Annotated in this window: 403 protein-coding genes, 2 tRNA genes and 1 pseudogene (2 of these 406 running past the window's edge); 238 read left to right on the top strand and 168 right to left on the bottom strand. The window is 39.4% G+C overall.

Features of this window, described 5'->3' with window-relative positions; genetic code table 11:
• A protein-coding gene (locus tag HPE63_RS02320) for a class I SAM-dependent methyltransferase (protein WP_188312613.1) crosses the window boundary here: on the top strand, positions 1 to 67 show its 3' portion. 710 nt of this gene lie to the left of the window's left edge; 67 of the gene's 777 nt are visible here — the last part of the coding sequence; its start codon lies off the left edge, out of view; it ends in the stop codon at positions 65 to 67.
• A 213-nt stretch (positions 68 to 280) separates the two neighbouring features.
• Positions 281 to 1,663 carry a transglutaminase-like domain-containing protein gene (locus HPE63_RS02315; RefSeq protein WP_188312612.1) on the top strand — a complete coding sequence of 461 codons (1,383 nt, stop codon included), beginning with the start codon at positions 281 to 283 and terminating at the stop codon, positions 1,661 to 1,663.
• On the opposite strand, the gene HPE63_RS02310 is transcribed toward HPE63_RS02315, so the two are convergent.
• Positions 1,655 to 1,894 (bottom strand): hypothetical protein, encoded by a 240-nt coding sequence (locus HPE63_RS02310; protein WP_188312611.1) that lies wholly within the window; start codon positions 1,892 to 1,894, stop codon positions 1,655 to 1,657. The two genes, HPE63_RS02315 and HPE63_RS02310, sit on opposite strands and share 9 nt — an antisense overlap.
• A 493-nt stretch (positions 1,895 to 2,387) precedes the next feature.
• Between HPE63_RS02310 and fabD the strand changes: the two genes are divergently transcribed.
• Positions 2,388 to 3,263, top strand: a complete 876-nt coding sequence (gene fabD, locus HPE63_RS02305) for an ACP S-malonyltransferase (protein ID WP_188312610.1) — start codon at positions 2,388 to 2,390, stop codon at positions 3,261 to 3,263.
• Positions 3,264 to 3,418: 155 nt separating this feature from the next.
• On the opposite strand, the gene HPE63_RS02300 is transcribed toward fabD, so the two are convergent.
• The gene (locus HPE63_RS02300) at positions 3,419 to 4,069 is read right to left on the bottom strand and encodes an acetyltransferase (RefSeq protein WP_188312609.1); all 651 of its coding nucleotides are present in this window, start codon (positions 4,067 to 4,069) and stop codon (positions 3,419 to 3,421) included.
• 52 nt (positions 4,070 to 4,121) lie between these two features.
• Positions 4,122 to 4,988, bottom strand: coding sequence for a BKACE family enzyme (locus HPE63_RS02295; protein ID WP_188312608.1), 867 nt, complete (start codon positions 4,986 to 4,988; stop codon positions 4,122 to 4,124).
• 646 nt (positions 4,989 to 5,634) lie between these two features.
• On the opposite strand from HPE63_RS02295, the gene HPE63_RS02290 reads away from it, so the two are divergent.
• Genes HPE63_RS02290 through HPE63_RS02280 form a run of 3 tightly spaced genes read left to right on the top strand, consistent with a single transcriptional unit; the run spans position 5,635 to position 9,285 of the window.
• On the top strand, positions 5,635 to 7,329 hold the full coding sequence (locus HPE63_RS02290) for a hypothetical protein (RefSeq protein ID WP_188312607.1): 1,695 nt from the start codon (positions 5,635 to 5,637) through the stop codon (positions 7,327 to 7,329).
• A 9-nt stretch (positions 7,330 to 7,338) separates the two neighbouring features.
• A complete protein-coding gene (locus HPE63_RS02285; RefSeq protein WP_188312606.1) occupies positions 7,339 to 8,559 on the top strand; it encodes a radical SAM/SPASM domain-containing protein in 1,221 nt (406 codons plus the stop codon).
• A gap of 9 nt (positions 8,560 to 8,568) precedes the next feature.
• On the top strand, positions 8,569 to 9,285 hold the full coding sequence (locus HPE63_RS02280; protein WP_188312605.1) for a sterol desaturase family protein: 717 nt from the start codon (positions 8,569 to 8,571) through the stop codon (positions 9,283 to 9,285).
• 101 nt (positions 9,286 to 9,386) lie between these two features.
• On the opposite strand, the gene HPE63_RS02275 is transcribed toward HPE63_RS02280, so the two are convergent.
• Positions 9,387 to 10,247 (bottom strand): sigma-70 family RNA polymerase sigma factor, encoded by an 861-nt coding sequence (locus tag HPE63_RS02275; RefSeq protein ID WP_188312604.1) that lies wholly within the window; start codon positions 10,245 to 10,247, stop codon positions 9,387 to 9,389.
• A 387-nt stretch (positions 10,248 to 10,634) separates the two neighbouring features.
• Here HPE63_RS02275 and HPE63_RS02270 point away from each other — a divergent pair, with 387 nt between their 5' ends.
• From HPE63_RS02270 to HPE63_RS02180, 19 genes are all read left to right on the top strand, one after another.
• Positions 10,635 to 11,762: a hypothetical protein gene (locus HPE63_RS02270; protein WP_188312603.1), complete on the top strand. Its 1,128-nt coding sequence runs from the start codon at positions 10,635 to 10,637 to the stop codon at positions 11,760 to 11,762.
• 4 nt (positions 11,763 to 11,766) lie between these two features.
• The gene (locus tag HPE63_RS02265) at positions 11,767 to 12,156 is read left to right on the top strand and encodes a nuclear transport factor 2 family protein (RefSeq protein WP_188312602.1); all 390 of its coding nucleotides are present in this window, start codon (positions 11,767 to 11,769) and stop codon (positions 12,154 to 12,156) included.
• 32 nt (positions 12,157 to 12,188) lie between these two features.
• Positions 12,189 to 14,024 (top strand): phytoene desaturase family protein, encoded by a 1,836-nt coding sequence (locus HPE63_RS02260; protein ID WP_188312601.1) that lies wholly within the window; start codon positions 12,189 to 12,191, stop codon positions 14,022 to 14,024.
• Between the two features lie 100 nt (positions 14,025 to 14,124).
• Positions 14,125 to 15,141, top strand: a complete 1,017-nt coding sequence (locus HPE63_RS02255) for an alcohol dehydrogenase catalytic domain-containing protein (RefSeq protein WP_188312600.1) — start codon at positions 14,125 to 14,127, stop codon at positions 15,139 to 15,141.
• A gap of 421 nt (positions 15,142 to 15,562) precedes the next feature.
• Positions 15,563 to 18,889, top strand: a complete 3,327-nt coding sequence (locus HPE63_RS02250) for a transglutaminase family protein (RefSeq protein ID WP_188312599.1) — start codon at positions 15,563 to 15,565, stop codon at positions 18,887 to 18,889.
• A gap of 11 nt (positions 18,890 to 18,900) precedes the next feature.
• The gene (locus HPE63_RS02245) at positions 18,901 to 21,462 is read left to right on the top strand and encodes a circularly permuted type 2 ATP-grasp protein (RefSeq protein WP_188312598.1); all 2,562 of its coding nucleotides are present in this window, start codon (positions 18,901 to 18,903) and stop codon (positions 21,460 to 21,462) included.
• A gap of 2 nt (positions 21,463 to 21,464) precedes the next feature.
• Positions 21,465 to 22,355: a transglutaminase family protein gene (locus HPE63_RS02240; protein WP_188312597.1), complete on the top strand. Its 891-nt coding sequence runs from the start codon at positions 21,465 to 21,467 to the stop codon at positions 22,353 to 22,355.
• Between the two features lie 471 nt (positions 22,356 to 22,826).
• The gene (locus HPE63_RS02235; protein ID WP_188312596.1) at positions 22,827 to 23,453 is read left to right on the top strand and encodes a DUF4386 domain-containing protein; all 627 of its coding nucleotides are present in this window, start codon (positions 22,827 to 22,829) and stop codon (positions 23,451 to 23,453) included.
• Between the two features lie 384 nt (positions 23,454 to 23,837).
• On the top strand, positions 23,838 to 24,671 hold the full coding sequence (locus tag HPE63_RS02230; protein WP_188312595.1) for a hypothetical protein: 834 nt from the start codon (positions 23,838 to 23,840) through the stop codon (positions 24,669 to 24,671).
• Positions 24,672 to 24,774: 103 nt separating this feature from the next.
• Complete coding sequence (locus HPE63_RS02225) at positions 24,775 to 25,557, top strand: hypothetical protein (protein WP_188312594.1); 783 nt, start codon at positions 24,775 to 24,777, stop codon at positions 25,555 to 25,557.
• 522 nt (positions 25,558 to 26,079) lie between these two features.
• Positions 26,080 to 26,496 (top strand): Fur family transcriptional regulator, encoded by a 417-nt coding sequence (locus HPE63_RS02220; RefSeq protein ID WP_188312593.1) that lies wholly within the window; start codon positions 26,080 to 26,082, stop codon positions 26,494 to 26,496.
• 53 nt (positions 26,497 to 26,549) lie between these two features.
• Positions 26,550 to 26,912, top strand: a complete 363-nt coding sequence (locus HPE63_RS02215) for a DUF3703 domain-containing protein (protein ID WP_188312592.1) — start codon at positions 26,550 to 26,552, stop codon at positions 26,910 to 26,912.
• Positions 26,909 to 28,873: a heavy metal translocating P-type ATPase gene (locus HPE63_RS02210; protein ID WP_188312591.1), complete on the top strand. Its 1,965-nt coding sequence runs from the start codon at positions 26,909 to 26,911 to the stop codon at positions 28,871 to 28,873. Before HPE63_RS02215 ends, HPE63_RS02210 begins: the two co-directional genes overlap by 4 nt.
• A gap of 310 nt (positions 28,874 to 29,183) precedes the next feature.
• Positions 29,184 to 30,695 (top strand): PQQ-dependent sugar dehydrogenase, encoded by a 1,512-nt coding sequence (locus HPE63_RS02205; RefSeq protein WP_188312590.1) that lies wholly within the window; start codon positions 29,184 to 29,186, stop codon positions 30,693 to 30,695.
• 817 nt (positions 30,696 to 31,512) lie between these two features.
• Positions 31,513 to 33,744 (top strand): carbohydrate binding family 9 domain-containing protein, encoded by a 2,232-nt coding sequence (locus tag HPE63_RS02200; protein WP_188312589.1) that lies wholly within the window; start codon positions 31,513 to 31,515, stop codon positions 33,742 to 33,744.
• 661 nt (positions 33,745 to 34,405) lie between these two features.
• Positions 34,406 to 34,585 (top strand): hypothetical protein, encoded by a 180-nt coding sequence (locus tag HPE63_RS02195; RefSeq protein ID WP_188312588.1) that lies wholly within the window; start codon positions 34,406 to 34,408, stop codon positions 34,583 to 34,585.
• Between the two features lie 555 nt (positions 34,586 to 35,140).
• Entirely contained in the window at positions 35,141 to 35,593 is a 453-nt protein-coding gene (locus HPE63_RS02190) for a hypothetical protein (RefSeq protein WP_188312587.1), read from the top strand.
• A 346-nt stretch (positions 35,594 to 35,939) separates the two neighbouring features.
• A complete protein-coding gene (locus tag HPE63_RS02185) occupies positions 35,940 to 36,386 on the top strand; it encodes a hypothetical protein (protein WP_188312586.1) in 447 nt (148 codons plus the stop codon).
• 800 nt (positions 36,387 to 37,186) lie between these two features.
• Entirely contained in the window at positions 37,187 to 38,500 is a 1,314-nt protein-coding gene (locus tag HPE63_RS02180) for a hypothetical protein (protein WP_188312585.1), read from the top strand.
• A 170-nt stretch (positions 38,501 to 38,670) separates the two neighbouring features.
• Here the strand turns inward: HPE63_RS02180 and HPE63_RS02175 are convergent, their stop codons facing one another.
• From HPE63_RS02175 to HPE63_RS02150, 6 genes are read right to left on the bottom strand one after another with little or no spacing between them, the layout of a single operon-like run.
• On the bottom strand, positions 38,671 to 40,017 hold the full coding sequence (locus HPE63_RS02175) for a YaiO family outer membrane beta-barrel protein (RefSeq protein WP_188312584.1): 1,347 nt from the start codon (positions 40,015 to 40,017) through the stop codon (positions 38,671 to 38,673).
• Positions 40,014 to 42,407 (bottom strand): sulfatase-like hydrolase/transferase, encoded by a 2,394-nt coding sequence (locus HPE63_RS02170; protein WP_188312583.1) that lies wholly within the window; start codon positions 42,405 to 42,407, stop codon positions 40,014 to 40,016. The genes HPE63_RS02175 and HPE63_RS02170 overlap by 4 nt, the downstream gene beginning before the upstream one ends.
• 9 nt (positions 42,408 to 42,416) lie before the next feature.
• The gene (locus tag HPE63_RS02165) at positions 42,417 to 43,793 is read right to left on the bottom strand and encodes a glycosyltransferase family 2 protein (protein WP_394355012.1); all 1,377 of its coding nucleotides are present in this window, start codon (positions 43,791 to 43,793) and stop codon (positions 42,417 to 42,419) included.
• A 46-nt stretch (positions 43,794 to 43,839) separates the two neighbouring features.
• Positions 43,840 to 46,575 carry a HEAT repeat domain-containing protein gene (locus tag HPE63_RS02160; protein ID WP_188312581.1) on the bottom strand — a complete coding sequence of 912 codons (2,736 nt, stop codon included), beginning with the start codon at positions 46,573 to 46,575 and terminating at the stop codon, positions 43,840 to 43,842.
• 1 nt (position 46,576) lies between these two features.
• The gene (locus HPE63_RS02155) at positions 46,577 to 46,948 is read right to left on the bottom strand and encodes a response regulator transcription factor (protein ID WP_188312580.1); all 372 of its coding nucleotides are present in this window, start codon (positions 46,946 to 46,948) and stop codon (positions 46,577 to 46,579) included.
• Between the two features lie 6 nt (positions 46,949 to 46,954).
• A complete protein-coding gene (locus HPE63_RS02150) occupies positions 46,955 to 48,751 on the bottom strand; it encodes an ATP-binding protein (protein WP_188312579.1) in 1,797 nt (598 codons plus the stop codon).
• Between the two features lie 196 nt (positions 48,752 to 48,947).
• Between HPE63_RS02150 and HPE63_RS02145 the strand changes: the two genes are divergently transcribed.
• Positions 48,948 to 50,237, top strand: a complete 1,290-nt coding sequence (locus HPE63_RS02145; protein ID WP_188312578.1) for a dipeptidase — start codon at positions 48,948 to 48,950, stop codon at positions 50,235 to 50,237.
• Positions 50,238 to 50,493: 256 nt separating this feature from the next.
• The gene (locus tag HPE63_RS02140) at positions 50,494 to 50,907 is read left to right on the top strand and encodes a glyoxalase (RefSeq protein WP_188312577.1); all 414 of its coding nucleotides are present in this window, start codon (positions 50,494 to 50,496) and stop codon (positions 50,905 to 50,907) included.
• Here the strand turns inward: HPE63_RS02140 and HPE63_RS02135 are convergent.
• Entirely contained in the window at positions 50,893 to 51,573 is a 681-nt protein-coding gene (locus HPE63_RS02135; RefSeq protein WP_188312576.1) for a DUF2461 domain-containing protein, read from the bottom strand. The genes HPE63_RS02140 and HPE63_RS02135 overlap by 15 nt on opposite strands.
• A 93-nt stretch (positions 51,574 to 51,666) precedes the next feature.
• Here HPE63_RS02135 and epsC point away from each other — a divergent pair, with 93 nt between their 5' ends.
• On the top strand, positions 51,667 to 52,458 hold the full coding sequence (gene epsC / locus HPE63_RS02130) for a serine O-acetyltransferase EpsC (RefSeq protein ID WP_188312575.1): 792 nt from the start codon (positions 51,667 to 51,669) through the stop codon (positions 52,456 to 52,458).
• On the top strand, positions 52,451 to 53,335 hold the full coding sequence (gene cysM, locus HPE63_RS02125) for a cysteine synthase CysM (protein ID WP_188312574.1): 885 nt from the start codon (positions 52,451 to 52,453) through the stop codon (positions 53,333 to 53,335). Before epsC ends, cysM begins: the two co-directional genes overlap by 8 nt.
• A gap of 20 nt (positions 53,336 to 53,355) precedes the next feature.
• Here cysM and corA read toward each other — a convergent pair whose 3' ends face one another.
• Positions 53,356 to 54,435, bottom strand: coding sequence for a magnesium/cobalt transporter CorA (gene corA, locus HPE63_RS02120; protein ID WP_188312573.1), 1,080 nt, complete (start codon positions 54,433 to 54,435; stop codon positions 53,356 to 53,358).
• Positions 54,436 to 54,482: 47 nt separating this feature from the next.
• Entirely contained in the window at positions 54,483 to 55,265 is a 783-nt protein-coding gene (locus HPE63_RS02115; RefSeq protein ID WP_188312572.1) for a tRNA pseudouridine synthase A, read from the bottom strand.
• An 88-nt stretch (positions 55,266 to 55,353) separates the two neighbouring features.
• Between HPE63_RS02115 and HPE63_RS02110 the strand changes: the two genes are divergently transcribed.
• The 3 genes from HPE63_RS02110 (at position 55,354) to HPE63_RS18625 (ending at position 56,865) form a co-directional block, all read left to right on the top strand.
• Positions 55,354 to 55,794 (top strand): hypothetical protein, encoded by a 441-nt coding sequence (locus HPE63_RS02110; RefSeq protein ID WP_188312571.1) that lies wholly within the window; start codon positions 55,354 to 55,356, stop codon positions 55,792 to 55,794.
• A 169-nt stretch (positions 55,795 to 55,963) separates the two neighbouring features.
• Positions 55,964 to 56,446 (top strand): hypothetical protein, encoded by a 483-nt coding sequence (locus HPE63_RS02105; protein WP_188312570.1) that lies wholly within the window; start codon positions 55,964 to 55,966, stop codon positions 56,444 to 56,446.
• 308 nt (positions 56,447 to 56,754) lie between these two features.
• Positions 56,755 to 56,865 carry an ATP-binding protein gene (locus tag HPE63_RS18625; RefSeq protein ID WP_223198025.1) on the top strand — a complete coding sequence of 37 codons (111 nt, stop codon included), beginning with the start codon at positions 56,755 to 56,757 and terminating at the stop codon, positions 56,863 to 56,865.
• Positions 56,866 to 56,897: 32 nt separating this feature from the next.
• On the opposite strand, the gene HPE63_RS02095 is transcribed toward HPE63_RS18625, so the two are convergent.
• The 22 genes from HPE63_RS02095 to HPE63_RS01990 form a co-directional block, all read right to left on the bottom strand.
• A complete protein-coding gene (locus tag HPE63_RS02095) occupies positions 56,898 to 58,367 on the bottom strand; it encodes an AAA family ATPase (protein ID WP_188312569.1) in 1,470 nt (489 codons plus the stop codon).
• Between the two features lie 47 nt (positions 58,368 to 58,414).
• Complete coding sequence (locus tag HPE63_RS02090) at positions 58,415 to 59,563, bottom strand: vWA domain-containing protein (protein WP_188312568.1); 1,149 nt, start codon at positions 59,561 to 59,563, stop codon at positions 58,415 to 58,417.
• Positions 59,564 to 59,651: 88 nt separating this feature from the next.
• The gene (gene hisIE / locus HPE63_RS02085) at positions 59,652 to 60,251 is read right to left on the bottom strand and encodes a bifunctional phosphoribosyl-AMP cyclohydrolase/phosphoribosyl-ATP diphosphatase HisIE (RefSeq protein WP_188312567.1); all 600 of its coding nucleotides are present in this window, start codon (positions 60,249 to 60,251) and stop codon (positions 59,652 to 59,654) included.
• Between the two features lie 51 nt (positions 60,252 to 60,302).
• Entirely contained in the window at positions 60,303 to 61,058 is a 756-nt protein-coding gene (gene hisF / locus HPE63_RS02080; RefSeq protein WP_188312566.1) for an imidazole glycerol phosphate synthase subunit HisF, read from the bottom strand.
• Position 61,059: 1 nt separating this feature from the next.
• On the bottom strand, positions 61,060 to 61,572 hold the full coding sequence (locus tag HPE63_RS02075; RefSeq protein ID WP_188312565.1) for a DinB family protein: 513 nt from the start codon (positions 61,570 to 61,572) through the stop codon (positions 61,060 to 61,062).
• A 2-nt stretch (positions 61,573 to 61,574) separates the two neighbouring features.
• Positions 61,575 to 62,300, bottom strand: a complete 726-nt coding sequence (gene hisA, locus HPE63_RS02070) for a 1-(5-phosphoribosyl)-5-[(5-phosphoribosylamino)methylideneamino]imidazole-4-carboxamide isomerase (protein WP_188312564.1) — start codon at positions 62,298 to 62,300, stop codon at positions 61,575 to 61,577.
• A 60-nt stretch (positions 62,301 to 62,360) separates the two neighbouring features.
• Positions 62,361 to 62,711 carry a four helix bundle protein gene (locus HPE63_RS02065; RefSeq protein WP_188312563.1) on the bottom strand — a complete coding sequence of 117 codons (351 nt, stop codon included), beginning with the start codon at positions 62,709 to 62,711 and terminating at the stop codon, positions 62,361 to 62,363.
• A gap of 32 nt (positions 62,712 to 62,743) precedes the next feature.
• Positions 62,744 to 63,328, bottom strand: coding sequence for an imidazole glycerol phosphate synthase subunit HisH (gene hisH, locus HPE63_RS02060; RefSeq protein ID WP_188312562.1), 585 nt, complete (start codon positions 63,326 to 63,328; stop codon positions 62,744 to 62,746).
• On the bottom strand, positions 63,325 to 64,458 hold the full coding sequence (gene hisB / locus HPE63_RS02055; RefSeq protein ID WP_188312561.1) for a bifunctional histidinol-phosphatase/imidazoleglycerol-phosphate dehydratase HisB: 1,134 nt from the start codon (positions 64,456 to 64,458) through the stop codon (positions 63,325 to 63,327). Before hisB ends, hisH begins: the two co-directional genes overlap by 4 nt.
• A 1-nt stretch (position 64,459) precedes the next feature.
• Positions 64,460 to 65,509, bottom strand: a complete 1,050-nt coding sequence (gene hisC, locus HPE63_RS02050; protein WP_188312560.1) for a histidinol-phosphate transaminase — start codon at positions 65,507 to 65,509, stop codon at positions 64,460 to 64,462.
• 41 nt (positions 65,510 to 65,550) lie between these two features.
• Positions 65,551 to 66,840 (bottom strand): histidinol dehydrogenase, encoded by a 1,290-nt coding sequence (hisD, locus tag HPE63_RS02045; protein WP_188312559.1) that lies wholly within the window; start codon positions 66,838 to 66,840, stop codon positions 65,551 to 65,553.
• A 42-nt stretch (positions 66,841 to 66,882) separates the two neighbouring features.
• A complete protein-coding gene (gene hisG, locus HPE63_RS02040) occupies positions 66,883 to 67,740 on the bottom strand; it encodes an ATP phosphoribosyltransferase (RefSeq protein WP_188312558.1) in 858 nt (285 codons plus the stop codon).
• 268 nt (positions 67,741 to 68,008) lie between these two features.
• On the bottom strand, positions 68,009 to 68,824 hold the full coding sequence (locus tag HPE63_RS02035) for a prohibitin family protein (protein ID WP_188312557.1): 816 nt from the start codon (positions 68,822 to 68,824) through the stop codon (positions 68,009 to 68,011).
• Positions 68,825 to 68,836: 12 nt separating this feature from the next.
• Positions 68,837 to 70,870 (bottom strand): vWA domain-containing protein, encoded by a 2,034-nt coding sequence (locus HPE63_RS02030; protein WP_188312556.1) that lies wholly within the window; start codon positions 70,868 to 70,870, stop codon positions 68,837 to 68,839.
• A gap of 84 nt (positions 70,871 to 70,954) precedes the next feature.
• A complete protein-coding gene (gene fabG, locus HPE63_RS02025) occupies positions 70,955 to 71,701 on the bottom strand; it encodes a 3-oxoacyl-[acyl-carrier-protein] reductase (protein WP_188312555.1) in 747 nt (248 codons plus the stop codon).
• A gap of 134 nt (positions 71,702 to 71,835) precedes the next feature.
• Complete coding sequence (sucD, locus tag HPE63_RS02020; RefSeq protein ID WP_188312554.1) at positions 71,836 to 72,708, bottom strand: succinate--CoA ligase subunit alpha; 873 nt, start codon at positions 72,706 to 72,708, stop codon at positions 71,836 to 71,838.
• Between the two features lie 69 nt (positions 72,709 to 72,777).
• Positions 72,778 to 73,710 (bottom strand): UDP-3-O-(3-hydroxymyristoyl)glucosamine N-acyltransferase, encoded by a 933-nt coding sequence (locus HPE63_RS02015; protein ID WP_188312553.1) that lies wholly within the window; start codon positions 73,708 to 73,710, stop codon positions 72,778 to 72,780.
• Positions 73,711 to 73,746: 36 nt separating this feature from the next.
• Positions 73,747 to 74,313 carry an elongation factor P gene (efp, locus tag HPE63_RS02010; RefSeq protein ID WP_188312552.1) on the bottom strand — a complete coding sequence of 189 codons (567 nt, stop codon included), beginning with the start codon at positions 74,311 to 74,313 and terminating at the stop codon, positions 73,747 to 73,749.
• Between the two features lie 8 nt (positions 74,314 to 74,321).
• Complete coding sequence (gene lpxA / locus HPE63_RS02005) at positions 74,322 to 75,107, bottom strand: acyl-ACP--UDP-N-acetylglucosamine O-acyltransferase (protein WP_188312551.1); 786 nt, start codon at positions 75,105 to 75,107, stop codon at positions 74,322 to 74,324.
• A gap of 1 nt (position 75,108) precedes the next feature.
• Positions 75,109 to 76,515, bottom strand: coding sequence for a bifunctional UDP-3-O-[3-hydroxymyristoyl] N-acetylglucosamine deacetylase/3-hydroxyacyl-ACP dehydratase (locus HPE63_RS02000; RefSeq protein ID WP_223198024.1), 1,407 nt, complete (start codon positions 76,513 to 76,515; stop codon positions 75,109 to 75,111).
• Positions 76,490 to 77,527, bottom strand: coding sequence for a UDP-3-O-(3-hydroxymyristoyl)glucosamine N-acyltransferase (gene lpxD / locus HPE63_RS01995; RefSeq protein WP_188312549.1), 1,038 nt, complete (start codon positions 77,525 to 77,527; stop codon positions 76,490 to 76,492). Before lpxD ends, HPE63_RS02000 begins: the two co-directional genes overlap by 26 nt.
• Positions 77,528 to 77,550: 23 nt before the next feature.
• Positions 77,551 to 78,780, bottom strand: a complete 1,230-nt coding sequence (locus tag HPE63_RS01990) for an HD domain-containing protein (RefSeq protein WP_188312548.1) — start codon at positions 78,778 to 78,780, stop codon at positions 77,551 to 77,553.
• Between the two features lie 149 nt (positions 78,781 to 78,929).
• Here HPE63_RS01990 and porX point away from each other — a divergent pair, with 149 nt between their 5' ends.
• On the top strand, positions 78,930 to 80,474 hold the full coding sequence (porX, locus tag HPE63_RS01985) for a T9SS response regulator signal transducer PorX (RefSeq protein WP_188312547.1): 1,545 nt from the start codon (positions 78,930 to 78,932) through the stop codon (positions 80,472 to 80,474).
• A 20-nt stretch (positions 80,475 to 80,494) separates the two neighbouring features.
• Here porX and HPE63_RS01980 read toward each other — a convergent pair whose 3' ends face one another.
• Both HPE63_RS01980 and HPE63_RS01975 read right to left on the bottom strand, forming a co-directional pair.
• On the bottom strand, positions 80,495 to 80,923 hold the full coding sequence (locus tag HPE63_RS01980) for a glycosyltransferase family 4 protein (protein WP_317172902.1): 429 nt from the start codon (positions 80,921 to 80,923) through the stop codon (positions 80,495 to 80,497).
• 189 nt (positions 80,924 to 81,112) lie between these two features.
• Positions 81,113 to 81,565 (bottom strand): hypothetical protein, encoded by a 453-nt coding sequence (locus tag HPE63_RS01975; RefSeq protein WP_188312546.1) that lies wholly within the window; start codon positions 81,563 to 81,565, stop codon positions 81,113 to 81,115.
• Positions 81,566 to 81,895: 330 nt separating this feature from the next.
• Here HPE63_RS01975 and HPE63_RS01970 point away from each other — a divergent pair, with 330 nt between their 5' ends.
• Positions 81,896 to 82,177, top strand: coding sequence for a transposase (locus HPE63_RS01970; RefSeq protein ID WP_317172901.1), 282 nt, complete (start codon positions 81,896 to 81,898; stop codon positions 82,175 to 82,177).
• A 60-nt stretch (positions 82,178 to 82,237) separates the two neighbouring features.
• Here HPE63_RS01970 and HPE63_RS01965 read toward each other — a convergent pair whose 3' ends face one another.
• Positions 82,238 to 82,783: a hypothetical protein gene (locus tag HPE63_RS01965; protein WP_188312545.1), complete on the bottom strand. Its 546-nt coding sequence runs from the start codon at positions 82,781 to 82,783 to the stop codon at positions 82,238 to 82,240.
• Between the two features lie 293 nt (positions 82,784 to 83,076).
• Between HPE63_RS01965 and HPE63_RS01960 the strand changes: the two genes are divergently transcribed.
• From HPE63_RS01960 to HPE63_RS01945, 4 genes are all read left to right on the top strand, one after another.
• Positions 83,077 to 84,357 carry an HlyD family secretion protein gene (locus tag HPE63_RS01960; RefSeq protein WP_188312544.1) on the top strand — a complete coding sequence of 427 codons (1,281 nt, stop codon included), beginning with the start codon at positions 83,077 to 83,079 and terminating at the stop codon, positions 84,355 to 84,357.
• Between the two features lie 67 nt (positions 84,358 to 84,424).
• Entirely contained in the window at positions 84,425 to 86,581 is a 2,157-nt protein-coding gene (locus HPE63_RS01955) for a peptidase domain-containing ABC transporter (RefSeq protein ID WP_188312543.1), read from the top strand.
• Between the two features lie 2 nt (positions 86,582 to 86,583).
• Positions 86,584 to 88,212 (top strand): vitamin K epoxide reductase family protein, encoded by a 1,629-nt coding sequence (locus tag HPE63_RS01950; RefSeq protein WP_188312542.1) that lies wholly within the window; start codon positions 86,584 to 86,586, stop codon positions 88,210 to 88,212.
• Between the two features lie 52 nt (positions 88,213 to 88,264).
• Entirely contained in the window at positions 88,265 to 88,660 is a 396-nt protein-coding gene (locus HPE63_RS01945) for a hypothetical protein (protein WP_188312541.1), read from the top strand.
• Here HPE63_RS01945 and HPE63_RS01940 read toward each other — a convergent pair.
• Entirely contained in the window at positions 88,657 to 89,871 is a 1,215-nt protein-coding gene (locus HPE63_RS01940; protein WP_188312540.1) for a hypothetical protein, read from the bottom strand. The two genes, HPE63_RS01945 and HPE63_RS01940, sit on opposite strands and share 4 nt — an antisense overlap.
• 69 nt (positions 89,872 to 89,940) lie before the next feature.
• On the opposite strand from HPE63_RS01940, the gene tsaE reads away from it, so the two are divergent.
• The 5 genes from tsaE (at position 89,941) to HPE63_RS01915 (ending at position 93,285) form a co-directional block, all read left to right on the top strand.
• Positions 89,941 to 90,357 (top strand): tRNA (adenosine(37)-N6)-threonylcarbamoyltransferase complex ATPase subunit type 1 TsaE, encoded by a 417-nt coding sequence (tsaE, locus tag HPE63_RS01935; protein WP_188312539.1) that lies wholly within the window; start codon positions 89,941 to 89,943, stop codon positions 90,355 to 90,357.
• A 187-nt stretch (positions 90,358 to 90,544) separates the two neighbouring features.
• On the top strand, positions 90,545 to 90,730 hold the full coding sequence (locus HPE63_RS01930; protein WP_188312538.1) for a hypothetical protein: 186 nt from the start codon (positions 90,545 to 90,547) through the stop codon (positions 90,728 to 90,730).
• Positions 90,731 to 90,820: 90 nt separating this feature from the next.
• Positions 90,821 to 91,516 (top strand): hypothetical protein, encoded by a 696-nt coding sequence (locus HPE63_RS01925; RefSeq protein WP_188312537.1) that lies wholly within the window; start codon positions 90,821 to 90,823, stop codon positions 91,514 to 91,516.
• 103 nt (positions 91,517 to 91,619) lie between these two features.
• Positions 91,620 to 92,819 carry an alanine dehydrogenase gene (locus tag HPE63_RS01920; RefSeq protein ID WP_188312536.1) on the top strand — a complete coding sequence of 400 codons (1,200 nt, stop codon included), beginning with the start codon at positions 91,620 to 91,622 and terminating at the stop codon, positions 92,817 to 92,819.
• 85 nt (positions 92,820 to 92,904) lie between these two features.
• A complete protein-coding gene (locus HPE63_RS01915; protein ID WP_188312535.1) occupies positions 92,905 to 93,285 on the top strand; it encodes a DUF4258 domain-containing protein in 381 nt (126 codons plus the stop codon).
• Positions 93,286 to 93,297: 12 nt separating this feature from the next.
• On the opposite strand, the gene HPE63_RS01910 is transcribed toward HPE63_RS01915, so the two are convergent.
• Positions 93,298 to 94,464: a proline dehydrogenase family protein gene (locus HPE63_RS01910; RefSeq protein WP_188312534.1), complete on the bottom strand. Its 1,167-nt coding sequence runs from the start codon at positions 94,462 to 94,464 to the stop codon at positions 93,298 to 93,300.
• Between the two features lie 95 nt (positions 94,465 to 94,559).
• Between HPE63_RS01910 and aroB the strand changes: the two genes are divergently transcribed.
• Complete coding sequence (gene aroB / locus HPE63_RS01905) at positions 94,560 to 95,621, top strand: 3-dehydroquinate synthase (RefSeq protein WP_188312533.1); 1,062 nt, start codon at positions 94,560 to 94,562, stop codon at positions 95,619 to 95,621.
• Between the two features lie 108 nt (positions 95,622 to 95,729).
• Entirely contained in the window at positions 95,730 to 96,053 is a 324-nt protein-coding gene (locus tag HPE63_RS01900) for a hypothetical protein (RefSeq protein ID WP_188312532.1), read from the top strand.
• Position 96,054: 1 nt separating this feature from the next.
• On the opposite strand, the gene HPE63_RS01895 is transcribed toward HPE63_RS01900, so the two are convergent.
• The 3 genes from HPE63_RS01895 to HPE63_RS01885 all read right to left on the bottom strand — a co-directional run bounded on the left by HPE63_RS01895 (position 96,055) and on the right by HPE63_RS01885 (position 98,350).
• Positions 96,055 to 96,576, bottom strand: coding sequence for a DinB family protein (locus HPE63_RS01895; protein ID WP_188312531.1), 522 nt, complete (start codon positions 96,574 to 96,576; stop codon positions 96,055 to 96,057).
• A 67-nt stretch (positions 96,577 to 96,643) separates the two neighbouring features.
• Positions 96,644 to 97,123: an Lrp/AsnC family transcriptional regulator gene (locus tag HPE63_RS01890; protein WP_188312530.1), complete on the bottom strand. Its 480-nt coding sequence runs from the start codon at positions 97,121 to 97,123 to the stop codon at positions 96,644 to 96,646.
• A gap of 120 nt (positions 97,124 to 97,243) precedes the next feature.
• On the bottom strand, positions 97,244 to 98,350 hold the full coding sequence (locus HPE63_RS01885) for a M14 family metallopeptidase (RefSeq protein ID WP_188312529.1): 1,107 nt from the start codon (positions 98,348 to 98,350) through the stop codon (positions 97,244 to 97,246).
• Between the two features lie 291 nt (positions 98,351 to 98,641).
• On the opposite strand from HPE63_RS01885, the gene HPE63_RS01880 reads away from it, so the two are divergent.
• The 3 genes from HPE63_RS01880 (at position 98,642) to HPE63_RS01870 (ending at position 100,276) form a co-directional block, all read left to right on the top strand.
• A complete protein-coding gene (locus HPE63_RS01880; RefSeq protein ID WP_188312528.1) occupies positions 98,642 to 99,019 on the top strand; it encodes a helix-turn-helix domain-containing protein in 378 nt (125 codons plus the stop codon).
• A 73-nt stretch (positions 99,020 to 99,092) separates the two neighbouring features.
• A complete protein-coding gene (locus tag HPE63_RS01875; RefSeq protein ID WP_188312527.1) occupies positions 99,093 to 99,470 on the top strand; it encodes a DNA topoisomerase IV in 378 nt (125 codons plus the stop codon).
• 2 nt (positions 99,471 to 99,472) lie between these two features.
• Positions 99,473 to 100,276, top strand: a complete 804-nt coding sequence (locus HPE63_RS01870) for a TerC family protein (protein WP_188312526.1) — start codon at positions 99,473 to 99,475, stop codon at positions 100,274 to 100,276.
• 9 nt (positions 100,277 to 100,285) lie between these two features.
• Here HPE63_RS01870 and HPE63_RS01865 read toward each other — a convergent pair whose 3' ends face one another.
• The 7 genes from HPE63_RS01865 to HPE63_RS01835 all read right to left on the bottom strand — a co-directional run bounded on the left by HPE63_RS01865 (position 100,286) and on the right by HPE63_RS01835 (position 109,200).
• Positions 100,286 to 101,242, bottom strand: coding sequence for a sterol desaturase family protein (locus HPE63_RS01865; RefSeq protein ID WP_188312525.1), 957 nt, complete (start codon positions 101,240 to 101,242; stop codon positions 100,286 to 100,288).
• 57 nt (positions 101,243 to 101,299) lie between these two features.
• Positions 101,300 to 101,731, bottom strand: a complete 432-nt coding sequence (mscL, locus tag HPE63_RS01860; RefSeq protein ID WP_188312524.1) for a large conductance mechanosensitive channel protein MscL — start codon at positions 101,729 to 101,731, stop codon at positions 101,300 to 101,302.
• Between the two features lie 12 nt (positions 101,732 to 101,743).
• Positions 101,744 to 104,422, bottom strand: coding sequence for a DNA gyrase/topoisomerase IV subunit A (locus HPE63_RS01855; RefSeq protein ID WP_188312523.1), 2,679 nt, complete (start codon positions 104,420 to 104,422; stop codon positions 101,744 to 101,746).
• Positions 104,423 to 104,447: 25 nt separating this feature from the next.
• The gene (locus HPE63_RS01850) at positions 104,448 to 106,307 is read right to left on the bottom strand and encodes a DNA topoisomerase IV subunit B (protein ID WP_188312522.1); all 1,860 of its coding nucleotides are present in this window, start codon (positions 106,305 to 106,307) and stop codon (positions 104,448 to 104,450) included.
• Positions 106,308 to 106,497: 190 nt separating this feature from the next.
• Positions 106,498 to 107,397, bottom strand: a complete 900-nt coding sequence (locus HPE63_RS01845) for a DMT family transporter (protein ID WP_188312521.1) — start codon at positions 107,395 to 107,397, stop codon at positions 106,498 to 106,500.
• 116 nt (positions 107,398 to 107,513) lie between these two features.
• Positions 107,514 to 108,608 (bottom strand): redox-regulated ATPase YchF, encoded by a 1,095-nt coding sequence (gene ychF, locus HPE63_RS01840; RefSeq protein ID WP_188312520.1) that lies wholly within the window; start codon positions 108,606 to 108,608, stop codon positions 107,514 to 107,516.
• 238 nt (positions 108,609 to 108,846) lie between these two features.
• On the bottom strand, positions 108,847 to 109,200 hold the full coding sequence (locus tag HPE63_RS01835; RefSeq protein WP_188312519.1) for a 4Fe-4S dicluster domain-containing protein: 354 nt from the start codon (positions 109,198 to 109,200) through the stop codon (positions 108,847 to 108,849).
• A gap of 87 nt (positions 109,201 to 109,287) precedes the next feature.
• Between HPE63_RS01835 and HPE63_RS01830 the strand changes: the two genes are divergently transcribed.
• The 7 genes from HPE63_RS01830 to HPE63_RS01800 all read left to right on the top strand — a co-directional run bounded on the left by HPE63_RS01830 (position 109,288) and on the right by HPE63_RS01800 (position 116,730).
• Positions 109,288 to 110,346: an acyl-CoA reductase gene (locus HPE63_RS01830; protein ID WP_188312518.1), complete on the top strand. Its 1,059-nt coding sequence runs from the start codon at positions 109,288 to 109,290 to the stop codon at positions 110,344 to 110,346.
• A gap of 73 nt (positions 110,347 to 110,419) precedes the next feature.
• Positions 110,420 to 111,484: a 3-phosphoserine/phosphohydroxythreonine transaminase gene (gene serC / locus HPE63_RS01825; RefSeq protein ID WP_188312517.1), complete on the top strand. Its 1,065-nt coding sequence runs from the start codon at positions 110,420 to 110,422 to the stop codon at positions 111,482 to 111,484.
• 12 nt (positions 111,485 to 111,496) lie between these two features.
• Positions 111,497 to 112,447 (top strand): D-2-hydroxyacid dehydrogenase, encoded by a 951-nt coding sequence (locus tag HPE63_RS01820; protein WP_188312516.1) that lies wholly within the window; start codon positions 111,497 to 111,499, stop codon positions 112,445 to 112,447.
• Between the two features lie 75 nt (positions 112,448 to 112,522).
• Entirely contained in the window at positions 112,523 to 113,158 is a 636-nt protein-coding gene (locus HPE63_RS01815) for a DUF937 domain-containing protein (protein ID WP_188312515.1), read from the top strand.
• Positions 113,159 to 113,287: 129 nt separating this feature from the next.
• The gene (locus HPE63_RS01810) at positions 113,288 to 113,746 is read left to right on the top strand and encodes a DUF6146 family protein (RefSeq protein WP_188313138.1); all 459 of its coding nucleotides are present in this window, start codon (positions 113,288 to 113,290) and stop codon (positions 113,744 to 113,746) included.
• Positions 113,747 to 113,778: 32 nt separating this feature from the next.
• Complete coding sequence (locus HPE63_RS01805; RefSeq protein WP_188312514.1) at positions 113,779 to 114,081, top strand: DUF6787 family protein; 303 nt, start codon at positions 113,779 to 113,781, stop codon at positions 114,079 to 114,081.
• A 429-nt stretch (positions 114,082 to 114,510) separates the two neighbouring features.
• Positions 114,511 to 116,730 carry a TonB-dependent receptor gene (locus HPE63_RS01800; RefSeq protein WP_188312513.1) on the top strand — a complete coding sequence of 740 codons (2,220 nt, stop codon included), beginning with the start codon at positions 114,511 to 114,513 and terminating at the stop codon, positions 116,728 to 116,730.
• Positions 116,731 to 116,748: 18 nt separating this feature from the next.
• Here HPE63_RS01800 and HPE63_RS01795 read toward each other — a convergent pair whose 3' ends face one another.
• Complete coding sequence (locus HPE63_RS01795) at positions 116,749 to 117,057, bottom strand: hypothetical protein (RefSeq protein ID WP_188312512.1); 309 nt, start codon at positions 117,055 to 117,057, stop codon at positions 116,749 to 116,751.
• Positions 117,058 to 117,126: 69 nt separating this feature from the next.
• The gene (gene folE / locus HPE63_RS01790) at positions 117,127 to 117,726 is read right to left on the bottom strand and encodes a GTP cyclohydrolase I FolE (protein WP_188312511.1); all 600 of its coding nucleotides are present in this window, start codon (positions 117,724 to 117,726) and stop codon (positions 117,127 to 117,129) included.
• Positions 117,727 to 117,927: 201 nt separating this feature from the next.
• Between folE and HPE63_RS01785 the strand changes: the two genes are divergently transcribed.
• From HPE63_RS01785 to HPE63_RS01775, 3 genes are all read left to right on the top strand, one after another.
• Positions 117,928 to 118,635 (top strand): ABC transporter ATP-binding protein, encoded by a 708-nt coding sequence (locus tag HPE63_RS01785; RefSeq protein ID WP_188312510.1) that lies wholly within the window; start codon positions 117,928 to 117,930, stop codon positions 118,633 to 118,635.
• A complete protein-coding gene (locus tag HPE63_RS01780; protein ID WP_188313137.1) occupies positions 118,632 to 119,396 on the top strand; it encodes a TIGR02757 family protein in 765 nt (254 codons plus the stop codon). Before HPE63_RS01785 ends, HPE63_RS01780 begins: the two co-directional genes overlap by 4 nt.
• A gap of 71 nt (positions 119,397 to 119,467) precedes the next feature.
• The gene (locus HPE63_RS01775; RefSeq protein WP_188312509.1) at positions 119,468 to 120,955 is read left to right on the top strand and encodes a S10 family peptidase; all 1,488 of its coding nucleotides are present in this window, start codon (positions 119,468 to 119,470) and stop codon (positions 120,953 to 120,955) included.
• A gap of 53 nt (positions 120,956 to 121,008) precedes the next feature.
• Here the strand turns inward: HPE63_RS01775 and HPE63_RS01770 are convergent, their stop codons facing one another.
• Complete coding sequence (locus HPE63_RS01770) at positions 121,009 to 121,920, bottom strand: hypothetical protein (protein WP_188312508.1); 912 nt, start codon at positions 121,918 to 121,920, stop codon at positions 121,009 to 121,011.
• 414 nt (positions 121,921 to 122,334) lie between these two features.
• On the opposite strand from HPE63_RS01770, the gene HPE63_RS01765 reads away from it, so the two are divergent.
• The 4 genes from HPE63_RS01765 (at position 122,335) to HPE63_RS01750 (ending at position 126,350) form a co-directional block, all read left to right on the top strand.
• Positions 122,335 to 123,189, top strand: coding sequence for a hypothetical protein (locus tag HPE63_RS01765; RefSeq protein WP_223198022.1), 855 nt, complete (start codon positions 122,335 to 122,337; stop codon positions 123,187 to 123,189).
• Positions 123,190 to 123,303: 114 nt separating this feature from the next.
• Complete coding sequence (locus HPE63_RS01760; RefSeq protein ID WP_188312507.1) at positions 123,304 to 123,987, top strand: SGNH/GDSL hydrolase family protein; 684 nt, start codon at positions 123,304 to 123,306, stop codon at positions 123,985 to 123,987.
• A complete protein-coding gene (locus HPE63_RS01755) occupies positions 123,984 to 125,177 on the top strand; it encodes a heparan-alpha-glucosaminide N-acetyltransferase domain-containing protein (protein ID WP_188312506.1) in 1,194 nt (397 codons plus the stop codon). Before HPE63_RS01760 ends, HPE63_RS01755 begins: the two co-directional genes overlap by 4 nt.
• A gap of 87 nt (positions 125,178 to 125,264) precedes the next feature.
• Positions 125,265 to 126,350 carry a family 20 glycosylhydrolase gene (locus HPE63_RS01750; RefSeq protein WP_188312505.1) on the top strand — a complete coding sequence of 362 codons (1,086 nt, stop codon included), beginning with the start codon at positions 125,265 to 125,267 and terminating at the stop codon, positions 126,348 to 126,350.
• A gap of 35 nt (positions 126,351 to 126,385) precedes the next feature.
• Here HPE63_RS01750 and HPE63_RS01745 read toward each other — a convergent pair whose 3' ends face one another.
• Positions 126,386 to 127,720, bottom strand: coding sequence for a Gfo/Idh/MocA family protein (locus HPE63_RS01745; protein WP_188312504.1), 1,335 nt, complete (start codon positions 127,718 to 127,720; stop codon positions 126,386 to 126,388).
• Between the two features lie 208 nt (positions 127,721 to 127,928).
• The gene (locus HPE63_RS01740) at positions 127,929 to 129,509 is read right to left on the bottom strand and encodes a sulfatase family protein (protein WP_188312503.1); all 1,581 of its coding nucleotides are present in this window, start codon (positions 129,507 to 129,509) and stop codon (positions 127,929 to 127,931) included.
• Between the two features lie 109 nt (positions 129,510 to 129,618).
• Here HPE63_RS01740 and HPE63_RS01735 point away from each other — a divergent pair, with 109 nt between their 5' ends.
• The 3 genes from HPE63_RS01735 (at position 129,619) to HPE63_RS01725 (ending at position 135,627) form a co-directional block, all read left to right on the top strand.
• Entirely contained in the window at positions 129,619 to 130,017 is a 399-nt protein-coding gene (locus HPE63_RS01735) for a hypothetical protein (RefSeq protein ID WP_188312502.1), read from the top strand.
• 67 nt (positions 130,018 to 130,084) lie between these two features.
• Positions 130,085 to 134,416 carry a CusA/CzcA family heavy metal efflux RND transporter gene (locus HPE63_RS01730; protein WP_188312501.1) on the top strand — a complete coding sequence of 1,444 codons (4,332 nt, stop codon included), beginning with the start codon at positions 130,085 to 130,087 and terminating at the stop codon, positions 134,414 to 134,416.
• A 62-nt stretch (positions 134,417 to 134,478) separates the two neighbouring features.
• Positions 134,479 to 135,627 (top strand): efflux RND transporter periplasmic adaptor subunit, encoded by a 1,149-nt coding sequence (locus HPE63_RS01725; RefSeq protein WP_188312500.1) that lies wholly within the window; start codon positions 134,479 to 134,481, stop codon positions 135,625 to 135,627.
• Between the two features lie 14 nt (positions 135,628 to 135,641).
• On the opposite strand, the gene HPE63_RS01720 is transcribed toward HPE63_RS01725, so the two are convergent.
• The 4 genes from HPE63_RS01720 to HPE63_RS01705 form a co-directional block, all read right to left on the bottom strand.
• On the bottom strand, positions 135,642 to 136,892 hold the full coding sequence (locus HPE63_RS01720) for an NAD(P)/FAD-dependent oxidoreductase (RefSeq protein ID WP_188312499.1): 1,251 nt from the start codon (positions 136,890 to 136,892) through the stop codon (positions 135,642 to 135,644).
• Between the two features lies 1 nt (position 136,893).
• Positions 136,894 to 137,901 (bottom strand): 4-hydroxyproline epimerase, encoded by a 1,008-nt coding sequence (locus tag HPE63_RS01715; protein ID WP_188312498.1) that lies wholly within the window; start codon positions 137,899 to 137,901, stop codon positions 136,894 to 136,896.
• An 11-nt stretch (positions 137,902 to 137,912) separates the two neighbouring features.
• Positions 137,913 to 139,496 carry an aldehyde dehydrogenase (NADP(+)) gene (locus HPE63_RS01710; RefSeq protein WP_188312497.1) on the bottom strand — a complete coding sequence of 528 codons (1,584 nt, stop codon included), beginning with the start codon at positions 139,494 to 139,496 and terminating at the stop codon, positions 137,913 to 137,915.
• A 96-nt stretch (positions 139,497 to 139,592) separates the two neighbouring features.
• Entirely contained in the window at positions 139,593 to 140,522 is a 930-nt protein-coding gene (locus tag HPE63_RS01705) for a dihydrodipicolinate synthase family protein (protein WP_188312496.1), read from the bottom strand.
• Positions 140,523 to 140,667: 145 nt separating this feature from the next.
• On the opposite strand from HPE63_RS01705, the gene HPE63_RS01700 reads away from it, so the two are divergent.
• Both HPE63_RS01700 and HPE63_RS01695 read left to right on the top strand, forming a co-directional pair.
• Positions 140,668 to 141,507 (top strand): AraC family transcriptional regulator, encoded by an 840-nt coding sequence (locus HPE63_RS01700; protein ID WP_188312495.1) that lies wholly within the window; start codon positions 140,668 to 140,670, stop codon positions 141,505 to 141,507.
• A 102-nt stretch (positions 141,508 to 141,609) separates the two neighbouring features.
• Entirely contained in the window at positions 141,610 to 143,166 is a 1,557-nt protein-coding gene (locus HPE63_RS01695; protein ID WP_188312494.1) for a M28 family peptidase, read from the top strand.
• A gap of 54 nt (positions 143,167 to 143,220) precedes the next feature.
• Here the strand turns inward: HPE63_RS01695 and HPE63_RS01690 are convergent.
• Positions 143,221 to 143,296 (bottom strand) — tRNA-His (locus tag HPE63_RS01690).
• A 289-nt stretch (positions 143,297 to 143,585) separates the two neighbouring features.
• Between HPE63_RS01690 and HPE63_RS01685 the strand changes: the two genes are divergently transcribed.
• Complete coding sequence (locus HPE63_RS01685; RefSeq protein ID WP_223198020.1) at positions 143,586 to 145,643, top strand: tetratricopeptide repeat-containing sensor histidine kinase; 2,058 nt, start codon at positions 143,586 to 143,588, stop codon at positions 145,641 to 145,643.
• Here the strand turns inward: HPE63_RS01685 and bshB1 are convergent.
• The 3 genes from bshB1 to HPE63_RS01670 form a co-directional block, all read right to left on the bottom strand.
• Positions 145,640 to 146,362 carry a bacillithiol biosynthesis deacetylase BshB1 gene (bshB1, locus tag HPE63_RS01680; RefSeq protein WP_188312492.1) on the bottom strand — a complete coding sequence of 241 codons (723 nt, stop codon included), beginning with the start codon at positions 146,360 to 146,362 and terminating at the stop codon, positions 145,640 to 145,642. The two genes, HPE63_RS01685 and bshB1, sit on opposite strands and share 4 nt — an antisense overlap.
• Before the next feature lie 79 nt (positions 146,363 to 146,441).
• Positions 146,442 to 147,635 (bottom strand): trans-sulfuration enzyme family protein, encoded by a 1,194-nt coding sequence (locus tag HPE63_RS01675; RefSeq protein WP_188312491.1) that lies wholly within the window; start codon positions 147,633 to 147,635, stop codon positions 146,442 to 146,444.
• 201 nt (positions 147,636 to 147,836) lie between these two features.
• Entirely contained in the window at positions 147,837 to 149,246 is a 1,410-nt protein-coding gene (locus tag HPE63_RS01670; protein ID WP_188312490.1) for an MATE family efflux transporter, read from the bottom strand.
• Positions 149,247 to 149,530: 284 nt separating this feature from the next.
• On the opposite strand from HPE63_RS01670, the gene HPE63_RS01665 reads away from it, so the two are divergent.
• A complete protein-coding gene (locus tag HPE63_RS01665; protein WP_317172900.1) occupies positions 149,531 to 150,292 on the top strand; it encodes a membrane metalloprotease in 762 nt (253 codons plus the stop codon).
• Positions 150,293 to 150,297: 5 nt separating this feature from the next.
• Here the strand turns inward: HPE63_RS01665 and ccsA are convergent, their stop codons facing one another.
• On the bottom strand, positions 150,298 to 153,477 hold the full coding sequence (gene ccsA, locus HPE63_RS01660) for a cytochrome c biogenesis protein (protein ID WP_188312489.1): 3,180 nt from the start codon (positions 153,475 to 153,477) through the stop codon (positions 150,298 to 150,300).
• Between the two features lie 224 nt (positions 153,478 to 153,701).
• Between ccsA and HPE63_RS01655 the strand changes: the two genes are divergently transcribed.
• The 7 genes from HPE63_RS01655 to HPE63_RS01625 all read left to right on the top strand — a co-directional run bounded on the left by HPE63_RS01655 (position 153,702) and on the right by HPE63_RS01625 (position 161,543).
• Entirely contained in the window at positions 153,702 to 154,457 is a 756-nt protein-coding gene (locus tag HPE63_RS01655) for a Rossmann-like and DUF2520 domain-containing protein (protein ID WP_188312488.1), read from the top strand.
• Positions 154,450 to 154,977: a KdsC family phosphatase gene (locus HPE63_RS01650; RefSeq protein WP_188312487.1), complete on the top strand. Its 528-nt coding sequence runs from the start codon at positions 154,450 to 154,452 to the stop codon at positions 154,975 to 154,977. Before HPE63_RS01655 ends, HPE63_RS01650 begins: the two co-directional genes overlap by 8 nt.
• Positions 154,978 to 154,979: 2 nt before the next feature.
• Positions 154,980 to 155,567, top strand: coding sequence for a Maf family nucleotide pyrophosphatase (locus HPE63_RS01645; RefSeq protein ID WP_188312486.1), 588 nt, complete (start codon positions 154,980 to 154,982; stop codon positions 155,565 to 155,567).
• 32 nt (positions 155,568 to 155,599) lie between these two features.
• A complete protein-coding gene (locus HPE63_RS01640; RefSeq protein ID WP_188312485.1) occupies positions 155,600 to 156,550 on the top strand; it encodes a septum formation inhibitor Maf in 951 nt (316 codons plus the stop codon).
• 3 nt (positions 156,551 to 156,553) lie between these two features.
• Complete coding sequence (locus HPE63_RS01635) at positions 156,554 to 157,087, top strand: mechanosensitive ion channel domain-containing protein (RefSeq protein WP_188312484.1); 534 nt, start codon at positions 156,554 to 156,556, stop codon at positions 157,085 to 157,087.
• Positions 157,088 to 157,169: 82 nt separating this feature from the next.
• Positions 157,170 to 159,701 carry a PIG-L family deacetylase gene (locus HPE63_RS01630; RefSeq protein ID WP_188312483.1) on the top strand — a complete coding sequence of 844 codons (2,532 nt, stop codon included), beginning with the start codon at positions 157,170 to 157,172 and terminating at the stop codon, positions 159,699 to 159,701.
• Positions 159,702 to 159,806: 105 nt separating this feature from the next.
• Complete coding sequence (locus tag HPE63_RS01625) at positions 159,807 to 161,543, top strand: sodium:solute symporter (protein WP_188312482.1); 1,737 nt, start codon at positions 159,807 to 159,809, stop codon at positions 161,541 to 161,543.
• 52 nt (positions 161,544 to 161,595) lie between these two features.
• On the opposite strand, the gene HPE63_RS01620 is transcribed toward HPE63_RS01625, so the two are convergent.
• From HPE63_RS01620 to HPE63_RS01610, 3 genes are all read right to left on the bottom strand, one after another.
• Entirely contained in the window at positions 161,596 to 164,808 is a 3,213-nt protein-coding gene (locus HPE63_RS01620; protein WP_188312481.1) for a glycoside hydrolase family 2 TIM barrel-domain containing protein, read from the bottom strand.
• A gap of 120 nt (positions 164,809 to 164,928) precedes the next feature.
• On the bottom strand, positions 164,929 to 165,774 hold the full coding sequence (locus HPE63_RS01615; RefSeq protein WP_188312480.1) for a DUF2911 domain-containing protein: 846 nt from the start codon (positions 165,772 to 165,774) through the stop codon (positions 164,929 to 164,931).
• 90 nt (positions 165,775 to 165,864) lie between these two features.
• Positions 165,865 to 167,043 (bottom strand): hypothetical protein, encoded by a 1,179-nt coding sequence (locus tag HPE63_RS01610; protein WP_188312479.1) that lies wholly within the window; start codon positions 167,041 to 167,043, stop codon positions 165,865 to 165,867.
• Positions 167,044 to 167,144: 101 nt separating this feature from the next.
• On the opposite strand from HPE63_RS01610, the gene HPE63_RS01605 reads away from it, so the two are divergent.
• Genes HPE63_RS01605 through HPE63_RS01585 form a run of 5 tightly spaced genes read left to right on the top strand, consistent with a single transcriptional unit; the run spans position 167,145 to position 170,819 of the window.
• On the top strand, positions 167,145 to 167,639 hold the full coding sequence (locus HPE63_RS01605; RefSeq protein WP_188312478.1) for an SRPBCC family protein: 495 nt from the start codon (positions 167,145 to 167,147) through the stop codon (positions 167,637 to 167,639).
• 1 nt (position 167,640) lies between these two features.
• Positions 167,641 to 168,330 (top strand): SDR family NAD(P)-dependent oxidoreductase, encoded by a 690-nt coding sequence (locus tag HPE63_RS01600; protein ID WP_188312477.1) that lies wholly within the window; start codon positions 167,641 to 167,643, stop codon positions 168,328 to 168,330.
• 1 nt (position 168,331) lies between these two features.
• The gene (locus tag HPE63_RS01595) at positions 168,332 to 169,642 is read left to right on the top strand and encodes a cryptochrome/photolyase family protein (RefSeq protein ID WP_188312476.1); all 1,311 of its coding nucleotides are present in this window, start codon (positions 168,332 to 168,334) and stop codon (positions 169,640 to 169,642) included.
• A gap of 34 nt (positions 169,643 to 169,676) precedes the next feature.
• Positions 169,677 to 170,108, top strand: coding sequence for a (4Fe-4S)-binding protein (locus tag HPE63_RS01590; RefSeq protein ID WP_188312475.1), 432 nt, complete (start codon positions 169,677 to 169,679; stop codon positions 170,106 to 170,108).
• Between the two features lie 6 nt (positions 170,109 to 170,114).
• Positions 170,115 to 170,819, top strand: a complete 705-nt coding sequence (locus HPE63_RS01585) for a lysoplasmalogenase (protein WP_188312474.1) — start codon at positions 170,115 to 170,117, stop codon at positions 170,817 to 170,819.
• On the opposite strand, the gene murA is transcribed toward HPE63_RS01585, so the two are convergent.
• The 3 genes from murA to HPE63_RS01570 all read right to left on the bottom strand — a co-directional run bounded on the left by murA (position 170,816) and on the right by HPE63_RS01570 (position 173,164).
• On the bottom strand, positions 170,816 to 172,123 hold the full coding sequence (murA, locus tag HPE63_RS01580) for a UDP-N-acetylglucosamine 1-carboxyvinyltransferase (RefSeq protein ID WP_188312473.1): 1,308 nt from the start codon (positions 172,121 to 172,123) through the stop codon (positions 170,816 to 170,818). The two genes, HPE63_RS01585 and murA, sit on opposite strands and share 4 nt — an antisense overlap.
• A 15-nt stretch (positions 172,124 to 172,138) precedes the next feature.
• On the bottom strand, positions 172,139 to 172,792 hold the full coding sequence (locus HPE63_RS01575) for a DUF4290 domain-containing protein (protein ID WP_188312472.1): 654 nt from the start codon (positions 172,790 to 172,792) through the stop codon (positions 172,139 to 172,141).
• An 84-nt stretch (positions 172,793 to 172,876) separates the two neighbouring features.
• On the bottom strand, positions 172,877 to 173,164 hold the full coding sequence (locus tag HPE63_RS01570; protein WP_188312471.1) for a DUF493 family protein: 288 nt from the start codon (positions 173,162 to 173,164) through the stop codon (positions 172,877 to 172,879).
• An 88-nt stretch (positions 173,165 to 173,252) separates the two neighbouring features.
• Here HPE63_RS01570 and HPE63_RS01565 point away from each other — a divergent pair, with 88 nt between their 5' ends.
• The 5 genes from HPE63_RS01565 to HPE63_RS01545 all read left to right on the top strand — a co-directional run bounded on the left by HPE63_RS01565 (position 173,253) and on the right by HPE63_RS01545 (position 177,783).
• Positions 173,253 to 173,816 (top strand): AAA family ATPase, encoded by a 564-nt coding sequence (locus tag HPE63_RS01565; protein ID WP_188312470.1) that lies wholly within the window; start codon positions 173,253 to 173,255, stop codon positions 173,814 to 173,816.
• Entirely contained in the window at positions 173,816 to 175,714 is a 1,899-nt protein-coding gene (locus HPE63_RS01560; protein ID WP_188312469.1) for a RecQ family ATP-dependent DNA helicase, read from the top strand. The genes HPE63_RS01565 and HPE63_RS01560 overlap by 1 nt, the downstream gene beginning before the upstream one ends.
• On the top strand, positions 175,695 to 176,663 hold the full coding sequence (gene fmt, locus HPE63_RS01555) for a methionyl-tRNA formyltransferase (RefSeq protein WP_394355011.1): 969 nt from the start codon (positions 175,695 to 175,697) through the stop codon (positions 176,661 to 176,663). The genes HPE63_RS01560 and fmt overlap by 20 nt, the downstream gene beginning before the upstream one ends.
• A gap of 177 nt (positions 176,664 to 176,840) precedes the next feature.
• Positions 176,841 to 177,113: an HU family DNA-binding protein gene (locus HPE63_RS01550; protein WP_188312468.1), complete on the top strand. Its 273-nt coding sequence runs from the start codon at positions 176,841 to 176,843 to the stop codon at positions 177,111 to 177,113.
• Positions 177,114 to 177,222: 109 nt separating this feature from the next.
• Entirely contained in the window at positions 177,223 to 177,783 is a 561-nt protein-coding gene (locus HPE63_RS01545) for a YqgE/AlgH family protein (protein WP_188312467.1), read from the top strand.
• Positions 177,784 to 177,793: 10 nt separating this feature from the next.
• Here the strand turns inward: HPE63_RS01545 and HPE63_RS01540 are convergent, their stop codons facing one another.
• Both HPE63_RS01540 and HPE63_RS01535 read right to left on the bottom strand, forming a co-directional pair.
• Positions 177,794 to 178,642, bottom strand: a complete 849-nt coding sequence (locus tag HPE63_RS01540; RefSeq protein WP_188312466.1) for an aminotransferase class IV — start codon at positions 178,640 to 178,642, stop codon at positions 177,794 to 177,796.
• A gap of 54 nt (positions 178,643 to 178,696) precedes the next feature.
• On the bottom strand, positions 178,697 to 179,080 hold the full coding sequence (locus tag HPE63_RS01535) for an START-like domain-containing protein (RefSeq protein ID WP_188312465.1): 384 nt from the start codon (positions 179,078 to 179,080) through the stop codon (positions 178,697 to 178,699).
• A gap of 136 nt (positions 179,081 to 179,216) precedes the next feature.
• Here HPE63_RS01535 and HPE63_RS01530 point away from each other — a divergent pair.
• The 28 genes and pseudogenes from HPE63_RS01530 (at position 179,217) to HPE63_RS01395 (ending at position 209,476) form a co-directional block, all read left to right on the top strand.
• A tRNA-Met gene (locus HPE63_RS01530) sits at positions 179,217 to 179,290 on the top strand.
• 196 nt (positions 179,291 to 179,486) lie between these two features.
• A complete protein-coding gene (locus tag HPE63_RS01525) occupies positions 179,487 to 179,927 on the top strand; it encodes an SRPBCC domain-containing protein (protein ID WP_188312464.1) in 441 nt (146 codons plus the stop codon).
• Positions 179,928 to 179,955: 28 nt separating this feature from the next.
• The gene (locus HPE63_RS01520) at positions 179,956 to 180,324 is read left to right on the top strand and encodes a DUF2200 domain-containing protein (RefSeq protein ID WP_188312463.1); all 369 of its coding nucleotides are present in this window, start codon (positions 179,956 to 179,958) and stop codon (positions 180,322 to 180,324) included.
• 14 nt (positions 180,325 to 180,338) lie between these two features.
• On the top strand, positions 180,339 to 180,785 hold the full coding sequence (locus HPE63_RS01515; RefSeq protein ID WP_188312462.1) for a DUF1801 domain-containing protein: 447 nt from the start codon (positions 180,339 to 180,341) through the stop codon (positions 180,783 to 180,785).
• Between the two features lie 175 nt (positions 180,786 to 180,960).
• Positions 180,961 to 181,524: a hypothetical protein gene (locus tag HPE63_RS01510; protein ID WP_188312461.1), complete on the top strand. Its 564-nt coding sequence runs from the start codon at positions 180,961 to 180,963 to the stop codon at positions 181,522 to 181,524.
• A 270-nt stretch (positions 181,525 to 181,794) separates the two neighbouring features.
• On the top strand, positions 181,795 to 182,631 hold the full coding sequence (locus HPE63_RS01505; RefSeq protein WP_188312460.1) for a hypothetical protein: 837 nt from the start codon (positions 181,795 to 181,797) through the stop codon (positions 182,629 to 182,631).
• A gap of 168 nt (positions 182,632 to 182,799) precedes the next feature.
• The gene (locus HPE63_RS01500; RefSeq protein ID WP_188312459.1) at positions 182,800 to 183,444 is read left to right on the top strand and encodes a DNA alkylation repair protein; all 645 of its coding nucleotides are present in this window, start codon (positions 182,800 to 182,802) and stop codon (positions 183,442 to 183,444) included.
• Between the two features lie 346 nt (positions 183,445 to 183,790).
• Positions 183,791 to 184,519: a hypothetical protein gene (locus tag HPE63_RS01495; protein ID WP_188312458.1), complete on the top strand. Its 729-nt coding sequence runs from the start codon at positions 183,791 to 183,793 to the stop codon at positions 184,517 to 184,519.
• A gap of 53 nt (positions 184,520 to 184,572) precedes the next feature.
• The gene (locus tag HPE63_RS01490) at positions 184,573 to 185,322 is read left to right on the top strand and encodes a DUF6090 family protein (protein ID WP_188312457.1); all 750 of its coding nucleotides are present in this window, start codon (positions 184,573 to 184,575) and stop codon (positions 185,320 to 185,322) included.
• A 194-nt stretch (positions 185,323 to 185,516) separates the two neighbouring features.
• Positions 185,517 to 186,320: an SDR family oxidoreductase gene (locus HPE63_RS01485; protein ID WP_188312456.1), complete on the top strand. Its 804-nt coding sequence runs from the start codon at positions 185,517 to 185,519 to the stop codon at positions 186,318 to 186,320.
• Between the two features lie 188 nt (positions 186,321 to 186,508).
• Complete coding sequence (locus HPE63_RS01480) at positions 186,509 to 188,350, top strand: alpha-L-rhamnosidase-related protein (protein ID WP_188312455.1); 1,842 nt, start codon at positions 186,509 to 186,511, stop codon at positions 188,348 to 188,350.
• Positions 188,351 to 188,581: 231 nt separating this feature from the next.
• The gene (locus HPE63_RS01475; RefSeq protein ID WP_188312454.1) at positions 188,582 to 189,721 is read left to right on the top strand and encodes an FG-GAP repeat domain-containing protein; all 1,140 of its coding nucleotides are present in this window, start codon (positions 188,582 to 188,584) and stop codon (positions 189,719 to 189,721) included.
• A 262-nt stretch (positions 189,722 to 189,983) separates the two neighbouring features.
• Positions 189,984 to 190,883 (top strand): carboxylesterase family protein, encoded by a 900-nt coding sequence (locus tag HPE63_RS01470; protein ID WP_188312453.1) that lies wholly within the window; start codon positions 189,984 to 189,986, stop codon positions 190,881 to 190,883.
• Between the two features lie 469 nt (positions 190,884 to 191,352).
• A complete protein-coding gene (locus HPE63_RS01465) occupies positions 191,353 to 192,291 on the top strand; it encodes a family 43 glycosylhydrolase (RefSeq protein ID WP_188312452.1) in 939 nt (312 codons plus the stop codon).
• Between the two features lie 188 nt (positions 192,292 to 192,479).
• Positions 192,480 to 193,406 (top strand): annotated as a pseudogene (locus tag HPE63_RS01460) (3-keto-disaccharide hydrolase).
• Between the two features lie 250 nt (positions 193,407 to 193,656).
• Positions 193,657 to 193,929: a hypothetical protein gene (locus HPE63_RS01455; RefSeq protein ID WP_188312451.1), complete on the top strand. Its 273-nt coding sequence runs from the start codon at positions 193,657 to 193,659 to the stop codon at positions 193,927 to 193,929.
• A 526-nt stretch (positions 193,930 to 194,455) separates the two neighbouring features.
• Positions 194,456 to 195,724, top strand: a complete 1,269-nt coding sequence (locus tag HPE63_RS01450) for an alginate lyase family protein (RefSeq protein WP_188312450.1) — start codon at positions 194,456 to 194,458, stop codon at positions 195,722 to 195,724.
• A 379-nt stretch (positions 195,725 to 196,103) separates the two neighbouring features.
• Entirely contained in the window at positions 196,104 to 197,240 is a 1,137-nt protein-coding gene (locus tag HPE63_RS01445; protein WP_188312449.1) for a TolB family protein, read from the top strand.
• A gap of 214 nt (positions 197,241 to 197,454) precedes the next feature.
• Positions 197,455 to 198,786 carry a vanadium-dependent haloperoxidase gene (locus HPE63_RS01440; protein ID WP_223198017.1) on the top strand — a complete coding sequence of 444 codons (1,332 nt, stop codon included), beginning with the start codon at positions 197,455 to 197,457 and terminating at the stop codon, positions 198,784 to 198,786.
• A 197-nt stretch (positions 198,787 to 198,983) separates the two neighbouring features.
• Complete coding sequence (locus HPE63_RS01435; protein ID WP_188312447.1) at positions 198,984 to 199,514, top strand: dihydrofolate reductase family protein; 531 nt, start codon at positions 198,984 to 198,986, stop codon at positions 199,512 to 199,514.
• A gap of 217 nt (positions 199,515 to 199,731) precedes the next feature.
• The gene (locus HPE63_RS01430; RefSeq protein WP_188312446.1) at positions 199,732 to 200,334 is read left to right on the top strand and encodes a nuclear transport factor 2 family protein; all 603 of its coding nucleotides are present in this window, start codon (positions 199,732 to 199,734) and stop codon (positions 200,332 to 200,334) included.
• A 412-nt stretch (positions 200,335 to 200,746) separates the two neighbouring features.
• On the top strand, positions 200,747 to 202,120 hold the full coding sequence (locus tag HPE63_RS01425; protein ID WP_223198016.1) for a glycoside hydrolase family 140 protein: 1,374 nt from the start codon (positions 200,747 to 200,749) through the stop codon (positions 202,118 to 202,120).
• Between the two features lie 428 nt (positions 202,121 to 202,548).
• Positions 202,549 to 203,388, top strand: a complete 840-nt coding sequence (locus HPE63_RS01420; RefSeq protein WP_188312444.1) for an OmpA family protein — start codon at positions 202,549 to 202,551, stop codon at positions 203,386 to 203,388.
• Positions 203,389 to 203,865: 477 nt separating this feature from the next.
• Positions 203,866 to 204,714 carry a hypothetical protein gene (locus HPE63_RS01415; protein WP_188312443.1) on the top strand — a complete coding sequence of 283 codons (849 nt, stop codon included), beginning with the start codon at positions 203,866 to 203,868 and terminating at the stop codon, positions 204,712 to 204,714.
• Positions 204,715 to 204,795: 81 nt separating this feature from the next.
• Complete coding sequence (locus tag HPE63_RS01410) at positions 204,796 to 207,096, top strand: TolB-like translocation protein (RefSeq protein ID WP_188312442.1); 2,301 nt, start codon at positions 204,796 to 204,798, stop codon at positions 207,094 to 207,096.
• Between the two features lie 430 nt (positions 207,097 to 207,526).
• A complete protein-coding gene (locus tag HPE63_RS01405) occupies positions 207,527 to 208,081 on the top strand; it encodes a hypothetical protein (protein ID WP_188312441.1) in 555 nt (184 codons plus the stop codon).
• 186 nt (positions 208,082 to 208,267) lie between these two features.
• Positions 208,268 to 208,525, top strand: coding sequence for an LbetaH domain-containing protein (locus HPE63_RS01400; protein ID WP_188312440.1), 258 nt, complete (start codon positions 208,268 to 208,270; stop codon positions 208,523 to 208,525).
• A 75-nt stretch (positions 208,526 to 208,600) separates the two neighbouring features.
• On the top strand, positions 208,601 to 209,476 hold the full coding sequence (locus HPE63_RS01395) for a mechanosensitive ion channel family protein (protein ID WP_188312439.1): 876 nt from the start codon (positions 208,601 to 208,603) through the stop codon (positions 209,474 to 209,476).
• Positions 209,477 to 209,686: 210 nt separating this feature from the next.
• On the opposite strand, the gene HPE63_RS01390 is transcribed toward HPE63_RS01395, so the two are convergent.
• The gene (locus HPE63_RS01390) at positions 209,687 to 209,866 is read right to left on the bottom strand and encodes a hypothetical protein (protein ID WP_188312438.1); all 180 of its coding nucleotides are present in this window, start codon (positions 209,864 to 209,866) and stop codon (positions 209,687 to 209,689) included.
• 296 nt (positions 209,867 to 210,162) lie between these two features.
• On the opposite strand from HPE63_RS01390, the gene HPE63_RS01385 reads away from it, so the two are divergent.
• The 3 genes from HPE63_RS01385 to HPE63_RS01375 are packed head-to-tail and all read left to right on the top strand — an operon-like array spanning position 210,163 to position 212,186.
• Positions 210,163 to 211,275: a glycoside hydrolase family 88/105 protein gene (locus HPE63_RS01385; RefSeq protein ID WP_188312437.1), complete on the top strand. Its 1,113-nt coding sequence runs from the start codon at positions 210,163 to 210,165 to the stop codon at positions 211,273 to 211,275.
• A gap of 26 nt (positions 211,276 to 211,301) precedes the next feature.
• A complete protein-coding gene (locus HPE63_RS01380; RefSeq protein ID WP_188312436.1) occupies positions 211,302 to 211,739 on the top strand; it encodes an SRPBCC family protein in 438 nt (145 codons plus the stop codon).
• An 18-nt stretch (positions 211,740 to 211,757) separates the two neighbouring features.
• Positions 211,758 to 212,186: a VOC family protein gene (locus HPE63_RS01375; protein WP_188312435.1), complete on the top strand. Its 429-nt coding sequence runs from the start codon at positions 211,758 to 211,760 to the stop codon at positions 212,184 to 212,186.
• A gap of 51 nt (positions 212,187 to 212,237) precedes the next feature.
• Here the strand turns inward: HPE63_RS01375 and HPE63_RS01370 are convergent, their stop codons facing one another.
• Entirely contained in the window at positions 212,238 to 215,645 is a 3,408-nt protein-coding gene (locus tag HPE63_RS01370; protein WP_188312434.1) for a ThuA domain-containing protein, read from the bottom strand.
• A gap of 109 nt (positions 215,646 to 215,754) precedes the next feature.
• On the opposite strand from HPE63_RS01370, the gene HPE63_RS01365 reads away from it, so the two are divergent.
• The 3 genes from HPE63_RS01365 (at position 215,755) to HPE63_RS01355 (ending at position 219,035) form a co-directional block, all read left to right on the top strand.
• Positions 215,755 to 216,324 carry a YdeI/OmpD-associated family protein gene (locus HPE63_RS01365; RefSeq protein ID WP_188312433.1) on the top strand — a complete coding sequence of 190 codons (570 nt, stop codon included), beginning with the start codon at positions 215,755 to 215,757 and terminating at the stop codon, positions 216,322 to 216,324.
• 112 nt (positions 216,325 to 216,436) lie between these two features.
• Complete coding sequence (locus tag HPE63_RS01360) at positions 216,437 to 217,204, top strand: CDP-alcohol phosphatidyltransferase family protein (protein WP_188312432.1); 768 nt, start codon at positions 216,437 to 216,439, stop codon at positions 217,202 to 217,204.
• 109 nt (positions 217,205 to 217,313) lie between these two features.
• Positions 217,314 to 219,035 (top strand): amidohydrolase family protein, encoded by a 1,722-nt coding sequence (locus tag HPE63_RS01355; RefSeq protein WP_188312431.1) that lies wholly within the window; start codon positions 217,314 to 217,316, stop codon positions 219,033 to 219,035.
• Between the two features lie 124 nt (positions 219,036 to 219,159).
• Here the strand turns inward: HPE63_RS01355 and HPE63_RS01350 are convergent, their stop codons facing one another.
• Positions 219,160 to 219,696: a hypothetical protein gene (locus tag HPE63_RS01350; RefSeq protein ID WP_188312430.1), complete on the bottom strand. Its 537-nt coding sequence runs from the start codon at positions 219,694 to 219,696 to the stop codon at positions 219,160 to 219,162.
• A 160-nt stretch (positions 219,697 to 219,856) separates the two neighbouring features.
• Between HPE63_RS01350 and HPE63_RS01345 the strand changes: the two genes are divergently transcribed.
• The 5 genes from HPE63_RS01345 (at position 219,857) to HPE63_RS01325 (ending at position 227,373) form a co-directional block, all read left to right on the top strand.
• Positions 219,857 to 223,099, top strand: a complete 3,243-nt coding sequence (locus tag HPE63_RS01345) for a WD40/YVTN/BNR-like repeat-containing protein (protein WP_394355015.1) — start codon at positions 219,857 to 219,859, stop codon at positions 223,097 to 223,099.
• 263 nt (positions 223,100 to 223,362) lie between these two features.
• Positions 223,363 to 224,031 carry a DUF2490 domain-containing protein gene (locus HPE63_RS01340; protein ID WP_188312428.1) on the top strand — a complete coding sequence of 223 codons (669 nt, stop codon included), beginning with the start codon at positions 223,363 to 223,365 and terminating at the stop codon, positions 224,029 to 224,031.
• A 65-nt stretch (positions 224,032 to 224,096) separates the two neighbouring features.
• Positions 224,097 to 225,314 (top strand): bifunctional alpha/beta hydrolase/OsmC family protein, encoded by a 1,218-nt coding sequence (locus HPE63_RS01335; RefSeq protein ID WP_188312427.1) that lies wholly within the window; start codon positions 224,097 to 224,099, stop codon positions 225,312 to 225,314.
• Positions 225,315 to 225,434: 120 nt separating this feature from the next.
• The gene (locus HPE63_RS01330; protein ID WP_188312426.1) at positions 225,435 to 226,013 is read left to right on the top strand and encodes a superoxide dismutase family protein; all 579 of its coding nucleotides are present in this window, start codon (positions 225,435 to 225,437) and stop codon (positions 226,011 to 226,013) included.
• Between the two features lie 169 nt (positions 226,014 to 226,182).
• Positions 226,183 to 227,373 (top strand): LETM1-related biofilm-associated protein, encoded by a 1,191-nt coding sequence (locus HPE63_RS01325; protein ID WP_188312425.1) that lies wholly within the window; start codon positions 226,183 to 226,185, stop codon positions 227,371 to 227,373.
• Between the two features lie 80 nt (positions 227,374 to 227,453).
• Here HPE63_RS01325 and HPE63_RS01320 read toward each other — a convergent pair whose 3' ends face one another.
• The 9 genes from HPE63_RS01320 to HPE63_RS01280 all read right to left on the bottom strand — a co-directional run bounded on the left by HPE63_RS01320 (position 227,454) and on the right by HPE63_RS01280 (position 232,476).
• Positions 227,454 to 228,209 carry a LytR/AlgR family response regulator transcription factor gene (locus HPE63_RS01320; protein ID WP_188312424.1) on the bottom strand — a complete coding sequence of 252 codons (756 nt, stop codon included), beginning with the start codon at positions 228,207 to 228,209 and terminating at the stop codon, positions 227,454 to 227,456.
• A gap of 27 nt (positions 228,210 to 228,236) precedes the next feature.
• A complete protein-coding gene (locus HPE63_RS01315) occupies positions 228,237 to 228,569 on the bottom strand; it encodes a 2TM domain-containing protein (protein ID WP_188312423.1) in 333 nt (110 codons plus the stop codon).
• A gap of 13 nt (positions 228,570 to 228,582) precedes the next feature.
• Positions 228,583 to 228,912, bottom strand: a complete 330-nt coding sequence (locus HPE63_RS01310) for a 2TM domain-containing protein (protein WP_188312422.1) — start codon at positions 228,910 to 228,912, stop codon at positions 228,583 to 228,585.
• Positions 228,913 to 229,021: 109 nt separating this feature from the next.
• Positions 229,022 to 229,345, bottom strand: coding sequence for a 2TM domain-containing protein (locus tag HPE63_RS01305; protein ID WP_188312421.1), 324 nt, complete (start codon positions 229,343 to 229,345; stop codon positions 229,022 to 229,024).
• Positions 229,345 to 229,683, bottom strand: coding sequence for a 2TM domain-containing protein (locus HPE63_RS01300; protein WP_223198015.1), 339 nt, complete (start codon positions 229,681 to 229,683; stop codon positions 229,345 to 229,347). The genes HPE63_RS01305 and HPE63_RS01300 overlap by 1 nt, the downstream gene beginning before the upstream one ends.
• Positions 229,674 to 229,976 carry a 2TM domain-containing protein gene (locus HPE63_RS01295; protein WP_188312420.1) on the bottom strand — a complete coding sequence of 101 codons (303 nt, stop codon included), beginning with the start codon at positions 229,974 to 229,976 and terminating at the stop codon, positions 229,674 to 229,676. Before HPE63_RS01295 ends, HPE63_RS01300 begins: the two co-directional genes overlap by 10 nt.
• 103 nt (positions 229,977 to 230,079) lie before the next feature.
• Positions 230,080 to 231,417, bottom strand: coding sequence for a 2TM domain-containing protein (locus HPE63_RS01290; RefSeq protein WP_188312419.1), 1,338 nt, complete (start codon positions 231,415 to 231,417; stop codon positions 230,080 to 230,082).
• 3 nt (positions 231,418 to 231,420) lie between these two features.
• Positions 231,421 to 232,050 carry a tetratricopeptide repeat protein gene (locus tag HPE63_RS01285; RefSeq protein WP_188312418.1) on the bottom strand — a complete coding sequence of 210 codons (630 nt, stop codon included), beginning with the start codon at positions 232,048 to 232,050 and terminating at the stop codon, positions 231,421 to 231,423.
• A 3-nt stretch (positions 232,051 to 232,053) separates the two neighbouring features.
• Entirely contained in the window at positions 232,054 to 232,476 is a 423-nt protein-coding gene (locus tag HPE63_RS01280) for a DUF2141 domain-containing protein (RefSeq protein WP_188312417.1), read from the bottom strand.
• Between the two features lie 407 nt (positions 232,477 to 232,883).
• On the opposite strand from HPE63_RS01280, the gene HPE63_RS01275 reads away from it, so the two are divergent.
• The 10 genes from HPE63_RS01275 (at position 232,884) to HPE63_RS01230 (ending at position 254,112) form a co-directional block, all read left to right on the top strand.
• A complete protein-coding gene (locus tag HPE63_RS01275; protein WP_188312416.1) occupies positions 232,884 to 233,243 on the top strand; it encodes a hypothetical protein in 360 nt (119 codons plus the stop codon).
• Positions 233,240 to 240,766, top strand: coding sequence for an ATP-binding protein (locus HPE63_RS01270; protein ID WP_188312415.1), 7,527 nt, complete (start codon positions 233,240 to 233,242; stop codon positions 240,764 to 240,766). The genes HPE63_RS01275 and HPE63_RS01270 overlap by 4 nt, the downstream gene beginning before the upstream one ends.
• A 45-nt stretch (positions 240,767 to 240,811) precedes the next feature.
• Positions 240,812 to 243,316: an ATP-binding protein gene (locus HPE63_RS01265; protein WP_188312414.1), complete on the top strand. Its 2,505-nt coding sequence runs from the start codon at positions 240,812 to 240,814 to the stop codon at positions 243,314 to 243,316.
• 57 nt (positions 243,317 to 243,373) lie between these two features.
• Complete coding sequence (locus HPE63_RS01260) at positions 243,374 to 247,213, top strand: sensor histidine kinase (RefSeq protein ID WP_188312413.1); 3,840 nt, start codon at positions 243,374 to 243,376, stop codon at positions 247,211 to 247,213.
• Position 247,214: 1 nt separating this feature from the next.
• On the top strand, positions 247,215 to 248,519 hold the full coding sequence (locus HPE63_RS01255) for a sensor histidine kinase (RefSeq protein WP_188312412.1): 1,305 nt from the start codon (positions 247,215 to 247,217) through the stop codon (positions 248,517 to 248,519).
• Between the two features lie 22 nt (positions 248,520 to 248,541).
• Entirely contained in the window at positions 248,542 to 248,916 is a 375-nt protein-coding gene (locus HPE63_RS01250) for a response regulator (protein ID WP_188312411.1), read from the top strand.
• A complete protein-coding gene (locus tag HPE63_RS01245) occupies positions 248,916 to 249,956 on the top strand; it encodes an adenylate/guanylate cyclase domain-containing response regulator (protein WP_188312410.1) in 1,041 nt (346 codons plus the stop codon). Before HPE63_RS01250 ends, HPE63_RS01245 begins: the two co-directional genes overlap by 1 nt.
• 141 nt (positions 249,957 to 250,097) lie before the next feature.
• On the top strand, positions 250,098 to 251,660 hold the full coding sequence (locus tag HPE63_RS01240; protein WP_188312409.1) for an NAD(P)/FAD-dependent oxidoreductase: 1,563 nt from the start codon (positions 250,098 to 250,100) through the stop codon (positions 251,658 to 251,660).
• Positions 251,661 to 251,719: 59 nt separating this feature from the next.
• On the top strand, positions 251,720 to 253,003 hold the full coding sequence (locus HPE63_RS01235; protein ID WP_188312408.1) for a DEAD/DEAH box helicase: 1,284 nt from the start codon (positions 251,720 to 251,722) through the stop codon (positions 253,001 to 253,003).
• Between the two features lie 89 nt (positions 253,004 to 253,092).
• Positions 253,093 to 254,112 carry a TolB family protein gene (locus HPE63_RS01230; protein WP_188312407.1) on the top strand — a complete coding sequence of 340 codons (1,020 nt, stop codon included), beginning with the start codon at positions 253,093 to 253,095 and terminating at the stop codon, positions 254,110 to 254,112.
• An 80-nt stretch (positions 254,113 to 254,192) separates the two neighbouring features.
• On the opposite strand, the gene HPE63_RS01225 is transcribed toward HPE63_RS01230, so the two are convergent.
• The gene (locus HPE63_RS01225) at positions 254,193 to 254,972 is read right to left on the bottom strand and encodes a hypothetical protein (RefSeq protein WP_188312406.1); all 780 of its coding nucleotides are present in this window, start codon (positions 254,970 to 254,972) and stop codon (positions 254,193 to 254,195) included.
• Between the two features lie 467 nt (positions 254,973 to 255,439).
• Here HPE63_RS01225 and HPE63_RS01220 point away from each other — a divergent pair, with 467 nt between their 5' ends.
• Positions 255,440 to 257,887: a TonB-dependent receptor domain-containing protein gene (locus HPE63_RS01220; protein WP_188312405.1), complete on the top strand. Its 2,448-nt coding sequence runs from the start codon at positions 255,440 to 255,442 to the stop codon at positions 257,885 to 257,887.
• 121 nt (positions 257,888 to 258,008) lie between these two features.
• Here HPE63_RS01220 and HPE63_RS01215 read toward each other — a convergent pair whose 3' ends face one another.
• Entirely contained in the window at positions 258,009 to 258,743 is a 735-nt protein-coding gene (locus HPE63_RS01215) for a response regulator (protein WP_188312404.1), read from the bottom strand.
• Between the two features lie 2 nt (positions 258,744 to 258,745).
• Entirely contained in the window at positions 258,746 to 260,833 is a 2,088-nt protein-coding gene (locus tag HPE63_RS01210; RefSeq protein ID WP_223198014.1) for a histidine kinase dimerization/phosphoacceptor domain -containing protein, read from the bottom strand.
• 93 nt (positions 260,834 to 260,926) lie between these two features.
• Between HPE63_RS01210 and HPE63_RS01205 the strand changes: the two genes are divergently transcribed.
• From HPE63_RS01205 to HPE63_RS01160, 10 genes are all read left to right on the top strand, one after another.
• Positions 260,927 to 261,436 carry an ester cyclase gene (locus HPE63_RS01205; protein ID WP_188312403.1) on the top strand — a complete coding sequence of 170 codons (510 nt, stop codon included), beginning with the start codon at positions 260,927 to 260,929 and terminating at the stop codon, positions 261,434 to 261,436.
• Positions 261,437 to 261,508: 72 nt separating this feature from the next.
• A complete protein-coding gene (locus HPE63_RS01200) occupies positions 261,509 to 262,273 on the top strand; it encodes a hypothetical protein (protein ID WP_188312402.1) in 765 nt (254 codons plus the stop codon).
• Positions 262,274 to 262,348: 75 nt separating this feature from the next.
• Entirely contained in the window at positions 262,349 to 263,269 is a 921-nt protein-coding gene (locus HPE63_RS01195; protein ID WP_188312401.1) for an ester cyclase, read from the top strand.
• Between the two features lie 221 nt (positions 263,270 to 263,490).
• Entirely contained in the window at positions 263,491 to 264,528 is a 1,038-nt protein-coding gene (locus HPE63_RS18475; protein WP_223198013.1) for a nuclear transport factor 2 family protein, read from the top strand.
• Positions 264,529 to 264,542: 14 nt separating this feature from the next.
• Positions 264,543 to 265,052, top strand: coding sequence for a RidA family protein (locus HPE63_RS01185; RefSeq protein WP_188312400.1), 510 nt, complete (start codon positions 264,543 to 264,545; stop codon positions 265,050 to 265,052).
• Between the two features lie 11 nt (positions 265,053 to 265,063).
• Positions 265,064 to 265,369 (top strand): EthD family reductase, encoded by a 306-nt coding sequence (locus HPE63_RS01180; protein ID WP_188312399.1) that lies wholly within the window; start codon positions 265,064 to 265,066, stop codon positions 265,367 to 265,369.
• Positions 265,370 to 265,488: 119 nt separating this feature from the next.
• Positions 265,489 to 265,758 (top strand): hypothetical protein, encoded by a 270-nt coding sequence (locus HPE63_RS01175; RefSeq protein ID WP_188312398.1) that lies wholly within the window; start codon positions 265,489 to 265,491, stop codon positions 265,756 to 265,758.
• Between the two features lie 42 nt (positions 265,759 to 265,800).
• On the top strand, positions 265,801 to 266,679 hold the full coding sequence (locus tag HPE63_RS01170) for an SDR family oxidoreductase (protein ID WP_188312397.1): 879 nt from the start codon (positions 265,801 to 265,803) through the stop codon (positions 266,677 to 266,679).
• 105 nt (positions 266,680 to 266,784) lie between these two features.
• Entirely contained in the window at positions 266,785 to 267,555 is a 771-nt protein-coding gene (locus tag HPE63_RS01165; protein ID WP_188312396.1) for a hypothetical protein, read from the top strand.
• A 351-nt stretch (positions 267,556 to 267,906) separates the two neighbouring features.
• Complete coding sequence (locus tag HPE63_RS01160) at positions 267,907 to 268,242, top strand: hypothetical protein (RefSeq protein ID WP_188312395.1); 336 nt, start codon at positions 267,907 to 267,909, stop codon at positions 268,240 to 268,242.
• 1,319 nt (positions 268,243 to 269,561) lie between these two features.
• Here HPE63_RS01160 and HPE63_RS01155 read toward each other — a convergent pair.
• Complete coding sequence (locus tag HPE63_RS01155) at positions 269,562 to 269,942, bottom strand: glyoxalase superfamily protein (protein ID WP_188312394.1); 381 nt, start codon at positions 269,940 to 269,942, stop codon at positions 269,562 to 269,564.
• Between the two features lie 62 nt (positions 269,943 to 270,004).
• Between HPE63_RS01155 and HPE63_RS01150 the strand changes: the two genes are divergently transcribed.
• Entirely contained in the window at positions 270,005 to 270,847 is an 843-nt protein-coding gene (locus tag HPE63_RS01150) for an endonuclease/exonuclease/phosphatase family protein (RefSeq protein WP_223198012.1), read from the top strand.
• The gene (locus HPE63_RS01145; protein ID WP_188312393.1) at positions 270,847 to 271,449 is read left to right on the top strand and encodes an FMN-binding negative transcriptional regulator; all 603 of its coding nucleotides are present in this window, start codon (positions 270,847 to 270,849) and stop codon (positions 271,447 to 271,449) included. Before HPE63_RS01150 ends, HPE63_RS01145 begins: the two co-directional genes overlap by 1 nt.
• A gap of 2 nt (positions 271,450 to 271,451) precedes the next feature.
• On the opposite strand, the gene HPE63_RS01140 is transcribed toward HPE63_RS01145, so the two are convergent.
• The gene (locus HPE63_RS01140; protein ID WP_188312392.1) at positions 271,452 to 272,441 is read right to left on the bottom strand and encodes an NAD-dependent epimerase/dehydratase family protein; all 990 of its coding nucleotides are present in this window, start codon (positions 272,439 to 272,441) and stop codon (positions 271,452 to 271,454) included.
• 134 nt (positions 272,442 to 272,575) lie between these two features.
• On the opposite strand from HPE63_RS01140, the gene HPE63_RS01135 reads away from it, so the two are divergent.
• From HPE63_RS01135 to HPE63_RS01125, 3 genes are all read left to right on the top strand, one after another.
• Positions 272,576 to 273,517, top strand: coding sequence for a sugar phosphate isomerase/epimerase family protein (locus HPE63_RS01135; RefSeq protein WP_188312391.1), 942 nt, complete (start codon positions 272,576 to 272,578; stop codon positions 273,515 to 273,517).
• A 242-nt stretch (positions 273,518 to 273,759) separates the two neighbouring features.
• Positions 273,760 to 275,043 (top strand): MFS transporter, encoded by a 1,284-nt coding sequence (locus HPE63_RS01130; protein ID WP_223198049.1) that lies wholly within the window; start codon positions 273,760 to 273,762, stop codon positions 275,041 to 275,043.
• Positions 275,044 to 275,207: 164 nt separating this feature from the next.
• A complete protein-coding gene (locus HPE63_RS01125) occupies positions 275,208 to 275,630 on the top strand; it encodes a DoxX family protein (protein ID WP_188312389.1) in 423 nt (140 codons plus the stop codon).
• 87 nt (positions 275,631 to 275,717) lie between these two features.
• Here the strand turns inward: HPE63_RS01125 and HPE63_RS01120 are convergent, their stop codons facing one another.
• Together HPE63_RS01120 and HPE63_RS01115 are read right to left on the bottom strand one after the other, a co-directional pair.
• Entirely contained in the window at positions 275,718 to 277,880 is a 2,163-nt protein-coding gene (locus HPE63_RS01120; RefSeq protein ID WP_188312388.1) for a TonB-dependent receptor, read from the bottom strand.
• 243 nt (positions 277,881 to 278,123) lie between these two features.
• Positions 278,124 to 278,603 (bottom strand): Dps family protein, encoded by a 480-nt coding sequence (locus HPE63_RS01115; protein WP_188312387.1) that lies wholly within the window; start codon positions 278,601 to 278,603, stop codon positions 278,124 to 278,126.
• Positions 278,604 to 278,702: 99 nt separating this feature from the next.
• Between HPE63_RS01115 and HPE63_RS01110 the strand changes: the two genes are divergently transcribed.
• Positions 278,703 to 279,644, top strand: a complete 942-nt coding sequence (locus HPE63_RS01110) for a LysR substrate-binding domain-containing protein (protein ID WP_188312386.1) — start codon at positions 278,703 to 278,705, stop codon at positions 279,642 to 279,644.
• Here the strand turns inward: HPE63_RS01110 and HPE63_RS01105 are convergent, their stop codons facing one another.
• Complete coding sequence (locus HPE63_RS01105; protein ID WP_188312385.1) at positions 279,645 to 280,040, bottom strand: hypothetical protein; 396 nt, start codon at positions 280,038 to 280,040, stop codon at positions 279,645 to 279,647.
• Between the two features lie 105 nt (positions 280,041 to 280,145).
• The gene (locus tag HPE63_RS01100) at positions 280,146 to 280,343 is read right to left on the bottom strand and encodes a hypothetical protein (RefSeq protein ID WP_188312384.1); all 198 of its coding nucleotides are present in this window, start codon (positions 280,341 to 280,343) and stop codon (positions 280,146 to 280,148) included.
• Positions 280,344 to 280,490: 147 nt separating this feature from the next.
• On the opposite strand from HPE63_RS01100, the gene HPE63_RS01095 reads away from it, so the two are divergent.
• Entirely contained in the window at positions 280,491 to 281,759 is a 1,269-nt protein-coding gene (locus tag HPE63_RS01095) for a D-alanyl-D-alanine carboxypeptidase/D-alanyl-D-alanine-endopeptidase (protein WP_188312383.1), read from the top strand.
• Between the two features lie 56 nt (positions 281,760 to 281,815).
• Here the strand turns inward: HPE63_RS01095 and nudK are convergent, their stop codons facing one another.
• Positions 281,816 to 282,376, bottom strand: a complete 561-nt coding sequence (nudK, locus tag HPE63_RS01090) for a GDP-mannose pyrophosphatase NudK (protein ID WP_188312382.1) — start codon at positions 282,374 to 282,376, stop codon at positions 281,816 to 281,818.
• 341 nt (positions 282,377 to 282,717) lie between these two features.
• On the opposite strand from nudK, the gene HPE63_RS01085 reads away from it, so the two are divergent.
• Positions 282,718 to 284,289 carry a M81 family metallopeptidase gene (locus tag HPE63_RS01085; RefSeq protein ID WP_317172885.1) on the top strand — a complete coding sequence of 524 codons (1,572 nt, stop codon included), beginning with the start codon at positions 282,718 to 282,720 and terminating at the stop codon, positions 284,287 to 284,289.
• A gap of 228 nt (positions 284,290 to 284,517) precedes the next feature.
• On the opposite strand, the gene HPE63_RS01080 is transcribed toward HPE63_RS01085, so the two are convergent.
• Both HPE63_RS01080 and HPE63_RS01075 read right to left on the bottom strand, forming a co-directional pair.
• Complete coding sequence (locus HPE63_RS01080; RefSeq protein WP_188312381.1) at positions 284,518 to 285,315, bottom strand: TIGR00266 family protein; 798 nt, start codon at positions 285,313 to 285,315, stop codon at positions 284,518 to 284,520.
• A gap of 114 nt (positions 285,316 to 285,429) precedes the next feature.
• Positions 285,430 to 285,885, bottom strand: a complete 456-nt coding sequence (locus HPE63_RS01075) for a DUF4442 domain-containing protein (RefSeq protein WP_188312380.1) — start codon at positions 285,883 to 285,885, stop codon at positions 285,430 to 285,432.
• Between the two features lie 133 nt (positions 285,886 to 286,018).
• Here HPE63_RS01075 and HPE63_RS01070 point away from each other — a divergent pair, with 133 nt between their 5' ends.
• The 8 genes from HPE63_RS01070 (at position 286,019) to HPE63_RS01035 (ending at position 292,922) form a co-directional block, all read left to right on the top strand.
• Positions 286,019 to 286,501: a DUF4870 domain-containing protein gene (locus HPE63_RS01070; RefSeq protein ID WP_188312379.1), complete on the top strand. Its 483-nt coding sequence runs from the start codon at positions 286,019 to 286,021 to the stop codon at positions 286,499 to 286,501.
• On the top strand, positions 286,501 to 286,956 hold the full coding sequence (locus HPE63_RS01065) for a nuclear transport factor 2 family protein (protein WP_223198010.1): 456 nt from the start codon (positions 286,501 to 286,503) through the stop codon (positions 286,954 to 286,956). Before HPE63_RS01070 ends, HPE63_RS01065 begins: the two co-directional genes overlap by 1 nt.
• Before the next feature lie 185 nt (positions 286,957 to 287,141).
• Positions 287,142 to 287,477: a PadR family transcriptional regulator gene (locus tag HPE63_RS01060; protein ID WP_188312378.1), complete on the top strand. Its 336-nt coding sequence runs from the start codon at positions 287,142 to 287,144 to the stop codon at positions 287,475 to 287,477.
• 2 nt (positions 287,478 to 287,479) lie between these two features.
• Positions 287,480 to 289,303, top strand: a complete 1,824-nt coding sequence (locus HPE63_RS01055) for a PspC domain-containing protein (RefSeq protein ID WP_188312377.1) — start codon at positions 287,480 to 287,482, stop codon at positions 289,301 to 289,303.
• Positions 289,304 to 289,438: 135 nt separating this feature from the next.
• Positions 289,439 to 290,170: a head GIN domain-containing protein gene (locus tag HPE63_RS01050; protein ID WP_188312376.1), complete on the top strand. Its 732-nt coding sequence runs from the start codon at positions 289,439 to 289,441 to the stop codon at positions 290,168 to 290,170.
• A gap of 104 nt (positions 290,171 to 290,274) precedes the next feature.
• A complete protein-coding gene (locus HPE63_RS01045; protein WP_188312375.1) occupies positions 290,275 to 291,285 on the top strand; it encodes a dipeptide epimerase in 1,011 nt (336 codons plus the stop codon).
• Complete coding sequence (locus tag HPE63_RS01040; RefSeq protein WP_188312374.1) at positions 291,285 to 292,337, top strand: aminotransferase class I/II-fold pyridoxal phosphate-dependent enzyme; 1,053 nt, start codon at positions 291,285 to 291,287, stop codon at positions 292,335 to 292,337. The genes HPE63_RS01045 and HPE63_RS01040 overlap by 1 nt, the downstream gene beginning before the upstream one ends.
• A gap of 195 nt (positions 292,338 to 292,532) precedes the next feature.
• Positions 292,533 to 292,922 carry a hypothetical protein gene (locus tag HPE63_RS01035; RefSeq protein ID WP_223198009.1) on the top strand — a complete coding sequence of 130 codons (390 nt, stop codon included), beginning with the start codon at positions 292,533 to 292,535 and terminating at the stop codon, positions 292,920 to 292,922.
• Positions 292,923 to 292,991: 69 nt separating this feature from the next.
• Here the strand turns inward: HPE63_RS01035 and trxB are convergent, their stop codons facing one another.
• On the bottom strand, positions 292,992 to 293,957 hold the full coding sequence (gene trxB, locus HPE63_RS01030) for a thioredoxin-disulfide reductase (RefSeq protein WP_188312372.1): 966 nt from the start codon (positions 293,955 to 293,957) through the stop codon (positions 292,992 to 292,994).
• A 193-nt stretch (positions 293,958 to 294,150) separates the two neighbouring features.
• Between trxB and cls the strand changes: the two genes are divergently transcribed.
• Positions 294,151 to 295,590 (top strand): cardiolipin synthase, encoded by a 1,440-nt coding sequence (gene cls / locus HPE63_RS01025; RefSeq protein WP_223198008.1) that lies wholly within the window; start codon positions 294,151 to 294,153, stop codon positions 295,588 to 295,590.
• On the opposite strand, the gene HPE63_RS01020 is transcribed toward cls, so the two are convergent.
• The 3 genes from HPE63_RS01020 to HPE63_RS01010 are packed head-to-tail and all read right to left on the bottom strand — an operon-like array spanning position 295,585 to position 297,701.
• A complete protein-coding gene (locus HPE63_RS01020) occupies positions 295,585 to 296,592 on the bottom strand; it encodes a 2-hydroxyacid dehydrogenase (protein WP_188312371.1) in 1,008 nt (335 codons plus the stop codon). The two genes, cls and HPE63_RS01020, sit on opposite strands and share 6 nt — an antisense overlap.
• Entirely contained in the window at positions 296,573 to 297,235 is a 663-nt protein-coding gene (locus HPE63_RS01015) for a hypothetical protein (RefSeq protein WP_188312370.1), read from the bottom strand. Before HPE63_RS01015 ends, HPE63_RS01020 begins: the two co-directional genes overlap by 20 nt.
• A gap of 22 nt (positions 297,236 to 297,257) precedes the next feature.
• On the bottom strand, positions 297,258 to 297,701 hold the full coding sequence (locus HPE63_RS01010) for a hypothetical protein (RefSeq protein ID WP_188312369.1): 444 nt from the start codon (positions 297,699 to 297,701) through the stop codon (positions 297,258 to 297,260).
• A gap of 344 nt (positions 297,702 to 298,045) precedes the next feature.
• On the opposite strand from HPE63_RS01010, the gene HPE63_RS01005 reads away from it, so the two are divergent.
• The gene (locus HPE63_RS01005) at positions 298,046 to 298,750 is read left to right on the top strand and encodes a LytR/AlgR family response regulator transcription factor (protein WP_188312368.1); all 705 of its coding nucleotides are present in this window, start codon (positions 298,046 to 298,048) and stop codon (positions 298,748 to 298,750) included.
• A 17-nt stretch (positions 298,751 to 298,767) separates the two neighbouring features.
• Here the strand turns inward: HPE63_RS01005 and HPE63_RS01000 are convergent, their stop codons facing one another.
• The 8 genes from HPE63_RS01000 to HPE63_RS00965 all read right to left on the bottom strand — a co-directional run bounded on the left by HPE63_RS01000 (position 298,768) and on the right by HPE63_RS00965 (position 305,604).
• Entirely contained in the window at positions 298,768 to 299,202 is a 435-nt protein-coding gene (locus tag HPE63_RS01000; protein ID WP_188312367.1) for a hypothetical protein, read from the bottom strand.
• Positions 299,203 to 299,269: 67 nt separating this feature from the next.
• Complete coding sequence (locus HPE63_RS00995; protein ID WP_188312366.1) at positions 299,270 to 300,640, bottom strand: MBL fold metallo-hydrolase RNA specificity domain-containing protein; 1,371 nt, start codon at positions 300,638 to 300,640, stop codon at positions 299,270 to 299,272.
• A 7-nt stretch (positions 300,641 to 300,647) separates the two neighbouring features.
• Positions 300,648 to 301,493 (bottom strand): ATP cone domain-containing protein, encoded by an 846-nt coding sequence (locus tag HPE63_RS00990; RefSeq protein ID WP_188312365.1) that lies wholly within the window; start codon positions 301,491 to 301,493, stop codon positions 300,648 to 300,650.
• Positions 301,494 to 301,571: 78 nt separating this feature from the next.
• Positions 301,572 to 302,468, bottom strand: a complete 897-nt coding sequence (locus HPE63_RS00985) for a mechanosensitive ion channel family protein (protein WP_188312364.1) — start codon at positions 302,466 to 302,468, stop codon at positions 301,572 to 301,574.
• A gap of 18 nt (positions 302,469 to 302,486) precedes the next feature.
• Entirely contained in the window at positions 302,487 to 302,894 is a 408-nt protein-coding gene (locus HPE63_RS00980) for a hypothetical protein (protein WP_188312363.1), read from the bottom strand.
• 141 nt (positions 302,895 to 303,035) lie between these two features.
• Positions 303,036 to 303,890, bottom strand: a complete 855-nt coding sequence (locus tag HPE63_RS00975) for a universal stress protein (RefSeq protein WP_188312362.1) — start codon at positions 303,888 to 303,890, stop codon at positions 303,036 to 303,038.
• A 2-nt stretch (positions 303,891 to 303,892) separates the two neighbouring features.
• A complete protein-coding gene (locus HPE63_RS00970; protein ID WP_188312361.1) occupies positions 303,893 to 304,741 on the bottom strand; it encodes a universal stress protein in 849 nt (282 codons plus the stop codon).
• Between the two features lie 17 nt (positions 304,742 to 304,758).
• Positions 304,759 to 305,604, bottom strand: coding sequence for a universal stress protein (locus HPE63_RS00965; RefSeq protein ID WP_188312360.1), 846 nt, complete (start codon positions 305,602 to 305,604; stop codon positions 304,759 to 304,761).
• A 117-nt stretch (positions 305,605 to 305,721) separates the two neighbouring features.
• Between HPE63_RS00965 and trxA the strand changes: the two genes are divergently transcribed.
• Positions 305,722 to 306,021, top strand: a complete 300-nt coding sequence (gene trxA / locus HPE63_RS00960) for a thioredoxin (protein WP_188312359.1) — start codon at positions 305,722 to 305,724, stop codon at positions 306,019 to 306,021.
• 11 nt (positions 306,022 to 306,032) lie between these two features.
• Here trxA and HPE63_RS00955 read toward each other — a convergent pair whose 3' ends face one another.
• The 3 genes from HPE63_RS00955 to HPE63_RS00945 all read right to left on the bottom strand — a co-directional run bounded on the left by HPE63_RS00955 (position 306,033) and on the right by HPE63_RS00945 (position 309,270).
• Complete coding sequence (locus tag HPE63_RS00955) at positions 306,033 to 306,872, bottom strand: universal stress protein (RefSeq protein ID WP_188312358.1); 840 nt, start codon at positions 306,870 to 306,872, stop codon at positions 306,033 to 306,035.
• A 94-nt stretch (positions 306,873 to 306,966) separates the two neighbouring features.
• Complete coding sequence (locus HPE63_RS00950) at positions 306,967 to 308,019, bottom strand: response regulator (RefSeq protein WP_188313127.1); 1,053 nt, start codon at positions 308,017 to 308,019, stop codon at positions 306,967 to 306,969.
• A gap of 6 nt (positions 308,020 to 308,025) precedes the next feature.
• Positions 308,026 to 309,270: a sensor histidine kinase gene (locus tag HPE63_RS00945; protein ID WP_188312357.1), complete on the bottom strand. Its 1,245-nt coding sequence runs from the start codon at positions 309,268 to 309,270 to the stop codon at positions 308,026 to 308,028.
• A gap of 160 nt (positions 309,271 to 309,430) precedes the next feature.
• Between HPE63_RS00945 and HPE63_RS00940 the strand changes: the two genes are divergently transcribed.
• The 7 genes from HPE63_RS00940 to HPE63_RS00910 all read left to right on the top strand — a co-directional run bounded on the left by HPE63_RS00940 (position 309,431) and on the right by HPE63_RS00910 (position 314,764).
• On the top strand, positions 309,431 to 309,883 hold the full coding sequence (locus HPE63_RS00940; RefSeq protein ID WP_188312356.1) for a hypothetical protein: 453 nt from the start codon (positions 309,431 to 309,433) through the stop codon (positions 309,881 to 309,883).
• 53 nt (positions 309,884 to 309,936) lie between these two features.
• Positions 309,937 to 310,836: a J domain-containing protein gene (locus HPE63_RS00935; RefSeq protein WP_188312355.1), complete on the top strand. Its 900-nt coding sequence runs from the start codon at positions 309,937 to 309,939 to the stop codon at positions 310,834 to 310,836.
• On the top strand, positions 310,833 to 311,126 hold the full coding sequence (locus HPE63_RS00930) for a chaperone modulator CbpM (RefSeq protein WP_223198007.1): 294 nt from the start codon (positions 310,833 to 310,835) through the stop codon (positions 311,124 to 311,126). Before HPE63_RS00935 ends, HPE63_RS00930 begins: the two co-directional genes overlap by 4 nt.
• Before the next feature lie 55 nt (positions 311,127 to 311,181).
• Complete coding sequence (locus tag HPE63_RS00925) at positions 311,182 to 312,267, top strand: efflux RND transporter periplasmic adaptor subunit (RefSeq protein WP_188312354.1); 1,086 nt, start codon at positions 311,182 to 311,184, stop codon at positions 312,265 to 312,267.
• Complete coding sequence (locus HPE63_RS00920) at positions 312,264 to 313,526, top strand: ABC transporter permease (RefSeq protein WP_188312353.1); 1,263 nt, start codon at positions 312,264 to 312,266, stop codon at positions 313,524 to 313,526. Before HPE63_RS00925 ends, HPE63_RS00920 begins: the two co-directional genes overlap by 4 nt.
• A 2-nt stretch (positions 313,527 to 313,528) precedes the next feature.
• Entirely contained in the window at positions 313,529 to 314,212 is a 684-nt protein-coding gene (locus HPE63_RS00915; RefSeq protein WP_188312352.1) for an ABC transporter ATP-binding protein, read from the top strand.
• 102 nt (positions 314,213 to 314,314) lie between these two features.
• A complete protein-coding gene (locus HPE63_RS00910) occupies positions 314,315 to 314,764 on the top strand; it encodes a hypothetical protein (RefSeq protein WP_188312351.1) in 450 nt (149 codons plus the stop codon).
• Positions 314,765 to 314,767: 3 nt separating this feature from the next.
• Here the strand turns inward: HPE63_RS00910 and HPE63_RS00905 are convergent, their stop codons facing one another.
• The gene (locus tag HPE63_RS00905) at positions 314,768 to 315,718 is read right to left on the bottom strand and encodes an ROK family protein (protein WP_188312350.1); all 951 of its coding nucleotides are present in this window, start codon (positions 315,716 to 315,718) and stop codon (positions 314,768 to 314,770) included.
• A 131-nt stretch (positions 315,719 to 315,849) separates the two neighbouring features.
• On the opposite strand from HPE63_RS00905, the gene HPE63_RS00900 reads away from it, so the two are divergent.
• Positions 315,850 to 316,245 (top strand): hypothetical protein, encoded by a 396-nt coding sequence (locus HPE63_RS00900; RefSeq protein WP_188312349.1) that lies wholly within the window; start codon positions 315,850 to 315,852, stop codon positions 316,243 to 316,245.
• Here the strand turns inward: HPE63_RS00900 and HPE63_RS00895 are convergent.
• Positions 316,242 to 317,084, bottom strand: a complete 843-nt coding sequence (locus HPE63_RS00895; protein ID WP_188312348.1) for a universal stress protein — start codon at positions 317,082 to 317,084, stop codon at positions 316,242 to 316,244. The genes HPE63_RS00900 and HPE63_RS00895 overlap by 4 nt on opposite strands.
• 33 nt (positions 317,085 to 317,117) lie before the next feature.
• Positions 317,118 to 317,417, bottom strand: coding sequence for a ribosome hibernation-promoting factor, HPF/YfiA family (gene hpf, locus HPE63_RS00890; protein ID WP_188312347.1), 300 nt, complete (start codon positions 317,415 to 317,417; stop codon positions 317,118 to 317,120).
• Between the two features lie 227 nt (positions 317,418 to 317,644).
• On the opposite strand from hpf, the gene HPE63_RS00885 reads away from it, so the two are divergent.
• Complete coding sequence (locus HPE63_RS00885; protein WP_188312346.1) at positions 317,645 to 318,748, top strand: DUF6920 family protein; 1,104 nt, start codon at positions 317,645 to 317,647, stop codon at positions 318,746 to 318,748.
• Between the two features lie 97 nt (positions 318,749 to 318,845).
• Here HPE63_RS00885 and HPE63_RS00880 read toward each other — a convergent pair whose 3' ends face one another.
• The 4 genes from HPE63_RS00880 to HPE63_RS00865 form a co-directional block, all read right to left on the bottom strand.
• Positions 318,846 to 320,417 carry an arylsulfatase gene (locus tag HPE63_RS00880; RefSeq protein WP_188312345.1) on the bottom strand — a complete coding sequence of 524 codons (1,572 nt, stop codon included), beginning with the start codon at positions 320,415 to 320,417 and terminating at the stop codon, positions 318,846 to 318,848.
• Between the two features lie 16 nt (positions 320,418 to 320,433).
• Positions 320,434 to 321,780, bottom strand: coding sequence for a Gfo/Idh/MocA family protein (locus HPE63_RS00875; protein ID WP_188312344.1), 1,347 nt, complete (start codon positions 321,778 to 321,780; stop codon positions 320,434 to 320,436).
• Positions 321,781 to 321,879: 99 nt separating this feature from the next.
• Positions 321,880 to 322,719, bottom strand: a complete 840-nt coding sequence (locus tag HPE63_RS00870) for a sterol desaturase family protein (protein ID WP_188312343.1) — start codon at positions 322,717 to 322,719, stop codon at positions 321,880 to 321,882.
• 167 nt (positions 322,720 to 322,886) lie between these two features.
• A complete protein-coding gene (locus HPE63_RS00865) occupies positions 322,887 to 324,923 on the bottom strand; it encodes a transketolase family protein (RefSeq protein ID WP_188312342.1) in 2,037 nt (678 codons plus the stop codon).
• A gap of 528 nt (positions 324,924 to 325,451) precedes the next feature.
• Between HPE63_RS00865 and HPE63_RS00860 the strand changes: the two genes are divergently transcribed.
• Complete coding sequence (locus tag HPE63_RS00860) at positions 325,452 to 326,717, top strand: MFS transporter (RefSeq protein ID WP_188312341.1); 1,266 nt, start codon at positions 325,452 to 325,454, stop codon at positions 326,715 to 326,717.
• 133 nt (positions 326,718 to 326,850) lie between these two features.
• Here the strand turns inward: HPE63_RS00860 and HPE63_RS00855 are convergent, their stop codons facing one another.
• The 3 genes from HPE63_RS00855 to HPE63_RS00845 form a co-directional block, all read right to left on the bottom strand.
• On the bottom strand, positions 326,851 to 329,667 hold the full coding sequence (locus HPE63_RS00855) for a TonB-dependent receptor (protein WP_188312340.1): 2,817 nt from the start codon (positions 329,665 to 329,667) through the stop codon (positions 326,851 to 326,853).
• A 127-nt stretch (positions 329,668 to 329,794) separates the two neighbouring features.
• Complete coding sequence (locus tag HPE63_RS00850; RefSeq protein ID WP_188312339.1) at positions 329,795 to 331,414, bottom strand: sodium:solute symporter; 1,620 nt, start codon at positions 331,412 to 331,414, stop codon at positions 329,795 to 329,797.
• Positions 331,415 to 331,423: 9 nt separating this feature from the next.
• Complete coding sequence (locus tag HPE63_RS00845; protein WP_188312338.1) at positions 331,424 to 332,605, bottom strand: aldose epimerase family protein; 1,182 nt, start codon at positions 332,603 to 332,605, stop codon at positions 331,424 to 331,426.
• Between the two features lie 421 nt (positions 332,606 to 333,026).
• Between HPE63_RS00845 and HPE63_RS00840 the strand changes: the two genes are divergently transcribed.
• Positions 333,027 to 333,377 carry a DUF6515 family protein gene (locus HPE63_RS00840; RefSeq protein WP_188312337.1) on the top strand — a complete coding sequence of 117 codons (351 nt, stop codon included), beginning with the start codon at positions 333,027 to 333,029 and terminating at the stop codon, positions 333,375 to 333,377.
• A 50-nt stretch (positions 333,378 to 333,427) separates the two neighbouring features.
• Here HPE63_RS00840 and HPE63_RS00835 read toward each other — a convergent pair whose 3' ends face one another.
• Positions 333,428 to 334,453 (bottom strand): WD40/YVTN/BNR-like repeat-containing protein, encoded by a 1,026-nt coding sequence (locus tag HPE63_RS00835; protein ID WP_188312336.1) that lies wholly within the window; start codon positions 334,451 to 334,453, stop codon positions 333,428 to 333,430.
• A 70-nt stretch (positions 334,454 to 334,523) separates the two neighbouring features.
• Here HPE63_RS00835 and HPE63_RS00830 point away from each other — a divergent pair, with 70 nt between their 5' ends.
• The gene (locus tag HPE63_RS00830) at positions 334,524 to 335,735 is read left to right on the top strand and encodes an RsmB/NOP family class I SAM-dependent RNA methyltransferase (protein ID WP_188313125.1); all 1,212 of its coding nucleotides are present in this window, start codon (positions 334,524 to 334,526) and stop codon (positions 335,733 to 335,735) included.
• A 99-nt stretch (positions 335,736 to 335,834) separates the two neighbouring features.
• Positions 335,835 to 339,494 carry a phosphoribosylformylglycinamidine synthase gene (purL, locus tag HPE63_RS00825; protein WP_188312335.1) on the top strand — a complete coding sequence of 1,220 codons (3,660 nt, stop codon included), beginning with the start codon at positions 335,835 to 335,837 and terminating at the stop codon, positions 339,492 to 339,494.
• A gap of 82 nt (positions 339,495 to 339,576) precedes the next feature.
• Here purL and HPE63_RS00820 read toward each other — a convergent pair whose 3' ends face one another.
• Positions 339,577 to 340,698, bottom strand: coding sequence for a glycoside hydrolase family 10 protein (locus HPE63_RS00820; RefSeq protein WP_188312334.1), 1,122 nt, complete (start codon positions 340,696 to 340,698; stop codon positions 339,577 to 339,579).
• Positions 340,699 to 340,973: 275 nt separating this feature from the next.
• Between HPE63_RS00820 and HPE63_RS00815 the strand changes: the two genes are divergently transcribed.
• The 6 genes from HPE63_RS00815 (at position 340,974) to HPE63_RS00790 (ending at position 350,383) form a co-directional block, all read left to right on the top strand.
• Positions 340,974 to 342,746 (top strand): AMP-dependent synthetase/ligase, encoded by a 1,773-nt coding sequence (locus HPE63_RS00815; protein ID WP_188312333.1) that lies wholly within the window; start codon positions 340,974 to 340,976, stop codon positions 342,744 to 342,746.
• 127 nt (positions 342,747 to 342,873) lie between these two features.
• Positions 342,874 to 343,308, top strand: a complete 435-nt coding sequence (locus tag HPE63_RS00810; RefSeq protein ID WP_188312332.1) for a MarR family winged helix-turn-helix transcriptional regulator — start codon at positions 342,874 to 342,876, stop codon at positions 343,306 to 343,308.
• 33 nt (positions 343,309 to 343,341) lie between these two features.
• The gene (locus HPE63_RS00805; protein WP_188312331.1) at positions 343,342 to 345,747 is read left to right on the top strand and encodes a 3-hydroxyacyl-CoA dehydrogenase/enoyl-CoA hydratase family protein; all 2,406 of its coding nucleotides are present in this window, start codon (positions 343,342 to 343,344) and stop codon (positions 345,745 to 345,747) included.
• 4 nt (positions 345,748 to 345,751) lie between these two features.
• Entirely contained in the window at positions 345,752 to 346,942 is a 1,191-nt protein-coding gene (locus tag HPE63_RS00800; protein ID WP_188312330.1) for an acetyl-CoA C-acyltransferase, read from the top strand.
• Between the two features lie 24 nt (positions 346,943 to 346,966).
• Positions 346,967 to 348,778 carry an acyl-CoA dehydrogenase family protein gene (locus HPE63_RS00795; RefSeq protein ID WP_188312329.1) on the top strand — a complete coding sequence of 604 codons (1,812 nt, stop codon included), beginning with the start codon at positions 346,967 to 346,969 and terminating at the stop codon, positions 348,776 to 348,778.
• A gap of 201 nt (positions 348,779 to 348,979) precedes the next feature.
• Positions 348,980 to 350,383: a S8 family peptidase gene (locus tag HPE63_RS00790; protein ID WP_188312328.1), complete on the top strand. Its 1,404-nt coding sequence runs from the start codon at positions 348,980 to 348,982 to the stop codon at positions 350,381 to 350,383.
• A gap of 79 nt (positions 350,384 to 350,462) precedes the next feature.
• Here HPE63_RS00790 and HPE63_RS00785 read toward each other — a convergent pair whose 3' ends face one another.
• Positions 350,463 to 352,481 carry a dipeptidyl-peptidase 3 family protein gene (locus HPE63_RS00785; RefSeq protein WP_188312327.1) on the bottom strand — a complete coding sequence of 673 codons (2,019 nt, stop codon included), beginning with the start codon at positions 352,479 to 352,481 and terminating at the stop codon, positions 350,463 to 350,465.
• Positions 352,482 to 352,687: 206 nt separating this feature from the next.
• Here HPE63_RS00785 and HPE63_RS00780 point away from each other — a divergent pair, with 206 nt between their 5' ends.
• Together HPE63_RS00780 and HPE63_RS00775 are read left to right on the top strand one after the other, a co-directional pair.
• The gene (locus HPE63_RS00780) at positions 352,688 to 355,261 is read left to right on the top strand and encodes a glycoside hydrolase family 3 C-terminal domain-containing protein (protein ID WP_188312326.1); all 2,574 of its coding nucleotides are present in this window, start codon (positions 352,688 to 352,690) and stop codon (positions 355,259 to 355,261) included.
• A 38-nt stretch (positions 355,262 to 355,299) separates the two neighbouring features.
• Positions 355,300 to 356,739 (top strand): pyridoxal phosphate-dependent decarboxylase family protein, encoded by a 1,440-nt coding sequence (locus HPE63_RS00775; RefSeq protein WP_188312325.1) that lies wholly within the window; start codon positions 355,300 to 355,302, stop codon positions 356,737 to 356,739.
• Between the two features lie 31 nt (positions 356,740 to 356,770).
• Here HPE63_RS00775 and HPE63_RS00770 read toward each other — a convergent pair whose 3' ends face one another.
• On the bottom strand, positions 356,771 to 358,573 hold the full coding sequence (locus HPE63_RS00770) for a glycoside hydrolase family 15 protein (protein ID WP_188312324.1): 1,803 nt from the start codon (positions 358,571 to 358,573) through the stop codon (positions 356,771 to 356,773).
• Positions 358,574 to 358,675: 102 nt separating this feature from the next.
• Here HPE63_RS00770 and HPE63_RS00765 point away from each other — a divergent pair, with 102 nt between their 5' ends.
• From HPE63_RS00765 to HPE63_RS00740, 6 genes are all read left to right on the top strand, one after another.
• On the top strand, positions 358,676 to 360,883 hold the full coding sequence (locus HPE63_RS00765; RefSeq protein WP_188312323.1) for a bifunctional alpha,alpha-trehalose-phosphate synthase (UDP-forming)/trehalose-phosphatase: 2,208 nt from the start codon (positions 358,676 to 358,678) through the stop codon (positions 360,881 to 360,883).
• A gap of 82 nt (positions 360,884 to 360,965) precedes the next feature.
• Positions 360,966 to 362,297: a M28 family peptidase gene (locus HPE63_RS00760; protein ID WP_188312322.1), complete on the top strand. Its 1,332-nt coding sequence runs from the start codon at positions 360,966 to 360,968 to the stop codon at positions 362,295 to 362,297.
• Positions 362,298 to 362,300: 3 nt separating this feature from the next.
• A complete protein-coding gene (locus tag HPE63_RS00755; RefSeq protein WP_188312321.1) occupies positions 362,301 to 363,926 on the top strand; it encodes a M1 family metallopeptidase in 1,626 nt (541 codons plus the stop codon).
• Positions 363,927 to 364,002: 76 nt separating this feature from the next.
• Positions 364,003 to 364,701, top strand: a complete 699-nt coding sequence (locus tag HPE63_RS00750; RefSeq protein WP_188312320.1) for a hypothetical protein — start codon at positions 364,003 to 364,005, stop codon at positions 364,699 to 364,701.
• A gap of 118 nt (positions 364,702 to 364,819) precedes the next feature.
• The gene (locus HPE63_RS00745) at positions 364,820 to 365,761 is read left to right on the top strand and encodes an aldo/keto reductase (protein WP_188312319.1); all 942 of its coding nucleotides are present in this window, start codon (positions 364,820 to 364,822) and stop codon (positions 365,759 to 365,761) included.
• Between the two features lie 205 nt (positions 365,762 to 365,966).
• Positions 365,967 to 366,770, top strand: coding sequence for a polysaccharide deacetylase family protein (locus tag HPE63_RS00740; RefSeq protein WP_188312318.1), 804 nt, complete (start codon positions 365,967 to 365,969; stop codon positions 366,768 to 366,770).
• A gap of 56 nt (positions 366,771 to 366,826) precedes the next feature.
• Here HPE63_RS00740 and HPE63_RS00735 read toward each other — a convergent pair whose 3' ends face one another.
• Positions 366,827 to 367,948, bottom strand: coding sequence for a fatty acid desaturase family protein (locus tag HPE63_RS00735; RefSeq protein ID WP_188312317.1), 1,122 nt, complete (start codon positions 367,946 to 367,948; stop codon positions 366,827 to 366,829).
• Between the two features lie 580 nt (positions 367,949 to 368,528).
• Between HPE63_RS00735 and HPE63_RS00730 the strand changes: the two genes are divergently transcribed.
• From HPE63_RS00730 to HPE63_RS00695, 8 genes are all read left to right on the top strand, one after another.
• Positions 368,529 to 369,572, top strand: coding sequence for a glutaminyl-peptide cyclotransferase (locus tag HPE63_RS00730; protein ID WP_188312316.1), 1,044 nt, complete (start codon positions 368,529 to 368,531; stop codon positions 369,570 to 369,572).
• Positions 369,572 to 369,967: an acyl-CoA thioesterase gene (locus HPE63_RS00725; protein WP_188312315.1), complete on the top strand. Its 396-nt coding sequence runs from the start codon at positions 369,572 to 369,574 to the stop codon at positions 369,965 to 369,967. Before HPE63_RS00730 ends, HPE63_RS00725 begins: the two co-directional genes overlap by 1 nt.
• Positions 369,968 to 369,979: 12 nt before the next feature.
• The gene (locus HPE63_RS00720; protein WP_188312314.1) at positions 369,980 to 371,509 is read left to right on the top strand and encodes a hypothetical protein; all 1,530 of its coding nucleotides are present in this window, start codon (positions 369,980 to 369,982) and stop codon (positions 371,507 to 371,509) included.
• Between the two features lie 149 nt (positions 371,510 to 371,658).
• Entirely contained in the window at positions 371,659 to 372,402 is a 744-nt protein-coding gene (locus tag HPE63_RS00715; RefSeq protein WP_188312313.1) for a LytR/AlgR family response regulator transcription factor, read from the top strand.
• A gap of 145 nt (positions 372,403 to 372,547) precedes the next feature.
• Entirely contained in the window at positions 372,548 to 373,012 is a 465-nt protein-coding gene (locus HPE63_RS00710; protein ID WP_188312312.1) for a hypothetical protein, read from the top strand.
• Between the two features lie 75 nt (positions 373,013 to 373,087).
• Entirely contained in the window at positions 373,088 to 375,208 is a 2,121-nt protein-coding gene (locus tag HPE63_RS00705) for a tetratricopeptide repeat-containing sensor histidine kinase (RefSeq protein ID WP_188312311.1), read from the top strand.
• 16 nt (positions 375,209 to 375,224) lie between these two features.
• Positions 375,225 to 375,896, top strand: coding sequence for a response regulator transcription factor (locus HPE63_RS00700; protein WP_188312310.1), 672 nt, complete (start codon positions 375,225 to 375,227; stop codon positions 375,894 to 375,896).
• A 172-nt stretch (positions 375,897 to 376,068) separates the two neighbouring features.
• The gene (locus HPE63_RS00695) at positions 376,069 to 376,713 is read left to right on the top strand and encodes a hypothetical protein (protein ID WP_188312309.1); all 645 of its coding nucleotides are present in this window, start codon (positions 376,069 to 376,071) and stop codon (positions 376,711 to 376,713) included.
• Between the two features lie 16 nt (positions 376,714 to 376,729).
• Here the strand turns inward: HPE63_RS00695 and glyA are convergent, their stop codons facing one another.
• Positions 376,730 to 378,004, bottom strand: a complete 1,275-nt coding sequence (glyA, locus tag HPE63_RS00690) for a serine hydroxymethyltransferase (RefSeq protein ID WP_188312308.1) — start codon at positions 378,002 to 378,004, stop codon at positions 376,730 to 376,732.
• A 110-nt stretch (positions 378,005 to 378,114) separates the two neighbouring features.
• On the opposite strand from glyA, the gene fahA reads away from it, so the two are divergent.
• Together fahA and HPE63_RS00680 are read left to right on the top strand one after the other, a co-directional pair.
• Positions 378,115 to 379,407, top strand: coding sequence for a fumarylacetoacetase (fahA, locus tag HPE63_RS00685; protein ID WP_188312307.1), 1,293 nt, complete (start codon positions 378,115 to 378,117; stop codon positions 379,405 to 379,407).
• 117 nt (positions 379,408 to 379,524) lie between these two features.
• Positions 379,525 to 380,712, top strand: a complete 1,188-nt coding sequence (locus HPE63_RS00680) for a hypothetical protein (protein ID WP_188312306.1) — start codon at positions 379,525 to 379,527, stop codon at positions 380,710 to 380,712.
• A 30-nt stretch (positions 380,713 to 380,742) separates the two neighbouring features.
• Here the strand turns inward: HPE63_RS00680 and ytxJ are convergent, their stop codons facing one another.
• Positions 380,743 to 381,138, bottom strand: a complete 396-nt coding sequence (ytxJ, locus tag HPE63_RS00675) for a bacillithiol system redox-active protein YtxJ (RefSeq protein ID WP_188312305.1) — start codon at positions 381,136 to 381,138, stop codon at positions 380,743 to 380,745.
• Positions 381,139 to 381,301: 163 nt separating this feature from the next.
• Between ytxJ and clpB the strand changes: the two genes are divergently transcribed.
• Positions 381,302 to 383,902 (top strand): ATP-dependent chaperone ClpB, encoded by a 2,601-nt coding sequence (clpB, locus tag HPE63_RS00670; RefSeq protein WP_188312304.1) that lies wholly within the window; start codon positions 381,302 to 381,304, stop codon positions 383,900 to 383,902.
• A 113-nt stretch (positions 383,903 to 384,015) separates the two neighbouring features.
• Positions 384,016 to 384,612: a TetR/AcrR family transcriptional regulator gene (locus tag HPE63_RS00665; protein ID WP_188312303.1), complete on the top strand. Its 597-nt coding sequence runs from the start codon at positions 384,016 to 384,018 to the stop codon at positions 384,610 to 384,612.
• 9 nt (positions 384,613 to 384,621) lie between these two features.
• On the opposite strand, the gene HPE63_RS00660 is transcribed toward HPE63_RS00665, so the two are convergent.
• Positions 384,622 to 386,364, bottom strand: a complete 1,743-nt coding sequence (locus HPE63_RS00660) for a PorP/SprF family type IX secretion system membrane protein (RefSeq protein ID WP_188312302.1) — start codon at positions 386,362 to 386,364, stop codon at positions 384,622 to 384,624.
• Positions 386,365 to 386,384: 20 nt separating this feature from the next.
• On the opposite strand from HPE63_RS00660, the gene HPE63_RS00655 reads away from it, so the two are divergent.
• Complete coding sequence (locus HPE63_RS00655) at positions 386,385 to 386,990, top strand: SixA phosphatase family protein (protein WP_223198006.1); 606 nt, start codon at positions 386,385 to 386,387, stop codon at positions 386,988 to 386,990.
• Here HPE63_RS00655 and HPE63_RS00650 read toward each other — a convergent pair.
• Complete coding sequence (locus tag HPE63_RS00650) at positions 386,968 to 387,729, bottom strand: DUF6503 family protein (protein WP_188312301.1); 762 nt, start codon at positions 387,727 to 387,729, stop codon at positions 386,968 to 386,970. The genes HPE63_RS00655 and HPE63_RS00650 overlap by 23 nt on opposite strands.
• A 102-nt stretch (positions 387,730 to 387,831) precedes the next feature.
• On the opposite strand from HPE63_RS00650, the gene smpB reads away from it, so the two are divergent.
• Positions 387,832 to 388,293: an SsrA-binding protein SmpB gene (gene smpB, locus HPE63_RS00645; RefSeq protein WP_188312300.1), complete on the top strand. Its 462-nt coding sequence runs from the start codon at positions 387,832 to 387,834 to the stop codon at positions 388,291 to 388,293.
• A 28-nt stretch (positions 388,294 to 388,321) separates the two neighbouring features.
• Here smpB and HPE63_RS00640 read toward each other — a convergent pair whose 3' ends face one another.
• A complete protein-coding gene (locus HPE63_RS00640) occupies positions 388,322 to 388,963 on the bottom strand; it encodes a protein-L-isoaspartate(D-aspartate) O-methyltransferase (RefSeq protein ID WP_188312299.1) in 642 nt (213 codons plus the stop codon).
• A gap of 148 nt (positions 388,964 to 389,111) precedes the next feature.
• Here HPE63_RS00640 and HPE63_RS00635 point away from each other — a divergent pair, with 148 nt between their 5' ends.
• From HPE63_RS00635 to HPE63_RS00600, 8 genes are all read left to right on the top strand, one after another.
• On the top strand, positions 389,112 to 390,071 hold the full coding sequence (locus HPE63_RS00635) for a Gfo/Idh/MocA family protein (RefSeq protein WP_188313123.1): 960 nt from the start codon (positions 389,112 to 389,114) through the stop codon (positions 390,069 to 390,071).
• 12 nt (positions 390,072 to 390,083) lie between these two features.
• Positions 390,084 to 390,971, top strand: a complete 888-nt coding sequence (locus tag HPE63_RS00630) for a 3-hydroxyacyl-CoA dehydrogenase family protein (RefSeq protein ID WP_188312298.1) — start codon at positions 390,084 to 390,086, stop codon at positions 390,969 to 390,971.
• A 5-nt stretch (positions 390,972 to 390,976) separates the two neighbouring features.
• Positions 390,977 to 392,212 carry a DUF1015 domain-containing protein gene (locus HPE63_RS00625; RefSeq protein ID WP_188312297.1) on the top strand — a complete coding sequence of 412 codons (1,236 nt, stop codon included), beginning with the start codon at positions 390,977 to 390,979 and terminating at the stop codon, positions 392,210 to 392,212.
• 128 nt (positions 392,213 to 392,340) lie between these two features.
• On the top strand, positions 392,341 to 393,003 hold the full coding sequence (locus HPE63_RS00620) for a YggS family pyridoxal phosphate-dependent enzyme (protein WP_188312296.1): 663 nt from the start codon (positions 392,341 to 392,343) through the stop codon (positions 393,001 to 393,003).
• A gap of 180 nt (positions 393,004 to 393,183) precedes the next feature.
• A complete protein-coding gene (locus HPE63_RS00615) occupies positions 393,184 to 394,548 on the top strand; it encodes an exonuclease domain-containing protein (protein ID WP_188312295.1) in 1,365 nt (454 codons plus the stop codon).
• Positions 394,549 to 394,551: 3 nt separating this feature from the next.
• The gene (locus HPE63_RS00610) at positions 394,552 to 395,388 is read left to right on the top strand and encodes an ion transporter (protein WP_223198005.1); all 837 of its coding nucleotides are present in this window, start codon (positions 394,552 to 394,554) and stop codon (positions 395,386 to 395,388) included.
• On the top strand, positions 395,388 to 396,311 hold the full coding sequence (gene miaA / locus HPE63_RS00605; RefSeq protein WP_317172882.1) for a tRNA (adenosine(37)-N6)-dimethylallyltransferase MiaA: 924 nt from the start codon (positions 395,388 to 395,390) through the stop codon (positions 396,309 to 396,311). The genes HPE63_RS00610 and miaA overlap by 1 nt, the downstream gene beginning before the upstream one ends.
• Positions 396,304 to 396,795 carry a gluconokinase gene (locus HPE63_RS00600; protein WP_188312294.1) on the top strand — a complete coding sequence of 164 codons (492 nt, stop codon included), beginning with the start codon at positions 396,304 to 396,306 and terminating at the stop codon, positions 396,793 to 396,795. The genes miaA and HPE63_RS00600 overlap by 8 nt, the downstream gene beginning before the upstream one ends.
• 53 nt (positions 396,796 to 396,848) lie before the next feature.
• On the opposite strand, the gene HPE63_RS00595 is transcribed toward HPE63_RS00600, so the two are convergent.
• The 16 genes from HPE63_RS00595 to HPE63_RS00520 all read right to left on the bottom strand — a co-directional run bounded on the left by HPE63_RS00595 (position 396,849) and on the right by HPE63_RS00520 (position 413,316).
• On the bottom strand, positions 396,849 to 397,562 hold the full coding sequence (locus tag HPE63_RS00595; protein WP_188312293.1) for a response regulator transcription factor: 714 nt from the start codon (positions 397,560 to 397,562) through the stop codon (positions 396,849 to 396,851).
• Between the two features lie 6 nt (positions 397,563 to 397,568).
• The gene (locus tag HPE63_RS00590; RefSeq protein WP_188312292.1) at positions 397,569 to 399,149 is read right to left on the bottom strand and encodes a sensor histidine kinase; all 1,581 of its coding nucleotides are present in this window, start codon (positions 399,147 to 399,149) and stop codon (positions 397,569 to 397,571) included.
• A 75-nt stretch (positions 399,150 to 399,224) separates the two neighbouring features.
• The gene (gene coaE, locus HPE63_RS00585) at positions 399,225 to 399,815 is read right to left on the bottom strand and encodes a dephospho-CoA kinase (RefSeq protein ID WP_188312291.1); all 591 of its coding nucleotides are present in this window, start codon (positions 399,813 to 399,815) and stop codon (positions 399,225 to 399,227) included.
• Positions 399,812 to 400,711, bottom strand: a complete 900-nt coding sequence (locus HPE63_RS00580; protein ID WP_188312290.1) for a YbbR-like domain-containing protein — start codon at positions 400,709 to 400,711, stop codon at positions 399,812 to 399,814. The genes coaE and HPE63_RS00580 overlap by 4 nt, the downstream gene beginning before the upstream one ends.
• 66 nt (positions 400,712 to 400,777) lie before the next feature.
• On the bottom strand, positions 400,778 to 401,782 hold the full coding sequence (locus HPE63_RS00575) for a glycosyltransferase (RefSeq protein WP_188312289.1): 1,005 nt from the start codon (positions 401,780 to 401,782) through the stop codon (positions 400,778 to 400,780).
• 197 nt (positions 401,783 to 401,979) lie between these two features.
• On the bottom strand, positions 401,980 to 403,713 hold the full coding sequence (locus tag HPE63_RS00570) for an acyl-CoA dehydrogenase family protein (RefSeq protein WP_188312288.1): 1,734 nt from the start codon (positions 403,711 to 403,713) through the stop codon (positions 401,980 to 401,982).
• A 48-nt stretch (positions 403,714 to 403,761) separates the two neighbouring features.
• Positions 403,762 to 404,781, bottom strand: coding sequence for an electron transfer flavoprotein subunit alpha/FixB family protein (locus HPE63_RS00565; RefSeq protein WP_188312287.1), 1,020 nt, complete (start codon positions 404,779 to 404,781; stop codon positions 403,762 to 403,764).
• 21 nt (positions 404,782 to 404,802) lie between these two features.
• Positions 404,803 to 405,678, bottom strand: a complete 876-nt coding sequence (locus HPE63_RS00560; protein WP_188312286.1) for an electron transfer flavoprotein subunit beta/FixA family protein — start codon at positions 405,676 to 405,678, stop codon at positions 404,803 to 404,805.
• A gap of 147 nt (positions 405,679 to 405,825) precedes the next feature.
• Positions 405,826 to 406,692 carry an enoyl-ACP reductase FabI gene (locus HPE63_RS00555; RefSeq protein WP_188312285.1) on the bottom strand — a complete coding sequence of 289 codons (867 nt, stop codon included), beginning with the start codon at positions 406,690 to 406,692 and terminating at the stop codon, positions 405,826 to 405,828.
• A gap of 88 nt (positions 406,693 to 406,780) precedes the next feature.
• Entirely contained in the window at positions 406,781 to 408,433 is a 1,653-nt protein-coding gene (gene recN / locus HPE63_RS00550; protein ID WP_188312284.1) for a DNA repair protein RecN, read from the bottom strand.
• 59 nt (positions 408,434 to 408,492) lie between these two features.
• Complete coding sequence (porD, locus tag HPE63_RS00545; protein WP_188312283.1) at positions 408,493 to 409,380, bottom strand: type IX secretion system protein PorD; 888 nt, start codon at positions 409,378 to 409,380, stop codon at positions 408,493 to 408,495.
• Positions 409,373 to 410,578, bottom strand: a complete 1,206-nt coding sequence (coaBC, locus tag HPE63_RS00540; protein WP_188312282.1) for a bifunctional phosphopantothenoylcysteine decarboxylase/phosphopantothenate--cysteine ligase CoaBC — start codon at positions 410,576 to 410,578, stop codon at positions 409,373 to 409,375. Before coaBC ends, porD begins: the two co-directional genes overlap by 8 nt.
• Before the next feature lies 1 nt (position 410,579).
• Positions 410,580 to 410,915, bottom strand: a complete 336-nt coding sequence (locus HPE63_RS00535; protein ID WP_188312281.1) for a DNA-directed RNA polymerase subunit omega — start codon at positions 410,913 to 410,915, stop codon at positions 410,580 to 410,582.
• 12 nt (positions 410,916 to 410,927) lie between these two features.
• Positions 410,928 to 411,770 carry an outer membrane protein assembly factor BamD gene (locus HPE63_RS00530; RefSeq protein WP_188312280.1) on the bottom strand — a complete coding sequence of 281 codons (843 nt, stop codon included), beginning with the start codon at positions 411,768 to 411,770 and terminating at the stop codon, positions 410,928 to 410,930.
• 119 nt (positions 411,771 to 411,889) lie between these two features.
• Positions 411,890 to 412,780 carry a 4-hydroxy-tetrahydrodipicolinate synthase gene (gene dapA, locus HPE63_RS00525; protein ID WP_188312279.1) on the bottom strand — a complete coding sequence of 297 codons (891 nt, stop codon included), beginning with the start codon at positions 412,778 to 412,780 and terminating at the stop codon, positions 411,890 to 411,892.
• Positions 412,780 to 413,316 carry a DUF6913 domain-containing protein gene (locus HPE63_RS00520; RefSeq protein WP_188312278.1) on the bottom strand — a complete coding sequence of 179 codons (537 nt, stop codon included), beginning with the start codon at positions 413,314 to 413,316 and terminating at the stop codon, positions 412,780 to 412,782. The genes dapA and HPE63_RS00520 overlap by 1 nt, the downstream gene beginning before the upstream one ends.
• Before the next feature lie 68 nt (positions 413,317 to 413,384).
• Between HPE63_RS00520 and HPE63_RS00515 the strand changes: the two genes are divergently transcribed.
• Entirely contained in the window at positions 413,385 to 414,149 is a 765-nt protein-coding gene (locus tag HPE63_RS00515; RefSeq protein WP_188312277.1) for a 5'-nucleotidase C-terminal domain-containing protein, read from the top strand.
• Between the two features lies 1 nt (position 414,150).
• Positions 414,151 to 415,062 (top strand): bifunctional metallophosphatase/5'-nucleotidase, encoded by a 912-nt coding sequence (locus HPE63_RS00510; protein ID WP_188312276.1) that lies wholly within the window; start codon positions 414,151 to 414,153, stop codon positions 415,060 to 415,062.
• On the opposite strand, the gene HPE63_RS00505 is transcribed toward HPE63_RS00510, so the two are convergent.
• From HPE63_RS00505 to HPE63_RS00495, 3 genes are read right to left on the bottom strand one after another with little or no spacing between them, the layout of a single operon-like run.
• Entirely contained in the window at positions 415,052 to 415,366 is a 315-nt protein-coding gene (locus HPE63_RS00505; protein WP_188312275.1) for a hypothetical protein, read from the bottom strand. The two genes, HPE63_RS00510 and HPE63_RS00505, sit on opposite strands and share 11 nt — an antisense overlap.
• On the bottom strand, positions 415,366 to 416,601 hold the full coding sequence (locus tag HPE63_RS00500; protein ID WP_188312274.1) for a cation:proton antiporter: 1,236 nt from the start codon (positions 416,599 to 416,601) through the stop codon (positions 415,366 to 415,368). The genes HPE63_RS00505 and HPE63_RS00500 overlap by 1 nt, the downstream gene beginning before the upstream one ends.
• Before the next feature lie 43 nt (positions 416,602 to 416,644).
• Positions 416,645 to 417,085 carry a M23 family metallopeptidase gene (locus HPE63_RS00495; protein WP_223198003.1) on the bottom strand — a complete coding sequence of 147 codons (441 nt, stop codon included), beginning with the start codon at positions 417,083 to 417,085 and terminating at the stop codon, positions 416,645 to 416,647.
• Between the two features lie 377 nt (positions 417,086 to 417,462).
• Here HPE63_RS00495 and HPE63_RS00490 point away from each other — a divergent pair, with 377 nt between their 5' ends.
• Both HPE63_RS00490 and HPE63_RS00485 read left to right on the top strand, forming a co-directional pair.
• Complete coding sequence (locus tag HPE63_RS00490) at positions 417,463 to 418,947, top strand: APC family permease (protein ID WP_188312272.1); 1,485 nt, start codon at positions 417,463 to 417,465, stop codon at positions 418,945 to 418,947.
• Positions 418,948 to 418,956: 9 nt separating this feature from the next.
• Positions 418,957 to 420,402, top strand: a complete 1,446-nt coding sequence (locus HPE63_RS00485; protein WP_223198002.1) for an aldo/keto reductase — start codon at positions 418,957 to 418,959, stop codon at positions 420,400 to 420,402.
• A gap of 47 nt (positions 420,403 to 420,449) precedes the next feature.
• Here HPE63_RS00485 and HPE63_RS00480 read toward each other — a convergent pair whose 3' ends face one another.
• The 5 genes from HPE63_RS00480 to HPE63_RS00460 form a co-directional block, all read right to left on the bottom strand.
• Complete coding sequence (locus tag HPE63_RS00480) at positions 420,450 to 423,578, bottom strand: VPS10 domain-containing protein (protein ID WP_188312270.1); 3,129 nt, start codon at positions 423,576 to 423,578, stop codon at positions 420,450 to 420,452.
• 67 nt (positions 423,579 to 423,645) lie between these two features.
• The gene (ligA, locus tag HPE63_RS00475) at positions 423,646 to 425,643 is read right to left on the bottom strand and encodes an NAD-dependent DNA ligase LigA (protein WP_188312269.1); all 1,998 of its coding nucleotides are present in this window, start codon (positions 425,641 to 425,643) and stop codon (positions 423,646 to 423,648) included.
• Positions 425,644 to 426,225, bottom strand: coding sequence for an LOG family protein (locus tag HPE63_RS00470; protein WP_188312268.1), 582 nt, complete (start codon positions 426,223 to 426,225; stop codon positions 425,644 to 425,646).
• 86 nt (positions 426,226 to 426,311) lie between these two features.
• Positions 426,312 to 427,166, bottom strand: a complete 855-nt coding sequence (prmC, locus tag HPE63_RS00465) for a peptide chain release factor N(5)-glutamine methyltransferase (protein ID WP_188312267.1) — start codon at positions 427,164 to 427,166, stop codon at positions 426,312 to 426,314.
• Between the two features lie 3 nt (positions 427,167 to 427,169).
• On the bottom strand, positions 427,170 to 427,655 hold the full coding sequence (locus HPE63_RS00460; protein ID WP_188312266.1) for a GNAT family N-acetyltransferase: 486 nt from the start codon (positions 427,653 to 427,655) through the stop codon (positions 427,170 to 427,172).
• 156 nt (positions 427,656 to 427,811) lie between these two features.
• On the opposite strand from HPE63_RS00460, the gene ribD reads away from it, so the two are divergent.
• Genes ribD through HPE63_RS00440 form a run of 4 tightly spaced genes read left to right on the top strand, consistent with a single transcriptional unit; the run spans position 427,812 to position 430,916 of the window.
• Complete coding sequence (ribD, locus tag HPE63_RS00455) at positions 427,812 to 428,843, top strand: bifunctional diaminohydroxyphosphoribosylaminopyrimidine deaminase/5-amino-6-(5-phosphoribosylamino)uracil reductase RibD (protein ID WP_262890199.1); 1,032 nt, start codon at positions 427,812 to 427,814, stop codon at positions 428,841 to 428,843.
• Positions 428,836 to 429,438: an HAD family hydrolase gene (locus tag HPE63_RS00450; protein ID WP_188312264.1), complete on the top strand. Its 603-nt coding sequence runs from the start codon at positions 428,836 to 428,838 to the stop codon at positions 429,436 to 429,438. The genes ribD and HPE63_RS00450 overlap by 8 nt, the downstream gene beginning before the upstream one ends.
• Positions 429,439 to 430,302, top strand: a complete 864-nt coding sequence (locus HPE63_RS00445; RefSeq protein ID WP_188312263.1) for a GRP family sugar transporter — start codon at positions 429,439 to 429,441, stop codon at positions 430,300 to 430,302.
• The gene (locus HPE63_RS00440) at positions 430,302 to 430,916 is read left to right on the top strand and encodes an IMPACT family protein (protein ID WP_188312262.1); all 615 of its coding nucleotides are present in this window, start codon (positions 430,302 to 430,304) and stop codon (positions 430,914 to 430,916) included. Before HPE63_RS00445 ends, HPE63_RS00440 begins: the two co-directional genes overlap by 1 nt.
• Here HPE63_RS00440 and HPE63_RS00435 read toward each other — a convergent pair.
• Positions 430,913 to 431,311, bottom strand: coding sequence for an acyl-CoA thioesterase (locus tag HPE63_RS00435; RefSeq protein ID WP_188312261.1), 399 nt, complete (start codon positions 431,309 to 431,311; stop codon positions 430,913 to 430,915). The two genes, HPE63_RS00440 and HPE63_RS00435, sit on opposite strands and share 4 nt — an antisense overlap.
• 207 nt (positions 431,312 to 431,518) lie before the next feature.
• Between HPE63_RS00435 and dnaA the strand changes: the two genes are divergently transcribed.
• The 3 genes from dnaA to HPE63_RS00420 are packed head-to-tail and all read left to right on the top strand — an operon-like array spanning position 431,519 to position 434,139.
• Positions 431,519 to 432,943, top strand: coding sequence for a chromosomal replication initiator protein DnaA (gene dnaA, locus HPE63_RS00430; RefSeq protein WP_188312260.1), 1,425 nt, complete (start codon positions 431,519 to 431,521; stop codon positions 432,941 to 432,943).
• Positions 432,944 to 432,952: 9 nt separating this feature from the next.
• Positions 432,953 to 433,408, top strand: coding sequence for a low molecular weight protein-tyrosine-phosphatase (locus tag HPE63_RS00425; RefSeq protein WP_188312259.1), 456 nt, complete (start codon positions 432,953 to 432,955; stop codon positions 433,406 to 433,408).
• 8 nt (positions 433,409 to 433,416) lie between these two features.
• Positions 433,417 to 434,139 carry an SAM-dependent methyltransferase gene (locus HPE63_RS00420; protein ID WP_188312258.1) on the top strand — a complete coding sequence of 241 codons (723 nt, stop codon included), beginning with the start codon at positions 433,417 to 433,419 and terminating at the stop codon, positions 434,137 to 434,139.
• Positions 434,140 to 434,196: 57 nt separating this feature from the next.
• Here the strand turns inward: HPE63_RS00420 and HPE63_RS00415 are convergent, their stop codons facing one another.
• The 4 genes from HPE63_RS00415 to dapF form a co-directional block, all read right to left on the bottom strand.
• Positions 434,197 to 434,826, bottom strand: coding sequence for a hypothetical protein (locus tag HPE63_RS00415; protein WP_188312257.1), 630 nt, complete (start codon positions 434,824 to 434,826; stop codon positions 434,197 to 434,199).
• A 146-nt stretch (positions 434,827 to 434,972) separates the two neighbouring features.
• Positions 434,973 to 436,016, bottom strand: a complete 1,044-nt coding sequence (gene mltG, locus HPE63_RS00410) for an endolytic transglycosylase MltG (RefSeq protein WP_188312256.1) — start codon at positions 436,014 to 436,016, stop codon at positions 434,973 to 434,975.
• Entirely contained in the window at positions 436,016 to 436,537 is a 522-nt protein-coding gene (locus HPE63_RS00405) for a GNAT family N-acetyltransferase (RefSeq protein WP_188312255.1), read from the bottom strand. The genes mltG and HPE63_RS00405 overlap by 1 nt, the downstream gene beginning before the upstream one ends.
• A complete protein-coding gene (gene dapF / locus HPE63_RS00400; protein WP_188312254.1) occupies positions 436,531 to 437,307 on the bottom strand; it encodes a diaminopimelate epimerase in 777 nt (258 codons plus the stop codon). The genes HPE63_RS00405 and dapF overlap by 7 nt, the downstream gene beginning before the upstream one ends.
• Before the next feature lie 139 nt (positions 437,308 to 437,446).
• Here dapF and HPE63_RS00395 point away from each other — a divergent pair, with 139 nt between their 5' ends.
• From HPE63_RS00395 to HPE63_RS00350, 10 genes are all read left to right on the top strand, one after another.
• Positions 437,447 to 438,841 carry a S1C family serine protease gene (locus HPE63_RS00395; RefSeq protein WP_188312253.1) on the top strand — a complete coding sequence of 465 codons (1,395 nt, stop codon included), beginning with the start codon at positions 437,447 to 437,449 and terminating at the stop codon, positions 438,839 to 438,841.
• 122 nt (positions 438,842 to 438,963) lie between these two features.
• The gene (locus HPE63_RS00390; RefSeq protein WP_188312252.1) at positions 438,964 to 440,412 is read left to right on the top strand and encodes a glyceraldehyde-3-phosphate dehydrogenase; all 1,449 of its coding nucleotides are present in this window, start codon (positions 438,964 to 438,966) and stop codon (positions 440,410 to 440,412) included.
• Between the two features lie 146 nt (positions 440,413 to 440,558).
• On the top strand, positions 440,559 to 441,179 hold the full coding sequence (locus HPE63_RS00385) for a tRNA (guanine-N1)-methyltransferase (protein ID WP_188312251.1): 621 nt from the start codon (positions 440,559 to 440,561) through the stop codon (positions 441,177 to 441,179).
• 61 nt (positions 441,180 to 441,240) lie between these two features.
• On the top strand, positions 441,241 to 441,660 hold the full coding sequence (locus HPE63_RS00380) for a GNAT family N-acetyltransferase (protein WP_223198001.1): 420 nt from the start codon (positions 441,241 to 441,243) through the stop codon (positions 441,658 to 441,660).
• 19 nt (positions 441,661 to 441,679) lie between these two features.
• Positions 441,680 to 442,360, top strand: a complete 681-nt coding sequence (gene trmD, locus HPE63_RS00375; RefSeq protein ID WP_188312249.1) for a tRNA (guanosine(37)-N1)-methyltransferase TrmD — start codon at positions 441,680 to 441,682, stop codon at positions 442,358 to 442,360.
• A gap of 433 nt (positions 442,361 to 442,793) precedes the next feature.
• On the top strand, positions 442,794 to 443,144 hold the full coding sequence (gene rplS / locus HPE63_RS00370) for a 50S ribosomal protein L19 (protein ID WP_188312248.1): 351 nt from the start codon (positions 442,794 to 442,796) through the stop codon (positions 443,142 to 443,144).
• A 691-nt stretch (positions 443,145 to 443,835) separates the two neighbouring features.
• Entirely contained in the window at positions 443,836 to 446,055 is a 2,220-nt protein-coding gene (locus HPE63_RS00365) for an NADP-dependent isocitrate dehydrogenase (protein ID WP_188312247.1), read from the top strand.
• Between the two features lie 116 nt (positions 446,056 to 446,171).
• Positions 446,172 to 448,547, top strand: a complete 2,376-nt coding sequence (locus tag HPE63_RS00360; protein WP_188312246.1) for a TonB-dependent receptor — start codon at positions 446,172 to 446,174, stop codon at positions 448,545 to 448,547.
• 3 nt (positions 448,548 to 448,550) lie between these two features.
• Positions 448,551 to 449,360, top strand: coding sequence for a DUF4249 family protein (locus tag HPE63_RS00355; protein WP_188312245.1), 810 nt, complete (start codon positions 448,551 to 448,553; stop codon positions 449,358 to 449,360).
• Between the two features lie 71 nt (positions 449,361 to 449,431).
• The gene (locus tag HPE63_RS00350) at positions 449,432 to 449,668 is read left to right on the top strand and encodes a DUF6095 family protein (protein WP_188312244.1); all 237 of its coding nucleotides are present in this window, start codon (positions 449,432 to 449,434) and stop codon (positions 449,666 to 449,668) included.
• A 26-nt stretch (positions 449,669 to 449,694) separates the two neighbouring features.
• On the opposite strand, the gene HPE63_RS00345 is transcribed toward HPE63_RS00350, so the two are convergent.
• A complete protein-coding gene (locus HPE63_RS00345) occupies positions 449,695 to 450,381 on the bottom strand; it encodes a DUF4294 domain-containing protein (RefSeq protein WP_188312243.1) in 687 nt (228 codons plus the stop codon).
• Between the two features lie 105 nt (positions 450,382 to 450,486).
• Here HPE63_RS00345 and HPE63_RS00340 point away from each other — a divergent pair, with 105 nt between their 5' ends.
• Complete coding sequence (locus tag HPE63_RS00340; RefSeq protein WP_188312242.1) at positions 450,487 to 451,575, top strand: M42 family metallopeptidase; 1,089 nt, start codon at positions 450,487 to 450,489, stop codon at positions 451,573 to 451,575.
• A 51-nt stretch (positions 451,576 to 451,626) separates the two neighbouring features.
• A complete protein-coding gene (locus HPE63_RS00335) occupies positions 451,627 to 452,175 on the top strand; it encodes an NUDIX hydrolase (RefSeq protein WP_188313120.1) in 549 nt (182 codons plus the stop codon).
• Here HPE63_RS00335 and hisS read toward each other — a convergent pair.
• The 6 genes from hisS to rpsF form a co-directional block, all read right to left on the bottom strand.
• Positions 452,170 to 453,546 (bottom strand): histidine--tRNA ligase, encoded by a 1,377-nt coding sequence (hisS, locus tag HPE63_RS00330; RefSeq protein WP_188313119.1) that lies wholly within the window; start codon positions 453,544 to 453,546, stop codon positions 452,170 to 452,172. The two genes, HPE63_RS00335 and hisS, sit on opposite strands and share 6 nt — an antisense overlap.
• A gap of 60 nt (positions 453,547 to 453,606) precedes the next feature.
• Positions 453,607 to 454,083: a DUF6495 family protein gene (locus HPE63_RS00325; protein ID WP_188312241.1), complete on the bottom strand. Its 477-nt coding sequence runs from the start codon at positions 454,081 to 454,083 to the stop codon at positions 453,607 to 453,609.
• 62 nt (positions 454,084 to 454,145) lie between these two features.
• Positions 454,146 to 457,340 (bottom strand): TonB-dependent receptor, encoded by a 3,195-nt coding sequence (locus HPE63_RS00320; protein WP_188312240.1) that lies wholly within the window; start codon positions 457,338 to 457,340, stop codon positions 454,146 to 454,148.
• 88 nt (positions 457,341 to 457,428) lie between these two features.
• Positions 457,429 to 457,881, bottom strand: coding sequence for a 50S ribosomal protein L9 (gene rplI, locus HPE63_RS00315; protein ID WP_188312239.1), 453 nt, complete (start codon positions 457,879 to 457,881; stop codon positions 457,429 to 457,431).
• Positions 457,882 to 457,893: 12 nt separating this feature from the next.
• On the bottom strand, positions 457,894 to 458,190 hold the full coding sequence (gene rpsR / locus HPE63_RS00310; protein ID WP_188312238.1) for a 30S ribosomal protein S18: 297 nt from the start codon (positions 458,188 to 458,190) through the stop codon (positions 457,894 to 457,896).
• Between the two features lie 5 nt (positions 458,191 to 458,195).
• A complete protein-coding gene (gene rpsF, locus HPE63_RS00305; protein WP_188312237.1) occupies positions 458,196 to 458,534 on the bottom strand; it encodes a 30S ribosomal protein S6 in 339 nt (112 codons plus the stop codon).
• 233 nt (positions 458,535 to 458,767) lie between these two features.
• Between rpsF and HPE63_RS00300 the strand changes: the two genes are divergently transcribed.
• A complete protein-coding gene (locus tag HPE63_RS00300; RefSeq protein ID WP_188312236.1) occupies positions 458,768 to 459,460 on the top strand; it encodes a LytR/AlgR family response regulator transcription factor in 693 nt (230 codons plus the stop codon).
• A gap of 20 nt (positions 459,461 to 459,480) precedes the next feature.
• Here the strand turns inward: HPE63_RS00300 and priA are convergent, their stop codons facing one another.
• Positions 459,481 to 461,373: the 3' portion of a replication restart helicase PriA gene (priA, locus tag HPE63_RS00295; protein ID WP_188312235.1), read on the bottom strand. 564 nt of this gene lie beyond the right edge of the window; 1,893 of the gene's 2,457 nt are visible here — the last part of the coding sequence; its start codon lies off the right edge, out of view; it ends in the stop codon at positions 459,481 to 459,483.

Below are 461,373 nucleotides of genomic sequence, written 5' to 3'. Positions count from 1 at the left end.
CATGAAATTGCAAGGGAATATCAACAATCTCCCTTGGCAACATTGTATGGTGTTCGTAAAGGAATAGATTGGAAGCCCAGGAATCGCTGAGGGCTGGTTCAATGCTTATAATTATCACGCACGGATTATTGGATATTTTGGTGTTTCAGATGATTATTGGAAATGAATCCTGAAAATTCAGGCACCTTATCCACATCGAGATTCCCAGGGATTAATTGGGGGGTATTCCGAAACCCAAGGAAATATTGTAAATTCATACAAAACTTAATCTGATTTTAAAATGAAGGACCCACGGATTATTTATCTATTCTTACTTCTATTTTTTATGGCATGCAATTCAGGGACAAATCAAAAAAAAGAAGAAGAAACGCTCTTAGATAAGAACATCCCCAAAGTAGTTACCTCCGATATAGAGGAGGGCATTAAAGCCAATATTGCCAAAAAGGTGGAAGAAGGGGGTGGGTATTTCAACATGACTTCAGATGGAAAAGACCTGCGCCTACAATTGGTACGCGTACACACCGAATACCTTTCAAATTTAGGGCCTCAACGGCATTTTGCCTGTGTTGATCTCGCCGATATTAGTGGGGATGTATATGATGTGGATTTTTTCTTGGAAGGCGATCCGGGGAGTATGAAAGTTACCGAAACGACCTTGCACAAGCTCAATGGCAAACCTTTTTATACCTGGAAGCAACGTAAGGACAAGACTTGGTATCGAATGCCCATCCAAAACGCTTCATCCGATTTGCTCGGCGTTATCGAAGGAGAGGACAGTTTCGAATTTCATTACGAGGTTACCATACCAAAAATGAAGGAATCGGCGCAACTATGGATTCCCATTCCACAGAGCGATCGCTTTCAAACAGTTGTACTAACATCATTAACAGCTCCTGCGGAACATCGAATGTTGGAAGAAAAGACAAATGGCAATGCCATTTTATATATGGAACTCACTCCGGAACATAGTGGGATGAAAGTGGTACTCGTTTACGATGTGGAGCGACAGGAGAAGAAACCCTATGAAGAAAATTCGTCCCCTTCAAAATATTTGGATGCCAGTTTGTTGATGCCGGTCGGTGACCGATTTCAATCGCTCGCAGATTCAATTATTGGGAATAAACACAGCGAAGGAACTCTAATGCAGGCTAGGGCTTTGTATGATTATGTAATAGATAATATGCGTTATATCAAGGCGGGGAAGTACGGCACGGGTGATGCAGTGTATGCCTGCGACGCGCTTACGGGTAATTGCACGGAATTCCATTCCTTATTCATATCGCTAGCCAGATCTAAGGGCATCCCTTCACGATTTGCCGTAGGGGCTTCCATCCCATCAGAGCGGGACGAAGGGGGCATTGATGGCTATCATTGTTGGGCAGAATTTTATGCGGAAGGTAAATGGTGGCCTGTTGATATTAGTGAAGCGAATAAATACACAGCACTCGCAACTTATTACTTCGGAAGGCATCCAGCAAATCGAATAGAATTCAGTCGAGGAAGAGATCTTCAAATTGAACCCGGACCGAAGTCCGGGCCGATCAATTTTCTCGCATACCCTGTAATGGAAGAAGGTGGTACTCCTGTTTTTCCAAAAACATTTTTTTCATTCAGAAGAAAACCTGAACCGGATACCTCTAAAAATTTGGCGACACTACCCTGATATAGAATCAGTCGGATGTTCTTCACCTTCAGGATGTTCCCCTCCCTCAGGATGTTCTTCACCCGCATCCCCATCTTCTGTAGGGTGTTCTTCACTTTCAGGATGCTCTGCTTGCTGTTCGGTATTTTCTTCTTTTTTCTGTTCCCTACATGAGCTTAACGATCCCGCTGAGACGAAACAGAAAAGGAGTATTAGTAGGGTAAAATATTTAAATTCTTTTAATCTGTTCATGATATAGCTGTTTAAAGTTTCAAACTAATAAAAATTAGGCAATGGACGCTTCTAGTATTTAAATATACCAATATTTGCCCAAACCTGATCAACCAAACCAATAACTTTTGGGAAGGAAATGCACCACTTGGGGCAATAAGGGGTGAAGAATTCAGGTATCTGGTTTAAATTCCCTATATGGTTGGGGAATGGGAATTCCATCTCTTTTTAAGGTCAACCCTAAGACAAAAAAATTAATTCTAAACGACAGTAAATAAGGGCGGTACACGCAATAAATTGTCTTGCCTAATTGGAAATTTAAAAGAATTGCATATTAATTCTGTACTAAAGTATATATTTATACTATGTTGTTAAGTGGAATGTACTATGATTATTGCATCAAGTATTTATAGGAATGTGAAGGTTTTAGTTTGCAAAAAGACACTTATCCTGTAAAAGTTTCGTTTTCTAATAATAATTGATTTAGTAATAAGCCAAACAATCCGTTATTTTTATGCATGCATACGTATTTCCTGGTCAAGGCACTCAATTTCCCGGTATGGGAAAAGAGTTGTTTGAAAAATCCAAATTGGCTCAAGAGTATTTTAAAAAAGCCAATGCTATTTTAGGGTTTTCAATTACTGACGTCATGTTCGAAGGATCTACTGAAGACTTAAAACAAACCAAGTTTGCCCAACCGGCAATTTTTTTACATTCATTTATTCTGACAAAAACCCTTGGCATTGATTTTAAGCCCGATATGGTTGCCGGCCACTCTTTGGGTGAGATATCCGCTTTAGCTGCCGTTGGGTCTTTAGATTTTGAATCTGCACTAATACTTATCTCAAAGCGGGCTGCAGCCATGCAAAAGGTTTGTGATAGCGAGAATACAGGGATGGCCGTCGTGGTCGGATTATATGATGTAATCGTTAAGGATATCTGTAAACAGATAGATGGAATAGTGGTCCCTGCGAATTATAATGCGCTGCATCAAGTTGTTATTTCAGGGGAAAAGAAAGCGCTCAAAGAAGCATGTGATAAACTAAGGCCAGGAGCTAAGGGCATAGTAAATTTAAAGGTAAGCGGTGCTTTTCATTCGCCATTTATGGAGCCGATTGTTGAAGAATTTAGGGAAGCCATAGGAGAAACGGAATTCAAAAAGCCGATTTGCCCTGTTTATCAGAATGTCGCAGGTCGCCCGACTGACAATATAGAATTAATCAAGAAAAATTTGATCGATCAATTGACGCATCCCGTAATGTGGCGACATACAATTCTGCACATGATAGAGGACGGAGCAACTGAATTTACGGAAATTGGCCCTGGACATTTTTTAAGAGGGCTTGTCCGTCAAATCGATAAAAATGTAAAAACAAACGGGATTTCGTAAAAGGAAAAAATACTTTGCACAATACTTTAGAATTGATCGATATATTCACCTTTTAAGCTTTTGGCGTAGATTGACCTTTAATTCTACGTATTTTTTATCTGGGAAGGGTTTACCTTAAATAACCCTGTTGAGACTTTGTGGGGTTCTAGTTTATATTATATGTTTTCCCTTGCTACTTTGCATGGATTACCAAATGCCACTGAGTTGGCAGGAATATCTTTTGTAACCACGCTTCCTATCCCAATAATGGTATTTGCACCAATACTAATGTTATCTTTGACGACAGCACCAGAGCCTATTACACATTCTTCACCAATGGTAATGTTTCCAGAAAGTACAACTCCAGGGTTGATGTCGGTAAATGCACCAATAACATTGTGATGACCAATTAGACTCCCTCTCTTTATGAAGACGCCAAACCCAATTCTTGATTGAGAACTTATTACTACATGGGGTTCGACCAACACTCCTTTTTCAATAAGAGAAGACGTAGCAATATAGGCCGAAGGGTGAATAACTTGAAGATACCTATTTTTGTCAATGCTATGTTTCTGATAAAAATCATTAAAAATAGCTGCTTTATTTTTTGGCCCAGGTGTAGCAATAAATACTTTTTGTGAAGATTTCGGTACAGTTCCCACCGGCATAATTTTATAATCCAAGGTTTTAATCGGCATTAAAGGAATTGATAGCTCTTCCATATTAGGATATAATAAATACTGGGTTGCACCAAATATCTCCTTCATGATATCAAAAGTAATGGCAACGGCCTCCTTTGAAGTGCCCAATAGATGCATTTTTTTCATGCTGTTGATCTCTAAATATAACTAGCGAATATTTTTAATAACGCTATCAAGATTAACCTTTTCTACCATATTTTCCATGTCCCGGTTGTAAATTCATTTTCTTCCTGAATTCTATAGAGGTCATTATCTCCCTTTCATTTGCTTTCGCTATCCTATGCACACGTTTTAATAAATCTGAATTGGTTGCCAGTCGCGTCCGTTCATTATCATACCAAATATTATCTTCAATACCAACTCGAACACCCCCGCCAAAGGCAATTGCGAGTGAGTTCATTTTTAATTGGTTAGTTCCGATACCCGCTAAACTCCAAATAGAATTCTCCGGAACATCGCCTATCATAATTCCTGCGTGTAAAATGTCAGCTTGGGCACAAGCGATATTTCCTAATAGTAGGTTAAAATAATAAGGAGGTTCTATTAAATTCTTTCGCTCTAAATATTTGGCATAATTGATCATTCCGACATCAAATGCTTCCAACTCGGGAACAATACCCTTCTTTTTCATAATAGCCGCCAAGTCTTGAATCATTTTAGGTGAATTAATACTTGCTACATTATTGAAATTTAAGGAACTTAAGGTCAAACTTCCCATGTCAGGTTTTAAATGCCCCGTTAAGTTTAAAGGGTCCGATCTTTGTTCTAATTGACTGAAATTTCTTCCGCTTAAAGAAGTACAAATGACTAATTCCGGAGCATATTTACGAATCCCCTCAATAATCTCAGCATAAATTTCTTTCTTGTAAGATGGTTCATGCGTTTCAGGATCTATGGCATGTAAATGGACCATCGTAATGCCAATTTCTGTCGCGAGACGGACATCTTCTACGATTTCTTGGACACTTAAAGGCACATAAGGCGTCATTTTTTTCGTTGGGATCATGCCCGTAGGGGTAAAATTTACAACTATTTTTTCGCTCATTTATATATATTTTTTTTACGTTATCTAAATCATAAAAATCTTTTGATTGACCTACCAGTATAGCGTATTGAAACAGACAATAAAAACCACTTTCAATTACACAAAATACCATAAAACGCAATTTAGTTGTCAGATGAGGTAATAATTAAGGGCATGACATACTATAAGTGCATTAAAAGCTAAATCATATCAGTTCACTTTTATAGTAACTCGAAAACTAATATTATAGTATTGATTCTGATAATATTTTAATTCAAAAAAATTAAAGGCAATTACGCATCCGGTAAAACAGTACTAAATTTCCTATTCTGTCGTTTAAAGACCATACCCTGAAATCGCCTGCCTTTGGAAGCTAAAGCGATAGGAGTAGGCAAACCCTTAGATAAATGAACACATTTAAAAAAGTATTGAATATACCTTAAATACTCACCTAGGCTTGTAATATGTGTCTTGACAGTTTCCTCGTTCAAAAAGTTGATTTGGGGGTAAATCTGGTGCAAAAATAAAATCCAAAGGTGTTTAATATTTATTTATCTTTAGTGTGCCTGGTAATGAATAGGTTACTTTTCTTATTTATACCATTACATACATTTTTCTCCTCCACTAGTGATGTAGCACAAGGCTTTATTAACCTAAATACCTTATTATGAAGTCTTTATCCAAACAAAAAAACTATCCGTTATCGTTTTTCGGTAAAAACAAAAGGTTTACGTCTTTTTTATCCATGCTTTTAACGCTGGCATTTTTAAACCTTAATGTAGGTTGTTCTTATTATAATGTACGAAATGTGACGACCAGTTCTGAAACTATGTACGGCCAAATCGAGGAATTCAATAAGTCGCAACAATATGCCGTAATGCATTCCGGTCTTAATACATGGCACTTGAATAACCTTGTTCTAAACGAAGACAACCAGACCATATCAGGTACTGCCCAAAAGATCGAATCAACCCATACACCTCTTAAACCAAGGGATTCTAAGCGGGTTCACAGGTATACACGTAAGCAATCGCCTTTAAATGAAGTTCATTTTTATATAAATCGAACCAATACACCTGACTATGGGGCACAAGTTACAATCCCTTTTTCAGAAATAAGTTCAATATCCGTAAATGATAAAAATACGGGTCGCTCCGTAGTAAATGTCGTGATGGGCACTATTGGGGTGATTGCCGGCATTTTTATAATCATTCTTGCCACAAAAAGCTCTTGTCCGTTTATCTATGTCAAAGATGGTGACGAATTTATTTTCACAGGTGAGCTCTATCCAGGAGTTTTAACCGCAAATCAACAACGTGACGATTATTTGCAATTGCCTTCTTTGAATGAAAATAATAGTGACTATAGTATATTGATTACCAATGAATTAAAAGAAATTCAATTCACCGATTTTGTGCAACTGTTAGAGGTTGATCATCCAAAAAATGTCGATGTTCTATTGGACAAAAATGGGAATCCACATACATTTTCAGAAATTATTTCTCCCAAGACGGTAATGGTAGATAATTTAAAAATGGAAAATGGTCCGGTCATGACCCAAGACAACGATTCTTATTTATTCAATACCGATACAAACGACTCGAGCAGTATACGGAATATTGAAATGACATTTAAAGCACCTAAACAAATAAGTAAAGCGAAATTGTTTTTAACCGTTAAAAATTCAATGTGGTTGGATTATGCTTTTGGAAGATTCAATGAAAAGTTCGGAACTTACTATCCACAATTCCAAAAAGACCAACAGAAAGTGTCTAAAGAAAAAAGTGCAAAATGGATGAATGAACAAAACATTCCCTTATCCATATATATAAAAACGTCGACGGGTTGGGAATTAGTGGATAGAATAAATACCGTTGGACCCATGGCATTCAGAAATATTGCCGTTCCGTTAGATTTAAGCAAGGCAGTAGGGGGGGAAGTGGTATTAAAATTAGAAACTGGTTTTATGTTTTGGGAAGTGGATTATGCGGGCATTGATTTCACTGAAAATGTTACCTTGGATGTGAAGTATATCAATCCCTATCAAGCGCTAGACGAAAATAATGAAAATGTTACCCAATTACTGGCATCCGAAGATCAGCGCTATTTTGTTCAACCAAATATTGGAGATAAGGTATGGGTCAATTTCAAAACCAGCGAACCTGATCAAGATATCGAAAGAAGCTACTTTTTAAAGAATAGGGGGTATTATAACTATATAAGGGACTATCAAGGTGACCCGGATTTTCGAGAGCTGAAGCTATTCAGATCGGCTGGGACATTTACCGATTTTTCAAAATATGAATATGAAACCTTGATGGATTTTGAAAATCATTTTGATGTAGTCTTGAACACTAAATAGTATAACACCATGATCGTTGAACTACAAGAGAAAACCGTTCATGACACTGTTAAGGCTTCCGGAATTGGCGATAGGGGGAAAAAGCAATGTATTGTCTCCGGATTCAGGATGAAATTGATTCATTTCAAGCTAAAATTAAGTCTTTTGGGAATTGCGATGACCTGCTATACCAATCCCTTGCTATGGATCAAATCGTTACACTATTTGGTGCGATTAAGAAAGCGGTTTTTAGGGAATAACAAGCTTCAAAAAATGGTCTATGCCGGCGGCAAGTATTATATGGGCTTGTATACCCCTGGCTGGAACAGTAGGGTCTATAAGCAGTTTATTGCTTCCCAACTGAATGATTATATGCCTGTAAGGGGTGGAGGGGCAAATAGATTTAACACTGTGTTCTTGGCCATTACCAAAAAATGTGCTTTACAATGTGAACATTGCTTTGAATGGGAAAGTTTAAATAAGAAAGAGGTTCTGGCAGATGTTGAACTCAAAGAAATTGTGCGTAAGATCCAAGCGAGAGGGGTAAGTCAGATTCATTTATCCGGTGGGGAACCCCTGCTGAAAATGGACACCCTGATCAATGTGTTGGAGCAAGCAAACAAATCGACCGATTTTTGGGTGTTGACATCGGGTTTTAAATTAACGAATAACAATGCCAGACGATTAAAAAATGCCGGATTAACAGGTGTTGTAATAAGTTTAGATCACTTTATTCCAGAAGAACACAATACTTTCAGACAATTTAAAGATGCCTATTATTGGGTAGAGGAGGCCGTGAATAATGGAAATAATAATGAATTGGTGACCGCTTTATCACTTTGTGCTACGAGGGCGTTTATTTCTAAAGAGAACCTAATGTCCTATATGGAATTGGCAAAACAACTTAAGGTTTCATTTGTGCAGATACTGGAGCCAAAGGCAGTAGGGCATTACACCAATAAAGATGTTTTGTTAAGCCTGGACCACTTAAAAATACTGGAGGATTTCTTTCTGGAAATGAATTTTCATCCAGACTATAAAACATATCCGATAGTAACCTACCATGGGTATTACCAACGGCGACAAGGATGTTTCAGCGCAGGCATAAAAGGATTGTATATCGACACCGATGGGGATATGAATGCCTGTCCATTCTGCCACAAAAAAACAGGGAATGTATTGGATGGTTCTTTTGACAAAAATCTTGAGGTATTGAAGTCTGAAGGCTGCCCTAGCTATACGCCCAATTAAATAGGAACAATGAATTACCTGTCAAACACTGAACTTTGGATTTTAGGTACCCTCTTGTTTATGCTTCGGTATATAGTGATCGCCGGACTGTTTTTTTACGTCTTATATGTATGGAAAAAGACAAAATTCTCAAGCGCTAAGATTCAAAAAGAGTTTCCGGAGCAGCGTCAAATTAAAAAAGAAATCTTTTTTTCCCTACTAACCTTTGTGATATATGGGAGCGGTATTTGGTTGTTTTTATATTGGATCGAAAACGGAAACACCAAATTATATACCGCTATAAGTGATTATGGAATGCCCTATTTTATACTAAGTGTTTTTTTGATGATTGTAATGCACGACACCTATTTTTACTGGACACATCGATTAATACACCATTCCCTGGTTTTTAAGCATATACATAAGGTACATCATAGTTTTACAAATCCTACGCCTTGGGCTTCGTTTGCATTTCATCCTTTAGAAGCGTTTATTTCCCTTGGGATAATTCCTATTATCCTTTTTATACTGCCGTTTCATCATTTGGCATTGTTGTTATTTATCACGTTTCTAACCGTTTACAATGTTATTATTCATTTAGGCTTTCCTTTTCCGGGGCTAAACCGACTAAAATATTCGAATACCCCTGAGGCTCATGATTATCATCATCTTACATCTAAAAAGAACTACGGATTGTATTTTACATTCTGGGATAAGATTATGGGCACATATTGGTCAAAAACGTAAAATATAGAAAGCGTATTGAATTTCGAAACGATTAAGTTCTTAGGTTTGACGCATAAAGAAAATGCCGACGTATTAAAGTCGGCATTTTTATTTGACATATTTTACAAATATGCTTTTAAAACTTCGTTCCGTGATCTATTTCGTAGGAGCCTGATTGCTTTTTCCCTAATTTGCCGAACACGTTCCCTGGTTATATCAAAGATTTCGCCAATTTCACTCAGGCTCTTTGGGGTTCGTTCCCCTATGCCATAGTAAAGCCGAATGATTTCACTTTCCCTATTTGGAAGTGTTTTTAGCACCTGATCAATATCGGTACTAAGGGAGTCTTTCATCATTTTAGCATCAGGACTGGTTGCTTCTTTTGATTGTATTACATGGTATAAATTAGATGATTCCCCTTCTTGAAAAGGAGCATCCATAGACAAATGCTTTCCTGAATTTTTAATAGCGAGTTTAACCTGTGCGGCACTCATATCAAGTTCGCGGGCAATTTCGACGGCACTTGGGGGCCTTTGATAGGCTTGCTCCAAAGAGGAGTATACCTTCTTTATTTTGCTAATTTCACCAATCTTGTTTAGGGGAAGTCGTACCATACGCGATTGTTCGGACATGGCCTGCAACATAGATTGACGGATCCACCAAACGGCATAGGAGATGAATTTAAACCCTCGGGTTTCGTCAAAACGCTTGGCTGCTTTGACCAATCCGATATTTCCTTCGTTGATCAGATCGGAAAGTCGTAAACCGCTTCCTTGATATTGTTTTGCAGCAGAAACCACAAAACGTAAATTGGCATTTATTAATTTATGTAGGGCAATCTGATCACCTTCTCGTATTCTTCTGGCCAGTTCTACTTCTTCCTCTGCGGTAATCATATCGATTTTCGATATTTCTTGAAAGTATTTATCTAAGGATTTGGTATCTCTGTTTGTAATTTGTTTAGTGATCTTAAGTTGCCTCATATATTTATTTTATTTATAATTTGTTTCTATATAATACACTTTTCTTTGCATAATTCCTAATGTATTTTAGATTTCTTTGATTTATGCTCAAAATATTTCTCTCTTCTAAGATTTTAAAACCGAGGATCGAGGTTAGGCTTCAGACAAACCTTAAAGAAAAGAGGTTATGAATTCCTTTTAAAAAAAATAAACAAGCAATGAATAAATCGACCTTCGCTAAATCTTCCGAGGACCAGGCACTTATTAACCGACCGACTAACATGTCCTCCATAGCTCGCAGAGCGATAGAGGTTAGGAGGGAAGCATAATGTGTGTGGAATGACGAATATCATTGCTTAAACATCTGACTATCAGTAGCTTTAGTGCAAAATTAAAAATATAGCACTAATGAAAAACGTAACAACTTTAATTCTTGCCCTCTTTTCTGTTCTGACGTTTGGTCAGTCTGAGGAAAGAAATGAAATTTTAATCGATAAAGTACAACCTGATGATATCTATCTCGCTGGTGAAAAAATCGAAGTAAACGCTGCGGTGAAAGGTGACCTCGTAATCGCAGGAGGAAATCTGATTATTAAAGACAGTATTCATGGAGACCTTACTGGGGCCGGAGGGGAAGTATCAATCGAAGGTCATATAGTAGATGATGTTCGTATCGCCGGAGGTAAAATAACAATTGATTCAGAAATTGGAGACGACTTGGTCGTTTTTGGAGGTGAAGTCGTCATTACAGAAAATGCCCGTATAAACGGTAAGCTTGTTTGCTTTGCTGGGGATGTTACGGTCAATGGTGAAGTTATAGAGAAATTAGATGTACGCGCAGGAGATGTGACCATAAATGGAACTATTCGGGGGCCCTCAAAAGTAGTGGGAGAAGATATCACCCTTGGGTCAAATGCTAAATTCTACAAGGAAGTAGAGTACTGGCATAGCGATGGAGAAATAAGTTTCAATGATGCACTAGTTAATACTCAAGCGCAATTCAATGAAAATCTTAAAGAAGATGCAACCCAATTATCTTTAACAACCTTTGGCACGAAATCAATATCATCATGGGTGAAATATATATTATCTGCGTTTCTGGCAATTCTTGTTTTCCATGCGCTCTTTAAACACGCATTTTCAAAAGCCGTTGAAGGCATAGAGCATAATTGGCTTAAAAGTTTTGGTTTTGGATTGGTTTACCTCATTGGTATTCCGTTATTAATTATTGTTGCTTTATTAATGATTATCGGTATCCCCCTAGGCCTCTTTGCAACGGCCATATTCATATTTAGTCTATTTTTTGGTCATTTTATCGCTGCAATTCTACTGGCCTATTATTTCAAGTATAAAAAGGATAATAATTGGGGCTTTTGGAGTATTACATTGTTAGCCTTAGGATTTGCCCTCTTAATGCGCCTACTTACCACCATACCCTATGTCGGAATAGTTGTATCTGTTGTTATACTGTCCATTACTTATGGTGCATTGACTTTGAAGGTAATTCAATCTAAAAAGCAGCTAGTTTATAATTAATGCCATGAATAAAGAACATCCAAATATCAGTATTTTAAAGCGATTCAATCCAGCAGACCCCACTACTTTGGCTCGGGTTTTAGCCGAAGATTTTGTTTGGCATTATATTAATCCCAAGCTCCCTGAATTGGAAGGAGACTATTCAGGACTCTCCGGTTTAACAGAATTCTTCCAAAAATTAGCTGGTCGTACCAGTGGTTCCTTTAAGGTAAATCCTATATCCATAATCCCTATGGGAGATGAACTCATCATCACGCATGTTAAAGACACAATGGTACTGGAAGGTAAACCCATGGAGATCGACGCTATTGTGTTATGGTGCATTATTGATGGTCTGATCAAAGAAGCTTGGGATATACCCATTGTTCACACAGCAAAAATATCAGATACCTAGTAAAAATAATTCTACCCTGAAAAAATAAAAAAATGAAATACAATACAGTTATTATCGGAGGAGGCTTAGCCGGATTAACTGCCGGAGCTACCCTCACAAAATTTGGTAAGAAAGTCCTATTATTAGAACAGCATCACAAACCTGGTGGCTGTGCCACCACTTTTAAACGAGGTGATTTCATCATTGAAGTTGGCCTGCATGAAATGTGTGGTTTCGAAAAAGATGGGTCAATTAAGCGAATATTCAACATGTTGGAAGTCGATCAAGAAGTTGAATTTCTACAAGTACCTGAACTATATGCTGTACATTCAGACAACGGAAAATTTGTATTTCCGCATACTTTTCAAGCTGCAAGCAAGGCATTAATCGACAAATACCCTGAAGATGAAAAAGGGATCAAACGTTTAATGAAATTACTTGCCGGTATACGAAGTGAAGGAGTCAAATTGCCACGTACACCATTGAAACGCAAGTTGATGTATCCGTTTATGCCCTTATTCTATCCCAGTCTTGTAGAAGCATCCCGACATACGGTTGGATCCTGGTTCGATAAGTATATTACCAACGAAAACGCGAAACTCGACCTGCTAGCACATCTTGTGTATTGGAATGATGACCCTTATACATTATCAATGTTTTATTATGGTTTGCCATTTTCCAGCTTCATTGGGAGTGGAGGTTACTTTATAAAAGGGGGCTCACAGCAGCTTTCCAATCATCTGGCAGCATATATAGAGAAACATGGAGGTTGTGTTTTGTTGGGTAAAAGGGCGGAAAAAATCAATACCAAAAATGGACGGGTAACCAGCGTTACTTTCCGTGATAGTTTTAATGAGAGCTTAGATTCCGTTACCATTGCTTGCGATACTATTGTGGCCAATTGTGCCATGCCTATAGTTCCTGATATGTTGGATGAGCCTCATGCGACTTCACTAAGACAAAAAATCGCTGACAAAACCAATGCTTGTTCCTTATTAAATATTTATCTAGGCTTTAACTCTAGTTTAGAGGCCTATGGTGTAAAACACTACTCTAATGCTTTTAAGGGAGATGATGTGAAGACTTTGAAGGACATATATCCTAATAATACAGGCGATTGGTCAAAACGCAGCTTTGTCTTTGTAGATTACAACAAGATAGATTCCCAACTGGCACCCCCTGGGAAATCGGTAGGCGTTATCTGTTGTGCGGATTATCTGAAAGACTGGGATGGACTGAGTAAAGAAGACTACAAAGCGAAAAAAGAAGAAGTAGCCCAAATTTTATTGGGCCGCCTAGAAGAACAATTTCCTGGAATTCGGGAAAGCATTGCGTATTACGAAGTCGCCACTTCGAAAACCATTAAACGATTTACTTCAAATACTGCTGGCTCAGTTTATGGTTTTAAGCAAACCAAAGAGCAGTCGAGTACCAACCGCCTCAGAAATAATTTCTTGATTCCCAACCTGTATTTTGCATCTGCATGGACATTCCCAGGTGGTGGATTTGAGGGAAGCATCATGGGTGGGTTTTTGGCTGCTTTGCAAATGAATCGAGACAAAAAATGGTCAGATTCCGATACTGATAAATATGTTGACGAAAGAATTGTAAAACTAATTGAACGCAAAAAAATAGATGATAAAACGCTGGAATTGAGTTTTGAAAAATCGCTTGGATTTCAGCATATAAAAGGACAATATGCAATTCTTAATCTAATGGAACCAAAAGTAACCCAATTGGATTTGCCCTATCGCTGGCTTCCTGTTGTTTCTTCTCCAGAGGAAGACAGCATACAGTTCCATATTGAATTGGATGGCAGCAGCTTTTCTAAAAGTTGTGAAGGTATCGATATCGGTGATAAGGCTACGGTATTTGGGCCCATGGTTTAGTTCAGAACAAATACAAAGCAGGCAATTGAGCATAAACTTAAACGTAAGCGGAAGATTACTTAAAAAATGGAAATCTTACGCCTTAGAAAACAGCAATAATATGAGAAAAATAAAAATCCCAGATACTATGATATCGGTTGTTTTGAATTCATATTCCGGTGTTGATGCTTTATGTATCGAACAACGACCAGTGCCAACTCCAAGAAGGAACGAAGTTTTGGTGAAAGTTGCCTTCGCTCCAATAAATCCTTCGGATTTGGCAACTTTGACGGGCTATTATGGCTTCAAAGACCCCACGCCTATTGTTCCAGGTGGAGAGGGTTCTGGAGAAGTTGTTTCTGCCGGACCGGGAATTATGGCAAGCTATTTCCTTGGTAAAAGAGTTGCCTGTACTGGATGGGGAACAGGCGGAGGTGTTTGGTCGGAGTATATAGTTAAAAGTGTTAAAGGAGGCGTATTGACTTTGGATAAATCCTTGGGTTTGGAACAAGGAGCAATGTCCTTTATAAACCCCCTTACAGCCAGTGCCTTTATAGACATTTCAAAAAAAGGTGGACATCAAGCAATTATATTGACTGCTGCGGCAAGTTCACTTGGCCATAAGGTGAACCGTCTAGGGAGAAACGAAGGTATCCAAATCGTAAATGTTGTTCGCAGGGATGCCCAAGTGGATCTTCTCAAGGCCCAAGGTGCTGACATTGTTCTGAATAGCAATGAAGTAGGGTTTGAACAACAACTGCATGACGTATGTCATCAAACGAATACGCATATAGCATTTGATGCCGTGGCAGGGCCATTAACGAATCAACTATTAAAAGCTATGCCACCAAATAGCAAGGTTACTGTATTTAGCGCACTTTCCAAACAAGCTGTTCAAGCGAGTCCTGACCTTTTAATATTCGAAAATAAGAGGATTGACAATTTCTGGCTAGGACCTTGGATGAGCCAACAAAATTTCGTGAAAATAATGCTGTTATGGAAACGTGTACAGAAGCAGATGCCAAACCTTCTCAAAAGTAAGATCAGAAAAATCTATCCTATACAAGAAGTGAAAGAAGCCATCCGTGACTACACCAGCCAAATGACCGGAGGAAAAATTTTATTAAGAATGTCTTGAAAGTATTAGATCACAAAATGGGATTTGAAACTATCACCAAAAATGACAATGGGTGAGTGAAATATGAAAAATCAATACCTAAAAGAAAGTATTAAGAGTGGGGCAATTTTTTTCTCAGGCATGGATGGCAGTACGGAGCAATATGCTCAATAAATCGGTGGAGCCACTGGATTACCCGTGTTTGATATCAAGGATACCCCTACCGATCCATCGAAGTACATTTCTACAAGTCGAAGGCAGAAAGTGTCTGTTTCAATGTTACTTGTTCACTGAATACGGATTTCTAATCTAGCGTAAACCGCAGCTTCATACTCACCCCTGTTAACTTTTTATTGAATAAATATTTGAAGTATGCTTTCCTAATACATGGATATTGGCAATATTGCATTTATTTTATAGCATACCTTAATTCGAAAATCACATGGCGCTAAAAGTTGCAATACGACATAAGACAAAATACCACTATGATAAGGCCATCAGCCTATCCCCACACATTTTTAGACTGCGCCCGGCCCCGCATAGTAGAACGCCTATAGAGTCCTACTCCATCAAGATTAAACCGGAAAATCATTTTTTTAACTGGCAGCAGGATCCCTTTGGTAATTATTTGGCACGTATCGTTTTTCCCGAAAAGACCAAAGAACTCTCTGTAGATGTCGAAATCATTGCCGATCTAAAAACTATTAACCCCTTCGATTTTTTTGTGGAGGAATCCGTAAAAAATTTTCCGTTCACCTATTCGGAAGACCTAAAGAAAGAATTATTGCCCTATTTGGAAAAGGTAGAAAGTGGCCCGCTCTTAAAAGCATGGTTATCTAAAATAGATCGGACCCCCAAAGGCACCATTGATTTTCTTATTGATCTTAACGGGGACCTTTATAATCATTTGAATTATACCCTACGTATGGAACCTGGGGTGCAGACCTGTGAGGAGACCTTGGGCAAGCAATTGGGTTCTTGTCGTGATTTTGCCTGGTTATTGGTACAGATCCTAAGGCATTTAGGCTTGGCGGCCCGCTTTGTTTCCGGCTATTTGGTACAATTGAAGTCCGACGAAAAGTCGTTGGACGGCCCCTCTGGTCCCGAAGCCGATTTTACCGACTTACATGCCTGGGCCGAAGTATATTTGCCCGGTGCCGGATGGATTGGCCTTGATGCCACTTCCGGCCTGTTGGCGGGGGAAGGGCATATTCCCCTGGCCTGTACGCCTTCATATGAAAGTGCGGCACCGATAAGCGGTTTTACCGACCCCGCCGAAACTACTTTTGAATTCGATAATTCGGTCACCAGGATATTCGAATCGCCCCGGGTAACAAAACCCTATACCGAAGAACAGTGGAAGGCCATCTACAATCTAGGTTTTGTAGTAGAGGACGAATTGCAGGCCAATGACGTTAGATTGACTATGGGCGGGGAACCCACTTTTGTTTCGATAGATGATATGGAATCCGAAGAGTGGAATACGACCGCTGACGGGGAGCATAAACGCGAACTGGCCAGTAATCTTTCGTCCCGATTGATGGATGTTTTCGCAAAAGGCGGCGTATTGCACCACGCCCAGGGAAAATGGTATCCTGGAGAACCCTTGCCGCGTTGGTTGATCGGCATACATTGGCGTAAGGATGGGGAGCCCATTTGGCAAGACCCTAAACTTTTAGCTTCCTTTTCAAAAACCTATCCTTTGCCCGAAAATATCACTGAGACCTTTTTAACGACCTTGTCGCACTATTTAAATTGCCCCAGCGACAGTATCATCCCCGCTTATGAGGATGCTTTTTATTTTTTATGGGAAGAAAATAAACTACCGGTAGATATAGACCCTAAAAAATATAATAAGGACGACAGCCATCTACGCCGTAAGTTGGGCGACATTTTGGAGCAAGGTATCGGAAAAACCGTGGGCCATGTGTATCCACTGGTCAAGAAAAACGGGCGATGGTTGACGAATAGATGGAAGTTTAGGGGAGAACATTTGTTATTGACCCCCGGGAATTCCCCAATAGGCTTACGATTACCCCTGGAATCCCTGCCCAAGAACCCCGAGGTGCCCTCGGAACCAACGGCTGAACCCGAACTTTTTGAGAAAAGACCACCATTACCACCTTATGGCGAGGCCATGAATAAACGGTTGCACTCAAAATCGGCCACATCCGAGACCAAAAAACAACCTTTTGTACGTACGGCCTTGTGTGCAGAGATCAGGGAGGAAAAACTATTCCTATACCTACCCCCCTTGGACAGCGCGGAGGACTTTCTCGACATGGTGACATGCATAGAGGAGACAGCCAAAAAATTGAAGGTTCCCGTTATTTTGGAAGGATATGAGCCGCCCCGGGATAATCGATTGGAGGTATTGAAAATTACGCCCGATCCCGGCGTGATCGAAGTAAATGTGCATCCCGCAAAAAACTGGAAAGAACTCACCGATAATACCCTGACCCTTTACTCCGAGGCCAAACAGGCTCGCTTGGGAACGGAAAAATTCATGCTCGATGGCAAGCATACCGGTACCGGAGGTGGCAACCACGTAACCTTGGGGGGCATTACCCCAGCGGATAGCCCGCTATTGCGCAACCCACAATTGTTGAGAAGCCTATTGACATTTTGGCAACACCATCCTGGACTTTCCTATCTTTTTTCAGGGGCCTTTATCGGGCCTACGAGCCAGGCACCGAGGGTTGACGAGGCCCGTTTAGAAAACCTGTATGAATTGGAAATCGCTTTTTCACAGATCCCGGAAGATAAAGAAGTGCCTTTTTGGTTGACCGACCGTTTGTTCCGTCATTTACTTACCGATATTACCGGAAACACCCACAGGGCCGAATTTTGTATCGATAAATTGTACTCTCCGGATTCTTCTTCGGGTCGTTTGGGAATTTTGGAGTTACGTGCTTTTGATATGCCGCCACATGCACAAATGAGCCTAATGCAGATGTTGCTGGTACGTACCTTGGTTTCCTGGTTTTGGAAGAAACCCTACAAGCATGATCTGGTACGATGGGGCACCGAATTACACGATAAATTCCTCTTGGAACATTATGTAAAGGAAGACATAAAGGATGTGGTGCACCAATTGAACGATGCTGGCTACCCCTTTAAACTGGATTGGTTCGACCCCTTCTTCGAATTCCGCTTTCCGTTGTACGGTATGGTAGATATCAACTCCATGCAAATGGAATTGCGAATGGCCATTGAGCCATGGAATGTGTTGGGGGAAGAAATTTCCGGTAGAGGAACCGCCCGGTACGTAGATTCGTCAATGGAGCGTGTACAGGTCAAAGTCAATAATTTTACGGAAGAAAGATACACCTTGACCTGTAACGGTATCAAAGTGGAGCTGAGTCCAACGGGAACCAAAGGGGAATACGTGGCAGGGGTACGTTTTAAGGCCTGGGATCCTTGGTCGGCCCTACACCCGACCATTGGGGTAGATACCCCTTTGGTTTTCGATGTAGTGGACAATTGGAACCAAAAATCCATTGGAGGATGCACTTATTTTGTAGCGCACCCCGGTGGGCGCTCGTACGAGACCTACCCCGTGAATAGCTTGGAGGCCGAGTCGCGTCGTATCAACCGTTTTTGGGATATCGGACAGGCCCAGGAGGAAGTCATACCGACTGAAATGGGCACTACGACTAATTTTGTTGGCAGAATGGTTGAACCTAAGCCTGGTTCAGATACCTTTGTGTTCAAAGAGATGCCCGTGAATCCCGAATACCCACACGTTACGGATCTTCGGAAAAAGTAATTGCAGAAAAAATGCAGACGACAAAGTCCAACTGGCTCGAAAGCTATAGTACCCGTCAAGTAAATGACGAACTTTTCTACTTGAACAATGGGTTGAAACCTTATTGGAACCAACTGTTCACAATAATCGATAGGTTGGGCGTTTCAGGTTTGGAAGCCCGCCAAAAGGATATTGATTGGTTGTTGGCCGAAAACGGGGTGACCTACAATGTCTATAATGACCCTCTGGGTATGCACCGGCCATGGAGCCTTAATGTGGTCCCCTTTGTACTGCACCAACAAGAGTGGGATCTGGTAACCCAAGGCATTAAACAACGGGCGGAAATACTGAATTTGGTGCTAAAGGATGTGTATGGCGAAAACAAATTGATTAAGGAGGGTATTATTCCCTATGAGGTCATCTATGGCCACAGGGGATTCTTAAGACAGTGTGCGGGCATGCAGCTGAATACCGAAAAATACCTTTCTATTTACGCCGTAGACCTTTGCCGTGGTACCGATGGTAGGCTATGGGTGGTGCACGACCGTACCGAGGCCCCGTCTGGTATGGGTTACGCCTTGGAAAATAGGTCTACCCTAAACCGGATCCTACCCGAAATGTTCACCGAAATGAACATAAAAAGTCATGCTGGATTTTTTCAAGAACTTGATCAAATGCTGGTAGATGCCGCTCCTGGAAAAATGGAACATCCCAATATCGTTATACTCACTCCAGGGTCACATAACGAAACCTATTTTGAACACGCCTATATGGCCTCCTTTTTAGGCTATCCCTTGGTTCAAGGTAATGATTTGGTGGTACGTGATGGTTTTGTTTGGATGAAATCGCTACAGGGCCTTAAACGGATAGATGTTATTCTCAGAAGGGTGGATGATGCTTTTACAGACCCTCTAGAGTTACGGGAAGATTCTCATTTAGGGGTCGCCGGTTTGTTAGATGTGGTACGAAGGAAAAATGTATCGGTCATAAACCCTGTGGGAAGCGGGGTTATTGAGAACACAGGTCTGATTCCTTTTATGCATTCCATTGCCAGGTATTTTTTAAATGAGGACTTGATCCTTCCGCAAATTGCCTCATGGTGGTGTGGACAGGAAATAGAAAAAAATTATGTTTTGGAGAACCTTTCAAAATTGGTGATCAAGAGAATCGACCGCACCAATAGGGAAAGTATCTATTTCGGGGAATTTTTGAACCCAGAGGAATTGGATGCCCTAAAGAAGGTGATACAGCAAAGGCCGTATCGCTTTGTAGCCCAGGAACGCATCAATTTTTCAACATCCCCAAATTTTTCCAAGGGCGCCATGGAACCTAGAAATATCGTGGCTCGTGCTTTCTGTATCGCTGCAAAGAATGACTATTCGGTCATGCAGGGCGGTTTGGTACGTGTTTCCCCCAATACTGATACGATTAGGGTCTCTAACCAACGCGGAGGTACCAGTAAGGATTTTTGGGTCTTACAGGATACACCCATAGTACAGGAAGTGACTATGCGGTCTCAAAAGAAAACCCCGATCGCCATCTCGGGTCTGAACGACCTGCCCAGTCTAACGGCGGAAAATTTATACTGGGCCGGCCGCTATGTAGGCCGTACGCTTGTTACCGCTAGATTTATTCGGGTGGTAATGCGCCAAATGGCCTTGGTCCAGAATACAAGGGAACAACCGGATTCTGAAAAACTAAAGGTGCTTCTTAAAGCAGTGACCCATTTAACAGGTACCTACCCAGGTTTTACTGCAAAAGACAAAGATGGTACCAATGCCATGGATGATCCGATGCAGGAAATGCTTACGGTCATACTCGATAAGGAAAAAGTAGGGAGTTTAGCACATACGATAAATATGTTCGGCAATTCGTACTACTCGATCCGTAATTTATGGTCTTCGGATATGTGGCGCGTTTTTAAGAACATCCAAAAAATCTGGAACGCTTTGTTAGAGGGGAAAGACCATTCGGTCAACCACATTCTAAAGGTATTGAACCAATTGATAACGCGCTTGATCGCCTTTATGGGCTTGATCGAGGAAAGTATCATGGTGCAGCAGGGCTTATTGTTGTATTTTATCGGCTTACAAATGGAGCAGAGCATGTTGACCATTATCAAATCGCGGGCACTACTTGCTATTAAATATAACGAACAGGTAGAATATTATTTGTTGGAGTACTTACTGACCAGTCACGAAAGTTTGAATATTTACAGATATAGCTATCGTTCGCATATACAATTGGAGCATATGCTGGACTTGGTATTGCTGGATATGGATTATTCGCGCTCACTGACCTATATGATGAATCGGTTACTGAAAGATTTGGCACACTTACCACATTCTGTAGAGGACCATCAGTTGATCAACTATCAGCAATATGTAATGGAGGCCTTTTCAAAACTAAGGTCTGCAGAATCGACCGAACTTGCCAAGACAAAATCACCTGATGATTTTAAAAGGGAAACGTTGGTGGTGCTTTTAGAGGAATTATCAGAACTGCTTCATAAGACTTCCCAAGCGATATCCAATACCTATTTCAACCATACCGATAAGCAAAAACAAATGGTCAACCAGTCATTTCCTATTTGAGTATGATATTCAACCTAACCCATATTACCACCTATAATTATAATGCCCCCGTCAGTTATTGCCATAATATAGCAACCCTACGCCCACGAGAATCCAAGGGGCAGCAATTATTGGATTATAACATCGAAGTGTCCCCGGAGCCTTCGGAAATATCGGAGCGAAAGGATTTTTTCGGAAACTACATTACGCGATTTTCGATCCAGACCGAACATACGGTCTTAAAGGTGACCACACGAAGTACCATAATGCGCGATTATACCCAATTCCATGAATCGTTCTATAGTCCAGCTTGTCAATCGATAACCATAAACGATGCCCTATTGGCTTTACAGGGAACAGATCCTGAAATAATGGAGGCAAAGCAATTTTTGCTTGAATCGATTTTTATTCGACAAACCGATAAGGCGATTAAGGAATACGCGGAAATATCGTTTATGGGAGGCCGCTCGGTTTTTGAAGCCGCCTATGAATTGATGCAGCGTATTTACACCGATTTTGATTTTGATCCGGAATTTTCCACCACCTCGACACCTATTGAAGAAGTGATGCGCGAAAAAAAAGGGGTTTGCCAGGACTTTGCACAGATTGCCATAGCGTGTATCCGTTCTATAGGCTTGCCCGCAAGGTACATAAGCGGGTATATCGAAACCATTCCTCCGCCCGGTAAGGAAAAGCTCGTAGGAGCGGATGCCTCCCATGCCTGGCTCGCCATTTTTATTCCTGGTTTCGGGTGGGTAGATTTTGATCCTACCAACAATATGATACCCAAAAACCAGCACATTGTCGTGGGCTGGGGCAGGGATTATTATGATGTACCACCTTTAAAGGGCGTAGTTTATGGCAGCGGAAAAAGCAAATTGGATGTCTCTGTCGATATTAAAGCGGCGGTTTAAAGTGCATTAAGTCAAAAGTCTCTAGCGCACTGTACAAAACGCATAGTAATTTTCAGCGACGGATAAATATGCTTCAACCTGACCTATATCATTTCATAACCTATTGATATTGAATTACTTTACTCTAGTAAATCAAAAATTACTTTAGCAAGGAAACACTACTTCATTTTTAGGATTAATGCTGTCTGTATTTTCCATGACATAGCAAAAACTGGGGAATTGGTTACTGTTTCGGAAACTCAAAATGACGCTATTTCCGAAGCAGGGGATGCCGAATACATCAATGCCAAGGCAAACAGGAATGGAGTGGCATAAGCTGGTAAAGTCATCGTCGAGGGCAGTATTCAATTAGATTTGATCCTTGGCGGGGTGGTAGCAATTTAATTGTCACTGATGAAATGTTTATTGATGGCATTGCATATCAAAAAGACAAGCGGAATAAATAAAAGTTATAAGTAGAAAAGATATGCCATGAAAAATAGCAGTCTTAGTTTATCAACAAGCAAAGCAGCAATGGTTGTTGGAATTGCGTTTATTACCTCGATTTTCATCGTAACCATCGTTGATGATATTCTATTGGCCAATTTTGTCGTACCGGGGGATACGGAAGCTTTGGTCAGAGATATTGAAGCTATTGGAAGACGCTTCGGTTTTGCTGTTGTCGGCTATCTACTCGTACTTGTCCTTGATGCTATTATTGGCCTCGCACTTTATGTGGTTCTAAAACCCGCGAATAAGTTTCTTGCGGCGCTAACGGCAGTTCTCAGGTTGCTTTACGCTTTTACTTTAATAATTGCATTGCTCGCACTGTGGTTTCATATTATCGATGTTTACAACTATGCATCCATAAAACTCTTAGGATACCTGTTTTTTGTCCTGCACATCTTTGTACTTGGTTATTCGGTCTTCAAGTCAGCATATATCCCAAAAAGCCTAGGCATTTTACTGGTGTTGGCATCTTTAACCTATATCGTATTTTTTATAGAGTTTAATCTTCCTGAAATTCTTGGGGTAATTATAATGTTAACAATGGCCATTGCGGAACTTACATTAAGTATCTGGCTTATGCTGAAAAGAAATAGGTTGCCTGAAATTTAATTTTAGTGAAATTACATTTAGAGCCTCGATCACTTTTCAAATTTTATAATGTGCTATTATTTAAGGATAACATGTGATTAACAATCTAAAATTCTTTCCCATCTAGACTGATAAGCATCATTTTTTTGTGCCATTAGATCAACTAGCTTTGATTTTATGAAACATAGACAATTCCTGAAATTAGTTATCATGGTGGGTGGAAAACGTTGCACTAAGGCAACTACTAGGTTAAGCTAAGGTGATCAATAAAAAACGTGAAAACAAGCTTGAGAAATGAGGAACCCATTAAAAATATTACCAAAGAATTCAATTTCTTACTCTGCATTTATAGTTCTTATAGGTCTTATAGGTCTTATGCTATTGGCATGTTCATCGACCAAAAAAATGAAGCCGGAAACAAACATTTTGGGTTCGGATCAAAATGCTACACAAGTACATCATAGTAATGGCAATACGACAACTGCCAATCAGGATTATGGTTTTGATAATCATGAAGCTATTGGTCAAAAACAAGAGCTAACATCACCAATCCCAACCAACGCTAAAGATTCATTGACACAAAGCATTACCAGTACGGAAGAAAACGAAATTGTACCACAGGCTATTTTCGCAGAAGGATTTACAAATTCTAATGCTTCAAACCTTAAAAGTCCGGTAGCTGATAAAATAGTGGAAAATTATCTCAAAAGCGAAAATAAAGAGCCTAAAGGCCATTGCCTAACCGTAAGTAAAACTCGATTTGAACAAGCATATAAAGAGGTTCATAGTCATTCGCTATATCAAGATCTACCGGATAGCATGGCCACAAAATCCTTCACCAAAAAGCAGGTATTTAATTTACTTTACTCATCCGCTTCGGAAACACACCACGGATGGCGAAGCCTTCCCGAAAAGTATAGGGGTAAGGGCAATGCTGGTGCCATTGCCTACGCAGGTATGGGTACTTTGGTCGATTCATCAGGCATTTGGAGTGGCCGATTAAGGCCTGGGGCACTTATGCAAGTATGGCGGTTTAAAGAAGATTATGAGCAGGTGGTGCAAGGGGCAGACGTTAAAAAACTAGATCCTTATGGACATTCGTTCATTTTTATAAGCTATGTACGCGATGAAAAAAATGCAATTATCGGGCTTGAAATTGCCGATCAAGGTTTTCAAAGCTACAGACCTTTAATACCTAACGATTATGAAGTTTGGTGGGGTGTGAATCTCAGTATCTAAAGTGCGAATATGCAGTCTAATAAAAATTTAACATTTTTATTGTAATTTCTTCTTTCCTAATATGTTATCATTACAAAGTGTGATTCCAAATCTTAATAAAACCATGTTATTTTTTTCGCTATTACTCTCTTTTGGCTTTATAAACGAAGTGCCAGCTAAATTGGAAAAAGTGGCACCCTCGTATGGCCTTGTTGTTGAAAAGCCCTTGCCTATAGAGGAAACCAGGAGTTTTACAGAAGGGATAACCTTAGGGTTTAAAACAGATGTCGATAGTATTGCAGATTCTTATGCAAGTGCAAAAATAGATGCCGATCAACTTCGTTTGCGTTTAAAAGAAGGCCTTCGGTTGGGCACTATTTCTTTTGATAACATAAGAAGCGCTTTTGCCGATCAATTGGTAGACAAGATCATACCCCACTGGTACGGCACTCCTTGGAGTTTCGGAGGTCATACCGCGATACCCAACCAAGGCAAAATTGCATGTGGTTATTTTATATCAACCACCTTGCGCGACATGGGTATAAATCTCAATCGGTTTACATTGGCGCAAAAATCACCTATTGACGAGGCTAAAATGATCAGTTGTGGATCCGAAATAAATCAAGTTGTTCACGATACCCCAGAAAAAGCCTTTGAAGAGATCGATCATTTAACGAAAGAGGGACTCTACTTTATAGGTTTTGACGAGGGGCATGTGGGCTATCTTTTAAAACGTGAAGGCGAACTATTTCTGATCCATTCCAACTATCTTTATCCAGTCTCGGTTTGTATGGAAACGTTGAAAGATTCAAGTGTTTTCAAGCATTTCACTAAATTTCATCTTGTAGCTATTTCCCATAACGATACCCTTTTGCAGCGATGGTTGGATAGTGGTAAGGTGTTGTAATAAATAGTACCCTATCTACTAATATTCATAAGCATTCCAATTAAACGGCTTTGACATACGCGATAAAATGTGATTCTCCAGTTAGGACGGGAATTCCTATAAATAAGCCATAATGTCTTGCGTTACCTGCCTGTCGGCAGGCAGGTGTAACTTGAGCCTTGGTTTAAAGCGAAAGTCGTTACCATCTTCTTTGATTTTTTTCTTTCTAAAAACTTTCTTCTTCTAAGGTAATGAAACCGAGGAACGAGGTTCATGAATACCTTAGAAAAACAATAAACAAGCAATGAATAAACACTTTTTACGCGAGCAGACGGTAGGAGGGGAGGGTAATAGCTTGCCAGCCTCAGGCGTGTGTGTGTAATGGTATTCTACCGCAAAAGTCTATATTTAGGGACGAAAATCGAATTATAGATAAAATGTTAAGAGGTTGAATAAAGAATCAGGATGGCAAAAATGGGATTTACACCTGCATACTTTATATATATAATCAGCAGATAATTACAAACGTGAAACCGATGATGTATGGAAACAATAGAACAATTATTGGAATCAAAAGAAATTCGTGTTACGGCAATGCGGTTATTGATATATAAGTTTCTTGCAGAAAACAAGGCAGCTGTAACCCTAAGTAATATTGAAAATGCTTTTGAAAAGGCAGATAGAACTACGCTCTACAGAACTATAAAAACCTTTGAGGAAAATGATATTGTGCATCAGATTGACGATGGCACAGGGATTACCAAGTATGCTTTATGTGAGGAAGGTTGTAGTTGTGATATAAAAACCGACTTGCATTTGCATTTTCATTGTAATAATTGCAATGAAACGGTTTGTTTAACAGAACATAAAATACCACAGATCAAAGTTCCAGAGGGTTTTGTTTCAGAAAACGTAAACTTGGTAGTAAAAGGTATTTGTGATAGATGTAGTGGCCAGTAAATGCACTTCCATTGCACTAGCTATTAAACTAATTTTATCCAAAATCAATGGATATGAGGTTTAATATAAAAATACCAAAACATCTTAAACAGGCCTACAATAAAGAACTAGAGCTTTATCGCTACTTTTTAGAAAATAGACAGTTCAGTACGGCTTGGTATCATTTGGAAAGAAGTCATATTATAGGTCAATCTTACCCAATTGAGCATACCTATTCACATTGGTTAATGCTAAAGTTTGGAGTGATGGAGAAGAATACCAAAGAAGTATTTGGACAAATCATTAGATTAATTGTTGGCGGTTGGAAATCGTTCATTGATCACGTACCACTTGGCAATACAGGAGGAACAAATGTTCCGCCATTAAGACCTTTGCCTATACCTGATGATATTAAAACATTGCTCAACACAAAATGAAAAAAAAGAAACTCAATTTAAGAGATCTAAAGCCTAATTCGAAAGAAGAACATAGGCACGATGATGGGCATAATCAAAGTAGTCCTGAGAGTGTTTCCAGATTAAAAACCTATATCCCTGCCATCATAAGTTTTATAATGCTCATGATAGGTATTGCCATTGATTATTTTGATGCTTTACCATTTTTTGAAGGTTGGGCGAGAATTGTTTGGTATACCATTGCTTACATACCTGTTGGATTTCCAGTAATTAAAGAAGGTTGGAAAAGTATTAAAAATGGAGATTTCTTCACAGAGTTTTTTCTAATGTCGATTGCAACATTGGGTGCTTTCGCCATAGGCGAATATCCAGAAGGTGTGGCTGTAATGCTGTTTTATGCCGTGGGCGAATTGTTTCAACAAGCAGCAGTTAATAAAGCCAAAGGGAATATAAAGGCATTATTGGATGTTCGGCCTAATGAAGCGCTGGTCAATCGAAATGGTGACTTTATTTCGGTAAGTCCTGAAACTGTTGCAATAGGCGAAAGAATTCAGGTGCGTGTAGGAGAAAAAGTGCCTCTAGATGGAACTTTACTTTCGGATAAAGGTTCTTTTAATACTGCTGCCCTTACTGGCGAAAGTAAGCCTGATACCATCCATAAAGGAGCGTCTGTGTTTGCAGGTAGTATAAATCTTGATAGTGTCGTGGAAATTGAAACGACTAAAGAATTCAAAGACAGCTCCATTGCCCGAATACTGGATATGGTCCAGCATGCTACGGCACGAAAATCCAAAACAGAATTATTTATTAGAAAATTTGCTCGCATTTACACGCCTATCGTGGTTTTTATGGCCATAGGACTCACGTTGCTTCCTTATTTCTTTGTCGATGATTACGTCTTTACGGATTGGTTATACCGAGCTTTGATTTTTCTTGTAATCTCTTGCCCTTGTGCGCTTGTGATTTCCATTCCGTTAGGATATTTTGGTGGATTGGGTGCTGCTTCCCGTAACGGAATTTTATTCAAAGGAGCCTCTTTTCTTGATGCAATGACCAAAGTAAATACGGTGGTAATGGATAAGACCGGAACGGTTACAAAAGGAGTATTTAAAATAAAAGAGGTTGTAAACGATTCCGCTTTCGCGCAAGAGGACTTTATGAAATACCTAATGGCAATAGAAGAACAATCTACCCATCCCATCGCCAAGGCCATTATGGAATACAAGGCGGAAGGAGCAGATTACAATGCCAGCGTAGTATCTGAAATTGCAGGAAAGGGACTGAAAGGAACGGTAAACGGAAAAACGGTTCTAGTAGGAAACAAAGCCTTAATGACTGCAAATGCTATTGACGTTCCATCAGAAACAGATTCCATTGTCGAATCTATTGTGATGGTAGGAATAGAGGGAAAATTTGCGGGATACGTTACCTTTGCTGATGCGTTAAAGGAAGATGCCCATCAAGCTATAAAACAAATTCGCGAATCAGGTATCTCCAACATTATTATGCTTTCGGGCGATAAGGATTCCATTACCCAACAAGTGGCCAAAGAATTAGGTATCGATTGGGCGAAGGGCGGATTACTTCCCGAGGACAAACTCAATGAAGTAGAAAAACTCAAAGCACAACCAGATATGAAGGTTGCCTTTGTTGGCGATGGCATTAACGATGCCCCTGTTTTGGCTGCAAGTGATGTAGGCATAGCCATGGGCGGTTTAGGAAGTGATGTTGCTATTGAAACGGCAGATGTCATCATTCAAAACGACCAACCGAGTAAGATTGCCAGAGCGATTAAAATAGGACGCTCTACAAGACGTATCGTTTGGCAAAATATCGTATTGGCTTTCGGTATAAAAATCATAGTTCTTATTCTTGGTGCTGGTGGACTTGCCACAATGTGGGAAGCTGTGTTTGCTGATGTAGGTGTAGCATTATTGGCTATTTTGAACGCAGTTAGATTGCAGAGAATGAATTGGAGTTAGTCCTGATAACCAGCAATTATAAAAGCTGCGAGTTGATGCGGCTGCTATAATACTAATTGTGTGTAAAATAATCGAGTGCATGGTAGCGGCAAATGCGCAGCATTCACGAATTCCTGTAAAAACAAGAAATTACATGAGTAATTTTACATAACCCGTGGCAAAAGCAATTACCCAGCGGCCGATTTTTAGCGAAATTAAACTAGCACTTAGCACTGATCTACTGATACCCAATGCCATTTCGACTTCCCAACCCAATAATTTATTCTAATAAAGAACGTTATATTTTTATAAAGTTGATATACAAAGTGTTATGGCCCCAATCACCTCAAATCTGTCTTCTGAAATTACGTTCAAATTAAAGTACACAAGCAAATGGTTGAAAACAACAACGCAATTGGTGTTGCTGTTTTTTATGTTCATACTTTTGGGCTGTAACAATTCGCAGGATCCCGAGTCACCCGAAGAAGAAATTGATCCATACAATGAAATTGTTGATCTTGAAAATGTGGCCCTCACATATCGAAATCAATGTGGCGGTTGCCACGGACAGGACCTGGCCTCATTTGTTGAACGCGATTGGACCTATGGCAATTCCGTGGAAGATGTCATAGAATCCATATCAAATGGGTATTCAGGTAATGGTATGCCAGCGTACGGTGCTACGTTAAGTGCACAAGAAATCGAGGTTTTGACCAACTATATACTTACCGAGATCGATGGAAAAACCAAAGCAATGTTGGAGGAGGACAACCCCGATTTGTCTGGTTTGATCACATCGGATGATCTTAACTTCCGATTGGAAACCATAACAGATCAGATTCCCGGAATTCCCTGGGGGATAGCACAATTGCCCAATGGTGAAATTTTGGTGACCGAACGTGGGGGAGGCCTATTTTTGGTAGGCACTGATAAGCAATTGACGGAAATTACCGGTGTTCCAACTGTTGCTTCACAAGGGCAGGGCGGATTGTTGGATGTGCTCATACATCCAGATTTTGAAAACAATTCATTTGTTTATCTATCCTATTCCCGTGTCAACCCCAATAATTCATCCGAAAGAACCACGGCAGTAGCAAGGGCCAAGCTTGAGGGAAACAACTTAGTGCAAGTAGAGAACATATTCACGGCACTTCCGTATCTCAATAGTTCTCACCATTATGGTTCAAGACTGGAATTTGATACTGATGGGTATTTATATGTTTCAGTTGGTGATCGTGGTTATAGGGATGTGTACCCTCAGGAATTGGACAATTCCCTTGGTAAAATTCACCGAATACATGACGACGGTCAAGTTCCTACCGATAATCCTTTTTATAATACCGCAGGAGCAGTCAATTCAATTTATACCTACGGTACGCGAAACCCCCAAGGCATGACCCTGCATCCGGAAACTGGAGCGGTTTGGGAAGGCGAGAATGGGCCTCAGGGAGGTGATGAAATCAATATTTTGGAAGCAGGGAACAACAATGGTTGGCCCGTTATTTCATACGGCATCAATTATGATGGCAGCTCATTTACAGACCTTACGGCATTGGATGGCATGGAACAGCCCGTATATTACTGGACTCCTTCCATTGCTCCCTGTGGTATGACATTTGTGTCCAGCGATTTTTATGGAAATTGGAAAAATGATCTGTTCGTTGGCTCGCTCAAATTCGAATACCTCCATCGTTTAAAGATGAATGGCAACGAGGTCATTGGTCATGAAACACTATTGGAGGGTATAGGCAGGGTACGCGACGCGCATATGGGTATAGACGGTTATCTGTACCTTGCGGTAGAGGGTCCTGGCCGGCTTTTGCGCCTTGTACCCGAGCAATAGGGCCTTACGGTATTCTAGTGTAAAGGGCAAATTAAAAAGTACAGTTCCCAAAAACGACTTCCAAAGCAATTCTATATAATGGCTTATTATGCAAATGAAATAATCCGTTCCATAATATACCGCGCAACCTGCCTGCCGGCAGGCAGGTGTAACTTGAGCTTTGGTAAAAGCAGGGCAGAGCGTTAAGAAAAGGTCTGGTAGACCTTTTTCTCGAATGAGCCAGTTGGCGCTTTGGCTTACTACAGTTTCTTGAAAAAATTTATTCCCAAAAGTTCCTTCTGCAATGTTAATGAAATCGATTTTGAGATTAGGTTGAGAGAAGCGAAACCAAATAATTTCAAAAGAGATTCACGAGCACCTATTTATTAAAATAATGTTTGCGAGTAAACACTTTTTACACGAGCCTTCATCGAGCGAAGTCGAGATGACGTAGGAGGCAGCGCAAAAGTGTATGAAATTGCATATTCATAAAATCCTATAAGTTATTAGGTTAAATTCTGAAAAGCAGTTCTAAAAAAATTGAATGGACAATATCGAAGAGATTTACGATAGTGTAAAACAAAATATGGGATTAAGTCCAACCAATAATTGTCTCACAAAAAACGGCCGTTTTTTAGGGGCTTAGAAAAATCGAGAATGGAGTGGGGGGAGTGAGGTTTCATTTTCATTGAGTTTTAAATGGTTTACTATAACGACTATTTATGAAACACAAGAAGTTCACAAAATCCACACTTTTAAAAAATGCTTATACAAAATAGCTGCTTTTATTGTTATATTGGGTCTTTCATGAACCCTTTATGTTGAAAAAGTAGAAGTTATGTTATGCAGAATCGAATTTAAAAACCTGATTGTAACGTTATTTACTAGTGTTTTTTTCTGCATTTCCTATTCTCAGGAAGCTGAAATATTTAGTCCTGATTCCTTGAAATTAGAGCTGAAAGCTATTGAAGTGAAATCAACAATAAAAATAGATGGGGTTTTGGAAGAATCTGCTTGGTCTGAAGCACCGAAATCCCCTTCATTCACGCAAGTAGATCCCATCCAAAAAGCAAAACCTTCTCAAGATACAGATGTAAAAGTACTTTTTGATGATAAGTTTCTGTATTTCGGTATTTTCTGTAGAGATACTTTGGGCAAATCGGCAATAAGGGCAACCGATTTTAAGCGTGATTTTGACCATACCACCCATGATTTAATCAACATCAATTTTGATGCTTTCAACTCTGAACGAAACGCCATGTCATTTGCAGTTAACCCATACGGTGTACAAAGAGACTATCTATCATTTGATGCGTTGTATTATGACATCGAATGGGATGCCATTTGGCAGGTGCGAACTTCAATTACTGAAAACGGTTGGATAGCAGAAATTGCAATTCCTTGGAAAACAATTCGTTATCCAAATTTTGATATCGAAAATCAACAATGGGGCATTCAGATATATCGAAATCGCCGTATTATAAATGAAATATCAGCCTTTTCTCCTTTTCCACAAACATACCCTTCAGCTCGAATGGAGTATGCAGGAATATTAAGAGATATTCGCCCTCCTCCGCCGTCAAAAACAAATATTAGAATTCAGCCTTATATCGTTACCTCATTAGAAAAATATAGTAGTTCAGATTCTTCGGAAGATTGGGAAAATTCTGATTTCAAGACTGGGGGTGAAATAAAATGGGCTGTTTCATCAAACGATGTTTTGGACTTGACCTTCAATACTGATTTTGCCCAGGCAGATGTTGATAGACAAATTAACAATACAAGTCGATTCACCGTTTTTTTTCCAGAGAGAAGACAGTTTTTTCTAGAAAATGCCTCCTTGTTCGGGATTAATGTAAACAGACGGTCTAGTGATGAAGGTGCCATCCATATTCAACCCTTTTTTAGCCGGAGAATTGGTTTAGATGAGGAAAATAGGCCAATTCCAATTGTCGCAGGCGCACGATTTGTCCACAATTCTTCCAAAACAAATTATGGCGGAATTGCAATCCGCCAAAAGGGGGATTCCCTCACTTCGGCTACTAATTTTTTTGTAGGTAGATATTCGAAAAATTTTGGGAAACAGAACAGAGTTGGCGGGTTACTGACGATTAAAAACCAAACAGAAGAATCCAATATTACTGCAACTGTGGATGGTTTTTTCAGATTTGGAGAAGAACACTCCCTTAATACATTGGTCAGTTATTCTAAAGATTCCGGTTCTGACGAAAAAGGAATTTCAGCAATTGCCCAATACTATTATAATTCGAATAAATGGACTGGTTGGTGGACCCAATCGATAATTACCAAAAACTACAATCCCGAGATGGGTTTTATTTCCAGACAGGATGTAATTGGCACGACACCTGGGATAATACGTAACTTCAGAGGTGAAAATTTACCATTTAAAAAATGGATTCGGGCATTTGAACCAAGTGTCGCTGCACAATTTTATCATCAAGCGTCAACAGGGGATTTGATAGAACGAATTTTTATAGCCAATCCTTTTTATTTAAATTTACAAAATGGGGGATATATTGGTTATGGACTAAATTCTAACTACCAAAACCTAAAAGAATCATTTATCCCACTAAACATAGAAATAGCGCCCGGCGAGTATGATTATTTGAGGCACTTTGTATTGGCAAGTACCGATCCATCGAAGAAGATAAGTGTGTCTGGATTTATGGAATGGGGAAACTATTTTAACGGTGACTTATCCTTATTTGACGTTACATTTAAATTCGTGCCAATACCACACATCTCATTATCTGCAAGATTTAATCGAAATGATTTTTCCAACGTTGGGATTGACCAAATATCAAAAAAAGTTGATTTGTATTCTTTTGAGGGACGATTTGCAATAAACCCAAGAATTCGCTTGGCTGGAATCTATCAAAAAAACTCGGAAAATGATTTAGAAAATATTAATATGAGGTTTTCATGGGAGTACAAACCAATGTCCTATATCTATTTGGTTTACAACGAACGTAGTTTTTTTGAAAATCCTCAACTAAGTAGACTGGAGCAACAAGGAATTTTTAAGGTAAGTTATGTAAAGCAGTTTTAAATATTCAGTAGTGCAAACTTTGACTTATCGTGCACAGTAAAAACAATGATATGATGTTGTTTTGAAAACATTTGAAAATAAAATGTGGAATGAAGAAAATGCGGGCCGGTAGGGGAGTGAACCTGCCTGCCGGCAGGCAGGTTTGTGGGTAACACAAAGAACGATTGCTCTCGGCTTTGTGTTAGGGCGCGAAACCCCCTAATGGCGAAGCTATTGAGACACAAAGGGCGCTTGGAAGCATATTTTCTTCTTGAATTTTTGTTTCTTTTTTATCAAGGAAAAAAGAAAAGAGACTTCAACAAACACAGTGCTAGTAAATGCCAACGCTACATCTGGCCCAAAATTTAAGAGATACTTAATCTCTAAAATTTATGTCCTATTTTACATAATGTTAGAAGTACCTAAAAAGAAAAGATTAAAACAAGACAAGAGGTTAGCAAGTGCTCAGAAATTATCTCGCTTTTCCCAGCGCATAGTCTCGCTCATATTTTAAAAGGTCTACAAGACCTTCCAAAATACTGCTGTTAGCTGTTGCGGCAAGCTTACGAGCCTGCCTGCCGACAGGCAGGAATGCTATGAAAAATATACAACAACTTTCTGCAAGAAATGCCATCAGCATCAACTCGCACAAAATTTCAAAGATTCTCAATCTTTGAAATTTATGTCGTGGCGCTGGCCAAGCGGATGGCAATTGCGTTTAAAATACGATGTAAAAAGCGAAAGTCTAGTAGACTTTTGGTTTTTCATGCGAGACGATGCGGCTGAGAAAGCATTTAGTATTTATGAAAGCAATAAGTTGTTGGCCGAGCGGCAAATGCGCAGCATTCACGAATTCCTTTAAAATCAATAGAAATCACATGAGTAATTTTATATAACCCGTGACAAAAGCAATTACCTAGCGGGTGATTACTTTTGGCGGCGAGATGAAGCGGTTGCTAACGTATCTAAGAATACCATTCAAACCAAATACCTGTAAGTTGTTTTTACATATTTCGTAATTCCCTTGAACATAATTCAAAACGTTATAATATAGCTGTGCTGTAGTTATAACTGAATTATATCAAATAGCGCGAAAATACGCTATTACAGGAATTACTATAATTGCTCTATAATTTATATTATGTAAAATAGAATATTTAAAGTCCTACCCATTGAAGGCCAACGCTGTATCTCGCCGACTTTTTATATTATCCCTAAAACAATTCAAAAAACTCGCGTAAAACATCTCCGGTAATTTAGAAAAGCACGTAAACGAAATATTGAATGTTCAAAAGTTCTAGGTCCGTGCCATACATCGAAAAATTATGAATTTCGACTAAATAACACCTAAACCTGATATTTATCAGTTTCTGTTTAGATGTTGTAAAATACATTCGTAGTGTTAAAGCCCCGTATTATGAAATTTAAAAGTTCCCTTTCCGTCACTGTATCGGTAATAATGCTTCTTTTTCTAGGTTGTAATAAAGATGATGTTGCCGAAGCCGTCATACTTCAAAGTGTTGAATACAGCATTTATGATATTTCCAATTCCGGAATCTCGGGCAAAGCGACCTTTACCCAGGAAGACAATGGCTCTACCCATGTGTTGATAGAACTACAAGGTGCCTATACCTCCGAGAATCCGGCCTATATCCGCTTTAACAGTGCCGCTGAAGGCGGTACCGTGGCAATTACTTTACACACCTGTGAATGTGCCATTAGCAATACGACCATCACCAAATTGGATAATGGCAGTCCTATTACCTATGAAGGTTTGATCCAATTAAATGGGCATATTACCATTCATAGCGGAGTCGGTACCCAAGCCCCTATTGTAGCCGTAGCCGATATTGGATCAAATGCAAATTAATACGCTAGCACATACATTTTCTTTTTCCGTGAAGCCTTAATTTAAAAGGCCTTTCCAGAGGAATCCTTTTTATCCTAGGAAGGCCTATTTTTCATCCTATTTCCACAAATTTCGAGGCCTTTTGCTAGGGTGACCTTACTTAATTTATTACCATAATCCTTTTCACAACCGTTGTCATCCCTCTATCAAATCCGATATTTATACAACAAATATGACTTTTGGTTTTCTAAAACTGCTTTACGTCGGTAATTTCCGTCATTTTGTAGAAAAGTCATCCCCAATTGTGATTTCAACTAAACCTATTTCTAATTTTGGTATAAAATAACAACTCTAAAATAATATGAAAATGAAAAGTTCCCTCTCCTTTCTTGCCTTAACCCTTGCCTTGGTTTTTATTGGTTGTAGTAAAGATGATGTGGCTAAAGCCGTTATTCTACAGAGCGTTGAATATCAAATTTACGATGTTTCCAATTCCGGAGTGTCCGGGACGGTAACCTTCACTCAAGAAGATAATGGGTCTACCCATGTTTTGATAGAACTACAAGGTGCCTATACGGCCACCAATCCGGCTTTTATTCGCTTTAACAGTGCTGCCGAAGGTGGTTCGGTAGCCATCACCCTAAAGGTTTGTGAGTGTTCAATAAGTAATACGACCATAACCAACTTGGATAATGGCAATCCTATTACCTATGAAGGTTTACTTGGGTTGAACGGCCATGTGACCATACATGCCAATAGTAGCAACCAATCGGCTATCTTAGCGGTGGCGGACATTGGTGCGAATGCAAACTAAAATTTCGACAAACAACACCTTGTTTAAATAAAAATAAAAGAGCCCTGACGATATCGTCAGGGCTCTTTTTTATTGTTTACCAGCGTACTACGAAAAACTGAGCTTGGAGACGTTGATGTCTACCAAGATTTCATTCAAATTCTCGATAAAATTCATGTAAGCTGCGTTGTCTGCATTCTGATTTGCCATAATTTGTGGGGTTTTTGGGGTTCACATTGGGAACGGATTACATATAATCCAATTCCACTAATTCGTTTATACTTAAAATTTCGTTTAAATCTTGTAGGAAGGCTAAATACTCCTCCCCGTAGGTATCGTATAGCATGTGGATTTTAGGTTAGGTTATTCCCGTATTTGGGTCGGGAGATTTGGGTTAAAATTCATACTGTAAACATATAGATAACGGACGCATCCTCCAATAAATTGTGGTGAAACAAAAAAAAGCTGTTGTCAACTTCGTATTTTTAATGGAATGGATTTCCCCACTACACTGCTGCCCTGCAGTTCATCGATGATTTTCAATAGCGCAAGCATCTATCGTATTTACTTCCCTCTTACTTCCCTCCTACTTTATCTGTTTATGCCTAAAACTGTTCCGATTGTGCCAAAAACCATCTGCCTCAAGTATACTCTCGGTAAAAAGAATTAAAATCCAAATATCCATAAGGTTAAATGGGTTCCTAAGTGTATAGGGAATCATTCGAAATACCCGCAATAATCACCCTGGATTAACGTTTTTATACTGTTAAAGGACGTAAAGATTCCGAACGTTAGAAAATCATCCATCGTAAACCCAATATATGAAAAAAGGAAAACTACAGCCTGGATCAATAACAACAAGTAGCGTTCTCTACTTGGTCTTATGGAGTCTCCTTTTTCAAGTATCCTTTGGCCATACCCCTTATGAATATGAAGGATCTGCTTTGGAGGCCCCCACACTTGAACTGAAAAGCAACGGATTCAATGCCAAGGAGCGAAGTACGTTTACCATTGCGGGACAAACAGAGACCATTGAAAGGGGACTTACAATTATACATTTCAATACCGTCGATAAATTCGAATTCCGGACCTTTGATACCTATGCCAGCAAAGAAGCCTCTGCAAGCTTGGTCGATATCTTATGGCGAATGCAAAAAAACAAGGCTGTATTTGCTATTCTTGCCCATGATTCTGCCTCACAAAGTTTAGGCGAACAATCCGGAAAGTTGGCCAAAATGGGTTTTTCAAAATTAAGTGCCCTTAAAAGTCGTCAGGCTTATATTATGCATAACTTGGACCAAGGCATTCTTGAACAAGTGGATGATATTTCTACTTCAATTACCTTGGAAATTCCCCAAACCCTTTCGGATAACCACATCTATTTTCCCAAAGTACATTATGAATACGAGCCCAACATAGATCGTTTCATTGCCCATGCCGGTGGGGAGGTTGATGGAATTAAATCGACCAACTCAAAGGATGCCCTTGATCAAAATTATAAGAAAGGTTTCCGTCTTTTTGAATTGGATATCATCGAAACTTCGGACGGACACCTCGTTGCCGCCCATGATTGGAAGATGTGGGCCCGGTTCACCGATTATAAGGGCACCTTACCCCCGACCCTATCGGAATTCAAAAAACATAAAATCTATGGGGACTACAATACCTTGGATTTTAAAGGAATCAATGATTGGTTTGCGGCTCACCCGGATGCAACACTCGTAACGGACAAGGTAAATGACCCTATCGCCTTTGCTGACAGCTTTGTGGATAAAAGTAGGTTGATCATGGAGCTTTTTAGTGTTATGGCGGTCGAAGAAGCTTTGAACAATGGTATCAATGCCATGCTCTCCCAGGAACCCTTGTTGGGTCTAGTAGGTGATAAACTTAATTACCTATCTGTCAATAATATTGAATATGTAGCCCTCTCGCGTAGGATGATTTCCAGCCAAACAAAGCTATTGGAGCAATTACGTGATCAAGGTATAAAGGTCTATGTATATAACGTAAACTTCGATCCTGGAAAGGACGAGACATATGTGCTAGATAACGAAATCGGATTGGTTTATGGTATGTATGCCGACAAATGGGCCTTTGGAGATCAACTGCCATCCAAAGGAAAGCAATCAAAATAACCAAATAATCGGAATCGACCTTGGATAGGTATTCATGCCCTCCACTCCATGATTTTAAATAGAATTCATGGTGGGCTATCTGGTTAATGATCGCAAGTTACTTGTTGAAAAGAAGTATAGGCAAGTAAATGTGGAAATAATCAAAACCACCCAGACAAATTTTGAACGCCCTAGAATTTCACTTGATAGGTGAATCCACCAGAAATAGCCCAAAAGTAGTTCCCTGAATCATATACCAATTCTTGTCGCGTCACTCCCATATTCGCTCTATAAATATTAGGACTCTTTTTTTTGGGCGTGAATTGATATTCGAAACTTAGGCGTTGGGACTCTATAAAAAGTAAGGTTTCGGCCAGAAGCACATCACCCGAGGTCAATTGTCGTAATTCCGGGGAAAAACCCATTCCGAAATTAACGCCCATATAGTTTTCGGCATCCTTAAGGTACTTACGAACCAAGATATTCCCAGATACCCGAGTTAAATTATCAGGTCTAGGGGTAATATAAGAACGCAGGGAGAAATAATAATTCCCCCGATAATGCCCGATAGAATTCGTGACTACGGAAACATCCTTGGTATCGTAATTGATATAACGTCCCCCAGCCGAAAATTCCATGGCCCAAGGCAGATTAACATAAAGATCGCCCCCAAGCTTATGGTTTGGGTAAATAGTTGCGTTCGAGTACCCGTAATTTATATAAGCATAAAATCGTTTCGAAAACTTGGGATAGAAATCAAGATCATATTGTAGTCCGTTTTTACCTAAACGATTACTATAATTAACTCGAGGTATAATGCTTCCTGCCAAGGTTTGACGTCTATATGAAACACTGGAATAAATCATAGGGTCATAACGTTGGTCAAAGACCGTAAATGCATTTCGAATGGAAACCCTATTATTCTGAATGTCCATGTCCACAGGGGTAATTGGTTTTATGGTACCAGAGGGTTCTTCTTCCGAAATCGCTTCGGTCGTCATCGGCAAATTGGTTTTCTCTTTCGGCTTCTTTTTAGAATCGTTGTTTGTTCGCAGGGCAGATTCTTGATTGTACCATCCCAATGCGGGGTACTCTTTGCTCATGATGCGTTCCAAAGCCAATTGTTTTAGTCGCTCTACCTCGGTACTGTTTTTTAGATATATCAGGGCTTTATTGGCCAATCCTAAAGCAGTAGCTTCATTTTTGGCATAAAGCTCGTTCTTTATGGCCGAAACCCATATAGCTTCCTGGTTACGTTCTACAGCGATTACCTTGTTAAATGCAGTCCGGGCCTTATCATATTCACCATTCCAACTATAGGCTCTGGCCAACAAGGTTCGGGCCTCCCAATTATCAGGTTCTTTAGAAATCACCTGAAGCAAAAGTTCCTTGGCCGACTTGTGGTTCCCCTCATACAACATATGGCCGGCATTTTCGAAGACCGTAGGTTTCGCATCGTTATAGGCGATATCCTGAGATCTAATCCAAAAGCAGATCAATCCGAATAACAAGAGGCTATATGTCCGTTTTTTATTCATTGGAATTCTAAGGATACCACAGGGGCCTCCGTTTGTTTCAAATGTTTCTTGAATATTACAGCGGTTCGCATCTTACGCGCCTGCCTGCGTGCCCTCTCGATTTTATCGGTAATCTCGTCGACACTGGAGCTATTTTGCTGTACTAGTTCAATGAGTTCCAAGGCTTCCTTATACCGGTCCGACCAATAATACACATCGAATAATGCGGAATAGGAATCGATATAATTGGGATTCTTGGCGATGCATTCCTTTAATATTTTTATGGCCTCATCATGTTTGCCTTGCCACGCGTTTATTCTTCCCATTAATATCTTGGTGTCGATATGGCTTGGCGCCTCGGAAAGGTTGTACCGACACAGCAGTAGGGCTTTTTCATATTTCCTATCGAACGCCAAGTCCCTAGCCGTAAAATATCCTTTGTCAGAATCCTGTCCGTTGTAGACACTGTTAAGCCAAACAATTTCACTATCGGTGAATGCTTCCTTTTGAATGGAAAAAATCGCAAGACTATCAGGGATAATCTTATTTTTCATGGTCACATAGGCGTTCATCGATTTGAAATTATCGAGTTTCGACTCCAATTTTGAACCACCGCTAAAGGTCGAATTCAAGTCCATTTGCCCATCGAGTTCCATGACATCACCGTCCGTGTACACTAGTTCCCCACTGATATATTCCTTTAGTTCATTCTTGTTGCGCATAAGCGGTATTTCCTTGATCGACCTAAATTGGGTCTCGGTATCAAGGGCAGTTCCCATCCATGCTACTTTTTTGGGCATTTTAAGCTCAAAGCTATCGCCCAGCAACGCCAATAACGTAGGCGTTACATCGAAATGAGAAGATACCGCACTCATTTTTCGGGTCTCCTTCAGCATGGGACTATAAATAATAAGGGGCACATGAAAACGACTGATATTATTACGCTGTGGAATAGGGATCAACCTATGGTCCCCAGTTACGATAAAAATAGTGTTATCATAATTCGGTTGTTTTTTATACTCCTCGAAAACATAGCTCAAAGCTTCGTCAGTATACAGAAGGGTGGCAAAAACATTACTGTTTTTTTCAATTATATTTTTCACCCGCCCTTGATGTTTTCCCTTGGAGAGGATCTCTTCTACCTTTTTCTCATAATATGCTTGCGAAGGGGGTATAAAAGGTTCGTGGGTACTTATCGTCATATAAACTTCCAAGCGGGGCTGGTCAGCCTCCCTGGGCAAACTCATACTCTTTTTAAAGAGTTCCTTATCGGGATAGCCCCAGGAAGATCCAGCCGCATCTTCGGCCTGTTGGGTATATTTGTTTCCAAATCCCGATTTATCCAGGACAAAATCCAGGTTTTCACTTTTTAGAAACCTATCGACATTGTCAAAGGAACTATTGGTACCTTGATAAAATGAAGTATGGTAGCCATTGTTCTTCAATACGCTAAAAAGCGTCAATTTATTAGGGAATTCTTCCAACTCCATGAATCCACTTTTTCCAAAAGGTAAGGAACCCAATAAGGAAGGTAATACGCCAAAGGTTCTTCCCGTATTGCTCAAACAATTTTCCCAATAGAGCGATTTGGTGGTTAATTCGTCTAAAAAAGGGGTAAAACCTCCAAATTCGGCTCCCTCACCTACGAAGTCCCTACCCAATCCTTCGACCATGATAAATACAATGTTCGGTTTCTCTTCTTTAAGCTCAAAGTACGCGCCCAGAACGTTTTCGGTTTCCGGTCTTTTGATTAGAGGATATTCTACATCGGCCGTATAGGAATTATCCTCGGTAGAACTTGCATACAGATTTACCGCTAAGTATTGTGTTTTATTCTGATTGATAGGCTTGCCCTCTGTGAAAAGTGTAGCGATGAATATACTGAATAGGATGATCGTAAAAGGATACATGCTACTGATCTTGTGATAGAATTTGGAGGTAATACGATACAACCCCAAAAACAATCCTACGATTACGGCAATACCCATGAGTAAGTATAACGATATGGCCAAACCACCCGAGTTGGCAATGGTCATTTTAATATCCGAGTAACTATAGCCCAATAAATCAGCTCCCAAGGGCACCAAGGTGGTACAATAATAACCGATCAGCATGGCCTCGATAATCAACAGTGAGGTCAATATCGCAAATACGACGTTGAATCCATACCTCGGCCGCAGGTTTTCCCAGAAATTAAACGGAAAGGTGAGAATGATACCGACAATGGAAGTAAATCCGATTTGATGTACTACGTAAAGCACTAGACTTATTCCGAAGATGGTATCGACCACTCCCTTAAAATAAAGGAAAGCATATTGGAATACGGATAGCACAAAAAGGCATCCAAAGAATGAGATCATCAATCTTGTATAATGCTTTAAAGAGTATCTATCTAGTTGACTCGTATTCATTTTTTACTTCTATGTTGCTTTCACAAACCCTTTCCGTGCCTGGAATCCCCAGCCGGACTTTATATTGAATAGTTTTTTATAATTGCCCCTTACCGCAGCCCATACCACAACGGGATGAAAAATAAAGGGCTCAAGAATAGCACAACTCATAAGGATCAATATATCCTTGGTCTTTTTGTATTCATTATAAGAGTACACATCCCATAAAATGGCGTAAAAAGAGAACATGATCGAGAATACATAGACGGTAGCGGTTATGGCTATGAAAAAATCCCAGTTCAAAATGCCTAAATACCAAAATAGGATAACCGTAAGAAAACCGAAGAATTCCAATAATGGAGCCAGCCACTCATAAAAAAACCAATAGGGATAACTTAATAGTCCCAGTCTACCGAACTTGGAGTTAAAGAACATGTCCTTATGCTTAAAAAGGGTCTCTAGATTGCCCCTAGCCCATCGATCCCGTTGATTGATCAATATTTTTGGGTCCTCGGGTACCTCGGTCCAGCACAACGGATCGGGCATATATTCTATAGTATAGGGTTTTCTTTGTTCATGCATGTGCCTACGCATTTTGAAGACAATCTCCATGTCCTCCCCTACCGTATTGGTATCATAACCCCCAACTTCCAAAGCAATTTGGCGGTCAAAAAACCCGAAGGCACCAGAAATGATCAGAAGGCTATCGATACGTCCCCAAGCCATTCTCCCTAAGATAAACGATCTTGTATATTCCAAAACCTGAAATCTCGCCCACCAATTTTTAGGCAAGCGAATTTCTTCCAACTGTCCGCCCGAAATTACACATGAGTTGGCGATTCGGATTACGCCCCCTACGGCTATGACCTGTTTTTCCGATCTTTGATAGAACGATTTGACGACATGTAACAAGGCGTCGGGCATTAAAAGGCAATCTACATCGATACATCCCACATATTGATTCGTGGAAAGTGCAATTCCGGTATTCAAAGCATCGGATTTTCCTCCATTCTCCTTATCGATAACCGTAAGCTTCGAAAACGCCTTGCGTCGGGATTTATAAATGCCCCTAACGGGCTTGCTCTTCCAGTTTGGGTCTAGTTCATATTCTACCTGAATCAGATCATAGGCTTTGATCATTTTTTCCAAAGTATCGTCCTTACTTCCATCGTTGACAACCATCACTTCGTAGTTGACATAGCGTAATGACATAAGGGAGCGAATATTTTCCACAATGGTTAGTCCCTCATTATAGGCCGGTGCGATAATCGTTATACTTGGTGATAAGGGAGAAGCCATGATTTTGGAAAGATCACCAAAACTGTTCTTGTTTCTATAATGTATCGAATTACGGGTCGATAAATACCCCATAATCGTAAACATGGTGAATAAGATAATCGTAAACATTAGGAAAACAATGTTTATGTATTCTAAAATCATATTGAATACGCCGCTATCCATGTATTTTATCTATAATTTTTGTGGGTATTGATAATAATTGTTTAAATAAGGAATTATAATCCTTCCCTTGGTCGGTCTTACTATTGGGGGCATCGGTTATAAAGGTCTCAGAAGGATCAAAGGACAGGTTTTCCCGAAATAACCTACTATCCAATGCTTCAAGCACCTTTATGGCTTTTTCCCGAAGGTCTTTATCTGGATCGTTGGTAAGCGCTTTTAAGAAACCCAATTCCTTTTCATCACCTACTGCGACTACTTCATCCATTAAAATCAGTTTTGCCTCGATATCACAGGTCCTGAATAGATCTTCAAAAACACTGAATGGTTTAAATTCTTCGTTTATTGATGCTATGGTGTCCTTGGAAAAGGTCTTAGGTTCCCGAGTCTTGAATTGCTGCATTATTTGCTCAATTCTATTTCTTATAACGACCTGGTTCGATTTTGAACGCAATTCCTTCAATAAGGGTATTTCTCGTTGATCGCCAAGTTCCTCTATATCATCCAACAAACGCATGGTGATCATGGTTTCCCCATCATAGAATTTTGGTTTGGGAAGACTAGAAAGAATGTCCAAGGTTTCTTGGCTAATAGATTTTGTATCCTCGCTAATGTTATCCTCAACATCCTCAAAGGAAGCAAACCGCAAGACCGGTGAAAATGGCATGTCGTTTTCTTCAATTGGCCATTCAATGGAATCTTCCCCTGTTTCTTTTGGTTTCATGTCGGCAGTTATATCTGTTTTTACCTCGTTAAGGGCCTCTTCTGTATTAGGTGCAGTACTATCCGTGAATTCATTTATAGGCATTGCATCTTCGCTCTCTACCTCTTCACTTTCTGTAACGAAAGGTAAAAAGTCAAAAAACGGAGTGTCTCCTCCGTTTAATTCTGAATCCATAGTCAAGTCACTGGTTTCAGGGATATTCTTCCTTTCATTTGCTTGCTGAATACTGGGTTCATTCTGCTCCATGTCTAAAATCTCTTTCTCTTCCCCTATGGTCTCGTTTTCCACAACTAAGGGCAAAAACGCAAATTCAATAGGGTCAAATTCATCGTTGATTTCTATTTCTTCTTTTACCTCAATAGGTAAAGGGTGGTCCATAGAAGTTGGGGGTGAATGTTCATATGCCTCATACATGGCATTTATGGTACTATCCTGTTCTTCTTCTTCGATGTTCAAGGACGCATCTTTTTCTTCATTGACCGAATCCTGAGTTTCATCGGCATTGACCACGATGGGTAAAAACCCGAAGTTTAAGGTGGGGGTTGTTTCATTTATATCCGCGGCCTCTATTTGATCCGCTTCATCAACTTCGAATAATTCATCATTTTCTTCGACAGACACTTCATGCGGTAATTCTTCATTCTGGTTGGTTTCCTTAGCGAAATCAATAGCGCTTGGAAGTTCCGATTCTTCGATAGGTTCCTCTTCCGCAGTTACTTGGTCTCTTTGTAACGCCTGTTCATCCAAGTCAAAAGAAGTGTCCATTTCTTCTGATAGTATGGTTTTTCCTTTTTCCTCTATTTTGTCCACTGGTTTCAATTCCTCATCATTGTCCAGTTCCTCGATAACGTCCTCGACTTCCTGCTCTATTTGATGTTCCTTATCCTCCAAATCTTTAATAACGATATCTTTAGGTGTCTGATTTCCTTTTAGTTGTACGATACCCCGTGTAGGGATTACGCTTTCGGGTGCAATTGCATTGATACTACTTAAGGCCTTGCTCCGAACAGAAAAATTGGATACCTTTTTATCTATAGATCGTAAAAAATTCAAATCGCTCGGAGTTCCCAACTCGGCGATAGCATCAAGAATCGCAATCTTTATATCCACAGAACTCTTCCAAAAAACTATTTTTAAAGTAGGTAAGGCCTCTTGTACGTGAAATTCCTTAATACAACTTATGGCTTCTTTTTTGATTTGGTCGTTACGATGTTTTACCAATTCCGTGATGGAGGCAAACGCATCATTTTGATTATAATATTTGATCAATCTAAGGGCAAATAGAACAACATGTTTATTACTGGAAATTAACCAAGCCTTGAACCTCGGAGGCTGAAAGTCGTCCTGATTTCGGATTACATCCAATAGCTTAAGCTGTTGCCACTCGGATATTCTATATTCAGTAGTATCGAGAAAGTAGTTCAGCCCTTCTGTGTTAAGTGTAATTATCGCTATTTCGGCTTGCTTGCGTATAGTTCCTCTTTTATCATTGATGAATCTTTTAATAAATCCATAGGATTCGGCCACTTGCATTTGGGCGAGTTCATAAATTCCTTTTGAAACGATCTGCCAACGCCAGCTTTTTAGTTTATTGAATGCATCCTTATGCAGACCTAGGTCCTGGTATAAACCAAACAGACGTTTTTGTGTTTCCCCAGAAACGTCTTTTCTTAGGTCTAATAGTATTTCGGTCAACACCTTTCTATGAAGTCGATCTTTGATCAACTCACGAATTTCGATCTTGAGATTAACATAATTACTTTTTTCATCTTTTGGGGCATCCGATTCGAAAAAGAGAAACTCACTGATCATGGGCGAGAATTGCTTTTTCTTTTCCTTGACCTTTTTTCGTTTTGAGGAAATTTTATTTCTAAAGAAGAAAACTGAAGCAAAGTACACAACGGTTAAGCCCACAAACAATATTGAAAAATCCCATAACAGATCTTCATGAATCGTCGGGGAACTTATCAGGAAAAAGTTTTTATATGTCGACAGTTTTTTTTGCAAACTAGGTTTTCTTCAATTCTCTTGCCACACGAACCAATAGTTCTGTTGGGCTAACGGGTTTAGAAATGAAATCATTAGCCCCCATTTCAAAGGCATTCAAAACATTTTCCTCATTACCCGCAGACGATATGATGATTATTGGGACTTTTGAGTTCAATTCTTTCCGCACAAAGCCGATCAGTTCCATTCCTGAAAAATAGGGCATCATGATATCACTGACGATGATGTCCGGTACACGAATGGATAAAGCTTTTTTCATTTCCTTTCCATCACGGCAATGGGTTACATTATAACCTCCTTTTTCCAGACGGTAGTTCAACAAGGAAGCCAGTAATTCATCGTCTTCAGCCAGCAAAAGTGTTTTCTTCTCCATTATGTCTTACTTCTTTTTTCCTATGGTCTCCAATTCTTTATCAATAGTGATCTCAACCAATTCGTACTCTTTTATAAAAGACTTGTTCAGGTTTTCCAATTCCTTGGCATTGGAAGTTGTGTTCGTTTTGGCCAGGGCTTGTATTCTCTGAACAATATCCAAAAGGGCATTTGCTTCTACCAATTTCACACCGGCTTTAATCTTATGTGCTGCAAAGGCCAAATTTTCCCAATCGGCATTTTTCATATGCACGCTATAGGCCCCTACGAATTCCAGGACATTTTGCTTGAATAAGCGTACCAACTCTGTTAAGAAGCCATAATCCCCCATGCATTCTTCTTGCATAGTAGATAAACTTGCCTTGGGTGTTGATCTATCGGTAGTCTGCATGGTCTTGTTTTTAGGTAGGACATTAGGTTTTGAAATGACATCATTTGTACCCAGATTAACAATTTTCAACAATAGTTCTTCCGGGTTAAAGGGTTTAAGAATAAAATCATTTAGGCCAATTGCTTTCCCATTTTCCTTTTCACTAATGGTAATATCTGCGGTAATCGCTATCACAGGGATACGATTAATGTTTTTGTTTGAATGGTTCCTTATTTTTTTCGTGATGGTATACCCATCCATACCGGGCATTCTTAAATCCATCAATACCAGATCAACCTTGTTTTCCGCTATATAATCAAGACCTTTTTGTCCATTATCAGTTATAAACACCTTGCTTCCCCAATTTTTTAAACGTTGTTCGATTACCCGTTGATTCATGGTATTATCTTCAAAAACCACGATACTCATACCCTTTACCTTTTGCGCGGCATTAGTTAAAGCCTCGGTATCGACGAACCTTTGGACAACATTGCTTTTATCTCCTTTTTCGTAAGGTATTTCGAAATCGAACGTAGTTCCCTTGCCTAGTTCGCTAGACACGGTAATGTTTCCGCCTAAGAGTTCAATGATCTGTTTTACAATGTTTAATCCTAAGCCGCTACCGCCGTATTTGGCATAGGTATCCTCACCTACTTGCTTAAAAGAATCGAAAATATCCCCTAACTGTTCTTGGGCAATACCGATTCCGGTATCTGAAACTTTAAAGGCAAGGGTCAAATTCTTGTTGCGTTGACTTTTTTGTGTAATGGAAAGTTTTATTTCCCCTTTTTCAACAAATTTTATTGAATTTCCCAATAGGTTGAGAAGTACTTGGGACAGTTTGCTTGGATCTCCTCTTAGTACATTTGGGATTCCCGGTTCAACTTCCAAAAGTAGCGCCACATCTTTTTTTGTAATCAGCGTTTTACATAGATACTCGACATTATCAAGAACGCTCTGAAAATTAAAGTCTATATGCTCGGTCACTTCAAGTCCCTCTGACAATTTGGCGTATTCAAGGAGTTCATTAACGATTTCCATCAGAGCGTCAGAGGCGTTGTGAATCGCTTCGACCTTCTGAAGTTGATTTTCGGTCAGGTGATCTTCCTTCAGAAGATCACTAAATCCAATAATCCCATTCAATGGGGTTCTGATCTCATGGCTTACCCTGGCTATAAGTTTGGTCGCATTTGGAACGGCTTTTTGTTTTGATATCTTCTTTTGTACAAGTACCCTGTTCCCATCATTGGAATTCAGGGCTTTGTGGTCCCTCTTTGGAGATGGGTTAAAGAGCTTTTCCTCTATGCAGCTTTTAAAAGATTCAAAAGTCCTTTTTAGTTCAGCACCCTCACATGAATTCAATTCCTCAAAGGAATATGCTTTCAATTCGGATTCTAAAAATGATATGTGCGAAAGTATTCTAGTAGCTTTCAATGAATTGGTCGATTTGGGTTGATACTGTTGTTCAATACTTGGCTTCTCTGTGTTTTGCAGGCAACAAGGGATTGGACTTTCTATTTTATAATCTTCTAAAACTCGCCATTACTGGCATCTTGTACAACAAATTGTTATCGAATGGGCCTATTGTGTTGTCAAATTGCTTTATTTGTAGGTATAAAAAATTTTCGGCATGAAATATCCATTTATCCTATGCGGTCTTTTTACCCTCTTTTCTTGCGGTAATGACCAGAAAAAAACAGGGATGGGAGCGGAAAGAGAGGTTCGCGAAATCCATGAAAAAATCATTACGATAGACACCCATGCCGATATTAATGTTGCGAATTTCACCCCATCGATCAACTATACCCAAAGACTTAAAACCCAGGTAAATATTCCCAAGATGGAGGAAGGTGGTTTAGATGTCGCTTGGCTTATCGTTTATACGGGTCAAGATTCATTGAACGCCATTGGTTATGATAAAGCAAAAGCAAATGCCATGGCCAAGTTTAATGCAATTCATAGGCTTTGCGAAGAAATCGCTCCTGACAAGATCGAACTTGCCTTAACCTCAGACGATGTTCGCCGCATCAATGCAGCTGGCAAAAAAGTGGCCATGATCGGGGTCGAGAATGCCTATCCCCTTGGTGAGGACCTGTCCAATTTTGAAAAATACCATGAAATGGGCGCAAGATATATTTCTTTATCGCATAATGGCCATAGTCAATTTTGCGATTCGAACACTGGGGAAGCCGACAATATATGGTTACATAATGGTTTAAGTAAGTTGGGTCAAGAAGCTGTAAAAGAGATGAATAGATTGGGTATTATGATAGATGTTTCCCATCCATCCAAAGAATCCATGATACAAATGGTCGAATTGTCCAAAGCCCCTATAATCGCTTCGCATTCTTCGGCAAGGGCACTTTGTGACCACAGTCGTAATTTAGACGATGAGCAATTGCAGCTTTTGAAGGAGAATGGTGGGGTCGTTCAAACCGTTGCATTTCGATCCTATCTCAATACAGATAAACATGAAGAACGAACGGCCTATTTGAAGCGATTATATGCACATATTGCCGATTCTTTAGGCATAGATTGGTATGATCGGTCCCAAGTACAAAGTTTAGACGCAGTACAAAAAGAGACTTATTACAAGAATTACCGAAAAGTAAAGGGTATTGGGAGCGAATTGATCAAAACCAAAAAAAACGTCCCAGAAGATGTCAGTGTCATCGATCTTGTAGATCATATTGATTATATGGTGAACTTAATAGGAATAGATCATGTAGGTATAAGTTCGGATTTTGATGGTGGCGGAGGCATAAAAGGCTGGGAAGATGCATCGGAAACCATGAATGTAACAGCTGAGTTGGTTAAAAGGGGGTACTCAGAGGAAGCCATTGAAAAATTATGGGGAGGCAACTTATTAAGAGTGCTAGATGAAGTACAGGCAGTGGCTAAAAAGATTACAAAAAGCTGAAACCCGCTTATCTCTGAAAGGTTTGAAACCGCAAAAATGGATTTTCTGAAGTTGAAGAAGAAATTCAAAGCTAAGGAAGGAATCGATATAATGACCTTTGAGGGATTTTTAGACAGTACTTAGAATTTTATAGTGTAAAAAAAAGGTATAGGTCGAACCACCAATGGCCTTTTCTGTTCATAACCTCGTTAAAAACTATAAATGATGCCTTTAAAGAAAATGGTTTAAACAACTACCTTTAATAAAACTTCGTATCATGAGCGATAGATCACACGGTCTTCTGCAAATTCGTCCAGAAATTTTATCGGCCAAAGTAAATCCATCAATGAGTTTTGAGGAGCAATTTCAAAATAAAACGTTACGCCCAATAATAAAATTACAAAACGAATTATTGCTGGCTGTCTTTCAAAATTATATTACCAAGCATAAAAACCGATACTATGAATTAAGCCTAGAAAATCGGCTAGCTTATATCGAAAATGCAATTCAAAAAGATATAAAATTCAGAAACTCCCTCAAGGGTATCATCATTGGGCAACTTACGGTTGAAGAATACGAAACCTACATTAAAAACTCATCTGCCTTGAACAAACGTATGATGCACATGGTCATCGACCGACTAAAAAACCAAATGCAGGTTTTTGAGGTTCCGGCACTAGTCCAATATTGATTCCCCGTTTAGATTCGTAGTAAGTATATCGCTCATTAAATCAAAATAAGGTCGAATGGCCTTAAACGAGTCATCTACGATTTGGGAAAAATCTTTAGAAACCACTTCATTATCTGAAAATTTTCGAACAAAAATAAATTGCTTCTTTTTGATAAGATCAATATTCGGATGTTCTCTATTGAATCCCTTCGGGGCAGTTTTTACCTCATCGCCTTCAAGATTACCCCAAATTTTCTTAAAAGATGTTTGGTTTATTACCTTTTTGAATTCCGTGGCATCCAATTCCAACTCTTTTCGAATACGTAACAAATCCTCTTTATTAGGTTCCCAAAACCCTGTTGCAATAAAACTGTTCCCTGGTTGAAGATGAATATAATACCCTCCACGTAATCTTGCGCCTGCCCTACTGTATGATCCCGCCAAATGGGTTTTATAGGGCGATTTATTCTTGGAAAAACGAACATCCCTATAAATTCGGAACATCTTCATTTTCTCGATATCATCATGTTGTTTCATTTTTTCCATTACCACGGAAAAAAAATGCTTTACACCTGCTTCTTGCTCCTTAAATCGATCTTTATGTTCAGCAAACCACTCCCTGGTATTGTTCTGCTCCAATTCTTTTAAAAAAGAAAACACTTCTTTGGTAATTACTGCGTTTTGCATACGACTCATCTATGGTTTATTAAGCTAAAGTTAACCAAATGGATTAAACTGCTTTTAAAATAATGATTAATTTAGATTTTGAAATTTAACCAAATGGACCAAAAAGCGATCATCGAAAAAATAAAACAACACAAAAAACAGCCGAACCTAAGGTTTGCCTTAAAGGAAAGGGTGGAATTATTCACGAACCAGCTCTTTTATACCCTTTTTGATATAGACACCCCTGTGGATGAGAATCTAGAGGCCTTGAAAGTAGATTTTGAAGTTTTGGCCAAATTGGCCTGTTGGGAATGCGAAAAACCCTGTAATAAAATCTGGAATGGGTATTTGGAATCCTTGCCAGGCGTACTTGAAAGTCTTAACCTCGATGCCGAGGCCATTGTCGAATGCGACCCAGCTTCCATGTCGATTGAAGAGGTTTATTTGGCCTATCCCGGATTCTATGCCATTGCCATTTATAGGTTGTCCCATGAACTGCATAAGGCAGGGTTTCCCTTGGTACCCAGACTTATGACAGAATATGCCCACAGTAAGACCGGTGTTGACATTAACCCTGGAGCCAAAATAGGAAAATCGTTCTTCATAGACCATGCCACCGGTGTTGTCATTGGGGAATCGGCAGTAATAAAGGACAATGTAAAGATTTATCAGGGAGTTACGCTTGGGGCTTTGTACGTTGCCAAGGATTTAAAACAGACCAAAAGACACCCGACCATTGAGGATAATGTTACCATTTATGCCAATGCGACTATCCTTGGGGGTGAAACCGTTATAGGAGCCAATAGTATTATTGGGGGTAATGCTTGGGTAACGGAATCGGTACCTCCCAATTCAAAGGTTTTTCATTCGCCTGAAATAAAAATAAAAACAGAGATAAATGGCTAAAACAATACTCGATATTATCGGGAACACTCCTTTAATTGAATCCAAAACACTTAACACAAACCCCAATGTTACACTTCTTTTTAAGATGGAGGGTCATAATCCTGGAGGAAGTGTAAAGGATCGAGCGGCCTTGAATATGATTCGAGAAGGAATGGAGAAAGGCTCCATTACAAAAAAATCGAAACTCATAGAAGCCACTAGTGGAAATACGGGTATAGCCTTAGCTATGATAGCGGGAATCTATGGACTAGATATTGAATTGGTCATGCCAGAGAATTCTACCAAAGAACGGGTCCAGACCATGCGTGCTTATGGGGCCCAAGTCACCCTGACCCCATCAGATATAGGGATTGAAGGTGCTAGGGATTATGCCGAAGCCAAAGTCAAGAAGGAAGGTTATCTGATGCTGAACCAATTTGCCAATGAGGATAATTGGAAGGCCCATTATAAAACCACAGGGCCTGAAATATGGCGCGATACCCATGGGGAAATCACCCATTTCGTTTCGGCCATGGGAACTACAGGGACTATCATGGGCACTTCTACATTCCTAAAAGAACAGAATAAGAAGATCCAGATTGTTGGGGTACAACCGACAGACGATTCGAGTATCCCAGGAATTCGTAAATGGCCAGTAGAGTACCTGCCAAAAATCTTCGATCCAAAAAAAGTAGACCAAGTTATTGAAGTGAGTACCGAAGAGGCCATGCAAATGGCCAAAAGACTCGCCAAGGAAGAGGGTGTTTTTTCGGGTATGAGCAGTGGAGGAGCCACCGTTGCCGCTTTGAAATTAGCCGCATCATTAGAAAAGGGAACCATTGTCTCCATTATCTGTGATCGGGGTGACCGGTATCTTTCCTCAAATTTGTTCGATTAATTTAAAAACGAACCTTTTGCTTAAAGCCAATGCTTCTTTTTAAAATAAATTAACATAATGATAAAGAGAGTAATCATGATGCCCCAAACCAAATAATAACCATGTTCCCAGTGCAACTCGGGCATATGGTCGAAGTTCATACCATAAATTCCGGCAATAAAGGTTAAAGGGATAAAAATGGAAGCCATAATGGTCAAAACTTTCATTACCTCATTCATTTTGTTGCTCATGTTACTCATGTACATCTCCATTAAACTCATCGCCATTTCGCGATATATTTGTAAGCTCTCATTAATTTCGTACGAATGATCGAGCGCATCCCGTAAAAAAAGCTTGGTATCCTTGCTGATAAGAGCACTTTCCGAATCGATCAATCTACCGACTAGCTCTTTTACTGGATAAATCCATTGTCTTATTTTGAGTACTTCCTTTTTCAGGAGTTGAATTCTATGAGCGACTTCTTGATTGGGGTTTTCATAGACCTCCTCTTCGAGAACCTCTATCTTATGGCTCACATTTTCCAAAACAACAAAATAATTATCAATGATCGAATCCAACAGGGCAAAGAATAGATAATCGGAATCCCTTGTCCTTATCCTACCTGATTTAGCACTTATCCTTTCCCGTACCCCATTAAAAACATCATCATCGAGCTCTTGAAAAACCAATACGCAATTCTTCATGAGCACCATTGCCACATGTTCGCTGACCAACTCGCTATTTTCATTGACATATAGCATTTTGAACGCACCAAAAATATAATCTTCATATTCGTCGATTTTCGGGCGTTGTTGGGTGTTTACGATATCTTCAAGTATTAAGGGATTAAGACCGAAATGGGAACCCACTTTTTCAATAAACGACACATCGCTTAATCCTACGATATTGACCCACGACGTTGTCGGCGTGTCCTTATGGGCTGCTATCTGCTCTATATCACCAGGATAGTGTACTTTATTAAAGCTATCGGTATATTCAATGATGGTAACCTTTGTTTCAGTTGCATCCCGGTGCCCCATATATGTAATGGTACCAGGGGCTTTACCTACTTTTTTATGTCTTTTGAATTGTCGTTTCGTAACAATTTTCTTTTTGGCCATATTGGGATATTTATATAAATATACTAAAAGTAATAAAAGACTAGGGCTTAACTAAATTCGATACGATTCAATAAAAGCCCAGAACCTGGGGCGACACTGGTCAGTTGTAAAGTATCTGGTGCTGATAATGATTTTTTAATATCGATCAAGGACAAATGCCCTTTTCCCAGTTGTATCAATGCCCCCATGATCATTCGTATTTGGTAGCGCATAAAACCCTTACCGACAACCTTTAGTGCATAAGAACTATCAGGGAAAAAATTGGCGTTTAGAATAGTGTTTTCCTTTATATAACAACTTTCAATGTTTCGGGGTTCATTGGCATTTTTTTGGGATTTTACCGTATAGGCACTAAAATCATGTGCTCCTTCGAACAATTTTGCAGCGTCTTTCATCACCTCGATATCAAGTTCATCTAAAATATTGGCCAAAAAAGGTGCGCAGAACGGATGGTTTTTACTTCCGAAAGAAAAAAGATAAATATACTCCTTTACTCCTACATCCTTAATGATATTAAAAGAGGCATCAACTTCTCGAATAGAAATCGCTTTTATATCCGGTGGTAGGTTCTTGTTCAATTTGACAAGGAATGCGTCAAGCCCTTCTATGGGGTTGTCTAAAAACAATTCAAAAGCACTATCCAATGCTGAAACTTTGGCATCGGTTCGCCCGGCCCCTAAAATTTTAAAACCAGTACCTGGCAAAGTAAATTTCAAGGTTTTGGATATCATTCCCTCGATAGTCTTCTGATGCGGTTGTTTTTGCCAGCCACTGTACCTAAATCCCAAATACTGAAGATTAATAACATAATAAAATCGTTGTTCGTTCATCAGTGCTAATTTGAAATAAAAATACGTCTTAAATCAATTTCCGATAAATTTTGTACTTTAATTTAGTATAACAACTAAACATGTAATTATGACAAACGATGGTAAAGTAAAAGTACCCGTGTGGTACTGGATTGTCAGTGTAGTGGCACTGCTCTGGAATTTGATGGGGGCCATGGCCTATTTATCGCAGGCGTATATGTCCGATGAAGTTAAAGCGGCATTACCTGCCGAACGAATGGAATTGATGGAAAACATGCCGGCATGGGCCACCGCAGCTTTTGCGTTCGCCGTTTGGGGTGGTGTATTGGGGTGCTTAGGTTTGCTTTTACGTAAGAAATGGGCCAAACCCGTTTTAGTGGTCTCCCTTATTGGTATTTTGATCCAAATGGGATATTCTTTCTTTATGACCAATGCTGTCGAAGTATATGGCACAGTAGAGGGGGTTGTGATGCCAATAATAGTGATAGTAATTGGTATCGGTTTAGTATTATTTTCAAAATCGGCCCTGAATAAAGGCTGGTTATCTTGATAATTGAAAATAAAACAAGAAGTGTGGTACGATAATAACCTTGTTTTACCACACTTTTTTTATGCTTGTCAACATTATATGCCGTTCATCGATTTTAATTAAACATTCATTATTCCCGGACGTTTTAATTTTGAAATAAGGTTCCCCAAAGCCTCGAAATTATATTGGTATGAAATTTATATTACGACTGTTTACATGGAAAAGCACGCTTATGTTTTCATTAATCGTCTTGGTATTATTGAACGTATTCAGTTTTTATGGACTTTTTACCAATAAATTCTATTTCTTTAAATTCGACAATTATATATTTCCAATCTTGACCCTCGTACATTTCACCTTCTTGTACGCTATGTGGTTTAAAATCAAGGAAGATGAAATCGCTGATCCTCAAATGAGAAACCTGGAATATGCCCTTTATGTCATCTTTTTGATTTACGTCTATCGATTGTTCAACACGGTTTCCATATTATTTAGTTATTCCAATTTCGAAAGTCATGTTATTCCTGCCACATTTCTACCTTTAGGGATACTGATTTTATTTTTATATATAATGCTACTGTTACTTACCTTGATTACATTTAAGCATCGGAAAGATAAAATAGGTTCTTATAATTTCAATAAGCTTGATGATGGGATAGACTCTTGGGAATAACTTAAAATATTCAGATTACTTAAAAAGCCCTTGACTCATTTCGATGTTTCAAGGGTTTTTTTATAAAATCAGTTAGGTGGATTTTAATTCGTTTCGACAGCAAGGTACACCAAATTATACCCTCCCCTGACATCGGGATTCCTGGCAACCCCTTCCTCGGAATGTATGGGTCGCTTTCCAAATTGAACATCATTAAATTACATTACACGTCTGATAAGTTGTTTTCATCTGTAGCATCCGTATTCGGTCCTGATTGAAAGGGAGCCTGATCTACGCCCATACCTGTTTCCCATGACCTTAGAACGGCATTGGCCATTGTCAAGAAAATAATGGATTTGCATGGGACGACTATTACCGTGATGAGCAAGCCAAAAGAAGGTACTTCCTTTATTTTTAATCTACCCGCCTATCAAGTGTGATGATTTTTACTAGGAATTGAACATCCCTTTTTTTAAAGGCCACTGATAAAACTACCATAGAGATCTTTAAATTGAAAACCTTCTGAAAATCGATGTTTACTCAATTTTTTATGGGCCACTAAGCCCCAAAGAAGCAACTCTTTGAAAAAATAGCCATCGGTTTTTGAAATTTCCGGAAGATGCTCCTTAATTAGTTTATTCAAAGGTGGAATACGATCCAGTGCTCTCCTATATTCTGCATCCGTGTAGTCATCCAAAAGCTCAAAACCTTCACTTTCAAAAAACCAGGAAATCAATTCATCATATGGGCCTTGGGCATCTTTGCGTTCCAGTTTTTCGATTTTAGGAAAGTATTCAGGAAATATAGATTTTACAGCTTCATCGATCAGTATACCGGCAATTGCATCCGCCCCCTCCTGCTCACCTTCATAAACCAATTCAATCTTCCCGGTAATCGAAGGGATTACCCCAAGGAAATCGCTTAGTCTTACTGTTGTTTTGTCCGCCCCAGAAATTAATGCCCTACGCTCCGCAGTGCTCATTAGGTTTTCAAATGCCGTGATACTGGTTCGTGCACTTACTCCACTTTTCGTGTCTACATACTCACTATTACGGGCCTCAAAACTGATCTGTTCCAATATATCCTTTGCGATTTCAGGAACATAAACGGCCTCTACTTGGATTTTATCCAAACGGGATTCCTGCTCCGTTATCTTCCTAGCCGTTGGGATATCATCAGGGTAATGGGTTAAAATTTGTGATCCTATTCTATCCTTTAACGGAGTTACTATACTACCGCGATTGGTATAATCCTCTGGGTTTGCCGTAAATACAAACTGTAAATCGAGGGGTAACCTAAGCTTGAATCCCCTAATTTGAATATCGCCCTCTTCAAGAATATTAAAAAGTGAGACTTGTATTCTTGACTGAAGGTCTGGCAATTCATTAATAACAAAAATGCAGCGATTGGCACGTGGGATCATTCCAAAATGAATTACCCGATCATCCGCATAGGAAAGTTTTAGGTTCGCGGCTTTTATAGGATCTACATCGCCGATCAAGTCCGCCACGGTAACATCGGGCGTGGCCAGTTTTTCATAAAATCGTTCGTTACGATGGAGCCATGCGATTGGCGTATCATCACCTTTTTCCTTGATTAATTCCCGCGCGTATCTCGATATGGGATTCATGGGGTCATCATTTATCTCGGAACCTTCTACTATAGGTATCCATTCATCCAACAAGTTCACCATTAAACGGGCCAATCTTGTTTTGGCCTGACCCCGTAACCCCAATAAATTGATATTATGACGCGATAGAATGGCGCGTTCCAATTCCGGTACCACGGAATTCTCATAACCCCAAACGCCTAAAAAGGATTCTTCCCCTTTTATAATTTTTCCGCGCAGGTTGTTACGGAGTTCGTCCTTGATGCCTTGGGACCTATAGCCCGCTTTTTTAAGTGAACCAAGGGTTGTGATTTTTTCTTTTTTCAAGTTCATATATTTTTTTCAAATTCCTATTTTCACAGGAATAACGCGTTACTGTTCTATCCTTTTAATCTTTTTCTCCTATTGGCTTCATAATCCTCAAAGATCATTTCACCCAAATCGCTCAATCCTGTAAAAAATGCCTTGCCCTTATTCGCCTCGGTAAAATATCGTATAAATTGTCTTAAATAAGGGTCTTGTGCAATCATGAATGTGGTTATGGGAATATGAAGCTTTCTTGCCTGACTTGCCATATTGTAACATTTTTCTACAATATAATCATCAAGACCTACACTGTTTTTATAGTAGGTACCATCCGGTAAACGCAGACAACTGGGTTTACCATCGGTAATCATGAAAATCTGTTTGTTGGTATTTCGCTTTCTCCGGAGCATATCCATGGCCAATTGCAGTCCAGCAACCGTATTTGTGTGGTATGGCCCCACTTTTAAATAAGGAAGATCCTTAATTGGAATCGGCCAAGCATCGTTACCGAACACTAATATATCCAACGTATCTTTGGGATAGCGCGTGGTAATCAACTCGGCCAAGGCCATTGCCACTTTTTTAGCAGGGGTGATACGATCTTCGCCATACAAAATCATACTATGGCTAATATCGATCATCAACACCGTGCTCATTTGGGCCTTGAAATGGGTGTCTTCTACGACCAAATCATCCTCGGTCAATGAAAAGTCGCCCACACCATTATTTATTTGGGCATTTTTCAAGCTTTCGGTCATAGAAATATGCTCTAATCCGTCGCCATATCGGTATTCCCTGAAATCACCGGTATGTTCATCGCCCTGACCCGCTTTGTTCGTTCTATGGTTACCCGCCCCTTTGCGCTTTAATTTTCCGAAAATCTGATCAAGGGCGCGTCGTCGAATAATGCGTTCCATTTTGGCCGTAATGGATATAACTCCAGAACCGCCCTCTTCTCCGTCACCTTGCCCTCCTCCATCTTCAAATTCCTCCCGGATGTATCCCTTGGCTTTTAAATCTTCGATAAAATCGTCTATGGTATAGTTCTCATCGGTAAGTTCGTATTCTTTATCCAACTCGCGCAACCAATCGATGGCCTCATCGAAATCCCCAGAAGTATGGGTGATGAGCTCTTGGAAAATATCAAAGAGCTTTTCAAAAGGGGATTGTCCTGGTGCTTCGTAGGTAGTAAAACGAAACCCTTTTCTTAAATTCATAGCCATACTATAAAATTAAGGTATTTAAGAAGAAGGCAAATCGTTTTTAGAAAAACTTAACTTGCTAATCCCAACAAAATCTTTAGGATTACCGCTATTTATGTCTTCCTTTTAAAACTTCCACCACATCATTCAATAGATACTCTTTGGCTTGTAACAGAATTAAATAATGGAAAAGAAGATCTGCACTTTCATTTAAAAACAGTTCATCATTATAATCCTTGGCCTCAATGACGACTTCTACCGCTTCCTCACCCACTTTTTGGGCCACTTTATTGATCCCACTTCTAAACAGCGAAGCTACGTAGCTTTTTGAGTTGTCCTGATTAACTTTCCTGTCAGAAATAACATCTTCAAGATGGGATAAAAACCCAAATCCTTGAGTATTCTCTTCATTCCAACAGGTGTCGGTTCCTTTATGACAGGTTGGTCCTGAAGGATGTACCGAAATCAAGAGCGTATCATTGTCACAGTCGTTTTTTATGTTTACAAGATCAAGGAAATTACCACTTTCCTCACCCTTTGTCCATAATCGTTGCTTGGTACGACTAAAGAATGTGACTTTTTTAGTTTCGATGGTCTTTTTATAGGCCTCTTCGTTCATATATCCCAACATTAAAACGTTCTTGGTATTTACATCTTGAATGATAGCGGGAATGAGTCCGTCGTTATTCTTATTGAAATTAATCTCCATAATTTATGTTTTAACCCAATGAATTTCAAGAATATCCATGCATATAGTTAACTATAATCTTACCGGGATTCCTTTTTTTCTGAGTTCCTTTTTTAATTCCTTTATTTCTATTTCCTTAAAATGAAAAACACTGGCAGCCAAGGCTGCATCGGCTTTTCCTTCGATGAAAGTATCCGCGAAATGCTGTATGTTCCCAGCGCCACCAGAAGCAATAATAGGAATATTTACTTCTGACGACAATTTTGCCAAGGCTTCATTGGCAAAACCATTTTTAGTGCCATCATGGTTCATGGAGGTAAACAGTATTTCACCCGCCCCACGTTCTTCCACCTCTTTGGCCCATTCAAAAAGTCTGATTTCCGTAGGCACCTTCCCTCCTACCAAATGAACGTTCCATTCCCCGTCGATTTCCTTGGCATCAATGGCTACAACGATGCATTGTGAACCGAATTTAGCTACCAGATCATTGATCAATTGAGGGTTCTTTACAGCAGAGGAATTGATGGAAACCTTGTCCGCACCATTATGAAGCAATATGTCTACATCTTCAACTGATGAAATACCTCCCCCTACTGTAAAAGGGATATTCACTTTTTCGGCAACATGGTATACCAACTCCGCCAGCGTCTTCCTTTTTTGTTCCGTAGCGGAAATATCTAAAAAAACGAGTTCGTCTGCGCCTTCCTTGCTATATATTTCCGCGAGCTCAACAGGATCACCAGCATCACGTAAATCAACGAAATTGATACCCTTTACAGTTCGGCCATCTTTGATATCCAAACAAGGAATTATTCTTTTTGCTAACACCCTAATCTGAATTTTTAACGTTAAGATCTTGGCCATCATAAAAGCCCAAATCCATATTCTTTACTTGTTTTACCCAAAAGGCAATTTGTCCGGTATGATAGGAATAATGCTCAACCGCGTGCAGAACGACACCAATTCCCGAAAAATAGAACCCTTGAACTTCGCGTTTTCTGACGAGTTGGTCTACCTTGGCATCATTGATGACTCTTTTGGCCGCTTCTACGGTATCAGCTAATTTTTGAAGCAACTCTTTCTTGGTATAGCCAGATTCAACGGTGAATTCAACATCGCGCTCCCGAATATCTTCTGTACCACCCAAAGAGGCAATTACATATTGGGTCATATTGCCACAAATATGCAAAATCAGATTACCGATACTGTTCAGTGATTCGTTGGGACGTTTCCAAATATCTTCATCGGAAAGATGTTTCAGCGAAATGAAATTCATCCGCATATTCTCATCTAGTCGGTATAGGGAATTTTGAACAAATTCTTCTCTAATTTTTTCTTCCATAATCACACGGATAATATATAATCTTCCAACTGTTTTAAGCGAATCCTATTTTCATAAATGGCCTTACCGATAATAGTACCTTCGCAGCCCATTTCTGCCAGTTTGGGTAGTTCATCAAAGGTAGAGATACCGCCTGAGGCGATCAATTTTAAATTAGGGGCCTTGTTCAATATTCTATGGTATAGCTCAAAAGAAGGCCCTTCTAACATTCCATCCTTGCTGATATCGGTGCAAATGACATATGCAATTCCATTTTTTTGATACCCCTGGATAAAAGGCACCAAATCTTCTTTCGACTCCTCCAACCAACCGGAAACCGCGACTTTTTCATCCTTGGCGTCTGCACCTAAAATTATTTTGTCGGCCCCGTATTGTTTTAGCCATCCTAAAAATACTTCTTTGTTCTTAACAGCAATACTACCTCCTGTAACTTGTTTGGCCCCACTTTCAAAAGCTATCCTCAAATCTTCATCTTGCTTTAATCCACCTCCAAAATCAATGTTTAGTTTGGTTTGGACGGCTATTTGCTCCAACACCTTATGATTAACAATATGCTTTGATTTTGCACCATCCAAATCCACTAAATGTAAATATTTGATACCATGGGCCTCAAATTCCTTGGCAACTTCCAAAGGGCTTTCATTATAGATCTTTTTTGTGGCATAATCGCCTTTTGAAAGTCGAACACATTTCCCTTCTATAATATCTATTGCCGGTATGATACGCATATTAATATGTTAATAGTATTGAGTAAGGAGTATTAAGTCCATACACACAATACAAAGTGATTATTTAATGCTCTTTTGAAGTGAAAAATTCATCTTTTTTATTTCACTACACATTTGCATTATTTCATTGACCGTGTCCTTGTTTGCAAAGTTTAATCGTTCTACAAGCAGTAATTGTGTTTCAAGTTCAGCTGTAGAACCATTTGCAACACTTAAAAAATGTTTGAACTCATTTTTGGAATTTCTACTTGCCCCCTCCGCAATATTTGAAGGTATTGAAACGCTACATCTTTTGATTTGTGATATTAATCCAAATTTTTCATCATCGGGTATTTCATTCGCCAGGTGGTATACCTTTTCAACCAATTCCATTCCCTTTTCCCAAACCTTTAAGCTTTTATAGTCATTCATTAACTGAAAATTTTCCCTGTACTGTATACTTATTACTTGATACTTAAAAAATTCATTAGAATTTTTTCTCCTACCAAACTGCTTTTTTCCGGATGAAACTGCACCCCATAGAAATTATCTTTGGCCAATGCTGCGCTATAGGGTAGTTCATATTCTGAGGTTGCAATGGTTTCTTTACTTAATGGGGCGTAAAAACTATGCACCAAATAGATGTGATCTTTTTCGGTTACCCCTTTGAATAAGCCCGTTTTTAGATTTGTGATTTCATTCCAACCTATTTGGGGTACCTTAACTTTATTGCTGAATTTCACCACATCAACATCAAATATACCCAGTCCTGTGGTATTCCCTTCTTCAGAGGAGTGGCACATCAACTGCATGCCCAAACAAATACCCAAAACCGGTTGGGTTAGTTGCGGAATCAAAGTGTCCAATCTACTTTTTCTAAGCATTCTCATAGCACTACTGGCCTCGCCAACTCCAGGGAATATTATCTTATCCGCCGTTTTTATTTCAGCCTCATCTTGGCTCAAAACCGCTTCATATCCCAATCTTTCGAAAGCGAATTTTATGCTTTGAATGTTGCCTGCCCCATAATTTATGATAACTATTTTCATAAAACCCCTTTCGTACTTGGTAAAACCATTTTTTCAACATCCCTCTTTACGGCCATTTTCATTGCCTTGGCAAAAGCTTTAAAAATAGCTTCGATCTTATGGTGCTCATTAGTGCCTTCGGCTTTTATGTTCAAATTGGCCTTGGCCCCATCTGTAAATGACTTGAAAAAGTGGTTGAACATTTCTGTTGGCATCTGTCCTATCATTTCGCGTTTGAATTCAGTTTCCCAAACCAGCCAGTTACGTCCACCAAAATCGATGGCAACTTGGGCCAAACAATCATCCATGGGAAGGCAAAAACCATAGCGTTCTATCCCTAACTTATTTCCTAATGCCTTTTGGAATACCTCACCCAATGCTATACCTGTATCCTCTATAGTATGATGCTCATCGACCTGTAAATCACCTTCCACCTTAATCTCCAAGTCCATTTGACCGTGCCTTGCCAATTGATCCAACATATGATCGAAAAATGGTAATCCGGTATCAATCTTTCCAATTCCGGTACCGTCAAGGTTTAATTTAATATAGATGTCTGTCTCATTGGTCTTTCTAGTAATCTCAGCCATCCGCTCATCTAGTTTCAGAAACTCATATATCTTTTCCCAATCGTTGTTCTCTAGGGCTATCACATCGTTTAACTCCTCCCTTTTCACCGATATTTCATCTGTTCCCAAATTGGTGTTATCATTAATGAAAATTCCTTTTGAACCAAGGTTTTTGGCCAGCTCCATATCGGTTAAACGATCACCAATTACAAAAGAATTTGCCAAATCGTATTCCTCCGAAAAATAAGCGGTTAATAAACCAGTGCCCGGCTTTCGGGTATTGGCATTCTCATGTGGAAATGTCCTGTCTAAAAAGATGTTGCTAAACACAACACCTTCATTCCCAAACGATTTAAGAATAAAGTTTTGTATAGGCCAAAAGGTTTCCTCAGGGAACGAAGGGGTGCCCAATCCGTCTTGATTGGTGATCATTACCAATTCATAATCCAATTCCTTGGCGATTTTGCCCAAAAAGGCAAAACTTTTGGGATAGAATTCCAACTTCTCAAAGGCGTCGATTTGTTCTTCGGCAGTTTCCTTAATGATAGTTCCGTCCCGGTCAATAAATAATACTTTTTTCATGCTAGGCTATTTCTTTTAGGGCATTGATCAATTTATCGTTTTCTTCCTTTGTCCCAATCGTAAATCGTAAGGTATTCTGGCATAACGGTTGGGTTGTCCTATTTCTGACTACGATTCCTTTTTCAACCAATTGATCATATCTTTTATTTGCATTGTCAACCTTTACAAGTACAAAGTTAGCTTCTGACGGATATACTTTTTTAATAAAGGCTATTTCATCCAATATTTTCAGTACTTCCCTTTTTTGTTTCAATATTTCGGTCACTTCTGAATTTAATACTTCCGTATTCAATACCTGTTGCATTGCCCTTTGTTGTGTTAACTCATTTACATTGTACGGAGGTTTTATTTTGTTCAAAATAGCAATAATCCCGCGAGAGGCAAAACACAGTCCCAATCGGATACCTGCCAAACCGTATGCCTTAGATAAGGTTTGGGTAATCACCAAATTCGGGAATTCATCCAATCTTTTCAACCATGTTACCTTGGATGAGAAATCTATGTAGGCTTCATCGATTACAACCAATCCTGTAAATTCATTTAAAAGTTCCAGAATCGCCCCTTCATCGAAGCTATTGCCTGTAGGGTTGTTCGGTGAGCAAATGAAAATAATCTTACAATAATCATCGACCTGGGTCAATATTCGTTCAACATCCAGTTGAAAATCATTGGTTAACAAGACTTCTCGATTTTCGATGTCATTGATATCAGCTAACACCTTATACATACCATAGGTGGGCGGCATGGTAATAATGTTGTCTTTTTTTGGTTCACAAAATCCCCGAAAGATCAAATCCAACACTTCATCGCTCCCGTTTCCCAGTAATATGTTGCTTACATCGACTCCTTTTTGCTCGGCCAAAACCATCTTTAGACTGCGTTGCTGAGGGTCAGGATAGCGATTCACCCCATTGTTAAACGGATTTTCATTAGCGTCTAAAAAAATCATTTGGGTTCCATCTGAAACATATTCATCCCTTGCCGAAGAATAGGGTCGCAAACCCTTTACGTTTTCACGAACTAAGCTTTCCAAGTTGAATTTATTCTTCATGTCTGATTTAAATTTGGTCCCGTTTATCGTTGACCTACAATCTAATTCTTTTTTAAACTTTCTAGTCTCAATGTTACCGCATTTTTATGGGCATGTAAGCCTTCCGCCTCTGCCATGATCTCAATGGTATTGCCAATTTCGATAATGCCTTCGGCAGATACTCTTTGAAATGTCATGCTTTTCATAAAACTATCGAGATTCACACCACTGTATTGTTTCGCATACCCATTGGTTGGAAGGGTATGGTTCGTCCCAGATGCATAGTCCCCTGCACTTTCAGGGGTATAATTGCCTATAAAAACAGAGCCGGCGTTCATGATTTGATCAAGGTATTTATCCTCGTTCTCAACACATAAAATGTAATGCTCCGGACCATATTGATTGATAAGGTCTATAGCCGTTTTGTCATCCTGGACGTAAATCAATTTACTATTGGCTATGGCCTTTTCCGCGATGGCCTTTCTGGGTAATACGGATAACTGTTTTTCAACCTCTTCTTCTACAGCTTGCATCATTGCTTTTGTTGTAGTGACCATAATAACCTGGCTATCGGTTCCGTGTTCGGCCTGACTGAGCAAATCGGAGGCAACGAAAGAAGCATCTGCACTCTTATCGGCCATGACCAAAAGTTCACTTGGCCCAGCTGGCATATCTATGGCTACGCCGTATTTGGTCGCTATTTGCTTTGCAACAGTTACATACTGATTGCCAGGACCGAATATTTTATAGACCTTCGGAATCGTATTTGAACCGAAGGTCATTCCTGCAATTGCCTGTATTCCCCCTACCTTGAATATTTGTGTAACACCGCACAAATGGGCCGTATACAATACTGCAGGATGTATTTTTCCTTCTACATTTGGCGGCGTACACAATATAATCTCTTTACAACCCGCGATAGTAGCTGGAATGGCCAACATTAAAATGGTCGAAAACAGAGGAGCCGTACCCCCCGGAATATAGAGTCCAACTTTCTGAATAGGCCTTTTTTCTTGCCAACACTTTACCCCTTTGACTGTCTCCACTTCAACTTTTGAAGTCTTTTGGGCTTTGTGGAATAATTCAATATTACTTTTTGCCTTTGAAATAGCACGTTTTAAATCGGTGTTTACCAAAGTAATGGCTTCATCAATTTCGTTTTGGTCTACTTTGAGGGTATCCAATGTAACCAAATCGAATTTTTTGGTGTATTCTTTTATAGCCCTATCACCAGATTTTCGAATCTCCTTAAAAATTTCGTTTACGATATCCTCTATATCGGAAACCGTTTGGGTGGGCCGTTTTAAAAGCGATTCCCAATCTTCTCTTTTAGGGTTAAATATTTTTTTCATTGTATTTATGTTGGATTCCTGCCTAAGAAAGAATGACAAATTTTAGAGTACCATTTTTTCTATTGGACAAACCAAGATGCCCTCTGCCCCAGCCTTCTTTAATTCATCTATCACTTCCCAGAATTTATCTTTATTGATTACGGTATGTACTGAGCTCCAACCTGCTTCAGCCAAAGGCAAAACCGTGGGACTTCTCATTCCCGGCAATAATTTTAAAACCGCATCCAGCTTATCATTGGGCGCGTTCAGCAACACATACTTTGATTGCCTTGCTTGTAATACCGATTGGATCCTGAACTGAAGTCTGCCCAGTAAGATTCTGCGCTCTTCTTTGATTTCTTTGGAAACCGCCAAAACCGCCTCACTTTTTAGCATGACTTCAACCTCTTTCAGATTGTTCTTGAATAGCGTACTACCGCTTGAGACAATATCACAGATTGCATCGGCCAACCCTATATTCGGGGCAATCTCGACTGAACCATTGATAATGTGCAGATCGGCATTAATCCCTTTTTCTTTCAAATAAGAGTTCACGGTATTAGGATAAGAGGTTGCAATTCGTTTGCCTTCAAAATCATTTACTGAATTATATTTTACAGATTTAGGGACTGCCAAGGAAACCCTACATTTAGAAAATCCCAACTTTTCAGCAATTTCTATATCGTGACCTTTTTCTATCAATACATTTTCACCAATAATGGCTATATCGACTACTCCATCCCTTAAATACTGTGGAATATCGCCATTTCGCAAATAAAACACCTCCATCGGGAAGTTTCTGGCAGAAGCCTTCAATTGGTCTTTTCCATTATCTATTGATATTCCACAATTCTTTAATATCTCTAAAGATTCTTCATTTAACCTTCCTGCTTTCTGTATGGCTATTCTAAGTTTTGTCATGTCTGTTTTATTTTATGAATTCAACACCTTGTACCAAGGCGGATAATCTTGTCTCAACAAAAAACCCGTTTGATTGCTCAAACGGGTCAGATATATGTTTTGAATACTACAATACATTTCTATCTCGCTTGAGGGCAAGTATAAAAATGATGATGTGTATTTTGGTTTCTCATTTCAATTGTAAAATTAGAACTTATTTTTAAATCACAAAACATTTGTTGAAAATTGAACAATTCTTCTTAACCTACCTGCTTTAACAAACAAAACTTTAGTTATTTCCCAAAATCAAGGGAAGGCCAGAATCCCCACTACCTACTATAACCACTTTGGCATTTGGTGATTTGGAAAGTTCCAAAGTTGCATCTATCCCTTTATCCTGAAGGATCTTATCGGTCAAGGAGGCGCTTAATATCCTATTCGCATCAGCCTTACCTTGGGCCTCAATGGTGACTTTTTCAGCCTCCTTCTTTGCGGTCACCAATCTAAACTCATATTCCAAAGATTCCTGTTCTTGCTTTAATTTTCTTTCAATAGCCTCTTTTATCGTAGGGGGTAAAGTAACATCCCTAACGAGTACTTCGTTCAATTGAATATACTGTCCTTCGACAATCCTTTTGGTTTCTTCATAAATTTCTGTTTGGATAGCATCCCTTTTGCTTGAGTACAATTGTTCTGGGGTATAACGCCCAACAACGCTTCTTGCAGCAGATCGAATAGTAGGCAATAAAACCCTTTGGACATAAGCCTCTCCTTTTTCTTGGTGCAATTTACCCAATAATTCACTTTTTGGTTCAAACCAAATTGAAGCATCCAATTTTATTTCCAAACCGTTTGAAGATAATACCTGCATTTTTTCGAATACTTCTTGCTGTCTCACTTCATAGACAAATACTTTGTTCCATGGTGCTACAATATGGAAGCCTTCGCCTAAAGGAGCTTCATCGGTTACAACACCGCCCCCGAAAGTTTTGTAAAGCACTCCTGCCTCACCAGAACCGATAGTTATTGCAGATTTAGAAATTAGTATGACCAGAACTATCAAAATGAAAATTGCTGGTAGTGCTACTTTTGGTAATTTATCCATTATACTATTTTTTTAAGTTAATCCGTTAAATTTTCTAATAAACCATTCTGTAGCCAATGCTACAACCATAATCCCCAATAAAAACCGGAAATCGACCAAAGATACGACATTTTCATCGCTTTTACGGATCGGTTTGAAATTAGCGTTACCCATTAAATCATTTAATAAATCCATGGTTTGTGATGGATAAAAAACCCTACCACCCGTGCTTTCAGACAGTCGTTCCAGCTTTGCGTAATTGCTAGAGGTAAATTGCTGTTCCACATCGTAATCCATAATATTGAAACTACCTGATTCATATAGGTTTTCATTGATTACCTTAACAGTAAACGTATATTCCCCAGGTCGCATATTACTTAAATCGACCTCGTAATACCCTCCTTTTAACAACAATGGAAACTCTTGTTCAATATCCCCTTCTTTTTGTTTGAGATACAGTACAATTTTGGCATTGGGGTCGAAAGTGAATGAGGTATCGAAGTAGTTGGCCGTTATTTTGGCATCCATACTACTTTCATAAAATGTAGAATAATTCAATATCAACCTATTGCGTGGTTCATTAGCAGTAAGAAGAAGGACTATTTTACCCATCAATAAATCAAAATCTTTAAAACTTTGACGGTCACGATAATTCTGTATCCTCCATTTCCATAGGTTTTCCCCAAACAAAACGGCTTCGCGTTCCTGACTATCCCCCATGATCACCAATAACGGTTCGTCGATTTCACTGCCTTTTATGCTTTGGGACAATAACACATCATGGTTCTTAATGATCATTGTTTCCCCTAGATTGGTTTCCAAGGGCGGGAAATTTTCAAATTGAATATCCGGGATACTGAATTTATCGAAGCTTTTGTTCACCAAAGGACTAACTTCCTCGGCTTGTCCATAGCTATTTTTGGAGTAGCCATTCTGGATTCCATTAATAAAATCCCAATTTGTTTTAGGCCCCGTAATGGTAAATGTGGCCACTTTGGAGGCGGATATATACTCATATATCCTACGAAATGAGGAAGTTGGTTGGTACAGGAATAGAAGATCGATATCCTTTAGATTCTCTAAATCAACCATGGGTTTAACAATGGTAACTGAACGTTGTTCGTTACTTTCTAGGGCTTTTTTGAGGGCACCCAAATCCGGATGCAAAACATCTGAAACAATAGCAACATTGGTCTTTTCATCAATAACTTCAACCGCAACATATTTCACATTATTGGTTTTGTTCTCCTCGTTCACCAAGGGGTCCACGCTAATTCGTAATGTTTTCAACCCAACATCGGAGGCATTCAATAGTGCCGTAATCGATTCAGCGTTTTTATTTTTCGACAATTCCAGCCTTTTGGTATAGACGTTTTTCCCATTCATGGCGATTTTTATGCTAGTAGTTACCGCATTTTCCCCATCGTATGAAACAAAAACCTCGACCGGATACTTATTTTTTAAAAAGGCGTATTTATTGGAGTTCACTTGAACGATTCTCAAGTCTTCATACTTAGTGGTGTCTCCTAGAACCATCGAAAATATTGGGAATTTCTGCTTTTTGCCATAATATTCATAATCTTCCCCCAAAGTGCTGTTTCCGTCGGTCAAAAGAACCACTGCGCTTTCGGATTTACCAAAAATGGTATTTAAAGCTCTAATTCCCTTACCAATATCTGTGGTGTTATCCAAAAAATCTAGACTATCCAAAATACCGATTTCCTTGCCAAACTTGTAGAACTCTACATTGAATTTTTGGCCTAATTCATCCGAATTTCTTAGAATATCAAGAATCGAATCGACCTGCCCTTGCCCTGTACCTTGTTTAATTGAAGATGAATTATCAACTAAAACAAGAAGATTCGATTTTTCAAGGGAAAAGCTCTTTTTGATAAATTTAGGATTCAGCAACAATAGGAAAATACTGAATATGGTTACAAAACGTAAAAAGGAAAGAACGACACGGAGGCCACCTTTAGTTTTTGATCGGAAGAAATATTGAAAAAGTACAATCAACAAGGCGGCCATTGCAGCCAAAATTATCAATAGTACCGTTGTTGTTTGCATGTATTGTTTAACTAAACGTGTATTGTTCGTTCCTCAATGCGGTGGCCAAAAACAGCGAGAGTTACCTCAAATCCACTTACGCCACTAGGTTAACAAGCCACCATTAACATGTAAGACTTGGCCAGTAACATAGGACGATAGGTCGGAAGCAAGAAACAAACAGGCATTGGCTATATCTTCAGGGGTTCCGCCTCTTTTTAATGGAATACTATCACGCCATGCTTGTACTACTTTTTCATCCAGTTTATCAGTCATTTCGGTCTCGATAAACCCTGGGGCAATTGCATTGCAACGAATACTCCTTGATCCAAGTTCTAAGGCAATCGATTTGGTGAAACCAATCATTCCCGCCTTGGACGCGGCATAGTTGGCCTGACCAGCATTCCCCTTAACCCCGATAATACTGCTCATATTGATAATAGAACCACTTCTTTGTTTCAGCAAGCTTCGCTGTACGGCTTTGGTCATATTGAATACCGACTTTAGGTTTGTTTCGATCACTTGATCAAAATCAGCTTCACTCATTCGCATTAAAAGGTTGTCTTTGGTGATTCCCGCATTATTGATCAATACGTCGATACTCCCAAAATCTTCCAAAACTTGGTCAACTAATTTTGCCGAAGCTTCAAAACTTGCCGCGTTGCTCTTATATGCTTTGGCTTTTACTCCTTTTTCCTTCAATTCCTTCTCCAATTCCAACGCAGGTCCATCGCTTGAACTATAGGTAAAGGCCACATTGGCACCATGATCAGCGAATACTTTTGCTATACCCTTTCCAATTCCCCTACTAGCTCCAGTGATTATTACATTTTTCCCTTCTATCAATTTCATTTGACTAATTCTTTATACTGTTGATTATCAAATATAAGTTTTGTTTACACAACCTCGAAGAAAAACCCGAACATCCTGAAGCGTCTTCAGCACAATCGGGAATATTTTATTTATAAAAGACGTTTTTAAATGGATTATCCCATTACCTCTTTTACCTTAATGCCTATTTCAGCTGGGGAATCAACTACATTGATACCACATTCCCGCATAATTCTCTTTTTGGCTTGGGCCGTATCATCGCTTCCTCCTACTATGGCACCGGCATGTCCCATAGTTCTACCAGCTGGTGCAGTTTCACCTGCTATAAAACCTACTATAGGCTTTTTACTACCACTTTCCTTATACCATTTTGCAGCATCGCCTTCCAACTGTCCTCCAATTTCACCAATCATCACTACACATTTCGTTTCCGGATCGTTTATCAAAAGCTCAACAGCATCCTTAGTCGTAGTTCCGATAATAGGATCTCCACCAATACCAATCGCCGTGGTGATCCCCAATCCTTGACGGACCACTTGGTCTGCTGCTTCGTAGGTCAATGTACCAGATTTTGAAACGATGCCTACATTACCTTTTTTAAAAACAAAACCGGGCATTATCCCCACTTTGGCTTCTTCAGGTGTAATGACTCCCGGACAATTAGGACCTACCAACCGACAATCTTTATCTTTGATATAATCGGCTGCCTTCACCATATCAGCCACAGGTATGCCTTCTGTAATGGTAATGATCACCTTAATTCCCGCACTAGCAGCTTCCATGATGGCATCTGCAGCAAATGCCGGGGGTACGAAAATAATTGTTGTATCGGCACCTACTTTTTCGACGGCCTCTTCAACGGTATTGAATACCGGTCTTCCCAAATGTTCTTGTCCCCCTTTCCCTGGAGTAACACCACCAACCACATTGGTGCCATACTCAATCATCTGTTCTGCGTGGAAAGTTCCTTCGCTTCCGGTAAATCCTTGAACTATTATTTTGGAGTTTTTATTGACTAGAACACTCATTTGGCGGTTATTTTAATTTAGCTGAACAAAAATATGGCATTACCAATGATTACAAAAGCTATAATTCGATTATTCTTTTAATTTCTCTATGATTCCCGGGATTTTCTTCACGTTGGCCAGTTGTTTTAATTTCTCCCTGGATTCTTCGATTGGGGTACCGAAATAGCTTTTTCCCCCTGCTACGGATTTAGTTACGCCCGTTTGTCCCATAATAACAGCTTTGGCCCCTATGGTAATTCCACTGGTTGTGCCTACCTGTCCCCAAAGCGTAACTTCATCTTCAATGACCACACAACCCGCTATTCCAGTTTGTGATGCGATCAAACAATGACTGCCAATTACCGTATCATGCCCAACATGCACCTGATTATCCAATTTTGTTCCTTTCCTAATTATCGTATCTCCGGTTACCCCTTTATCAATGGTACAAAGCGCTCCTATTTCAACATGGTCCTCTAGCACAACCCTACCGCAGGAAATCAATTTATCAAATCCTTCCGGTCTTTTTTTATAGTAGAAAGCATCGGCACCCAATACGGTACCGGCATGAATACTAACATTATCGCCTACTATGCAATTATCATATATGGACACATTGGAATGTATGCGACAATTTTTTCCAATCGTTACATTGTTACCGATAAATACATTAGGCTGTATTTGTGTTCCCTCCCCTATTTTGGCAGACATGGAAATAGCGGTATTACTGCTTTCGAAAGGTCTGAAGAACTCTGATAATTTATTAAAATCCCTAAATGGGTCATCCGAAATCAATAAAGCCTTACCTTCAGGACATTCAACATCCTTATTGATCAAAATGACAGAGGCCTTGGAATGCAATGCCTTTTCGTAATATTTGGGATGATCCACAAAGACTATTTCACCCTTTTGGACCACATGTATTTCATTCATTCCCAAAACCTGAAAATCATTAGGACCTTCATAGGAACTTCCAATGATGGTCGCTATTTGTTCCAAGTTATAAGGTTTAGGAAATCTCATCGTATTAAGAAATATTCAATTTTTAGATAGTTCAAATCAATCCTTTACCCTTTCCATATAATTCCCTTTTTCGGTATCGATTTTAATTTTATCACCTTCATTGATGAATAGTGGTACATTAACCCTTGCACCGGTCTCAACAGTTGCCGGTTTGGTAGCATTTGTTGCCGTATTACCTTTAACACCCGGCTCGGCATGGATGACTTCCAAAATAACACTTGCTGGCATATCAACCGATAAAGGCATACTATCCTCTGTATTGAATAAAATAGTGACAATTTCTCCTTCTTTCAACAAATCGGGAGCATCCAAGGAACTTTTTTGCAATGTAATCTGATTGTAATCATCAGTGTTCATAAAATGATAGGTTTCTCCATCTGCATACAAATATTGATAGGATCTTGTTTCTACACGAACATCATCAATCTTGTGACCAGCAGAAAATGTATTATCTATCACCTTACCTGTTGTAACACTTTTAAGTTTTGTACGTACAAATGCCGGACCTTTTCCTGGTTTTACGTGTAAAAACTCAATAATTTTAAAAATATCGTGGTTGTATTTAATGCAAAGTCCTTTTCTAATATCCGATGTAGATGCCATAAATTGATTTAATTAGTACTAAAATAACCTTTCATAATACCGCGTTGAGAATCCCTGATAAACTGTAGGATTTCATCCCTCTCCGGGGTCGCTTCCATTTCGGCCTCGATAATTTGAACAGCCTGGGTATTATTGTAATGTTTCTGATATAGTATGCGGTAAATATTCTGAATCTCCCTTATTTTCTCCGAACTATATCCCCTTCTTCTAAGGCCCACGGAATTGATACCAACATAGGATAATGGTTCTCGAGCTGCCTTTACATACGGCGGCACATCTTTTCGCACCAAGGATCCGCCGGTCACGAATGCATGCCTACCGATAGACACAAATTGGTGTACTGCAACCAAACCGGCCAAAATAACATTGTCACCGATGGTAACATGACCCGCCAAAGTTGAATTATTTGAAAATATACAATTGTCTCCCACTAAACAATCATGGGCAATATGGCAATACGCCATAATAAGACAATTCTTCCCTATAACGGTTTTCATCCGGTCAGAGGTACCCTTATGAATGGTGGCACATTCCCGAATCGTTGTATTGTCACCAATAATCACTACGGTTTCTTCACCTTCATATTTTAAATCTTGAGGAGGAGCCGAGATTACCGCACCTGGAAAAATATTGCAATTTTTTCCGATGCGCGCCCCTTCCATGATCGTTACGTTTGATCCGATCCACGTACCATCCCCGATTATCACATTATTATGAATGGTAGTAAATGGTTCAACGACTACATTTTTAGAAATTTTAGCGCCCGGATGAATATAGGCAAGCGGTTGATTCATATCAGCTCTTTTTTACGATTTGGGCCATCATTTCAGCCTCACAAACCAATTTGTCATTGGCATAGGCATACGCTTGCATATGGCATATTCCCCTTCGAATAGGGGAAATTAAACTACAATGGAATATTAAGGTGTCTCCAGGTAGTACTTTTTGTTTGAATTTTACATTATCTATTTTCATGAACAATGTCAAATAATTCTCTGGATCGGGAACAGTGCTCAGCACCAATATACCGCCTGTTTGCGCCATTGCCTCAACCTGTAAGACACCTGGCATAACAGGGGCTCCAGGAAAATGGCCTACAAAAAATGGTTCGTTCATGGTGACGTTCTTCATCCCAACCACATGATTGTCTGAAAGCTCCAATATCCTATCAATCAACAAAAATGGGGGTCGATGCGGAAGCATTGCCATGATTTGATGAATGTCCATCAAAGGTGGTTGATTAAGATCGTATGTAGGAATATTATTGCGTTTTTCCAATTTTATGATCTTGGCCAATTTCTTGGCAAATTGGGTATTCACGTAATGTCCAGGCTTGTTCGCGATGACTTTTCCCCTAATTCTCGTGCCAGCCAAAGCCAAATCCCCCACAACGTCCAATAATTTATGTCGTGCTGCTTCATTGGGCTGATGCAAGGTTAAATTATCAAGAATCCCATTCGGTTTTACTGAAAGTTTCTTTTTGTTGAACGCTTTTTCAAGCTTTCGCATTGTTTCAGGGGAAATCTCCTTATCTACGTAAACGATTGCATTATTGAGATCCCCTCCTTTAATCAGTCCATTTTCCAAAAGCATTTCCAATTCATGCAGGAAACTAAACGTACGTGCGTCAGCAATTTCGGTTTTAAAATTTGATAATTTTTCCAGGGTAGCGTTCTGGGTTCCCAATACTTTGGTGCCGAAATCTACCATGGCCGTCACCTGATAGGTGTCAGAAGGAATTACTGTTATCTCACTGCCCGTGGCCTCATCCTTATAGGAAATAACATCCTTTACTACATATTCCTCACGCTCCGCTTCCTGTTCAACGATGCCTGCTTCTTCCAAGGCTTCTACGAAAAATTTAGATGACCCATCCATAATAGGTGGTTCTGGTGAATCAAGTTCAATGAGTACATTGTCGATTTCCAATCCGACCAGTGCAGCCAATACATGTTCGGAGGTTTGTATCTTCACCCCGCGTTTCTCAAGATTGGTGCCCCTCTGGGTGTTTACCACATAATTGGCATCGGCCTCTATTATGGGTTCCCCTTCCAGGTCAACACGCTTAAAGGCATAACCATGGTTTTCTGGCGCAGGAGAGAATTTCAAGGTGACATTTCCCCCTGTGTGAAGCCCTACCCCTTTTAGAGTAACCTCTTTGGCTATTGTTCTTTGCTTATCCTTTGTTCTGATCACTGTCAATCTTTTTATCCAGTTTTTCGATTTTCTTTACAATCTTAGGCAAATTCTTGAAATGAACGTATGACTTATTAAAATCACCATAGTTCAATGCTGGTGATCCCTGTAATACTTCGTTGTCCTTGATATTTCTTCCTATTCCTGATTGTGCCTGTATTTTCACATTATCACCAATCGTTATATGGCCAACTATTCCAACTTGGCCGCCTATCATACAATTTTTACCGATTTTGGTAGATCCCGCGATTCCGGTTTGGGCAGCAATAACCGTATTTTTACCAATTTCGACGTTATGTGCAATCTGTATCTGATTGTCCAACTTAACCCCTCTGCGCAATATGGTCGACCCTAAGGTAGCCCTATCTATGGTAGTCCCTGCTCCTACATCCACATTGTCCTCCAATATAACATTCCCTGTTTGGGGAACCCTGGTAAACGTCCCGTCCTTGTTCGGGGAATAGCCAAAACCATCCGCACCAATAATGGCACCACTATGTATTATACAGTTCTTCCCTATAACTGTTTCAGAATAAATCTTAGCTCCCGCAAATATGACAACATTGTCATCGATCCTTACATTATCGCCAACAAATACATTTGGATAAATCTTTACATTGTTCCCTATGGTCACCTTATTTCCAAGATATGAAAATGCCCCTAGGTAAAAGTCCTTGCCATAAACGGCATCATCCGCAGTAAAAACCGGGGATTCTATCCCGATTTTTATATTTTTAACCTGATTATAGTATTCCAAAATTTTTGAGAAAGATTCATAGGCATCATCCACTTTAATCATCGTGGTCTCAATATCCTGTTCAGGAATAAAGTCTTTATTTACAATGGTTACGGAGGCTTTTGTAGTATAAATAAAAGATGTGTATTTCGGGTTGGCCAAAAAGGTCAATGAGCCTATTTCCCCCTCTTCTATCTTAGCGAGTTTATGAACCGAAATTTCTGGATTCCCTTCAACTTCGCCCTCTAATATGCCTGCTATTTGACCAGCTGTAAATACCATGGGCACAAAAGTAAGAAAAATAGTTAAATGGTTTCTTTAGGGTAACAGATATAATACTTTGTAACCTCTTTAGAAAGAGTCTTTAAGTTCAAGTGGTCTGAAGCTTTGGCAACATCTTTCAGTTTACCATCCTTATTAAGAATATTAATGTTTTGATGCTCAGTATTATACGCTCTATTAGATATTTCCCCAGCAAAAACGAAATACTCGGTATCCTCTCTGGACAATCCATAGTGACTTTTGACTTTCACAATGTATTCTTCCAATTTTTTAGGGGTAATCGCTTTGTTTTTCATTTTAATGGTCAGCAATTTCCTGTCGATGATCATTCCGCTCAATTTTGAGAGCACCACGTCATCATGATATTGCCATTGTTTCAATGCAGAAAGAATATCTATATCATCAAGATGGGAAAATTTAGTCAGGATTTTGGGTGTAAAATCGTTTCTAGTCACCCTAATTTCCATGAAAAACAGTAATGCTTCACTGCAATTGATTTGAACTCCCTTAACCAAGAGGTGCTTGGCCCGCTTCAAGATACGGATCAATAATTGTTCTGCCACCAGTCCTGTTTTATGAAGGTAGACTTGCCAATACATAAAACGCCTTGCCATGAGGAATTTTTCTACGGAATAAATCCCTTTCTCCTCTATCACCAATTCATTGGCATCCACATTCAGCATGCTGATCAACCGTTCCGCATTGATGCTTCCCTCGGCAACACCTGTATAAAAGCTATCCCTTTTTAAATAGTCCATCCTGTCCATATCCAATTGACTGGACACTAATTGATTTAAAAATCGTTTGTGATATTCGCCTTGGAAGATAGCAATCGCGAGCGTTAAACTTCCGTTAAACTTTTTATTCAGCTGCTGCATAAAATGCAAAGAAATATGTTCATGGGAAATGCCCTCGACAATACTGTTTTCCATAGCATGGGAAAATGGGCCATGTCCTATATCGTGCAATAATATAGCAATGAGCAACCCTTCTTCTTCTTCCTCAGTTATCACAACATTCTTAAAACGAAGCACTTGAATGGCATGCTGCATTAAATGCATACTTCCCAACGCATGATGAAAACGAGTATGATGAGCTCCCGGATACACCAAATATGACATTCCCATTTGTGAAATTCTTCGCAACCTTTGAAAGTAGGGTTCCTCTATCAGATTGAAAATAAGTGTACTCGGAATTCTAATAAATCCGTAAATTGGGTCATTGAAAAGCTTGAGCTTGTTTGAATTTGTCAAAATGGCGATTTCATTTTAATAAGAACCAAAGTTATACAATTGAATTGATACCCCGATAATCTATAGCGATGGTCTAATACAAAAGTTAGGGGCTTAATTGGCTATTCACCAAATGTCTTTCGGACCATATTTAATACCTTTCCATTACTATGCATGAGATAACAATATTATGGGTCGACGATGAAATTGACCTTTTAAAACCACATATTCTATTTTTAGAAAACAGAAAATACAAGGTTTTAACCTGTCAAAGCGGTCAAGAAGCGCTTGAAGAAATCCAAAGTAACCCGGTCGATATCATTTTTCTGGACGAGAATATGCCAGGTCTTTCCGGTTTGGAAACCTTGAACGAAATCAAGTTGATCAATTCATCGATTCCTGTGGTTATGATCACGAAAAGTGAGGAAGAACTTATTATGGAGGAGGCCATTGGTTCCAAAATTGCCGACTACCTGATCAAACCTGTGAACCCGAATCAAATATTGTTATCCCTAAAGAAAAGCTTAGATCATTCTCGTTTGGTCTCGGAACGTACTACCGCGGACTATCAGCAGGAATTCCGAAAAATCGCTATGGATCTTTCCATGGTCAATTCGTATGTAGAATGGGTTGATCTGTATAAGAAGTTAATGCATTGGGAACTTCGACTTGAAAATATTGAGGATAGTGGTTTGATCGAAATTTTAGAATCCCAAAAAACCGAAGCGAATAACCAATTCGGAAAATTCGTCGAAAAGAACTATGAAGCTTGGTTCAATGATGAAGATGGGCCGGTTATGTCGCACAACCTTTTTAAAAAATGGATCAAACCGGAAATCATCGATACCCCTACCTTGTTGGTGGTTGTTGATAATTTAAGATACGATCAATGGTTGGCTTTTGAGGGAACAGTGAGCCCTTTTTATAAAAAGATAAAAGAAGATTCTTATATGAGTATTCTGCCTACGGCCACCCAATATGCCCGTAACGCCATTTTTTCAGGCCTTACCCCATTGGCGATGGAGAAAAAATATCCAGATTGGTGGAAAAATGATACAGAAGAAGGCGGTAAGAACCTTTACGAGGACCGATTTTTGGGCGAACAGTTGAAACGACTGGGAATGGACATAAAATGGGAGTACCATAAAATCAGCAGTTTAAAGCAAGGCAAGCAGTTGTTGCAAAATTTTAAATCCCAGAAAGACAATGACTTAACAGTCATCGTTTATAATTTTGTGGATATGCTCTCCCATTCGAAAACCGAAATGGAAGTAATCAAGGAATTGGCCTCGAACGACAAAGCCTACCGCTCACTGACCCAAAGTTGGTTTAAAAATTCGCCCCTGTTGGAAATAATACAACAAGCCCAGCAAATGGGTATGAAATTGATTATCACAACAGATCACGGTACCATCAATGTAAAGCAACCTTCGAAAGTGATCGGGGATAAAGAGACGAGTTTAAACCTTCGGTATAAAACCGGACGTAGTTTGAGCTACGAGGAAAAAGATGTATTGGAGGCCAAGAACCCCGCTACCATTCATTTGCCCAGCATCAATATGAGCAGTTCGTTCATCTTTGCAAAGAACGATTTGTTCTTTGCCTATCCCAATAACTACAATCATTATGTGAGTTATTATCGCAACACCTACCAACATGGAGGAGTTTCTTTGGAGGAAATGATTATACCGTTTGTGGTTTTGGAGCCTAAATGAGATTTTACTTATACGTTGGCCTAAGTGGTATCAAACATTTTCTTTGCTGTAAAATTTTCAAAATAGATGTTATAGGCGTTATAGGCTAAGTTCTTCCTTAACTCCTTTTCATTTATTATTAATTGAATTTTTTGTGCAAGAATTTTTTGTGCAAGAATCTTTTCATTCCCCTGGTTTTTATTTTTTAAAGGAACCTTCAAACAAGAATAATTGTTCTCCAAAACGTCAAAGGCTTTAATGTCCGTAACTATGACGGGGACTTTGTTGGCCATTGCTTCAAACATTACATAACTACTTTGCTCATTTAAAGAAGGAAAGACAATGGCATTGGCCAATTCATAGTAGTATCTAACTTCTTCAGGACTAATATAACCTGTGAATATTACATTATCCCTTATACTTCTACATTGATGCTTTAAATCTTTTTCGCTTTCACCATCGCCGACTATGATCTTTGAATATTGACATATTAGACTGGTTATCAGACTTTAAGACGTAAAAATTACATGATAAAAATAATAGGAATATCTGACAATCAAATACTTAATATACTCTTATAGAGACGTCGTAAAATAAAAAAGTCGGAAGAAAAAATCTCCCGACCATAACTGTCCCTTAAGACCTTTATTAAACTATTTTTATAGAGCATATGGCGCAAATGGGTCATATGGTTTATTTACAGGCGTACCTCCAGATCCGTCACAGCCACTGTTATGCATTCCACCAAAAGTGTTTGGAAACGCATTATAGCCATTCGTATCTGCCCAGATATCGACTTTAGAACCATTTCCCTGAGTAGAAAAACCATCATAATAGTCGAAGATTTGAAGCTCTAAAAAGAAGTCTGAAAGAGAGCCAGCTACAAAAGCCGTTATTGCGGTTAATGGATTACTTCCTGTGCCAGAGCCCATAGTTAAATTAGCAGCTGCAGCATAAGCTCCAGCTCTTACATTTGTGTTAGCATGATACGCCCCATTGCATCTTGTTCCATTTTCACAATGCGGACATGGGTCTGTGCCCCCCTTCAATTCCAAAAGTTCGGAAGAACCTACAGCTTCGAAATCAACTAAACTCAATTTTTTTGTTTTCATACGAATAGATTTTAAGTTAATAAACTACAATATATAGAATATAATCGATATATAGAAATTATACTATAGCATGCGGCTCTTCAATTTCCTTTTCACTTTTAATTTTTTTCAAGTTTTTGTCAGTTTTCCTTTGGTTAAATAATTAACTAATATCATTGCAAAAAACACTAAGTCCAAAAACCGAATAAACCAATAAGTTGAATTGAAGTAAAATTAGGCTAAGAACTCCAAATACTTATGAAAGAGTAGGTCACTAAAAATTATTGCACTAAGATTGTATAAGGAGTGTGAAACAATTGAAAAAGTTATTTTTTACTTTTAAATTGTACTATTTTTGGGGATGCTTACACGACCAACGCCGTGGAAGGCTTTCATCGCCAAGTTCGTAAGGTAACCAAGACCAAGGGAGCATTCACCAACGACATGGCCTTGTTAAAACTGGTATACCTGGCCACAAAGAACATCGAAAAAAAGTGGACAAGCCCATTGCATAATTGGAGCCTTACCGTTCAACAACTTTATATTAAATTTGGGGAGAAGATACCACTGGTATTAAACGCCAATTCCTTTGGGGCTGGCCCCAAAGGAATCGGAACAACGGACAGAGTTTAATTTACAGACCCGTTTAATAGCTTATTTCATGCAAACAATATAATAAATTGTGACCGACTTTTACAGGTTATTTTTTTTATTTTTCAATATTGTTTGAGCATTCTCAATAATTTTCTTTATTAATTTTACATTCTTTAAATTTTTTCCATTGTCGAATACCGCAGTCCTAAGTACTGGTTTACTCTCAATTATAATTTTATTATCCGAAGATTTGATTTTCACCTTTTCACCCCATGAACTTATAGTGATATTTGTCTTGCCTCTAATCATAGATTTATGGATTGTTAAAGCCCATCTCTTTGTAATTTCATTGGATTTCAATAACTGAAAAATATAATCGATTGGGATATTTTGATTCAAATATTCTGTTTGAAAAACACTAAAGTCCTTTGTGGTTAATTTCGAGTTCTTAAGTCTTTCGACAGATTTAATTTGCGAAAAAGCCGATGAGACTGACGTAATTACCCATGCAGTTACAATTATATAAACTTTCGTTTCAAAATTCATGTTCTCTGTATCGAAAGAATTCCACAAAAAAAGTGCAATACCGGATATGACACCGTAAACCAAAAAGGACTTGGCATATAATTTAAATCTTAATTCCATGTCTACATTCAATTAAATACTCAGATTTGTAAATATCCCTATACTAATTAATTGGCTAGGAGGCAAAGCTTAAAAAACAACGTGTAATTTTTTAATTGTCACCACAATTATCATTCATATACACTCAAGGCTTCTCACTGGCTCAAAGTCACACAAATTTATTTTTATCTTTTATAATAAAAGTATTTTGAAAATTAATTTCTTAAATATATAGAAAATATTCTATTTATAGAAAAATATCATATATTGTAGAAATATTTCTAATTACAATCCTTGTTCCGAAACAATCAGCATTGGAAACTAAATCAATACAACAGCACTTTAGTCCCCATATCAACGAAATTATAGAAAAAAAACCTAATTGGCTCATCCGTTATGGTATCGGGGCGATGCTTTTTTTTCTTATGTTATTCCTTTTGGCGGCCTGGTTGGTGAAATACCCTGATATTATAGTCGGCCAGGTGAATATTACCACACCAAGACCCCCTTCTGATGTGGTGGCAAAGATAAACGCCCCTATCGTAAAGCGGTTTCCCTTGGCTGAAAACGACACTATTTTTAAGGGAGAACCTATTTTAATGCTTGAAAGTGCCACTTCTTATGCGCAGGTGCAACAACTATATAAAAATCTAGGACCTACGGTTCCGGACACATTTTTAGACTATACGAATGTCTGGCTCGACAGTTTGGGTATGCTACAACCAGTATATAACAGCTTTGCCCTGGCAGCACTCAACTTGAAGAATTACAACATAGAACTACCCTATGATCAGCGTATAAAAAGTCTGCAAAACATTAAAACCGGTAACGCTCGAGGACTAACATATTCGAAAAACTACCTAAAGAGCAGTGAAAAAGATTACATACTCAAACAAAAAGAACACGACCGTTACGAGACACTCTATAAAAAAGGGGTCATTTCGGCCTCTGAATTCGAACAGATCAAACAAACATTGTTACAAAAAGAAATGGGCTATGCCAACGACCATAAAAGCCTGAATGCCGAACGTATGTCCCTTGCTAATCTGGAACGCGAAATCATGGAATTGGACCTTCAAAAAAAAGAATATGAACAGCAATTACAGGGCAATTATTTAAAATCACTGAATGAGCTTAGAAGCCAATTGGAGGAATGGGAAAATCAGTATTTGATCTCTGCTCCCATAACAGGTCGACTTTCCTTTTTTAACGAGATCAATGAAGGGGATTTTATCACGGCTGGGGAGCGGGTATTGACCATTATCCCCTTTCAAGAGCAAAAATTACAGGCGGTGGGCATGTTTCCTGTGGCAAATGCCGGGAAAGTAAAAAAAGGCAATAAGGTAATCCTAAAACTGGATGCCTACCCCTATCATGAATATGGTACCGTAGAGGGCACGGTGACCAGGATTTCAGAAATCCCGATTGAAAATCTGTACAGTATTATAATCGAACTTCCCAATGGGCTTACCACCAATTATGAAAACAAAATTGTATTCAAACAACGCCTGACTGCCACAGCGGATATTGTGACAAAAGACCAAAGTGTCTTGGGACGTATCTTTTATCAATTTGAGAGCCTCTTTAAAAATTAAGCATATATAATATTTCCAAATCCAAGAACCAAACCCAAAAATTAAAATAGAAATCATAAGCGCGAAAATGGCAGGATTTACTACATATAAACAATTTGATAAAATGGACTGTGGGCCAACTTGTCTTCGTATGGTAGCCAAACATTACGGGAAAGATATTTCATTGGATCGGTTACGTGAGCTCAGTTATATCACTAGGGAAGGTGTATCATTAATGGGCATTAGTCATGCGGCAGAAAGTATAGGTCTTAAGTCCTTAGGCACACGAGTGGATTTGTTCACGCTTTTAAAAAAGGTGCCACTGCCGTGCATTATACCGTGGGAAGGAAGGCATTTCGTGGTGCTATATAAAACGGATAAAAAGAATGCCTATATCGCCGATCCCGCAAAGGGAAAGGTCAAAATTTCGCACCAAGACCTTAAGATGCAATGGAGTGGCAATGGTCAAGAAAGTATTGCATTGCTTCTGGAAACTACTCCCAAGTTCTACGACCAAGAAGAAGAGGAAAAAGCTTCTTTCTCCCATTTTTTAAAATACTTTCTACCCCATAAGAACTTGTTGATCCAAGTTTTCTTTGCCATAGTTTTTTCCAGTCTAGTGAGTCTATTGACCCCTTTTATTACGCAATCTGTTGTAGACATTGGTATTTTGGGGAGAAATGTGAACTTTATCTATTTGGTTTTGATAGCACAATTAATGCTTACCATTGGCAGCACCGTCATATCGTTCATTCAGTCATGGATATCGTTGCATTTAAGCATTCGCATCAGCCTCTCCTTTGTCATTGGCTATGTGGCCAAATTAATGAAAATGCCATTTACGTTTTTTGAATTAAAGACTGTTGGCGATGTTACCAAGCGTATCAGTGATAATTCAAGAATCGAATCCTTTTTGAACCAATCGCTTTTTTCTGTCATTGTTTCCGTTTTTAACTTCGTTATTTATACTGCAATCCTTGCCTATTACAATTACAAAATATTGCTCATTTTTTTATTGGGCAATGGTCTGTACATCGGATGGATCTTGTTATTTCTACGGAAAAGAAGGGAATTTGATCACGAAGGCTTTAAGATTGCCGCTGACAGTGAAAACAAACTGCTACAACTGTTTTACGGTGCCAGGGAAATTATTCTTAACAACATCGAAAAGGAAAAACGTTGGGAATGGGAACGTGTACAATCAAAAAGTTATAAACTAAGTAAAAAGGTGCTGTTATGGAATCAGTTTCAATCTTCAGGTGCTACTGTCATTAACTCCGTCGTTGGTGTTGTTATCAGCCTTATCGTCGCACTTTCTGTAATCGAAGGAGATATGACTTTGGGAATGATGATGTCTGTTCAATTTATAATGGGCCAGATACAAGCACCGCTTAGTTCTTTTTTAGGTTTGACCCATTCCTATCAAGACGCAAAGATAAGTTTGGAGCGTCTAGGAGAGGTTATCAATAAAAAGCAGGATGATAATGCCACCTCGACCTCAATTTCAAAAGAGAGCGACATTATACTTGAAAATGTTTCCTTTCAATATGAAGGCCCCCACTCCCCCAAAGTGTTGAACAACATTAATCTAAAAATTCCGCATAATAAAACTACGGCCATCGTAGGCGCAAGTGGTAGCGGAAAAACCACATTATTAAAACTTTTATTGAAACTATACCAACCAACGGAAGGCGCAATATTGATTGGGAATCTAAACCTAAATTACGTTTCCGATTATCACTGGCGTGAGCAGTGCGGGGTTGTCATGCAAGACAATTACATTTTTGCCGATACCATAGCGAACAATATAGTATTAAAAACATATGAAACAATTGATATGGAACGTTTGTTGAATTCGGTACAGGCTGCCTATATAAAGGAATGGATAGAATCTTTACCGCTACAATACCAAACCAAAATAGGGAGCGAAGGGGTCGGCTTAAGCCAAGGACAACAACAACGGGTTTTGATAGCACGAGCTCTGTACAAAGATCCTTCCTTTATATTTTTCGATGAAGCAACCAACGCTCTGGATTCTGAAAATGAGACGGTAATATTGAAAAACCTCATTGCCGCCACTAGAAACAAGACAGTGGTAGTTATAGCACATAGGCTGAGTACGGTGAAATATGCAGATAAAATCGTTGTCCTGAAAAAAGGTAAAATCGTAGAGGAGGGTACACACCAAGCCTTATTACAAAGAAAAGAGCATTATTACACCCTCGTAAATAGTCAATTATCATAATTATGTTCAAATCAAAAAAAGAACCCGTTGTCAGTGTATTACACGAGTTGTTCAAATTATTGAACAATAAAATCACCTATACTACTATTAGAGCAAAATTATTGCAACATCCCTCTTTTCAAACCTTATTTTCCATTACAAATACTTTGACCAATTTTGGAATTTCCAACAAAGCTGTAAAGGTGAAGACGGAACAATTGAATCAGTTGGAAACTCCTTTTTTGGCTTCGACCCATAGCGGAGAGACCATCTTGGTGAAAAAAAGTGAAAATGATTATGTGCATTTTTTTTCACCATCAATGGGATGGAAAAACACGCCCCTAGACGATTTCACAAAAATGTGGAACAAAATGGTGATTTTAGTGGATACAGAAAGTGCCGTTACTGAAGAGCATTATAAGAAGAAAAAGAACACTGAATTATTGAATAATTTACGTTTTTCAATAGTTGTAATTTTTTCAACGCTATTGATTTTGGGTATTGTTTTCGCTTTAGGTTCAAGTCGTATACTGGCTTACTTCTTTATTAAGGTATTCGGATTGGTGGTTGCCTTGGCCTTGGTCAACAAAGAAATTAATAGAAACACCAGTTATAGCATTTGCAAAGTAGGTAAAAAAATAAGCTGTGATGATGTTCTGAATTCCCCGGCAGCTAAATTATTTGATTGGTTGTCGATGACCGATATGGGTTTCTTATATTTCACAGGTACGATCATAATATTTGTTATTTCAATAATTGTTCCCTTACAGACTTCTATTGATCTTCTTAAACTTCTGGTTATCACTAGTTTTTTAGCACTACCGTACACCATTTTTTCATTGTTCTATCAGGGATTTGTAATCAAAAAGTGGTGTACGCTCTGTTTGGCAACAATTGCCGCACTTTGGGCAGAAGCGGCAGTAGGTTATTATTACTTTAGTGAATCCTCGTTACTTCCAAACTTTGAACTCAAAACAATATTCCTGTTCTCTTTTAGTTTATTTCTTCCATCTATTATCTGGATGTTTTTGAAAAAAGAATTGCTAAAATCTTCAGGTTTTAATACACTATATTTTTCATATCTAAGGATAAAGAATAATTGGGAAGTCTTTCAACATGTTCAACAAAAGCAAAAAGAAGTGGACATGGATTTTCTGTCCCACGAAATCATTTTGGGTAGTGATACAGCCAAGAACATTTTGGTCGTGGCCATAAACCCCTATTGTCCGGCCTGTGGTCGAGAATATGCATCGATCGTAAATTTACTCAATAAACATCCTAATTATGCAAAGATTGTAATAAGGTTTGTTGGAAGTTTTCGAGAAAATGATAAAGTTAAATTATTAACATCGGCAATGCTTATAAGTCACTATTTAAAGGATACGTTGGGATTCCAGGAAATATTGGGGAAATGGTTTGAAGTTGGAAACTTGAACGCATTTGTAAAAACATATCCAATAAATCATAATAAAATGGCAGAAGATATGATCAAGCATCATTATGTATGGTCTGAAAAGTTAGATATTCAAACCACCCCAACTACCTATTTGAACAATAAAAAATTAATCAATTATTCCATTGACCAAATCGTCGATGTGCTTGACATGAATACAACAGAGGTAAGAAACAACTTATATCACAATATAAATTAAAGCCATATCTTTGTAACAGACCAATATATCTTTTATTATAATTTTTGGCATTATGCTTAAAACCATTGACCGTTTAATGCAGTTTATCAAATATGCGGGTTTGAGTGCCCGGCAGTTTGACCTCTCTATAGGTGCGAGTAATGGGTATATCTTGCGTATGCAAAAGAACAATGCCTCTATCGGCAGTGATGTTATAGAAAATATTCTAAAAACGTATCCCCACCTAAATGTTAATTGGTTGATTACTGGCGAAGGTAAAATGCTCAAAGAGAATGAAGAAGAGTTGATTTTGGATTTTGAGGAGCTGCCCAAGGAAAAACAAACTGAGATTGAGCAAATAATCGAAGCTAAAATCAAGGAAAGACAAGAAGAGGAGCTAAAACGACTTTTAAAAGAAGTAACTGAAGAGATTGAACGTACACAAAAGAAATTGGGAAAAAAGGGTTAGTTTTTTGTTTTTAATTGTGTTAAAAGTTCTTCCCTTATTTTAAAAAGGGCAGCTATTTTTTCTTTACCTTTTTCTTCCTTATTATCTTTTTTCTTTAAATATTCCAAAACCTGTTTGTTTCTTTTCGTTTCAGAATCCTTTCCCACTTTCTGCAAGAGTTGTTCAATTTCTCCTTCTATTGTATTGTAAATATCTAAAATTTTAGACTGATAATTTATTGTTTTAGATATCAGCAATAGAAAAGCAATAATTATTATAATCAAAGGGAGTGCCTGAGAAAACCAAATTTCATCTATTCGAGTTGATTGTACAGCCTCCCATAATTGATAAACAGTTAAAATAATTGGGGATAATATGGCAAATCGCCACCAGTTGTGGGATGTGATAAACCAAATAATAGTAGGTATCAAAATGCAAATTTTGGATCCTACAAACCAAATAAATAAAGAAACATCATGAAAGCCGTAGCTATCAATAGTGAACCAAAATAATTCAAATTTCTTCGTGTTCTCTGGAAAAAACCATGCAGAATAATAGATGAAAGGTATCAAAACCAATACGAATATTATTAAAAAATCAAACTTCCTTACCTGTATTCCCTTCTTTTTGGTGATAAAATATCTTTCAAATTTTCCTTTAATTGTCAAATTAATAAAATAAAAACTTCTTAACTTTTCCTCTATAGGAATCACCTTGTTATAATCTATAAATGAGGAAGTTTTATTGCTAAATTGTCTAAATAGGTTTTTATATTCAGATGTTGACCAGTTTCTAAAGGAAGCATTAAGTCGATTAGATAAGTTATATTTTTCTAAATAACCTTGTATAAAAATAAGAAGGGGAAAAATCACTAGCATACCAAGAACCGAATATAAAAACCTGTTCTCAACAATAACATTTCGCAGCTCCAATGATAATCCAACGAAAGTATCTATCCAAAGAGCTAAAGGAACAAAAATGAAGAAGCGCCACCAAAAATAATTGTTCAAAAACCATAGCATCAATAATGATATTGGAATTAACTTGTTAAGTAATAACCATGTGTATACAATATTGCTCTGAAAATCATGGTGAAATTCATAGCCCAAGATGACAAATGAATTTGTATTATCATCAAAAAATAAATGCAAATAAATTAAAAATGGGAGAAATATGACCAAAACAGCCATTGCAATATCCCAAATAAACTTTCTTTTCCAAAAAGAACCCATTCTAATATATCTTTGTGGTAATTGTAAAGTTAAATTTTGTTTTAGAAATGAAAGTATTTATTTGATGAAATGAAGAAAATCACCTTCAAAGAAAGCCAGATTCATAAGGTGGCTGATAAACTGATTCAACAAGTACCTTCAAAAATCCTATGTTTCCATGGTGAAATGGGCGCGGGTAAAACCACTTTGATAAAGGCGATTGTACGGCAATTGGGCAGCGCGGGTGAAGCGAGTAGCCCTACTTTTGGTATTGTTAACGAATATCAGGATCAACATGGTCAGGTTTTGGCCTATCATTTCGATTTTTATCGCTTGAATGATGAGCATGAGGCCCTTGACCTGGGCATTGAGGATTATTTGTATCGGGATGTTTGGATTTTTATGGAATGGGCTGAAAAAATCAAATCGCTCATACCGCCGGATGCTACGGAAATAATCATTAAGGTAATGGATGAATCTACACGAACGCTCATCCTCCCGGAATAGACTTGGGCGGCAAACGACACCGACTTATTTTTTATTGTATACTTTTCGATGAATGACATTTTAATCGATAAAATGTCCTTTTTTGACGTTTAAATGTGTGTTTTTTTCGATAAACGGTAATTTATTTCGATTATTTTTCCTACATTGCGGCTATAATTGTCCAATTTCTAACTAAAAACCTATCAGAATGAAAATGAAGAGACTACTTTTTGGCCTTTTGGCATGTGGTGTATTAATGGCTGTTTCTTGTGAACCTAATTCAACAGCTGAAGAAGATCAACTGTATAATCAGGAAACAATTGATAGAACTAAAATAAAGGTGCCCACCAATGGTATAGATAGAACTAAAATAAAAGTGCCAAGCGCCGGATAAATTAATCATTTTATCGATTAATAGGGGTTTCTACATACTAGAAGCCCTTTTTTTTTGTTATAAAATCAGCAATGACCTAGCATAGTGAAGATGTCGAAGAAAACGAAAAACCCGGACCAAAATTCTCGAAAGAGAAAATCAAGAAGCATATTAATTGGTAGTATTGTCGCGATTCTCATTGCGATTACACCTTATATTTTCTATACATATAGATCTTTTCCTACAGGTAATACTCTAGATCTTTCATTCATGGTTTATGAAAGTAAATACCAAGAAAGTATCACAACTGTTATGTGGCTTTTTATGGCCAAATTCGTGCCTTTGATTTTACTTGTCTTGTGGTTTTTTACTTGTAAACATTGGTGGTACCATGTTATATTGATTCCCATTGCAATGTATGCTTTCCAAATTGCTTCACTATTGTATGAAGATAGATATTTGGATGAGGTGGAAATCTATTGGTTACTTCCTATTATGATGGTTATTATTCCGTTTGTTTATTTCATAAGGGTTAAATTGTTTGACAAACATGTTTTAGGAATCGATTTGGAAGAAATGGAAAAAGAGTTGAACAACTACAAACAGAATGAAAAGAAAAGTCAACACAACAACATAGACTCAATAGATATTGAGGCTCTAGATTCCGAGGCGAGAGTTGAGGATAACGTATATAATTACGAATCGCTCTCAGATTATCTCAATACTACCTTTTCTACCAATAATATTGAAAGAAAGTTAAAAAACTTCCAGGACAGTCTAAAAGGTTGGCTACACTTGAAATTCTAATACAATTCCATTACATCCTAGGTACATAAAAATAGGTTTGGATTTCATATTAAAGTTGTAAATTTACTTTTTTCGCTTTTTTTTGCGATAGAAAGTAGATTCTATGAAGCAACCCACCTCGCCATTTAGCAAGCAACAATTGTTGCCACAAGAAGAAACCCTTGAAGTGTTAAAACAAAAAGGGGAGCTTTTTATCGGCATACCCAAAGAGAACCAATATCAAGAAAAACGAATATGTCTTACCCCGGACGCGGTCAATGCCATTACCGCACATGGTCACCGGGTACTCATAGAATCGGGTGCTGGCGAAGGGGCACATTTTACCGATATTGAATATACCAATGCCGGGGCCGAGGTAACCAATGATGTAAAGAAAGTCTTCGGATGCCCTTTAATACTAAAAGTAGAGCCCCCTACCCTTTCAGAGATTGAAATGCTGAATCCACAGACCACGATTATTTCAGCCCTTCAGATCAAGACACAACAGAAAGCGTATTTCGAAAAAATGGCAAAGAAACGTTTAACGGCCATTGCTTTTGAATTTATAATGGATGAGGATGGTAAATACCCAGCCGTACGTTCCTTGAGTGAAATTGCTGGGATTTCCTCGGTGCTTATAGCGGCTGAACTCATGGCGGCAACCAACAAAGGAAATGGTCTTATGTTCGGCAACATTAGCGGCGTACCACCGGTCGAAGTGGTTATCATAGGCGCAGGTACGGTGGGTGAATTTGCAGCACGATCGGCCATCGGTTTAGGGGCTAACGTTAAGGTTTTTGATAACTCCATCACAAAGTTAAGAACCATTCAGACCAACCTCGGTCAAACTGTTTATACTTCTACCATTCAACCAAAGAACCTAATCAAATCATTAAAAAGATGTGATGTGGCCATTGGTGCTGTCCGGGGCAAGGAGCGTGCACCCGTTGTAGTTTCAAATACCATGGTAGAACATATGAAGAAAGGTGCGGTTATTATTGATGTAAGTATTGATATGGGAGGTTGTTTTGAGACCAGTGAAGTTACTGATCACAATAAACCCACCATCGAGAAATACGGGGTTATACATTATGGTGTTCCCAATATTCCCTCGCGCTATCCAAAAACCGCTACAATTTCAATCAGCAATATTTTCACCCCTTACCTTTTGAAATTAGGGGAAGATGGCGGATTGGAAAATTCCCTTCGTTTTGACAAAGGGCTTCGGAATGGCCTCTACTTATATCATGGCATACTCACGAGCAAAGCCGTAGGTGAATGGTTCGACCTTCAATATAGTGACATTAATTTTTTGATTTTTTAAACCCTTCCAATCGTTAAAAAACAAATCATTTGGGAACAAAACCCTATCTTACGCTTTCGTTTTTTTTAACCTTTTTTATTTTGTTATGGCCTTTTTAAAACGTTTGGGTTTCTACCTTTTCGGACTTTCTATCGGACTTATTTTTTTAAGTATTTTCCTTAGAAAAAAATCTGAAGCTACCGGGGTCGAGTTTTGTTACTTCCCAAATTGCAGAACATTGAAGGATATTCGTTCCAAACCCCTTACCTATTCGGGGGATATACGTGCAATGATGGATAACGAACAATTGGATTCCCTCATGATCTCTTATTTCCTAACCGACGGGAAGGTAGATTTTAAAAACAGCGATACAAAGTCGAAACCTTGTAGAACGTATATCATTGAAGCTGATGTAAACAAAAAAAAGGCAGTAATGACGGTCCGAAATTGCCCGGACAGTTCGCTCATAGATAAGGTGAAATTTTAAATAAACTAAAAATCACATATTTCTACGCTTTCTTTCCTTTTTCAATAAGGAAAGTTCCCGACTAGTCTGCCCAGCTACCGAAGTATTTTCCTCGGCCCTTCGGATCAAATATGGCATAACGTCCCGTACTGGGCCAAAAGGAAGGTATTTGGCGACATTGTAACCCTGGGCCGCAAGGTTGAATGAAATATGGTCACTCATACCATATAATTGACCGAACCATATTCTTTCATCCGAATTGGAAAGCCCTTTTTCTTTCATTAAATCCATTAGGTAATAGCTGCTTTCCTCATTATGGGTTCCTGCGAATAGTGAAATGGTGTCTAGCCTATCCAAAATATATTTGTTACAGGCATCATAGTTCTCATCGCTTGCCTTTTTGGTAGGGCACATAGGTGTTTTGTAACCTTTTTCCTCTGCCCGTTCATTTTCCTTTTCCAAGTAGGCACCCCGAACTGTCTTTATGCCTATTTTGAATCCCTCTTTCTGGGCAGATGCATATAATTTTTTCATATAATCCATCCTATCCCAGCGATACATCTGTACCGTATTGAAGACTATGGTTCTTTCCTTATTGTATTTACGCATCATATCTTCGACCAAGCGGTCCGCTGCGCCTTGCATCCAACTTTCCTCTGCATCGATCAATAAAGAAACGTTTAAATCGTGCGCTTTTTTACAAGTTTTATCAAAACGCTTAACCACCCTGTCCCACTCCGCCTGTTCCTTATCATTTAGTGCCTTTCCCTCGGTAACTTTAACAAATAGTGCCATTCTACCAAATCCGGTGGGTTTAAATACGGCAAATGGAATCGCATCCTTCTTCTTTACAAAATCCAAAATTTCCAAGGTTTTGGCCAAGGCATTATCCAATGGATCCTCGTCTTCTTTTCCTTCGACCGAATAATCGAGTACCGAACACACTCCTTTTCCCCACATCTTATCGACAACAGGCATACAATCGGCCTCACTTACCCCACCACAAAAATGATCAAAAACCGTAGCGCGTATTAAACCATCTACCGGAAGATGGGCCTTTAAGGCGAAATTGGTCATAGCCGTACCAATACGGACTAGCGGTTCATTAGCAATCATTTTAAATAAGAAATAAGCTCGCTCTAATTCGGAATCTGATTTTAAAGCAAATGCGGTTGAAGTATCCTCAAAAATTCGCTCCATTTTTAGGTATTGTTTAACAGATCAAAGATAATCACAGAATTTGTATTCCTATCAATAAAAATAACGTTTATTTTGTGTTTTAGAAGTATTCAAATATGGAATCGATAACAACTTCCTCTTATAGTGTTCATTTTAATGAAAAGGCCTTTGCCCGATTAAAGGAATTACTTGTGGTAAAGTCTTATTCAAACGTATTCGTTCTTGTAGACGAAAATACCAAAGCCGATTGCTTGCCTGTTTTTAAGAAGGAAATGTTAGATGATATTTCCTTTGGGTTAATTGAAATAAAATCAGGGGAAGTCCATAAAAATATTGAGTCGTGCAACCAAGTTTGGCTGACCTTGTCAGAAATGGATGCAGACCGGAAGAGCCTGTTGATCAATCTAGGTGGCGGAGTGGTTACCGATTTAGGTGGGTTTGTTGCGTCTACCTATAAAAGGGGCATTGATTTCATTAATATTCCCACTACCCTTTTATCTATGGTCGATGCCTCGGTTGGGGGAAAGACAGGTGTAGATCTTGGTTCATTAAAGAATCAGATCGGTGTGATCAACCAACCCCAAATGGTCCTTATTGTCACGGACTTTTTACAAACACTCGATGATCGTCAAATGAATAGTGGTTTTGCGGAAATGTTGAAACATGGACTTATTCAAGATGCTGGGTATTGGAATGAACTTAAAGCCTTGAAAACCCTTGATCATGTGCACCAATATATATACACTTCGGTTTCCATAAAGAATAAGGTGGTGCTCGAAGACCCCACGGAACAGCATCTGAGAAAAATCTTGAACTTTGGTCATACCCTAGGTCATGCAGTGGAATCCTATTTTCTTGAAAGTAGTGATAAGGATACCTTATTACATGGTGAAGCCATAATTGTGGGCATGATTCTGGAGGCCTACCTATCGAACAAGCTGACAGGGCTTCCTCTTGACGAGCTTCAGGATATAAAAACAACATTTTTAAATCGCTATAAAAAAGTTGATTTTACGAATGAGGATATTGAAGCAATTCTTTCCAATCTGAAATTCGATAAGAAGAATACCCATGGAAATATCAATTTTGTGCTTCTGAAAGCAATAGGTCATCCTGTGATCGATGTTAAAATACCCAACGAATTATACTTGGAGGCTTTCGCATACTACAAAGATTAAGTGCTTCATATACTAAAATGATCGGTTTACAACTCTTTGGGTTTCCACATTGGAATTATGGCTAGTTTAGAAGTAGTTATTTAAATGAAACCATAAAACCGACCTACCATGCTTCGTAAACTTATCGATTACAAAAAACTTGACCATGATTTAGCGGCACGACTTATTGAAACATATCCTGATGGTTATGGTGATGAGGACCTTATCACCTTTAAAAATGTACAAGGGGAAATTATTGAAACCGTTGAACTAAAGACCGATGATACCATCTATTTGGTCAAAATAAGCAAGTGCCTCGCAAATTTCATCTCGAATTTTGAAGAAAACCTGGAGAAAGAGTTGGAAACAAAGGAAGATAGCTCCTATGAGGATGAACTTTCTATAGATGAAATGAATATGCACTCTGAAGAAGAATATAACGAGGATGCTTAGTCTATAAACCTAAGTACTTTAGTCGTATCACATTCCTATGGTGTTTTTGGTGGCCACATATAATGAAACCCAATGCGGCAACGCTCATGGGGCCATCACTGACCTCCCCTATTTCACGAAGAGTCTTTGGGTTCATATTGGAAAACAAGGCAATCGTTGATCTGCGCACGATGACATATTCCTCAATAATACTTTTTTTGGTCCTTTGACCGGCATTTGAATTTGGTACAAATAAATCCTGGTCAAAACCAGGCAAAGGTGTCTTATCACCTCGCATCAACCGTAAAGCCCTATATTGAAAAATCCGTTCCGTATCCAAGACATGCACCAAGACTTCTGCAAGGGTCCATTTACCCTTCACATAGGAATATCCGAATTTTTCTTCCGGAAGGCTGTCTAAAAATTTAGGGAAGTTGCCTAATTGCTTGACTAGAATATCGAACAATTCTACATCCCCCAAAACATCCAAGTAGGGTTGATAAAAAGGACTATATTCCACAACATCGAGTTCGGTGATCCTCATAAGAGACATACTAAAAAATCCCAAAAATAAAGGTCTTTGGGATTTGTATTGTTAAAACAAATATTTATCACATTTCATTGAAAATCATATGCATCAAACGTTTTTTATCATTGATGCTCTCTTCCAGTGAAATCATGGTTTCTGTTCTACTAATCCCATCAATATCATCAATTTTAAAAATGATGTTCTTCGCATGGTTCGTATCCTTGGCCCTAATCTTACAGAAGATATTGAATTTACCGGTTGTAATATGGGCAACAGTAACATTGGGAATTTGCTCTAAACGTTCCAATACAAATTTTGTCTGATGCGTTTTTTCTAAAAATATGCCTACATAGGCGATAAAGGCATACCCCAGCTTTACATAATCCAAAGTGAGGGAAGAACCGCGAATGATTCCCGCCTCCTCCATTTTTTTAACTCTCACATGCACCGTACCTGCTGATATTAATAGTTTCTTGGCTATATCGGTAAAAGGGGTTCTGGTATTTTCGATTAACATATCCAGAATCTGGTGGTCTATTTCGTCTAATTTAACTTTTGTCATGGTCACATATTATTTTGGGCAAAAATAAGTAATTAAGAAATTAAACATAATAAAAGATGCTTATTTTTAACAAAAATGTAATTTATTATTGTTTTCGAGGTTATTTATGCAATAATGGGTTTATAATTCGTTCCAAAAAGACTCCGATTTCAAGGATGCAAAATCACTTTCATTTGAACAATCAAAGGTTTTGTGCCCAAAACAATCCTTGAGACTTCCAACCTTTTCCACAACGGGATCAAAAGCAATCTTCCCGTTCTGAAGGACTTCCTTATAAAGCAAGGCTATAGTAGCTCCCTTTTTATATTTTTTGGGCTCAATGAGGTGCGCGTTTCTTATTAGAATATCGTAAAACAATTTATTGTTATCGGGAATGTTGAAATAGGCTTTCTCGTCTAGCGATTTTAAGGTTTTCTCTGAAATTGTCTGTAATGCGCTAACCATTGCCATAAATATAAACCTTCGCGTTTCTTCACGGTCATAGTCTTTTGGATAATGACCAGCTTCGAACAGTATGGTTGGTACATTTAGCATTTGAAATGTGTCTCCGACACAATTCGCATTAAATCCATCATCATATCGGCCAATTTGACCAGGTATTAATTTCTGGAGTACTTGGTCCATAGCTACGATCAAACGCATACTTTTCGCCCTGGATTCTGAAATACTTCGATTTTCATCGAAGGCAGGGGCTAAAAATGAGATTGTTGCAGGTTTTGGAGTATTCCCTACGTTGAATATTGTTCGCTGCCCATGTAGATTAAAACAAAAGTCTGGATTAAAATCTTCAAAGCAGTTTCTTAATATCTTACTTTCAGGCTGGCTTCTATCCTGCGCATCCCTATTCAAATCGACCAGATTCGCATTCAAGCGCGTATAGGCTTTCGCCCCATCAGGATTGAGCATAGGTATGATCTTAATCGTACAATTTTTTAAAATGGTAGGAAATAATTCTAAATCCGTGCCGAATACATTGAGTAGATCAAAAATCGCCTTGGTAGTGGTCGATTCATTACCATGCATTTGGGACCACATCAAGATTTTATTCATACCATGACCAAAAGTAATGGAGTGGATTGGGAGACCATTTACCGAACGTCCAATTTCGGTTACCTTAAAACTATTTGACAGATACCCTAGAAGAACGGAAATATGCTCGTAGGTAATGTATCTTCCATGAAGTGCATTTTCTTTAATCGACTCATAGTGAATATGTGATAGTTCCATGTTCGTTTTTTTGCATTGGTTACAAATGTAATATCAATATAAATTACATTTGTAACCCATTCTATTTACATAAGTAAACTTTAAAACAATTTTCCGAAGCTTATTAATAACATGTGTAAACAAAAAAGAAGTAACTATTTTTAATTTAGTAAAAATGTTATTAATATACTCTATTCCAATATTATATATGTTTTTATATAAATTAAATATTTAATAATATTAGATTAATAATAGGAATTTAAGGGATGGTTTTCCGCTCTTTTTGTTATTTTTATATTCTATTGAATTACAATGGTAAACACTAGTGATTTTGTAAAACGGTTGGAAACCATACTTAGGCATTATGATCTATCTGCCGCAGTTTTTGCCGATAAGATCAATGTGCAACGATCAAGTATTTCCCATTTACTTTCAGGTAGAAACAAGCCCAGCTTAGAATTTGTTTTGAAGTTGGTCAAAACTTTTCCTGAAGTAAATCTATATTGGCTATTAAATGGCAAGGGTGAATTCCCCCAGACTGAAGAAGGCTTGCCTAAAGTATCAGACCCTGCTCCTAGTACTTATTCGACAAAAGACGATGGTCCACTGCCAAAATCCACATCCGAAAAAACCATTGAGAAAATAGTCATTTTCTACGATGATGGCACCTTTCGATCATATAATGGTTAAGAAGATTTCCCAAAAACGATTTTATTTGAAAAGCTAATATGCTATATGCCACTAAATTCTTTATTTTGTGCCTATGCTAAAAAGAATTAAAATATTATTGGTCCCTTTACTGATTTTCAGCGCCTGTTACCAACCCCAGAGGGACTGTAAGGCCTATAAAGATGGGAAATTCACGTTCACTTCGATTATAAACGACAAGGAGGTAAGCACTACGTTTATACGAAAAGGCAATTTGGAAATCGACTATTTTGAAGGAAAAGCAGATAGCTCCTCTGTTCGCTGGATCAATGATTGTGAATATATCGTAAAAAAATTGCGCCCCAGAAACAAGTTTGAGGAAAAATCGGTTCACATGAAAATATTGTCAACCACGGATAATTCATATACATTTGATTATAATATTGTTGGAGACAGCAATAAATCAAGAGGAATAGCTATAAAAACCAACTAACCATGTTCGAAATATTGACAAGTCCTGATGCCTGGGTGGCATTACTGACACTAACATTTTTAGAAATTGTATTAGGAATCGACAACATTGTCTTTATATCCATTGTAGCCAATAAACTGCCACAAAAAGACCAGCGAAAAGCCACTAACATAGGTTTGCTTCTGGCCATGGTACAACGCATTATTCTCTTATTCGCGATATCTTTTTTGATCGGGCTGAATAATCCGTTTTACTTTGTACAGACTTCCTGGTTTACGGCGGGTATAAGTGGGCAGGCCATTATCCTTTTTGTCGGAGGCCTATTCCTATTATATAAAAGTACGTCGGAAATTCATGAAAAAGTTGAACTTCCGGAACACGATGAGGATGCTGTTAAATCAAAGAATATAACCAGCTTTTCAAAGGCTATTGTACAAATTGTTATCATCGATTTTATTTTTTCCATCGATTCGATTTTAACTGCGGTCGGAATGACCAACGGCATTGGCAATAAACCAGCCGATGCATTAATATTAATGGTCATTGCCGTAGTAATATCCATAATCATCATGATGGCATTCGCAAACCCTATCAGGGTATTTATCAACAAACATCCATCGATGCAATTACTGGCACTTTCATTTTTAATCCTGATCGGTTTTATGCTGATAGCAGAAGCGGCCCATTTAAGCCATACGAAATTCTTTGGTCAGGAAATCGGGGCTATACCAAAAGGGTATTTGTACTTTGCCATTGCATTTTCATTACTCGTGGAGTTTTTGAATATAAAAATGCGGAAAAAAGAGACTCTAAAAGAACAAGGTTAAAACCTATGATTAATTAGGTCTTGAATATACGATATTGGGGTTTCTATCTTTCTCTTTTCTGAATAAACGCTGTTGCTGTTTTACGGTCAAGGTACTGCCATCGGGACTCCAGCCTGGAGGGCCGAAAATGTACATGAAAGCATGGGAAAGCTTCTTGGATTTTTTAACATCGTTCCAGATATCCTTGAATTCATGGGTAAGGATAACTATTGGGTTATAGGACTGAGGCGCATGAATTACCCCATATTTAACATCGATATTATCATCTAATGCTTTCCAAGTACCGAATATTTTATCAAAAATATTTAAGAACCCACCATGGTTTTTATCCAAATATTCCACATTCTGGGCATGATGCACTTGATGCATGGTATGGGTGTTGAATATTTTTTCTAAAATTCCTAATTTGGGCACATATACCGTATGCAATTGAAATTGCCACAAGGCCTCTATTCCTAGACACACTACTACCATTTCAGGAGGAAAGCCCAAGGCCGGCAACCACATATAAAACAGAGGTTTATATAATATGGTAAACCATCCGTTTCTTACCGCAGTTCCCAGATTAAAGTTGTCCGATGAGTGGTGTACAATATGCGCCGCCCATAAAATCCGAATTTCATGATTGGCCCTATGGAACCAATAGTAGGTGAAATCATCGGCCAATTGACACAGTAGCCAAATATACCATGCATACCCGAATGATTCGTAACCCATGATATTGGTTCTGATGCCATCGACCAAAGGGTTGAACAATTCATAAGTATACTCGAAAATGACAATTGCTGAAATCACTTTGATCAAGGGGGCGATAATAGCAGAGCCTACACCCATAAAACCACTTGCGAATAGGTCTTTCCATTCATAGAGCTCGTCATCTCCATGGGTTTTACTATAAGTCAATTCCAATAGGATAAATGCAATAAAACAGGGTACTCCGTATACCAGGGGGTTGGTAAAATCCATATTTCTTAAATTAGTTCAAAGGTACGGTATAAAGTTATACTCCTGCAAATCGCCTTATTAATCTTTATTTTTTGTGAGAATCTCATTCTGTTCTTTCATGAGTTTTTCCAAATTCGCCAATAATTCGATATTCTTCGGGGTTGTTTCTTCTTTATTGGAAGGATCCTCTGCTTTACTTCGGAATCGGTTCATGAATTTAATGACTACAAAAATAGTAAAGGAAATAATCGCAAAATCAACCAATACCTCGATCAATTCCCCATAGCCAATGGCCACCTCGCCTATATCGCCACTTGCCTCCCGTAGTACATACTTTTTTTCGCCCAGTTGAACATTCTCTGTCAACAAGGAAAAAGGGGGCAATATCACTTTTTTAACTAGGACATTTACCACTTGATTGAATGCAGTGCCAATTATGATACCTATGGCCATATCGATCATATTGCCCTTTATCGCAAAATCCTTGAATTCCTGTACAAAACTTTTCATAGAAATCTGTTCTTAAAATAAGGCTGTCTGTCCTTCCCCATCAATTTCAGGATCTTGATCATCATCGGTCTTACCTTTTGGGGTTTTATTCGATGCCAAACTCATATCCTCTTCATCAACCACTTCAATTTCATTGGCCTCCGGCGCTTCGGGCTCCTCATAGGGTAAAGGATCTAATAAATTTATGTTCTTCACCTTTTCCGTTGTCAATTGATTTCCTAAAGCTTTAATTCCCTTAATCGATATAAAATCCTCTAAGTCAACGATTAAATTTGGTTTAGCATCCTTGCCTCTAGGTTTTGAGAATTCTATTTCAACAACAGGACGCCAATCGGTAGAAACCAACTCTAAATAGGATTTAGGATGTTCTGAAATAAACATATCTTCCCGATTTCCCTGGTCTATAAGAAATCGTTTTACATAAAACCGCTCTTTTTCGCCTTCCCAATAAATGGCTGAAATGGGTTTATGAGGGTTCCATTTTTCAAGAATAATCATATCATCCTCAAATCGGGAGGTCAAGGTAGGTTGAACAGTTTTCGCCATTCCTTTTTGATTGACGATCAACAAAAGGTCATCTCCCCGAAATTCACCGAGAAGCTCGCCCCTGCCGTCTACATTAAGACGACGTACCACATCATCGAACCAAATTTTACGGGGTTTCAATGTCGAAACTCCTTTCTCCTTGAGTTCAATCCGTTTAACAGTATATTTTGTGACGATATTCCCTTTGGAAGCCCTTCCTTTTATAAGAACATCGGCAAAATCTATATCCCATTTCAATTTTTTAATACTTCCAGCCTGACGTAGGTTTACCGTGACCACCTCTGCCTCTCCATTGGGATTGGCCGAAAAATAATACACCAATGAATTCGCCTTGCCCGGCGTAAGGTCGTACAACCTATCACGGGTTACACTGGTGACATTGAATCTTTTAATGTATGTAGGGCCACCCTTGCCATCCCTATAGATCATATTATAGGTGGTACGTTTGTCTTTTTTCTTAAAAACAGCTACATGAATAATATTCTTGCCGATAAAAGTCTTACTGTCTACCTTGGTCACCATGGCCTTGCCATCCTTGGTAAATACAATGATATCGTCAATATCGCTACAATCGGTAACATACTCATCGCGCCTCAAAGAAGTACCCACAAAGCCTTCTTCCCGATTTACATATAGTTTGGTATTCCGAATGACCACTTTGGTAGCCTCGATATCATCAAAAATCCTAATCTCGGATTTACGCCCACGATCCTTACCGTACTTTGCTTTAAGGTTTTTGAAATAGTCTATCGCATAATCAATGAGGTTTTCCAGGTGATTCTTTACCTCGGCAATACTCTGCTCTAAACTATCAAGATGTTGTTGCGCCTTATCGATATCAAATTTGGATATCCTTTTGATTCGGATTTCGGTCAATCGAACAATATCCTCTTCCGTAACCGCCCGTTTTAAATGTTTGGTATGCGGTTTCAATCCTTTATCGATTGCAGAAATAACACCTTCCCAGGTCTCTTCTTCCTCAATATCCCGGTAAATACGGTTTTCGATAAAAATACGCTCTAAAGAAGCAAAATGCCATTGTTCTTCAAGTTCCGATAATTTAACCTCTAATTCGGCCTTCAATAATTCGACCGTAAGGTCAGTAGATTGCCGCAACATATCGGAAACCCCAATAAAAAGCGGCTTATTATTCTCAATAATACAACCTAGTGGCGAAATGGAAGACTCGCAAGCCGTAAAAGCATAAAGCGCATCTATGGTTTTGTCGGGGGATATACCGCCGGGTAAATGCACAAGAATTTCGACATCGGCTGCGGTATTATCCTCGATTTTCTTGATTTTTATTTTGCCTTTATCATTTGCTTTTAAGATAGAATCTATTAAAGAAGAGGTATTAGTACCGTAAGGTATTTCATTTATAATCAATGTGTTCTTATCTTTTTGAGATATTTTTGCTCGAACACGGATCTTGCCACCACGCAGTCCATCATTATATGCACTTATGTCGATGATACCTGCTGTTGGAAAATCAGGATACAACTGAAAACGTTGTCCCCTTAAATGCTTTATAGAAGCATCTATCAATTCATTGAAATTATGCGGTAACACCTTGGTCGATAGCCCTACTGCAATACCTTCTGCCCCTTGGGCCAAGAGTAAGGGAAACTTTACAGGTAAATTTACCGGCTCTTTTTTACGTCCATCATAGGAAAGCTGCCATTCTGTAATTTTTGGGCTAAAAACCACCTCTAAAGCGAACTTCGATAAACGTGCTTCTATATATCGCGAAGCAGCGGCCCTATCCCCTGTGAGTATATTACCCCAGTTCCCTTGGGTATCGATAAGCAAGTCTTTTTGACCAATCTGGACCATAGCATCCGCTATGCTCGCATCGCCATGAGGGTGGTACTGCATGGTATGCCCAACGACATTGGCCACTTTATTATAGCGTCCATCATCGAGCTCTTTCAGTGCGTGTAAAATTCTACGTTGAACCGGTTTAAAACCATCCTCGATCGCAGGTACCGCACGTTCTAAAATAACATAGGAAGCGTAGTCTAAAAACCAATCCTTATACATGCCCGTAACCTTGGTCAGAGCATTGTTGGTATCCTCAATATCAGTGCTGTCTTCGGTGGGTGAATTATCGTTTTGTGCTTCGTTTAGCTCTTCATTATCTTCCATAAAGAAAGAATCGTATTATCTTGATTTATAATTGGTTTTCTTCTATTAAGTCAATTTCAACTTTAAGGTTGTTAATGATGAATTCCTGACGGTCGGGCGTGTTTTTACCCATATAAAATTGCAATAAGTTCTCAATAGACATGGCCTTGTCTAACATTACCGGTTCTAAGCGAATATCTTCCCCTATAAAGTATTTGAATTCATCCGGGGAGATTTCCCCCAGACCTTTAAAACGGGTAATTTCAGGTTTCCCAGTCAACTTTGTGATTGCCTCCCGGCGTTCCTCTTCGCTATAACAATATATGGTCTCCTTTTTATTGCGAACCCTGAACAAGGGGGTTTGCAAAATATAGAGATGGTTCTCTTTGATCAATTCTGGGAAAAACTGAAGGAAAAACGTAATCAACAAGAGTCGAATATGCATGCCATCAACGTCGGCATCGGTGGCAATTACAACATTGTTATATCGCAGTTCTTCCATTGATTCCTCGATATTCAAGGCGGCCTGTAATAGATTGAATTCCTCGTTCTCGTATACGATTTTCTTCGACATACCGTACGAATTCAAAGGCTTACCCCTTAAGCTGAATACGGCTTGGGTATTCACGTCACGTGATTTGGTAATGGACCCAGAAGCTGAATCCCCTTCCGTGATGAACAGGGTACTTTCCAATCGACGATCATTCTTCATATCGCCTAAATGAACCCGACAATCCCTTAATTTTTTATTATGAAGGCTTGCCTTTTTTGCACGATCCCGAGCTAATTTTCGAATACCTGAAAGCTCTTTACGCTCTTTCTCGGCCATCATAATCTTTCGTTGCAATTTTTCAGCGGTTTCGGGATTTTTGTGCAGATAATTATCCAAGTACTTCCCTACAAAATCATTGATATAAGTCCGTACTGTCGGAAAATCTCCTCCCATGTCGGTAGATCCCAGCTTGGTCTTGGTCTGGCTTTCGAATACCGGCTCCATTACCTTTATGGAAATAGCCGAAATGATGGATTTTCGAATATCACTGGCATCATAGTTCTTTCCATAAAAATCACGTATGGTCTTCACCAAAGCCTCTCGAAAGGCGGATTGGTGCGTCCCGCCTTGTGTGGTATGCTGACCATTGACGAACGAATGGTATTCTTCATTATATTGGGTTTTGCTATGGGTAATTGCAACCTCAATATCCTCCCCTCTTAAATGGATTATAGGATATAAAAGGTCCTCGGCATTATTATTATCTTCCAATAAATCTTTCAGCCCGTTTTCGGAATGGAATTTTTCCCCATTAAAAACAATGGTCAAACCCGGATTCAGATACACATAGTTCTTGAGCATGCGCTCTATATACTCGTTTCTGTACTTGTATTTCTTAAAAATGGCCTCGTCTGGAGTGAAGGATACCTTCGTGCCTTTTCGTTTAGATGTTTCGATCGGTCCTTCTTCCGACACCAGATTCCCTTGACTGAATTGGGCGGTCTTCATCTTGTTATCCCTTGAGGATTGCACTTCAAAAAAACTTGATAGTGCATTGACCGCTTTGGTACCAACTCCATTTAGTCCGACCGATTTTTTAAAAGCACGACTATCGTATTTTCCGCCTGTATTCATCTTTGATACTACATCCACAACCTTTCCCAATGGAATTCCACGGCCATAATCACGGACTTTTACGACATTATCCTTAATAGCGATTTCGATGGTCTTGCCTGCCCCCATTACAAACTCATCGATACAGTTATCAATGGTTTCTTTTAGTAGAATATAGATGCCATCATCAGCCGATGAGCCATCTCCCAATTTTCCGATATACATTCCTGGTCGTAAGCGAATATGCTCCTTCCAGTCAAGTGATCGAATATTTTCTTCTGTATATTGGGACTCAGCCATAGTTCATCGGGGATTACCCCCGCTAATATAAAATTTCAAAGCAAAATTCAAAGCTTTTGGCTCGGAAAGTAATCAACAACGAAAATACCAATTTTGTTCATATAATTCAATGTAAGTAATCCTAAATGTTATGGATCCGGCGTACTTCAAAAACCAAATACATAAAACCGAAGACCCTTTTTGCTCGTTGTTAGGACCCTTTTTTTCCTGAAACCAAGGAAACCCCGGCAATGACAATAATCATTCCGAAAATCTGAAACAGTGAAATTCGCTCATCAAGAAAGAAAAAAGCCAGTATTATAGTTGATACTGGGCCTAAACTCCCAAATATGGAAAAGGTCGAAGCCCCTAATCGGCCTATAGCCGCCGAAACTAAAAATGATGGCACCAAAGTGGAGAAAATAGCCATGGCCAAACCCAATATATATACCTCATTAGGATAGTTGGAAAGATGGAATCCGTTTACCAAGAGATAATGCAGCATTATGCATAAAGTGGAAACGATCATAGCATAAGAGGTAAATTGTATTACCCCGAATTTAGGGATTAGCCAACCACTGCCAACCAAATAAGAAGCATAGGTAAACGCGCTTAAGAAAATTAACGTTCCTCCCAGCAGTACCGAAGTATCATTCATGGCAACCTCATCCCAAAACGTAATAAATATACCGATATAGGTGATTATGATAGCCAGGGTCTGAATCTTGGTTATTCGTTTTTTAAAGAAGAACCATGATAACAGAACTACCATAGTCGGGTAAATAAACAAGATAATACGTTCCAAGCCGGCTTTTAAATGCTGCAGGCCCATAAAATCGAAAAGACTGGCCAGATAGTACCCTACAAAACCAAAAAACAAGATCCACAAATAGTCTTTCGTGGTAATTACTTTTGGATGTAAGGGTTTTTTCCAAAAGGCAATAAGGAGATAAAAAGGAAAGGCGAACCCCATTCGGAACAACAAAAGTGTTAAATGGTCAATATCATAGGCATAGGCCATTTTCACCATGACCGCTTTGGCGGAAAACAATACAATTCCTGTTATGGCGAACAATATGCCACTTCCTGAGGCCGACGCTTTTATAACCATCCGGCCAACCTATAACTTTCGATTTTAAAGATGAAAACCGAACGATTCGAAATACAATACCCAAAGTAGATATCTACGTATCACGGTCATTCCATTAGAATACGAGGAATTGAAATTTAAACGTTGAATCTAAAATGCATAACGTCCCCATCCTGAACGATATACTCCTTTCCTTCAACACGCATTTTACCGGCTTCCTTTACTTTGGCTTCACTACCATAGGTAATATAGTCCTCATAAGAGATTACCTCGGCCCTAATAAACCCTTTTTCAAAATCGGTATGAATCACTCCTGCTGCTTGGGGTGCGGTAGCACCCACGGGAATGGTCCATGCCCTTACTTCCTTTTCACCTGCGGTGAAATAGGTTTCCAAGTCCAATAACCGATAGGCGCCGCGAATCAGTTTGGCCGAACCAGGTTCGGACAGCCCTAGATCTTCCAAAAACATTTGGCGTTCTTCATACGTCTCCAATTCCGTAATATCAGCCTCTGTACCTACCGCAAGGACGACCACTTCCGCCTTTTCATTCGCTACCGCAGCTTTTACCCTTTCTACATATTCATTGCCCGATACAGCAGCCTCTTCATCTACATTGCAGACATACATCACGGGTTTGTCGGTGATAAACTGTAAAGGGGTTACATACTCCTTTCGTTCATCCTTTGAAAGCGTTATTGCACGAACTGAGACACCTGCCTCTAAGCCTTTTTTGACTTTCATTAAAGCGGCTTCCTCTTTTTGGGCTTCCTTATTCCCTGTTTTTGCGGCTCTTTTAACCTTATCCAATTTTTTATCTACAGTTTCAAGGTCTTTCAACTGTAACTCCATATCAATGGTTTCCTTATCCCGAATAGGGTCCACCGAACCATCAACATGGACAATATTGTCGTTGTCAAAACAACGGAGTACATGAAGAATAGCGTCGGTTTCTCGAATATTTCCCAAAAATTGGTTCCCGAGTCCCTCCCCTTTGCTTGCCCCTTTTACCAGTCCGGCAATATCAACGATTTCAACGGTTGCTGGCAATACACGTTCAGGATGAACTATAGCCTCTAATTTCTCTAATCTTGAATCAGGAACATTGACCACTCCGATATTAGGCTCTATGGTACAAAATGGAAAGTTCGCACTTTGCGCCTTTGCATTAGACAAACAATTGAATAAGGTGGACTTCCCCACGTTTGGTAATCCTACAATACCTGCTTTCATATTTTTTAGTTGTTAGAGCCAAGAAACAAAAGCCTAGACTACTCATTTTCTTAATTCGGCTGCAAATATAATCGTTCGGAGTACACTAGGGAAATTTGCTTCGAATAATTAACCAACCAGCATGGTATAAATCTCATATTCTCGCTAAAACAAGTACATACGGGAAAATATGCGTTTAAGCAAAGTTTGTATTTTTAGTCTTAGCTTTCGATTCGAAAAGCGAAGTGGTCATAAAGGTCTATCCATCTGGGTGCATGAACTTTTGCTTGGCTAACAATTGGGTTTCGGTTTCCACATGATCTTCATCGGGCACACAACAATCCACGGGGCACACCGCCGCACACTGGGGCTCATCATGAAACCCTTTACATTCCGTACATTTATCAGGGACAATATAATAATATTCATCGCTAACAGGTTCTTGAACATCTTCTGCATTGACAGCACTACCATTGGGCAACACAACATCTCCTTTTAATGATGTGCCATCACTATAACGCCAATCATCAGCAGCTTCATAAATTGCCGTATTTGGGCACTCTGGTTCACAAGCCCCACAGTTTATACACTCGTCTGTAATAATAATAGCCATAATTTTCTTTTTCTTTTAAACTGAATTAACAATAGCATGCTTATTTTTGCCCAAAGGTAAACCCTTATTCATTTCTTTACAAATAGTATGGTCGACCAGACAAAAAGAATAAAATCATTTGCAAAACTTGGGGAATTCTTTCGAGAGTTTTCTGATTCCCAAAAAATTGGAAACATTGCACCCTTGGAAAACCATTGGCATTCCAAATTGGAAGAAGTGATTTTGTTAGCCGGACATAAGAATGGATGGTTCACCAAGGAGAATATCCTCTTCGCATTGGAAAGCTGGGGAAACATTCTTACGGAAGATAATCTTACGAATTGGATATCACGTTATGACGTTAAAAAAAACATATCCAAATCGGTGGCCTTGATCATGGCCGGTAATATTCCTTTAGTTGGTTTCCATGATTTTCTTTCGGTGATCCTAACAGGGAACAGGGCAGTCATTAAACTATCTTCCAACGATAACGTATTGTTACCTTTCATCTCCAAATATTTGATATCAGAGGAACCGTCCCTTAGAGAGGAAATCGAATTTTGTGAAACTAAATTGGAAAACTATGATGCAGTAATAGCGACTGGAAGTGACAATACAGCCCGTTATTTTGAATATTATTTTGGCAACAAACCCCATATTATACGTAAGAATCGCAATTCTGTGGCGGTACTCACCGGAAATGAAACCAAAGAGCAGCTAAAAGGATTGGGGGAGGATATTTTTCGATACTACGGTTTGGGATGCAGAAGTGTATCCAAGGTATTTGTTCCCAAAACCTATAATTTTGATGCTTTTTTTGAAGCCATATTCGATTATAACCCCATTATAAACCAAGCTAAATACGCGAACAACTACGATTATAACAAGGCAGTTTATTTAATGAGTGAATTTAAACTTTTGGATAACGGATTCTTAATGCTTAAGGAGGATAATAATTACGCATCACCCATTGCAACCTTGTTCTATGAGGAATACCAATCATTGGACCAACTTAAAAAACGTATTGAATTGGAAAAGGAAAAAATCCAATGCGTCGTATCCAATGGCCTTTTTGACGATGAAGTGGAGTTTGGCTTTACTCAAAAACCAGGATTGTATGATTATGCCGATGGTGTCGATACTGTTGAATTCCTGTTAAAAACATAGTCCAATAAAATTAAAAACATACTGGTAGTTCCCATATAATTCATGACCTTTGAATTCTAAATTTATAGTACAAATGAAAAAACATAATTTTAGTGCCGGCCCTTGTATTTTACCGCAAGAGGTGTTTCTAAAAGCCTCTGAGGCTATAATGGATTTTAATGGATCAGGTCTCTCCCTTATCGAAGTTTCACATAGAAGCAAGGATTTTGTCGAGGTTATGGATAAAGCCCGCGCACTTTCTCTTGAACTGCTCGGTCTAGAGGGTAAAGGCTATCAGGCCTTGTTCCTTCAGGGCGGTGCAAGCCTACAGTTTCTCATGGTGGCTTATAACCTGCTCGAAACAAAAGCGGGGTACTTGAATACGGGAACATGGAGTAGCAAAGCGTTAAAAGAGGCTCGTCTTTTCGGGGAAGTGGTCGAAGTTGGTTCTTCCAAGGATGAAAATTTCAACTATATACCTAAAGGCTATACCATCCCTAAAGGATTGGATTATCTGCATTTAACCTCTAACAACACCATTTTCGGCACCCAACTGAAAAAATTCCCTAAGGTCGAAATCCCTTTGGTCTGTGATATGAGTTCGGATATCTTTTCTAGACAATTGGATTTTTCACAGTTCGATTTGATTTATGCCGGGGCACAAAAAAATATGGGCCCAGCTGGTACTACTTTGGTCGTGGTCAAGGAAGATATACTTGGGAAAGTGACAAGGGAAATTCCTTCCATGTTGGATTATAGCGTACATATCAGTAAGGATAGTATGTTCAATACGCCTGCTGTATTTGCCGTTTATACTTCAATGTTGACATTGGAGTGGCTGAAGAACTTGGGCGGCATTTCCGCCATTGAAGAAATCAATGAAAAAAAAGCGCAGTTGTTGTATTCAGAAATTGATTTAAATCCACTTTTTGATGGCTATGCCAATAAAGAAGATCGTTCTAATATGAACGCTACCTTCAATTTAACGGAGGACAAATTAAAGGATACTTTCGACACGATGTGGAAGGAAGCAGGAATCAATGGAATCAACGGGCATCGTTCCGTTGGTGGGTACAGGGCTTCTATGTACAATGCAATGCCCCTTGAAAGTGTTGGTGTTCTTGTTGATGTTATGAGTGAAATGGAACGAAAAGGTTAATCAATATTCAAAATGAAAATTTTAGCAAACGACGGTATCTCACAAATTGGAATAGCAGAACTTGAAGCTGCAGGCTTTGAAGTCCTCACGACAACAGTGGCCCAAGAACAACTTATACATTATATCAATCAAAATGACATCGTCGGATTATTGGTGCGAAGTGCCACTCAGGTCCGGAAAGATATTATCGACAATTGTCCGTCTTTACGACTCATAGGACGTGGTGGGGTCGGTATGGATAATATTGATGTGGCCTATGCCAAAGAAAAAGGATTACATGTGATCAATACACCTGCCGCTTCCTCCGAATCCGTTGCAGAATTGGTTTTTGCCCATTTGTTCGGAGGGGTACGTTTTTTATACGACGCCAATAGAAATATGCCCTTAGAAGGTGATAGCAAATTCAAACAGCTAAAAAAAGCGTACGCAGGTGGTTCGGAGCTAAGAGGAAAGACACTGGGAGTTATAGGTTTTGGACGAATTGGTCAAGCAACGGCAAAAATTGCATTAGGCATCGGTATGAAGGTTGTCTACACGGATCCATTTATTGATAAAGCGTCAATAACAATCAACTTTTTTGATGGGCAAACGGTTTCTTTTGATTTTAAAAGTGTGCCCAAATCAGAACTCTTACAACAAGCGGACTTCATTTCGCTGCACGTCCCTGCCCAGAAAGAATACATCATAGGCAAAAGTGAATTCAATATCATGAAAGAAGGTGTCGGCATCGTAAATGCGGCACGTGGCGGGGTAATTGACGAAGTAGCCCTTCTCGAAGCCATTGAAGAGGGAAAAGTTTCCTTTGCAGGGTTGGATGTATTCGAGTCAGAACCCAAACCGGAAATCAAAATCCTTATGCACCCCAAAATATCGCTAACCCCACATATCGGGGCAGCTACGGGAGAAGCCCAAGACCGTATTGGAAGTGAATTGGCCTCTCAGATTATTTCCCTATTGAAATAATATTCCCAATTGGTTAGAGGAATTACGTTAACTCTTTTTTGTACATTACAGGACTAATTTTAAATTAACTATAAAATGTCATCTGGATTATTAGATTTACTTAACAGCCCTATGGGCAAACAACTTATTAGTGGTGTAGCTGGACAAACCGGTCAACCTGAAAACAAAACTGCTGATGTGTTGAGCATGGCGATGCCCTTACTTTTAGGGGCAATGAAAAAAAATGTATCCTCACCCCAAGGAGCAGAGGGATTAATGAGTGCACTTTCCTCGAAACACGATGGTAGTATCTTGGACAACCTTGGTGGATTATTCGGTGGAGGTGTTGATGAAAATGTCATGAATGATGGCGCGGGAATTTTAGGTCATGTTTTCGGCAACAAGCAACCGCAGGTAGAAAATGCATTAAGTCAAAAATCTGGACTGGATGCCGGTTCTGTTGCTAATATCTTAAAAATCGCGGCCCCGATTGTCATGGGCTTCCTTGGAAGACAAAAATCGCAAAGCAATGTAAGTGATGCTAGTGGTATGAATGCCTTATTGGGCAGTATGTTAGGTGGTCAACCACAACAAAACCAAAGTCTTATTACTACTTTGCTAGATGCTGACGGTGACGGCAGTATTCTAGATGATGTTGCCGGAATGGTAATGGGTGGTGGCAAAAAGAAAAGTGGATTGGGCGGATTGCTCGGTGGTCTTTTCGGAAAATAAATCTGCACAATAACTTAAATTGACATAGCCGCTTAAACAATAAGCGGCTTTTTTTGTATCTTAAAAGCAACCCAGGGTAAGGTTCTCCAAACTATTTGGACTAAATTACTATTGGGAATGTACATCGCTATGAAACATCGTTTTTTTCAGATTTTTGGATTTTTGTTGGTAATGGTCGTCATTGGGAGTAGTTGTGGAAGTACTAAGGAAGCCATAACAGTTTCGGATGAGGAAAAATTGGCCTTTGCCAAACAAGAAGGGGATACCATTAAAATTGCCAGCAACGATATTGAATATGAGATTATCATAATTGAACCAGGTTTTAACTTTTGGTTGCAGAGTATTGCGAAACCCGAAGGGTATTATACACAATCCTACTTGGAGAACCGAAATAAAATTTACGTCACTGAATGGAATCAAAGGGTTTTACAACCCTTCCGGTATGACCCTAGTCTATATGAACTACAAATCGATTATAGCCCAAATATAGATTATGGTTATGAGGTAAATTATAAACTGTTCAATTATTTCATCTACTTTCAACGAAAATACAACCAACGACTAGGTCCTTTTCTACCTCGAATTTAAGGGGTATATTTGAAACTTTGAGAAAATCTCCTATGGAAAAACTAAAGAAACGTTGGGGCATTGATTCCAATTTTCAGATACTTGTTATTTTTATAGTGTTCGCCGTTACAGGAACTACGGCCGTTAAGCTTGTTGCGCCTATTACCGGATTTATCGGGCTTGATCGGGAAACCACCAATGCATGGCTATACTGGATCATTCGAATTCTACTCATCTTTCCTACCTATCAAATCTTATTGGTTGCTTTTGGATGGCTTTTTGGTCAATTCAAATTTTTCTGGAATTTTGAAAAGAAAATGATCCGCAGGCTTGGACTTGGTTTTCTCCTCAAATAAATTAAATTTTTCTTAACAGTATCATGGTCGGTTTAATGGTTAAATTTGGAAAATGAAATTCACCGAACACAAAAATTTCATGTCCCTCCTGTCCATACTATTAGTGGTGTTTTTGAGTAGCCCTTCTATAGTTAAGATTTCCCATGCACTTTATGAACATAAAAACATCGAATGTGCAATAGTAGGGGAATTACATATGCATGAAGTCGAATTAGACTGTGACTTTCAAGATTTTAATCTATCGCCCGTGTATACATCCCCGTTGGTGTTTATACCAATACCTATAGATGTACGGAACTCCAGCAAGATTACATTCCACTATACTTTTTTAAGCAAATTCCAAAAACTACATTTTGCCCTTAGGGGCCCACCGATGGCTTCATAGAATTTTAGGTTAACTATTTTTTCACTACTAAATTCAATTCTATTATGAAGCATCTTATGCTATTGCTACTTGTGGCCTTTTCCCTCCAATGGGGATATGCCCAAAATACGTTATCCGGGACCATTACAAACAAAGAAGATATGGTTCCATTAGATCAAGTTTCTATATACTTACCTGAGTTGGAGAAAGGCACTTCGACCAATGACCAGGGTGAATTTGAAATCGGTGATTTACCCAAAGGTGAGTATATCCTTGTTATTTCATACATCGGGTTTGAAACTTTTTCGAAATCAGTACCGATAAATAAAGGGGTAAACACTTTGAACGTTGCCCTGACCCCAAGTGTCATTGAAATGCAAGAAGTTATCGTCTCCACCCCATTTCATAAACTCCAAAGCGAGAATGTGATGAAAGTGGAACGTGCCAATATGAAAGGGCTCAAAACTTCAGGTGCCCTTACCCTGACCGATGGCATAACCCACATTGCGGGCGTTGAGAACGTTTCAACCGGAATGGGAATCGGAAAGCCCGTTATCCGAGGGTTGAGTGCCAATAGGGTTCTTGTTTATACTCAAGGGATACGTATGGAAAATCAACAATTTGGGGCCGAACACGGACTGGGCATCAATGGTGCCGGACTAGAAAGTGTAGAAGTTATAAAAGGCCCAGCCTCCTTGTTGTATGGTTCGGATGCCATGGGAGGTGTCCTTTATTTCAATCCTGAAAAATTTGCCAATGTAAATACCACTGAGGGCGATGTAAATATGAATTATTTTTCGAATACCCAAGGTTTAAGTACTGATGCAGGTATACGGACTTCACAGGGGAGAATGAAGTTTCTTTTAAGGGGAAGTTATGCCTCGCATATAGATTATAAGACGGGCAATGGTTCTAGGGTAACCAATTCCCGATTTAAGGAATATGATCTAAAGACAGGTTTGGGGTATCAATCTACCCAATTTAAAACGGAACTGCGATATAATTATACGAATTCGGATTTTGGAATACCCGAAGAAATCGGTGAACAATCTACAGAGCGATCACCTGAATTGCCCTATCAAGAAATAGCCAACCATATCTTAAGCTCAAAATCCAAGTTTTTCCTTAGGAATTCTACCATCGAAGCTATATTGGGATATATATTTAACAATCGCAAGGAATTTGAGGACAGCAAAGAGAATGCGGCTTTGGAAATGCATCTATCCACGTTCAATTACAATTTGCAATATGATTTGCCCAAATGGGGAAATCTTGAGACCATCATAGGATTACAGGGAATGCACCAAACCAACGAAAATTTTGGGGAGGAGGAATTTATTCCTGATGCAACGACCAATGATATCGGGATATTGGCAACATCCCATATTCATTTCAAGGATGAAAGTGGAATGCAACTGGGATTACGCTTCGATAGGCGAAATATTCGTAGCGACGTCAATAGCAGTCCCCCTTTAAGTGGTATCTATGATGCGCTGGATCGTGATTTCAATAGTTTCAATGCAGCTATAGGTTATAAATTCAACCTTACACCCAAAAGTATCGCTAGATTGAATCTGGCTACGGGGTTCCGTGCCCCTAACTTGGCTGAACTGACTTCCGATGGGGTGCATGAAGGTACTAATCGATATGAAATTGGGGATCCAAACCTAGATAATGAACAAAATATACAGGCGGATATTTCATGGGAATACAACAACAAACATTTTGAATTTTATGTCAACGGGTTCTACAATGCCGTAGAAGACTTTATTTATATAGGCCCTACTGGTGAAATGGTTGGGGAGAACCAGGTTTTTGTGTACCAGCAAGAAAATGCCAAATTATATGGAGGTGAATTGGGTTTTCATTTACATCCACACCCCTTGGATTGGCTGCATTTAGAGAGTAGTTTTGAAACCGTGGTGGGCAAACAGGATAATAGCGACTATCTGCCTTTAATTCCCGCAAACAGCCTTACCAATACAATAAGGGTCGAATTTATAAACCCAAAAAAATGGGTTACAAATAACTATGCATTTGTTAGCCTAAAATCGGTGTTCCGACAAGATAAGGTCGGAAATTTCGAAGACCCTTCCGCAGGTTATAACCTGGTGGATTTGGGTGCTGGAGGCGATGTTATGGCTTTCAATACTAAGGTAGAAGTTAGGGTGAGTGCCCAAAATATTTTTGATACAAGCTACATTGCCCACCTATCCCGATTAAAATCGGATGGAATACCCAATATAGGACGAAATATCTCATTGGCTCTAAGTATCCCTTTTTAAATTAGAAAGGAAAGTTAATCAACCCGTTTTGCTATCGATTAACTTTCCTTTTTTAGAACCTTTTATCAAATAGGTGTATATCCACATTATGGTAAAGGAGGGAACCACATCCAATCCGGGTATAATTTCCTCTATAAAAGTGAAAACCCCAGCTGCTTGACCAATTTTGCCCTTATACATTCTGGTCATTAACCAGCCTGCCAAGGGGGCCCAAATGATGTCCGAGAAATCACCTATAAAAGGAACGGCAAATGATAACATCCCAATACCATCGAACAATAATCCCAACAATAGGGTTTGGTATTTTTTATCTTTAGTAGTTGACATTTCTAAATTTATAAATGCTATATGCAGGGCAACAAGGATGCCATATTAAAATGTATATACTTTTTAAGCCTAAGACAGCTTTGAACTGATCAATTTTAAAAATTCGTTTCGGGTTTCCTCTTTTACAAAACTCCCCCTAAAACCAGAGGTTGTGGTTACCGAATTCTGTTTTTGTACCCCACGCATCATCATGCACATATGGGAAGCTTCAATGACCACGGCCACCCCTTGTGGTTTCAAGGTGTCGTTAATACAATCGAGTATTTGTTCTGTCAACCTTTCCTGGACCTGTAATCTTCTTGCAAAAACATCGACAATACGTGGCAACTTACTAAGACCCACAATATGTCCGTTAGGGATATATGCGATATGGGCCTTTCCGAAAAAAGGTAGCATATGATGTTCGCATAACGAATAAAGTTCAATATCCTTAACGATGACCATTTCGTTATACGATTCCTTGAACATGGCACTCTTTAATATGGTTGCAGCATCCTGCAGATAGCCTTGCGTCAGGAAAAGCATCGCCTTTGCAGCACGTTCCGGGGTTTTTACCAAACCTTCCCGTAATACATCCTCCCCTATTTCTTCTATAATCTTCGAATATCGTTCTTTGACATCGTTTGTTATTTCCAGATTATATTCTTCTAAATTTTTATATGGTGCCATTTTGATATTTTCTAATAATGAGTAAGTATCAACTTGAAGTGATACCTTACGACCAAGTTCAAAGTTAGTCGTAAAAAATTCTTTTTGACAATTTAGTACTAAAATCATTAAAACAAAACAAGAAAACGCGATTGTTATTGATAACCTTCTTTTGGTATGTCTGCACTATTGTTTAATTTTCGAACCACAAACCAAATTATAATGATCCAGGCCACCAATATTCAAAAGTATTACGGGGATTTACAAGTGTTGAAAGGGGTCGACCTTCATATAAAGGAAGGGGAAATCGTATCGATTGTAGGACCTTCAGGGGCCGGCAAGACAACTTTACTGCAAATCTTGGGAACATTGGATGTTCAAAGTAATAAAGTGGATAGTAGGCTGTTGATAAAAAATGTGGAAGTAACGGATCTTTCAGATAGGGAAATAGCAAGGTTCAGAAATGAAAATATTGGATTCATTTTCCAATTCCATCAGCTTTTACCCGAATTCACAGCTTTGGAAAATGTTTGTATACCGGGATTTATAAAAAAAACACCTCGAAATGAGGTTGAACAAAGGGCGAAGGAACTACTGGATTTTTTAGGGCTATCCCATCGTCTACACCATAAACCCAGCGAGCTTTCAGGGGGTGAACAACAACGGGTTGCAGTTGCAAGGGCGTTGATCAACAATCCATCCGTGATTTTTGCTGATGAACCTAGTGGAAATCTAGACTCCGAGAGTGCAGACAATCTTCACAAACTTTTTTTTGAATTACGCGACAAATTTGGACAAACCTTTGTTATCGTCACCCATAACCGGGAATTGGCCGACCTTGCCGATAGAAAACTGACCATGGTCGATGGGCTTATTACCGATGCAACAGGTATTGAATGGGTCGATTATACAGACAGGCCCTTATTATGACCCAAATAGAGCTCAAAGAGTTTTTAGATATTAAAGTCTCAAAATATAATCATCCACGCTTCTTGGAGAGTGATCCCATTCAAATACCACATAAGTACAGCACAAAAGAGGATATTGAAATCAGTGCCTTCCTTACGGCAACAATTGCATGGGGTAACCGAAAAAGTATTATCAAAAATGCCTCCGAAATGATGCATTTGTTGGATAATGAACCTTATAATTTTATCCTAAACCATTCTCCGGGTGATTTGGCAAAATTTAAGGGATTTGTTCATCGAACCTTCAATCATACCGATCTAGTCTATTTTGTAAAGGCCCTAAAAAATATTTATATGAATCATAGGGGACTTGAAGGTTTGTTTTCCTCACATATCGAGAATAATTCCGTACAAAAATCAATTTCTGAATTCAAAAAGGTTTTCTTTGAATTGCCCCACCAACATAGAACCACAAAACATGTTTCCGATCCCTTAAAGGGATCTGCAGCCAAACGTTTGAATATGTTTCTTCGTTGGATGGTCAGGGACGCGTCGACAGGCGTCGATTTCGGGCTTTGGAAAAAAATCGACCCCAGCCAACTCTCATGCCCCTTGGACGTGCATTCTGGTAATGTGGCTCGAAAACTCGGATTATTAAAACGTAAACAGAATGATGCAAAAGCCTTGAATGAACTGGATTCCGCACTACGAATATTCGATCCGAATGATCCCGTGAAGTATGATTTTGCCTTATTTGGACTTGGAGTCTTTGAAAAATTCTAATTTAAAAGTTGAAATTTTACGGCTTAGCCCAAAATACCTACTTTTAAGATCAAGACTAAAAGCTAATATAAATGAAAAATACCATCCTATCATTTTGCCTTGTTATAGGCCTTTCCCTTGCGAATGCCCAAGAACGAAAATTGCCTGTAGATACTGTGATAACCACGCAACACAATGTGACTATTAATGGCACTCCCATTAATTATACGGCAAAAACGGGTACGCAACCTGTTTGGGATGCAGAAGGTAAACCTATAGCCGCTTTGCATTTTACCTACTATACGAGGAACAATGTAAAAGACCAAGCCTCCAGACCCCTATTGATTTCCTTTAATGGAGGTCCGGGCTCAGGTTCGGTTTGGATGCATCTGGCCTATACCGGCCCTAGAATTCTAAAAATCGACGATGAAGGATATCCGGTACAACCCTACGGTGTAGACCACAACCCATATTCCGTTTTGGATGTTACCGATATTGTATATGTTAACCCTGCCAATACAGGCTACTCGCGCACCATACCAGAAACAGGGAAAGAGGTGGATCGGGATACGTTTTTTGGAATAAATGCCGATATCAAGTATTTGGCAGAATGGTTAAACACGTTTGTGACCAGGAACAATAGATGGCGTTCCCCGAAATACATTATTGGTGAAAGTTATGGGGGCACGCGGGTTATGGGGCTTTCATTGGCGTTGCAAAACCAACAATGGATGTATTTAAACGGGGTGATCATGGTGTCCCCGGCCGATTATAAGGTCATTCGAACAGGAGGTCCTGTTTCGGATGCCTTGAACCTTCCGTATTATACAGCCGCAGCTTGGCACCATAAAGCATTACCTCCAGAATTACAAAACAAAGATTTATTGGAGATTTTACCAGAATCTGAAAATTATACCCTTAATACCCTCATACCAGCACTAGCCAAAGGTGGATTTATTGGTGAGGCCGAGAGAATTGCCGTGGCCGAAAAAATCGCCTATTATTCGGGTTTATCTGAAAAAGAGATTTTAGACCTAAATTTAGTGGTCCCTACTGGGTATTTTTGGAAAAACCTATTAAAAGAGCAGGGCGGATTTACTACAGGTCGTTTAGATTCACGGTATTTGGGTATAGATCGTGAATTAATGGGTACCCGTCCTGATTATAGTGCCGAATTAACTTCGTGGCTACACAGTTTTACCCCGGCAATAAACTACTATCTACAAGAAGAATTGAATTTCAAAACCGACATCAAATACAATATGTTCGGACCAGTGCGTCCATGGAACAATGAGGATGATGAAACCCGTGAAAATCTTCGCCAAGCCATGGCACAGAATCCTTATTTGAATGTTTTGGTACAATCTGGCTACTACGATGGTGCTACGACCTATTTCAATGCCAAATACACCATGTGGCAAGTAGATCCTAGCGGCCGTATGAAAGACCGTTTTGAGTTCAGGGGCTATCGGAGCGGACATATGATGTACTTGCGTCGTGAAGACCTGCAAAAGGCCAATAATGATTTACGTGCATTCATCAAGCGAACTTCCGTGACCAATGAAAGTGCAAAATATTAAAGCACAGCAAAGACTTTTATCAATCTTGGTCAGTATGGTATGAGCCCATTGACTTATGGAACAATTGCATTTATTGTTATTGCCGAAGTATTCCTGTTGTCTTCGCAGAAATAGAGCATTCCATTATCATTCATAGCTACACCATATGCCCAATTATCTGGGCGATATAAGGTATGCACTCCTGTTTCGAGGTCTAATAAGTAAACATAATCACTTGGGTCATCCTCACATTTATAAGCGGTGACAAGCAAACTATTCGAACCGAATTCCGCTAAATTCTGAATCCCATTTTTGCCGTGAGCCGTAAAACTCAACACGTCATTATGCAAATTGCAGGTATTTTCAACAAGGTTTTCCAAATTATAGACATAAATAATCTGTTCTTCATGGCAATTATCATCATGTGGCCAGTCAGTATTAATATCCTTGCCTGCCACATATACTTTATCATTTAAAATCTCGACAGCACCAACATGACCCGGAAAATCCAATAAATAAATCTTAGGCATATGAACTCCCTGGATAATACCCTCCTCAAATTTTAAGAGTTTGTTTTGATGACAATAATAATCCTCTTTCCATTTTTTAGAAGTGCTTAAGGGTACCCATAAATCACTTTTATAAAAAGCAGGGTCCCCATAATGGAACGCTTTACATTCCTCACCTGATAATTCATGGCATCTTTGTTCCGCAATAACTTTCTCCTTGTCCTTGCTGTAAGTTATTAGTTGCTTGGTGTTCGATATGAATAAAGTATTTTGGTCAAAACAAATCCCTTGAATGTGATTTGTGCCTTTCCAATTACCATATACAATTTCCTCAATCTCTAAAGGTCCGATTCTATCATTAAACTTAGCAACTAAATTGATGTCATCGTCTTCACCATCAAATAAATCGAGATCACAAGAAATCATAAATGCGGTGCAGAAAAGAACGAGTAGCGCTATGATTCTTGAAATTTTCATTTGCTATTAATTTTGTTATCCTGATATTCCACACTATTGGAATACTATTCGGGGTAAAAAAATCGCGTACAAGGCCGTAGTTTTAGCCTTATAGGTAGCGGAACAAAACTTTGTAAGAAGTTACGAAAAAATATCCATTTATGACACATCTTGCTGGTAATCAAACCGTTTTGTCTTTTTGCTGTGAAGATTTGCCCCGATTCCCACTTATTAATTGTATGGATTGTTAATACTCATCTCAATTCGCAGTTGGGATTTTGTGCCATCAAATTTATTTTTTTGAGAGGTAAAGGGACAGCGTATGTAGAGTTGGAAATAAAACTCAATACCAAAAAAAAAGGTGCCAAACAATTTTGACCTATTTTTTTCGTTTATAGGATTGTAAAAAATAATAGTATGAAAAACCCAAATGTTATGAAAATAAAAACTAGTATCGGAATGGCCCTTTTGGCTTTTATTTTGGTATTCAATGTTTCTTGTGACAAGTCAGAGGACAATGTTGATACAAATGCTCTGGAATTGCCACCCTATGAATCAATGGCGATGGACTTCAGTGATTTTTTAGATGATTCGTCTGATTCAGGCAAACAGAGTGCTTCAGCGGCCAAAGTAGGTGAAAATTGGCTCTATCCAAGAATAGTGGTAGGTTTCTGGAACACCGCATTGTTCACAAATTTAGCGGTTCCTGTAATTTCGTTTAAAGGTGCCTTTGCCCATAAGGCTGAATTGATCGGTGAAAATACATGGCAATGGTCATATACCGTTGATGGTTTTGCAAGCGAATATACAGCAAGACTTACCGGGGAATTGACAAGCGAGGAAGTGATATGGAAAATGTATGTCACAAAAATTGGAACCGGTGCTTTTGATGAGTTTCTATGGTTCTCGGGCGTCTCGGATTTAGATGGAAATAGCGGGGAATGGACACTTTACCAAAGTCCCGAGCGGCCACATCGAATGATCGACATTGAATGGAGTCGTGAAAATGACGAAATTGGAAGTATCAAATACACCTGGGTACGTGAAATGAATGATGAGGATAGTGATGACCTGTTCATGGGCAGTTATTTGGAATACGGATTACAGGATGGTGATTATGATGTATTTTATAATGTTCATGTATATGACGCCCAGTATGAAGAATTTGTAGATGTGAACATTGAATGGAATAGCACTGACTTTTATGGTCGTGTGATGGCGTATACCCACTTTGAGGATGAACTTTGGCATTGCTGGGACAGCACAGGTGAAGATGTAGCCTGCGAATAAAAAAACAACAACATAATAGATAGAAACCTTGGCGAAGAAATTTGCCAAGGTTTTTTGCTTCTAATGAAATGCATACTATTGAAATCATTATATTTAAATCGACAATGGATTTAAATGAAAGTTATGAAATCAACCGTAATGCTACTTATCTTTCTTTTGGTGGGCATTTCCCACGCACAGGATTGGGCCAACATGGAACAATTTAAGGGCGAAAACGCTAAAGTAGGGTTACCTGGACCCAACGAAGATAGGGTTGTTTTTATGGGCAACTCCATTACCATCGGTTGGCTGAATACCATGCCCGAATTTTTTGAGGGAAAACCATATATAAACAGGGGTATTAGTGGCCAAACCACACCCCAAATGCTGTTAAGGTTTAGACAAGATGTCATCGCCTTGCAACCCAAAGTAGTGGTCATACTTGCGGGCACGAACGATATTGCGGGAAATACAGGTCCATCGACCTTGGAAATGATTGCCGACAATATAAAATCGATGTCCGATTTGGCCGTCGCCCATGGGATAAAAGTGGTCATTTCTTCGGTGCTCCCTGCCTTTGACTATCCATGGAAACCAGGGCTGGAACCCTCAAAAAAAATCGTGATCCTGAACAAAATGTTAAAAGCTTATGCCGAGGTAAACGGACATGTTTATTTGGATTACTTTTCTGAAATGGCCGATGAACGAAACGGATTGCCAAAAAAATATGCCCATGACGAAGTACACCCAACCAAGTTGGGTTATCAAGTTATGGCACCATTGGCAGAAGCTGCTATAGTAAAAGCCTTGTCCAATTGACCCCGACACATAAAAAAGCGATACGAATAGCCTCTATTGATGTTTTAAGGGCTATGACCATGTTACTTATGATTTGGGTGAATGACTTTTGGACACTCACCGATGTTCCAAAATGGTTAGCGCACGCTAAACCCAATGAAGACTACCTAGGGTTTTCAGATATCATTTTTCCACTATTCCTTTTTATTGTTGGACTGAGCATTCCCTTCGCCATTCAAAACAGGATAGCGAAGCTAGAACCACGAATGATCGTAGCGAAGCACATTATAATTCGGTCGATTTCCCTTCTGATCATAGGTGTATTCATGGTAAATTATGAGATGCATCATGCAACATTCGGCTTAGGCAAGGCCCTTTGGTGTTTTCTTATGGCTTTGGCGGTATCCTTGGTATGGATGCAATGGGAAAAAAGTCCTATCAGCCGTAAATGGCATAGCTATTTAAAAGCGTTAGGCTGGGTGCTGTTAGTCGGTTTGGCCTTCCTTTATCGGGGAGGAAGTTCAGGGAATGAGACAATGGCTGTACATTGGTGGGGAATTTTAGGCCTTATAGGTTGGGCCTATTCGATAAATGCTCTGGTGTTTCTATTGAGTAAAGGTAAGCTGTCGGTAATGGTCGTTTTATGGTTGTTATTCAATGTACTATCTATTGCTGATGCCAAAGGATTATTGGGCCAATTCCCAAAATCACTATCTTATTTTTCGACATGGGTCGGGGGTACGATACCTGCATTTACGGCAGCAGGGGTCGTAGCTTCACTTCTATTTCAAAAGCTTTCCAAACCGAACAGAACAAAAGCATTATCGGTCTTAGGTGTATTGGGTTGTTTAAATATTGCCGCTGGTTTAATGACACGTCATCTTTGGGGAATATCGAAAGTGCCCGGAACGCCTTCTTGGTTAATGGTTTGTACAGGAATAGGATTTTTATCTTTTATCATTTTCTATTTCATCGTCGATATAAAAAAACAACGCTCTTGGGCAAAAGTAATAGTTCCTGCGGGCACGGCTACATTGACTTGTTATCTGGTCCCCTATTTTACCTACCCTATTCGAAATCTAACGGGCATTGAATTACCGGAAATCCTCAACACTGGTATTGTTGGCCTGTTTAGTTCATTTTGTTTCGCATTGCTGGTAGTAATTTTTACCGGTTGGTTGCAAAAAAGGGGGTTCTCTTTAAAATTGTAAATAAATAAGCCTAATACAGGTAACAACTTTTCAATTTCAAGTAAAATAGATTTCTTTTTGGTAATTTTAGAATAAATCCCGTACCCTATGAAACGAAATAGTTTATCCATCCTGCTACTCCTATCCTTTATGTTTATTAATGCACAAGATGCATTTGAAATCAAAGGATTTTGTATTTCTGCACCTTCTTCGGATAAGGTAGAAGAGTTTGTCGATTTCATAAAAAATGAACTTGCACCAAATGGAATCAATACACTTGTTTTAAGGGTAGATTATAATTACGCCTATGAATCGCGACCCGAACTGCGTGGAGAAAACCCCTTAAGCAAGATTCAAGTAAAGCAAATGGTAAACGTGTGTAAGGAATTAAATATCAATATAATACCACAGGTAAATTTATTGGGTCACCAAAGTTGGCATTCAGAGCATACCAAATTGTTACAGGTATACCCGGAATTTGATGAGACACCCCACATTGCATTACCTGAAAATTATGTTTGGCCGAATGATGATGGTTTATATTGTAAGAGTTACTGCCCATTGCACCCAAACGTACATGAAGTTGTCTTTGATCTGATGGATGAGATTCTTGATGTTTTCGAAGCCAATGCCTTTCATGCCGGTATGGATGAGGTATTCTACTTGGCCGATGACAATTGTCCACGATGCAAAGGACTAGATCCAGCCGCTTTATTTGCGGGTGAATTGGTCAAAATCAACAACCATCTGGCCAGTAGGGATGCCCGATTATGGATTTGGGGTGATCGTTTGATCGATGGGGCCGTTACGGGGATCGGGATGTGGGAAGCATCGATGAACAATACCGCCAGGGCTATTGACATGATTCCAAAATCTGTAGTCATTTGCGACTGGCACTACGAAAAAGCGTACCCTACAGCGGCATATTTTGCTATAAAAGGTTTTGATGTAATCACCTGCCCATGGCGCAAACCTGAAGTCGCTATCGCCCAAGTTAAGATGATGCACAACTTTAAAATGAACTCTACCCCGGAAATGGCGAAACATTATCTTGGAATGATGCAGACTTATTGGTCTTCCACCACTAATTTTATTGAAGAGCAAAAAAAATCCGCCGAGAATCAGACAAACTCAGCGGAATGTTTTAAAGCTATGCTGAACACCATGAAAACTTTGGAATCCCTAAAAAATTAAGCAGTTTTAACGATGTAATTTTAAGCTAATCCGTTTTATTCGACATATGCCCTATTCTTCCTACTTCTCAAGGCATTGGCTTCTGCATCCCCTTTGAATTGTTCGAGCTCGGGATCCCATTCCAAAGGTCGTCCCAATTGATAGGCGATATTCGCAATATTACATATGGTCGCAGATCGATGTCCGGTCTCCACATCACAAATAGGCTGCGTTCTGTTTTTAATGGCATCAAGCCAATCTTGATAATGGTTGTCGTTTGAATTGTACAATCTAATATCCGCATCTTTCAATTGTGCTGTAATGATATTCTCAGGAGTGGTTTCGAAATAACTTCTGCTGATATCCATCGTGCCCTCCGAGCCCACGAAACGAACGCCCCATCCCCTACCAAAGTCCTCATGTACCATTTCAATACCATTGGCATAGAACATACGAAGACCACGAACCGATGTAGGATCTGCTGGGGGAATATACCGGACCGGACCTGAATTATCCATATCCAAAGCCCATTGTGCAATATCGAACATATGTGCTCCCCAATCACAAAGGATACCACCTCCTACTTCCCGGAATAATCTAAAGTCTGGCCAAAAATCCACATCGTTACTTGAAGGTGCCAATCTATGATTATACGGCAAAAGTGGGGCGGGTCCGCACCAGCTGTTCCAATCGAGTTCTTTGGGAATGCTTTCTTCCTCCAGATTATAGGGTACGGCCGGATCACCAACGTTAACAAGTATTTTGCTGATTTCCCCTAAATAGCCATTTCGGACCAATTCGCAAGCTTTCCTGAAATTTTCCCATGAACGTTGCATACTGCCTGTTTGCAAAATTTTGCCTGTTTCCTTAGTGGTTCTCACCAACTCCATTCCCTCGGTAATCCTATGGGTCAAGGGTTTTTCGCAATACACATCCTTGCCTGCAAGCATGGCATCCATAGCTTGAATGGCATGCCAATGATCAGGCGTGGCAATAACCACTGCATCGATATCCGAACGGGAAAGCAATTCCTTATAATCGGCATAACTGGTTATGCCATTATAGTTCTTTACCTTTCTTTCTTTGGCATAAAGTTTACCAACGTGATCCACAAAAGCCTCCGTTTTGGTTGTCCATACATCACAACCTGCCACAATCTGCGATTGTGTATTATTTATAAAGCTATTTGCCAATCCATTGGTCTGCTTACCAAGACCGATAAAACCTAAATTGATCTTATCACTCGGTGCGGTAAAACCTTTGCCCAGGACATGTCTCGGAATAATGCTGATTGCCCCGACGGTCAATGCCGTATTCGAAATGAATTTTCTACGTGAAAGTGGAGTGGGAATTTGATTTGATTTCTTTTTTTTTGAATTGGATTCTTCCATATTGAATAGTTTTCGAAGTGTCACTTTAGTCTGAAATGAACTTTAAATTTACAACATAAACACTGATTTGGGAGTTAATCCCATTTAATAATTCAGCTATTGATCAGAATGTTGTGTTTTAAAAATCCACCTTTTAAAATAACATCTTTTTAATGTTCTTTGATGCACCAAATGTCCTATAATATAGAACATATCGTTACAATCAACATTATTTGAATTCTTTGGCCAGAATAGTCTGCATTACCTCATATTCCTCGTCTGTATCACCATATTTTTCACGCTCTTTAAGAATTTCCAATTTCATTTCGTTGATAATAGAGGTATACGCTTGATCGTTATAAGCATTATGCATTTCCTTTGGGTCTTTCTCTAGGTCATAAAACTCCCAAGCGGGTTGCGTAGTTTCTTTGGAGGTTCCCTTCATGGCCAAATCCTGCCCATAGAATAATGCCAATTTGTATCTTTCATTGCGAATGCCAAAATGGGCGGGTCTATCGGGATGATGTAACCAATACCTATAGTACATCTGTTTACGCCAGTTTTTTGGAGTTGCCCCCATTAAATTTTCACGAAAACTTTCCCCTTGAATATATACGGGTTTATCAATTTCGGCATAATCGGCCAAAAGGGCTGCAAAATCAATATTCAAAATGAAATCATCCAATCGCTGACCCCCCTTTATTTCTTTGGGATAGCGAATTACAAAAGGCATTCTTAAGGATTCCTCATAAATCAAACGCTTATCGAAAAAACCATGTTCACCTAAAAAATAACCTTGATCAGCCGTATAAACCACAACGGTATTCTCGGCAATTCCCTGTTCCTGTAAATAATCCAGGAGCCTTCCGATATTGTCGTCAATGGCAGCACCGCAACGCATAAAATCCTTGACCAGTTTTTGATAGATTTTTTTTCGCTTTTGTATACTATCCAATCCGTCCAGTGGATAAGGTAGGCCTGGGTAATCCGTCCAAAATTTATCAGGGTGCTGTGTGGCCTCGTCCCATCGCATTCCTAGTCGTTCCAAGGTTTGGCCATGAAAGGTACGTCCAGTGTTCTTTTGGTCAAAATCCAGCAATGATTCAGGTTCCGGTATTTCAACATCCATGTAAAGGTTTTTGAATCTTTCCGGGTAATCAAAAGGTTCATGCGTAGCTTTAAAATTACAGAACATTAAAAAGGGTTTGTTCTTATCGCGCTTATTTAAATGGTCTATGGTTAAATCCGTGATTACATCTGTGGAAAATCCCTTGTATTCCTGTCCTGTTGAACTATCATGGCCATCGATCCAATTTTCTTCCGTTTTTAAAATAGGGTTCCAATACCTGCCCTGTCCCGGTAGCACATTGTAATAATCGAAACCCTCAGGTTTCCCCACCAAATGCCATTTTCCTATAACAGCGGTCTGATATCCGCTATTGGATAAAGTACGGGCAATATTGGGATGGTCCCTTGGTAAGGGTTCACTGAGCGTATACACTTGGTTAATATGGCTATACTGACCAGTCAATATGCTCCCCCGACTTGGGGTGCAAATACTATTCGTGCAAAAAGCATTGTTTAAAACCATCCCCTCATTAGCCAATCGGTCAATGTTTTTGTTCTGTACGTAATCGGCAAGAATACCACCATAAATGCCCCATGCTTGGGAAGTGTGGTCATCAGAAAGGATAAATAGAATGTTCGGCGGTTCCTTTTTATCTTGCTTTTGGTTTACCTTAGAGGTACACCCGCTTACAAGGATGAGAAGTAGAAAACAATATACATACCGTTCGATTACTAGAACCATTCTTTCTCAGGTTTACAATTCGACCAACAAGATAAAAAGAATAATGGTATTGTGTTTATCTATCTACGGATTCCCGAAAAATTGAAATATTAAGTATCTTTGGGTCTATATGTTGAAATTTTTTTCCATAGGGTTATCGTGCTTGGTCCTTCTCCAAAGTTTGAATTTGGATTTGGATGACTTAGCGCATATAGACGACCTCATGGAGCATGCCCAATTCCACGCCGAAAAATATGGGGATAATTTTTTTGTGTTTTTATCCAAACATTATGGCGATTTGCAAGACGAGCATGCTCAAGATCATCATGAAGAACAAAACAAGCACGAAGAACTTCCCTTTAACAATCCTTGCTGTTCGCATATCCTTACGGTTTATATTGTCAACAAATACCAGATTCCGGCTATTATGGCAACTCCCCTAGTCGATTATTCCGCCAATTTCTATTATTCGGACAATTATTCCTTTTTGGAAAAATCGGATATATTTCAGCCTCCCAAGCGATCATAGTCCAAATTGATTTAGTACATCCCCGATAAAACTCCACGGATGTTTGTATCACTTTTTAACTAGGATTATGTTATCAAAAATCATACGTTTTAGTATAAAGAATAAACTGATCGTTCTTTTACTAACATGCTTTATTATCTTTTTCGGAATTTACTCCCTCACACAGATTTCGATTGGTGCTGTTCCCGATGTCACCAATAATCAAGTACAGGTTATTACTACCTCCCAAAACCTTTCAACCCAGGACATTGAACAGTTCATCACCTATCCTGTCGAATTGGAAATGGCCAACTTGCCCGGGGTCCTTGAGATTCGTTCGATTTCTAAATTCGGTCTTTCGGTGGTTACTATTGTTTTTGAGGACAACATGGGCACCTATCTGCCAAGACAGCTCATCGCGGAAAAAATAAAATCTGCCTCTGAAAAAATCCCAGACGGATTTGGTACGCCCGAAATGGGACCCATAACTACCGGTTTGGGTGAGATATACCAATACATCTTGGATACTAAACCAGGATATAAGGATCAATATTCCGCGATGGATTTGCGTACCATTCAGGATTGGATCGTAAAACGACAGCTTTCAGGTATCCCAGGTGTGGTAGAGGTTAATACTTGGGGTGGGTATTTAAAACAGTACGAAATAGCCATTAATACCGAAAAACTGAATGCGATGAATATAACCATTGCTGAAGTTTTCAAAGCCTTGGAGAACAATAATGGTGTTGCAGGGGGGGGCTATATTGAAAAATCGAACCAGGCTTACTTTATCCGTGGCGAAGGTTTGATTACCTCCTTGAACGATATTGAGAATATCGTGGTTAAAAACGTGGACGGCATCCCGATTTTTATTAAGAATATAGCCAAAGTAGGATTTGGTAGTTCTACTCGTTTTGGCGCCATAACGGGTAATGGTGAAGGGGAAAAGGTACTAGGACAGGTGATGATGCTCAAAGACGCCAATTCAAAAAAGGTAATAGATGCCGTTAAGGAACGCGTTGCATCTATTTCCAAAACCTTACCGGAAGGTGTTTATATCAATCCGTTTTTAGAACGCAGTGAATTAATCGCCAAAACCACTTTCACAGTAGCAGAGAACCTAATTTTAGGGTGCCTTATCGTAATTTTTGTTGTAGTGCTGCTCTTAGGGAATTTCAGGTCAGGATTGGTGGTCGCTTCTGTAATCCCACTTTGTCTTTTGTTCGCACTTTCCTTGATGTATATATTTGGAGTCGATGCGAATTTAATGAGTCTTGGAGCCATAGACTTTGGGATTATCATTGATGGGGCAGTGATCATCGTTGAGTTTATCGCCTTCCAGATCACTTCGAAAAGATTGGAGCTTAGTGGCATGTCGGCAAAGAATTTGATGTTGGCAAAAGATGAAATTACATTTACCAGCGCCTCCAAAATGATGAACTCCGCCATCTTCGGTCAGCTGATTATCCTTATTGTATTCATTCCAATTTTATCATTAAGCGGCGTGGAGGGAAAAATGTTCAAACCTATGGCACTGACCTTTAGTTTTGCCCTGATCGGGGCCATGCTTCTTTGTTTCACCTATGTGCCTGTAATCTCAACTTTGATACTAAAACCATCGAGGATTTCTGATAAGAATATCTCGGTTCGGTTAATGCGTTTTTTAAATCTGATTTATGAACCTACCATTCACTGGGCGCTACAAAGCAAAAAATTGGTGCTTGGAATTGCTGCCGTTTTACTGGCACTTTCAATTTATCTCTTTACCACAATGGGAGGGGAATTCGTCCCGACTTTGGACGAAGGTGATTTTGTAATCCAACCTATTCTAAAGACAGGGACTTCGTTGAGCAAAACCATTGAAACAACAACACGGATCGAAAAAATATTATTGAATGAATTCCCTGAAGTAGATCAAGTGGTTACCCGGATCGGTGCAGCCGAAGTCCCAACCGATCCCATGTCTATGGAAGAGACCGATGTTATCATTACGCTTAAACCAAAAAAAGAATGGGTGTCTGCCAGCTCCAAAGACGAGCTTGCCGATAAATTCAAGGAAGCGCTTGGTATTATTCCGGGTATGGAAGTTGAATTCACCCAACCTATTGAGATGCGATTTAATGAACTTATTACAGGGGTACGCGCAGATATCGCCATTAAGATATTTGGTGAGGATTTAAATATCCTGAACAAATTAGGGAATGAAATCCGAAGTTTAATTGAAGATGTCGAAGGCGCAGCCGATATCAGCGTGGAAAAAATTACGGGATTGCCCCAAATGAACATAAAATACGAACGTAGCAAAGTTGCTCGTTACGGACTGAATATCAGTGATTTAAATAAGGTGATTTCCATGGGTTTCGCAGGGGCCAATTTGGGTAATGTGTTCGAAGGGGAAAAACGATTTGACCTTACCTTACGCTTGGACCAGGATAGCCGAAAGGATATTGATAATATTAAAAACCTCTATGTTGATCTGCCTACAGGTGGAAAGATTCCCTTAAGTGAACTCGCGTTGATTTCTTATACCAAAGGAGCGGCCAAAATATCAAGGGACGATACCAAACGACGTATTGTCGTTGGTATTAATGTCCGTAATCGCGATTTACAATCCGTGGTGACCGACGTTCAAAAGCGAATCGAATCGAACATCAAACTTCCCGTGGGTTATACTATAACCTATGGCGGTCAGTTCGAGAATCTTCAAAGTGCCAAAGACCGACTAAAAATAGCGGTTCCCATTGCTCTGGTGTTGATTTTCTTTTTGCTCTTTTTTGCCTTTGAATCGGTCAAGGATGCATTAATGATTTATTCCGCCATTCCTTTGGCTGCGGTTGGAGGTGTGTTTTTATTATGGGTAAGGGATATGCCTTTTAGTATTTCGGCAGGGGTAGGATTCATTGCTCTTTTTGGGATTGCTGTGTTAAATGGAATCGTTTTAATAGAACATTTTAAGGAATTAAAGCATCAAGGTATGATAGATATTGAAGCACGTATAAAACAAGGGACTAAAGACCGCTTAAGAGCGGTATTACTGACAGCATCGGCAGCGGCATTGGGCTTCTTGCCCATGGCTATCTCAACCAATGTAGGTGCAGAAGTGCAAAGGCCATTGGCAACCGTTGTTATTGGTGGACTTATTACGGCTACGCTTCTTACCTTAGTAGTATTGCCCGTATTATATGCCATCTTCGATTCAAAGGTTGAACTTAATAAGAGCATGAAAAAGAAAACAACTACTGGCTTGACCGTTTTACTCTTGTTCTTTACCATATCCTCAATTGCACAGGAAAAAGGATTGGATTTTGAAGAGATAAGGGCTTTGGCAATGGAGAACAATGCCGGCTTAAAGGCTGCTTCACTAAAAGTCCAGACAACAAAGGCCTTGGTAAGCAGTGCATTTGATTTCGATAAGACCGAAATTTACTATCACTATGACCAAAACAATCTGGCTTTTAACAATAAACCCTTAGAGGTTTATGGCATTCAACAGAATATCCTCTTCCCTACACTCTATTTCGCAGGAAAACGAATCAATAAAGCGAATTTGAGCATGGAGGAAAGTCATTATGAAATGCAAAAACAAATGCTTGAACGAGATGTTGCATCGGCCTATTACCAATTGCTATATACTCGAGAAAAGAAGCAGGTTTATTCGTATTTGGACAGTATTTATGAAAAATTCGTATATGCCTCACAACGTCGGTTCGAATTGGGCGAAACAAATTATCTTGAAAAAATTACCGCCCAGGCCAAGCAGAAAGAACTTCAAGCATTGCTTAATCAGGCCCGTGAAGATGTTGCCATTTCCTACGCCCTGTTACAGAAAACCATCCAGGTGGAAGAACCTTTAAATGTGGCTATGAGACCACTACGGAAGTTGGAATTACAATCACAGGAGATTTCCAATAATATAGGATTAACCCTTTATGACCAAAGAAATGAATGGTATACGGCCAAAAGCGGGTTGGAACTGCAGCAATTACTGCCAGATATTAGCTTCAACTACTTTCAAGGAACCAATTCAGGCTTGGGCGATCACCTCTATGGCTATCAAGTAGGATTAAAAATACCCTTGCTCTTTAGTGGAAATACCGCTAAAATCAAAGCGTCTAAAATTGCCAAGGACATGGCCTATGAGGAATCCTTAGACTACAAAAATCAATTGTACCTCAAATATGAAAGGCTAAAAGGCCAACTTAGAAAATATGAAGAAACCTTGAACTATTATGAAGACGACGGACAGAAGCTTTCGAACGAAATATTAAAAACCGCTTCAATCAGCTTTCGAAATGGGGAAATCGATTTTTTCCAATATATCCAAAGTCTGGAAAATGCCTATCGCATTACATTATCCTATTTAGAAAACCTCAACAACTATAATCAAACCGTTATTGCGTTAAATCATCTTACTTTATGAAAACGGGACATCGAAAAACGGATCAGACCCATCTAAACTTTAATAATCATAAAATATACGCCATGAAATCTTTTCAATATATCATATTCTTTTTATCGATTCTCCTAGTTTCTACCTGTGGGGATTCGACCAATAGCAGTACCGATACTGAGGCATCGACTGGATCTTTGGAAGATCAAACCATCGAAATTAGTAAAGCACAGTTCGACGGTGACCAAATGCAATTGGGAAAGCTATCGGAGCAATCATTTCAATCAATGGTTCAAACCACGGGAATGATCGATGTGCCCCCACAAAACAGGGCGATCATTAGTTCCTTTGCTGGAGGGTACGTTCAAAAAACCCCGCTTTTGGTCGGTAACCTTGTACGAAAAGGCCAGATGTTGGCAACCTTGGAAAACCCAGAGTTTGTAGAAATGCAACAAACCTACCTTGAAACCGCAGAGCAACTCACGTTTTTGAAATCTGAATTTGATCGCCAAAAGGCATTATTCGATGAACAAATCAGTTCTCAAAAGAATTTCTTAAAAGCGGAGAGCGAATATAAAAGCGCCTTGGCCCTTTATAATGGACTAAAAAAGAAATTACAAATGCTGAATATCAATATCGATGCTGTTGAAGTAGGCAATATTACTTCAGAAATTGCTTTATACGCTCCTATAAGCGGAAGTATTACAAAAATGAATATTAGCAAAGGCTCCTATGTATCACCTGCTGATGTGATATTGGAAATTATAAATACAGACCATATTCATTTGGAGCTTGCCGTATTTGAAAAAGATATCCTTAAGGTTAAAGAGGGACAAAAAATCGTATTCAAGATCCCTGAAACAGGTGAAGAAGTCTATGAGGCCGAAGTACATCTTGTGGGCACCTCGATCGATTTGGTAAATAGGACCGTTATGGTCCATGGTCATCTGCTCGATGACGAAAATCATGGTTTTGCTGTTGGCATGTTCGTAGATGCACAAATAATAACGGACACCAGTAAGGAACCTGCATTGCCCGATGATGCCATAATTTCCGTAGATGATTCCCATTTCGTACTCCTGAATACCTCTAAAGATGAATCCTATAGTTTTTTGCGAAAGGAAGTAACCGTAGGTGCCAGTTATAATGGATTCACAATAATCAAAAACGCTGGCGATTTTAGTGAAAATGATTTGTTCATGGTCAAAGGGGCTTTCAATCTTATCCGTAGCGATGAATAGATTTTTCGGGTGATTTAAAACTTCCTAGAAGGGGAAAAAGGACCAACATCCAAAGAGGTTCTCTTTCCGCCAACGATTTCGGAAACCAGTTTACCCGTAGCCGGACCCAAACTCCACCCCATCATCGCATGGCCAGTGGCAAAAGTCAGGTTCTTTATGGCGGAACTTCTTCCTATATAGGGCAGGCCATCGGGCGACACCGGACGCATTCCACTTTGTGCGCTCGCCAGTTCCTCCTTATTAATGGCTATTTCGGGATAGAATTTATTCACTGCATTGGCAATCGCCTGGACACGTTCTTTTCTAATGATCGTATTTATACCTGAGAATTCCATAGTACCCGCAAAACGGGTAAATCCTTTCATCGGGGTAACCGCTACTTTAGCTTCCATTAAAATTGCTGGAATTGTTATTCCTGTTGGTCTTTCCATATTTATGGCATACCCCTTTCCTGCCTGTATCGGAAGTTTTATTTTCAATTTTGTCGCAAGTTGTCCACTCCAAGATCCCGCCGCTAAAACCACCTCATCTGGGACATAAGTATCCTTTGTAGTTATTAGTTGTTCTATACCTCGATTGGAGACCACCATATCCAAAACTTCTTCGTTTGTCTTTATGGTAACTCCCGAACTTTGTAAAAATGCAATCATCTTGGGCATAAATTCAGTCGGGGTCATATGCCCATCGCACCCATAATGGATGGCCCCTCTGGCATCAATATTTAACTGGGGTTGAAGAGCATCCAATTGGTTTTTGTCCAGTAAATCAACTTCAAGGCCCAAAAGCTTTGCTTTCTCGGAAATTTTTATTTCTTCCTCGCCAGCTGCATCCGTCTTATATAACATAAGTAAACCTTCGCGCTCCAGGTGAAAATCGCCTAAATCCCCTGAAGTCTTCATACTTTTGAACAACTCCCTACTTAAAATATTTATATCCTTGATTACTGGAATCGCCCTTTCAACTTTCCCATAAGTCGAAGATCTATGGAAATACCAAGCCCAACTAAGGAATTCGGAATCTAAACGCGGTTTCATATAAAAGGGACTTGCGGAATTGAACATCCATTTTATCCCTTTGGCAATCATCCCTGGTGAAGCCAATGGTATAATGTGACTTGGGGTTAGATAACCGGCATTGATGAAGGAGGCCCCATCCGAAATATTGGATTTATCGATTACCGTAACTTCATGGCCTTCTTTAAGCAAGTAATAGGCCGAACAGAGTCCAATAATTCCCCCTCCAATTACAATAGTCTTTTTTCCCATATTAAAGAACTTGAAACCCATGTGCATATGGGTCATCATCATCTATTGTGATGGTATTATGGCCATAGACCCTCGCCCATCCCTGAATGCTAGGAATAATGGCAGGTATACCTTCCAAGGTTGTTTCGGCTTCTACCCTTCCTTTAAATTGGGATCCGATATAACTTTCATGAATGAAATCCTGTCCTATTTTTAATTTCCCCTTGGCGTACCATTGTGCCATTCTAGCAGAGGTTCCTGTACCGCAAGGTGATCTGTCTATGGCCTTATCCCCATAAAACACGGCATTCCGCGCCGTAGCCTCCGACGAAATGGTATCGCCTGTCCACATAATATGACTTACACCGTTAATAGTTTGATCCTCGGGGTGACTAAACAACCCTGGGTATTTCTTATTGATCTTTTCCCGGATGTCTTGGCTAAATTGTATCAACTTACTTGCCGTAAAATCCTGGATCCCACTATAATGATGTTGTGGGTCGAAAATGGCATAAAAATTTCCTCCGTAGGAAACATCGAACATCAACTCCCCCAAAAAACTGCAATCGATCGTTAAATCAGTGGCGGCCACATAGGATTTTACATTGGTCAATTTAACCCAATCAACCTTATTCCCTATTTGCTGATATTCTACGTGTACCAGTCCGGCCGGGGTTTCCATCCGAACCTTACCCGGGGATTTGGGTACTAAAAAACCTTCTTCTATTCCTATAGTAATCGACCCGATAGTACCATGACCACACATAGGCAAACAACCGCTGGTTTCTATAAAGAGTATACCAAAATCATTTTCTGGATTTGAAGGGGGGTAAAAGATACTGCCACTCATCATATCATGGCCTCGTGGTTCGAACATCAATCCTTTACGGATCCAATCGAACTCCTTTAGAAAATGTTGACGTTTCTCACTCATATTCCTTCCATGAAGTTCAGGTCCGCCCTGGACTACTACCCTTACCGGATTTCCGCAGGTATGACCATCTATACAAGTAAACGTACTACATGCCATCTTTGGAAAGATTATATTTTGCTACTTGTCATCTTCCCATTTACAAGTCGGGAAATCCCTAGCGGATTAGAGTTTTTCAAGGCATCTGGCAACTGGCTGTCTGGCCAATCTTGATAGCTTATGGGTCTAACCCATCGCTTTACGGAATGTATGCCCACTGCCGTAAAACGACTGTCGGTTGATGCAGGGTATGGGCCGCCATGATGCATACTCGGACATACCTCCACCCCAGTGGGTACCCCATTGTATATTAACCGGCCTACCCTACCCAGAAGGGCACTGACTATTTCCTTATGTTCATTTAATTCCGATTCCTCGGCAATGATAGTACCTGTCAACTGGCCTTCAAGGTGGGTGATGATGCGTTCTAATTGATCCTTATCCTCACATTGAACGACAATGGAATAGGGCCCAAACACCTCTTGGTGCAAGGTGGGGTTTTCTAAAAAAGTCTTCCCTTCTACCGTCGTAATGGTTTGGCGGGCATAATTGCTTTTAATATCCGAATCGTAATCTGCCATCACTTGTAACCCACTTTGGGAAACCGCTTTTTGTTTGTTGCTTTCATAGGCCCCTATAATATTCGGATGCAGCATACACGAAGGTTCTATCTTGACAATGGCGTCCGAAAGATGCTTGATAAATACCGTTAATGCTTCTCCTTTGATGCCGAGCAACAAACCCGGATTGGTACAGAACTGTCCCGAACCCAAGGTTATTGAACTTGCATAGGTATTTGCCAGGCTCTCTCCCCTTTTTTCGACAGCTTTTGGCAATATAACCACAGGGTTAATACTTCCCATTTCCGCAAATACCGGAATAGGTTCCTCGCGTTGTGAAGCCAAATCGAACAAAGCCCTACCCCCATCAATACTTCCTGTAAAGCCAACTGCTTTTACCCCAGCATGCTTCACCAATGCCACACCAACCTCATGACCACTGCTATTTAAATTGGAAAAAACACCGTTGGGCATCTTGGTCTTAACAGCCGCTTTTATTATGGCCAATGCCACCAATTCTCCCGTACCTGCATGCATAGGATGGGATTTCACGATAACGGGACAACCTGCGGCAAATGCGGCGGCAGTATCACCACCCGCAGTGGAATAGGCCAATGGAAAATTACTTGCCCCAAAAACTACCACGGGTCCCAAGGGAATCAGCATTTTACGCAAATCTGCTTTAGGAATCGGCGTTCTATCCGGAATAGCCGTATCAAGGGATGCCTCGACCCATGAACCCTCTTTTACCATCTCGGCAAATGAACGCAATTGTCCAATGGTCCTACCCCGCTCTCCTTTCGCCCTACCTTCGGGCAAACCAGACTCAGAACAATAGGTTGTGATCAGCAACGCATCCAAAGCCAGAATTTCATCGGCAATGGCATTTAAAAATTCAGCTTTTCTTATTCCTGAAAGTTCGCTGAATTGTTCATAGGCATTTGTAGCCAAATGTACGGCCTGATCGATCTCTTCAGTTGTCGCCTCCACAAAATTGAATTCGTTTTCCTTGTTCAGTTGTGGATTGAAAGTGGTGTACGTTTTAATTCCTTTTGCAGAAAGATTATTCCCAATATAATTTTTACCTGTAATCATTTTAATCGTTTATCTAGACGTCCCATTAATATTCGCATACCAATGTATCGAATTCTTCCTTAATGACGACAGAATTCTATGAATATATCGATATAATTATACACTATGGGCCATGGATTTATAATCGGGTAAACTAGGCCTAGTGCGCAACCCTTCTTCGATTAACTTTAGCACTTTAGTCCTTTCCTCGCCCTGCAATGGCAATCTCGGAGCCCTGACTATTTCCGTACCGATTCCTGTACCAACTTCGGCCAATTTGATGTTCTGGACCAATTGTGGACTAATATCCAACTCTAACAAAGGTAAGAACCATCGGTATATTTCTATAGCCTCGGCTACTCTTCCGGCTTTAACCAATTCGTGGATGGCCACAGTTTCGGCTGGAAAGGCACACACTAGTCCGGCCACCCATCCATCGGCACCCATAAGTATACTTTCCAATGCAAGGGTATCGACTCCACAGAGTACTGCCAATCGATTCCCAAATCTATTTCTGATTCTTGTAATATTGGTAATGTCGCGGGTCGATTCTTTGACGGCTTTAATATTATCGCATTCCTTTAACAATTCCTCGAACATAGCCAAGGTCACTTCTATCTTGTAATCAACTGGGTTGTTATAAATCATAATCGGTAAATCGGTACTTTTGGCCACGGCCTTAAAATATACCACGGTTTCATAGTCGGTAGCCTTATACCTCATGGGTGGCAATATCATTAAGCCACTGGCACCATATTTCTTTGCCCTTTGGGCAGCCAGAATAGCATCTTTCGTGCTCTGTTCGGCAATGTTTATGATCACTGGGACTTTCCCGTCGACGATTTTAACGGTTTCCTGAATAAGGATACGCTTTTCATCATCGGTCAAAGTACTTGCTTCCCCTAAGGTTCCTCCTAGGATAATCCCACTTACCCCGGCATTCAGCTGTGCTTCTATATTCACACGGAACATTTTTAAATCAAGGGTGTCGTCTGCATTGAATTTTGTCGTTACCGCTGGCATTACGCCTTGCCATTGTACCTGCATAGTTTTGTTTTTAATTGGTATGATACAAAAATACTGACCAACTAAGCCAAGATGTTATATCAATATTATCTTATACTATGCGTTTATTAACCTATTTTATTCACTTGATTATAATTATTGCATAATATTTGCATAATTTCATAAAATGAAAGTCCTACCATTTAAGATAGCAAAGCCCTTGAACCAAAATCTGATTGTCCAGGTTGATGAATCGGAAGCATTCTACAACCAATTGCACCAACATAAAGAGTTGCAATTGAGTCTGATACTAAAAGGGCAAGGAAAATTAATTACTGGGGATAGCATCCACCATTTCCAAAATGGGGAATTTTTTGTCATCGGCCCAAATTGTCCACATCTTTTCCAAAGCGATAGAACCGTACGGAAGGTAAAAATGATTTCCTTATTTTTTACCAGGGATTCCTTTGGGGAATATCTATTCGAATTAGCTGATTTGGAGGAAATCCGTCCATTTTTCACGAATGCAAAGAATGGTTTTAAACTGTTATCCCATAAAGAGGAGGTTCATAAGTTATTATGTCAGATTCCGGATCAGGATAAGCTAACCCGCTTTATCAATCTTCTTCGATTGATTAAAATACTTTGTCAGGCAAAACGGGAAGTACTTACGGGCTTTATGTATCCTAAACAAATTGGGAGTCGGGATGGGCAACGTTTGCAGTCGGTATTTGATTTTGTTGTCAATTCCTTTCAAAACGATATAAGTCTCGCAACGGTAGCAGAACTTGCATATATGACCCCAAATGCGTTCTGTCGTTTTTTCAAAAAACAGACAAACAAAACGTTTTTTCAATTTTTAATTGAATTGAGACTGGAACATGCGAGCCAGTTGCTCCATAGCTCTAACCTTTCCATAGCACAAATAGCCGACCGATCCGGTTTTAATTCCATTTCAAATTTCAATCGTCAATTCAAGGCACAAAAAGGAATCTCCCCTACGCAATACCTGCAGGCCAAATCCTAAAAAATGAAAATCGGTAATGATGTTATAGTTCATTTAAAAAGCACATATTATAAGGTTTTCATTATTTTTGATATTCCGTAGGTAATTCCTAATTAAATATTCATGAATAAATTGATTTTAATGGCCGTCGGTTTGGTAATGGCCTGTAATTCATCACAAACCACAGTTCCTGAAAAATCGGGAAACCCTCATCTATCGGCCGAAATCAAGTTTGCGGCGACCATAACTGCCGAAGAATTAAAAGAACATCTATTTATTTATGCTTCGGATGAATTTGAAGGTCGGGAAACAGGGACACCAGGACAACATAAAGCGGCAGCATATATAAAGGATGAATATATTTCTTTGGGTATTCCCGCAGCAAATGGAAATGGCGACTATTATCAGGAGGTTCCTTTGGAAATTGACAAAATGCCTATAGGCGTTATTCAAATCAATGGTACCGACTATGTTCTTGGGGAAGATTTTCTGGCTTTTGAGGGGGCTAAAGGACATTTTACGGATATCGTATATGCAGGATATGGCATTCATGATGATAATTATAATGATTATTCAGGTCTAGATGTTCGAGGTAAGTTGGTCTTGGTAAAATTTGGCGAACCTATGAACGATGATGGTACTTTCAAGATAACAGGTACCCATAAAAACTCTATATGGAGTAAAGTGTCAGATGCTTATGGGCTACGTTCAAAAGCCATTAAGGACCACGGTGGACTTGGGATGTTATATTTTGATGAAACCAACTTTAGAGGATATCAAAATTATTTCAACAAAATGAAAGAGCGCCCCTCTAGTGATCCAACCCTTATCACCCAAGATTCCGATTTCTTGAATATTGTTTTGGACCAAAAGGCCGCAACAGCATTATACCCTGACATCTTAAAGTCTTCTACGACGAAAATTTTACCCACGGACCTCAACCTGGATATTATCTCCCAGAGTGATGCCATATATTCGGAAAATGTCGTGGCAGTGGTAAAAGGAGCTTCCAAACCTGATGAATATGTAGTAATCTCATCGCATTTAGATCATATTGGAATAACCAAAAACGGGGAAATCAACAATGGTGCAGATGATGATGGTTCCGGAACCGTTGCCCTCTTGGAAATTGCGGAGGCCTTTAAAAAAGCGGCTGATGCCGGTTATGCCCCAAAGCGATCCCTTGTTTTTCTTCATGTAACAGGTGAGGAAAAAGGGCTTTTAGGTTCCCAATATTATACAGATATAGATCCAATATTTCCTTTAGAACAAACGGTGGCCAATTTGAATATTGATATGATCGGTAGAATAGATCCCAAACGTGACGGGAACCGTAATTATATTTATTTGATCGGTTCCGATAAATTAAGCACGGATTTACACAACCTTTCAGAGGAAGTAAATAAAAAACACATGAACATTGAATTCGATTATACCTATAATAATGAGAACGATCCCAATCGCTTCTATTATAGGAGTGATCACTATAACTTTGCCAAAAATAACATTCCTATCATTTTTTATTTTAATGGAACCCATGATGATTATCACAGACCTACAGACACCCCTGATAAAATAAATTATGATCTCTTGGAGAACAGAACCCGATTGATTTTCCTTACGGCATGGGAGATAGCCAATCGAGATCAAAAAATTGTCGTGGATAAAGTTTCAAAATAAGAAGCCTCAGTATAAAAAAACCCTGACGATTCTCGTCAGGGTTTTTGTATTATAGGGTGGAAGACCGGGTTCGAACCGGCGACCTCTGGAACCACAATCCAGCGCTCTAACCAGCTGAGCTACAACCACCATTTAAAGCGGTGGCAAAGTTAATTTTTTTTCCTTGATCTTTCCAACTAAACAGGGTATAATTTTAAAAGATTGCTAAAAACTATATTTAAGAAAATCTATGATTGGTGAATCCCTATTGTTAAAATCACGCTGGTTTATCGACTAAATGCACTTTTTTATAGACAAAACACACAAAAATTGGGCTTTCACAACATTTATTATCAAACCATAGGAATGGGATTTACTTTTATTCCCTTAATCCAATAGGTGTTTTCAATAGTATGCCGTTGAAACAGAAAAAAAATCTAATGTCCCAACTGAAAAAGTTAGCTTTGCTACTGGTTTTTCTATCTCTTGGATATGCCGAAGTACATTCCCAAATACCACGTAGGGATAGTCTTCTAGACCAAATCAACCATTTGCGCAAAAAAAGGGATTTTAGCCCTAAAGACAGCCTACATATCACTTTGCTCAATGATTTAGGCGAAGAGATGCGCTATTATAAATCCGATAGTCTTTATTTACTTTCAAAAGAGGCTTATACCAATGCTTCAGATGCCAATGATGAACTCGGCCAAAGTAAGTCCTTATTCGGATTAGGCACCTACTATGAGGATCAAGGTAAATATGACCAATCGATAGCCTACTATCAAAAAGCGCTGCTTTTGGCCAAAGATATCAATGATGAAAAATTAATCCTCAACATAGAAAACAATATAGCTAGTGTTTATTATTATAAAGGGGATTATGCAGAGGCGTTAAGTCGTTATTTACAGGGTATAGAACTTGCTACCCATATCGCTGATGATGAAATGTTATCTATCATCAATGAAAATATCGCCAATCTTTATGCTTCGCAGTACGATTACGACCAAGCTATTCATTTTTATAAAATCGTTAAAAAAATCAATGAAAGAATAGGCAATGAAATCTATACGGCAGAAACATTGAGTAATTTGGCTTCGGTCTATGCGGATATGGGCGAATTGGAGTATGCCATGTTCAATATAAACAGTAGTCTAACTGTTTTTGAAAAGCATAATATAATGGACTGGTTAGCCTATGCCTATGAGGTCAAAGGTAAGACCTACCTGAAGGGAGGGGATTATAAATGGGCCCTATATTGGTACAAGCAAAGTGAAATGATCCATAAAAATGTGGAAGATAATCGAGGGGAAACCACGATGTTAAATGGTATATCTGAAACTTATTTAGGCCAACAAAAAGATAGCTTATCCGAACTGTATGCCTTAAAGGCCTTCTCTATTTCAAAGAAAATAAAGTTTTATGAAGAAACTCAAAGAAGTGCGAAAATCTTATATCAAATAAATAAGAACAAAGAAGATTATGTATCAGCTTTAAAATTCCATGAACTATATCATACCCTTCATGATACGATCATGGCCAATAAAAATGAAAAAAATCTTACCATGTTGGTCACAAAGCTTGATTTTGAAAAACAGAAAGAAGATCTCATTGTCGAAAATGAAAAAGCGCTCGCCAGTCAAAAAAGGTATATCTATGCCGCCTTACTCATTCTCACCATATTCTTGATTGTGACCCTGATTGTAAGAAGAAATGAAAAAATCCAGAAAAGACTGAATGTAGAGCTTTACCATAAAACCGCAAAATTGGTTGAAAATGAGAAGGAGCTTCGCGATATCAATGAAACCAAAGACAAATTATTCTCTATAATCGGTCATGATTTAAGAGGTCCGATCGCTGCTTTCCAAGGACTATTGAAACTTTACAAGGATGGGGAAATAGATAGTAAGGAGTTCTTGCAGTTTATCCCCAAACTTAGTTCGGATATAGACCATATATCATTTACACTTAATAATTTATTATCGTGGGGCCGAACGCAAATGAATGGATCCGTAACCAAACCTAGTATTGTTTCAATTGATAATCTGGTAAATGAAAATATAAATCTACTTTCTGAAACCGCCAAAGCGAAATCCCTCACTATTGTTAATAAAATGAGCACGAATATCCATACGTGGGTAGATAGTGACCAAATCGATATTGTCATACGCAATCTTATGAGCAATGCCATAAAATTCACTCCTGAGAGGGGGTATATAACCTTTGATGCCGTTGAACGGAGCACCGCATGGGAAATTTCGGTTCGTGATACCGGGGTTGGTATTGATGAGGCCACCCAAAAGAAAATTTTTGAAAAAAATTCGAATGTGACTACTTATGGTACGAACGACGAAAAAGGCACAGGTTTAGGATTGTCGCTCTGTAAGGAAATGGTAGAAAAGAACAATGGTAAAATATGGGTCGAAAGCGCTGCGCCCAATGGTTCTTGCTTTTATTTTACTTTGCCTAAAGTCAGGAACAAATTAAAGAAAGCAGGTTAAATCAAATCTTCCAATCTATTTATGCCAGGGAAACGCTCCGTAGTGAATCCTTCTCCGTGGTCTACCCCTATCAAACGGCCTAAGTCCCTTGCCCGATAATTTACACTATCCAAAAAATTCTTACTACTGATGGGTGTCTCTGGCTCATCACTATTGGGGTCATGAAATTGTGAAGAATACGCTAAGATAGCCTCGATTTTTTTATCGATATAACCAGAAACATCTACAACAAAATCCGGCTTTATATTCTTCCATTGAATATAGTGGTAGACGTGCTTGGGACGCCATGGTTCTTGCCAATGATCATCACCCTCCATTTTCGAGTCTATCTTCACCAATCCACTTAAAAAACAGGCATCGCTAACCAATTTGCTACCCATACCGTGATCTATATGCCGATCTTCAATAGCATTGCACAGGACGATATCAGGGCAATATTTCCTCAACATGCGTATCACGCCCATTCTATGCTTTTTGTCATTTATAAAAAAGCCGTCTGCAAATTCCAGATTTTCCCGAACGGCAACCCCCAAGATTTCGGCCGATGCTGCTGCCTCCTTTTCCCTGATTTCGGCAGAACCTCTTGTTCCCAATTCACCACGGGTCAAATCAATGATACCCACTTTTTTGCCGTTGGCAATTTCCTTTGCTATAGTGGCTCCTGCACCAAGTTCAGCATCATCGGGATGCGAACCGAAAACCAAGATGTCTAATTTCATCTATTAATAGTATTTAAAGTGTAATCATTTCGAATATAAGGTAGCAATGCGCACTTATTTGAATCTCTACAAAGTAAGGCTATTTAGTCAACTGCTCTTTAAAGAGACCAGCTTTATTCCCTTTCTTTATCTCTTTTAAAGCCTGTTCAATATCAAAAATCAAATCTTCCGGTTCTTCAATGCCTACTGAAAACCGAATAAGTCCGTCCGCTATTCCCTGATTTTTGCGTTCTTCGGGTCCAATAAGGGCATGTGAAGTCTGTGTAGGTGACAGTACCGTACTTTCAACCCCGGCCAAACTCATCGATGGTTTTATTAATTTCAAGGCTTTTTGAAATTGGGATGCATCATACGCTTGATCCAATTCAAAAGATAACATTCCACCAAATCCTGACATTTGTGTTTTGGCCAATTCATGACCAGGATGGTCGGGTAATCCGGGATAGTAGACTTTATTTATGTCGGAATGGGCTGCAAGATACTCTGCCATATGTTGGGCATTGGTATTCTGGGCCTTTACGCGGATTCCCATAGTCTTAATACTTCGTTCTAATAGCCATACCGTATAATCGCTTAAACTACCTCCTAGATTTTTCGCCAATTGAAAAATTCGTTCCATATTTTCTTGGGTAGAAGCCACTGCCCCAGCGCAAATATCAGAGTGTCCTCCCATATATTTTGTCGCACTATGAATGATAATATCGATTCCAAAGTCAATTGGATTCTGATTCACCGGACTTGCAAAAGTATTGTCGATCATGGATACCAAACCATGTTTTTTGGCCATATTGGAAATAGCCTTCAAATCGGTTATCGTTAGCAACGGGTTTGATGGGGTTTCTACAAATATCACTTTGGTATTCCCCTTTATTTTGGTCTCGAAATCTTGTGGCTCAAGACCATCGGTAAAAGAATATTCAATGCCATACTTTGAAAATTCCTCATTTACGAAATTGTAGGTGCCTCCATAAAGCGTTTTTTGAAGTACAACATGGTCACCTGCCTTTAAAAAGGCCAACAGTGCTGTACTAATTGCCGCCATTCCGCTTCCAAAGACCATGGCCGCCTCTGCATGCTCCAACGCAGCAATTTTTTGTGACAAGGCTACTTGATTGGGCGTATTGAAATATCTAGGATACCGCTTTACCTCAACATCCTCAAACGCATATGAAGTACTCATATACAAGGGTGATATTGCCCCTTTGAATTGCTCATCATGAATTTCTCCCTCGTGGGTGCAAATAGTATTTATCCCTTTCTTTGGTGTGCCCATGTATTCTTATTTTAGCATCGGTTAAAGTTATGAAATTCTTTTTGCCGACCAATAATTATCCTGTTTGGTAAGATTTAATTGGTAAAAGCACAAAATATCCTTGATCTACTTTAATAAGGTATCAAAATTTACGATCATTTTATCATTTCGATTGCATACCTAAGATGCTTCAGCAATGACAATAAAGTGAATTGACTATGATTATACCTGCACCCTCTTCCAGTTTCCTTTCCTGAACCAAATAATCGAAATGACCGCGAGCATTACTTCTGCCGAAGTAATGGCCAGAAATACACCCATGGCCCCCAGTTTAAAGGTTATGGCCGCCAAATAGGCAAAGGGCAATTGAAATAGCCAAAAAGCAATAAGATTGATCTTGGTAGGCGTCAAGGTATCCCCAGCTCCGTTAAAAGCCTGTGTAACCACCATTCCATAGGCATAGAATATATAACCCGCTGCAATGATTTGAAGGCATAATCCGCCATTCTCGATAACCACTGGATTATCATTGAACCAGCCAATGATATCATGGGCAAAAAGTAAATAAATAATAGAAACCAGGGTCATAAAATAGGCATTATACTTGCCTGTTTTCCAAACAGAAGTTTCCGCCCTTTCCGGTTGTTTTGCTCCTAAATTCTGGCCTACCAAGGTAGCTGCGGCATTACTCATTCCCCAGGAAGGCATTAGCGTAAACAACATGACACGGATTGCAATGGTGTAGCCGGCGAGTACCTCGCTGCCAAATTCTGACATCATTCGCATCAAGAAGACCCAACTCGATGTACCTATAAGAAATTGTGCAATACCGCCGAGAGAGACTTTTATCAAATTCATCATTACGGAAAGTCTAAGGACAACATCCTGTACTCCAATTTTTATTCGACTCCACCCAAAGAACAAAATTCCCAATTGAAACATAACGGCTGTTCCCCTACCAATATTCGTAGCAATGGCCGCCCCCATAACCCCATACTCCGGTACAGGGCCCCATCCAAAAATAAAGATGGGGTCTAATATGATATTGAGTCCGTTGGAAAGTACCAAGGTCCACATGGCAATAGAGGCATCACCGGCCCCCCTAAAAATGGCATTGATCAGAAAAAGGAGTAAGATGGTGATGTTCCCACCAAGCAATAATTGGGTATACCCATACCCTTCGTTGATCAAATCCTGTTCTGCACCCATTAGGGCGAGTATCTCCTTGGCATATATAAAACCAAAGACGCCAACAATCAAAGCCACAACGATCCCTAATAATATAGCTTGTATGGCCGATTCCCGTGCTCCTTTAATGTCATTTGCGCCAACTCGTCGGGCCACGACGGCTGTTGCGGCCATACTTAGACCTATGGCCACGGCATAGACCAAAGTGATTACCGATTCTGTAAGGCCAATTGTCGCTACGGCATTAACACTGACCTGTGAAACATAGGCAATATCTACGATGGCAAAGATAGACTCCATCATCATTTCCAAAATCATGGGAATGGAAAGCATAAAGATCGCCTTACGAATACTGCCAGAAGTAAACTCGGTTTGCTTGCCGGTTACCGCAATGATAAAGTAATCGTAAAGTTGTTTAAACGTGAGTTTATTTTGAGAGGTCATTTTATAAGAATTATGTAGAATGGTAGAAAAAAAGATGGTCAAGAAGTATAATCAAAGATCGATTACTTCTTCGGTACACATCCAATGACATCTATGAATAACATAATTCGTTTACTTCATGATAAAGTAAAGATGCAAAAAAATATTTAAATGTGGAGAGTTTTGCTCTTGCAACCCTTTTGGCCATTGCAAAAAAATAAAAACCCTACAATTATACTAAAATACTAATATGAGGAATTGTTCGTTTTATCGTTATGAGATTTCACAAAACATATTTTTTGATTGTGCTATTGTTTTTTGCTTGTTCCGAAGATGGAATGGATGAAAAAACCATTATAGACGATAGCGGAAATGATGTAACCATTGACACCACGCTAAACAAAAAAAATGTTGGGGACTCAGCCAACGACCTTTTGTCTAGCCAGGAATATAAGGATTTGAGCTTTGAGCTATTTTACGTTGAAGGATATAAACCAACTACTACAACCCTAGATAATTTTGAAACATTTCTTGCAGAGCGACTCAATAAAGCCGGTGAAATAAAAGTGGCTCTGAAGCCAATCGAATCCCCAGGTAAAAGCATTTATTCAATTGCTGACATAAAGGAAATAGAAGATGAAATAAGAACGTTTTACAATGATGTGGGGAAAATTGCTGTTTTTGGACTCTTTATCGATGGTGAATATTCTGAAAATACTGAAAATGGTTCGGTATTGGGAGTAGCCTATAGAAACACGTCCTTTGTGATTTTTGAGGAAACAATTCAAGAATTCAGTGGTCAGCCTTTAGCCCCGAGCACTTCTGTTTTAGAAACAACGGTGATAAACCATGAATTCGGCCATTTATTGGGCCTGGTGAATGCTGGCACAACCCCTCAAAGCGACCATCAAGATGTAGAACATGGCCGTCATTGTACCACGGAGGATTGCCTGATGTATTGGACGGCTGAAACAGGAGAAGGCTTGCTCAATTCAATTTCTGGCGGAACTGTTCCATCCTTAGACGAACAATGTATAAACGATCTAAAAGTCAATGGTGGTAAATAATTGGGTTATTTCGAGTAATTTACCTGATATCGCCAATAACTTACAGCCCCTAAAACAAGTACCCCAAATACAGTGTAATAAATAAACATAGGTGTAATCACCTGTGCCCCACTGGCATAACTATGGAGTCCTACCAAGTAGAAATTCACCCCGAAATAGGTCATCATGATACTGCCAAAGGCTATAACACTTAAAAAGTTAAAGAACCACCTACCCCGTAAACCAGGAACCAAACGGGAGTGGATTACAAATGCGTAAACCATAATCGAAATCAAGGCCCATGTTTCCTTAGGGTCCCATCCCCAATAACGGCCCCAACTTTCATTCGCCCATTGTCCTCCTAGGAAGTTTCCAATGGTAAGCATGACCAACCCGACCATCAAAGCTAATTCATTGATCGTGGTCAACTCCTTAAGATTAAGCTTCATTCGTTTTTTATTCTTTTTATTGGTTAGCGTAATCAAAATGAGGGAAACCACCCCTAAGATCATACCTACGGTCAAAGGCCCATAGCTTCCAACAATAACCGCAACATGGATCATCAACCAATAACTATCGAGTACAGGTACTAAATTCGCAATCGCGGGATCGACCCAGCTTTGGTGGGCTATCCATAATAACATGGCGGTTACAAACGCAGAAGCTGCAATCGTCATATCGCTTTTACGCCCTAATAACAGTCCCATGCCCATAGTGGCCCAAGAAACATAAAGAATACTCTCATAGGCATCGCTCCAAGGCGCATGGCCAGATATATACCATCGCAAGACCAAACCAGCAGTATGCCATAAAAATAAGATGATAATGGTTCCCTTAAAGAAATAAGTCCCAATACGCCATATTTCACGCTCCTTAAAAATTTGGAAGATCAAAACAAAGAACATCAGAATGCCTACCAAAGCATATAGTTTATATAGGTGGTTAAAAATGTTCAGTTTATTATAGATGACCTCGGTATTGATTTTGGTTTCGGAAGGTAAAACCTCATTCCCATGATTTAATTGATTTCGTTTAAAAGCCGACAACAATTTATCGGCCTCCGAATAATCCCCGTTTCCTTTGGCTTTGTTCAAAGACATAAGGTAATAGGGTAACGCATTCTTTATAAAATTGGAATACAATGTATCGGTTACCTGATATTGTCCGCTTCGATATTCCACAGCGGAGACCCATTTGTTGTTCTCATCGTTCAGGAGTGGGAAAATCTTTAGGATTTGTCCACTCAATGCTTGATCTAAAAGGCTCAGGCGAATATTGGCATCCTTAAAATCCTGTTCAAATTTGTTCGGATTGTTCGTTGCGGTTGCCGCTCTCAGATAGGGCTCCAGTTTGTATTGTCCTTTACTATCGAAAAAATCAATTGCCTTGACGTATTTCTGGCCTTCAGGGACTCCGATTATCTTACGGATGCTATCGTTCTGAGCTTTTTTATCAAGAGCGATGAATTCCACATTGTACCAGATAGCAGGATTCATCATCATGGAAATAAATACCTGATCAGAGTTCATGCCTTTATAGGTATCCATTAAGCTGAGCTTTCGGAGCAGTTCAGAAGAAAATGTATTGATGGGTTTCATACGGCCCCCTTCATCCTGCACCACCATTTTGCCAAAGCGTTCAGCATGTTCCTTATCCACGATGCTAGCGGTCAAAAGAGAATCTATCTGTTCGCTGGTAGGGACTTTGGAATGATTGTGCCCATCGTTCTCAGCGTGTTCCTGTGCGGAAATATTCATTATGGAACCGATAATCAAGAGAACAGTCAATGCCGCCTTCTTCGCCTTTATTTTATCCAATGATTCTGCCAGATCCCTAAAACGGGTCTTGCCGAAGAACATGATTCCCATGAGGCCTGCATACAACAAGAAATAACCGATATATGTTATCCAGGTCCCCCAAAAGTCATGGTTTACCGAAAGCGTGGTACCCCGTTCATCTTGATCAAAACCAGATTGAAAAAAACGATATCGTTTATGGTCTAAGATATGGTTCATGTAGATATCATAATCGAAAGGGCGTTCGTCCTCAATCGTTACTTTGCTCATAAATGAGGCGTATCCTTTTTCGGTTCCAGGATATTTCTCCGCAATAAAATCGTTCAATTTTATACTAAAGGGAAGCTCATAGACTTTAGAGCCATAGGCCATGGTGAAATCCAAGCCACCCACTTCTATACTTTTAGAAAAACTTGTGGTTCCCCTACCCCCTAACAACTTTTGTTGTACCGACTCCCCATTGGTACTCACTTCAATGACCAGTGCATCCTGACTCATTGGAGTCACTTCTTCCTCAGGAATCTTGACGACCCCATAAGAACCCCTTACCATTGGCTCCGGAAGTACAAATTGCATTCCGGCCACGTTATATAGCGATCGCAGCTGAAGAGGTTGTAAACTATCCTTTACCAACTCACCTCGAAATTGATCGGCCATTCGAAGAAAATTACCCTCGAAAGGGGATTTAATTTGGTAAGAACCATCGGCGGTTGTGAAGATATTTATGGCCCCTTGGGTTTCATTGTTCAACGATATCAATACATTGTGTATGTTGGCAACTTGACCATTTTCCAAATAGTGTTCATGGCGCTGCCCACCTCCAGATTCAACAATTTTCAGGTATTGCTCGCCATTTTCATCTGGCACCAAACCTCTTTTGGCCCCTTTAATAAAATCTACGTAAGAAATGGTAACTGGCTGTCCATTAAAATCCACATGCCATGGCAAGTTCGATTTTATAGCTTCTGGAGTCACGATTAGATCATCTTCGAGAATTTTTCTGCGGGGTTCCCCATTGATCAAACCATCCATATTTACGGTAAGAAAGGTTTTATCAGAGTAGAAAACCTTTTCGGATCGCCCCTCTCTAATCGGCATCATTCCCTCAAAACTGATATATCGTGTCACAAAAGCACCCAGGATGATCAATATCCACGACAGGTGTAACAGCAATACAGGCCATTTTTCCTTTCTCAGAAGTTTATATTTGAAAATATTTCCTGCAAAATTAATGACGAAAAACACCATGATCAGCTCGAACCATGTGGCATTATACACCCATATCCTAGCCGTTTCCGTACTATACCAACTTTCGATAAAAGTACCAAAGGCCATAGCCGTGGCAAAAACAAGAAACAATACCGCCATTAAACGGGTCGAGAAAAATATTTTTTTTAATAAATCCTTCATAAAGCGCCATGTCTGTTTTATGCAGCTGCAAAAATACGGTATTTTATATATAATAAAAGGGCTTTTAACAAAGCCAAAAATAATTGAGTGCGTTGCGGTGACAAACCATTACGACAAAAGGCTCGAGATTCTTACAATAACCCAATGGCATGAAATTCGTAAACGAAGATTCGATACTTTCCAAAAATTTTCAACAAGATTAATTATATGGTTATTTTCGCAGTATGATCAGAATAGTTATCCTAGGAGCTGGTAATGTTGCCAAACATTTATTTAAGGCCTTTATGGCCCAGGAAGAACTTGAGGTCGCACAGGTTTATGCTCGCAATCCTAAAATGTTATCGTATTTTGGGGCCAATACAAAGACAACATCGGATCTCACGAAAATTGAAACCGCGGATATCTATGTTCTGGCGGTCAGCGATGACGCCATATCGGAGTTATCGAAACAATTGAACCTAAAAAAAGGCTTATTGGTGCACACTTCGGGTAGTGTATCTATCAAAGCCTTGCCAAAAGGTGTTAGGCGAGGCGTATTTTATCCCCTTCAAACCTTCAGTGCGAACAGAATCGTTGATTTTAAAGAAATTCCGATTTGCATTGAAACCACAAATAAAGATGATTTTAAGCTTTTAAAGCATATGGCCTCCGCCATATCGGATACCGTGGTACCTTTGTCGACCAAGCAAAGAAAAGCCATGCATTTGGCGGCCGTTTTCGCCAACAATTTTACCAATCACATGTATCATCTTTCCCATGAGCTCTGTGAGCAGAAAGAAATTCCGTTTGAATTATTGTTTCCATTGATTAAAGAAACTGCCCGTAAATTAGAGGGATTATCCCCTTTTGATGCTCAAACGGGACCTGCTAGAAGAAACGACAAGGGCACGATAAAAAGGCATTTGGCCCAATTGAAAAGTAAAAAACAAAAGAAAATATACTCCCTATTAAGTAAATCAATTCGAACAACCTATGGATAAAAGTTATAAGCAATATTTAAAGGACATTACCACTTTCGTTTTCGATGTGGACGGCGTTTTTACCGATGGTACGGTACTGGTGACTTCTGAAGGTGAACTATTACGAAGAATGAGCGTAAAAGACGGATTTGCCCTTAAAACTGCAGTGAACAAAGGATATAACGTATGTATAATAACAGGGGGTACCAATGAAGGCGTAAAAATGCGCTTACAGGGCTTGGGTGTAACTACTTTCTATATGGGTGCCCACAATAAGGCGGAACCCCTTGACGAATATTTGGAGGATTACGGCATATCCCCGGACAACGTATTGTATATGGGTGATGACCTGCCGGATATAGCCCCAATGCAGATGATAGCCTTACCTACCTGCCCCCAAAATGCCGTGCAAGAAGTAAAAGCGACCTGTAAATATATTTCCCATAAAAGTGGCGGGGATGGATGTGTACGTGATGTGGTTGAACAAGTATTGAAGGTCCGTGGCGATTGGTTTGAAGACTTCAGCGATGCCGATGCCTAGCTATGTGGAAGAATAAATTGGAAGGTTATAAGATAATTTTGGCTTCGGGTTCCCCAAGAAGGAAACAATTCTTTGAGGATATGGGCTTCGTATTTGAGGTACGCTTAAAGGAAGTCGATGAAGTATACCCATCGGATTTGAAAGGAAGCGACATATCTGACTATCTCGCTGAATTAAAAGCCAATGCATTTACCGGTTGTCTTTCTGATAGGGAGATATTGGTTACCTCGGATACCGTAGTCTGGCAAAAGGGAAATTCCTTGGCCAAACCGACAAATAAAGAAGAGGCATGTGCAATGCTCCAAGCATTGTCGAATGACTGGCATGACGTCATCACTTCAGTCTCTTTTACCACCAAAACCTCCCGTAAAACGGTGAACAACACTACAAAGGTTAAGTTCAAGTCACTCTCCGAAGAGGAAATCCTGTTTTATGTAGAAAACTACAAACCCTATGACAAGGCCGGTGGTTATGGCATTCAAGAGTGGATCGGACTTATAGGTATTGAGGAAATAAAAGGTTCTTATACCAATGTTGTAGGATTGCCCACCCATTTAGTTTACAAAACGTTAATGGATATGGTAGGTTAATCGATTTTAAGTAGTTTTATAAAAAAGGGTCTATGAAGAAGTGGTTGAAATTAGAAGGTTTACTGGTACTTTTTGGGTCAATTTGCATAGTGTTCGAATCCTGTCATGAAAATAAAAATCAGGAGGGAATTGGCGACATGGCTATGAACAAAACTGCGGTAAAACCCATATCTAAAAAACCATTATCGAAAGAGTTCAAAGATTATTGGTATGCCGGAAATGCCGAAGTAACCTCCTATGCGTTGGAACAGGCCCATTATGGCGAGTTACGGGAAGGGAAAGCCGTTTTGATATATGTTACCGAACCTTTTGTTGCCGACCTGCAAGTGAAAGCAGATCAAAATGACCCTACGAATATTCCGGTATTAAAATTGAACAGTACAAAAAAATATCTTACAGGAATTTATCCTTATTCGATAATGAACAGTAGTTTTTATCCCGTACATGACAATCAACATGCCTTGAAAGTCACTTTTTCGTCCCAGGATTGGTGCGGACATGTTTTTACCCAATTGAACAATCGGGAAAAATTCAATATTAAGTCATTCTCATATTTCGAAAATGAAGGGGATAAAGATTTCATGTTAGAAAAGAACCTGCTCGAAAATGAACTTTGGAACAAAATCAGAATCAATCCCTCTGCATTACCGCTTGGTAATTTTGAAATGATTCCTTCCTTTGAATTTCTTCGGGTATCCCATAAGGAGTTGAAGCCATATCCGGTTAGTGCAAGTGTAGATACCTCTGAGAGTATCACCACCTATAAAATAACGTATCCCACATTGCAAAGAACACTTGAAATCAACTTCAATTCTGACTTCCCTTTTAGTATTGAAAGTTGGTCCGATTCTTTCACAAGCGGGTATGGGGATAATGCCAGAACCATGGTTTCCAAAGCATCAAAGATCAAAACTATAAAAACTCCGTATTGGCGACAAAATGGAAATAACAGTTTATCTTTGCGCGATACATTAGGACTTTAATTTATGGAAGAATTTATTGCCATTAACCAACAAGAAATTTTGGTAACGATTATTTCGCTTGTTGCACTTTTGATTTTAAAATATTTAAGTACCAAAACAATACGAAGAATCGGCCGGATCAGCGACTTGAACCAAGCCCGAACCCGTTTGATCATTAAATATGTGAATATTGCCCTTTTTACAGTGGGTATTGGGGTGTTTACCTTTATTTGGGGCGTGAATTTCAAGGAAATCGGCCTGCTGTTTTCTTCGGTCTTTGCGGTAATAGGGGTTGCCCTTTTCGCCACTTGGTCGATACTGAGCAATATTACCGCTGGGATTATTTTATTTTTCTCCTTCCCTTTTAAAATCGGTGATCGCATCAAGATTTTGGATGGTGATTTTGCCGAAGAAACCGAAATAATGGATATAAAGGCCTTTCATTTGTACTTAAAAAAGGACAATGGTGAATTGGTTACCTATCCCAACAACCTCATGTTGCAAAAAGGGGTGGCATTGATAGCAAAAAACAGTCTTTCAGACGATGAGGCCCTTTAATAGAGATCTTGTTAAAGAAAATGTAAATGTTGCTTGTCGCTTGTGTTTCTTTATATCTTTATCAACCAACTAAAACAAAATCATGTACAGGTCATTGGTATCCTTTTTGGGAATCCTATTTTTTTTCTTTACCTCATTTGCCCAAGCACCCAAAAAGAATTCTTCTTCTGATATTTACCATGCTATCCAAAAATTGAACTTTTTGGGATCTGCTTTATATATTGCGGCACATCCCGATGACGAGAATACAAGGTTGATATCATACTTATCTAACGAAGTAAAGGCGAGAACCGCATATTTGTCGCTTACCCGGGGTGATGGGGGGCAAAATCTTATAGGTCCTGAGCTAAAAGAACTGTTAGGGGTGTTACGAACACAAGAGCTCTTGGCGGCCCGCAGTATTGATGGTGGGGAGCAGTATTTTACGCGAGCGGTTGACTTTGGTTACTCAAAACACCCAACTGAAACCTTAAAAATCTGGAATAAGGATACCGTTTTAGGGGATGTAGTTCGTATGATCCGAAAATTCAGGCCTGATGTGGTCATTAATAGATTCGATCACAGAACCCCTGGTTCAACCCATGGTCATCATACTTCATCGGCCATTTTGAGTGTTGAGGCCTTTGATCTGGCGGCAGATATAAATTCCTTTCCCAATCAATTAGGGGAATTGGAATTGTGGCAACCCAAGAGATTGTTCTTCAATACCTCATGGTGGTTTTACGGAAGCGAGGAAAAATTCAATAACGCCGATAAATCCAAAATGCTAAATTATGATATTGGGGTGTACTATCCGATTTTAGGGCGATCGAACAATGAAATTGCCTCATTGGCCAGTAGTCAGCACCGGTGCCAAGGATTTGGAAGGCTCATGTCCAGAGGCAGTGAAAATGAATATATTGAACTATTAAAAGGGGATTTACCCCAAGATAAGAAAAATGTTTTTGATGGTATAGATACAACATGGTCGAGGGTTGAAGGTGGCGATGCAGTCGGGGCCATTCTTTATGGGATTGAGGAAAACTTCAATTTTAAATACCCGACCACGCATTTAAAAGGACTTTTACAGGCGCATCGATTACTACAGAAAATCCCCGATACCCATTGGAAAAAAATAAAATCCAAAGAATTGGAAGATATCATTGCCGCTATAACCGGATTGTATTTGGAAGCTTCCTCAGAAAATCCAATGACCAATCCTGGGAGTAGTGTATCACTGGCTATTGAGGCATTAAATCGCAGCAATGCCGAGGTTAAATTAAAATCTATTAAGATTGGCAATATAATTTCCTCGGACAAGGATATCGTACTTGCTAATAATGAAAAAGTCAATTTAAAATTCGATTTTACAGTTCCGGAAAACACCGATTATACCAGCCCATATTGGCTGAAGAAAAAAGGAACTTTAGGCATGTATACGGTTGATAACCGGGATTTAATCGGCAATCCTGAAACTCCACCAGCATTCCAAGCCAGTTTTGTTTTAGATTTTGAAGGTTATCCTATTACCTTTAATAAACCCGTAATACATCGTTATTCCAGACCCGATATGGGTGAATTATACCAACCTTTTGATATTTTGCCAGAGGCCACGGCCCGATTTGAGGATAAGGTTATCATTTTTGCCGATGGAAAATCAAAAGTAATCCCCGTTACCATAAAAGCACATCGGGATAGTATTAAAGGGGAAATTGTTTTTTGCCATGCAGAAGGATGGAAAGTGGAACAAGAAAGCAAACCTTTTGAGATAGCCAAAAAAGGTGATGAACAAATTGTACTTTTTGAATTGGAACCACCAGCACACGAAGATCAAAATTTTATTTCGCCTATTATCAAAATAAATGGGAAGGAAATATCAAAGGAGTTGGTCACCATTGCCTATGACCATATACCCTCCCAGTCGGTATTGATACCCTCAGAGGCAAAAGTCGTACGCTTGAATATCCAAAAAGTCGGGGAACATATTGGCTATATCGTCGGTGCCGGTGATGAAGTACCAAAAAGTCTGGAACAAATCGGCTATCAAGTCCATTTAATAGACCCTAATTCTATAAACCCAGAAACCTTGAACAAATATAGTGCGATTGTTATGGGTATTAGGGCATATAATGTTGTTCCTGAATTAAGGTTCAAACAAAAATATTTGTTTGATTATGTTGCGAATGGCGGTAATTTGGTAGTACAGTACAATACGGCAGGTAGATGGGATGAACAATACAAGGATATTGCCCCTTTTCAACTTACCTTGTCAAGGGATAGGGTTACCGAAGAGGATTCCGAGGTCGATATTATTGCAGAAAATCATGAATTGGTCAACTATCCCAACAAAATAACGAAGGCTGATTTTGAAGGTTGGGTACAAGAACGAGGCCTCTATTTCCCTGATGCATGGGACTCCAATTTTACTCCAATCCTATCGATGCACGACGAAAATGAAACTGCAAAAAAAGGAGGTCTATTAATTGCGCCCTATGGCAAGGGGCACTACATATATACCGGTTTAAGTTTTTTCAGGGAACTACCAGAAGGTGTCCCCGGGGCTTATAAACTATTTGCCAATATGCTGTCTGTTGGTAAGAAAAATTTGGATAGAAAAACCAATGTAAAAGGTTGATTATGGAAAACGAACTCGTCTGGAAAAAAGAATATACCCTGGTTTTGATCTTGAACATCATCTACATTTTAATTTTTGGTTATCTTATGACAGCTTATATGTAATATGGGGACTTTAGATTGGTTAATACTTTCAGGAACACTTTTATTCATCGTCATCTATGGTGTTTGGAAGACCCGTGGAAGTAAGGATGTAGACGATTACGTAAGAGGGGGCAACCAGTCTAAATGGTGGACCATTGGCCTATCGGTCATGGCTACCCAAGCAAGCGCCATTACCTTTCTTTCTACGCCTGGCCAGGCATTTCATGATGGTATGGGTTTTGTTCAATTTTATTTTGGACTTCCCCTAGCCATGATTATCATTTGCTTGGTTTTTGTGCCCATCTATCACAAATTAAAGGTCTATACCGCCTACGAATTTTTGGAAAATCGCTTTGATGTAAAAACAAGGTCACTGGCTGCTATTCTCTTTTTATTACAGCGTGGGTTGGCTGCCGGTATCACAATTTTTGCCCCGTCGATTATTCTTTCAGCCGTTCTGGGATGGGATTTAAAAACATTGAACATTATTATTGGCACATTGGTAATCATTTATACCGTTTCTGGTGGCACAAAAGCGGTGAGCGTTACCCAAAAACAACAAATGTTCATCATTATGATAGGTATGTTCATGGCCTTTTTCTTTATTTTAGGCTACCTACCTAATGATATAGGTCTGGAAAAGGCCCTTAAGATTGCGGGGGCCAGTGATAAACTGAATATCCTAGATTTCAGTTTTGATACGAAAAGTAGGTACACATTTTGGAGCGGTATTACTGGCGGATTGTTTTTGGCATTGGCCTATTTTGGAACCGATCAAAGTCAGGTACAACGTTATTTGTCCGGTAAATCGGTACGGGAAAGCCAATTAGGCCTTATTTTTAATGGTATTTTAAAGATTCCGATGCAATTTTTCATTTTGTTGGTCGGGGTAATGGTTTTCGTTTTCTATCAGTATAATCCTTCGCCTCTGAACTTTAATCCAGTCGCAACAAATGGAGTTTTGAATTCGGAATATGCCGATGATTATAAGGTTTTACAACAACGACAAATTGAATTGGAATCCGAAAAGGTAATCGCACAAAATAAATTTGCCATAGCCTTGGACCTTAAGGAATTTACAGCGGTTGAAGCGGCCAAAATGCAGGTCATCGATATTAATAAAAAGGATAGTACAAATAGGGTCGCTGCCAAGGCCTTGATAAAACTCGCTGACGACTCCATAGAGACCAATGACAAGGATTATGTGTTCATACATTTTATTTTGAATAATCTCCCCAAGGGGCTTATTGGATTGTTACTCGCGGTAATTTTATCCGCAGCCATGTCGTCTACCGCTTCTGAGCTGAATGCGCTGGGTACCATTACCGCCCTGGACTTATATAAACGCAGTAACACCTCTAAGAATTTTTCTGAAAAACACTATGTCAGGGTCTCCAAAGGTTTTACACTATTATGGGGAATTATCGCCATTTTAATAGCTTGCGTTGCCCACCTTTTCGATAATTTGATACAATTGGTGAATATCATAGGCAGTATATTTTACGGTAATGTTTTAGGGATTTTCCTTCTGGCCTTCTTTATTAAATTTGTAAAGGGGAATGCGGTGTTCATAGCGGCCATATTAACACAAATATTGATTTGTATTACCTACTACAACCTGATTCATATTTACCCTGCTGGGCAGGAGAAATTAGGTTACTTATGGTTGAATTTCATCGGGGCAGCTCTAGTTATTTTCTTCTCAATATTGTTCGAGGCCTTTGACAGATTATTGAAAAAACCACCTATAGAGACCTAAAAGTATAGAACAAAGCGGTCATAGATAACTATTCGCCAGTGGAGTCTTCTATTTAACGCAGGGGTCTGATCACATAACTAAAGGATAAATTTTCAGGTTTTATCTGGTACTTGTCCAAAGCCATTAAACCCCAGCTGTTATCACCACCTACACCCATTTGTTTGTAGTCGATGTTAATGTTGACGAAATCACGTTTTACGATATCCACGGTATGACGTTGTTGTTTGGTGTCCCCTGCGTCAAAATCGGTATTGTATTGATGGTGGGCACTGAAATCAAATACCTGAGGGGCATATATCCCAATACCATCCCCTGATGCATTTTTAAATGTCAGCCAACGTACATCGCATCTATTTCCATTTTCCTGTGGTCGTATATACGGATAATATAAATCGTCTACAGATGCTTCATAGGTGCCAACCAAGGCCGCTGTTTTTCTGTCCTGATAGTTTTCATGGGGTCCCCTACCATACCAAGTCACTTTTTGATATTCATCCTTAATGATCAAGTTGGTACCAAAACGTGGTAAGACTGGTTTATCTTCAGCAATATTGTTTAATTGCGTTAGGACCCTTATCTCCCCTTGGTCATTGATGTCATAGGTAATACTTACTCCGCCCTTCACGGCATCCAAAGCAAATTCCGATTTAACTTGAAGCGTGCCATTCTCGACTTTAAACGGATTACCGCTTAATTTCAAAACATCCATAGATTGCTGGTCTTCGGCAGATGTGATCGTCATTTGTGCCAATTTTTGGTTCGTCGTGGCATCTTTCCAAGCTTTGAGTTTTTTTGGCATATTATACCCAAAATCATTGTCTGTGGTGGCTCTCCAGAAATTGGCCGTAATGGCTTGGACCAAAATATTGCCCTTACCATAATCAATCGATGTTAACTCCCCTTTCCCAGCATCGAAATGCACTTCAAAACCATTGCCCCGAACAATCAGGGTATTGTTTTCTGATGTAATGTCAAGTCCATCATTTACATTGGCCGTGGTAAATGCTTCAGGCGTATATGGGGTGAGTTGAAATTGATCATAGGCTATTACATAATTCGAGGGCACCAAAGGGGTTGCCTCTTTGGTGTGCGCATACAGATTAAGAAAGTATTCCGCTTTGGTATCATCAAGCTTGGGCATATCGATTTGGATTGATTTTGTCTCACCCGCAGCAACATCTAGCGTAGGCAGTACCCCTGTGGCAATCTCCGCCCCGTCCTTAAACAATTTCCAATTGAATTCAAATTGGTTCAAATTCAAGAAGTCGTAGGCATTTTGGATTAAAATTGAACCAGCCTTGGCATTTTTATCCTTGAATTTTATGTATTGATACACTTTCTTCACTTCATGCAATGATGGATGCCCACTCCTATCTGGGTTTACCAAACCGTTCAAACAAAAGTTGCCGTCATTCTGGTAATCCTTCCCCCCTAAATCACCACCATATGCCCAATATTCCTGGCCTTGCTCATTTTTTGTCAGTAACCCTTGATCTACCCAGTCCCATATAAATCCTCCTTGCAAAACATCATATTTTTCAATGACATCCCAATATTCTTGAAGATTACCTACGCTATTTCCCATGGCATGGGCATATTCACATTGAATTAAAGGTCTTTTAGGATTATTCCCTGCATAGGCGACCATATCGGGAATCCGCATATACATAGGCGCTTGGATATCGGTATTTTCGTATTGTGTTGCCCCTTCATACTGTACAGGACGTGTTTCATCATGGGCCTTCAACCAATCGTAGGTGGCTTGGAAATTGGCCCCGTTACCCGCCTCGTTCCCTAAGGACCAAGTGATAATACTGGGATAATTCTTATCCCTTTCGAACATTCGTATGGTACGATCTAAGTGCATTTCCTTCCATTGGGGAAGATAGGCCGGATGGACTTTCTGGGCTTCGATATCCGTATCGAGGCCTTGATTGGTCGCCCCCATGCCATGATTTTCGATATTTGCCTCATCGATAACATAAAAACCATATCTATCGCACAACCTGTAGAAATGGGAGTTTTTGGGATAATGGCTGCAACGGATCGCATTCAGATTATTTTGTTTCATGACCGTAAGGTCTTTAAGGGTAAGTGCTTCACTTACAACATGCCCTGTCTTGTCATCATGATCATGGAGATTTGCGCCTTTTAACAATACTGCCTTACCATTGACCAAAAACTGATTGTTTTTTATCTCCACTTTTCTAAAACCTACTTTTACCGCGGTTGCCTCTAAAACGGAGCCATCCTCCTTTAGAAGATTTATCAACAAAGTATATAAGTTTGGGATTTCGGCATTCCAAGACTTGATATTTGGTAGGGCTTTTTCAAAGATCAATTGACTTACCTCTTTGCCTTGTTCGAGTTTTCGGGTTTCAGCATACATTTCTTTTTCACCGTCCAATAATTTTATTTGTGCACTTTTGGCCTCTGCCCTTGCCCCATGTACGATGTCTAACCCTAGTTTTAAAATGCCAACGGTATAGTTATTTTCCAAATCCGCAATTACCTTAAAATCCTTAAGGGTCGTTTTAGCCGTTGCATAGAGATAAACATCCCGATCTATGCCACTCAATCGCCAAAAATCCTGGTCTTCCATATAACTGGCATCGGACCATCGTAATACCTGTACTGCTATAGTATTTTTACCAATATTCGCACATTTGGTGATATTATAGGCTGCGGGTGTTTTACTACCTTCATTATACCCTACCATTTCACCATTTACCCATATATACATGGCACCACTGACACCTTCAAAATGCAAATAAATTTCCTTGTCGCTCCAGGTATCCGGAATTTCAAATTCACGCTTATAACTACCCACAGGATTGGTTTCATGGGGTATATGGGGCGGATTTGGTGGAAACATATACGTGACATTGGTATAAAAAGGAATGCCATGGCCTTGTATTTCCCAATTGGAAGGAACGGGTATTGTATCCCATCCCCTAAGATCAAATTCATTTTTATAAAAGTCTGTTGGTCTTTTCATGGGATTTTCGGCATAGTAAAAATCCCAGGTTCCGTTCAATGATCTATATAGGGGTGATTGCTCCCAACTTTCATTTTCAAGTGCCGCTTCAGCACTGGTATATCTATAAAACGAGGCGGTAGGTTCTTCACGGTTTATATGGAATATCTCAGGGTTTTCCCATTCAGGATTTTCCCATTTTTCAGCGATATATGTTGGTTTATCATCTATATTCATACAAGCATTCAGACCTATGAAAATGGTGGCGTAAATTATTAATCTAGACATATCTCAAATTTGGTAGGGTGACTGTTCAAAAATACGATATTAACGCCTCTTCCATTGGTTTTAGGGCATAAAAAAACCCTGACGATATCGTCAGGGTTTTTTAAATTATGTTGTTCAAGGTTACATTGCACCCCACTCTTTTAACGAATCTTTGTTCATTTTTACATAGTCGGCATTACCTGCGGCTTCAGCTGCTGCCAAAGATTTTTTTGCCGTGGCAATGGCTGCTTTTTTATCGCCTGCCTTTGCCAGAATTAAAGATTGCTGTCTTAATTGCCAAAAAGCAGGCTCTTTGGTCATGGCCATCGCCTTGTCCATCCATTCTTTGGCCTTGTTGATATCCTTGCCCGTGGAAGAATAATAAACAGCGGCGGCATAATAATCATCGCCACTAGGCCCATCAAGTACTTTCGCAATATTTTGCATAACCGCGGCATCGGTAGGCACTTCAAATTTCACCCCAACATAGGTTTTCTCCCACATTATACCCAAAGTCGCTCCATCATTTTTTAAATCATCAATGGTAATGGTGAATGTTTCAATATTATCAGGTATACTATATACTTCTGCCGTGGATTTTGCGGCCACCTTGCTATCATCCCAATTTTGTGGTGTTCCCCAATTATTGGTATCTGAATAAAAAACGATATCCCAAGATGATTCCCCTGGGGTAGCGAAAACTGCATAGGATCCAGCTTTAAGTTCTTGACCATCGATGGTTACATCGGTACTAAAATCAATAGTGGTGTTCTTATTGGCACCAGTTCTCCATATTTTGTTATAAGGAACCAAATCACCAAAAATAGTCCTGCCACGCATGGAAGGCCTTGAATACTCAATGGTAACATCGGTTAAGCCGACAGTTTGCTTCAAGGTTGAAGACGGACTTGCTGCAGGTGTGTTTATTTGTGCTTCCATGGAAAAGGAAACTAAAGCCACACTTACGAATAAAAGAATTTTTTTCATTTGTTGTTGATTTTGAGTTTTATCAAAACTAAAGATAAACCGGCGTTGCCCTTGTTAACAAATTCTTAAATAAAATCTTAAACCTAAATATCAATAGGCTACGAACGCTTTTGAAAGTTTCTTGTCCCCTAAATAAAGTGTAAAGTAATACACTCCTGACTTAAAGACGGTTACATCCAAATCATTATCCTCGATTTCGGCAGCTGTCCGGAACTGAAGCATTTTACCAGAGGTATCGAAAATAGCGTGACCTAAGACCGGTCTTTTTGATTCAAGGTCATAGTGAATTATATCGGAATCGTAGGCCCCATAAAGTATTAAGCGATCTTCCCCGGAGTCAATTTCAGGATCTTCCTCCTTATCCGGGACTTCCTCCATATCCGGGACTTCCCCATTTGTCTCGTTATCTTCAAGGAAATGAACACTATACAGCGTGGGTTCTAAATGTACTGAAGGGGTATTGCGTTGAAATTCTTCAGTACCGATCAAGTATCGGTTCGCAGATACACTGGTAATAGCCTCAGCTTGACCAAAACCGATATCTAGTGGAATGCGTTCCACATTATCGGTAAATATTGAATTTGCATCAATATCCTTGGCCCTTAAAACAAATGGTTGCAGTGTATTGGAATAGCCAATCAATACCAAATCATTGGAGCGTTCATTGAATGTAGCCCCAGTAACCAAACCATCGACGGTATAGGCCGCCACCCTTTTCGCAGTATGGTTTCCCGGATTTTTTGGTATGGAATAGACAACGGTACCTTCATCTATCCATTGTTTGGTGAATATCCATAGTTGATCTTCGAAAACGGTCAATGCTTCCGCATCCCAATTACTTTTGCCATTGTCAACAAATTCTTCCTGATCTTCGTAATGGAAATTGATGGTTTCAGCAGTAACCGTCTCCCCATTGTCAAAATCCATTTTTAGGATTTTATATACGACCAAATCCGTTCGTGTGCCTGAGTAATTACCTAAATCAGCGATATAAAAAAAATCGTCATCCTGGGAGATATCTTCCCAATCGATATTTATGGCGTTGGAAACCGTCACTCTTTTGGTAATCTCCATGGTGACCGTATCCAAAGCATAGAGTACGGGGAGATTGCCCGAATCATTATGGGAAATCAATTTCCCGTTATGGAAAATATGACCTGAGTTTTCCTTTAACTCCTGGGGTATCTGACCTAATTCGTTAACATTGACCTGGGCCCTTAACCCAGAAGATAATAACAGCAAGGAAATATATAATAAACTCGATTTCATAATTACTTTCAAAACTTCAATGTACAAAAATGAAATGAAATAGAAATTTCTTTATTGTTTAATCTTTTTGTATATTTGTTAAACATTATTTTATCATACTTATGAGACTTTACCGATTACATTCTTTGCAATCCCTTCCCATACCTAAGGTAAAGGCATGGGAATTCCTATCGAACCCGAAGAATTTGGCGACCATAACCCCGGAACATATGGGCTTCCATATTTTATCCGGCGGCGAAAGAGACATGTTTCCGGGACAGATAATACAGTATAAAGTCATACCTTTTCCGGGCCTTTCTACAAGATGGGTAACCGAGATTACCCATGTTTTGGATGGGGAGTACTTTGTAGATGAACAACGATTTGGGCCCTATGCCCTATGGCACCATAAACACTTTCTAAAGACGATTCCCGAAGGTGTGGTCATGGAGGATATTATTGATTTAAAGCTTCCCTTTGGTCCCTTAGGTCGTTTGGTTTACCCTTTGATTAAAAAGCAGCTTATTAAAATATTTGCCTATAGAGAACAAAAACTGACCGAACTTTTCGGTAAAGTTGAAGGCAAGTCAAATTTCTTACATATTAAATCCATTTAAAATGAAAAATATTCTATTAATTGGCGGATCCCACGGTATTGGACTTTCCTTGGCTAGAAAGCTTCACAAGAACCACAATGTCTATGTAGCTTCCCGTACGTGGGAAGTAACCGATTTACCCGAAGTATCCCATATTCAATTCGATGCGACCAAAGATTTTTTAGACACGTCCGAATTGCCAGATCAGTTCCATGGTTTTGTTTATTTTCCGGGAAGTATTAACTTAAAACCGCTTAAGATGTTATCTATGGAAACCTTTAAGGAAGACATGCATCTCAACTTTTTCAGTTTGGTCAATATTGTCAAGGAAATCATCCCCTTACTTTCCGATGGATCAAGTATGGTTTTTTTCAGTACGGTTGCCGTACAGACAGGTATGCCTTTTCACACGAGTGTAGCAGCAGCCAAGGGAGCCATAGAAGGCTTTACAAAATCCTTGGCAGCTGAATATGCCCCAAAAATCAGGGTCAATGCCATAGCCCCTTCCTTGGTCGATACCCCCTTGTCTGCCCGCTTATTGAACAATGACAAAAAAAAGGAAATGATGGCACAAAGGCACCCTTTAAAAAGAGTCGGCAATTCAGAGGATTTGGCCCAAATTGCCCAATTTTTGCTCAGTTCGGACAGTTCTTGGATTACAGGTCAGATACTTGGCGTAGATGGTGGCCTATCAACACTGAATGTAAATTAATATGGGAAACAAGGTATCGATATTTTGGTTTAGACGCGATTTACGTTTAGTGGATAACATAGGGCTGACGCATGCACTTAAGCAATCTCCCAAGGTTCTCCCTATTTTCATTTTCGATAAGGAAATTTTAAGCCAATTACCAAAAAATGATGCCAGGGTAACTTTTATTCATGAATCCCTACAATCGATAAACAAGGAATTAAAGGAAAAATATAATAGCTCCTTGGGTCTCTACCATGGCCATCCCTTGGAAATATTCAAGACTTTGATCAGGGACTTCGAAATCGATGCGGTATACACCAACCATGACTATGAGCCCTATGCCATACATCGCGATGCACAGATAAAAGAATTTCTTGGGGGTAAAAATATACCCCTGAACACCTACAAGGACCAAGTGATTTTTGAAAAGAACGAGATAGTCAAATCAGATGGAGATCCCTATGTGGTCTATACACCTTATAAAAACAAATGGAAGGAAAAATTCAATGCTGAGTCCCTCTCAAAACATATCGTTAGCAATCCCCTTACAAATAACTACGTTCAAAACACCCAACTCCCCTATCTGGAATTAGAAGATCTGGGTTTTGAAAAGTCATCGATTACAGTACCCGAATATGAAGTCTCGGAACACCTTATCGAAAACTATGAGGCTACAAGGAACTTCCCGGCAAAAACCAATGGAACTTCCAGAATCGGACCCCATTTGAGGTTTGGCACCATTTCTATACGCAGTATTGTAAAAAAAGCCATGGAAGCGAAGAATGAAGTGTATTGGAATGAATTGATATGGCGCGAGTTTTTTATGCAAATACTTTGGCATTTCCCTAAAACGGTCAACCATGCCTTTAAACCGAAGTATGATCGCATACCCTGGCGGAACAATGAGGAGGAATTTGAAAAATGGAAGACAGGACAAACCGGATATCCTTTGGTAGACGCTGGTATGCGCGAACTCAATACAACCGGTTACATGCACAATCGTGTGCGTATGTTGGTAGCCAGTTTTCTCTGTAAACATCTTTTGATAGATTGGCGCTGGGGAGAAGCCTATTTTGCCCAAAAATTACTGGATTTTGAACTGAGCTCCAACGTTGGCAACTGGCAATGGGCAGCCGGAAGTGGGGTCGATGCCGCTCCTTATTTTAGGATATTCAACCCCACCACCCAAATCGAGAAATTCGACAAAAAGAAAACCTATATAAACCAATGGGTACCAGAACTCCAAAAACCCGCCTATGCTGAAAAAATGGTCGACCACAAGTTTGCCCGTGAACGATGTCTTAAAATTTACAAAGAAGCGCTGAGCTAGGACAATTTTAGTATATTTAGAAGTAAACCAAAGCATGGAAAAGGAAATAATTAAGGAATATCCCCTAGAAAACTTAACAATTATCTGGAAACCGGAAAAATGTATCCATTCAGGTATTTGCGTGAAGAAGTTACCCCGCGTATATAACCCAAGGGAAAAACCATGGATAAAACAGCATAATGCAAGCGAACAGGAGCTTATCGCACAGATAGATGAGTGCCCTTCAGGCGCTTTGACCTATCGGATCAAAGGTGAAATAGAAACGAATAAAAACAACATACCCATGACAACAGTAAAATGCAAACCCAATGGACCTTTATTGGTCGAAGGCAAATTGGTGATCACCGATAATGAAGGCGTAGAACATGTTAAGGAAAATATTACCGCCTTTTGTCGCTGTGGGGCTTCAAATAACAAACCCTTTTGTGATGGCACCCATAACAAGGTCGGCTGGAAAGATAGTTAGTATTAAATGAGCAAGGCCAAACGAAAGCCTGCCTATTTTCTACCCTTCTTCGCCTTATTGGTTATCCTGGATTTATGGGTGGGCGGTATCGGGGAGGAAGGACTTCGTCATTATACCAAACCCCTAATTTTATTTTCGCTCATTATGTACTTCGCCATAAACGGGAGAACTTTGGGCAAGCGGACCTATAACCTTACCTTAATGGCTTTGATTTTTTCATGGTTAGGCGATGTCTTTCTGATGTACGAGAGTATATCGTCAAATTACTTTATAATCGGACTCGCCTCCTTTCTAACGGCCCATTTTTTGTACAGTATCGTTTTTTTCAGGCATAGGAACACCCCTGTTCCGAGCAATTTTTGGGTGGTTTTTATCCTATTGTTGCTTTACGGGTCAATTCTATTCTATCTGCTTAAAGCCCAACTGGGAGCATTGCTAGTTCCTGTAATCCTTTATGTTATCATGATCCTTATGATGGCACTTTTGGCCTATGGAAGAAAAGGAAAGGTAAATCAACAAAGCTATACTTGGGTTTTTATTGGAGCCCTCTTTTTTATCGCCTCCGATAGTTTTCTGGCCATCGATAAATTTTTGGTCACCGTTCCTTACGGTCACTTTTTGGTCATGGTTACCTATGCTATCGCACAATTTTTGATTACGGAAGGTATTCTGAATCAAGATGAAACAATATATACAAGAAAAAAAACCTAAACCCTTGTGATCTTGGCCCCAATGGCCCTTAATCGGGTATCGATATGCTCATAGCCACGATCGATCTGTTCTATATTATGTATTGTAGAAGTCCCCTTGGCCGACAATGCGGCGATCAATAAAGAGATACCTGCCCTGATATCTGGGGAGACCATGGTAGTCCCTTTTAAATTGGACTTGAAGTTATGGCCGATGACGGTTGCCCTATGTGGGTCGCATAAAATGATCTTAGCGCCCATATCTATCAGCTTATCCACAAAGAACAATCGACTTTCAAACATCTTTTGATGTATAAGCACCTCCCCTTTGGCTTGGGTCGCCATAACGAGGATTATGCTCAATAGATCCGGGGTAAGTCCTGGCCAAGGCGCATCGGCAACGGTCAATATAGACCCATCCAAGAAGTTCTGTATTTCGTACCCATCTTTATGTGCAGGGATATGGATGTCGTCCCCTTTGCGTTCAATGGTAATACCCAATTTTCGAAAAACGGTAGGTATCTGGCCTAAATCGTCCCAACTGACATTTTTTACGGTAAGTTCACTTTTGGTCATGGCGGCCAATCCGATCCAACTGCCGATCTCTATCATGTCGGGCAGCATGGTATGCTCCGTTCCTCCCAAGGCATCAACACCTTCAATGACCAAAAGATTTGATCCTATACCTGAGATATTGGTCCCCATTCGATTCAGCATTTTACATAACTGCTGTAGATAGGGTTCACAGGCGGCATTGTAAATGGTCGTTTTTCCTTCTGCCAAAACCGAGGCCATGACTATATTCGCGGTACCGGTTACAGAAGCCTCATCGAGCAACATATAGGTACCCTTCAGCTTTTTGGCTTCCACACCATAAAAAAGCTCTTCTTTATTATAACGGAATTTTGCCCCAAGTTTGATAAAGCCCTCAAAATGGGTATCCAATCTTCTACGCCCAATCTTATCCCCTCCCGGCTTGGGGATATACCCTTTGCCAAAACGGGCCAGTAAAGGCCCTACGAGCATGATCGAGCCTCTTAATCCCCGACCATCTTCCTTGAATTGGTCAGATTGTAAGTAATCGAGATTGACATCATCTGCCTTAAACGTGTAGGATCCCTTTCCTTTCTTTCTGATCTTCACCCCTAAATCCTCTAGCAAGGAAATAAGCTTATTGACATCAAGAATGTCGGGAATGTTGTTTACGGTAACTTCTTCTTCGGTCAAAAGTACTGCACATAAAATCTGCAATGCTTCATTTTTGGCGCCTTGTGGTGTAATTTCCCCAGACAATTGATGGCCACCTTCAATTTTAAACGTTCCCATTTAAGATTAAGACTATTAGTACCGCTTTTTACCGCGATTATTGGTTCTTTGTGATTTCTTGCCCGTTGCACTCCGAGGATTCTTTGCCACCCTATTTTTAAGGAATTGTCCACTCTCAGTGAGGTTCTCCCCCTCTTTGGCCAAATCTATTTGTCCGTTGCTGAGTTCATACAGGTGTTTAAAGATGACTTTGTCATCTACGGTATCCTTATTCCAATTCAGGTAACACTTTTTCATATGATTGGCAATGGCATATTCCAATCCATCCCTCATATCGCCTTTATCCCACTCTACGGCAACATCGATCATACGCTTAATGTTATTGCCATAAAATCGGTATTTAGGAAAATTTTGAGGATATTCCAACGGCTCTGGTCGTTGTTGAAGTACTTCTTTCGAAGTTATCGGAAATGGCGAATCTACATCCAACTTAAAATCGGACATGATGAACAATTGATCCCATAGTTTGTGTTGAAAATCGGGCACATCCCGCAAATGGGGTTGTAAATTGCCCATGACACTAATAATGGCCTGGGCTACTTTGTTACGTTCGTCACGATCTTCAATCGTAACGGCATGGTCTACCATTTTTTGAAAATGACGACCATATTCAGGAATTATGAGCTTGGCTCTTTCCGTATTATATTCTAGGTTTTCTACTAAATTCAAATCTGAAGTTTTATGCTTTTAAAGTGTATAGGAAGTATTTCTATAACGGGTGCAAAATAAGAAAATTATGCTGTATTTGCTATTTTATAAGGATATTACCCCTTCAATCTTTCCAACTTCCTTGTATTTTGCGATTACTGCGTCCGGGTTCTTCAGGTTTACCTGAATTGAAAGACTGGTATATTTCCCGTTTTTAGATAGTTTAGACTCGATAACAGCGCCGGTATTATTGAATACCGTATGCACCTTTTTGACCTTTTCGGCATCTGTAAGTATAATAAACTTGTATAGATATAAAGAGGGCCATTGGGTGCTTTCTTCCAACTGGATCTTAAGTCGAGAATAAAACTCTTCGGGATTCTCTGCATTCATTACAACAATTTTATGCAAATATAAGGCTTAGATCATAATTTTTTAATAATCATGTATTCCTTACTTTTACAACCTCAATAGATTGCGTGTGAAGTCGAAAAAAATTGTTGTCACAGGAGGTCCCAGCACCGGTAAAACATCGGTCATTGAACAGTTGGAGAGAAATGGTTTCCATTGCCTTCATGAAGTGATCCGCGATATGACCACGGAAGAAAGGACCCAAGGCCAAAAATTGGAAATGGTTTCCAATCCCATCGTTTCCGTTCCAGACCCCAAACGTTTCAACCTGAATATATTGAATGCCCGTATTGCCCAATACCATTCTGTTTCGGATTCCCCTAGTAAATTGGTCTTTTTTGATCGAGGAATCCCGGATGTCCTTGCCTATATGGATTGTTTTCAGCAATCGTATGAGGCCGAATTCACCCAAGCCTGTGCTAGTCTAAGGTATGATAATGTTTTTTTAATGCCTCCATGGAAAGAAATACATGTAACCGACGAGGAACGTTTCGAGTCTTTTGAAGAATCATTGCAAATACATGATTGCCTGGCAACGGCTTATGAAAAATTTTTATACAACGTAATCCACGTCCCAAAAGGAAGTGTCGATGATAGGGTAGCATTTATCCTGAACCAAATAAACAAGCTCTAATGCACAAGGACCCGAAGACGATTTTAGAGCAATATTGGGGATATGGGTCCTTTAAAGGTTCCCAGGAAAAAATAATTGATGCGGTATTACAAGAGCGGGATGTTCTTGCCCTACTTCCGACAGGAGGTGGTAAATCGCTTTGCTTTCAAATTCCGGCCATGGCCAAAGATGGTATCTGTATTGTAGTATCACCTTTGATCGCATTGATCCAAAACCAGGTCGAAGTCTTAAGGGAAAAAGGAATTAAGGCCATCGCCCTTACAGGGGGCATTTCATTTGAGGAAGTCAATAATCTATTGGACAATTGCCTTTATGGCAATTATAAATTCCTTTATCTTTCCCCAGAGCGCTTACAACAGGAATTGGTTCGAGAACGGATCCAACAGATGAATGTAAACCTTATCGCGATCGACGAGGCCCATTGCATCTCACAATGGGGGCATGACTTCAGGCCTGCCTATCTCGAATGCTCCAAATTAAGGGAGCTTATCCCTACCGCCCCGATCATTGCACTCACCGCCACGGCCACCAAAGCAGTTGTTAAGGATATTTTTGAAAATCTTACCTTGATCAATCCCCTTTTGGTCAAGGATTCTTTTTCTCGAGATAATATTGCCTTTTCAGTTTCATGGGAAGAAGACAAGCGCTATAAACTGAAACAACTTTGCTTAGCGCTCGAACACAGTGCGATCGTTTATGTGAGAACAAGGCGTGCGGCCCAGGATTTGGCGAATTACTTGCAAATGAACTCTTGTTCTGCCTCCTATTTTCATGGTGGATTATCGAAAAAGGAGAAAAAAGAGCGACTTGATCTTTGGTTGAACAACAAGGTAAAGACCATGGTGGCCACCAATGCATTTGGTATGGGGATTGATAAACCCGATGTTTCCCTGGTGGTTCATTATCAAATTCCCGATTGTATTGAGAATTATTTTCAGGAAGCTGGTAGAGCTGGCAGAAATGGGGAACCGGCCAATGCGGTATTGCTTACCAATAGGATGGATATTGAACAGGTAAAGAATCAATTTTTAAGTGTATTGCCCGACATCCCATTTATAAAGTTGGTGTACAACAAACTCAATAATTATTTCCAAATCCCCTATGGTGAAGGGCATAATGAAAATTTCCAATTGAATCTCAATGCGTTTTGCGACACTTATAAACTAAATACCATACTTACTTATAATGCCTTTCGGATATTAGACCAAAATTCGGTATTTGCCTTATCGGAAGCTTTTTCCAAAAAAACCGTACTTCGCTTTATTGCCGATAAAGAACAACTATTTTCTTATCTGGAAAAAAATAAGAATCGAGCTGCAATCGTTCAAACCGTGTTACGGACTTATGGGGGTGTATTTGAATTCGACACGAAGATAAACACCCTTCTGGTTGCCAAAAAGGCCGGCGTTAGCGAAGAGAAAGTTCTAATAACGCTTCGAAAATTGTATGCAGAGGGGATCATCGAATACCAGGAACATGACAGTGATCTGGAGATTACTTTCCTGGTACCCAGGGAAGACGATATAACCATAAATATATTCGCACACAAGGTTAAAGCGCTCAACAATATAAAAACGAGGAATATTGAGGCGATTTTAACGTACATAAACAATGCTAAGGTTTGTAGAAACAAACAGTTATTACACTATTTTGGGGAGCCTATCGAAGTTGAATGTGGTATATGTGATGTATGCAAGGCCAAATTACCAAAGAACGACAACATTGCTACCTTGGTATCGGAAGAAATAATTCGTTTGCTAAAAACCAATGGTAAGTCCTCGAGAGCTATCATCAAGGTTTTACCTTTTGACGAAAGCACCATCCTGATTGCCATCCGAGAATTATTGGAATCGCAAAAAATAAAAATAAATACCAGAAATGAATATGAGCTCGCTTAAAAAGGAAGAATTAAGGATTGTTTTTATGGGCACCCCAGAGTTCGCAGTAACCATTCTTGATGCGATATTCAAGAATAGCTTTAACATTGTAGGCGTATTGACCGCTCCGGACAAACAGGCCGGTAGAGGAAGAAAAATACATAAATCGGCGATAAAGGTCTACGCAGAGGAAAAAGGGCTGAATATTCTACAACCGACAAACCTCAAAGATCCGCTTTTTTTAAAAGAACTCAAAACCTTAAATGCCAATCTGCAAATCGTCGTTGCTTTTAGGATGTTGCCAAAAGTTGTTTGGGAAATGCCTGCATATGGCACTTTCAATCTTCATGCCTCCTTACTGCCTAACTATCGGGGGGCTGCCCCTATCAACTGGGCCATAATAAATGGAGAGACCGAAACAGGGGTCACTACCTTTTTTATCGATGACAAAATTGATACCGGTGAAATGATCCTACAAGACAAGGTCGAAATAACAGTCCATGACACCGCGGGGACTTTACATGATAAGTTGATGCATTTAGGGGCCAAAATCGTTTTACAAACAATTTCGGAAATCGAAAAGGGAATTGTAACGAGAACACCCCAAATCTTTACTCCCGAATTGAAGCAAGCCCCCAAAATACATAAAGAAACCTGTCAAATTAATTGGAACTGGCCCATAAAACAGGTTTATGATTTCATAAGGGGTTTGAGCCCCTACCCAGGAGCCTGGACAATCTTGCAAAACAATGGGGAAGAAATATTCCTTAAAATTTTCAGGGCATCTATGGAAGAAGATGGTCATACCCTTGCAAACGGAGCGATCCTCAGTACCAAAAAGGAAATGAAAATAGCCGTCAAAGGAGGTTATATTCACCTTAAGGAAATTCAACTACCAGGAAAGCGTAGAATGGAAACCGGAGATGTTCTAAATGGATTAAAATTGACGGATTCTGCCTCAATGTTGTAAAGTCCCGTTATCATTGGGCTGCGAGAAACGTAAAAAACGCCCTACTTTATCAACAAACCCATTGAGTTATCAACAAAAACGGCGATTTCCCCCTATTTTACTTGTGTTCACGGTAATTCCGTATAAATTTGTTCAAAGGTTTAAAATTATTTTTAAAACAATTAATTTAATTACATTATGAACAAAACAGAATTAATCGATGCAATGGCTGCCGACGCTGGCATCACAAAAGCTGCTGCTAAAAAGTCATTGGAATCTTTCTTAGGAAACGTTGAAAAGTCTCTTAAAAAAGGTAATCGTGTATCGTTAGTAGGTTTCGGATCTTGGTCCGTATCTAGAAGAAATGCAAGAGAAGGTAGAAATCCATCAACTGGAAAAACTATCAAAATTGCAGCTAAAAATGTTGTAAAGTTTAAAGCTGGTGCTGATTTGGCCAAAGCGGTAAACTAATCCATACTACCAAATACTTAAAAACCTTGACTAAAACGTCAAGGTTTTTTTTGTGCTTGTTTGTGATTTAGGGGAAATGTCTTATTTTAGTTATATAAGAAATGGAAAAATGATCGGTATTAAACCTAAAAAAGGCAAATTACTTATCGCGGAACCCTCATTGACCGGGGATGTTTCGTTCAATAGATCCGTAGTCTTGTTAGCCGAGCACAACAAGGAAGGTTCTGTTGGTTTTATCCTAAACAAGCCATTGGAATATAATATCAATGAATTGGTCACTGAAATCTCTATTCCGCTTCAAGTCTATAATGGTGGGCCGGTAGAACAGGACAATCTATATTTTATCCATAAAGTACCGCATCTAATAGACAATAGCATAGAAATATCTGACGGGATCTATTGGGGCGGGGATTTTGATACCACCGTGCAACTTATCAATGATAAAATAATCGATGAAGAGGATATTCGATTCTTTCTTGGGTATTCGGGTTGGTCGTCCCTTCAGTTAGACCAAGAACTTTCATCCAAGTCTTGGATAGTTGTACCCAATGAATACGAAAGTGCCATTATTCAGAAATCTTCCGTTGCCTTTTGGAAGGAAAAAATGGTAGAACTGGGTGGTAATTATTTAATTTGGTCCAATGCGCCAGAAAATCCCAACTTAAATTAGAATTATCCTTTTATGGATTAAGCCTGGCCGTGGCATTCAATTTACCCAACAGATTTTTGGCCACGTGATTCGTAAACTCCTTTTTCCTATATTTCGTAATCGGCTGTATACCCACTATGGCATTGGTAATAAAAAGTTCATCGGCCTTTTGAAGTTCAAAAGGAGAAATCGAAGTTTCGATCAATTTATAATCATCAAGGCGTACCAAGATTTCCATCAATTTCTTTCGAACAATACCATTTAGACATCCGTCGGATAATGGAGGTGTCTTTACCTCATTCCCCTGTACCAAAAAAAGATTGCCATTGAGCGCTTCTACCACACTCTTATGGGTGTTCAACAACAAACAATTGGCGAACCCATTCTCTTTGGCAAAAATACTTCCCATGACATTAAGTATTCTATTGTTCGTCTTTAAGGTAGATAGCATATCGGGATTCACATAAAAATCCTTGAACAGTCCAACCTCATATGCTTTGTCTTCCAAACTAAAAAAGGGCGTCTGAAGTGCATTTACCGAGATTATAAAAGAAACATCATTGGTGGTCGGGGTGTATAGTCCGCCATTATTCCTGAAGACTGTAAGTCGCACTCGGGCAGGCATATGCTCAAGACGATTGCCCTTTAATGTGTCGATAATCTGACCCTCTAAGAATTCCATGGTAAAGTTCATCGGAATTTCCATTCGAAGTATGCGCATCGACGACATTAGACGTAAATAATGCGATTCCCAAAACATCAATTTTCCGTTAATTGCCCTCATGGTCTCGAAAAGAGCATCACCGTAGCATAATCCCCTGTTTTCATGGTTCAGAAAATGGGTTTCTTCGGGATGGAGGTTGCCGTTAAAATTGATCATAAAAAAAGCCTTGCAAAATCAAGGCCAAAGATAGGGCATAAATGTTTGCGGGTTTTACTTTGAACCTAAAACCTGTTTTAAGCTTGAAACTTGATTTTCCCAGAGCATCTTTGACTCTTCAATTTCATCCTCTTCTGCAAAATCGGTAATAAATAAGGAAACATCCTTTGTGATTTCATCCACAATGATCCTCATTTCAAAATAAGAGCCGTCACTATTCTCTTCCCAAGCGAATCTCACGAATTCATCACTTTTTCGTTTTAGCAGCTTGGCTTCCTCTTCGGTGCCATCCCATATAAAACGAAACAACTCCCCTCTTGAGTTCACATTATCGGCAAACCATTCCGAAAGACCGGAAGGGGTCGATAGGTACTGATACAGTAACTGGGGCGATGATTGTATTACAAATTCAATTTCATACTTAATCTTATCGTTCATTACGATTGGTATTTATTATGGGCAATATATATAAAACTCAATGATAAAAAAATTAAAACCCTTAGAATATTTTTCCCAGATGAATGTTGAAGAACAAAAAATTAACCTTTATATTTGCAGCCGTTTTACACGACATGGCGAGGTAGCTCAGCTGGTTAGAGCGTCGGATTCATAACCCGGAGGTCGGGGGATCGTGCCCCCCTCTCGCTACGTATAAACAAAGGAACTTCAGTAATTGGGGTTCCTTTTTCTTTTCCAAGGTACAACAGGGGTACAACAAATACTTTCAAAAACATAATAAATCCATTAGATTAGTGGTATTGGCAAAATAGAAATTTAGTTACAAGTAACAATATACAATTGTTAGCACCAATTTGAAGATGGGTATAAACTAAATGAATTTGATATGATACTAGAATCTAATGCAACTATACAAATTCAAAAACCTGTAAAAGAAGTTTTTGAAGGAATTGTAAATCCAGAGAACATGACTAAATATTTCATTTCGGAAAGTAGTGGAAGATTGGAAACGGGAAAAGAAGTGATTTGGAAATTTCCTGAATTTGATGATAAGTTCCCAGTAAATGAAATCAAAATAGACAACAATAGTTCAATTTCCTTTGTATGGGACCCAGAAACTGTTGTAAAAATTACATTAGAAAAATTACCAGACAATAGTACAATAGTGAGAGTAAACGAAAACGGTAAAGAATTAAATGAAAATAACCTCAAATGGGCTTTAGAAAATTCGGGAGGTTGGGCAAATTTCTTAGCCTGCATGAAAGCCTATCTGGAGTATGGAATACAACTTCGAAAAGGCGCATTTGACTTTATGCGAATAAAATAAAAACAATTAATATAAAAATATTGTGATAATGAAAGTTACAGCCGAAAAAAATGAAAAGGTTGCCAATATGATATTTGCATCCATTTATCCACTTTACTTGAATAGATTGGAGAAAAATGGAAGAACAAAAGAAGAGCTCGATCAAGTGATTAAATGGTTTACTGGTTTTGATCAAGATGCTGTACAAGCACTTATTGATGATAAAGCAACCTTTAGAACATTTTTTCAAAAAGCCAAAATAAATCCAAACGCACACTTGATTAAAGGAGTTGTTTGTGGTTATCGAATTGAAGAAATAGTGGATGAATTTGAATTGTATAAACAATGTAGACGTATGGAAAAGCTGATTGATGAATTGGCGAAAGGCAGAAAGATGGAAAAGATTTTAAGGCAATGATCAAAATCGGAATTATGGCAAAAACAAAGACAATTTACACAGGCGAAAACGTAACAGGTTTTATAAACTCATACGTTGACAACGAACTGAAAAAAGCCGACAGTTTTAGACTAATAGAACTATTGCAGAAATGGTCTGATTCTGAACCCAAAATGTGGGGACCAACTATTATAGGATTTGGCAATTACCATTACAAATATGCTAGCGGACATGAAGGTGATGCTCCAGTACTTGGATTTTCTCCGAGAAAAGCAGCGTTTTCTCTCTACATTTATTCTGATACAAAAAAAAGTAAATTGTTGTTAGATGACCTCGGTAAATTCAAAATGGGTAAAGCCTGCATTTATGTAAAAAAACTTTCTGACATCAATATTTCGGCTTTAAAAGAACTCTGCATAGAATCAATTAAATACATTAACGAGCATCACGAATGTTCTTGCAGAATAAAACAAACCAATTAACGAAAGAAATAAAAATTGGTGCTAACACCGTATATAATTTATTGCTAGTTCTAGCCTATTTACGAAGGTCCTCGCGGACTTTTTATCTGTGATTTATTTACTATATTAGGTGCCTAAACACCTGCCTGCCGCATGCAGGCGCAACATACCATATACAAGCACGTTGTAACACATTATGCAAAAAACCCTGATATTATTAATTGTTCTTACTTCAAATTTAGCCAATGCACAGTTTATAAAAGAAAAATCAATAAATGCCCAAATTGGATATGGATTAAGTGCACCAAATAATGGCATGGATGAAATCGTTGACGATGGATTTTTTGCTCAAGGGGAATTAGTTCTGAAAGTGGCTTCTTGGGTTGAATTTAGACCATATGTAGGTTTCATTTTGACAAGCTCAAATGGAAAGGACCTAAATGACAATCCGACTAATGAAAAAGCGGAAACAAAAGCCTTTTTGCTTGGTGGAAAAGCAAGAGTACGTGCACCAATTCCTTGGGTGGCACCATACGTTGAAATTGGAATAGGAACTTCAATTGGAAAATTTGTAACATTAACAGCATTTGATAATATTAACAAAAGCGGAATTATTTATCATATACCTTTTTCATTTGGACTTGAATTGGGAAAAAACAAAAATGTTGATTTAGGATTTGCTTATTACTTTCAACCCTCAGTTGAACAGTATGCTGGAGCTTTTGCAGTTGGAATAACATTTCAGTTGAATACTAAATAACGCGTTATAACAACGTGAATAATTCATTTAGCTGAAACACTAACCGGAAAATTATCTTACTTTTAATTTAAAGAACTATACTGATTTGTTAATCACTAGCGCTTGCTGCACTATCCCGATTACTCGGGACCTTCTCACTGCGCTGGCTCCCGCTTAAACAAATCATACACGAACACGTTGTGTGTAATTGAAACCATCCCCCAATAAAGAATGATATTACCAAAGAATAACTACTTAAAAGCAAGAGACTTCATATTAACAAATGCGAGAATGATAGAAAGGCGTTTGTTTGAATTTCATTTTGAGAATGGAACTTCGGAAGGTGTTTTTCACGCAGTTTATGCCTACCGAAATTCTGACGGAGGTTTTGGACACGGAATGGAACCAGATACTGCATCACCAGAGAGTCAACCTCTTTTTAGTATTATGGCACTTGAAACGCTCGATGAAGTTGGTTATCTGACCAAAGAAATCATTCTAAATGACTTTATGCCTTATTTTGAAAGCATAACAACAGAAAAAGGTGGAATTCCGTGGATGTTTAGGCCCAAAAGCACATATCCTTGTGAAGAACACTTTAAAACAGTTAAAGAATGGGCTGCTTTAAGCACTACTGCACCACTACTTGGAATTTTGGAAAAATATGAGGTTGAAATTCCTTGGATGAAAAAAGCGGAACAGTTTGTTTGGAGTGAATTTGAAAGAATAAAAGATAAGCATATTTTTTGCTACTTATGTGTACCAAGATGGTTAACTTTTTTAAAGCATACTAAAAGTCAAGATAAAGCTAAAAAAACAATCAATGACTTAAAAAACTATATATCGAATAACGGAATTATTTGTGAAGATAAATCTGATGACGGTTGGGGACTTTACGGAAAACCACATTGTCTAAATTATGTAACATCTTCAGAAAGCATTTTATATCCGTTATTTACTAAAGAGACTATTGAATCCGACATTAAGGTATTAATCAACAGACAAAAAGACGATGGCCGATGGGATACTTGGTACGGCATTAGTGAAGGAACAAAATTAGAATGGGCTGGTATACAAACATTATGGGTTTTGAAGGTACTGAAAAACTATGGTAGAATTGAAAAATAAAAAACTACACACAACGGTTCGCCTAAGGTTCGTTGCGGCGATCTGTCCGCATGGACTATTCCGCGTTACCAAACCTTCATTGCAAGGTAAGAATTTCCGTTTAGGAAATTCCGCCGCAATGAATCATGGCCGTTGTTGTGTGTAATTTTGAAAACAACCAAGAATAAAATGAAACTATCTTCAAAAGCACAAAAAATATATAGCGAAATTCTCGAGGAAACAACCAAATTAGGAGACCTTCGGAAATTCGCAAAAGAAATAAAAAAAGACCACGATTTGGCTATGGAGCTTTGGTCAACTGGAAAATTTATACCTCGTCAATTAGCAATCCTGATAATGGACAAAAAATATCTAAATCAAGAAGTAATTGACCTACTTGACAATGATATTCAAAATCACGAATTTGATGAGCAAAATCATTTGATGGATTGGTTAATGGCTAATCAATTATCTAAGGACAAAAGGATAATTTCTCTAATTGAATCTTGGGAAAATAGTTCTTCTAAATTACAAAGGAGAGTGTTTTGGTATTATCAAGCAAGATTAAGATGGATGGGAAATATAAACCAATCTAATACTGAAAAGCTGTTAGATTTAATTGAGAAAAATTTAATGAAAGAAGAGCCTGAAGTACAATGGGCAATGAATTATACCGCTGGGCAAATTGGAAAATGGCAAGAAGAATATCGACAAAGATGTATATCAATCGGTGAAAAAACAAAACTTTATAAAGATGAAGTGGTTGCAAAAAATTGTACGCCAAGTTATTTGCCCGAATTCATCAGGATTGAAGTAGCAAAATTGAATAAATAAAAACTACACACAAAAATATATATAATTCATGGCTCAATGGTTAAGTGAATTGAACTTCCCACAAAAAAGATTACCTTAGATTAACCGATAAAAACGTCGAGCGGCCCGCCGCGCTATCTGATTCCCACGCCGCTAAGCGAGCTGCTGACAACATTTGCACCGCAAATTTTGTCTTTCCGAATCAGGCAGCCAGGCCCCAAAAATCATATACAATACCGTTGTGCTTCATTATGACTAAATGCTAACAAATGATAAAATTCCTTAGAGGGACGAACGGAATGCAAAGGTCTGGTAGACCTTTGATAGTGAGGAGCCAGGCGGTGCACAGGCCAAAAAAACAAAAGATATGATCAAGTTCTTCAGACGTATTAGACAAAAATTGGCAACAGAAAATAAACCTGCCTTGCCGGAAGGCAGGTTCAGTAAGTATCTATTATATGCCATTGGAGAAATCCTTTTAGTCATTATTGGTATTTTAATTGCGCTTCAAATTCATAATTGGAATGATAAAAGAATTGAAAGAAAGGAATTAAACACTTCTTTGTATTCTATGATTGAAGAATTAAATCAAAACATTCAGTTTCTAGAAGTGGAAAAAGAAGACAAACTTAAAAGGCTAGTAACAATAGATAACTTTAAAGTTGGAGCTGGTTCAGGTCAAGAACTAAGGCATATTATATTTTCAGTTAGTGACGAAATTAAATCAAAGGAGTTTACCACCATTTATTTATCACTAAAAGAAGAAAAAAAAATTCGCTTGATCCAATCTAAAGTACTACGTAATAAAATTACGACATTTTATGAATATGAGCTAGCTAGTCTTAGGGATGCCAATACCTGGCATGAAAAGTTTGTAGGCGAGAATATTGACCCATATATCCTTGAGTATATTCCCTTAGACGAAAATATTGATGCCGATTCTAAAGTTATTAACGAGTTGCTTAATCAATTAAAGTTCAAAAATATTCTATCCACCCAAGAAATGATATATGAGGGCTACGTGTCTAACAATGAAAAGGTGACCCAATTAGCTCATGATCTCAAGTCAACAATATCGTCTCATTTGGATAAATAATGAAACCCCTATTTTTTAATTTAAAATCATACATTTAAAGAAACTAACCTCTAATGATCAAGTTCTTTCGAAAAATTCGTCAAAGATTGCTAACTGAAAACAAGATTAGGAAGTACCTTCTTTACGCAATTGGAGAAATAGTTCTTGTTGTAATTGGAATTTTGATTGCGCTACAGATTAACAATTGGAATGGGGAGAATAAAAAAGAAGCTTTAATGATTACTAATATCAAGTCAATCGCTGAAGATATTCAAACTGACATTTATGACATTCAGAAAACAAATAGGTCTTTACATAAACAGGTGGTTGCAGCAAACTATATAATACCAATTCTGGAATCTGAAAATAGAGTCATTACCGATTCGCTGAAATTTATAATGGATTTTAATTCATTTACTACAACACCAATAATTTCCGAACGCTCAAATACTTGGAATTACCTTAATTCTTCTGGAATTGTATCTGAATTTCCTGATTCTAGGCTTTTAAAATTACTTCAAGATTATTATAAAAATTATAATGATGTAGTAACAAATTTCACAAATTCAGGTAACCCTGTTCGACTAGAGCTTCGAAAACTAAAATATGAACTCTTTAGTGACACAGAACATCGCAAATTTTTTCCGACTAGCTCACCAAAAGTTCCTAACATAGAAGTTTATAATACCATTTTTGAGGATAGTCGAGTTTTACCATTATGTAGATTTATTGGAAGTACTGCTAATTATTTTGAAAGTAGTTTTAATTCTGTTCAAAGTAAAGCAGAAACAATTTTAGATTATACAGATGAAAAATATAAATAAATAGAAAAATAACGAAAGCCTGCCTGCTGGCAGGTACCCAAAATTGAAAATTACGCGCCAGCGGAATATTAAATTTTGTTTTAACAGGAAAAAGAAAAACCAAACCAAAAAGATTCGCTTAGTACGCGGTGGAAGCCAAACCTCAGTTTACTCCCGTACTCTTCTTAGCTAAATCGTTGGCAGTCTTAAAAAAAATGGAATTACAAGATAAAACAGTTTTAATCACAGGTGGAGCATCTGGAATTGGCAAAATAATGGTTCGTTTAATGTTAGAACGAAGAGCCAAAGTAATTCTCTGGGACATTGATCAACAAGGCATTGATCGAACAATAGCCGAATTTTCAAACAAAGGAGAATTATTTGGTTACAACGTTGATGTTTCAAACCTCGAACAAATTCAAGCTACCGCTAAAAAAGTTAAATCGGAAATAGGTATTGTTGATGTATTAATCAATAATGCAGGAATAATAGTTGGTAAATATTTCCAAGAGCATACTTCGTCCGATATTTCAAAAACAATGGAAATTAATGCCAATGCACCCATGATGATCACAAGGGAATTTCTTAATGATATGTTGAATCAAAATTCAGGACATATTTGCAATATTGCTTCGTCTGGCGGATTGGTTTCAAATCCTAAAATGTCTGTTTATGCAGCAAGCAAATGGTCACTCATTGGTTGGTCGGATAGTTTGCGCTTGGAGATGAAGCAAATGGATAAAAAAGTGAATGTTACCACAATAATGCCTTACTACATCAATACAGGAATGTTTGATGGTGTAGAATCCAAAATTCCAATTCTCGAACCCGAAGCCACGGCATTAATAATTGTCAAAGCGATCGAAAAGAATAAAAAACTAATGAGTATCCCAGGCTATATTTACAGATTTACACGTTTCGGTCAAGCGATAATGTCGATTAATATTTTTGATTGGTTCGCTGGTGACTTGCTTGGAATTTACAAAACAATGGAACATTTCACAGGTCGCAAAAAGTAACATTTAAATATTTAGAATTGACTAAGGATTATTTATCTGAAAGAAAATCACGACTGCCAACACCGTGCCTGCCTGCATACCTGTGCGGTATGCAGGCAGGCGCAACAAACCATATACAAACCGTTAGCAATCATAGAAACAAAATCGCTATTGTGAAGATTTCTCTATGATTAAAAGTTAAAATAAATATGAATAAAATACTTATTACGACTTTCTTTGCTTGTTTGTATTTCACCGCATTTGGGCAAAGAAAGGATAGTTCTGATCAGCTTAACTTACGATCTTCATTCATCAAACCTCAACTTATTGTCAAGAGTAATCCTAATCGTTACTTTATAGATTTCGGTAAAGATGCATTCGGAACTTTAATACTAAATTTCGACACTATTCCCAGCGATAAACTTATTATACATCTTGGTGAAAAGCTTCGTGATAAGTATACAATAGATAAAAATCCGGGCGGAACAATCAGATATAAGAAAGTTGTGTTGAAAGATATTCCAGTAAAAAAGTCATTCCAATTACAACTACCGCCCGATGGGCGGAACGATAAAAAGCCGGCAGTAATGTTGCCCGATGCGTTTGGTAGGGTGATACCATTCCGTTATTGTGAAATAGAGAATCTTAAAATTCCTATAGAAAAAGTAAATATCAGCCAGAAAGTATTCAATTATCGTTTCAATGATAATGCCAGTTCTTTTACAAGTTCAGATACTGTGTTGAATCAGGTATGGGATTTATGTAAACACACTATAAAGGCAACCTCTTTTTGTGGATTGTATATTGATGGCGATCGTGAACGCATACCGTACGAAGCTGATGCCTATATAAATCAATTATCACATTATGCAGTTGATTACGAGTACGGAATAGCAAAAGAAACCATAAAGTATTTTTTCGATCACCCCACATGGCCTACTGAATGGCTGTTACATACAATTTTCATGGTGTATCAGGATTACTATTATACAGGCGATATTGAAATCATAAAAGAATACTATGAACCATTAAAATTGAAGACGCTTTACGAATTGGCAGATAAAGATGGTTTAATAAGTTCTTTTTCGGATAAGATAAATGGGGAGTATATGCGAAAGATTGGCTTTGCTGATACCACACAGCGTATACGCGATATCGTTGATTGGCCCCCTGCACAAAAAGATACAGGCTGGAAACTATCAAAAGAAGAAGGTGAACGCGATGGACATGAAATGTTGCCTATTAATACAGTTGTAAACTGTTTCTTTTATGAAAACATGAGAATACTGGCAGAATTGGCAGCTGTTCTTGAAAATGAAAAAGATGCCGAACACTTTAAGCAAATGGCATTAAAAACAAAAAAAGCAATTAACGAAAAGCTTTTCGATAACGAAAAGGGCAGATATATAGATGGTGTTGGATCTACACATTCATCTTTGCATTCAAATATGTTGGCACTTGCTTTTGATATTGTTCCTGAGAAATATAAGCAGTCTGTAGTTGAATATGTAAAAACAAGAGGAATGGGTTGCAGTGTATATGGATCGCAATATCTTCTTGAAGGGCTTTACAGGGCTGGGGCTTCTGAATATGCTCTTTGTTTAATGACATCAACCAAAGGAGACCGCAATTGGTGGAATATGATTCGCATTGGTTCTACCATGACATTAGAAGCATGGGATATCGGATATAAACCAAACCTTGATTGGAACCATGCGTGGGCTACTGCTCCTTTGAATATCATCAGTCGTTATTTGTGGGGAATTAAACCCGAAGTACCAGGATTTGAAAAGGTGCAAATAAAACCTCAAATGGCGAGTCTTACTTCATGCTCTATAAAAGTTCCGACACTAAAAGGCCCGATTCTAGGCGAATATAAGAAGTCAGATAAAAGCATTATTTACAATATTGAATTACCTGAAGGTATTCTGGGTGAATTTATTCTTATAAATACAGAAATGGGAAAATTATTACTAAATGGAAAACAGATAAGTAAACCTGAAATATTGGAACTACAAGGGGGTATGAATAAAATTGAAATTATATATTAATTGTGGTCTTTAGCTTTAGTGAAAAAAGCGTTTAAGGTACTAAAAGCAAGAATGATCAAATTTTAAATTAATATAATGTTATACTTAAATTACGATTGCTAACATATAATATAAAACAGTTGGGGTACAGTGGTTTGTGAGGCTTAACTTCCCGCACCAACTTTTTCCTCGGTGGATAAAGAGGTCGCCGGTAAATCCAACCGTTTCATATGGTAAACAATGGATACAATTATGAAAAATAAACTCTGTATATATTTAATCATACCGACTCAATTTTTAATAGTTCATTTCTCAACAGCCCAAGACAAAGGCTTCTTTTCCAGAAATGACATGAACAATCAGGAGCCTAGATATAGTTTTGGTTCAAGTAAGCAAAGAAGCGCCTCTATAAGTCTAGGCGACATTAATGGAGATAATAAATTAGATGCCGTTGTTGCTAATGGCCGTCACTGGCCTGAAGAAAATTATGTTTTCTATAATTATGGTAAAGGATTTAATTCGATGGTTGCCATAGGAAATACACATTCAACGAGCTATGCCGCCGAATTAGTGGATTTAGACAATGACGGAGATTTGGATATTTTAGAAATAAATGACAATGCACCCCATAAAATATATCTCAATAATGGAAATGGGGATTTCAAGTTTTATTCAGAAGTAGCCCAAATATCAAATGCGAGAAATGTTTCACTGGGCGACCTTGACAATAACGGATTTGTAGATTTCATTATAACAAATCGTGGTCAAAAAAATACGATCTGCTATAATCAGGGCAAACTAGAATTTGAGTGTACTACTCTGGATACAAATCAAAATTCCACTATTGATATTGCTATAAAAGACTTGAACAAGGATGGCTTTTTAGATTTAGTACTTGCGAATAGAGACAACATCCCCAATGAAATCTTCCTAAACACAGGCAAAAGACAGTTTAAAAAGAAGTTGGAATTTGGGTCAGGAAGTTTTGAAACCCGTTCTGTTTCGATAGCAGATATAGATAATGATGGATATCTAGACCTGATTACAGGAAATATCAATAGTGCTAATACGATTTATTATGGAGACAAAGCTTTTAACTTTGATAAAACCACTTCCTTTGGTGCTCAAGATATGGATACTTTTGCTATTGCTTTGGCAGATTTTAATAAGGACGGCTTTATTGATATCGTTACAGCAAACTACCAGGAACCAAATATCGTTTTTATGAATATTGATGGTATATCATTTGAGGAAATTAAACTAACAGATATGTCAGCTAAGACTTATGACGTAGTTGTTGGGGATATTAACGCTGACGGTTGGATGGATATAGCCATAGCTAATTCTGACGAATTTAATCTATACTATCTTAACATTTTTAATAAGGAATAAATAACTGAATCAAACTTAGGATGGCTATAAGAATTTATTTGCCTGCCTGCATACCTGCGGTATGTAAACCGGTAGGCAGGTATAATTAATTACTCGGGGCTGCCCTACTCGGATAATCCTACGGATTTTCCTCTGGCTCGTCCCTTTTTGCTAAATTAGTTGCTTAATCACCTGCCTGCTTGCAGCAAGCAGGCGCAACTAACCATACACATAAACATTGGCATCTATTGCGGAAAACAAAAAATATTACAGCGTTGCACCCATGAAGCACTTTCTAAATTTGATGGTAATCATGTTATGCCTTGGTTCATGTCAAAATAGCGATGAATTTGGGAATACAGATCTTATTACAGATCCTTTGACTGATGATAATTCGACGGAAAATGAACCAGATGTACCGTTTGAAATCAGCATAGATGATAGTGACTTGGCTATGTTACCAGAAGATACTGGTGGTAACCATATCGCTTTTCCATTAGGCTCAACTTCGGCCAATTACGGTCATTATGTTTATACGCCTAGTGGGTATACGACTGATGGACCAAAGTATCCCGTGATTATTTTTTTGCATGGATGGAATAGCAATTTAGGTAATGAACCTCTTGAAAATGTTTTGTTAAGTGGCCCTCCAAGGTTGATAGAGGCCGATCAATGGAACCCTAACTACCCATTCATAGTTGTTTCCCCTCAATTGACCACTCCGTATTGGGCACCTTCCAACACGCATAGATTCATCGAATACCTTATAAGTGCCTATCAAATCAACACCAATCGCATCTATCTAACAGGATTGAGTTTGGGAGGAGGGGGATGTTGGTACTATGTCGGGGAAATTGAGGATAATTATGCTGCTGCTATAGTGCCAATAAGTGCTTCCGGGGCAGCATACTTGATTGATAATTTAAGGAAAGTACCTATTTGGGCTTTTCATGGCGCTCGTGATACAACCGTTGAGGCTTATCTGAATTTTGGATCCGTTCCCTTAGTGCAGGCCATTAACCTCACTGACCCAATTATTGAGGCAAGGGTAACCGTGTATCCTACTTTAGGGCATGATGCTTGGACGACGACTTACAATGGGGCAGGTAGAGATCACAATCAACTTTATGATAGATTTGAAGTGGATTTATACGATTGGATGCTCACCTATAAAAAAGAATAGGAATCATAGGGCTAAAGCCAACTCAAAATAGGAACACGACCAACGATTATCAACTGGGGAAAGCATATTTTTTAATTTAAGGAAGGACACATTTGGCAATTAAGACAATATTTTACAGATTCCCCTGACTATGATTATATTGAAGTTAACGACTATATGAAGTAATGAAATTATTATAAACGAAAGACCCGTTTGGACTTACCACTCAAACGCAGGTGTTACGCCGCTGGAATTTTTACCCTTACGAAATGGAAACGCATCGTTTAAGCAGATGTAATTCACTCGGTCGAAAAAAAGCTGTTGCCATCACAGCCTGTAAACAATACGGACTTTAGGCTTAGCTGCCTGCACCTACGGTATGTAAACCGGCAGGTAAGCCAGCCCGAACGTACCGTTAGGTACGGGCGAAGTATAGTAATAACCCATAAACCGCATAGTCGAAACCGTTGTGGTGCATAAAAAAAGACATATGAATTATTTTAGTTCCATTTTTTTAATAATTATGATTGGAAATATCAGCTTTGCCCAGAATCCTTTTATTACGCATATGTATACGGCTGACCCTTCGGCTCGTGTGTTTAACGATACGTTATACGTATACCCATCGCATGATCCGGATAATGCCAAATGGTTCGATATGATAGATTGGCATGTGTATTCAACTACGGATATGATAAACTGGACCGACCATGGTGTAGCCTTAGATATAAAAGATATTAAATGGGCTGAAAAATATGCATGGGCGCCTGACTGCATAAAAGTGAATGAAAAGTATTATTTCTATTTTCCAACCGATCAGTATCATATTGGAGTTGCCGTAAGCGATAAGCCAACAGGCCCATTTGTTGATCCATTGGGTAAACCACTAATTTCGATGAATACCAAGGGTGTAGTTTGTAATAGGGATTTTATTGATCCAGGCGTATTTGTTGACGATGATAAACAAGCCTATTTATATATGGGGCAGTTGGTAGTTAATGCCATTAAGCTGAATAGAGATATGGTTTCATACGATGGTGAAGTTCATCTATTAGAAGGAACAGATGATTTTTTTGAAGCTTCATGGATGCATAAGTATAATGAGAAGTATTATTTATCATATGTTGGAACAAGTGGGGAGATAAAATATTGTATTTCCGATAATCCATTAGGTCCTTTTGAATATAAAGGAGTTATTTTAGAAAGAATGAACAGTGGCACAAATCACCATTCCATAGTTGAATACAAAGGGCAATGGTACATGTTTTATCACAATTCTGACTTGTACTTTAAAAACCATCCAGAAGTAGAGGAGAAATTTGGCTGGGGGCATGAAGGAAGCCCACACCCATTTCGCAGATCTATATGTTTTGATAAATTATATTACAATGAGGATGGTACCATTCAAAAAGTAATACCCACTAAGTAAGGGAATGAATGAAAAGGAATTTAATTACGGGGCACAATAAAACATATTCGTAATTTCTGGTAGAGTTGATTCACAAAGTGTTTTTCCCGCTCAAAATTTTGTAACGTCATGATAGAGTAGATTCACGAACTCACCACTACGCATACACTATACGTTATATGACACAAATGAATAAATAATACTTTAATATGACAAACAAGCATGCAAATCAAATTGACAAAACTATTCTTTTCTTCTTAACTCTTACCTTCTGCTTTTCATGTTCCAATAAACCTAAACAAATTCAGGCTGACGATTCTGAATGGTCACATTTAATTGATGAAAATCTCTCAGAATGGGATACCTACTTAAGTTTCAAACACCAAATAGGATACGATGGCAGCCCTCCTCTTGATGATTCAGGCAATGAAATAGAGCCTATTGGATTGAATAATCCCAACTATAACGTTTTTACAACTATATCAGAAAACGACGAAGTTATTATTAAAGTAAGTGGTGAATATTATGGTTGTCTTGCTAGTAAAAAAGAATATGGGAATTACCATTTTCAATTACAGTATAAATGGGGAAATAAAAAATGGATTCCCAGGCTTAATCTTCTAAAAGATTCTGGCATTTTGTATCATTCAATTGGCTCATTTGGAGCGGAACATTGGCGGTCATGGATGATGTCGCAAGAATTTCAAATCATGGAAGCGCATACTGGAGATTTTTGGAGCCAAGCAACTTCAGCAATTGACATTCGTGCCTATGCATCTGAATCAGGTTTAAATCCTATGGCAAATGAAAGTCAAGATTTTTTAAGTTTTGGGGAAAAAGGAGAAGCAGGAAAGTACTGTTTACGCAGTAATAATTATGAAAAAAAGCTGGATGAATGAAATACCTTGGATTTAATTTGTTTCAACGGAAAAAGTCTACACATTGTAAATGGAGAGGTGGTTATGATCTTGAAGGATTCCAGATATATAAATGGGAATGGGGAGGTAGTTCCTTTAACCAAAGGAAAAATACAATTACAAAGTGAAGCTGCGGAATTATATTTCAAGGGCATTAAAATTAAACCCATTGAAAGTCTCTCACCTGAATATTTAGCTTTTTTTCAAGTTCAGAAATGAATGGAATGAAATAAAATGAGTTATATAACAAAAGATCATACGCCTAAGCCTCCCATAGGGTCGGCACTTAGTATACCTAACAGGTACCTTCTATGCTATGACAACGCAGCGAATTCAAAAGAGACATAGAAAAAATGATACCATTACTTCTGCTCGGATATAAACTCAAATTGACTAAAACTAAAATTCGGACTATTGTAATCAACAACCAGTTTAACTTTGCGACAAATAGTAACTAAATTAAATAGACATGACTAGAGTAATGGTTTTTATAACACTTTCAGACAGCGGAATTGAGGCGATAAAATCAAATCCTGAATTACCAAAAAAGGAAATTGAATTCGTAAACCAATGGAAACAAGAAAACATCCTAGAGAGCTTTTTTATTTCGGTTTCCAAAAAGGACGCTGTTTTAATCTTTCAAAATGTTGACGAGACCAGGACGAAGGAACTTATAGAAATCTTGCCTTACTTTCCATATATGGCAAAAATTGAATACCACAATTTGAACAAACAGTTTTAAACCAAATATAGTCACTATACAGACTTTCTGCTGACAATCAACTTAATAGGCAACGACCAAACAGAAAGCACAGCAGGTAACACGGGTTATACGTATGGTAGGTTGACGTGTTAACTTGGAGTTTTGTCCTTCTAATTAATTGAAGTAATAAATTGAAATATTGTGCTTCGAAACCCGCTCGAACGCAACCCCCCCGAAACGTTAGCGAACATTTCGAACTCGGAAAAAGGAAAACGGACCCCTACCCTACTACTAGTCAGATTTATAACTTAAAAACAAGCAGAACGCAGATAGACCTATTACTCGCCTGCCTGCCGCAGCCAGGGACGAAATTAAAATAACAAAACCGTTCGCCAACAACACCTATATTCTATTACTGCGGATTTCATTGACCACGCCTATGGCGTGGCAGGCTGGAAATCCTTAACTTTAGGCAATGGTTTGGCATCAAGCGGAAAATCATAGCTGATTTCCCGCATCGAGCCTTACACAAAACCGTTAGCCGTAATCAACCTAAATCTTCAATTTGAACTTGTTAATTAAATTTCATTTCATGTATATACTTCTTAAGCTACGTCTCATTTACCTTTCGCTATCTTTCTCATTGGTGCTAGGTACAGCATACGCCTTCGCTCAAAATAACGACGACGATGCCACGCCGTCTTTGCTACTTGGTCAAGGCAATCAACTCCTGCGAGTAAAAGCAGAGCTTGCAGCAGGCAATCCTAATTTAGTTGCAGCTTTGAAAGCAATCATCGAAAACGCCGATGCCGCGCTTAAGCAACCTATCGCCAACGTAGTAGAGGATGGAGCTTTACCGCCGAGCGGAGACCCGCACGACTACTACAGCTATAGCCCTTATTGGTGGCCGAATCCCGAGAATCCAGATGGTCCCTACATTTGGCGCGACGGAGAAGTAAATCCTGATCGCAATACTTCAGACGTCTCACGTATCGAAGCCATGGTTGATAGAGTCACATCGCTGGTACCCGCTTGGTATTTCACCGGTGACGAACGCTATGCGGAAAGCGCTGTTGAGCAACTTCGCGCATGGTTCATCGCTCCTGCAACGAAAATGAATCCCAATGTGCAATTCGGGCAGAAACGCCGTGGTCACAGTTATAACAGCCCATCGGGGGTCCTAGAGGCATGGCGTATGCGCTGGGTGATCGATTGCGCGATTCTACTGGAATCTTATCCAGGGTGGACAACAATAGACGCAAACGCATTGCGCAATTGGTTTAGCCAATTCGCAACTTGGATGGTGGAAAGCCCTACAGGTATCGAAGAGTCCATGCAACCAAACAACCATGGCACTTGGTATAACGCCCAACTCATTCTTTACGCGCTCTATGGCGAAAACTTTGATTTAGCGCGCAAACAACTTGACGGCATGCCTGTACGCATATTTTCCCAAGTCTTCATCGATGGACGCCAACCACAGGAGCTCATCCGTACACGGTCGCTAAACTACAGTATTTACAATGCCCGGGCTCTAATTACTGTTGCCCGTCTTGGTCGCCATCTCGACTACGACCTTTTTGCCTATCGCAGTTTGGAAGGCCGGAGCATAAGGCTCGCAGTGGACTATATGACACCATTTATTCTCGGGGAGAAAGAATGGCCTATTAGGCAACTTCGGCCCCACAGTAATGGAAGCGCGGCACAGCTTTATTGGAATGCGGCCATAGGTTTTCAGGAGCGCGAATACGCCGATGTGCTACATAAACTGCCAGAATCCCCTCTTCCATCGTCTATCGTACAATTACTCGATCCACTGTCGAAAGGCTGGTAAACCCTGCTCGTCCTACAAATCTTAGTCAAGTCCATTTTTGAGTAAGCACAGATGTAGAAATGCTATAAATAAATAGTGATTTGGCAATACGGTTGAGGAGCTTGAAGAGAATTTGGCAAATAAACTTGGTTGGAAAACTACTATGACTTGAAAGGTGTATAATTAATTGCTATACTAGTTGGGTAAATGTATGGGTTTTTCTCATTTCGTATATTCACTCATCGATAAATCATAACTGATTTCGTGCAACTATTCATACTCAAATACGTTGTAATAATTTATAAACCTATCAATTCTTAAAGTAACATCTAGTCGAATAAATCGTCTAAATAAACTAAAGGAGATAAATTTAACTGTACCATCAATAAAAATACAACCTATGAACCAATTTCTTCGAATTATAGCATTCGTTAGTTTAGTATTTATAGCATGCACGCCAACTAAACCAACCACGGGCTCAGGTAACGGCAATGCTGCACTTAGTCCGGAATTGCAGCAAATCCTTGGCTCAGTAGAATCACCGAAGAGCAGAGCAAAGAGTATTTCAGTGCTAAACGACAATGGTGGGCGTGTAAGCTGGTCTCCAAAAGGTGATATTATCCTTATGGACCGAAAAAGTGATGATGGGTATTACGATATATACATGGTTCGGCCCGATGGGAGCAATGAGCAATGTCTTACCTGCGATCAGAGCAAGGTTTTGGGTAAGGGGCACATTGGCCAGCCAGAATGGCATCCTTCCGGGAAGTATATTGTCTTTCAAGTACAGAAATTAAAGAATCAGGGAAGACCGGGGCGTGACTTGGCTGCCACACCTGGCTTTGGAAGGCATTCGGATCTATGGTTGATGGAATTCGCTACAAAGCGCTGCTTTCTTTTAAGACAAACTCCCGAGACCGAAGCCAGTGGCGTTTTGCACCCACATTTCTCGCATGACGGAAAGAAACTTACCTGGGGCGAGATGTATGAAGCACCAAATGGCTCCTATGGATACGGCAAGTGGAAAATCCAGGTAGCTGACTTCAAATTCGACAGTGAAAAGCCCGTCCTTTCCAACACCAAATCGTATGAGCCAGGAAAACCCGGATGGTACGAAAATCATGGCCTTTCCCCAGATGGCAAAAAACTGCTATTTACATCATCCTTTGCATTCAATAAGCCATTTCTAGCCAATGTCTATAGTTACGATATCCCTCAAGACCGCTTGGAGCTTCTCGCGGACGGCAAATGGAATGAACATGCCTTGTATGCTCCCAATGGTAATAAAATAGTTTGGATGAGTGGTGCGCAAAACAAGAGCGGCACCGACTACTGGAGTATGAATCCGGACGGCAGTGGTAAGGTTTCCATTACGGACTGGAATAATCCTTCATTGCCAACCTGGAAAAATAAAATGATTGTCGCTGCCGATGTTAGCTTTAGTCCAGATGGCAAGAGAATGGTCGCTTATCTACAAACGAATTTAGTAACCCAAAACGGTGTGACCGTACTAATTGAATTAAAAGAGAATTTGTAAATTAACAATATATAAAAGCAATATACTCTAACGACCTTTTAAACCAACTTGTAAATGTCCTTCTATTACAAAAAGACTAAGCATGAATAGAATTTACTTAATCACACTACTACTATTTGTTGTTCTCGGATGCAAGGATAGTACTAAAACAAAGGAAATCGGAAATGAAAAGGAACCAACTGGTATAAATAATGTTGCCTACAAATGGGGGGAAATGGCGTTGAAAGCAACGGCAAATGATACTGAACGATTTCAGCCGAGACCTACAATTACATCTCGCTATTTAGGGCTTATTTCCGTAGCCGTTTTTGATGCTTGGTCACGATATGACGAAAAAGCAATTCCTGTTTATTTAAAAAATGTGGAAAGGAGGCCTGAAAAAGAACGCTCATTAAAGAATAAGGAAATAGCCATTAGCTATGCTGCATTTCGAGCAATGAGTGAATACTACTACTCTGACAAAAAACTATTTGAAGATTTTATGGGAGAATTGGGTTTAGACCCTAATAACGAAAGTTTAGACCCAAAAACGCCAGCAGGGATTGGCAATTTAGCCGCAAAAGCAGTAATTAAGGCTCGTAAAGGCGATGGTGCGAATCAGTACGGAGAGGAAGAAGGATCGAATGGAGAATCTTATTTCAATTATGTAGGTTATGAGCCTCTTAATTCTGCAGATAAGAATGTTGACCCAAATCGTTGGCAACCAAAATACTTTTCGGACGGCAAAGGAGGAAAATTTGCCCCAGGATGCTTAACACCTTACTGGAACAGGGTTAAACCAATTGCTTTAAAATCCGGAGACCAATTCAGACCAGGCCCGCCACCAATGATAGGTTCTAAACAATTAGAGAACGAAGTGCGGGAAGTAATCGAAATGCAGGCGAATTTAACAGATTATCAAAAAGCATTGGTTGAATTTATGCGTGATGGTCCTCAATCTGTACAACAAGCTGGACATTGGTTAAAGTTTGCCCAAGACGTTTCTAGGCGGGATAATCATACACTTGACCAAGATGTAAAGATGTATTTCTACAATCAAGTTGTGGCTATGGATGCATTTATCGCATCTTGGGACTCCAAAATGTTCTATGATTATGCAAGACCATATGCCTTGGTTCACGAATATTATGACAACCAAAAAATAAAAGCTTGGGGAGGAGAAGGAAAAGGAATGATTGAAATGGACGGCAAACAATGGAGACCTTATTCGCCAAAAACATTCTTGTGTCCGCCCTTTCCAAGTTATGTTTCAGGACATAGTACCATAAGTGGAGGATGTGCTGAGGCTTTAAAAATTTGGACAGGAAGTGATGAATTTGGTTCGAAGGCCCAATTAGTCGCGGGAGCGATGACCGAACCGGATAATTTGGGAGATACGATCACATTGGAATTTCCAACTTTTACCGAAACAGCGGAAATGGCAGGAATTTCAAGAGTTTTGGGTGGATATCACATTCAAGCTGATAATGTTGCAGGACTGGAATTAGGAAGAAATGTAGCTAAAGAAGTCTGGAAATTCTACAAAAAACACATGGGAGAAAAATAACCAAACACCACATTGGCTAAAAGTAATCACTTCTTGTCACCTACTTCTGAAAATCCAAGCGGATTTTCAGTTTGGTTTGAACCTTCCTTACACGGTTTACATACCGCAATTATGCAGGCAGACGTACAAAGTTAATTGCTATCCCAAACAACAAACCTTAGCCGAACGATTGTGGCTAATGCAAAGAAGATAAAATAATGTCAAAAATTATTTACTACGTGGCAAGTTCAATTGACGGTTTCATTGCAGGACCTAATGATGATATAAGCGACTTTGTGGCAGGCGGAAATGGAGTTGATAAATATTTATCTGACTTAAAAAATTTTAAGACGGTGATTATGGGGCGCAGAACTTATGAATTTGGATATCAATATGGACTCGAACCAGGTCAACCTGCATATCCCCATATGGAACATTTCATATTTTCCGACTCTTTGAAAATTGAAAAAATAGCGAAAAAAATCCATGTAGAGCCAAAATCAATCGCCCGGGTAAAAGAAATAAAAAACGCTGCCGACACTGACATTTACTTATGTGGCGGTGGAGAGTTTGCGGGTTGGCTTTTGAACAACGGACTAATTGACCAATTGAAATTAAAGTTGAATCCAATTATACTCGGAGAAGGAATAAGGCTCTTCGGCAAATCGACTAAAAAAGTAAAGTGGAAATTACTAGAAACTGAAATATTTGACGAAGGACTAAGAATTCTGACCTATGACATTAAATAATAAAAAGGACTAGACACGACCATGCATATTATTTATGGCTGGCGAGATGTTAAATTCAAGTTTTTGTCTCTTTGCCAAGTTACTCTCGGGCAGAGAAAAAAATGCTTCTTAAACAACCATAAGCCATAGGCGAAGTGTCGTACACAAGCGTCAAACTTCAATATAAAGTTTATTTTAATATCTTTAAATAGTTATTAATCAACAAAAAAACAACCAAATGAAAACACTATTCAACCTCAACACCCTGAAAACAGGATTTATTTTTTGCGCGCTACTTATAGCGAGTTGCGCCGAAACCAAGAAAGAAGATGCTGCTATGGCAGAAAAAGAAGTCCCGATGTTGGAAGCAGCTTCCCAAGAATATGCTGATATTGTTCAGAAAACATTTGACCTATTGTCCGAATTCGATTTAGAAACATGGGAAGACTATTTAGCTGATGACATAGTTTGGTTCTGGCCTGATGGGAACTCTGAAACCCGTCATTCTATTAAGGGTAAAGAAGAACTAATTACATGGTGGAAAAACTGGAAGGAGACCACTGGAGGGCAAATGACTTTTACAAATAATACATTGTTGCCTCTTAAAGTAAACACACCATCAAATTATTATAAATTGGTCGGTACTGGTGTACTTGCCTATACTGATATTACAATTTCTATTCAGGATAAATCGACTTCTGTCAGACAACATTCCGTCTTTATGTTTGATGAGAATAAGAAAATAAGCCATGTACTATTTTACTACGACAGAACTGGAATCATTGAATTGACCAAGTCGGCCTTAGGGGCGCCTGTAGTCCTAGATGAGACTGAAGAATAAGGCCTTAAATTAAAAACCAATAGATAATAATGCATATGAAATTTAGCTCACAAAGCGCAAGATTTTAAAACTTGCGCTTTTTCTATATAACTATGAATACTTTACGCTTCTTAAAACGAACCTAATCTTACACCCAATATTAGCTGCCTATGGAGTCATTTACATTACATTATGTTTAAAATGCCCGATTTTAATGATCATTACGGTATTCTAACATCTTGTATCGATTATACACATAGTGAAAAATCCATAGCCAACACCATGAATAATGTATTAGGGCGGATTTTCTAATCGGAATTTCAAGCCTTTTTGCTAAATTTATGGTCACGGCCTAATGATAATCGTGTACCATTACGTATCGAAACCTTGGCCAAACCGTAATCAAATATTTAAAAATAGAACTATTCCGATTTTGAGATACCTACGAAATATTTTGATAATCCTATGCCTATCTTCTACAATTTACGGACAGGAGTTGCCAATTTTAAAAATCAGTGATGATCATAAGTATTTAGTGACAGAAAAAGGGCAATCTTTCTTTTGGTTGGGAGGCACGGCCTGGGAGCTCATCCATCGTTCAACCCGTGAGGAAGTAGATCTATATCTAGGTGATAGAAAAAATAAAGGCTTTACCATAATTCAGACTGTAATTCTTGCAGAACTCGATGGTTTGAACATCCCGAATTCATATGGACAAAAACCTTTGGTCAACAACGATCCCACCCAGATTAACGAAGCTTATTTTCAACATGTTGATTATGTAATCGATAAAGCCGCCGAACTAGGCTTATATATTGGGCTATTACCCACTTGGGGAGACAAATTCCATAAAGCCTGGGGGGTGGGTCCGGAAGTCTTTAACCCTGAAAACGCAAAAGTATATGGTGAAATTCTTGCAAAACGCTATGCCGGAAAATCAAACATTATTTGGATTCCTGGTGGTGACCGATGGCCCAAAGATGACGAAGACTTTGAAATTATAAGGGCTATGGTAAAAGGGCTGAAAAATTATGACACGACTCATTTGATAACTTATCATACATCAGGCTTAGCCCTAGCAAGTGACTATTTTAACAATGATGGGTGGCTTGATTTTGATATGTTCCAAATGTCGCATAGTAGATTGGACAAAGATTTTGAATACGTTTGGAAAGCCCGTTCAATTTCTCCAATCAGACCTGTAATTAATAGTGAACCTCGTTATGAGAATCATCCTAATCGTTTTAATGGGGAATTATATGGTTGGTTGGATGATTCCGATGTTAGGGTATCGGCATATTGGTCAATGCTCGCTGGTGCTGCCGGATATACTTATGGCTGCCACGATATCTGGCAAATGTTTGCCCCGGATAGAGATCCAGTAAATGGGTCAAGAACAAATTGGAAAGAGGCCCTAAATCTTCCGGGATCAAAGCAACTGCACTATATGAAAAATCTTTTTGAATCATTTCCTTGGCAACAAATGGAAAATGACCAGACAATCATAGTTAATGATAACAAAACAGACTCCACTTTTATGGTTGCAAGCATAGCCAAAGCAAAAGATTTTATGATCCTCTATACCCCGATGGGCAAACCCATATCACCTGATTTAAGTAAATTGAATTCGAAAAAAGTAGTAGCCTATTGGTATAATCCAAGAGATGGGAGTTCTAAAAAAATAGGGAAATTCGATGTAACCGAGCAACCGGAATTTAAACCATGGTCTCTTGGGAGGGGAAGCGATTTTGTTCTGGTAATTATCGATGAGAACGCAGACTACATTTTACCAAGAAATAAAAATTAAGGTTTGCATCCTGCACGAACATTAATAAGGTTTAAGAGAAAACTGGCACGTTAATTGCCTTACCCTACGCAGCTTACCGTTGTGCATCATCAAAAATATCAATAACAGCTATTGAGGACAATTAAACTATGGGATTAATCATAAAAGATAAAAAACACTATATAACCAGGTTTCCGTTATGGATATTAATTATTATACTTTTTTTATTTTCACCATTGATAGTTGGTTTGATTGGAGGAAGCTTATCCGAACTTTTTACTGACCAAGCTTGTAATGAGGCAAACTGTTTTTGGGCAGCACTACCCTGGCTGATGTTTTACACAGTTCCTATAGGGCTGGTTTTGTTACTTATTTTTTTTATAATTATTATTATAGATTCATTTACATTGTTAAATAAGTGAATTAGATTTCAAAAATTTAGACGTACTATGCTAAAACCTTATTTTCTACTCATATTTACTTTTGTTTTTGCGAGCATCACTGCTCAAACTGATGTAAAAAACAGCAAGGATTACCCATTATTGGAAAGACTACCTGATTATTCTATTATCAGGTATGCTGAAAGCGAATTTGACGCTCAAAAATTCTATTATGATAACGAATATCATATGGTCGAAGGCAGGAAATTTGTTATAGAATACAGTCATAACAATAGAGACGTTACTAATTATGAATTTCCTACAAGGCTCCAAATTCTAAGGAATTACTCAAGCGCAATCAAAAAAGCAGGAGGTAGAATATTATTTGAAAGGCATAATTCTGAACACGGATATTATAGTTTTGAGACAAGTAATGGAAAAGAAATTTGGGTGCAGGTGAAAACTGCAATATCTGGCAAATCCTATACTTTGATAATAATTGAACAAGAAAAAATGCGCCAGGATATCGTCATTGATAGTAAGCTGATAAAAAACAAGTTGGAAATAGATGGAAAAATTGCACTTTATGGAATTTATTTTGATCCTGGAAAATCGATTATCAAAGAGGAATCTGAACCCGCATTGATGCAAATAGCCAATTACCTTAAAGATAATCCTTCTATAAATTGTTGGGTAGTTGGCCATACCGATTCAGATGGTTCATTTGAATTAAATAGTCAGTTATCTTTAGCAAGGGCAAAGGCAATACAAGAGGAACTACAAAAAAAGTATGGCATTCCAGAAAAAAGATTGTTTGCCGAAGGCGTAGGACCACTGGCCCCTCTAGCATCCAATGCAACTGAAGATGGCAAAAAATTAAATCGTAGGGTAGAATTAGTAAAAAAATAAATCCACATACAAGAATGCTATACACTACCTTGCTCTTAGGCTAGTCTTGATTTATTTTCTTAGGATTTAAAGATACAATCCTGATCTTTTTTGGACTTTCAAAGCAACGGGGAACAGCCGAGACCTTAGAGAACATTAATTAGTCTGCTTTACATCCGTGGTGTGATCACTATGCTCGAAACAGCCAAAGCTGACTTTTGTTGCTTCGTGCTGCGCACTCCAACCCCAAAAGCAATAAGCCCCTTAATTTTTAATCCCAATACCGCATGATGCCGTGGCTATTGCCGCCTTCTTGGCAAACTTATGGTTGACACCAATCCTATAACATCTATCGGATTTTCAAAAGATTGTCAATGGATTTTGCTATATTCCATTAGAAATCAAACCACTGCATCAACTCAAACACTGCTGTCTCAGTCGTGTTTAGCAGGTCGTTGTGGCACAAATAAAGGGAACTAAATCACAAAAAGGTAAAATATGGATAGAAGAGCGGCACTTAAAACATATTCATTAGCAATGCTTGGTTTATCCTTTCCAAACCTGATATATGCAAATCATAAATCGACTTGGCTACCAAATTCATTGGCGAACGGGAAGTTACCAGAACACTTCCCAAATATTGATCCTAAAATCATTGCTGAAGTTGTGGGTAAATCCCATTTCGACCTAGATCGTGTCAAAGAATTAGTAGATAAAAGGCCTGAACTTTCAAGGTCGGTTTGGGAATGGCGTTTCGGAGATTTTGAATCAGCGATTGGGGCTGCTTCACATGTTGGCAGAAGGGATATAGCTCTTTATTTGATTAGCAAAGGTGCAAGACCGACACTTTTTACATTTGCTATGCTCGGACATTTAAATGTCGTTAAGTCAGCAATTAAAGCCTTGCCTGGAATCCAAAAAGTAACAGGACCACATGGCATAAGTCTTCTGGATCATGCGTATGCTGGGGAACGCATGAAAGACAGCATGTCCGTAACCGAAATTAAAGGCCTTGAAGAAACCATCGCTTACTTGACAGAACTAGGGAACGCGAGCCGTGACAATTACATAGATGTTAGTACCGAAGAACAAAAAAAATACTTAGGCAACTACAAGTACGGTGATGGTGAAAAAGAGGGATTTACCATTGATATCAATATGAGAAAACTCCTTTCTCTCGGTCCACTTGGTGAATTCGGTGGGGCATTGTACAAAATAGGGGACAACAAATTTATTTATAATGGCGCACCTAGTGTTGAAATCACCTTTGATATCCAAGCCAATATTGTACACTCTATGAAAATAACAGACCCAGACGTTTCAATTGAAGCACAGAAAGTAACATAAACGGAAAACGCGCCACAATAAAACCTATACGCAATACCCTTATGGTTACTGCGCATAGCCGAACCATTAACAACTAAAATCATGATGAAAAAAATACTTCTGATATCGATGTTATTTTGGGGTATACCTCCGACACTGTTCTCCCAATCAAACGATAAAATATTTTATTCATCATTTCGACCTGAAGGCTGGGACATTCATCTATCTAAAGACAATGGGAAGAACTTCTCAGCTTTTACCAATCATGAAAGCCTGGATTATGATGCTAAAATAAGCCCTGATGGAGAATGGGTAGTTTTTACTTCAGAAAGAAATGGGCCTCCACAACTATTTATAAAGAACATAGAAGGTGATACTTTGCCAAGGCTTTTGGTAAGTAGTAATTCAATGCAAGATCAAATTGATTTTTCACCTGATGGTAAATGGATTGCTTTTGTTTCAACCCATGAGGGCAATGCCGATATTTACAAACTTCCATTTCACCCAATCGATACTTTGGATGTTTCCCAAGCACAAAACCTGACTAATAATGCTGCTGGCGATTTTAGGCCAAAGTATTCCAATGATGGGAAGACCATAGCTTTTTCAAGCGACCGAGATCATCCTATTAAACCACATCCATTTTTCGCTTTTGCAATGCAGCGAACCGGGGATATTTATACCATACCTGCCAATGGCGGAAAGGCAACGCGCTTAACAGAATCAGAAGGTTGGGATGGCAGTCCGAGCTGGTCTATGGATGATAATGAAATTTATTTCTACAGTAATAGAAATGGTCCTCCCTCCCTTTTTAAAATGACGCTAAATGGTGAAGGACAGGAGGCTATTTCCCCTGATGGATTTAGTTGTTTTTCACCGCTTCTTACTTCCGAAAACACCCTTTTATTTACAAACTTGAACGACGACAACAAGGCGTTCTCAATACTCGGATTTGATACCGAAACCAAAGTAATTGATTCGACATTGGTACAGGATTTGGATATGTTCAATATTGATTATCACTTCGATGGCCTCATGGTTTTTCATGGGGGTAAAAAGCCTTTAGAAACAAATCAAAATAAAGCGGGCTTCGAAGGAGACCTAGTGGTCAAAAACGGTCCTGAGACGGCCATGCTAATCGACAGAACAATTGACTTAATTGGTGTGAGAAGGGCATTTGCTGCCCCTCCTTCAATTAACGGAAACGAAATAATCTACGATTATTCACCTGCAAGAGGCCCTGAAGACTTGATAACTCCTTATGCTTTTCTTCTTGCCTTACTCCCACTCTTTGCTATTGTTTGGTTGATTTTAGGCGTGGTTAATAGCATTAAGAAAAGAAAAGAAATTCCCTTCTGGAAATATTTGTTATTTTCTGTTATCGCGGTTTTAATACCGGTAGCTATTGGTGTACAGGTTTTTAACAAACTTATAGCGATGGCATTACCTATTAACAATGTCAGATGGTTTGCTCTTATTTTATGTGTTTTATTAGCTCTACTTGGGCTATCGGCTAGATACCTCTATAAAAAGCGTAAAGCTGCGAACAAGCACATTGCACCTCTATACAAGCACTATTTCTTAATGTTTGCTGTAAACGGTTTGATTATGGCTTATGTAGCTATGTTCTGCTCTTCATTTTTTAATGTTCAACCAGACTTTTTTTCGGTTGACTACACCACCAAAGAGGTGACTCACCTTTTTAAATTCGAACCTGACCCAAATTTAAATCCACTACTAATCAGAATAATTGATACCAAATTCACACCTGATGGGGACTATCTTCAATTTTCTGTTGGTGGTTTCAGAACTGACCCTAATGTTCAAGGATGCGTATATCGGTACCATCTTAAGGATAAAACCTTGGAAAGGATAACAGATCTTGATAGTAATAATGGCTTTGCCGATTTTTCAAAGGACAATTCCTCTATGGTATTCAGAAGTGGTAGAACTGGCACGATGGATATTTTTATCAAGGAAGATAAAACTTTGACCAATCTGACGAACAGCCCAGCAAAAGAGAATTTTCCAGTCATTTCACATGATGGTAAAAAGATTGCTTTCTGTTCTGATGTGAATGGAACAGATATAAATGGAGTGGTGAAAACGATGGATATATTCATTTCTAATAGAACTGCGGATAACAGTTGGAGCGAACCCAAACAAATAACAACCTACAAGGGGCAAGAAGGGCATCCGCATTTTTCACCAGATGGGAAGTGGCTAATATTCTCAACTGAGGAGTATGGTATTAATGATGAACAACCATTAGTACAATCCTATATATTCAGTCCACAGATGTATGGAGAAATCACGGCAATTCGACTTGAGGATGGGGAGCAGATTCGGCTTACCCATAATAAATGGGAAGATGGAGCTCCTTTATGGATATCAGCGAATTAAAACAAAGTTGCTAGGACTATCCACGAACGCATAACTTAGGTGGCCATGCATCATATACCAAAAGTTTGAACACAGTCAGCTGACCGTAAAATAACTGAAAAACGAAACTAAATCATAAATAACCAATTCGAAAAGGTAAATAAATTGTCATTTGCAAATAGCATTCCATATGCTATAAAAGCTATGGTCGGCAAATATGTACTTTAACATTAATCCGGCATCATAAGTTTGTTCCTGTTCGACACTCCTTTGTAAAAGTTTCGGTATTCTTAGACGGAAATCCTTATTTTTATGCCTTGGTTTTAATTCGCGTGGAAAAATCCCGTATTCAATCGCACCAACCCGCCCACTGCTCCGTAGATGGCGTCCAAAGTGCGATTATGGCCGAACCGTTATGGACAACGATTAATAAAAAAAACACAAAATAAACATGGGGAAAATTAAATTAATATCCAAATCGATAGCTTTAGTAGGAATATTTGTATTCAGTCAAGTGGTTTTTTCACAAATAACGAATGATACCATTACTAGTGGGGAAATAGATACCTTAACTTTAAAAGAACCAAAAAGACTACAATTTGGATGTGGATTTGGACTTAATTTTGTTGGAGGAACGACATTAGGTTTATCTCCAAATTTAACATATAACGTTAGCGATAAAGTTGCTTTCGGATTAGGGGTCCAATGGAATTATCTCTCAATTAAAAACATTCAGAACACAACAACTTATGGGGCAAATACCTTTTTTCAGTATAGACCGTCCCAAAAAATAATGACATTACTGGAATTTGCCCAATTACGGGTATCCACTAAAACGGAGATCGATGATAGCAAAAATAGCTATTGGGATTCAGCATTATTCGTAGGGGCAGGATTTAATGTTACGGATAAAATATCAGTCGGCGCCAAATTCAATATGTTATATAACGAAGATGAGAGTGTTTATTCAAGTCCAGTGATTCCGTTTGTCAATATTTCATTTTAGGGCACAAGCAATTGGTCTATAGTCTATAACACTTTTAAAGGACTGATTCAATGGGAGGATAAGTAATTTTCATATTTGATACATCCAACATCCTATGGTTCTAGTTCGGTAAAGCTGAATTATGGTTTGCGGTTAAAGCCTTTAACAACAATTGCTGCTCGTTCCTAAATTGGATTTTATGTTACTATGAAAAGGAATTGGAATATTGGTCATCATTTTAAAATCGGTGGTTTTGTGACGATTAATCCTGGCGTAACTCAAAATAGTTTTGTTGAAATTTTCACTTATACTATGATTGGTTCTAGGACTGCGGGTAAGGATCATATAAACATTGAAAAAAATTTAATCATAGGTGTTGAAAGTACCGAAATTCAGGATATCCCTGAAAACTCTTTCGCTTATGGAAAACCATGTATCTTACATAAAGCAAATTTATGTAAATGAGGTTAATCGTAAAGAAACGTTATTTCTACGAACGTATCTTTGAAACTTTGTGTAAAATTTGACAAACGCGAATCCATGAAAATTGATTTAGGTAAAATATTCGATGACTTTTACGGGGATATCAGCGCTATGATACCCAATATACTAACGGGAATCATAGTATTAATACTTTTTATTATTCTCGGAAAACTGGTTTACATTTTTATTGGAAAAAGAATTCAAATAAAATGGAAAGATAGCATTGTCTCTACTTTTATTGCGGAAGCGTCCAAATGGTCATTCTATATCTTCGGAATCATCATCGCTTTGAACATTGTGGGATTTGGAGGGGTTGCCAGTAGTTTAATTGCTGGAGCTGGGATAAGCGCCATTATTTTTGGATTTGCATTTAAAGACATCGGTGAGAATTTTTTAGCCGGAATTATTCTAGCACTGAAACGACCTTTTGAAATAGGTGATATTATTGAAATTGATGGATTTAAGGGAAATGTGAAAGGTCTTGACTTAAGAACGACACATTTAAGAAATGTTGAGGGTAAAGATATTTACATACCAAATTCATCAATTATTAAGAATACACTTATCAACTATACCAAAGATGGGAACTTACGAATAAACTTTATGATCGGTATTGCTCCAGAGAGCGATATTAACCGAACACGTGATTTAATCATCGATTATTTAAGAAGTAATAAGCAAATTTTAAAAAACCCTGTGCCAAATGTTATTGTTCTTGAATTGGGAGAGTTTACGACTGACCTACAAGTTCTATTTTGGGTTGATATTTTAGTGAATAAAAAATTACCTGACAGCTATCTAGGTCATAATATAAGAAGTAAGGTAATAACCGATGTGAAACAAATTCTCGACCAGAATAAAATCGAAATGCCATCTCAAGTCATCGAACATAAAATGTACAGAGAGAATAAGTTTAGGGTAACAAAAGAATGATAAACCGAAAAGTCAGAGCATTAAAATGCACCTCTTTTCCTTTACATATTCATTATTGTGCCTTAGTGATCAGATCATACACAAGGAGACGATTATGAATCGAAAGAGGCTGTTGCTTATTTCGAATTAGCCAAAGATGCTAATGGAAGACAATTGATTACGTAATCTGAAAAACGTTTATCAGGTCAAGCTTTCGTACTGGTGCACGGACTACCCGCCCTGTAACTTATCAGCACCGTCCAATAATCCCACCAAATCCTGTGGGTTATGGATCAAAATAGGGATATGTTGGGGACAGATATAAAATTCACTTTCCTTATGGTAGAACTTGGTCACCGGGGTTTCACTCGAAGATTTCTTACAAACGATACAGGCTTTTTCAGTAATCATAACTTGGTTTTTGATATAGCAAAACTATCGTTAATTATCCACTCAAAAGCTAACATTTATCATGCTTTTTAATTTTTTAATATCCCGATTGGATAGATGCCAAAGGGATGTACTGAACAGAGGGTTGTTTTTATAACCCATTTTAGTCCGCCTTATTAGAATCTCAAATCCTACACTTAATTTTGAATCCTACTATGCTCTATGCTATTTTATTTTCATAAAATTATTTTCCAATGATTTTCAGAGCCCTATCTTAGAGGTACCTTACACATAAAAAACCAAAATATACATTCCTAATGAAAACAATACAGCGCTTTATCGTCCATGGTATCGCTTTAATGACAATAGTATCACAGGCGCAAGATATTAAACCGGCAGAAGTAAAACAGGTAATGAAACGGGTGGCCGATTGGCAGATAGCGCATTATTCCGATCTGTACAGCAATCAAAAAGAACCCCATCACCCTTTGGACTGGACCAATGGGGCCTTATATGTGGGTATGGTAAAATGGGCCGCGATGGCCGATGATGATACTTATTACCTATGGTTGAAAGACCTTGGGGAAAAATATGATTGGCAATTGCATAGGCGAAAATACCATGCCGATGACCATACCGTAGGCCAAATGTATATTGAACTCTATCGGATGTACAAAGATGAAAAAATGTTGGAACCAACCAAGGAACAATTCAATTTCATCATGCACCACCCCGCCAGAACATCGTTAGACTGGGACAACCCCGACAATCAATCGCGTTGGAACTGGTGCGACGCCCTATTTATGTCCCCACCGGTATGGGCGAAATTGTACAACTTGTCGGGCGATAAAAGGTACCTGGATTTTATGGTGAAGGAATTTAAAGCCACAACAGATTTTCTTTTCGATGAAAAGGAACACCTCTATTACCGTGACCAAAGTTTCATGGGCAAATTGGACCATGGTACCAAAATTTTCTGGTCTAGGGGTAATGGGTGGGTCTTTGCTGGACTTTCGAATATTATGGATGAGTTAGATCCAAATAGCAAAGAATACAAGTATTTTCTGAAGATTTACAAAAAAATGGCCAAAAAATTGCTTCAAATTCAAACTCCCCAAGGGCATTGGGCCATGAGCTTATTGGGCCAAGAATATTACCCCACTCCGGAGACTAGCGGTTCCTCATTTTACACCTATGGCTTGGCTTGGGGAATAAACAAAGGGGTTCTTGATAAAAAAACATATGGTGCGGCAGTTGAAAAAGGATGGAACGCTTTGGTGGGTCATGTTACCGACGACGGTATGTTGGGCTATGTACAACCGATAGGGGCCGCACCGGGTAATGCCTGGCCCGATAAATCAGAAGTTTATGGTACTGGGGCTTTCCTAAGTGCAGGTTCGGAGGTTTATAAGTTGTATGGAGGTAAATAGTACAAAGCAACATTAAAGCAAGACGAATGAACGTTTCAGATGACCCCATAGTCGTAGATAATTCCTTTAAATGCAGTGTAGAAAAAGTGTGGTCGGCCATTACCAATGTCCATAAGATGCGGGAATGGTTTTTTGGGAATATCCCAGAATTTGAACCCAAGGTCGGTTTTAAGACCAGTTTTGCCGTTCAGTCAGAAGATAGAACGTTCACCCACCTATGGGAAATCACGAAGGTGGTCCCCTTTGAAAAGCTAGAATATAAATGGCGCTATAAAGAATATCCCGGTGATTCATTGGTAGTATTTAAACTTTTAGAAAAAGGGAATAGCAACCTATTGCGGCTAAGCACGACGGTTCTAGAGGATTTTCCCGATGATATTCCTGAATTTGCTAGGGAAAGTGCGGTCGAGGGCTGGAATTATCTTTTGGGAAAATCGCTTAGGGAGTATCTTGAAAATAACTGAATTTTAATACCCATTTCTATGGAACAGAGAGCGACGATTATAGGTCTTGGGGTCAAGGATCTCCAGGCATCGACCAATTTCTACATCGATAAGTTTGGATGGAAATCAATGGATTCTAGCAACGAATTCATTTCATTCTTTCAATTAAATGGATTTCTTTTATCCCTTTATCCCAGGGAAAAACTTGCCGAAGACGCTCAGGTTAGCCCAGAAGGAAGTGGATTCAAGGGCTTCACACTTGCATATAATACCAGAAGTAAGGAAGAAGTTGACACCTTGTTCGAATACTACAGGCAACATGGTGTAAAGATTATCAAAGCCCCCGAAGAGGTGTTCTGGGGAGGTTATAGTGGTTACATTGCGGATCTTGATGATAATCTTTGGGAAATCGCCTTTAATCCCTACCTAAACCTAGACGAAAGCGGCAATACGATTGAAAGCAAATAAAAAAAGGGATGACACTTGGGTATCTTCCCTTTTTTCAATGATATCTGTTCATTATTTTCCATCGAACCTTACGTTGGTCAATACGAATGGGGCTTCCCCCCTATCCTCACCATCTTTGGGCTTATGAATGAAATAGATTTCATCTGCCTTGACATCTATGGGTGCAATCATGGGAATGGTTATTTCAGCACCGGATTGTCCTGATTCCGGAATTGAAAGGGTACCTGTTCCCAATAGGTTTCCGTCCACTGCATTTAATCGCATTTCAAAATGTACAGGAGCCTTTGGTGGTTCTTGCCAACCGGCAGTTATATAAACCCTCTTTATCCCTTTTAAATCTATATTCTCAAGAATAAACCAGCCTTCATCCTTTGGGGTCATCAATAAATTTTGACCTCCATAGCTAATAGGATTGAATCCTTTGGTCTTGGTTTTGGTTGAAAAGGGTACTGTATTACTCTGGAGGACCACCGAACTTGAACCTGTCAAAGGTGATACATTTTCTTCACCTTCATCGGTATAGCTTCCAGTAATCACCATTACGTTATCATCGATCGAGGGATTAGGGTAAATACTGCCCGATGGAGGTAAGGATTTACTTCTTTCGCTCCCTGTCACCAAGGATTGGATGTATTGCACTATTTGGCGCGTCTCATCTTCCGTGATATTCGGGTGGGCCGGCATCACGACCTCACCCCATACCCCGGAACCTCCTGATAAAATCTTTTTTTGCAAATACCCCATTGCTTTGGGATCATCCTTATATTTTTCTGCCACTGCTTTGTATTCAGGACCAATGGAAATCCCTATTTCCTTATGGCAAGCCTTACAGTCCATTGTCTGCGTCAAGGCCTTGCCCATTACCGTTGCTGAAACTTGTTGATGTCCTTGGGACATATTCACCTTATCCATTCCGGCTAAATAATCGACGGATACGAAAATATTGGAAGTGCTGATTGCCCCCCCATCCTCATCGGTTACCTGAACCTTATACTTCACTGGCACCCCTTTAAAAAAGAAAGTAGAATTACCTCCATTTAGGTCAATGGTAACCTCTGGTCTTGTATTGCCGGCAACTATGGCAATAATTTCACTCCTTGCCGATTTATTCCCTTCATCCTGCACCTCAACAGTCATCTTGTATTCCCCTGGTTCCCTAAAGGTATGCGAAAGCTCTGGGGTATCGGTTGTTAATGTCTCTCCGTTACCAAAATCCCATTTATACCGTATCGCGTCGTTTTCCCGATCCGTGGCTTCGACCTTCAAAGTAACGGTAAGGGGCAACCTCCCAGAAGTCTTATCACTGGTAAAATTGGTAATCAAGGGGGGCCTATTGCCACCATTATATTCAATGTATCCCAATCCCGAATCCTTGTTTTGCTGAAACCATCCACTCCCGTATTCCAAAAGATAAACGCGTCCGTCTGGACCCATCTCCATATCGATGAGGTTATTGAGTTCAATATCCGATGCGAACGGTTCCATTTTATTGAATGTACCATCTTCAAAAAGGGTGATGGCCTTCATCCAACCCCGCATCCAATCATAGACCAGTACTTTATCATCATAATACGAAGGTAGGCCACCCCCATTGGGATAAAGATCCGAATAATAGGTAGGCCCTGCCATAGCATTTCTTCCCCCAGTCGCTACTTGAGGAAAATCCTGAGACGCTGCATATGGGTAATATACCAAGGCACCGTGGGCCGGAGGTAATTCTTGGAGGCCTGTATTGTTCTTTGAATCATTGATAGGTTTGTTCGGGTCAAAAGCTTCCCCGGAAGTACCCTCCAAATAGTCATAATCCCTATAGGGTTTGTTGTTGGCCACAAAAAAGGGCCAACCGAAATTTCCAGCCTTACGGGCTTGGTTCAACTCGTCATAACCCCTTGGTCCGCGATGGGCAAGGTCATCTTCATTGGCATCAGGGCCCACATCCCCCCAATATAAATATCCCTTTTTCATGTCCACCGAAATTCGATATGGGTTCCTATGCCCCATGGTATAAATCTCAGGGCGGGTCTTTTCAGTGCCCACAGGGAAAAGGTTGCCTTCGGGTATATCATACGTGCCATCGTCATTTACCTTGATCCGCAATATTTTGCCTCTTAAGTCATTCGTATTTCCGGACGAACGGCGGGCATCAAATTGCTCCTTTCCCGAAATATCGTTTAAGGGGGCATATCCACTGGTTACATATTTTGCCCCTTTTTCATCAAAAGGCGTCGTATTATCACCCGTTGATAGATACAACAAACCGTCAGGACCAAATGCTATTGACCCTCCTGTATGACAACAGATTTCGCGCTGGGTGCCGACTTCCATGATCAGTTGTTCGGAATCCAATTCAAAAATCCCTTCTCTGAATTTAAATCGTGACAAGCGATTCGCCCATTTGTCACCAGTAGGGCTGTAATACAGATAGATCCAATGGTTCTCTTCAAAATTAGGGTCTTTTTGCAACCCCATTAAGCCTTCTTCGGCATTCACACCAGGAGTATTCAGGGCCCTATGGTAAACATCGAGTTTGGCAATTTCCTTAAGTTCTTCCTTGCTTGCATCGTATAATAGTATTTCGCCCCTACGCTGGGCTATCAACACATCGTTATTAGGTAAAACCGCCATTTCGGTAGGTTCGAAAAATTGCCCGGAAGTCAAGGTCACTTTTGAAAAACGGTCGATTTCAGGTGGAATCTGGGTGGTTGCCTTCCCATAATCCAATTGTAAGTTCTTCCCTATGGCATATTGAATGCCACCCAAGAGGTGTGCAACGAATTTTTCTTCAGAAAAGCTTTCATCGGTATGGCCTGCGGCCGTATAAAAGGCCCTACCCCCATCATATTCATGGTACCAGCTCATAGGGTGGAAATCCCCATTCTCCCCTCCTTCATACGTATTTTCATCCACAGTAATCAAGACGTTGACATCCTTATTCAACTTTTTGAAATTGTAGAGTTCATCATCCCGATTCCATATCGTATCCTTAAAATGCTTGGTGGCAATGAACGAATTATCCTTGATAATAAAATCTGAGTTGGGTGTGCCTGCAGGGTGGCTCAAAAATTGACCGCCTACCATTCTCGTATACCATCCCCAATCATATTCGGTGTCCGTAGCCGCATGAATGCCCACAAACCCCCCACCCGATTGTATGTAACGTTCAAAAGCGGCTTCTTGATAATGATCCAATACATTTCCTGTGGTACTTAAAAATACGATGCACGAATATTCCTTAAGATATTCGTCCGTAAAAAGGGTGGCATTTTGGGTGCTATCGACCTCGAACCCATTTTCATTGCCTAATTTTTGAATGGCCGCAATCCCCTTAGGAATGGAAGCGTGTTTGTAACCCATGGTTTTTGAAAATACCAAGATCTTTGGCTCACCATCTCTTTTATTGCTACAACTAGCGGTTATCAATACTAATGTGACCAGTAGGAATAAGAGTTTTTTATTCATTAAATACTACCTTTGGTTCATACCTGAAAGGCTAAATATAGCCATAGAAATGGGCAATTGCCAAATGCAATTTTAAATTCATCGTATAATTTAAAAAATGGAGTGAAAAATGAGTGGAATTTGTCATCACTATTTCAAAAATGATGAAGAATGGCGTAATTGGCTACATGAAAACCATTCAAAAGAAAAGGGGATTTATCTCATTTTCTACAAAGTAGAGCACGAAAATGAAAGTATGCGATGGGAAGAAGCTGTGCGTGTGGCCCTCTGCTACGGTTGGATCGATAGTACCGTTAAAAGTCTTGGCCAAGGAAAAAGACAACAATATTTTTGCCCGCGCAAACCAAAAAGCACATGGAGCAAGCTCAATAAGACCTATATCAAGGAATTGATTGATCAAGGCCTGATGCACGAAAGCGGGATGAAAAAAATAAAGGCCGCCCAAAAAGACGGTTCGTGGACATTGTTAGACGATGTGGAAAATGGTATCATTCCTGAAGGACTTGAAAAGGAGTTTGAAAAACATCCCAAGGCGTTTTTCAACTTCCAAAGTTTTACATTTAGTCAACAAAAAAGCTTCCTTTACTGGCTTAATCAAGCAAAACGGCCGGAAACACGAGAAAAACGAATTGCCGAAATCATTCGGCTCTGCAAAGCCAACAAGAAACTGGGGCAGTGAATACATGGCTCACCAAATGAAAATATAACACTACATTTGTGAGGCCTCTGTGCCATTATTACTAAGCTAGCGTGTTCTCGTTCTTAGTCGTTAAATGTTCAATGCCGACGTAATGCCTAAATTACCTAAAGAACACCAATTTTATGATGTTTCCGATTATGGCCGACCTATTGCCCGGATTATTGCAAACTCACTTATTAAGACATCGGTAACCCCTATTCATGTTACCATAGGTTTTATAATTTCGGGATTGTTGGCCATTGTCTGTATTCTGTCCCATCAGTATTGGACAGCGGCCTTTTTTTTGGTGTTGAAGTCGATACTGGATGCCGCGGATGGGGAATTGGCAAGACTCAAGAACACCCCATCGTATACGGGTCGGTATTTTGACTCCGTATCTGATTTTCTCCTAAATGTGCTTTTCATCCTTACCCTCTGGGTTGTGACACAAGATTCACTACTATACGCCTTTCTAGCCTTTATCGGCATTCAATTACAAGGCACCCTGTATAATTATTATTATGTCATTTTGCGAAACAAGTATGATGGGGATACCACAAGTCGCATCTTTGAAGATAAGGCACCTTTAGCTTTGAATGGGGAAAAACAAAGCCATGTGGATATGCTCTTTAGACTTTACCGCTTGTTTTATGGGTTATTCGACAAGATTATCCACCAATTGGATCGTAATGCGGTAAATGCCCATAATTTACCCAACTGGTTCATGACCTGCGTGTCGTTTTTCGGACTAGGATTTCAGCTGTTGATCATTGCGATTATGCTGGTATTTAATCTAGCTAATTATGTTATTCCCTTTTTCGCCTTATACTCCTTACTTATTTTTGTAGTTGTTCCTGTTCGTATTTTTATCAACCGATAAATCCTTTCTGGCTTATCTCATTCTTTTGGATATAAAAATGGATTTAACCAGTCTGGAAAAAATCGTCCCATACTACTAAATTCAATCAAAGAACCCTTAATTTAGGGTCATGAAAAAGTTAGGACTGTTGGGTGTGGCACTATTGCTATTTGCTTGTACGGCTGAGCCTGAAAAAGGCACGATGATCATCGATGTGAATATTGTCGATGTATCTACCGGTACTATTTTGGAACATAGGGATGTCGTCATCGATTCTGGAAAGATAAAAACCATTGCAAAACATCAAGGAAAACCCTTAGTCCATGAATTGATGGTGAGTGGGGCAGGAAAATACTTAATGCCCGGCCTGGCCGAAATGCATGCCCACATTCCCCCACCGTCAACAAATAGCGAACAAATTGAAGATGTCCTCTTTTTGTATCTCGCCAATGGAATAACGACCATTCGCGGTATGTTGGGGCACCCGGCCCATTTAGCTTTGAAAAGTAATGTTGAAAATGGGAATATCCTAAGCCCACGTATTTTTACTTCGAGTCCATCATTGAATGGCAATTCCGTGACCTCGGTTGAGCAGGCTATTTCTATGTTGACCGCTTATAAAAAAGATGGGTATGATTTTTTAAAAATACACCCGGGTATAAAACGAGAAGTTTTCGATCAGATTGTAAAAACGGCGAACGAGGTTGATATTCGTTTTGCCGGGCATGTTCCAGTCGATGTTGGGATTGAACATGCGTTGCGGAGTAAATATGCATCTATCGATCATGTAGACGGATTTCTGGAGGGATTGGTGCCCGAAACGGCCAACGTAAATCCTGAAGACAACGGTTTTTTTGGATTTGCCTTCACCCCTTTGGTCGATGTCTCAAAAATCGATGGACTGGTACAGCTGGCAAAAGAAAACGAGGTTTGGGTCGTACCCACCCAAAGTCTTTTTGAACGATGGTTCGCCCCTATTGCTGCCGATGAACTTTTACAGCAAGCTGAAATGCAGTACATGCCGCCTACCACGCTCGCCAATTGGAAGGAACGAAAAGAGGCTTCTATTGATCCATCTACTGGTTTTACCGCACATCAATGGAAACAATTCGACGCCATTCGCAAACAACTGATAAAGAAACTTCAAGATGGGGGTCACGGTATGCTATTGGGTTCCGATGCCCCACAAGTTTTCAATGTACCGGGTTTTTCCATACATCATGAAATTGATGGCTTAGAGGCTGCTGGCCTCACTCCATTGCAAATTATTCAATCGGGCACTATAAATCCGGCCAAATACATTGGTATGACCGATGTTTTCGGTCAAGTCAAGGAAGGTCTCGAAGCCGATCTGGTTTTGCTGAATGCCAATCCATTGGAAAACATGGATAATCTGCAGGACCTGGTAGGCGTCTTTAAAAAGGGTCGATTTATTCCAAAAGCATCGATAAATAATCGATTGGCGGCAATGGCAGCAAAAAATTCAGAACCCTCGGAAAACGAATCGGAAACGAATAGCATTGCGGATCAGTTACAGGGTACATGGAAATACTATAGTGAAAAAGGGAAAAAACCTGCACCAGTCGCAACCTTTGAACGCCTTAAAACCATTTCCAATGCCTACTGGTCTATGACCGAAATGAATATTTTAACCAATAAATTGGCGTATTATCATGGCGGTCGTTACAAATTGGAGGGGGATGAATACATAGAGACCATCACCTTTGCCAATAACGGTAGCCAATATTTATTGGATAATACCCTGAAGGCAAAGTTGGAAGTAAAAGGTGATACCATCATACAAACCGGCTTGAACACTACCTACAATGAAGTATGGATTCGGATGAAATAATATAATAAAATGGAATACCCCATATTAATCCATACCCTTATAACCCTTCTGGGAGGACCGCTATGCCCGCTTTTGTGACGAATATTTTTCCCTCTAGGGGATATTTAACAAGCAATAGCGACTTCTATGTCGTCTTAGGGCGAATAAAACCACCCACTGCTTTTCCCAATTGATAAAATACGAAAAAGATAAGGGCAAGAAGGCTGCCAAATCCCATGGGTAAGATAGCTCCAAAAGTAAAGGCAGCTCCTAGAACCCACCCCAATAAATATTCGGATTTGTATAGCGGAAAAAAGAATGCCAAAACAAACAACGAACCCATAATATAATCCGTCACCTCAATACCGTTCATGAAGCAAACCGCTATAGCTACAGCAACCAAAACACCTGAAAGAAATCGAAGTACAATATTTCGAAGATTTTCAGAAGCAACCAACATTCCACGCCCATCTATTCTTTTATGTATACGATACAACAAGAACCAAGTAAAAAATGGAAGTATTGCAGCACCCCACCAATTGGGTATTCCCGGAAAACGGTCATCGTGTAAAAGATAATGGGTGGGTACGCCACCATGAAAGTAATCCCAAGCTAATTGACTCCAGATCAATAAGGTAACTATTGTAGTCAGTAGTCTACGAAGTCTAAGTGATAGTTTCATGATGGTTATTTTTAATTGATTGACTATTGGTCATGTTTTCATCTGGATTGTTACAAATCAAAAAAACAAGTATTGCTTTTATCCCCATTAACACTCCTTTAAAATAATCTACCCTTAGTTTTTGTATATTTAGGCGACTAATTAACCTAAACTTCAAATGATTAAAAAATTACTTCCCCTAGTGATGCTATTTGCATCATTTTCGTTTTTTGCCCAAGATTTTAAAATGGATCTAATTCAAGACCTTAAACCCAGAAATATAGGTCCCGGGGGTATGAGCGGTCGTGTTACCGCAATCGATGTGGTGCATAACGCACCCGATATCATGTATGTGGGTACAGCTTCGGGCGGACTATGGAAATCTACCTCTGGCGGAATTAAATGGGACCCGATTTTTGATAAGGAAGTAACGGCCTCGATCGGTGCGGTAGCCATTCAACAATCCAATCCCTCGGTAATCTGGGTCGGTACGGGTGAAGGCAACCCAAGAAACAGCCTTAACGGCGGATATGGAATCTACAAATCCTTGGATGGGGGTAAATCTTGGAAGTCCATGGGCTTGGAAAAAACACGCCACATCCATCGCATTAAAATAGACCCTATGGATCCCAATACGGTCTATGTAGGGGCCATCGGTTCGCCTTGGGGCGAGCATCCTGAAAGAGGGGTCTATAAGACCACAAATGGTGGTGAGACCTGGGAAAAGATACTCTTCGTGAACAACAAAACAGGAGTTGCCGATTTGATCATGGATCCTACGAATCCCAATAAATTGATTGCGGCCATGTGGGAGCATAAAAGAGATCCTTGGTTCTTTAACTCAGGAGGTGAAGGTAGTGGAATCTATATGACCCATGATGGTGGGAAAAATTGGAAAAAATTAACCGAGGAGGATGGTCTTCCCAAAGGGGAACTGGGACGGATAGGTGTTGCTATAGCGCCGAGCAAGCCCAATATCGTCTATGCCTTGGTGGAAGCTAAAAAGAATGCACTTTACAAATCGGAAGATGGGGGTTTTAAATGGAAGAAGGTCAATGACAAGGAAGATATAGGAAATCGCCCTTTTTATTATTCAGAAATCTATGTCGATCCCCTAAATGAAAATCGGGTCTACTCTGTTTTTACCTATGTTAATGTTTCACAGGATGGAGGTAAGAGTTTTTCCCAGCTAATGCCGGCCTATGGGGTAAACAACGGGGTACATCCCGATCACCATGCGTGGTGGATCCACCCTAATAATGGCCAGTTTATGTTAAATGGCAATGATGGCGGATTGAACATTACCAAGGATGGAGGGCAAACATGGCGATTCATTGGCAATTTGCCCGTTGCCCAATTCTACCATATCAATACGGATAATGAGTTTCCCTATAATGTTTACGGGGGCATGCAGGATAATGGATCATGGCGTGGTCCTGCCTATGTGTGGAAAGACCAAGGCATACGCAATAGTTATTGGCAAGAAATCAGTTTTGGTGATGGCTTTGATGTAGTTCCCGACCTTGACGACTCCAGATACGGATATACTATGAGTCAACAGGGCTTCGTGCAACGTTACGACCATATCACCGGTAATAATTATATTGTTAGACCTACCCCGCCTGATGCCGAAACTAAACTCCGTTTTAATTGGAATGCTGCCATTGGCCAAGATCCATTTGACAATAGCACGGTATATTTTGGCAGTCAATTTGTACATAAAAGCACGGACAAAGGCCTTACATGGAAAGTGATTTCGGCTGATTTAACCACTAATGATCCGGAAAAACAAAAACAAGCGGAAAGCGGTGGGCTTACGATGGATGCGACAGGTGCAGAGAACCATTGCACCATCCTGGTCATTGAACCATCCCCCGTGGAAAAAGATATGCTTTGGGTGGGTACTGATGACGGTCGAGTGCATTATACCCAAAATGGGGGTGCCAATTGGATCGAGGTAACCCAGAACATAAAAGGCTTACCTAGAGGCAGTTGGGTGCCTCAAATTAAACCATCGAATAAAAATAAAGGAGAAGCCCTTTTAATCGCAAATGACTATAGAAGATTCAACTATACCCCCTATGCCTATAGAACTAAAAATTATGGCAAAACCTGGGAGCGGATCGTTGATGGCACCGATGTGGAGAGTTACACCCTCTCGATTGTTGAGGATATAGAAAATCCGAATCTAATGTTTTTGGGTACCGATGACGGACTATATATTTCTTTTAATGCAGGGGTGAAATGGCAAAAATGGACGGAAGGATTTCCGACGGTCCCTACCAAGGATCTGGTCATTCATCCTAGGGAAAATGATTTAGTTATAGGTACTTTTGGACGTGCCGCTTGGGTCTTGGATGATATTCGTCCGTTACGTGCAGTTGCTAACGATATGTCCGTTCTGGATAAAGATATAAAAGTCTTTACCCCACCTACCGCTTACCAGGCGGCATATCAACAGCCTACAGGAAGTCGATTTGGGGCAGACGCCCTTTTTAATGCAGAAAATAGAAAGTCTGGCGCTATGATCACTTATTTTTTAAAAGAGGGCAAGAAAAAATCGCCAGAGAAAAAAGAGGACAAAGATGCGGACGAAAAGGAACCGGAAATGGAGAACGATTCTACCATGGTTCCTACTAAAAAAGGAGAATTATCAGGAGTACAGAAAAAAGATTCCGTTATGTTCCAGTTCTATGACGGTGACAGATTGATTAGGACCATAAAGGTAAAAACACCGGAAAAGGCCGGTTTCCATCGTATGTATTGGGGTATGGATGAAAAAGGGCCGGACAGACCTTCAAGAAAGATATCAAAAAACAAGAATGAACGGGGTGGTATTGATGTAAAACCTGGAACCTACAAGATAAAAATGTTTTTTGGTGAAATGACAGATGAAACAATGGTCGAAGTTAAATCGGATCCGAGGTTGGAAGTGTCCATGGCTTCAATCAATGAAGTTTATGAAACATCAAAAAAACTGGAGGCTTTCACCCAAACCGCCGCTGATGCCGTGAAACAATTGGTCGAAAGCAAGGATGTTGCCACTAAATACCAAAAGGAGCTTAAAGCATTGGATGAGGACAAATATGAGGCGCAAATAAAGGCCTCCAAAGAAATTGTTAAACAGCTAGATTCGGTAATCGCCCTTTATCTCGGCAAGGAAGATAAAAGGCAAGGTATCACCAGGAATCCCGAAGTCACTGTCATGCAACGTATAGGCAATGCCAGCTTTTATACCCGTACCCGTAAAACAGGAATAACGGCCACGGAAAAACGATTGATCCAGTTTGCGGAAGAGGATTTGAAAAGTGCATTGCAAAAAACCAATGCATTCTTTGACGAAAAATGGAAAGCCTATAGGGAAGACATTGAAAAACAGGAGGTTTCACCATTTAAGGAAACAAAAAAATTTAATTTAAACTAAAAAAGATATCCAATAAAAAACCAACCTTCCTTTGATCAATCGATCAAAGGAAGGTTTTTTTATTATCCTCTAATCGCTCGTTGAATGGTTCTGGTTATAGTTTATAATAATAAAAGAGCTAATAAGTAAATACTATTATTAAACTTGACATATATCAGGTTTTACCATAGTATACGAAAGTACATTTGTCCTGGCTTATTCCGAATTCATCAGTTTATTTGATAGTCGACACGGGAAATACCAACAATACTAAACCAAACTAAATGATGAGGGTAATTCTAATCATTTCACTACTCTTTGTAATCCCATTAAACTCCCAAGTTCCCATCGAAAATGAGTGGGGATCATGGATTATGCTTTACGGCACCAACAAAATCTCCGATGACTTTGATATAATCACTGAATTCAGGTTACACGATTATGAGGTATTCAAAGACTTGGATAACCAATTTGTGCGAACAGGCCTTAACTATCGAATCGACCCAGGATTATCGGTAACCGCCGGCTATATTCACCAATACTCCAAAACAAAATCCAATATCAGCTTTTCGGAAAACAGGGTTTACGAGGAAATAACCCTAAAAAACAAATTCAGGAACCTAAGTATCTCGCATCGTTACCGAATAGAACATAGGTGGATAAACAAGATGGGGAGCACTGATTTTTCGAATAGAATGAGATATCGCTTGCAACTATCCCATCCACTTATCGACAAGTTCTACGTAATGGTCTTTGATGAGATTTTTATAAATCTGCAAGAATCCATATTCAACCAGAATAGGCTGCAGATGGGGATTGGGTATTCCTTTGGCCCAAGATTTAAATTGGAACTGGGGTATTTAAAAAACCATTTTTCCTCGACCAACTATGATTTGCTGCGCATAGGCATTTCGTTCGATACCGATTTAAGAAAAAAACAAAAAACCGGATAGAAGTTCGAATTAAGGTTTAGAGTTGTTTTTCGACCTATCTTGAACATCTTTAACACTTGAATAGAATGAACCTTCAAAAAGTAATTTTCAAAAACAAAAAAGGGCAGACCTTGGTCGGCACATTAGAGCTTCCCGCGAATCAACATCCACATAGTTACGCCATATTCGCACATTGCTTCACTTGCAATAAAAACCTAACCGCAATCAAGAATATAGGCAGAACGCTTTCTGCCAACGGATTTGGAGTGTTGCGCTTTGATTTTACCGGATTGGGGGAAAGTGAAGGGGAGTTCAGTGATGCCAACTTTTCCGGTAACGTAGAGGACCTGATTGCTGCATCGGACTATTTAACTTCGAACTACCAGGCTCCTACCCTATTGATCGGACATTCCTTGGGTGGTGCCGCGGCTATTTTTGCCGCTGCCAAAATCGATTCCATACAGGCGATAACCACCATAGCGGCTCCATCAGACCCTGAACATGTTAAGCATCTTTTACGCAGTAGCATTGAAGAAATTGAACAAAACGGAAAAGCCCGTGTGAATATCGGCGGGAGGGATTTTACCATTAAAAAACAGTTTTTGGATGATTTGGAACAAAAATCACTTTTGACCACCGTTAAAAATTTGCGTAAACCCCTGCTTATTATGCATTCACCACTTGACAGGATCGTGGGAATAAAAAATGCCGAAGAGATATATAAAGCAGCACATCATCCCAAGAGTTTCATTTCATTGGATGGGGCTGATCATTTGTTGATGAACAAAAAAGACTCCATCTACGTGGGTGAGGTCATTTCAGGTTGGGCAAGAAGATACTTGAAGTTCGATGATGCGGTGCAATTACCCAATACAAAACATCACGTAGTGGCAAGTTTAGATTTCGATGATGGTTTTACTACCCAAATGAAGGTAGGCAACCATACCATCATTGCAGATGAGCCTCTCAATTTCGGTGGAAATGACTTTGGCTCTTCCCCCTATGATTTGATTTCGGCTAGTCTTTCGGCTTGTACGGCGATGACGCTTCAAATGTACTCAAAGCGTAAAAATTGGCACATCGAAAATGTTGAGGTACATACGTCACATCGTAAAATCCATGCTTTGGATTGCGAGGATTGTGAATCATCAACGTCGAAAGTCGATACTTTTGAAAGGCAGATCAAGATTACCGGGAATTTTGATGATAAGCAACTGAAACGATTGCTCCAAATTGCGGATAAATGCCCTGTTCATAAGACCCTTAGTGGTGAAGCCCAAATAATTAGCGAGCTTCTTCCTTAAAAGCAGACCGAAAATAACGACCATACTCGGTCTATGAATAATTTCATACAATTGGCCGGAATATTGCCTAACGTAAAATATTATTTAACTTTAAATCTAAATTTAAAAAAACAAAGACAAATGAAAAGAATAAAATTAGTGGCTTTGGCCCTAGTTCTAGTGGCAGGATACAGTTGTAAAGAAGCCAAAAAAGAAACTAAGGAAGTAACAGAGGAGGCAACCGAGGAAATTATGGAAACCGAAGACGTAGAGGTCATTTCGTTTTCCATGGAACCTAAGAGCGATAGTAATGTTAAAGGCGATGTAACCTTTACACAGGAAAATGGTAAAGTAACAATGACCGCTACTTTTTCTGGACTAACACCTGGTGAACATGCTATTCATTTGCATGAAAAGGCCGATTGCACTTCCGACGACGGTAAATCTACAGGTGGCCATTGGAATCCTACACACGAGCCACACGGAGAATGGGGGGCTGCCGAAGGCTACCATAAAGGGGATATCGGAAACTTGGTCGCTGATGAAGAAGGTAACGCCACATTGAATTTTTCTACAGACCAATGGTGTATTGGATGTGATGATGAAAACATGAATATTGTGGGCAAGGCTGTAATCGTTCACCAAGGGGTAGATGATTTTGTCTCTCAGCCTAGTGGTGACGCGGGAGCCCGCATTAGTTGTACAGGTATAATTCAATAAATTAGTTAAGATAAAAGAAAGAGGGTGTTTGGGCGCGCCCTCTTTATTGGTACCATCCTCGAGTATTGCCCCTGTAAAGTCAGGTTAATGGCCTGTGCTTAAAAAAATGTCTCTTGTCTTTCGTAAGGTTACTTGTTTTGCTTTACTTTGACCCCTAATAAACCCAAAAATGAACCCATCTTCCTCAGGTTGGATTGATAAATTTGGATACCTTACCAAAGATCAAGAAGACAGTTACAAGGATTTTAACGACCTTTACAAGGCCTTAAGGAATACGGGGTTTGTATATGGGCTAAACATAAAAATTCCAAGATTCATAACTCCTGAGCATAAACTTTCAGAAGATGAAAAAGCGAAGATAAATCTCTTGGCATCGCTGTACTTCACCTATAGATTTGAAAGAAAAAGTACTGATTTTAAAGCCTTTTTGCATCTGGTATTCCAGTTTTACCAAGATCTGGGCCTAAACCAAATCTCATTTTTAAATAAATTGTTCGTCGGTAGTAAGACCTCCGATCAGCTCGAAAAATTATTGGATACTAGGGTCTATTTAGAGGATAATGTAATCAGCAAGACCTTTAATAGTATTATCACAAATTCATTACTTTACATCGATGTGTTAACCTTTAAAAGGTATTTACAAGGTACCCACAATATCGCAGTGTTTGCTGAGAATTTGGAAAACACCGCAATGAATGTTATCTATCATGCTTTAAATTCCAAGGAAACGAATAAGAACGACCATAAACTGGCCCGTCTGTTCGAAGCGTCACTGACCTTTATCGATAGTGATACCCAAACTTTTGATGTCAATTATCGCGATAAACTACAGAAGGACTTGTCCAAAATTGAAAACCAATACTTAATGGATCTGGCCGCATTGGCCATTTGGGAGGATCACTCTATCGATTATATGGAGTCAGAATTCATTTATAATTTTGGAAAGGATCTTGGGTTTGCCAAAAATGAAGTCGCTAGCACCTTGGAAGAAATTGCGGTCTTTTTCAATAAGAATTCCAAAATAATTCCGCACTTGAAAGATCACAACTTGGCTTTCAAATTTTATGATAGCATGTCAAAGGTGGTAAATAAACTTATTTTAAGAAACAGTAAACGACTTCAAAAAGAACTTTCCGAAAGTAAGGAATTGGTCGCGTTATTATCCAAATCAACCATCAAAGATCTTAGTCCTGAAGAGAAGAAAAAAGTTCAAAGTCAATTGTTGGATATTTTTAAAAGCATCCCCTCCCTTGCCATTTTTATGTTACCTGGCGGAGCCGTTTTATTGCCTATTTTCATCAAGTTGATCCCCACGCTTCTTCCGTCTTCTTTCGATGAAAATAGAGTAGACAAAAAATAGCCTTTTTCTTACAAATTAACTATTATAAGAAATATCTATTATAGCGGTTAATATATTTTATATCAATATATTAAACCCTATTATTCTAACCATAACTTGAAGTCCTTGACCCGTTCCCTACTTACGATAATCTCTTGGTCCGTATAACGGTTCAACTTGATTTTCAAACGTGAATTGGTATAAGAAATGATGTCCTTAATGTGCGAGATGTTCACATAATATTTGCGGCTAACCCGAAAGAATTTTTCGGGATGCAATTCAGATTCCAAATTTTCCAAAGTGGTGTCCAGTAAATAATTCCGACCATCGGATGTCGCGGCATAGGTTCCTTTATTTTCACTGTAAAAACATTCGACCTCATCGGCATTTAAAATTTTCAAGTGCTGTCCCACCTTAGTGGTAAATCTTTTTTTGTATTCCCGCTCCAAAGGATTGACCAAGAGCTTTTTTATATCCTCAAAATCAAGCGATAATTTTTGGGTCGATGGTTTTACCATCTTATACTTCTTTACCGCATTTTCTAATTCTTCATCATCTATAGGTTTCAATAAATAGTCAATACTATTCAATTTGAAAGCCTGAAGTGCATATTCGTCATATGCGGTGGTAAAGATTATAGAACTTTGCACATCGACCACATCGAAAATCTCAAAAGAGAGTCCGTCTGACAATTGAATATCCAAAAAAATGAGTTCAGGATGCGGGTTATTTTGGAACCATTCGATAGACTCTTCGACAGAATGGAGCATCGTGGATACTTCAACGTCCAATTCAGACAATAAACGGGCCAATCGTCGTGCGGCAGGTTTCTCGTCTTCTATGATAATTACGTTCATATACTTATTATAATATTGTTGTATTCCCTATTCGTATTTTTCACTTTTTTGTTCCTCCTTCAAAATTCGCTCTATTTGACGATCTTCCCATTTCTTAACGAAAAAAGGGATTTTGCCAAAAACCAAAAGTGCGTGTATAGCAAGGATGCCCCCCCAAACATAGGCATTCCAATATATCCAGTCCATAGCATCGGGATAGTTCATTGCCTCATTACCTAAAAACGCGATGGTCATTTTATCCTTCAAAAGCAATAAAGCGGTATTAATGACGATAAAGATGCCAATGTGCTTATAAAACCCCCTTATCTGGCCTACCCTACGATGAGCCCTTTCTAATTTGTAACGTTCTTTACTTTTCATATCCACGACCCATTTACTTATACTTTTCAGCTTCTTTTCGGTCTTTTTCCATATACTTTCGTATTTGGCGTGATTCCCATTTCTTACTGAAAAAAGGATTCTTACGAAACACCTTTAAGGCATGGAAGGACAACCCTATCCCCCAAAAGAAAGGGGTTGCAAAGGTACTGAAATGCCAAAAAGGGCCCATAAAAGCATTTCCGTAGAAATGAGAACCCACTAGTTTAGCAACCATTAGAAAGAGGTTGATAAATATATATATTGTCAAATGCGTATAGAAGCCCTTGAGTTCCTTAACCCTTTTTTTCGCTTTGGTAATTTTATCCACACTATTCGTTTCCATAATTAAGGTCTTTTCTGTCAAATCAAGGTCTGCGGTTATCTATAAACCATTACATTGCGATCCACTGGGTGGATAATACTATTTTTTATCATTATCCTATGATTTTAATCTACTCGTCTAAGAACTCCTTCAACTTGCGATTTTCCCAATTCTTTATAAAACCTGGTTTGAACCTTAGCAAATAAATTCCAACTATTATCAAAACGATAGCCCAAATGAGGGGCAGCAAAATAAAGTTAAGCTCTACCCAGTGTAAAAAGCCTTCATCGGTTATGCCTTTAGACAGCAAGTAGTTGATTATCCTTCCTTTGAATACCCATAATACTATTGTGGCTATAATGAATAGAACGACATGTGCATATAATCGCTTTATATCTTCAATACGCTTTTTCGCTTTTCTATATTTCTCTACTTCGTTCATGTTGGTTTCCATTAGCGGTATTTTTCGGCTTCTTTTTTATCCTTGTCCATATATTTCTGAATCTGTCTTCGTTCCCAATCCTTACCAAAAAACGGATTGTACGAAAAGACCTTTACCCCATGGAAAAACACTCCTATGCCCCAAAAAAACCAAACGGCGAAAGTGCCAAAATCCCAAAATGCTTCTCCAAAACTCTCCCCATTTCCTAAATCCCGTATGATCTTCATCGTAGAGATAAAGGTGTTTATCAAGATATACACGGTAAGGTGAATATAAAATCCCTTGAGTTCTTCAACGCGCTTTTTGGCCCGTTTCATTTTTTCATCGTTTCTATTTTCCATTACTTCCATCTTCGTTGTTTTTCATCGTCCTGCATAAATTCTTTGATCTTACGCTCTTCCCAATCCCTTCCAAAAAAAGGATTTAAGCTAAATGTCTTGATGGCCTGGAAGACCACACCAATACCCCATCCAAAAGCCGCCCAAAGGAACCAAGGGTAGCGCCATTCATCGGTCCAATAGTTTATTCCTGCCAAGAGGGCTATAAAGAATATATAGGATATTAGGTTTGTGTAGAATTTCTTTATGTTTTCTACCCTATCTTTTGCCCTAAAATACTTTTTGTCTTTTTCTGAAGTTTCCATTTCTTGTTGGTTTATTTAATTTATAGGATAAAAATATGGGGTTAATCACATTGCACTAAATTTTCATTACCCAATTGTCACTTTTTGAGGATGGATTGTTCGATCAGAACCTGTCATCATCCATAAACTTTCTAAGCTTACGTTCTTCCCATCGTTTTCCCCAAAGGGGATTGTACCCAAAGACCTCCATGCCATGCATTGTAACCCCGAATCCCCACCCTAGGGCTGGGAATATTATCCATGGGAAACCTGTGGTGTTGTAGTTTAGGATAGCCAAACAAGGGATTACGATACAATATGCCAGAAGATTGCCATAAAACCCTTTAAGTTTTTCTACATGCTCTTTGGCCTTTGCATACCGCTTATCGTCTATATAGGTCTGTTGTGTTTCCATCACTGATATTTGTTTTGTGAGCATAGGCAATTTTACGCTAAAATCATTCTCCGATTTAGAGATTTCCACTTGACGATCGGTTAAGATACCATAGCGTTGTTTTATGTTTTGAAGTCCCACGCCGCTACTCTTTTTTACCACTTGTTTTGCTTGTAGGTTATTTTCTACCACCAACAGCCCATCTTTCTCATAAACCTTTATATACAATGGTTTCGAAGCGGTAACCACATTATGTTTTACGGCGTTTTCGAGCAATAATTGCAATGATAGGGGTACAATTTTAGCCTCCGGGTTACTACTTTGTTCCGGAATTTCTAAATGGATACTATCCTCAAATCGCATCTTTAACAGTTTTACATAGGTCTTGGCGAACTGTAGCTCCTCGTCTACTGAAACGAGGTCTTTATTCTTTTGCTCCAACACATATCGATACACTTTTGAAAGGGAAGTCGTAAACTTTTGGGCCTGATAAGGATCTTCCTCAATCAGGCTGGTCAGCACGTTTAAGCTATTAAAGAGGAAATGGGGGTCTAATTGGTTTTTAAGGGCATCGAATTTGGCCGAAGCGGTACCTGCGATTATTTTTTGTTCCTTAACCTTGGTTTCCTGCCGATATTTATAATACCAAATGGCATAAAAGATAAGCGAAATACATATGGCAATAATCAATGAAAACTGATAATATTCTGGCCTTTCATTGGTCAGGAAGTCGATAAGTGGCATTTTCCCCAATATAACCACAAGAACAATACGGGATAGGAAGATCCCAAGTATTGAAACAAGGATATTCCCCGAAATACCAATTATAAATCTTTTTAAAGAAAAAAGATGCTCTTTATAGGTAATAACAAGATACTGAATCCAATAGGCATTGACCATATAAAGGATCACCGCGAATATCATGTTTTGATAGTATTCGGTCCATGCCGAATGATAACTGAACCCCTCATTAAACCTGCCCATAAAAAAGAATGCGACAAGAAAAATGAAATAGATTATAGTACCTATTAGAATTGCCCTGATTAAATGTTTAAAAAAACGTGTCATTAATTACTTGGCTTCTTTACAATCCTTAACTATTTGTTCTGCCCTATCTTTTCCCCAATTGGGATGAAAAGGCGACTCTGGCTTAAATTTAGCAAAAAGTTCCAAGGCGCGTTCAACATCTTTGCAAAAGGGTGTGGTATCTTGCCCGAAAAACCTTGCCGACCCCATGTCCCATTCTGCTTTAGAAAAAACGACCCTCGGATTTTCCGGAGCCAATTGTAAGGCTTTTTGGTATAATGCAGCTACTTTACCTGAAAGCGTCATGCCATAGGTTGCTCCATCAAAAGCGACCCATGCCGTGTAGATCATAGCCTGCTGCACGATTATTTCAGGGTTGTCGGGGGAGATTGCCTTGGCTAAATCGATCAATTCCTGGGCTTTTTCCAATTGTTGGGTCAATTTTTCCTTATCCTTCTCCCCGAAAGAAGCCACTGTATTTACCTGTGCGCCATAATAGGCAGGCAACCAATTATCGAGTTCAGCAGAGGAAATTCGCTCGAACATATTCGAAGCTTCCGATATTTTGCCTTCGCCCCAGAGTTGAAAGGCCTCTTGCATTCCAGTAGTGTATTTGTCTTGGGCTGTTGCCGTGATTCCGATTAGTAAAAGTGTAATTGCGATTAATTTTTTCATGATCTATAATTTTATGGTTTGTTTAATTGTTTTTCCGTTCACTTCGAATTTGGCGTCCTCCCATGATGGTGGCCCGAATCTGGCCGGTGCATTGTTTGAACAAGCTGTGCTTTCTTTTGGATAAAATCCCAGAAACATATCGAGTTCATTATTATCGTTCTCATCGTGAAATAATGAAATGGCATATGTACCTGATGGAATATCATCAAAAACCACTTTACATTTACCCCCTTCTATTATACCTATTGTACCCTTAAATGGTTTTTTAAGCCAATTGGATTCCTCCTGATACAATCCTATCATCAATTTTCCCTTTGAATGTTCAATATCCGTGATTTCAATTTCGATGGTTCCACTTTTGTTCTCTTGCGCATTGTTGGCCAAAGTGCAAAACACTGCCAACAGAAATAGTAACCTTTTATTCATCTTTTTTGGTGTTAGATTATTTACTGGGGCTAATTTGATGCTTTACCCCCATGATAGGAAAAAAGAAATACCGAGTTGTCACTATTTTAGGATGGATTGTAACATTGAGCTATAATCCAAAGAAAGGATAAGAACCTTCATGAATAGCCCACTGTGTAATGTAGGGTTTCTGTTGTTCCAGTATCATATAAAACAAGTGTATTCCATACCTAGTTTTATCAAGGGTAGAGTTTTAAAATTCGAGTTAGACCCCTTTAAAAAAGAGACTTCAACAAGGCGGTAAAAAAAAGCGTGGTTTTACGATTTATAATTGCTAATCAGTTATTTTTTCAGAAACGTACCATAATTGAAAAAATCGTACATTAACAATTGAAATAAATGAAATTATAACCGACCGGTTTTTTTTGATGACACTAATACATACAAAAGTTGATGATACTAAAACCGCAAAGGTATTCTTAGTTGATATTACTTTTTATTGCCTTCGGCCAATGGCAATTATTGGCTCAAAAACAAAAAATCCCCCAATTTGTGAAATGGGGGATTTTATTTCTTTCGAAAACTTCAGAATCACAGACCCACAGAAAGCACATGATAAAATACCCCAGTCCTATTATTCCTCCAAATCAACTGGGCATAACTCGAGAAAAAGTTTATCAACACCTACTAGTTTTGATACTGCATTTTGTTTTAAATCAAACATAGAAACGCCAGAAAGGGAAGGTTCAAGTTTTATTATCCCTTTACCAACAACTATCAATCCATGAAACTCACCAACAAAAAGAAAGAAGAAATATTAAAGATCTATGACACTTGGATGCATAGTTACTTAAATGGTGATGTTATTACTTATGATAGCTATTTTGCTGATGAATACCACTTTATCGGTTCTACCGATAATGAAGAATTTCTAAACCGAAAAGATACCACTCAATTTTTTAAGGAAACGGCGGAGCAATTCTCTGGTAAAACAGACCTTCGAAATGAAACGACTACAATTGAAGCTTTTGACGACCTTATTTTTATAACTCATATTTTTGATGCTTGGTTTATAAACGGCACCGATTGGACCTATTATGGCCGTTTTAGATTTTCGTCAGTCTTAATAGAAAAAAAAGAAGGCTGGAAGTTTATCTATCAGCATTTCTCTATAGCCGATAGCAAAACAGATGAAGGGGAATCCATAGGTTTCGATAAAGTAAATGAGGAAAACCAAGAATTAAGAGAAGCTATAAAACGACGAACGGTTGAGCTAGAGGCGAAAAACCGAGAACTAGAAATCGAAGGAGCTTTAGAACGTATTCGAGCTCAAGCCGTTGCCATGCAACAATCTTCTGACCTACTCGATATTGTAGTGACGATGCGCAATGAATTTACCAAATTAGGTCACGAAGCGCATTATTTCTGGCACATGATGTGGCTGCCAGAAACCTATGAAAAAGCCATGACTTCTGGTGATGGAAGTAAAATTGGTTTTGTAATGGAATTGCCAAGACATATGCATGGTGACATTCCATTATTAGCTAAATGGGAAAAAAGCAATAATGCAACTGTGGTGTACGCCATGAACGCAAAAGAAGCTATTGATTATGTAGATAAAATGGTCAACTTGGGCGATTTTCAGAATATAGATCCTCAAGCACCAACCCATGAGGATATAAAACATATTGGTGGATTAACATTTGTCATGGCACGTACTACACACGGAGAAATTGGTTATAGTTTACCTGGCGTTGTAAAAAAACCACCTGCTGAGGATATAGATATTTTAATACAATTTGCGAGTGCGTTTGATTTAGCACATAGACGTTTCTTGGACTTACAAAAAGCAGAAAAACAAGCACGAGAGGTTCAAATAGAATTGGCATTAGAAAAAGTACGAAGCCGAACTATGGGTATGCAGCGAAGTGATGAATTAAGAGATACCGCTTTGCTTCTATTTCAACAAGTTGAGGAACTAGGCATAAATTCCTTTGCTTGTGGTTTTAATATTTGGGATAAAGACAAGAAATTTGCTACGGCTTGGATGGCAGGTAAAGATAGACTTCAGCCACCATTTAGAACAAATTCTAGTGAAGACGTGTATCTACTTTTTCGCGAAGCAGAAAAAAGAGGAGACGCTTTATTTGTTTTAGAGCAGGAAGGTAAGGTACTAGAAGACCATTACAAGTATTTGGTTTCTATTCCTGAGGTGAAAGCATTAGCTAAAGCTGGACTTTCGTTTCCAACTTTTCAAATTATTCATTGTGCCTATTTTAAGGAAGGGTATCTCATGTTTATTACACATGAACCTGTACCAAATGCACACGATATTTTTATACGATTCGCTAAAGTTTTCGAACAAACGTATACCAGATTTTTAGATTTACAAAAAGCAGAAGCCCAAGCCAGAGAATCAGAAATTGAATTGGCATTGGAAAGAGTCCGCGCACGAACCATGGCAATGCAACATAGCGATGAATTACAAGAAGCTTCTTACTTGTTAGATGAACAAGTAAGAGCTTTAGGTGTTAAAACTTGGGGTTGTGCTTTTAATATTTATGGTGACAAAGAATCCACTGAATGGTTTGGGAATGAAGCGGGCATTCTTCCAACTTATTCAGTTCCAAGAAAAGGTATTTTTAAGGAATATTACGAAAAAGGGCAAAAGGGAGAATCCATCTTCATTCAGGAATTTTCAGGTAAAGCCTGTATAGATCATTACGAATATATGAGCACATTACCTGTTATTGGTGATGTTCTTAAACAACTAAAGGAAACAAATGACGGTTTTCCAACCTATCAAATAGACCATGTCGTATATTTTAAATATGGCTATTTATTGTTCATTACTAAAGAGCATGTGCCGGATGCCTATGATATTTTCAAACGTTTCGCAAAGGTTTTCGAGCAAACCTATACGCGATTTTTAGACCTTCAAAAAGCAGAAGCACAAGCAAGGGAAGCACAAATTGAAGCAGCCTTAGAACGCACGCGAACCCAAAGTATGCTTATGCAACACTCCAATGAGTTAAATACAACGGCGCAAGTTTTTCATGAACAACTACAATTACTGGGTATAGATTCTGAATTTTCCTATTTATGGCTACCTGACGAAACTGAAAATAATCATAAGTTTTGGGCAACTTGGAGTGAACGCAAGAAGAGTAAAACCATTTACAAGAATAAAGCGGTTACTTTCCCTTTAGACAAGAGTGAACCCTCCATTAAAGCTTGTTATTTAGCCTGGGAAAGTGAAGAAACTGTGCATGTAAACACTGTCCAGCCAGATGAAGTTGAAGACTACTTTTCCACATGGTCTGAACTGCTAGATGGCGTTGATAAATTTAAACCAGAACTATTTCCAGATGGATTGTACTATATAGATGCCTATATGGACTATGGTTGCTTTGGTATTATGATAAAACGGCAGCTTGATGACGATGAAAAAAAAATATTAAATCGTTTTTCCAAGGAATTTCAGCGCACCTACACTCGTTTCCTCGATCTGCAAAAAGCAGAAGCGCAGGCAAGAGAAGCACAGATTGAAACGGCTCTTGAAAAAGTACGTTCCCAATCTTTAGCCATGCACTCCTCGGACGAAATGCAGCAGGTGGCCAATGCCGTTTATGACCAACTGAAGGAATTAGGGTTAGTGATGGATGCCGTTGGGATGAGCGGTATCATAGAAGAAAAGCAAGATTATGATGTCTGGATAGGTGGGGTACCTATGGGCAAGGCCCTCCGGATTCCTTATAATAAAACCACCAAAGTACAACGCGATTATAATAAGGCGATCAAAGAACGGGCCGAACTGTTTGCAAGGACCTATACAGGTAAGACCAAAGAGGAATACATACACCAGTTACTTAAACATGGCGATTTTCCAAAGAACCTGAAAAATAAGATGGTCAACTCCTCCGCTTTTTCTACCTCCCTTGCTTTCGCCAAGAATTCCGGGATTCAAATAGCACGATATACCAATGAACCCTACACTGTACAAGAAAATGAGCTGCTGAAACGCTTTGCCAAGGTATTTGAACAAGCCTATATCCGTTTTATGGACCTCCAAAAAGCCGAAGCACAAACAAGGGAAGCGCAAATCGAGGCAGCTTTAGAAAAGGTAAGAAGCCGAACCATGGCTATGCAAAAAGGTATAGAGCTTCAAGATGTCGTAGTCCTTTTATACAAAGAATTAATAGCACTTGGTGTTACCAACTTTGCAACTTGCGGGTATGTAGAAATAAATGAGGAAACCCAATTACAATCCACTTGGGTCACAAGTCCGGGCGGAGACTCTTTAGGGTTGTTTTATCTTCCTTTAACTGGAGATGTCTATTTTAACGAACGTTACGAGGCATGGAAAAAACAACAGACGGTATTCCACCAAACCGTTGCAGGTAAAGAGCGACGAAAACATCTTGAATATGCCATTACCACCTTTAATTCTAAAGAAGCTGAAGAAATGGTGCGTAATCAGTTTCCTGATCCAACTGTATTTTATTGCTTTAATTTTTCACATGGATACTTGCACTTAGTTGCGGGTTCTCACCTTGAAGAAGAAGAAGAGGCTTTGCTAGCTCGGTTTACAAGGGTGTTTGAACAGACTTATGCACGCTTCCTCGATCTAGAAAAGGCTGAGGCGCAAGCCAGGGAAGCGCAAATAAATCTCGCTGTTGAACGCGTGCGAGCTAAAGCTTTAGCCATGCACAAATCTGAAGAAATTATGGAAGTTGTTGCCAAACTTAAAGAAGAAGTTATGGCATTAGACATTCCAGATGTCGTTGCTGCGACTATTTTCTTAAATGAAGGCGATGATAAAGTAAGAATGTGGGATCTCTCTACGCTTGAAAAAGATAACAATGGCTATCAAATTCCCTTCGATATTACGTTTAAGCTCAAAAAAAGAGATCCAAATTTATATGTGAAACGGGTTTGGGAAAATCCTGAAAATTACTTTATAGAAGTACAAGAAGGAAAAGACCTTAAGAGAATAATCGAATGGTTGCGGGAAAACAATCAAGATAAAATTGCCGATGAAGTTAAAGAGTATACTGAAACCACAAAATTAGAACGTCTGCATCATACAGTAAAAAAACTAAATAACGGGAAATTAGTTATCGATTTATTAAATCCACCTTCAGATGAAATGGAAACCATTTTAACCAAAATGGGAGGTGCATTTGATTTAGCCTATAAACGTTTTGAAGATTTGCAAAAAGCTGAGGCGCAAACGAGAGAAGCACAGATTGAAGCTGCTTTAGAAAAAGTGCGGTCCCGGTCTTTGGCAATGCACAAACCTGATGAACTTCAGGAAGTAGTTGCTGTTGTTGCTGAAAAATTAAAAGAATTAGGAGTTATATATGACGCAGGAGGTGTGATTCTTTGCACCTACTTCCCAGACAATAAAGATGTTGTGCATTGGATTGCCGTTGACGACTTTTCAACTTCGGGAAGATATTTAGTGCCCTATTTTGATAACCCTATTTTTAATGAAGCTTGGGATTCAAAAATTGGAGGAGACACCTATTTCTCTAAAGAATTTCCTGTAGAAGCGAAAAACGATTTTTTTGAACAAGCCTTTGAACAAAGTGATTATAAACACATGCCGGAAGACTATAAACAATATGTGCTTCAAGCTGATAAACATAGACTTTCTGCCGCTTGGTCTAAAAATTCTGCAATTTTAATTCCTTCGCTTACTGGTGCAATACCTTCTGAAAGCGATGCCGACATCATGAAACGTTTCGCCAAAGTTTTTGAACAGGCCTATATACGTTTTATGGACCTTCAAAAAGCAGAAGCACAGGCAAGGGAGGCACAGATAGAAGCTGCCTTGGAAAAAGTAAGAAGCCGTACGATGGCTATGCATAAAAGTAAAGAAATGCTGGAAGTGATCGGTGTTGTCTCCGAGCAGTTGCAGCAGTTGAATTTAAATTTTGATACCGTTAGTTTCGCAAAGAATAACCAAGAAGGTGACTTCACCTTTTGGATAACTTCTAAGGGGCAACCCATGCCAATACTTATGGAAGTGCCAACATTTGACAGCCCAATACTAAAAGGAATTTATAAAGCCCAAAAAGAAGGAATTACTTTTTTAGCAGATGTTTTTTCCGCTAAAGTAAACAAGGAGTGGCATGAGCATCTGATCAAATATTCAGATCTAAAACATTTCCCTGAAAAAATAAAAGATTATATTCTGAATGCTCCTGGCTTTGCACGTTCAAGTTTCTTGTTGAAGAATATTGACCTGTATGTTGGTAATTACCGCGCTATCCCATTTAGGGATGAGGAAAACGCAATTTTTAAAAGGTTCGCACATGTTTTTGAACAATCATACACTCGATTCCTCGATCTACAAAAGGCGGAAGCACAAGCAAGGGAAGCACAGATAGAAAACGCTTTAGAAAAAGTACGTAGCCGTACCATGGCCATGCAGCAAAGTCATGAATTGCCGGAAGCTGCTAACAACTTGTTTTTACAGGTACAGGAATTAGGGATCCCCGCATGGAGTGCAGGGTATTGCATCTGGGAAAATGAGGACAAAAAAACGGCTTCCTGCAATATGAGTAGTGAAGGGGAAATTCAAAATTCATTTATTTTACCGACCATTGGTGAAGGCTATAATTTTTATGACCCTCTGCAAAGCGGGGAAACTTTTTATGTAGAGGAATTGGGTGGCGATGCGCTGGTAAAGCATTACGACTTTATGCGTACCCTGCCTAAAGTGGGTAAAATTTTGGAAGAGCTTATCAAGGCGGGCTTATCATTGCCCACTTTTCAAATATTCCATATCGTTTATTTCCCTCATGGATATTTAATGTTCATTACTTATGAACCCGTACCGGATGCCCATGAAATATTCAAACGTTTTGCCAAAGTCTTCGAACAGACCTATACACGATTCCTCGACCTTCAAAAAGCCGAGGCGCAAGCCAGGGAAGCAACCAAACAAGCATCTTTAGACCGGGTGCGCGGGCAAATTGCCAGTATGCGATCAACAGCCGATCTAGATCGCATTACCCCGCTGTTATGGAATGAATTGACTACCATGGGGGTGCCTTTTATCCGTTGCGGCGTTTTTATCATTGATGAACCTACCCAAAATGTAGAGGTCTATTTATCAGCTCCAAATGGGCATTCCCTAGGGGTGTTGCATCTTCAATTCAATGCCGACCCATTTACTGAAAATACAGTGGCCCATTGGAGGAAAGGAAAAATTTTTAAAGAACATTGGAACCGGGAAGAATTTTTAAGTTGGACACAATCCTTGATGGAACGGGGGCAAATCTCTGATAAAGCCACCTATCAAGGAGCAGTAAATCCACCGGATTCCTTAAATCTCCATTTCATTCCTTTCACCCAAGGCATGCTTTACGTTGGCAGCGAGAATCCCTTGAATGTTGAACAAATCGAATTGGTACAATCTTTGGCAGATGCCTTTGCCATTGCCTATGCCCGATATGAAGACTTTACCAAATTGGAGAAAGCGAAACAAAGCGTCGAAATCACCTTGAGCGAACTAAAGGCCACTCAGAATCAGTTGGTCCAATCCGAGAAAATGGCTTCCCTTGGAGAACTTACCGCCGGCATTGCCCATGAGATCCAAAATCCGTTGAACTTCGTGAATAATTTCTCGGAAGTGAGCAACGAGCTGATCGATGAGATGAACGAGGAAATAGCCAAAGGGGATCTGGATGAGGCAAAAGCGATTGCCGATGACATAAAACAAAACCTTGAAAAAATAAACCACCACGGCAAACGGGCCGATGCCATTGTAAAGGGCATGTTGCAGCACAGCCGTAGCAGCAGTGGGGTAAAAGAACCCACGGACATCAATGCCCTGGCCGATGAATATCTTCGCTTGGCCTATCATGGTTTACGGGCGAAGGACAAGGGTTTCAACGCCACTATGAACACCGATTTTGACGACACCATTGGGAAGATCAAGGTGGTTCCGCAGGATATCGGCAGGGTCATCCTCAATTTAATAACAAATGCATTTTATGTGGTCGATGAAAAGAAAAAGTCAGGGATCGAAAGCTATGAGCCTACCGTTTCAATACGTTCGAAAAAGAAAGATGGCAAAGTAGAAATCTCTGTTAAGGACAACGGGAACGGGATCCCACAAAATGTTCTCGACAAGATCTTTCAACCCTTTTTCACGACCAAACCAACCGGACAAGGCACCGGCCTGGGCCTGAGCATGAGTTATGACATCATCACTAAAGGGCATGGCGGGGAACTGAAGGTAGAGACCAAGGAAGGCGAAGGAACAACATTTGCATTTAGTCTACCAAATCAAGGATAATTCTAAAATTTATGAAACCAATATTTTATCAACAATTAAAACTATATGAAAACAAGTCAAATGATATTCAATTTGATGCTGATATGTTTTACAAATGTTACAATCAGTGCCCAGGATATACAGCTCGTCAATCTATCTAAAATTGACAGTATACTACATCTTGTAGATTCGCATCCTAAAAATGACGAAGAAAAAGTACGCCTCCTCAATCAATACGCTAGGGCTTGTTTTTATGATTTGGAATTATTTAAAAAGGGTTTAATAGCAACTCGGGAAGCGCGGTTACTTTCTGAAAAAATTAAATTCAAAGGTGGAAAAATCATGTATTACCAGACCTTATCATCATTTCATGGTTCTGGTTCGATGGCAAATTATTATAGGAAGCAAGCCGAATGGCTTTCAAAAGACCCAGACCAAGATTTAGGAAAATACTATGAGACGCTTCCAAATATAGTTTATAGTAACGGGCAAGATTGGGAAAATCTAAGGAATGTTGCCACTGACACATATCAATACTTTGAAAAGCTTGATGACAAAGAGATTCAAGCAAATATCCTATATAACCTTAACTATTTTCAATTTATGCTGGGCGATTTTGAGGCATCGTTGCAAACACAAGAAACGGCCATTAAGATCTGGAAGGAATTGGGTCAGGTGTATCCGATATTTGCAGCTACTGCTGGTAAAATGTATAATTTAAAAAAATTGGGAAGGGAAGATGATATCAAAAAACTGGAAGCAGAAATGATTGAATTCATTACCCAAAATGAAAATGAAAACACCTATGGATTGATTATAGCATCTATGGCTCAAGGATATAGCGGTGCTGGAAGATATGCACTTGCTATTGAATACTATTTAAAAAGTATTGCAATATTTGAGCAAAATGGTGATGTTACCATGCTGGCCGATGCCTATGAAAGTATTGGAACTTCATATAGAAATCTTGTAATGTATGATAAGGCCGCTGCTATCTATGAAAAATTAATCCCGCTCTTAATGCAACAAAAGGATTCGACTAATATATTCAATGTCTATAACCAAGCTTCTTTCTCAAATTACTATATAAAAAAATATGACAAAGCCAGGGAATATATGGTTCTGTCCCTCGAGGAGCCCAACGAACAAACCCGTAACTATTATTTGGCGCGCCAAAATAGCCTGGAGGGTCAAATACTAAAAGACAAACAACAATTTTCAGCCGCTATCCCCTATTTTCAAAAAGCATTGGCAAGTTATATTGATTTGGGTAAAAAAAATGGGAATCCTTTTATGGCTATGTACACGGCTGAATGTTATCAGGAAATGGGAGATTACAAAAAGGCATTAGAACATGCGCTGCTTGCTTTACAAATGGAAAAGGATACAAACTTACCTCGAACAAAAGTAGAAAGCGAACTAAGTTTGATGTTATCTGAAATTTATGAAAAGCTTGGGCAAAAAGATAAAGCGTTTCAATACCTCAAAAGATATGAGGAAATTAGAGCTGAAAATGACAAATTAGATGCAGCAAATCGTCTGGCAGATGCTGAAATTAGAGACATCTTGGAAAAAAGCCAAAGAAAGATTGATGCAGCGGAACAAGAAAGCCTTATGGCAGATCAGGCAAACAAAGTTCAAAAAATTTGGATCTTCAGCATTGCTGGAGCCCTTTTATCAGCCTTATTGCTAAGTTTTATCCTGTTTAGAAATAACAAAAACAAACAAAAAGCAAATAAAGTCCTAAGTGAACAAAAAGAAGAAATACAGACAACATTGAAACAATTGGAAGCCACCCAATCCCAACTTATCCAATCCGAGAAAATGGCCAGTCTAGGGGAGCTGACGGCCGGCATTGCCCATGAGATCCAAAATCCGTTGAACTTCGTGAATAATTTCTCGGAAGTGAGCAACGAGCTGATCGATGAGATGAACGAGGAAATCGAAAAAGGGGATTATAAGGAAACCAAAGCCATCGCTAAAGATGTCAAACAAAACCTTGAGAAGATTCTCCACCACGGCAAACGGGCCGATGCCATTGTAAAGGGCATGTTGCAGCACAGCCGTAGCAGCAGTGGGGTAAAAGAACCCACGGACATCAATGCCCTGGCCGATGAATATCTTCGCTTGGCCTATCATGGTTTACGGGCGAAGGACAAGGGTTTCAACGCCACTATGAACACCGATTTTGACGACACCATTGGGAAGATCAAGGTGGTTCCGCAGGATATCGGCAGGGTCATCCTCAATTTAATAACAAATGCATTTTATGTGGTCGATGAAAAGAAAAAGTCAGGGATCGAAAGCTATGAGCCTACCGTTTCAATACGTTCGAAAAAGAAAGATGGCAAAGTAGAAATCTCTGTTAAGGACAACGGGAACGGGATCCCACAAAATGTTCTCGACAAGATCTTTCAACCCTTTTTCACGACCAAACCAACCGGACAAGGCACCGGCCTGGGCCTGAGCATGAGTTATGACATCATCACTAAAGGGCATGGCGGGGAACTGAAGGTAGAGACCAAGGAAGGCGAAGGAACAATATTTATAATTGAATTACCAATGGCCTAATATTGCTTATTTTGCTTTAAACAGTATATTTACTATTGACCAAACAAATTTGACTACATGCGAATTAAACCAATACTTCTCATTGCTTCGATAGGTTTAAGTACCCTAATGGCGTTTTCCCAAAGTGGCACCCAACAGATCGATCCATCCTACCTCTCGATATCTGAAGGTTTGGCATCACCAAATGTACAGGATGTAATGCAAGACAGTTATGGCCTTATTTGGATCGCAACGACCAATGGGGTTCAAAAGTATGATGGATATCGCTTCGAGACCTTTAAGACTATTCCAGGGGAGGCAACTAGTTTGATGAACAATAACGCTTGGGGGCTTGAGGAAGATGCCGATCACAATATTTGGGTAGCTAGTGACTTCGGTATTTCTAAATACGACCGAAAAAAAAATGGGTTTATCAATTATCCGTTCGGTGAAATTTTCAATATCCCCCCTAATGGTGGCCGTGTATTCAATATTTTTAAAGATTCTGAACAACGTCTTTGGGCAACTTCACAATTCATGGAGTTATTGGTCTATGATCCTATTACAGATCAATGGAAATTCGCACCTTATGTGATTCCGAATGTTGAAGAGCCAGTCCATTATGGTATGTCAATTGCGATAACAGAGGACGCTGAAGGTGGAATTTGGTTTGGATCAACCGTGTACGGCTTAATGCATATGGCCAAAAACGAAACCGCTTTTCGGCCGGTAACCTCTGAACAATGGGGAGATTTTGACTTTGTGAATCCCGAAAATTCCATTACGTCATTATTTACCGATGCAAACGATACCCTTTGGATAACAACACGTACAGGTGTTTACAAATATGATCTCAAATCGGGTGGTTTAAAAACCATCAAGGAATATGACGAAGATGCCCAAAGCCCATGGAACAATTGGAACAGGATCCTATCCGATCATCAAGGCAACATTTGGATAGGCAACAATTTTCGTGGAATGCTGAAGTTCGAAGGAACTTCCGATAGCTATAAGCAAATCACCATTGCCGGAAAAGTACAAATGCGAGGCCACGGCTGGAATATTACCATAACCGATTTCATGATCGATAGGAGTGGGATATTTTGGTTTGGCAGTGCGGAGGCAGGACTTTTAAAATACGATCCGATTAATAAACCTTTCATGCACTTGGCCCATGACGACGACGACCCCTTTAGCATCAGTCTCAATAATGTCTATGGAATTTCGGCATCAAAGAAGAAGCCCGGCTTTGTTTATGTAGGAACACGTGGTGGAGGGCTCAATATTTTCGACCCAAAAAAACAAACTTTTGAAAAAGTGTCTTACAAAGTGGTGGATGATATGTTCGGCGGATCGGTAAGAAGCATTGCGGAGGATGAAGACGGCTCTTTGTGGTTGGGAACATGGGGCGACGGACTGATAAAATTGGATCAAAACTATCGGGAATTAAAAAGGTACAAATATGAACCCTATACATCCAATACTATATCGAATAATCAAGTACGCGCTATAAAACCAGACCAAGAAGGTAAGTTATGGGTGGGCACCAACAATGGTCTTAATATCCTAGATCCCAAAACAGGTAAATTTCAACGAGTCGTAAGTAAAGCCACAAAAGTATATCCCCAAGATCTGATAGAGGAAATCGAACAGCTTTCCCTTACCGATCAAAAAATCGGGATTATTGATCAGGTAAAGGATTTTGAGAATCGATCATTGCCAATAGAGATAGAGACTGCCGGCACCTATTGGGTTATGTCAGTAGGGGAAGGTGATGAAGCCAGTATGGCAGATTGGGGTTGGATTGAAAACGCCGCAAAGGACACTATTTGGGATTTCGGGGATTTCGAGGATTCTTTTTATGCCGGTGGAGCCTATAAAAACAGGATTATAATTGCCCCCATAACCTTACAACCAGGTTCTTACGCGTTACGCTATAAAACGGACGATAGCCACGCCTATGATAAATGGAATTCCGACCCTCCTGAACATACCTCGCTCTACGGTATCGTCTTGATCAAACCCAGCGATGGTAATCAATCAATGTCATTTGAAAGCCAGTTTTCGAATAACCAACAGGAACTGGTCATCAGTGGAAATAATATAGCGGATATTGAAATTACCGATACGTATATTTGGGTGAGTGCCAATGGCCAAGGAATCAATAGAATAGATCCTGTCGCCAAGACGGTAAAGTATTTCATTTACGAACCTGATAACAAAAATTCGCTAAGTAGTAACACCGTTTTTGACATTTTTGAGGATAGTCGCGGTATGATCTGGTTAGCAACAACCGAAGGAATCAACAAACTAGATCCCGGAACCGAAAAATTTACCCGCTACTCGGAAGTAGATGGATTGCCCACAAACCTTACCGAAGCGATTCTCGAAGGCGATAATGGCGAAATGTGGATCGCTACCCAAAACGGACTCTCCCAAATGGTGAACAATGAAAATTTGGGTAAAGTAACCTTTATCAATTACAATGCTTCCGATGGCCTGGGCGGGGATATTTTTTTGTCCCTTGCGGCGACCCGTGCAACCGATGGCCGATTTTACTTTGGTGGGGATCATGGACTCACAACATTCAGCAGCGTTACGGCTAATAATGTTCCGCCTGCGTTGATTATTTCGGATTTGCTGATTTCCAATAAGTCGGTACTCGATATGGGAGAGGATAATCCTTTAACAAATAGTTTGCTGAACACCGAAAATATTAGCCTATCACACGAGCAAAACAACTTGAGTTTTGAATTTGCGGCATTGCATTTTGCCAATCCTAATAAGAACCAATATGCACACAAGTTGATTGGTTATGATGAAGATTGGATCTATGATAATAGAAACTTTGCTTCCTACACCAACCTTGATCCTGGCAACTATGAAATTGCGATAAGGGCATCCAATGCCTATGGCATTTGGAACGAGGAAGGTAAAACCTTGTCCATCACCATTTCCCCGCCATGGTGGCGCTCTATATGGGCCTATGTATTATACGCTTCCGTCTTGATCATAGGATTTTTGATCGTAGATCGTTTCATGCGAAATAGAATAAAACAAAAAGAACGTGAGCGATCACGTGATAAGGAATTGGCGCAGGCAAAGGAAATAGAAAAGGCCTATTCCGAATTAAAAAATACTCAATCGCAATTGGTTCAATCCGAAAAAATGGCTTCCCTAGGCGAATTGACTGCCGGTATAGCCCATGAAATACAGAACCCTTTGAACTTTGTCAATAATTTCTCTGAAGTAAATAAGGAACTGCTACAAGAGATGGATGAAGAAATCAAAAAAGGAAATTTTGATGAAGTCAAAGCCCTTGCCAAAGATGTTGCCGAAAATGAGGATAAGATAATCTTTCACGGAAAACGGGCCGATGGCATTGTCAAAGGCATGCTACAGCATAGCAGAAGCAGTAGCGGACAAAAAGAGCCTACGGATATAAATACCCTAGCTGATGAATATCTCCGCCTTGCCTATCATGGATTACGGGCCAAGGATAAATCATTCAATGCCACTTTGAATACCGACTTTGACGACACCATTGGTAAAATAAATATTGTTCCCCAAGATATTGGAAGGGTTATTTTAAACCTGATTACCAATGCATTTTATGTGGTAAAAGAGAAGAAAGACCAAAATACCAAGGGGTACGAGCCAACGGTAACCGTGAGTACCAAGAAGCAAGGGAACATGGTATTGGTATCGGTACAAGATAATGGGAATGGGATACCTAAGGAAGTGTTGAACAAAATATTTCAGCCATTTTTTACCACAAAACCATCAGGAAAAGGTACAGGTTTGGGATTATCGTTAAGCTATGATATTGTGAAAGTTCATGGGGGGGAATTAAAGGTGGAAACCAAAGAAAACGAGGGAACAGTTTTTAAGATTTCATTGCCAATTGAATCTATTTAAAATGGATACAGCCAAAGAAAAAGAATTACTACAAACCCATCAATATTGGGTAGCATCGTTTATGGAAGATTCATCCTTAGATGAATTGGATAGTATCCTCTCACATGATATTATGGGTTATGGCACTACCCAAGACGAAAAGATTTTTGGAAGGGAAGCGGTTAAGAACATAATTGAAATTGGGCGGCAACAAAGACGATTATTTGATAATTATAGGTATGATTTAGAAATCGTAAAAAAACAAATTTCGAAAAAGAGCGATGCGGCAGTCATTATAGCGGAAATAAACGTAAGCTATTCAATCGATCGGAATGAAACCTTGTTACCCCTTAGAATTAGCACTGTTTTTTATTATGATGAGCAATGGAAAGTGACCCATTGGCACGGTTCGCTTGGTGTAAAAACTGACGGCGATACATGGCATCAAAATGAATGGCAATGTGAAAAAGAGCGACTACAGAAACTGGTTGATGAACAAACTGCCAAGCTAAAAAAATCCCTTGAAAACCTAAAAGCCACTCAATCCCAGCTTATTCAATCTGAAAAAATGGCCAGTCTTGGGGAGTTAACGGCCGGTATCGCCCACGAGATCCAGAATCCCTTGAACTTTGTCAACAACTTTTCCGAGGTGAATACCGAATTGATTGAAGAAATGCAGGAAGAACTTAAAGCGGGAAATACGGAAGAGGCCATTTCCATCTCCGATGATATAAAAGAAAATCAGAAAAAAATCAACCATCATGGCAGAAGGGCTGATGCGATTGTGAAAGGGATGTTACAACACAGCCGGAATAATACTAGTGATAAGGAAGCAACCAATATTAATGCACTGGCAGATGAATACCTAAGATTGTCCTACCATGGACTTAGAGCGAAGGATAAATCCTTTAATGCCAAATTGGAAACTGATTTTGATAAATCATTAGGTAGTGTAAATATTGTTGCGCAAGATATTGGTCGTGTCATACTAAACTTAATTACCAATGCCTTTTATGTAGTGAAAAAGAAAAAGGAGCAACAAAAAGAAGGTTATGAGCCTACCGTGTCGGTATACACTAAAAAGAAAAAGGATACCATTACCATTAGCGTTAAGGATAATGGCAACGGAATTCCCCTAGCCATAAAAGAAAAGATCTTCCAGCCTTTCTTCACCACCAAACCAAGTGGGGAAGGCACCGGCCTGGGGTTGAGTTTAAGTTATGATATCGTGAAGGCGCACGGGGGTGAACTCAAAGTGGAGACCCATGAAGGAATGGGTACCGAATTCACCATCATTTTACCTAATACAGAAATCACTAAGAAATAGTAAGGATTAAAACACATATAGTATGAAAATATTAGTAGTAGACGACGAAAAAGATGTTCAATTGCTTTTCCAGCAGCGATTTCGAAAAGAAATCAGAACCGGGGTACTGAATTTTGTTTTTGCATTTTCGGGAGAGGAAGCATTGGATATTATGAAGACCATGGAGCAGGAAGCGGTATTGATTTTATCGGATATCAATATGCCCGGCATGAGCGGTCTTGACTTATTGGAAAAAATCAGAAAAGACTTTGAACAACCGCCACCATTGGTCATGATGGTTACGGCATACGGTGACGAGGAAAACCGAAATACGGCAAAACGACTGGGAGCCGACGATTTTTTAACCAAACCTTTGGATTTTGCACTATTGAAAAGCAAATTAACAACTCTTAAATAATGGCTAAGATACTTGTAGTGGATGATGAGACCGATTTGGAGGTACTCATTAAGCAAAAATTCCGAAAACAGATTCGGCAAAATGAGTACGAATTTGTTTTTGCAATAAATGGAAAGGATGCCTTGGAAAAACTCCTGACCGAAACTGATACCGATATCGTACTTAGTGATATCAATATGCCAGAAATGGATGGGCTCACATTGCTCTCCAAAATCAGCGAACTAAATCCGTTGCTGAAATCGGTCATTGTTTCGGCCTATGGTGATATGGAGAATATTCGTACCGCAATGAACCGTGGTGCATTCGATTTTATCACCAAACCGATTAACTTTGAAGACCTGACCATAACAGTTGAAAAGACATTGAAACATGCACAACAGCTCAAGGAGACCCTTAAGGCCATCAAAGAGAACAACATCCTAAAGATGTATGTAGACGAAAACGTACTCAACTTTATGGGAGGCCAAGAATATGAGTCGACCATTATGGCCAATGAGAATTTGGAAGCGACGGTGATGTTCATCGACGTCTGTGGCTTTACAGCTATTAGCGAAACCACGCCCCCTGATGAAGTGGTGAAGATGCTCAACACGTATTTTGATGTGATGGTGAAAGAGATTATCTCACAAGAGGGCCATGTAGACAAGTTTATCGGCGATGCCATCATGGCGGTTTTTCGAGGGGAATATCACCTCGATAGGGCCATAGATGCGGCCTTGGCCGTTCGGCAACAAATCAACGCCATGCCAGAATCAAAGGATATAGCGGGCTATAAACCGAAAGTTTCGATTGGGATTAAAAGCGGGGAAATGATTTCCGGAAATATTGGATCTGCCAGTTTAAGGCGTTTGGACTATACCGTGATCGGTGATACCGTGAATACGGCGGCCCGGCTACAGGACGCGGCCCAACCCAATCAAATCTTGATTTCCCAAAACTGTTATGAAATGGTCAAAGAAGCCTTTAAATGTAAAAAAATAGGCGACATCACGATGAAGAACAAGGCGCAAACCCTTACTGCATATGAGGTGTTGGAATAAAATAAGGCAGTCGACCAAGTAATAGAATTTGTTGCCTTATAAAGGATTCCGAAAAAAAACAATTCTAGACGTCTACCGTGGAATTTCATCGAAATTCAGGGATAATTTAAGTTATTCTCGAAATTGCCCTAATTTTACCCTATGGTCAGACAAATTCAATTACGGGTTTCCTTGAAGGAAGAATCCCGAAAAGGCATCCTGCTTAAAAAAGTAGCTACCTATTTGGGGGAACCTGAAAATGATCTTACTATAAAAGTGCTGCGTAAGTCAATCGATGCGCGGAAACCGACCATCTATTTTAATTATAAAATGGAGGTTTACATTCGGGAACAACCCAAAGAAAATACCGAGTACACTTTTGACTACAAAGATGTTTCCAAAGCCAAGAAAATTCATATCATAGGTTTTGGTCCTGCGGGAATGTGGGCAGCATTACGATGTTTGGAATTGGGATTTAAACCCGTGGTGTTCGAACGTGGGAAAAAAGTACAGGATCGTCGCCGTGATTTAAAGGCCATTAATCAAGATCATATCGTAAATGAAGATTCCAATTATTGCTTTGGTGAAGGGGGAGCAGGTACTTATTCCGATGGCAAACTTTATACAAGAAGCTTAAAAAGAGGTGACGTACGCCGTATTTTTGAAAATTTGGTATACCATGGGGCTACAGACCAGATTCTGGTGGATGCACACCCGCATATTGGTACCAACAAACTCCCGAAAATCGTTCAAAACATACGTCAGACGATTTTATCGCATGGGGGTGAAATATATTTTGAAAGTCGTGTTACCGATTTTACGATCAAGAACAATAAACTGGTGGCCTTGCTATTGCAAAATGGACAAGAAATACCTGTTGACCGCGTAATCCTCGCGACGGGGCATTCCGCACGGGATATATTTCATTTACTGCAGGACAAGAAGATCGCCATAAAGGCAAAATCCTTTGCGATGGGGGTTCGGGTAGAACATCCACAACACATTATAGATTCGATTCAATATCATTGCAAAAGGGAAAGAAACGAATTGCTTCCTCCGGCTGCGTATAGTTTGGTGCAGCAGGTTTACAACAGAGGGGTATATTCCTTCTGTATGTGTCCTGGCGGCTTTATCGTCCCGGCAGCTACTGCTCCTGGTGAGGTGGTAGTCAACGGAATGTCACCCTCTAAACGCAATAATCTTTTTGCCAATTCTGGTATTGTTGTAGAAATCAATGTGGACCAAGATATTCACAAGTATGAAAAGTTCGGTGATTTAAAAGGATTGGAATATCAAAAAAACCTGGAACGTTTGGCATTTACCGCAGGAGGACGCTGTCAAACCGCCCCGGCACAACGCCTAACAGATTTCGTAGAAGGAAAATTATCCCAGGACCTGAACCCTTCCTCTTATCAACCAGGTTTGAAATCCGCCCCCTTGCATTCATTACTTCCCAAATTGATTGGTAGTCGACTTAGAGCTGGATTTACGGAATTCGGCAAGAAAATGCATGGGTATTATACGGCTGAAGCCAACATAGTTGGTGTTGAATCAAGAACCTCCTCCCCTGTTACCATCCCAAGAAAGGAGAACCTGGAACATATAGGGATAGAAGGTTTGTTTCCTTGTGGTGAAGGTGGGGGCTATGCCGGTGGCATTGTTTCCGCAGCCATGGATGGGGAACGTTGCGCAGAGGCCGCGATTAAAGGACTAATACCCAATTAATTCGCTTATCACTAATATCCAAATTAATAGGTTACCTTTGCCGCTTATTATTCAAATACATGACATTCAAAGATTTAGGTATTATAGAACCCATTCTCAAAGCTCTTGAGCAGGAAGGATATACACAACCAACCCCAATTCAAGAGCAGGCCATACCTATTCTTTTAGGCGGGAAGGACCTCTTGGGCTGTGCACAGACCGGAACGGGTAAAACAGCGGCATTTGCCGTTCCCATTATACAACATTTATACAACGATGGACAGCGGAATAAGGGCCCGCGTAAAATAAAATCATTAGTGGTAACCCCAACCCGGGAGTTGGCCATTCAAATAGGTGAAAGTTTTACAGCGTATGGCAAATTCACGGGAATTCGAAATACGGTAATTTTTGGAGGCGTGAAACAGGGCAAGCAAACCCAGGCACTTCGTAATGGTGTCGATATATTGATTGCCACACCGGGACGCTTGTTGGATTTAATGAACCAGGGGTACATTTCACTTAGGGATGTTGAATATGCCGTATTGGATGAGGCTGACCAGATGTTGGATATGGGGTTTATACATGATATTCGCAAAATAATAGCGAAGCTACCGCCAAAACGACAATCCCTTTTCTTTTCAGCCACTATGCCCAAAGATATTGTAGCACTTTCCAGGACTATTCTAGGCGATTTTGAACAAATCTCGGTAAAACCCCAACAGGCCACCGCAGAAAAAGTTGAACAGGGGGCTTATTTTGTTAGTAAAAAGAACAAGCCTAAATTGCTTGTGCATTTATTGGGTGAACAACCCGATAGTTCTGTTCTTGTGTTTTCACGTACGAAACACGGAGCCAATAAAATAGTCAAGGTTTTGGGCAAGGCATCCATAGAATCCGCCGCCATACATGGCAACAAATCACAAACGGCACGGCAAAAAGCTTTGGGCGATTTTAAAGATGGAAAGTTGAAAGTTTTGATTGCGACCGATATTGCAGCTCGCGGTATCGATGTAGATGATCTTTCATTGGTTATTAATTATGACCTACCCAACGTACCGGAAACCTATGTGCATAGGATCGGTAGAACAGGCAGGGCAAGTGCTAGTGGCATAGCCCTATCCTTTTGTGATACCGAAGAGCGGGCCTTTTTACGGGATATCGAAAAATTGATCAAACAAGATGTTCCGCGCATGGGAGAACATCCTTTTATGGGCGAAGATCCTGAAGAAATTACCGAAACCCCGCAACGGCATGGAAGATCTAGAAACCAGAACAGGTCTAATTCCCAATCCCAAAGAAACTCGAATTATAGGGGAGGCAACAAAAACAACCGTCGAAGTAATAATCGAAATAATCCTCGGTAAAACATTTAACAGTTAACTGCATTCCTATTTGTCAGTATATTTGGCATAATAATTGATTTTTCATTACATCAACCAAAATCAAAATGAAAATGATAAAATTAGCCACAAGGGTGCTGCTTTTAATCTCAATTTTTTCATTCGTATCCTGCAGTACAGACTCTGAAAATGACCCCATAAAAGAAAATATAGGGGACGACCCTCAAGAATCGATCGATTCTGAAATTGAAATCTACTATTACAGCAAACGAAATGGTATAATCAATATTTTTAAAACAGACAAAGAAGGTATTGAAACCCCTATTATCGTCGATAATGACCATCATGATTGGTGGGTTCGGGTTTCTCCTGACAAGCAGAAAATACTCTGGTACAAATCACCCATAAACGTTGCTTCGAGTGATGAGTTTAACAATTATGACGATGCTGAATTATGGATGGCCAATATAGATGGATCCAATCCGGAAAAAGTCATTGATTTAAGTGATTACAACTGGTCTGCCCAGGGTGTTGCCGATTGGTCGCCAGCTGGAACCGAACTTGTTATGGCAGTTATCGATGAAAGTGGTTTTTGGCATATCTATATTACCGCTAACGATGGATCCAACCCGAGAAAAATAAGCCAAAGAAATAGTCTTTTTGCCGATCCCAGTTGGTCCCCTGATGGCCAAAAAATCGTTTATACGGCCTATCCCGTGGATTATGTAGGTAATCCCGTGAATTTTTTCAATCTGGAAATTCATGTGATGGATAAGGATGGTACTAATGAGATACAGCTCACCGATGATGACCAAAGGGACCACGACCCTTATTGGTCACCAAATGGCAAGGAAATTGCCTTTGAGAGCCAATGGAATCTCTTACATTGTTTAATTGGTAAGTGGGCCATTCGAAAATACAATTTTGAAACCCAATTGACCACAGATGTGATAAAGGACGATAATGCCAACGGACTTCCCCGATGGACCAAGAATTCTGAGCAACTATACTTTTCAAGAACCATTTGTGGGGAATTTACCAGATTGGTAAGGACAGACAATAACGGGAATCATTTGGAGACTATATTGGAAAATACTACGTACCCCTTTTATGACTGTGATTTGGTGGAGTAAAATTTAACTAAATAAAACCACGGTGCTAGGACCGTGGTTTTTTGTATATACTCAAACGGATGTGTATCGATTGCCTTCGGCTAACGTACCTTACGAATCAATCTTGCCGTATAAACATATTTCATGTCCCTTAAAGCAATCCCGTCGTTCATAGCTTTTGTTTGTGCTGGTGTATTACCTTCGTTGAAATCAATGTTTTGATTAAGCATTTGCTTCATGTCCTTGAACATGCTTACAGTCATATGCGAAGCGTAAGTATCACTTCCTATGGGCGACATAAACCGAATCAGCCCCCAGTTGGCCTTAGTACCATCATCCACGGCCTTTTGGTGCAATGGTTGAAAGACTTCTTTTTCCGCCTTCTCATATTTGTAATAGTCATTTAGATCAACTTTCATCAAATCTATTTGGGCAACGCATCCTAAAGGCATGTCGAATTCTGGGGACGTATTGGCAATTTCATTGGCAAATATTCTTACCGCCAAATCCCTCGATTTTGAAGTTTCATTGAATTTTTCATCAAGTGCCTGTTCAGACATGTTAGGGTAAGCTGCATTTAGAGCTTCCTCAAATCCTTCGCCTTCGAACATTTTTACTGGATCGTTAAAAAGGGTTACGGTCAGGTATTGAAAGCCTTGATTCTCCCCTCCGGGACCCAAAGCCCACAAATCCCATCCTATAATATCCCCATTCTTGACACGTTGTTCATGTATCTTCTCCCAAAAAGCTTCTGTATCGGCATAAGCATTTTCTTGTTCATTATCCACTTTCATAAATTCGAAAACCAGATATAATTTTTCCTGTGCATTGGCCATTACACCGAACAGCATCAATGCGGTAATAAGTACAAGCTTTTTCATGTTCTTATATTTTATTGGTTTGCAGAATTCGTTTGGGCTATGAACTTTGACAATTTACCCATAGCCCAAATTCGAATTCCAATTTATGGCTCCCCCGAACCAATATATAATAGTAATTTATTTTATCGATTTAAGAATTGAAACAAGGACCAAGCTATACTTTAAGTGTCCAAAACAATACTTTAATTTATCAGGGGCCAAAATGCAAATTTTCAAAAGGTATGAATGAGACCAGGCTAATATTGAGTATAGCTAATTTTAAATAGCCTCTTGATAAGTAAATGGGTATGCCCGGACACGATTTGCTACAGTTCATCCTAGTTAAGTTGCCCATAAGCTATAAACTGGACATTTTTGCATATCACTCACAGCCAGTTTCCCTAATATTTTTAAAAAATGATTCCATTTTCCATTCATCTGAGGAGGAGTTAAATATTTGTAACCATCATTTATCCAATCAAAAAAAAATGAAACTTCTGCCTAAGTGCCTTAATTCATTGATTTTTCTGATTTTCTCGATCTTTATGATGCAATTTTCCCAAGCCCAAAACGACATTTCAGGCAAGGTTGTAGACGATACTGGGGTGCCACTATCCTTTGCAAACGTTTTATTGCTTAAAACAAGTGATTCAACATTGATCAAGGGTGCGATTACCGAGGAAACAGGTCTATTCCTATTGAAAAACATTCCTAGGGGAAAGTACACCATATCGGCAAGTATGGTCGGATTCGAATCCATATCAACCGAACAATTCGATTTCGATGGGAGCTCAAAAATGACTATACCCACAATATCACTTTCCCAAGGAGTTGCTTTGGATGAAGTCGTGGTCACTTCCAAAAAAAACCTATTCGTCCAAAAAATCGACCGAATGGTCATCAATGTTGCCAGCAGTATTTTATCTGCAGGTTCATCTGCGCTCGAAATATTAGAACGTTCGCCCGGGGTCTTGGTAGACCGACAGAACAGTACTATTTCACTAGTAGGGAAAAGTGGTGTTTTGGTGATGATCAATGGTAAACAGAGTTATATGCCGGCATCAAGTCTTGTACAAATGCTGGAAGGAATGAGCGCGAACAATGTCGAAACTATTGAATTGATTACCACTCCTCCGGCCAATTTCGATGCTGAAGGCAATGCCGGTTTTATTAATATTGTCTTAAAAGAACAGACCGATGTCGGACTTAATGGTGCCTATTCACTTTTAGCAGGGGTAGGAAATGGCAATACAACCTCTGACAACATCAACTTCAATTATAGAAAAAACCGACTTAACTTTTTTGGTAATTATTCTTTTTTAAGGAATGCGCAAGCGCAGGTATTCACCTTTGATAGGAGTTTTATTGATGGGGATGGCATTCCCGTAAACATATCGACAGTTTCGGACCGGGATCCCATTCAGCGCAATCACAATATTAGAACGGGACTGGATTATCAAACATCCGATAAAACTATCATAGGGTTGTTATTGTGGGCAAATGATAACAAGTGGACGATGGATGCGGTAAATCAGAGTCAAGAGACTGAAAATGATATGCCGAGTTCTTTTGTCGAACTTTTGAACACGGAAAGAAATCAATTACAACATTTTGGGTCGAATATTAATATCAAACATGATTTTAAGAAGGATGGGTTTGTGAGCTTTGATTTGGATTATCTGAGATATAAGCTCGAAAATCCAACGATGTATACCAATAGCTTTTTTGACGCCAACAACAACTTTATAAGGGAGGAACTCACCACAAGCGATAAATCAACCCCAATTAACATTACGGTAGGTAAAATCGATTATAGCAACCGTTTCAGCGATAAGATTACATTGGATATGGGTCTAAAAGGGGCTTTCAGCAATTTTGATAACGATGTGGCCGTAGGAACTTTTCAGGATGAAAATTTCCTTGAAGATCCTGATCTTACCGATGTCAGTACCCTAAAGGAACGCATATTGGCTGGGTATGGCAGCTTGGAATACACCATAAGCGATAAAACCAGTGTTCAATTAGGCTTACGTTATGAACATACCAACTCAGACCTGGTTTCCGAAAAACAAGGCAAAGTGGTTGATAGGTCCTTTGGTGAACTCTTTCCGACCGTATATTTTGCCCAGAAGGTAAACGATACCCTGAGTTTTAATCTTTCCTACTCAAGACGCATTACCCGACCTACCTTCAATGATATGGCCCCTTTCGTCATATTTATTGATCCCACTACATTTTTTGCAGGAAACCCGGCTGTTCAACCTGCTATTTCCAACTCGGTCAAATTTGATCTCAACTATAGGTCTACTATACTTTCGGCCCAGTATTCCGTTGAGGACGGTACCATTTCAAGGTATAATTCCCAGTTTGATGAAGAAAACGAAAGACTCATCTTTGGGGCCTCTAATATGGATCAAACCAAAACATTTTCATTGACCTTTGGGCTCCCCATTACCATCACCAACTGGTGGAAAATGCAGAACAACTTTACATACCTAAACACCAAGGTTACAAACACAGTGAACGGATCACTTTTAGCCTTGGAACAGAACACCTTCAATATAAACAGCACACAATCGTTCACAATAGCAAAAAACCTAACTTCGGAAATCAATGTAAATTATAACAGCCCTTCGATTATTAGCTTTTTAGGCGCAGCGGTACTCCAAGAATATTATAGTATCAATATAGGTATCCAAAAGAAATTTGGTGATCGTTGGGGCACGCTTGGGCTTAAGGTCAATGATTTGTTAGATTCCTTGAAATGGACCGTATTAACGAATATTCCTGAACAAAACCTGAATACTAAAAATAGCGTTGATTTCTTTAATCGCACCCTTATATTAACTTATTCTAGAAGTTTTGGAAATAGCAAACTTAAATCCGCCCGGAAAAGAGGTACAGGGGCCGAGGAAGAAAAATCAAGGGTCAATTAAGGAGCGGAATATGTGCAATACCCCAACGGGTTGAGCAAGAAGAAATAACTGCAGCTCGTTGTTGAAATGGGCCATAGATCATCAGAAGTAGGTTTTTTGGTAAATGAAGGACCAACCTACATTAAATCGTTTGTATACGATTTAGCAACGGTTCTTTGTGCGATTTTCCAAAGGGGATTACCTTTCTTCCAATCTCTAAATGCCCATCGGCAACAACATCGAGTTTGCCAATATTCACCATATACGACCTATGAACCCTTACGAACATGGTTGCAGGCAGCTTCTCTTCCATGGTTTTTAGGGTAGTAGCCAACAAATACTGGCTTACCGTCGTTACGACCTTACAATAATTCCTATCCGCCTCAATATAAAGGATATCCGCTAATAATAATTTATTCATATGACCCTTATGGCGTATGAAAATACGGTCTTCCAAAACTTTCATTGATGAGCTACCTGTTTCATTCTTTTCCTTTTTCAATTTAATTTGCTGTACCACTAAATCGAAGGTGCGCTGTAATTGTAAGCTGTTCAATGGTTTGGGAATAAAAGCAAATGGATGCGTCTCCTTCGCTCTATTAAAGGAATTTTCATCCGTATTCGCCGTAAGGTATATAATTGGGATGTTCATTGCCTCATGTATACATTGGGCTGTTTCTATACCGTCTAATTCGCCTTTTAAATTAACATCCATAAGAATAATATCCGGACTGTTTGCCTCTGCATGAATTATGGCCTCCTCCCCCCTAGTCTCTATCCCAGTTACTTCGTATCCCAGTTTGGTCAACTGTAAACTAATGTTCGCGGCGATGATCATATCATCTTCAACTACCAAAACCCTAACTTTATCTTCCATTTTTATGCTGCTTTATTATATTGAAATTCAAAAGAAACCGTCGTTCCGTTCTCTACTACTAAATTCATTTTACCATCTAATTGTCGGGTTAATAATTTAATTAATTTAGTTCCAAACCCGGTACCTATCTGTTCTTTTATTGCGTTATTACCAATACCATTATCTGAAACAAACAAGAACAATTGGGAATCCGTTTTTTGCAATTTAATGGTGAGACCACCGGTGGCCCTGTGGGGAAACGCGTATTTCATCGAATTTGTCAATAGTTCATTTACAATAAGCCCAATGGGTATAGCGGTATCCACGTCCAACTCGATCTCATCCATTTCCAAATGCACATCGATTCTATCTTGGGCATCAAAAACATTGACTACGTAATTCGCCAATTCTAAAAAATAGGATTTCATTTCAATGGATGACAGACTTTTTTCTTGATACAATTTTTGATGCACCATACTCATACTTTGAATTCTATGCTGGCTATTTTTCATGGCGGCTACAATCTTTTCATCATTGATCTCGGCCGATTGTAAGGAAATTAGGCTAGAGACGATTTCTAGGTTGTTTTTCACCCTATGATGAATCTCCTTTAGCAGAAACTCATTCTCTTTGTTCTGTTTTTGGAGCATTTTATTCTTTTTGTTATTGATCTTTAACGTTTTGTACAACAGTAGTAGATAGAGCAGCAACAGAAACACAAGGCTTATGATCAATGTTTGCCTTGTTTGTTGTTTGGAAATACGTGTTTGTTGCAATTGAATGATATTCTCTTTCTGGGCAACATCGAATTCGGTTCTCAATTGCGATATTCTTTGATCGGCTTCCGCGGTGAAAATCTTATCCTTTAGATCGTCGTATACGGCAAAAGCCTGATAGGCCTCTTGATAATTATGGTTACCTGCCAAGGCCTTGCCCAATGTTTCATAAGCTTGACTTAAATAAAACTCATCTCCAAAATCCTCGGAGGCAATCGCAATGCTCGTGTTCAAACTTTCGATGGCCGAGGCATACTTTCCTTGAATATTCTGTAATTTCCCAATGGATAACCATGAGCGCATCAACATAAAATTATTATCCAATAACTCAGCATATTTCACCGCACTTTCAGATGCTATTTCCGCTTTCTCAAATTCATTTAAATAGGTATAGAGATCCACCTTTGAAATATATACGTCGCTAAGATTGTTGTAAAAACCATAGCGCTCACCGATAGCGATCGAATGATCATAATAGTTCAAAGCCTTTTCATAGGATTTCAATTCCAAATAATTATTACCAACAACATAAAGGGTAAAACCATAATCCAGATCATTGATACCCCGTTCCTCAAAGATTGAGACCGATTTTAAACCATATTCCAAGCCCGAAGCAAATTTTGATTGTTTCCAAAACAAATTGCTCAAATCACTATATGCCAAAGCTATGGCCTTTTTATCCTTAAGTTTTTCTCCTAGACGTAATGCATCAAGAGCATAATCCGCCGCACGATCTAGCTGTCCCTTACGTTCAAAAACATATCCCATTTGAGTATAAAGAAACGGTAAATCCTTTTCCAGTACTTTTTCCTTCGCCTGGGTTAAGATGGTCAAGGCACTATCCAGTTTTTCCATACGCAACAAAATAGCGGCTTGTGTAATCTGAAACCTACCTTCCCAAAGTGTATCCTTTTTTTTCCTGGTCAGCTGTAGGCCTTTTAGGGTATGGGCAATCGACGTCTTTAAATTACGCGTATGCCAATAGTATGCGAGATCGTTCAGCATTGAGAACTGAATGGTATCGGTCGTAATCAATGGGTATGATTTCTCTAAAATGTCTAAGTAAGAAGCCCCGAAATTATCAGTTTCTACAAATACCTTTTTGTAAGGTTTTTCGCGTTCCAGGTCCACTATTTGGGAAATGCCGATAAAGCCATTCAAAAAAGAAATGGTCGTTGTGAAGATAGTGATCAAAGTACGACTTCTCATTTCAGGAATATTGTCACCGGGGGAAATGAGTTTGTTAAATATACAACAATTTATAAATAAATCTTCGATAATTAAAAATAGGGGTTCGGACAGTTTTTCGGCCATTTCATCCCTAAACGATTTCATTCTAGGTTGTAATTGTATTCTTTAGTTAGTGAAAAGTATACACTTGTGGTGCAAAGGGGCTAATAACACTAACATAAAAGGGTTATGGGAAGAATGGGAATAATTTTGATAATGATGGTGTTCCTGGGCACGAGTTGCAAGGAACATGATGCAAATGAAAAGAATATCGCCCTTGAAAATACCATGTCCAAAAACTTTGACATCTATATAGCACAGGGCTGGAATCGAAGAAATATGGACAGTGTAAGATCTATATCGGTTGAAAATTACAGTAGGGAGCTCAACGGAATAAAGGTGGCGGAAAACTTTAATGAACTAGAGGCCAATTTGAATATTTATTTTACCGGTTTTCCCGATTTGGTACTTTCAATAGATCATTGCACGATCAAAAACAATCAATTGTTCACCCAATGGACTTTTGAAGGAACCAATACGGGCACTTTTGGCGAATCCCGTGCCACGGGTAAACACGTTGTTGTAAGTGGTTATTCCGAAATCACCTTTGATCCATCGGGTAAAATTTCAATCGAAAAGACCTATTACAATGAACTGGCATTTTTGCAGCAAATGGGGTTTACATTAATCCCTCCAATAGTGGAATAATCATTGGATGATTCCTGAAAATCTAATCCTATAGACCTATATAAAAAAGTAATAACCAAAATTCACACGAAAATGAAAACACGAAAATTGACATTTCTAAGCACATTTATCTTCGTTTTATTTATGGGCGGACTCAATGCCCAAAACGGAAGTTCCCAAGCGTATTGGGTACACGAGGATGTTGTAAAACCCTCGATGATAGGCCAATACGAGTCCATTTGTAAAGAGCTTACCGACAACATGAAAAAGTACAACATCCAGGAATTTAATGTTATAGTAAGCAATACGGCGGATAACAGGTATTTATGGGTAAGTCCCATTAGCGGTATGGCGGATATCGAGAAACCCTTATTCAAAACATTGTCAGAAAAAATGGGTGCGGAAAAAATGGACGACTTGTTCAATAGAATGGATAAATGCTATGATATAGAGCATAATTATATCATACATCTTGACAAGGAACTGTCCTATATGCCAAGTGGCATAACCCAAACACCAGAAGGGCAAGACTATAGAAAATTTCATTATTACCACTATACGCCTAGCAACCGGGCCGAGGTTAAGAAAAAAGTGGAAGCCATTAAGACGTTATTCGAAAACAAAGGGTCTAAATTGGAATATAGGGTATATCGCAGTGGTTTTGGTACCCGAGGTGCCTTTTATATGGTAGCGATTGCCGCCAAAGACGCAGCTGATTATTCTGGGAAAATCTCAGCGAACAATGAATCAATGGGTGAAGAATGGCAAAAAACCTATACCGATTTTTTTAGCAGCCTTAAAAAATATGAGGCCTTTGAAGGAGGCATGCGACCAGATATGGGCTACGCTCCTAAATAATAATCAAACCTACCTCGATGGCTATAAAACCCATCGAGGTTTTTATTCTCTTACTCACTTAATTAAAGAAATACCATGAAAAAATTCATTTTATTAGGACTCGTCATCGTCCTATTCACAGCATGTGAAAACCAAGAAAAACGTTATACACAACAATCCAAGGAAATTGACATCGTCAAAACGGCGATCAAGAATTACAATGACAAAGCCTATGATACAAGTATCTATGCCGATACGGCAAAAACGTTCTTTAATTCCTCTTCCAAGGACAAATTCATGTCACCGGATGAAACCGTAGCATACCACAAAGCGAATGATGAGCTATACTCCAGTAGAAGCTTTACCGATAATGATCCGGAGTATGAAATGGTTGTGACCGATGATGGGGAAACCTGGGTGAATTGCTGGTTAGAGTGGAAAGGTACCCTAGCGGCAAACAATCAAGAAGTCACCGTACCGATACACCTGACGTATCAGTTTGTAGATGGGAAAGTAGTTCGCGAAGTCGGTATGTGGGATCCATCACAGGTGTTACTTGCGTTACAGGAAGTAGAGAGGTCCAATAACATGTCGGCAGATGAAAAGGCCATTAAAACGACTATTGATAATATTACAAAAGCATGGAACTCCAATGACAAAAATTTAATGTATGCCAATATGGTCAACAATGTTAAAAGAACTGCCAATGGTGCCATAATCGCTAAAAAACAATCAGATTATGGGGATTTTATGGATGTATATCATAGTGCATTTCCCGACTTTAAAGTGAAAATCGATAAATCCACCATTTTTGGGAATACAGCATACATCTACTGGACATGCACGGGAACGAATACCGGAAATTTTATGGAAAATGAACCCACCAATAAGAAAATAGAAACCCATGGTTTTAGTGTCTGGACATTTGATCCCGAAGGTAAATGCGTGCAGGAAGATGCATTTTATGACAATTTGGTCGTATTTAACCAATTAGGTATTACACCACCTACGCAATAAGATTCACATTAAACCTAGCAGAGCGGTCCATTTTGTATTTCGGGGGAACTATAGATGGATCCTGTTAGGATTACCAGACCTGCAGGGTTTTATGAACCCTGTAGGTTTTAAACACAAACAGTTTCCCTCCTCTCCCCTAAGCAAGAAAGTTCAAAGTATACATAAATTAGACTTAAAAAGATTCCCTTCAGTGAGGGATAAACGACATAAAATATCAAATCATGAAAAAAAGTATATTTCCATTCATTATTGCTTTTCTATGTTTTTCAACAGCATTCGCCCAAAAAAACATAAATATTAAAGAGGACATTCAAATGTATTCCCAAGTTTGGGATGATATTGTCAATGAACCACAGGTCAGTCTGATCAAGGAAACAAATTTCGCTCAAAACATTACCGGGGTTGTCAATTCCCAATCTTTTGTAGGTATTGAAGACAAAACTTTGATTGGGCAACCATTGGGCCTGCGGTCCAATCCTAAGAATTTGGGTGTTATCGATAGTGCGTATAAGGCTTTTGCCGTAGGTGATATTCCAACGGTACTTAGTAAGCTAGACCCCAATGTAGTTTGGAACGAGGCCGAGGGTAATGCCTTGGCTGATGGCAACCCTTATCTAGGACCTGATGCCGTCTTAAATGGTGTTTTCGCCCGTATTGGTGAACAGCACGAGTATTTTAATTTGAAGGAAATAGTGCTTCACGAGATGAGCAATAACCAGGTGTTCGCCACTTTGCGCTACGATGCCAAATACAAGCATAATGGAGCTGAGTATGACGTGCAAGCAGCACACCTTTGGACCCTTAAAAATGGTATGGTTACGGCATTTCAGCAGTATGTAGATACCAAGCAACTGGATGATGCTTTCAATAGCGGAAATCAAAAATCCAATCAAAAGCTGCTTTATAAAACGGGTAATCCGAAAGATTGGCCCAAAAATCAAGACGCTGTGGTATCTGCACCCAACAATCATAAAATTCTGATGGAAAATGACCATGTACGGGTTTTGGAAGTGACACTTTCACCCAATGAATTGGAACCTGTTCATCACCACCAATGGCCAAGTGTACTTTATGTCATGGAGGCCGGAGCGTTTATTGACCGTGATGGTGAAGGAAATACCATATTGGATACCCGACAACTGCCATCGCCATTGGAATTTCCGATGACCATGTGGAAGGACCCGGAAGCACCACATTCGGTTGAAAATTTGAGTCCAACCAAACCGATTCGACTCATTCGGGTTGAGCTGAAGCAATAAAAAATCGATTTAGAATGAAAGCAACAAAATTCAATACCCTCGGAATTGCCTTAATCGCCGCAATTTCATTCTCAAGCTGCAAAGAACAAACCAACCAGAAACCCACCGAACAAACAGCAATACTAGTCGAAAAGGAAACCCCTGAATATTTTCTGCTCCGTCCTGAAGTCGAGAAAGCTTATGGCTATTCGCATGCCGTAAAAATCGGTAACGATATTAAAATATCAGGGGCCGTGAGTATGGATGATGAAGGCAACCCAACAGCAATAGGCGATATTGAACAACAAATGAAAAACTGTTATTCAGATCTTGAAAAAGTATTGAACCACTATGGGTGCACCTTTGATGATGTGATCGTGGAAAATGTGTTTACTACCAACATGCCAAAATTTCTTGAAGTTTCCGCCTATAGAAATGAAATCTACAAAAAACAATTCCCCACAGGGTCTTGGCTTGGCGTAAAGGAATTGGCATTACCTGAATTTTTAATCGAAATTGAATTAGAGGTTTATAAAACGGAATAAAATTAAATAGCATGATAAAACTAACAGTACTTTACGGTCATCCAACGGATGTTACAGCTTTTGAGGAATACTATGCCAACACGCATTTGCCCAAAACAGCGAAGATGAAGGGCCATACCAAACTCGAACTCACAAAATTTCTAAGTACCCCGGATGGCAGCAAACCTGATTATCACCGTATGGCCGAATTTTGGTTTTCAAGTCCCGAAACGATGAAAACAACCATGGAATCACCGGAAGGTCAGAATACCGCCGCAGATCTCTCCAATTTTGCAACAGGTGGCGCTACCCTTTTGGTAGGAGTTGTTGAGGAATAATTTCGGTTATGCGCCAATCTATTGGGATTAATAGAACAGGTAGATAAAATAGTGGCCAATTACAATAACGGAGCAGCCGAAAACCGTCTAGAGTAGGCAGAATAAACACATAATTTAAAATGAAGAAGATAATCGTAATCCGTCACAAAGTTGGAAATTTTGATACTTGGTTGAAAGGACACCAAGACAGACTTGATGTATTTGCACCTGCCATAACAGACCTCAAAACATTTCAGGATACAGACGATTCAAATTCTGTGGTTTTGGTTATGGAGGTAACCGATATGGATAAGTTTCAAGCGATTTTAAATGATCCATCCACTGAGGCCTTAAAAAAGAAACACACGGTATTGGAACCCATAACCGTGTCTATGCCCGTTAAAGTTTAAGTTTTAGAACATTGATGATATTAAACCTAAAGACAATTTACTATGAAAACAGTACTGATTACAGGAACCAGCAAAGGCATTGGCCTTGAGACCGCATTGGCATTTGGGCGCGCCGGCTATAAAGTCTTCGCGACGATGCGAAATCCGGAAAACGCTTCCGATTTTAAACAAAAAATCAAGGAGGAATCCTTGGACATCACGATTTCAAAAATGGATGTGGACTCCGATACTTCGGTCAAGCGATGTATGGATGCTTTATTGGATCAACACGAAACGATAGATGTTTTGGTCAATAATGCTGGAATTGAACGTCATGGCTCTATCGAGGAGATGTCTATGGACGATTTCCAAGCCATTATGAACACCAATTATCTGGGTGTGATTCGTTGTACAAAAGCAATATTGCCCCAAATGCGGAAAAACAAAAAGGGCTGTATCATTAATATAGCATCTGTCGCCGGGCATATTGCCAATAGTCCTTTAGGTGGTTATGCCGCTAGCAAACATGCAGTCGAAGCCATAAGTGAAGCCTTGGCACAGGAAGTTAAACCTTTTAATATCAAGGTTGCTATTGTAGAACCTGGGATTATCAATACACAAATGGCCTCTGATATAGCGGTCGATGGCCAATCGATATATCCACATTCAAAACGTTTTGCCGGTCTGTTTACGGCATCGCTTCAAACACCAACATCCCCTACCCTTGTAGCGGACAAGATTTTGGAAGTGGCGGAAAGCAATTCGTGGAAATTAAGGCATCCAGTAGGTCCCGATGCTGAACCCTTTATACAATGGAGAGCTTCCATGACCGATGAACAATGGGTAGATTGGAATGCGTGCAGTGATGAAGAATGGTACATAGCCGTGGAACAGGATTTTGGACTAAATGCAAGGCCAGAAGCACATCATGTAAAGCAATAATCAATCAAAACTAATAGGGACAGCGTAGAATTAAACTCCGATCCTGACAGAAAATGTAGGATGGAAAACATAAAATAGAATATTAACCAATTAAATATAGAACAAATGAAAAAGTTATTTTACACACTATTACTATTACCTTTTTTACTATTATCTCAAGAGAATCAGGAATCCTTGGTATTGCAGAACGTAATGCTAACGGTATTGCCAGGCCATACCCAAGCATTTGAAAAAGGTCTTGCCTCCCATAACAAAAAGTATCATGCTGAAGGTCCCTATCAGGCGCTGGTTTATAGTATCGGCAGCGGAGTGAATGCCGGTAAATATATGTGGAATATGGGACCATTGCCATGGAGTGCCATGGATGGAAGACCAACGGATGAAAACGGACACGATGCGGACTGGGAAGCCAACGTTGTACCCCACCTAACGGGTGAAGTAGATGTAAATTATTGGAAATTTGAAACCAGCCTGTCAAATTTTTCAAAGAATTTTACCCTAAACAAAGTTTTGGTAGATGTCTATGACCTAAAGCGTTTCAGTGGTGAAAAAATGGAGGAACTGATGAAAAAGGTCCATAAGACCATGACGGAAAAATTTCCGGATGAAATCTTTGGCATGTATACAAACGAATTCTCTAGCATGACAAATACCAAAGACCTTGCCTTTGTTTCTTTTTTTGAGAAATCTGCTTGGCTCGGTCAAGATAGTACATTCGCACAAAAGTATAGTGAAGTTCATGGCGAAGGGAGTTTTGCGACCTTTTTAAAAGAATGGGGAGAAATTACCCATGGCAAATATTCTTCCGAAATATGGGCGTTCAGAAAAGATCTTAGTGGAAACACGGGAGAGATCATCGCAGCGACCCGTCAGTAATCGAATTTGAATTAGTACTACACACCTACTGACCGATGCTTGTAAAACCCGGTCAATACCGGGTTTTACTTTTTACATGTATTTTGTGCTTGTATAGATTTGATTCCCTTATCCAATGTAAAGCCTTAGGGCATTTCTCTAAAAAGTAGGTCACGATATGTAGGATATAGACGTGCCATAACCAATTTACCTTCGCTGGCATTCTTTTAAAATTCAAAAAGTGAAATAATAAAATTAATGTGAAAAAATTAGCCTAAAATTGTCGTTGGAACCTTAGAGGGAATGAATAGGACGCTGACCCTTGACATTCCCATTAAAAATGAAGATAATTTGTATAACAAATCTATAACTATGAAAACACCTAAAAACCCTTGGAATAAGGCTGAACTACAAATTTATGTTTTGTTGCTCTGTGCAAATGCAGATTCAATAGAAACTGAAGAAGAAATTAATTTAATAAAATCGAAAACCGATCCCAAAACCTTCAAAAAAATGTACAAGGAGTTTAGCGGGGATACGGAGGATGAAAGTCTCGAAAAAATTCAACAAAATGTACACTTGCACTATTTCTCCAATATGGAACTTATCGAGTTTCGAAAAGAAGTTAATGCGGTTTTCTTTTCAGACAAAAAATTCAATCGAATGGAGCGTAACCTTGATCGAATATTGGACAATATACTTTATTAAGGTCCTCCTTTATTGATTTCTACAACAGATTCGCCATGAATTCAATTTAATCAATGATAAAATTCTTCAGGCGCATTGGAAAACAACTGTTAACTGAAAACAAACCTGCCTTGTCGGCAGGCAGGTACAGTAAATACTTACTTCATACCCTTGGCGAAATTTTCCTTGTGGTCATCGGAATTTTGATTGCGTTACAACTAAAAAATGGGAACGAGATTAAGAGATAAAATAAATAACGAAAGTACAACAATCGATATGTCGATCATGCCTGGCAGTCAAGCCGCCATATCAAGTCAATGCGCTGCCAACCACGCCTCTTATCGGAAACGCTTGTGGCAATAAAAAGAATTCAAGATTATGGAAAAGGCTTATAAAAATTTAGGTTACTTTTTACTACTATTACTACCCTTGGCTTTTTTTGGGTTTTATAAAACCTACTTTGTTCAATTTCCAAATTTTGAAGATAACATAACTATATTTATTCATCTTCATGCTTTTATTGCCTCTATTTGGATACTACTCCTCATTCTTCAACCCCTTCTCATCCGAAATAGAAAAAACAAATTGCATAGAAAAATTGGGAAGCTATCCTATATCATATTCCCATTGTTGATTTTATCCTTTGTGCCCCAAATGATTCGGATAATACAGTCAGATGCACCACAATTTTTATTCTTCCCGTTAGCCGATAGTGTGCTGTTGATCTTGTTTTATTCCTTGGCCATGTTTCATCGAAGAAATGCTTCCAAACATATGAGATACATCATAGGGACCGCCACCGTTTTTCTCGGGCCTACCATTGGTCGAATCGGGCCACATTTTTTAGATTGGTCAGAGACTGTAACCCAAAATGTACAATACGCAATAATCTATTTGATTCTAATTGGACTGATTTATTATGATCGTAGAAATAGTAAAAAATATCAACCCTACCTTCTAATACTGACAACCTGGGTAGTACACCAAATTATATTTAACCTGATATTTCAATAATGAAGTCAACACAATTAACGGTTCTTGGCGCGATTAAACTATTTAGATCAATATTCATATCGAGTTGCAACCAAAACCACAAAGATTCCCAAAAGGTAGAAACCTTAATACATACTATTAGCAAAGTAAATCTTGAAAACCAAGTTAGGTAAATGAAGAGCACTATTGGGATTAGGTTGAAAATATAAATACCGTTTGCCTCCAAAAAACTTTTGAAACGTTAAAATTCCCATTGAACGCCATAGTTATGATTGGGCTTAGATCGAAGAGTTCTTATTAATTACTCTTAAACATTTTAGTTCGGTTATGGCTTCGTTAGTTGTTTGTCATTCTTTTTTGTCCCTATAAAACGTTAATCCATTTTTATCAGGGTCGAAAAAACCGAACTCGCGAGTGCCCCAAGCGGTCTCCCTTAAAAGGGTGTGGGATTGGAAGACATCTTTTTTGGAATATTCCTCATAAAGGGCCTCAATATTCTGGGTAACAATCCGGAGCATCGGTCTATCACTTTTGACCTCCCATTCCTTTTCATCATGCCATTGCAAATGTATTTCAATGCCATCACGGATTATTCCAGCATAGGTGGGTTTCTTACTATCATCAGCAAAGGCAATCTTAAACCCAAGGCGGTTTACATAGAAATCCAATGCGTCGACCACATTTCGTACCGGAAGCACCGGATGTATTTGATGCAAATACCCTTTCATAGTTTTGGTTTGCCCATATATAATTATCTTGTGGTTTAATTTACAAAAAAATAAAAGTACGCATGTTTAAATCAAACCTAAGTATACTCGTATTCCTTTTTATGTTCGCCCAAGGGGTTCAAAGTCAGGACCTCAAAATAATGACCTATAATATCAAGTATGATAACATTAATGATACTGTAAATAATTGGAACGATCGCAAGGAAAGTATGCTGAAATTGATTCAACATTATAACCCGACGATTATCGGTACACAAGAGGCCTTGCATCATCAAGTGATGTATATCGATAGTGCACTCTTGAAATACTCCTATGTGGGCGTAGGTCGCGACGATGGGCGACAAAAAGGAGAGTACTCGCCTATTCATTATGACCATACAAAATTAAAGGTGTTGCAAAGTACTACCTTCTGGCTTTCCCCCACTCCAGCAAAAGTATCGGTCGGCTGGGATGCTGCCATGGAGCGCATTTGTACCTACACCCTTTTTGAGGATGTCTCAAACCAACAAAAGTTTTATGTTTTTAACACACATTTTGATCATATTGGAAATCTGGCCAGGCAAAATTCAGCCCAATTGATCCTTGAGAAAATCAAGGAAATCAATGATAAGCAATATCCTGTGGTACTCATGGGAGATTTAAATCTCGGTCCCGAAGAAGCGCCTATCCAATACATAAAAATGAATTTGGATGATGGCAAGGACATTACCCATAAAAGCTTTTATGGACCAGAAGGTACTTTCAATGGTTTTGACGCCCAAATGAAATTAGACCGAAGAATCGATTATATCTTTGTCAAGAGTTTCAAAGTACTATCGTATATTCATATTGATGACCGTATGGAGAATAATAAACATATTTCAGATCATTTACCGGTACTCGCTAGCCTACAAAAACAAGAATAATGTACATACCCCATAAATATAAAAACGAGAATATCGAGGAGGTAAAAGACTTTCTTAAGAAAAACAGCTTTGGTATTTTGATAAACCAAGTAAAAGGAAAACCTTGGGCTACTCACATTCCGCTGGAATTAGATGAAGACGAAGACGGAAATGACATTTTAGTGAGTCATATCGCAAAGGCCAATCCCCAATGGCAATATTTTAAGGAAAACGATAACGTGCTCTGTATTTTTAATGGTCCCCATAGCTATATTTCCTCATCCTGGTATAAAGAAGAAGAGGTGCCTACATGGAATTATATTGCGGTACATGTCTATGGTAAAATAAAAATCTTGAGTGAAAAAGAAGTCTTAGAGTCGATGTACAAATTGGTCGACAAATATGAAGCGCATTCAAAAGACCCTATTTCATTGGATAGTCTTTCTAAAAAGACCCTTGGACAAATAAAAGGGGTAGTCGGTTTTCAAATCGCAATAGGCACTATCCAAGCGGCCTATAAACTTTCCCAAGGCAGGGAGCATGACCATCCCAAGATCATTTCAGAATTGGAAAGCCGACAAAACCCTAATTCAAAGGAAATAGCAAAAATTATGAAGGGATAGTACTATTCGTATATTGAATGATACTTGTTCAAAACACGTTCTATCTTTTCGGTGCTTTCTGGGTTGATAAACTTGCTTTCAGGATTTTCATCCAACCATTTCAACGTTCTTTTTATACCTAGGGAAAATGGAATGGTTGCCTTAAAATCGGGCACAAAGGTTTTTATTTTGGTATTATCGAAAATAACGCTTTCGGCCTTGTCAGCCAATAATGTCCCTGTAAATGATGGCTCCACCGTACAAATAAAATCGGAGGCGATATGCACGATCTTGGCTTCTTGCCCTAAGCTCTCTGCTAAAATCCTATAAATCATATTCCAACTTAAAACTTCATCCGAGGTAATATGAAATGAATGACCTATGGCCTGTGTCAAACCCAACAAGCCTACAAAACCTTTTGCAAAGTCATCGGAATGGGTAACGGTCCAAAGCGAGGTGCCATCACCATGAACGATAATTTCCTTTCCTTTTAGAATTCGATCCGCGGTAGTATACTCGTTGAACCCCCCTATGGCTATAGGTATAACGGTGTCATAGGTCAAAGAAGGCCGAACAATGGTGATTGGAAAACCCTCTTCCCGATAGGTTTGCTGTAAAAGGTCTTCACATCGTATCTTATTCTGGGAATAATCCCAAAGGTTATTGCATAATGGGGTGGATTCCGTAATAATGGGATAGTTTAGAGGTGTTTGGTAGCATGAAGCCGAGCTTATAAAGATATAATGCCTAGTCTTTCCTTTAAATAAAGAAATATCCTTTTCAATATCCTCTGGAGTGAAAGCGATCCAGTTGACCACAACATCCCAATTATGTTTTTTCAAAACGGTTAGGCTTTCGGGTTTCTTGATATCGCCATGCAGTGTCTTTACCCCTTTAATTTGGACATTTGAACTGCCTCGGTTTAAATGATATAGGTCTATGCCTTTTTTAATCGCTAATCGACTTGATGCTGAACTAATATTACCAGTACCCCCTATGAATAATACTTTCATCTTAAATTTTTAAACATTTTACTAATCGACCATGAATTTAAAAATAAAAGCACAGAAAGACTAGAACACAACATTGAATGGCAGTTATTTTAGTAGTAAATTTGAATTCCATGAAGACATAAATTCACATACCCATGACGAACCGAAGATCATTTATCAAAAAAACAGCCTTAGCAACAACAGCAGCTTCCATATTGCCTTTATCCTCTTTTACCCCTGGCGCGACGCCTTATTCCGGACCAAATATATCCTTGGCCCAATGGTCTTTGAACAGGGCCTTTTTCAAAGGTGATCTTGACCCCAATAACTTTGCTTCCATTGCGTCTAAATCGTTTGGAATTCAAGCTATTGAATATGTAAACCAGTTTTATGTAAAACAATCCAACCACGATAAATTTTGGATGCAACTGAAAGCTAAGGCAGATGATGAAGGTGTAAAAAGTCTTTTGATCATGGTCGATAGCGAAGGTGATTTGGGCAACCCAAAGGAGAAGCAACGTAAAACCGCGGTCGAAAACCATTATAAATGGATAAACGCAGCCAAGCTGTTGGAGTGTCATTCCATACGCGTAAACGCTTTTGGCAATTCTGATATGGATACCTTATCAAAAACATTGGTCGAAGGTTTGGGCGAGCTCGCTTCCTATGGTCAAAAAGTGGGCATAAATGTAATCGTTGAAAACCATGGATTACATACATCGAATGCGGCATTCATGGTAGATATTATTAAAAAGGTTGATAATCCATTTTTGGGAACCCTTCCCGATTTTGGGAACTGGTGTTTAAATGCAGCATGGGGAAGCACCCAGAGCAACAAGTGCACCGAGGTATATGACCCCCATAAAGGTTTAAAAGAGTTTTTACCCTACGCCAAAGGGGTTAGTGCCAAATCCTATGATTTCGACGCTGATGGGAACGAAACCATAATTGATTATAAACAACTATTGAAAACGGTCAAAAAATCCGATTTTAAAGGATATATTGGTGTTGAATATGAAGGGGAACGCTTAAGTGAAACCGAAGGGGTCAAAGCGACCAAAGCACTGATTGAAAGAGTTTGGTCGGCATTGGATTAGCTAAAGGCATTACTCAATCATATTATCGTAGTTTACTGATTTGTTCGAGATTAAAAAGCGTGAAATAGAAATAATGACCGTTAATTGCTCTAAAGGACAGTACAATGATTTTTACTTAAATTCCCATTATAAAAATTGACTAATTTTAGTTAAGAGGAGTTACAAACCAAAAAACCAACCACATGACTCAAATTTCTATAGGCTCTCAAAAACCTCGATTATCATTTTGGCAAATCTGGAACATGAGTTTCGGCTTTCTCGGTATCCAATTTGGCTTTGCACTACAAAATGCTAATGTGAGTCGAATTTTCGAGACCCTAGGGGCTTCCAAGGACGAACTTCCTATCTTATGGCTTGCGGCACCAGTTACAGGGCTTTTGGTACAACCCATCATCGGATATTATAGCGATCGAACTTGGCATAAAAAATGGGGCCGTAGAAGACCCTTCTTTGCCATTGGGGCCATTTTGGCAACTATAGCCTTATTCGCCATGCCCAATTCAACTGCATTGTGGATGGCAGTCATTATGCTTTGGTTAATGGATGCCTCCATCAATATTAGCATGGAACCTTTCAGGGCTTTTGTCGGTGATATGTTACCCAATGAACAACGAACCAGCGGTTTTGCCATGCAGAGCTTCTTTATTGGCATAGGCGCCGTAATCGCATCTGCCCTACCCTATATAATGACTAATTGGTTTGGTGTTTCCAATATCGCAGCGGATGGTGGTATACCAGATGCAGTAAAATGGTCATTTTACATTGGGGGAATTGCTTATTTCTGCGCTGTTATGTGGACGGTTTTCAACACAAAGGAATACCCCCCAGATGATTTGGAAAAGCTTAAACTGGAAAATGCACAAACGGGAGTTTTTACAGGATTGGCCGAATCATTTGTAGGTATTTTCAAAATGCCTAAAACCATGGTACAATTGGCCTTTGTGCAATTCTTTTCATGGTTTGCCCTATTTGCCATGTGGATCTACACGACCTCTGCGGTTACAAGCCATGTTTACGGCACTTCTGATACCACTTCGGCACTTTACAATGAAGGTGCGGACTGGGTGGGCATCTGTTTTGCCATCTATAATGGTATTGCGGCCATAGTGGCTTTTCTACTTCCGGTCATAGCCAAAAGAACGAGCAGACGAATGACCCATTTAATGGCTTTGTTCATGGGAGGCATTGGTCTCATTTCCATTTTCTTCATTACCGACCCCAATATGCTTTTGGTTTCAATGATAGGGGTTGGTATTGCATGGGCGAGTATACTTTCAATGCCCTATGCCATGCTTTCCAGTATTCTGCCTGCCAATAAAATGGGGTATTATATGGGTGTATTCAATTTCTTTATTGTCATCCCACAGATCGTGGCTGCTGGAATATTGGGCTTTATGTTGAAGTCGTTTTTTCAAAACGATGCTATTTATGCCATGATTATCGGTGGTGTATCTATGTTCTTGGCCGGATTGTTATGTTTGATAGTTCAGGATAACGAAGTTAAAAATGCGCCTATCGGTAAATAGGTATATTCGGATAAGCGAAAGCCAACACCTGAATTGTTTTCTTCAGACCTCTATTATAGAATATTAATTCGATAAAAATATTGAATCGAAAAAAATTCATAAAAATATATTTTATATTTACCTAAATATCAGTAACTTATAGTGTCCACTAAAATATAATCGCTATGGGAACTGTAAAAACACTGAATAAATGGGCAAATGCCCATTCGTACTATCTTATAGATTTGATTAGGGTTGCCCTTGGCATCTTTCTTTTCGCCAAAGGAATCGATTTTATGTCGAACCATGCCCAAATGGCGGAAGTAATAAAACCATTTGAAAATATGCCAGGAGGCATGCTGATCATTCATTATGTGGCTCCTGCCCATTTTGTGGGTGGTTTTTTGATCGTAATCGGTTTATTGACACGTTGGGCCGTAATAGCGCAAATACCCATTTTGATTGGGGCAATACTGGTAAATTTCTTAGGGGAAATGAATATGAGCAACCTAATACTCGCATCGGTAGCCTTAATCGTTTGTCTATTTTTCGTATTCTTTGGTTCTGGCAAGCATTCAACAGACTATTATCTTAAAATGCAACAATAATCCAAAACCAATCGCTACTAAAGCTCCCTTTTGCATCATTCAACTTGTTTGAGAGGGAAAAAACCGATATCTAAAGCATAAAGCTGGTTAAAGATTATCCAGCTGGTTACTGGTTTTATCCGTGCTAATCGTCCAAAAGAAACCGATAAAGAAAAAGGTATCTGCCGAAGGGCGGATCGTTCTTCTATTAAAAACCCCATTGGTATTTGGGACATCTGCATATTGATACCCATTTACATTATTAAAACCCAATACATTGGTCACTGAACAGTATAATATCTTTTGGGGCGAAATCAGATATGCCCAATTGATGCTAAGGTTATTGTATGACTTTGTTTTTTCTGCTAAAAATCTTTTGGTATTCGGATTGTCATAAGGCCTTCCAGAGGCATGGGTGTAGGAAAAACCGACTTGTGAACGCCAATCGTTTACCCAATATTTGGTAACTAGAGAAAAATTGTGATTGGGTGCGAAATTGGGTGTCGCCTTTGCTTCGAAGTTCAAATAATCCCGTTTTGTATCGAGATAGGAATAGGAGATCCAATAGTCCAGGTTTTTGATGTTCTTGTTATCCCTCCAAAAAACATCCAATCCCGTGGCATAACCATTTCCTGAATTATCGTAGTTGGAATCGAAACGGGGCCCGTCGCTATCAAATTTCACCAAATTCGAATAACCCTTGTAATACCCCTCTGCCCTAAACGTTTTTCCATCTCCGGTATACTGATAATTCAATATGTAATGGGATGATTTTTCAGCACGGAGTTCATTGTCGAACTTTGTGTAAGAAATGGAAGGGTCTTGATAAAAATTCCCATAGGCTAAAGAAAACTGTCCATTATCACTACTCTTGTATGCCAAGGATACCCGAGGGGCAAAATTATAGGTTTGATTTAAATCCGAACGTTCACCCCTTGCCCCCACTTTCATCGCAAACCGATTACTGAAAAAAACATCCGCTTCTGTAAAGCCAGCTATCAGATTATTTTTGTATTCACTTATATAATCGAGTCCGTTTGCTTCTGTATACCTATCGTCATAAGATGATTTAAAATACTCTGCCCCAAAATTCAATTGAAAACGGCTACTGAAATTCTTCTTCATTTTAAGTTTGAGATGACCCCCAAATTCGTGGGTTTCCAATTTATCCGACAGGATAAACAACTTGTTTTTATCCATGGAAATACTTGCTCCCGTGGCCAACGTCCACTCATTCGCCAGAAAATGTTTGTAGTTCGAATTGACATATAGATTATTGTTTTTCAATCGAAATCGAACCAAATCGTTATAATTGATATCTTCTTGATCGATATCCATAGAACTAAGGTTAAAACCACTATACAATTTGAAAATATTGTTCTCTCCCTTACTTCTAAAAACGGCTTCCCCTGCGATCGATTCATAAGGCTTTCGCCATCGAACATCCTGATTTGACGGCACTAAGGACTGATAAGGCGCTAAATTGAAGTACGATGTATTTATACTTAGGGATTCATTTCCCCATATTTCGGTATGACCAACACCGCCCCCAACGGACATCACCGAGATATCGGTCTTTTCCTGGTCTGGAACATCGGTGGTATTCAATAGCAAAACACTTGATAGGGCTTGACCATATTCTGCTGAATACCCACCTGTACTAAAGGTTATCCCTTTAAATAAAAAGGGGGAGAACCTACCCCTTGTTGGGATATTATTAACCGTGGCATTAAAAGGTTGAAAGACCCTTAGACCATCTATAAATACCTGCGTCTCCCCAGCAGTTCCTCCCCGTACGAAGAGCCTCCCGTCCTCGTTGACCGTTGATGTACCCGGCAAGGTTTGCAGTGCAGCCACGAAATCACCTGCGGCACCGGCTGTGGTAACGATATCCAGGGGCTTCAAGACAGACACTTTGGAATTATCCCCAGCCGAAAAAGAACCCGCCGTTAGCGTAACTCCTTTCAATTGATTAATGGTTTCTTTAATATTAATGGTTAGATCTTTAAACAAGGAAACATCACCCACTTCATAATGTGTTTCATAAGAAATCATGGAAACCACTAAAGTTTGGGTACCCTTTTCCGAAGTTTGAAATGCGAAATTTCCCTGTACATCACTAGAGGCCCCGTCATAGGTGCCTTCAAGAAAAACATTGGCTCCCATGATCGGATTGTCCTTATCGTCCGTGACCGTGCCCGAAATGGTCGTTTGGGCTATAAGTAAACCTGAGCATAGACAAGTGATCGATACGAATAATGGTTTAAGCATGACATTTCATTTTTTGATAAAACAAAAGTGTTATCCCTCAATGACTTGTGCCAATACAATTTTCCCAGTTGTAGTTTTATAGTGCCGAACTGTTGCATGATGAGAATAGTACCAAATGTATGTGCTGAACCTAGCGGGTTAAAATCTCGAATTCAATATTCGATTCTAAAGTATTGCCATTTATCAAAATCGAAAAAGGCTTCCTTAAAGGAAGCCTTTTTTTGATAAAATAATTCTTGGATTCTAAATATCTTCTGCCAACCACGCTTTCATCATCCAAACTGTTTTCTCCTGTTCCGTAATAAAATCACTCATCATGGAATTGGTTCCTTCATCATCGGCCTCGTCGGCAGTGTTCAAAATACCCCGTTCAATAAGCAATAATTGGGTCAATGAATCAACGATCAAACGAATGGCATCTTCATCTTTGGTAATGTTCTTACCTACGGGAACATTCGAATTCTCAATATAATCTTCGAACGTATGAAGGGGTACCCCACCCAAAGTAAGGATGCGTTCAGCGATCTCATCAACCTTTATATTCGCATCGGTGTACAGCTCTTCAAATTTTACATGAAGGTCAAAAAAACGTTTCCCCTTAATATTCCAATGAATTCCCCTTAAATTTTGATAATATCGTTGAAAATTGGCTAATAACTCATTTAAATCGTTGCTTAAGGCCAATGATTTTTCGGCACTTAATCCTATACTGTTATATGACATAATATTTGTTTTATTTAGATAAAGTTAGATAATATAAAAGCTCATGAGGCTAGTTTTAATCGTTAGTTTTTATAATTTTATAGACTGAAATTATAATCCATGACCATTACCCAATTACAGTATGTTTTAGCTGTTGCCGAACATAAAAACTTTACCCAGGCCGCCCAAAAAAGCTTTGTTACTCAGCCTACCTTAAGCATGCAAGTCCAAAAACTTGAAGATGAATTGGATATCTTGATTTTCGACCGTAGCAAAAAACCGATCGCCATTACGGAAGTCGGAAAAAAAATTGTGGCACAGGCAAAGAATATTGTAAATGAGGCGGAAAGGATCAAGGATATCGTAGATCAGGAAAAAGGCTTTATTGGGGGCGACTATACCTTAGGTATAATACCCACGATTATGCCGACGCTTTTACCCATGTTCCTAAAAACGTTTATAAGGAAATACCCTAAGGTGAATCTGATCATTAAGGAACAAAACACGGAAAATCTTATTCGAAATATCCAAGACGGGCATTTAGATGCAGGAATAGCCGCCACGCCCTTGGAAATTGAATTTATAAAGGAACGACCTCTATACTATGAGCCCTTTGTTGGCTATGTTCCCACAAACCATAGATTGTCAGGTGCTTCCCATCTTGACCCGGGTGATTTGGATATAACGGATATACTGCTTTTGAAAGATGGACATTGTTTTAGGGATGGGGTAATAAACATATGCAACTCCACCAAAAATTATGGGGAAGAACATTTTCAATTACAGAGCGGTAGTTTTGAGACCTTGATAAATTTATCGAATGAAGGCCTTGGCATGACCTTATTGCCTTTTCTGAATACACTTGAATTGGACGAAAACAAAAAGAAATACCTCAAACATTTCAACCCACCTTCACCGGCCCGCGAAGTAAGTTTGATCTACCATAAGAGTGAGTTGAAAATTCAGATTACCGAAGCGTTGAAAGACGTGATTTCAGGAATTGTAAGAGGAGCCATAGCCTTTCAGGACGTGAAGATCATTAGTCCGATCAGCAAACAGTAATCAATTCAAAGGTTTAAAACGATAGGAGCATTCCTCGATGCAACCTATAAATCCCAATATCAGTTTTTTACCATCAAAAGATATGCGGTAAATGGGTTCGATGAGCTCGGAATTACAGGAGAATCTCAAATAGAGCCTTTCCTCGGTTACCGCAAATGTACCTAAAACAGGGGATTTACATCCTTCCCACTTTGATAGTTCAAAGGTACCATCATTCCTGAAATCGTAGACTTCCCCATTATCCAATAAGGTCCAATCCACAATTCCACCTGGGCTGATTTTGGTAGCTTCCAATTGCCACATTCCTATAATATCGTGATTGATTTCCTTGTCTATCAAATCATCATCAGCACAGCCAAAAAGGAGTAGGAACAAAAATGGGAGAATATACTTCATTTACAATGTACAACAGATTATGCACCGGATATGAAATAATATACGGGACAATTGTGATTCTGGCCTATGGTATCAAAAAAAACCACTCTTTCGAGTGGTTCTATATTAGGCTTTTAAATAAACAAGACTTTCTTGTAGTTGCGGCTTATCGGTAATAAACTGTAATACCCAGTACTTCAGTTCTTCTATTTCGGCCGGCAGTAGTCTTTGTACTGCCTTTTTAAGCTCCTTACAAAAGAGCTTTGTGTCAAAACTAACTTTTTTAAGTACCGTTTTGGTGTACTCAAGCATAGCTCTAGCCATATCCCAAAAATGTTTTAATTAGTTGTTGTATTATCAAAGTTAACTAAAAATGCAGAAAAAATATTGTCCATCTATCGTTAAATATTCAATAATTTGTTGTTAAAATAGCAAAGGAATAAAGAAATTGGTAATTTTCAAGTTGAATTTATGAAAAAAATCGTTGTTTTACTTTTACTAACTTTCTTATTTACAGGATGTTCCAGTGCTCGAAGACATCTAGCCAAGAAAATTGATGCCCGAATCGAAACCGCTTTCTACAAAAATCAGTTTACCGGAATTTTATTGATTGATGCAGCAACCAAGGATACTTTATACAAAAGTAATAGCTCTAAATATTTTATCCCCGCCAGTAACACCAAGATATTTACCCTTTATACAGCATTGAAGTTGTTGCCCGACCGTATTCCCACGCTCAAATATTCATTTACAGGAGACACCCTGTATATCCAGGGTACTGGCGACCCTTCTACTTTACATCCTTACCTAAAGGATAGTACCGCTCTCCATTTTATAAAAAAATATGCCAATATTGCACTCTATACGAATAACTTTAAGGATGAAAAGCTTGGTCCAGGCTGGTCCTGGGACGATTATCAATATTACTATTCCCCTGAGCGCAACGGTTTTCCACTTTATGGAAATGTTCTGACCATTGAAAATGGCGATACCCTAAAAGTGCATCCGGAATATTTCAAGGACAGCATTATTCCCATCTCTTATGCCTTAAATCGTGATAAAAATAAGAATCGTTTTTATTTTGATACTTCAAAAAAGGACACCCTGGAAATTCCATTTATCGTAGACAGTAGTCTTACCAAGGAATTATTGGAAAAATCCCTGCAAAGGAAAATACATCGCACCAATAAAATACCTGTTGACAGCCTCAAGGTCTTATATGGCATACCCTCGGATACCATCTACAAAAGAATGATGGAAGTGAGTGATAATTTCCTCGCCGAACAACTATTATTTTTGGCTTCCTCTACCCTCTCCGATTCCTTGAATAGTGCAAATGCGCGTCGGTTTGTACTTGATAATCACTTGTCCGATTTAAAACAACCGCCAAGATGGGTAGATGGGTCTGGCCTTTCGCGATATAATTTGTTTACCCCAGAGTCGATGGTACATGTTTTATATAAGCTCTATGTTGAAATTCCAAAAGAACGATTGTTTCAGTTTTTTCCTATCGGAGGTGTCTCGGGTACACTGGAAGATTGGTATTCAGGTAATCCAGAACCCTATCTTTATGCAAAAACAGGAAGCTTAAGTAACAATCATTGTTTAAGTGGTTACTTATTGACAAAATCGGGTAAAATTTTGATTTTTAGTTTTATGAACAATCATTTTATGGAAAACCCCTCCCAAATCAAACAACGCATGCAGACCATTTTCGAGGAAATACGGGATTCCTATTGAAATTGTCATGACACGGAGTGACATCTTTGTAATCACAGTACGATGATGCCATGACGCTAATTGAGCAACCCCTCTAGGGCTGCATATTGCAATAAAATAATCGTCTTGGCATCCTTAATTTCGCCAGATTTGATCATTTTCAAAGCCCGTTCAAATGAAAGTTCAAGAACTTCGATGTTTTCACTTTCTTCCTCTGCACCCCCACCTTCGCTTACCTTCATCTTATCTTCATACTTGGCCACGAAGAGATATAGTATTTCGGTAACGGATCCGGGAGACATATAAATCTGGAATATCTTTTTGACGTTGTCAACCAAGTAGCCCGTTTCTTCCTCCACCTCTTTTTTAATGCATTCCTCAGGATGGTCCCCATCCAGTAGACCAGCACAAACTTCGATCATCATGCCGTCCTCATTGCCATTAATATAGGTCGGCATTCGAAATTGTCGGGTTAACACAACATTTCCTTTATTTTTATTATAGAGAAGAATCGCTGCCCCATTACCCCTATCATAAGCCTCTCGTACTTGCGTTTCCCAACTTCCATCTTCTTTTTGGTAGTCAAATGTGATTTTATTCAATGTATACCAGTTATCGGATAATAACTCGGTTTTCATATTCTTTATATTGCCTTTTTTCAAGGTAATTTGAATTTTAATTAGTACTGATCTTTACGATAAAACTGATAATTCCAGTGACTTTTACAAACGTAAGTGCGTTAATGACCCGTTTTGCAAATAAAATTGGGTAACTATTCATGCACCCAACGTCTCCTGGATGCTCTACAGTGCCCGAAGATAGGATTTCTCCGGTACATCGGCAAAGAAAGAAATCAATATCGATCTTTGAAAATGAAAATTAAATACTACTTTTAGACTCCTAAAACCCAAGCGATTTTAGGTACATCACCGCGCTAATTTTCCAAGGGATGTAAACTGGATCTTAAATAATCAAAACCGTGAAAAAATCTAACCTATTCCTCCTGTTTTTAATAGTTCTTGTCCTCAATTGTAAACCTGATACCAAAGGGAAAGATGAAAACAAGCTACCCCGCGTGGCCATTGCCGGTTTGGGTATTGAATCGAGTACCTTCTCACCTGCCCAGACCAATGAAGAAGCCTTTCATGCCCGGATTGGTGACTCCATTTTCGGTCGTTATCCATTTTTTGATGAAGGCACCGAAATTCGCAAAAGGGCCGATTGGGTGCCAACACTATTGGGCAAAGCATTGCCAGGCGGAATAGTAACAAGGGAGGCTTATGAGAGTATGGTCGATAAAACCTTGAAAATGCTCAAAGAAAATGGGCCGTATGACGGTTTGTTTTTTGATATCCATGGTGCAATGAGTGTTGTGGGATTAGAAGATGCAGAAGGTGACCTTATTAAACGTATTCGAGAAGTTATTGGTCCTAAAGTATTGATTTCCACATCAATGGATTTACATGGAAACGTATCGAAGACCTTGGCCGAACATAGCGATTTAATTACCTGCTATCGTATGGCCCCCCATGAAGATGCGTTGGAATCAAAGGCCAGAGCGATTACCAATTTATTGGACCGATTGGAAAATGGGAAAGGTAAGCCTAAGTACAAGGCTTGGATACCTGTTCCGATTCTATTACCTGGAGAAAAAACAAGTACGCGTATAGAACCTGGTAAAAGTCTTTATGCCCAGATACCTTCCATAGAAGCACAGGAAGGAGTCATCGACGCAGCCATTTGGATCGGTTATGCCTGGGCCGATGAGGCCCGAAACCACGCCGTGGTAATGGTAACTGGTGACGATAAGGCCCAAGTAACCTCAGGAGCGGAACAATTGGCGAAAGCTTTTTGGGAGGTACGTAATGAATTTGAATTCGTGGCACCCGTGGCCACTTTAGAAGAGAGTTTGAAAAAGGCCTTTAAAAGTGAGAAAAAACCTTTTATCATAAGTGATATGGGAGACAATCCGACCGCTGGGGGTGCAGGTGATGTGACATGGACACTCCGTGAACTCTTATCCCGTCCTGAGTTTAAATCGGAAAAAGGTCCTTCTTTGATCTATGCATCGATTCCTGGCCCAGAATTAATCGAAGAAGCATTAAAGGTAGGTGTAGGCGGGAAAGTTTCTGCGATGGCAGGAGCCATTGTTGATGATCGTTTTGCCCCTCCTCTAAAACTAACAGGTACTATTACGGCAATTAAGGAAGGTGACCGAGATGCAGAGGTTGAAGCGGTGGTGCAAATAGGTAGCATACATGTTATCGTTACCAAAAAAAGAAAACCCTACCATCATACAGCCGATTTCACCGATTTGAATTTAAATCCGAAAGAAACCGACCTTGTCGTTGTAAAAATTGGTTATCTCGTTCCAGAGCTCTATGAAATGCGTGGCGACTGGATCATGGCGTTGACGCCAGGTGGGGTTGATCAGGATTTGGAGCGATTGGGATACCAACATATTAAACGTCCAATGTTTCCGTTGGACAAGAATATGGACACTCCAGATTTGAGTGCCCAGTTACTTCGGGCATCCGATGAACTAAAGTAGTAAAAAAGGGGAGCGTTTAAAAAACCCTGGCGTACGACCTTTCAATAAACGAAGCCTTACCCGCCAGTCGGGAGGGCAGGCAATAGACTAACTATTGGGAAGCATGCAAGGTATTAATTCATTTCGTTAATAATAACGGATTGTTTTGACCTTATAGACAGCCTCTTTCGTTGTGTACACTATTAATATAAACCTAGAACACGGATAAAAACGAGATTTAGAATTGGGCTAAAACCGATTGTCACCCCCTACAATATCACCCAAAGTTCCTAAAATACTGCCTTCGCCCTTATCCTTGCCCCCTCTGGGTATCGATGCCAACACCCTGCCAGCGAGCCTACTGAAAGGCAAAGACTGTATGTAAACCGTTCCCGGGCCTCGAAGGGTTGCGAAAAATAATCCTTCTCCACCAAAGACCGTATTTTTAATACCCCCCACAAACTCAATATCATAATCCACATCTTTGGTAAAGCCTACAATACATCCGGTATCGACCTTAAGGACTTCACCAGGGGCCAAGACTTTTTCTGCCAAGGTTCCACCGGCGTGTACGAAGGCCAAGCCGTCACCTTCGAGCTTTTGCATGATAAAGCCCTCTCCTCCGAACAATCCCCTACCTAATTTCTTTGAGAATTCAATGCCTACGGAAACCCCTTTGGCCGCACAGAGGAAAGCATCTTTCTGGCATATGAATTTCCCATCTTTTTCAGAAAGATCAATGGGTAAAATTTTCCCGGGATAAGGCGAGGCAAAACTTACCTGCTTCTTGCCTTGGCCCATATTCATAAAAGCGGTCATAAAAAGGCCTTCCCCAGTCAATATACGTTTCCCGGCGGAGAATATCTTGCCCAATACGCTATTGTCTTTATTGGATCCATCCCCAAAAATGGTATCCATCTTTATGTCGGAATCCATCATCATAAAACTGCCGGCTTCGGCTACAACAGCCTCTTGTGGATCGAGTTCAATTTCAACATACTGCATTTCTTCCCCGTAAATTTGATAATCTATTTCGTGTGCATTCATTTCTTAACTAGTTTATGGTTTTTGATTATTAGTTGAAAATTCGAAGTAATTGTTACATTATTAATTGTTTCACCTATGATAGTCCCATCTCGATAAGAGCTTCTCCCGTTAGTCTTATCCCTTCAACTTAATCGTCCATTCAAATCTAAAGGTCGAAACCACTACCCCATCTTCATTAACCCCAACCGATTTCATCCAGATCGTTTGCCCTTCACCAGTTTCGATGGTTTGGTCAATAGCATTTTTTATTAAATGACCATCTTCACAGGTGAAGGTAATCTTGCCTGTTGCTTTTTTTGAAAAATTGGCGGTATTGTTCAAAACCAGCATAGAGATGTTCTTACCACTAGCTTTGATTTGATCGATGACCATGGTTCCGGTACTAAACTCCGCAGCCATACCCTGAACAGCCCAAAACATGGACTTAAAAGGATTCTGATTGAACCATTTATGGCGAACTGTAACGATGGCTTTATGGTTATCTATATACTTTAATCGTACCCCACACCACCATGCCGATGGTAATTTGAAAAAAGTGAACGTATTGAATTTTCGTACGGAAGTGCCCATAAACCTTATAAATTTCCCTAAAAGTAGGTAAAATAGTTGATGTATTAAATGTTAAATATATGTTAATAATTAGTACTATGTGTTGCATAGTACCTTCTTTTAGATATATATTTGTATAAGAAATTAATAGGCCATGACAGACACCTTATCAAAACACGAGCGAAATTTATCGGCAATCATTCATGCTTCGACCTTTAGTAAGTTCTTTATTCCGTTTGGTAATTTCATAATTCCATTGGTTTTATGGACGGCTAATAAAAAAGAATATGAGTTTGTCGATTATAATGGAAAGCAAGCGTTGAACTTTCAAATTAGCATACTCCTATATTCCATCATCTTGGGAATTGTAAGCATTCCTTTCTTTCTTGGGTTTATCCCGGAAATTTTTGAACACGGCCATTTTGGATTAAGTGGTCTGAATCGATATAACAATTTTAATATCGATTTTGATTTTGATGATTTTCCTTTCGGATTTTGGATTTTTCCAATAGGTATTGCCGGACTATTACAAGGCGGACTTTTTATCGTAAATGTGGTGTATACCATTTTAGCCACCATACGAACCAATGAGAGACAGACTTTTAGCTATCCTTTCACTATTAAATTCATCAAATAATGAAAATATTCAGGAACATATTACTTTTTGTGGGTTTGGTCGTAACGATGAATCCGTCAATGGCGCAGGTATCCAAAGATTCTGAACTATACAAAACTTTGAAAGCGATGGACTCCACCTATTTCACGGCCTACAATACTTGCGATATGAATACACAAGCTGATATTTTGGCCGAAGACATTGAATTCTATCATGATCAAGGAGGGTTGGCCACATCCAAGCAAGAAATTCTGGAGAGTATAGAAAAAAACATTTGTAACAAAGTAACCCGTGTTTTGGTAGAAGGCAGCTTTGAAGTGCATGAGATAAAAGGATATGGTGCCGTGGCGTTAGGGCTTCATAAATTCAACAATAATCATGAACCCGACGCCATACCAAAACCTAGCAAATTTATTGGGGTATGGACCCATCAGGATAACAAATGGCAAATGAGTAGGATCATTAGTCTACATTAAAATATAAAGAAGAAGATGTACCAAAAAAAGTAAGTAGGAGTTTAATCATCAATCAAAACCTGTCCTGAACCTGTTTCAGTACATCCTAATCAAATGTCGCGAATTGAATAGGGTCTAGGACAGGAAAATTGCCGAAATGAACATCGGCACTATGCGAACAGTTAAATTAATAGAATCATGAAATTATGAATGTAGAAAACACAAAAGCACAAATGCGCAAGGGGGTTTTGGAATACTGCATACTATCCATTCTTAACGGAAAGGACAAATATGCTTCCGAAATTCTAAGCACCCTGAAAGACGCTAAGATGCTGGTCGTTGAGGGTACTATTTATCCTCTTCTGACAAGGTTAAAGAATGCTGGCTTACTCAATTATCGTTGGGAAGAGTCAACTTCCGGACCTCCAAGAAAATACTATACCTTGACCGAAACGGGAAAATTGTTCCTTAAGGAACTCGACACTACCTGGGACGAATTAAGAATGGCCACAAATGTGGTAACCAACAAAAAAAACAAATAATAATGAACAAGACAGTAAACATAAATCTCGCAAATAGGCTTTTTCATATGGATGAAGAAGCGTACAACAAAATGCGCCGATATTTGGAAGCTATTAAACGTTCATTCGCCAATACCCCGGGCAGTGATGAAATACAAGCCGATATCGAAGCCAGGATTGCCGAACTTTTCTATGAAAAATTGGAAAATGAACGCCAGGTCATTACACTTAAAGAAGTGGATGCGATTATTGCGGTTATGGGACAGCCAGAGGATTATATGATCGATGAGGAGATTTTTGAGGACGAGCCGATAAGCAAATCCAAAGCCTCAAGTACTACCTCAGGTAGAGTTAAAAAACTATATCGTGATATGGAGCATAAATACATCGGTGGGGTCTGTGCCGGATTAGAACACTATCTAGGCCTAGATGCCCTATGGATTCGCCTCATATTCATTCTTTTAGCAGTAACCACCGGATTCGGTTTCATCGCTTACATCTTACTTTGGATCCTGGTACCCGAAGCAGTTACAACCTCCCAAAAATTGGATATGACGGGAAAGCCCGTGAATATCAGCAACATAGAACGTAAAGTGAAAGAAGGGTTTGATGACGTTGCTGATAGGGTTAAAAGTGTGGACTATGAAAAAGTGGGAAACAAGGTCAAAAGCAGTAGCAAAACTTTTTTTGACACCATTGGCGACATCATTATGTTCCTCTTTAAAGTTATAGGGAAATTCATAGGTATTTTATTGATCTTAATAGGTGCAGGCACTTTGATAGGCTTATTTGTAGGTCTTTTCACAGTTGGTATCTTGGATGTGATCCATATACCTGGGATAGATTTTTACAATATGGTAAACTCAACGAGTGCCCCTGTATGGATTGTTTCCTTATTGGCCTTCTTTGTGGTAGGTATCCCGTTCTTTTTCGTTCTCTACCTAGGCCTTAAAATTTTAGTGAACAACCTAAAATCTATTGGTAATATCGCTAAGTTCTCCTTATTGGGTCTTTGGTTGATCTCATTGGTTACCTTAGTGGTCTTAGGACTTCGCCAAGCTGCCGCACACGCATATTCCGATAGTATTACCGTAGAGCAGTCCATAAATTTCGAAGTGCCTAATGACACCCTCCAGATCGGTATGCATTCATCGGAATATTTCGAGAAAAGAAGAAATATGGCTATTGATGGGGTTATGGTCACTTCGACCGATGATGGAGAGGAAATCTTGGTGTCCGATGATGTTCGTCTTTCCCTGAAAAAATCGAAAGACAGTATTGTTCGTATCAAAATACGTAAGGATGCCAATGGTAGCTCGTTCAATGAAGCCAAGGAAATAGCCAAAAATATTGAATATGCTTATGCGGTGGAAGGAAATTCAATCGTCTTTGATGATTTCCTCACCACATCAATGCGAAATAAGTTCAGGGATCAAGAAGTCTGGATTACACTATATGTTCCGGAAGGGAAAACTATACTGTTTGCCAATGAAACCAATCACTGTCTTCCAATTAGCTTCAGTAACGACCAGGATATGGGCCGGTGTGATGTTCCTGATCATATATGGACGATGGGAGCTGATGGCGAACTAAAATGTCAAGATTGCCCTGAGATTATTGAAGAAGAAGGCAAGGACCGTATAATCATCAATGAGAAGGGCATCGATATCGACATTAAGGATAATGGGGATTCGTTCAAAATGAAAATCAATGAAGATGGGGTTAAGATAAAGGCCGATGATCGTAACGACGGGGAGGTCTTGAACATCGATTTGAACGACCAAGGTGAAGGCCTTAAAATGAATATCGACGAGGATGGGGTGGTCATCAAGAACAAAGACAGTTAGGCCGTATTACAGTTCGGTAACAAGATTTGACAACTGGGTCGATTATTATAGATTAACCTTAAAATAAATACGAAGTTTATTCATCAATTAACAACAATCATATTGCCCTTTATGGGTAAACCTAAAAAAACAATCATGACAACACTAGTAAGAATTACAATCGCATTGATTTTGTCCCTATTCCTAACTTCCTGTGGATTTGACATCAACTTCGGAGACTTCGGAAGTGGCAAAAAAGGGAATGGAAATGTTACTTCTGAAACCAGGGAGATAACAGGGGAGTTTACAGTCGTTTCGGCATCGGAAGGTCTGGATGTCTATGTAACAGAAGGCAAGGATTTCGAAATAACCGTTGAGGCGGATGAGAACATCATAGACCTAATTGCTACCGATATCAAAAATGATAGATTACGCATACATGCCGAGGAGAATATAGGTAGGGCTACAAAGAAAATATTCGTAACCTTACCCGAAATCACTGGTTTAAAGAGTTCCAGTGGAGCCCATTTAAGCACTGAAAACAGGGTTACGTCCGATAAATTGGAAATAGACGCCAGCAGTGGCGCCAACATCAATATAGAAATGGATGTAAATGAAGTTGATATAGACGCCAGTAGTGGTGCTAATCTGAGTCTTTCTGGTGATGCCCAAACCGTATATGTCGATGCCAGCTCGGGTGCGAATATCAATGCCAAAAAATTGATGTCAAAAGTTTGTCGTGCCGACGCCAGCAGCGGAGGCAATGTATCCGTGAATGTTTCCGATGACTTAACGGCCGATGCCAGTAGTGGCGGCAATATTTCATATTCCGGTGAAGCCAAGGTCACGAAAAAGAAATCGGTATCGGGAAGTGTACATAAAAACTAAATAGTTATCCCAAAAATAAAACAAAGTAAAAACCACCGAAATTTCGGTGGTTTTTACATTTTAATAATCCGGGGTTTAGCTATATTCGTACAAACAATCAGAGCATGCAGTTACGCTTAAAAAAATATACCTTAGCCTTGAAACATACCTTTAGTATATCCAGGGAATCGCATGATTTTCAGGATACCTTAATTGTAAGTCTCTCCTTGAACGGACAAACGGGTTACGGGGAGGCCACTTCAAATCCCTACTACGGAATCACTGTAGAAAGTATGATCAATGAGATTAAAGCCATTACCACAGAAATTGAAACCTTTGATTTTACCATCCCCGAAACATTCCATCGATTCCTTGTCCAAAAAGGACTAACTAATTTTACTATCTGTGCGCTAGATTTGGCATCACACGACCTATATGGTAAATTGTTGGGCAAACCACTTTATGAAATTTGGGGAACAACGTTAGACCACTACCCTACCACCAACTATACCATTGGGTTGGCCGATACCCCTACAATGGTGGCCAAAATGGAAGAAAGACCATGGCCCATTTACAAGATTAAATTAGGGACCGAAAATGACCTGCCCATTATTAGGGAATTACGTAAACATACCCAAGCCATTTTTAGAATAGATGCCAATTGTGCATGGTCGGCCAAGGAAACTATTGCCAATGCACCAGAACTCAAGGATCTGGGTGTTGAGTTTTTGGAACAACCCCTAAAAGCAGATGATTGGGAGGGTATGGAAAAGGTTGCCCATGATTGTATTTTACCCGTCATTGCCGATGAAAGTTGTATCGTCGAATCCGATGTTGAAAAATGTGCACTATACTTTAACGGTATCAATATAAAACTTACCAAATGTGGGGGTTTGACTCCCGCATTGCGAATGATCAAGGAGGCGAAATCATTAGGGCTCCAGGTCATGGTGGGGTGTATGACGGAGTCCACAGTCGGAATTTCTGCAATTGCCCAGTTGGCTCCCCAATTGGATTATGTTGATATGGATGGTGCCATGCTCCTAAAGGAGGATATTGCAGAAGGCATTCATATTCATGAAGATGGCACTCTGGAATACCCGGCATTGGGAGGAAGTGGTATAACCCTAAAATAATGGCATATTATATCGATGGTTTTCCGGGACGTGAGATTAAAATAAAAGACAAGAAATATCTTTATTTCGGTGGGACCGCTTATCTAGGATTGCAAAACGATGTTGAATTCCAGAATCTATTTATTTCCAACATTAGGAAATATGGCACGAACTACGGGGCCTCAAGAAAATCGAATGTACGGATTTCCATTTATGAAAAGGCCGAATCCTTATTAGCTGAAATAGTGGGAAGCGACACTGCACTTACCTTATCCTCAGGGTATTTGGCCGGGCAGTTCATTGCCCAGAATTTTAATAAACCGGAATACAAATTGTTTTATGCACCTAACACCCATGCTGCATTATATAACAATTATAACAAACCTTTTTCAACGTTTTCCGAATTAAACCAAGCTATCAAAGAACATCTAAGACAGGATGATAAAGTTTTGCCTGTTGTATTCATGGATTCCATAGATTTCAAAGAATGCAATTATCCTGAATTCAAGGGACTTAAAAATCTACCTTTAGATCAACTTATTTTGGTTGTCGATGATTCACATGGGATTGGTATTATTGGGACTAAAGGGGAGGGAGTCTATAAAACATTGCAAAAATTCAATGCAAAAGAATTAATTGTTTGCTGTTCATTAGGTAAGTCATACGGTATTCAGGCCGGGGCTGTTTTGGGTTCAAGTAAACGCATAGGACAGCTTGGTGAGACCTCATTTTTTGGAGGTGCGAGTCCTGCAGCACCTTCCGGTATGGCTACATTCATCGAAGCCCAACATATTTATAGTTCAAAAAGAATAAAACTAGGAAACAAGATGGATTACTTTGAAAAATCGGTAACGCACATCGATTTTTTCAACCGTATCAAAGAACATCCGACTTATTCATTTATGTCCCCCCAACTAGTCAATTATCTTGACAAAAATGGTTTCATACTTACCAACTTCAATTACCCTGATGAAAGTTCTGAAATGATGAGTCGTATCGTTCTAAGTAGCCATCATACCGAAAAAGATATCGATACCTTATGCGATTGCTTGAATTCATTCATTCAAAAGTAGGCTTGTTTTGCCCTATTTAATAAATACATAAAACATTATTGATATTTAATATTATGTTTTTAACACATTTATTTGTAACTTTTATTGATTATTTAATTCCTAAAATATACCACTATGAAAAAATTACTTGGCTTGGTTTTCTTAATGTTGATTTTAATCTCAGCGATTGGAATTACCTCTTCAAAACCAGATACAATGCACACTATAGAAGGCACCTGGGAGCTTCAAAGCTTTTATAACTTCGATGGGCAGAATATTGTTGACACCCTACCTACCGATGTGGGTTACAGACAGGTTAAGATGTATTACAACGGTAAGGTTATGTGGTCCCGCACGACAGCAGAGGACACTAAGGATGCAGATGGTAATGATGTAGTAGGGAAGTTTGGTTACGGAACCTATAAGTTAACAGATACCGAATTAATAGAAATAATAGAATATGGCGATGAGGGTATGTTGACAGGAGAAGATTCTGTGCGCACCTTTGTATTTGAACTATGGTTAGAAGATGATAGGTATAGTCAGATTAATACAGATGGAGAAGGAAATAGAATTTTTTCTGAAAACTACATCAGAATCGATTAATACTTTCCGCACATAAAAAAACCGTCCTAATGATATTTAGGACGGTTTTTTTATACAATTTCTTTGTTACTAAACTACTTCCTTGGGAGATTCAACCGTAGCTAAATACCTTTCGGCATCCAAAGCGGCCATACATCCTGTGCCTGCAGCGGTAACTGCCTGCCTATACTCTTTATCCTGTGCATCACCAGAGGCAAAAACCCCAGGCAAATTGGTCTTGGTAGACTTTCCTTTGGTTATAATGTAACCGGTTTCATCCATGTCAATTTGTCCCTTGAAAATTTCAGTATTCGGTTTATGGCCAATGGCAATAAAAAGTCCGGTTATGGCAATTTCTTCTTTTTCATTAGTTTGGTTGTTCACCATCCTAAGACCTTCAACCACTTGGTCTCCCAGAACTTCATCGACCTCTGTGTTATATCGGACTTCTAAATTTGGCAGACTGTTCACCCGATGTTGCATCGCTTTTGAAGCTCTCATATAATCTTTTCGGATCAACATGGTCACCTTATTACAAATATTCGCCAAATAGGAAGCCTCTTCAGCAGCGGTATCACCACCACCTACGATTGCCACATCTTGACCTTTATAGAAAAAACCATCACAAACCGCACATGCAGATACACCCCCACCTCTCAAACGTTGTTCACTGGGGATATTTAAATATTTGGCCGTTGCCCCTGTTGAAATTATAATAGTTTGGGCCTCGATAGTCTTACCGCTATCCACAGTTACCTTATGGATCCCTCCTACTTCCTTACTCAATTCAACCGCGGTGACCATTCCTATACGAACATCGGTGCCAAAACGTTCGGCTTGTTGTTGCAATTGTATCATCATGGTAGGGCCATCGATACCTTCAGGATATCCGGGAAAATTATCAACTTCTGTTGTCGTCGTCAATTGTCCACCAGGTTCCATACCTGTATAAAGTACGGGTTTAAGGTCGGCGCGGGCAGCATAAATGGCGGCCGTATACCCCGCTGGGCCCGATCCAATAATAAGCGTTTTTACTTGTTCTACTTTCTCAGACATATTCAAATTCTTCTAATAGGATTAATACAACAAAAGTAGGGTTTTTGTAAAAAACCTTACAGCTAAAGTTATCAAAAGTTATTGCGCACAAACCTATAGCACAAGCCTACAGAAATAAGCCAGTTTTAGAGTCCTTATGATATGTATAATGATTGAAATATCCATGTTTTATGTATTTTTAGGATGAAATTCCATGAATCCCGATATGTATTGGATAATTGCCTTGATAATATACCTTCTTATTGCCATAGGAATGGTAATCAGTTTATTGGTCAATGGCATTAAACCTGCAAAAACACTGGCGTGGCTTTTAACAATTTTCACCATACCAATAGGTGGCATCCTCCTTTATTGGATGATTGGAAGGAATCGAAGAAAGTATTCTTGGAAAGATTTACGGGAAGATGCGGCAATTGCCAACTACTTAAAGAAAATTAAGCAGAATGATGGCGTCGAGAAATATTTAAGTTTAGAATCCAATGGGTTGATCAAAATGGCCCATCTTATTGAAAAGAGTAGTGGTTTTGAACCTACCGATAACAATGAGGTAACCATCCTAAAAGATGGCAAGGCTACTTTTGATGCCATTTTCGAATCCCTTGAAGCAGCGGACAAATACATCTATCTTCTCTACTACATTTTTGAAGAAGGCCAACTGGCCGATCGCCTATTTGCCTTGTTCGAAAAAAAAGTAAAAAATGGCGTCAAAGTCAAGATCATTTACGATGGAGTGGGCAGTTATTCCTTAAGTAAAAATTATATCTCGAAATTAAAGTCGGTCGGCGTAGAAGTCTATCCGTTCCTGCCCTTTAAGTTCGGGCGGTTTTTAGCTTCAATCAACTATAGGAACCATCGAAAGATTATCATTGTAGACGGTAAGGTGGCCTTTACAGGGGGCATAAATATCTCGGATAAATATTTGAAAGGTGACTTGGTCCTAGGAAAATGGTACGACATGCATTTACAGTTGAGAGGAGCAGCAGTTTTGGACCTACAAGCTGTTTTTTCAATCGATTGGTTTTTGGTCTCGGGAGATGATTCCGAATTAAAACATGAACTGCCTAAATTGAAAAAAAGGGTTGGTGACCAGATTGTACAAATCGTTTATGGGGGACCAGACGATTACTTTTCTCCGATCGGACAAACCTATTTTGCCTTGATCAATAATGCAGAAAAGTATATTTATATCACAAATCCCTATATAATTCCCGGGACCGCTATTCTTAGGGCTTTGGAAGTAGCCGCCAATAGTGGCGTGGATGTTCGACTTTTGGTTTCCGCCAAGGCGGATAGTGTTTTGGTAAAATGGAGCGTACGATCTTATTTTGAATCTTTTTTACTAGCAGGCGTCAAAATCTACCAATATCCCGAAGGATTTTTACATAGCAAGGTCATTGTTTCCGATGACAGTATTGTTTCTATAGGAACGGCCAATATGGACATTAGAAGCTTTGAACAGAATTATGAAGTAAATGCTATCGTGTATGATTCCAAAACAGCACAACTATTGAAAAAGGAATTCTTAACCACAATAGAACAAAGTATTCCCGTGGATTACGAAACATTTAAAAACAGACCTTATTTAGACAAGCTTAAGGAAGGTTTTGCCAAAATCTTCAGTCCGTTATTATAATACTAAGGTTTCATATCCCAATTCATTTTTACAGGGCCTGCCTTGCTCCCAACAATCCAAATTATCAAACGTTATTTGGGCAATATTATTAAGCGCTTCTTTTGTGACATACGCCTGATGCGGGGTAATTAATACATTGGGGAATGAAAGAAGGGCCTTTAGGTTGTCATCCTGAATTCCAGTGGGTGAATTATCCTTAAAAAACAATCCCTTTTCCTTTTCATAGACGTCAGCCGCATAGTAGGCAATCTTTTTCTTCTTTAAAGCTTGGATCAGTGCCTTTGTATCTATTATGGCGCCCCTTGCTGTATTCACGAGGAATACGTTCGGTTTCATCTGCTCAAACGCCGCCGCATTTATCATATAATGTGTTTCTGGCGTCAAGGGAAGGTGCAAGCTGATAATATCGGCTTGTCGATATACTTGTTCCAAACCTACATATTCAATACCATATCTGGACACCAAATCTTGATTGGGTTGTATGTCGTGAGCCAGGATATTGCACCCAAACCCATGCATTATCCTAACCATAACCGACCCTATGCGTCCTGTGCCAACTATAGCTATGGTCTTTCCGACCAAATCATTACCCAATAATTTTTTTTGTTCAAAATTAAAATGGTGTACCTGACGATCAGCAATGTGAGTTTTACGGTTTAGGGTCAATAATAGGGCAACAGCATGTTCGGCAATGGCATGGGGCGAATAATCAGGTGCATTGGCTACCTTGAGTCCAAATCGTTTAGCAGCCTTAATCTGTATGTTGTTATACCCCGCTGAGCGTAATGAGATATACTTCACTCCCAAATCCCTTAATTTTTCGATTACGTTCAAACAAGCATCATCCCCGGACGATATGCTTATGGCCTTAAAGCCCATCGCTTTTATCGCAGTGTTCGAATCTAGTTCATCTGGAATATACTCGACCTTATGTCGTGAATTGTTCGCTTTTTTGAGAAACGGAATCTCAAAATCCCTCGCACTAAAGACCAGTAACTTCATTTGTAATTTCTTTTCTGAAAATAAGATCTTGATCTTCCATGGCCATAATGACCAACTCTATATAGTCATCGATCGTTTTTTCAATATCCACTGGGTCTGTGATGTCGATTGACCCCCGCCAAATCAAATTCCGTTCCTTCCCGGGACAGATGCAGTATAACGAAGTTTCAGCATGATAAATAGTAAAGACTTCATGGTCTCCCGACTCAAAATAAATGTTCTGATTGCTCATGTAGTCATCGTCAAAACCTTGATTGTATCGGTCAAGGTTGTTCAATAACCTTCTATGGCTTTCAACGTTCTCTATCCCGATTATCTTAGTGAATAAGATAGCGTCGAAATCCTTGTCCAACAACTGCTGCTCAACATCGGCCAACTCCTGTTCTGAACGTTCTGAAGAGGTAAATTCGACATCAAAGACATCAATGCTGCGCACAGCCTCTACATCCCGTAATTCAAATTGGTCTCGCAATTTGGTTTCATATTTCGCTCGGGCCTCTTCATTATGGGTCATTCCTACAATTAATACTTTGCTGGCATCGAATAGCACAATATCAGGATTCTTCCAATTTTCTACCAATTCTGCTGATGAACAACCCAGTATTAGTAACGCTGTAATTGCTGTTAAACCAATCTTCTTCATGATTCTAATTTTAGGTAAGGCTTCAGTTAAGAAGTCTTTTTTGTTTATCTTTTTTCATGACCTTTGAAATCATTTGGAATAGACTACCCTTTAATTTTCGATAATCGGCCAAATAAGTATCAATGGCAAAGATCATATCCCTATGGGTTTCCGTATATGCTTTTTCCATTTTGGGCTGATCAACATCATCGATCATAATCGATAATTGGTTTTCATGTACCTGGACCTTCTTCAAAAGTTGATCGGCCTCAGATTCCGAATTCGAGATAGCAGTGATTAACTTCCTACTTTCGTCAAGCAAGCCCAAACCTGTAATTTGCAGCGTATACGACCTTACTAAATCGTTAAGAAACAATTGCTCGTCCCTAACGAATTTCAATTCTGAAATCCACTCCAATGAAGTTTGGTGCATTTCTTCTGGACTTTTCCACTCTAAATACCTGTAAATCTGCTTTTTAGTTTTCATTTTCGAGAATATTGATTAAAATTAACGAAACTACTTTATGCTAGGTTTGGCCTTTTTTGAAGCCCCCTAACTCCTCTTCACAAGGTATCCTTTTTATCGATTTATATAAATGATTTAAATCAGTCGCAAAAACGACTTGTATGTTTTGTAGGGGAGTTTGTAGGAGTATATATTTATCAAGTACCTCGTGAATTGTACATATTTTAGGGAAGAATAAATTTAGTATCCTTATTTTTGTTCATGGCCAATAATAATCTTGGGGTTTGCCATGGCTCATTATTGACAATTACGATGTCATGGTTTTCTACAACTTTCTATGATACGAAACGATAAAGAATTCACGGATGAATACTAAAACCTTGAATACCGTTGTTGTCGAAGATTCTGAAACCCAACGGGCAGTAATCACAAAATTGGCCAAAAAGCACACCCATCTGAATGTTTTGGGCGATTATGCAAATGGTATCCTGGCTTTAAACGCTATCCGAAAAAACAAGGTCGATTTAATCCTCTTGGATATTGAAATGCCTGTGGTCAATGGTTTTGACTTACTTGATGCTTTGGAAGAACCTCCTCAAATCATACTAATTTCGGATAAAAGCGACTATGCATTAAAAGCTTTTGATTATAACAACATTACCGATTACCTGCAAAAACCGATTGATAAAGCCCGTTTTGCAATGGCCATAGAGCGTGCGATCAGGAAACAAAAACAATTAACTAAACATAAGGCCAATCAAGAATTTATTACGGTAACTACGGATCTTCAAAAGAAAAGGATATTTCTTCATTCTATTCTTTGGATCGAAGCTATGGGTGATTATATTAATATAGTTACTACAGAAGGTGATTTTATGGTACTATCGACCATGAAAGCATTCTTAGAGCAGATACCCTCTACAAAGTTCATTAGAATTCACAGATCTTTTATTGTGAATGTGACCAAAATAGACAATTGGAGTAGCACCAAAGTTGAAGTCTTCGGCACAAAGTTACCTATGAGTAGGTCTTATAAGGAAGAATTGGAAAATAGACTGATTCCCTTGTAATGGCAATATAGCCTTGTTTATTTTGTACTGGGTTTACGTTTTTTTAAGATCCCTCCTGCATATTCGAATATTTCCGATTTAAGGATTTTAAAATCTTCCATGAAACTTACGGTTTCGGCTTTAAGTTTTTCATGTTTTTGATTATAAAAATTATCGCATGCCGTATCTGTACATTCGATCATTCCGCCAATATTCCTTTCATGGCTTAAAATCATCTTGCAAACCATTTCCCTTTTGGCCCTTGTTTTTTTTATCCGTGCCTGGTAGTCTTGCAAGCGTTCAAACAAATTTGGTGTATTTGGTTCAAACACATACGAATTTAGTAAATGTTCGATAAAGGTTAGTTCGTCATAAACGAGTTGTAAATGGGATTTCCAATTCTGGTACTCCCTGTACATTTCGGTCATCTTTGATGTTTGAACCTCTTTTGTCAACTTTTTGTGGGAAGTCATGGTATTTGAGTTTATGTAAAATTACAAAGGGCACATCAACATAACAATGACATAAATCAGCCAGTGATCAGACCATTAGTTCAATGGTCTCATACAACTTGGGAATATGCACATTCCATTTTAAATTATAAATTAGTTTACTTCTAAACGCATCTAAAGCCGTTGGCTCGCCATGGACCAAAAACACCCTTTCGGGAATATTTTTCAATCCTGACAACCAATGTAGTAATCCACTTTGGTCTGCATGGGCCGATAGGCTTTCGAGGTGCATTATCTTAGCCTTTACAGGGTAGTACTTTCCAAAAAGTTTCAATTCGAACGCTCCTTCCAATAGTTGTTTGCCCCGGGTTCCCTCAGCTTGATATCCCACCAATAACACTGTGGTACTTTCAACATCTATCAACTGCTTCAGGTAAGTAAGTACCCGACCCCCGGTTACCATTCCACTTCCGGCGATTACGATTTTTGGCCGAGGATCATCAATGGTTTCCCAGGTTTCCTTGTAAGAACTAATGATGGTCATATGCTTACACATTGCATGGTATTCTTTTAGGGAAAGCTTATGCCATTCGGGAAACTGTTCAAAGACCGATAATACATTATTGCCCATTGGACTATCAATAAATATAGGGATATTTGGAATTTTGTTCTTTTTATAAAGCATCCACAATTGATACATCAATGACTGTAATCGTTCAACAGCGAATGAAGGAACAATCAAGGTTCCCCTTTGATTGATGGTCTTTTTTACCAACTGCGTCAATATACCCTCGACATCTTCTTTAGGGTGGTTTTTATTGCCATAGGTACTCTCGATAAATAGGTAATCTGCCCATTCCGGTCGTTCTGGAGGTGCCAACAATACATCTTCTTCTCGACCAACATCACCCGAAAACACAAAGCGTTTCCTTAAAATATCCAACTCTATGAATGTAGCACCTATAATATGGCCATTGTATTTCGTTCTGAATTTTATATTTGGTGAAAGTGTCACCCACTCCATATTTTCAATGGAAGAAAAAAGTGCAGTGGTCTTTTCCGCATCTTCAAGGGTAAAGAAAGGAAGCGCAGGTTTATGCTTTGAATACCCTTCCCTATTAGCTTTTTCGGCCTCTTCTTCATGGATCTTGGCACTGTCCTTTAGAATGATCGAGGTTATGGCCAATGTGGGTGAAGTTCCTAAAATTTGCCCATGAAAACCTTGCTGTAGTAATCTGGGCAAATACCCTGTATGATCTAAATGCCCGTGCGTGAGTAAAATAAAATCCAAATTTTTGACATCCACAGGCAAGGGTACCCAGTTCATTTCCCTAAGCTCTTTCAAGCCTTGGAACATACCGCAATCGACCATTAGGTTAAGTTCTGGTGTTTCCAAATAGAATTTAGATCCCGTTACTGTTCCCGAAGCTCCTAAAAATGTGACTTTTATCGTATCCATGAGGAGGTCAACAATTACATAATTGGCGAAGTTCTTTCATTATTTTTTCTTTTCGTGGTTCTTGGATTTCCAAATGGTCAAGAAAAAAATGATCATTCAACAATTGACGACATAGTACAATATCCCGACTCAACAAAAACTGCTTCTCCCGCTTGCTCAACAGCGTAGAAACGGTAATGGGATATAGTCCAAGTCTATCGATTCGGTCTTTTAACCCGTCGCCTTCGGGTACATCCCAACTTAATAAATACAAATCTACACATTTGCCATAAGCAATGGCATCTTCTGTAAAGCGGGTGTTTGTTACCACCCAACCTTTATCTAATGTATGGTTATCATTTCTTTTCCGGTTCCAGTGTTTTTTTATATCCTCATATCTCGAATGGATATACAAGGGGATTTTAACGTTGCAATTGCGCCCTTCCTCACTATGGAATTTACATTCAATAACAGCTACCAATCCATTTTTCTTAGCGAACACATCTACCTCATGGGTTACGCAATGGCCTTGAATTATCTTGCCCACCTCAGTGGTGTAGCCCGAATATAGCAAGATAGCCGCAACGAATTTCTCAAAAGGGAAGCCCGTGGGGCCCAATTCGTAAATTGCTTTTTTCAATTTGTATTTAGAAGCAAAGACCGCTTTTTTCTTCTTTAATAGAGCAAAGGCCCGATTATATATTTCGCGGGTTGATATGCCTTGATAAAGCTCGTCCCTTACTTGATTCACGATTTGAGCTACCAAAGCTTCATCCGCTCCGCTCCGCTGCAATGACTTTCTTAATTTCGTTAACGAAAACCGAACTTTGTCACCAGAAGATTTAATGATCTCAATTGCTTTTTGTTCTTTCATAAAATTTCAGTTTCTGAACTGGCTAAGAACCAGCCTATATCAATTGTCGTTGACACGCGGTTGTAAGCAACAATAGTCCTACTTTACATGCACTTCAACTTCAGGGATTTTAAGCAATTGCAAGGTGGTAGAGGCTATTTTAACCTTGCCCTTGGTCAACTTAATCGAGCGTTCTATTTTTTCAAACAATCTATGTTTTACACTCCTTCTCAATTTATAGTCGGTAATGTACCTTAGATTAAGTACAATCCAATTATCGGTTAAACTTATGGCCAACGATGGGTCTATTTTCGCATCTTCTATATAATAGCGTTGCACCATTTTAGCCCAGTTCGTTTTGGATTCATTCGTATAGTCGGATAATAATTCTGTAGCCCCATCCATAATTGTCTTCTTCGCCAATTCAAGATCGGAGTCATAAGTTATAAGAATGTTGAGTTCGTCCCATACAAAAGGGAAGTCCATTGAATAGTTCTTAATGGGCCCTTTGAAAACAAATGCATTACTGATTTTTATGATCCTACCCGAATAATTATCGCTGTTCACCCATTCCCCTATTTCCATAATCGTCGTATAAATACTATCAATGTCGATTACATCACCCTTAATATTGTTCATCTCAATACGGTCACCAGGTTTATAGACCCTCAAGAAAAAAATATAAAAAGAACCTGCAATACTTAAAATCAATTCTTGCAGGGTAAAAGTGAGTCCAGCTGTAAAAAGTCCGATAATAATCGTATAGTCCCTTACACTATCTAAAGTAAATGTCACTAATAACAATATTGCAATAAGGATATATCCGATAATCTCGATACCTTTTTGTGCCTTATACCTAATACTTATGTTTTCGATTCGATTCTTGGCCAATCTCCTGAGAAATCCTATTCCTAAGATGATAATGACCAGCCAAATCAACAACTGCAGTCCTTGAAGCACTAAGGGATCCTTTAATAAATCATCTAATCGTTGCATACCAGTTTATTTTCAGAATTAATTTCTGAAGTACTCCCGAACCAATTTCCTTATTTGGTTGTCGGTCATACTATCCGCCTTGCTTACGATCTTAACCTTGGCAGCTAATTGCGGATAGTTTGTATCCAATTCCTTTTTAAACTTTGCCGCCGTTTCAGCCGGACCAAAAAGGGCGATGTTATCCGCAGTTTTTATGGCTTCTGCCAAGTTCTTGAAATATGCTTTAAATTGGTGCTTCTCGCGCTCTAAAAACTTACTGTCCTGAACGACATCCTGCGGACCCCATTTGGCTGACTTCGTACCCGAGCCACCAAATGGCCTAAAAGTTTCAATATTTGAAAACAAGGTTTCAAAGGATTCGGATTCTTTGACGAGCGTTACAATATGCGCCTTTTCCTTATCGAGCCAAACTCCACTATTCTTCATGCGTTTATATCTTTTTAATTATTTCGATGGGTAAGCAAAAAATAAAATTGTTTAACCTTTTAACTTTGTTAGTGAATTAAACATTCCTATTCATATTGGCTATTCTCAATTACTCTTCGAATAACAGGGTTTACAATTTCGTCAAGTGGTACTAGGAATTACCATAAACGGAATATCAATATCAAAGGCCAACTTTTTTATTACGGGTTCATTCAATAAGCGTTCTAAAAAACTATGCTCATAATTGATCATAACGAGCATTTCTATGCCAAGTTCATTTAAAAAAACTTGTATGGCCTTTGTTTTGCTCGTAAAATTCGGCATCCAGTGCAATGAATTATCTATGGGTTCTAAATACGCCCTCAAGGTTTTAAGATTACTCTCCTGTAGATGGGTTAATCTTTTTTCTTCATTGATATGTACCACTCGTATGGCGGATCCACAATGGGTTGCCATTTCTTTTAAAGGCTTGAGCACTTGTGCATCATAATGCCTTCTGTAATCAGTGGCAAAAGCCATTTCATAAGGAATCTTAAAATCGGCGTTCATGGGAACGGCCATAATGGGACACTTTGTTATAGATGCCATGGTCTTGGTGGTAGAACTACCCAAATATACCCCTAAACCACTAGATTTACCTTTATTTCCCATGAGGACAAGATCAATATTGTACTCGTCGATCGCATTTGAAATAGCTTCGGTCAGATCCATTTTAACCGGAATCATTTTGTACCTATGATTGGGACACTTATGGTCTAAATTGATTCTGTGGAAAGTTCGTTTCAGTTCTTCGCACGATTCGTCGTTAAGTTGTTCAAGTAAACCTTTACGATACCCATTGCTTTTGTCAACATTCCTGCTAAGTAATGGCGTTCTCTCACTATAGGCATTTAAAAGATAAAAATTACAGGTTTTGGACTTAAAAAGTCTTGATGCATAAAAAAGGGCATTATACGCATCATTCGAAAAATCTGTTGGTATTAGAATATTTTGCATATTCAATTATTTTGATGTGGTGGAATTACCATAAATGGAATGGTTTCATGAAAACCTAACTTTTTGATCACAGGTTCGATAAACAATCGTTCTAGAAAAGAATGGCGATTTTGGATCATGACCAATATGTCGATTTTCTTATTCTGTTGAAACGTATTTATGGCTGTAATCACTTCCTGATTGGGCAACTCATGGAAAAGATGTGCAATCCCACCCAATATTCCTTTTAATTTAGCTTTGTGTTTTAATTGGGAACTTGTTAGGTCGTATCCCGATGACACATGTATTATCTCGATTTTTGATTCGTGATGTTCTGCCAGGTCTAAAAGCTCTTGCATTTGTTCTTTTTGGTACTCGATTTCAAAGTCTGTCGGGAATAAGATTGCTTTTGGGGGTTCGTAATTAAAACCGGTAGGAATGGCCAAAACAGGACAACACCCTTTTTTTATCACATGCACCGTATTGGTTCCAATAAAAATCTCTTTGGCCCCTGTCGCCCCTTGTGTACCCATTACCACTAAATCGGCATGTTCTTTTTTGGAGGTTTCCACTATTTCATCTATCAGGATGTTAAAAGCGGAATGTACCATAAAAGTGTGTTTTTTATTCTTAAACTCCGATATCAATTTATTTTTCAAACTATTCAATTGTGTTAAGGAGTTTTCCTGATAGATATCGCCGAGACCGATCTGTCCAGGACTATGCAATACGTACTCGGCCTGATAAATAGCTGGTGTATACGTGTTCAATAGGTAGAAAGTACATTCGATCTCCTTAAACAATTTTAGGGCATAACTAATGGCGTTATAGGCATTTTTTGAAAAATCGGTGGGTAAGATTATACGTTTCATTGTTCGACTTTTTTTAGTTATCTAAACAAATTCTGCAAGACCAGAAATGGAATCTTGACGTGAAGTCCAATCTTATCCAACGTAGATTGTGACAACATATCCTCAAGGAATGAGTGTCTCGAATTCACCAAAACCAACATATCAATATCTTTATGTAAAATGTATTTGGTAATAGCAACGGTCTTATCTTTTTCCTGGGTGGTCTCAAATACTAATTTGGCCTTTGGAAGGCAATCCCTAAGAAATTGCTGGTTGTCTTCTTGTCGTAGGGTAAGCTTTTTAATAGGATCGATATACAACATATGGATAGTGGATCTAAACGAACCCGACATTTCACAAAGTAATTTTAATTCACGCCTTTTATAGGGCGCCAAATAATTGGTGGGAAATAGCACTTCTTTGGGGGCATGATAGGCATAGCCCTCCGGTATGGCCAGTACCGGACAACTTATATACTTTAAGACTTGTAACGTATTACTTCCGAAGGTTAGGCTTCGATCATTGGTCTCTCCCCTTGTGGCCATAACAACAACATCCATATTTTCTTGGTTAACAAGGTCATTCACCTCATCGATCAGGGTACCGAAGGCGGATATTGATCTGTACTTATGTTGTGGATTGGGATAAAGGTGTTTTATGTCCTTTAAAACCGTTTTTAATCGTTCCTCCGATTTTCTGAATGTTTTTTCCTTTAATTCGTCCAAAAGGCTTCTTTTCGTGAGTCTGTCCTTTTGGTAGACCTCATCGGCATAGGCATGCATGACAAAGATTTCACTTTTCTCATACTTGAAGACATGACAAGCATATTTTAAGGCATTGAAGGCATTGTCTGAAAAATCCGTTGGAACCAAAATCTTTCTCATGTTAAATGATTTACGCGTTTTATCAAAGTTAGCTTTCATCAATATTATAAACCATGATATTGGTCAGTTTAGAAGTCTTGGTATTTTGCTAATTTGCGAGGCAAATTCGTTAAAACCATGAAAAGTAGTTTCAATAAAATCATTAACTCGGAAACCCCGGTTCTGGTCGATTTTTTCGCCGACTGGTGTGGTCCTTGCAAAATGCTGGCACCAATTCTCAAAGAAGTGAAGAACGATATGGGCGATGGGGTTAAAATCGTAAAAATCGATGTGGACAAAAACCCATCAATTGCCGCAAAATACCAAGTTCGTGGAGTGCCTACGATGCTCTTATTTAAAAACGGCAAACAGGTTTGGCGACAATCCGGTGTGCTTCAAAAAGGGGAAATCATTCAAATTATTCAATCCCAAAACTGAAATAGAAGTTGTTACTCATGAAGTACCAAAAAGGGAATATCCGTATGGTAACTTATCTGTTCTACCTTGGGTCTAAAGAGTATTCGTTGAAAGAAATTAAGGTTTTTGGCGACCATAGCGATCATATCTATATCCCTTGATTCGGTGAAACACTGTACTGCTGTTTCAAGGTCGGACCCCGTCAGCGAATGGAAACTATGATCGACATCTTGTAAATAATCCTTTAAAAATTCCTTATTTTCCATCTGTACATCACTCAAGCTTTCCCCCTTTTTAGAAATATGTAAAACGCGTAAATTTGATTTGTACATGTTGGCCATATTAATAAGAGTGTCAAGTACTTTTAAATCGTAGCTCAAATGGTAGTCGGTAGGAAAAGCTATTTCCTTTGGTATTTTGTAAACGGTATTCTCAGGTACGGCCAGTAACGGACATTTTACCTTTGTAAGGACATCCCCGGTATTACTTCCCATAGTAACTTCCTTTAAACCCGAAGCGCCTTTCGTTCCCATAATGATCAAATCTATCTTTTTGTTCTCTACATGGCGTTTTATAGATTCCACAAAAAAATTATGGGAGGAAATGGTTGTAAACCGATGTTTCTTGCTCGGAATGATTTTATCGACCCGCATTAATAATTGATCAAAGCTAACTTTATTGCTGCCCAGGACATTTTCCTTCACCATCCTTGAAGAAACCTTTACTGAGGTCCCTGCAGCCGAATAGGCCGGAATCGGGTTAATGTGAAGTAGGTGGAACGTACACTCAATATCCTTATATAAATTCACCCCATATTTTAGGGCATTCCAGGCATTTTCTGAAAAATCGGTAGGGACTAAAATATGCATCATCGTTAGGTTGATTTTGATTATGGCGATAAATTTACTGCTTTGTCCCTAGCTAGTAAATGATTACGATCATGTTCAAATACTTTATTAAAGATGCTCAATAGGTACGGCTTAAGGTTTCTTGATCCAATATTCTTATTTTATGATCTTCCATAGCAATAAGACCTTCTTTTTTAAAGCTAGAAAGGGTACGGATCAATGTTTCAGTGGCCATACCGGCTACGTTTGCCAAATCACTACGTAAAATATGTATGTTCCCCTGCTTATCCTGTTCCAGTTTATTGGCGAATTTCAACAAGGTACTGGCCGTTTTCTTACGTACAGAGCCATAGGCCATTTCAAGTAACTGTTTTTTTGCCTCTGTGAGGTTTTTAGCCAAAACATGCATTAACTCTATGGCAAGCTCGTGGTTTTCTTCTAATACGGTTCTTAATTTATCTTTACTTACCCCAACAAGTTTGGTATCTTCCATGGCCGTGGCATATTCTTCATAGATTTCATGGGCCGTAAGTGATGAAAATCCGAAGAACTCATCCTCATAATAGATCGAAGTAATCAATTCCTTGCCATTTTCATCCAATTTATGGGTCTTTACAATACCCTTTGTTATCAAATAGACCATATGAACATTGCTTCCTTCACGATAGATTTCTTGTCCTTGGGTGAATTCAAATTCTTGACCATTATCGTCCAGATAATTCTTGAAATCATGGATAGTACGTATGCCTAATCCGGTTTGATTGGCATTTCCACTTTCCGAACTATTAATTTCCCTCAAAATAGCGGCCCTGGCCAATCTGCTTTCTATGGCGCTAATAAGTTCAGATTCCTCAAAAGGTTTGGTCAAATAATCATCAGCCCCAAGGTTCATTCCTTTACGGATATCTTTGCGCTCTGTTTTGGCCGATAAGAATATGAACGGTATGTGTTTTGTTGAAGGATCATCGCCTAATTGTTGTAATACCGCATAACCGTCCAATTCGGGCATCATAATATCACAGATGATCACATCGGGCAAGGCTTGTTTTGCGACCTCAACCCCCTTGAGACCATTGGAAGCGGTTATCACATCATAATCGGATAACCCTAAAAGCTCGGCTGTATTTTCCCGTAGTATGGAATCATCTTCTATCAATAAAACTTTACTCATCATTCGCTATTTTAACCCTAAAAGGATTCGATTATCTATTGGTAGTTCCACAGTGAATATTGTTCCCTCATTCTCCTTGCTCTTAAAATAAATCTTTCCATCAAGGTTATTGATATGGTCCTTTATGATATTTAGACCAATACCCGTCCCTTGGTTCAAAAGGGCATTTTCCGCCCTGAAGTATCGTTCAAAAATATGCTTTTGGTCCTTTTCGGGAATACCAATCCCGTGATCTTTTATCTTCAAAACCATACCCGCCTGTCCAACTTCAAAAGTAATATCGATTTCAGAATCCTCCGGAGAGTATTTTATGGAATTATAGAGTAAATTGGTTAGTATAAGGGTAACGATTTTCTCATCTTGATAAATGACAACCTCATCTATATTGTGTGGATAATTGATCTGTTGCCCGTTTTTTAATAGCATATTGGCGTTATAGACCACCTCGTTAACCACTTTACTCAACGAAAATTTGGTGAAATTATAGATTTCCTTTCCTTTTTCAAGCCTTTCGATAGAAAGAAAATCGGTTAGGATACTGTTCAAATGTCTAACCTCCGCTATAATCGTCGTTAAATGCTTATCGCGTCTTTCTTGATCGGAAGCTTCCTTATACTTGCCCACTAATGTGGCAGAAGTAAGGATCCCACTTAATGGTGTCTTGAATTCATGGGAGACTAAAGATAAGAATTTTGTCTTCAATTCACTGAGTTCACGCTCGCGCTGAAGTGCTAATTTTATCGTCTTTTCGGCATCTTTCCTTCTTTTGATCTCTTTTTGTAGCATGGCTACCGTTTCCCTAAGCTCTAAAGTACGGGTCTTTATTTTTTTCTCGAGATGTTCGTTTAGCTCTTTTATCTGCAAATCCCTTTTGCTGATCTCGGTCTTATCGAAAATCAGGGCGAATACGTAATCGATACCATGAAAAACGAATGGATATAGGTCTATTTTTACGGGGAATTTCTCATTATTCTTTCGAAGGCCGTACAGCAGACGATCCACCATCATTTTACCTGACTTATTGGTTTCGAAAAACTTGTCTACATGTTGACCGTGGTTTTTACTATGTGGTTCGGGCACCAAAATATCCACTCGTTGCCCTATAAGTTCGTGGTTATCATAACCGAACATTTGATCTGCATTATTATTGGTCGCTACGATAATATGATCTTTATCAACCACTAATATCCCTTCAGATACTGCTTCAGAGAGCAAGTTAAAAATATAGTTGTTTTCGGCAAAAACCTTCATTCTTACTGGCGTTGTTTCAAATTTCCATACGTTTTGAGACCAAAAAAGGAATGTTATGAATATATAAAAGTAAGATAATTTGATCCTACTTCCAGTGTTATGATAAAAATCATATTCTGAAAAAATGCATTACGGTAATTTTATTAAAAATCATCTTATCATGGGAAAAGTAAAATCTAATCCGGATAAATTGAACCCTTTGGGGACTTATCAAAAGTATATTCAGGAATGTGAGGATTTAAAATCAGAATTGGCATTGAATAATAAGGAATTAAGTTTTTTACAACAACTTTTAGATCGTTATTTTGATGAGATCGTGCATACTGAAAATTTGGATGAGGTTCGCGAAAGCCTTATGCGTTTCCAAGACCTTTGCTATAATTGTGGACGTCTAAAAAAAAGAGTGGAAGATCAACATCAATTGTTGGTTGATATTATGAATGGCGCTTTGGATTACGATCCGACTTCTCTACAGAAGGAACAAACTTGGATTGAAAAATGCAAATCATCGATCATGAAAGACTGTAAAACGGTCAAAAAAGAAATCTTGAACATTGCGAACGAAGTTATCCAAATGAATAAGGATAATAATGATCTTGTTTTTCAAGCGTAAATCAACAATCTTCTTAATACCAAACTTCGAACAGTATAAAGTGAACGCTGAAAATGGACTACATTGACTATTATAATGTATTGGGTATTTCTAAAAAGGCTTCACAAAGTGAGGTAAAAAAAGCGTATCGCAAACTTGCCCGAAAATATCATCCGGATGTCAACCCAAATGATCCAGAAGCAGAACGAAGGTTTAAACAGATCAACGAAGCCCATGAAGTGTTGGGCAATGCCGATAATAGAAAAAAGTACGATGAGTACGGGAAAGACTGGCAACATGCAGAAGAAATAGAAAAAGCGAAGAAAGCACAACAACAACGAGGCTACCAATACCAAACCTCTGGTGGATTTGGGGAACACGATTTTTCCGACTTTTTTGAGTCCATGTTCGGTGGTAGGTCTTCAGGGGGATTCACACGTGGTAGGCAAGTAAAGTATAGGGGGCAAGACTATAATGCTGAACTTCAATTGCAATTGAAGGATGTATATTCGACCCATAAACGGACATTAACTGTAAATGGAAAGAATATACGCATCACCATACCAGCCGGTATTGAAAATGGGCAAACCATAAAAATAAAAGGGCATGGAGGTCCTGGACGCAATGGAGGTCCTAAGGGTGATTTATTTATCACCTTCGCTATCGAGAACAACACCCCTTTTAAAAGGGATGGCAATAATCTACACCGTACTGTGGAAATAGATCTATATACCGCAGTTTTGGGTGGGGAGATCACCGTTGACACCTTTGATGGGAAGGTGAAACTGAACGTTAAACCCGAGACGCAAAACGGAACTATGGTAAAATTGAAATCGAAAGGATTCCCGGTCTATAAAAAAGAAGGGCAATTTGGAGATCTGTTCATTACCTATGCCGTTAAGATGCCTACCCATTTATCTTCAAAAGAAAAAGAACTCTTTAAACAATTGGCCAATATAAATAAGGGCAAATGATGGAACAATTTAACTATATAGCGGTCAAGGATTTTTGCTTCAGTCATGGGATTAACACCCAATTCATCATCGAGTTATATGAATTTGGGTTGATCGAGGTAATTACAAAAGAAAACGAAGAATACATCCTATATGAAGAACTCCCAAATGTTGAGAAAATATTACGTCTACATGCCGACCTTAACATTAATCTAGAAGGTATCGCAGTAATTAGTGAATTATTAGACCGAATTGAATTTATGCATAAAGAAAATATTTCCCTTAGGAATAAATTGCGGTTTTATGAATGATTTAAGTTCGTATTGACTTCCATTGTTCAATATTTTTAATCTTAAGACCTTTATTATGGCGCACAGAGTGCTAAGCCTTTTACTAGTTTTACTTCTTCTGTCCTGCGGTAAGGATACGATAAGAATAAAACCTGAAAAAAAGACTTTAGTAGCATCCGTATACGCATCAGCCCTTGTACAGCCAGATAGTTTATATGCCGTATATTCCTCCGTTGCAGGTATTTTAGACAAAGTGTTCGTGAACGAAGGTGATAGTGTCGTTAAGGGTAGTCCGCTTTTTCAGATATATAACAAAACACCTGAATTAAACAGGGAAAATACCAAAATAAACCTTCAGGATGCCCGTGAAGCTTACAAAGGTAGCGCGGCTGTTCTAGAAGGGTTGCGCGAGGAAATACACACAGCAAAATTAAAACTACAGAACGACTCTATAAATTTTAAGCGGCAGGAACGTTTATGGCAACAAGAAATTGGTTCAAAGGCAGAATACGATATCAAGAAATTAAACTATGAACTTTCATTGAACAATCTTAATGTACTTCAAAACAACTATGAACGAACCAAAGATGAGCTTAGAAACAAGGTAGTAAAAGCCGAAAACACGTACCAAGCGGCCATTGTTAGCACGAATGAATTCACTATAACAAGTAAGATAAATGGACGAGTATATGCGATATACAAAAATATTGGGGAAATAGTGACCACTATGGAACCCTTAGCCAGTGTTGGAAGTTTGGATGATTTTTTAATTGAATTATTGGTCGACGAGGTAGATATCGTAAAGTTAAAGCCGTATCAAAAGGTAATCGTCAACTTGGATGCATACCCCGAGGAAGTCTTTGAGGGACGAGTACATAAGATATACCCTAAAAAAGATGAGCGTTCCCAGACTTTTAAGGTAGAAGCTGTTTTTGAAACAGCTCCTGAAGTACTATTCCCCGGATTGGCCGGTGAAGCCAATATCATTGTTTCCGAAAAGGAAAATACCCTGACCATACCCTTGGAATACTTAATCGACAACCATACCGTAAAAACCCAAGACGGTCCGGTCAACGTTGAGATTGGATCCAAAAACCTAACGGAAGTTGAAATACTTTCGGGCATAGATGAGCACACTGATATCATTAAACCTAAACAATGATCAATTGGAAGGTCATATTGAGTATTTCAAAAACACACTTGCTATCCCGAATAAAACAATCTAGTATTGCCGCATTGGGGGTCACATTTGGAATTGGCACTTTCATAATCCTTGTTAGCTTTATGACAGGCCTGAACGGTCTTTTAGACGGACTTATTTTAAACCGTACTCCTCATGTTCATATTTATAACGAGATAAAACCTTCTGAACGGCAACCCTTAGATCTATATGATAAATGGGAAAATAGTTTCAAGCTTGTACATTCGGTAAAACCAAAATTAACCCAGGCCAAAATTCATAATGCCCTGCCCTTGATCCAGGAATTAAGAAAAAATCCGGATGTAAAAGGTGCAATCCCCCAACTGAAATCACAGATATTCTATATATCCGGTTCTATCGAATTAGGGGGCAATCTTGTGGGTATTGATGTTTTGGAGGAAGTACGCCTTTTCAATTTTGGGGATTATGTGGTCAAGGGAAGTCCAGAGGCTTTGAACAATTATGAAAACGGGATCTTAATAGGTTCCGGGGTTGCTGAAAAGATGTCCCTTGATATCGGAAATACTGTTCAGATCAGTACCGTTCGTGGCGACCTGTTCCCTTTAAAGATCGTAGGTATTTACCAAAGTGGCCTGGCCGACATTGACAATATCCAGAGTTTTGCATCCCTTAAAACAGTGCAAAAAATATTAGGGGAGCCAAAGAACTATTTCACCGACATTAATGTTAAATTATTCGATATCGAAAAAGCGGTTCCAATGGCACGGAATATCGAAAATCAGTTCAACCTTACGGCCGTGGATATCAAAACGGCTAATGCACAATTCGAAACGGGTACATCCATAAGAAACCTTATCACCTATGCCGTATCAATTACCTTATTGATCGTTGCCGGGTTTGGCATCTATAATATTCTCAATATGATGATTTATGAGAAAATGAATGACATTGCCATTTTAAAGGCTACCGGTTTTTCGGGCAAAGATGTACAGTATATTTTTATCAGTCAAGCTATTCTTATAGGTCTTTTTGGAGGTATTTTAGGCTTAGTGGTTGGCTATTCCATATCGTCGGTAATAGATACTTTGCCCTTTGAGACAGAAGCGCTACCCACCATTAAAACATATCCTGTAAACTATAGTGTTTGGTATTATGTTATAGGAATCTCTTTTGCGATGATCTCAACATTCCTGGCAGGTTACCTGCCCTCTAGAAAAGCAAGGAAAATTGACCCGGTAGAAATAATCAGAGGACAATAACCATGGGGAACAATACCATCTTAGAGGCAAGGAACATCAATAAATATTTTCGGGAACCTGTCCTTTTTCATGTTCTAAAGGATATTAATTTTAGTATAAAACATGGTGAATTTGTGTCTATAATGGGTAAATCGGGCTGTGGTAAATCCACTTTATTATATATCCTATCTACCATGGATACCGATTATGAAGGGGAACTGTTCTTAAACGGCGAATTGGTTTCCGGCAAACATCATGAAGAATTGGCCAAAATCAGGAATAGCAATATTGGCTTCGTTTTTCAATTTCACTACCTACTTTCTGAATTCACAGTGCTTGAAAATGTGATGCTACCAGCTAAAAAACTAGGGCTGAAATCTTTTGAAGAAATTGAATATGACGCGATGGAAAAGTTAAAACTTCTCGATATTCAGGAGCAAGCCAACAAATTGGCTTCCCGAATTTCGGGAGGACAAAAACAACGTGTTGCCATAGCAAGGGCCTTAATTAATGATCCGGCCATAATTATGGGCGATGAACCCACAGGCAATTTGGATAGCCATAATGCCCAAAATGTGATGAACATCTTCAAGAATCTTTCCGTAGAGCGAAATCTTTCCTTATTGGTAGTGACCCATGATCACGATTTTGCCGAAAAAACCGACCGTATCATTGAAATGGGCGACGGTACTATTATTAGCCAATAGCTCAATATCAAAATCCGTACTATGATATAAGTCATATTAATTGCGTTAGGTTAAAGGTAACTTTAATGAACGTCGTAAATGTTGAATTTATATTTCAAGCTTATGGAAAATTATAGAACGAGACCCAAAGGCTCTTTTATACAACAGACTGATTGGGATGAATTATATGTTTTGACCAAACATTGGAAATCTGACCTAACGTTCTACAAACAAGACCTGCATTTTCTACATAAATTGTTGAACAAATATTTTATATGGATAACAAAAAAGGAGAATCTCGATGCTGTAAAATCGATAGGTCAGGGTATTTTAGAAGATAAGAAAACAAGTGACCAACTTCTCCGAAGAGTGGACGAACATATTACCCATATTGCCCAGACCATTCAAGATCCATTCAAACACGATTCTAGATTATTCCGTGAGGAACACCAAGGGCTTGAAGACGATATCGCCAAATTCTATAAGACCGTCAGGGAAAATAGAAAACAAGTATTTGCGATCACCGAACATATCGTGGATAGCGAAAGCCTTGAGCATTTACTTGAGAGCTGATTTTTACGAAATATTCGACCAGGCCAAAGCTGCAGGTCCCAATATGGCCGCATTACGGGGAGCATCGGATAGATATACCTTTATCTTACCTTTGTAGGACACAAAAAGGTTCTTCTCCATACTCGCAATAACGGGTAGTAATAGAACATCCCCGGCTTTACTTAGACCACCTGACAAAATAAAGGCCTCAGGGTCTAAATGAGCAACCGTATCGGCCATTTTACTACCTAAAATCTCAGCAGTGATGCTAAACGCCCTTAAGGCCAATGGATCACCATCGAGCGCAGCATTGGCAATTAATTCCCCTGTAAGGTCCTCAAAACTGATTCTGCGCAATGGGGAATCTTCGCGCATTTCGGCGATCAACTCAAAAACCGTTCGCTTTATACCGGTAACCGAAGCATAGGTTTCCAAACATCCTCTTAAACCACAATTACAATATCTGCCATTGGGATCTACATTTACATGACCGATCTCACCTGCCTGGGCATGTTCGCCCAATAAGAGGTTACCGTTAACGACAATGCCACTACCCAGCCCGGTACCCAAGGTCAGAACCACAAAATTTCGCATGCCTTTGGCCATACCAAACCGCAATTCCCCCAATGCCGCCGCATTGGCATCATTAGCTATATACACCGGCAATTTCAACGCCGTGGCAATTGATTTTACAATGGGAATTTCCTTGCCCCAGTTTAAATTGGGCGGATTCTCTATGTGACCTGTTATCGAATTGGCATTAGGTGCCCCTATACCCACGGCCAAAGGTTTTGTTGGGGAATCCAAGGTAGCCAATAATTGATGTAGGTTGGGTATCAACTCCTTCAAGTAGGTCTCAAAAGGTTCTTTTGATTTTGTGCCAAAAACTTTGGAAGCAAGTATTTTTCCTTGAGTATCGACAATGCCGATCTTAGTGAATGTTCCTCCAATATCTATTGCCAAAACCGTATCCATACACTTATAAATTTACGACAAATGACTCAAAAAAAATTGAGAATTAAACTGACACAAATCATCCTACATTTCAAAATTTAGAGCTATACTTAACATCCCGTAGAACAATTTTTTAATGAAGTATGGTAAGCATGGAAAATAACAACGAAAAACTACATTATCGTATTGGACAACTTTTTTATGCCATCGCCATGGCCGATAAGAAAATCGATAAGAGAGAAATCATAGCTTTAAAAACCGAAGTATCCGAAAATTGGAAGCAGGGATCGGTTTCTTTAAAGGAATTAGACATAAGTGGTCCTTTGGAAATACAGAAGGCCTTTTCCGAAATGCAAAAGACCGGTACCGATAGTGATACCTGTTATAGTGCATTCCGTAACTATTATCTCGAAAACCAGACCCTCTTTTCACTCGAGCTAAAAAAGCTTCTATGGGACACAGCGCAATCCATAGCCATTTCCACTGCCAAAAAGAACAAGTCAGAACTGGTCATTCTGGCTAAACTAAGGATACTTTTTCAATCCTAGTTTTTTATCTTGAAAGTGATAACAGGTAATTTTGCCCGGTTGGCAATATCTTCACCTATGCTTCCTTTAAAAAAGTGCGCTAATCCCTTTCTTCCCTGGGTGGGCAGCGCAATAATATCCGCATTTATTTTTTCGGCATAATTGTATATGCCCTCCTCTATACTGTAATCGTTCAAAATTTGGACATTATCCTTGTACCCTGTTTCCCCATGATGGGCCGTACGCATAAAAAGCGCTATTTGTGCATTGATTTCTTTAGAACTTTTAAAATATTGATTGGGTCGATTAATGTATACTTTATGCACCTCGGCATCCAATAGATTGAAGAATTTCATGGCCTTATTGAAGACCTCTATATGTTCAACCTCAAAATCACTGGCGTAGACGGCCTTTTTGATATTAAAATCCTTACTTCTCTTTTTTATTACAAGTACGGGAACGGTGCAGGTCCGAATTACCTTTTCCGTATTAGAACCAACGAACAATCCGCTCAAACCACTGACACCATGGGATCCCATTACCACTAGGTCAATTCCCTGTTCTTTTACGATATTGTTTATTTCATGGAAATCCTTATAATTCTGTACGATTTCAGAAACGTTGATTCCATCCAGATATGGCTTGTCCAGGAATTCATTGAATCTTTTCTTTGTTAGTTTCATGTAATATTGGGCCTCCATAAATTCCTGGGCTTCATTTTTAGTTAAAATAGCCTCTGAAAGACCCAGCATATGTAATAATATCAAATTTGCATTGAACCTTTTGGCCAGTTGGGCGGCAACTTCCAATGCATTTTCCGAAAATTCTGAAAAATCTACCGGTACTAATATTTTATTCATGGGATTCTTTGTTTATGGTTCTTCAAATGGGTCTTAATGTTTGTTCATTATGGATTTTCTTTTGCTCAACTGTTTTTCCAGATCTTTGATGGTCTTGGCAGCGGCTTTCTCAAAATCATCCTCATTTGAACTTGCGAATATCCTTGGTCCGGGAGCACTGAGTTCCATCTCACAAATTTTACCTTTCCCAGTCGGATCGTTTTCTTGTTTAAAATACACTTGAGCCCTTATTATCCATTCATATTTGGCAGCAAGTCGATTTAGTTTAGTGTTCATTAGTTCATTCATGGCTTCACTTGTGGGCATTTGAACGTATTGAATGTCGATTGTCATAGTTTATATGGTTTTAAGGTTTACATAAAGCTATACCCTTTACTAAAATGAAACCATGACAAATATCATTACTCGAAAATAAATTATAAGGTGTGATGGATTTAGTGCTGAATTTCAAGGTTTTTAATTTTACAGATTTTTTGATATTAACTGATATTCATCATTGGTTCTGGGTTCTCTCTTTAATAGTTTAACTCCATATATTGGATTAAATTGTTATTGGATCAATGAGGACGTTGTTTATTGTACTTTTTCTTGCCCATGGTTGTATACACTTTTTGGGGTATACCAAGGCCTTTTACCCATCTTTTGATAGCGGTCCCATTCAGTTTGTTTCAAGACCCTTTGGATTGGCTTGGTTATTTGTTGGACTATTTTTTATATTGACCGCTTTACTGCTCATTTTTAAAAAGGAATGGTGGCCAATTGTTGGGGTTATAACAATTCTCTTATCGCAGATGCTGGTAATTATCTATTGGAAGGATGCAAAGTTTGGAACGATCTTTAATTTCATCCTTCTCTTAGGCACTATTTCGAGTCATGCTGATTATAAATTCAATCGAATGGTCCTAAAAGAATCCAATATGATTTTTAAGACCATACATTTGAGTGACTCAGTAGTTCCTTCAATAAAAAATTTAAGTCATTTGCCCTCCATAGTTCAAAAATGGCTGACTGTTTCCGGGGTATTTCAGACCGCAAAATCAGTTTCGGTCCGCCTAAAACAAAAAGGGGATATGAAAACAAGTCCTACTGGTAGATGGATGCCCTTTACAGCCCAACAATATTTCAATTGTGAGGACCCTTCTTTTGTATGGGTAACCAAAGTAAATCCCCTACCCCTTGTGTATTTGTATGGCCGTGACAAACTTACAAACGCCCAAGGAGAAATGTTGATTAAATTGTTCGGTGTATTTCCCGTGGTAAATGAAGGTAAGAATGAAAAAATAAATGCTGCTAGCATGCAGCGTTATTTAGCGGAAATGTGCTGGTTTCCTTCTGCTGCCATAAATGAACATCTGACCTGGGAATCTATAGATGAAACTTCGGCAAAAGCGATTCTTACCCTTGACGATAAAAGGGTTTCCGGTTTCTTTACTTTTACCTCGGAGGGGGAATTCCGTTCCTTCGAAACCAAACGGTATTATGGCGGTGGTGAAGATGCGAAATTGGAAATCTGGCATATTGAAGCGTTAGAACAAAAAGTGTTCGACGGAATTAAAATCCCATCGAAATGCAAGGTCACGTGGAGATTGAAGGAAGGGGATTTCGATTGGTTGAATTTAGAAATCACTGCCTTGGAATACAATAAACCATATCCCTACAAATAAGCAATCCTAAAGGTAAACTTATAAATCAATATGTCTTTCCTAACCACGCGGTACAAGCTGGGTTACTATTAATTAACCCTTTATGTAACTGATACCTCTAATCATTGAATAAGCCATTGGCCAATGCGGGGATTTTGAAAATATCCAATTCAGGGGAAGTTCGTTCTTCTTTAAAAATACGTGCGGCTTTTTTGAGTATGTCAGGATAAAGCTCGGCCACGTTAGTCATTTCCAAAGGGTCTGTTCGTAAATTGTACAATTCAATGGTAGCTTCTTCCTTGTCATCAATTAGATATTGCCGAACCACTTTCCAATCGCCCATACGAATGGCAACTTGGCCGCCATAACTTGGAAACTCCCAAAACAAAAATTCGTGTTCTTTTTGGCCTTCTTTAGACAATAAAGTGGGTAATATACTCACGCCATCTTGCTCATGGGGCAATTCATATCCTGCAACCTCTGAAAAAGTGGCCAGCATATCGTACTGTACCGATATCAAATCGCTTTTAGTTCCCGGTTTGATCTTCCCAGGCCATGAAGAGATCATTGGGACTCGAATGCCCCCTTCATATAAATAACCCTTGCCTCGCCCGTATTTCCCTTCGAAAGGTTTTGCACTCTCAAAAAACTCGGGGTCCGCACCGCCGGCATAAGATGGGCCATTATCGGAAGTAAACACTATCAGGGTATTATCGTATATTCCTTCGTCCTTAAGTTGCTGAACCAGTTTACCAATATTTTCATCCAAGTAAGATACCATGGCTGCATAAGCCGCTCTAGGGTTTTGATGAGGAAAATATCCCATTTCACCCAAATAGGGATTTTCCCCACCAAATTTCTGTTTGTAATAGTCCACCCATTTTTGGGGTGCCTGTAGTGCGACATGAGGTATAGGGGTTGCCCAATAAAGAAAGAAAGGTTGGTCTTTATTACTATCCACAAACTTTGTGAGTTCCTTGAACATCAAATCCGGAGCATAGTCCTTTAGGGAAAAAGAAGCATAATTCTTAGGGTCATTAGGGTCGGTACCTTTAGGCAATTTGGTGTTCGGAGCAACGGTATCATTCGCCAAATGTACCCTCTTTTTGTTTTTATACAAGAACAAAGGATAATAGGTATGCGCCTGCCGTTGACAATTGTAACCAAAGAAAAAGTCGAATCCCATTTCATTGGGAATAGAGTGCGTATGCGGGGCCCCAAGCCCCCATTTCCCGACCATTCCGGTTGTATACCCAACGTCTTGTAATCTTTTTGCCATGGTAATGGTATTTGTCGGCATTGGGCCTTGACCTTCCAGGGTTGAATCTTTCGCCATAGCGCGATAGTCCCAAACATCCCCTCGTTCTTTCCATTCGGAATTACTTCGAATATATGCATGGCCGGCGTGCTTTCCTGTCATCAACATATAACGGGCAGGGGCACAAACAGGAGCACTGGAATAATGTTGTGTAAAGAGCATCCCGTTTTGTGCCAAGGCATCGATATTAGGCGTTTCAATTTTTTCCTGTCCATAAGCGCCAACCTCTGCATACCCTAAATCATCCGCCAAAATATAAATGATATTGGGTCTCTCGTTTTTGTTTTTTAAGGGCTCGTATGTTTTATCCTTACACGAAAAAAGAATTGTCCCCACCAAAAGCAGGGACAATCGCATCTTATTATAACTCATAAAATAATGTTTCACTTTACATAACAACGGTCTTCCCTGGTATGGGTATGTTATACCAACCATCGGCATTAGGCTGTACGGGTGCTGGAGAATCCCAGGTCAATCCGTCTGGGACCAATTTCAATTGTGATTTCATAGCTTCATCCCATGTAATAATCTGTCCGGAATACGTAGCCATACGACCAATGATTGCACTCATGGTACTATTAGCCCCTTGTTCACCATCACTAATGACGCCTCCATTTCTTATTGATGCGAACAACTTATCATGCTCAACTTGATACGGGTTGGGGTCATCCTTGCCACGATGTTCAAAAAGGGAATTACCCTCCCAATCTTTCATTTCTACATTATCCCCTGCAGTGGAGACCGTTCCTTTCGTTCCTTGGAAGAATTCCGATACACGTCGCATCGTATCTGGTTGATGCCTGCACTGGCTTGCAACCACCGCTCCACTTGGATAAGTATATTCTACAAAGTGATGGTCAAATATCTCGCCATGATCCTTACCTGTCCTTACCTGTCTTCCTCCCATACCTTGTGCAGAGATTGGCGTTTCCCCTATAAACCAGTTGGCAACATCGATATTGTGAATATGTTGCTCTAGGATATGATCACCGCATAACCAATTAAAGTAGTACCAGTTCCGCATTTGGTATTCCAATTCAGATTGACCTGGTTGTCTTTCACGTACCCAAACCCCGGCACTGTTCCAATACACCTGTCCGGAAACTATCTTTCCAATTTTATCTTGCTTTAATTGATCCAAAGCAGCAAGGTAATTTGTTTGGTAATGTCTTTGAAGACCAACTACAACATTCAATTTATTCTCTTTTGCTTTTTTTGCTGCGGCCAATACCTTACGAACCCCAGGAACATCAGTGGCCACGGGTTTTTCCATAAAAACATGCTTGCCGTTGTCTATGGCATATTCGAAGTGTTCAGGTCTAAAACCAGGAGGTGTGGCTAAAATGACCACATCTGCCATATCCATTGCCTTTTTAGCGCCGTCAAAACCAACAAATTGATGTTCAGATTTGACATTTACTTTCTTGGTCTCGCCCATTTCTTTGGAAATGTTCATAAGACTATCTTTCAATCTATCTTCAAAGGCGTCGGCCATTGCGACCAATTCTACATTTTCGTCCGCTCTCAATGCTTGAACCGCCGCGCCTGTTCCCCGACCACCACAACCTACCACGGCTATTTTTAATTTCTTTTCATTGAAAACATTCACCATGGCATCCATTTGAAAAGTTGGTAAAACCATGGCTCCAGAAAGTAGGGCCGTATTTTTAACAAAAGATCTTCTCGAATTATTGGGGTTTGATACTTCACTGTTTTGATCACTTGATTGTTTCATAATGTTGATTTAATTAAACCGTAGGAAATGAATTTAAAAGCATCGATGAAATTAATCATAAAATGCTTTAAATTAAACATATTGGCCTGTTTTTTACTATTAATCCTTCGATATATCAAAGGAATCCAAATTACTTTTTTTATAGGTAAAGGGTACTTTTAATTGGTATAAGATATCATCTGATTTTTCCTTATCCAAGATATCCAAACCATAAACAATGTCATAGGGGTCATCATAAATAAAGGTTCCGAAAGCCCTGTCCCAAAGGGAGAATATATTACCATAATTGGTATCTGTCCATGGCATTTCAAAATGATGATGGAACTTATGGGTATTGGGTGAAATAAACACTAAACTGATCGTTTTATCCAACCAAATTGGCAAGCGAATATTGGCATGGGAAAAGTACGTGAAGAGAATGGTCAAAATACGATACAGTATATAATACGCCAAAGGTAATCCGGCAATGAGAATGGCAATCAGCGCAAAGGTCTCCCTCATTATAAAGTCTATCGGATGATGCCGTGTGCCAGAAGTCACATCGACATGGGTATCACTATGATGCACCATATGGAAACGCCACATGAACTTAACTTTATGTAGCAAATAATGTACTACGTATTGCGCTAGGAAGTCCAACAACATAATTGCGAACAACATTTCTACCCACACTGGTAATTCTACCAAATTCAACAATCCAAATTGACTTTGTTCCAACCAATTGAATATTCCGACTGTCGCAAGTCCAAAAAAAACATTAATTATAATCGTCGTTATGAGCAAAATTAGATTGGCCTTGGCATGCTCCCATTTTTTGTAATCAAATTTTCTTAGGGGATATGCCCCTTCAAGTATCCAAAAAATAGTCATCATACCAATAATCCAAATCAACTTTTGAAGACTTGTTAGATTGGCAAAAAAATCAATGAATGTATCCATAGAAGTAGTAAAACTTTAGTAACGGCTATTTTCTCTGCCTGAATATACTTTAAAATATCAAATTGAAAATTATTGAAGGTGGAAAATGATAAGGATGCGCTATTTAGGAATAAAAAAAGGGAATTGCCCCTTGTCAGACAAATCCCTTTTCAAATGTTTTAAAACTTTTATTTTCTATTTAAGAAATTCAATACTTCGTTATATACCTTTTCCCCGGTGAATCCGAATTTTTCATCCAAAACCTTTGCCGGTGCGGAATACCCAAAATGATCAAGTCCAAAAACAGTTCCTTTTTGTCCTACCAAAGCCTCTAGGCTTATCGGCAACCCCGCCGTTAAACCAAATACGGGTTTGTTATCGGGAATAACGCTAGTTTGATATTTTCTTGACTGCTGTCTGAAAATACCCTCTGAAGGAATTGAGGCGATATTGATCTTTAAATTCTTTCTTTCCTCCAATAATGCTGCTGCCTCTACCAATGTAGAAACTTCGGAACCATTGGCAACCAAAACAACATCAGGGTTTGGTGTTTCCTTCACCAAATATCCGCCTTTTTCAGCATTTAAGGCGTCCGAATATCGAGATCCCGATTGAGAGGGCACATCTTTGATCCCTTGTCTGGAAAGTATCAAACCTGTTGGGGTTTTAGTGTTTTCCATCGCCATTTTCCATGCTACACTTGTCTCTTGGGAGTCAGCGGGACGCAATGCCACAAAACTAGGATTACCACTATGGTTTTTTAATTTTTCCAACAATCGTATTTGGGCTTCCTGTTCCACAGGTTGGTGTGTTGGACCATCTTCCCCTACCCTGAAGGCATCATGGGTCCAAACGAATTTAACAGGCAATTCTTGGATACAACTTAGCCTGATTGCAGGTTTCATGTAATCCGAGAACACAAAGAAGGTCGCTACAACGGGGATAATACCGCCATGCAATGCAATTCCGTTCGCCAAGGATGCCATGGTCAATTCCGCAACCCCAGCTTGCAAAAATGCCCCTGAGAAATCCCCTTTTTTCAATGCATGCGATTTCTTTAAGAAACCATCCGTTTTATCACTATTGGACAAATCCGCAGAGGATACGATCATATTTTCTACTTTCTCTGCCAGATAAGCCAATACATTCGAAGAGGCTACCCTAGAAGCCAGCCCATCTTTATGCGTAATCGTCTCAAAATCCAATGCTGGTAATTTGCCAGAAAGGAAAGCGTCCAGCTTATCGGCCAAATTCTTATTTTCTTTACGCCAGGCATTGATCACGTTCTTTTTGGTACTCGCATCCGATTTCTTTTTTGCCAAGATACCTTTATAAAATTCTTTTACTTCAGAATGAATTTCAAAAGGATTTTTAGGATCGGTCCCCAAATTTATCAAGGTCTTTTCATAATCGGCACCTGTATGCCCTATCGGTTGTCCATGCAGTTCACAATGGCCCTCGTAAATACTTCCATCGGCTGTTACACAACCTTTGCCCATGATGGTTTTACCGATGATCAAGGTAGGTCTTTCTGACTCAGCATTCGCTTCTGTCAATGCCTTTCTTATGGCATCATGATCATGCCCATCGATATTTATCACCTTCCAACCCCAAGCCTTATATTTCATTGCGGTATCCTCGGTGGTAACCGCTTCGGTCATCGTTGATAATTGAACGTCATTGGAGTCATAGAACATTATAAAATTATTAAGACCCAAATGTCCTGCAATTCGGCCCGCACCTTGAGAAATCTCCTCTTGTACGCCACCATCCGAAATAAAGCCATAAATTTTATGGTTCATCCAATCCCCAAAACGTGCCTGTAAGAATTTAGCGGCTATGGCAGCGCCAATACCCATGGTATGTCCCTGTCCCAAAGGTCCTGATGTATTTTCAATACCTCTTTCAACATCCACTTCCGGGTGGCCTGGGGTAATTGAGCCCCATTGTCTGAAATTCGAAACATCATCTTTGCTATAATTGCCCAAGAGATAATATTGTGCATACATCAAAGTGGACAAATGGCCTGCATCCATGAAGAAGCGATCCCTAAATGGCCATGTCATGTCACTTGGATCGAAATTAAAAAACTCTGAATATAAAATGTGCATAAAATCGGCACCACCCATTGGGCCTCCAGGGTGTCCTGAATTTGCCTTTTCAACCATTGCTACTGCCAAAGCCCTAATATTATCTGCCGATTGCAGATTAATTTCTTTGTTCATGTGATGCTTTTCTAAGAATTATCAGTTCAGTTTTATATTCAATCTTACGTTAAAAATTGACACAAATCTACCTTTTTTTATTGTTTTAGGGGATGATACTTATTAAAAACTATTGACAATGAATTCTTGATGGCCAAACCTGATTCCAGCATACTCAACCCCCTTTTAATTCAAGGGATTTTTAGAACTAAGCCTTTGTTTTTGTGGTTCTTACGACGTTATCAGGGTTATTCGGACTACCGACAAGTATAAGGACCAATTTTCCTTTGTAATTTGAGGTTATCCACAAGACAGATTATATTTAAGGAAGGTAATCCAGTAGGGAGCATTTCACCAGCGACCCAATTATTGTTCATTATGGGGAGCAAACCCAATCTTCCTTAACACTCGATAATCTATTATGAGCAAAGTGAGAATCTATTTTATATAGCGATTTCAATACGGCATCGATAATATTATTATATTAGGAGACAACGCATTAAATGTTTGGGCACATCTTACTATCCATAGTATAAAACAACCCTGCACATGAAAGAATCCAAGAACCAAACCACACCCAATACCAATAGACTGTTTTACGGTAGTTGCCTAGCATTGATTACCACTGCCTTTTCTTTTAGCCTTCGAGCAGGGATATTGCCAGACTTAGGGGAGGCCTTTGAATTAACGGCTAAGCAATTGGGTGAGATAAATTCCATGTGGTTTTTCGGATTTCCCATTGCTATGATAATCGGTGGTCTTACCTATCATTCTATTGGACCAAAAAAAATTATGCAATTTGCCTTCATAGCCCACACAATGGGCATTATATTGACCATTTATTCGGCGGGATATTGGGGTCTTATGTTCTCAACCCTTCTTATTGGATTGGGAAATGGTTGTACCGAGGCTGCATGTAATCCAATGATTTCAGATAGCGCAACCGGTAAAAAGATGAGCACCTTATTAAACAGATTCCACATGTGGTTTCCTGGGGGAATTGTTCTGGGCAGTTTACTAAGTTATTTCATGACCCAATTAAATATGGGTTGGCAAGCACAAATTTGGATCATACTTGTACCGACAATACTCTACGCTTTTTTCTTTTACGGACAGGTTTTTCCAAAACCAAGCTTACAAGAGGCAAAAACCTTAAAAGGCAATTTGAAGGGTATGGCCACTCCCCTTTTTATATATATCGCCATTTGTATGGCCCTGACGGCTTCCACAGAATTTGTTCCAATGCAGTGGGTTCGATTGGTTTTGGATAAAAGTGGCGCCAATGGTATGGTCATTATGGCATTGATATCAGGCATTATGGCATTTGGACGCTATTTTGGTGGGGAATTTGTGGATAAATTCGACCAAACAGGGGTCTTACTTGCTTCAGCTATTTTCGCGACCCTAGGCATGTTCTTATTAAGCACACAAATTGGAGCCCTAGTCTATGTATCTGCGGCAATTTTTGCGATCGGACTGTGCTATTTTTGGCCTAATATGATTGGTTTTGTGGCAGAAAAAATTCCGAAAAGTGGGGCATTGGGAATGTCGGTCGTTGGGGCCATTGGCATGTTTTTAACTGCAAATATGCAACCCGTTTTTGGCATATGGATAGATGCTGCTAGGGAAAAAGCTACAATCATGGGACTATCGGGTGATCCATTAGATTTGGCTGTAGGTCAAGAAACCTTAAAGATAATGATCGCCTTTCCCGCGCTTTTGGTAGTACTTTTTAGTATTCTTTGGTTTTGGGTAAAAAAAAATAGGGTTAAAAATATTCCCCATGAAGAAATGTTACCCTCAACAGAATATTGATGTTCCAAAATTGTTTCAAAACGGTCTCTTACAAATACGGGTAGATACCAGATACTGGGATAATAGAGAATAGCAGATAATCTAGGATAACACGCCTAAAAAGTCCTCCGGTTTAACAACTATACTCATGGTCCTAAAACTTATAATTCATGCTCAATAATGTTCCTCTGGGCAATACAGGAACCACCACAAAGCTAGCATCCGGATTGGATTGGATAAAATCGACAGTAGCATCGTTGGCACTAGCACCGAAACTATTGGGACCAAAGAAATTCGCAAGTCCTTCTGAATTGAAAAGATTGGTAACTACCAGATTGACCGACAGGTTTTGGCTGAATTTAAAACCACATCCTGCATTAAATATGCTATAGGGTGGTAATTGAAATGCATTTGCGATATTACCTTCCCGTGAGCCCATAAATTGCCATTTAAAGATACCGCTCCATTTATCCTTAGAATAATCAATCCCTAAATTGAACATTACATTTGGGTTAAAAGCCAGTGTATTTCCAGAATAATCCTGTATCGTGTCGTCCTCGGTTCCTAATGAACCAGCAGACTCATATACGGTCCATTTTGTAGCTTTGGCGTGCTGAAGGGTTGCGTTGAAATTAAATGTCAAATAGGACAGCGGTTTATAAGCACTTTCCCATTCAATTCCGAAAGTACGTGAATCATTAAACTGTACTGGGGCATAAAACACACTACCCTGTTCGGCATCAAATTGAAAATCGGTAATTCCAACGTTCTTTAACTGACTCCAAAATACGGTGGTCATGGCCGAAAATCGATCGCTATGATATTTACTTCCCAGTTCAACTTGTTTTATTTTCTGGACTTCCCCTTTCCGATTAATAGGTACTCCTGAAAAATTGTTGAAGTAATAGTTTAATTCCGGTGCTTTATTCCCTGAGGAGAAGCGGGTAAAAAAACTGGTCTGATCATTGACTCCATAATTCAGTGCCGTAGAATAGGAAAGGTAGTTGTACATAAAATCAAAGTCATCACGTTCCCCGGTCGGCATTAAAATCCCATTATCATATTCGGTAGTTGGGTCGCCATCATAGCCGCCATCCCTTAAAAATGGGGCCGCCCGATCTTTGCTTCCTTTATGGTCAATAGTTTCGTAACGCCATCCTATATCCAGATGTAAACGATCGTTCAATTTCCAACGGTCATTAGCAAAAAACGCTACTTGGGTTACATCGGCCCTGGCATTATCAAAAAATAACCCTCCGTAGTTACTTAATCCGTTTGAATCTGATAAGGCAATTACAGGTTGGCCCGGGTTTTCGAGGGTTACACGCAACATGCGAGGATTGGGTTCATAGGTCACAAAACCAAAGCTGCCCTGGGTAAAAAGTGACGTATTTGAAAGCCCTGCACCCAGACCAAAGGTCAAGTCGTGTTTCTCGCTGGATTTTCTAATGGTCAATTGATTCATCCATTCATCTGACCTGTTCTGTTTCAACCATGAGGCTGTTCCCATTATCGCATCGTAGGGCAATGTCCTTGTTCCTAGATACTGGAAAGGTTCTCCGGTTAGAATTCCGCTATTGTCCAAACGGGCCAACTCCGTTCCTAATGCCGCATCCTTAAAAACCACCTCACCAATTGGAAACTGGGCTCCGGTTATGAAATAGGCCAATGGATCGTTCAACGAGACAAACGCGTTGCTGATGGCAGTCTGCCAATTGGCATTCTTATGGGAATATTTCAGATTAAATCTTACCGTCCAATCCTCACCTAAATTTTGAAAGATATCTAATCCAAAGGCTTTATCCTGGGCATGTACCCCTTGGGAAGGGTCAAAATGGTTCGTTGCGCCTTGGGGCAATCTTCTGCCATCGGGAACATTTGCGGAGAACGCAGGCATTAGCAAGGCGGTGTTGTTAAAATCCTGACCAAAGGCCGCTGAAGGTTTATTCCAATGGGTCGCGGCCACTCCGGTATATCGATTCGTAAAATCGTCAAGTAGTTTTCCATAGAATTTAACAAATCCTTTTTGATGTTTTTTCAGGACATTGAATCTAATTTGACCGCCTTTACTGTATGTAAAATCGGTATTTCTAGCACCTTGATCCAAACGATAATGTCCACCCACATTAAAAAACCAGTTCTTTTCCAAAGGTCCACCAATCGTACCATCGATACGGAATAAAGGATTATTATCGCCTTGCAGTCCTCCTTGAAGCCGAAATTCCCCATAAAGTATGTCACTAGGTCCCTTTGAGATAAAATTGTATATACCTCCCGGAGCATTGAGGGCCGTAATCGACGCACTACCCCCTCGTAGGGCCTCTACCCTTTCGGTGTAAAGGTCAATTCGATGAAAAATATCTGGCCCATAATATGAGTGTTGTACCAAACTTACCGGTAATCCATCTTCTTGAAGCGAAATATAATACCACCCCATGTCATCCTCTGCGGATGCGGATATACCCCGCGAATAGGTCTTGGTAAAAACCTCTCCGGCCGAGGGATCTGTATATGTACCGGGGAGGGCTTGCAATAGGTCAGCTGTACCCCGAGGAAAGATTTGACTTAATTCAATAGGTCCCAAAGAGGTGATGGCTGTACCGGACGTAAGGATATTCCGAGGTTCAAAAGTGCCAGTCACCACCACCGACTGTAAAGCCAAGACATCATCCTTTAAAATAATGTCCAAGAAAACATCGCGTTCTTTAAGATCTACATTTACAGAATGGGACTTAGCACCCAAATAGGAAATGACCAATACGTATTCCCCCGGGTCCAAGTTTATTATTTCGAATCTACCTTCTTTATCGGAGATTGTTGTAAAATTGCCCGGTTCAAGGCTAATATGGGCCCCTTCGAATGGCTCTCCCAAATTATTTTTAAGTCCCCCCCCAATGCTTGATTGACCAATAATCTGAGCATGGAAAAAAAGGAAAGTAAAAAACAGGAAAGGAATTAAAACCTTAGGCATTTATCTATTTTCTTTAGGGCCAAAGATACCATAATACTGTTATTCACAATATCTCCCGCCTTCTTATTGATGTAAAAATCTAAAGCGTTTAAGGGTATCGATATAGGCATAAGACTAGGAGCCTTGCCTAATTTCCATTAAAAAATACCATAACACCAATTACGATGATAATGATTATAATTGAGATAGAAATATCAACCCAATTATAACTATTCTTGTTTTTTAATTTTTCTTCTGCCGTAATGGTCCCGAAGGTTAAGTTGACCACCTTTTCCCTGGAAGGTGCCGGTGACAATAAACTAACAACAATGATGAAAAGAATACAGAACAAGAAAAACCATGCTCCAAAACTTAAAAAGTTCATGTCGCCCAATTTATATAAGAAACTGTTGGGGTCAAAATTCCCTTTTATCAATTCAAGGGTAATCCTGAAAAACGCTATAACGATACCCATGACTAATGTCGCAAAGGCACCAGTAGCATTCACTCTTTTATGGAATATACCCATCAAAAACACGGCCGTTATCGGAGGTGCGATATAGGCTTGTACACTTTGTAAGTATTCGTAAAGCACACCTGAGATATTGGCCATGATCGGAATCCATATAATTCCGATAACAACCACAATAACAGTGGCCACTTGTCCCGTTCGGACCAATTTTTTTTCTGGTGTATTCGGTTTAAGCTTTTTGTAAATGTCCACGGTAAAAAGAGTGGAACAGGAATTGAAAACAGAGGCCAAAGAGCTCATTAGGGCAGCTAATAGTCCTGCTGCTACCAAGCCGCGTAGTCCTGAAGGTAACAAATTACTCATCAATATAGGAAAGGCCTCATCTGGCGAATCCCAATGCAATTCACCTCTCATTTTCAAGGTAAGTGTAATGATTCCGGGTATTAGAAATAGAAATACGGGCAATAATTTTAATACGGCCCCAAAAATCGTTCCTCGGCGTCCCTCTTTTATATTCTTGGCAGTCAATGCACGTTGTACAATGTATTGGTCCGTACACCAATACCAAATTCCGACAATCGTACTCGTAATCAATAGTGAAGGCCACGGAAAATCAGGATCTGTGGCAGGTCTCCACATATTAAAATATTCAGGGGTCAAAGTTTTAGTCATACTCTCCCATCCTCCCACCTTATCAAGTCCTATAAAGGTCAAAACCGTTGCGCCCAAAATTAATAGAACAGCTTGCAAGGTTTCGGTATATACCACGGCCCGCATTCCGCCCAACACGGTGTAAATGCCTGTTAGGATTACAGTTGCGATTGCACCTGTCCAAAAATCGATTCCCAAAAGTGCTGAAACCACTACTCCCCCAGCATATATGGTTACCGAAATTTTCGTTAATACATAGGCCGCTATCGAAAAAATGGAAAGCACCCAACGAGATCTTGCGTCGAATCGTTTCTCCAAGAATTCGGGCATGGTAAAAACACCACTGCGGGCATAAAAAGGTAAAAAGACCCACCCTAGGATCAAAACAACCCAAGCCTGGATTTCATAAATCAATAATGGCAATTTATCACTTGCACCCGTACCTGCAAGCCCAACGACATGTTCAGAACCAATATTGGAGGCGAAAATGGAGGCTCCAACAACGAACCATCCAATATTTCTACCTGCTAAAAAATAATCCTCGGTGTTTTCTTTTTTCTTTCGTATGACCCATACTGCAATACCCAATAGCAATAAAAAATATAAGGCAATACTGATCCAATCGAACGTATCCAATATTTTCATAAAATTGGTTTATTTGGTGGTAAAGGTGAATGAAGTCGTTGTGAAATATTTTTCTCCTGGATTTAATGTAACTGATGGAAAGTTGGGCTGGTTTGGAGTATCAGGATAATGCTGCGTCTCTAAACAAAGTCCACTTCTTTTGGCGTACGTTCCCCCTCCAGGGATAGGGAGTGTTCCATCCAAGAAATTTCCGGTATAAAATTGAATACCGGGTTCAGTTGTGGCAACTTCCATTATTCTTCCAGAATTGAAATCATATAAAGTTGCCACTATTCTTAGACCCGAATTTTGATCGTTCAATACCCAACAATGATCATATCCGCCCCCTTTTTTGATTTGCGCATTATCGGCATCAATTTCTTGCCCTATCACTTTTGCTGATCTAAAATCAAATGGAGTCCCAGCGACGTCAATAAAATCGCCGGTCGGGATCAGCTTATCATTCACAGGAACCAAGTGGTTTGCCTTCATGGTAAGTTCATGGTCCAATATGGTTTTAGAGAAATCACCCGTTAGATTGAAATAGGAATGCTGTGTAAGATTCACGATGGTTGGTTTATCGGTGGTGGCTTCGTATTGTACTTGCAAGGTATTGTCATCGGTTAGCGTATACGTTACATGGGTGATAAGGTTCCCAGGAAAACCTTCTTCCATATCCTTGCTTAAATAGCTTAGCTTTAATAAAGCGGTATTCCCTTCCTTTACCTCCTCTACATTCCAAACCACTTTATCGAACCCTTTAATACCTCCATGTAAATTATTTGGCCCATTGTTAGCGGCAAGACCATATTCAGTGCCATTCAATGAAAACTTGGCATTTGCAATTCTATTCCCATACCGCCCGACCAACGCCCCAAAATATGGATTATCCTTTTCATATTGCCCTAAATTGTCGAAGCCTAAAACAACATTGCTCGATTTTCCGTTTTTGTCCGGAACGGATAATTTGGTGATCCGACCCCCATAAGTGATGATATCGACTTTCATACCATGGTTGTTCCTCATTGTAAAAAGGTCAACTAGAGTACCATCAGTAGTCGTTCCATAGTTATTTTTTTTAATGGTGATTTTTGATTCATTTTCCATGGGTTCAGTCAATTTTTCTTTTTTAGTTACTTCTTTACAATGCAGGAGAGGAATGGCCATACAAATGATAAATAAAGGCAAGGTACTGCGTTTTAGACAGTTCATAATTTATTGGTTTGATAAGGGTCGTTTAACATATTTAAACAAATATAACATGCATCATTGGTATTGCTGCCATCCTTAATCCCACTTATTGTATAATTTTCAACAATGATTTATCCTTAATACTCCCAAATTCAAAATATCTTCCATAAAAACAATCATCGCAACAAACTGGTTTTCGGCAAAAAGTTAATTGGTATGCAATTGGCCAGAGACAAATTCAAAAGTAAGAAAGTCGATATATGACTTAGATTTCATGAATTAATGATCGATCATAACATAATGGGGGCGATGGTTGAATAAACACAAAAAATAAAGTGTTCATTTTAATAAGCCATTTCTATTAGATTAAACCATCGCCGAAAAATCAAGTCAAAAGGATATAACCCGGGCTATTCTTTTTAAGGCCCAAAATTATTTAGCTATGAAAAATTTTAAAATCATCTTGTTGGTAATGGTGTTTTTTGGAGCTCTGGTTTCAGCGAACGCCCAAAGAAAAGTTGTCAAGGTTTATCCCCAGCATGGAACAGTGGTAACCACAGTTCACAAACCCAAAGTTGTAATTCACAACGGCACTAGGTTTCATTTTGCGAAAGGGGTTTGGTATAGGGCACAAGGCAAAAAATATGTAGTTTGTGCCGCCCCTATCGGTGGTGTAGTAAAACATCTTCCAAGAGGATATAAGGTTGTTCGTGTCAACGGGCGTAAACTTTATAAATACAAAGGTATTTGGTATCAGAAGAGAAGAGGCGGGTATATAATTGTCAACATCTAGCTGGTTTGTTTGAAAGACGGCTATCTAATAAATCTTAGATAGCCTTCATTTCATTTAAAAGTCAACTTGGCAATTCTGTTTTTACCGGCAGCATAAGCGATGCTATCATTATCAAAGCGCAATGTGTAGAAAGGTTCAGCGGACAATTTTGACCAACTTTTTCCCAAATCGCTAGAATATGAAATACCAGTAATACTTACAGCCACTATTCCATTTCCTAAGGAATTAGGTACAAACTGCACACAACTCTTATAATCCGGTTCTTGACCATCGGCAATTAATTTCCATGATTTACCCCCATCCCGGGATATGGCCTTATTGGCTTTGTTATCGCTTGGATTGGTATAATCACCACCTATAACGATTCCCAAATTTTCGTCATAAAAATCAATAGAATAGATACCCTGGGTGGACTTTGCGTTCACAATGGGAGTCGTGAAAAGCTCCCACGTCTTACCCTTGTCTGCGGAAAAATAGATTGTACTACTGGTTGTCGCGATCCAAGCATTGGTCCCAATGGTTTTGATATTGGTGTTACTGGCGGCAAAAGCCCCTTCGCCTTTAGACACTTTAGGCAAATCCGCACAAGGAACCTTCTTCCAGCTATGGCCCCCATCCCTAGTGATGATTACTGACAAGCAGCCATTCACAGCGTCACCCACAGCAATGCCTTCCTTATCATTCCAAAAAGTCATGGCATCATAAAAAACATCTTGGCCTTCTTCCCGGTAGACCAATTCCATACCGTTATTACCTGTTTTGTACAACAGGGCCGGACTTGCAATCGAGAGCATGAAAAAGTCAGTTGCCGTATGGGCCACTGCCCTAAATTCTGGCCATATGGAATCTTGTTTTAATCGGTTGGTACGAACCTGTTTCGTGCCTAAATCAATACTCCCAAACGATCCTTTATTGGCAGCAAAGGCCAAGCTTTTATCCATAATTTCAATGGCTCGGAAGCTAAGGGAATCCTCAAAGATAGTCTCAATATGAACCGTGGTAAAGGGCTTGATTTTTTTTTCGCTATTACATCCGATAACCATAAATGGAATAAGTAGATACAAGCAATTTCGCATGGGAATAATTTTTGCCAAAAATAGGCAGAATAGCATGCAAAACGATACCTTTGCAGCCTTATTTTTAGTTATGAAGCTTCATAGGAATTTAGTTTTTGCAGTGGTCGATGCCCTGGGTAGTATCTTCAATGATGGGGAATATGCTGATAAGGTGGTTGAAAAAACATTGAAAAGGGATAAACGATGGGGGGCACGAGATCGTGGATTTATCGCCGAAACGACCTATGATATGGTCCGTTGGAAACGTCTGTATTCTGAGATTGCCGAAGTTAAGGCACCTTATAGTCGTGCAAATCTATTTAGGATGTTCGCCGTTTGGGCGGTATTACGAGGAATCGACCTACCCGATTGGAAACAATTGGAGCCCGTACCCGCAAGAAGGATAAAAGGAAAGTTCGATGAACTTTCGAAAATAAGAAAATACCGCGAGTCTGTCCCCGATTGGTTGGATGAACTTTGTGAAAAAGCATTGGGTGATAATTTATGGACCAAGGAGATCGCAGCCCTAAACGAACAAGCCCAAGTTATACTAAGGGTCAATACCTTAAAAACGACCAAAGAAAATTTAAGACGGGTCTTATTGGATGATGGCATTGTGGCAGAGCCCATAAAAGGGTATCCAAATGCCTTACAACTGGCAGAACGAGCCAACGTTTTTGTTACCCAAGCCTTTAAAGATGGGTATTTTGAGGTCCAGGATGCCTCATCCCAATTAGTAGCGGAATTTTTAGATGCCCAACCGGGTCATCGAGTGGTAGATGCTTGTGCCGGTGCAGGGGGTAAAACTTTACACCTAGCGGCCCTGATGCAAAACAAAGGGCAACTTATAGCTTTGGATATCTATGAGAACAAGCTTAAAGAGCTAAAACGTAGGGCACGAAGAAATGGGGCGCATAATATTGAACCAAGGCATATTAATTCGACCAAGGTGATCAAAAAACTACATGGCACGGCAGACCGGGTACTCATTGATGCCCCTTGTACCGGTCTAGGCGTATTGAGAAGAAACCCAGATGCCAAATGGAAATTACAGCCCGACTTTTTAATAAAAATCACCAAAACCCAACAAGAAATCCTACGAAGTTATAGCCAAATGGTGAAACCCGGTGGGAAAATGGTATATGCCACCTGTTCAATACTGCCACAAGAAAACACCGATCAGGTAAAATCGTTCTTGGATTCAGCGGAAGGTTCGGATTTTTCCTTGGCCAAGGAACATAAAATCTATGCTTCAAAAAGCGGGTACGATGGATTCTATTTAGCATTACTAGAAAGAAAGTAATCAACAATTACCATGGATAACTGTTAACTTTTCATCTGCTTTTATAGCCTAAAAAGATGTAAATTTGAGCTTTCTTAAACTTAACACTTTACAAGATCCATGATTCACTTTTTCGGGGATATCACAACAAAAGTTTTTGCCGTACAAACACAACAAGAGCTTACTCAGGAAGATATAAATAAACTCATTTGGTTATTTGGCAACCAACCTAAGATAAATAGGGCGTCTATCGACGCCTTTTTTGTTGGTCCACGGGCGGCCATGATAACCCCTTGGAGTACCAATGCTACCGAAATAACACAGAATATGGGTGTTCGAGGTATCTTCCGAATTGAGGAGTTCAGTAGCGTCAGTGCCGATTTCACATCGTTCGACCCTATGTTATCCCAAAAATTCAATGGATTGACACAGGATATTTTCAAGATCGATGTGGTACCTGAATCAATTATGGAGGTGGCGGATATCGCGGCTTATAATATGCAGGAGGGATTATCATTAAGTGAGGAAGAGGTTGACTATTTAAATACCCTATCCCACAAAATAGGGCGTAAATTGACCGATTCTGAAGTGTTCGGATTCAGCCAGGTGAATTCAGAGCATTGCCGCCATAAAATATTCAATGGTACCTTTGTTATTGATGACGTTGAAAAACCAAGCTCCCTCTTTAAACTTATCAAGAAAACATCCCAAGAAAATCCAAATGATATTGTTTCGGCCTATAAGGATAATGTCGCTTTTATTAAAGGGCCCTCGGTGGTGCAATTTGCTCCCAAGAGAGCTGATAAGCCCGACTTTTATCAGGAAAAAGAATTTGAATCCGTCATCTCATTAAAGGCAGAGACCCATAATTTTCCCACAACTGTAGAACCCTTTAATGGGGCCGCAACAGGTTCGGGGGGTGAAATCCGCGACCGCTTGGCTGGAGGCAAAGGCTCCCTCCCATTAGCTGGAACAGCGGTTTATATGACCTCGTATTCGAGATTAGAGGAAAACCGTCCTTGGGAAAATGCCATGCCAGAACGTGAGTGGCTGTACCAAACTCCTATGGATATTCTTATAAAAGCATCCAATGGTGCATCGGATTTTGGCAACAAATTTGGGCAACCTTTGATCGTAGGATCTTTACTAACCTTTGAACACTCTGAAAATGCTCGCCGGTTAGGTTATGATAAAGTCATTATGCAAGCTGGTGGTATCGGATATGGCAAGGCCGATCAAGCATTGAAAGACACTCCGAATACAGGGGATAAAATCGTAATCCTTGGGGGTGACAACTATCGAATTGGTATGGGAGGTGCAGCCGTTTCGAGCGCAGATACCGGGGAATTCAGCTCGGCCATTGAATTGAATGCCGTACAACGTTCTAACCCTGAAATGCAGAAAAGAGCTGCCAATGCCATCCGTGGGATGGTCGAGAATGAGGAAAATCCCATAGTTTCCATCCATGACCATGGGGCAGGTGGACATTTAAACTGTTTATCCGAGCTGGTCGAGGATACAGGGGGGAAAATTGATTTGGATAAGTTACCAATTGGCGATCCCACCTTGTCCGCAAAGGAAATCATCGGTAATGAATCCCAAGAACGCATGGGATTGGTCATTGGTAAAAAGGATGTTGACCTCTTACACCGCATTGCAGACCGGGAGCGTTCACCCATGTATGAAGTCGGTGAGGTTACGGGAGACCAAAGGTTCACTTTCGAATCGAAATCCAAAGGGGATAAACCCATGGATCTGGATTTGGAAGATATGTTCGGAAGCTCCCCAAAAACGATTATGAACGACATTACCATCGAAAGAAAATACAAAAATCCCAAATACACACTAGCGCATTTTCATGAGTATCTGGACCAGGTACTTCAGTTAGAGGCAGTAGCCTGCAAAGATTGGCTGACCAATAAGGTAGACCGATGTGTTGGTGGTCGGGTGGCCAAGCAGCAATGCGTTGGTCCACTGCAACTACCTTTGAACAACTGTGGGGTCATGGCCATGGATTATAAAGGAAAGGAAGGCATTGCCACTTCCATTGGGCACTCCCCTATATCGGGATTGATCGACCCGAAGGCCGGTAGTAGAAATAGCATTACCGAGGCTTTGACCAATCTTATATGGGCGCCACTTAAAGAGGGACTAAAATCGGTTTCCTTGTCCGCCAACTGGATGTGGCCTTGCAAGAACGAGGGTGAGGATGCCAGATTATACGATGCCGTACAGGCAGTTTCAGACTTTTCGATAGCCCTGGGCATTAATGTGCCCACGGGGAAGGACTCCCTCTCAATGAAACAGAAATATAAGGATGGTGATGTCATATCCCCAGGAACCGTAATCATCTCTGCTGCGGGTCATTGTGATGATATCACCAAAGTGATAGAACCTGTTCTTCAAAAAGATGGAGGAGCCATTTATTACATCAATTTATCAAAGGACAATTACAAATTAGGAGGTTCTTCATTTGTTCAAATTCTTAATACAATCGGGAATGAAGCCCCATCGATAGTAGATGCCGCGTATGTGAAGACGGTTTTCAATACCATGCAGAAGGCCATCCGAAATGGTCAAATACTGGCAGGACATGATGTCGCCTCTGGAGGTTTGATTACCACTTTGTTGGAAATGTGCTTTGCCGATGTGAACTTAGGTGCAAATTTAGATGTATCGGTCCTCGGTGAAGAAGATAGTATTAAACTTTTATTTGCCGAAAATGCCGGCATCGTTTTTCAGGTCAAGGATGAAACGGTAATTGACTTGTTCAAAGCGGAAAATATTGAAGTTGTCAAAATAGGAACTGTTACCTCCGAATCCAAGTTGATCGTCAAAAATGGTGGAATGGAATTGGGGTTGAATATAAGTTCATTGCGTGACATTTGGTTTAAGACTTCTTATCTATTGGATAAAAAACAGACCGCCAAAAATCTAGCCGAAACCCGATACTCGAATTATAAGAACCAACCTCTACAGTATATTTTTCCAAAATCGTTCTCAGGACAATTACCTAATCGAGCGCAGTCTAGACCCAAAGCGGCCATCCTTAGGGAAAAAGGAAGCAATTCGGAACGGGAAATGGCCAATGCCATGTACTTGGCGGGTTTTGATGTAAAGGATGTACATATGACCGATCTTATTTCAGGTCGCGAAACATTGGAAGACATTCAGTTTATCGGTGCGGTCGGTGGATTCTCGAACTCCGATGTATTGGGTAGTGCCAAAGGATGGGCCGGTGCTTTTAAATACAATGAAAAAGCCAATTCGGCCTTAAAGAATTTCTTTGCCCGCCGGGACACCTTATCCGTTGGTATTTGTAACGGCTGTCAATTATTTATGGAACTGGATTTGATCAATCCTGATCATGAACAACATGGCAGAATGCTACATAACGATTCCCACAAACACGAAAGTAGTTTCACATCGGTAAAAATTCAGGAGAACAATTCAGTGATGTTATCCACTTTGGCCGGGACCACCTTAGGGGTTTGGATATCCCACGGGGAGGGTAAATTCAATCTGCCTTATGCTGAGGAACGTTATGACATTGTGGCCAAATATGGTTATGAGGGATATCCTGCCAATCCCAATGGCAGTGATTACAATACGGCCATGTTATGTGATAAGACTGGACGTCATTTAGTCACCATGCCCCATATAGAGCGTTCTATTTTTCCTTGGAACTGGGCACATTATCCTGTGGATAGAGATGACAGGGTGTCTCCATGGGTTGAGGCTTTTATAAATGCACGGGAATGGGTCGATAAACATAGGTAAGTCCAATAATTATCCCCTTAAAGCATTAAAAAAGGGGCCTAAAACAGGACCCCTTCTTTGCTAACTCAACTAACTCAAACAACTAATCACTATCTTTTTTAGAATAATCGGTATAAATGGCCTTTTCAAAAGCCTCCCAATGTTCGGGGGTCATTCGTTCCGGTGTAAATAAACAGATACCTGTAGCCCCATTTTCCATGGAACCCCGAATTGCCGTTTCCATTTCAGAAGGGAGTAATCCGTGGTTCTCCGGATCCCCTTCATTGGTCTTGTTACCTGGGTTTGGGCATATGAACAGCCCACTGAAAATGGGTATTGAACCATTGACCGCAGCTACTTCTTCTTGAGTGATTTCGGCCAACCAATCTGCGCCTTCCAAATAAAAATCATTGTAATTCATAGGATAGATGGCATCCAAATCCCATTTATTCCATTCTTGTCGTACCAATTTTTTTGCAATGGTTGGTCCGGGAAAAACGGCAGCATTGATAACTTTCCCTTTTTCATGGACCACTTTCGTCAAACGATTTACCACATCGGTAATCACATCATATCTAAATTGTTTCCATTCCTGCACCTGCGATGGGTCTTCGACCTCCTTGATATCTATTCCAGTCTTTTCCTTAAAATCCGAAGTACATGTATCACAATAACAATAATCGTATTCAGGGAATTCGCGATCCATGACCAATCCGTATTTCTCCCATAAACCTCGGGCCAATATCACATCGGGAAAACGTATAAAATCCAAATGGATGCCATCTACTTCCTCTACCTCGGCAACACTTCCATAGAGATCCGCTAGAAACTCGTAAGTTCCTTGCTTGTTTGGGCACAAGAACTTATAATGATCTACATAAGCCGGTTTATCAAAGGCCGACTCCCCCTTACCATTAATAGCATAAAGGTCTTTTGCTATCTTAGGATTTTCGCCTTGAACCATAGTGGGTATCCAAGTGTGGAATTCCATACCGGCTTCTTTTACCAAGGCCCCTACCCGTTTATACGTTGCAGGATCATGGCCCCCACTATACATAAGTACATCGATCCCTTTTGTCTTATATTCCTTGAACTTTTCGGTCAATTCCTGATCCGTGGCATTACCCGGACCTCCCGTCCAGGCATGTACGGGGATTTTAGTTCCTTTATCAGTACAAGAAACCAAAGCCAAAACCACCAAACTGATCCATAAAAACCTTTTCATCCTAGTTAAATTTTTATTGCTTACGTGAACATAATAAAAGAATTGTCTGGGCACTTCAAATCTTAGCTTAACAACAGCAGTCCCCGCATAAACAACATAAAATAGGGGAAATCTACCTATGATTTGAATGGGATGTATCCAAAATCGATTTTTAAATCGATATTAAATCACTTGCAAATTGATATTATCATAAAAAATAAAGCCTTAATTTGTCAAACCCATTTTAGAATCCCAACTGCTTTTCCTATTTTGCAATGATCAATTCGAAACTACGTATGTCAGAGATTACCAGACTTTTCGATTTTCCATACTATCAATTGGAAAAATACAATCTTAAAAATGCCTTTGTAACTAAGTATGATGGCCAATGGGTCAGCACTTCTTCCCAAGAATATATTGATCAAGCCAATGCGATAAGCCGGGGATTATTACAATTGGGAGTTGGCAAAAATGATAAGATCGCCGTGATTTCAATGACCAATCGAACGGAATGGAATGTGGTCGATATCGGGGTATTACAGGTTGGAGCCCAAAACGTGCCTATTTATCCAACAATTTCGGAAGAAGATTACGAATATATACTTAACCATAGCGAGGCCAAATATTGTTTTGTCTCTTGTGCTGAAGTCCTTGACAAAGTCAATAAAATCAAAGACAATGTCCCAAAACTAAAAGAAGTATTTTGTTTTGATCATATTGATGGTTGCAAGAACTGGAAAGAGGTATTGCAATTAGGAAAAGATACTTCGAACCAGCCCGAGATTGAAAAAAGAAAGGGTCAGGTTGCACCTGGTGATCTCGCAACTTTAATATATACTTCGGGTACAACGGGAAAGCCGAAGGGCGTAATGCTTTCCCACCATAATATTGTTTCGAATGTCATAGATAGTGAAAAAAGGGTACCCATTGCAATGGGGAAAACAAAAGCCCTTAGTTTTCTGCCTGTTTGCCATGTGTTCGAACGTATGATACTCTATCTATACCAGTATTGTGGGGTTGAGATCCATTTCGCAGAGTCCTTGGAAAAAATGACCGAAAACCTGAAAGAGGTTAAACCAAATATCATGACCGCGGTGCCAAGACTCTACGAAAAGGTGTTTGATAAAATTGTGTCAAAGGGCAGTGAATTAACCGGAATAAAAAAAGCCATTTTCTTTTGGGCCGTAGATGTTGGGCTTAAATATGAACCTTATGGTGCGAACGGCTGGTGGTACGAACAAAAATTGAAGCTGGCCCGTAAACTTATCTTCAGTAAATGGCAAGAAGCCCTAGGGGGCGGATTAGAGCTCATGGTATCGGGTAGTGCAGCCCTTCAACCGCGATTGACACGGATTTTTGCGGCGGCGCAAATGCCCATTATGGAAGGATATGGGTTAACAGAAACCTCTCCGGTGATTTCGGTAAATGACCAAAGGAACGGCGGTTTTCGAATCGGCACTGTTGGCAGGGTAATCGACAATGTTGAGGTGAAAATAGCCGAGGATGGGGAGATTTTAGCAAAGGGTCCCAATATTATGCTTGGCTATTACAAAGATCCGGAGAAAACAGCCACAGTGATGACAGGGGACTATTTTCACACGGGGGATATTGGGGAAATGGATTCCGAGGGATTTCTAAAAATTACCGATCGCAAGAAAGAAATGTTCAAAACATCGGGCGGTAAATATGTTGCTCCCGCCTTAATTGAAAATGAATTAAAGCAATCTCGCTTCATTGAACAGGTCATGGTCATTGGAGAGGGTGAGAAAATGCCGGCTGCCCTGATCCAACCAGATTTTACATTTATCAAAGAATGGGGCAAAAGACATAATCTGAATTTTACCACCATGCAGGATGTGGTAACCAATGAAAAGGTTCTTGCACGTTATCAGGAAGAAATAGATCATGCCAATACCAATTTTGCGAAATGGGAAAAAGTCAAAGACTTTAGATTGACACCCGATACATGGACGATAGACAAGGGGCACCTTACCCCTACCATGAAACTGAAGAGAAAGGCGATAAAAGAAATCTACCGTGATCTCTACAAGGATATCTATGGACATTAGGGCCTCATTGAATAGCGTTTCATTTTAACGATCTTCGAAGTAAAATCAACTTATGATTATCATTTTATGTTTATTTACTATGCATGCATAGTATTTTTTTATATATTTGGTTGCCAATAGGTCCCATATGAAAGAAGTAACCATTGACTATGTCTTGAGAGCCACATGGCAGGCAGTAGCAAGAATGTACAATGAACAGGCGAAGACGTATGATTCGACCATGGCGGTCGGCTTTACTTTATTAAGTATTGATCCTAAAACAGGAACGCCCTCTACCGCCTTAGGCCCTAAAATGGGTATGGAAGCAACAAGTCTTTCTAGGATTCTTAAAAGTATGGAAGACAAGGGGTTGATAGTCAGAAAACCAAATCCTAATGATGGTAGAGGAGTGTTGATCCATCTGACCGATTTCGGTTTGGAGAAAAGAATGGACTCCAAAAATGCAGTTATAAGGTTTAACGAGGTCGTAAGGACCCATGTTCCCCAAGAAAAGTTAGACTGCTTTTTTGAAGTTATGGATACCATAAACAAACTTTTGGCAGAAAAGAAAATATATGATTAACATTCAAAAACTAATTAATACAGCTTTAACCACATGAACAAGCATATTAAAAAAGTAGCGGTAATTGGTTCTGGAATAATGGGAAGTGGTATTGCATGCCATTTCGCCAATATCGGCGTCGAGGTTCTTTTGCTTGATATCGTTCCACGGGAACTTGATGAAAAAGAAAGGGCAATGGGGCTCACCCTAGAAGATAAAGTGGTTCGCAATCGACTGGTCAACAACTCCCTAGCGGCAGCCTTGAAGTCCAAACCCTCTCCTATCTATCATCAAAAATTCTCACAACGCATAACGACGGGAAATTTGGAAGATGACATATCCAAAGTAGCTAAGGTCGATTGGATCATTGAAGTTGTGGTAGAGCGGTTGGATATAAAGAAAAAGGTTTTTGAAAATCTGGAGAAATATAGAACCCCTGGAACCTTGATCACTTCAAATACATCGGGTATTCCTATTAAATTCATGTCCGAAGGGCGAAGCGAGGATTTCCAGAAACATTTCTGTGGCACCCACTTTTTCAATCCTGCACGGTATTTAAAATTGTTCGAAATCATCCCAGGCCCAGAAACAGCACCAGAGGTGTTGGAGTTCCTTAATGGGTATGGTGAAAAATTCTTGGGTAAAACTTCGGTAATTGCCAAAGATACTCCAGCCTTTATAGGCAACAGAATAGGGATCTTTAGCATTCAAAGCCTGTTCCACATGGTGAAGGAAATGGGGATGACCGTTGAGGAGGTCGATAAATTGACAGGGCCTGTGATTGGAAGACCTAAATCGGCTACTTTCAGAACTGTTGACGTTGTTGGTTTGGATACATTGGTACATGTGGCCAATGGCATTTATGAAAATTGTCCAGATGATGAAAGGCATAAGCTTTTCAAGCTGCCAGATTTCATCAATACCATGGTGGAAAATAAATGGTTGGGAAGTAAGACCAATCAAGGTTTTTATAAAAAAATCAAAGGAAAGGATGGTACTAGCGAGATATTGACATTGGATTTGGATACGATGGATTATCGATCTAAAAAAAGTGCCAAATTCGCCACACTTGAATTGACAAAGACTATCGATAAAGTCGTAGATCGATTTAAAGTACTTGTTGCCGGTAAAGACAAAGCTGGTGAATTCTACCGGAAGAGTTTTGCCGCATTGTTCGCTTATGTTTCACATAGAATTCCTGAGATAACCGATGAACTTTATAAGATCGATGATGCCATGAAGGCCGGTTTTGGTTGGGAAAATGGTCCTTTTCAAATTTGGGATGCCATAGGCCTTGATAAAGGTTTGGCAATAATGAAAGATGAAGGGCAAGAACCAGCAGCTTGGGTCACTGAAATGGCTGCGTCCGGTATCAACTCCTTTTATTCTGTGAAAGAGGGCGCTACTTATTTTTACAACATTCCTACAAAAACAATGGACAAAGTCCCAGGACAGGATTCATTCATTATTTTGGATAACATACGTAAATCGAATGAGGTCTTTAAAAATAGTGGTTGTGTGATCGAAGATCTTGGCGACGGAATTTTGAACATAGAATTCCAGTCGAAAATGAACACCATAGGAGGTGATGTTTTGGCGGGCTTGAACAAGGCAGTTGATTTAGCCGAGAGAGATTTCCAAGGCTTGGTCATCGGTAACCAAGCAGCCAATTTTTCTGTGGGTGCCAATATCGGAATGATTTTCATGATGGCGGTTGAGCAAGAGTATGATGAGCTCAATATGGCTATTAAAATGTTCCAGGACACCATGATGCGTATGCGTTATTCATCGATCCCAACAGTTTCAGCACCACATGGAATGTGCTTGGGTGGGGGTTGTGAGTTATCCTTGCATGCCGACAAAGTAGTAGCGGCCGCAGAAACCTATATAGGTCTGGTTGAATTTGGGGTTGGTGTTATTCCAGGAGGTGGTGGATCAAAGGAGTTTGCCTTAAGAGCCGCAGATACCTTTAAAAAGAACGATGTGGAACTGAATGTGCTTCAAGAGTATTTCTTGACCATTGGTATGGCCAAAGTATCCACTTCTGCCTATGAAGCGTATGACTTAGGAATTCTTCAAAAAGGCAAGGATATTGTTGTTGTGAACAAAGACCGACAAATAGCTACAGCCAAGGCCCATGCTAAATTGATGGCTGAAGTCGGTTATACACAACCGGTTAAAAGAAAAGACATCAAAGTTCTTGGTAAACAGGCTTTGGGTATGTTTCTAGTAGGCACCGATGCAATGGAAGCCAGTAATTATATCAGTGAACACGATCAGAAAATAGCGAATAAACTGGCCTATGTCATGGCGGGTGGCGATTTATCCGAACCTACTTTGGTAAGCGAGCAATATTTATTGGATTTAGAACGAGAGGCATTCTTGAGTCTATGTTCTGAGCGTAAGACTTTGGAAAGAATTCAGCATATGCTTAAAACCGGCAAACCTTTAAGAAATTAAAAACATGAAAACAGCATACATAGTAAAAGCATATAGGACGGCGGTAGGTAAAGCCCCAAAAGGAGTATTCCGTTTTAAGCGGACCGATGAATTGGCTGCCGAGACCATAGAATACATGATGAAGGAATTACCGGATTTTGACAAAAAGCGAATTGATGATGTCATTGTAGGCAACGCCATGCCCGAAGGTTCTCAAGGCCTTAACATGGCAAGATTAATCTCCTTGATGGGGTTGGATATTGTTGATGTTCCTGGGGTGACCGTTAACCGATTTTGTTCGTCTGGGATTGAAACCATCGGTATCGCGACTGCAAAAATCCAAGCAGGAATGGCGGACTGTATTATTGCCGGGGGCGCAGAGAGTATGAGTTCTGTCCCGATGACGGGGTACAAGACCGAACTGAATTATGACCTTGTGAAATCAGGTCATGAAGATTATTACTGGGGCATGGGAAATACCGCTGAAGCCGTAGCGAATGATTTTAAGGTTTCCCGGGAAGATCAGGATGAGTTTGCCTACAATTCCCATATGAAAGCATTAAAGGCCCAAGCAGAAGACCGTTTTCAAGAACAAATTGTACCCATAGACGTTGAACAAACCTATCTGGATGAAAATGGTAAAAAAGCCACAAAAAAATATACCGTGAAAAAGGATGAAGGGCCTAGAAAAGGCACGAATCTTGAAGCATTGGCAAAATTAAGGCCTGTGTTTGCCGCCGGTGGAAGTGTTACTGCAGGTAATTCTTCACAAATGAGTGATGGCGCAGCCTTTGTTCTGGTGATGAACGAGGAAATGGTTAAGGAACTGAAATTGGAGCCCATAGCACGTTTGGTCAATTATGCCGCTGCAGGAGTTCCCCCAAGAATTATGGGAATCGGACCGGTCGCAGCAGTACCGAAGGCATTGAAACAAGCCGGACTGAAACAAGATGATATTGAATTAATTGAACTTAATGAAGCCTTCGCCTCCCAATCCCTTGCCGTCATAAGGGAGTTGGATCTTAATCAGGATATTGTCAATGTAAATGGAGGTGCCATTGCTTTAGGCCATCCATTGGGATGTACTGGGGCAAAATTATCCGTACAGTTATTTGACGAAATGCGAAAAAGAAATATGCAAGGTAAATACGGAATGGTAACTATGTGCGTAGGTACAGGACAAGGAGCCGCCGGTATCTACGAATTTTTAAAATAAAAAAGCTTAAAAAAATTTAAGACTATGAGCACCGAAACAAAAAACGAAGATTTACTAAGAGGCGGACAATTCTTGGTTAAAGAAACCAAATGTGAAGATGTTTTTACATTGGAGGATTTGTCCGAAGAACAGCGAATGATGCGGGATAGCACCAAGGAATTTGTTGATCGCGAACTATGGGCACATTGGGAACGCTTCGAAAAGAAAGACTATGCCTATACGGAAGCCTGTATGCGCAAAGCAGGTGAACTGGGACTTTTATCAGTGGCTGTACCCGAAGCTTATGGCGGAATGGGAATGGGTTTCGTATCTACCATGTTGGTGTGTGACTATATTTCGGGAGCCACAGGGTCTTTCAGTACTGCCTTTGGCGCCCATACTGGTATTGGAACAATGCCCATTACTTTATATGGTACTGAAGCACAAAAACAAAAATACGTGCCAAGATTGGCTACCGGTGAATGGTTCGGCGCTTATTGTCTTACAGAACCTGGTGCTGGATCTGATGCAAATTCAGGTAAAACCAAGGCAGTTTTGTCAAAAGACGGCACTTATTACACTATTTCAGGGCAGAAAATGTGGATCTCCAATGCTGGATTTTGCAATATGTTCATCGTTTTTGCCCGAATCGAAGATGATAAGTATATCACTGGCTTTATAGTTGAAAATGATCCTGAAAATGGAATTTCCCTAGGGGATGAAGAAAAAAAGTTAGGGATACACTCCTCCTCTACCCGTCAAGTATTTTTCAACGAAACCAAGGTGCCCGTTGAAAATATGTTGTCCGAGCGGGGCAATGGTTTTAAAATAGCCATGAATGCCTTGAACATTGGACGTATTAAGTTGGCTGCCGCTTGTTTGGAGGCACAACGCCGTGTCATAGGCGAATCTGTGAAATATGCCAATGAGCGCAAACAATTCAAGACGTCGATTATCAATTTTGGGGCGATAAAAGCAAAGATTGCCGAAATGGCCACGAATACCTATGCTGGGGAATCGGCCAGTTACCGCGCCGCCAAGAATATTGAGGATAGGATTGCCCTTCGTGAGGCTGATGGAAATTCACATCAAGAAGCTGAACTAAAAGGGGTCGAAGAATATGCCATCGAATGTTCTATTTTAAAAGTCGCGGTTTCAGAACATGTTCAAAGTACTACGGATGAGGGCATACAGATTTTCGGAGGTATGGGTTTCAGCGCGGATGCACCGATGGAAAAAGCATGGAGAGATGCCAGAATATCGCGAATTTATGAAGGTACCAACGAAATCAACCGCATGTTGGTGGTTGGCATGCTGGTCAAAAAAGCGATGAAAGGACATGTGGATCTTTTAGGTCCCGCAACAAAGGTCGGTGAAGAATTAATGGGAATTCCTTCGTTTGATACCCCTGATTTTTCAGAACTTTTTGCCGAAGAAAAAGATTTAATCGCAAGATTGAAAAAGGTATTCCTTATGGTAGCCGGTAGTGCCGTTCAAAAATTTGGTCCAGATTTGGAAAATCATCAACAACTGATGATGTCCGCCGCCGATATCCTTATTCAGATATATATTGCGGAATCTGCCCTGCTTAGAACAGAAAAAAACGCCAAGCGTTTTGGAGAAGAAGCCCAGGCCATTCAAATTGCGATGTCTAGACTTTACTTGTACAATGCTGTTGAAATCGCTATTTCCAAAGGCAAGGAAGCCATCATTTCTTTTGCTGAAGGTGATGAGCAACGCATGATGCTTATGGGACTTAAACGTTTCACAAAATATACGAATAACCCCAATGTAGTGGCCTTACGTACCCAAATTGCCGATAAGGTAGCTGCAGATAATGGTTACACCTTTGACTAATTCAAATTGAGACTTTTGATTATTCAGAAGTAAAAACCGTCCAGACAGTATCGTCAGGGCGGTTTTTTAATTTGAGTATGCTAAGACATTGCCAAGTTCTTCTAAATATTTACAGATATATTTGTATTTTTTTAACAATACATTTGGATATTGTTAAGATTTTTAGTTCTTTCAAGCCTTAAATCTAAAACTAATAGAAAAATGAAAAAAAGCCTTACACTCTTGAAAAAAATTTATTTACCCTTTTTCTTAGCCTCCTTATTTTTTGTCTCATGCTCAACTGAAACCAATATCTCAGACGAAGCGGAGCTCAATGCGGTTTATGCGAAGTCCTCTTCCAATAAAGATTATATGGTTATTTTAAAGGCCGAAAGTATTCCCGATGGTTTTGAGTCCGAAATGGAAAGTTTAGGGGCGACCGTAAAGTCCGTTATCCCGGAAATTGGGGTTGTAGTCGTTTCTTCAAGCGAAAATGTCAGCAATAAAATTTCTAAAAAGGGAAATGTTCGATCAGTGGTACCTGACTTGAATGTACAATGGATCGATCCACAACTACATCCTGAAGCCTCTCCTGAAAGTATCGGTAGTGACGAGTGGTTCTTTGAAGATTTATGGGGAATGGATGCCATTGATGCCCCAGAAGCTTGGAATACAGGCCAGACAGGAGCAGGTGTACGAGTGGCGGTTTTGGATTCTGGAATAGATGGGACACATCCAGATTTAGCTCCCAACTTAAATACAGATCTAAGTGAATCATTTGTTCCTGGAGAAGATTGGCAAGTACAACCAGGCTTCTACTTCAATCACGGGACCCACGTTGCTGGGACCATCGCAGCGGCCGACAACGAATTTGGAGTCATAGGGGTTGCGCCGAATGCTGAAATTGTGGCCGTAAAAGTACTTTCGGAATTTTCAGGGTCAGGTGCCTTTAGCTGGATAAATGCTGGAATCGTATATGCGGCAGAGATCGGGGCAGACATTATAAACATGAGTTTAGGAGCAACCTTAAATAAAAATGGTAAATTTTATGATGAGGATGGTAATTTGACAGATAAAATTCCCTCTAAATACATACAAGAAGTGATACATGCGCAACAAAGGGCAATTAATTATGCCTATAGAAATGGGGCTACCATTGTAGTTTCTGCTGGTAATGGGTATACTAATTTTGACGGAAACGGTTCTACCATTAAACTACCTGCCAGTTTAAACAACGTAATCTCTGTTTCTGCCACGGCACCTGAAAGCTGGTACGAAAATCCTACTACGGATTTAGACGTACCCGCGAGTTATACGGATTATGGAAGAAGCCATGTTACCGTTTCCGCGCCTGGAGGTGATTTCGATAGCCCTAGTGATTTTTGGTATTATGATATGGTCTTAAGTACAATTCCTGGAGGTTGGAGCTGGAGTGCAGGTACAAGTATGGCATCCCCACACGTTGCCGGCGTTGCTGCCTTGATTATCGGTAAGAATGGAGGGCAAATGGATCCACATGCAGTTATAAAGCAAATAACCAATACCGCAGATAAGATAGATGGTAATGGAAGCAGTCTATACCACGGTCAAGGAAGGGTGAATGCCTATCGTGCCGTTACTGAATAGAATATTAACTAGTTATAAATGAAAAAACCGTCCAAACAATGCTGTTTGGACGGTTTTTATTTTGTGGTATTCCGATTGATCAATCAAGAAAACTATACCTTTTGGCATAGTCCAACATCTGCGCCTCAAAGGTTTCAGGTTGGGTCACTATGACGTCCACGATTTCGCCTGTATCATTGGTTTCAGGCACAAGAACCGGATTCACAAATCCACTATAGGGTGCCGATTTAAACTGTTGGTTACGATCCAACACCTGTGCATGCAATGCTTGGTCAACTTTTACACCATAACCCTCAACCAAATCCTGGGCGGCTTTAAAGTCACCTTCTGACTTAATTCGTTGGGTCTCACGCAACAATTGACCAAATAACTCCCTTAGTTTAGCATAGTCATTGATATTGTAGTATGTTTTTCCATCCTTTTCAACTTTTTCAATAACATTATCGGCTTTACCTTTCTCAAAGGCCCATGCAGAAACCCATTGTCTATTTACCATATGGTCCTCTTCGATATCATTTCCAAGCTCTATCCGTACTAATTGGGTGATCAGACCATTTCTGATATAGCCATCGTACGCGGCTTTACCTACTTCTTCCCAGTTATCAACCAATCCCAACTCCTGTAATTTAGGGTCCATTAAATAATAAAGTCCGACCAAATCGGCCCTACCTTCTTCCATGGTAGAGGCATAGTTTTTTAAGGTTTCTTTGGGCTGCCCAATCCCTGGATTTATTTGCCCAGAAGCATGACCAATAACTTCGTGCAAGGCGGTATGTAACTTATCGGCCAGCTTTCCATATTTCTCTTCCAAGGCAATTTCTTCTTCGTCATGGGCAAATTCCTTTAATCGGCCACTTCCACCTGCATTATTATAAGCATCGATGATGTTTCCTAAGGAAACCGATTTACTTCCGTGTTTCTGACGGATCCAGTTATTATTGGGCAAATTTACACCTATCGGCGTACTTGGCGATGCATCACCTGCTTCCCCGGCCACGTTTACCGTTTTGTAGGAGATACCGACCACATCACTTTTTTTATGGGAATCCATTAAAGGGGCATTATCTTCGAACCACTGTGCATTTTCAGAAAGTACGGCCATTTGCTTCGACATTTCAAAGTCCTTGACCTGAATAATGCTTTCATATGAACCCCTATACCCCTTGGGGTCATTGTAAACTTCAACAAAGCCATTGATCCAATCGATATTTCCTTCGGTCGAAGTCACCCATGAAATACAATATTCGTCCCAGATGTTCAAATCACCGGTCTTATAATATTCGATGAGCAATCCTAAGGATTCGGCTTGTTTTTCATTCTCCGCTACCCCTTGTGCCTTTTCGAGCCATTTAATGACCTCGTCAATGGCACTACCGTACATTCCCCCAGATTTCCAGACTTTTTCAACTACCTTTCCATCTTCACGAACCAAGGTGGAGTTTAGTCCGGCTTCAATAGGTCTGTCTTTAGGACCTTTATACGCCGTTTTATAAAAATTCTCGACATCGGCATCCGTAATGGAGGGGCCGTAAAAATTTATCGCGGAAGCGGCCACATTATCCACTCCTTTTTTCTTGTTTACTTTTTTGGCATCCTTATCATTGAAAATAACATCAAAAGCCTCACCTTCAAGTGGCGTATCGGTTTCTTTCAATAAATAAGTTAAAAAGTCGGCTTTAAATTCGGGTTTGATCTTATCATTGGAATAATGATGGTGTATTCCATTAGAAAACCATACCCGCTTTACGTATACCTCAAAAGCCAACCAGTCATCGGTTGTCTTATCACCATTATAAGTACTGTAGATATTCTCCAAGGCATCCCTTATCTCAAGGTTATGACGATAATTTTGGTCCCACATGATATCACGACCAGCTAAACCCGCTTGGGTCATATAGTACACTAACTGTTTCTCCTTTAGAGTAAGCTCATCGAATCCAGGAATTTGATAGCGTAGAATTTTTAAATCTGCGAACTGGTCTACCAGATATTCAAAATCAGTTTTAACCTCAACAGGTTGTGTTTCCTCAACTTTTTCATTGCAAGACCAAAAAAGACCCACAAATAGGAAACCCAATAAAATATGTTTTAATTTCATAATGTATGTTATTTGATATATGACAGCAAATTTAACAAATCATCCGTTAATTGTTTCATTTATCGACCTTTAAATAGCCCAAAAAAAAGTGCTGGTAATCAAATGGAACAGGTGGGTTATTTCTACATGAAATCTTGAAAAAAGAAAGGAATTAATGGCTAAATTTACGAATTAGGACCCTTTTTATATAATCAGATTTCGATGTGATGAAAAAACCACTTATTCTTCTATTATTTTTAGCCCCATTAACTTTTTTAGCCCAAACCATGGAATATCCTTTTCGAGACAACACCTTAGATTCCGAATCCCGTGCCGAAGATGTCGTAACCCGATTGACCTTAGATGAAAAGATAGACCAGATGCAGGATGTTGCTCCAGCGATAGAACGTTTGGGGATACCTGAATATAACTGGTGGAATGAGTGTTTGCATGGTGTTGCCCGCGCAGGTGCAGCAACGTCATTTCCCCAAGCCATTGGCATGGCGGCAACTTGGAACCCCCAATTGATCTACAAGGTGGCCGATGTAATCAGTTCAGAGGCTAGGGCCAAATTCAACCATAACGTAAAACTTGGTCATAGAAATCGCTACCAAGGGCTAACCATGTGGTCGCCCAATATCAACATCTTCAGGGATCCCCGATGGGGCCGTGGACAGGAAACTTACGGGGAGGATCCCTACCTCACCTCAAGATTGGGAGTAGCTTTTATTCAAGGGCTGCAAGGTACGAATCCCGATTATTTTAAGGTAATTGCCACTGCCAAGCATTTTGCGGTACATAGCGGTCCCGAGTATAACAGACATACCTTTGACGCCTATGCTGATAAAAAGGATTTATGGGAAACTTACCTGCCTGCCTTTAAAGCTGCCGTGGTGGAAGGCAAATCGTACTCGGTGATGTCGGCATACAATAGATATTTAGGTGAATCGGCCACGGCCAGTTCACTGCTATTGCAAGATATCTTACGCGATAAATGGGGATTTAATGGATATGTCGTATCGGATTGTGGTGCGGTAGAAGACATTTATTTAAGACATAAAATTGTGGAAACAGCGGAAGAGGCCTCCGCACTAGCCGTAAAATCGGGTTGCGACCTTAATTGTGGATCCACCTATGCCCATTTGAAGAAGGCTGTAGCCAACGGTTATATTTCTGAAGAAGAAATCAACACGGCAGTAAAAAGGTTGTTTCTCGCCAGGGTTAAATTAGGATTGTTGAATACTCCTGAAAGCATGCCATTTGCAGATATTAAAGATGATATGCTTGAATCGGAGGCGAACCAAAAAATGGCCTTACAAACAGCTAGGGAGTCTATGGTGCTCTTAAAAAATGAGAATAACACGCTTCCTATTTCCAAAGAGACCGGAACAATTACGGTTATAGGTCCTACTGCCAATGACAAGCAATTCTTATTGGGAAATTATTTTGGGACTCCGACCTATCGTAAAACGATTTTAGAAGGAATACAGGATAAAGTTTCCAAAAAAACAATCGTCAATTATTTCAAAGGAACGAACCTTACTGATGATCAACCCATTTTTGATATTATCGGGGAAAAATACTTCCATGGAAAAATCAAAACGGAATACTATGACAATTCAAATTTAGAAGGAAAACCTGTTGCGGTTCACTCCGAAAACCAAATAGACTTTGAATGGGGTGGGGCTGCCCCTATCGATCTGCTGACGCCAGGGGAATTCTCCATCCAATATACAGGGACACTCAATCCTGATTTCAGTGGTATTGCCTCTTTTAGTTTACATGAAAGTGGGGGATCCTATAGTTTTTCACTCGATGGTAAAGAAATGGTTTCAGGTTCAAGTGAAACCGAAAACATCCCTAAAACAATACAATTCCCCGTAGAAAAAAACAAAAAACAGCAATTTGTAATACTTTATAAATGTACCAATCCGTGGATATCCTCGATTCAATTGTTATGGAACAAAGAACAGCTACAAGGCAAGGATGAGTTGATACAGAAAGTCGGTCAAAGTGATCTCGTTATCTATGTGGGTGGTATTACAGCGCGATTGGAAGGTGAAGAAATGCCCATCGCAATCGAAGGTTTTTCTAAAGGCGATAGAACAAATTTAGAATTACCTACTGCCCAGCAAAATTTAATAAAAGAGCTTCACGCCTTGGGGAAACCCGTGGTATTTGTACTTACGAGCGGTAGTGCCATGGCCATAAATTGGGAAGAAGATAACCTTCCTGCTATTTTAAGTGCCTGGTATCCCGGCCAGGCTGGAGGCAGTGCCGTGGCAGATATCCTTTTCGGGGATTATAATCCTTCAGGGAAATTGCCAGTCACCTTCTACAAGTCCGTTACCGATTTACCTCCCTTTGAAGATTATCATATGAAAGGACGTACCTATCGCTATTTTGACGGTGAAGTTCTCTACCCATTTGGTTATGGATTGAGCTATACCCATTTCTCATATTCAAAGCCAGTTTTAGAAAAATCAACCATAAACAGTGCTGAAAAGACCAGTCTAAAGGTAATGGTTACCAATGATGGGGGTTATGATGGGGAAACCGTTGTTCAATTATATGTTAAGGATAAGGAGGCCAGTGTCGCTAAACCCTTGAAATCCTTGAAAAAATTCAATAAAATATTCCTAAAGAAAGGGGAATCGAAGACCATTGAATTTGAGCTTACCCCTGAGGACCTATCAATTTTCGATAATCAGGGAAATAGTTTCGTAGAACCCGGGGAGTTCGAGATTTTCGTAGGGGAAGACTCGGCAACCCAAAACAAGACAAGCCTAATCGTACAGTGAGCTGGTCTGCCCAATAGGGTAAGATCCTTATTTAAATTATGGGAAATGAACTTCTGAAAACGGTCTACTCCCCTGAAAATTTCAGGAAAAAAGGTCATGAACTCGTCGACCAATTGGCCGATCATTTGTCTGCCTCTTTGAACGGAACATCGGATAAGGTCATTCGTTGGACCCCCCCGGAAGATGAGTATACCTATTGGAAAAATTTTCTTGAAAATGGGGATACCACCCAACTTTTTCCAAAAATTATCGAACATTCCACCCATGTCCATAATCCCAAGTACATTGGGCACCAGGTAGGTCCACCCGCCCCTATGGCTTCCTTGGCCGGATTGATAAGCGCCTTGCTCAACAATGGTATGGCCGTGTATGAGATGGGTATGGCACCAACTGCTATGGAACGCATCATTACCGAATTTATCTGCAGTAAAATCGGGTACGGTGAAAATTCAAGGGGTTTTCTAACCTCAGGGGGTACGTTGGCTAACCTTACCGCACTTCTATCCGCAAGAAAAGCCATTCTAAAACATGATATATGGAATATGGGCAATGATGGGGAATTGGGAATCATGGTCTGCGAAGAAGCCCATTACTGCATTGAACGTGCTGCAAAAATCATGGGACTTGGCACCAAAGGCATCATTACGATTCCGGCAACGGATAATTATAGTATGGATGTTTCCCTTTTAGAGGAATATTACCAAAAAGCCGTAAAAGAAAAATTGACCGTCTTTGCAATCGTGGGAAGTGCACCTTCAACGGCCACGGGGGTCTTTGATAATCTGGAAGCCATTGCAAGATTTGCTTTAAAACATAATATCTGGTTCCATGTAGATGGTGCCCATGGGGGAGCTTCCATTTTTTCCCCTAAGTACAGGCCTACATTGAAAGGCATGGACCAAGCCGATTCGGTGGTTATCGATGGCCATAAGATGATGATGATGCCTACCATTACCACAGCCCTTCTTTTTAAAAATGGCAACCATTCCCATTCGACCTTTAGCCAAAAGGCCGATTATCTTTTGGAACAATCGGAGCATGAGGATTGGTATAATCTGGCCAAGCGTACTTTTGAATGCACCAAGACCATGATGAGTATACAATGGTACACCCTTTTAAAAACCTATGGTGAAGCTGTTTTTGATGCCTATGTGACCACGCTTTATGATCTGGGGTCTTATTTTGGTGAACGGATCGAAAAGAATCCCCAATTTGAATTGGCGGTACGCCCTATGTCGAATATTGTATGTTTTAGATATATTGATGGCCGAAGCACTACTGCGGATCTAAACCATCTTAACGAGCGTATAAGACAACGTCTTTTAGAAGAAGGGGAATATTATATCGTTCAGACCAAATTAAGGGGAGTTCATTATCTGCGAACTACAATTATGAATCCGTTTACCACCCCTAAGGATTTGAATCTTCTACTGGATAGAGTCAAGACATTGGCCTTGGATATTTCGACTAGCGACTAAGGGCATCCCCTTCGAAAGGAAATTAGCAATATCATTCCCGCATAGATTCCAATATCCGTTCTTCATTATCCTTGGTCGAAAAGTTGATTGCACATTCGATCAAGGCGAGATGCGAGTAGGCTTGAGGGAAGTTTCCTAGTAACCTTTTAGTCTTAAAATCAATATCTTCACTAAACAAACCTAAATGATTACTATAACTCAACAGCTTTTCAAAAAGTTGCTCGGCTTTTTCCTCTTCCCCTATTTTGAACAGGCTATTTATAAACCAAAAGGTGCAGATAGTAAAGGAGGACGAAGGCAATCCAAAATCATCCTCGTTCTTATACCGGTATAATAGTCCATCATTACTTAGGTTCTTTTCTATGGCCTTTACCGTGCTGACGAATTTGGGGTCTTTGGCGTTTATAAAATCATAGGATTCCATTAACAAGACCGATGCATCCAAATGTGTTGAACCATAAGACTGTGTAAAGGCATTCACCTCATCATTCCAGGCGTTTTCGTATATGTCGGCTTTTATTTCTTTTTCCAATTGGGACCAGGCTTCCAACTTCCTTGTCTTTTTCAAGATTCTAGCCACCTTCACCGCTCGGTCGATAGCAACCCAACATAGCACTTTTGAGAATGTGAAATGCCTATCCTCGGTTCGAAACTCCCATATTCCTTTATCGGGTTCTTGCCAGTGGCGGGAAACAATCCATACAATACCCTTGGTAATACCCCATAATTCCTCTCCATTTTCAATATCGGTTTCGAATTTTATCAATTGGGCATAAATCACATCCATTAGTATCCCGTAGATGTCGTTTTGCTTTTGCTCATAGGCGGCATTCCCTACTCGTACCGGCTTAGAGCCCTTGTAACCACTTAAGTGATCCAAGGTTTCTTCGGTGAGCTTTTTTTCTTTATTGATGCCATACATAATCTGCAGTTTCTCATCCTTATCCGGAATTAAATCGATTATAAACTGAAGGTATCGTTTGGCCACATTTTTATGGCCCAAATCGGACATCACTTTAATTACCATTGAGGCATCCCTGATCCAACAGAAACGATAATCCCAATTTCTGACCTCACCAATGGTTTCGGGTAAGGAAGTGGTGGCCGCCGCCAAAACAGCACCGGTCTTATCGTAGCTCAACAATTTCAAGGTAATCGCACTTCGTGTAATTTGCTTGTTGTATTTTTTATAGGTGGGTGTTCTATTCGTCCAGTTTAACCAATATACCTTGGTACGTTCCAGGTCTAAATAAATCTTGCGCGAGGTCGGTTGTAGAATTTTCTCGTTATATCCCAGAAGAAAAAACCCGTTTTGGATCAGCTCAATCTCCCTACCCTCGACAACAGCATTCTTATTGAAGGAAGTATACAGGAAGATAGTATCGAACTTTTCGGTCTGGGTAAGACTAACAATGAAGTTCCTTTTTACATGTGTCCTGGTCTCCCCTAGGGCATATTCAAGCTTAGGGTCATATTTTACCCGAAATTTGGGTCTGCCCTGAATATGTCTAACATGCCTTGCCACCTCAGGGGGTGCATAATAGCCTCCGGACTCATTATAATATCTTGGCATAAAATCGTGCAACTCGAATATGTTTTCCCCATCGGAAAATCGGGTAATGAGTACCGCGGTGTTTTTCTTGTAACGTTGTTTGATCGTATATTCCTTCGAAACGAGAATTTCAAAACTGCCTCCGATCTTCTCGTCCAATAACTTGGCAAAGACCGATGAAGAATCAAATTCGGGCAAACAGCACCAATCCAACGATCCTGTTTTGGAAATCAATGCCGCACTCCTACAATTTCCGATAATTCCGTAATCCAGATTGTCCATAGTTTAATTATCCTCTAAAAGTCCATCATAAGTTGTTATTGCCACGCAATTTGACGAAATTTATAGAAACAAAAGACAAATCGCGATAAAATAATTCACTTTATGGGCAAAACTATCATAATCTCAAATAGACTACCTGTACAATTACAAATTAGCAATGGAACCATCACTGCAATACCAAGTGTAGGGGGATTGGCTACCGGTATGAAATCGGTTCACTCAGGTGGGGATAGTTTATGGATTGGTTGGAGTGGTCTAACGGATGAGGAAATACCAAAGAAATTGGCCCCAAAAATTGATGAAGCCCTTGCAGCGCATGGGTCTTCCAAGGTAAATTTAAACGCAGCCGAAGTTGATGGCTTCTATTTCGGCTTTAGCAACCGTACCATTTGGCCTCTTTTTCATTATTTCTTGGAATATTCGGAGTTTGAACTTGATAGTTGGAATGTTTATAAGGCAGTCAACCAAAAGTTCGCCGATGCTATCTTGGAAAAAGCAGATGATGATGACACAATTTGGATACATGACTATCAACTGATGTTGGTTCCGCAAATGGTTCGTGACCAACGACCCAACATTTCCATAGGCTTCTTTTTACACATCCCCTTCCCCTCTTTCGAGATCTTTAGAACCTTACCGTGGCGTGAAGAAGTATTGCAGGGTCTTTTAGGTGCCGATTTGATCGGTTTCCATACCTACGATTATGAGCGGCACTTTTTAAGCTCTGTACGAAGGTTATTGGGAATGGAGGTAAGTTTCAATGATATCTATTTGGATAATAGGATCATAAAGGTCGATTCTTTCCCAATGGGGATCGATTATAAGAAATTTAGCGAGGCGGCCAAGGAGCACCAAAAGAACACAACGGCCCAACAATCGGACCTACAACAAAGGCTCAACAGCCATAAAAAGTCTACCCCGGATGCCAAGTTAATTCTTTCGATCGATCGCTTGGATTATTCCAAAGGTATCGCCAAAAGATTGAATGCTTTTGAATATTTTTTAAATAAATACCCCCAATATAAAGAAAAGGTAAGGCTGATTATCTTGGCTGTCCCTTCCCGCTCTAATGTTCCCCAATATCAATTGCTGAAAAAAGAAGTGGATGAGTTGGTAGGGCGCATCAATGGAGATTTCTCTACAGTAAGCTGGACCCCCATCTGGTATTTTTATCGGTCCGTACCTTTTGAAAATCTGATTGACCTTTACACCTCGAGTGATATTGCGTGGTTGACCCCGCTTCGGGATGGTATGAACCTCGTGGCCAAAGAATATATCGCCACACGAACGGACCGGACCGGCGTACTTATTTTGAGTGAAATGGCCGGTTCTGCCAACGAGATGAACGAATCGCTTTTGATCAATCCTAATAATTTTGAACAAATTGCCGATGCCCTTTATGAGGCCATAAATATGCCGGTAGCAGAACAAAAGTCCAGGAATGCAATACTACAAAAACGTTTAGAACGCTATAATGTGGAAAAATGGGCGAACGATTTTATGTCTTCCCTACAGGCACAAAAAGACAGGGATGCGGCCAATGTTTCAAAACGCTTGACCGAAAATCGATTAAACGCCGTATTGGATGATTTTAAGAAAGCCAAGAAACGATTGCTGTTCTTGGATTACGACGGAACGCTTTCCGGTTTTCATGTTGATCCCCAAAAAGCAGGCCCCGATAAAGGGTTGTATGCCCTTTTGGATGCTTTGGTCAGCTTGAAAAACACTGATATTTATTTAGTCAGTGGTCGTGATAAGGATACGTTTACCAAATGGTTCTTACCCAAGAAATATAATATGATCGTAGAGCATGGGGTATGGATTTCACAAAATGGCGAGGATTTCAGAATGCTCGAAAACGTAAAAAATGACTGGATGGAAAAAATTCGCCCCGTCTTGGAATCCTTCGTCGACCGTACGCCCGGTAGTTTTATTGAGGAAAAAACCTATTCCCTCGCTTGGCATTACCGAAAAACGGACCCTGATTTCGGAAATCTTAGGGCCAATGAGCTCAATACCGTGTTGACCAGTCTGATCGCAAACGACGATTTAAGTGTATTGAATGGCAACAAGGTGATGGAGATTAAAAGTAGCAATGTCAATAAAGGTCGGGCAACCGTGCGTGTATTAGGAGAAGGGGATTATGATTTTGTCTTTGCCATTGGTGATGATTGGACCGATGAATTTATGTTTCAGGAGCTTCCTGAAAGTACAGTAACCGTAAAAGTGGGGCGACAAAAAACACACGCAAAATTCTATATTGATGGTATAAAATATGTTCGTGGTTTATTAGAACGGTTTACGGAATAAACAATTCCATTTCCAAATCATCGGAAATTGAACCAGCCATCACCTTTAATACCATTACTATATTGAAAATTACCGCTATATAATGAAAAAAACACTTTTCTCCCTTTTTCTCCTAGTTCCATTCCTTATCTGTTCCCAAACCGATAGCCGTATTTACGACATTATCAATGCCGTATCAGCAAATCGCATAGAAGCCGATGTCACTGCGTTGACCAATTTTGGAACCCGGCATACCTTGAGCGATACTGTTTCCCAAACACGGGGCATAGGTGCGGCGCGCCGATGGATAAAAAGTCAATTTGAAGAAACCTCAAAAGCCTGTGGGGACTGTTTGGAGGTTTTCTATCAAAAAGATTTGGTAAAAAAAGGGGATAATCAACGCATCGTTCATGATGTGATGGTGGTTAATGTAGTGGCGATCCAATGGGGCGCCAGGTACCCCAATCGCTTTATCATCATGAGTGGGGACATCGACTCAAGGGTAAGTGACCCAACGGATTATACCACAGATTCCCCAGGGGCCAACGACAATGCCAGCGGTATGGCGGGTACAATGGAAGCTGCGCGCGTACTATCGAACTACAAATTTGATAACAGTATTATCTACGTAGGACTTTCTGGTGAGGAACAAGGGCTTTATGGCGGTAAGGGCCTGGCTGCCTTTGCCAAGACGAAAGGCTGGGAGATTATTGGTATTTTGAACAACGATATGATCGGAAACATCAAAGGGGTCGATGGGGTCATCGATAACCGGGAATTCCGGATTTTCTCAGAACCCGTGCCTCCGACAGAAACTGAAAAAGAACGCAATGCCAGACGTTTTTACGGGGGTGAGGTCGATGGTATCTCACGCCAATTGGCCCGCTATGTGCATAAAACCACCCAAGCCTATATGCCCGAGCTAAACCCGAAGATGGTATATCGATTGGATCGTTTCGGCCGTGGTGGGCACCATAGACCTTTCAATGATGCCGGTTATGCCGGAATTCGTATTATGGAAGCCCATGAGAACTACAGCCAACAACATCAGGATATCAGAACGGAAAACGGAATTGCCTATGGGGACGTTTTGGAACATGTCGACTTTGACTATGCCAGAAAATTGACCGCAGTAAACGCGATCAATCTGGCCTCCATTGCCTGGGCACCGCCCGCTCCCAAGGAAGTGAAGATCGGGGGTATCGTTGAGCCCTCGACAAAATTACAATGGAGTATGGTCGATGGTGCGGTGGGTTACAAGATCTACTGGAGGGATACGACCTCGCCCACTTGGGATTATAGCCGATATGTAGGCAATGTCTCTGAATTCACACTCGATGGTATCGTAGTCGATAATTATCTCTTCGGAATTTCCTCGGTCGGGGTCAACGGACATGAAAGTGTGGTAGTTTTCCCTAATGAGATTTTGAGATAGAATATGATAAGAATTAAATCCTCGGTGGTACTCATGGCTTTTTTGGCATCATACTTCGCCATAAGTCAAACTTTTACGGCCCAAGACACCTTAAGAGGCAGCATATCCCCTGAACGAGCGTGGTGGGATTTGAATTATTACGAATTAAATATTGAGGTACGACCCGATGAAAAATTCATTGCGGGCAGTAATCTTATCCGGTATCGGGTATTGGATGAACAAAAAATTATGCAGATCGACCTACAACCCCCACTGAAAATCGATAAGGTAACCCAAGATGGGAAATCCCTGCGGATAACCAGCAATGGAAATGCCCATTTCATCAAGCTTAAAAAGAAGCAGAAAAAAGGGGATTATAATACAATAATCGTGTATTATTCGGGACATCCTAAGGAGGCTATTCGTGCCCCATGGGATGGTGGTTTTTCATGGAAAAAAGATGGTAATGGCAAACATTTCATCGCCACCAGTTGTCAAGGTCTTGGCGCCAGCGTTTGGTGGCCCAATAAAGACCATATGTACGACGAGGTCGACAGTATGGCCATAATCGTTAAAGCACCCAAAGGCCTTATGAATATATCGAACGGCCGCTTGCGCAAAGTCGACAAAGCTACTAATACCTACCATTGGTTCGTTGCCAACCCAATTAATAATTATGGGGTGAACGTGAATATTGGGGATTATATCCATTTTGGCGAAAAATACCAAGGGGAAAAAGGTTTGTTGGATATGGACTATTACGTGTTGCGCGACCATTTAGACCAAGCAAAAAAACAATTTAAACAAGCCCCTATGACCCTTAGGGCCTTTGAACATTGGTTCGGCCCCTACCCTTTCTATGAAGATGGTTATAAATTGGTCGAGGTGCCCTACTTGGGTATGGAGCACCAAAGTTCGGTCACTTATGGCAACCAGTATCAAAATGGGTATTTGGGCAGTGACCTTTCGGGCACAGGTTGGGGATTACAATTCGATTTTATCATCGTACATGAATCTGGACATGAATGGTTTGCCAATAATATTACCTATGAGGATGTTGCCGATATGTGGGTACACGAAGGCTTTACCTCCTATTCCGAAAATCTTTTTTTGGATTACCATTTTGGTACCGCGGCAGCGGAGGAATATGTTATTGGATTGCGGAGGAACATTAAAAACGACATTCCGGTCATCGGCCCTTATGGGGTAAATAAGGAAGGCTCGGGCGATATGTATTACAAAGGCTCCAATATGCTACATACCATTCGCCAATTGGTCGGCGATGATGAAAAGTGGCGCCAGATTTTACGAGGGTTGAACGCTGATTTTTACCACCAAACCGTTACCTCAAACCAAATTGAAACATACCTCAGTGACAAAACCGGGCTGGATCTTACCGCGATTTTCAACCAATATTTACGTACCACTATGCTTCCGGTTTTGGAATATGGGATTAAGGACGGTAAATTAAGCTATAGATATACAAATGTAGTTGACGGATTTGTCATGCCGATACGCATTTTTGTTGAAGGAAAAAGCCTTTGGCTAAACCCCAGTGGCGATTGGAAAACGAAGGAGTTAGGAGGTGATCTCGCGACCCTACAAATTGACAAAAACTTCTTTGTTGAAATTTTAGAAACAAATTATTAGTTACAGATTAGGAATATAGATACAAGTATTCATATAGTTCGTAGGCTGAAATTTTTAGAACGATATATCAAGTAATATGACAAAGAGTATTAAAAATAATTTGATAACCTATTCTATTCTTCTTTGTGTCGCATGTGTCGGGATTTTCTATGGTAATGCTATTTTCTCAAATTTTAAATTCCTTCGGGTTTGGGAGGTTACAAATATTTTAATATTACTCATTGGGATACCCTTTTTATTTTTTCAGGAAAAAGCAAAACTGCCAAATTTTTGGCAGGATAATATTACCCATAAAAAGAGGTTCTTATTTCCAATTGCAATAGGTATTGTTTTTGGCATATTGGATGTTTTAGTTTTCAAATCAATATTACATCCTGAACCTTATCAAGAGCTGCCGCCCTTTGTTCAACCTTTCCCATATTCGATTTTTATATATATTTCCGGGGCGTTCGAAGTGGAGGTATTTTATAGACTTATACCGCTTACCCTTATTTTACTATTTGGGAATTGGTACAAGGACGGGGAATATTATAATACATTTTTCTGGGCAGGAGCTATACTCACAGCAATCAGGGAACCTTTAGAACAACTTCCAGAAGGGAATGTTCTACTCCTTACATATAGTTTATTTACAGGTCTCTTAATGAATTTTTTACAGGCAATATGGTATCGTAAAGCCGGTTTTTTGGCAACGCTTTCAATTCGCCTTGGGCATTATTTAATATGGCACATTTTGCTTGGGGTATATATTCAATATACGGATTTGCTCAGATAACCGATAAAACTACCGCCAACATTTTATAACCGTTATGCAACTTTTGATTTGACAGGGTTTGTATGAATTTGCACAATATAATAATAGCTTACTTGGCCCATTAACCAAATTAATCATTATGAAATATAATAGATACATCAATAATACGCCCCTGGTTTCTGAAATTGGACTTGGTGGATGGCAGTTGGGACATAATTCAGGATATCAGGGTATGTCAGAAAAAGATGCTTTGGAACTAATTGAAAAATCATTGGAATACGGGATCAATTTTTTTGATACGGCACCAAATTATGGAAATGGCACAAGTGAAGAAAGACTTGGTAAAGCACTGAAGGGTATTGATAAAAGTAAAATTGTAATCAATACAAAATTCGGACATACTGATTCGGGAATCACTAATTTCAATTCGGATTATATTCGGGATTCTTTGGAGGGAAGCCTAAAAAGGTTACAAGTTGATTATGTTGATTCGCTTATTGTCCATAATCCACCTTCCGAGTTTCTCGATGGCAATAAAAATGACCATTATGAGATCTTGGAACGATTAATTGACGAGGGAAAAATAAAAGCATATGGAGCATCTTTAGACACTTATAAAGATATAAAGCTGCTATTGAACACCACTAATGCTAAAGTGATTGAGGTTTTTTTCAATATGCTACATCAGGATTCATCACAGGCTTTTGATTTAGCAATGGAAAAAGAAGTTGGTGTCATAGGTAAAATCCCTCTCGATTCAGGTTGGTTGTCTGGGAAGTACAACGCTGAAAGCACCTTTTATGACATCAGAAGCCGCTGGTCCAGACAGGATATTCAAACCAGGGCACATCTGGTTAATAGGGTAAAAGAAATTGTCCAGGCAAATAATAATCTTGCACAAAAAGCAATTTCATTTTGTCTGGCCTATGATGCCGTTTCCACAGTAATCCCAGGAAATGCGAATGTAGCTCAGTTAACAAGTAATGTGGAAAGTGCAAACAACCCGATTTCAAGGGAAGTTGTTGATACACTGGAGGATTTTTATCAAAATGAAGTAAAGCATCTTAATCTTCCGTGGTAAACAACAGTCTTGTTTGAGAAATGGGATTCTTATAACTGCACAAGGACAGAATTAACACCTGGTCTATGCCAGAAATTAACACTTATGTTGCCCAAGTAATATAATGCACTTAACAGGTGGTACTAAAAATAATATTATTACATAAATATAATTAGTCGTAACTTGAAAATGGTACGTTTCAAAATACCAATTAAAAAGCAAAATAATGAGAAACATAACCTGTCTTTTAATTTTTTCCCTTGTAATTACTGGAATTTCATATTCCCAAGAAATCAATAAAAACTTCAAATGGCCCAAAAATAAAAAGGCTGCAGTATGTCTAACTTTTGATGATGGGCAAGATTCGCATCTTGATAAGGCCATACCCTTGTTAGATTCATTTAATACAAAGGGAACCTTTTATTGCCCAGGAAATTCCAGCTCCCTGCAAGAGCGAACATCGGAATGGAGAAATATTGTTAAATCTGGTCACGAACTCGGAAATCATTCACTATTTCATCCATGCGATGGTAAAATACATGATTGGGTCAAACCTGAATATGATTTAAACTCATACACTTTAGAAAGGATAAAATCAGAATTGTATACTGCCAATTCCCTTTTAAAGGCGGTTGATGGGAATACGAACCGAACCTATGCCTATACATGTTCCAATTATGAAGTTCAAGGTGACACTTCATATGTTTTTATCGTAAGGGAATTATTCACCGCAGCTAGAAGTGATGGCCCAATACCTAAAAACATGGCTGAAGTGGATGTATATTATATGCCCAGTTGGGATGTAGATAACGAGGATGGAAAAGAACTAATCGCTTATGTAAAAGAAGCGAGGAAAAATGGCACAATAGCTACTTTTATGTTTCACAGTGTCGGTGGGGGATATTTGAATGTTTCCATGGAAGCATTAACCGAATTGTTGACCTTTCTTAAGGAGAATGAACAAGACTATTGGGTTGATACTTTTCAAAATGTGACTGAATATATTTCCTTGAATAATCTTCAAGAATAACAATTAGAATGGCAACCATTTAACGCATTTATGCCATTGGCGCAATTGTATAATAACTACTGAACAGTTGCCAAATTTGGCAATGATGTAGGTGGTTTTATCTTGCCCAACTCTTTCAATCTTCGAAAATGGGAAGCAAGGGCACTGAAAACATTGGGTTTCAGGTTATAGGTAAATCCATATTCTTCAGCAGTGGCCTTAATAATACTGGCAATGGCAGGGTAATGTACATGGCATATATTTTGAAATATATGGTGCTCGATTTGAAAATCCAACCCACCAATATACCAGCTGAACAGACCGTTCCTTCTACCAAAATCCGAAGTGGTATTTAATTGGTGTACCAGCCAATCGTTTTTGATTTGTTGGTCCTTATCTGCAAGTAGTTGATGCGTACCTTCAACCACATGTGCCATTTGAAATACCGTACTCATGATCATTCCAGCGGTGATATGCAGGGCAATAAAACCAATCAATATCTGCCAAAAAGCAAAATCGGTAAAATATAAGGGCAGACCTATGATAACTGCAAAGTAGACGATTTTAATGGCTATAAGTTTTATCAACTGCCATGTTGGATCTACATTCTGTTCTTCGGTGATGCCTTTTTTGTTATACTCCAACAAAACTCCGATTTCACCGAACAACCGGGCAAATGTCATAAGTCCATAAAGTGGAAAGGCGTAGAAATGCTGATATCGATGGTACTTTTTTAGTGGACCGTATTCGCACAAACGTATAATCTTTAGGTTTGAAATATCCGGATCATAATTGAAAATATTGGTGAACGTATGATGCTTTATGTTATGCTGAATTTTCCAATTAAAGATATTACTGCCAAGGAGGAACATGGTAGACGAAGCGAGATCATTTACCCATTTTTTTGAAGAATAGGCATGGTGCACCCCATCATGCATGATCGACATACCGACCCCGGCCTCCCCTATACCCATGATAATGGCTAAACCCAATGCGGTCCATGCCGATACTGGCGTGGTGAGCAAGATGATAAAAGGCACTATATAAATACATAATATAACAACCGACTTCAGGTACATAGTATAATTGCCATAAATAGATTTATTATTGTCTTTAAAATAGGCACGTACCCGTTTTCTAACCTCAAAGGCAAACTCCCGTTCCTTTTTGTTTTCCCTGACGAACTTAATGGTTTCCATAATGCCGGAATAAAATTAAAATTTTGTTGAAATTTATCTAAAAACCACCCTTCCAAGCAATGATTTTGGTCAATTCGAATAAATTTTTTGAACGTTGCATGTCCCCATTTTTAGTTCGGAAAGAACAGGTGCTGTTCTGAAGATCCTATTACCGGAATCATCGTTTGGTATCATTATAAAATGAAGAAACCGCTTCCAAACATTCCTAAAAGCTAATTGGTTGATGAAAATTAAAGGCCTTTACCATGTCCATTCCTTTTTAGGTCAACACCTTGATTCACATTGAGGGCATTATTCATCCTCTTGCCCAAATTCAACAATCATGAACTGATTTCTGCGAAAGCGCAACAATCCGCATAACCATAGTATAAAGAACTTAAAACCCATATGGTAAAGAAATGAGATTGTTCTTAGGACCATAAGGGTCCCAACCAAAATTCAATGAATCTTTTTAATTTCTAATTTTTATCAAGTAACTTGCCCATTTTATGGCCGATGGGACGAATTCATTCAGTGGTTTAAGCCCTTGGCCATTTAAACCAAAAGTGTAAAATCCCTTATTCTTCAAAATTATAGTTACATGAATCCCTTTAAATCTCTTGTCGCTTGCCATATGTTATTGCTCTTTATGGCTTGTGGGAGCGGAAATACCAACCCCACTTCATTGTTCGAAATTCAGTTGGAAGGCAACAAAACCGATTTTCAACAGCATGAGACCGTAGGCGTTGCCATCAAAAACAAAAAAGATAAATCCATTACCTCGGTGTCCTACGCAATCGATGGCAAAGCACTCGAAGTAAATGGGAATAAAATAACGTTCGACCTCACCACCTTGGGCAATAAAACCTTAAAGGCAACTATCAACTACGATGATAGCAGCGCTGAAGTTTCCAAGAACATTAAAGTACTGGCCCCACACCCACCCGCATTATATACTTATGAAATCATCGAAGAATACCCCCATGATATAAAAGCGTATACACAAGGTTTGGAATTTTATGAAGGGGTACTTTATGAAAGCACAGGTAAAAAGGGAAAATCTTCGTTAAGAAAAGTCGATTTCAAAACAGGGGAAGTACTAAAGCAAATAGATTTGGAAGCTTCCCAATTCGGAGAAGGGATCACCATCATGAACGGGAAAATCTATCAACTCACCTGGCAAAGCGGAATTGGTTTAATATATGATCTTGAAAAATTCGTAAAAACTGGTAGTTTTCAATATGGTGAAAGCAAGGAAGGATGGGGACTTTGCCATGATAATCAAAAAATTTATAAGAGCGATGGTACTGAAAAAATATGGTTTTTAAACCCCGAAACACTTGCCGAAGAAGACTATATTGAAATCGTCACCAATAAATCTGTATTCAATATGGCCAATGAATTGGAGTACGTAGATGGAAAAATCTATGCCAATGTATACCAAAAACCCAGTATGATGATCATCGATGCCCAAAGCGGGGCTATTGAAGGTGTCATAAATTTTGGGGGATTAAAGGAAAAAGTCACCCAACATAAAGAACTGGATGTGCTTAATGGAGTGGCGTATCATCCCGAGCGGAAAACCTTTTTTGTTACCGGGAAAAACTGGGATACATTGTTCGAGGTGAAAATGATCAAGAAATAATGGAGTCCTACGAAAAAAGAATCAAGGTCACCAAAAAGGATTTGGATGAATTAAACCATGTCAACAATGTACGCTATGTGCAATGGATCCAGGATATTTCAAAAGAACATTGGCAAACGGTCGCACCTGATGAAATGAAGGCAGGTATTCTTTGGGTGGTCAAAAAACACACAATAGACTATTTCAGTTCCGCAGTCGAAGGCGATGAGATTTTAGTTAGGACGTTTATCGCGAATACGAAAGGGGCTATTTCTGTGCGTTGTGTGGAAATGTACCATCATGAAACAAATCAGCTTTTGGTACGTTCCCTTACTGAATGGTGCTTGCTTAATGCCTTGACCTTAAAACCCATTCGTATCTCAGAGGCTATAAAAAGTATCTTTGTACCTGATTAATGGACGGTAACTATGCAGCGGATCATATTGCTTTTATCTGCTCTGATCATTTTGATGATCTGGAGCTCCTGCAGAAAGGATTTTGAGTACACCCCAAATCCCGGTAATTTGGAGTTTTCCAAAGACACCGTATTTCTAGATACCGTATTTTCCAATATTTCCAGCAGCACATATACCTTAAAAGTATATAATACGAATCGGGATGCCATCGAGATTCCTACCATACGCTTAAAACAAGGCCAGAATAGTTTTTATAGATTGAATGTGGATGGGGTTGCCGGAAAGGAATTTACGAACATCCCTATTTTGGCCCAAGATAGCCTCTACATTTTTATTGAAACCACGGTAGAACTTTCCAAGGGTATGGAAAACGAATTTTTATATATCGATGCTATTGCTTTTGAAGGTGGGATGACCACACAGGAGGTACAATTGGTAACCTTGGTCAAAGACGCTGTTTTTCTTTATCCCGCGACCTTGGCTGACGGTACCAAGGAAACCCTTGATTTAGAAATGGGTTTAAATGGGGCGCCTGTTCAAGTGGAAGGGTTTTATTTAAAGGATGACCAATTACATTTCAATAAGGATAAACCTTATGTGGTCTATGGATATGCTGTTGTCCCGGAAAACAAGACCTTACTCATAGATGCAGGGAGCCGCATCCATTTTCATAAAGACTCCGGCATTTATATTGAAAACGGGGCTTCCCTACAAATTAATGGAAGTCAAAGTTTAGATCAAGAGCTTTTAGAAAATGAGGTAATTCTCGAAGGAGACCGTTTAGAACCCGAGTATTCGGAAATTCCTGCACAATGGGGTACTATTTGGATCGCAGAAGGTAGTATGGATAATACTATAACGTATGCGACCCTTAAAAATGCTACTGTAGCACTTATGGTTGTGGGAGATGGTATGTTGCAAACCCCTACCCTGACGCTTCGAAATACAAAACTACATAATAGTTCGAGTACCAACCTGTGGGCCAAAGGCGCCTATGTGATTGCGGAAAATACCGTTTTGGGAGGTGCTGGCCGTAATGCGTTACGATGCGAACTTGGTGGTCGTTATGAATTTACCCATTGTACCATTGCCAATTATTGGTCACACGGTCAAAGGAAAGGGACCGCGCTCTATCTCGGCAATTACACCGCCACGGATTCAGGGGATCTGGTTTCGGCCCAATTCAATAATTGTATCATAGATGGTAGTGCACTTATTGAAATTTCACTTCAACATAACGAATCGAATGCTTTTAATTTTACTTTCGACCATTCCCTTATAAAATTCACGGATTCCGCCGGTCAATTCTCAGATGATATTTTGTACGATTTTACTGATATTACCAAATATAATAATGTATATCTAAATCAAAATACTGATTTTAAGGATGTTATACGAAATAAATTCTGGATAGGGGAAGCCTCTTCGGCTAGGGACAAAGCCCTTTTAGAAAATGCCCTAAAGGTACCTTTTGATATTCTAGGCACCAGTAGAACGGACAATCCGGATATCGGGGCTTATGAATATACGTCTGAAGATTAGATTGTTATAAATTCATAGCTATTTAGAAGTATTTTCTTTCATTCAATTATAATTTTGTAAATTATAAAGACAAACCTTATTTTTTATAAGGTTTTCCTAAGCCCCCGGTCCACCCACTGTCATAACTTTGCTATTAAATAGCTAATACATTGGATTTCAATTACTCCATTATCGATTCTGACGCCACTTCCAATCTGCAATTGCAGCATTTTTTGGAAGAATATGGGGATTTTTCGTGCGTTGCCTTAGCTAAAAATAGTAACGACGGTCTAAATTCTATATTAAAATTTACCCCCGACGTCGTTTTTGTGAACCTGAATGAAAATGCTTCGGAATATTTTCAAATGGTCATGGAATTACACCAGTATATCAAGAATCTACCCATCTTCATAGGCATAGCAAAGACCAAGGAATACGCCTATCAGGCCATTAAGAATGGGTTTTTCGATTATTGGTTAAAACCTTATAACGAATTTGATATTCGCAAATCCTTGTTGCGTCTTAAGAAATACATGCCCGAGCCTGCCCAAGTTAATTTGCGGCCAGAAACCATTTGTTTAAAATCGTATCGCGATTTCCAATACCTGAACACCCGGGATATTCTGTATCTTAAAGCGGACAACAATACAACGGAATTTGTGATGAAAGATGGCAGTATTGTACATGCCTATAAAACCTTGAAAACCTTCGAGGATCAATTACCCCAAGGATTTATCCGTATCCATCAGAGTTATATCGTGAATACGAACTACATTTCAGGGATTAGTTATGGCAAGTCGGTCTGTACCCTAAATCTGCGGAACTTGCAATTACCCTTTTCAAAGTCCTACAAAACCAATGTGGATGACGTAAAGGATCATTTATCAAAAAACACCATTCCGGCTGTTAATTGATTAAATTCTCTCAAAACCGAGTGATATACTCCTAAAACCCGGTCAATTACTCACACCTTTTTAACCTACCCCTTTTCCCTTCGGAAGGGTATTAGTTTTACAACATAATAAACTAAAACCACTAATAAAAACAAAATTTAAGATTATGAGAAGAGCACTAGGTATTTTAGCAGTAGTTGCCTTGACGATGGGATTAATGGCTACAACAACAGAAAATGAAATTCAAGAACAAGAAGTAATCACGTGCGACGATTGCTCACATGATAAAGACGAACGGGAAGCTGTGGCTTGTGATGATTGCTCACATGATAAAGACGAACGGGAAGCGGTGGCCTGTGACGACTGCTCACATGATAAAGACGAACGGGAAGCGGTGGCCTGTGATGATTGCTCACATGATAAAGACGAACGGGAAGCTGTGGCTTGTGATGATTGCTCACATGATAAAGACGAACGGGAAGCTATTGCCTATTGTGATGATTGCTCTCATGATAAAGACGAACGGGAAGCTATTGCCTATTGTGATGATTGCTCTCATGATAAAGACGAACGGGAAGCTATTGCCTATTGTGATGATTGCTCTCATGATAAAGACGAACGGGAAGCATAATATAGATTTCTTATCGAAACAAAAAGGTCCTGATCTTTCAAAGATTAGGACCTTTTTGTTTACATTAGTAGTATAATGTTCAGAATACAACCAACTATAATTCCACTGATAATTTCAATATTGCTATGGATCTATTTTTCCTTGGCCATGAATTCCTGTACCCACACCAATAAAGATCCGGAAGTCGGCCTAAGTATTGAAAACGATAGTGTTTTAAGTTTGGTTGAACAAGGCAGAAATACCGAGTTCGCAAAAGAAGAAAGAGCCAAGTTCTTGGAGAAAGCCCTTAAGGCAACTAACATGAGTGAATCCGATAGTTTAAAGAACATCTATTATTCTAGACTCTCCTTTGCCTATTTTAAACTCATGGATTCCATACGGTTTAGGTCTATCAACCAAAAATCCCTTGCATTGGCAAAAAAGGTCAAGGATACACTAACGGAAGCGTATGCCCATTGGGATTTGGCCTCTTTTTTCGATAAAATTGCTGTAAAGGACAGTGCCTTTTTCCATTATTCCGAGGCTCAAAAGTTATTTGATGATTTGGACAATAATTTATTGTCAGGTAGAGTATTCTATAACATGGCAGCTATACAAACGGAAATCAAAGATTATACGGGGGCCGAGATCAATGCCTTTAAGGCCATTGAATTGTTAAAGCCTTTAGATGAAAATTTTAGGCTTTATAACTGTTACAGTTTATTAGGATCGATTTCAAAGGAGCTAAAGGAGTTTGATCGATCCTTGACTTATTTTAATACAGCTGATGAATTTCTCGGCAGAATTGACGGTGAACAAGAACGGAAAATTTATAGTAGCCAATTGCAGAATAATATTGGCAATGTCTTTAAGGACCAAGGGGATTTTGAAAAAGCCAAAGAATATTACGGGAGGGCCTTGAACACTTACGACAGTTTAAGATTTCATCGACCAAAGGAGTATGCGCGCTATTTGGATAATTTGACATTTACCCGTTTTAACTTGGGGGATACGCTCCGGGTAAAAAAGGAATTGGAAACGGCCCTTCAAATTTGGGAAGAAGTAGGTGATATCGAAGGGCTATCTTTAAGCCAGTTTACCCTCGCCGAATTCTATTTGTCACAAAAAGATACGGCAAACGCCTTGGCCAGTGCCCAAAAGGCCAAAACCTATGCGTTAGAAGCATCTAACAATAAACGTTTGTTGGCCTCCCTCGGGCTATTGGCCCGACTCGATCCCAAAAACACCCTTAACTATACACAGGACTACATTGCACTATCCGATAGTTTAGTACAGGTAGAACGACAGAATCGTAATAAGTTTACCCGTATTCGCTTTGAAACCGACGAGTTTATTGCCGAAAATGAAGCGCTTGCACGTAAAAAACAAATCTGGACGGGCGTAGCATTCGGCATCTTTTTATTGGGGGTAGCAGTCTATGTCATCATCTATCAACGGGCCAAAAACCAAGCGTTACGATTCCAACAACAGCAACAGGCTAGTAACCAGGAAATATTTGATCTGATGTTGTCCCAAAAACAAAAAATAGAGGAGACGAAAAAAGCGGAACAAAAACGAATTTCGGAGGAATTGCACGACGGCGTTCTCGGCAAGATGTTGGGTGCCCGAATGGTACTTACCGGTTTGAACAAAATAAACAATGAAGAAGCCATAGCCGAAAGGGCAAAAGCCATTGCGGCCTTACAGAATGTTGAGGGTGAAGTACGTGCCATATCCCATGAATTAAGTCATGCAGCCTATCACAAAATCAATAATTTTATCAATTCAATCCAAGAATTATTGAAGAACATTAGCAGTGCGAATGGCCTTCACTTTACTTTTGAGTTTGATGATTCCTATGATTGGGATGCCATGAAAGGGGAAATCAAAATCAACCTTTATCGTATGGTGCAAGAGATTATGCAAAATGCCGTAAAACACGCGGAATGTAAGAATATTTTGGTTAGTTTTGTACGTACGAATTCCATATTAACAGTGACCATTGCCGATGATGGTAAAGGGTATGTAACGAAGTCTGGCAAAAAAGGAATTGGTATGCGAAACATTGATTCAAGGGTAAGCAAACTTGGTGGTACCTGGGGAATTGAAAGTGAGCTAAATAAGGGAACGAAAATAACCTTGCACTTGCCCCTTGAGGATGAAGTAACACTACCTCGGATGATGGATGAACAGCAGGATTTAAAGAAAATAGGATAGTACTAATAGGGGAATTATGAAGACCGTACGACTTTTATCGGTAGACGACCATGCCATGACGGCCATGGGGTATAAATATATATTGGAGGGTTCAGAATTTGACGGATTTGAAGTAAAGGTAGATACCGTAAACACTTTTGAAGGGGCAATAGAGAAAATTGATTTTTCCGCCCGTTCGGTTCCCTACGATATTCTCTTATTGGATATATCGCTCTTTCCAGCCCATTCAAACGACACTCGAAGTGGTGAGGATATAGGCATTTATGCGAGAAAGAAAGTGCCTTCCTCAAAAGTTGTCTTTATGTCCTCTTTTAGTGATAGTTACCGTATAAATAGCCTATTTAAAACGGTAGACCCTGATGGGTATATGGTAAAATCGGAAATCGATGAGAAATCGTTGTGTGCAATGGTACGAACCGTATTAGACCGGCCACCTTATTACACGGCCAGTGCCTTATCGGCCATCCGTAAAAAAATGGCCAATGATTTTGACCTTGTAGACGAAACCGATAAAAAGATCTTACATTATATCTCTACCGGAACACGCACCAAGGATATCGGTCCCTTGATCTCGGTGGCACCTACTACGGTCGAATCCAGAAAAAGACAATTGAAGCAACTTTTTGGTATTGAACATGGCAACGATATAGAGCTTATTGAGGAGGCCAGAAAACGAGGGTTCATATAATCCAAAATTTTAACAATTTTATTGATTTTATAAAAGTCTGTTTTTCAGACTTTTACATATATTGATTATCGATTTCAAGGAAAACCTCATAAAAAATAAGGTTTTCATAAGTACTATTGGCCATACATAGAAGTAAATTTGTGGTTATTCCAAACCCAATTACGCTTCGTTTATGTCTTTTAACCCAGAGGATTTCGAAAACCGCCTTCCGGTAAGGAAAACCAAAGAGGTGTCATTCAATGGGCTTTCCCATTTTATAAATACCCTTGAAAAGCATTTTTTCTCGAATATTTCCGTACGAGATAACTCTTCAAACGACAAACAAATCAATTTGGTCATAGAAATGAACTGTAATTTGACCTTGATGGACATGGTCATACATTCATCGAAACAAGTTTGGGGATCTTTTAATCATTTTAAATACTCCCTTGCCGAAGAAATCCAATTGTTGGAAGAGGTCAATGATGTTTCTTTCGATGTAGATGAGTTTTTGATCAACCTTAAAGATACCAGTATAATTATCAATAAAATCTACAATAAAAGTATATCCGATCAATTGGATAATATTTTCCTTAATCTGGAAAAACACTACCTACAATTGACCAAAGGAAATGTAGAAATACCCTATGAGATTTTCGTAGCTGTTTTTGAGGAAGAGATCATACCCGCAGATCTGGTTATTGCGAATACCGAAAAGACCCAGAAAAACTATTCCAGTTATTGGGCCCTTTATTTTGATTCAGAGAAAGATGCGGTAATATATGACCTGAACAATGCCAAATTCATTTATGAGGATTTACATATGTTAAACGAATAGTTTCTTCAAAAGATCGTTAGGCATTGAAAAGTGCCCTGCCCTTCATTAAACCATTAACTTCACCCTTGACCTGCGTAATGATTTCCTCGTTTTCGGGATTGGTAAGTACGCGGTCCACCAAGTCCACAATGGTTTTCATTTCGTTCTCTTTTAAGCCCCTTGTCGTTATCGCAGCGGTACCGAAACGTATACCCGATGTTACAAACGGTGATTTGTCATCAAAAGGAACCATATTCTTGTTTGCGGTAATATCGGCCTTGACCAATACTTTTTCTGCATCCTTTCCAGTGATTCCCTTATTGCGCAGATCGATCAACATCATATGGTTGTCGGTTCCTCCAGAAATTATATTATATCCTTTGGCAACGAATGCAACGGCCATAGCTGCGGCGTTTTTCTTCACCTGGAGCATATAGTTCAAATATTCATCGGTCAATGCCTCACCGAAAGCGATCGCCTTGGCCGCGATGATATGCTCTAACGGTCCGCCTTGATTACCGGGAAAAACGGCTAAATCGAGTAGCGCGGACATTTTCCTTAGATTTCCGTTCTTTAATCGAATTCCAAAAGGATTATCAAAATCCTGTCCCATAAGAATCAATCCTCCCCTAGGTCCCCGTAAGGTTTTATGCGTGGTCGTCGTTACAACATGGCAATGGGGAATAGGGTCATTAAGAATTCCCTTAGCGATCAGCCCTGCAGGATGTGCGATATCGGCCATTAAAATGGCATCAACACTATCCGCGATTTGGCGAAAACGTTTAAAATCCATATCACGTGAGTAAGCTGAAGCCCCTGCGATGATCAGATTAGGTTTTTCCTTTAAGGCAATTTCCTGAATGGTATCATAATTTAACACGCCTGTTTCCGCATCTACCCCATAAAAAACCGGATTATATAACTTACCCGAAAAATTTACAGGCGATCCGTGGGTCAAATGACCACCGTGCGAAAGATCAAACCCCAAAATCTTATCACCCGGTTTCAAAAATGCATGGTAAACGGCAGCATTGGCCTGTGAACCGGAATGAGGCTGTACATTGGCATATGCCGCACCGAATAATTCCTTGGCCCTATCTATCGCAATCTGCTCAACCTGATCTACCACTTCGCACCCCCCATAATATCTTTTTCCTGGATATCCCTCGGCATATTTGTTGGTAAGTACCGAACCGGCAGCTTCCATAACTTGAGGGCTAGTGAAGTTCTCGGAAGCAATAAGCTCAATTCCATTCAGTTGCCTTTCTTCCTCAGCTTTTATTAAGTCAAAAATGAGTTGATCGCGTTGCATATGTGCTGTTCTGTTAAATGAACGGTAAAAATACAAATTGCCAGTTGGTTATTCATGGAAAATAATATATTTGATATGGAATTTATCAAATATAAATTAACAATTAAAATATGTCGATACCTGCAAACGATCCCGCTAAAAAAACTTGGATACCTACTCCTGACCAAACTGACTTTCCAATACAAAATATTCCCTTTGGGGTATTTTTGACCCGGGATGATATTATCACCATAGGTACGCGTATCGGTGACACGGCCATAGATTTAGGCGCGATGCATCAATTGGGTTATTTCGATGGAATTCCGCTGACCGATGATATCTTTCTTCAAGACACCTTGAACGACTTTATCTCGGACGGGCAAAAAACTTGGCGTTTGGTACGTAATCGTATCAGTGAGGTATTTGATATTGGAAACGATACCTTAAAAAACAATGACGCCCATAAAAGCATTATACTCTTTGCACTGAATGAGATTGAAATGCAATTACCCGTCCAAATTGGTGATTATACCGATTTTTATTCGAGTAGAGAACATGCAACCAACGTAGGTAGTATGTTTCGTGACCCTGAAAATGCCTTATTGCCCAATTGGCTACATCTTCCTGTAGCATACCATGGAAGAAGTTCTACGATTATCCCAAGTGGGGTACCTATTTATAGACCAATAGGTCAAACCTTGCCCAAAGAAGCGGAAAAACCTGTTTTTGGGCCATCTAGATTAGTCGATTTTGAATTGGAAATGGCTTTTATCACCACAGATGCCAATAAGATGGGAGAACCTATCCCCGTTGCAAAGGCAGAAGAGTATATCTTTGGTGTAGTATTATTCAATGACTGGAGTGCCCGAGATATACAAAAATGGGAATATGTACCTTTGGGTCCCTTCCTGGCCAAAAATTTTGCCTCTTCAATGTCGCCTTGGATAGTAACCCTAGATGCTTTAAAACCTTTTAGATGCAAAGGTCCGAAACAGGAACCGGCACCCCTGCCCTATCTAACGCTTGATGGCAATCATAGTTTTGATATCGACCTGGAAGTCGATATTGTTACGGCTGAAGGGATATCTACGACCGTTTCGAAATCGAATTTCAAGTATATGTATTGGTCCATGGCACAGCAATTGGCACACCATACCGTAAATGGTTGTAAAGTGAATAGTGGTGATTTGATGGGCAGTGGAACCATTTCTGGACCAACACCTGATTCTTATGGATCTATGTTGGAACTTGCCTGGCAAGGAACAAAGCCTATAACCCTTAATGACGGTAGTAAACGAACATTTATTGAAGACAATGATACGGTCGTTTTTCGGGGTTTTTGTAAAAAAAGCGGGCAACGCATCGGTTTTGGTGAGGTCTCTACCAAATTACTACCTGTATTTAAGGCCAAAACAAAAATATAATCCTAAAAAAGCTTTTTTCATCGAGACAATACGATAGTTTGTCGTTTTACGTTATCTACAAAGACAGTTTTGGCACGAGTGTTGAAAATGTACTACTCAACGGTAAATTTAAATGTCATGAGAAAAGTTTTACTATTAAGCGGAATCATATTTTTACTAATCTCCTGTGGTGGGGTAAAAAAGACCCAAAAGGCAATAAACACGGGTAATTACTTGAACGCTATAAACCATTCGGTTCAGAAATTATCGGAAAATAAGGACAAAAAAGGGAACCAAACCTATGTCCAATTGTTGGAAGAAGCCTATCAAAAACATATTGAAAGGGAATTGGAACAAATTTCTTATCTGCGAAAAGATGGGAATCCCGCAAATCTTGAAGCGATTTATAATGGGTATAAAAACCTTGATCGAATTCAAGAAACCATAAAGCCTTTGTTGCCTTTACAGCTCTACACTGAGAATAGAAATGCCAAATTCTCTTTTGCCAACTATGATAATAACATCATTTCAGCCAAAGAAGAGCTTTCTTCATATTTATATGACAATGCTGTGAACCTTTTAAACACGGCTTCCAATAAGTGGGATTATAGAGAGTCCTTTGATGATTTTGTTTATTTGAATGAGATTAACCCGAATTATGCCGATAGCAAATCAAAAATGGAAGAGGCCTATAAAAAGGGGCAAGACTATGTACGGGTCGATATGGTCAATACAACCGATAAGATTATCCCTGAAAAACTTGAAGAGGAGTTGTTGAATTTCAACACCTTCGGGCTCGAAGATACATGGACCAAATACCACACAAATCATCTATCCGACATCGAATATGATTATGATATGCGTATTGAGTTAAGGGAAATCAACATATCCCCCGAACAAGTGAACGAAAAACAGATCATAAAGGAGAAGCAGATAAAAGACGGACAAAAATATCTTTTGGATAATGATGGAAATGTGGTCAAAGACAGCTTAGGAAATAAGATAAAGGTAGATAAGTTCAAAACGGTTAAATGCAATTTCTATCAATTTACACAATTCAAAACGGCACAAGTGACCGGATTGGTAAGTTTTCAGGATTTGGAGACCCAACAGCAGTTGAACTCCTATCCCTTATCGAGTGAATTTGTTTTTGAGCATGTCTACGCGAATTACGACGGTGATAAAAGGGCCTTGGACAATGACTTGGTTTCCTTGCTCAATTTAGCAGCCGTACCCTTCCCTACCAATGAACAAATGGTTTATGATGCCGGGGAGGATTTAAAAAATCGATTAAAAGGAATTCTCACGAATCATAGATTCAATTAAAAATAAAACCCTGACAATGTCAGGGTTTTTTTATTGATATGTGTTAAGATCTAAAGCATTGATGCTCCCATGTGAGGCATCGGCCACCAGCATCCCATTACGAATGATCAGTAATTGTGGCGATTGGTGCATTACCTTGAATTTATAGCTCGTTTCATTGGAAACCTCCCTATAGCTATGCAAATCCAAATAGTAAAGTCCAAACTGATCTTCCGAAAAATTATAATTCGCACTAAAGGTATTCATCACCATTCTGCTAATCCCGCAAGTGGTAGAATGCTTAAAGATAATTTGGGTCTTATGGTTTGAGTCTTCCATTATTTGATCTAATTGATGAACGGCGACCAATGGTCGCCAAGGCACTTTATTAGGCTCTTTTTTAGGTTGATCTTTCCTTTTACCAAATAGGTTTTTGAATAATCCCATGTTTTATTTTTAAGTCTAAGTCGTATTTTGCTAAATTCCTTACTACTGCCGAAATGTCTTGTTGTTTAAAGGTTTTTCCGACATTTTGTCTGCTTAATTCGCTTGGTAAGGTTATTGTCCTTAAGGAATCAAAAGTAATCCATAACTTGAAAATACAACACGTATGAACTTTAATAATTTTACCATAAAATCACAGGAAGCCGTTCAGCTTGCCCAGCAAATTGCGCAAGAAAGAGGGCATCAACAGATAGAGAATGAGCATATTTTCAAAGCGATTACACAAAGCGATGAGAATGTGTTGCCATTCATCTTAAAGAAATTGAATGTCAATATCGGTTTATTGAATCAGATATTAGATAAGGAATTGGAAAGTTTTCCAAAAGTTTCGGGTGGGGAAATCATGGTTTCTAGAGAAGCTGGCAAAACCCTTACCGAAGCCGGCATCATTGCCAAGAAAATGGAAGATGAGTTTATTTCCATAGAGCATCTGGTATTGGCTATCCTTAAATCGAAGAGTAAGATCGCGCAGATCCTTAAAGATCAAGGGGTAACGGAAAAGGATTTAAAGAATGCTATAGAAGAACTTCGTAAAGGTGGAAAGGTTACCTCACAGAGTGCCGAAGAAACCTATAATTCACTTGAAAAATATGCCCGTAATCTAAATAAAATGGCCGATAGTGGTAAACTGGACCCCGTAATTGGGCGTGATGAGGAAATCCGGCGCATTTTACAGATCCTATCCCGAAGAACTAAGAACAACCCAATGTTGGTCGGGGAACCCGGAGTGGGTAAAACGGCAATCGCAGAAGGATTGGCACATCGGATCATTCAGGGTGATATACCCGAAAACCTAAAGGATAAAGTCATTTATTCCTTGGATATGGGTGCACTTATTGCCGGGGCCAAATACAAAGGTGAATTTGAAGAACGACTTAAGGCCGTAATTAAAGAGGTGACCTCTTCCGATGGAAATATCGTACTATTTATCGATGAAATACATACCCTGGTGGGCGCCGGCGGTGGTCAAGGCGCCATGGATGCCGCCAATATTCTGAAGCCAGCCCTAGCAAGAGGTGAGCTACGGGCCATTGGGGCGACAACCTTAGACGAATACCAAAAATATTTTGAAAAGGACAAAGCCTTGGAAAGAAGGTTCCAAAAGGTGATGGTCGATGAGCCCGATACAGAAAGTGCCATTTCAATACTAAGGGGAATTAAAGAAAAGTATGAGGCGCACCACAAAGTACAGATCAAGGATGAAGCTGTCATTGCCGCCGTAGAGCTTTCACAAAGGTACATCACCAATCGATTCTTACCGGATAAGGCGATTGACCTTATGGATGAGGCTGCATCGAAGCTTCGTATGGAAATAAATTCAAAACCGGAGGAATTGGATGTTCTAGACAGAAAGATCATGCAGCTTGAAATTGAGATAGAAGCCATTAAGCGTGAGGATGATCAGGCAAAACTGAAAATACTGAATGTGGACTTGGCCAACATAAAGGAAAAACGCAATGAGATCTTTGCAAAATGGGAAAGTGAAAAAACAGTGGTCGATTCTATCCAGAAAGTGAAAAATGACATTGAAGACTTTAAATTGGAAGCCGAACGTGCCGAACGTAGCGGAGATTACGGTAAAGTCGCGGAATTGCGTTATGGCAAGATAAAGGAAGCCCAGGAAAAGTTGGATGCCTTACAAAAGGAAATGATCGAACAACAGAAAGGCGGTACCCTTATCAAGGAAGAAGTCACAAATGAGGACATTGCAGAGGTCGTTGCTAAATGGACAGGCATACCTGTCGCCAAGATGTTGCAAAGCGAAAGGGAGAAATTGTTGAAACTCGAGGCAGTTCTTCACAAACGCGTCGTTGGTCAGGACGAAGCCATACAGGCCGTTTCCGATGCCATACGAAGAAGCCGAGCCGGGCTCCAAGATGCTAAAAAACCCATTGGATCATTCCTGTTCTTAGGTACCACAGGAGTTGGTAAAACCGAGCTTGCTAAAACCCTTGCAGCTTATTTGTTCGATGATGAAAATGCGATGACCCGAATAGACATGAGCGAATACCAAGAGCGTCATGCGGTGAGTAGGTTGGTCGGGGCACCTCCAGGATATGTTGGTTACGATGAAGGGGGACAACTTACCGAAGCTGTTAGAAGAAGGCCATATTCGGTTGTTTTATTGGATGAAATTGAAAAAGCACACCCCGATACCTTCAATATTCTATTACAGGTATTAGATGAAGGTCGACTTACGGATAATAAAGGTCGGGTTGCCGATTTCAAGAATACCATTATTATCATGACCAGTAATATGGGAAGCCATATTATTCAAGAAAAATTCGAGAACAACAAGGATATCTATAGCGCTTCTGAAGCGGCAAGGGTCGAGGTTCTTGGCCTATTGCGAAAAACAATCCGTCCCGAATTTCTGAATAGGATCGATGATATCATCATGTTTACGCCGTTAAGTAGGGAGGATATTACCGAAATTGTACTGCTTCAGATGGAACTATTGAAAAAAATGTTGGACAAACAACATATCACGATAGATGCCACCAATGAGGCCATTGCTTATCTTGCCAATAAAGGTTATGACCCGCAATACGGGGCAAGACCAATAAAAAGGGTAATCCAGAAAGAAGTATTGAACAACTTGTCCAAAGAGCTTCTAAGCGGTAACATTAAAGCGGATAGCATTGTATTGATAGATTCATTTGATGACCAACTCGTCTTTAGAAATCAAAGCGAATTGGTAAACTAAATAATTTCTTTCCTAAAAAAGGGCCCTGATCAAAAGATTAGGGCCCTTTTTTTATCAACAATATATACCATACAGTATATAAATTTTTTATATTCGTAGAAAATAGCTGTACCATGACATCAAAAGCTGAACGAACCACTGCTTTTATTATTGAAACCGTTGCCCCCGTTTTTATTAAGCACGGTTATGTAGGTACAAGCATGAGCGACCTAACTGAAGCTACAGGTTTAACAAAAGGTGCCCTATATGGCAATTTTGAAAACAAGGAAGCCTTGGCATTGGCAGCGTACGAATACAGCATCAATAAATTGCTCATGGCTATTGACGAACGTTTAGAAATAGAAGGTGATTCTTTGGATAAATTATTCTCACTTACCAAGTTTTATCGGAATTATGATGTTTTCACTCAAGAACTCGGAGGTTGCCCCGTATTGAATATGGGCGTTGATGCACAGGACAATAACAAACTTTTGGCTGCGGCTGCCAGCGAAACTATCAAGACCATAGAAGGCAAAATCGCACTTGTTTTGGAAAAGGGAGTAAATAACAACGAACTTCATTTACCTGTTACACCCCTACAGTTCGCAAAACAGTTCTATACCATGTTACAAGGCGCGGTCGCTATGAATACCATTACCAGAGATCGCAAATATCTCATGAATACCGTTGCCTATCTGGAAGTTTTAGTGAAAAATGAAATCAAGAAATAGTCCAAAATTTTATTTCGGCACTACACGATAGATCCATGTCTTTTCCTGGTATTTCCCATCGAACTTGCTATCCCTTGCTTTTCGCGCCTCGCCCATGGTATCATAACGATTCAAATAAACATAATTGAAGTTATTCTTACTCCTAAGAAACGATTTGGGCTGAAGGCCTTTTTTCGTAAGATCAGCCATAAAGGCATCAAAATATCTTTTGGTACCAAAGACATTGGCGATGAGATAATACCCTGGTTTAAGCCCATCCTCACCAACAACCTCTTCGTATTTCTCACCGGCTTTGGGCTTATCTTCCTTGGTCTGCTGGGCCACTTGCTCCAACGTTTCCTTTTCTTTGGCCGCAATTTCAGCAGCGCTTTGGGCATCTTTTAAAGAATCGGTTTTTCGCTGAAGGGCTTTTCGTTGTGCATCGGCCAATAGTTCGGCTTCCTTAGCTTTATTGACGGAATCGAGTTTTATTTTATCTAATTGGGTTTTTTCTAAGGCCAATGCGCGCTCTTTATCAGCTAAAGCGATAGAATCCATTCGTCTCTGTCGCTCTAAACGGGCGTAAGACTCTTCTTCAAGCTTTTTGGCGTTATTAATGGAGTCCGTTCTACGCTTTTGTTCATTGCGTAACTCAGCGGCAATGGCAGTCTCTTTCTTAACCATGGCCAAAGAATCCTTCGTCCTTTTGCGTTGGGCTTTGTCGATTTCCTTTGCTTGCTGTTTCATAGCCAATAATTCCGCCTTGGTCAGTTCTTCCGGGGCATCTTCTACCTTGGCTATTTCCTCCAATTCTTTCTCTTCCTCCTCTTCATCCACATCAAATCCAACGACTTTTTTCCTGGGGTCAAACGTGCCGAAATCATACGCTGTTACCAGCTCAAAAGTAGGATCTTTTCCTTTCAAATCGGAATTTGTTCCAAACTCTACCAACGCACCGATCGAAAATCGTTTCATTATCCTGGCCCCACCACCAAATCCAATTCCATAGAAACTGTTGTATCCAGCTTGGGCCCAGAATGTATTTGTGGACAAAAACCCACTGACCCCAACTTGAGTGTCAAATCCTGGAATCGATTTTATATAGAGCATTGGTCGTAGAACCGAGGTACTATCAGACATCGATAAGGAAACAGGAATATCATATGAAGCCGTTCCCAAGTATATCTTCTCATTATTTGCTGTATGGGCTTCTTTCTCGCTCATGTTGTAATCGAACATATTTTCCGAGGTTAGGCCAATTCGAAGTCCGTCATAGGTAAATTGTATGCCTGGAGCGAATTGAAGAATGAAATCATTGGTCGTCGAGAACAACGGTAATTCTATTTGTGGATCCCCCTGAAACGGATTCCCTGAGAACTCCTGTTGGTATCCAAATAAGTTCAATCCAAACGTAAGGCTCATGCGATCGTTTAATAAAAATCGATAGGCGTAGTTCAATACCCCACCCGTATTCAGATACAGATCAGTATTGTGCTGATAAAAACCTGCCCCAATCGAAGAGGAGCTATTTAATTTACCGGTATAATTCAAAAAAAAAGTAGTAGGATCGCCATCGATCATCTGCCATTGCCAACGTGTCCAAATTCCAAACGACTGGGTGTTCGCATAATTGACCGATAAGGCGGGATTGAAAATACTGGAGTTGGAATCCGTAAGGTTATGCTGCCTCAAATCCAAAGGAAGTCCATCGTTTTGCGCGTGCAGTGCCCACCCTAACAATAAAATAAGTAGAGACAGTTTGTATTTTATCATATGCAAAAAAACGAAAAACCATGGGTTTTACATACTATTTTAGGGTATTTTTAGTTAGATTAAAAGAAAAGTTTCAAACAAATGAACTACTGCCCATGAAGGTTTTTAAATCAATACTCATTTTTGTTTTCATATTGGGTTTATTAGGTTGTGAGGAAGAACCCAAAATAGCCGACACCGTATCGACGTTTTATTTTATAAGACATGCCGAAAAAGACAGGTCTGACAGCGAAAATATTGATCCGGAATTAACGCAAAAAGGTTTAGGACGGGCCATGCATTGGGCTGAAATCTTGGACGAAGTGCCTATTGATGCTATTTATAGTACAGACTATGAAAGAACCCAAATGACAGCCGCCCCAATGGCGGTGAAAAAAAACCTTACCGTTCAAATCTATGACCCAAGGCTTATTGACATAGAACAATTCAAGGCCGAAAACCTCAACAAAAAAGTATTCATCGTGGGTCACAGCAATTCAACCCCCGAATTTGTAAATAAAATGATCGGTCAGGATAAATATGGGCTAATTGATGACCACCAAAATGGGAGTTTGTTCATCGTGGAAATCATAAATGGTATTGCCACCGATATGCGATTGAACTTTAATTGTAATTGCCCTGATTAACCTCGATTTGCTTTAAATCGATTTTCGATAATAATTCCAATTCCCCTTGAATATAGAGGCTGTCTATTTTATATAAAGATCGGGAATTCTCAATAGGCTTGAAATTTTTGTAATCGACAAAACGAATGCCGTTAACATAGTGCTCATTGTAAGCCTCCCTGAATCGTAATCCACCACCATCCACATGAAACTTATAAGCTAAAAAGTCAGGTTTCAATGTTTTGGTATTAAACCAATAAATATATACATCGTCATAATCTTCCCCACCGTTTTCCTGGTCAAAGGTTACCTTTATTTTGTAGTACTCTTTATTATTTATGCTTATTTTCCCTAGATACTTTTTATTGACAGCAGGATCATTCAGGCCATAGGGTAAATAGGCGAAATAATGCACTGAATTGACTGAGTTGCCGTAAGCAATGGCTAAAGAGTCCGGTATTGTGATCAATTGACCGTCGACATAGCGTTCAAAACCTTTTGAAGTCTTTACATCCACAATATTCAAGGAATCGTTCTCAAATATGCGCTTTAACAACTTTTGATTACCCTCATTTTCCTTTACATATTTTCGGTCCCTAAATTCAAAGGAAATGTTGCTAGTCTTATATAATTCCCCCCCACAAATCGCAATACTTTTATCGACTATTTGCTGGGCTGTAAGTCTTTTGCCATTTTCTTCCTTGCAGGAACTCGTTAGGACCAATAAGGAAATTATAAAAAAATATATTGTCTTTTTCATAGTACTGGGTTCGAAAATGTGCTTAGTACATTACAAATTACTGGGAAGATTTCCATTTTTAGGAAATTGTGGATAGGATTATTGTTGTTATTTTTGTGCAGCATGCAGAATAAGATCAATATTAAGAATAAAAAGGCTCGCTTTGAGTATGAGATTTTGGATAAATATACGGCCGGTATCGTATTATCCGGAACCGAAATAAAATCTATTCGCCAGAGTAAGGCCTCAATCACCGAAAGCTTTTGTGAATTCAATGAGCGTGGTGAACTATTTATCATAAACATGCAGATCGACGAGTACTCCCATGCATCCCATTTTAACCACAAACCAAAAGCCGAGCGTAAATTACTTTTAAGCAAACGCGAATTAAGAAAACTGCAAAAGGAGGTCGCTTCCAGTGGCCTTACTATCATTCCCTTGAATTTATTCTTAAACGATAGGGGTTTGGCAAAAATGAACATTGCCTTGGCGAAGGGGAAAAAGTTGTACGACAAACGAGAGACCATTAAAGACCGGGATAATAAGAGGGACTTAGATCGGATCAAAAAGAGTTTTAAAAGGTAAGTGCAATTTTCTCCAAAGCTCGGCCACTCTAGTTCTTATCCTGGAGAAGAGGTACGAACCGAAAGGCCCCTAGTTCTTTTTTTTCAAATTCCTTTTCAGATTTTCGAATATACAGGGTCATGATTTGTTCATTGAGTCCGACAGGGATTACTAGCCTCCCCCCTACCTTTAATTGGGATAACAGTGCCTTGGGTACTTCCGGTGCCCCAGCGGTAACGATGATACCATCAAAGGGAGCGATTTCGGGTAGCCCTTTATAACCGTCCCCAAAAATGACCTTCTTAGGGCGATACCCCATTTTCTTAAAAAACAGGTTCGTTTTTTTAAACAGCTCCAACTGCCTTTCTATCGTGTACACCTTTGCCTTTAACTGCAATAGAATGGCCGTTTGGTATCCGCTTCCCGTCCCGATTTCCAATATTAGATCTCCTGGCCTAACCTCCAACAATTCCGATTGGAAAGCAACTGTATAGGGTTGTGAAATGGTCTGATCGGCTGCGATGGGAAATGCTTTGTCTTGATAGGCGTGACCCTCAAAACCACTCTCCATGAACAAATGTCTGGGTACGGTACGTATGGCATCCAGGACTTTGCGGTCCACTATACCTTTGGCTTTTAATACATCAGCCAGTTTATTCCGCATTCCACGATGTTTAAGCGTATCTCTCAAGTGTAAATTCTAATAGTTTGGTATACATAGCGAAGTTAACAAAGTTAGACATAACAATTCATGTTCTTATCGCTCCTCGCACAAAACTTTTGAAGTTCAAAGTAAATAAACTACCAAACTATGTTTATTTTTGAAGAAAATAAGACCTATGCTTAAAGTCGGAGTCTTAGGAGCTGGACATTTAGGAAAAATACATCTTCGTCTTCTCAACGAATCCCCAAAATACGAATTGATCGGTTTTTATGACCCGGATGACATCATTGGCCAAAAGGTAGCTACTGAATTTGGTTATGTCCATTTTGAAAACATCAATGAACTTATTGAAGCCGTGGATGTTGTTGATATCGTCACCCCAACGCTTTCACATTATGATTGCGCCAAGAAAGCCATGGAAAAAGGGAAACATGTTTTTATCGAAAAACCGATTACGAATACCTTGGAGGAGGCCGAGGAATTATTGGTCTTGGAAGTGAAACACAGGGTAAAGGGACAAGTAGGCCATGTAGAAAGGTTCAATCCCGCCTTCAGTTCTGTAAAGGATAAGATACATAATCCCATGTTCATTGAGACACATAGATTGGCTGAGTTCAACCCTAGAGGTACCGATGTCCCTGTTGTATTGGATTTAATGATCCATGATATCGATGCGATTCTTAGTGTGGTCCATTCCGAGGTAAGGCAAATCAACGCCAGCGGTGTATCGGTAATCAGTAATTCACCCGATATCGCAAATGCGCGTATCGAATTCGAAAACGGATGCGTCGCGAATCTAACGGCCAGTAGGATATCCCTGAAAAACATGCGAAAATCAAGGTTCTTTCAACGCGACGCCTACATTTCGGTGGACTTTTTGGAGAAAAAGGTGGAGGTTGTAAAAATGAAGGATGCGCCCGAAACCCCAGGGGATTTTGACATGATTTTACAAAATGCCGAAGGAATTAAAAAGCAGATCTATTTTGAAAATCCGGACATAATAGCCAATAATGCCATTCTGGACGAATTGGAAACATTTGCAGATGCCATAAACAACGACACAACGCCGGTTGTAACCTTACAACAAGGAACACAAGCTTTGAAGGTCGCATTGCAGATAATAGCATCATTTTAGAAAAAAGTAAAAATGAAAAATATAGCGGTTATTGGTGCAGGTACAATGGGAAACGGAATAGCCCATGTTTTTGCCCAAAATGGGTATAAGGTGAATCTGATTGATATCTCGAAGGAATCACTGGAAAAAGGAATGGCCACCATTACCAGGAATTTGGATCGGATGCTCGCCAAAGAAAAGATCAAGGCAGAAGATAAAGTACATACACTAAAAAATATAACGACTTTTACTGAGCTATCAAAAGGAGTGTCAGGCACTGATCTGGTGATAGAGGCAGCTACGGAACAATTGGATATAAAATTGGATCTCTTTAAGGAATTGGACGCTGTAACCGGACCAGACACCATTTTAGCTACCAATACCTCCTCAATATCGATAACCCAAATTGCGGCTGCAACTGAAAAACCTAAAAAGGTAATCGGCATGCATTTTATGAATCCAGTCCCCATAATGGGGCTTGTAGAGATCATTCGTGGTTACAATACCTCTGATGGGACCACAAAGATCATTATGGATCTTTCTAAAAAATTGGGCAAGACACCGACCGAGGTAAATGATTATCCGGGATTTGTGGCCAATAGGATTTTGATGCCGATGATCAATGAAGCTATTGAAACCTTGTACAATGGTGTGGCAGGTGTCGAGGAAATCGATACCGTAATGAAATTGGGTATGGCCCATCCTATGGGTCCATTGCAACTAGCGGATTTTATAGGGTTGGATGTTTGCCTTTCTATCCTCAATGTGATGCACAATGGTTTCAAAAATCCAAAATATGCACCCTGCCCCCTATTAGTAAATATGGTTATGGCCAAAAAACTGGGAATAAAATCTGGAGAAGGTTTCTATGACTATTCTAACTCCAAGAAGGCCGAAATGGTCGCTGCGCAATTCAAATAACATATATGGCGATAATTAAACCTTTTAAGGCGATACGACCTACCAAGGACAAAGTATCATTGGTGACCTCAAGGTCTTATCAAGATTATTCAAAAAATGAATTGGAGGCCGTAATGCGTTATAATCCTTTTTCGTTTTTACATATCATAAACCCTGGATATAAGTTTTCGAAAAAAGTCGCGGGTGAAGAGCGATTCAACATGGTGCATAATCGCTATCTGGAGTTTTTAGAGGGAAATATTTTCTTGAAAGATAGCAAGGATAGCTTTTATATGTACCAGATTGAAAAGAACAAGTTCAAGTGCTGTGGTTTTTTTTGTGCCGCAAGTGTCCAGGATTATCGTGACGATGTCATCAAAAAACATGAAGATACGATAAGCCAAAGAGAGCAATTGTTCGCAAAATATCTTAAAACGGTTGGTTTCAACGCCGAGCCTGTCTTGATTACCTATGCCAATAATAATTCCATAGAGGCTATCATCGACCAAGAAAAGCAAAAAGTACCTGAATACTTTTTTACGACACCCGATAGGGTAAAACATACGCTTTGGGTCATTTCAGATGATGAGGCAATACATCAATTGACCCGCGAATTTGCCAAAATGGAATCATTATATATCGCTGATGGCCATCATCGGAGCGCATCTTCCAATTTATTGGCCAATATTTTTAAAATTGGCAATTCTGACCATACCGGTGAAGAACCCTATAATTATTTTATGTGTTACATGATTCCAGAGTCAGAAATAAAAATCTATGAATTCAATCGCTTGGTCAAGGATTTGAACAGAAACACGAAAGAGGAATTCTTGGTTCGCTTAGATGCTATGTTTCGAATAGAAAATAAAGGCAGTGTGCTCTATAAACCAACGAAGAAACATCATTTTGGCATGTATCTGGATGGGGACTTTTATTCCCTCTTCCTCAGAAAAAAAGTGTATAATTTTACGGATGTCTTGAGTAAACTCGATACCCAAATACTTTATAAAACCATATTGGAACCAATTCTTGGCATCAAGGATTTACGCTCTGACAAACGAATAACATATGGTTTCGGCAAGCATAATGTCATACACATGAAAGATGAGATCGATAAAGGAAAATTCAAGGTCGGGTTTAGTTTAGTTCCGCTAAAAATAGATGAAATAAAGGCCATTGCCGATGCAGGATTGGTAATGCCCCCAAAAAGCACATATATTGAACCAAAACTACGAAGTGGTATGGCCATTTATGAATTTTGACTTCAAGATCCATATCACTAGCGTCCAAAAGAAAAAAGAAAACAATCTATATGATTCAAAATCATACCGGCTAAATTATTAATTCAAGGGATTAAGATCCTTAAACATATAACCTTGCAAGTCAAGATATGTCAATAAAAACAAATCTAGATTCCATAAAACGCACATTACCTGATCATGTTACCTTGGTCGCTGTTTCAAAAACAAAGCCAACGGGGAGTATCATGGAGGCCTATCACAATGGACAAAAGGTATTCGGGGAGAATAAAATCCAGGAAATGACCGAAAAATGGGAAGCTTTGCCCAAAAATATCGAATGGCATATGATTGGCCATGTTCAGCGAAACAAGGTAAAGTATATGGCCGAATTCGTTTCTCTGATCCATGGTGTGGATAGTTTAAAGTTATTGAAGGAAATAAACAAACAAGCCAAAAAATACAATCGTATGATACCTTGTCTTTTACAGATTCATATTGCTGAGGAAAACACGAAATTCGGTTTGGACAAGGCGGAGTTGATGACCCTTATCGATTCTTTGGAATTCAAGGAGCTCGGCAACGTGAAGATTGAAGGTCTCATGGGAATGGCCACATATACTTCCGATGAAGGCCAAATCAGAAAAGAATTCAAATTTTTAAAATCGATATTCGACGATCTTCAGAGCTCATTACCCCATATTTCCGTTTTATCCATGGGGATGAGCGGTGACTATAAGATTGCCATTGAAGAAGGGAGTACCATGGTACGCATAGGAAGTAGTATCTTTGGGGAGAGAAATAATTCCTATTGATCTCATTTATACTTTTTGGGTTGTAGCTAAAATCAATGATTGTATACCCGGATAAAGGCTTTTTTGAGCATTGAAGTAGGTCTACGGAAAGTAAGTAAAAAAAGGAATATTAAGGATCAATTTTTAGCCAATTGAAAAAGTTTAAACAAGTTCATAAATAAAAAAGAGTGTAGGCGATTGATGTATACGATACTGGACATAGAAACGACGGGAGGAAAATACAACGAAGAGGGTATCACGGAAATAGCCATCCATAAATTTGATGGGCACAAGGTAGTCGATAAGTTCATCAGCCTTATAAATCCTGAAAAAGAAATTCAACCTTTTGTTGCCAATTTAACAGGTATCAATAATAAAATGCTCAGGACGGCTCCCAAATTTCATGAGGTGGCAAAACGAATTGTGGAAATTACCGAAGATGCTGTCCTTGTGGCGCATAATGCCCAATTCGACTATAGGATCTTACGGACTGAATTTAGGCGTTTGGGATATAATTTTGAACGCAAGACCTTATGTACCGTAGACCTTTCAAAGAATCTATTGCCCGATGCCGAATCGTACAGCTTGGGAAAATTGGTGCGATCCTTGGGGATACCCATGAGTGATCGTCATAGAGCCAATGGGGACGCGATAGCTACGCTTAAGCTATTTAAATTATTATTGGCCAAGGATACGCAAAAAACGATAATCAAGGAAGTGGTTCGGGAAGAAACCCATGGGGAACTTTCCCAAAGACAACTGGATATCGTTGAACAAATGCCTTCTGAAACAGGTGTATATTATATGCACGATAAAAAGGGAGAGATCCTCTTTCTTGGTAAAAGTACCGATATTAAAAAGCGTGTAAACCAACATTTCACTTCAAATGGTGACAAAGCCAGACAGCTTCAAAAAGAAACTAAATCGATTACTTTCGAAAAAACCGGGAGTGAGCTGGTGGCCTTACTGAAAGAGCATGAAGAGCTCCTAAAAAACAAACCTAAATATAATCCCAATTCAAGAAAAAAACGGCTACAGGCACTTTACCTAAATATGAATGTCAACGGATACCAAACCTTTGAGATCGCACCTCAGAAAAAGGTTGGGAATTATGTTACCTCTTTTAACAGCCATCTTTCGGCATCGAACTTTGTACAGAGAATCACGGAAGAGTTCCAGCTTTGTGCCAAACTGAATGGAATGCAGATTACCAAGGAACCGTGCGAACTGTATCATCAAGGTCAATGCGTAGGAGCTTGTATCGGCAAGGTATCCCCATCGGAATACAACCAAAGGATAATGAAGGTACTAGAGAAATACAGCATTGTCGATAAGACCCTGCTGATTATTGATAAAGGGCGTGAAATTGGGGAATACAGCGCCATTCTAATAAAAAAAGGGACTTTTCAGGGATGCGGGTATTATGACCTTAACCATCAGATCAATAATATTCATATCTTGGAATCAATTATCACCCCGATGATCAGCGATGCCACAACAAACCACATCATCGATTCTTATCTAAGAAAAAAAAGAGTTAAAAAAATAATCGATTTTAATACCTAAGTTTTGAGTACCGAAAAAAAGAATAGGAATTGGCGAGCAGTGCTCCATGAAGTCATTTATGGGACTCATACGCGAACAGGTAAAATGTTCGATATTATCCTGTTGATCGTAATTCTATATAGTATTATCATTGTAATGCTCGAAAGTGTCCCAAGATTTGACAATAAATTCCATAATTTCTTCAATATCTCGGAATGGGTAGTAACCATTCTTTTTACCATAGAGTACATTTTAAGATTGGTCTGTATAAAAAAACCCAGCAAATACATATTCAGTTTTTTCGGGATAATCGACTTACTTTCTACCATTCCCAAATATCTTACGTTCTTCTTCCTACAGTCACAATATCTAACCGCATTTAGGGCACTTCGCTTGTTAAGGGTGTTCCGGATCCTTAAACTCGTACGTTTTGTTGGCGAATCCCACAATCTAGCAAGATCTATTATAGCGAGCAAGACTAAAATCTTTGTTTTCATATTTTTTATGCTTATTATATCAGTTCTATTGGGGACTATCATGTATTTGGTTGAAGGTCCTACGCATGGCTTCAATAGTATTCCGCATAGTATTTATTGGACTATTGTAACCTTGACCACGGTTGGTTATGGTGATATTTCGCCAGAAACGCCATTAGGGCAGTTTATCGCTACCTTTATCATGATTATCGGTTACGGAATCATTGCCGTACCCACAGGAATTGTCTCCGCAGAATATGCCACCACATTGAAAAGTACCAAACACCAGGACAAAGGACGTTCTTGTCCCAATTGCAGTGCTGAAATTTATCGTCTAGATGCCGAATATTGCAGAAAATGCGGTCATAAATTAACTGAGGAATAGTGAAATCTAAAATGCTCATTTCTGTGGTTGGGCCAACAGCAATCGGTAAAACAAGGTTGGCCATTACCCTAGCCAATCAATATGATACGGAAATTATTTCAGCAGATTCACGGCAGTTTTATAAAGAGTTACATATTGGCACTGCAGTACCGAGCATTGAGGAATTGAATGCCGCCCCCCATCACTTTATTCAAAACAAAAGTATTTATGATCATTATTCTGTTGGGGATTTCGAAAAGGAAGCCATGGTACTCTTAGCTAATTTATTCGAGACCCATGATAAAGTGATCCTAGTTGGTGGTAGTGGTCTTTTTGTAGATGCCGTGACTAAAGGTATGGATGATTTTCCAGATGTCCCCTCCCATTTTCGGGATGATTTGAATAAAACCTTGGAAAAAAAAGGGATTGATGTGCTGCAAGACCGATTGAAACATTTGGACAAGGATTATTATAACAAAGTGGATTTGGAAAACCCCCATCGTTTGATCCGAGCATTGGAAATCTGCTTGTCCACAGGCAAACCCTATTCATCGTTTTTGAGCAAAAAAACTATAAAAAGGCCATTTCACACGATTACCATAGGTTTAACGGCCGATCGTGAAATCATCTATGAAAGGATCAATCAACGGGTCGATGATATGATTGCAAACGGACTTTTAGAGGAAGCACAAAAAGTTTACCCACATAAGGAATTAAATGCCCTCCAAACAGTTGGCTATAGGGAACTTTTTAATTATTTCGATGGTAAATGGACCTTAGACTTTGCCATTGCAGAAATAAAGAAGAATACAAGGAGATTCGCAAAAAGACAATTGACTTGGTTTAAAAAAAATACAGACATCATGTGGTTTGATATTGATGATGACCCTCTAAAAATAATAAAGGAAGTCGATAAAATGATAATTACTTTGACAAATGAATAAAAAGCATATTTATATCATCATGGGAGTTTCAGGCTGTGGCAAGTCGACGATTGGGATGCTATTGGCTGAAGAATTGGGTATTCCTTTTTTTGATGGCGATGATTACCATCCAGAAGCCAATGTCACCAAAATGGCCAGTGGAAGAGCCCTTAATGATAAGGACAGGGAAGGCTGGTTACACGCCTTGAACGATCTTGCCCTTGAACATAAATCCTCAGGGGCGGTAATTGCATGCTCTGCTTTAAAAGAAAGCTACAGAATAGCTTTACGAAAAAATTTGGAAGATGAGATGGTCTTTGTTTACCTACAAGGTTCATTTTCTGAGATTTATGCGAGATTACAAGAACGAAAAGGACATTATATGCCGATTGAACTGTTGAAATCACAATTTGAAACGTTGGAAGAACCAAAAGACGCCATTGAGGTTTCCATAAATCACAGCCCCAAAGTCATAATAAATGAGATATTGAAAAAAATAGTATAAAAAAACCCTGACGAAACCGTCAGGGTCTTATTTTCTATAGCCAGAATGTCTTTTTATTCCGATTCGGTCTTAACGACCAACCTGAAGCCTTCCCCATGAATATTCAATATTTCCACGGTATCATCCCTTTTAAGGTATTTACGCAGCTTGGCTATATAAACATCCATACTTCTTGAAGTAAAATAATTATCGTCTCTCCAAATTTTGGTCAACGCCAGTTCCCTGGGCATTAAATCATTTTCATGCAATGCTAAAAGACGTAACAATTCATTTTCCTTGGGTGAAAGTTTTATGGCCTCTTCATCCTTATACTTTAAAAACCTTAATTTAGAATTCAAGTGGAATCCACCGATCTGAAATTCAAATTTCTTACTGTCTGCCAAGGTGCCGGAAGCTTTTCTTTGAATTATTGCTTTAAGCTTCATCAATAACACTTCTGAATCGAAAGGTTTGTTCAAATAATCGTCCGCACCTGCCTTATAGCCCTTAAGAACATCTTCTTTCATTGTTTTTGCCGTAAGAAAAATTATGGGGACATTTTCGTTTTTTTCCCTGATTTCCCGGGCAAGGGTGAATCCATCTTTATAAGGCATCATGACATCCAAAATACAAACATCATAATTGTCTTTCTTAAACTTCTCGAACCCCTCCATACCATTCTTAGCCAATGTAACATCAAAATTGTTCATTGACAGATAGTCCTTCAATACAATCCCGAAATTGGGATCATCTTCCACTAAAAGTATTTTCTTGTTTATTGTTTCCATAATTTTTTATATTAACGGCAGTTTAATATAGAAAGAGCTTCCCTTGCCTTTTTCGCTTTCTGCATAAACTTCACCTTGATGATCTTCTATTATTCTTTTTACATAGGCCAGACCTAATCCGTGCCCTTTAACATTGTGTATGTCCCCTGTGTGTTCCCTATAGAACTTTTCAAAAACTTTTTTTAGTACGGCTTTACTCATTCCCGCTCCTTGATCTTTTATTTCAATTATTATATTATTCTTTACCTCTTCGGTATATATATCGATTTTAGGGACCTCTGGCGAATATTTTATGGCATTATCCAAGATATTTACAAGAACATTCGTAAAATGCATCTCATTGGCCAGCACCTCTTTCCTATTTGCCTTTAAATGGGTTTCTATATACCCTCCCCTATCACCTACGATCAATTCAACGTGGGCGATCGCATCATGTATTATGTCGTGAACATCGACCCTATCCTTACTAATATCCAATTGGTTTTTCTCCAACTTTGATATACGAAGTACATTTTCTACCTGCGCATGCATTCTTTTGTTTTCATCGCGTATCATTTGAAGATAGCGCATCACTTTTTCCTTATCATCAATCACCTGAGGGTTCTTTATTGCCTCCACAGCCAGATTAATGGTTGCAATCGGTGTTTTGAATTCATGGGTCATATTATTGATAAAATCAGACTTGATTTCCGAAATCTGCTTTTGACGTATCAATTGATAAATGGCACTTGAATAGGCTATGATTATCACAAGTGTAAACAGAAGTGATAACGCCGCCATACCCAATATAGACCGTATCAAAAACCGCTTCTTTTTCGGAAAGGCAATCAACAACGTATAGTCCGAATTTCCTTCGGAATCCTTGAATATCAAGGATTTATAAGGTGTTGTATTTCGAAAACTGAATTTTCTTGATTTTACGGAAGTCGGTAAACCTCTGCTAGCAATACCATACTCATAATCCGTATTGATATTGCGATTGACCAATTCACGTTGCAACAGTAATTCAATTTCCTGTTTTGATACCCTGTTGTGTATAGGCACCCTTTTGGCAAACTCACCGAACATATCCTCGAATGCCGAAATCTCCATGGAAGTCAAGCCCCCTATCTTTTCGATTTTTTCTATGGGGGTAAACTTGCTCTGTCGACCATCAAATCCAATATCCTCCTTATAGGTCGCTTTTAAACGCCTGCTGGTATAATTTTTTATGGTCGTAGTGTCCTCACTAGAACCACTGTCAAAGAACGTTGATGCAATATTGTATTCCTCTTCCAAGATACCATGGGAATAATAATGTATCTCATCCGAACTAATATCTTGATCTATAAAAAAGAAGTTCTTAAAATGTGCACTCTTTAAATCCCCAATGCTATCTTTGATATTGACATACCTATCAAAATAATCATTGCGTTCCCTTCGAGTTATTTTATCGGCAACCCTGTCAAGCACCTCCGAAACACTATTCGAAAATTGGTCTTCTTTGTCATCGACAGATTTTTTTATCCAATATCCCTGTACAAAGATTATCCCTATTAATGAGAGGCTCATCAGAATGACCAATAGAACAAATAACCTCTTATTCATTTAACCGTAAATTTAAAGATTTAACAACTAGCTTTTTAACGTTTAACCTAACCTTAACAAAATTGTTAAAATTGCTCAAACCCCGCTAAGATCAAGTAGATGCTTATGGACTTCCTGTACTTTTAGCCTTGTTTCTTTCAATGAAATATTATCGATTACAAAGTCGGACAAGTCCTTTTTACGCTCATCGTCCCATTGGCTTCCCATACGGGCCAAAATCTCGGGTTGGGATACCTGATCGCGTTCCATGACCCTTTTCACGCGTATTTCCTTAGGCGCAGTGATCAACACAATCTTGTCATAGAAATCTTGAAGTCCGTTTTCGAAAATAATGGCTGATTCCTGAATTACATATGGCGATTTTTGTTTTTTGGTCCATTTAAGAAAATCCTTTCGCACCACAGGATGCACAATACCATTTAAACGGCCCAATAATTCCTTATTCTCGAATACCTTTTGTGCAATATACTTACGGTTCAACTTTTTGTCTACATAAGCCTCGTCCCCTAAAAGGGCCATAATGGCTGTTCGCACCTTCTTGGAGGATTGCATCAACTTTTTGGCTTCCTTGTCCGAATTGTAAACAGGCACGCTTAACTTTTTGAACATTTTTGCCACTGTGGATTTACCACTTCCTATATTACCTGTCAACGCAACGATCATCATTGGCTTTTCAATATATATTCGACCTGATTCTCACTCAATTCAGCACTATGTAGGTTCTCTGGCTTCTTCAGCAATTGTAAATTGATGGTCTTTGATGCATTGTCCTTTATCGAATTATAATCAGCAACCACCTCAAAACCCGTACTATCCAACTCTTTTAACTCTTCCAAGGAACCTTTGCAAAGCACTGGAACTACATCGGGAAAAGTTCTAATGGCATATCGTTTAGGCAGGTTGATCACTTTAATCGGGACATCGACCATCTTCTCTGAAAACCGTATTACCTTACCGTGAACAATAACCGTATTTTTTGAATAGGTGATGTTATCTGAATCCTGATTTTTGTACAATGCCAGCTCTTGTGAAAAGTCAGAGGTAGTATCTAGTAGATCGAACGATACCGTATTCACCCCATCTATGGTATCTAAAATACTTATCGGCCCTTTGATGGTCACCTCATTGGGCACTATAGTAAGCGGACCATCTAAAATATGATTTTGCGACAGCGTAACGTTCAATTTAGATTGTACAGGCACAACTTTGGTACCTAATCGTGTAAATTCAAAATACAGTGTGTCCCGATCGATCTCGATTAAAGTCATTGATCGCAGTTGTTTATCTATCTGCTTTCGATAAACACTTTGGGGAATAAAATACCTGCCTTTTACAAGCTCAACAGTAGACACATCCAGCTTAACTTCCTTATTCTTGAAATTAAATCCTAAAAATTGAAAACCAGTGGCCTCTATTTTTACATCGACCTGCTTTTTTGAAGTTTTGGTGAGTAAAAGACTATCTGGAATGTTTTCAAATTTTAAATCGAAGGTGGCGTTGTTGGTGTAGGTTTCAGAAAGATTGTTCAAAAACCAAATTAAGCTGGAGCATACCAAGAACATCAAAAACATTTTTGCTTTTCGTCTTTTAAGAATGCTTTTGATTTTTGGAATCACTTTCTGTAAATTCTAGTTGAAAAATAGTTTTGGAAACAATTCTTTCGGTTTCTTTTTGCTAAAATTAATCCAAAAGGTTGATTTAAGAAAACCAATGCCATAACCTAAAAATTGGACGCATACGGCAAATATAGAAAGAAAAGCTACCGATACATTTCTATTCTTTATCAATGAATCGATAAATACCAGCATAAAATACAGTAAATAGATACCCAGGGGAATGAAAATGTTTAAAACCATTAAAATTAAGGAAATCAAAAAACCTAAACAAAAAAGCGTAGGGAACCAATAGGTTATTTTCGCGGTTTCTGGATGCCATTTGTTCAAAATAGGGCGTACCAAACCAAACTTATTCACCTGGATAAAGAACTTGTGCCAATCGATCCGTCGTTTATGATAGACGAATGCCTTGGGTATCAATTTGGTTTCATATCCCTTATTCCAAATGCGTATGGTCAAATCGGGATCTTCCCCAGGATGGATTTTGCCATAACCCCCTACCTTTTCAAAAGCTTCCTTTGAAATCCCCATATTAAAACTACGAGGTTGGAATTTGTCGACGGCTGACGTACCACCTCGAATCCCCCCGGTAGACAATACCGAGGTCATCGCGTAATTAATAGCTTTCTGAACGTTGGAAAAAGAGGCATGTGCGGCATCTGGACCTCCAAAGCAATGAACAAAATTTTCATTTAAAGATTTTAAGACTTCCGTGAGGTACTGGGGAGGTAAGATGCAGTCTGAATCCAAAATAATAAAATAATTCCCTTTTGCACGGCGCATACCATAATTCCTCGAATCGCCAGGGCCTGAATTTGGTTTGTTGAAATAAGAAACGTGAAGCGTTCTATCGAACTGTGACACTACTTCTTTTGAGGAAATTTGAGAACCATCTTCAACAATAACAATCTCAAAATCTTTCTCCCCTTCTAGCATCAAAAAACTATCTAAGAGTTCTTTAACCTCGTCGGGGCGGTTATATACAGGAATTATAAAAGAAACATGTATTGTTTTCATTGGTCCTAACAAATGTAATTAAACCATACTATATATAATACTACGCCTACAATGAAAATGCTTTCATAGAAAATGATGCTTTCTCTTTATACTTCCATATGGAAATGTTATTAGAGTTCTATTACCGTTTACAACCAAAAAACCTTGCTACTTTCAAGCAAGGTTTTTCTACAATAAAATTGTGATCCATTTAATACTTAAGAAACTTCTAAAACCTCTTCAGGTTTTAAGACTTTATATAATTCCAACTCGGAAACTTCAAAATTTTCGATAAAATTATAACTCTCGAAATTCTCTGACCTAACAAGGTTTACGAACAGTTTTGCCGATTTTGTAAAGCTCTCATTCTTTTGACTATTAATGACTAATAGATAACCCATGATGATGTTACCGGCCATTTCGACCAATCGTCTGGAATGAAAATCGATTAATTCGTTATTATTCAGTTCAAGAACCCTGTTCGTAATAGATTCAAAAGCTTCCGTCATTTTATGAAGCTTCGTCCTAATTTCACAGTTTTTATCAGAAACTTGGGTGTCATAGCATTTTATCTGCTCAATAAACACTCCAGTTGTAACGCCTTTTATTGCAGCAACTGCCTGTAATTGGGACGTTCCTTCATATATGGAAGTAATTCTGGCATCCCTATAAATACGCTCAATTGGGAAATCTTTCATGAAACCAGTTCCCCCATGAATTTGAAGCGAATCATAGGCTATTGTATTACATGCCTCACTTGCAGTAAGTTTTATTAAAGGAGTAAATACATTGGCCAATTTCATATAATGCTTCATTTCCATACGCTCTTCTTTTTCAAGGCTGCGCTCCTTCATTTCTTCTTCGTAGGCTTTTGTAATATCTACAAATAAAGTGGTTTCGTATAATAAGGAACGTAAAGCATCAATTTTCACCTTCATATTTGTGATCATTTCATAAACAGCAGGGAATTTTAAAATTACTTTACCGAACTGCGCCCTGTCCTCTGCATATTTTAAAGCTTCACGATATGCTGCGTCAGCTAATCCAACGGATTGTGCGCCAACTCCTAAACGGGCTGAATTCATTAGGGCCATCACATATTTGATCAATCCGAAACGTTCCTTGCCCACCAATTCTGCAGGGGCATCCTTAAATACCAACTCACACGTCGGAGAGCCTTTAATACCCAATTTTTTCTCTAAGTGCCTTACTTGAACCGCATGGTCGTTTCTATCATATATAAACATTGATAAACCTCTAGCATCTAAAGTACCTTCTTCCGATCTTGCAAGAACCAATGATATATCTGCATCACCATTGGTAATAAAACGCTTTACTCCATTTAATTTCCAAATGTTTTCTTTTTCATCAAAAGTGGCTTTCAATTTTACAGATTGTAGATCTGAACCTGCATCAGGCTCTGTCAATACCATTGCTGCCGTTACACCATCGCGATTAAATCGAGGCAAATACTTATCTTTCTGTTCTTCAGAACCGAATTCATAAATAGTTTCAGCACAATCTTGTAAACCCCAAATGTTTGCAAATCCTGCATCTGCCCTTGCGACCATTTCCGCAGCCATAACGTAAGGGACCATTGGAAAATTCAAACCATCATATTTTCTGGGCAGTGCCATCCCTATTAGACCGGCGTTATAAAGTGCTTTGTAATCTTCAGTGGTTCCTTTGGCATAAATCACTTCATTATTTTCAAGATGCGGGCCTTCTAAATCGACTGATTCTGCATTTGGAGCTATCGTATTCGCGCAAATTTCGCCAACAATATCTAAAACTTTCTCATAGTTGTCCAAAGCATCTTCATGATTTAAAGGTGCATAATCATATTGTTCAGATTCTTTGAAGTTTTTCTCTTTAAGAGCAACTACTTTTTGAAAAAGAGGATGTGATAAATGAAATTTAAAATCTGGCGTATCGTTGAAAAAATTATCCATTATCTACTTTTTTTAGTTTTGGGTTATTTACAATTCTATCCAAAACGACTATTTGGCGTTTGCTTTGTAAAATTTGATCATTTTCGGAATTACAACTCCTAAATCACCATGAATCACATAATCTGCTAGACTATTTATTGGTGCTTCCGGGTCATTATTAATCGATATAATCATAGAAGCGTCTTGCATTCCTGCCGTATGTTGAATGGCTCCTGAAATACCTGCAGCGATATAAAGTTTGGGTCTTACCGTCGTTCCTGTTTGACCAATCTGACGATTATGATCGATAAAACCAGCATCTACAGCGGCTCTTGAACCTCCTACTTCCCCTCCTATCAAGTTTGCTAACTCTTCAAGACGCTCGAAATTCTCTCTAGAACCAACACCATAACCACCTGCTACGATTATTGGGGCTTCTTTTAGATTTACATCCGATTCTACGATATGTCGTTCTATGATCTTAACAACAAAATCTTCATCTTTAACGATCGAGTTTACATCTACTTCGACAATTTCAGATGTATAATTTTCATCAAAAACCTCTTTTTTCATTACCCCTTCCCGTACTGTAGCCATTTGCGGATGTTGATCCCAATTAATAATGTTGGCCATTATACTACCCCCAAAAGCCGGTCTTATTGCATAGAGTAAATCTTTATATTCTTTCTTTTCTTTTTTTACAAAATGATCTCCGATATCCAATATAGTAGTATCCGCGGTTAAACCACAATTTAAAGCCGAAGCTAATCTTGGCGCTAAATCCCTACCTACCGATGTAGCACCAAATAGGACTATTTGAGGTTCTTCCTGTTTTAAAACATGGGTTGCTATAGACGAATGTGGTAAGGTTCTATAGGGCTCTAATCGTATATCGTCAGCCACAAATATTCTATCTACTCCATAAAGGGAAATCTGACCTTGAATTCCAGCTAACTGACTACCGAAAACCATTGCTTCAAGGGGACAACCTAATTTAGTCGCTAGTTTTTTTCCAGTTGATAATAACTCCTGGCTTATTTCTGCAATTTTCTGATTTTCAACTTCGCAATAAACAAATACGCTTTTCATTTTAATTCGATTTATTAGCAATTATCCAATGATATGGTGATCGATTAACTCCTTGATCATAGTTTCTATATCCAAATCCGAATCCGATAAAACTTTTGCTTCATTGGCCGTTAATACTATACTTTCTACACTCTTAACTTTTGTTGGTGAACCTGACAGTCCGATTTTAGTCTCATCTGCATCAATATCCTCAACGCCCCATTCTGGAATGGTCAAATAGGGTCGTTTGGAATGTAATTCTTTTATAAACCCATCATTCGGACGAATTTCGGAATTGGTTCTAGCATATTTATATTGCATAATCCGTTTTGCTACTTTAGATCTACAAGCAGGGGAAGCACCATGGACGGTAATTAAGCAGGGAAGTGGTGAGGAAACTGTTTCAACTCCTTTTGATAATCGTCGTTTAGCGACCACCTCGTCATCTGTAATTGAAATAATCCCTTCTACATAAGTTACTTGGGGCACTCCCAGTTTCTCCGCACATTGTGGACCAACCTGGGCAGTATCGCCATCAATTGCCTGTCTTCCTCCCATTATTATATCGTAAGAAGGCAATTTTTGAATGGCTCTGACAAGCGTATAACTCGTTGCCAAGGTATCCGCGCCACCAAAACGTTTATCTGAAATCATTATTCCATGATCTGCACCTCTGTATAAACTATCCCTAATGATATCAGCAGCCCTTCTGGGACCCATGGTCATAACGGTAACTTCGGTACCGGGAATACGATCTTTTAAATTGAGTGCTAATTCCAAAGCATGCAAATCATCAGGATTAAATACGGTATCTAACTTTCCCCTATTGACCGTACCATCCGGTTTCATTGCATCTGGACCCACATTTCTTGTATCTGGAACTTGCTTAATAAGCACAACTATTTTGAGTGGTCTCATAAGTGTTATTTGGATTGATGGTTAAACCGTACCAAAAATAACACCTCATTTTCGCAAAAAAGGTGACAAAACTCATACAATGGAAAAAATGACATAAAAAAAAGGAGGCTTTTTTAAGACCTCCTTTATATCGTTACTAGTTAATTTCTATTTTTTTCGCTCTTTCTTAACCTTCTCTGCCACCGTTTCTTCTGGAGCATTGTTTTTCATAAAATCCTCCATAATAGCAGTACTTACTCCCATATTGGAGAAGCCCCCATCATGGAATAGGTTTTGAAGCGTTACTTTCTTTGTTAAATCTGAAAATAGTGTTACAATATAATCTGCACATTCCAATGCTGTTGCATTACCCAATGGGGACATTTTATCGGCATAGGCCAAAAAACCGTCGAAGCCTTTTACTCCACTCCCAGCTGTTGTTGGGGTTGGGGATTGGGAAACCGTATTCACCCTTACTTTTTTATCTCTTCCGAAGAAGTACCCAAAACTACGCGCTACAGATTCTAAATACGCTTTATTATCCGCCATATCGTTATAATCAGGAAACACTCGTTGTGCTGCCATATATGTCAATCCTACGATACTTCCCCATTCACTTACCGCGTCTTTGTTGTAAAGCACACTCATTGTTCTATGGAATGATAATGCGGAAACATCCCAACCGGTCTTTGTGAAATTATAATCTTGATGTGTATAAGGGTTCCCTCTACGTACATTGACGGACATACCTATTGAATGTAAAACGAAGTCGATTTTTCCTCCTAATATCTCCACAGCCTTGTCTACCAAGTTTTCAAGATCCATCATAGATGTAGCATCTGCCGGAATAATCTGTGAGTTTGTTTTTTCTGCAAGTTCAGAAATAGTTCCCATCCGCAATGCAATTGGTGCATTCGTTAGTACAAACTTACCTCCTTCTTCATGAATTCGCTCTGCGGTTTTCCAAGCAATTGAATTTGCATCCAAAGCTCCAAAAATAATTCCCCTTTTTCCTTTTAATAAATTATAGGCCATGTTCTAGTTTTCTTAGTTTGATATTGTGGTCAAAGATATTTAAAATATGTTGAATAAAAAGATTGTAAGATTCAATGGTAAAAAGATCCTAGTTCAATAATTGTCTGGCGTGTGCCATGGCAGAATCTGAAAGCTTCTTTCCACCCAACATTTCGGCCAACTCAAAAACCCTTTCCTCCGGCGTTAATTCTTTCATATTGGTTAAGGTACCAATGTCCTTGTCCTCTTTGTATACCTTGAAATGATGATCACCTTTCGAGGCCACTTGCGGTAGATGTGTTATGGAAAATATCTGCATGCTCTTGCTCATTTCAGACATAATCCCGGCCATTCGGTTTGATATCTCCCCGGAAACCCCAGAATCGATTTCATCGAACATCATCGTAGGAAGGTTCTCATGTTTAGCCATTATCGATTTTATCGTCAACATGATACGGGAAAGTTCGCCCCCTGATGCTACTTTCTTAAGATCTCCAAAATCAGTCCCTTTATTGGCGGCAAATAGAAAAGACAACTCATCCTTACCATTCGATTTAAAGTCTTTTGCGGCATTCAACTCGATCTTAAAACGGGCGCTTGGCATTCCTAGTACGGCTAATCGTTTTTCCAATTTCTGCTTCAAATCAGGGATGATTTTCTGTCGTTCTTTTGATATTTTAGCAGCTACTTCATTGAGTACCTTCTTTTGTTCTTCCAATTGCTTTTCTTTTGCTGCAATAGTCGATTCCAAATTCTCGGTCGCTTCTACTTTTTCAGCAAGTTCCCCTTTAATTCTTATAAGCTCTGATACCTCACGTACGCCATGCTTCTTTTGTAAATTATAAAGCAATTCTAATTTGGTATTGACCTCATCCAATAATTTTGGATCCAAATCGGCCTTCTCAGAAAGTTCCTCTAACTCTGATCCAATATCTTCCATTTCAATTCGAACGGAATGAATTCTACCATCAAGAGCCTGGTATATTGATCCAAAACCTGAAAGTCTATTCGAAACCTGTTTTAATTCCGATAAGAGATTCAGAATTCCTATTTGTTCATCGTTCAATACCTGATGCCCTTTTGATAACTGTTCAACAATAGTTTCTATATTGCTTAATTGCTGATATTGCTCCTCCAATTCTTCCTGCATACCTTCCTGCAGTTGGGCTTCTTCCAACTCTTTCAATAAAAAGCTGTTATACTCATGCTCTTTTATGGCATTTCCCTGAAATTCGATTAGTCCGGCCAATTCCGAGGAAGTTTTTTGATATTCCTTCAATTGTAGGTTATAATCATTTCGCAATGCTTTGATATCGGCAATTGAATCGATTAATTTAAACTGAAACTCGTTTTCGGCCAGCTGTAAGGTTTGATGCTGTGAGTGTACGTCGATCAATCTATTTCCCAAACGGGATAATACATCCAAGGTTACTGGCGTGTCATTGATAAAGGCCCTTGATTTACCGCCTGGCAATATTTCCCTTCGTATGATGGTCTTTTCATCATAATCCAAATCGTTCTCGGAAAAAAAGGATGAAAGACCATAGTTCCCAATTTCGAACTCACTTTCAACAATACACTTTTCATCCTTATTGCGCAAGGTGGAAAGATCGGCCCGTTTACCCAAAACCAGTGAGAGCCCACCCAACAAAATGGATTTACCGGCCCCTGTTTCACCTGTAATACAGGTGAATCCGTTGCCAAAGGACACATTTAAACTGTCGATCAGCGCATAGTTCTTAATAGAGAGATTACTCAGCAAAACCTTACTTTTAGGATTGCCGTAAAGATAATTTTTATTTCAGTTGAAAAAAATGGAGATCAATATTTTATCTCATTCCAAGTACTGGAATAGAGGGGTGCAATCCGATTCAAGGTTTCCTTTAACTGAATTACATCAACCTTGGGACCATCAGAAAAAATATTTCGAATTTCTTCAGATTTCGCATCGAAAAATGTGGATACCAAAAAGGCATTGGGTCTTCTTTTGATCATGGTCTCGAACAGGTTCAAGGTCCCTGCAATGACTTGTTTACCCGTGCTGTTGTTATCGGCAAGGATATCGATGCCTTTTCTATGGTAGTTGTACATGGCCACCCGATATTCCCTATAGGTATTTGACATTAGGTTGTCCATCAATTCGAAGCGACTGCGGTCGGAAGACTGGCTCCAACCCAATGAATTACTACTTTGAGCTTGGGTAACAATATTCTGGGCCTTTCTAAAATATTCACTTCCTCCTTCGAGGGTAAAGGTATCGGCGTCTAATCCTAGAATGACATATACATAATAGGCTATAACACTAACCAAATTCGATTCGAACACATTCTCATTGAAAACCAAGGGTTGAAATTCGATGTATTCAAAGTTGAATTGATTGTCCTTGTAATTGAAAATGGGGGTTTCGTAGGACGTATTAAAAACCGGCCTTGAAGACTGGATCTGAATATTACCCTTGAACCTATTGGATTCAAATTCGGTAATGGTTATGAACATTTGGGCATTTACCCGTTCATTATCCTTGTAGACGCGATTTGTCCATTTGTTTCTATTGACGAAATCATTCAATGAGCGCTCCAAAGTCTTGAATATCTGTTGGTTGGTTTGGGCTACTTGATCAGAATTCACAGTTACCACACAATTCAATTCCTGTGCGGCAGTAGAGCCGGTAACAAAAATAAAGACTAGGGCTATTAGGTAATTACGCATTTAATCGAATTATGATTTCGCTTAAAATATCCTTGGCGACTTCCACCTTGGTTTTTAATTGAAACGCTTTAATCTGGGAATTCTTATCCAAAAACGTAATTTTATTAGTGTTGCTGACAAATCCCGCACCTTTGTCATTCAATGAGTTCAATACAATAGCGTCTAAATGCTTCCGTATTAATTTGTCTTTGGCATTTTCAAGTTCGTTTTCGGTCTCAAGGGCAAAACCTACTAAAAACTGCTTGGTTTTTAGTTTCCCCAACGACAATAATATATCCTTGTTCTTCACCAACTCCAAAGTGAGATTTGTCTCTTTCTTCTTAATTTTTTGGTCTGCCACGATTTTTGGCTTATAATCGGCCACGGCAGCGGCGCATATGGCTATATCGCAATTTTCAAAGTGATTATGGGCAACCTTGTACATTTCATCGGCCGAAACCACGTTGATCAATGTAATCAAATCATGTGAAATGGATAGATTTGTTGGGCCGGAAACCAATATTACCTCAGCCCCGAGATTCGCTGCAACCTTTGCCAACTCATAGCCCATTTGTCCAGAGGAATGATTACCGATAAATCGAACGGGATCTATTGCCTCGTAAGTAGGCCCTGCAGTCACCAATACCTTCTTGTCTTTTAATGGCAGGCCTTTTAACATGTATTCTTTGATAAATGCTATGATATCTTCAGGTTCTGCCATACGACCTTCACCATGCAGACCACTTGCCAACTCACCCGATGTGGCTGGTATCATAATATTGCCAAATGATTGCAATGTACTTATCGATGCCTTGTTCGCCGGATGTTGGTACATATCCAAGTCCATGGCAGGAGCAAAAAACACGGGGCACTTTGCAGATAGATAAACAGCCAATAAAAGATTATCCGTGGTGCCATTGGCCATTTTAGACAGGGTATTTGCCGTTGCGGGGGCAATAATCATCAAATCGGCCCAAAGCCCTAAATCTACATGATTATTCCAATCGGTCATCGCACCATCTTGTTTGACAAATGCCGTAAGTGCAGGGTTCTTGGAAAGCGTAGCCAAGGTAAGTGGGGAAACAAAAGAGCTGGCGCTTTCCGTCAAAACTACTTTGACATTTGCGCCAGCTTTAATCAATAATCGTACAAGAAAGGTGGTTTTATAAGCGGCAATTCCCCCAGTAATGCCTAAAAGGATATTCTTGCCACCTAACATACTACTCTGTATCTTTCTCAGTATTTCTATGGTAAATCCTATCCATCAACCACTCTTCAACTGCCATGGCATGTGGTTTAGGAAGTTTTTCGTAAAACTTGGACACTTCTATCTGTTCTTTGTTCTCAAAAACCTCTTCCAGACTATCGCTATACGTTGCGAATTCCTCAAGTTTTTCCAAAAGTTCCTTTTTAATTTCAGAATTGATCTGAATAGCCCTTTTAGCGGTTATGGAAATAGCCTCATATATATTTTCTGTTTTCTCATCGAACTCGTTTCTGTTGATAGTGACCGTTGAAACTGGTGCTTTGGAGTTCTTTAAATCGTTCATATTCATAATAAAAGCTGTTTATTTTGTTTCTTTTTCTTTTGTGGTTGTAGGCGTTTCTATTTCCTCCTGAATTTTACCCAACAATTTATCGGCCTCCTCGGCAAATTTGGTATCCGGATATTGTTTTTTAAGCACATTATACGCCGTTTTTGCACTTGCTAATCGCTCCGGTTTCCATCTGGCAAAACTGTTCAATGCATATTCCGTAGCGGATTCAAATTTAAGGTACAAAGCTTCTTCCCTGAAGATAGACCCGGGATAATCGGAAATAAAATTATCAAAGGCCGCCATGGCGGGGGTTAGAAAGGAATAATCAAAATGCCCTAGTTTATTGAACTGTTTGGCTATTTCAAATGCTTTTTTTTCTTTCTTCGTAGTCAACTCCTTGGCCATTTTATTGGCTTCGTCAAAGTACTCGGAATCAGGGTACATATTAATAAAGGTCTGTAATTTAACCAAGGCCTTATTCGTGTCTGTTTGATCCAAGGAATACGCTGGAGAAAGCATATAATAACTTTTCGCACCTAAGAATGAGGCTTCAGGTACTTTCTCACTTTTGGGATAGGATTTAATAAACCTTTCAAACTGATAGCCGGCCATATTGTAATCCTTTCTTTCAAAAAAGGTGTTTGCAAAAAAGAACATAACCCTTTCGCCTTGTGGTTTACCCACATATTTAGGGGCAATCTGTTCGAACAAACGGTTTGCACGTTTGTAATCCCCAGCATCATAATATTTTTGGGCAAGATCGAACTTGGCCTTTACATCTTCATTTTTAAGTACTTTTTGATACTCATTGCATGATGACATGACCAATATCAAACTTAGAAAAGGGATGAGCTTCCTCATTTTTAAAAACATTTTGCAAAATTAGGGATTCTGAACGGAACTAAAAAACAAAATTTACGACACTAAAATAGCTTGCCAAAGGCACTAATCACCCTTATTTGGCATAGATTTAACGTTCAAAGGAATCGTAATTACGCATGTTGCCCTGCGAAGGGCTTCACGAATTGTGCGATTTTATTTCGAAGATGGTCCGATGCTGGCACCAAAGGCAATCTGACTGCTCCCGATGCAATGTCCAAAACCTTAAAAACCGCTTTGATTCCTGCCGGATTCCCTTCCTCGAAGATTAGACCCATTCCCTCTTGTAAGGAATACTGCAAATCAAATGCCTCTTTTACCTGGGCTTTTAACCCTAATCTGATCATCTTGGAAAAAGGGCGGGGCACCCCTTGTGCCAGCACGGAAATAACACCTGAACCTCCCGCTAAAACTGTAGACAGTGCGGTCATATCATCTCCGGAAATTACCATAAAGTTTTCGGGTTTATCCTTTATTATTTGCATCACCTGTGTTATATCCCCAGAAGCCTCCTTAATCGCAATGATATTATCAAAGTCATTGGCAAGACGAAGCACAGTAGCAGGAAGAATGTTACTACCCGTTCTAGCCGGAACATTATAGACAATTAATGGCAAAGGTGAATTTTCTGAAATTGCCTTAAAATGTTGATATATTCCTTCTTGTGTAGGTTTGTTATAATATGGAGATACCGAGAGTATGGCGTCAAAACTATCCAAGTTCCGACGTTTTATGGTATCTACAACCACGGAGGTATTGTTGCCCCCAATACCGAGAACAAGGGGTAAACGACCGGCATTGGCACTAATAATCGTATCTATTACCACTTGTTTCTCTATTTCGGTAAGCGTAGCCGTCTCGGCAGTTGTACCCAAGGCCACCAAATAATCCACCCCACCATCGATACAATGCTTAACAATATTGGTCAAGGCCATGGTATCTACCGTAAAATCATCTTTAAACGGGGTAACTAAAGCAACCCCTGTGCCCATCAATTTATCCATTATTCAATTTCATTCAGAACTTTTAGATATTTCTTGAGTTCTAGTTTAAATGTTTTAAAATCCTTTAAGGGTAATCCTAAAATTAAATCGTTCAATTTTTGATCTACCTCCTTAAAACCAACCTTAATTCGGGCATTGGTCTTTACGGTCATTAATTGCAACATCAAATTCTCCTCGTTATAATAGTTAACCAGTAAATCATAATCCCGACTTAAGAATTCCAATGCATAACTATTTTCGATCTCACCTTTCCAGCCTAAATCCTTATCGGAAAAAACTGGAGTTGAATAGGGCGAATTCTTATCATAATAACTTTTATACCCAATTATCTTTACGGCATTGGGTCTCAATTTATATTCCTCGACAAACTCAAAAAAATACTCAGGTTTGTCAAAATGATCCAAATCCACAAGACAACCAATAGAGGTTATTCCATTTGCCCTGTCCACAATTTGTGGGGTTCTTGATAGGGCTTCTTTTAAGAACTTTATGCCAGATTTGTGTTTGAATTTATCCCGTATTCCTTTTAAAAACATGTACTTTTACATTTACACAAAAGTAAATAATAAACACTCATCTTTGAGAGGCTAAGGTAAAAACAATAATGATTTTAAAAATAAAACATTTTGTTGTATTTATAACTTTTTTGGGATTGGGATCATGCAGACAAGATACAACAACCCTAACCAGGATAGAAGGGAAACAAATTCCGATAGATAGTATAATTTCAAAAGCTACTAACATCGAGGAATTCATATCACCCTATAGCACACGCATTGAAGAAGTGCTTGATAGTGCGTTGGCCTATGCTCCAAAACCTATTACTAAGGAAGATGGCGAATTCAATACGACAGCGGGTAATTTATTGGCGGACATCGTACGATCGCAAGCCAATCCAATTTTCAAATCGCGTACGGGCAAAGACATCGACTTCGTATTGCTGAACCATGGGGGAATACGTTCCATAATATCCGCAGGTAAAGTAAGCGCGAGAAATGCCTTTGAGGTAATGCCTTTCGAAAATAACATCGTCGTGGCTGCCGTCAACGGAACGGCTGTCAACGATATGGTAGCTTTTATAGTTCAATCCGGAAGGGCACATCCAATTTCAGGAATGCAGATTGTTTTGGATAAAGATAGAAAATTGCGAAAAGCCCTCATAAATGGGGAACCCGTTAATCCCAAAAGAACTTATTATGTGGCCACTTCGGATTATTTGGTTACTGGAGGAGACCAAATGGGATTCTTTAAAAACAATATTTCGATTAACGACACAGACTATTTGATCCGTAATGCCATGATCGATTATTTTAAAAAGGTCGATACACTTGCTCCAGTAATTGATGACCGATTTTATATGGAAAAATAATATGGATAGAAGAAGATTTATCACAAAGACATCGGCGGGTTCCGCTTTTGTTGGCTTAGGAGGTCTAACCTTAAACTCTTGTTTTGGCGATACAAAAAAGCATATTACCATACTACATACCAATGATGTGCATAGCCATATAGATACCTTCCCCAAAAGCCATTCAAGTTATCCGAACTTAGGTGGTGTCGCACGGAGGGCTACTTTGGTCGAAACGATTCGAAAAGAAAATCCGAATACCCTGTTATTTGATGCAGGTGATATTTTTCAAGGTACTCCTTATTTCAATTTTTATGGAGGTGAATTGGAATTTAAATTAATGAGTAAGCTCAATTATAACGCCGCTACCATAGGTAACCATGATTTTGATAATGGAATAGACGGACTCTTTGCCCAATTGCCCAATGCAACCTTTGAATTGCTATCGGCGAATTACGATTTTAGCAATACGGTGATGAACGGATATGTAAGACCCTATAAAACCTATTTGGTCAATGGACTGAAGATTGGCGTATATGGTCTGGGAATTGAACTCGAAGGTTTGGTATCAAAGAAACTTTTCAAAGAGACAAAATATTTAGACCCCTTCGAAATCGCTACTGATATTGAAACCGTTTTGAAAGAGGATGAACATTGCGATTTGATCATTTGTCTTTCGCATTTAGGCTATCATTACAAAAATGAAGAAAAACCGGATGATCTAAAGTTGGCTTCCCAAACAAAGTTCACTGACTTGATCATTGGAGGACACACCCATACTTTTTTGGATAAACCCACGGTTACAAAAAATGCTTTAGGAAAAAATATCCTCGTCAATCAAGTAGGATGTTTTGGTATCAACCTTGGGAGAATTGACTTTTTCTTTGATAGTGATAAAAATGTAAATTCAGAGGGGGCAAGCATTATTGTTTAGGGGAATCCTTTTCCAGTAGATGCTTCGCCAATAGCTGAAACTCTTCATCCAAAGAAACCTTCGGAATTGATTTATTGGCCTTGCGATACCAATATCCCGCATTCCATTCATCCCCTTCTTTTCTATGCAAATAGGCATGAATCCAACTTCCTAGCTCCGTATGCATTTCTTGGGCTATGTTGTGTGATGCCTCCCAATCCCCTACTGCATCGTACCAAAGGGCCTTAAGTCCAGTAGGCCAATCGTTATCCGGTATGGCATTTTCCAAAGTTTCAAGGAATTGATCATAGTCTTTTGGAACCATTAGGATAGTTTTTTAATCATTTTACCTACTGTTAATCCTTGAACAATGATAGAAAACACCACGACCACATAGGTAATGACCAAAAACAGGTCACGGTGCATATCCTGGGTAAGACCAAGGGCAAGAGCTATCGAAATCCCACCCCTGAGTCCACCCCAGGTCATAATTAAGGTAGTATTGGGAACAAAATCCAGTTTTTCCTTAAAAAAGTTGATAGGAAGCAAAAGTGAGAGATACCTACAGATAAGAATGATTGGGATAGATAGTACTCCGGCTATCACATAATTTAATTCAAAAGTAAGTACCAACATTTCCATTCCGATCAAAACGAATAAAAGGGTATTCAGAAGAATGTCTATCAGCTCCCAAAATTTGTCTACATAGGTTTCTGTGATTTCCGACATAGAGCTATCCCTTAAAGTATCATTACCAACAACCAATCCTGCTGCGACCATGGCCAAGGGAGCAGAAAGATGGAATTTCTGCGCTACTACGGTTCCCACCATAACCGTGGCTAAGGTAATGATGACTTCAATATCATAGTCATCTATAGATTTCATCAAACGATAGGTAATCCATCCTAAGAGCAATCCCAAAATGATTCCACCAAAAACCTCAACCCCAAAAAGTTCCAAAACATCTATTGCCGTTACGGTCGAGTTCCCTGAAGAAGCAAACTGGAATATGGTTAAAAACACCACAACCCCTACCCCGTCATTAAACAAGGATTCGCCAACAATCTTGGTTTCCAATTTTTTAGGGGCCCCAACTTGTTTTAAAATGCCTAATACCGCAATCGGGTCTGTAGGAGAAATCAAAGCACCAAATAGAAGACAATAGACATAGGCGACATCCATTCCAAAAGCCATTAACAAATAAAAAGTAGCTGTCCCCACCAAAAACGTGGAAACCAATACGCCTAATGTCGAGAATACCAAAATTGGCCATCGTTGCACATGCAATTGTTGAAAGTTCGTGTGTAATGCCCCTGCGAAAAGTAGAAAGCTCAACATAATATCCAGAAGTAAAGTCTTGAAATCAATCTGGGTGATGATGTATTTTTCGGCATTCAATAAGGTGTCATCAAAATAACTGAGGGCAAAAACCCCCAATGTAAAAATTATAGTGATAACCATTAAGCCAATGGTATTTGGAAGTTTGAGAAAACGCACATTGATAAATCCGAAAATGGCGGATAAAAAAACAAGAATGGTGGCTATAAAAAAATAACTCATTCGCTAAATTTGATTTTATGACCCCAAAGTTAAAAGGTATTTTTTATCGCAACCATTTATCCGGGCTCAAATAAAACATTTTTTTCCAACCGTGTACCGATTCGGAATCGTAGAGTTGGGGATATGGAAAAGGTGTGGTAATCGCATAGTGCAAATGAGGTGGTTTTCCTTTGGCATTGCCCGTGTCTCCCACGGTACCCAAAACAGTGCCCGGTCTTACAGGTTGAAACGCAAATGCATCATACGAAGCTAAATGAGCGTAATAATGAAAACGCCATTTGGGTCCCAAAATCATGACGGACTTACCCCCTTTTCCGCCTTCATGGGTATACACCACAATCCCATATGTAGATGAAATCACGTCGGTACCCCTTGCGGCAAAAATATCAATGCCTTTATGGGTTATCGAGGTTCCCCAAGGATAGGCCCAAAAAGAATCCAAAGCCCAACTTTGTGTAGTGGCATTTTTTACTGGAATAATCATTTTTTGGGGAATTACAAACCCTATCCCAAGAATAAGCACAATAACCCAAAACCATTTTTTGAAGTACCTATAACGCACTAAAAATGCTATTGAGGATAATAATGTATACCAAAACCGTCGAGTTGTACTTGTAATCATTGATATCTCTTAATAAGCGCTTTATAACTAGTCTTGAACAAAAATAAGATTATCTTATTTGTTCCTGATAACTATTCAAATTACAGCCCAATATAACGTTGAACGATCAGGATTTTGTTAAATTAAATCGTGCTAATAATTCCCCTACCTGTCATAGAATAATTGATCAACGTGTATCGAATATTTTTTGGTTATGAAGTATTTCCCTTTGCCCTTCTATTTTGTACATTGCCGAACGAATGGATAAAAAACCAACCAAACTTACACGCCAAATGGGCTTGTTGGCCCTTACGGCCACTGGGGTATGTTCTATGTTAGGTGCCTCGATCAACGTAGTGCCTTTTATGATCCAACGAAATGTACCAGGCATAGGCCCTTACGTATTACCGGCCTTTGTCTTCGCGGCCATTCCCGCTTTGTTTGCCGCTTTTGCCTATTCTATTTTGGCCTCTGCAATGCCCCGTGCGGGTGGCAGTTATATTTATGCCAGCCGAGGATTGAATCCGTATTTAGGTTTTGTAGCCAGTTTTTCACAGTGGTTCGGACTATCTATAGTAATCGGTGTGATCGCCTATGTAACCATTCCTTTTATCCGTGATATTGCCCTGAATTTGGGTTGGAAAGGTATTTCGTTGGCTTTAGAAACCGGATGGGTAAGGGTATGTCTTGCCCTAGTATTGGTTTGGACCTTTGTTTGGGTAAACATCCGTGGGACCAAATCATACGAACGCACTCTTTTGCCGATGATGTTTCTCATGTTTGCCTTAGGGGCCATAGTCATTGTAGCAGGATTTAGTTTTGATGCCTCCGATTTCTTGAACGCTTTGCAAGTGAAGGAAGGTCGGGATTTTATCCCTACCCCTACGATTGACTTCGATTGGCGGGTCTTTCTTTCCGCTGCTGCTTTGCTATTTTCAAGTTTTATAGGTTTTGACTCCATCGCACAAGCTGGTGGCGAGGCCAAAAATCCGGCTAAGACACTACCTAAGGCGATTTTAATGGCGATTTTGGGGGTTGGCCTTTTCTACTTCTTGTTCGCCTCTGCCGTTTATCATACCGTACCCTGGAGTTTTGTTGCTGAAGAAGCCTTGCATAAAGACATTACAGCGCCAGGTTTATTAAGTTTTGTGTTGCCCTCAGGATTGGGCATCGCCATTTTGATTGGAGCTGCTATCGCATTGATCAATGATCTTCCGGCCATGTTATTATCAGTTTCTAGGTTGATGTTTGCCTGGGCGGAAGACGGAATATTCCCGAAAATAATTTCAAAAGTACATCCCAAACGTCACACCCCACATATTGCGCTTGTGGCTGCCGGTATAATGGCCAGTGTAGGGGTTTTAGGTTCTCATTTTGCAGGTGATTTCTTTTTAGGCATCGATATTATGGTCACTTCGATGATGGTCAACTTTCTGTTGATGTGTATTACGTTATTGACCCTACCCAAAAAAAATCCGAAATTGTCAGAAAACATAGAAGCTTTTAAGAATAGACGGATACAAAAAGGTATCGGAGGCATTGGGACTTTCTTATTATTGCTTTTTTTAGGTATTCACACCTACAAAGACCTAAGCTCCGATGCCAGTGCCTGGTATTTTCATTCCACACCGATATGGATTATTGTATTGGGTTTGGCAAGTATTTTATTTGCCTATAAATGGAACCAACTGAAACTAAAGGGTGTGGATGTCTCCAAACGATTTAAAAATCTTCCAAAAGAGTAACAAATGCAGATGACAACAAATTTAGCCCCGGAATTGGAAATTTCCAGAATCATCACAGGTTTATGGCAAATTGCCGATATGGAAAGGGATGGAAATACTTTAGACCCAAAGGCCACCTCAAAATTCATGAAGGACTATGCAGATGCCGGATTCACTTCTTTTGATATGGCGGACCATTATGGTTCAAGTGAAATTATTGCCGGGACCTTTAAAAATAATTATGAACATGGTGATGAAGTGCAACTTTTTACCAAATGGGTACCAAACCCCGGTAAAATAAGTAGGTCCGAGGTACGAAAAGCCGTTGAACTTGCCCTTGACAGAATGCAACAAGCTTCCTTAGATCTCATGCAGTTCCACGCATGGCATTACCCAGACCCCAGTTGGCTCGATGGATTGTTTTATTTGAACGAATTGAGGGCAGACGGACTGATCAAACATCTAGGTGTTACCAATTTTGACCCGGCACATTTACGGGTTGCCTTGGCCAGTGGCGTCCCGATTGTTAGCAACCAGATTTGCCATTCGGTAATCGATCAACGGGCCAATGGGAAAATGGCTGATGTATGTACCGAATATGGGGTGAAGATTCTGGCCTTTGGTACTTTAGCGGGCGGATTTTTGACCGATACTTGGTTGGGCAAAACTGAACCAAGCCAAAAAGACCTAAAAACGTGGTCACAAATGAAGTACAAGCGTTTTATTGATGCCGCAGGAGGCTGGGAACCTTTTCAGTATGTTTTGGAAACTTTGAAGAAGATTGGGGATAAGCATGATGCTTCCATTGCGAATATCGCAAGTAGGTATATTCTGGAAAACAAAACAGTAGCGGGAGTAATCATCGGTGCACGTCTAGGTGCCAGTGAACACATAATCGATAACAAGAAAATGGTTGCCATCGATTTGGACAAAGCCGATCTTGAAGCTATACGAAAAGCCCAGAAAAATCTTAAACCTATACCTGGTGATTGTGGGGATGAATATCGCAAACCTCCTTTTTTAACTGCTTCTGGGGATCTAAGCCATCATCTCGAAACCATTCCAAAAGCTTTTTCACCTATCAAAACTAGAACAAACAGGGAACAGGTTTTTAGTGGAACCGTTTGGGAAGACTTTGCAGGATATTGCAGGGCGGTTAGGGATGGCAATCGAATTCATGTTTCAGGAACCACGGCTACCCACGGAGATATGCTGATCGGTGGAAAGGATGCAGCGGCACAAACCCATTTTATTATCGACAAGATCGAAGCAGCGATTGAAAGTTTAGGGGGTACATTGAACGATGTTGTGCGTACCCGCATATTCGTTAATAATCTAAAGGATTGGGAGGTGGTCGCCCGAGCCCACGGTGAACGATTTTCGGGAATCAATCCGGCAAATACCCTAGTGGAAGCTAAATTGGTCGGTGAAGATTATTTGGTTGAAATTGAGGCAGAAGCTATTACTACTGCCTGAAAATTTGACGCATAAGCCTATCTCAAGCCATTTTTAGAAGTTGTCGATCAATTCCATTCCACCGACCATTGTAGACCGCTTTTTTTAATGTTTTGTTCAAACGGTTTCCATCGATCCTCCATAAACACATCAACCGTTTGGCCATATTCGCTTATCATTTTTTTAAGTGCATCCAAAAGCTGTTTGTGTTGTTCCGATACTGGTGTGGTCCTAGCCCTAGCAACCATCAAGAGGTCGGTTAACCTAGAATAAGGCGTTATCTCAAGCGATTGCCATGCCCCAACTTGCCGCTTCGGTTTGGGCGTCTGTCCAGCAGATCGCAGCTTCTCGAGTGCATTTCCCATATTTTCAAGGGCATCCAAAATATTGGAAGTACCAATTGATACACTGTCCAATGCCTGTTTTTGCAAATCTTGAACTATTTTTTTTCTCTTGTCGATTTGATTTATTCCCTTTCCCAATACCTGAACTTGGATATCCAACTCCTTCTTGAATGCATAAAGTTGTTCATCGATTTTTGGGTCAATATCGAAACGGGGGTCGGCGATTACCTTTACAAAAGTAGAATCCTTAGTACCTTCATAATCCATCACAACCTTATAGTTCCCCGGTAAAACAGCTATCTTTTGTGCTCTGTTGGAAGAACCGGGCAAATCGGCAGATTTTTCATCCAAATTCCAAATCAAATAATTTAAACCCTTCACTAAGGAATCTCCTTCGACGGTATTAATCCATTCATTTTTTTCGTTGAATATGGTGGCAGAGACCATTGCCGTTGAATCTTTGAGTTGTTTAAGATAATATGGGATTTTGGTCCTTTGGAAAACCTTATTCTCTCCCTCGAAGGTCGTATGGAAACCGGTCCAAATATTCCCTGGTGGATTTATAAAAAGTCCTTTTACCAGCACCGCATCGTTAACTGGTAAGGCGGTAATGGTATCATAGATTCTATTTCTGGTAATTTCCCGGAGGCTTAATAAATCATCAAGGATCCAAATAGCTCTCCCGAAGGTACCTACGATCAAAGCCGATTCAGGTTCTTGAATAGCTAGATCCATCGTTGAGACTGAAGGAAATCCATTTTGAAATTGTTTCCATGACTTTCCTTCGTCAATACTCATCCATAAGCCATTCTCGGTCCCTAAAAATACCAGTTTTGGTTCAACAGGATCTTGTAAAACAGTGAGTGCGTATCCTTTTACCTTCGTTTCATCGACCAATCGGGACCAGGTTTTGCCAAAATCGGTTGTTTTATAAAGGTAGGGCGCATAATCGCCTTTTCGGTAATTATTAACGACCATCCAAGCGGTTCCCACATTAAATCGTGATGCCTTAATCTGGGCAATCCATGCTTCCTTAGGCAGGCCTTTCACATTTTTAGTCAAATTTTTCCATGTAGTACCTCCATCCCGTGTCAATTGCACCTGTCCGTCATCGGTACACACCCAAATGATATTCCTATCCAACGCACTCGGCGCAATATCGAGTATGCTATTGTACATTTCAGCACCTGAAATATCAAGTGTAAGGCCTCCGTAATCCCCTTTTTGGTGTTCTGGGTTATTCGTCGTCAAATCCGGTGAAATGACTTTCCATGTAGCCCCCTTATCCTCAGTAACATGTACAAATTGTGATCCATAATACGCCTTATTGGTCTTGTATGGATCACGGGCAAACCCTGCATTCCAATTGAAGCGTAAAACGGTTTTGGAATCTGGTGCAGGAGGTTGAATGCTAACGTAGTAACCAGTAAGTTTGTCGTATCTATATAGATTTCCGTTTTGGGATGAACCATAGCCAAAGCGGGAATTGTCGTAATCCGGTGAAATATCAAAACCATCGCCTCCAACCAAATATTGCCAATATAGGGTACGGATTCCCCCTCTTTTCCATGTATAACCAGGACCTGACCAATTACCATTATCCTGCATACCTCCATACACATTGTAAGGTCTATCATGGTCAACACCGATATGGTAAAATTGGGCCACGGGAATGGTTTCGGGAAAATACCAACTTTTACCATGATCATATGTAATGCCCAAGCCGCCGTCACCACCGATTATAAAATGTTGGGCATCATCGGGATTCACCCAGAACGCATGAAAATCGGCATGGATTCCCTTGGTTTCATCGGCAGGAATCATTGGTTTTGGGTCAAAGGTCTTCCCTCCGTCATAACTGACCGATAGGGGTTGGTAAATATTGTACAGCCGGTCCGGATCTTTGGAGTCTACCGCCACATCCTGAAAATAGAACGGTCTATTGTTGGTGAATTTGGGATCCTCATTAATAACGTACCATTTCTTCCCCCCATCATTACTTCGGAACAGTTTGTTTGTTTTTGCCTCAATCTTGGCATACATGCGATTGGGGTCGCTGGGGGCTATGGCCAGCCCTATTCGGCCCAAATCACCTTCTGGGAGTCCTGCTTCAGCCCCAAGGGGCCGCCAAGTATTACCCGAATCTTCCGTGACGAATAGGCCAGAACCCTTACCTCCGGAAGTAAAATAATAAGGCGTTCGTTCATGCTCATATAGCGCAACAAATAACTTATCGGGGTTGGTAGGGTGCATTACCATATCGGCAATCCCAGACCGTGTATTTGAATAAAGGATCTTGGTCCAAGTTTGTCCGCCATCCGTTGTTTTGTAGAGCCCCCTGTGCTCATTCGGATTAAAAGGGTCGCCCATGGCCCCTACAAAGACGACATTCGGATTTCGTGGATCTATAATGATGCGATGAATCGTTTTGGTAGCTTTCAAACCCATATGGGACCAGGTAATACCTCCATCGACACTTTTAAAAATACCCATTCCCAAATTCATGGAGTTTCTAGGATTACCCTCACCCGTACCTACCCAAATCACATCTGGATTATCTTGTTGGATCGCTAAGGCCCCTATATTCTGGGTAGGTTGGTCATCAAAGACAGGATACCATGCACTACCCCCATTTTCCGATTTCCATACCCCTCCTGAAGCTGCACCGACAAACATGATTTTTGGATTGGCTTCTACGACATCAATGGCCGTAATCCGACCACTCATATTGGCAGGGCCTACATTACGAATCTTTAGGTTTTTGAGATTATCCAAGTCCAGAAATTGCGCCTGTACAGTGCTTAAACTAAATACTAAAAGGAGCTTAAGAATTAAATGGTTTGGTTTAAACATAAAAGGAAACTTTATTTTACACCCAGCGAGTAGGTATTTGATTTTAATTTAGCTCGTTTACTTATTTTCATTGGATCATTGCCTTAAAATCGAATTCCGAAATGATAGGAACGCCCAGACTTTCGGCTTTTGTGCGTTTGCTTGGACCCATTTTATCCCCAGCCACCAAAAAAGAGGTTTTTGATGATATGGAAGAGCCTACCTTACCCCCATTATCCTCAATCAATTTTTTAAGCTCATCCCTACTGACCGTCTCAAAAACACCAGAGACGACAAAGGTTTTGCCTTTTAGTATTTCCGTTTGGTTCAAGAGTTTATCCTTAGACAGTTCGAATTGCAAACCGTAACTTTTTAAACGGGCAATATTTTCCAAATTACGTTCATTCTGGAAAAATTCGACCACACTTTGCGCTATGCGTTCGCCAATTTCATCCACAGCCATTAGTTCGTCCATACTTGCGACCATTAAGGCATCAATATTTTTGAAGGCTTTTGCCAATTTCTTGGCTACGGTCTCTCCTACGAATCGAATTCCTAGGGCAAACAGCACACGTTCAAAGGGAATCTTAACCGATTCGGCTACTCCTTTTACCAAATTTTCCGCGGATTTTTCCGCCATGCGTTCCAAGGGCATAATTTGCTCTGTGGTCAAAATATATAGATCCGCATAATTTCGAATAAGGCCCTCCTTAAAAAGTAATTCTACCGTTTCAGCACCCAAGCCCTCAATATCCATGGCCTTACGGGAAATAAAGTGTTGTATTCGTCCTGTAATCTGGGTAGGGCATCCATAGAAATTGGTACAATAGTGTTTGGCATCCCCTTCGGTTCGTACCAGGGCTGTTCCACATTCTGGACAATGCGTTATATATTGGGTTGGTTTAGAATCAGTAGGGCGTTTGCTAAAGTCAACCCCAATGATCTTAGGGATGATCTCACCCCCTTTTTCCACGAAAACGGTATCGCCTTCACGAATATCGAGTTTTTCAATTTGATCCGCATTGTGTAGGGAAGCCCTTTTTACCCTTGTACCTGCCAATAAAACAGGTTCTAGATTAGCAACTGGAGTAATCGCACCAGTCCGTCCAACTTGATAGGTTATCTCATTCAAAACAGTAGATACCTGTTCGGCCTTGAATTTATAGGCCATAGCCCATCTTGGAGATTTAGCGGTATACCCCAGCTCTTCTTGATGTTGGATACTGTTGACTTTGATAACGACTCCATCGGTCTCGTAGGGCAATTGATGTCGATGTACATCCCAATAATCTACAAAGGACATAACCTCATCAGTGGTTTTACACAACTTGGCTATAGTCGGCACCTTAAAACCCCAATCCCGAGCCTTTTGCAGCATTTGATATTGTGATGTAATCCCGGTATTAGGGCCTACAATACCATATAACAGACAATCCAGTGGTCTTTGGGCAACAATTGCACTATCCTGTAATTTCAAACTTCCTGAAGCCGTATTCCGTGGGTTCATATAGGGGTCTTCCCCAGCAGTAATTCGTTCCTCGTTCATTTTAGCAAAACCATCCAATGGTAATATGATTTCCCCTCGAATATCGAACTTCGGGGGGTAATCCCCAGTAAGTTGTAAGGGTACTGAACGAATGGTCTTGATATTAGTGGTAACATCATCCCCTTGAAAACCATCACCCCGGGTTACTGCTTTTACCAATTGGCCTTTTTCATAGGTTAGACTGATGGAGGCCCCATCATATTTCAACTCGCAGGTAAACTCAACCATGGCGTCGCCAAGTATGCGTTGTATGCGCTTTTCCCAATCCTCCAAATCCTCTTTGGAGTAGGAATTTTCCAAGGAATACATGCGATGTTCATGAGCAATGGTATTAAAACTTTTTGTGATACCGCCACCTACCCGTAAAGTAGGGGAAGTTGGGTCGTGGAATTCAGGATGCTTTGCTTCCAATTCTTGAAGCTCCTTAAGCATCATATCGAACTCATAATCAGAAATGGTGGGAGTATCCAACACATAATAATTGTGGTTGTGTTCCCGTAATTGTTGGCGTAGTGCCTCTATTTTTTCCTTTACACTCATTTACACTTGGTCTTTTTCAATCCATTTTGGCATGGCCAATGGTTTATAGTTTTCCATTTGCTTTATTAGTCCGTCGACTGAATCATCAACCAATAACATCTCATAATTCTCCACTTTCAAAAAACCTTGATCAACCATCTTTCGGATCATTTTCAACAAATCATCATAAAATCCATTGGTATTCAGAATTCCAATAGGTTTCTGATGTAGACCCAATTGGGCCCAAGTAATCATTTCAAACAATTCTTCCAATGTTCCGTACCCTCCGGGAAGTGTAATGATACCATCGGAAAGCTCATGCATTTTAAGCTTGCGTTCGTGCATGTTTTCAGTGACAATCAATTCTGTCAATCCTGAATGGTAGACTTCCTTCAGTTTCAGAAAATCGGGGATTATACCGATAACTTTACCCTGATAGTCCAAAGCTCCTTGAGCCACCTTACCCATCACCCCGATTTTAGCGGCACCATAGACCAAAGTGATCTTTTGTTCACCAAGGGCCTGCCCTAACGCATAGGCCGAAGATAGAATATCGGGATCATTACCTTCACTGCTACCACAAAATACGACGATGCTATGCATAACTTTTAAATATCAATTTCCAAATCTATCCTTTTTCAAGATTCTTTATTTCAAGGTCATCAAAGTCCTCTAGCGCTTTCATACATTTATTCAGAGATTATACCTTTCAACATTCTATCATTCCCAAACATATCTTTACGAAGTTCCACCTCGATAAAACCATTTTCAAAAAGTGCCTTTGTTTCTTTGCCCATATATTGATTTATTTCCAGATATAACCTACCGCCTGATTTTAAATTCTTTTTGGCGAGTTCATTGATCTTGCGATAGAAAACCAACGGGTCGTTATCAGGAACGAACAATGCTGATCCCGGCTCATTCTCGATTACGTTTGGTTTCATTTTTTCCTTTTCCAACAACCTGACATAAGGCGGGTTAGACACGATGACATCAACTTTATCCTTAAAATATTCCATGTTCAATATATCAGCGTTGAGAAACTCAACCTCAACTTGGTTCTTCACCGCATTTTCCTTTGCAACTTCCAAGGCCTTTTTTGAAATGTCCAAACCATAAACCTTGGCCCTTTTCATATTTTTAGCCAACGATATCGCAATACATCCACTACCTGTACCGATGTCTAAAATACTGATTTCCTTATTTCCATCCATTCGATAGTCCTCGAGGACCCAACGCACCAATTCTTCAGTCTCGGGTCTGGGAATCAAAACATTTTCATTTACCTTGAAATCCATGTCCATAAAATGGGTTGACCCTAAAATATACTGTATGGGTTTTTTCAAACGTAACTGAGCCAACACTTCGAACAAAGGCTGTTCTTCCTTCTTGGACAGCGTCAAATTCGGTTGAAGTGCCAATACGAAGCGTTCCAGATTCAAATTATGTGCAATGGTTAGATAAAAGAAGCTTTCCACTTCTTCCTTAGGATAGATTGGATCGAGTTCGCTATGGTATATGTTTTTGATTTCCTTTAAAAGCATTGATCACAACTGTTTAAGCATCCATACTGGGCATGAAAAATGACCGGTATCACCCATTGGTTTATCAATATATTCAAACCCCGATTGTAAATAGAGTTTTTGGGCGGCTTTCATATAAGGCATGGTTTCCAAATAGCATTTTTCATAACCAAATTGCCTAGCCCGATCCAAACAGATTTGCATCATTTTCGCACCCAGACCACGTCCTCTGGCCTCTTCCAAAAAATACATCTTTTGCAGCTCACAGACATTGCCTATATAATGCTCTAATTGGGCCACACCTGCACAACCGATAATTCGGGCTTTGTCCTCAATAACGAAATAGGTAGCCTTGGGAACATCATAATTTTGATACATATGGTCCAATGCCTCGTCAGCATAGGCCGTACCCACTTTTGGAACGCCCAAATCGATCAATACCTTTCGAATTACAGTAGCCACTTCCAAATTATCCTCTGGTTCTATTTCCCGTATTATCGCAGTATCCATATAATGTGTATCCGATATCTTTTAAAGTCCTATTTTTGTGGAGTGAAGATACATGAAATATAGTTTTATCCTGAGTGTAAAATCTATTTTTAAGTCTTATCCCGATGATTATTCCAAAGAATAAGGAACATTGAAATGCCGACGAACCCACAATACATGCAACGTGCCCTACAATTGGCTAAAAATGGACTAGGGATTACAGCTCCTAACCCTATGGTAGGAGCGGTTATTGTGTATGGTGATACTATAATCGGTGAAGGGTTTACCAGTAGTTATGGTGGACCGCATGCCGAGGTAAATGCCATTAATGCCGTAGCGGATAAAACCTATCTTGCAAAATCGACCCTATATGTGACTTTGGAACCCTGCTCCCACTTTGGAAAAACCCCACCTTGTGCCGATTTGATCATAAAACATAAAATACCCAACGTGGTAATTGGGGTATTGGATCCTCACGATAAAGTGATGGGGCAAGGTGTGGCTCGCCTTAAATCAGCGGGTTGCAATGTAACGGTCGGCGTACTTGAGGACGCTTGCATAGAGCATCATAAACGATTCTTGACCTTTCATCGAAAACATCGCCCATATATCATATTGAAATGGGCTGAAACCTCTGACGGTTTTATTGCTCCCTTAGCCACTAAAAGAGGCGTTAAACCCCAACCTTTTTGGATTTCCAACAGCTATTCCAAACAGCTTGTCCATAAATGGCGTAGTGAGGAACGGGCTATTTTAGTGGGTACTAAAACTGTTTTGGCAGATAATCCTCAATTAAATGTGAGAACGTGGTTCGGCAGATCTCCGATTCGTGTAATCATCGATAGGAAATTGAAAATTCAAGGTGACTACCATGTGCTCGACCATAACGCAAAAACGATAGTCATCACAGAAATAAAGAAAGGGCCGAAGTGGATGAAAAACATTGATTATGAGGTCATCAACTTTACGAAAAATGTACCCCAACAAATTTGCGATTTGTTATACAAGCATAATATAACAAGTGTTTTGATAGAAGGAGGGGGCAGAACCCTTCAATCATTCTTATCGGATAATTTATGGGACGAAGCGAGGATATTCGTTGGCCCAAATTCCTTTGGCGAAGGCATAAAAGGACCCTCTTTTGAAGGAACTAAATTGTCAACCAAGAAAATTGGGTCCGATTTTTTAAATCTCTATAAAAATGATTAAGAACATCATTTTCGACTTTGGGGATATCTTTATCAATTTGGATAAGGAAATTGTTTTCCGCAAAATCCTAAAATACGGAAACGCCACCCTTGCTCCAGAAGTTCTTGCATTAAGTAGTGCTTTTGAAGTAGGTGCTATTACGCCTGAAACCTTTATAAAAAGACTAAATACCATTTTTCCTAAGGTTTCTACCCAAGAGATCATCACCATTTGGAATGCTATGTTATTGGACTTTCCGGATTACCGTTTGGATTTTCTGGAAAGTTTGGCTCATGAAAATGAATACCGTTTGTTCTTATTGAGCAATACCAATGCTTTACACATTGATGAGGTAATCCAAATCATGGGGAAACCAAAATATAATCGTTTTAAGAATTGTTTTGAACAATTTTATCTTTCCCATGAAATACAATTGAGAAAACCCAATGCGGACATTTATAAATTCGTTCTACAAGAGAACAAACTAAAACCTTCGGAAACCCTCTTTATAGACGATACGTTTGAAAATACCGATGCTGCAAACCAATTAGGAATTAAAACATGGCATCTCAGGGTGGGACAAGAGGATATTATTCAACTAAAATCAAGATTATAGATGATAGACCTTGCCTTAAGCATCTGTTGTTCCAGTCTTATTTTCGTGATTTTTAAGCTTTATGATGTTTATAAGATTGAAACCTTATTTGCGATCATCGCAAATTATTTTGTCGCTTGTTCGGTAGGCCTTTATTTTTATTCAGGTGAGGTAAGACCAGTTGAGATTGCTGAACAACCATGGTTCTTGGGCACGCTACTTCTTGGGTTTTTATTTATTGTTGTTTTCAATTTAATGGCAAAAACATCACAGACCGTAGGGGTTTCCGTGGCATCGGTAGCTACTAAAATGTCATTGGTAGTCCCTGTGATTTTTGGTGTACTCGTATATAAAGAGACCCTTGGATTTTTAAAAGTAGTAGGGATTCTCATGGCTCTTGCAGCCGTATATTTCGCTTCCATCAAAAAAAGGGAGGTTTCATTCAAAAGATCTGACCTTATTCTACCTGTGTTGGTATTTTTAGGGTCCGGTATCATTGACACGAGCATTAAATACGTTCAGGAAGTACATATAAAGGAAAAAGAATTCCCGCTTTTTTCGGCCACAGTTTTTGCAGCCGCGGCCTTTGTAGGTCTTGTTTTTATCCTTTTCAAGGCATTGAAAAGCCAATTGAAAGTAAATTTTAAAAATATCCTTGGAGGAATAGCTTTGGGTATTCCCAATTATTTTTCAATTTACTATTTGTTGCGGGCCTTACAACATCCATCATTGAACAGCGCATCGGTCTTTACGATCAATAATGTTGCCATAGTAATGTTATCCACACTTTTGGGAATCATATTATTCAAAGAGCAAATCAGTCCAAAAAATTGGGGAGGCATCTTTTTGGCCATTATTAGCATAACCTTGGTCGCTCTATTCTGATGGAAACAAACGATTGCTATAAAACATTGGCCAAACCCACAAAAGAAATTCTCTTTAAAGAAAAAAAGAGCAAGTTTTTTAGTTCTGCTTACCCAATAGTATCCGAGGATGAGGTTAAACCTATAATCGAAAGTCTACGGAAAAAGCATCGTACGGCCAACCATATCTGTTTTGCCTGGCAATTGGGCGTTTGTGATGTACTTTATAGGGCCAATGATGATGGTGAACCAAATAATTCCGCGGGCATGCCAATTTACGGACAAATAAAGTCCTTTGGCATCACGAATGTCCTCGTTGTGGTGGCCCGAATTTTCGGTGGTACAAAATTAGGGGTCGGTGGATTGATAAGCGCTTATAGAACGGCCGCTCAATTGGCACTTGAAGAGGCCCTTATTGTCGAGAGAAGGGTAAAAGTGTTACTTGAAATTAAATTCGACTACCCTGTGATGGACAAAGTGATGCGAGTAATTAAAAACCACAACTTGGAAATTGTTTCACAGAAACTCGAAATGGATTGTATTTTAACCTTAAGCGTACCTAAAAGTAAAAGCCAAAAAGTCAAAAAAATATTCAATCATATTCACTCTATTTCCATTCATGAAAAAGAGGGTTAAACCGACAGTTTATCCAATATGTAATCAGGGCATCTGACAGGCTTGTTTTTTTTCGCATCCATAAAAGCAAGTATGGTGTTCGCCTCGGCCAACAATTCGCCTTGTTCATTGTAAATACTATAGTCGAATTCGATCCTCACCATGGGCTTTTTTCGTATGATGGTCCGCACCCGTAAAAGGTCGTCATAAAGCGCGGATTTTTTGAAATTTATGGTCATTGAAATTACAGGTAAGATAATTCCGTTTTCCTCCATGGATTTGTAGGAAACCCCTAAAGACCGTAACCACTCTATCCTACCCATCTCCAAATATTGCGGGTAATTACCGTGGTGCACAACGCCCATTTGATCGGTTTCACCGTAACGTACCCGAAAAGAAAAATCATGAAAATCCATATTTATTCAACTAAAAATTATATATTTAAAAGCTTGTCTTCGTAGTACGGTAACATGCGAAAAAAAAAGGGTAAATTCAACCCCAAATCATTTTTTTTTTAGGAATTTTGTTCACATATTTGCGAGACCTAAATTACACTTGCATATCTGTTGGACTTATCGCTAATTATGCTTAAAAACTAACCATAAACGAGAGAATTTTTTATAATGAGTGTAACTGCAAATTCCGTATGGAACAATTGTTTGGCGTTTATCCAAGATAACATCCAACCGCAGGCATTCAAAACATGGTTTGAGCCTATCAAACCGGTAAAACTTTCTGAAAATGCATTAAGCATTCAAGTACCCAGTAAATTCTTTTATGAATGGTTGGAGGAGCATTATGTTAAACTCCTAAAAGTTGCCCTAACGAAAGAGTTGGGGGAAACCGCCAAATTGGTTTATATCATACGTATGGAGAATACCTATGGTAACCGCGAACCATTCACGGAAAAAATACCGAGTTCAAACAGGGGGCACATGGGACCGCAAGAAATGGATGTTCCCATCAAATCAAAAAACCCTGAACTCAGAAACCCATTTGTGATCCCTGGAATTCGAAATATCAAAATCGAATCCCAGTTGAATCCGAATTACAATTTTGACAATTTTCTTGAAGGCGATTCTAACCGATTGGCAAGATCTGCAGGTATGGCCGTGGCAAACAAGCCCGGTGGAACTTCCTTTAATCCTTTGTTGGTCTTTGGTGGCGTAGGATTGGGTAAAACCCATTTGGCCCATGCCATAGGTGTAGAGATAAAGGACAAATATCCCGAACGCACGGTTTTGTATATTTCTGCTGAAAAATTTACGCAGCAGTATATAGAGTCTGTCAAAAAAAATACGCGAAATGATTTCATACATTTTTATCAACTAATTGATGTGTTGATTATTGATGATGTGCAGTTTTTATCAGGAAAATCAGGTACTCAGGACGTTTTCTTCCATATTTTCAATCATTTGCACCAAAATGGAAAGCAGGTCATCCTAACTTCGGACAAGGCCCCGGTTGACATGCAGGATATTGAACAAAGATTGCTTTCGAGATTCAAATGGGGATTATCAGCAGAATTGCAGAGTCCAGATTATGAAACGAGAATTTCCATCTTAAAAAACAAATTATATCGCGATGGTGTTGAAATGCCAGACGAGATAATCGATTATGTGGCCAAACATATCAAAACCAATATTCGAGAGCTGGAAGGTGCGATTATTTCCTTGATAGCCCAATCCTCGTTCAACAAGAAAGAGGTTACTTTGGAATTGGCCCAACAAGTGGTCGAGAAGTTTGTAAAGAACACCAAACGGGAAGTCTCCATAGATTATATCCAGAAAATAGTTTCCGACTACTTTGAAATGGATGTAGCCACCTTACAATCGAAAACTAGAAAAAGACATATCGTGCAAGCCAGACAATTGGCTATGTTCTTTGCGAAAAAGTTGACCAAGGCCTCTTTGGCCAGTATTGGTTCACAGATTGGCAAAAGGGATCATGCCACGGTTTTGCATGCCTGCAAAACGGTTGATAACCTTGCTGAAACCGATAAACAGTTTCGGAAATATATAGAGGACTTAACCAAGAAACTTTCTTAAATTATTTTAATGGTAACTAGGGTTTTGATGGTCTGCCTTGGAAATATCTGCAGGTCCCCGTTGGCGGAAGGTATACTCCAAAATAAGGTCAATAGTGATTTGGTATTTGTTGATTCCGCAGGAACCGGTGGGTTTCACATCGGAAGCAAGCCAGATAGTAGAAGTATTGCGGTAGGACTTAAATACGATTTAGATATCTCCCATCAACGTTGTAGAAAGTTCACGGTTAAGGATTTTGATGAATTTGATCTAATTTACGTTATGGACTTAAGTAATTATCGGAATGTAATTGCCCTAGCCCAGAACGAACAGCAAAAAAACAAAGTGAAATTATTGTTGGATGAGGTGGAATCGACCACAAAGGAAGTGCCGGACCCTTATTACGATGATAATGGTTTCGAACATGTTTTTCATCTAATAGACGAAGCTTGCACGGCCATTGCCAATAAACTGGAAAGGAACTAACACCTCGTATGGAAAACAATAATTCTCCAAAAGGCAAACTTTATCTAATACCTACTACTTTAGGTGAAAATGAGCCATTGGAGGTATTGCCCATTTCAATAAAAAGGGTCATTGAAGCCGTGGACCATTATATTGTTGAGAACGAAAAAACTACCAGAAGATTCATCAAAAAAATAAGTCCGAGAAAATCACAACCTGGATTACATATTCAAGTGCTCAATAAATACACTGAAGCTAGAACATTGCCTTCCTTTTTACAACCCTGTCTTGAAGGCCTTAACGTGGGTGTCGTATCAGAAGCAGGTTGCCCTGGAATAGCCGATCCAGGGGCGGACATAGTACGTTTGGCGCATCAAAAGAACATACAAGTCGTTCCTTTGGTAGGGCCTTCCTCTATTATATTAGCATTGATGGCCAGTGGATTGAACGGCCAGAATTTCGCTTTTAATGGCTACCTACCCATTGACACCGCTGAACGCAAAAAAGCGATTAAATCCCTGGAAAAAAAATCATTGGAGAGCAATCAATCACAAATATTCATTGAAACCCCGTATAGAAATGATAAACTGTTCACAGAGTTATTGAAAACCCTATCGAACAACACGCAACTTTGTGTTGCTTGCGATATAACCCTAGCAACAGAATCTATAATGACGAAAAGTGTATCGGACTGGAAAGAACGCACGATACAGCTAAATAAAAGACCTGCCATTTTCATCATACAAGGGTAAAAAAATAAGCCCTGACGTCTCCGTCAGGGCCTACCATTTTCATATTTATATAAAATTTTAAACTTTGGGGTTTCGCTTTGGGGAAACCAAAGACAGGTCGTAACCCGAAAAAATCTTCAAATAACTCCTAATCGTTGTGCCATATGCATCCTTGAAGCTGACTTTACCATATGAGCGCAAATACTTCATTACATTTCCCGGACCAGCCAAATGGGCCGCGGCCAACATGCCAGATTCAGTAATCTCAACCCCTTTGATCTTCTTGCCAACAAATTTCTTAATATCTCGCCGCATGATCCATTTATTGCGGGCAATATTGGTTTCAAATGCCTTTTCTTGAAGTATCGGATCGTTTAGAAAAACAGAAGAGTTGTAAACACCCATCAACTGTAAGGTCTCAACACCGAATTGGTACTTGCCTAAATACCCTAAGGTATTTGTCGCAAAATAATTTCCTGACGATTCCTTGAATGCCAAGGCCTCTTTAAAACCATGAAACGTACTGCCTAAAAAAGGCGGGGTTTCTAGGGTGGGAGCAAAAATAGTCTTGTTTTTGGGAAACAAAACTTTCGTAGGTTCATTGACTTTTAACGTTCTTGGTACTGTTACATCAATAGACAGCACGTTGGAACTAATAAAAATCAAAAGCATGATAAGAGAACTAAAAAAGATTAAACATCTTCTCATATCTCTATTTTCTTAAGACTTACAACCAAATGGGGTTTGCTTAAATTTCACGCTTCAAAGATAGAGTGCTTAAAATGTAAGTATGGGAAGCTATTGTTAAAAATATCCAATTTTAGTTAACAAGTCTTAAAATTTCGATTAAGAACCTATCTGTTAATGTTTTGGCTATTGATCCATCGGATATACTGCGCTTTATTTCGGTTGTGTTGTGCCCCGGTCTTTGCAAATTTGTGATACCCAAAATCCTCTACATTGGCTACCATATAAAGATAATCATGTTTTTCCGGGTTTAAAACGGCATCAATTGCAGAAATATCGGGCATGGTTATAGGACCCGGTGGTACTCCTGAATATTTATAGGTATTGTAGGGCGAATCCAGTTCTAAGTCCTTATACAAAACCCTTTTAATAACAGTGTCAAAATTTCCAGTATGCTTTTTTAAAGCAAAGATAACCGTGGGATCTGCCTGTAATAGCATTCGCTTTCGTAATCTGTTAAGATAAAGTCCGGCAACTCGAGGTCGTTCATCCACTTTTGCGGTTTCTTTATGAACGATTGAAGCCAAGGAAACCACCTCATTGGGAGACAACCCCAACGCATCGGCTTTGGCAAGACGTTCGTCATTCCAAAACCGATTATATTCCGACAACATTCGATCTCTAAACTTTTCGGCTGTCGTATTCCAGAAAAACTCGTAGCTATTCGGAATATACATCGCCATTTTTGTCTCATCGGTGAATCCATTGGCCTTATAATAAGCAGCGTCTTCCAATACCGATAAAAGTCGTAGGCTATCGGGTTCTATTTGGGAAGATATCCTTCCTGCTAAATCGGCTAAAGTTTCTTGGTTATTAAAGGATACCTTTACCGGGATATTTTTGCTTCTAAGGGAATTTACAATGTCATTATTGTTCATTCCCTTCTTAATCATATATTTACCTCCTCTTACATTAGATGCATATCCCTTTCTCTGCGCTACTTGAACGAACGATTTAGGGTTTTTCAGCAAGGGTTGCAACAATTTATTGACATCATCCATATTGGCATCGGATGGGATATAGACGAATGCTTCTTGGTTTTTGAACTTGGTATTGGGCGAAAATACGGCATCGTATACTTTATAGGCGAAAATCCCCCCTACAACAAGCCCAATGGCAACCAATAGCAATAAAATCCTTTTTATATACATTATGCGTTTATCTTTTGAAGTAAAATTTCATTTTTATAGCCCCCTTTTGAAAAAATCCAATCCTTCTTCAAACCAACCTCAACAAAACCCATTTTTTTGAACAAGTGTAGGCTAGCTTCATTACCCTCCAGAACGTCAGCATATAATTGTCTTAAGCCCAACACCTTAAAAGCATATTCGCATAAAAGTGTGAGCGCCTCGGCTCCAATACCTTTGTTCCTATCTTTCTGCTCGAGTATAACTAATCCTACTCCAGCCCTTTTATTATGTGGGTCAAAATCAAATAAGTCGATCAATCCCAGTACCTTGTCGGCTTTACAAATACATAAACGTAACTGTTTTACATCAAATATATCCCTATGGGCATTATCCAAATATTGCTTTAAAACATGTTTGGAATAAGGCACCGTGGTGCCACTGATTTCCCAGATATCCGTATTGTTCTCCAACTCATAAAGAAAGTCTAGGTCCCCAGGTTCCAATGCCCTTAAATGAATATGTTTTCCTTGTAAGTTCACCATTCGATTTCTCCCTTAAAAACCTGTTTCGCAGGTCCAATTAAACTCACATTTGAATATCCATTGGAATCCGCTGAAAATCGCACTTGCAAGTTTCCACCTTTGGTTTCAATATCAATGGTCTCAGATGAAACTTTTTTTGCGTAATGCATGGCAATCGCCACAGCGGTAACACCGGTTCCACACGAAAGGGTTTCATCCTCTACGCCACGTTCATAGGTCCTAACGGCAAATAATCCTTCAGAGATGGGTTCAACGAAATTAATGTTACTCCCTTTTTTTCCATAGACGCCATAGCGTAATCGTGATCCTTCTTTATATACATCAAAATCTTGAAGATGTTTTACCAGTTGTACATGATGTGGTGAACCGGTATTCAGGTAATAGGCATTTTTTTTTGTCTCGATTTCAGTGACATTGCCCATTATCAGTTCTACCATATCGCCCTTTATCGTTGCAAAATGAAGTCCATCAACAGCGTTGAATTTCGCCTCCAAGGTGATCAAACCCAGAAATTTCGCGAAGGCAACAAGACAGCGACCTCCATTACCGCACATTGAACCCGGATTGCCATCTGAGTTGTAATACACCATTTTAAAATCCACGGATTCATCATTCTCGAGCAAAATCAATCCATCGGCACCTATCCCAAATCGTCTATCGCAAAGCCGGGCGACGAAGTCGGTATCTTTTTTCGGAAAGATTCCGGAACGATTATCAATCATTATAAAATCGTTCCCTGTTCCCTGATATTTATAAAAAGTAAATGCCATATTAAATTTTATCGGGTAAAGATAATGTAATTTTAAGGGTTTTTTAGCAGTTAAAAAGTAGTTAAACTGCAAAATCAGAATCTTAAAATCACCTAATTTTGAATTTATAATTCTGGATTAATATAAATAACATTTACTTATGAAGAAAATAGGGAGTTCATTGCTTATTGCACTTTTTGCGGGAGTTATAACCTTAGGCGCTTACAAAATGTTTTTCGAAAAAGTGAACTATGCTGTTGTCACTGATGATAACTCCTCATCGATTATTAATTCAAGCTTTTCGCCTACATCGGCAAAAGGGGCAGGAATCAATGAAGTAGATTTTACAATGGCCGCCGAGACCACGGTAAACGCTGTGGTACACGTTAAAAATGTTACGATTAGTACAGGCCCTTCAAGCTTAATGGAATTCTTTTATGGATACGAAGGGAGCCAGAAGGCACAGATCGGTACAGGTTCTGGTGTCATTATTTCCCCTAACGGACACATCGTAACCAACAACCATGTTGTTAAAGGCGCTAGTCAACTGCAAGTTACCTTGAACAATAATAAAACTTATGAAGCTGAATTGGTCGGTACTGATCCTAATTCTGATATCGCCCTTTTAAAGATCGATGCGAAAAGACAATTGCCCTATTTGGCATTTGGGGATTCTGACAATGTTAAGGTGGGCGAATGGGTATTGGCCGTAGGCAATCCGTTTAACCTAACATCCACAGTAACCGCCGGAATTGTTAGTGCGAAGGCCCGGGCCCTTATGAGTACGGACCAATCCTTTATCCAAACCGATGCTGCCGTTAACCCTGGAAACAGTGGAGGTGCCTTGGTCAATACCAATGGGGATTTAATTGGTATCAATACGGCAATATCGTCTCAAACCGGGTCTTATGTAGGATATTCCTTTGCCGTACCCAGTAATATTGCCAAAAAGGTTATCGATGATATCATGGAGTTTGGTAGTGTTCAAAAAGGTGTTTTGGGTATCAAGACGGTTTCCTTGAATACCCCTTATGCCATAGAAAAAGGTATTAATGAGATTGATGGTGTTTACATTGAAGGTGTGGAGGAAGAATCCGGGGCCGATGATGCCGATCTTAAAGAGGGTGATGTGATTAAAGCAATTGACCAGATTAAGGTCCATAAATTTTCAGATTTGACCGGATACCTATCCACCAAAAGACCTGGTGATGAATTGGAGGTCACCATTGATCGCGATGGGGAACAACTTATAGTTCCGGTAACCATAAAAGAGAGACAGACATTATTTGTACCTATAATGGGTCTGGAGGTGAAGAATTTAACCGAAAAGGACAAAAAAACCTTCAAGACCAAAAAAGGGGTTAAAATCGTTGGTGTCCCAGAGACCTACCGTGGATATGGACTTTATGGAAAAGTACTTCTTTCTGTCGATGATGAGGAAATCAACGATATCCAGGAGGCCAAGACACTTTTTGGTCGAATTTCAAGATATGGGAAAACAAGTATTACCATGATTAATGACAAAGGGGAAAGGGAACGCCTAATTTTCCAATAAGTCATAACCTAGAGATATATTCGAGGTCGTTTTATTAGACGACCTCTTTTTTTGTTTTAGGGAAACAGAATAGTAAAGTTTTAAACTTTTACTTTTGAGAAAATTCTAATCGTCAACAACCAATGGATAGGATAAAATCATACGAAAAGGAATTGGCCTTTCAGGCCGATCGAAGAAAAGCTACTACAGAATTTATCAAAATCACAAGTGATCTATGGTATGACAAGGCCATTGAAGTAGTGTTGTTCAAGAACCAAATTATTGACCGTAGCGTAAGTGACATCATTCACTTGCACGAATATGCAGGGGAGTTTGTTCAAAAACCGATTTCTATTTTCGATTCCATTGAAATACTTAGGGCCATCAAGGACATTAAGTTACCCCCAGCAAAATTGGATATTGGAAAATTAACCTATGAATATCATTCGGATGACCATACCTATAATGATATCAAGGCATTTGTAATTGAAAAGCTAAAGGGGGCTTACAGTGCCAAGGAAATACGACCCAAGGATGTGGTCCTTTATGGTTTTGGAAGAATCGGGCGATTACTGGCCCGGGAATTAATGGCTAAAACCGGTAAAGGCAACCAACTTCGGTTGCGGGCCATTGTGACACGAGGTGACATTAATGAAGAAATCCTTGAAAAGAGAGCGAGCTTGTTACGTACCGATTCCGTACATGGAAGATTTTTAGGAACAGTGGATACAGATGTGAGGAATGGTGCCATGATTATCAATGGAACAACAGTTCACATGTTAAGCGCTGACCATCCTGAGGACCTCGACTATACCCATTTTGGGATTGAAAACGCCCTTTTAATCGACAATTCAGGAGCTTTTAGGGACCAAGAAGGGCTATCTCGTCATTTAAGGGCGAAAGGGATTTCTAAAGTATTATTAACGGCTCCAGGAAAAGAAGTGCCCAATATCGTTCATGGAGTCAACCACTTGGAGTACGATCCTGATAAGACGCATATTTTTTCTGCGGCATCTTGTACCACAAATGCCATAACACCTATTCTTAAAGTCATCGAAGATTCACTTGGCATCAAAAAAGGGCATCTCGAGACCATTCATGCCTACACCAATGACCAGAACCTTGTTGATAATATGCATGGTAAATATAGACGTGGCAGGGCGGCGGCCTTGAACATGGTCATAACGGAAACAGGGGCTGGGAAGGCCGTCTCGAAAGCACTGCCATCGCTTCATGGAAAATTAACATCAAATGCCATACGCGTTCCCGTCCCCAATGGATCATTAGCCATTTTGAACTTAGTGATTAAAAACAAAACCTCCTTGGAAGGAATAAATACGATACTCAAGAAATATGCTTTGGAAGGTGATCTTGTTGAGCAAATAAAATATTCACTTAGCAAGGAAATGGTATCATCCGATATTGTTGGCACATCGGCCCCAGCTATCTATGATAGCAAAGCAACCATTGTTTCAGATAACGGTAAGAATGTTGTTCTATATATTTGGTATGATAATGAATATGGCTATGCACATCAAGTCATAAGGCTGGCCAAGTATATTGCAAAAGTGCGGCGATATACGTATTATTGAATCTTATCAATAAAACGATACAATTAAAATTAAACCCTTTCGTTCATAGGTTTATAGGACTTATGATCAAATTTTTTTCTTAATTGATATTAATGGATTACTTTAGTTGCCTCTAAATCATTTACTAAACTTAGAATCATTTTATAATGAAAGGTTTAAAAACACTACTTTTTGTATTGGCCATATTCACTTTTAATATACACAGCGCCCAAGACGAAACCGACACTGAGGAATTGTCCTTGGACAAAGGGAGTATTGACAGCCAGTTCGATTATATCTATAAAAAATCGGGTAACTATAGGGCCGACGGCAAACGTTATGAGGTCGTACGCATAATATCGTTGGATAAATTGCGGAAGAATGTATTGGATTCACTTAATGCTTCCTATAAAAAGGAAGCCGAACTGAATGCCACTATCGCCGGTCATGAAGCTACGATTTCCTCATTGAACAAAAAATTGGAGGAAACAACCAATAATTTAGCTTCGGTAACCGAACAAAAAGATAGTATGTCATTCTTAGGAATTTTGGTTTCCAAAGGCACCTATAATTTTATTCTCTGGACCATCATTGCAGGATTACTACTATTGTTCCTCCTTTTTGTTTATAAATTCAGGAGAAGCAATACGCTGACCCAAGAGGCAAAAACAGCGCTTTCAGAGGTGGAGGTTGAATATGAGGACCATCGACGTAGGGCCTTGGAAAGGGAACAAAAGATTAGTAGACAATTGCAAGACGAGATAAACAAATACAAGAAATCGAAATAATATAAGCTCCAAATTGGAGCTTTTTTTTGCTAGTATTATGATAAAAATCGTCAAGGCCTCGATGGAAAATCTAAACCAAGTCGTTCCCTTATTCGACCAATACAGGGTGTTCTATAAACAAGAAAGTAATGTTGAAGGTGCAATGGTATTTTTAGAGGAGCGAATTCGAAAAAATGAAGCGATAATATTCCTAGCATTTTATAATGATGAACCCGCCGGATTTACACTACTCTACAATATGTTCTCATCGGTTTCGATGCAGCATTCCTATGTTTTAAACGATTTGTTCGTGCCACTGCATCTTAGACAAAAACGGATCGGTGAAACACTTTTGAACAGGGCCAAGAAATTCTGTTTAGACAAAAAGGCAAAGGGCCTTGCACTGGAAACGGCCATTAACAACCCAGCACAGAAATTATACGAAAAATTAAACTGGGTTAAGGACATTAGCAGTTTTCACTACTTTTGGACCGCACAATAATTTAGATCTATCAGCTATTATGCGTATTGATATTATAACTGTATTACCCGAATTACTTAAAAGTCCGTTCGAGGCGTCAATTTTAAAGCGGGCCATCGAAAAAGGGTTAGTCGAGATACACATGCATAATTTGCGCGACTATACCGATAAAAGTTATAATCAAGTAGATGATTATCAGTTCGGTGGAGGAGCGGGAATGGTTTTGATGATCGAGCCGATTGACAAATGTATCTCGGCCTTGAAGAATGAACGGGAATATGATGAGATTATTTATATGACGCCCGACGGGAAAACGTTAAACCAAAAAATGGCCAATAGCCTATCACTGATAGAAAATATGATTATTCTTTGTGGTCATTATAAAGGTGTTGATCAAAGGGTTAGGGATGCCTATGTAACCAAGGAAATCTCAGTTGGGGATTATGTGCTTTCCGGAGGTGAATTGGCGGCGGCCATACTATGTGATTCCGTAATTCGACTAATTCCTGGGGTGCTGAGCAATGAAACCTCGGCACTTACCGACACTTTTCAGGATAATTTATTGGCCCCACCAGTATATACCAGACCCTCAGAATATAAAGGACTTAAAGTTCCTGACATTCTTTTGAGTGGAAATTTTCCAAAAATCGAAGAATGGCGCGAAAACAAGGCTTATGAAAGAACCAAAGCGTTACGTCCTGATCTTTTAGAGAAAAAATAACAATAACACAGTACTATAAATACTTTATGCAGGGATCGATTTAGGCTGTACCGCACAAATCAAAATCTCGGTAATCCCATCCATAATATAAAACAATGGTCATTTGAGGGCTATTAATGACTTTAGGTAGGATACTAGGTATTGATTATAATTGGAAGACCAATGCTGACGGCCAATGTGATCTGGGATACAGCGGCCATTGAAATTGTGGAAATACAAGGATATTTAGCTATTTTAAGAGGTGTCTTTACTGGAATTTTTTCACTTGGTTTTTCTATGGCAATGCTAAAATCACGAAATCATAACATTAATTAAGAAAAATTAGAACTAAAAATCTTGTAGATTTTAATTTATAGCTTATTTTTGCACCCTGTTAAATTAACCTCTGACGAAAATCGTGAATGTTGGTTGAACATCATTGTAAAATATAGTAATGGAATCATTAATCAACTTCGTAGAAAACGAGTTCATTTCAAAAAAAGAATTACCCGAATTCTCGGCCGGTGATACAATCACGGTGTACTATGAGATCAAAGAAGGTGAAAAAACACGTACCCAGTTCTTTAAAGGGGTCGTAATCCAAAGAAGAGGCAGTGGCGCCACGGAAACCTTTACCATTCGAAAAATGTCAGGAACTATTGGCGTTGAACGTATATTCCCGATCAACCTGCCAGCGTTGCAAAAAATAGAAATAAATAAAAAAGGTAAAGTTCGAAGGGCTAGAATATACTACTTTAGAGGACTTACCGGTAAGAAAGCAAGAATAAAGGAAGTTCGTTCTTAAAAAGAATGCACAATATCTAAAAAACACCCCAAGAACTTGGGGTGTTTTTTTATGAACAATTGTTAACAACCTAGGTTTATAAGGTGTTGATTTTTAATTCTTTGTAAATTGAAAATTTCCGTCTATATTTATTCAATGAAAAAATAAACGTCCATTAGGGCAGTTTGTTTATTCATTATAGAGTTTACGTTCTTTATATTGTTGTTTAGTTTACCAAGTAGTTTAATTAGGATCCGTCCTGATTGAAATGAAATGGGTAAATGAGCATGGTTATCGAAGGGCTTACGTCTTGAGGTACAATGTGGATGTTTTTGATTTAAGTATAAAACCCAGGTTCTATAATTAAGATAAAACATTAAGACAGCGAGAAGAAATACAATGGAGTTACTTGGTTGAAGGATTGAGGACAACGGCGTATTTCAAACGTTGAAATAGTGTTGTTGATGGCAATCACTGGTTGCGGTTTTGTTGAAAATACAGAACATATATTGGCAAGCTATTTCTAAAAAGCCATATCAAATGTACTTGTACAATGATATGGCTTTTGTTTTACCCAATATTTTAGGTGAAAAAGGCTTTTTACACTACCCAATAAAGGAATCGTTTTCCATTGATAATTATCCACAATCCTACCATCAACAGGCGGCTATAAAATTGTATATTTGCAGCACTAAAATCAAATTTTTTTTAAATGCCAAAGATTTTCTATACCAAAACCGACGAAGCCCCTGCCCTAGCTACCCAATCATTTCTACCAATTGTCCAAGCCTTTGCCAAAACTTCGGACATAACCATAGAAACCAAGGATATATCGCTTGCTGCTAGGATTATTGCTTCCTTTCCCGAGTTTTTGACTGAGGCCCAAAGAGTGAACGATGATTTGGAGACTCTAGGCGAACTTGCCAAAAAGCCGGAAACCAACATTATAAAACTCCCTAATATAAGTGCTTCAATCCCTCAATTGAACGAGGCCATCGAAGAGCTTCAAAGCAAAGGTATTAGGGTTCCTAGTTACCCAGATGACCCAAAGAACGATGAAGAACTAAAAATCAAGGCTACTTACGACAAAATCAAAGGTAGTGCGGTAAACCCTGTATTACGTGAGGGTAATTCTGATCGCAGAGCCCCAAGGGCCGTTAAGAATTATGCCAAAAAAAATCCACATACCATGGGGGCCTGGCGTAAGAATTCCGGGACCCATGTAGCGACTATGGATCATGGTGATTTCAAAGCGAACGAAAAGTCATTGACCCTTAATTCGGCAACCAATGTCAAGGTAGTACTTAAGGGAAATGATAAGTCGACCCATGTTTTAAAAGAAAACATTCCGCTTTTAAAAGGTGAGGTTATCGATGCCACGGTAATGAGTAAGAAGGCTCTGGTTTCTTTTTTAGCAGAACAAATTGAAGATGCCAAGAAAAAGGGGGTTTTGTTTTCTTTACATATGAAGGCAACCATGATGAAAGTATCCGATCCCATTATTTTCGGCCATGCCATGAAGGTTTTTTTTAAGGATGTGTTTTTGAAACATGCTTCTGTCTTGAATTCCATAGGCGTCAACGTAAACAACGGCTTGGAAGATTTAATGAACCATATAAAAGAACTTCCGACCGTCAAAAGAGATGAAATTGAAGCCGATATAAAAAAGGCCATTGCCAATGGCCCTGATTTGGCCATGGTCAATTCAGATAAAGGGATTACCAATCTTCATGTCCCCAGCGATATTATCATCGATGCCTCAATGCCGGCGATGATACGTAATTCAGGACAAATGTGGAATGCCGAAGGCAAACCACAAGATACTAAAGCGGTTATTCCTGACAGCAGTTATGCAGGTATTTATTCAGCTACTATTGATTTTTGCAAAAAAAATGGAGCTTTTGATCCAACCACCATGGGCACAGTTCCCAATATTGGACTCATGGCCCAGAAAGCCGAAGAGTACGGCTCCCACGATAAAACATTTGAGATAGGCGTCAGTGGCAAAGTTGCAGTCATAGATATCAACACCAAAAAAACCCTAATAGAACACGTTGTTGAAGAAGGGGATATTTGGAGAATGTGCCAAGTAAAGGATGCTCCAGTGCAAGATTGGATAAAATTAGCCGTATCAAGAGCCCGTGCCGCTAAAATCCCAGCGATATTCTGGCTTGATGATGAAAGGGCACACGATCGGGAATTGATAAAAAAAGTGAAGGCTTATTTGCCAAACCATGATACATCAGGATTAGACATTAGAATCCTATCCCCTTTCGAAGCCACTAAACTTACCTTAAAACGACTAAAAGAAGGTAAGGATACTATTTCTGTCTCAGGAAACGTACTAAGGGACTATTTAACCGATCTATTCCCAATACTGGAAGTTGGTACCAGTGCCAAAATGCTATCAATAGTACCTCTTATGAATGGCGGTGGTCTTTTCGAAACCGGTGCTGGAGGCTCTGCTCCCAAGCACGTAGAACAATTTTTGGAAGAAGGCCATTTACGTTGGGATTCACTGGGTGAATACTTGGCACTTGGTGTATCGTTAGACTTCTATGGCGAAAAGAACAATAACCCAAAAGCTCGGATTTTAGGAGATGCTTTAGATAGTGCCACTGAAAAATTCTTATTGAATGATAAATCGCCTTCACGTAAAGTGATGGAATTGGATACCCGGGGAAGTCATTTTTATTTAGCGATGTACTGGGCCGAAGCATTGGCCAACCAAGATAAGGACCGGGACTTAAAAAATACGTTTGCCCAGGTTGCCGAAGACATGAAGAAAAAAGAGTTGAAAATAATCAAAGAATTAACAAAAGCTCAAGGCAGTCCACAAAATATAGGGGGATATTATTTGCCGGATGCCCGACTGGTTGCCAATGCAATGAGGCCTAGCAAGGCATTCAATCGTATCCTGTCCAAAATCTGATTTATAAATTTTCAAAAACGAAACCCTTGGCAGTTGTCAAGGGTTTTTCTTTTAAATTAATGTTAACGCATCCCATACCCTTAGTATTCTTTTTACATTTACGAAAAATTGCATCAATGATTAAGAGGTATTCGGCTTTTATCATCCTGTTATCTATTTTTCCATTTTCACTTTTTTCCCAACAAAAATTTACCCTAAGCGGCACCGTTTCTGAAGCGTCTAGCAACGAAACGATGATTGGAGTAACCATTGCAGTCCCAGAGCTGAATACAGGTGTGACCACAAATGAGTATGGCTTCTACTCCATTACCTTACCTGAAGGTGAATACGAATTACAGGTCAGTTATCTCGGATTTCAAGAGCAAATACAAACCATACAATTGACCGATAACAGCAAGCTGAACTTTTTGATGATCGAGGAGGCTGAGCAATTGGATGAGGTTATCGTCACTGATACAAGTGATAAATTGGACATACGTAAACCGCAAATGAGTGTAAATACGATGTCGGTCGCAACGATTAAAAAGATACCTGTAATTCTTGGTGAGGCCGATGTCATTAAGTCGATATTGTTGTTGCCAGGGGTTACCAATGCCGGTGAAGGGGCTTCCGGTTTCAATGTAAGGGGTGGTGCTGTGGACCAAAATCTCATCCTTCTTGATGAGGCCACCATTTTTAATTCTTCACACCTATTTGGGTTTTTCTCGGTATTCAACCCGGATGCCATAAAAGATATAAAGTTGTACAAAGGGGGGATTCCTGCCCGCTATGGCGGTAGACTTTCATCGGTACTTGATATCTTTCAAAAAGAAGGGAATAGCAAGGAGCTTAAAATTAACGGAGGTATAGGTTTGGTTGCTAGCCGCTTACTTATCGAAGGGCCTTTGAAAAAAGACAAAGCGGCGTTCCTAATTGGAGGCAGGTCTTCCTATGCCCATCTTTTTCTACCCTTGTTCAATGTGGACAATACGGCTTATTTTTATGACCTGAACACCAAAATAAACTATAAACTGAACGAAAACAACAATATCTTTTTATCGGGGTATTTCGGAAGGGATGTTTTTAGCATCAGTGATAGTTTTGTGAACACCTATGGCAATGCGGTAGGGAATTTTCGCTGGAACCATTTGTTTTCCAACAAGTTGTTCTCGAATCTATCCTTGATTTATTCCGACTATTACTATGGATTGAAATTGGATTTTGTAGGATTCAATTGGAACTCAGGAATACAAAATTTCAATGTGAAATATGACTTAAAACATTATGTCAACGATCACTTGCAAATAAACTATGGTCTTAACAATATCTATTATCGTTTTAATCCTGGGAAGATAGAACCGAGTAATTCAACATCAGGAATCGTGGAAAATCAACTTATACAGAAATATGCCAATGAGTTTGCGGCCTATCTAGGTTTTGAGCATGAGATAACCCCGAATCTTAGCCTTGGCTACGGATTGCGATACAGTTACTTCAACCGCTTGGGCCAAGATGAATTGAATGTCTATGAAAATGACAATCCGGTTATTTTCAATTCCGAACTCCAAATCTATCAGGAAGCTGACCCCATAGGCACATTGAATCCTCGAAGGAATGAAAGCTTGGCCAAATTCAACAATTTTGAGCCCAGGATCAGTTTGTCGTACACATTAAATTCGGATAGCTCCGTTAAAGCCAGTTATACTCGATTGGCCCAATACCTTCACCTACTTTCAAATACCAGTTCCCCTACACCTTTGGATGTATGGACCCCCAGTGGCTCTTTTATAGAGCCCCAATTATTGGATCAATACGCATTGGGGTATTTCAAAAATCTTAAGGAGGGTGATTATTCCTTAGAGACCGAAGTGTTCTATAAGGATATTCAAAATCGCATCGATTATGTTGATGGAGCCAATTTAATTGCCAATGATGCCATAGAGCAAGTCATACTAAACGGTGAGGCAAGAGCATACGGCCTGGAGTTCTTATTTCGTAAAAACGTGGGTAAACTTCAGGGCTGGCTAGCTTATACGCTTTCAAAGTCAGAGCAAAGGACCCCTGGACGCAACCCTAATGAAACGGGTATCAATAGTGGGGAGTGGTATAATACCCCATATGATAAAACCCATGACTTTTCGATTTATGGGAACTATGAACTTAATAGCAAATGGAGTTTCAATACCAATTTTGTATTTCAGACCGGACAGCCCACCAACTACCCTATCGGGCAATATGAATTCCAAGGATTAACGGTGCCATATTATGGATTGAGAAATAAGGAAAGGCTACCTGGATATCATCGATTGGACCTTGCTGCCACTCTTACGCCGAAAAAGAACAAGGATAGAAAATTACAGGGCGAATGGGTATTTAGTCTCTATAATGTTTACAATAGAAGGAATGCCGCTTCAATATCCTTTAGAAGAAATCAAGATACGAATGTGAATGAGGCCGTTCGAACTTCCATATTCGGGATTGTACCGGCTGTTACCTATAACTTTAAATTTTAGGCCATGGGGAAATACTTGATATTATTATTATTAACATTGATTATGGTGGTCGGTTGCGAGGATGTTGTTGAGGTTGATGTGCCCAAAGATGAAACACGTCTTGCAATCGATGCCTTGATTCGAGTAGATACCAATGTATTTACAACACAGGTACAGGTTAAGGCAACAGAAACGACCTCTTTTTTTGAAGAAATCGGACCAGCGTCTTTGGATCAAATCCAACTTTTAAATCTATCGACCAATACATTGACAGATTTGGTGGAAGAACCTCCCGGAACAGGAAGATACGTTGCGAATTGGTCGACTGATCAACTTATGCAAGGTGAATTACAATTGACCATACGATATAATAATGAGCTGTATATAGCAAATACAACCTATGTTCCTACGGTACCTTTCGATGCTTTGAAACAAGGAGACGGCTCTTTATTCTCAGCTGATGAAACCGAAATATTGGTTTCTTATACGGATGAAGAAAACCGCGTTGATTTTTATCTTTTCGATTTTGATTTTAACGAATATCTCGTCTCGGAAGATACGTTTTACGAAGGTCAGTCCTTCGAATTTTCTTATTTCTACGAAGAGGGCCTGGAATCTGGTCGTGAACTTAATATCAGTATCATAGGCGTAAATGAAGCCTTTTATCATTATATGAATCAGCTGATCGTTCAAAGTGGTGGAGATCAGGGACCTTTCCAGACCCCAGCGGCCACAGTAAGGGGAAATATCATTAATACCGACAATATAGACAATTTGGCCTTGGGGTATTTTGCTGTTTGCCAGGAATACGTCGAGACCATTGTCCTGGAATAAAATATGATATAAAACGTTTCAATATAATCAACCTAGAATTGGTACTTTTATAATTGAAGATAGAATAAGCCATGAAAACCGATAAGGATCTTTTGATAAAAGGAGTTAAACATTTTGCCTATACCTTTCTCTTAATGTTTACTGCCCCTATTATTTTATGGCAAGCTTTTAAAAACCAAGAACACACTTTTTATATTCCAGTTTTGATTGTTGGATTACTTTTGGCCATTGCAGCCATTGCTATGGGTTTTTATAGTGTACATCTGATAATGAATGCCTTGTTCAATACCCCAAAGAAAAAGAAATAACGCAAGCTACCCTCTAATCAATACTCCTATTCCATTTTTGTGCTTGCTGACCCCCATTTGTTTTCCAGGTCCATATAATTGAAATCCAATACAGAATTTTGTCGTTCCAATCGACCGGCAGCGAAGGCACGCTGTAATATATCTTCTATAAGATAGTCCTCATGGATCAAATCCGGTCTATACTCTTCTTTTAAGCTAATATTGAACATTTTCGCCGTAGTATTATACCAGAATGCACGCCACCCACTTCTCAACTCCTTAACCAGTCCAAACGCGGTATTTCCCGTTTGCCGATATATCAGTTTAACCAAAATCTGGCCCTCGGTCCTGGTCAATTTCTTTAATTCATCAGAAAACTCACCTTCAATGTATTTTTGCACTTCCTTGGTGTATTTTTTACGCTTTCTTGGTTTCTTTATACTTGAAAGGCTATCATTAAGTTCGCTCAGACGTTCGGCGGCCAACTTGGCATATGGAAATACCTTTATTGTCTTACGTCTCAGGATATAATACCTAAGTTTATCATTATAGGTAGAAAATTTCAATTTACTGAATACATACACCTCGTCCAATGGAATGGAATGGTACATGATTGAATCGCCTTCGATAATAATTAGTTTCTCGGTTAGAGAATCCATGGGTTGCTCCTTTAGTTGTGCAGAGGCAAACAAGGTAGCTATACAAAACACCAAAAATAAAATCCTTTTTTCCATACTTATGGGTAAAAGCAAAAGCCCTGCCAAAATTAACGATTATTAATCATGGTTATTATTAATTAAAAGTGAATATTGTTAAGTTTGTATCTTAAAATATTTCATATGGCTACAAATAGGGTTCTTACCAAAAAATCAATGGATTTTTTAGAAAAATACTTAAACAATGCAGCTCCAACGGGCTATGAATGGGAAGGTCAAAAGATTTGGATGGAGTATCTAAAACCCTATGTCGACACCTTCATTACCGATACTTATGGCTCTGCCGTTGGCGTCATAAATCCGGATGCCGATTACAAGGTCGTCATAGAAGGACATTCCGATGAAATTTCCTGGTATGTCAACTATATTACGGATAACGGACTTCTATATGTGATTCGTAATGGTGGCAGTGACCATCAGATAGCACCATCTAAATGGGTGAACATCCATACCAAAAAGGGCATTGTGAAGGGCGTTTTTGGCTGGCCAGCGATCCACACCAGGGACAAGTCTAAAGAAGAACCCCCAAAGTTGGATAATATTTTTATTGATATAGGGGCAAAGGATAAGAAGGAAGTTGAAAAAATGGGTGTTCATGTTGGTTGTGTCATTACCTATCCCGATGAGTTCCAGATTCTCAATAAAGATAAATTCGTTTGTCGTGCCATTGATAATAGGGCTGGTGGCTTCATGGTTGCCGAAGTTGCACGTTTGTTGCATGAAAACAAGAAGAAACTACCTTTCGGCCTGTACATTACGAATTCCGTACAAGAGGAAATAGGGTTACGTGGTGCTGAAATGATCACCGAGACCATAAAGCCCAACGTAGCGATCATCACCGATGTTTGCCACGACACGACCACCCCCATGATCGAAAAGAAAACCCAAGGCCATACCGAGATTGGTGCCGGACCAGTAATCTCTTATGCCCCTGCCGTACAGAATAAATTACGGGAACGTATCATTGAAACAGCTGAGGAGAAAAAAATACCGTTCCAGCGAATGGCCGCCTCTAGGTCTACAGGAACAGATACCGATGCCTTCGCATATAGCAATGGTGGAGTTGCTTCTGCCTTGATCTCATTACCATTGCGCTATATGCATACTACGGTAGAAACAGTGCATAGGGATGACGTAGAGAATGTAATCCGTTTGATTTATGAAACTGTGTTGAAAATTAAGAAGGGAGAAACGTTCAGTTACTTTGAGTAGTTCAAAACAGGTGATCCTTAAATAAAAGGGTTGCATTTTTTTTTGATTGCCATGGATGAATTGGTGGATATATTGGATTCTGAAGGGAATTTTACCGGCAAAACTGCCATGAAATCAATGGCGCATAAACAAGGATTGTTCCATCCAACTGTGCATGTTTGGTTTTATACCAAAAACGCAAAAATTCTTTTACAACTAAGGGGAAAGGATAAAGACACCCACCCCCTACTATGGGATGTCTCTGTAGCGGGGCATATGGGCGCTGGTGAAGACAGTGAAACCACCGCTATTCGTGAAGTCTCTGAAGAGATAGGATTGGAAATCAACAAAGGGGATTTAGATAAAATTGGGGTTTTCAAATCGGTTCAACGGCATAATGATACGTTGATCGATTGTGAATTTCATCACGCCTATTTGTGTGAATTGAAAGTTCCTTTGTCCCGACTTAAAAAACAGAACAGCGAGGTTGAGGATTTAAAACTAATCCCCTTGATTCAATTTTCAGAGGAAACATGGGGTTTGGCCAACCTAAAGAACTATGTACCCCATGGTCTGGAATACTATAAAAGTGTAATCAAGGCGATTAAAATTAGGTTATAGTGTTTTTATGAAATCCTGGATTTGGGCCAATCCATAACTCTTCTGCTCTCCACTGGCCATATCCTTGACCACAAAGGTCTTATGGTTCATTTCGTTTTCACCGATCAATATCACATATGGGATATTACGATTATTGGCATATTTCATCTGTTTTTGCATTTTGGCCTTACTGGGATAAACGTCGGCTTTTACGCCTTTGTATCTTAGTAGGGTCACTAACTTCAAAGCGGCCATGGACTCTTTTTCCCCAAAGTTGATACAAAGCACATCCAAAGTCTTATCCAACGTTTCAGGAAACAGCCCCAATTCTTCCAAGACCAAATAAATACGATCCAACCCAAAGGAAATGCCCACACCACTAACATCCTTCAATCCAAAAATACCAGTGAGATCATCATACCTTCCCCCACCACCTATAGAGCCCATATCAACCCCTTCAGGGGCAGCTACCTCTAAGATGGCCCCGGTATAATAGTTGAGGCCCCTGGCCAAGGTGACGTCAATTTCAAGTTTTGCGGATTGAAGTCCTAAATCGTCTATGGTATTGATAATAAATCTAAGTTCCTCAACACCTTTACTCCCTTCTCCGGAATCTGAAAGTAAATTGTCCAGGGTATTCAATTGCTCTGCATTAGTGCCTGAGAGTTCAAATAAAGGCCTTGCCTTTGCAATCGCTTGTTCGGACATCCCTTTGGCCAACATCTCCTTTTTAACCCCTTCTACCCCTATCTTATCCAATTTGTCCAAGGCAACCGTAAAGTTCACTAAATTGTTTTGGGCACCAATGATTTCTGCGATACCTGCAAGAATCTTCCGATTGTTCAATTTAATGGTAACCCCTTCGAGCTTTAAATCGGCAAACACAGCATCGTACAATTGGATCAGCTCTACTTCTTGTAATAGGGAATTTGCCCCGACCACATCGGCATCGCATTGATAAAATTCCCTGAAACGGCCTTTTTGAGGTCTATCTGCACGCCACACTGGCTGTATTTGATAGCGTTTAAAAGGAAACTCTATCTCATTTTGGTGCATTACCACATAACGGGCAAAAGGAACCGTTAAGTCATATCGCAGGGCTTTTTCGGATATTTTTGATGTTAGTGCGCTTGAATTTTTGGAACCATATGTCGCATCATCAACCTTAGACATAAAATCCCCTGAATTTAATATCTTAAAAATCAAGCGATCCCCTTCGTCCCCGTATTTACCCATTAAGGTTTCCGAATTTTCAAAAGCCGGGGTTTCAATAGGCTGAAATCCAAAAGTCCTGAAGTGCTTCTTTACAATCTCAAAAATATAGTCCCGTTTTGCGATTTCGGTGGGAGAAAAATCCCGTGTTCCTTTAGGTATACTTGGTTTTTTAGCCATTTCGTAGAATTCTTGCACAAATATATGGTTTTGTAAATTCCTGCCTTATCAGGATTTACATTAATGTCCCTCGATTACACTATCGAACCATTCATATAAATTCCCTTTGGTGATTACGGCTCCCTGCTTTATCAAATTGAACTTATCCAAGTTCCTGTCCTCACTATAGGCTTTAGATGCGGTAAGATATTCCACAAAATCGGATTGCCAGTTTTTCTTGAACCAACTAAAACCCACTTGATTGGTTAAGTCTATCTCTGGATTCAGTACCTTGACGGAAATCAATTTCATTTCCTTTTCGGTCAACTTAAACAAATGCATTTGCTGGGCCGAAACATTCTCAAGATAGGATACCTTGGTAAGCACCCCTTCCCAGATCAAATCACTAAAAACATCCAACTCTTCTTCGGCAACTTTCGGTTTTTCAACCTTTAATTTAGCCCACTCCTCGGCCGTTATCGTTTGTGTCGCCAAAAAATTTATAAATTCCTGATGCAGCTCTTCCAATTGCTGCTTGGTTAATCTCGTATACTTCATTTTGCAAAAATAGAAAGCCCTGACAATTAAGTCAGGGCATTTCCAATAATTTTCTGTGTGACTTAAAATATGTATCTAACACCAAACTGACCTTGCCACCTAGACAATAGACTTGCATCATATCCAAAAGTATCTGTTAGTTCAGGATTGAAGGAATAGGTAGGTATATTCGTATTGGGATCGACTGAAACGCTTAACGGATTAAGGTTATTAGGTTGCTGTATAACCCCCCAATCGGAATTCAGCAAGTTACCAAAATTCAAAATATCAAAACTTAACTGAATGGTATGGGTCTTGTCTCCAGACACTTTAAAATTATAGTCCTGAAGAATTTTAATATCCCATCTCCCCCTCCATGGTGCCAAGGCTCCATAACGTTCTGCATATTCCCCCCTATGATCGCTTAAATAATCATCTTGCTGCACATAAGCTTCAAAAGCTTCTGCTTGGCCAGCCCCGCTGAATTGCATTTGTTGAACTTCTGAAGAAGTAGGAACGTAAAGCAAATCATTGTTCTGGAAAGAACTATCATTATTTATATTCCCAGCATAGGTGTAATTGAACCTACCCCCTTGTGCATATTCAAAGAAAGTAGATATAGTGGTGGCCCATTTATTATCCGTGCCATATTGAAACTGTTTCGAGCCAACCCCGATAAAACGATGCGTATCCCCATATTTGGAGTAGCCCAACACATCGGCATTGGCATCCCCTAAATTAGGGTTAAAATCGAAGGCATCACCAGTAATTTCCGCTTCAATAGAGTTGACGTCCTTGGCATTCAAATAACTATAGGCCAACATAGTATAAATACCGTTATCAAATGTTTTTTGACCTTTTAAGGACAGGTTCCAAATACGGCCTTTATCGGAATTTGTAAACACATATGCGCTTGTCGCCCCCCCGAAGGCATTGGTGGAGACATCGCTTGAAAGATACACTGGTCTGTTGTCACCAGGGGCATTCAAAGTGCCTGAAGGATCTCGATATGCCCAGTTTTGAACATGTGAGGCGTTCAAATCTTTCGTGTATGATACATCTGCAGTTAAAACAAGTCCGTTTTCCAATGCTTTGTCAACACCAAGATTGGTCCTCCAGACCTGAGGCCATTTGAAATCAGGATCTACTGCCTGATAGAAGAAGAAATCTACGCCCTGTACTTGGTTGCCTAACCATACAAAAGGCAATCTTCCAGTAAAAACTCCAGAACCACCACGTAATTGCAGGGTATTATCGCCTTTTACATCCCAATTAAATCCTATTCTAGGGGATATCATCCAATCGTTACTAGGCAGCTGTTCCGAATCAATAGTGGTGTTCTCTCCTGTATTTGGATTAAAATATACGTTGTCCGGTTGGTACGTACCTTTACGTTCTATATTCTCCCTAATTTTCTCCTTGGTATCAAAGTATAACGGTTTGTCAAAACGCACTCCATAGGTTAACTTGAAATTGTCCATGGCACTCCACTCGTCCTGTAGATAAAAAGACAATTGACCGACATTGGTCTCAGCTTGGGACCAAGCACCTGGAGTTCCATCTTCAAACTGATTATTGTTGGCAAAAGTTGCTTCTGCGCCCTGAATCATTCCATCTATCATACCTCCCGGCTGTGCAAATGAGAGAAACTCAGCGACCGATGAAAAATTTCTGTCATCATTGAAATCATTAGGGGTGCCATTTACGTCAAATCCAAAAGTTCCCCCATAATAGCCAAGGTTGAATGAATTGTCGAACTGGAATTTTTCAAAGGCAAAACCTACCGTGTACGTATGATTGCCCTTAAATATATTCATATTGTTTGTCAACTGAAATACCTTTTGATCTAATCTATTATGTATTGAAAATGGTTCATGACCCGCAATAATATAATTCGACCCTGCCCCATCTTGTATGATTATACTGGGTGCCGGGGTTGAAAGTGGGTTTCTAAAATCATCAAAGTGCGTATATCCTACCTGTAATTTGTTGGTCACTTCGTCAGAAAGTGTTGAATTCAGCTCTACCTGGATAGAATTCAACTTATTGTTGATTTCATATCCCGAGTTTTGAAACTGTAAAGTTGAAAAACTAGGTCCTCTAACTCCTATCGCAGTAGGATGCGCTGGCTTTTCCTTAGAAGCATTTAAAAAATTATAGATAATAGCCAATCTATTTTTATCATTGATATTCCAATCGAGCTTAAAAATACCCTTGGTAGATTCAGAACCATAGGTAAAGCCTTCGTAGGCACCGGTATCATAACCCAGCGTACCTAAGGCAGACTGTACAGCGAGTAGGTCGCTTTCCAATACCCTAGTTTCATTAATGGCCCCTGAACCCGTATTGGGTATCCATCCATTTGAACCAAGATCATCGCGTTCATCTTTCTCAAAGTTTGCAAAGAAGAACAACTTATCTTTAATTATGGGACCTCCGATACTAACCCCGTATTGGTTTTGTTTCAAATCGGGTTTTACTACGTTTTCCCCACGGATTTTACCCCCGGTCAAATTTTCATTTCGGGTAAACCCATAAACCGTACCATGAAATTCATTCGTACCGCTTTTGGTAACAGCATTTACAGTAGCTCCTGTAAATCCCGATTGGGTTACATCATATGGGGCCGTGGAAATTTGAATCTGATCAATGGCATCCAAAGATATCGGCTGTGCATCTGTTTGCCCACCAGGCGTAGGTGCGTCCAATCCAAATGGGTTATTAAATATTGCCCCATCCAATGAGAAGTTGTTGAACTGATCATTGCGGCCACCGAAAGAGTTACCGCTAGCAGTAGGTTCCAATCTTGTAAAATCCTGAGCCGATCTTGAGATAGTCGGTAAACGTGTTAATTCCCGTCGACCAACACTTGTTTCAGAGCCGGTCCTATCATCACCGAATGTTCCACCACGATCTGAAACAACCACCACCTCATCAAGCGCTTGGCTATCAGTAACCATCTTGGCATCGAGATCAAAGGTTTTTCCCAAGGTCAAAAACACATCGTTATATTCCTGGGTTTTAAACCCTATATAAGAAATTGAAACGGCATAAGGACCACCTACCCGTAGGTTTAAAAGATTGAACCTACCATCTTCATTGGTAATAGCTCCATAGGTCGTACCTGTAGGGGTATGAACGGCAACAATATTTGCCCCTAACAAAGGAATGTCCTGATCATCGAGAACTTTTCCACTAATATTAGAGGTAGTGACCTGAGCTATTGTTGAAATGGAGACTAGCAATAGCATAATGCTTAGTTGAAGTTTTTTATTCATAATTTGGTTTTGAGTTAATCGATTAAAAATAGGAAAAAAAAAAGCTATGCATAGCATAGCTCTTTAAAACTCTCAAATTTTTTTCCTGTTATTTATTCTCTGCAACAACTTCAAATGGGAAGTCAACAACCACATCTCTATGAAGTCTAATTTGCGCATTGTAAGGTCCAAGTCTTTTCACGGCACCACCTTGGATACTGATAAATTTTTTATCAATCTCATGCCCCTCTTTTTCAATGGCTGCCGCCAAATCCACAGTAGTTACCGATCCAAAAAGTTTATCTCCTGCACCAGCCTTCGCCTTGATTTTAAGTTCAAGTCCTTTTAAAGCTTCTGCGATCTTATTGGCAGCGTCAATGACTTTCTTTTCTTTATGGGCTCTTTGTCTTAAGTTTTCTGCCAATACTTTTTTTGCAGATGGGGTAGCCAATGCGGCCAAACCTTGGGGTATTAGAAAATTTCTACCATACCCGTTCTTAACACTTACCAAATCGTCTTTAAAACCTAAGTTTTGTACGTCTTCCTTTAATATAAGTTCCATGGTTCGTTTCTTTTATTTTAATAAATCACCAACATAGGGCATTAGTGCCAGATGACGGGCCCTTTTTACTGCCTGTGCAACTTTTCTTTGATATTTTAAAGAAGTACCTGTTAATCTTCGTGGCAACAATTTACCTTGCTCATTAACCAATTTCATTAAAAAATCGGGATCTTTATAGTCAATGTATTTAATACCTGACTTTTTGAAACGACAATACTTCTTTTTGGTGTTGGTTTCAATATTCAATGGGGTCAAATATCTGATTTCCCCATCTTTTTTTCCTTTTGCCTGTTGTTCTATAGATGCCATAGTACTTACGCTTTAGATTTTAATCTTGTTCTTCTTTTCTCAGCCCATTCAATGGCGTGCTTGTCCAACTTAACAGTCAAAAAGCGCATTACTCGCTCATCTCTTCTGAATTCCTGCTCATAAGGTGTTATAACCTCTCCAGGTGCGGTGAATTCGAATAGGTGGTAAAAACCACTTTTTTTGTTTTGAATTGGGTAGGCCAATTTCTTAAGCCCCCAATTTTCTTTTGATACCATCTTGGCATCATTCTTAATTAAGAAATCCTCGAATTTCTTAACTGTTTCCTCTATCTGAACATCTGATAGAACGGGATTTAAAATGAAAACAGTTTCGTAATTGTTCATAAATAATTTGTTTTTAAGGAGCGCAAAAATAAGAATATTTACGAGTAATCACAAGAAAACGAAAAAATCTTCGTTATAGATAGGATAATGATAAAAATCGAACTTAACCAAATCTTAACATATGATCATTGCAAATTACACAGTTTTTAATACATTGTTTACAACTTTTATTGCAGTTCAGCGTGTAATTTCGGTAATTTGTCGATGATTTAACCCCACAAATCAACCCATTTATGAAATTAAGAAGTATTATTGTCGATGATTCATCAATGCAACGGATGGCAGTTGCGAAGTTGGTGAACAATCACCCAAACCTAGCAATGGTTGCGGAATACAGCAACGCTATCGAAGCGAAAAACGGTATTAAGAACCATGAAATCGATTTGATTTTTTTGGATGTCGAGATGCCCATCATCAATGGATTTGACCTACTCGAATCCCTTGAAAACAGCCCGCAGGTAATTTTGATTACCGGAAAGCCTGATTATGCGCTTAAAGCATTCGACTACGACGTCACCGATTATTTGCACAAACCTATTACCATGGCCCGTTTTGATGCATCTGTCAAAAGAGCTGTAGCCAAATATGAGCAAATGAACAGGGTCCTTGAAGACGAAGAGCACATCTTTGTAAAAAGTAACCTAAAGAAAAGAAAAGTTATCCTCAACGATATAAAGTGGATTGAAGCTCTTGGTGACTATATCAAGTTGGTGACCGATGAGGCCAACATTGTTATTTTATCAACAATGAAATCTTTTGAAAAGCAATTGCCGGAAGATAAATTTCTCAGGATCCACAAGTCCTACATTGTAAACCTGGAAAAAGTTGAAAAATTCAATAGTAAGAATGTTGAAGTAAGCGGAAGGTCGATTCCTTTAAGTAGAAACAAGAAGACCGAACTGGCCGAAGCATTAAGTAACGTTTAAGTTCGTACGTAAAGCAATTTCTAAATGTGGTCTACATTGTAGATTACCCGTACACTTCTGAACTGTGAAATAGCATTAAAGGAATTTTCGATTCTTTTAATGCTATTTTTTGTTTTCCCCAAAGGCTGACCCAAAGGAATCTTAATGATTACATTTTTCAGGTATTGATTACGGATACGGGCCACGGGGGGATATTCCGGGCCTAAGATACCGGCCTTGAAAACATTCATTAGAGATTTAGCAAACCACTCTGCCGCATCATTCAACCTGTTGAAATTTTTATGCTTAAAAGTTATTTTGATTATTCGATTTATAGGTGGGTATAAGAATTGTTCCCTTTCGTACAACTGTTCTTTATACATACCCTCATAATCATTGGTAGAAACCTGTTTTAAAATCTGATGGTAGGGGTTATAACTTTGAATGATTACCTTTCCCCTTTTTTGAGTACGCCCTGCCCTACCCCCTACCTGGGTCAATAACTGAAAGCTACGTTCATGTGCCCTATAATCAGGAAAATTCAAAAGGGAATCGGCATTCATTATGCCCACTAAACCCACATTTCTAAAATCCAATCCCTTAGTCAACATTTGTGTTCCTACCAGAATGTCCAATTCTTGTTGCTCAAAGGCGGTGATAATCTTTTCATAACCATATTTGCCCCTGGTCGTGTCTAAGTCCATTCGCCCAATATTGGACTTAGGGAACAAGCTTTTTAACTCTTGCTCTACCTGTTCAGTACCAAAACCCTTGGTGTCCAAAGTAGGGCTGCCACAGGCTTCACAACTTTCTGGAAGTGCAATATGATGTCCACAATAATGGCAACGCAATTGTTTTTTAAACTGATGATAGGTTAGACTTACATCGCAATTGGGACATTGGGGCGAATGACCACAGGTGGTACATTCAAGAATTGGTGCATACCCCCTACGATTTTGAAAAAGGATTACCTGTTCCCCATCGTTCAACGTTTGGGTAATTTCAGCCAATAAGCGTTCTGAGAAATGACCTTTCATTCTCCTTTTTCGGGTTTGTTCCTTTAAATCGACCAACTCTATCTCAGGCATTAAAACATCGCCGAATCGCCTATCGATACTTGTATAGCCATATTTTCCGGTCAAGGCATTATAGTAGCTTTCTATACTTGGAGTGGCCGAACCCAAAATGATATTCGATTGGTGTAAAGTGGCCAATACGATTGCGGCATCCCTAGCATGGTATCTCGGCGCTGGGTCGAACTGTTTAAATGAACCCTCATGCTCTTCATCGACGATGATCAGCCCCAAATTGGAATATGGCAGAAATAATGCGGAACGTGCACCAAGTACTATTTGTGCTTTTGCTTTTTTAACCAACACATTGTTCCATACTTCAACCCTTTCATGTATGCTATATTTGGAATGATATACCGAAACTTTTTCTCCAAAATAATCCTGTAATCTTGTAATTAGTTGTGTGGTCAAGGCTATTTCAGGCAATAAATACAAGGCCTGCTTTCCGGCATTGATACAATCTTCGATCAATTTCACATATACTTCCGTCTTACCTGAGGAAGTAACCCCATGAAGCAACGTAACTTTTTTATTGTCAAAACTTTCATGAATTTCTTGCAAGGCTTTTTGCTGATGTTCATTAAGGGTTTTTAAGTCGAAATCATCGGTCGTACCGCCATAATTGACCCTATCGGTCTGTATGTGGTACTCCTCAAGTATACCCTTATCTATCAAGGTCTTGATAACGGCTTTTGAACTTCCACTGGCCCGTTCCAAATCGGTGACTTTTATGGGTTTTTTATCCGTAGCTTGTAATTGAAACAGTGATAAGACTACCTGGCTCTGTTTTGGGGCCCTTGTCAAGGAATTTAATAACTCTTCCAACCTGTCTTCGGACTTATATGCGGAACCCAGTTTTAC

Source organism: Maribacter arenosus (genome assembly GCF_014610845.1).
Lineage (GTDB): Bacteria > Bacteroidota > Bacteroidia > Flavobacteriales > Flavobacteriaceae > Maribacter_A > Maribacter_A arenosus.
This window is presented reverse-complemented; position numbering and strand designations above follow the sequence as displayed.

What these genes read in the sequence shown, in the direction of transcription:
- HPE63_RS02315 (WP_188312612.1), top strand. Translation starts at nt 281, where the DNA reads ATGAAGGACCCACGGATTATTTATCTATTCTTACTTCTATTTTTTATG.
- HPE63_RS02310 (WP_188312611.1), bottom strand. Translation starts at nt 1,894, where the DNA reads ATGAACAGATTAAAAGAATTTAAATATTTTACCCTACTAATACTCCTT.
- fabD (WP_188312610.1), top strand. Translation starts at nt 2,388, where the DNA reads ATGCATGCATACGTATTTCCTGGTCAAGGCACTCAATTTCCCGGTATG.
- HPE63_RS02300 (WP_188312609.1), bottom strand. Translation starts at nt 4,069, where the DNA reads ATGAAAAAAATGCATCTATTGGGCACTTCAAAGGAGGCCGTTGCCATT.
- HPE63_RS02295 (WP_188312608.1), bottom strand. Translation starts at nt 4,988, where the DNA reads ATGAGCGAAAAAATAGTTGTAAATTTTACCCCTACGGGCATGATCCCA.
- HPE63_RS02290 (WP_188312607.1), top strand. Translation starts at nt 5,635, where the DNA reads ATGAAGTCTTTATCCAAACAAAAAAACTATCCGTTATCGTTTTTCGGT.
- HPE63_RS02285 (WP_188312606.1), top strand. Translation starts at nt 7,339, where the DNA reads ATGATCGTTGAACTACAAGAGAAAACCGTTCATGACACTGTTAAGGCT.
- HPE63_RS02280 (WP_188312605.1), top strand. Translation starts at nt 8,569, where the DNA reads ATGAATTACCTGTCAAACACTGAACTTTGGATTTTAGGTACCCTCTTG.
- HPE63_RS02275 (WP_188312604.1), bottom strand. Translation starts at nt 10,247, where the DNA reads ATGAGGCAACTTAAGATCACTAAACAAATTACAAACAGAGATACCAAA.
- HPE63_RS02270 (WP_188312603.1), top strand. Translation starts at nt 10,635, where the DNA reads ATGAAAAACGTAACAACTTTAATTCTTGCCCTCTTTTCTGTTCTGACG.
- HPE63_RS02265 (WP_188312602.1), top strand. Translation starts at nt 11,767, where the DNA reads ATGAATAAAGAACATCCAAATATCAGTATTTTAAAGCGATTCAATCCA.
- HPE63_RS02260 (WP_188312601.1), top strand. Translation starts at nt 12,189, where the DNA reads ATGAAATACAATACAGTTATTATCGGAGGAGGCTTAGCCGGATTAACT.
- HPE63_RS02255 (WP_188312600.1), top strand. Translation starts at nt 14,125, where the DNA reads ATGAGAAAAATAAAAATCCCAGATACTATGATATCGGTTGTTTTGAAT.
- HPE63_RS02250 (WP_188312599.1), top strand. Translation starts at nt 15,563, where the DNA reads ATGGCGCTAAAAGTTGCAATACGACATAAGACAAAATACCACTATGAT.
- HPE63_RS02245 (WP_188312598.1), top strand. Translation starts at nt 18,901, where the DNA reads ATGCAGACGACAAAGTCCAACTGGCTCGAAAGCTATAGTACCCGTCAA.
- HPE63_RS02240 (WP_188312597.1), top strand. Translation starts at nt 21,465, where the DNA reads ATGATATTCAACCTAACCCATATTACCACCTATAATTATAATGCCCCC.
- HPE63_RS02235 (WP_188312596.1), top strand. Translation starts at nt 22,827, where the DNA reads ATGAAAAATAGCAGTCTTAGTTTATCAACAAGCAAAGCAGCAATGGTT.
- HPE63_RS02230 (WP_188312595.1), top strand. Translation starts at nt 23,838, where the DNA reads ATGAAGCCGGAAACAAACATTTTGGGTTCGGATCAAAATGCTACACAA.
- HPE63_RS02225 (WP_188312594.1), top strand. Translation starts at nt 24,775, where the DNA reads ATGTTATTTTTTTCGCTATTACTCTCTTTTGGCTTTATAAACGAAGTG.
- HPE63_RS02220 (WP_188312593.1), top strand. Translation starts at nt 26,080, where the DNA reads ATGGAAACAATAGAACAATTATTGGAATCAAAAGAAATTCGTGTTACG.
- HPE63_RS02215 (WP_188312592.1), top strand. Translation starts at nt 26,550, where the DNA reads ATGAGGTTTAATATAAAAATACCAAAACATCTTAAACAGGCCTACAAT.
- HPE63_RS02210 (WP_188312591.1), top strand. Translation starts at nt 26,909, where the DNA reads ATGAAAAAAAAGAAACTCAATTTAAGAGATCTAAAGCCTAATTCGAAA.
- HPE63_RS02205 (WP_188312590.1), top strand. Translation starts at nt 29,184, where the DNA reads ATGGCCCCAATCACCTCAAATCTGTCTTCTGAAATTACGTTCAAATTA.
- HPE63_RS02200 (WP_188312589.1), top strand. Translation starts at nt 31,513, where the DNA reads ATGTTATGCAGAATCGAATTTAAAAACCTGATTGTAACGTTATTTACT.
- HPE63_RS02195 (WP_188312588.1), top strand. Translation starts at nt 34,406, where the DNA reads ATGTCGTGGCGCTGGCCAAGCGGATGGCAATTGCGTTTAAAATACGAT.
- HPE63_RS02190 (WP_188312587.1), top strand. Translation starts at nt 35,141, where the DNA reads ATGAAATTTAAAAGTTCCCTTTCCGTCACTGTATCGGTAATAATGCTT.
- HPE63_RS02185 (WP_188312586.1), top strand. Translation starts at nt 35,940, where the DNA reads ATGAAAAGTTCCCTCTCCTTTCTTGCCTTAACCCTTGCCTTGGTTTTT.
- HPE63_RS02180 (WP_188312585.1), top strand. Translation starts at nt 37,187, where the DNA reads ATGAAAAAAGGAAAACTACAGCCTGGATCAATAACAACAAGTAGCGTT.
- HPE63_RS02175 (WP_188312584.1), bottom strand. Translation starts at nt 40,017, where the DNA reads ATGAATAAAAAACGGACATATAGCCTCTTGTTATTCGGATTGATCTGC.
- HPE63_RS02170 (WP_188312583.1), bottom strand. Translation starts at nt 42,407, where the DNA reads ATGAATACGAGTCAACTAGATAGATACTCTTTAAAGCATTATACAAGA.
- HPE63_RS02165 (WP_394355012.1), bottom strand. Translation starts at nt 43,793, where the DNA reads ATGTTTACGATTATCTTATTCACCATGTTTACGATTATGGGGTATTTA.
- HPE63_RS02155 (WP_188312580.1), bottom strand. Translation starts at nt 46,948, where the DNA reads ATGGAGAAGAAAACACTTTTGCTGGCTGAAGACGATGAATTACTGGCT.
- HPE63_RS02145 (WP_188312578.1), top strand. Translation starts at nt 48,948, where the DNA reads ATGAAATATCCATTTATCCTATGCGGTCTTTTTACCCTCTTTTCTTGC.
- HPE63_RS02140 (WP_188312577.1), top strand. Translation starts at nt 50,494, where the DNA reads ATGAGCGATAGATCACACGGTCTTCTGCAAATTCGTCCAGAAATTTTA.
- HPE63_RS02135 (WP_188312576.1), bottom strand. Translation starts at nt 51,573, where the DNA reads ATGCAAAACGCAGTAATTACCAAAGAAGTGTTTTCTTTTTTAAAAGAA.
- epsC (WP_188312575.1), top strand. Translation starts at nt 51,667, where the DNA reads ATGGACCAAAAAGCGATCATCGAAAAAATAAAACAACACAAAAAACAG.
- cysM (WP_188312574.1), top strand. Translation starts at nt 52,451, where the DNA reads ATGGCTAAAACAATACTCGATATTATCGGGAACACTCCTTTAATTGAA.
- corA (WP_188312573.1), bottom strand. Translation starts at nt 54,435, where the DNA reads ATGGCCAAAAAGAAAATTGTTACGAAACGACAATTCAAAAGACATAAA.
- HPE63_RS02115 (WP_188312572.1), bottom strand. Translation starts at nt 55,265, where the DNA reads ATGAACGAACAACGATTTTATTATGTTATTAATCTTCAGTATTTGGGA.
- HPE63_RS02110 (WP_188312571.1), top strand. Translation starts at nt 55,354, where the DNA reads ATGACAAACGATGGTAAAGTAAAAGTACCCGTGTGGTACTGGATTGTC.
- HPE63_RS02105 (WP_188312570.1), top strand. Translation starts at nt 55,964, where the DNA reads ATGAAATTTATATTACGACTGTTTACATGGAAAAGCACGCTTATGTTT.
- HPE63_RS02095 (WP_188312569.1), bottom strand. Translation starts at nt 58,367, where the DNA reads ATGAACTTGAAAAAAGAAAAAATCACAACCCTTGGTTCACTTAAAAAA.
- HPE63_RS02090 (WP_188312568.1), bottom strand. Translation starts at nt 59,563, where the DNA reads ATGGCTATGAATTTAAGAAAAGGGTTTCGTTTTACTACCTACGAAGCA.
- hisIE (WP_188312567.1), bottom strand. Translation starts at nt 60,251, where the DNA reads ATGGAGATTAATTTCAATAAGAATAACGACGGACTCATTCCCGCTATC.
- HPE63_RS02075 (WP_188312565.1), bottom strand. Translation starts at nt 61,572, where the DNA reads ATGGAAGAAAAAATTAGAGAAGAATTTGTTCAAAATTCCCTATACCGA.
- hisA (WP_188312564.1), bottom strand. Translation starts at nt 62,300, where the DNA reads ATGCGTATCATACCGGCAATAGATATTATAGAAGGGAAATGTGTTCGA.
- HPE63_RS02065 (WP_188312563.1), bottom strand. Translation starts at nt 62,711, where the DNA reads ATGAATGACTATAAAAGCTTAAAGGTTTGGGAAAAGGGAATGGAATTG.
- hisH (WP_188312562.1), bottom strand. Translation starts at nt 63,328, where the DNA reads ATGAAAATAGTTATCATAAATTATGGGGCAGGCAACATTCAAAGCATA.
- hisB (WP_188312561.1), bottom strand. Translation starts at nt 64,458, where the DNA reads ATGAAAAAAGTATTATTTATTGACCGGGACGGAACTATCATTAAGGAA.
- hisC (WP_188312560.1), bottom strand. Translation starts at nt 65,509, where the DNA reads ATGAAGAATAAATTCAACTTGGAAAGCTTAGTTCGTGAAAACGTAAAG.
- hisD (WP_188312559.1), bottom strand. Translation starts at nt 66,840, where the DNA reads ATGAAAAAAATATTTAACCCTAAAAGAGAAGATTGGGAATCGCTTTTA.
- hisG (WP_188312558.1), bottom strand. Translation starts at nt 67,740, where the DNA reads ATGACAAAACTTAGAATAGCCATACAGAAAGCAGGAAGGTTAAATGAA.
- HPE63_RS02035 (WP_188312557.1), bottom strand. Translation starts at nt 68,824, where the DNA reads ATGGATAAATTACCAAAAGTAGCACTACCAGCAATTTTCATTTTGATA.
- HPE63_RS02030 (WP_188312556.1), bottom strand. Translation starts at nt 70,870, where the DNA reads ATGCAAACAACAACGGTACTATTGATAATTTTGGCTGCAATGGCCGCC.
- fabG (WP_188312555.1), bottom strand. Translation starts at nt 71,701, where the DNA reads ATGAAATTGATAGAAGGGAAAAATGTAATAATCACTGGAGCTAGTAGG.
- sucD (WP_188312554.1), bottom strand. Translation starts at nt 72,708, where the DNA reads ATGAGTGTTCTAGTCAATAAAAACTCCAAAATAATAGTTCAAGGATTT.
- HPE63_RS02015 (WP_188312553.1), bottom strand. Translation starts at nt 73,710, where the DNA reads ATGAGATTTCCTAAACCTTATAACTTGGAACAAATAGCGACCATCATT.
- efp (WP_188312552.1), bottom strand. Translation starts at nt 74,313, where the DNA reads ATGGCATCTACATCGGATATTAGAAAAGGACTTTGCATTAAATACAAC.
- lpxA (WP_188312551.1), bottom strand. Translation starts at nt 75,107, where the DNA reads ATGAATCAACCGCTTGCCTATATTCATCCGGGCGCTAAAATTTCTAAA.
- lpxD (WP_188312549.1), bottom strand. Translation starts at nt 77,527, where the DNA reads ATGGTATTTACAGCTGGTCAAATAGCAGGCATATTAGAGGGCGAAGTT.
- porX (WP_188312547.1), top strand. Translation starts at nt 78,930, where the DNA reads ATGCATGAGATAACAATATTATGGGTCGACGATGAAATTGACCTTTTA.
- HPE63_RS01975 (WP_188312546.1), bottom strand. Translation starts at nt 81,565, where the DNA reads ATGAAAACAAAAAAATTGAGTTTAGTTGATTTCGAAGCTGTAGGTTCT.
- HPE63_RS01965 (WP_188312545.1), bottom strand. Translation starts at nt 82,783, where the DNA reads ATGGAATTAAGATTTAAATTATATGCCAAGTCCTTTTTGGTTTACGGT.
- HPE63_RS01955 (WP_188312543.1), top strand. Translation starts at nt 84,425, where the DNA reads ATGGCAGGATTTACTACATATAAACAATTTGATAAAATGGACTGTGGG.
- HPE63_RS01950 (WP_188312542.1), top strand. Translation starts at nt 86,584, where the DNA reads ATGTTCAAATCAAAAAAAGAACCCGTTGTCAGTGTATTACACGAGTTG.
- HPE63_RS01945 (WP_188312541.1), top strand. Translation starts at nt 88,265, where the DNA reads ATGCTTAAAACCATTGACCGTTTAATGCAGTTTATCAAATATGCGGGT.
- HPE63_RS01940 (WP_188312540.1), bottom strand. Translation starts at nt 89,871, where the DNA reads ATGGGTTCTTTTTGGAAAAGAAAGTTTATTTGGGATATTGCAATGGCT.
- tsaE (WP_188312539.1), top strand. Translation starts at nt 89,941, where the DNA reads ATGAAGAAAATCACCTTCAAAGAAAGCCAGATTCATAAGGTGGCTGAT.
- HPE63_RS01930 (WP_188312538.1), top strand. Translation starts at nt 90,545, where the DNA reads ATGAAAATGAAGAGACTACTTTTTGGCCTTTTGGCATGTGGTGTATTA.
- HPE63_RS01925 (WP_188312537.1), top strand. Translation starts at nt 90,821, where the DNA reads ATGTCGAAGAAAACGAAAAACCCGGACCAAAATTCTCGAAAGAGAAAA.
- HPE63_RS01920 (WP_188312536.1), top strand. Translation starts at nt 91,620, where the DNA reads ATGAAGCAACCCACCTCGCCATTTAGCAAGCAACAATTGTTGCCACAA.
- HPE63_RS01915 (WP_188312535.1), top strand. Translation starts at nt 92,905, where the DNA reads ATGGCCTTTTTAAAACGTTTGGGTTTCTACCTTTTCGGACTTTCTATC.
- HPE63_RS01910 (WP_188312534.1), bottom strand. Translation starts at nt 94,464, where the DNA reads ATGGAGCGAATTTTTGAGGATACTTCAACCGCATTTGCTTTAAAATCA.
- aroB (WP_188312533.1), top strand. Translation starts at nt 94,560, where the DNA reads ATGGAATCGATAACAACTTCCTCTTATAGTGTTCATTTTAATGAAAAG.
- HPE63_RS01900 (WP_188312532.1), top strand. Translation starts at nt 95,730, where the DNA reads ATGCTTCGTAAACTTATCGATTACAAAAAACTTGACCATGATTTAGCG.
- HPE63_RS01895 (WP_188312531.1), bottom strand. Translation starts at nt 96,576, where the DNA reads ATGAGGATCACCGAACTCGATGTTGTGGAATATAGTCCTTTTTATCAA.
- HPE63_RS01890 (WP_188312530.1), bottom strand. Translation starts at nt 97,123, where the DNA reads ATGACAAAAGTTAAATTAGACGAAATAGACCACCAGATTCTGGATATG.
- HPE63_RS01885 (WP_188312529.1), bottom strand. Translation starts at nt 98,350, where the DNA reads ATGGAACTATCACATATTCACTATGAGTCGATTAAAGAAAATGCACTT.
- HPE63_RS01880 (WP_188312528.1), top strand. Translation starts at nt 98,642, where the DNA reads ATGGTAAACACTAGTGATTTTGTAAAACGGTTGGAAACCATACTTAGG.
- HPE63_RS01875 (WP_188312527.1), top strand. Translation starts at nt 99,093, where the DNA reads ATGCTAAAAAGAATTAAAATATTATTGGTCCCTTTACTGATTTTCAGC.
- HPE63_RS01870 (WP_188312526.1), top strand. Translation starts at nt 99,473, where the DNA reads ATGTTCGAAATATTGACAAGTCCTGATGCCTGGGTGGCATTACTGACA.
- HPE63_RS01865 (WP_188312525.1), bottom strand. Translation starts at nt 101,242, where the DNA reads ATGGATTTTACCAACCCCCTGGTATACGGAGTACCCTGTTTTATTGCA.
- mscL (WP_188312524.1), bottom strand. Translation starts at nt 101,731, where the DNA reads ATGAAAAGTTTTGTACAGGAATTCAAGGATTTTGCGATAAAGGGCAAT.
- HPE63_RS01855 (WP_188312523.1), bottom strand. Translation starts at nt 104,422, where the DNA reads ATGGAAGATAATGAAGAGCTAAACGAAGCACAAAACGATAATTCACCC.
- HPE63_RS01850 (WP_188312522.1), bottom strand. Translation starts at nt 106,307, where the DNA reads ATGGCTGAGTCCCAATATACAGAAGAAAATATTCGATCACTTGACTGG.
- HPE63_RS01845 (WP_188312521.1), bottom strand. Translation starts at nt 107,397, where the DNA reads ATGGTTATAAAAGCGTCGGCCTCAGGAAGTGGCATATTGTTCGCCATA.
- ychF (WP_188312520.1), bottom strand. Translation starts at nt 108,608, where the DNA reads ATGAAAGCAGGTATTGTAGGATTACCAAACGTGGGGAAGTCCACCTTA.
- HPE63_RS01835 (WP_188312519.1), bottom strand. Translation starts at nt 109,200, where the DNA reads ATGGCTATTATTATTACAGACGAGTGTATAAACTGTGGGGCTTGTGAA.
- HPE63_RS01830 (WP_188312518.1), top strand. Translation starts at nt 109,288, where the DNA reads ATGGTCGACCAGACAAAAAGAATAAAATCATTTGCAAAACTTGGGGAA.
- serC (WP_188312517.1), top strand. Translation starts at nt 110,420, where the DNA reads ATGAAAAAACATAATTTTAGTGCCGGCCCTTGTATTTTACCGCAAGAG.
- HPE63_RS01820 (WP_188312516.1), top strand. Translation starts at nt 111,497, where the DNA reads ATGAAAATTTTAGCAAACGACGGTATCTCACAAATTGGAATAGCAGAA.
- HPE63_RS01815 (WP_188312515.1), top strand. Translation starts at nt 112,523, where the DNA reads ATGTCATCTGGATTATTAGATTTACTTAACAGCCCTATGGGCAAACAA.
- HPE63_RS01810 (WP_188313138.1), top strand. Translation starts at nt 113,288, where the DNA reads ATGAAACATCGTTTTTTTCAGATTTTTGGATTTTTGTTGGTAATGGTC.
- HPE63_RS01805 (WP_188312514.1), top strand. Translation starts at nt 113,779, where the DNA reads ATGGAAAAACTAAAGAAACGTTGGGGCATTGATTCCAATTTTCAGATA.
- HPE63_RS01800 (WP_188312513.1), top strand. Translation starts at nt 114,511, where the DNA reads ATGAAGCATCTTATGCTATTGCTACTTGTGGCCTTTTCCCTCCAATGG.
- HPE63_RS01795 (WP_188312512.1), bottom strand. Translation starts at nt 117,057, where the DNA reads ATGTCAACTACTAAAGATAAAAAATACCAAACCCTATTGTTGGGATTA.
- folE (WP_188312511.1), bottom strand. Translation starts at nt 117,726, where the DNA reads ATGGCACCATATAAAAATTTAGAAGAATATAATCTGGAAATAACAAAC.
- HPE63_RS01785 (WP_188312510.1), top strand. Translation starts at nt 117,928, where the DNA reads ATGATCCAGGCCACCAATATTCAAAAGTATTACGGGGATTTACAAGTG.
- HPE63_RS01780 (WP_188313137.1), top strand. Translation starts at nt 118,632, where the DNA reads ATGACCCAAATAGAGCTCAAAGAGTTTTTAGATATTAAAGTCTCAAAA.
- HPE63_RS01775 (WP_188312509.1), top strand. Translation starts at nt 119,468, where the DNA reads ATGAAAAATACCATCCTATCATTTTGCCTTGTTATAGGCCTTTCCCTT.
- HPE63_RS01770 (WP_188312508.1), bottom strand. Translation starts at nt 121,920, where the DNA reads ATGAAAATTTCAAGAATCATAGCGCTACTCGTTCTTTTCTGCACCGCA.
- HPE63_RS01765 (WP_223198022.1), top strand. Translation starts at nt 122,335, where the DNA reads ATGAAAATAAAAACTAGTATCGGAATGGCCCTTTTGGCTTTTATTTTG.
- HPE63_RS01760 (WP_188312507.1), top strand. Translation starts at nt 123,304, where the DNA reads ATGAAAGTTATGAAATCAACCGTAATGCTACTTATCTTTCTTTTGGTG.
- HPE63_RS01750 (WP_188312505.1), top strand. Translation starts at nt 125,265, where the DNA reads ATGAAACGAAATAGTTTATCCATCCTGCTACTCCTATCCTTTATGTTT.
- HPE63_RS01745 (WP_188312504.1), bottom strand. Translation starts at nt 127,720, where the DNA reads ATGGAAGAATCCAATTCAAAAAAAAAGAAATCAAATCAAATTCCCACT.
- HPE63_RS01740 (WP_188312503.1), bottom strand. Translation starts at nt 129,509, where the DNA reads ATGGTTCTAGTAATCGAACGGTATGTATATTGTTTTCTACTTCTCATC.
- HPE63_RS01735 (WP_188312502.1), top strand. Translation starts at nt 129,619, where the DNA reads ATGTTGAAATTTTTTTCCATAGGGTTATCGTGCTTGGTCCTTCTCCAA.
- HPE63_RS01730 (WP_188312501.1), top strand. Translation starts at nt 130,085, where the DNA reads ATGTTATCAAAAATCATACGTTTTAGTATAAAGAATAAACTGATCGTT.
- HPE63_RS01725 (WP_188312500.1), top strand. Translation starts at nt 134,479, where the DNA reads ATGAAATCTTTTCAATATATCATATTCTTTTTATCGATTCTCCTAGTT.
- HPE63_RS01720 (WP_188312499.1), bottom strand. Translation starts at nt 136,892, where the DNA reads ATGGGAAAAAAGACTATTGTAATTGGAGGGGGAATTATTGGACTCTGT.
- HPE63_RS01715 (WP_188312498.1), bottom strand. Translation starts at nt 137,901, where the DNA reads ATGGCATGTAGTACGTTTACTTGTATAGATGGTCATACCTGCGGAAAT.
- HPE63_RS01710 (WP_188312497.1), bottom strand. Translation starts at nt 139,496, where the DNA reads ATGATTACAGGTAAAAATTATATTGGGAATAATCTTTCTGCAAAAGGA.
- HPE63_RS01705 (WP_188312496.1), bottom strand. Translation starts at nt 140,522, where the DNA reads ATGCAGGTACAATGGCAAGGCGTAATGCCAGCGGTAACGACAAAATTC.
- HPE63_RS01700 (WP_188312495.1), top strand. Translation starts at nt 140,668, where the DNA reads ATGAAAGTCCTACCATTTAAGATAGCAAAGCCCTTGAACCAAAATCTG.
- HPE63_RS01695 (WP_188312494.1), top strand. Translation starts at nt 141,610, where the DNA reads ATGAATAAATTGATTTTAATGGCCGTCGGTTTGGTAATGGCCTGTAAT.
- HPE63_RS01685 (WP_223198020.1), top strand. Translation starts at nt 143,586, where the DNA reads ATGTCCCAACTGAAAAAGTTAGCTTTGCTACTGGTTTTTCTATCTCTT.
- bshB1 (WP_188312492.1), bottom strand. Translation starts at nt 146,362, where the DNA reads ATGAAATTAGACATCTTGGTTTTCGGTTCGCATCCCGATGATGCTGAA.
- HPE63_RS01675 (WP_188312491.1), bottom strand. Translation starts at nt 147,635, where the DNA reads ATGGGCACACCAAAGAAAGGGATAAATACTATTTGCACCCACGAGGGA.
- HPE63_RS01670 (WP_188312490.1), bottom strand. Translation starts at nt 149,246, where the DNA reads ATGACCTCTCAAAATAAACTCACGTTTAAACAACTTTACGATTACTTT.
- ccsA (WP_188312489.1), bottom strand. Translation starts at nt 153,477, where the DNA reads ATGAAGGATTTATTAAAAAAAATATTTTTCTCGACCCGTTTAATGGCG.
- HPE63_RS01655 (WP_188312488.1), top strand. Translation starts at nt 153,702, where the DNA reads ATGATCAGAATAGTTATCCTAGGAGCTGGTAATGTTGCCAAACATTTA.
- HPE63_RS01650 (WP_188312487.1), top strand. Translation starts at nt 154,450, where the DNA reads ATGGATAAAAGTTATAAGCAATATTTAAAGGACATTACCACTTTCGTT.
- HPE63_RS01645 (WP_188312486.1), top strand. Translation starts at nt 154,980, where the DNA reads ATGTGGAAGAATAAATTGGAAGGTTATAAGATAATTTTGGCTTCGGGT.
- HPE63_RS01640 (WP_188312485.1), top strand. Translation starts at nt 155,600, where the DNA reads ATGAAGAAGTGGTTGAAATTAGAAGGTTTACTGGTACTTTTTGGGTCA.
- HPE63_RS01635 (WP_188312484.1), top strand. Translation starts at nt 156,554, where the DNA reads ATGGAAGAATTTATTGCCATTAACCAACAAGAAATTTTGGTAACGATT.
- HPE63_RS01630 (WP_188312483.1), top strand. Translation starts at nt 157,170, where the DNA reads ATGTACAGGTCATTGGTATCCTTTTTGGGAATCCTATTTTTTTTCTTT.
- HPE63_RS01625 (WP_188312482.1), top strand. Translation starts at nt 159,807, where the DNA reads ATGGGGACTTTAGATTGGTTAATACTTTCAGGAACACTTTTATTCATC.
- HPE63_RS01620 (WP_188312481.1), bottom strand. Translation starts at nt 164,808, where the DNA reads ATGTCTAGATTAATAATTTACGCCACCATTTTCATAGGTCTGAATGCT.
- HPE63_RS01615 (WP_188312480.1), bottom strand. Translation starts at nt 165,774, where the DNA reads ATGAAAAAAATTCTTTTATTCGTAAGTGTGGCTTTAGTTTCCTTTTCC.
- HPE63_RS01610 (WP_188312479.1), bottom strand. Translation starts at nt 167,043, where the DNA reads ATGAAATCGAGTTTATTATATATTTCCTTGCTGTTATTATCTTCTGGG.
- HPE63_RS01605 (WP_188312478.1), top strand. Translation starts at nt 167,145, where the DNA reads ATGAGACTTTACCGATTACATTCTTTGCAATCCCTTCCCATACCTAAG.
- HPE63_RS01600 (WP_188312477.1), top strand. Translation starts at nt 167,641, where the DNA reads ATGAAAAATATTCTATTAATTGGCGGATCCCACGGTATTGGACTTTCC.
- HPE63_RS01595 (WP_188312476.1), top strand. Translation starts at nt 168,332, where the DNA reads ATGGGAAACAAGGTATCGATATTTTGGTTTAGACGCGATTTACGTTTA.
- HPE63_RS01590 (WP_188312475.1), top strand. Translation starts at nt 169,677, where the DNA reads ATGGAAAAGGAAATAATTAAGGAATATCCCCTAGAAAACTTAACAATT.
- HPE63_RS01585 (WP_188312474.1), top strand. Translation starts at nt 170,115, where the DNA reads ATGAGCAAGGCCAAACGAAAGCCTGCCTATTTTCTACCCTTCTTCGCC.
- murA (WP_188312473.1), bottom strand. Translation starts at nt 172,123, where the DNA reads ATGGGAACGTTTAAAATTGAAGGTGGCCATCAATTGTCTGGGGAAATT.
- HPE63_RS01570 (WP_188312471.1), bottom strand. Translation starts at nt 173,164, where the DNA reads ATGAATGCAGAGAATCCCGAAGAGTTTTATTCTCGACTTAAGATCCAG.
- HPE63_RS01560 (WP_188312469.1), top strand. Translation starts at nt 173,816, where the DNA reads ATGCACAAGGACCCGAAGACGATTTTAGAGCAATATTGGGGATATGGG.
- fmt (WP_394355011.1), top strand. Translation starts at nt 175,695, where the DNA reads ATGAATATGAGCTCGCTTAAAAAGGAAGAATTAAGGATTGTTTTTATG.
- HPE63_RS01550 (WP_188312468.1), top strand. Translation starts at nt 176,841, where the DNA reads ATGAACAAAACAGAATTAATCGATGCAATGGCTGCCGACGCTGGCATC.
- HPE63_RS01545 (WP_188312467.1), top strand. Translation starts at nt 177,223, where the DNA reads ATGATCGGTATTAAACCTAAAAAAGGCAAATTACTTATCGCGGAACCC.
- HPE63_RS01540 (WP_188312466.1), bottom strand. Translation starts at nt 178,642, where the DNA reads ATGATCAATTTTAACGGCAACCTCCATCCCGAAGAAACCCATTTTCTG.
- HPE63_RS01535 (WP_188312465.1), bottom strand. Translation starts at nt 179,080, where the DNA reads ATGAACGATAAGATTAAGTATGAAATTGAATTTGTAATACAATCATCG.
- HPE63_RS01525 (WP_188312464.1), top strand. Translation starts at nt 179,487, where the DNA reads ATGATACTAGAATCTAATGCAACTATACAAATTCAAAAACCTGTAAAA.
- HPE63_RS01520 (WP_188312463.1), top strand. Translation starts at nt 179,956, where the DNA reads ATGAAAGTTACAGCCGAAAAAAATGAAAAGGTTGCCAATATGATATTT.
- HPE63_RS01515 (WP_188312462.1), top strand. Translation starts at nt 180,339, where the DNA reads ATGGCAAAAACAAAGACAATTTACACAGGCGAAAACGTAACAGGTTTT.
- HPE63_RS01510 (WP_188312461.1), top strand. Translation starts at nt 180,961, where the DNA reads ATGCAAAAAACCCTGATATTATTAATTGTTCTTACTTCAAATTTAGCC.
- HPE63_RS01505 (WP_188312460.1), top strand. Translation starts at nt 181,795, where the DNA reads ATGATAGAAAGGCGTTTGTTTGAATTTCATTTTGAGAATGGAACTTCG.
- HPE63_RS01500 (WP_188312459.1), top strand. Translation starts at nt 182,800, where the DNA reads ATGAAACTATCTTCAAAAGCACAAAAAATATATAGCGAAATTCTCGAG.
- HPE63_RS01495 (WP_188312458.1), top strand. Translation starts at nt 183,791, where the DNA reads ATGATCAAGTTCTTCAGACGTATTAGACAAAAATTGGCAACAGAAAAT.
- HPE63_RS01490 (WP_188312457.1), top strand. Translation starts at nt 184,573, where the DNA reads ATGATCAAGTTCTTTCGAAAAATTCGTCAAAGATTGCTAACTGAAAAC.
- HPE63_RS01485 (WP_188312456.1), top strand. Translation starts at nt 185,517, where the DNA reads ATGGAATTACAAGATAAAACAGTTTTAATCACAGGTGGAGCATCTGGA.
- HPE63_RS01480 (WP_188312455.1), top strand. Translation starts at nt 186,509, where the DNA reads ATGAATAAAATACTTATTACGACTTTCTTTGCTTGTTTGTATTTCACC.
- HPE63_RS01475 (WP_188312454.1), top strand. Translation starts at nt 188,582, where the DNA reads ATGAAAAATAAACTCTGTATATATTTAATCATACCGACTCAATTTTTA.
- HPE63_RS01470 (WP_188312453.1), top strand. Translation starts at nt 189,984, where the DNA reads ATGAAGCACTTTCTAAATTTGATGGTAATCATGTTATGCCTTGGTTCA.
- HPE63_RS01465 (WP_188312452.1), top strand. Translation starts at nt 191,353, where the DNA reads ATGAATTATTTTAGTTCCATTTTTTTAATAATTATGATTGGAAATATC.
- HPE63_RS01455 (WP_188312451.1), top strand. Translation starts at nt 193,657, where the DNA reads ATGACTAGAGTAATGGTTTTTATAACACTTTCAGACAGCGGAATTGAG.
- HPE63_RS01445 (WP_188312449.1), top strand. Translation starts at nt 196,104, where the DNA reads ATGAACCAATTTCTTCGAATTATAGCATTCGTTAGTTTAGTATTTATA.
- HPE63_RS01440 (WP_223198017.1), top strand. Translation starts at nt 197,455, where the DNA reads ATGGCGTTGAAAGCAACGGCAAATGATACTGAACGATTTCAGCCGAGA.
- HPE63_RS01435 (WP_188312447.1), top strand. Translation starts at nt 198,984, where the DNA reads ATGTCAAAAATTATTTACTACGTGGCAAGTTCAATTGACGGTTTCATT.
- HPE63_RS01430 (WP_188312446.1), top strand. Translation starts at nt 199,732, where the DNA reads ATGAAAACACTATTCAACCTCAACACCCTGAAAACAGGATTTATTTTT.
- HPE63_RS01420 (WP_188312444.1), top strand. Translation starts at nt 202,549, where the DNA reads ATGCTAAAACCTTATTTTCTACTCATATTTACTTTTGTTTTTGCGAGC.
- HPE63_RS01415 (WP_188312443.1), top strand. Translation starts at nt 203,866, where the DNA reads ATGGATAGAAGAGCGGCACTTAAAACATATTCATTAGCAATGCTTGGT.
- HPE63_RS01410 (WP_188312442.1), top strand. Translation starts at nt 204,796, where the DNA reads ATGATGAAAAAAATACTTCTGATATCGATGTTATTTTGGGGTATACCT.
- HPE63_RS01405 (WP_188312441.1), top strand. Translation starts at nt 207,527, where the DNA reads ATGGGGAAAATTAAATTAATATCCAAATCGATAGCTTTAGTAGGAATA.
- HPE63_RS01400 (WP_188312440.1), top strand. Translation starts at nt 208,268, where the DNA reads ATGAAAAGGAATTGGAATATTGGTCATCATTTTAAAATCGGTGGTTTT.
- HPE63_RS01395 (WP_188312439.1), top strand. Translation starts at nt 208,601, where the DNA reads ATGAAAATTGATTTAGGTAAAATATTCGATGACTTTTACGGGGATATC.
- HPE63_RS01390 (WP_188312438.1), bottom strand. Translation starts at nt 209,866, where the DNA reads ATGATTACTGAAAAAGCCTGTATCGTTTGTAAGAAATCTTCGAGTGAA.
- HPE63_RS01385 (WP_188312437.1), top strand. Translation starts at nt 210,163, where the DNA reads ATGAAAACAATACAGCGCTTTATCGTCCATGGTATCGCTTTAATGACA.
- HPE63_RS01380 (WP_188312436.1), top strand. Translation starts at nt 211,302, where the DNA reads ATGAACGTTTCAGATGACCCCATAGTCGTAGATAATTCCTTTAAATGC.
- HPE63_RS01375 (WP_188312435.1), top strand. Translation starts at nt 211,758, where the DNA reads ATGGAACAGAGAGCGACGATTATAGGTCTTGGGGTCAAGGATCTCCAG.
- HPE63_RS01370 (WP_188312434.1), bottom strand. Translation starts at nt 215,645, where the DNA reads ATGAATAAAAAACTCTTATTCCTACTGGTCACATTAGTATTGATAACC.
- HPE63_RS01365 (WP_188312433.1), top strand. Translation starts at nt 215,755, where the DNA reads ATGAGTGGAATTTGTCATCACTATTTCAAAAATGATGAAGAATGGCGT.
- HPE63_RS01360 (WP_188312432.1), top strand. Translation starts at nt 216,437, where the DNA reads ATGCCTAAATTACCTAAAGAACACCAATTTTATGATGTTTCCGATTAT.
- HPE63_RS01355 (WP_188312431.1), top strand. Translation starts at nt 217,314, where the DNA reads ATGAAAAAGTTAGGACTGTTGGGTGTGGCACTATTGCTATTTGCTTGT.
- HPE63_RS01350 (WP_188312430.1), bottom strand. Translation starts at nt 219,696, where the DNA reads ATGAAACTATCACTTAGACTTCGTAGACTACTGACTACAATAGTTACC.
- HPE63_RS01340 (WP_188312428.1), top strand. Translation starts at nt 223,363, where the DNA reads ATGATGAGGGTAATTCTAATCATTTCACTACTCTTTGTAATCCCATTA.
- HPE63_RS01335 (WP_188312427.1), top strand. Translation starts at nt 224,097, where the DNA reads ATGAACCTTCAAAAAGTAATTTTCAAAAACAAAAAAGGGCAGACCTTG.
- HPE63_RS01330 (WP_188312426.1), top strand. Translation starts at nt 225,435, where the DNA reads ATGAAAAGAATAAAATTAGTGGCTTTGGCCCTAGTTCTAGTGGCAGGA.
- HPE63_RS01325 (WP_188312425.1), top strand. Translation starts at nt 226,183, where the DNA reads ATGAACCCATCTTCCTCAGGTTGGATTGATAAATTTGGATACCTTACC.
- HPE63_RS01320 (WP_188312424.1), bottom strand. Translation starts at nt 228,209, where the DNA reads ATGAACGTAATTATCATAGAAGACGAGAAACCTGCCGCACGACGATTG.
- HPE63_RS01315 (WP_188312423.1), bottom strand. Translation starts at nt 228,569, where the DNA reads ATGAAAAGTAAAGAACGTTACAAATTAGAAAGGGCTCATCGTAGGGTA.
- HPE63_RS01310 (WP_188312422.1), bottom strand. Translation starts at nt 228,912, where the DNA reads ATGGAAACGAATAGTGTGGATAAAATTACCAAAGCGAAAAAAAGGGTT.
- HPE63_RS01305 (WP_188312421.1), bottom strand. Translation starts at nt 229,345, where the DNA reads ATGGAAACCAACATGAACGAAGTAGAGAAATATAGAAAAGCGAAAAAG.
- HPE63_RS01300 (WP_223198015.1), bottom strand. Translation starts at nt 229,683, where the DNA reads ATGGAAGTAATGGAAAATAGAAACGATGAAAAAATGAAACGGGCCAAA.
- HPE63_RS01295 (WP_188312420.1), bottom strand. Translation starts at nt 229,976, where the DNA reads ATGGAAACTTCAGAAAAAGACAAAAAGTATTTTAGGGCAAAAGATAGG.
- HPE63_RS01290 (WP_188312419.1), bottom strand. Translation starts at nt 231,417, where the DNA reads ATGACACGTTTTTTTAAACATTTAATCAGGGCAATTCTAATAGGTACT.
- HPE63_RS01285 (WP_188312418.1), bottom strand. Translation starts at nt 232,050, where the DNA reads ATGAAAAAATTAATCGCAATTACACTTTTACTAATCGGAATCACGGCA.
- HPE63_RS01280 (WP_188312417.1), bottom strand. Translation starts at nt 232,476, where the DNA reads ATGAATAAAAGGTTACTATTTCTGTTGGCAGTGTTTTGCACTTTGGCC.
- HPE63_RS01275 (WP_188312416.1), top strand. Translation starts at nt 232,884, where the DNA reads ATGACACTAATACATACAAAAGTTGATGATACTAAAACCGCAAAGGTA.
- HPE63_RS01270 (WP_188312415.1), top strand. Translation starts at nt 233,240, where the DNA reads ATGAAACTCACCAACAAAAAGAAAGAAGAAATATTAAAGATCTATGAC.
- HPE63_RS01265 (WP_188312414.1), top strand. Translation starts at nt 240,812, where the DNA reads ATGAAAACAAGTCAAATGATATTCAATTTGATGCTGATATGTTTTACA.
- HPE63_RS01260 (WP_188312413.1), top strand. Translation starts at nt 243,374, where the DNA reads ATGCGAATTAAACCAATACTTCTCATTGCTTCGATAGGTTTAAGTACC.
- HPE63_RS01255 (WP_188312412.1), top strand. Translation starts at nt 247,215, where the DNA reads ATGGATACAGCCAAAGAAAAAGAATTACTACAAACCCATCAATATTGG.
- HPE63_RS01250 (WP_188312411.1), top strand. Translation starts at nt 248,542, where the DNA reads ATGAAAATATTAGTAGTAGACGACGAAAAAGATGTTCAATTGCTTTTC.
- HPE63_RS01245 (WP_188312410.1), top strand. Translation starts at nt 248,916, where the DNA reads ATGGCTAAGATACTTGTAGTGGATGATGAGACCGATTTGGAGGTACTC.
- HPE63_RS01240 (WP_188312409.1), top strand. Translation starts at nt 250,098, where the DNA reads ATGGTCAGACAAATTCAATTACGGGTTTCCTTGAAGGAAGAATCCCGA.
- HPE63_RS01235 (WP_188312408.1), top strand. Translation starts at nt 251,720, where the DNA reads ATGACATTCAAAGATTTAGGTATTATAGAACCCATTCTCAAAGCTCTT.
- HPE63_RS01230 (WP_188312407.1), top strand. Translation starts at nt 253,093, where the DNA reads ATGATAAAATTAGCCACAAGGGTGCTGCTTTTAATCTCAATTTTTTCA.
- HPE63_RS01225 (WP_188312406.1), bottom strand. Translation starts at nt 254,972, where the DNA reads ATGAAAAAGCTTGTACTTATTACCGCATTGATGCTGTTCGGTGTAATG.
- HPE63_RS01220 (WP_188312405.1), top strand. Translation starts at nt 255,440, where the DNA reads ATGAAACTTCTGCCTAAGTGCCTTAATTCATTGATTTTTCTGATTTTC.
- HPE63_RS01215 (WP_188312404.1), bottom strand. Translation starts at nt 258,743, where the DNA reads ATGGAAGATAAAGTTAGGGTTTTGGTAGTTGAAGATGATATGATCATC.
- HPE63_RS01210 (WP_223198014.1), bottom strand. Translation starts at nt 260,833, where the DNA reads ATGAAATCGTTTAGGGATGAAATGGCCGAAAAACTGTCCGAACCCCTA.
- HPE63_RS01205 (WP_188312403.1), top strand. Translation starts at nt 260,927, where the DNA reads ATGGGAATAATTTTGATAATGATGGTGTTCCTGGGCACGAGTTGCAAG.
- HPE63_RS01200 (WP_188312402.1), top strand. Translation starts at nt 261,509, where the DNA reads ATGAAAACACGAAAATTGACATTTCTAAGCACATTTATCTTCGTTTTA.
- HPE63_RS01195 (WP_188312401.1), top strand. Translation starts at nt 262,349, where the DNA reads ATGAAAAAATTCATTTTATTAGGACTCGTCATCGTCCTATTCACAGCA.
- HPE63_RS18475 (WP_223198013.1), top strand. Translation starts at nt 263,491, where the DNA reads ATGAAAAAAAGTATATTTCCATTCATTATTGCTTTTCTATGTTTTTCA.
- HPE63_RS01185 (WP_188312400.1), top strand. Translation starts at nt 264,543, where the DNA reads ATGAAAGCAACAAAATTCAATACCCTCGGAATTGCCTTAATCGCCGCA.
- HPE63_RS01180 (WP_188312399.1), top strand. Translation starts at nt 265,064, where the DNA reads ATGATAAAACTAACAGTACTTTACGGTCATCCAACGGATGTTACAGCT.
- HPE63_RS01175 (WP_188312398.1), top strand. Translation starts at nt 265,489, where the DNA reads ATGAAGAAGATAATCGTAATCCGTCACAAAGTTGGAAATTTTGATACT.
- HPE63_RS01170 (WP_188312397.1), top strand. Translation starts at nt 265,801, where the DNA reads ATGAAAACAGTACTGATTACAGGAACCAGCAAAGGCATTGGCCTTGAG.
- HPE63_RS01165 (WP_188312396.1), top strand. Translation starts at nt 266,785, where the DNA reads ATGAAAAAGTTATTTTACACACTATTACTATTACCTTTTTTACTATTA.
- HPE63_RS01160 (WP_188312395.1), top strand. Translation starts at nt 267,907, where the DNA reads ATGAAAACACCTAAAAACCCTTGGAATAAGGCTGAACTACAAATTTAT.
- HPE63_RS01155 (WP_188312394.1), bottom strand. Translation starts at nt 269,942, where the DNA reads ATGAAAGGGTATTTGCATCAAATACATCCGGTGCTTCCGGTACGAAAT.
- HPE63_RS01150 (WP_223198012.1), top strand. Translation starts at nt 270,005, where the DNA reads ATGTTTAAATCAAACCTAAGTATACTCGTATTCCTTTTTATGTTCGCC.
- HPE63_RS01145 (WP_188312393.1), top strand. Translation starts at nt 270,847, where the DNA reads ATGTACATACCCCATAAATATAAAAACGAGAATATCGAGGAGGTAAAA.
- HPE63_RS01140 (WP_188312392.1), bottom strand. Translation starts at nt 272,441, where the DNA reads ATGAAAGTATTATTCATAGGGGGTACTGGTAATATTAGTTCAGCATCA.
- HPE63_RS01135 (WP_188312391.1), top strand. Translation starts at nt 272,576, where the DNA reads ATGACGAACCGAAGATCATTTATCAAAAAAACAGCCTTAGCAACAACA.
- HPE63_RS01130 (WP_223198049.1), top strand. Translation starts at nt 273,760, where the DNA reads ATGAGTTTCGGCTTTCTCGGTATCCAATTTGGCTTTGCACTACAAAAT.
- HPE63_RS01125 (WP_188312389.1), top strand. Translation starts at nt 275,208, where the DNA reads ATGGGAACTGTAAAAACACTGAATAAATGGGCAAATGCCCATTCGTAC.
- HPE63_RS01120 (WP_188312388.1), bottom strand. Translation starts at nt 277,880, where the DNA reads ATGCTTAAACCATTATTCGTATCGATCACTTGTCTATGCTCAGGTTTA.
- HPE63_RS01115 (WP_188312387.1), bottom strand. Translation starts at nt 278,603, where the DNA reads ATGTCATATAACAGTATAGGATTAAGTGCCGAAAAATCATTGGCCTTA.
- HPE63_RS01110 (WP_188312386.1), top strand. Translation starts at nt 278,703, where the DNA reads ATGACCATTACCCAATTACAGTATGTTTTAGCTGTTGCCGAACATAAA.
- HPE63_RS01105 (WP_188312385.1), bottom strand. Translation starts at nt 280,040, where the DNA reads ATGAAGTATATTCTCCCATTTTTGTTCCTACTCCTTTTTGGCTGTGCT.
- HPE63_RS01100 (WP_188312384.1), bottom strand. Translation starts at nt 280,343, where the DNA reads ATGGCTAGAGCTATGCTTGAGTACACCAAAACGGTACTTAAAAAAGTT.
- HPE63_RS01095 (WP_188312383.1), top strand. Translation starts at nt 280,491, where the DNA reads ATGAAAAAAATCGTTGTTTTACTTTTACTAACTTTCTTATTTACAGGA.
- nudK (WP_188312382.1), bottom strand. Translation starts at nt 282,376, where the DNA reads ATGAAAACCGAGTTATTATCCGATAACTGGTATACATTGAATAAAATC.
- HPE63_RS01080 (WP_188312381.1), bottom strand. Translation starts at nt 285,315, where the DNA reads ATGAATGCACACGAAATAGATTATCAAATTTACGGGGAAGAAATGCAG.
- HPE63_RS01075 (WP_188312380.1), bottom strand. Translation starts at nt 285,885, where the DNA reads ATGGGCACTTCCGTACGAAAATTCAATACGTTCACTTTTTTCAAATTA.
- HPE63_RS01070 (WP_188312379.1), top strand. Translation starts at nt 286,019, where the DNA reads ATGACAGACACCTTATCAAAACACGAGCGAAATTTATCGGCAATCATT.
- HPE63_RS01065 (WP_223198010.1), top strand. Translation starts at nt 286,501, where the DNA reads ATGAAAATATTCAGGAACATATTACTTTTTGTGGGTTTGGTCGTAACG.
- HPE63_RS01060 (WP_188312378.1), top strand. Translation starts at nt 287,142, where the DNA reads ATGAATGTAGAAAACACAAAAGCACAAATGCGCAAGGGGGTTTTGGAA.
- HPE63_RS01055 (WP_188312377.1), top strand. Translation starts at nt 287,480, where the DNA reads ATGAACAAGACAGTAAACATAAATCTCGCAAATAGGCTTTTTCATATG.
- HPE63_RS01050 (WP_188312376.1), top strand. Translation starts at nt 289,439, where the DNA reads ATGACAACACTAGTAAGAATTACAATCGCATTGATTTTGTCCCTATTC.
- HPE63_RS01045 (WP_188312375.1), top strand. Translation starts at nt 290,275, where the DNA reads ATGCAGTTACGCTTAAAAAAATATACCTTAGCCTTGAAACATACCTTT.
- HPE63_RS01040 (WP_188312374.1), top strand. Translation starts at nt 291,285, where the DNA reads ATGGCATATTATATCGATGGTTTTCCGGGACGTGAGATTAAAATAAAA.
- HPE63_RS01035 (WP_223198009.1), top strand. Translation starts at nt 292,533, where the DNA reads ATGCACACTATAGAAGGCACCTGGGAGCTTCAAAGCTTTTATAACTTC.
- trxB (WP_188312372.1), bottom strand. Translation starts at nt 293,957, where the DNA reads ATGTCTGAGAAAGTAGAACAAGTAAAAACGCTTATTATTGGATCGGGC.
- cls (WP_223198008.1), top strand. Translation starts at nt 294,151, where the DNA reads ATGAATCCCGATATGTATTGGATAATTGCCTTGATAATATACCTTCTT.
- HPE63_RS01020 (WP_188312371.1), bottom strand. Translation starts at nt 296,592, where the DNA reads ATGAAGTTACTGGTCTTTAGTGCGAGGGATTTTGAGATTCCGTTTCTC.
- HPE63_RS01015 (WP_188312370.1), bottom strand. Translation starts at nt 297,235, where the DNA reads ATGAAGAAGATTGGTTTAACAGCAATTACAGCGTTACTAATACTGGGT.
- HPE63_RS01010 (WP_188312369.1), bottom strand. Translation starts at nt 297,701, where the DNA reads ATGAAAACTAAAAAGCAGATTTACAGGTATTTAGAGTGGAAAAGTCCA.
- HPE63_RS01005 (WP_188312368.1), top strand. Translation starts at nt 298,046, where the DNA reads ATGAATACTAAAACCTTGAATACCGTTGTTGTCGAAGATTCTGAAACC.
- HPE63_RS01000 (WP_188312367.1), bottom strand. Translation starts at nt 299,202, where the DNA reads ATGACTTCCCACAAAAAGTTGACAAAAGAGGTTCAAACATCAAAGATG.
- HPE63_RS00995 (WP_188312366.1), bottom strand. Translation starts at nt 300,640, where the DNA reads ATGGATACGATAAAAGTCACATTTTTAGGAGCTTCGGGAACAGTAACG.
- HPE63_RS00990 (WP_188312365.1), bottom strand. Translation starts at nt 301,493, where the DNA reads ATGAAAGAACAAAAAGCAATTGAGATCATTAAATCTTCTGGTGACAAA.
- HPE63_RS00985 (WP_188312364.1), bottom strand. Translation starts at nt 302,468, where the DNA reads ATGCAACGATTAGATGATTTATTAAAGGATCCCTTAGTGCTTCAAGGA.
- HPE63_RS00980 (WP_188312363.1), bottom strand. Translation starts at nt 302,894, where the DNA reads ATGAAGAATAGTGGAGTTTGGCTCGATAAGGAAAAGGCGCATATTGTA.
- HPE63_RS00975 (WP_188312362.1), bottom strand. Translation starts at nt 303,890, where the DNA reads ATGCAAAATATTCTAATACCAACAGATTTTTCGAATGATGCGTATAAT.
- HPE63_RS00970 (WP_188312361.1), bottom strand. Translation starts at nt 304,741, where the DNA reads ATGAAACGTATAATCTTACCCACCGATTTTTCAAAAAATGCCTATAAC.
- HPE63_RS00965 (WP_188312360.1), bottom strand. Translation starts at nt 305,604, where the DNA reads ATGAGAAAGATTTTGGTTCCAACGGATTTTTCAGACAATGCCTTCAAT.
- trxA (WP_188312359.1), top strand. Translation starts at nt 305,722, where the DNA reads ATGAAAAGTAGTTTCAATAAAATCATTAACTCGGAAACCCCGGTTCTG.
- HPE63_RS00955 (WP_188312358.1), bottom strand. Translation starts at nt 306,872, where the DNA reads ATGATGCATATTTTAGTCCCTACCGATTTTTCAGAAAATGCCTGGAAT.
- HPE63_RS00950 (WP_188313127.1), bottom strand. Translation starts at nt 308,019, where the DNA reads ATGAGTAAAGTTTTATTGATAGAAGATGATTCCATACTACGGGAAAAT.
- HPE63_RS00945 (WP_188312357.1), bottom strand. Translation starts at nt 309,270, where the DNA reads ATGAAGGTTTTTGCCGAAAACAACTATATTTTTAACTTGCTCTCTGAA.
- HPE63_RS00940 (WP_188312356.1), top strand. Translation starts at nt 309,431, where the DNA reads ATGGGAAAAGTAAAATCTAATCCGGATAAATTGAACCCTTTGGGGACT.
- HPE63_RS00935 (WP_188312355.1), top strand. Translation starts at nt 309,937, where the DNA reads ATGGACTACATTGACTATTATAATGTATTGGGTATTTCTAAAAAGGCT.
- HPE63_RS00930 (WP_223198007.1), top strand. Translation starts at nt 310,833, where the DNA reads ATGATGGAACAATTTAACTATATAGCGGTCAAGGATTTTTGCTTCAGT.
- HPE63_RS00925 (WP_188312354.1), top strand. Translation starts at nt 311,182, where the DNA reads ATGGCGCACAGAGTGCTAAGCCTTTTACTAGTTTTACTTCTTCTGTCC.
- HPE63_RS00920 (WP_188312353.1), top strand. Translation starts at nt 312,264, where the DNA reads ATGATCAATTGGAAGGTCATATTGAGTATTTCAAAAACACACTTGCTA.
- HPE63_RS00915 (WP_188312352.1), top strand. Translation starts at nt 313,529, where the DNA reads ATGGGGAACAATACCATCTTAGAGGCAAGGAACATCAATAAATATTTT.
- HPE63_RS00910 (WP_188312351.1), top strand. Translation starts at nt 314,315, where the DNA reads ATGGAAAATTATAGAACGAGACCCAAAGGCTCTTTTATACAACAGACT.
- HPE63_RS00905 (WP_188312350.1), bottom strand. Translation starts at nt 315,718, where the DNA reads ATGGATACGGTTTTGGCAATAGATATTGGAGGAACATTCACTAAGATC.
- HPE63_RS00900 (WP_188312349.1), top strand. Translation starts at nt 315,850, where the DNA reads ATGGAAAATAACAACGAAAAACTACATTATCGTATTGGACAACTTTTT.
- HPE63_RS00895 (WP_188312348.1), bottom strand. Translation starts at nt 317,084, where the DNA reads ATGAATAAAATATTAGTACCGGTAGATTTTTCAGAATTTTCGGAAAAT.
- hpf (WP_188312347.1), bottom strand. Translation starts at nt 317,417, where the DNA reads ATGACAATCGACATTCAATACGTTCAAATGCCCACAAGTGAAGCCATG.
- HPE63_RS00885 (WP_188312346.1), top strand. Translation starts at nt 317,645, where the DNA reads ATGAGGACGTTGTTTATTGTACTTTTTCTTGCCCATGGTTGTATACAC.
- HPE63_RS00880 (WP_188312345.1), bottom strand. Translation starts at nt 320,417, where the DNA reads ATGAGTTATAATAAGATGCGATTGTCCCTGCTTTTGGTGGGGACAATT.
- HPE63_RS00875 (WP_188312344.1), bottom strand. Translation starts at nt 321,780, where the DNA reads ATGAAACAATCAAGTGATCAAAACAGTGAAGTATCAAACCCCAATAAT.
- HPE63_RS00870 (WP_188312343.1), bottom strand. Translation starts at nt 322,719, where the DNA reads ATGGATACATTCATTGATTTTTTTGCCAATCTAACAAGTCTTCAAAAG.
- HPE63_RS00865 (WP_188312342.1), bottom strand. Translation starts at nt 324,923, where the DNA reads ATGAACAAAGAAATTAATCTGCAATCGGCAGATAATATTAGGGCTTTG.
- HPE63_RS00860 (WP_188312341.1), top strand. Translation starts at nt 325,452, where the DNA reads ATGAAAGAATCCAAGAACCAAACCACACCCAATACCAATAGACTGTTT.
- HPE63_RS00855 (WP_188312340.1), bottom strand. Translation starts at nt 329,667, where the DNA reads ATGCCTAAGGTTTTAATTCCTTTCCTGTTTTTTACTTTCCTTTTTTTC.
- HPE63_RS00850 (WP_188312339.1), bottom strand. Translation starts at nt 331,414, where the DNA reads ATGAAAATATTGGATACGTTCGATTGGATCAGTATTGCCTTATATTTT.
- HPE63_RS00845 (WP_188312338.1), bottom strand. Translation starts at nt 332,605, where the DNA reads ATGAACTGTCTAAAACGCAGTACCTTGCCTTTATTTATCATTTGTATG.
- HPE63_RS00840 (WP_188312337.1), top strand. Translation starts at nt 333,027, where the DNA reads ATGAAAAATTTTAAAATCATCTTGTTGGTAATGGTGTTTTTTGGAGCT.
- HPE63_RS00835 (WP_188312336.1), bottom strand. Translation starts at nt 334,453, where the DNA reads ATGCGAAATTGCTTGTATCTACTTATTCCATTTATGGTTATCGGATGT.
- HPE63_RS00830 (WP_188313125.1), top strand. Translation starts at nt 334,524, where the DNA reads ATGAAGCTTCATAGGAATTTAGTTTTTGCAGTGGTCGATGCCCTGGGT.
- purL (WP_188312335.1), top strand. Translation starts at nt 335,835, where the DNA reads ATGATTCACTTTTTCGGGGATATCACAACAAAAGTTTTTGCCGTACAA.
- HPE63_RS00820 (WP_188312334.1), bottom strand. Translation starts at nt 340,698, where the DNA reads ATGAAAAGGTTTTTATGGATCAGTTTGGTGGTTTTGGCTTTGGTTTCT.
- HPE63_RS00815 (WP_188312333.1), top strand. Translation starts at nt 340,974, where the DNA reads ATGTCAGAGATTACCAGACTTTTCGATTTTCCATACTATCAATTGGAA.
- HPE63_RS00810 (WP_188312332.1), top strand. Translation starts at nt 342,874, where the DNA reads ATGAAAGAAGTAACCATTGACTATGTCTTGAGAGCCACATGGCAGGCA.
- HPE63_RS00805 (WP_188312331.1), top strand. Translation starts at nt 343,342, where the DNA reads ATGAACAAGCATATTAAAAAAGTAGCGGTAATTGGTTCTGGAATAATG.
- HPE63_RS00800 (WP_188312330.1), top strand. Translation starts at nt 345,752, where the DNA reads ATGAAAACAGCATACATAGTAAAAGCATATAGGACGGCGGTAGGTAAA.
- HPE63_RS00795 (WP_188312329.1), top strand. Translation starts at nt 346,967, where the DNA reads ATGAGCACCGAAACAAAAAACGAAGATTTACTAAGAGGCGGACAATTC.
- HPE63_RS00790 (WP_188312328.1), top strand. Translation starts at nt 348,980, where the DNA reads ATGAAAAAAAGCCTTACACTCTTGAAAAAAATTTATTTACCCTTTTTC.
- HPE63_RS00785 (WP_188312327.1), bottom strand. Translation starts at nt 352,481, where the DNA reads ATGAAATTAAAACATATTTTATTGGGTTTCCTATTTGTGGGTCTTTTT.
- HPE63_RS00780 (WP_188312326.1), top strand. Translation starts at nt 352,688, where the DNA reads ATGAAAAAACCACTTATTCTTCTATTATTTTTAGCCCCATTAACTTTT.
- HPE63_RS00775 (WP_188312325.1), top strand. Translation starts at nt 355,300, where the DNA reads ATGGGAAATGAACTTCTGAAAACGGTCTACTCCCCTGAAAATTTCAGG.
- HPE63_RS00770 (WP_188312324.1), bottom strand. Translation starts at nt 358,573, where the DNA reads ATGGACAATCTGGATTACGGAATTATCGGAAATTGTAGGAGTGCGGCA.
- HPE63_RS00765 (WP_188312323.1), top strand. Translation starts at nt 358,676, where the DNA reads ATGGGCAAAACTATCATAATCTCAAATAGACTACCTGTACAATTACAA.
- HPE63_RS00760 (WP_188312322.1), top strand. Translation starts at nt 360,966, where the DNA reads ATGAAAAAAACACTTTTCTCCCTTTTTCTCCTAGTTCCATTCCTTATC.
- HPE63_RS00755 (WP_188312321.1), top strand. Translation starts at nt 362,301, where the DNA reads ATGATAAGAATTAAATCCTCGGTGGTACTCATGGCTTTTTTGGCATCA.
- HPE63_RS00750 (WP_188312320.1), top strand. Translation starts at nt 364,003, where the DNA reads ATGACAAAGAGTATTAAAAATAATTTGATAACCTATTCTATTCTTCTT.
- HPE63_RS00745 (WP_188312319.1), top strand. Translation starts at nt 364,820, where the DNA reads ATGAAATATAATAGATACATCAATAATACGCCCCTGGTTTCTGAAATT.
- HPE63_RS00740 (WP_188312318.1), top strand. Translation starts at nt 365,967, where the DNA reads ATGAGAAACATAACCTGTCTTTTAATTTTTTCCCTTGTAATTACTGGA.
- HPE63_RS00735 (WP_188312317.1), bottom strand. Translation starts at nt 367,948, where the DNA reads ATGGAAACCATTAAGTTCGTCAGGGAAAACAAAAAGGAACGGGAGTTT.
- HPE63_RS00730 (WP_188312316.1), top strand. Translation starts at nt 368,529, where the DNA reads ATGAATCCCTTTAAATCTCTTGTCGCTTGCCATATGTTATTGCTCTTT.
- HPE63_RS00725 (WP_188312315.1), top strand. Translation starts at nt 369,572, where the DNA reads ATGGAGTCCTACGAAAAAAGAATCAAGGTCACCAAAAAGGATTTGGAT.
- HPE63_RS00720 (WP_188312314.1), top strand. Translation starts at nt 369,980, where the DNA reads ATGCAGCGGATCATATTGCTTTTATCTGCTCTGATCATTTTGATGATC.
- HPE63_RS00710 (WP_188312312.1), top strand. Translation starts at nt 372,548, where the DNA reads ATGAGAAGAGCACTAGGTATTTTAGCAGTAGTTGCCTTGACGATGGGA.
- HPE63_RS00705 (WP_188312311.1), top strand. Translation starts at nt 373,088, where the DNA reads ATGTTCAGAATACAACCAACTATAATTCCACTGATAATTTCAATATTG.
- HPE63_RS00700 (WP_188312310.1), top strand. Translation starts at nt 375,225, where the DNA reads ATGAAGACCGTACGACTTTTATCGGTAGACGACCATGCCATGACGGCC.
- HPE63_RS00695 (WP_188312309.1), top strand. Translation starts at nt 376,069, where the DNA reads ATGTCTTTTAACCCAGAGGATTTCGAAAACCGCCTTCCGGTAAGGAAA.
- glyA (WP_188312308.1), bottom strand. Translation starts at nt 378,004, where the DNA reads ATGCAACGCGATCAACTCATTTTTGACTTAATAAAAGCTGAGGAAGAA.
- fahA (WP_188312307.1), top strand. Translation starts at nt 378,115, where the DNA reads ATGTCGATACCTGCAAACGATCCCGCTAAAAAAACTTGGATACCTACT.
- HPE63_RS00680 (WP_188312306.1), top strand. Translation starts at nt 379,525, where the DNA reads ATGAGAAAAGTTTTACTATTAAGCGGAATCATATTTTTACTAATCTCC.
- ytxJ (WP_188312305.1), bottom strand. Translation starts at nt 381,138, where the DNA reads ATGGGATTATTCAAAAACCTATTTGGTAAAAGGAAAGATCAACCTAAA.
- clpB (WP_188312304.1), top strand. Translation starts at nt 381,302, where the DNA reads ATGAACTTTAATAATTTTACCATAAAATCACAGGAAGCCGTTCAGCTT.
- HPE63_RS00665 (WP_188312303.1), top strand. Translation starts at nt 384,016, where the DNA reads ATGACATCAAAAGCTGAACGAACCACTGCTTTTATTATTGAAACCGTT.
- HPE63_RS00660 (WP_188312302.1), bottom strand. Translation starts at nt 386,364, where the DNA reads ATGATAAAATACAAACTGTCTCTACTTATTTTATTGTTAGGGTGGGCA.
- HPE63_RS00655 (WP_223198006.1), top strand. Translation starts at nt 386,385, where the DNA reads ATGGGTTTTACATACTATTTTAGGGTATTTTTAGTTAGATTAAAAGAA.
- HPE63_RS00650 (WP_188312301.1), bottom strand. Translation starts at nt 387,729, where the DNA reads ATGAAAAAGACAATATATTTTTTTATAATTTCCTTATTGGTCCTAACG.
- smpB (WP_188312300.1), top strand. Translation starts at nt 387,832, where the DNA reads ATGCAGAATAAGATCAATATTAAGAATAAAAAGGCTCGCTTTGAGTAT.
- HPE63_RS00635 (WP_188313123.1), top strand. Translation starts at nt 389,112, where the DNA reads ATGCTTAAAGTCGGAGTCTTAGGAGCTGGACATTTAGGAAAAATACAT.
- HPE63_RS00630 (WP_188312298.1), top strand. Translation starts at nt 390,084, where the DNA reads ATGAAAAATATAGCGGTTATTGGTGCAGGTACAATGGGAAACGGAATA.
- HPE63_RS00625 (WP_188312297.1), top strand. Translation starts at nt 390,977, where the DNA reads ATGGCGATAATTAAACCTTTTAAGGCGATACGACCTACCAAGGACAAA.
- HPE63_RS00620 (WP_188312296.1), top strand. Translation starts at nt 392,341, where the DNA reads ATGTCAATAAAAACAAATCTAGATTCCATAAAACGCACATTACCTGAT.
- HPE63_RS00615 (WP_188312295.1), top strand. Translation starts at nt 393,184, where the DNA reads ATGTATACGATACTGGACATAGAAACGACGGGAGGAAAATACAACGAA.
- HPE63_RS00600 (WP_188312294.1), top strand. Translation starts at nt 396,304, where the DNA reads ATGAATAAAAAGCATATTTATATCATCATGGGAGTTTCAGGCTGTGGC.
- HPE63_RS00595 (WP_188312293.1), bottom strand. Translation starts at nt 397,562, where the DNA reads ATGGAAACAATAAACAAGAAAATACTTTTAGTGGAAGATGATCCCAAT.
- HPE63_RS00590 (WP_188312292.1), bottom strand. Translation starts at nt 399,149, where the DNA reads ATGAATAAGAGGTTATTTGTTCTATTGGTCATTCTGATGAGCCTCTCA.
- coaE (WP_188312291.1), bottom strand. Translation starts at nt 399,815, where the DNA reads ATGATGATCGTTGCGTTGACAGGTAATATAGGAAGTGGTAAATCCACA.
- HPE63_RS00580 (WP_188312290.1), bottom strand. Translation starts at nt 400,711, where the DNA reads ATGTTCTTGGTATGCTCCAGCTTAATTTGGTTTTTGAACAATCTTTCT.
- HPE63_RS00575 (WP_188312289.1), bottom strand. Translation starts at nt 401,782, where the DNA reads ATGAAAACAATACATGTTTCTTTTATAATTCCTGTATATAACCGCCCC.
- HPE63_RS00570 (WP_188312288.1), bottom strand. Translation starts at nt 403,713, where the DNA reads ATGGATAATTTTTTCAACGATACGCCAGATTTTAAATTTCATTTATCA.
- HPE63_RS00565 (WP_188312287.1), bottom strand. Translation starts at nt 404,781, where the DNA reads ATGAAAAGCGTATTTGTTTATTGCGAAGTTGAAAATCAGAAAATTGCA.
- HPE63_RS00560 (WP_188312286.1), bottom strand. Translation starts at nt 405,678, where the DNA reads ATGAGACCACTCAAAATAGTTGTGCTTATTAAGCAAGTTCCAGATACA.
- HPE63_RS00555 (WP_188312285.1), bottom strand. Translation starts at nt 406,692, where the DNA reads ATGGCCTATAATTTATTAAAAGGAAAAAGGGGAATTATTTTTGGAGCT.
- porD (WP_188312283.1), bottom strand. Translation starts at nt 409,380, where the DNA reads ATGCGTAATTACCTAATAGCCCTAGTCTTTATTTTTGTTACCGGCTCT.
- coaBC (WP_188312282.1), bottom strand. Translation starts at nt 410,578, where the DNA reads ATGTTAGGTGGCAAGAATATCCTTTTAGGCATTACTGGGGGAATTGCC.
- HPE63_RS00535 (WP_188312281.1), bottom strand. Translation starts at nt 410,915, where the DNA reads ATGAATATGAACGATTTAAAGAACTCCAAAGCACCAGTTTCAACGGTC.
- HPE63_RS00530 (WP_188312280.1), bottom strand. Translation starts at nt 411,770, where the DNA reads ATGTTTTTAAAAATGAGGAAGCTCATCCCTTTTCTAAGTTTGATATTG.
- dapA (WP_188312279.1), bottom strand. Translation starts at nt 412,780, where the DNA reads ATGGATAAATTGATGGGCACAGGGGTTGCTTTAGTTACCCCGTTTAAA.
- HPE63_RS00520 (WP_188312278.1), bottom strand. Translation starts at nt 413,316, where the DNA reads ATGTTTTTAAAAGGAATACGGGATAAATTCAAACACAAATCTGGCATA.
- HPE63_RS00515 (WP_188312277.1), top strand. Translation starts at nt 413,385, where the DNA reads ATGATTTTAAAAATAAAACATTTTGTTGTATTTATAACTTTTTTGGGA.
- HPE63_RS00510 (WP_188312276.1), top strand. Translation starts at nt 414,151, where the DNA reads ATGGATAGAAGAAGATTTATCACAAAGACATCGGCGGGTTCCGCTTTT.
- HPE63_RS00505 (WP_188312275.1), bottom strand. Translation starts at nt 415,366, where the DNA reads ATGGTTCCAAAAGACTATGATCAATTCCTTGAAACTTTGGAAAATGCC.
- HPE63_RS00500 (WP_188312274.1), bottom strand. Translation starts at nt 416,601, where the DNA reads ATGAGTTATTTTTTTATAGCCACCATTCTTGTTTTTTTATCCGCCATT.
- HPE63_RS00495 (WP_223198003.1), bottom strand. Translation starts at nt 417,085, where the DNA reads ATGATTATTCCAGTAAAAAATGCCACTACACAAAGTTGGGCTTTGGAT.
- HPE63_RS00490 (WP_188312272.1), top strand. Translation starts at nt 417,463, where the DNA reads ATGGATAAAAAACCAACCAAACTTACACGCCAAATGGGCTTGTTGGCC.
- HPE63_RS00485 (WP_223198002.1), top strand. Translation starts at nt 418,957, where the DNA reads ATGACAACAAATTTAGCCCCGGAATTGGAAATTTCCAGAATCATCACA.
- HPE63_RS00480 (WP_188312270.1), bottom strand. Translation starts at nt 423,578, where the DNA reads ATGTTTAAACCAAACCATTTAATTCTTAAGCTCCTTTTAGTATTTAGT.
- ligA (WP_188312269.1), bottom strand. Translation starts at nt 425,643, where the DNA reads ATGAGTGTAAAGGAAAAAATAGAGGCACTACGCCAACAATTACGGGAA.
- HPE63_RS00470 (WP_188312268.1), bottom strand. Translation starts at nt 426,225, where the DNA reads ATGCATAGCATCGTCGTATTTTGTGGTAGCAGTGAAGGTAATGATCCC.
- prmC (WP_188312267.1), bottom strand. Translation starts at nt 427,166, where the DNA reads ATGCTTTTAAAGGAAATCAAAAACATATACCATAGCGAACTCGATCCA.
- HPE63_RS00460 (WP_188312266.1), bottom strand. Translation starts at nt 427,655, where the DNA reads ATGGATACTGCGATAATACGGGAAATAGAACCAGAGGATAATTTGGAA.
- ribD (WP_262890199.1), top strand. Translation starts at nt 427,812, where the DNA reads ATGCAACGTGCCCTACAATTGGCTAAAAATGGACTAGGGATTACAGCT.
- HPE63_RS00450 (WP_188312264.1), top strand. Translation starts at nt 428,836, where the DNA reads ATGATTAAGAACATCATTTTCGACTTTGGGGATATCTTTATCAATTTG.
- HPE63_RS00445 (WP_188312263.1), top strand. Translation starts at nt 429,439, where the DNA reads ATGATAGACCTTGCCTTAAGCATCTGTTGTTCCAGTCTTATTTTCGTG.
- HPE63_RS00440 (WP_188312262.1), top strand. Translation starts at nt 430,302, where the DNA reads ATGGAAACAAACGATTGCTATAAAACATTGGCCAAACCCACAAAAGAA.
- HPE63_RS00435 (WP_188312261.1), bottom strand. Translation starts at nt 431,311, where the DNA reads ATGGATTTTCATGATTTTTCTTTTCGGGTACGTTACGGTGAAACCGAT.
- dnaA (WP_188312260.1), top strand. Translation starts at nt 431,519, where the DNA reads ATGAGTGTAACTGCAAATTCCGTATGGAACAATTGTTTGGCGTTTATC.
- HPE63_RS00425 (WP_188312259.1), top strand. Translation starts at nt 432,953, where the DNA reads ATGGTAACTAGGGTTTTGATGGTCTGCCTTGGAAATATCTGCAGGTCC.
- HPE63_RS00420 (WP_188312258.1), top strand. Translation starts at nt 433,417, where the DNA reads ATGGAAAACAATAATTCTCCAAAAGGCAAACTTTATCTAATACCTACT.
- HPE63_RS00415 (WP_188312257.1), bottom strand. Translation starts at nt 434,826, where the DNA reads ATGAGAAGATGTTTAATCTTTTTTAGTTCTCTTATCATGCTTTTGATT.
- mltG (WP_188312256.1), bottom strand. Translation starts at nt 436,016, where the DNA reads ATGTATATAAAAAGGATTTTATTGCTATTGGTTGCCATTGGGCTTGTT.
- HPE63_RS00405 (WP_188312255.1), bottom strand. Translation starts at nt 436,537, where the DNA reads ATGGTGAACTTACAAGGAAAACATATTCATTTAAGGGCATTGGAACCT.
- dapF (WP_188312254.1), bottom strand. Translation starts at nt 437,307, where the DNA reads ATGGCATTTACTTTTTATAAATATCAGGGAACAGGGAACGATTTTATA.
- HPE63_RS00395 (WP_188312253.1), top strand. Translation starts at nt 437,447, where the DNA reads ATGAAGAAAATAGGGAGTTCATTGCTTATTGCACTTTTTGCGGGAGTT.
- HPE63_RS00390 (WP_188312252.1), top strand. Translation starts at nt 438,964, where the DNA reads ATGGATAGGATAAAATCATACGAAAAGGAATTGGCCTTTCAGGCCGAT.
- HPE63_RS00385 (WP_188312251.1), top strand. Translation starts at nt 440,559, where the DNA reads ATGAAAGGTTTAAAAACACTACTTTTTGTATTGGCCATATTCACTTTT.
- HPE63_RS00380 (WP_223198001.1), top strand. Translation starts at nt 441,241, where the DNA reads ATGGAAAATCTAAACCAAGTCGTTCCCTTATTCGACCAATACAGGGTG.
- trmD (WP_188312249.1), top strand. Translation starts at nt 441,680, where the DNA reads ATGCGTATTGATATTATAACTGTATTACCCGAATTACTTAAAAGTCCG.
- rplS (WP_188312248.1), top strand. Translation starts at nt 442,794, where the DNA reads ATGGAATCATTAATCAACTTCGTAGAAAACGAGTTCATTTCAAAAAAA.
- HPE63_RS00365 (WP_188312247.1), top strand. Translation starts at nt 443,836, where the DNA reads ATGCCAAAGATTTTCTATACCAAAACCGACGAAGCCCCTGCCCTAGCT.
- HPE63_RS00360 (WP_188312246.1), top strand. Translation starts at nt 446,172, where the DNA reads ATGATTAAGAGGTATTCGGCTTTTATCATCCTGTTATCTATTTTTCCA.
- HPE63_RS00355 (WP_188312245.1), top strand. Translation starts at nt 448,551, where the DNA reads ATGGGGAAATACTTGATATTATTATTATTAACATTGATTATGGTGGTC.
- HPE63_RS00350 (WP_188312244.1), top strand. Translation starts at nt 449,432, where the DNA reads ATGAAAACCGATAAGGATCTTTTGATAAAAGGAGTTAAACATTTTGCC.
- HPE63_RS00345 (WP_188312243.1), bottom strand. Translation starts at nt 450,381, where the DNA reads ATGGAAAAAAGGATTTTATTTTTGGTGTTTTGTATAGCTACCTTGTTT.
- HPE63_RS00340 (WP_188312242.1), top strand. Translation starts at nt 450,487, where the DNA reads ATGGCTACAAATAGGGTTCTTACCAAAAAATCAATGGATTTTTTAGAA.
- HPE63_RS00335 (WP_188313120.1), top strand. Translation starts at nt 451,627, where the DNA reads ATGGATGAATTGGTGGATATATTGGATTCTGAAGGGAATTTTACCGGC.
- hisS (WP_188313119.1), bottom strand. Translation starts at nt 453,546, where the DNA reads ATGGCTAAAAAACCAAGTATACCTAAAGGAACACGGGATTTTTCTCCC.
- HPE63_RS00325 (WP_188312241.1), bottom strand. Translation starts at nt 454,083, where the DNA reads ATGAAGTATACGAGATTAACCAAGCAGCAATTGGAAGAGCTGCATCAG.
- HPE63_RS00320 (WP_188312240.1), bottom strand. Translation starts at nt 457,340, where the DNA reads ATGAATAAAAAACTTCAACTAAGCATTATGCTATTGCTAGTCTCCATT.
- rplI (WP_188312239.1), bottom strand. Translation starts at nt 457,881, where the DNA reads ATGGAACTTATATTAAAGGAAGACGTACAAAACTTAGGTTTTAAAGAC.
- rpsR (WP_188312238.1), bottom strand. Translation starts at nt 458,190, where the DNA reads ATGGCATCTATAGAACAACAGGCAAAAGGAAAAAAAGATGGGGAAATC.
- rpsF (WP_188312237.1), bottom strand. Translation starts at nt 458,534, where the DNA reads ATGAACAATTACGAAACTGTTTTCATTTTAAATCCCGTTCTATCAGAT.
- HPE63_RS00300 (WP_188312236.1), top strand. Translation starts at nt 458,768, where the DNA reads ATGAAATTAAGAAGTATTATTGTCGATGATTCATCAATGCAACGGATG.